This window comes from Martinezella sp. CNPSo 3964 (genome assembly GCF_057784375.1).
On record NZ_JBXSOW010000001.1, the window covers coordinates 508,964 to 966,212 of the forward strand.

The 457,249-nt window shown below is 60.0% G+C and carries 434 protein-coding genes, 9 tRNA genes and 1 pseudogene (2 of these 444 cut by a window edge); 210 read left to right on the plus strand and 234 right to left on the minus strand.

Features of this window, described 5'->3' with window-relative positions:
* From rpoC to AC13Q5_RS02585, 12 genes are all read right to left on the minus strand, one after another.
* Positions 1–1,559, minus strand: the 5' portion of a protein-coding gene (rpoC, locus tag AC13Q5_RS02530) for a DNA-directed RNA polymerase subunit beta' (RefSeq protein WP_075857233.1). The gene continues 2,650 nt to the left of window position 1, outside the view; the window shows 1,559 of its 4,209 coding nt (coding positions 1–1,559); it begins with the start codon at positions 1,557–1,559; the stop codon falls past the left edge of the window.
* 174 nt (positions 1,560–1,733) lie between these two features.
* On the minus strand, positions 1,734–5,876 hold the full coding sequence (gene rpoB / locus AC13Q5_RS02535) for a DNA-directed RNA polymerase subunit beta (protein ID WP_075857232.1): 4,143 nt from the start codon (positions 5,874–5,876) through the stop codon (positions 1,734–1,736).
* A 262-nt stretch (positions 5,877–6,138) separates the two neighbouring features.
* Positions 6,139–6,522 carry a 50S ribosomal protein L7/L12 gene (rplL, locus tag AC13Q5_RS02540; protein ID WP_015339593.1) on the minus strand — a complete coding sequence of 128 codons (384 nt, stop codon included), beginning with the start codon at positions 6,520–6,522 and terminating at the stop codon, positions 6,139–6,141.
* 58 nt (positions 6,523–6,580) lie between these two features.
* Entirely contained in the window at positions 6,581–7,099 is a 519-nt protein-coding gene (gene rplJ / locus AC13Q5_RS02545; RefSeq protein WP_004123444.1) for a 50S ribosomal protein L10, read from the minus strand.
* 331 nt (positions 7,100–7,430) lie between these two features.
* Positions 7,431–8,129, minus strand: a complete 699-nt coding sequence (rplA, locus tag AC13Q5_RS02550; RefSeq protein WP_047637053.1) for a 50S ribosomal protein L1 — start codon at positions 8,127–8,129, stop codon at positions 7,431–7,433.
* Positions 8,130–8,133: 4 nt separating this feature from the next.
* Positions 8,134–8,565, minus strand: coding sequence for a 50S ribosomal protein L11 (gene rplK / locus AC13Q5_RS02555; protein WP_069614842.1), 432 nt, complete (start codon positions 8,563–8,565; stop codon positions 8,134–8,136).
* A gap of 212 nt (positions 8,566–8,777) precedes the next feature.
* Positions 8,778–9,308, minus strand: a complete 531-nt coding sequence (gene nusG, locus AC13Q5_RS02560; protein ID WP_075857230.1) for a transcription termination/antitermination protein NusG — start codon at positions 9,306–9,308, stop codon at positions 8,778–8,780.
* 18 nt (positions 9,309–9,326) lie between these two features.
* Positions 9,327–9,527, minus strand: a complete 201-nt coding sequence (gene secE / locus AC13Q5_RS02565) for a preprotein translocase subunit SecE (protein WP_069614841.1) — start codon at positions 9,525–9,527, stop codon at positions 9,327–9,329.
* A gap of 195 nt (positions 9,528–9,722) precedes the next feature.
* Positions 9,723–9,798, minus strand: a tRNA-Trp gene (locus AC13Q5_RS02570).
* 212 nt (positions 9,799–10,010) lie between these two features.
* A complete protein-coding gene (locus AC13Q5_RS02575) occupies positions 10,011–10,856 on the minus strand; it encodes a 3-deoxy-manno-octulosonate cytidylyltransferase (protein WP_457878653.1) in 846 nt (281 codons plus the stop codon).
* 35 nt (positions 10,857–10,891) lie between these two features.
* Positions 10,892–11,578 carry a glycosyltransferase gene (locus AC13Q5_RS02580; protein ID WP_488500771.1) on the minus strand — a complete coding sequence of 229 codons (687 nt, stop codon included), beginning with the start codon at positions 11,576–11,578 and terminating at the stop codon, positions 10,892–10,894.
* A 329-nt stretch (positions 11,579–11,907) separates the two neighbouring features.
* The gene (locus AC13Q5_RS02585; protein WP_488500772.1) at positions 11,908–12,801 is read right to left on the minus strand and encodes an NAD-dependent epimerase/dehydratase family protein; all 894 of its coding nucleotides are present in this window, start codon (positions 12,799–12,801) and stop codon (positions 11,908–11,910) included.
* 155 nt (positions 12,802–12,956) lie between these two features.
* On the opposite strand from AC13Q5_RS02585, the gene AC13Q5_RS02590 reads away from it, so the two are divergent.
* Positions 12,957–13,487, plus strand: a complete 531-nt coding sequence (locus AC13Q5_RS02590) for a GrpB family protein (RefSeq protein WP_075857227.1) — start codon at positions 12,957–12,959, stop codon at positions 13,485–13,487.
* A gap of 119 nt (positions 13,488–13,606) precedes the next feature.
* Here AC13Q5_RS02590 and tuf read toward each other — a convergent pair whose 3' ends face one another.
* From tuf to AC13Q5_RS02610, 4 genes are all read right to left on the minus strand, one after another.
* Positions 13,607–14,782, minus strand: coding sequence for an elongation factor Tu (gene tuf, locus AC13Q5_RS02595; protein ID WP_075852341.1), 1,176 nt, complete (start codon positions 14,780–14,782; stop codon positions 13,607–13,609).
* A 418-nt stretch (positions 14,783–15,200) separates the two neighbouring features.
* Positions 15,201–15,632 (minus strand): DUF3597 domain-containing protein, encoded by a 432-nt coding sequence (locus AC13Q5_RS02600; protein ID WP_457880149.1) that lies wholly within the window; start codon positions 15,630–15,632, stop codon positions 15,201–15,203.
* Positions 15,633–15,806: 174 nt separating this feature from the next.
* Positions 15,807–15,880: transfer RNA gene (locus AC13Q5_RS02605), tRNA-Gly, on the minus strand.
* A gap of 25 nt (positions 15,881–15,905) precedes the next feature.
* Positions 15,906–15,990: transfer RNA gene (locus AC13Q5_RS02610), tRNA-Tyr, on the minus strand.
* A 199-nt stretch (positions 15,991–16,189) separates the two neighbouring features.
* Here AC13Q5_RS02610 and rlmB point away from each other — a divergent pair.
* From rlmB to AC13Q5_RS02625, 3 genes are all read left to right on the plus strand, one after another.
* Positions 16,190–17,098 (plus strand): 23S rRNA (guanosine(2251)-2'-O)-methyltransferase RlmB, encoded by a 909-nt coding sequence (rlmB, locus tag AC13Q5_RS02615; RefSeq protein ID WP_075852339.1) that lies wholly within the window; start codon positions 16,190–16,192, stop codon positions 17,096–17,098.
* Between the two features lie 40 nt (positions 17,099–17,138).
* Positions 17,139–17,828 carry an AprI/Inh family metalloprotease inhibitor gene (locus AC13Q5_RS02620; RefSeq protein WP_488500773.1) on the plus strand — a complete coding sequence of 230 codons (690 nt, stop codon included), beginning with the start codon at positions 17,139–17,141 and terminating at the stop codon, positions 17,826–17,828.
* A 118-nt stretch (positions 17,829–17,946) separates the two neighbouring features.
* Positions 17,947–18,741, plus strand: coding sequence for a class I SAM-dependent methyltransferase (locus tag AC13Q5_RS02625; protein WP_488500774.1), 795 nt, complete (start codon positions 17,947–17,949; stop codon positions 18,739–18,741).
* A gap of 15 nt (positions 18,742–18,756) precedes the next feature.
* On the opposite strand, the gene AC13Q5_RS02630 is transcribed toward AC13Q5_RS02625, so the two are convergent.
* The 3 genes from AC13Q5_RS02630 to AC13Q5_RS02640 form a co-directional block, all read right to left on the minus strand.
* Positions 18,757–19,050, minus strand: coding sequence for a hypothetical protein (locus AC13Q5_RS02630; protein ID WP_488500775.1), 294 nt, complete (start codon positions 19,048–19,050; stop codon positions 18,757–18,759).
* 143 nt (positions 19,051–19,193) lie between these two features.
* The gene (locus AC13Q5_RS02635) at positions 19,194–19,463 is read right to left on the minus strand and encodes a hypothetical protein (protein ID WP_015339580.1); all 270 of its coding nucleotides are present in this window, start codon (positions 19,461–19,463) and stop codon (positions 19,194–19,196) included.
* A gap of 136 nt (positions 19,464–19,599) precedes the next feature.
* A tRNA-Thr gene (locus AC13Q5_RS02640) sits at positions 19,600–19,675 on the minus strand.
* Between the two features lie 157 nt (positions 19,676–19,832).
* On the opposite strand from AC13Q5_RS02640, the gene AC13Q5_RS02645 reads away from it, so the two are divergent.
* Complete coding sequence (locus tag AC13Q5_RS02645) at positions 19,833–20,606, plus strand: NAD kinase (RefSeq protein ID WP_075852335.1); 774 nt, start codon at positions 19,833–19,835, stop codon at positions 20,604–20,606.
* A 105-nt stretch (positions 20,607–20,711) separates the two neighbouring features.
* On the opposite strand, the gene prfB is transcribed toward AC13Q5_RS02645, so the two are convergent.
* From prfB to AC13Q5_RS02660, 3 genes are all read right to left on the minus strand, one after another.
* Positions 20,712–21,843 (minus strand): peptide chain release factor 2 gene (gene prfB / locus AC13Q5_RS02650; RefSeq protein ID WP_488500776.1). Its coding sequence is split into 2 segments (ribosomal slippage): positions 20,712–21,773 and positions 21,775–21,843, totalling 1,131 coding nucleotides; the frame shifts between segments, so codons are not numbered across the junction.
* A 125-nt stretch (positions 21,844–21,968) separates the two neighbouring features.
* On the minus strand, positions 21,969–24,431 hold the full coding sequence (locus AC13Q5_RS02655) for a penicillin-binding protein 1A (protein WP_457880123.1): 2,463 nt from the start codon (positions 24,429–24,431) through the stop codon (positions 21,969–21,971).
* Positions 24,432–24,688: 257 nt separating this feature from the next.
* Entirely contained in the window at positions 24,689–25,939 is a 1,251-nt protein-coding gene (locus tag AC13Q5_RS02660) for an N-acetylmuramoyl-L-alanine amidase (RefSeq protein WP_488500777.1), read from the minus strand.
* A 643-nt stretch (positions 25,940–26,582) separates the two neighbouring features.
* Between AC13Q5_RS02660 and AC13Q5_RS02665 the strand changes: the two genes are divergently transcribed.
* Positions 26,583–29,480, plus strand: a complete 2,898-nt coding sequence (locus tag AC13Q5_RS02665) for an Rne/Rng family ribonuclease (protein ID WP_488500778.1) — start codon at positions 26,583–26,585, stop codon at positions 29,478–29,480.
* A gap of 303 nt (positions 29,481–29,783) precedes the next feature.
* Here AC13Q5_RS02665 and AC13Q5_RS02670 read toward each other — a convergent pair whose 3' ends face one another.
* Complete coding sequence (locus tag AC13Q5_RS02670; RefSeq protein WP_488501157.1) at positions 29,784–30,941, minus strand: pyridoxal phosphate-dependent aminotransferase; 1,158 nt, start codon at positions 30,939–30,941, stop codon at positions 29,784–29,786.
* A 212-nt stretch (positions 30,942–31,153) separates the two neighbouring features.
* Between AC13Q5_RS02670 and AC13Q5_RS02675 the strand changes: the two genes are divergently transcribed.
* The 7 genes from AC13Q5_RS02675 (at position 31,154) to AC13Q5_RS02705 (ending at position 37,057) form a co-directional block, all read left to right on the plus strand.
* Positions 31,154–31,921 carry a DsbA family protein gene (locus tag AC13Q5_RS02675; RefSeq protein WP_075852330.1) on the plus strand — a complete coding sequence of 256 codons (768 nt, stop codon included), beginning with the start codon at positions 31,154–31,156 and terminating at the stop codon, positions 31,919–31,921.
* A 208-nt stretch (positions 31,922–32,129) separates the two neighbouring features.
* Positions 32,130–32,567: a type II 3-dehydroquinate dehydratase gene (gene aroQ / locus AC13Q5_RS02680; protein ID WP_457880119.1), complete on the plus strand. Its 438-nt coding sequence runs from the start codon at positions 32,130–32,132 to the stop codon at positions 32,565–32,567.
* A 24-nt stretch (positions 32,568–32,591) separates the two neighbouring features.
* Positions 32,592–33,065, plus strand: coding sequence for an acetyl-CoA carboxylase biotin carboxyl carrier protein (accB, locus tag AC13Q5_RS02685; RefSeq protein ID WP_075852328.1), 474 nt, complete (start codon positions 32,592–32,594; stop codon positions 33,063–33,065).
* Positions 33,066–33,074: 9 nt separating this feature from the next.
* A complete protein-coding gene (gene accC / locus AC13Q5_RS02690) occupies positions 33,075–34,427 on the plus strand; it encodes an acetyl-CoA carboxylase biotin carboxylase subunit (RefSeq protein ID WP_083961301.1) in 1,353 nt (450 codons plus the stop codon).
* Positions 34,428–34,430: 3 nt separating this feature from the next.
* Positions 34,431–35,075: a leucyl/phenylalanyl-tRNA--protein transferase gene (gene aat / locus AC13Q5_RS02695; RefSeq protein WP_488500779.1), complete on the plus strand. Its 645-nt coding sequence runs from the start codon at positions 34,431–34,433 to the stop codon at positions 35,073–35,075.
* A gap of 49 nt (positions 35,076–35,124) precedes the next feature.
* Complete coding sequence (locus tag AC13Q5_RS02700; protein ID WP_488500780.1) at positions 35,125–36,084, plus strand: DUF2167 domain-containing protein; 960 nt, start codon at positions 35,125–35,127, stop codon at positions 36,082–36,084.
* Between the two features lie 337 nt (positions 36,085–36,421).
* Positions 36,422–37,057, plus strand: coding sequence for a DUF1062 domain-containing protein (locus AC13Q5_RS02705; RefSeq protein ID WP_075852325.1), 636 nt, complete (start codon positions 36,422–36,424; stop codon positions 37,055–37,057).
* A gap of 64 nt (positions 37,058–37,121) precedes the next feature.
* Here AC13Q5_RS02705 and AC13Q5_RS02710 read toward each other — a convergent pair whose 3' ends face one another.
* From AC13Q5_RS02710 to AC13Q5_RS02735, 6 genes are all read right to left on the minus strand, one after another.
* Positions 37,122–37,568: a DUF2155 domain-containing protein gene (locus tag AC13Q5_RS02710; RefSeq protein ID WP_075852324.1), complete on the minus strand. Its 447-nt coding sequence runs from the start codon at positions 37,566–37,568 to the stop codon at positions 37,122–37,124.
* A 103-nt stretch (positions 37,569–37,671) separates the two neighbouring features.
* Entirely contained in the window at positions 37,672–38,070 is a 399-nt protein-coding gene (locus AC13Q5_RS02715) for an NADH:ubiquinone oxidoreductase subunit NDUFA12 (protein ID WP_075852323.1), read from the minus strand.
* 106 nt (positions 38,071–38,176) lie between these two features.
* A complete protein-coding gene (locus AC13Q5_RS02720; RefSeq protein WP_488500781.1) occupies positions 38,177–38,644 on the minus strand; it encodes a GNAT family N-acetyltransferase in 468 nt (155 codons plus the stop codon).
* A 20-nt stretch (positions 38,645–38,664) separates the two neighbouring features.
* Positions 38,665–39,168: a GNAT family N-acetyltransferase gene (locus tag AC13Q5_RS02725; RefSeq protein WP_488500782.1), complete on the minus strand. Its 504-nt coding sequence runs from the start codon at positions 39,166–39,168 to the stop codon at positions 38,665–38,667.
* Positions 39,169–39,171: 3 nt separating this feature from the next.
* Positions 39,172–40,677, minus strand: a complete 1,506-nt coding sequence (gene gatB, locus AC13Q5_RS02730; RefSeq protein ID WP_488500783.1) for an Asp-tRNA(Asn)/Glu-tRNA(Gln) amidotransferase subunit GatB — start codon at positions 40,675–40,677, stop codon at positions 39,172–39,174.
* 87 nt (positions 40,678–40,764) lie between these two features.
* Positions 40,765–41,274 (minus strand): GNAT family N-acetyltransferase, encoded by a 510-nt coding sequence (locus AC13Q5_RS02735; protein ID WP_075852318.1) that lies wholly within the window; start codon positions 41,272–41,274, stop codon positions 40,765–40,767.
* A gap of 302 nt (positions 41,275–41,576) precedes the next feature.
* On the opposite strand from AC13Q5_RS02735, the gene AC13Q5_RS02740 reads away from it, so the two are divergent.
* Positions 41,577–41,834, plus strand: coding sequence for a YjhX family toxin (locus AC13Q5_RS02740; RefSeq protein WP_488500784.1), 258 nt, complete (start codon positions 41,577–41,579; stop codon positions 41,832–41,834).
* A gap of 73 nt (positions 41,835–41,907) precedes the next feature.
* Here AC13Q5_RS02740 and AC13Q5_RS02745 read toward each other — a convergent pair whose 3' ends face one another.
* From AC13Q5_RS02745 to AC13Q5_RS02770, 6 genes are all read right to left on the minus strand, one after another.
* The gene (locus AC13Q5_RS02745) at positions 41,908–43,917 is read right to left on the minus strand and encodes a DUF4139 domain-containing protein (RefSeq protein ID WP_488500785.1); all 2,010 of its coding nucleotides are present in this window, start codon (positions 43,915–43,917) and stop codon (positions 41,908–41,910) included.
* A 157-nt stretch (positions 43,918–44,074) separates the two neighbouring features.
* Positions 44,075–45,220 (minus strand): slipin family protein, encoded by a 1,146-nt coding sequence (locus tag AC13Q5_RS02750; protein WP_488500786.1) that lies wholly within the window; start codon positions 45,218–45,220, stop codon positions 44,075–44,077.
* Positions 45,221–45,560: 340 nt separating this feature from the next.
* Positions 45,561–45,628: transfer RNA gene (locus AC13Q5_RS02755), tRNA-Arg, on the minus strand.
* Positions 45,629–45,981: 353 nt separating this feature from the next.
* Entirely contained in the window at positions 45,982–47,463 is a 1,482-nt protein-coding gene (gene gatA, locus AC13Q5_RS02760) for an Asp-tRNA(Asn)/Glu-tRNA(Gln) amidotransferase subunit GatA (RefSeq protein ID WP_488500787.1), read from the minus strand.
* A gap of 57 nt (positions 47,464–47,520) precedes the next feature.
* Entirely contained in the window at positions 47,521–47,808 is a 288-nt protein-coding gene (gene gatC / locus AC13Q5_RS02765) for an Asp-tRNA(Asn)/Glu-tRNA(Gln) amidotransferase subunit GatC (RefSeq protein WP_015339557.1), read from the minus strand.
* A 67-nt stretch (positions 47,809–47,875) separates the two neighbouring features.
* Positions 47,876–48,586, minus strand: coding sequence for a metal-dependent hydrolase (locus AC13Q5_RS02770; RefSeq protein WP_488500788.1), 711 nt, complete (start codon positions 48,584–48,586; stop codon positions 47,876–47,878).
* 205 nt (positions 48,587–48,791) lie between these two features.
* Between AC13Q5_RS02770 and ruvX the strand changes: the two genes are divergently transcribed.
* Positions 48,792–49,286, plus strand: a complete 495-nt coding sequence (gene ruvX, locus AC13Q5_RS02775; RefSeq protein WP_488500789.1) for a Holliday junction resolvase RuvX — start codon at positions 48,792–48,794, stop codon at positions 49,284–49,286.
* Here ruvX and AC13Q5_RS02780 read toward each other — a convergent pair.
* The 4 genes from AC13Q5_RS02780 to AC13Q5_RS02795 form a co-directional block, all read right to left on the minus strand.
* On the minus strand, positions 49,223–49,555 hold the full coding sequence (locus AC13Q5_RS02780; protein ID WP_457880109.1) for a DUF6105 family protein: 333 nt from the start codon (positions 49,553–49,555) through the stop codon (positions 49,223–49,225). The two genes, ruvX and AC13Q5_RS02780, sit on opposite strands and share 64 nt — an antisense overlap.
* Positions 49,556–49,855: 300 nt before the next feature.
* A complete protein-coding gene (locus tag AC13Q5_RS02785; protein ID WP_457880108.1) occupies positions 49,856–50,512 on the minus strand; it encodes a TetR/AcrR family transcriptional regulator in 657 nt (218 codons plus the stop codon).
* A gap of 103 nt (positions 50,513–50,615) precedes the next feature.
* Positions 50,616–51,233: a GNAT family N-acetyltransferase gene (locus AC13Q5_RS02790; RefSeq protein WP_075852311.1), complete on the minus strand. Its 618-nt coding sequence runs from the start codon at positions 51,231–51,233 to the stop codon at positions 50,616–50,618.
* Between the two features lie 2 nt (positions 51,234–51,235).
* Positions 51,236–52,894, minus strand: a complete 1,659-nt coding sequence (locus AC13Q5_RS02795) for an acyl-CoA dehydrogenase family protein (RefSeq protein WP_075852639.1) — start codon at positions 52,892–52,894, stop codon at positions 51,236–51,238.
* 184 nt (positions 52,895–53,078) lie between these two features.
* Here AC13Q5_RS02795 and AC13Q5_RS02800 point away from each other — a divergent pair, with 184 nt between their 5' ends.
* The 10 genes from AC13Q5_RS02800 (at position 53,079) to rpmG (ending at position 64,584) form a co-directional block, all read left to right on the plus strand.
* Complete coding sequence (locus tag AC13Q5_RS02800; protein WP_488500790.1) at positions 53,079–54,035, plus strand: aspartate carbamoyltransferase catalytic subunit; 957 nt, start codon at positions 53,079–53,081, stop codon at positions 54,033–54,035.
* Positions 54,032–55,321, plus strand: a complete 1,290-nt coding sequence (locus AC13Q5_RS02805) for a dihydroorotase (RefSeq protein ID WP_488500791.1) — start codon at positions 54,032–54,034, stop codon at positions 55,319–55,321. Before AC13Q5_RS02800 ends, AC13Q5_RS02805 begins: the two co-directional genes overlap by 4 nt.
* Positions 55,322–55,355: 34 nt before the next feature.
* On the plus strand, positions 55,356–55,973 hold the full coding sequence (plsY, locus tag AC13Q5_RS02810) for a glycerol-3-phosphate 1-O-acyltransferase PlsY (RefSeq protein WP_457880104.1): 618 nt from the start codon (positions 55,356–55,358) through the stop codon (positions 55,971–55,973).
* Positions 55,973–57,121 (plus strand): DNA-processing protein DprA, encoded by a 1,149-nt coding sequence (gene dprA, locus AC13Q5_RS02815; protein WP_488500792.1) that lies wholly within the window; start codon positions 55,973–55,975, stop codon positions 57,119–57,121. Before plsY ends, dprA begins: the two co-directional genes overlap by 1 nt.
* 175 nt (positions 57,122–57,296) lie before the next feature.
* Positions 57,297–59,966 carry a type I DNA topoisomerase gene (gene topA, locus AC13Q5_RS02820; RefSeq protein ID WP_075852638.1) on the plus strand — a complete coding sequence of 890 codons (2,670 nt, stop codon included), beginning with the start codon at positions 57,297–57,299 and terminating at the stop codon, positions 59,964–59,966.
* Complete coding sequence (gene rnr, locus AC13Q5_RS02825; RefSeq protein WP_488500793.1) at positions 59,963–62,341, plus strand: ribonuclease R; 2,379 nt, start codon at positions 59,963–59,965, stop codon at positions 62,339–62,341. The genes topA and rnr overlap by 4 nt, the downstream gene beginning before the upstream one ends.
* Positions 62,342–62,373: 32 nt before the next feature.
* On the plus strand, positions 62,374–62,829 hold the full coding sequence (locus AC13Q5_RS02830; RefSeq protein WP_075852306.1) for a DUF983 domain-containing protein: 456 nt from the start codon (positions 62,374–62,376) through the stop codon (positions 62,827–62,829).
* Positions 62,826–63,143, plus strand: a complete 318-nt coding sequence (locus tag AC13Q5_RS02835) for a hypothetical protein (protein ID WP_143525393.1) — start codon at positions 62,826–62,828, stop codon at positions 63,141–63,143. Before AC13Q5_RS02830 ends, AC13Q5_RS02835 begins: the two co-directional genes overlap by 4 nt.
* Positions 63,136–64,320: an MFS transporter gene (locus tag AC13Q5_RS02840; protein ID WP_488500794.1), complete on the plus strand. Its 1,185-nt coding sequence runs from the start codon at positions 63,136–63,138 to the stop codon at positions 64,318–64,320. The genes AC13Q5_RS02835 and AC13Q5_RS02840 overlap by 8 nt, the downstream gene beginning before the upstream one ends.
* A gap of 96 nt (positions 64,321–64,416) precedes the next feature.
* Positions 64,417–64,584, plus strand: coding sequence for a 50S ribosomal protein L33 (gene rpmG, locus AC13Q5_RS02845; RefSeq protein ID WP_003587245.1), 168 nt, complete (start codon positions 64,417–64,419; stop codon positions 64,582–64,584).
* An 824-nt stretch (positions 64,585–65,408) separates the two neighbouring features.
* On the opposite strand, the gene AC13Q5_RS02850 is transcribed toward rpmG, so the two are convergent.
* Positions 65,409–66,782, minus strand: a complete 1,374-nt coding sequence (locus AC13Q5_RS02850) for a PleD family two-component system response regulator (RefSeq protein WP_457880100.1) — start codon at positions 66,780–66,782, stop codon at positions 65,409–65,411.
* Between the two features lie 16 nt (positions 66,783–66,798).
* Positions 66,799–67,170 (minus strand): response regulator, encoded by a 372-nt coding sequence (locus AC13Q5_RS02855; protein WP_028754034.1) that lies wholly within the window; start codon positions 67,168–67,170, stop codon positions 66,799–66,801.
* A 131-nt stretch (positions 67,171–67,301) separates the two neighbouring features.
* On the opposite strand from AC13Q5_RS02855, the gene AC13Q5_RS02860 reads away from it, so the two are divergent.
* On the plus strand, positions 67,302–67,610 hold the full coding sequence (locus AC13Q5_RS02860) for a DUF3572 domain-containing protein (protein WP_457880099.1): 309 nt from the start codon (positions 67,302–67,304) through the stop codon (positions 67,608–67,610).
* A 2-nt stretch (positions 67,611–67,612) separates the two neighbouring features.
* Positions 67,613–68,260 (plus strand): hypothetical protein, encoded by a 648-nt coding sequence (locus AC13Q5_RS02865; protein ID WP_488500795.1) that lies wholly within the window; start codon positions 67,613–67,615, stop codon positions 68,258–68,260.
* Between the two features lie 14 nt (positions 68,261–68,274).
* Here AC13Q5_RS02865 and AC13Q5_RS02870 read toward each other — a convergent pair whose 3' ends face one another.
* Positions 68,275–68,853 carry a GNAT family N-acetyltransferase gene (locus AC13Q5_RS02870; protein ID WP_075852301.1) on the minus strand — a complete coding sequence of 193 codons (579 nt, stop codon included), beginning with the start codon at positions 68,851–68,853 and terminating at the stop codon, positions 68,275–68,277.
* Positions 68,854–68,936: 83 nt separating this feature from the next.
* Between AC13Q5_RS02870 and AC13Q5_RS02875 the strand changes: the two genes are divergently transcribed.
* The 3 genes from AC13Q5_RS02875 to AC13Q5_RS02885 all read left to right on the plus strand — a co-directional run bounded on the left by AC13Q5_RS02875 (position 68,937) and on the right by AC13Q5_RS02885 (position 72,924).
* Positions 68,937–70,226: a DNA polymerase IV gene (locus AC13Q5_RS02875; RefSeq protein WP_488500796.1), complete on the plus strand. Its 1,290-nt coding sequence runs from the start codon at positions 68,937–68,939 to the stop codon at positions 70,224–70,226.
* A 190-nt stretch (positions 70,227–70,416) separates the two neighbouring features.
* Complete coding sequence (locus AC13Q5_RS02880) at positions 70,417–71,460, plus strand: glycoside hydrolase family 25 protein (RefSeq protein WP_075852300.1); 1,044 nt, start codon at positions 70,417–70,419, stop codon at positions 71,458–71,460.
* A gap of 192 nt (positions 71,461–71,652) precedes the next feature.
* The gene (locus tag AC13Q5_RS02885; RefSeq protein ID WP_488500797.1) at positions 71,653–72,924 is read left to right on the plus strand and encodes a L,D-transpeptidase family protein; all 1,272 of its coding nucleotides are present in this window, start codon (positions 71,653–71,655) and stop codon (positions 72,922–72,924) included.
* On the opposite strand, the gene dnaE is transcribed toward AC13Q5_RS02885, so the two are convergent.
* Complete coding sequence (gene dnaE, locus AC13Q5_RS02890) at positions 72,921–76,415, minus strand: DNA polymerase III subunit alpha (RefSeq protein WP_488501158.1); 3,495 nt, start codon at positions 76,413–76,415, stop codon at positions 72,921–72,923. The genes AC13Q5_RS02885 and dnaE overlap by 4 nt on opposite strands.
* 356 nt (positions 76,416–76,771) lie before the next feature.
* On the opposite strand from dnaE, the gene AC13Q5_RS02895 reads away from it, so the two are divergent.
* The gene (locus tag AC13Q5_RS02895; protein WP_488500798.1) at positions 76,772–77,365 is read left to right on the plus strand and encodes a hypothetical protein; all 594 of its coding nucleotides are present in this window, start codon (positions 76,772–76,774) and stop codon (positions 77,363–77,365) included.
* Positions 77,366–77,441: 76 nt separating this feature from the next.
* Positions 77,442–77,909 (plus strand): DUF5680 domain-containing protein, encoded by a 468-nt coding sequence (locus AC13Q5_RS02900; protein ID WP_488500799.1) that lies wholly within the window; start codon positions 77,442–77,444, stop codon positions 77,907–77,909.
* 111 nt (positions 77,910–78,020) lie between these two features.
* On the opposite strand, the gene AC13Q5_RS02905 is transcribed toward AC13Q5_RS02900, so the two are convergent.
* From AC13Q5_RS02905 to AC13Q5_RS03020, 24 genes are all read right to left on the minus strand, one after another.
* Positions 78,021–78,704: an ABC transporter ATP-binding protein gene (locus tag AC13Q5_RS02905; protein ID WP_075852297.1), complete on the minus strand. Its 684-nt coding sequence runs from the start codon at positions 78,702–78,704 to the stop codon at positions 78,021–78,023.
* Positions 78,705–78,718: 14 nt separating this feature from the next.
* Positions 78,719–80,029, minus strand: a complete 1,311-nt coding sequence (locus AC13Q5_RS02910) for a lipoprotein-releasing ABC transporter permease subunit (protein WP_075852296.1) — start codon at positions 80,027–80,029, stop codon at positions 78,719–78,721.
* 27 nt (positions 80,030–80,056) lie between these two features.
* On the minus strand, positions 80,057–81,379 hold the full coding sequence (gene proS / locus AC13Q5_RS02915; protein ID WP_488500800.1) for a proline--tRNA ligase: 1,323 nt from the start codon (positions 81,377–81,379) through the stop codon (positions 80,057–80,059).
* A gap of 620 nt (positions 81,380–81,999) precedes the next feature.
* Positions 82,000–82,275 (minus strand): DUF1467 family protein, encoded by a 276-nt coding sequence (locus AC13Q5_RS02920; RefSeq protein ID WP_075852294.1) that lies wholly within the window; start codon positions 82,273–82,275, stop codon positions 82,000–82,002.
* A 122-nt stretch (positions 82,276–82,397) separates the two neighbouring features.
* The gene (gene mce / locus AC13Q5_RS02925; protein ID WP_488500801.1) at positions 82,398–82,802 is read right to left on the minus strand and encodes a methylmalonyl-CoA epimerase; all 405 of its coding nucleotides are present in this window, start codon (positions 82,800–82,802) and stop codon (positions 82,398–82,400) included.
* A 31-nt stretch (positions 82,803–82,833) separates the two neighbouring features.
* Positions 82,834–84,507, minus strand: coding sequence for a ribonuclease J (locus AC13Q5_RS02930; RefSeq protein WP_488500802.1), 1,674 nt, complete (start codon positions 84,505–84,507; stop codon positions 82,834–82,836).
* A 14-nt stretch (positions 84,508–84,521) separates the two neighbouring features.
* Entirely contained in the window at positions 84,522–85,286 is a 765-nt protein-coding gene (locus tag AC13Q5_RS02935) for a biotin--[acetyl-CoA-carboxylase] ligase (RefSeq protein WP_075852291.1), read from the minus strand.
* Positions 85,286–86,728, minus strand: a complete 1,443-nt coding sequence (gene nuoN / locus AC13Q5_RS02940; RefSeq protein WP_457880093.1) for an NADH-quinone oxidoreductase subunit NuoN — start codon at positions 86,726–86,728, stop codon at positions 85,286–85,288. Before nuoN ends, AC13Q5_RS02935 begins: the two co-directional genes overlap by 1 nt.
* 18 nt (positions 86,729–86,746) lie before the next feature.
* The gene (locus AC13Q5_RS02945; RefSeq protein ID WP_075852289.1) at positions 86,747–88,258 is read right to left on the minus strand and encodes an NADH-quinone oxidoreductase subunit M; all 1,512 of its coding nucleotides are present in this window, start codon (positions 88,256–88,258) and stop codon (positions 86,747–86,749) included.
* Entirely contained in the window at positions 88,258–90,252 is a 1,995-nt protein-coding gene (gene nuoL, locus AC13Q5_RS02950; protein ID WP_075852288.1) for an NADH-quinone oxidoreductase subunit L, read from the minus strand. The genes AC13Q5_RS02945 and nuoL overlap by 1 nt, the downstream gene beginning before the upstream one ends.
* A gap of 7 nt (positions 90,253–90,259) precedes the next feature.
* The gene (nuoK, locus tag AC13Q5_RS02955; protein ID WP_007689961.1) at positions 90,260–90,568 is read right to left on the minus strand and encodes an NADH-quinone oxidoreductase subunit NuoK; all 309 of its coding nucleotides are present in this window, start codon (positions 90,566–90,568) and stop codon (positions 90,260–90,262) included.
* Between the two features lie 31 nt (positions 90,569–90,599).
* A complete protein-coding gene (locus AC13Q5_RS02960; protein ID WP_075852287.1) occupies positions 90,600–91,214 on the minus strand; it encodes an NADH-quinone oxidoreductase subunit J in 615 nt (204 codons plus the stop codon).
* Positions 91,215–91,363: 149 nt separating this feature from the next.
* Positions 91,364–91,855 carry an NADH-quinone oxidoreductase subunit NuoI gene (gene nuoI, locus AC13Q5_RS02965; protein ID WP_069614971.1) on the minus strand — a complete coding sequence of 164 codons (492 nt, stop codon included), beginning with the start codon at positions 91,853–91,855 and terminating at the stop codon, positions 91,364–91,366.
* A 40-nt stretch (positions 91,856–91,895) separates the two neighbouring features.
* Positions 91,896–92,939: an NADH-quinone oxidoreductase subunit NuoH gene (gene nuoH, locus AC13Q5_RS02970; RefSeq protein ID WP_015339512.1), complete on the minus strand. Its 1,044-nt coding sequence runs from the start codon at positions 92,937–92,939 to the stop codon at positions 91,896–91,898.
* A 12-nt stretch (positions 92,940–92,951) separates the two neighbouring features.
* Positions 92,952–95,033 (minus strand): NADH-quinone oxidoreductase subunit NuoG, encoded by a 2,082-nt coding sequence (gene nuoG, locus AC13Q5_RS02975; protein ID WP_488500803.1) that lies wholly within the window; start codon positions 95,031–95,033, stop codon positions 92,952–92,954.
* Between the two features lie 239 nt (positions 95,034–95,272).
* The gene (locus tag AC13Q5_RS02980; protein ID WP_457880091.1) at positions 95,273–96,064 is read right to left on the minus strand and encodes an NADH-quinone oxidoreductase subunit E; all 792 of its coding nucleotides are present in this window, start codon (positions 96,062–96,064) and stop codon (positions 95,273–95,275) included.
* Positions 96,065–96,073: 9 nt separating this feature from the next.
* The gene (gene nuoF / locus AC13Q5_RS02985) at positions 96,074–97,378 is read right to left on the minus strand and encodes an NADH-quinone oxidoreductase subunit NuoF (RefSeq protein ID WP_149636600.1); all 1,305 of its coding nucleotides are present in this window, start codon (positions 97,376–97,378) and stop codon (positions 96,074–96,076) included.
* A 10-nt stretch (positions 97,379–97,388) separates the two neighbouring features.
* On the minus strand, positions 97,389–98,396 hold the full coding sequence (gene nuoE, locus AC13Q5_RS02990) for an NADH-quinone oxidoreductase subunit NuoE (protein ID WP_488500804.1): 1,008 nt from the start codon (positions 98,394–98,396) through the stop codon (positions 97,389–97,391).
* Positions 98,397–98,411: 15 nt separating this feature from the next.
* Positions 98,412–98,729: a hypothetical protein gene (locus AC13Q5_RS02995; RefSeq protein WP_075852282.1), complete on the minus strand. Its 318-nt coding sequence runs from the start codon at positions 98,727–98,729 to the stop codon at positions 98,412–98,414.
* Complete coding sequence (locus tag AC13Q5_RS03000) at positions 98,729–99,919, minus strand: NADH-quinone oxidoreductase subunit D (protein ID WP_047627059.1); 1,191 nt, start codon at positions 99,917–99,919, stop codon at positions 98,729–98,731. The genes AC13Q5_RS02995 and AC13Q5_RS03000 overlap by 1 nt, the downstream gene beginning before the upstream one ends.
* 66 nt (positions 99,920–99,985) lie before the next feature.
* Positions 99,986–100,588, minus strand: a complete 603-nt coding sequence (locus AC13Q5_RS03005; protein ID WP_075852281.1) for an NADH-quinone oxidoreductase subunit C — start codon at positions 100,586–100,588, stop codon at positions 99,986–99,988.
* An 18-nt stretch (positions 100,589–100,606) separates the two neighbouring features.
* Positions 100,607–101,188: a NuoB/complex I 20 kDa subunit family protein gene (locus AC13Q5_RS03010; RefSeq protein WP_488500805.1), complete on the minus strand. Its 582-nt coding sequence runs from the start codon at positions 101,186–101,188 to the stop codon at positions 100,607–100,609.
* The gene (locus tag AC13Q5_RS03015; protein WP_034489570.1) at positions 101,179–101,544 is read right to left on the minus strand and encodes an NADH-quinone oxidoreductase subunit A; all 366 of its coding nucleotides are present in this window, start codon (positions 101,542–101,544) and stop codon (positions 101,179–101,181) included. The genes AC13Q5_RS03010 and AC13Q5_RS03015 overlap by 10 nt, the downstream gene beginning before the upstream one ends.
* Before the next feature lie 258 nt (positions 101,545–101,802).
* A tRNA-Asp gene (locus AC13Q5_RS03020) sits at positions 101,803–101,879 on the minus strand.
* Positions 101,880–102,270: 391 nt separating this feature from the next.
* Between AC13Q5_RS03020 and AC13Q5_RS03025 the strand changes: the two genes are divergently transcribed.
* Positions 102,271–102,346, plus strand: a tRNA-Val gene (locus AC13Q5_RS03025).
* A 361-nt stretch (positions 102,347–102,707) separates the two neighbouring features.
* On the opposite strand, the gene AC13Q5_RS03030 is transcribed toward AC13Q5_RS03025, so the two are convergent.
* From AC13Q5_RS03030 to AC13Q5_RS03050, 5 genes are all read right to left on the minus strand, one after another.
* Positions 102,708–104,000 carry a capsule polysaccharide biogenesis protein gene (locus tag AC13Q5_RS03030; RefSeq protein ID WP_488500806.1) on the minus strand — a complete coding sequence of 431 codons (1,293 nt, stop codon included), beginning with the start codon at positions 103,998–104,000 and terminating at the stop codon, positions 102,708–102,710.
* Entirely contained in the window at positions 104,000–105,577 is a 1,578-nt protein-coding gene (locus AC13Q5_RS03035; RefSeq protein ID WP_488500807.1) for an LTA synthase family protein, read from the minus strand. The genes AC13Q5_RS03030 and AC13Q5_RS03035 overlap by 1 nt, the downstream gene beginning before the upstream one ends.
* Before the next feature lie 131 nt (positions 105,578–105,708).
* On the minus strand, positions 105,709–106,563 hold the full coding sequence (locus AC13Q5_RS03040) for an SDR family oxidoreductase (RefSeq protein ID WP_488500808.1): 855 nt from the start codon (positions 106,561–106,563) through the stop codon (positions 105,709–105,711).
* 19 nt (positions 106,564–106,582) lie between these two features.
* Entirely contained in the window at positions 106,583–107,941 is a 1,359-nt protein-coding gene (locus AC13Q5_RS03045; RefSeq protein ID WP_488501159.1) for an aminotransferase class I/II-fold pyridoxal phosphate-dependent enzyme, read from the minus strand.
* A 62-nt stretch (positions 107,942–108,003) separates the two neighbouring features.
* On the minus strand, positions 108,004–115,467 hold the full coding sequence (locus AC13Q5_RS03050) for a type I polyketide synthase (RefSeq protein ID WP_488500809.1): 7,464 nt from the start codon (positions 115,465–115,467) through the stop codon (positions 108,004–108,006).
* Positions 115,468–115,922: 455 nt separating this feature from the next.
* On the opposite strand from AC13Q5_RS03050, the gene AC13Q5_RS03055 reads away from it, so the two are divergent.
* Both AC13Q5_RS03055 and AC13Q5_RS03060 read left to right on the plus strand, forming a co-directional pair.
* The gene (locus AC13Q5_RS03055) at positions 115,923–116,462 is read left to right on the plus strand and encodes a hypothetical protein (protein WP_488500810.1); all 540 of its coding nucleotides are present in this window, start codon (positions 115,923–115,925) and stop codon (positions 116,460–116,462) included.
* A gap of 56 nt (positions 116,463–116,518) precedes the next feature.
* Positions 116,519–118,705 (plus strand): glycosyltransferase family 2 protein, encoded by a 2,187-nt coding sequence (locus AC13Q5_RS03060; RefSeq protein WP_488500811.1) that lies wholly within the window; start codon positions 116,519–116,521, stop codon positions 118,703–118,705.
* A gap of 22 nt (positions 118,706–118,727) precedes the next feature.
* Here the strand turns inward: AC13Q5_RS03060 and AC13Q5_RS03065 are convergent, their stop codons facing one another.
* On the minus strand, positions 118,728–122,183 hold the full coding sequence (locus tag AC13Q5_RS03065) for an ATP-binding protein (RefSeq protein ID WP_488500812.1): 3,456 nt from the start codon (positions 122,181–122,183) through the stop codon (positions 118,728–118,730).
* On the minus strand, positions 122,183–123,418 hold the full coding sequence (locus AC13Q5_RS03070) for a metallophosphoesterase family protein (protein ID WP_488500813.1): 1,236 nt from the start codon (positions 123,416–123,418) through the stop codon (positions 122,183–122,185). The genes AC13Q5_RS03065 and AC13Q5_RS03070 overlap by 1 nt, the downstream gene beginning before the upstream one ends.
* 223 nt (positions 123,419–123,641) lie before the next feature.
* Here AC13Q5_RS03070 and AC13Q5_RS03075 point away from each other — a divergent pair, with 223 nt between their 5' ends.
* On the plus strand, positions 123,642–124,628 hold the full coding sequence (locus tag AC13Q5_RS03075; protein ID WP_488500814.1) for an aldo/keto reductase: 987 nt from the start codon (positions 123,642–123,644) through the stop codon (positions 124,626–124,628).
* Positions 124,629–124,732: 104 nt separating this feature from the next.
* On the plus strand, positions 124,733–125,470 hold the full coding sequence (locus AC13Q5_RS03080) for an SDR family oxidoreductase (RefSeq protein ID WP_488500815.1): 738 nt from the start codon (positions 124,733–124,735) through the stop codon (positions 125,468–125,470).
* Between the two features lie 120 nt (positions 125,471–125,590).
* On the opposite strand, the gene AC13Q5_RS03085 is transcribed toward AC13Q5_RS03080, so the two are convergent.
* Entirely contained in the window at positions 125,591–126,127 is a 537-nt protein-coding gene (locus AC13Q5_RS03085) for a winged helix-turn-helix transcriptional regulator (protein ID WP_488500816.1), read from the minus strand.
* 89 nt (positions 126,128–126,216) lie between these two features.
* Here AC13Q5_RS03085 and AC13Q5_RS03090 point away from each other — a divergent pair, with 89 nt between their 5' ends.
* Positions 126,217–126,858 (plus strand): dihydrofolate reductase family protein, encoded by a 642-nt coding sequence (locus AC13Q5_RS03090; protein WP_457880070.1) that lies wholly within the window; start codon positions 126,217–126,219, stop codon positions 126,856–126,858.
* 198 nt (positions 126,859–127,056) lie between these two features.
* On the opposite strand, the gene hupB is transcribed toward AC13Q5_RS03090, so the two are convergent.
* The 4 genes from hupB to clpP form a co-directional block, all read right to left on the minus strand.
* Positions 127,057–127,332 (minus strand): DNA-binding protein HupB, encoded by a 276-nt coding sequence (gene hupB, locus AC13Q5_RS03095; RefSeq protein ID WP_015339480.1) that lies wholly within the window; start codon positions 127,330–127,332, stop codon positions 127,057–127,059.
* A gap of 203 nt (positions 127,333–127,535) precedes the next feature.
* Positions 127,536–129,956 (minus strand): endopeptidase La, encoded by a 2,421-nt coding sequence (lon, locus tag AC13Q5_RS03100; RefSeq protein ID WP_075852263.1) that lies wholly within the window; start codon positions 129,954–129,956, stop codon positions 127,536–127,538.
* Between the two features lie 420 nt (positions 129,957–130,376).
* Positions 130,377–131,654: an ATP-dependent Clp protease ATP-binding subunit ClpX gene (gene clpX, locus AC13Q5_RS03105; protein ID WP_047627083.1), complete on the minus strand. Its 1,278-nt coding sequence runs from the start codon at positions 131,652–131,654 to the stop codon at positions 130,377–130,379.
* Positions 131,655–131,952: 298 nt separating this feature from the next.
* Positions 131,953–132,585 (minus strand): ATP-dependent Clp endopeptidase proteolytic subunit ClpP, encoded by a 633-nt coding sequence (gene clpP, locus AC13Q5_RS03110; protein WP_004122396.1) that lies wholly within the window; start codon positions 132,583–132,585, stop codon positions 131,953–131,955.
* A gap of 505 nt (positions 132,586–133,090) precedes the next feature.
* Here clpP and AC13Q5_RS03115 point away from each other — a divergent pair.
* Positions 133,091–134,344: a GGDEF domain-containing protein gene (locus AC13Q5_RS03115; protein WP_488500817.1), complete on the plus strand. Its 1,254-nt coding sequence runs from the start codon at positions 133,091–133,093 to the stop codon at positions 134,342–134,344.
* 143 nt (positions 134,345–134,487) lie between these two features.
* Here the strand turns inward: AC13Q5_RS03115 and pstB are convergent, their stop codons facing one another.
* The 7 genes from pstB to AC13Q5_RS03150 all read right to left on the minus strand — a co-directional run bounded on the left by pstB (position 134,488) and on the right by AC13Q5_RS03150 (position 140,914).
* The gene (gene pstB / locus AC13Q5_RS03120; RefSeq protein ID WP_083961298.1) at positions 134,488–135,321 is read right to left on the minus strand and encodes a phosphate ABC transporter ATP-binding protein PstB; all 834 of its coding nucleotides are present in this window, start codon (positions 135,319–135,321) and stop codon (positions 134,488–134,490) included.
* A gap of 29 nt (positions 135,322–135,350) precedes the next feature.
* A complete protein-coding gene (gene pstA, locus AC13Q5_RS03125) occupies positions 135,351–136,202 on the minus strand; it encodes a phosphate ABC transporter permease PstA (RefSeq protein WP_075852262.1) in 852 nt (283 codons plus the stop codon).
* A gap of 10 nt (positions 136,203–136,212) precedes the next feature.
* Positions 136,213–137,184 (minus strand): phosphate ABC transporter permease subunit PstC, encoded by a 972-nt coding sequence (gene pstC / locus AC13Q5_RS03130; RefSeq protein ID WP_075852261.1) that lies wholly within the window; start codon positions 137,182–137,184, stop codon positions 136,213–136,215.
* 76 nt (positions 137,185–137,260) lie between these two features.
* A complete protein-coding gene (pstS, locus tag AC13Q5_RS03135) occupies positions 137,261–138,232 on the minus strand; it encodes a phosphate ABC transporter substrate-binding protein PstS (protein WP_244557801.1) in 972 nt (323 codons plus the stop codon).
* A gap of 314 nt (positions 138,233–138,546) precedes the next feature.
* Complete coding sequence (locus tag AC13Q5_RS03140) at positions 138,547–138,891, minus strand: cupin domain-containing protein (RefSeq protein ID WP_075852259.1); 345 nt, start codon at positions 138,889–138,891, stop codon at positions 138,547–138,549.
* Between the two features lie 141 nt (positions 138,892–139,032).
* Positions 139,033–140,316 (minus strand): O-acetylhomoserine aminocarboxypropyltransferase, encoded by a 1,284-nt coding sequence (locus tag AC13Q5_RS03145; protein ID WP_488500818.1) that lies wholly within the window; start codon positions 140,314–140,316, stop codon positions 139,033–139,035.
* Positions 140,317–140,485: 169 nt separating this feature from the next.
* Entirely contained in the window at positions 140,486–140,914 is a 429-nt protein-coding gene (locus AC13Q5_RS03150; protein WP_015339469.1) for a CoA-binding protein, read from the minus strand.
* A 113-nt stretch (positions 140,915–141,027) separates the two neighbouring features.
* On the opposite strand from AC13Q5_RS03150, the gene AC13Q5_RS03155 reads away from it, so the two are divergent.
* From AC13Q5_RS03155 to AC13Q5_RS03195, 9 genes are all read left to right on the plus strand, one after another.
* Complete coding sequence (locus tag AC13Q5_RS03155; RefSeq protein WP_075852257.1) at positions 141,028–141,354, plus strand: hypothetical protein; 327 nt, start codon at positions 141,028–141,030, stop codon at positions 141,352–141,354.
* A gap of 821 nt (positions 141,355–142,175) precedes the next feature.
* The gene (locus AC13Q5_RS03160; protein ID WP_488500819.1) at positions 142,176–143,012 is read left to right on the plus strand and encodes an EamA family transporter; all 837 of its coding nucleotides are present in this window, start codon (positions 142,176–142,178) and stop codon (positions 143,010–143,012) included.
* Between the two features lie 237 nt (positions 143,013–143,249).
* The gene (rplM, locus tag AC13Q5_RS03165; protein WP_004122374.1) at positions 143,250–143,714 is read left to right on the plus strand and encodes a 50S ribosomal protein L13; all 465 of its coding nucleotides are present in this window, start codon (positions 143,250–143,252) and stop codon (positions 143,712–143,714) included.
* Positions 143,715–143,716: 2 nt separating this feature from the next.
* A complete protein-coding gene (gene rpsI / locus AC13Q5_RS03170) occupies positions 143,717–144,187 on the plus strand; it encodes a 30S ribosomal protein S9 (protein ID WP_075852256.1) in 471 nt (156 codons plus the stop codon).
* 140 nt (positions 144,188–144,327) lie between these two features.
* Positions 144,328–144,591, plus strand: a complete 264-nt coding sequence (locus AC13Q5_RS03175) for a hypothetical protein (protein ID WP_488500820.1) — start codon at positions 144,328–144,330, stop codon at positions 144,589–144,591.
* Between the two features lie 65 nt (positions 144,592–144,656).
* The gene (locus tag AC13Q5_RS03180; RefSeq protein ID WP_488500821.1) at positions 144,657–145,034 is read left to right on the plus strand and encodes an antibiotic biosynthesis monooxygenase family protein; all 378 of its coding nucleotides are present in this window, start codon (positions 144,657–144,659) and stop codon (positions 145,032–145,034) included.
* Positions 145,015–145,968, plus strand: a complete 954-nt coding sequence (gene speB / locus AC13Q5_RS03185) for an agmatinase (protein ID WP_488500822.1) — start codon at positions 145,015–145,017, stop codon at positions 145,966–145,968. Before AC13Q5_RS03180 ends, speB begins: the two co-directional genes overlap by 20 nt.
* Positions 145,969–146,105: 137 nt before the next feature.
* Complete coding sequence (gene argC / locus AC13Q5_RS03190) at positions 146,106–147,038, plus strand: N-acetyl-gamma-glutamyl-phosphate reductase (RefSeq protein WP_488500823.1); 933 nt, start codon at positions 146,106–146,108, stop codon at positions 147,036–147,038.
* 433 nt (positions 147,039–147,471) lie between these two features.
* Positions 147,472–148,782 carry a DUF2778 domain-containing protein gene (locus AC13Q5_RS03195; RefSeq protein ID WP_488500824.1) on the plus strand — a complete coding sequence of 437 codons (1,311 nt, stop codon included), beginning with the start codon at positions 147,472–147,474 and terminating at the stop codon, positions 148,780–148,782.
* A gap of 31 nt (positions 148,783–148,813) precedes the next feature.
* Here the strand turns inward: AC13Q5_RS03195 and AC13Q5_RS03200 are convergent, their stop codons facing one another.
* Complete coding sequence (locus tag AC13Q5_RS03200) at positions 148,814–149,917, minus strand: COX15/CtaA family protein (RefSeq protein ID WP_075852250.1); 1,104 nt, start codon at positions 149,915–149,917, stop codon at positions 148,814–148,816.
* A gap of 112 nt (positions 149,918–150,029) precedes the next feature.
* Between AC13Q5_RS03200 and AC13Q5_RS03205 the strand changes: the two genes are divergently transcribed.
* Positions 150,030–150,239, plus strand: coding sequence for a DUF2842 domain-containing protein (locus AC13Q5_RS03205; RefSeq protein WP_075852249.1), 210 nt, complete (start codon positions 150,030–150,032; stop codon positions 150,237–150,239).
* 135 nt (positions 150,240–150,374) lie between these two features.
* Entirely contained in the window at positions 150,375–151,634 is a 1,260-nt protein-coding gene (locus AC13Q5_RS03210; protein WP_457880056.1) for a GNAT family N-acetyltransferase, read from the plus strand.
* Here the strand turns inward: AC13Q5_RS03210 and AC13Q5_RS03215 are convergent, their stop codons facing one another.
* Together AC13Q5_RS03215 and AC13Q5_RS03220 are read right to left on the minus strand one after the other, a co-directional pair.
* The gene (locus AC13Q5_RS03215) at positions 151,635–153,890 is read right to left on the minus strand and encodes a GumC family protein (RefSeq protein WP_457880055.1); all 2,256 of its coding nucleotides are present in this window, start codon (positions 153,888–153,890) and stop codon (positions 151,635–151,637) included.
* 43 nt (positions 153,891–153,933) lie between these two features.
* Positions 153,934–154,146: a hypothetical protein gene (locus tag AC13Q5_RS03220; protein ID WP_488501178.1), complete on the minus strand. Its 213-nt coding sequence runs from the start codon at positions 154,144–154,146 to the stop codon at positions 153,934–153,936.
* On the opposite strand from AC13Q5_RS03220, the gene AC13Q5_RS03225 reads away from it, so the two are divergent.
* The 6 genes from AC13Q5_RS03225 (at position 154,082) to AC13Q5_RS03250 (ending at position 160,294) form a co-directional block, all read left to right on the plus strand.
* A complete protein-coding gene (locus AC13Q5_RS03225) occupies positions 154,082–154,657 on the plus strand; it encodes a polysaccharide biosynthesis/export family protein (protein WP_069616269.1) in 576 nt (191 codons plus the stop codon). The genes AC13Q5_RS03220 and AC13Q5_RS03225 overlap by 65 nt on opposite strands.
* 12 nt (positions 154,658–154,669) lie before the next feature.
* Positions 154,670–155,815: a glycosyltransferase family 4 protein gene (locus AC13Q5_RS03230; protein ID WP_075852246.1), complete on the plus strand. Its 1,146-nt coding sequence runs from the start codon at positions 154,670–154,672 to the stop codon at positions 155,813–155,815.
* Positions 155,816–155,891: 76 nt separating this feature from the next.
* Positions 155,892–157,448 (plus strand): undecaprenyl-phosphate glucose phosphotransferase, encoded by a 1,557-nt coding sequence (locus AC13Q5_RS03235; RefSeq protein WP_488500825.1) that lies wholly within the window; start codon positions 155,892–155,894, stop codon positions 157,446–157,448.
* A complete protein-coding gene (locus AC13Q5_RS03240; RefSeq protein ID WP_488500826.1) occupies positions 157,445–158,707 on the plus strand; it encodes an O-antigen ligase family protein in 1,263 nt (420 codons plus the stop codon). The genes AC13Q5_RS03235 and AC13Q5_RS03240 overlap by 4 nt, the downstream gene beginning before the upstream one ends.
* Positions 158,704–159,939 (plus strand): glycosyltransferase family 4 protein, encoded by a 1,236-nt coding sequence (locus tag AC13Q5_RS03245; protein ID WP_488500827.1) that lies wholly within the window; start codon positions 158,704–158,706, stop codon positions 159,937–159,939. The genes AC13Q5_RS03240 and AC13Q5_RS03245 overlap by 4 nt, the downstream gene beginning before the upstream one ends.
* A 64-nt stretch (positions 159,940–160,003) precedes the next feature.
* Positions 160,004–160,294 (plus strand): helix-turn-helix domain-containing protein, encoded by a 291-nt coding sequence (locus AC13Q5_RS03250; RefSeq protein WP_075852242.1) that lies wholly within the window; start codon positions 160,004–160,006, stop codon positions 160,292–160,294.
* A 108-nt stretch (positions 160,295–160,402) separates the two neighbouring features.
* Here AC13Q5_RS03250 and AC13Q5_RS03255 read toward each other — a convergent pair whose 3' ends face one another.
* A complete protein-coding gene (locus AC13Q5_RS03255; RefSeq protein ID WP_488500828.1) occupies positions 160,403–161,425 on the minus strand; it encodes an extracellular catalytic domain type 1 short-chain-length polyhydroxyalkanoate depolymerase in 1,023 nt (340 codons plus the stop codon).
* 223 nt (positions 161,426–161,648) lie between these two features.
* Positions 161,649–161,861, minus strand: coding sequence for a hypothetical protein (locus AC13Q5_RS03260; protein ID WP_075852240.1), 213 nt, complete (start codon positions 161,859–161,861; stop codon positions 161,649–161,651).
* A gap of 237 nt (positions 161,862–162,098) precedes the next feature.
* On the opposite strand from AC13Q5_RS03260, the gene AC13Q5_RS03265 reads away from it, so the two are divergent.
* On the plus strand, positions 162,099–162,494 hold the full coding sequence (locus AC13Q5_RS03265; protein ID WP_488500829.1) for a hypothetical protein: 396 nt from the start codon (positions 162,099–162,101) through the stop codon (positions 162,492–162,494).
* A gap of 93 nt (positions 162,495–162,587) precedes the next feature.
* Entirely contained in the window at positions 162,588–163,283 is a 696-nt protein-coding gene (locus AC13Q5_RS03270; RefSeq protein WP_488500830.1) for a thermonuclease family protein, read from the plus strand.
* 36 nt (positions 163,284–163,319) lie between these two features.
* On the opposite strand, the gene AC13Q5_RS03275 is transcribed toward AC13Q5_RS03270, so the two are convergent.
* Both AC13Q5_RS03275 and AC13Q5_RS03280 read right to left on the minus strand, forming a co-directional pair.
* Positions 163,320–163,396 (minus strand) — tRNA-Pro (locus AC13Q5_RS03275).
* A gap of 86 nt (positions 163,397–163,482) precedes the next feature.
* Complete coding sequence (locus AC13Q5_RS03280) at positions 163,483–163,881, minus strand: BA14K family protein (protein ID WP_488500831.1); 399 nt, start codon at positions 163,879–163,881, stop codon at positions 163,483–163,485.
* A gap of 175 nt (positions 163,882–164,056) precedes the next feature.
* Here AC13Q5_RS03280 and AC13Q5_RS03285 point away from each other — a divergent pair, with 175 nt between their 5' ends.
* Positions 164,057–164,317: a hypothetical protein gene (locus AC13Q5_RS03285; RefSeq protein WP_488500832.1), complete on the plus strand. Its 261-nt coding sequence runs from the start codon at positions 164,057–164,059 to the stop codon at positions 164,315–164,317.
* Between the two features lie 78 nt (positions 164,318–164,395).
* Here the strand turns inward: AC13Q5_RS03285 and AC13Q5_RS03290 are convergent, their stop codons facing one another.
* The 8 genes from AC13Q5_RS03290 to AC13Q5_RS03325 form a co-directional block, all read right to left on the minus strand.
* The gene (locus tag AC13Q5_RS03290; protein ID WP_488500833.1) at positions 164,396–164,638 is read right to left on the minus strand and encodes a hypothetical protein; all 243 of its coding nucleotides are present in this window, start codon (positions 164,636–164,638) and stop codon (positions 164,396–164,398) included.
* Between the two features lie 335 nt (positions 164,639–164,973).
* Complete coding sequence (locus AC13Q5_RS03295; protein WP_488500834.1) at positions 164,974–166,077, minus strand: porin; 1,104 nt, start codon at positions 166,075–166,077, stop codon at positions 164,974–164,976.
* A 359-nt stretch (positions 166,078–166,436) separates the two neighbouring features.
* A complete protein-coding gene (locus AC13Q5_RS03300; protein WP_075852234.1) occupies positions 166,437–166,982 on the minus strand; it encodes a MerR family transcriptional regulator in 546 nt (181 codons plus the stop codon).
* A 230-nt stretch (positions 166,983–167,212) separates the two neighbouring features.
* Positions 167,213–167,551 (minus strand): integration host factor subunit alpha, encoded by a 339-nt coding sequence (locus AC13Q5_RS03305; protein WP_069616254.1) that lies wholly within the window; start codon positions 167,549–167,551, stop codon positions 167,213–167,215.
* A gap of 107 nt (positions 167,552–167,658) precedes the next feature.
* Positions 167,659–168,630, minus strand: a complete 972-nt coding sequence (locus AC13Q5_RS03310) for a beta-ketoacyl-ACP synthase III (protein WP_488500835.1) — start codon at positions 168,628–168,630, stop codon at positions 167,659–167,661.
* A gap of 19 nt (positions 168,631–168,649) precedes the next feature.
* Positions 168,650–169,696, minus strand: a complete 1,047-nt coding sequence (plsX, locus tag AC13Q5_RS03315) for a phosphate acyltransferase PlsX (RefSeq protein ID WP_075852232.1) — start codon at positions 169,694–169,696, stop codon at positions 168,650–168,652.
* A 102-nt stretch (positions 169,697–169,798) separates the two neighbouring features.
* Positions 169,799–170,356, minus strand: coding sequence for a YceD family protein (locus tag AC13Q5_RS03320; RefSeq protein ID WP_075852231.1), 558 nt, complete (start codon positions 170,354–170,356; stop codon positions 169,799–169,801).
* A gap of 9 nt (positions 170,357–170,365) precedes the next feature.
* Complete coding sequence (locus tag AC13Q5_RS03325; protein ID WP_488500836.1) at positions 170,366–170,929, minus strand: ubiquinol-cytochrome C chaperone family protein; 564 nt, start codon at positions 170,927–170,929, stop codon at positions 170,366–170,368.
* A gap of 280 nt (positions 170,930–171,209) precedes the next feature.
* Between AC13Q5_RS03325 and AC13Q5_RS03330 the strand changes: the two genes are divergently transcribed.
* Positions 171,210–171,719: an outer membrane protein assembly factor BamE gene (locus tag AC13Q5_RS03330; protein WP_075852230.1), complete on the plus strand. Its 510-nt coding sequence runs from the start codon at positions 171,210–171,212 to the stop codon at positions 171,717–171,719.
* 78 nt (positions 171,720–171,797) lie between these two features.
* Here AC13Q5_RS03330 and AC13Q5_RS03335 read toward each other — a convergent pair whose 3' ends face one another.
* From AC13Q5_RS03335 to AC13Q5_RS03345, 3 genes are all read right to left on the minus strand, one after another.
* The gene (locus AC13Q5_RS03335; protein WP_075852229.1) at positions 171,798–173,936 is read right to left on the minus strand and encodes a sodium-translocating pyrophosphatase; all 2,139 of its coding nucleotides are present in this window, start codon (positions 173,934–173,936) and stop codon (positions 171,798–171,800) included.
* 249 nt (positions 173,937–174,185) lie between these two features.
* Complete coding sequence (gene nusB, locus AC13Q5_RS03340) at positions 174,186–174,668, minus strand: transcription antitermination factor NusB (protein ID WP_047627120.1); 483 nt, start codon at positions 174,666–174,668, stop codon at positions 174,186–174,188.
* A 3-nt stretch (positions 174,669–174,671) separates the two neighbouring features.
* Positions 174,672–175,127, minus strand: coding sequence for a 6,7-dimethyl-8-ribityllumazine synthase (locus tag AC13Q5_RS03345; RefSeq protein ID WP_075852228.1), 456 nt, complete (start codon positions 175,125–175,127; stop codon positions 174,672–174,674).
* Between the two features lie 198 nt (positions 175,128–175,325).
* On the opposite strand from AC13Q5_RS03345, the gene AC13Q5_RS03350 reads away from it, so the two are divergent.
* The 3 genes from AC13Q5_RS03350 to AC13Q5_RS03360 are packed head-to-tail and all read left to right on the plus strand — an operon-like array spanning position 175,326 to position 176,894.
* The gene (locus AC13Q5_RS03350) at positions 175,326–175,835 is read left to right on the plus strand and encodes a cupin domain-containing protein (RefSeq protein WP_075852227.1); all 510 of its coding nucleotides are present in this window, start codon (positions 175,326–175,328) and stop codon (positions 175,833–175,835) included.
* A 37-nt stretch (positions 175,836–175,872) separates the two neighbouring features.
* Positions 175,873–176,391, plus strand: a complete 519-nt coding sequence (locus AC13Q5_RS03355) for a GNAT family N-acetyltransferase (RefSeq protein WP_075852226.1) — start codon at positions 175,873–175,875, stop codon at positions 176,389–176,391.
* Positions 176,392–176,411: 20 nt separating this feature from the next.
* Positions 176,412–176,894: a GNAT family N-acetyltransferase gene (locus AC13Q5_RS03360; protein ID WP_488500837.1), complete on the plus strand. Its 483-nt coding sequence runs from the start codon at positions 176,412–176,414 to the stop codon at positions 176,892–176,894.
* A 49-nt stretch (positions 176,895–176,943) separates the two neighbouring features.
* On the opposite strand, the gene AC13Q5_RS03365 is transcribed toward AC13Q5_RS03360, so the two are convergent.
* The 7 genes from AC13Q5_RS03365 to AC13Q5_RS03395 form a co-directional block, all read right to left on the minus strand.
* Positions 176,944–177,564, minus strand: coding sequence for a riboflavin synthase (locus AC13Q5_RS03365; RefSeq protein ID WP_488500838.1), 621 nt, complete (start codon positions 177,562–177,564; stop codon positions 176,944–176,946).
* Complete coding sequence (ribD, locus tag AC13Q5_RS03370; protein WP_488500839.1) at positions 177,564–178,673, minus strand: bifunctional diaminohydroxyphosphoribosylaminopyrimidine deaminase/5-amino-6-(5-phosphoribosylamino)uracil reductase RibD; 1,110 nt, start codon at positions 178,671–178,673, stop codon at positions 177,564–177,566. Before ribD ends, AC13Q5_RS03365 begins: the two co-directional genes overlap by 1 nt.
* Positions 178,674–178,675: 2 nt before the next feature.
* On the minus strand, positions 178,676–179,152 hold the full coding sequence (nrdR, locus tag AC13Q5_RS03375) for a transcriptional regulator NrdR (protein WP_015339425.1): 477 nt from the start codon (positions 179,150–179,152) through the stop codon (positions 178,676–178,678).
* A 9-nt stretch (positions 179,153–179,161) separates the two neighbouring features.
* A complete protein-coding gene (glyA, locus tag AC13Q5_RS03380) occupies positions 179,162–180,460 on the minus strand; it encodes a serine hydroxymethyltransferase (protein WP_075852222.1) in 1,299 nt (432 codons plus the stop codon).
* A gap of 174 nt (positions 180,461–180,634) precedes the next feature.
* Entirely contained in the window at positions 180,635–181,948 is a 1,314-nt protein-coding gene (locus AC13Q5_RS03385) for a L,D-transpeptidase family protein (protein WP_075852221.1), read from the minus strand.
* 513 nt (positions 181,949–182,461) lie between these two features.
* A complete protein-coding gene (gene ldtR, locus AC13Q5_RS03390) occupies positions 182,462–182,977 on the minus strand; it encodes a transcriptional regulator LdtR (RefSeq protein WP_041677845.1) in 516 nt (171 codons plus the stop codon).
* Between the two features lie 133 nt (positions 182,978–183,110).
* Positions 183,111–183,551, minus strand: a complete 441-nt coding sequence (locus AC13Q5_RS03395) for a DUF6163 family protein (RefSeq protein ID WP_075852220.1) — start codon at positions 183,549–183,551, stop codon at positions 183,111–183,113.
* A 141-nt stretch (positions 183,552–183,692) separates the two neighbouring features.
* Here AC13Q5_RS03395 and hemB point away from each other — a divergent pair, with 141 nt between their 5' ends.
* From hemB to AC13Q5_RS03425, 6 genes are all read left to right on the plus strand, one after another.
* The gene (hemB, locus tag AC13Q5_RS03400) at positions 183,693–184,706 is read left to right on the plus strand and encodes a porphobilinogen synthase (RefSeq protein WP_488500840.1); all 1,014 of its coding nucleotides are present in this window, start codon (positions 183,693–183,695) and stop codon (positions 184,704–184,706) included.
* An 87-nt stretch (positions 184,707–184,793) separates the two neighbouring features.
* On the plus strand, positions 184,794–185,252 hold the full coding sequence (locus tag AC13Q5_RS03405; RefSeq protein ID WP_075852219.1) for an RDD family protein: 459 nt from the start codon (positions 184,794–184,796) through the stop codon (positions 185,250–185,252).
* 182 nt (positions 185,253–185,434) lie between these two features.
* Positions 185,435–186,214, plus strand: coding sequence for an arginyltransferase (locus AC13Q5_RS03410; RefSeq protein WP_488500841.1), 780 nt, complete (start codon positions 185,435–185,437; stop codon positions 186,212–186,214).
* The gene (locus AC13Q5_RS03415; RefSeq protein ID WP_488500842.1) at positions 186,215–187,111 is read left to right on the plus strand and encodes a DMT family transporter; all 897 of its coding nucleotides are present in this window, start codon (positions 186,215–186,217) and stop codon (positions 187,109–187,111) included.
* Between the two features lie 50 nt (positions 187,112–187,161).
* A complete protein-coding gene (locus AC13Q5_RS03420; RefSeq protein ID WP_481410216.1) occupies positions 187,162–187,383 on the plus strand; it encodes an AbrB/MazE/SpoVT family DNA-binding domain-containing protein in 222 nt (73 codons plus the stop codon).
* Positions 187,380–187,772: a type II toxin-antitoxin system death-on-curing family toxin gene (locus AC13Q5_RS03425; RefSeq protein WP_488500843.1), complete on the plus strand. Its 393-nt coding sequence runs from the start codon at positions 187,380–187,382 to the stop codon at positions 187,770–187,772. The genes AC13Q5_RS03420 and AC13Q5_RS03425 overlap by 4 nt, the downstream gene beginning before the upstream one ends.
* 94 nt (positions 187,773–187,866) lie before the next feature.
* Here the strand turns inward: AC13Q5_RS03425 and parC are convergent, their stop codons facing one another.
* Positions 187,867–190,125: a DNA topoisomerase IV subunit A gene (gene parC, locus AC13Q5_RS03430; protein WP_488500844.1), complete on the minus strand. Its 2,259-nt coding sequence runs from the start codon at positions 190,123–190,125 to the stop codon at positions 187,867–187,869.
* Between the two features lie 232 nt (positions 190,126–190,357).
* Between parC and AC13Q5_RS03435 the strand changes: the two genes are divergently transcribed.
* Entirely contained in the window at positions 190,358–191,545 is a 1,188-nt protein-coding gene (locus tag AC13Q5_RS03435) for a hypothetical protein (RefSeq protein WP_488500845.1), read from the plus strand.
* A gap of 75 nt (positions 191,546–191,620) precedes the next feature.
* Here AC13Q5_RS03435 and AC13Q5_RS03440 read toward each other — a convergent pair whose 3' ends face one another.
* Complete coding sequence (locus tag AC13Q5_RS03440) at positions 191,621–192,268, minus strand: TetR/AcrR family transcriptional regulator (RefSeq protein ID WP_488500846.1); 648 nt, start codon at positions 192,266–192,268, stop codon at positions 191,621–191,623.
* Between the two features lie 66 nt (positions 192,269–192,334).
* Here AC13Q5_RS03440 and AC13Q5_RS03445 point away from each other — a divergent pair, with 66 nt between their 5' ends.
* Complete coding sequence (locus AC13Q5_RS03445) at positions 192,335–193,504, plus strand: serine hydrolase domain-containing protein (RefSeq protein WP_488500847.1); 1,170 nt, start codon at positions 192,335–192,337, stop codon at positions 193,502–193,504.
* A 74-nt stretch (positions 193,505–193,578) separates the two neighbouring features.
* Here the strand turns inward: AC13Q5_RS03445 and aspS are convergent, their stop codons facing one another.
* Complete coding sequence (aspS, locus tag AC13Q5_RS03450) at positions 193,579–195,369, minus strand: aspartate--tRNA ligase (RefSeq protein ID WP_075852212.1); 1,791 nt, start codon at positions 195,367–195,369, stop codon at positions 193,579–193,581.
* Between the two features lie 266 nt (positions 195,370–195,635).
* Here aspS and AC13Q5_RS03455 point away from each other — a divergent pair, with 266 nt between their 5' ends.
* The 4 genes from AC13Q5_RS03455 to AC13Q5_RS03470 all read left to right on the plus strand — a co-directional run bounded on the left by AC13Q5_RS03455 (position 195,636) and on the right by AC13Q5_RS03470 (position 201,110).
* Positions 195,636–197,027: a multicopper oxidase family protein gene (locus AC13Q5_RS03455; protein WP_075852210.1), complete on the plus strand. Its 1,392-nt coding sequence runs from the start codon at positions 195,636–195,638 to the stop codon at positions 197,025–197,027.
* A gap of 171 nt (positions 197,028–197,198) precedes the next feature.
* Positions 197,199–198,344 carry a ribonuclease D gene (rnd, locus tag AC13Q5_RS03460; protein ID WP_488500848.1) on the plus strand — a complete coding sequence of 382 codons (1,146 nt, stop codon included), beginning with the start codon at positions 197,199–197,201 and terminating at the stop codon, positions 198,342–198,344.
* A 191-nt stretch (positions 198,345–198,535) separates the two neighbouring features.
* Positions 198,536–199,588 (plus strand): adenylate/guanylate cyclase domain-containing protein, encoded by a 1,053-nt coding sequence (locus AC13Q5_RS03465; RefSeq protein ID WP_488500849.1) that lies wholly within the window; start codon positions 198,536–198,538, stop codon positions 199,586–199,588.
* 163 nt (positions 199,589–199,751) lie between these two features.
* Entirely contained in the window at positions 199,752–201,110 is a 1,359-nt protein-coding gene (locus AC13Q5_RS03470) for an esterase-like activity of phytase family protein (protein WP_488501160.1), read from the plus strand.
* A 66-nt stretch (positions 201,111–201,176) separates the two neighbouring features.
* Here the strand turns inward: AC13Q5_RS03470 and ppx are convergent, their stop codons facing one another.
* The 4 genes from ppx to AC13Q5_RS03490 form a co-directional block, all read right to left on the minus strand.
* Positions 201,177–202,700 (minus strand): exopolyphosphatase, encoded by a 1,524-nt coding sequence (gene ppx, locus AC13Q5_RS03475; RefSeq protein WP_488500850.1) that lies wholly within the window; start codon positions 202,698–202,700, stop codon positions 201,177–201,179.
* 11 nt (positions 202,701–202,711) lie between these two features.
* Entirely contained in the window at positions 202,712–204,913 is a 2,202-nt protein-coding gene (locus tag AC13Q5_RS03480; protein WP_488500851.1) for an RNA degradosome polyphosphate kinase, read from the minus strand.
* A gap of 74 nt (positions 204,914–204,987) precedes the next feature.
* Positions 204,988–205,701, minus strand: coding sequence for a DnaA regulatory inactivator HdaA (hdaA, locus tag AC13Q5_RS03485; protein ID WP_488500852.1), 714 nt, complete (start codon positions 205,699–205,701; stop codon positions 204,988–204,990).
* Between the two features lie 2 nt (positions 205,702–205,703).
* Positions 205,704–206,834: an AI-2E family transporter gene (locus AC13Q5_RS03490; RefSeq protein ID WP_075852204.1), complete on the minus strand. Its 1,131-nt coding sequence runs from the start codon at positions 206,832–206,834 to the stop codon at positions 205,704–205,706.
* 222 nt (positions 206,835–207,056) lie between these two features.
* Between AC13Q5_RS03490 and purM the strand changes: the two genes are divergently transcribed.
* Complete coding sequence (purM, locus tag AC13Q5_RS03495) at positions 207,057–208,130, plus strand: phosphoribosylformylglycinamidine cyclo-ligase (protein ID WP_488500853.1); 1,074 nt, start codon at positions 207,057–207,059, stop codon at positions 208,128–208,130.
* Positions 208,127–208,798 (plus strand): phosphoribosylglycinamide formyltransferase, encoded by a 672-nt coding sequence (purN, locus tag AC13Q5_RS03500; RefSeq protein ID WP_488500854.1) that lies wholly within the window; start codon positions 208,127–208,129, stop codon positions 208,796–208,798. The genes purM and purN overlap by 4 nt, the downstream gene beginning before the upstream one ends.
* A gap of 3 nt (positions 208,799–208,801) precedes the next feature.
* Here purN and AC13Q5_RS03505 read toward each other — a convergent pair whose 3' ends face one another.
* From AC13Q5_RS03505 to AC13Q5_RS03515, 3 genes are all read right to left on the minus strand, one after another.
* On the minus strand, positions 208,802–209,971 hold the full coding sequence (locus tag AC13Q5_RS03505; RefSeq protein ID WP_488500855.1) for an alpha-D-ribose 1-methylphosphonate 5-triphosphate diphosphatase: 1,170 nt from the start codon (positions 209,969–209,971) through the stop codon (positions 208,802–208,804).
* 138 nt (positions 209,972–210,109) lie between these two features.
* Positions 210,110–210,703 carry an NUDIX domain-containing protein gene (locus AC13Q5_RS03510; RefSeq protein WP_457892619.1) on the minus strand — a complete coding sequence of 198 codons (594 nt, stop codon included), beginning with the start codon at positions 210,701–210,703 and terminating at the stop codon, positions 210,110–210,112.
* Positions 210,700–212,823 (minus strand): molybdopterin-containing oxidoreductase family protein, encoded by a 2,124-nt coding sequence (locus AC13Q5_RS03515; RefSeq protein ID WP_488500856.1) that lies wholly within the window; start codon positions 212,821–212,823, stop codon positions 210,700–210,702. Before AC13Q5_RS03515 ends, AC13Q5_RS03510 begins: the two co-directional genes overlap by 4 nt.
* Before the next feature lie 81 nt (positions 212,824–212,904).
* Here AC13Q5_RS03515 and AC13Q5_RS03520 point away from each other — a divergent pair, with 81 nt between their 5' ends.
* Together AC13Q5_RS03520 and AC13Q5_RS03525 are read left to right on the plus strand one after the other, a co-directional pair.
* Positions 212,905–213,756 (plus strand): 23S rRNA (adenine(2030)-N(6))-methyltransferase RlmJ, encoded by an 852-nt coding sequence (locus AC13Q5_RS03520; RefSeq protein WP_075852198.1) that lies wholly within the window; start codon positions 212,905–212,907, stop codon positions 213,754–213,756.
* A gap of 33 nt (positions 213,757–213,789) precedes the next feature.
* Complete coding sequence (locus tag AC13Q5_RS03525) at positions 213,790–214,383, plus strand: glutathione S-transferase (protein ID WP_488500857.1); 594 nt, start codon at positions 213,790–213,792, stop codon at positions 214,381–214,383.
* Positions 214,384–214,394: 11 nt separating this feature from the next.
* On the opposite strand, the gene AC13Q5_RS03530 is transcribed toward AC13Q5_RS03525, so the two are convergent.
* Positions 214,395–215,297 carry a LysR family transcriptional regulator gene (locus AC13Q5_RS03530; RefSeq protein ID WP_488500858.1) on the minus strand — a complete coding sequence of 301 codons (903 nt, stop codon included), beginning with the start codon at positions 215,295–215,297 and terminating at the stop codon, positions 214,395–214,397.
* A gap of 123 nt (positions 215,298–215,420) precedes the next feature.
* Between AC13Q5_RS03530 and AC13Q5_RS03535 the strand changes: the two genes are divergently transcribed.
* On the plus strand, positions 215,421–216,260 hold the full coding sequence (locus tag AC13Q5_RS03535; RefSeq protein WP_075852195.1) for an oxidoreductase: 840 nt from the start codon (positions 215,421–215,423) through the stop codon (positions 216,258–216,260).
* Between the two features lie 80 nt (positions 216,261–216,340).
* Here the strand turns inward: AC13Q5_RS03535 and AC13Q5_RS03540 are convergent, their stop codons facing one another.
* Positions 216,341–216,973: an outer membrane protein gene (locus tag AC13Q5_RS03540; RefSeq protein WP_092710635.1), complete on the minus strand. Its 633-nt coding sequence runs from the start codon at positions 216,971–216,973 to the stop codon at positions 216,341–216,343.
* Between the two features lie 364 nt (positions 216,974–217,337).
* On the opposite strand from AC13Q5_RS03540, the gene AC13Q5_RS03545 reads away from it, so the two are divergent.
* The 5 genes from AC13Q5_RS03545 (at position 217,338) to AC13Q5_RS03565 (ending at position 221,664) form a co-directional block, all read left to right on the plus strand.
* Positions 217,338–218,105 carry an SDR family oxidoreductase gene (locus AC13Q5_RS03545; RefSeq protein WP_457879633.1) on the plus strand — a complete coding sequence of 256 codons (768 nt, stop codon included), beginning with the start codon at positions 217,338–217,340 and terminating at the stop codon, positions 218,103–218,105.
* Positions 218,102–220,141 carry an excinuclease ABC subunit UvrC gene (gene uvrC / locus AC13Q5_RS03550; protein ID WP_488500859.1) on the plus strand — a complete coding sequence of 680 codons (2,040 nt, stop codon included), beginning with the start codon at positions 218,102–218,104 and terminating at the stop codon, positions 220,139–220,141. Before AC13Q5_RS03545 ends, uvrC begins: the two co-directional genes overlap by 4 nt.
* Before the next feature lie 206 nt (positions 220,142–220,347).
* A complete protein-coding gene (gene pgsA / locus AC13Q5_RS03555) occupies positions 220,348–220,935 on the plus strand; it encodes a CDP-diacylglycerol--glycerol-3-phosphate 3-phosphatidyltransferase (protein WP_015339389.1) in 588 nt (195 codons plus the stop codon).
* The gene (moaD, locus tag AC13Q5_RS03560; protein WP_075852191.1) at positions 220,935–221,189 is read left to right on the plus strand and encodes a molybdopterin converting factor subunit 1; all 255 of its coding nucleotides are present in this window, start codon (positions 220,935–220,937) and stop codon (positions 221,187–221,189) included. Before pgsA ends, moaD begins: the two co-directional genes overlap by 1 nt.
* A 4-nt stretch (positions 221,190–221,193) precedes the next feature.
* On the plus strand, positions 221,194–221,664 hold the full coding sequence (locus tag AC13Q5_RS03565) for a molybdenum cofactor biosynthesis protein MoaE (protein ID WP_488500860.1): 471 nt from the start codon (positions 221,194–221,196) through the stop codon (positions 221,662–221,664).
* Position 221,665: 1 nt separating this feature from the next.
* Here the strand turns inward: AC13Q5_RS03565 and AC13Q5_RS03570 are convergent, their stop codons facing one another.
* On the minus strand, positions 221,666–222,562 hold the full coding sequence (locus AC13Q5_RS03570) for a branched-chain amino acid ABC transporter permease (protein ID WP_488500861.1): 897 nt from the start codon (positions 222,560–222,562) through the stop codon (positions 221,666–221,668).
* Between the two features lie 67 nt (positions 222,563–222,629).
* On the opposite strand from AC13Q5_RS03570, the gene AC13Q5_RS03575 reads away from it, so the two are divergent.
* Together AC13Q5_RS03575 and AC13Q5_RS03580 are read left to right on the plus strand one after the other, a co-directional pair.
* On the plus strand, positions 222,630–223,178 hold the full coding sequence (locus AC13Q5_RS03575; RefSeq protein WP_488500862.1) for a CGNR zinc finger domain-containing protein: 549 nt from the start codon (positions 222,630–222,632) through the stop codon (positions 223,176–223,178).
* On the plus strand, positions 223,175–223,696 hold the full coding sequence (locus tag AC13Q5_RS03580; protein WP_488500863.1) for a hypothetical protein: 522 nt from the start codon (positions 223,175–223,177) through the stop codon (positions 223,694–223,696). Before AC13Q5_RS03575 ends, AC13Q5_RS03580 begins: the two co-directional genes overlap by 4 nt.
* Before the next feature lie 73 nt (positions 223,697–223,769).
* Here AC13Q5_RS03580 and ndk read toward each other — a convergent pair whose 3' ends face one another.
* Positions 223,770–224,192: a nucleoside-diphosphate kinase gene (gene ndk / locus AC13Q5_RS03585; RefSeq protein ID WP_075852186.1), complete on the minus strand. Its 423-nt coding sequence runs from the start codon at positions 224,190–224,192 to the stop codon at positions 223,770–223,772.
* Between the two features lie 195 nt (positions 224,193–224,387).
* Here ndk and AC13Q5_RS03590 point away from each other — a divergent pair, with 195 nt between their 5' ends.
* The 7 genes from AC13Q5_RS03590 (at position 224,388) to AC13Q5_RS03620 (ending at position 232,552) form a co-directional block, all read left to right on the plus strand.
* Entirely contained in the window at positions 224,388–224,903 is a 516-nt protein-coding gene (locus tag AC13Q5_RS03590) for a DinB family protein (RefSeq protein WP_488500864.1), read from the plus strand.
* Between the two features lie 150 nt (positions 224,904–225,053).
* Complete coding sequence (locus AC13Q5_RS03595) at positions 225,054–225,554, plus strand: hypothetical protein (RefSeq protein ID WP_075852184.1); 501 nt, start codon at positions 225,054–225,056, stop codon at positions 225,552–225,554.
* Positions 225,555–225,603: 49 nt separating this feature from the next.
* Entirely contained in the window at positions 225,604–227,493 is a 1,890-nt protein-coding gene (locus AC13Q5_RS03600) for an ABC-F family ATP-binding cassette domain-containing protein (protein ID WP_488500865.1), read from the plus strand.
* A 106-nt stretch (positions 227,494–227,599) separates the two neighbouring features.
* On the plus strand, positions 227,600–228,493 hold the full coding sequence (locus AC13Q5_RS03605; RefSeq protein ID WP_488500866.1) for a polysaccharide deacetylase family protein: 894 nt from the start codon (positions 227,600–227,602) through the stop codon (positions 228,491–228,493).
* Positions 228,494–228,611: 118 nt separating this feature from the next.
* Complete coding sequence (locus tag AC13Q5_RS03610; RefSeq protein ID WP_488500867.1) at positions 228,612–230,672, plus strand: prolyl oligopeptidase family serine peptidase; 2,061 nt, start codon at positions 228,612–228,614, stop codon at positions 230,670–230,672.
* Between the two features lie 246 nt (positions 230,673–230,918).
* Positions 230,919–232,028 carry a TRAP transporter substrate-binding protein gene (locus AC13Q5_RS03615; protein ID WP_075852180.1) on the plus strand — a complete coding sequence of 370 codons (1,110 nt, stop codon included), beginning with the start codon at positions 230,919–230,921 and terminating at the stop codon, positions 232,026–232,028.
* A 191-nt stretch (positions 232,029–232,219) separates the two neighbouring features.
* The gene (locus tag AC13Q5_RS03620) at positions 232,220–232,552 is read left to right on the plus strand and encodes a hypothetical protein (protein ID WP_075852179.1); all 333 of its coding nucleotides are present in this window, start codon (positions 232,220–232,222) and stop codon (positions 232,550–232,552) included.
* A gap of 91 nt (positions 232,553–232,643) precedes the next feature.
* Here AC13Q5_RS03620 and AC13Q5_RS03625 read toward each other — a convergent pair whose 3' ends face one another.
* Together AC13Q5_RS03625 and AC13Q5_RS03630 are read right to left on the minus strand one after the other, a co-directional pair.
* Positions 232,644–234,416 carry a TRAP transporter large permease gene (locus AC13Q5_RS03625; RefSeq protein WP_075852178.1) on the minus strand — a complete coding sequence of 591 codons (1,773 nt, stop codon included), beginning with the start codon at positions 234,414–234,416 and terminating at the stop codon, positions 232,644–232,646.
* Positions 234,416–234,991, minus strand: a complete 576-nt coding sequence (locus AC13Q5_RS03630; protein ID WP_075852626.1) for a TRAP transporter small permease subunit — start codon at positions 234,989–234,991, stop codon at positions 234,416–234,418. Before AC13Q5_RS03630 ends, AC13Q5_RS03625 begins: the two co-directional genes overlap by 1 nt.
* A 228-nt stretch (positions 234,992–235,219) precedes the next feature.
* On the opposite strand from AC13Q5_RS03630, the gene AC13Q5_RS03635 reads away from it, so the two are divergent.
* Together AC13Q5_RS03635 and AC13Q5_RS03640 are read left to right on the plus strand one after the other, a co-directional pair.
* Positions 235,220–236,143 (plus strand): Gfo/Idh/MocA family protein, encoded by a 924-nt coding sequence (locus tag AC13Q5_RS03635; RefSeq protein ID WP_488500868.1) that lies wholly within the window; start codon positions 235,220–235,222, stop codon positions 236,141–236,143.
* Between the two features lie 75 nt (positions 236,144–236,218).
* Entirely contained in the window at positions 236,219–236,764 is a 546-nt protein-coding gene (locus tag AC13Q5_RS03640; protein ID WP_457879640.1) for a GrpB family protein, read from the plus strand.
* 27 nt (positions 236,765–236,791) lie between these two features.
* On the opposite strand, the gene AC13Q5_RS03645 is transcribed toward AC13Q5_RS03640, so the two are convergent.
* Positions 236,792–237,241: a DNA polymerase III subunit chi gene (locus tag AC13Q5_RS03645; RefSeq protein ID WP_488500869.1), complete on the minus strand. Its 450-nt coding sequence runs from the start codon at positions 237,239–237,241 to the stop codon at positions 236,792–236,794.
* 32 nt (positions 237,242–237,273) lie between these two features.
* The gene (locus tag AC13Q5_RS03650) at positions 237,274–238,770 is read right to left on the minus strand and encodes a leucyl aminopeptidase (RefSeq protein ID WP_488500870.1); all 1,497 of its coding nucleotides are present in this window, start codon (positions 238,768–238,770) and stop codon (positions 237,274–237,276) included.
* Positions 238,771–238,974: 204 nt separating this feature from the next.
* Here AC13Q5_RS03650 and AC13Q5_RS03655 point away from each other — a divergent pair, with 204 nt between their 5' ends.
* The 7 genes from AC13Q5_RS03655 (at position 238,975) to rsmA (ending at position 247,526) form a co-directional block, all read left to right on the plus strand.
* Positions 238,975–239,757 (plus strand): phosphatase PAP2 family protein, encoded by a 783-nt coding sequence (locus AC13Q5_RS03655; RefSeq protein WP_488500871.1) that lies wholly within the window; start codon positions 238,975–238,977, stop codon positions 239,755–239,757.
* A gap of 102 nt (positions 239,758–239,859) precedes the next feature.
* Entirely contained in the window at positions 239,860–241,038 is a 1,179-nt protein-coding gene (lptF, locus tag AC13Q5_RS03660) for an LPS export ABC transporter permease LptF (RefSeq protein WP_075852172.1), read from the plus strand.
* Complete coding sequence (gene lptG / locus AC13Q5_RS03665; RefSeq protein WP_075852171.1) at positions 241,035–242,120, plus strand: LPS export ABC transporter permease LptG; 1,086 nt, start codon at positions 241,035–241,037, stop codon at positions 242,118–242,120. The genes lptF and lptG overlap by 4 nt, the downstream gene beginning before the upstream one ends.
* On the plus strand, positions 242,121–244,514 hold the full coding sequence (locus tag AC13Q5_RS03670) for an LPS-assembly protein LptD (protein ID WP_075852170.1): 2,394 nt from the start codon (positions 242,121–242,123) through the stop codon (positions 244,512–244,514).
* A 208-nt stretch (positions 244,515–244,722) separates the two neighbouring features.
* Entirely contained in the window at positions 244,723–245,667 is a 945-nt protein-coding gene (locus AC13Q5_RS03675) for a SurA N-terminal domain-containing protein (RefSeq protein ID WP_075852169.1), read from the plus strand.
* Between the two features lie 6 nt (positions 245,668–245,673).
* Complete coding sequence (pdxA, locus tag AC13Q5_RS03680; protein WP_488500872.1) at positions 245,674–246,699, plus strand: 4-hydroxythreonine-4-phosphate dehydrogenase PdxA; 1,026 nt, start codon at positions 245,674–245,676, stop codon at positions 246,697–246,699.
* Positions 246,699–247,526, plus strand: a complete 828-nt coding sequence (gene rsmA, locus AC13Q5_RS03685) for a 16S rRNA (adenine(1518)-N(6)/adenine(1519)-N(6))-dimethyltransferase RsmA (protein WP_457879643.1) — start codon at positions 246,699–246,701, stop codon at positions 247,524–247,526. Before pdxA ends, rsmA begins: the two co-directional genes overlap by 1 nt.
* Positions 247,527–247,528: 2 nt before the next feature.
* On the opposite strand, the gene gmk is transcribed toward rsmA, so the two are convergent.
* The 7 genes from gmk to fabD all read right to left on the minus strand — a co-directional run bounded on the left by gmk (position 247,529) and on the right by fabD (position 254,226).
* Complete coding sequence (gene gmk / locus AC13Q5_RS03690; protein ID WP_075852167.1) at positions 247,529–248,191, minus strand: guanylate kinase; 663 nt, start codon at positions 248,189–248,191, stop codon at positions 247,529–247,531.
* Positions 248,192–248,194: 3 nt separating this feature from the next.
* Positions 248,195–249,082 carry a YicC/YloC family endoribonuclease gene (locus tag AC13Q5_RS03695; protein ID WP_075852166.1) on the minus strand — a complete coding sequence of 296 codons (888 nt, stop codon included), beginning with the start codon at positions 249,080–249,082 and terminating at the stop codon, positions 248,195–248,197.
* A gap of 110 nt (positions 249,083–249,192) precedes the next feature.
* Entirely contained in the window at positions 249,193–250,407 is a 1,215-nt protein-coding gene (mltG, locus tag AC13Q5_RS03700) for an endolytic transglycosylase MltG (RefSeq protein WP_075852165.1), read from the minus strand.
* Between the two features lie 211 nt (positions 250,408–250,618).
* Positions 250,619–251,881 carry a beta-ketoacyl-ACP synthase II gene (gene fabF / locus AC13Q5_RS03705; protein ID WP_075852164.1) on the minus strand — a complete coding sequence of 421 codons (1,263 nt, stop codon included), beginning with the start codon at positions 251,879–251,881 and terminating at the stop codon, positions 250,619–250,621.
* Positions 251,882–251,995: 114 nt separating this feature from the next.
* The gene (locus tag AC13Q5_RS03710; RefSeq protein ID WP_004122114.1) at positions 251,996–252,232 is read right to left on the minus strand and encodes an acyl carrier protein; all 237 of its coding nucleotides are present in this window, start codon (positions 252,230–252,232) and stop codon (positions 251,996–251,998) included.
* Between the two features lie 286 nt (positions 252,233–252,518).
* Positions 252,519–253,256: a 3-oxoacyl-[acyl-carrier-protein] reductase gene (fabG, locus tag AC13Q5_RS03715; RefSeq protein WP_015339359.1), complete on the minus strand. Its 738-nt coding sequence runs from the start codon at positions 253,254–253,256 to the stop codon at positions 252,519–252,521.
* 25 nt (positions 253,257–253,281) lie between these two features.
* On the minus strand, positions 253,282–254,226 hold the full coding sequence (gene fabD / locus AC13Q5_RS03720; RefSeq protein WP_075852163.1) for an ACP S-malonyltransferase: 945 nt from the start codon (positions 254,224–254,226) through the stop codon (positions 253,282–253,284).
* Positions 254,227–254,421: 195 nt separating this feature from the next.
* Here fabD and AC13Q5_RS03725 point away from each other — a divergent pair, with 195 nt between their 5' ends.
* Entirely contained in the window at positions 254,422–255,465 is a 1,044-nt protein-coding gene (locus AC13Q5_RS03725) for an aldo/keto reductase (protein ID WP_075852624.1), read from the plus strand.
* A 49-nt stretch (positions 255,466–255,514) separates the two neighbouring features.
* On the opposite strand, the gene AC13Q5_RS03730 is transcribed toward AC13Q5_RS03725, so the two are convergent.
* On the minus strand, positions 255,515–256,663 hold the full coding sequence (locus AC13Q5_RS03730; RefSeq protein ID WP_488500873.1) for a hypothetical protein: 1,149 nt from the start codon (positions 256,661–256,663) through the stop codon (positions 255,515–255,517).
* Between the two features lie 195 nt (positions 256,664–256,858).
* Positions 256,859–257,605, minus strand: a complete 747-nt coding sequence (locus AC13Q5_RS03735; RefSeq protein WP_457879648.1) for a histidine phosphatase family protein — start codon at positions 257,603–257,605, stop codon at positions 256,859–256,861.
* Positions 257,606–257,992: 387 nt separating this feature from the next.
* On the opposite strand from AC13Q5_RS03735, the gene rpsF reads away from it, so the two are divergent.
* The 4 genes from rpsF to rplI all read left to right on the plus strand — a co-directional run bounded on the left by rpsF (position 257,993) and on the right by rplI (position 260,443).
* Positions 257,993–258,439 carry a 30S ribosomal protein S6 gene (gene rpsF / locus AC13Q5_RS03740; RefSeq protein ID WP_015339354.1) on the plus strand — a complete coding sequence of 149 codons (447 nt, stop codon included), beginning with the start codon at positions 257,993–257,995 and terminating at the stop codon, positions 258,437–258,439.
* A 12-nt stretch (positions 258,440–258,451) separates the two neighbouring features.
* Entirely contained in the window at positions 258,452–258,700 is a 249-nt protein-coding gene (gene rpsR, locus AC13Q5_RS03745) for a 30S ribosomal protein S18 (RefSeq protein ID WP_004122103.1), read from the plus strand.
* Between the two features lie 163 nt (positions 258,701–258,863).
* Entirely contained in the window at positions 258,864–259,844 is a 981-nt protein-coding gene (locus tag AC13Q5_RS03750) for a DUF2232 domain-containing protein (RefSeq protein WP_075852161.1), read from the plus strand.
* Between the two features lie 20 nt (positions 259,845–259,864).
* Positions 259,865–260,443 carry a 50S ribosomal protein L9 gene (gene rplI / locus AC13Q5_RS03755; RefSeq protein ID WP_075852160.1) on the plus strand — a complete coding sequence of 193 codons (579 nt, stop codon included), beginning with the start codon at positions 259,865–259,867 and terminating at the stop codon, positions 260,441–260,443.
* 96 nt (positions 260,444–260,539) lie between these two features.
* On the opposite strand, the gene AC13Q5_RS03760 is transcribed toward rplI, so the two are convergent.
* The 3 genes from AC13Q5_RS03760 to AC13Q5_RS03770 are packed head-to-tail and all read right to left on the minus strand — an operon-like array spanning position 260,540 to position 263,723.
* A complete protein-coding gene (locus tag AC13Q5_RS03760; protein WP_075852159.1) occupies positions 260,540–261,607 on the minus strand; it encodes an HlyD family secretion protein in 1,068 nt (355 codons plus the stop codon).
* A 17-nt stretch (positions 261,608–261,624) separates the two neighbouring features.
* The gene (locus AC13Q5_RS03765; protein ID WP_075852158.1) at positions 261,625–263,271 is read right to left on the minus strand and encodes an MFS transporter; all 1,647 of its coding nucleotides are present in this window, start codon (positions 263,269–263,271) and stop codon (positions 261,625–261,627) included.
* 8 nt (positions 263,272–263,279) lie between these two features.
* Entirely contained in the window at positions 263,280–263,723 is a 444-nt protein-coding gene (locus AC13Q5_RS03770) for a MarR family winged helix-turn-helix transcriptional regulator (protein ID WP_075852157.1), read from the minus strand.
* Between the two features lie 349 nt (positions 263,724–264,072).
* On the opposite strand from AC13Q5_RS03770, the gene AC13Q5_RS03775 reads away from it, so the two are divergent.
* Positions 264,073–265,569, plus strand: coding sequence for a replicative DNA helicase (locus AC13Q5_RS03775; RefSeq protein ID WP_457879653.1), 1,497 nt, complete (start codon positions 264,073–264,075; stop codon positions 265,567–265,569).
* Between the two features lie 69 nt (positions 265,570–265,638).
* Here AC13Q5_RS03775 and AC13Q5_RS03780 read toward each other — a convergent pair whose 3' ends face one another.
* The 3 genes and pseudogenes from AC13Q5_RS03780 to AC13Q5_RS03790 form a co-directional block, all read right to left on the minus strand.
* Positions 265,639–265,941 carry an AzlD family protein gene (locus tag AC13Q5_RS03780; protein WP_457892563.1) on the minus strand — a complete coding sequence of 101 codons (303 nt, stop codon included), beginning with the start codon at positions 265,939–265,941 and terminating at the stop codon, positions 265,639–265,641.
* Positions 265,938–266,642 carry an AzlC family ABC transporter permease gene (locus AC13Q5_RS03785; protein WP_488500874.1) on the minus strand — a complete coding sequence of 235 codons (705 nt, stop codon included), beginning with the start codon at positions 266,640–266,642 and terminating at the stop codon, positions 265,938–265,940. The genes AC13Q5_RS03780 and AC13Q5_RS03785 overlap by 4 nt, the downstream gene beginning before the upstream one ends.
* 194 nt (positions 266,643–266,836) lie before the next feature.
* Positions 266,837–267,650 (minus strand): annotated as a pseudogene (locus AC13Q5_RS03790) (AraC family transcriptional regulator).
* A 183-nt stretch (positions 267,651–267,833) separates the two neighbouring features.
* On the opposite strand from AC13Q5_RS03790, the gene alr reads away from it, so the two are divergent.
* Complete coding sequence (gene alr, locus AC13Q5_RS03795; RefSeq protein ID WP_488500875.1) at positions 267,834–269,006, plus strand: alanine racemase; 1,173 nt, start codon at positions 267,834–267,836, stop codon at positions 269,004–269,006.
* A 23-nt stretch (positions 269,007–269,029) separates the two neighbouring features.
* Here alr and AC13Q5_RS03800 read toward each other — a convergent pair whose 3' ends face one another.
* A complete protein-coding gene (locus tag AC13Q5_RS03800; protein WP_488500876.1) occupies positions 269,030–269,665 on the minus strand; it encodes a LysE family translocator in 636 nt (211 codons plus the stop codon).
* Positions 269,666–269,818: 153 nt separating this feature from the next.
* On the opposite strand from AC13Q5_RS03800, the gene radA reads away from it, so the two are divergent.
* The 12 genes from radA to rarD all read left to right on the plus strand — a co-directional run bounded on the left by radA (position 269,819) and on the right by rarD (position 281,666).
* Positions 269,819–271,222 (plus strand): DNA repair protein RadA, encoded by a 1,404-nt coding sequence (gene radA / locus AC13Q5_RS03805; protein ID WP_075852152.1) that lies wholly within the window; start codon positions 269,819–269,821, stop codon positions 271,220–271,222.
* Positions 271,223–271,313: 91 nt separating this feature from the next.
* A complete protein-coding gene (locus AC13Q5_RS03810; protein WP_075852151.1) occupies positions 271,314–271,934 on the plus strand; it encodes a CvpA family protein in 621 nt (206 codons plus the stop codon).
* A 164-nt stretch (positions 271,935–272,098) separates the two neighbouring features.
* Positions 272,099–273,583 (plus strand): amidophosphoribosyltransferase, encoded by a 1,485-nt coding sequence (purF, locus tag AC13Q5_RS03815; RefSeq protein ID WP_075852150.1) that lies wholly within the window; start codon positions 272,099–272,101, stop codon positions 273,581–273,583.
* Positions 273,584–273,663: 80 nt separating this feature from the next.
* The gene (locus tag AC13Q5_RS03820) at positions 273,664–274,404 is read left to right on the plus strand and encodes an SDR family NAD(P)-dependent oxidoreductase (protein WP_488500877.1); all 741 of its coding nucleotides are present in this window, start codon (positions 273,664–273,666) and stop codon (positions 274,402–274,404) included.
* 225 nt (positions 274,405–274,629) lie between these two features.
* Positions 274,630–276,021 carry a cysteine--tRNA ligase gene (gene cysS / locus AC13Q5_RS03825; protein ID WP_488500878.1) on the plus strand — a complete coding sequence of 464 codons (1,392 nt, stop codon included), beginning with the start codon at positions 274,630–274,632 and terminating at the stop codon, positions 276,019–276,021.
* A gap of 65 nt (positions 276,022–276,086) precedes the next feature.
* Positions 276,087–276,455 (plus strand): endonuclease domain-containing protein, encoded by a 369-nt coding sequence (locus AC13Q5_RS03830; protein WP_488500879.1) that lies wholly within the window; start codon positions 276,087–276,089, stop codon positions 276,453–276,455.
* Entirely contained in the window at positions 276,452–276,934 is a 483-nt protein-coding gene (locus tag AC13Q5_RS03835; RefSeq protein ID WP_457894154.1) for a GFA family protein, read from the plus strand. The genes AC13Q5_RS03830 and AC13Q5_RS03835 overlap by 4 nt, the downstream gene beginning before the upstream one ends.
* Positions 276,931–277,422 carry a GFA family protein gene (locus AC13Q5_RS03840; protein ID WP_488500880.1) on the plus strand — a complete coding sequence of 164 codons (492 nt, stop codon included), beginning with the start codon at positions 276,931–276,933 and terminating at the stop codon, positions 277,420–277,422. The genes AC13Q5_RS03835 and AC13Q5_RS03840 overlap by 4 nt, the downstream gene beginning before the upstream one ends.
* The gene (locus tag AC13Q5_RS03845; protein ID WP_075852144.1) at positions 277,415–277,891 is read left to right on the plus strand and encodes a GFA family protein; all 477 of its coding nucleotides are present in this window, start codon (positions 277,415–277,417) and stop codon (positions 277,889–277,891) included. Before AC13Q5_RS03840 ends, AC13Q5_RS03845 begins: the two co-directional genes overlap by 8 nt.
* Positions 277,888–278,847 (plus strand): prolyl aminopeptidase, encoded by a 960-nt coding sequence (pip, locus tag AC13Q5_RS03850; RefSeq protein WP_457878036.1) that lies wholly within the window; start codon positions 277,888–277,890, stop codon positions 278,845–278,847. Before AC13Q5_RS03845 ends, pip begins: the two co-directional genes overlap by 4 nt.
* A 182-nt stretch (positions 278,848–279,029) precedes the next feature.
* On the plus strand, positions 279,030–280,646 hold the full coding sequence (gene cimA / locus AC13Q5_RS03855) for a citramalate synthase (protein ID WP_457878037.1): 1,617 nt from the start codon (positions 279,030–279,032) through the stop codon (positions 280,644–280,646).
* A 108-nt stretch (positions 280,647–280,754) separates the two neighbouring features.
* Entirely contained in the window at positions 280,755–281,666 is a 912-nt protein-coding gene (gene rarD, locus AC13Q5_RS03860) for an EamA family transporter RarD (protein ID WP_075852141.1), read from the plus strand.
* Positions 281,667–281,694: 28 nt separating this feature from the next.
* Here the strand turns inward: rarD and AC13Q5_RS03865 are convergent, their stop codons facing one another.
* On the minus strand, positions 281,695–282,318 hold the full coding sequence (locus tag AC13Q5_RS03865; protein ID WP_457878038.1) for an LOG family protein: 624 nt from the start codon (positions 282,316–282,318) through the stop codon (positions 281,695–281,697).
* A gap of 155 nt (positions 282,319–282,473) precedes the next feature.
* On the opposite strand from AC13Q5_RS03865, the gene AC13Q5_RS03870 reads away from it, so the two are divergent.
* The 7 genes from AC13Q5_RS03870 (at position 282,474) to AC13Q5_RS03900 (ending at position 290,506) form a co-directional block, all read left to right on the plus strand.
* Complete coding sequence (locus tag AC13Q5_RS03870) at positions 282,474–284,495, plus strand: LysM peptidoglycan-binding domain-containing protein (protein WP_488500881.1); 2,022 nt, start codon at positions 282,474–282,476, stop codon at positions 284,493–284,495.
* Between the two features lie 205 nt (positions 284,496–284,700).
* Complete coding sequence (locus AC13Q5_RS03875; RefSeq protein ID WP_488500882.1) at positions 284,701–286,587, plus strand: ABCB family ABC transporter ATP-binding protein/permease; 1,887 nt, start codon at positions 284,701–284,703, stop codon at positions 286,585–286,587.
* A gap of 130 nt (positions 286,588–286,717) precedes the next feature.
* Positions 286,718–287,416 carry an acid phosphatase gene (locus AC13Q5_RS03880; RefSeq protein ID WP_075852137.1) on the plus strand — a complete coding sequence of 233 codons (699 nt, stop codon included), beginning with the start codon at positions 286,718–286,720 and terminating at the stop codon, positions 287,414–287,416.
* A 194-nt stretch (positions 287,417–287,610) separates the two neighbouring features.
* Positions 287,611–288,153, plus strand: a complete 543-nt coding sequence (pyrE, locus tag AC13Q5_RS03885; protein WP_143525391.1) for an orotate phosphoribosyltransferase — start codon at positions 287,611–287,613, stop codon at positions 288,151–288,153.
* A gap of 203 nt (positions 288,154–288,356) precedes the next feature.
* Positions 288,357–289,055 (plus strand): phosphatidylserine decarboxylase, encoded by a 699-nt coding sequence (locus AC13Q5_RS03890; RefSeq protein ID WP_075852136.1) that lies wholly within the window; start codon positions 288,357–288,359, stop codon positions 289,053–289,055.
* 122 nt (positions 289,056–289,177) lie between these two features.
* Positions 289,178–290,038 carry a CDP-diacylglycerol--serine O-phosphatidyltransferase gene (pssA, locus tag AC13Q5_RS03895; protein WP_075852135.1) on the plus strand — a complete coding sequence of 287 codons (861 nt, stop codon included), beginning with the start codon at positions 289,178–289,180 and terminating at the stop codon, positions 290,036–290,038.
* 327 nt (positions 290,039–290,365) lie between these two features.
* A complete protein-coding gene (locus AC13Q5_RS03900; protein WP_015339320.1) occupies positions 290,366–290,506 on the plus strand; it encodes a hypothetical protein in 141 nt (46 codons plus the stop codon).
* A 75-nt stretch (positions 290,507–290,581) separates the two neighbouring features.
* Here the strand turns inward: AC13Q5_RS03900 and AC13Q5_RS03905 are convergent, their stop codons facing one another.
* Positions 290,582–291,346 carry an SOS response-associated peptidase gene (locus AC13Q5_RS03905; protein WP_488500883.1) on the minus strand — a complete coding sequence of 255 codons (765 nt, stop codon included), beginning with the start codon at positions 291,344–291,346 and terminating at the stop codon, positions 290,582–290,584.
* Between the two features lie 43 nt (positions 291,347–291,389).
* On the minus strand, positions 291,390–291,710 hold the full coding sequence (locus AC13Q5_RS03910; protein WP_075852133.1) for a YnfA family protein: 321 nt from the start codon (positions 291,708–291,710) through the stop codon (positions 291,390–291,392).
* Between the two features lie 164 nt (positions 291,711–291,874).
* On the opposite strand from AC13Q5_RS03910, the gene AC13Q5_RS03915 reads away from it, so the two are divergent.
* From AC13Q5_RS03915 to AC13Q5_RS03945, 7 genes are all read left to right on the plus strand, one after another.
* Complete coding sequence (locus tag AC13Q5_RS03915; protein WP_075852132.1) at positions 291,875–292,294, plus strand: NUDIX hydrolase; 420 nt, start codon at positions 291,875–291,877, stop codon at positions 292,292–292,294.
* Positions 292,295–292,389: 95 nt separating this feature from the next.
* Positions 292,390–292,824 (plus strand): TIGR02301 family protein, encoded by a 435-nt coding sequence (locus tag AC13Q5_RS03920; RefSeq protein WP_488500884.1) that lies wholly within the window; start codon positions 292,390–292,392, stop codon positions 292,822–292,824.
* A gap of 104 nt (positions 292,825–292,928) precedes the next feature.
* Positions 292,929–293,186 carry a hypothetical protein gene (locus AC13Q5_RS03925; protein ID WP_034507811.1) on the plus strand — a complete coding sequence of 86 codons (258 nt, stop codon included), beginning with the start codon at positions 292,929–292,931 and terminating at the stop codon, positions 293,184–293,186.
* Positions 293,187–293,202: 16 nt separating this feature from the next.
* Positions 293,203–293,961 carry a hypothetical protein gene (locus tag AC13Q5_RS03930; protein WP_488500885.1) on the plus strand — a complete coding sequence of 253 codons (759 nt, stop codon included), beginning with the start codon at positions 293,203–293,205 and terminating at the stop codon, positions 293,959–293,961.
* A gap of 178 nt (positions 293,962–294,139) precedes the next feature.
* A complete protein-coding gene (gene ygfZ / locus AC13Q5_RS03935) occupies positions 294,140–294,979 on the plus strand; it encodes a CAF17-like 4Fe-4S cluster assembly/insertion protein YgfZ (protein ID WP_488500886.1) in 840 nt (279 codons plus the stop codon).
* The gene (locus AC13Q5_RS03940; RefSeq protein WP_075852129.1) at positions 294,976–295,593 is read left to right on the plus strand and encodes a YfbR-like 5'-deoxynucleotidase; all 618 of its coding nucleotides are present in this window, start codon (positions 294,976–294,978) and stop codon (positions 295,591–295,593) included. Before ygfZ ends, AC13Q5_RS03940 begins: the two co-directional genes overlap by 4 nt.
* On the plus strand, positions 295,590–296,108 hold the full coding sequence (locus AC13Q5_RS03945; RefSeq protein ID WP_488500887.1) for a tyrosine phosphatase family protein: 519 nt from the start codon (positions 295,590–295,592) through the stop codon (positions 296,106–296,108). The genes AC13Q5_RS03940 and AC13Q5_RS03945 overlap by 4 nt, the downstream gene beginning before the upstream one ends.
* Positions 296,109–296,177: 69 nt before the next feature.
* Here the strand turns inward: AC13Q5_RS03945 and AC13Q5_RS03950 are convergent, their stop codons facing one another.
* From AC13Q5_RS03950 to AC13Q5_RS03960, 3 genes are all read right to left on the minus strand, one after another.
* Positions 296,178–296,810 carry an EF-hand domain-containing protein gene (locus AC13Q5_RS03950; protein ID WP_244557782.1) on the minus strand — a complete coding sequence of 211 codons (633 nt, stop codon included), beginning with the start codon at positions 296,808–296,810 and terminating at the stop codon, positions 296,178–296,180.
* 270 nt (positions 296,811–297,080) lie between these two features.
* Positions 297,081–297,593 (minus strand): superoxide dismutase family protein, encoded by a 513-nt coding sequence (locus AC13Q5_RS03955; protein WP_488500888.1) that lies wholly within the window; start codon positions 297,591–297,593, stop codon positions 297,081–297,083.
* Positions 297,594–297,740: 147 nt separating this feature from the next.
* Complete coding sequence (locus AC13Q5_RS03960; RefSeq protein ID WP_488500889.1) at positions 297,741–298,079, minus strand: hypothetical protein; 339 nt, start codon at positions 298,077–298,079, stop codon at positions 297,741–297,743.
* Between the two features lie 294 nt (positions 298,080–298,373).
* Here AC13Q5_RS03960 and AC13Q5_RS03965 point away from each other — a divergent pair, with 294 nt between their 5' ends.
* The 5 genes from AC13Q5_RS03965 to AC13Q5_RS03985 all read left to right on the plus strand — a co-directional run bounded on the left by AC13Q5_RS03965 (position 298,374) and on the right by AC13Q5_RS03985 (position 306,837).
* On the plus strand, positions 298,374–301,133 hold the full coding sequence (locus AC13Q5_RS03965) for a DUF2339 domain-containing protein (RefSeq protein WP_488501161.1): 2,760 nt from the start codon (positions 298,374–298,376) through the stop codon (positions 301,131–301,133).
* 70 nt (positions 301,134–301,203) lie between these two features.
* On the plus strand, positions 301,204–301,857 hold the full coding sequence (locus tag AC13Q5_RS03970; RefSeq protein ID WP_425298672.1) for an HD domain-containing protein: 654 nt from the start codon (positions 301,204–301,206) through the stop codon (positions 301,855–301,857).
* Between the two features lie 9 nt (positions 301,858–301,866).
* Positions 301,867–302,715: an MOSC domain-containing protein gene (locus tag AC13Q5_RS03975; RefSeq protein ID WP_457877878.1), complete on the plus strand. Its 849-nt coding sequence runs from the start codon at positions 301,867–301,869 to the stop codon at positions 302,713–302,715.
* Between the two features lie 122 nt (positions 302,716–302,837).
* The gene (locus AC13Q5_RS03980) at positions 302,838–306,083 is read left to right on the plus strand and encodes an adenylate/guanylate cyclase domain-containing protein (RefSeq protein ID WP_488500890.1); all 3,246 of its coding nucleotides are present in this window, start codon (positions 302,838–302,840) and stop codon (positions 306,081–306,083) included.
* Positions 306,084–306,156: 73 nt separating this feature from the next.
* Entirely contained in the window at positions 306,157–306,837 is a 681-nt protein-coding gene (locus tag AC13Q5_RS03985; RefSeq protein WP_488500891.1) for a peroxiredoxin-like family protein, read from the plus strand.
* A gap of 73 nt (positions 306,838–306,910) precedes the next feature.
* Here AC13Q5_RS03985 and recO read toward each other — a convergent pair whose 3' ends face one another.
* The 11 genes from recO to rpoZ all read right to left on the minus strand — a co-directional run bounded on the left by recO (position 306,911) and on the right by rpoZ (position 316,255).
* Entirely contained in the window at positions 306,911–307,678 is a 768-nt protein-coding gene (gene recO / locus AC13Q5_RS03990) for a DNA repair protein RecO (RefSeq protein ID WP_457877876.1), read from the minus strand.
* A gap of 58 nt (positions 307,679–307,736) precedes the next feature.
* Positions 307,737–308,108: a response regulator gene (locus AC13Q5_RS03995; protein WP_488500892.1), complete on the minus strand. Its 372-nt coding sequence runs from the start codon at positions 308,106–308,108 to the stop codon at positions 307,737–307,739.
* A 330-nt stretch (positions 308,109–308,438) separates the two neighbouring features.
* Positions 308,439–309,194 carry a Crp/Fnr family transcriptional regulator gene (locus tag AC13Q5_RS04000; RefSeq protein ID WP_075852119.1) on the minus strand — a complete coding sequence of 252 codons (756 nt, stop codon included), beginning with the start codon at positions 309,192–309,194 and terminating at the stop codon, positions 308,439–308,441.
* An 85-nt stretch (positions 309,195–309,279) separates the two neighbouring features.
* Positions 309,280–310,224 carry a GTPase Era gene (era, locus tag AC13Q5_RS04005; RefSeq protein ID WP_075852617.1) on the minus strand — a complete coding sequence of 315 codons (945 nt, stop codon included), beginning with the start codon at positions 310,222–310,224 and terminating at the stop codon, positions 309,280–309,282.
* A gap of 135 nt (positions 310,225–310,359) precedes the next feature.
* The gene (gene rnc, locus AC13Q5_RS04010; protein ID WP_075852118.1) at positions 310,360–311,079 is read right to left on the minus strand and encodes a ribonuclease III; all 720 of its coding nucleotides are present in this window, start codon (positions 311,077–311,079) and stop codon (positions 310,360–310,362) included.
* Positions 311,076–311,822 carry a signal peptidase I gene (gene lepB, locus AC13Q5_RS04015; RefSeq protein ID WP_075852117.1) on the minus strand — a complete coding sequence of 249 codons (747 nt, stop codon included), beginning with the start codon at positions 311,820–311,822 and terminating at the stop codon, positions 311,076–311,078. The genes rnc and lepB overlap by 4 nt, the downstream gene beginning before the upstream one ends.
* 114 nt (positions 311,823–311,936) lie before the next feature.
* A complete protein-coding gene (gene acpS / locus AC13Q5_RS04020) occupies positions 311,937–312,341 on the minus strand; it encodes a holo-ACP synthase (protein WP_075852116.1) in 405 nt (134 codons plus the stop codon).
* A 41-nt stretch (positions 312,342–312,382) separates the two neighbouring features.
* On the minus strand, positions 312,383–312,970 hold the full coding sequence (locus AC13Q5_RS04025; RefSeq protein WP_488500893.1) for a DUF2062 domain-containing protein: 588 nt from the start codon (positions 312,968–312,970) through the stop codon (positions 312,383–312,385).
* 221 nt (positions 312,971–313,191) lie between these two features.
* A complete protein-coding gene (locus AC13Q5_RS04030; RefSeq protein ID WP_075852114.1) occupies positions 313,192–313,341 on the minus strand; it encodes a DUF3563 family protein in 150 nt (49 codons plus the stop codon).
* 192 nt (positions 313,342–313,533) lie between these two features.
* Positions 313,534–315,756, minus strand: a complete 2,223-nt coding sequence (locus AC13Q5_RS04035) for a RelA/SpoT family protein (RefSeq protein ID WP_075852113.1) — start codon at positions 315,754–315,756, stop codon at positions 313,534–313,536.
* Between the two features lie 100 nt (positions 315,757–315,856).
* Positions 315,857–316,255 carry a DNA-directed RNA polymerase subunit omega gene (gene rpoZ, locus AC13Q5_RS04040; protein WP_075852112.1) on the minus strand — a complete coding sequence of 133 codons (399 nt, stop codon included), beginning with the start codon at positions 316,253–316,255 and terminating at the stop codon, positions 315,857–315,859.
* Positions 316,256–316,566: 311 nt separating this feature from the next.
* Between rpoZ and AC13Q5_RS04045 the strand changes: the two genes are divergently transcribed.
* Complete coding sequence (locus tag AC13Q5_RS04045) at positions 316,567–317,151, plus strand: LabA-like NYN domain-containing protein (protein ID WP_075852111.1); 585 nt, start codon at positions 316,567–316,569, stop codon at positions 317,149–317,151.
* A gap of 263 nt (positions 317,152–317,414) precedes the next feature.
* Here AC13Q5_RS04045 and smpB read toward each other — a convergent pair whose 3' ends face one another.
* Together smpB and dapA are read right to left on the minus strand one after the other, a co-directional pair.
* Complete coding sequence (gene smpB / locus AC13Q5_RS04050) at positions 317,415–317,894, minus strand: SsrA-binding protein SmpB (RefSeq protein ID WP_015339291.1); 480 nt, start codon at positions 317,892–317,894, stop codon at positions 317,415–317,417.
* Between the two features lie 137 nt (positions 317,895–318,031).
* Positions 318,032–318,916: a 4-hydroxy-tetrahydrodipicolinate synthase gene (gene dapA, locus AC13Q5_RS04055; protein ID WP_075852110.1), complete on the minus strand. Its 885-nt coding sequence runs from the start codon at positions 318,914–318,916 to the stop codon at positions 318,032–318,034.
* A gap of 217 nt (positions 318,917–319,133) precedes the next feature.
* Between dapA and AC13Q5_RS04060 the strand changes: the two genes are divergently transcribed.
* Positions 319,134–321,185, plus strand: a complete 2,052-nt coding sequence (locus AC13Q5_RS04060; protein ID WP_075852109.1) for a lytic transglycosylase domain-containing protein — start codon at positions 319,134–319,136, stop codon at positions 321,183–321,185.
* Positions 321,186–321,387: 202 nt separating this feature from the next.
* Positions 321,388–322,281: an alpha/beta fold hydrolase gene (locus AC13Q5_RS04065; RefSeq protein ID WP_488500894.1), complete on the plus strand. Its 894-nt coding sequence runs from the start codon at positions 321,388–321,390 to the stop codon at positions 322,279–322,281.
* A 125-nt stretch (positions 322,282–322,406) separates the two neighbouring features.
* Here the strand turns inward: AC13Q5_RS04065 and AC13Q5_RS04070 are convergent, their stop codons facing one another.
* From AC13Q5_RS04070 to AC13Q5_RS04085, 4 genes are all read right to left on the minus strand, one after another.
* Positions 322,407–323,501 carry a porin gene (locus tag AC13Q5_RS04070; protein WP_075852107.1) on the minus strand — a complete coding sequence of 365 codons (1,095 nt, stop codon included), beginning with the start codon at positions 323,499–323,501 and terminating at the stop codon, positions 322,407–322,409.
* A 448-nt stretch (positions 323,502–323,949) separates the two neighbouring features.
* The gene (locus AC13Q5_RS04075; RefSeq protein ID WP_075852106.1) at positions 323,950–325,011 is read right to left on the minus strand and encodes a porin; all 1,062 of its coding nucleotides are present in this window, start codon (positions 325,009–325,011) and stop codon (positions 323,950–323,952) included.
* A gap of 542 nt (positions 325,012–325,553) precedes the next feature.
* Positions 325,554–325,838, minus strand: coding sequence for an Atu4866 domain-containing protein (locus AC13Q5_RS04080; RefSeq protein WP_075852105.1), 285 nt, complete (start codon positions 325,836–325,838; stop codon positions 325,554–325,556).
* A 35-nt stretch (positions 325,839–325,873) separates the two neighbouring features.
* Positions 325,874–326,602, minus strand: a complete 729-nt coding sequence (locus AC13Q5_RS04085) for an SDR family oxidoreductase (protein WP_075852104.1) — start codon at positions 326,600–326,602, stop codon at positions 325,874–325,876.
* Between the two features lie 119 nt (positions 326,603–326,721).
* Here AC13Q5_RS04085 and AC13Q5_RS04090 point away from each other — a divergent pair, with 119 nt between their 5' ends.
* Positions 326,722–327,636 (plus strand): LysR family transcriptional regulator, encoded by a 915-nt coding sequence (locus AC13Q5_RS04090; protein WP_488500895.1) that lies wholly within the window; start codon positions 326,722–326,724, stop codon positions 327,634–327,636.
* 67 nt (positions 327,637–327,703) lie between these two features.
* Here the strand turns inward: AC13Q5_RS04090 and AC13Q5_RS04095 are convergent.
* The 3 genes from AC13Q5_RS04095 to AC13Q5_RS04105 form a co-directional block, all read right to left on the minus strand.
* Positions 327,704–327,793: transfer RNA gene (locus AC13Q5_RS04095), tRNA-Ser, on the minus strand.
* A 129-nt stretch (positions 327,794–327,922) separates the two neighbouring features.
* On the minus strand, positions 327,923–329,140 hold the full coding sequence (locus AC13Q5_RS04100) for an NAD(P)/FAD-dependent oxidoreductase (protein WP_075852102.1): 1,218 nt from the start codon (positions 329,138–329,140) through the stop codon (positions 327,923–327,925).
* 142 nt (positions 329,141–329,282) lie between these two features.
* The gene (locus AC13Q5_RS04105; RefSeq protein WP_488500896.1) at positions 329,283–330,401 is read right to left on the minus strand and encodes a Gfo/Idh/MocA family protein; all 1,119 of its coding nucleotides are present in this window, start codon (positions 330,399–330,401) and stop codon (positions 329,283–329,285) included.
* 233 nt (positions 330,402–330,634) lie between these two features.
* Here AC13Q5_RS04105 and AC13Q5_RS04110 point away from each other — a divergent pair, with 233 nt between their 5' ends.
* The 5 genes from AC13Q5_RS04110 to iolB all read left to right on the plus strand — a co-directional run bounded on the left by AC13Q5_RS04110 (position 330,635) and on the right by iolB (position 337,555).
* Positions 330,635–331,507, plus strand: coding sequence for a MurR/RpiR family transcriptional regulator (locus AC13Q5_RS04110; RefSeq protein WP_075852100.1), 873 nt, complete (start codon positions 330,635–330,637; stop codon positions 331,505–331,507).
* A gap of 179 nt (positions 331,508–331,686) precedes the next feature.
* Positions 331,687–333,621, plus strand: a complete 1,935-nt coding sequence (locus AC13Q5_RS04115) for a bifunctional 5-dehydro-2-deoxygluconokinase/5-dehydro-2-deoxyphosphogluconate aldolase (protein WP_488500897.1) — start codon at positions 331,687–331,689, stop codon at positions 333,619–333,621.
* A 127-nt stretch (positions 333,622–333,748) separates the two neighbouring features.
* Positions 333,749–335,599 carry a 3D-(3,5/4)-trihydroxycyclohexane-1,2-dione acylhydrolase (decyclizing) gene (gene iolD / locus AC13Q5_RS04120; protein WP_488500898.1) on the plus strand — a complete coding sequence of 617 codons (1,851 nt, stop codon included), beginning with the start codon at positions 333,749–333,751 and terminating at the stop codon, positions 335,597–335,599.
* Positions 335,600–335,665: 66 nt separating this feature from the next.
* Positions 335,666–336,583: a myo-inosose-2 dehydratase gene (gene iolE, locus AC13Q5_RS04125; protein ID WP_488500899.1), complete on the plus strand. Its 918-nt coding sequence runs from the start codon at positions 335,666–335,668 to the stop codon at positions 336,581–336,583.
* Positions 336,584–336,757: 174 nt separating this feature from the next.
* The gene (gene iolB / locus AC13Q5_RS04130) at positions 336,758–337,555 is read left to right on the plus strand and encodes a 5-deoxy-glucuronate isomerase (protein ID WP_488500900.1); all 798 of its coding nucleotides are present in this window, start codon (positions 336,758–336,760) and stop codon (positions 337,553–337,555) included.
* Between the two features lie 238 nt (positions 337,556–337,793).
* Here iolB and AC13Q5_RS04135 read toward each other — a convergent pair whose 3' ends face one another.
* Both AC13Q5_RS04135 and AC13Q5_RS04140 read right to left on the minus strand, forming a co-directional pair.
* Positions 337,794–339,161, minus strand: a complete 1,368-nt coding sequence (locus AC13Q5_RS04135) for an MATE family efflux transporter (protein WP_488500901.1) — start codon at positions 339,159–339,161, stop codon at positions 337,794–337,796.
* Between the two features lie 66 nt (positions 339,162–339,227).
* Complete coding sequence (locus AC13Q5_RS04140) at positions 339,228–339,662, minus strand: glyoxalase superfamily protein (RefSeq protein ID WP_488500902.1); 435 nt, start codon at positions 339,660–339,662, stop codon at positions 339,228–339,230.
* A 310-nt stretch (positions 339,663–339,972) separates the two neighbouring features.
* On the opposite strand from AC13Q5_RS04140, the gene AC13Q5_RS04145 reads away from it, so the two are divergent.
* Positions 339,973–340,371 (plus strand): PilZ domain-containing protein, encoded by a 399-nt coding sequence (locus tag AC13Q5_RS04145; protein ID WP_488500903.1) that lies wholly within the window; start codon positions 339,973–339,975, stop codon positions 340,369–340,371.
* A gap of 68 nt (positions 340,372–340,439) precedes the next feature.
* Here AC13Q5_RS04145 and AC13Q5_RS04150 read toward each other — a convergent pair whose 3' ends face one another.
* The gene (locus AC13Q5_RS04150) at positions 340,440–341,348 is read right to left on the minus strand and encodes a cupin domain-containing protein (RefSeq protein ID WP_488500904.1); all 909 of its coding nucleotides are present in this window, start codon (positions 341,346–341,348) and stop codon (positions 340,440–340,442) included.
* Between the two features lie 97 nt (positions 341,349–341,445).
* On the opposite strand from AC13Q5_RS04150, the gene AC13Q5_RS04155 reads away from it, so the two are divergent.
* Together AC13Q5_RS04155 and AC13Q5_RS04160 are read left to right on the plus strand one after the other, a co-directional pair.
* Positions 341,446–342,198, plus strand: a complete 753-nt coding sequence (locus AC13Q5_RS04155) for an SDR family oxidoreductase (protein WP_488500905.1) — start codon at positions 341,446–341,448, stop codon at positions 342,196–342,198.
* Between the two features lie 243 nt (positions 342,199–342,441).
* The gene (locus AC13Q5_RS04160) at positions 342,442–343,554 is read left to right on the plus strand and encodes a pyridoxal phosphate-dependent aminotransferase (protein WP_488500906.1); all 1,113 of its coding nucleotides are present in this window, start codon (positions 342,442–342,444) and stop codon (positions 343,552–343,554) included.
* 135 nt (positions 343,555–343,689) lie between these two features.
* Here the strand turns inward: AC13Q5_RS04160 and AC13Q5_RS04165 are convergent, their stop codons facing one another.
* Complete coding sequence (locus AC13Q5_RS04165; RefSeq protein ID WP_457882137.1) at positions 343,690–343,953, minus strand: sel1 repeat family protein; 264 nt, start codon at positions 343,951–343,953, stop codon at positions 343,690–343,692.
* 466 nt (positions 343,954–344,419) lie between these two features.
* Between AC13Q5_RS04165 and AC13Q5_RS04170 the strand changes: the two genes are divergently transcribed.
* The 3 genes from AC13Q5_RS04170 to AC13Q5_RS04180 all read left to right on the plus strand — a co-directional run bounded on the left by AC13Q5_RS04170 (position 344,420) and on the right by AC13Q5_RS04180 (position 346,762).
* Positions 344,420–344,758, plus strand: coding sequence for a DUF2147 domain-containing protein (locus AC13Q5_RS04170; RefSeq protein ID WP_075852088.1), 339 nt, complete (start codon positions 344,420–344,422; stop codon positions 344,756–344,758).
* A 204-nt stretch (positions 344,759–344,962) separates the two neighbouring features.
* The gene (locus tag AC13Q5_RS04175) at positions 344,963–345,139 is read left to right on the plus strand and encodes a hypothetical protein (RefSeq protein WP_015339266.1); all 177 of its coding nucleotides are present in this window, start codon (positions 344,963–344,965) and stop codon (positions 345,137–345,139) included.
* A gap of 120 nt (positions 345,140–345,259) precedes the next feature.
* Complete coding sequence (locus AC13Q5_RS04180; protein ID WP_075852087.1) at positions 345,260–346,762, plus strand: AMP nucleosidase; 1,503 nt, start codon at positions 345,260–345,262, stop codon at positions 346,760–346,762.
* A 116-nt stretch (positions 346,763–346,878) separates the two neighbouring features.
* Here the strand turns inward: AC13Q5_RS04180 and AC13Q5_RS04185 are convergent, their stop codons facing one another.
* On the minus strand, positions 346,879–347,109 hold the full coding sequence (locus AC13Q5_RS04185) for a hypothetical protein (protein ID WP_075852086.1): 231 nt from the start codon (positions 347,107–347,109) through the stop codon (positions 346,879–346,881).
* Positions 347,110–347,264: 155 nt separating this feature from the next.
* Between AC13Q5_RS04185 and AC13Q5_RS04190 the strand changes: the two genes are divergently transcribed.
* Genes AC13Q5_RS04190 through AC13Q5_RS04205 form a run of 4 tightly spaced genes read left to right on the plus strand, consistent with a single transcriptional unit; the run spans position 347,265 to position 349,645 of the window.
* Positions 347,265–347,624 (plus strand): YciI family protein, encoded by a 360-nt coding sequence (locus AC13Q5_RS04190; RefSeq protein ID WP_488500907.1) that lies wholly within the window; start codon positions 347,265–347,267, stop codon positions 347,622–347,624.
* Between the two features lie 10 nt (positions 347,625–347,634).
* Complete coding sequence (locus tag AC13Q5_RS04195) at positions 347,635–347,997, plus strand: YciI family protein (protein ID WP_488500908.1); 363 nt, start codon at positions 347,635–347,637, stop codon at positions 347,995–347,997.
* A 17-nt stretch (positions 347,998–348,014) separates the two neighbouring features.
* Positions 348,015–348,392: a YciI family protein gene (locus tag AC13Q5_RS04200; protein WP_488500909.1), complete on the plus strand. Its 378-nt coding sequence runs from the start codon at positions 348,015–348,017 to the stop codon at positions 348,390–348,392.
* A gap of 11 nt (positions 348,393–348,403) precedes the next feature.
* Positions 348,404–349,645 (plus strand): RNA polymerase sigma factor, encoded by a 1,242-nt coding sequence (locus AC13Q5_RS04205; RefSeq protein WP_488501162.1) that lies wholly within the window; start codon positions 348,404–348,406, stop codon positions 349,643–349,645.
* Positions 349,646–349,765: 120 nt separating this feature from the next.
* Here AC13Q5_RS04205 and AC13Q5_RS04210 read toward each other — a convergent pair whose 3' ends face one another.
* Positions 349,766–350,734 (minus strand): lysylphosphatidylglycerol synthase domain-containing protein, encoded by a 969-nt coding sequence (locus tag AC13Q5_RS04210; RefSeq protein ID WP_075852082.1) that lies wholly within the window; start codon positions 350,732–350,734, stop codon positions 349,766–349,768.
* 96 nt (positions 350,735–350,830) lie between these two features.
* Here AC13Q5_RS04210 and AC13Q5_RS04215 point away from each other — a divergent pair, with 96 nt between their 5' ends.
* Both AC13Q5_RS04215 and AC13Q5_RS04220 read left to right on the plus strand, forming a co-directional pair.
* The gene (locus AC13Q5_RS04215; protein WP_488501163.1) at positions 350,831–351,850 is read left to right on the plus strand and encodes a glycosyltransferase family 2 protein; all 1,020 of its coding nucleotides are present in this window, start codon (positions 350,831–350,833) and stop codon (positions 351,848–351,850) included.
* A 35-nt stretch (positions 351,851–351,885) separates the two neighbouring features.
* Positions 351,886–352,500 carry an NUDIX hydrolase gene (locus AC13Q5_RS04220; protein WP_488500910.1) on the plus strand — a complete coding sequence of 205 codons (615 nt, stop codon included), beginning with the start codon at positions 351,886–351,888 and terminating at the stop codon, positions 352,498–352,500.
* On the opposite strand, the gene AC13Q5_RS04225 is transcribed toward AC13Q5_RS04220, so the two are convergent.
* Positions 352,501–353,868, minus strand: coding sequence for an aspartate aminotransferase family protein (locus tag AC13Q5_RS04225; RefSeq protein WP_488500911.1), 1,368 nt, complete (start codon positions 353,866–353,868; stop codon positions 352,501–352,503). It lies immediately after the preceding gene.
* Between the two features lie 289 nt (positions 353,869–354,157).
* Between AC13Q5_RS04225 and AC13Q5_RS04230 the strand changes: the two genes are divergently transcribed.
* The gene (locus AC13Q5_RS04230; RefSeq protein ID WP_488500912.1) at positions 354,158–355,498 is read left to right on the plus strand and encodes a glutamine synthetase family protein; all 1,341 of its coding nucleotides are present in this window, start codon (positions 354,158–354,160) and stop codon (positions 355,496–355,498) included.
* 5 nt (positions 355,499–355,503) lie between these two features.
* Here AC13Q5_RS04230 and AC13Q5_RS04235 read toward each other — a convergent pair whose 3' ends face one another.
* A complete protein-coding gene (locus AC13Q5_RS04235; protein WP_488500913.1) occupies positions 355,504–356,451 on the minus strand; it encodes a diacylglycerol/lipid kinase family protein in 948 nt (315 codons plus the stop codon).
* Between the two features lie 321 nt (positions 356,452–356,772).
* Here AC13Q5_RS04235 and AC13Q5_RS04240 point away from each other — a divergent pair, with 321 nt between their 5' ends.
* Positions 356,773–357,990, plus strand: a complete 1,218-nt coding sequence (locus AC13Q5_RS04240; protein ID WP_457882144.1) for an MFS transporter — start codon at positions 356,773–356,775, stop codon at positions 357,988–357,990.
* On the opposite strand, the gene AC13Q5_RS04245 is transcribed toward AC13Q5_RS04240, so the two are convergent.
* Positions 357,955–358,359 carry a winged helix-turn-helix transcriptional regulator gene (locus AC13Q5_RS04245; protein ID WP_075852076.1) on the minus strand — a complete coding sequence of 135 codons (405 nt, stop codon included), beginning with the start codon at positions 358,357–358,359 and terminating at the stop codon, positions 357,955–357,957. The genes AC13Q5_RS04240 and AC13Q5_RS04245 overlap by 36 nt on opposite strands.
* Before the next feature lie 104 nt (positions 358,360–358,463).
* On the opposite strand from AC13Q5_RS04245, the gene AC13Q5_RS04250 reads away from it, so the two are divergent.
* Both AC13Q5_RS04250 and mgtE read left to right on the plus strand, forming a co-directional pair.
* Complete coding sequence (locus AC13Q5_RS04250) at positions 358,464–359,477, plus strand: zinc-binding alcohol dehydrogenase family protein (RefSeq protein WP_488500914.1); 1,014 nt, start codon at positions 358,464–358,466, stop codon at positions 359,475–359,477.
* 354 nt (positions 359,478–359,831) lie between these two features.
* Positions 359,832–361,205 (plus strand): magnesium transporter, encoded by a 1,374-nt coding sequence (mgtE, locus tag AC13Q5_RS04255; protein WP_075852074.1) that lies wholly within the window; start codon positions 359,832–359,834, stop codon positions 361,203–361,205.
* Positions 361,206–361,270: 65 nt separating this feature from the next.
* On the opposite strand, the gene AC13Q5_RS04260 is transcribed toward mgtE, so the two are convergent.
* A complete protein-coding gene (locus tag AC13Q5_RS04260; protein WP_488500915.1) occupies positions 361,271–361,744 on the minus strand; it encodes an Lrp/AsnC family transcriptional regulator in 474 nt (157 codons plus the stop codon).
* A gap of 144 nt (positions 361,745–361,888) precedes the next feature.
* Here AC13Q5_RS04260 and AC13Q5_RS04265 point away from each other — a divergent pair, with 144 nt between their 5' ends.
* The gene (locus AC13Q5_RS04265) at positions 361,889–362,803 is read left to right on the plus strand and encodes a DMT family transporter (protein WP_457882146.1); all 915 of its coding nucleotides are present in this window, start codon (positions 361,889–361,891) and stop codon (positions 362,801–362,803) included.
* A gap of 84 nt (positions 362,804–362,887) precedes the next feature.
* On the opposite strand, the gene AC13Q5_RS04270 is transcribed toward AC13Q5_RS04265, so the two are convergent.
* Both AC13Q5_RS04270 and AC13Q5_RS04275 read right to left on the minus strand, forming a co-directional pair.
* Positions 362,888–363,415: a GNAT family N-acetyltransferase gene (locus AC13Q5_RS04270; protein WP_083961295.1), complete on the minus strand. Its 528-nt coding sequence runs from the start codon at positions 363,413–363,415 to the stop codon at positions 362,888–362,890.
* Between the two features lie 6 nt (positions 363,416–363,421).
* Positions 363,422–365,086: an electron transfer flavoprotein-ubiquinone oxidoreductase gene (locus AC13Q5_RS04275; RefSeq protein WP_488500916.1), complete on the minus strand. Its 1,665-nt coding sequence runs from the start codon at positions 365,084–365,086 to the stop codon at positions 363,422–363,424.
* 293 nt (positions 365,087–365,379) lie between these two features.
* Here AC13Q5_RS04275 and AC13Q5_RS04280 point away from each other — a divergent pair, with 293 nt between their 5' ends.
* The 7 genes from AC13Q5_RS04280 (at position 365,380) to AC13Q5_RS04310 (ending at position 373,960) form a co-directional block, all read left to right on the plus strand.
* Positions 365,380–366,168: an SDR family oxidoreductase gene (locus tag AC13Q5_RS04280; RefSeq protein WP_488500917.1), complete on the plus strand. Its 789-nt coding sequence runs from the start codon at positions 365,380–365,382 to the stop codon at positions 366,166–366,168.
* 426 nt (positions 366,169–366,594) lie between these two features.
* Positions 366,595–367,827 carry an efflux RND transporter periplasmic adaptor subunit gene (locus AC13Q5_RS04285; protein ID WP_488500918.1) on the plus strand — a complete coding sequence of 411 codons (1,233 nt, stop codon included), beginning with the start codon at positions 366,595–366,597 and terminating at the stop codon, positions 367,825–367,827.
* Positions 367,824–370,943, plus strand: coding sequence for an efflux RND transporter permease subunit (locus tag AC13Q5_RS04290; RefSeq protein ID WP_488500919.1), 3,120 nt, complete (start codon positions 367,824–367,826; stop codon positions 370,941–370,943). The genes AC13Q5_RS04285 and AC13Q5_RS04290 overlap by 4 nt, the downstream gene beginning before the upstream one ends.
* 228 nt (positions 370,944–371,171) lie before the next feature.
* Positions 371,172–372,461 (plus strand): Hsp70 family protein, encoded by a 1,290-nt coding sequence (locus AC13Q5_RS04295; RefSeq protein ID WP_488500920.1) that lies wholly within the window; start codon positions 371,172–371,174, stop codon positions 372,459–372,461.
* A 54-nt stretch (positions 372,462–372,515) separates the two neighbouring features.
* Entirely contained in the window at positions 372,516–373,406 is an 891-nt protein-coding gene (locus AC13Q5_RS04300; RefSeq protein ID WP_488500921.1) for a uracil-DNA glycosylase, read from the plus strand.
* 138 nt (positions 373,407–373,544) lie between these two features.
* Positions 373,545–373,736 carry a hypothetical protein gene (locus AC13Q5_RS04305; protein WP_075852066.1) on the plus strand — a complete coding sequence of 64 codons (192 nt, stop codon included), beginning with the start codon at positions 373,545–373,547 and terminating at the stop codon, positions 373,734–373,736.
* A 59-nt stretch (positions 373,737–373,795) separates the two neighbouring features.
* Entirely contained in the window at positions 373,796–373,960 is a 165-nt protein-coding gene (locus AC13Q5_RS04310; RefSeq protein WP_457882152.1) for a hypothetical protein, read from the plus strand.
* A 74-nt stretch (positions 373,961–374,034) separates the two neighbouring features.
* Here the strand turns inward: AC13Q5_RS04310 and AC13Q5_RS04315 are convergent, their stop codons facing one another.
* Positions 374,035–374,886, minus strand: coding sequence for a hypothetical protein (locus tag AC13Q5_RS04315; RefSeq protein ID WP_488500922.1), 852 nt, complete (start codon positions 374,884–374,886; stop codon positions 374,035–374,037).
* Positions 374,887–375,357: 471 nt separating this feature from the next.
* On the opposite strand from AC13Q5_RS04315, the gene pepN reads away from it, so the two are divergent.
* Together pepN and AC13Q5_RS04325 are read left to right on the plus strand one after the other, a co-directional pair.
* Positions 375,358–378,006, plus strand: a complete 2,649-nt coding sequence (gene pepN / locus AC13Q5_RS04320) for an aminopeptidase N (protein WP_488500923.1) — start codon at positions 375,358–375,360, stop codon at positions 378,004–378,006.
* A gap of 229 nt (positions 378,007–378,235) precedes the next feature.
* On the plus strand, positions 378,236–380,551 hold the full coding sequence (locus tag AC13Q5_RS04325) for a PAS domain-containing sensor histidine kinase (protein ID WP_075852063.1): 2,316 nt from the start codon (positions 378,236–378,238) through the stop codon (positions 380,549–380,551).
* On the opposite strand, the gene AC13Q5_RS04330 is transcribed toward AC13Q5_RS04325, so the two are convergent.
* The 13 genes from AC13Q5_RS04330 to AC13Q5_RS04390 form a co-directional block, all read right to left on the minus strand.
* Positions 380,552–383,506, minus strand: coding sequence for a bifunctional [glutamine synthetase] adenylyltransferase/[glutamine synthetase]-adenylyl-L-tyrosine phosphorylase (locus AC13Q5_RS04330; RefSeq protein WP_488500924.1), 2,955 nt, complete (start codon positions 383,504–383,506; stop codon positions 380,552–380,554).
* Between the two features lie 40 nt (positions 383,507–383,546).
* The gene (locus tag AC13Q5_RS04335; protein WP_488500925.1) at positions 383,547–384,962 is read right to left on the minus strand and encodes a sensor histidine kinase; all 1,416 of its coding nucleotides are present in this window, start codon (positions 384,960–384,962) and stop codon (positions 383,547–383,549) included.
* Positions 384,959–385,717: a response regulator transcription factor gene (locus AC13Q5_RS04340; RefSeq protein ID WP_075852060.1), complete on the minus strand. Its 759-nt coding sequence runs from the start codon at positions 385,715–385,717 to the stop codon at positions 384,959–384,961. The genes AC13Q5_RS04335 and AC13Q5_RS04340 overlap by 4 nt, the downstream gene beginning before the upstream one ends.
* A gap of 104 nt (positions 385,718–385,821) precedes the next feature.
* Positions 385,822–387,378 carry a Do family serine endopeptidase gene (locus AC13Q5_RS04345; RefSeq protein WP_488500926.1) on the minus strand — a complete coding sequence of 519 codons (1,557 nt, stop codon included), beginning with the start codon at positions 387,376–387,378 and terminating at the stop codon, positions 385,822–385,824.
* 168 nt (positions 387,379–387,546) lie between these two features.
* Positions 387,547–388,053, minus strand: a complete 507-nt coding sequence (locus AC13Q5_RS04350; protein WP_488500927.1) for a cytochrome c-type biogenesis protein — start codon at positions 388,051–388,053, stop codon at positions 387,547–387,549.
* Entirely contained in the window at positions 388,050–390,038 is a 1,989-nt protein-coding gene (locus tag AC13Q5_RS04355; protein ID WP_488500928.1) for a heme lyase CcmF/NrfE family subunit, read from the minus strand. The genes AC13Q5_RS04350 and AC13Q5_RS04355 overlap by 4 nt, the downstream gene beginning before the upstream one ends.
* A complete protein-coding gene (ccmE, locus tag AC13Q5_RS04360; RefSeq protein ID WP_075852057.1) occupies positions 390,035–390,484 on the minus strand; it encodes a cytochrome c maturation protein CcmE in 450 nt (149 codons plus the stop codon). The genes AC13Q5_RS04355 and ccmE overlap by 4 nt, the downstream gene beginning before the upstream one ends.
* A complete protein-coding gene (gene ccmI / locus AC13Q5_RS04365) occupies positions 390,481–391,623 on the minus strand; it encodes a c-type cytochrome biogenesis protein CcmI (RefSeq protein WP_488500929.1) in 1,143 nt (380 codons plus the stop codon). Before ccmI ends, ccmE begins: the two co-directional genes overlap by 4 nt.
* A 195-nt stretch (positions 391,624–391,818) precedes the next feature.
* Positions 391,819–392,250, minus strand: coding sequence for an RT0821/Lpp0805 family surface protein (locus AC13Q5_RS04370; protein WP_075852055.1), 432 nt, complete (start codon positions 392,248–392,250; stop codon positions 391,819–391,821).
* 91 nt (positions 392,251–392,341) lie between these two features.
* Positions 392,342–393,739, minus strand: a complete 1,398-nt coding sequence (locus AC13Q5_RS04375) for an ATP-binding protein (protein ID WP_457879842.1) — start codon at positions 393,737–393,739, stop codon at positions 392,342–392,344.
* Positions 393,729–394,400, minus strand: coding sequence for a response regulator transcription factor (locus AC13Q5_RS04380; protein WP_069616084.1), 672 nt, complete (start codon positions 394,398–394,400; stop codon positions 393,729–393,731). Before AC13Q5_RS04380 ends, AC13Q5_RS04375 begins: the two co-directional genes overlap by 11 nt.
* A gap of 122 nt (positions 394,401–394,522) precedes the next feature.
* A complete protein-coding gene (locus AC13Q5_RS04385) occupies positions 394,523–394,777 on the minus strand; it encodes a hypothetical protein (RefSeq protein WP_075852053.1) in 255 nt (84 codons plus the stop codon).
* Positions 394,778–395,342: 565 nt separating this feature from the next.
* Complete coding sequence (locus tag AC13Q5_RS04390; RefSeq protein ID WP_488500930.1) at positions 395,343–395,651, minus strand: Dabb family protein; 309 nt, start codon at positions 395,649–395,651, stop codon at positions 395,343–395,345.
* 156 nt (positions 395,652–395,807) lie between these two features.
* Here AC13Q5_RS04390 and AC13Q5_RS04395 point away from each other — a divergent pair, with 156 nt between their 5' ends.
* Positions 395,808–396,137: an MmcQ/YjbR family DNA-binding protein gene (locus AC13Q5_RS04395; protein ID WP_488500931.1), complete on the plus strand. Its 330-nt coding sequence runs from the start codon at positions 395,808–395,810 to the stop codon at positions 396,135–396,137.
* Here AC13Q5_RS04395 and AC13Q5_RS04400 read toward each other — a convergent pair.
* Complete coding sequence (locus AC13Q5_RS04400) at positions 396,115–396,603, minus strand: YcgN family cysteine cluster protein (RefSeq protein ID WP_075852611.1); 489 nt, start codon at positions 396,601–396,603, stop codon at positions 396,115–396,117. The two genes, AC13Q5_RS04395 and AC13Q5_RS04400, sit on opposite strands and share 23 nt — an antisense overlap.
* Before the next feature lie 167 nt (positions 396,604–396,770).
* On the opposite strand from AC13Q5_RS04400, the gene AC13Q5_RS04405 reads away from it, so the two are divergent.
* From AC13Q5_RS04405 to AC13Q5_RS04415, 3 genes are all read left to right on the plus strand, one after another.
* A complete protein-coding gene (locus tag AC13Q5_RS04405) occupies positions 396,771–398,990 on the plus strand; it encodes a transglycosylase domain-containing protein (RefSeq protein WP_488500932.1) in 2,220 nt (739 codons plus the stop codon).
* Between the two features lie 215 nt (positions 398,991–399,205).
* Positions 399,206–399,793, plus strand: a complete 588-nt coding sequence (locus AC13Q5_RS04410) for a DUF1214 domain-containing protein (RefSeq protein WP_075852049.1) — start codon at positions 399,206–399,208, stop codon at positions 399,791–399,793.
* The gene (locus AC13Q5_RS04415) at positions 399,786–400,334 is read left to right on the plus strand and encodes a DUF1254 domain-containing protein (protein WP_075852048.1); all 549 of its coding nucleotides are present in this window, start codon (positions 399,786–399,788) and stop codon (positions 400,332–400,334) included. The genes AC13Q5_RS04410 and AC13Q5_RS04415 overlap by 8 nt, the downstream gene beginning before the upstream one ends.
* 161 nt (positions 400,335–400,495) lie before the next feature.
* On the opposite strand, the gene AC13Q5_RS04420 is transcribed toward AC13Q5_RS04415, so the two are convergent.
* Complete coding sequence (locus AC13Q5_RS04420; RefSeq protein WP_167459816.1) at positions 400,496–400,663, minus strand: hypothetical protein; 168 nt, start codon at positions 400,661–400,663, stop codon at positions 400,496–400,498.
* A 524-nt stretch (positions 400,664–401,187) separates the two neighbouring features.
* Here AC13Q5_RS04420 and AC13Q5_RS04425 point away from each other — a divergent pair.
* Both AC13Q5_RS04425 and AC13Q5_RS04430 read left to right on the plus strand, forming a co-directional pair.
* Positions 401,188–401,394, plus strand: coding sequence for a hypothetical protein (locus tag AC13Q5_RS04425; RefSeq protein WP_457879838.1), 207 nt, complete (start codon positions 401,188–401,190; stop codon positions 401,392–401,394).
* Positions 401,395–401,850: 456 nt separating this feature from the next.
* Entirely contained in the window at positions 401,851–402,858 is a 1,008-nt protein-coding gene (locus AC13Q5_RS04430) for a DUF2336 domain-containing protein (RefSeq protein ID WP_488500933.1), read from the plus strand.
* 7 nt (positions 402,859–402,865) lie between these two features.
* Here the strand turns inward: AC13Q5_RS04430 and AC13Q5_RS04435 are convergent, their stop codons facing one another.
* The 3 genes from AC13Q5_RS04435 to AC13Q5_RS04445 all read right to left on the minus strand — a co-directional run bounded on the left by AC13Q5_RS04435 (position 402,866) and on the right by AC13Q5_RS04445 (position 405,886).
* Positions 402,866–403,225 (minus strand): DUF1491 family protein, encoded by a 360-nt coding sequence (locus AC13Q5_RS04435; protein ID WP_488500934.1) that lies wholly within the window; start codon positions 403,223–403,225, stop codon positions 402,866–402,868.
* Between the two features lie 98 nt (positions 403,226–403,323).
* A complete protein-coding gene (locus AC13Q5_RS04440; protein ID WP_488500935.1) occupies positions 403,324–404,361 on the minus strand; it encodes a peptidoglycan-binding domain-containing protein in 1,038 nt (345 codons plus the stop codon).
* Complete coding sequence (locus tag AC13Q5_RS04445) at positions 404,333–405,886, minus strand: sensor histidine kinase (RefSeq protein ID WP_488500936.1); 1,554 nt, start codon at positions 405,884–405,886, stop codon at positions 404,333–404,335. The genes AC13Q5_RS04440 and AC13Q5_RS04445 overlap by 29 nt, the downstream gene beginning before the upstream one ends.
* Before the next feature lie 453 nt (positions 405,887–406,339).
* Here AC13Q5_RS04445 and AC13Q5_RS04450 point away from each other — a divergent pair, with 453 nt between their 5' ends.
* The gene (locus tag AC13Q5_RS04450) at positions 406,340–406,804 is read left to right on the plus strand and encodes a DUF5330 domain-containing protein (protein ID WP_075852043.1); all 465 of its coding nucleotides are present in this window, start codon (positions 406,340–406,342) and stop codon (positions 406,802–406,804) included.
* Between the two features lie 130 nt (positions 406,805–406,934).
* Positions 406,935–407,357: a SufE family protein gene (locus AC13Q5_RS04455; protein ID WP_488500937.1), complete on the plus strand. Its 423-nt coding sequence runs from the start codon at positions 406,935–406,937 to the stop codon at positions 407,355–407,357.
* A 71-nt stretch (positions 407,358–407,428) separates the two neighbouring features.
* Here the strand turns inward: AC13Q5_RS04455 and AC13Q5_RS04460 are convergent, their stop codons facing one another.
* The 8 genes from AC13Q5_RS04460 to AC13Q5_RS04495 all read right to left on the minus strand — a co-directional run bounded on the left by AC13Q5_RS04460 (position 407,429) and on the right by AC13Q5_RS04495 (position 414,354).
* A complete protein-coding gene (locus AC13Q5_RS04460; protein ID WP_069616071.1) occupies positions 407,429–407,857 on the minus strand; it encodes a Ros/MucR family transcriptional regulator in 429 nt (142 codons plus the stop codon).
* 531 nt (positions 407,858–408,388) lie between these two features.
* Entirely contained in the window at positions 408,389–408,754 is a 366-nt protein-coding gene (gene mnhG, locus AC13Q5_RS04465) for a monovalent cation/H(+) antiporter subunit G (protein WP_075852041.1), read from the minus strand.
* A complete protein-coding gene (locus tag AC13Q5_RS04470) occupies positions 408,754–409,131 on the minus strand; it encodes a cation:proton antiporter (protein WP_488500938.1) in 378 nt (125 codons plus the stop codon). The genes mnhG and AC13Q5_RS04470 overlap by 1 nt, the downstream gene beginning before the upstream one ends.
* Positions 409,128–409,601, minus strand: coding sequence for a Na+/H+ antiporter subunit E (locus AC13Q5_RS04475; protein WP_488500939.1), 474 nt, complete (start codon positions 409,599–409,601; stop codon positions 409,128–409,130). Before AC13Q5_RS04475 ends, AC13Q5_RS04470 begins: the two co-directional genes overlap by 4 nt.
* The gene (locus AC13Q5_RS04480) at positions 409,598–411,160 is read right to left on the minus strand and encodes a Na+/H+ antiporter subunit D (protein ID WP_488500940.1); all 1,563 of its coding nucleotides are present in this window, start codon (positions 411,158–411,160) and stop codon (positions 409,598–409,600) included. The genes AC13Q5_RS04475 and AC13Q5_RS04480 overlap by 4 nt, the downstream gene beginning before the upstream one ends.
* 4 nt (positions 411,161–411,164) lie before the next feature.
* Complete coding sequence (locus tag AC13Q5_RS04485; RefSeq protein WP_488500941.1) at positions 411,165–411,542, minus strand: Na+/H+ antiporter subunit C; 378 nt, start codon at positions 411,540–411,542, stop codon at positions 411,165–411,167.
* Positions 411,542–411,961: a Na+/H+ antiporter subunit B gene (locus tag AC13Q5_RS04490; protein ID WP_457879830.1), complete on the minus strand. Its 420-nt coding sequence runs from the start codon at positions 411,959–411,961 to the stop codon at positions 411,542–411,544. Before AC13Q5_RS04490 ends, AC13Q5_RS04485 begins: the two co-directional genes overlap by 1 nt.
* The gene (locus AC13Q5_RS04495) at positions 411,958–414,354 is read right to left on the minus strand and encodes a putative monovalent cation/H+ antiporter subunit A (protein ID WP_488500942.1); all 2,397 of its coding nucleotides are present in this window, start codon (positions 414,352–414,354) and stop codon (positions 411,958–411,960) included. Before AC13Q5_RS04495 ends, AC13Q5_RS04490 begins: the two co-directional genes overlap by 4 nt.
* Before the next feature lie 361 nt (positions 414,355–414,715).
* On the opposite strand from AC13Q5_RS04495, the gene AC13Q5_RS04500 reads away from it, so the two are divergent.
* A complete protein-coding gene (locus AC13Q5_RS04500; RefSeq protein ID WP_075852034.1) occupies positions 414,716–415,231 on the plus strand; it encodes a hypothetical protein in 516 nt (171 codons plus the stop codon).
* Here the strand turns inward: AC13Q5_RS04500 and trhA are convergent.
* Positions 415,206–415,874: a PAQR family membrane homeostasis protein TrhA gene (gene trhA / locus AC13Q5_RS04505; RefSeq protein ID WP_075852033.1), complete on the minus strand. Its 669-nt coding sequence runs from the start codon at positions 415,872–415,874 to the stop codon at positions 415,206–415,208. The two genes, AC13Q5_RS04500 and trhA, sit on opposite strands and share 26 nt — an antisense overlap.
* 325 nt (positions 415,875–416,199) lie before the next feature.
* Here trhA and AC13Q5_RS04510 point away from each other — a divergent pair, with 325 nt between their 5' ends.
* A complete protein-coding gene (locus AC13Q5_RS04510) occupies positions 416,200–417,066 on the plus strand; it encodes a VOC family protein (RefSeq protein ID WP_488500943.1) in 867 nt (288 codons plus the stop codon).
* A gap of 104 nt (positions 417,067–417,170) precedes the next feature.
* A complete protein-coding gene (locus AC13Q5_RS04515) occupies positions 417,171–418,310 on the plus strand; it encodes an AI-2E family transporter (RefSeq protein WP_488500944.1) in 1,140 nt (379 codons plus the stop codon).
* A gap of 67 nt (positions 418,311–418,377) precedes the next feature.
* Here the strand turns inward: AC13Q5_RS04515 and AC13Q5_RS04520 are convergent, their stop codons facing one another.
* Complete coding sequence (locus AC13Q5_RS04520; RefSeq protein WP_488500945.1) at positions 418,378–419,169, minus strand: polysaccharide deacetylase family protein; 792 nt, start codon at positions 419,167–419,169, stop codon at positions 418,378–418,380.
* Between the two features lie 261 nt (positions 419,170–419,430).
* Between AC13Q5_RS04520 and AC13Q5_RS04525 the strand changes: the two genes are divergently transcribed.
* Together AC13Q5_RS04525 and AC13Q5_RS04530 are read left to right on the plus strand one after the other, a co-directional pair.
* Positions 419,431–420,342 (plus strand): DnaJ C-terminal domain-containing protein, encoded by a 912-nt coding sequence (locus AC13Q5_RS04525; protein ID WP_457879825.1) that lies wholly within the window; start codon positions 419,431–419,433, stop codon positions 420,340–420,342.
* A 3-nt stretch (positions 420,343–420,345) separates the two neighbouring features.
* Positions 420,346–420,678 carry a chaperone modulator CbpM gene (locus AC13Q5_RS04530; protein WP_457879824.1) on the plus strand — a complete coding sequence of 111 codons (333 nt, stop codon included), beginning with the start codon at positions 420,346–420,348 and terminating at the stop codon, positions 420,676–420,678.
* A 78-nt stretch (positions 420,679–420,756) separates the two neighbouring features.
* Here AC13Q5_RS04530 and AC13Q5_RS04535 read toward each other — a convergent pair whose 3' ends face one another.
* The gene (locus tag AC13Q5_RS04535; protein WP_457879823.1) at positions 420,757–421,146 is read right to left on the minus strand and encodes a DUF930 domain-containing protein; all 390 of its coding nucleotides are present in this window, start codon (positions 421,144–421,146) and stop codon (positions 420,757–420,759) included.
* A gap of 285 nt (positions 421,147–421,431) precedes the next feature.
* Between AC13Q5_RS04535 and AC13Q5_RS04540 the strand changes: the two genes are divergently transcribed.
* Entirely contained in the window at positions 421,432–423,525 is a 2,094-nt protein-coding gene (locus AC13Q5_RS04540; protein ID WP_488500946.1) for a S9 family peptidase, read from the plus strand.
* A 20-nt stretch (positions 423,526–423,545) separates the two neighbouring features.
* On the plus strand, positions 423,546–424,067 hold the full coding sequence (locus AC13Q5_RS04545) for a DUF1697 domain-containing protein (RefSeq protein ID WP_457879821.1): 522 nt from the start codon (positions 423,546–423,548) through the stop codon (positions 424,065–424,067).
* Here the strand turns inward: AC13Q5_RS04545 and AC13Q5_RS04550 are convergent.
* A complete protein-coding gene (locus tag AC13Q5_RS04550; RefSeq protein WP_457879820.1) occupies positions 424,064–424,375 on the minus strand; it encodes a type II toxin-antitoxin system RelE/ParE family toxin in 312 nt (103 codons plus the stop codon). The two genes, AC13Q5_RS04545 and AC13Q5_RS04550, sit on opposite strands and share 4 nt — an antisense overlap.
* Before the next feature lie 4 nt (positions 424,376–424,379).
* Positions 424,380–424,640 carry a ribbon-helix-helix domain-containing protein gene (locus tag AC13Q5_RS04555; protein ID WP_075852026.1) on the minus strand — a complete coding sequence of 87 codons (261 nt, stop codon included), beginning with the start codon at positions 424,638–424,640 and terminating at the stop codon, positions 424,380–424,382.
* 95 nt (positions 424,641–424,735) lie between these two features.
* Here AC13Q5_RS04555 and AC13Q5_RS04560 point away from each other — a divergent pair, with 95 nt between their 5' ends.
* Entirely contained in the window at positions 424,736–426,241 is a 1,506-nt protein-coding gene (locus AC13Q5_RS04560) for a protein adenylyltransferase SelO (protein ID WP_457879818.1), read from the plus strand.
* A gap of 72 nt (positions 426,242–426,313) precedes the next feature.
* Positions 426,314–426,850: a hypothetical protein gene (locus AC13Q5_RS04565; protein ID WP_457879817.1), complete on the plus strand. Its 537-nt coding sequence runs from the start codon at positions 426,314–426,316 to the stop codon at positions 426,848–426,850.
* Positions 426,851–426,933: 83 nt separating this feature from the next.
* Here the strand turns inward: AC13Q5_RS04565 and bla are convergent, their stop codons facing one another.
* The 3 genes from bla to dmeR all read right to left on the minus strand — a co-directional run bounded on the left by bla (position 426,934) and on the right by dmeR (position 429,322).
* On the minus strand, positions 426,934–427,932 hold the full coding sequence (gene bla / locus AC13Q5_RS04570; RefSeq protein WP_488500947.1) for a class A beta-lactamase: 999 nt from the start codon (positions 427,930–427,932) through the stop codon (positions 426,934–426,936).
* Between the two features lie 85 nt (positions 427,933–428,017).
* Positions 428,018–429,016, minus strand: a complete 999-nt coding sequence (gene dmeF, locus AC13Q5_RS04575) for a CDF family Co(II)/Ni(II) efflux transporter DmeF (protein WP_488500948.1) — start codon at positions 429,014–429,016, stop codon at positions 428,018–428,020.
* 33 nt (positions 429,017–429,049) lie between these two features.
* Positions 429,050–429,322 (minus strand): Ni(II)/Co(II)-sensing transcriptional repressor DmeR, encoded by a 273-nt coding sequence (dmeR, locus tag AC13Q5_RS04580; RefSeq protein WP_457879815.1) that lies wholly within the window; start codon positions 429,320–429,322, stop codon positions 429,050–429,052.
* A 195-nt stretch (positions 429,323–429,517) separates the two neighbouring features.
* Between dmeR and AC13Q5_RS04585 the strand changes: the two genes are divergently transcribed.
* Positions 429,518–429,931 carry a MerR family transcriptional regulator gene (locus AC13Q5_RS04585; RefSeq protein ID WP_457879814.1) on the plus strand — a complete coding sequence of 138 codons (414 nt, stop codon included), beginning with the start codon at positions 429,518–429,520 and terminating at the stop codon, positions 429,929–429,931.
* Positions 429,932–430,129: 198 nt separating this feature from the next.
* Positions 430,130–430,618 carry a GNAT family N-acetyltransferase gene (locus AC13Q5_RS04590; RefSeq protein WP_075852020.1) on the plus strand — a complete coding sequence of 163 codons (489 nt, stop codon included), beginning with the start codon at positions 430,130–430,132 and terminating at the stop codon, positions 430,616–430,618.
* Positions 430,619–430,692: 74 nt separating this feature from the next.
* Here AC13Q5_RS04590 and AC13Q5_RS04595 read toward each other — a convergent pair whose 3' ends face one another.
* A complete protein-coding gene (locus AC13Q5_RS04595; RefSeq protein WP_488501164.1) occupies positions 430,693–431,262 on the minus strand; it encodes a C39 family peptidase in 570 nt (189 codons plus the stop codon).
* A gap of 156 nt (positions 431,263–431,418) precedes the next feature.
* Between AC13Q5_RS04595 and AC13Q5_RS04600 the strand changes: the two genes are divergently transcribed.
* Positions 431,419–432,198 (plus strand): class I SAM-dependent methyltransferase, encoded by a 780-nt coding sequence (locus AC13Q5_RS04600; RefSeq protein ID WP_488500949.1) that lies wholly within the window; start codon positions 431,419–431,421, stop codon positions 432,196–432,198.
* A 12-nt stretch (positions 432,199–432,210) separates the two neighbouring features.
* On the opposite strand, the gene AC13Q5_RS04605 is transcribed toward AC13Q5_RS04600, so the two are convergent.
* The 3 genes from AC13Q5_RS04605 to AC13Q5_RS04615 form a co-directional block, all read right to left on the minus strand.
* A complete protein-coding gene (locus AC13Q5_RS04605; RefSeq protein WP_488500950.1) occupies positions 432,211–433,125 on the minus strand; it encodes a c-type cytochrome in 915 nt (304 codons plus the stop codon).
* 197 nt (positions 433,126–433,322) lie between these two features.
* Positions 433,323–433,766 (minus strand): c-type cytochrome, encoded by a 444-nt coding sequence (locus tag AC13Q5_RS04610; protein WP_075852016.1) that lies wholly within the window; start codon positions 433,764–433,766, stop codon positions 433,323–433,325.
* Between the two features lie 166 nt (positions 433,767–433,932).
* Positions 433,933–434,568: a LysE family translocator gene (locus tag AC13Q5_RS04615; protein ID WP_488500951.1), complete on the minus strand. Its 636-nt coding sequence runs from the start codon at positions 434,566–434,568 to the stop codon at positions 433,933–433,935.
* 128 nt (positions 434,569–434,696) lie between these two features.
* On the opposite strand from AC13Q5_RS04615, the gene AC13Q5_RS04620 reads away from it, so the two are divergent.
* Positions 434,697–435,398, plus strand: a complete 702-nt coding sequence (locus AC13Q5_RS04620; protein WP_488500952.1) for a helix-turn-helix transcriptional regulator — start codon at positions 434,697–434,699, stop codon at positions 435,396–435,398.
* A gap of 30 nt (positions 435,399–435,428) precedes the next feature.
* On the opposite strand, the gene AC13Q5_RS04625 is transcribed toward AC13Q5_RS04620, so the two are convergent.
* Positions 435,429–436,211 (minus strand): SDR family NAD(P)-dependent oxidoreductase, encoded by a 783-nt coding sequence (locus tag AC13Q5_RS04625; protein ID WP_488500953.1) that lies wholly within the window; start codon positions 436,209–436,211, stop codon positions 435,429–435,431.
* 163 nt (positions 436,212–436,374) lie between these two features.
* On the opposite strand from AC13Q5_RS04625, the gene AC13Q5_RS04630 reads away from it, so the two are divergent.
* Positions 436,375–437,271: an AraC family transcriptional regulator gene (locus AC13Q5_RS04630; protein WP_488500954.1), complete on the plus strand. Its 897-nt coding sequence runs from the start codon at positions 436,375–436,377 to the stop codon at positions 437,269–437,271.
* Positions 437,272–437,274: 3 nt separating this feature from the next.
* On the opposite strand, the gene AC13Q5_RS04635 is transcribed toward AC13Q5_RS04630, so the two are convergent.
* Both AC13Q5_RS04635 and AC13Q5_RS04640 read right to left on the minus strand, forming a co-directional pair.
* Positions 437,275–438,117 carry a metallophosphoesterase gene (locus tag AC13Q5_RS04635; protein ID WP_488500955.1) on the minus strand — a complete coding sequence of 281 codons (843 nt, stop codon included), beginning with the start codon at positions 438,115–438,117 and terminating at the stop codon, positions 437,275–437,277.
* 128 nt (positions 438,118–438,245) lie between these two features.
* Complete coding sequence (locus tag AC13Q5_RS04640; protein WP_075852010.1) at positions 438,246–438,848, minus strand: superoxide dismutase; 603 nt, start codon at positions 438,846–438,848, stop codon at positions 438,246–438,248.
* A gap of 188 nt (positions 438,849–439,036) precedes the next feature.
* Here AC13Q5_RS04640 and AC13Q5_RS04645 point away from each other — a divergent pair, with 188 nt between their 5' ends.
* Positions 439,037–439,771 (plus strand): aspartate/glutamate racemase family protein, encoded by a 735-nt coding sequence (locus AC13Q5_RS04645; protein WP_488500956.1) that lies wholly within the window; start codon positions 439,037–439,039, stop codon positions 439,769–439,771.
* A 61-nt stretch (positions 439,772–439,832) separates the two neighbouring features.
* Here the strand turns inward: AC13Q5_RS04645 and AC13Q5_RS04650 are convergent, their stop codons facing one another.
* On the minus strand, positions 439,833–440,177 hold the full coding sequence (locus tag AC13Q5_RS04650; protein ID WP_488500957.1) for a nuclear transport factor 2 family protein: 345 nt from the start codon (positions 440,175–440,177) through the stop codon (positions 439,833–439,835).
* 178 nt (positions 440,178–440,355) lie between these two features.
* Here AC13Q5_RS04650 and AC13Q5_RS04655 point away from each other — a divergent pair, with 178 nt between their 5' ends.
* From AC13Q5_RS04655 to AC13Q5_RS04670, 4 genes are all read left to right on the plus strand, one after another.
* Positions 440,356–441,171, plus strand: a complete 816-nt coding sequence (locus tag AC13Q5_RS04655; protein ID WP_488501165.1) for a helix-turn-helix domain-containing protein — start codon at positions 440,356–440,358, stop codon at positions 441,169–441,171.
* 108 nt (positions 441,172–441,279) lie between these two features.
* A complete protein-coding gene (locus tag AC13Q5_RS04660; RefSeq protein WP_488500958.1) occupies positions 441,280–441,966 on the plus strand; it encodes a YbhB/YbcL family Raf kinase inhibitor-like protein in 687 nt (228 codons plus the stop codon).
* On the plus strand, positions 441,963–443,192 hold the full coding sequence (locus tag AC13Q5_RS04665; RefSeq protein WP_488500959.1) for an MFS transporter: 1,230 nt from the start codon (positions 441,963–441,965) through the stop codon (positions 443,190–443,192). The genes AC13Q5_RS04660 and AC13Q5_RS04665 overlap by 4 nt, the downstream gene beginning before the upstream one ends.
* A 134-nt stretch (positions 443,193–443,326) precedes the next feature.
* A complete protein-coding gene (locus AC13Q5_RS04670; RefSeq protein WP_488500960.1) occupies positions 443,327–443,866 on the plus strand; it encodes a GNAT family N-acetyltransferase in 540 nt (179 codons plus the stop codon).
* A gap of 28 nt (positions 443,867–443,894) precedes the next feature.
* Here AC13Q5_RS04670 and AC13Q5_RS04675 read toward each other — a convergent pair whose 3' ends face one another.
* Complete coding sequence (locus tag AC13Q5_RS04675; RefSeq protein WP_488500961.1) at positions 443,895–444,782, minus strand: branched-chain amino acid aminotransferase; 888 nt, start codon at positions 444,780–444,782, stop codon at positions 443,895–443,897.
* A gap of 32 nt (positions 444,783–444,814) precedes the next feature.
* Positions 444,815–444,994, minus strand: a complete 180-nt coding sequence (locus AC13Q5_RS04680; RefSeq protein WP_488500962.1) for a hypothetical protein — start codon at positions 444,992–444,994, stop codon at positions 444,815–444,817.
* A gap of 97 nt (positions 444,995–445,091) precedes the next feature.
* Between AC13Q5_RS04680 and AC13Q5_RS04685 the strand changes: the two genes are divergently transcribed.
* From AC13Q5_RS04685 to zwf, 4 genes are all read left to right on the plus strand, one after another.
* The gene (locus tag AC13Q5_RS04685; protein ID WP_488500963.1) at positions 445,092–446,132 is read left to right on the plus strand and encodes a zinc-dependent alcohol dehydrogenase family protein; all 1,041 of its coding nucleotides are present in this window, start codon (positions 445,092–445,094) and stop codon (positions 446,130–446,132) included.
* A gap of 334 nt (positions 446,133–446,466) precedes the next feature.
* Positions 446,467–448,026 (plus strand): TerC family protein, encoded by a 1,560-nt coding sequence (locus tag AC13Q5_RS04690; protein WP_488500964.1) that lies wholly within the window; start codon positions 446,467–446,469, stop codon positions 448,024–448,026.
* Positions 448,027–448,041: 15 nt separating this feature from the next.
* Positions 448,042–448,812, plus strand: coding sequence for a trans-aconitate 2-methyltransferase (tam, locus tag AC13Q5_RS04695; protein WP_488500965.1), 771 nt, complete (start codon positions 448,042–448,044; stop codon positions 448,810–448,812).
* Between the two features lie 172 nt (positions 448,813–448,984).
* On the plus strand, positions 448,985–450,511 hold the full coding sequence (zwf, locus tag AC13Q5_RS04700) for a glucose-6-phosphate dehydrogenase (RefSeq protein WP_488500966.1): 1,527 nt from the start codon (positions 448,985–448,987) through the stop codon (positions 450,509–450,511).
* Between the two features lie 142 nt (positions 450,512–450,653).
* Here zwf and AC13Q5_RS04705 read toward each other — a convergent pair whose 3' ends face one another.
* A complete protein-coding gene (locus tag AC13Q5_RS04705; protein WP_457879796.1) occupies positions 450,654–451,049 on the minus strand; it encodes a hypothetical protein in 396 nt (131 codons plus the stop codon).
* A 328-nt stretch (positions 451,050–451,377) separates the two neighbouring features.
* Between AC13Q5_RS04705 and AC13Q5_RS04710 the strand changes: the two genes are divergently transcribed.
* A complete protein-coding gene (locus tag AC13Q5_RS04710; protein WP_075851997.1) occupies positions 451,378–452,889 on the plus strand; it encodes a helicase HerA-like C-terminal domain-containing protein in 1,512 nt (503 codons plus the stop codon).
* A 152-nt stretch (positions 452,890–453,041) separates the two neighbouring features.
* Here the strand turns inward: AC13Q5_RS04710 and AC13Q5_RS04715 are convergent, their stop codons facing one another.
* Both AC13Q5_RS04715 and AC13Q5_RS04720 read right to left on the minus strand, forming a co-directional pair.
* Entirely contained in the window at positions 453,042–453,818 is a 777-nt protein-coding gene (locus tag AC13Q5_RS04715) for a VOC family protein (protein ID WP_488500967.1), read from the minus strand.
* Between the two features lie 218 nt (positions 453,819–454,036).
* Entirely contained in the window at positions 454,037–454,762 is a 726-nt protein-coding gene (locus tag AC13Q5_RS04720; protein WP_457879794.1) for a DUF899 domain-containing protein, read from the minus strand.
* A 71-nt stretch (positions 454,763–454,833) separates the two neighbouring features.
* On the opposite strand from AC13Q5_RS04720, the gene AC13Q5_RS04725 reads away from it, so the two are divergent.
* Positions 454,834–455,280 (plus strand): MarR family winged helix-turn-helix transcriptional regulator, encoded by a 447-nt coding sequence (locus AC13Q5_RS04725; protein ID WP_075851994.1) that lies wholly within the window; start codon positions 454,834–454,836, stop codon positions 455,278–455,280.
* On the opposite strand, the gene AC13Q5_RS04730 is transcribed toward AC13Q5_RS04725, so the two are convergent.
* The 3 genes from AC13Q5_RS04730 to AC13Q5_RS04740 form a co-directional block, all read right to left on the minus strand.
* Positions 455,267–456,037 carry an RES family NAD+ phosphorylase gene (locus AC13Q5_RS04730; RefSeq protein WP_488500968.1) on the minus strand — a complete coding sequence of 257 codons (771 nt, stop codon included), beginning with the start codon at positions 456,035–456,037 and terminating at the stop codon, positions 455,267–455,269. The two genes, AC13Q5_RS04725 and AC13Q5_RS04730, sit on opposite strands and share 14 nt — an antisense overlap.
* Positions 455,997–456,380 (minus strand): MbcA/ParS/Xre antitoxin family protein, encoded by a 384-nt coding sequence (locus AC13Q5_RS04735; RefSeq protein ID WP_075851992.1) that lies wholly within the window; start codon positions 456,378–456,380, stop codon positions 455,997–455,999. Before AC13Q5_RS04735 ends, AC13Q5_RS04730 begins: the two co-directional genes overlap by 41 nt.
* Before the next feature lie 131 nt (positions 456,381–456,511).
* Positions 456,512–456,934, minus strand: a complete 423-nt coding sequence (locus tag AC13Q5_RS04740; RefSeq protein ID WP_069613858.1) for an organic hydroperoxide resistance protein — start codon at positions 456,932–456,934, stop codon at positions 456,512–456,514.
* A gap of 137 nt (positions 456,935–457,071) precedes the next feature.
* On the opposite strand from AC13Q5_RS04740, the gene AC13Q5_RS04745 reads away from it, so the two are divergent.
* Positions 457,072–457,249, plus strand: the beginning of a protein-coding gene (locus AC13Q5_RS04745; RefSeq protein ID WP_488500969.1) for a MarR family winged helix-turn-helix transcriptional regulator. Its footprint extends 287 nt past the window's final position; the window shows 178 of its 465 coding nt (coding positions 1–178); its start codon is at positions 457,072–457,074; the stop codon falls past the right edge of the window.

The window sequence follows — 457,249 nt, forward strand, 5'->3', positions numbered from 1 at the left end:
TGGTTCAGGATCGACAGATAGTACAGGCCGAGAACCATGTCCTGCGAGGGAACGATGATCGGCGCGCCGTTTGCCGGGTGCAGAATATTGTTGGTCGACATCATCAGCACGCGTGCTTCAAGCTGGGCTTCCAGCGAGAGCGGCACGTGAACAGCCATCTGGTCACCGTCGAAGTCGGCGTTGAAGGCCGTGCAGACGAGCGGGTGCAGCTGGATAGCCTTGCCTTCGACCAGCGTGGGTTCGAAGGCCTGGATGCCCAGGCGGTGCAGCGTCGGTGCGCGGTTCAGGAGAACCGGATGCTCGCGGATGACCTCGTCGAGGATATCCCAGACTTCCGGCTTTTCCTTTTCGACCAGCTTCTTGGCCTGCTTGACGGTCGAGGAATAACCCTTCGCGTCGAGGCGGGCGTAGATGAACGGCTTGAACAGCTCGAGCGCCATCTTCTTCGGCAGGCCGCACTGATGCAGCTTCAGTTCCGGACCGGTCACGATGACCGAACGGCCGGAATAGTCGACGCGCTTGCCGAGCAGGTTCTGACGGAAGCGGCCCTGCTTGCCCTTGAGCATGTCGGACAGCGACTTCAGCGGACGCTTGTTGGCGCCGGTGATGACGCGGCCGCGGCGACCGTTGTCGAACAGCGCATCGACAGATTCCTGCAGCATGCGCTTTTCGTTGCGGATGATGATGCCCGGAGCGCGCAGTTCGATGAGGCGCTTCAGACGATTGTTACGGTTGATGACGCGGCGATAGAGATCGTTCAGATCCGAGGTCGCGAAGCGGCCGCCATCGAGCGGAACCAGCGGACGCAGGTCCGGCGGGATGACCGGGACGACCTTCATGATCATCCATTCCGGACGGTTGCCGGATTCCATGAAGTTCTCGACGATCTTCAGGCGCTTCATCAGCTTCTTCTGCTTCAGATCCGACGTAGTGTCGGCAAGCTCGGAGCGCAGGTCGCCAGCGATCTTTTCGAGATTCATGCTGGCCAGCATCTCATAGATCGCTTCAGCGCCGATCATGGCGGTGAACTGGTCTTCACCGTACTCGTCGACGGCGAGCATGTACTCTTCTTCCGAGAGAAGCTGATGCTCCTTGAGCGCGGTGAGACCCGGCTCGGTGACGATGTAGTTTTCGAAGTAGAGAACGCGCTCCACATCCTTCAGCGTCATGTCGAGCAGCGTCGAAATGCGCGAAGGCAGCGACTTCAGGAACCAGATGTGGGCAACGGGAGCGGCGAGCTCGATATGGCCCATGCGCTCACGGCGAACGCGCGACAGCGTGACTTCAACGCCGCACTTTTCGCAGATGATGCCCTTGTACTTCATGCGCTTGTACTTGCCGCACAAGCATTCGTAGTCCTTGATCGGTCCGAAGATTCGCGCGCAGAAAAGACCATCGCGTTCCGGCTTGAACGTACGATAGTTGATCGTTTCCGGCTTCTTGATCTCGCCATAAGACCAGGAAAGAATCTTCTCCGGCGACGCAATCGAAATCCGGATGGAATCGAAATTCTGCGCAGGCACCTGCGGATTGAAAAGATTCATGACCTCTTGGTTCATGCCTATCTCCTTTAGGGGCGAAACGCCCTCGAATTGCGAACAGTGCCGGCAAATCCCGGGAACCGGACTGACGCTTTAAAACCGCCTTGCGGCGCCATGCATCCAACCGGACGCGAACGGCGCTGCAATATTCCAAGCGGTGCGCGCTGACCGACAGCGCGCACCCGCAGGCTATTACTCGGCTGCGTCCGAAAGCTGGCTTGCCGTCTGCAGATCGTCGACCTTGGAGTTTTCCAGTTCGACGCTGAGACCCAGCGAGCGCATTTCCTTGACGAGAACGTTGAAGCTTTCCGGAATGCCCGCTTCGAAGGTATCGTCGCCACGAACGATGGCTTCGTAGACCTTGGTGCGGCCGGCCACGTCGTCCGACTTGACCGTGAGCATTTCCTGCAGCGTGTAGGCTGCACCGTAAGCTTCCAGCGCCCAGACTTCCATTTCGCCGAAGCGCTGACCGCCGAACTGCGCCTTACCGCCCAGCGGCTGCTGGGTGACGAGCGAGTACGGGCCGATCGAACGGGCGTGGATCTTGTCGTCGACAAGGTGGTTCAGCTTCAGCATGTAGATGTAGCCAACCGTGACCTGACGGTCGAACTGCTCGCCGGTACGACCGTCGTACAGTGTCGACTGACCGGTCTGCTTGAGACCTGCCATTGCCAGCATGTGGTTGACATCCGCTTCGCCAGCGCCGTCGAAGACCGGGGTCGCGATGGACACGCCACGCTTCCACTGATCAGCCAAGCGCAGAACCGACGCATCGTCATACTCGTGAACGTCGTCGCTCTTCGGGCCGTCGCCGACGACCAGATCGATCGTCTTGCGCAGAGGCTCGATGTTGCCGCTTGCCTTGTAGGCTTCGATCAGCTCACCGATCTGACGACCCATGCCGGCACAAGCCCAGCCAAGGTGCGTTTCGAGAATCTGACCGACGTTCATGCGCGAAGGAACGCCGAGCGGGTTCAGCACGATGTCGACATGCGTACCGTCTTCCAGGAACGGCATGTCCTCAACCGGAACAATGCGCGAGACCACGCCCTTGTTCCCGTGACGGCCTGCCATCTTGTCACCCGGCTGGATCTTGCGTTTAACAGCGACGAAGACCTTGACCATCTTCATGACACCCGGAGGCATTTCGTCGCCGCGCTGGACCTTCTCGACCTTGTCCATGAAGCGCTGTTCAAGGCGCGACTTGGATTCGTCGTACTGGCCGCGCAGGGCTTCCAGCTCGCTCTGGACCTTTTCGTCCTCGACGGCGAACATCCACCACTGCGAACGCGGATATTCCGAAACGACAGCGTTCGACAGTTCCGTGCCCTTCTTGAAGCCCTTCGGACCAGCAAGGGCAACCTGACCGCGCAGCATCTCGACCAGACGGCCGTAGACGTTACGGTCGAGGATCGCCTGCTCGTCGTCGCGGTCCTTGGCGAGACGCTCGATTTCTTCGCGCTCGATCGCCATGGCACGTTCGTCCTTTTCGACGCCGTGACGGTTGAAGACGCGAACTTCGACGACCGTACCGTAGGTGCCGGGCGGCATGCGCATGGAGGTATCGCGAACGTCGGATGCCTTTTCACCGAAGATGGCGCGCAGAAGCTTTTCTTCCGGCGTCATCGGGCTTTCGCCCTTCGGCGTGATCTTGCCGACGAGGATATCGCCCGGCTGAACTTCGGCGCCGATGTAAACGATGCCGGCTTCGTCCAGGTTCTTCAGCGCTTCTTCCGAAACGTTCGGAATGTCGCGGGTGATTTCTTCCGGACCGAGCTTGGTGTCGCGCGCCATCACTTCGAATTCTTCGATGTGAATGGAGGTGAACACGTCGTCGGCAACGATACGCTCGGAGAGCAGGATCGAGTCTTCGTAGTTGTAGCCGTTCCACGGCATGAACGCGACGAGCACGTTCCGGCCGAGAGCCAGATCGCCCAGGTCGGTCGACGGACCGTCTGCCAGGATGTCGCCCTTGTTGACCACGTCACCGACGGTGACCAGCGGACGCTGGTTGACGCAGGTGTTCTGGTTCGAACGCTGGAACTTCATCAGGCGGTAGATATCGACGCCGGACTTCGACGGATCGAGGTCTTCGGTGGCGCGGATAACGATACGCGTTGCGTCGACCTGGTCGACCACGCCGCCGCGGCGGGCGCCGATAGCAGCACCGGAGTCACGTGCGACGACCGGCTCCATGCCGGTACCGACGAACGGGGCTTCGGCACGCAGAAGCGGCACGGCCTGACGCTGCATGTTCGAGCCCATGAGAGCGCGGTTGGCGTCGTCGTTTTCCAGGAACGGGATCAGAGCGGCAGCGACCGAAACCAGCTGCTTCGGCGAGACGTCCATCAGGTTGATGTTGTCGCGCGGAGCGAGCATGACTTCGCCGGCATGACGGCAGACGACGAACTCTTCAATGAAGGAGCCGTCAGCGTCGAGCTCGGCGTTGGCCTGAGCAACGTAGTACTTCGCCTCTTCCATGGCGGAGAGGTAGAGCACGTCGTTGGTCACCTTACCGTCGATGATGCGGCGATAAGGGCTTTCGATGAAGCCGTACTTGTTGACGCGAGCAAAGGTCGCCAGCGAGTTGATGAGGCCGATGTTCGGACCTTCCGGCGTTTCGATCGGGCAAATACGACCGTAGTGCGTCGGATGAACGTCGCGGACTTCGAAGCCGGCGCGCTCGCGGGTCAGACCACCCGGGCCGAGAGCCGAAAGACGGCGCTTGTGGGTGATTTCCGAAAGCGGGTTCACCTGGTCCATGAACTGCGACAGCTGCGAGGAGCCGAAGAATTCGCGGACGGCGGCAGCAGCCGGCTTGGCGTTGATCAGATCCTGCGGCATGACCGTGTCGATTTCGATCGAGGACATACGTTCCTTGATCGCACGCTCCATGCGCAGCAGGCCGAGACGATACTGATTTTCCATCAGCTCGCCGACCGAACGGACGCGGCGGTTGCCGAGGTTGTCGATATCGTCGATCTCGCCCTTGCCGTCGCGCAGTTCGACAAGCATCTTGACCACGGCCAGAATGTCGTCCTTGCGCAGGATGCGGACGGTGTCTTCGACGTCGAGGTCGAGACGCATGTTCATCTTGACGCGGCCAACGGCGGAGAGGTCGTAACGCTCCGCATCGAAGAACAGCGAGTTGAACATGGCTTCAGCCGATTCCATGGTCGGCGGCTCACCCGGACGCATGACGCGATAGATGTCGAACAGAGCGTCCTGACGGTTCTCGTTCTTGTCCGCAGACAGCGTGTTGCGGATGTAGGCGCCGACGTTGATGTGGTCGATGCCGAGAATCGGGATCTCGTCGAAGCCGGCCTTCAGGATGACAGGCAGGGTCTTCTCGTCGATTTCGTCGCCGGCTTCGAGATAGATCTCGCCGGTCTGGAAATTGACGATGTCTTCCGCCAGGAAGAGGCCATACAGTTCTTCGTCTGTCGCCTTCAGGGCCTTGAGGCCCTTTTCCTGCAGCTGACGCAGCAGGCGCGGGGTCAGCTTCTTGCCGCCTTCAACCACGACTTCGCCGGTGTCGGCGTCGATCATGTCGGTAACGGTCTTGGCACCCTTCAACGTTTCAGCCTTGAACGGAATGCGCCAGCCATCGCCGTCGCGCTGATAGAGCGACTTCGTGTAGAAGGTCGACAGGATTTCTTCGCCGTCCATGCCGAGCGCCATCAGCAGCGACGTCACCGGAATCTTGCGACGACGGTCGATACGGGCGTAGACGATATCCTTGGCGTCGAATTCGATATCGAGCCAGGAGCCGCGATAAGGGATGACGCGAGCAGCAAAGAGCAGCTTACCGGAAGAATGGCTCTTGCCCTTGTCGTGATCGAAGAAGACGCCCGGCGAACGGTGCATCTGCGACACGATCACGCGCTCGGTGCCGTTCACGATGAACGTACCGTTGTTCGTCATGAGCGGCATGTCGCCCATGTAAACGCTCTGTTCCTTGATGTCCTTGATGGACTTCGCGCCCGTATCCTCGTCAATATCGAACACGATCAGACGGAGGGTCACCTTCAGCGGCGCGGCGTAGGTCAGGTCGCGCTGGCGGCACTCATCGACGTCGAACTTCGGCGGTTCGAACTCATAGGAAACGAACTCCAGCATGGAAGCGCCGGAGAAATCGGTGATCGGGAAAACCGACTTGAAGACGGCCTGGAGACCTTCGTCCGGGCGGCCGCCCTTGGGTTCTTCGACCATGAGAAACTGATCGTAGGACGCTTTTTGAACCTCGATGAGGTTCGGCATCTCTGCGACTTCGGGAATCTTACCAAAAAACTTGCGTACGCGCCTGCGACCGTTGAACGAAAGGGTCTGAGCCATCGTCGCTCCTTTAAAATCCTGCACCCGGGCCTGCAACGGATGGGAATCACTGGCCAGGCGACCCCATCAATCAATGAGTAGTTCAATCTCGTCTATCTAACCGAAAACCGCTCAGCCGGATTGCGTCGCGGTTCGGTTTGAGACCATCCTCTTGAAGAACCCATTACCCAAAAGCCGTTTTGCCCGCGGCTTTTGGGTAATTCGTTCAGAAAAACGGCAAATGGGAGGCGGCAAAAAGCCACCTCCCAAAGCAGTTTCAAGCTTACTTAACGTCGACCTTAGCGCCGGCGTCTTCGAGCTTCTTCTTGATGTCAGCAGCTTCAGCCTTGGAAACAGCTTCCTTGACAGCCTTCGGAGCGGCTTCAACGAGGTCCTTGGCTTCCTTGAGGCCCAGGCCGGTGATGGCGCGGACTTCCTTGATGACGTTGATCTTGTTCGCGCCGGCATCAGCGAGGATGACGTCGAACTCGGTCTTTTCTTCTTCAGCAGCTGCAGCAGCGCCGCCAGCACCACCGGCAACGGCAGCAACAGCTACCGGAGCAGCGGCGGAAACGCCCCACTTTTCTTCGAGAAGCTTCGACAGTTCTGCGGCTTCGAGAACGGTCAGCGAGGAGAGGTCGTCTACGATCTTTGCGAGATCAGCCATTTTGATAGTTCCTTTTGTTCGGTTCGAACTGGTTGGTTATGAACAGCGAAAAACCGCCTTACGCGGCTTCGTCCTTCTTGGCGTAGGCCGAGAACACGCGAGCAAGCTGGCTTGCCGGCGCTGCAACAACACCTGCGATGCGGGTAGCCGGAGTCTGGATCATGCCCAGCAGCTTCGCGCGCAGCTCGTCCAGCGAAGGCAGGGTCGCGAGCGACTTTACACCTTCGGCGTTGAGCGTTGTTGTTCCCATGGCGCCGCCCAGTACAACGATCTTGTCGTTGCCCTTGGCGAAATCCACGACGACCTTCGGAGCGGTAATCGGATCAGTGCTGTATGCGATCAGCGTCTGACCGGTGAAGAGATTGGAAATCCCTTCCGCATCCGTGCCCTGAAGAGCGATTTTGGCCAGGCGGTTCTTCGCGACTTTGACGGTGCCGCCAGCAGCGCGCATCTTGGAACGGAAATCGTTCATCTGAGCGACTGTAGCACCAGCATAGTGGGCCACGACAACCGAGCCCGAAGCCTTGAAGACTTCGTTCAGTTCCGTGACGAATTCGCGTTTTTCCGCTCTTTCCACTGCTTTTCTCCAGTTGACAGGACCGGGTTAACGGGCCTGCCGGGTTGCCTTTTGCCTCCTGGGATCAAGAGAGATCCCAAGCGACGCTTGAGGATCCTGTCCCCTCGCGCTCGAGCCATACGGCTCCAAGGCACAAGGCATCCAAGGCTCGAACCGAGTTCATCGAAGCGATGCTTCTTCAAAATTCGGGTCTTACCCGTCTCATGCAGGCTTAAGTGATTAAGGGATAACCACCTGCAATCTCGGACAGGAATTCCGGATTTTTCCGGAAATCCCGGCCCCGAAAGGCCGGGAATTCTTAAATGCCGGGCACAAAGCCCAGCGAAATCAATCAGGCGCTCGGCGCCGTAACCGTCGACGGCTCGATCTTGACGCCAGGACCCATGGTCGAGGAGATCGCTACGCGCTTGACGTAGTTGCCCTTGGCACCAGCCGGCTTCGCCTTGATGACAGCATCAGCGAAGGCGCGGATGTTTTCTTCCAGAGCCTTGGCTTCGAAGGAGGCCTTGCCGATACCGGCATGGACGATACCAGCCTTCTCGACGCGGAACTCGACAGCGCCGCCCTTGGAAGCTTCAACAGCTGCCTTGACGTCCATCGTAACGGTGCCAACCTTCGGATTCGGCATCATGCCACGCGGGCCGAGAACCTTACCGAGACGACCGACCAGCGGCATCATGTCCGGGGTGGCGATGCAGCGATCGAAATCGATCTTGCCGCCCTGAACGATTTCGACCAGGTCTTCAGCGCCGACAATGTCAGCACCGGCAGCCTTGGCTTCGTCGGCCTTGGCGCCACGAGCGAAAACGGCAACGCGAACCGTACGGCCAGTGCCGTTCGGCAGGTTGACGACGCCGCGAACCATCTGGTCTGCGTGACGCGGGTCAACGCCGAGGTTCATCGAGATTTCGACCGTCTCGTCGAACTTGGCGACGGCACGTTCCTTGACCATGTTGATGGCCAAATCCAGAGCATAAAGCTTGGTCGGATCAACGCCTTCACGAATCTTCTGAATACGCTTTGCTACCATGGTCTTAGCCCACCACTTCCAGGCCCATCGCGCGGGCAGAGCCCTCGATCATGGCCATTGCGCCCTCGATATCGGCGGCGTTCAGATCCTTCATCTTGGCTTCGGCGATCGCCTTAACCTGAGCCTTGGTCAGGGTGCCAGCCTTGGCGCCCTTGCCCGGGGTCTTCGAGCCGGACTGGATCTTCGCTTCCTTCTTCAGGAAGTAGCTGACCGGCGGCTGCTTCATGACGAAGGTGAAGGACTTGTCCTGGTAGTAGGTGATGACGACCGGGATCGGCATACCCTTTTCCATTTCCTGCGTGGCGGCATTGAACGCCTTGCAGAATTCCATGATGTTAATGCCACGCTGACCAAGCGCAGGACCGATCGGCGGCGACGGATTCGCCGAGCCGGCCTTGACCTGCAGCTTGAGCTGGCCTGCAACTTTCTTAGCCATTTCTCTCTGCCTTTCTACATGACCGGTTGCCCGGCCTACTATGCCGGATCGCTCCGGCGGCTGCGGTTGCGTGGTACGGATCACCAGGTCCGGCTAAGACCCTACCCTTCCACGCGGATTGCGGCTTTGCCGCGAGATATAAGCAAACACTTACTTATATCCAAACTCAAACAAAAGGCCAGCCGCCAGGCCAACCTTTCGTAGAAATCACATCAGACCTTCTCGACCTGGCTGTATTCCAACTCGACCGGCGTAGCGCGGCCGAAAATCGACACTTCCACCTTCAGGCGCGAACGCTCTTCGTCCACATCCTGAACCGTGCCGTTGAACGATGCGAACGGACCGTCGGATACACGAACCTGCTCGCCGATTTCGAAGGATACGGAGGCCTTCGGCCGCTCAACGCCTTCCTGGACCTGACCGAGAATGCGCTCGGCTTCATAATCCGGAATCGGAACGGGCTTATTGTCGGAGCCGAGGAAGCCAGTAACCTTCGGCGTATTCTTGATCAGATGGTAGGCCTCATCCGTCAGGTTAGCGCGCACGAGCACATAACCCGGGAAGAACTTGCGCTCGCTATCAACCTTGCGGCCGCGACGAACCTCGACCACCTTTTCGGTCGGCACAAGGATCTTCTCGAACAGATGCTCGAGACCCTTCTGCTTGGCCTTCTCCTCAATGGATTCAGCCACCTTCTTTTCGAAATTAGAATAAGCGTGGACGATGTACCAACGTGCCGCCATGTTCATCTCCACCCGATATCAATTGCCGGTATTCAGCACATAGCTGAGAATCCAGCCAATGAGCTGGTCAGCAGCAAAGAAAAACAGCGAGGCGAACACGACCATGACGAGCACCATCACCGTCGAGATCATGGTCTCGCGGCGCGACGGCCAAGTAATTTTCGACGTCTCGGAGCGCACCTGCCGCAGAAACGCTAGTGGATTCGTTTTGGATGCCATTGACTGCCCACGCAATTACGGCGCGTAAAGCTGAACATATCAGCCCCACGCACCGCGTGTCTGTTAAACCCTACATAAACACCGATTCCCGATTTAACAAGAGGCAATACGGCGTTTTCTAAAATTTGCCGACAATCCGGCATGACCCTTAACCCAAGAAGCTGCGAAACAACGCGCCAGTCAAATCAAGGAAAGTGGCAGGGGCAGCAGGGCTCGAACCTACGACCTGCGGTTTTGGAGACCGCCGCTCTACCAACTGAGCTATACCCCTTCTTCCTTCGAATATTCGCTTCAAGCGGTGGACCGCCCGAGCAGTTCGAAGACATGGCGCTCCCTTTAAGGCGGGACGAAACGATTGGCAAGAGCGTTTTTTTCTTTTTCCCAATCGAACCCGCAACTTCACATGGGACAGTCTCGAACAGAAGATCTGCCGCTGAGGCGAAACCGCCGCGAATGCTACGGAAAGGATGCCCCTCGCCTTCGCTATTCCCCGGGAGAACCTTTCGGCTTGCGCTTGAGAAATTTCGGCCTGAGGCGACGCATGAAGTTATCCGCGGAACGAATCACATTCGTCAGGGAGATCAGCTTGTCTATTTCGGCATCGGTATTGCCGAGCCGCTCCGACAAAACCTCGGCCGCGGCCAAAGCAATCTCGGCCGGCGGAACCTCAGTGAAGCGCTGCGCAAGGCGGATATAGGGGTTCAACGCAACCCCGCCGTGGATGGTGATCTTTCCCAACCGGGCAAACAGGCGCAGGAAGGTCTGCTCGAAGCTCCAATCATGGGCAGAAACCACCCTCCACTTCTGGCTGCGTCTGGCCGAGAAACCCGCAAGCACGATCGCGCCGGGCAGTTTCAGGTCGCTGAGCCAGAGCGCCATGGCAAAGCCGCTCGTCGGCGTCTTGCCCTCCGTGTAGAAATCCGAGCAGAAGCCCACGAGATCGAGGTGGCCGGTCGGCGCTCCCTGGAAATCAGCGGCGGGATTGAGTTTCTCCTCCGGTCCGAGGCGGATATTCATGATGCCGAGGAAATATTCCTTCGGAAAGAATTTGACGACCTCGCCCACTTCGCCGCGATAGACGATGTTGGCACCGCGCGGCTGCCCGCGGGAGATCAGCAGCGAATGCCCGTGGAACGGGCGATCCAGAACCTTGTAGACCTTGTTGAAGAAGACGAAGAGCGCGGTCTGTGGAAACTGCGCCTGCAGGCTTGCGATATCGACCGCGTCGCTATTGGCGACCAGGACGATATGGGAAAACCCAGTCAACGTGGTCCGCCATTCATCGGCGCTGCTCAAACCGGCCGCGGAACCCGCAGCCGGTAGGCCGATATTACTGACGCCTGGCGTTCTCTGATCCAATTCGCTCACTTCTGTTGAACGTGCAGCATCCGATCGCGCATGGCGAACCATTCTCCGGCGTAGTCGTCGTTGCGATATTCGTCGAAATACGGGCCGCCATCGGTGAAGTGCACGAGCTTGGCATCTTCACGATAGTCGTATTCGTTGACGAGATAGTTCCAGGTCACCGGCACCTCGCCGATCTGGTCGTCATTCTCCAGCCACTTGAACTGATGAAGCTGGAGGCCGGTTGCCGTATTGACGAAATCCTTCGTCAACGCCGTGCATTTGGCGTTGTTGAACAGGATCATGCTCGACCAGTTCTTCTTTTCATACTTCGTCTGCGTCTGACCGAGGAACTTGGTTTCGATCTTCGGCTGATAGTCGTGCTTGACGCACATGGCGGCATAGCGGTCGTCGCGCAGCGCCCAAAGCTCGGCAATATCGGTGCGGGCGAGCATGTCGCAATCCATGAAGATGCTCCAGCCCTGATAATCGCTGAGATAAGGCACGAGGAAGCGCGAGAAGGAAAATTCGGTCGACTGCAGCGGATTGCGCTCGCGCGTGAAGATGCCTTCGAGATTGTTGAGCACGATCGGCGAGAAGACCACCGGAATAGACGAGCGCTCGATGATGCTCTGGGTCAGGACGTGATAGGCCACGACCTCCTTGGAATCGAACCCGACGAAAATACGTGCAACATTATCCTTCATGATACCTCCGAAACGGCTGAGCGCTTGCAGGTCAGCCGACTATTATCTTTCGTCGCGACGCAAATCGCGCGCTGTCCACCCTTGAGACCCATCGGCCGGAGGGTGCTGGTTCGAAACACGGGCACGGATATACCGGGCCATGCGCTGCAATCTCTAGGAGATGCTTCGCGAACGCAACCCTACTTAAATAAACGGCGATATTTGTCGAGTGTTTGCGGAAGCATTTTTGGTTTTGCTGCGTAACAAATGGAGAGGCGCCCTTACCCGGATCAATATGTCTGCCGGGCGCCGACACAAAGCACCCGGCCGATTGCAAGGGCTACCTCCCCTCAGACCTTCACATATTTCCGCCAGTCGTGCTCTTCCTTGAAGCCCAAGACCTCACGGATCTTGCGGTTGGACAACAAGCCCTCATACTCGCCGATCTCGCGCGTGAACGGCACATTCGGAAAGTGCCTGGCGGCAAGTTCTCGTGAAGGCGTATTGGCCGATACCGTGTCGTTTGCGGCATTGAACACCTGGAAGCCGAGGCCATTCTTCTCGATGCAGAGATGGACGATCTGGCCGAGATCGCGGGCGTCGATATAGCTCCAGGCAATACGCTTGCGGATTTCGCTGTTGGCGAAAAACTCGGGGAAGCGCTCGTACTCGTGCGGCTCGATGACATTGCCGATACGCAGCGCGTAGATATCGATGCCGAAGCGCTCGGCAAAGGCGCGGGCGGTCTTCTCGTTCACCACTTTGGATAGACCATAGGAATCCATCGGATTGACGTCGTAATCCTCCTCCAGCGGGAACTGATGGAAGTCGCGATGGCCTTCGGCGAAGCAGATGCCATAGGTCGTCTCGCTGGAGGCGACGACGATCTTCTTCACGCCGAGCTTCGCGGCCGCCTCGATGACATTATAAGTGCTCATCGTGTTGATGCGGAAAGTCTCGTTGTCGGGCTTGATCAGGATGCGCGGAATGGCGGCGAAATGCACGACGGCATCGAAAGGCTGTACACCCTTGCCCTGATCGAGATCGGGAAAATCGCGGTGCATGGTCAGCACATTATAGACTTGTCCCGCATCAGTGACATCAGCCACCAGATTCGTGACACCGGGGCTGTTCAGCGGCACGAGATCGATATTGTGGACTTCATAGCCGGCATTGACCAGCCAGGGAACAGTGTGACGTCCAGCCTTGCCGCTGCCGCCGGTAAACAAAATACGTTTCTTCATGAAATCTCCTCCAGATAAAATCGAGCGATACATAGGCCCTTGCCTCCATTTCGCAAGACACGGCTTGGTGACCCGTCGCTTTCCCGGCAAAATAATCGGATCGACTCGGTAAAGCATATTGCGAGTGCCGAGAGCGGCAAGAGGAGACGGGACGGATGCGGCCGATCACGCTTGTCGAATACGACCCGCAATGGCCTCTTCTCTTCGAAAGCAGAAGCCAGACAATCAGCCTGTTGCTTGGCCATCTCGCCACGTTCCATCACATCGGCAGCACGGCGATCGCTGGATTATGCGCCAAACCCAAGCTTGATATCGATGCCGTCCTCTTTTCGGAAGAGGCCAGGCTGGATGCGACGGAGCGCCTGAAGGAGGACGGATATCGCTTTCACGGCGATCTGCATGGCGCCGGCCGCTGGGCCTTCACCAAGGATGAGACACCTTACGGCACGCGTCTCTATCTCTGCCTGCCTGATAACGAGGCTCACCGGGAGCGCCTTCTCTTCCGCGACTATCTGCGCGCGCATCCTGAACTTGTCGCGAATTATGCGATATTGAAATGGCGCCTGGCCAAAGAGGCCAACGGCGATTGGGATCACTATACCGGCGGCAAAAGCGATTTCGTTGCGGATGTCGTGCGCTGTGCGAAGGCGGGCATACAACAGGAAAATCATGTCACCGATGCGTGACATGTGTTCGCATTGTGCAAATTCCGCCTGAGCGACGGATGCGCGTCGACGGTATGTCGGAATGCAAAAAGGCCCCGCTGTTTCCAGCGGGGCCTTTTTGTAAAGGAATAATCCTGGGATTACTCGACGATGGAGGCAACGATGCCTGCGCCGACGGTACGGCCGCCTTCGCGGATCGCGAAGCGAAGCTTTTCTTCCATCGCGATCGGAACGATCAGCTCAACGGCAACCGTGACGTTGTCGCCAGGCATGACCATTTCCGTGCCTTCCGGAAGCGTCACGATGCCCGTCACGTCAGTCGTACGGAAGTAGAACTGCGGACGGTAGTTCGTGAAGAACGGCGTATGACGGCCGCCTTCTTCCTTCGTCAGGATGTAGGCTTCAGCCATGAACTTCTTGTGCGGCTTCACAGAGCCCGGCTTGCACAGGATCTGACCACGCTCGACGCCGTCACGGTTAACACCGCGGATCAGCGCGCCGATGTTGTCGCCGGCCTGGCCCTGGTCGAGCAGCTTGCGGAACATTTCAACGCCGGTAACCGTCGTCTTCGACGTCGGACGAATACCGACGATTTCGACTTCTTCACCAACCTTGACGATACCGCGCTCGACGCGGCCCGTCACAACCGTACCACGGCCAGAGATCGAGAACACGTCTTCGATCGGCATCAGGAACGGCTGGTCGATCGGACGCTCCGGCGTCGGGATGTAGGCGTCAACCTGAGCCATCAGCTCGCGGATCGCGTCTTCGCCGATCTTCTTGTCCGAATCTTCAAGAGCAGCAAGCGCCGAACCCTTGACAACCGGGATGTCGTCGCCCGGGAAGTCGTAGGACGACAGAAGTTCGCGAACTTCAAGCTCGACCAGCTCGAGAAGTTCTGCGTCGTCAACCTGGTCGACCTTGTTCAGGAACACGACGATCGCCGGAACGCCAACCTGGCGGGCGAGCAGGATGTGCTCGCGCGTCTGCGGCATCGGGCCGTCAGCAGCAGAGCAAACCAGGATCGCGCCGTCCATCTGCGCGGCACCCGTGATCATGTTCTTGACGTAGTCGGCGTGGCCGGGGCAGTCAACGTGCGCATAGTGACGGTTCGGCGTCTCGTATTCAACGTGGGCCGTCGAGATCGTGATACCACGAGCCTTCTCTTCCGGAGCAGCGTCGATCTGGTCGTACGCCTTGAACTCGCCGAAGTACTTCGTGATCGCTGCCGTCAAGGACGTCTTGCCGTGGTCAACGTGACCGATCGTACCAATGTTAACGTGCGGCTTATTGCGCTCAAACTTACTCTTTGCCATTTGAATGCTTCCTATGAACGTAATGAGTGACCCCGGCGAACCGGTTTAGTGCCGCCGTTTAAGGCTTTCGTCGCGTTTGCGCAAGACTTAATTGCAGGCCCTATTTTCGACAAAGCCCGGCCGATGGCGCATGATCCGCAGCCTTCGACATTCCTTCGCCGCACAAGGTTCGCCAGCCTTTCCGGCAAAACATAAAAGCGTTCGCCGGTTCAGTCGGTTAGATAGGAGCGTTCAGGAAGGAATTCCAGATCTCCGGCGCCCGAAACCCGACCGAACATCTGATTGCCGCATAATAAAACACGCCCTCGCCCATCGGCGGGAGCGCGCAATCGTCAACCGACAATGATCGCTCATTGCCGCAGCCAGCATTGCCATCCGGCGGCGCCCGCAATGGCCGACCGCCGAGGGCGAAAGGCTATCAATCGAGAAGATCGGCCGGCACCTTGCCGCCATTGTCCGCAAGCTTCTGCAGAAGAGCCTTGTGGAGGAACATATTCATCTTGGCGGAATCGCCAGCATCGCCCGTATAGCCGAGTTCCTGCGCCAGTTCCTTGCGCTCCGAAAGGCTCGCATCCATGCCGAGCGCCTTCATCAGGTCGACGATCGAATGTTTCCAATCCAGCTTCTGGCCGCTCTTCTTGACGGCGGCGTCGAGGATCGAGGCGATATCCACCGGAGCGGACGGCGCGCTGGTGGCAGGCGAAGTTGCTGCCGTCGTCGCGGACGGAGCCGGCGTTGCCGCAGGTTCCGGATTGGTTGTTGCCGCCGTGCTCTGCGAAGGTGCCGGAGCTGCCTCGGCAGCCTTGGCTTCTCCCCAGATTGCACCCTTGATCTTGTCGAAGATACCCATTTGCGCTCTCCCGTTTCGGTTGCCTGAGCAATATCTATCGCTCGCGGGGATATAAGCAACCCTTCGTGTCAAATATGCAAAGGTGGGCGGGCACATGCAGCGCGATAAGCATGCCGACACAACACTCTCTTCGTCACCGCGAAGAAGGGTCGAGAAGCTAACAAATTGAAATCTTGGAGCGGGTAGCGGGAATCGAACCCGCGTATTCAGCTTGGAAGGCTGCTGCTCTACCATTGAGCTATACCCGCGGGATGGTCAAGATCCGGCACGGAATGGTGGAGGGAGTTGGATTTGAACCAACGTAGGCTGAGCCAACGGATTTACAGTCCGTCCCCTTTAACCACTCGGGCATCCCTCCAGTTTTCCGACTGGATCTTGCGACCAAGCTTGCTAGATGTTGGCGTCGCCGCCGTCATCTGCGCCGCGTATATGACCGGACGATTTCCGTCTGTCAACACAAGGAATTGCCAAAAATGACGAAAAAATTTCAGCCTGTGGGAAAAGCCCGGCACGGAAAGAGGACTAGGCGCTCAAGATGGCGCTGGTTATAAAGCCGCATGAGCAAAGACAAATCATCCGGCCGTCAGGGCCAAGACAGCACCGCCGACGACCGCTCGGCCAAGGACACTCATTATGCAACGCTGAGGCGCGCCCATCGCGATGCCAAGCGCGAGCGCGGCGAGATCCCGACGCCAGCGCCGCAGAAGCGCAAGAAGGCTGGCGCCGATGACTGGAAGCCGCCGGCGCTCGCGCCCGATCAGGTCTTTCTCTATGGCCTGCACACGGTTCGCGCGGCGCTGAGTAATCCAGAGCGCAAGAACATCAAGCTGTCCACGACGCAGAATGCGCTGGTGCGGCTGGAAGTCGGCCCGGCCGATCAACTCGGTATCCCGGTCGAGATCGTCTCGCCGCAGGATATCGACAAGGTGCTTGGCCCCGAAGCGATTCACCAAGGCGTGATGCTGGAAACGCGCCCCCTGCCCGTGCGCCGTCTCGAGGCATTGAAGGACAGTCCGCTGCTGCTGGTTCTCGATCAGGTGACGGACCCACACAATGTCGGCGCCATCATGCGCTCGGCCGTCGCTTTCGATGCGGGTGCCGTCATCACCACGCAGCGCCACAGCCCGACCGAATCAGGTGTCATGGCAAAATCGGCCTCGGGCGCACTCGAACTCATACCCTATATACAGATCACCAATCTCGCTGATGCGCTCGCTGAGCTGCACCGGCTCGGCTTCACGACGATCGGGCTTGATTCGGAAGGCCCCGCGCCGCTCGAAGGTACCTTCAGCGGCGACAAGATAGCGCTCGTGCTCGGTTCCGAGGGCAAGGGCCTGCGCCAGAAGACGCGGGAAACAGTGAGTGCGCTTGCCCGGCTCGACATGCCGGGCGCGATCAAATCGCTCAATGTCTCGAATGCAGCCGCGATCGCGCTATATGCGACGCGGTCCTATCTCAAATCATAGCGGCGCCGTTGGCGGTCGCAGCACGTTGGGAGAATTTGCCTTGATCCGTCTTCTCGGTCTAGCGGCGGTTTCCGCCGCCTTTGCTTTGACAGCGGTCCAGCCGGCGCGCGCGGCCGATGACGAAATGGTTCAGGCGCAGGCCGGTCAATGGCTGGTCGCACCTGAAAGCGGTGCCAAGGGCTGCCGCCTGACCTTTGGAACGAACACTGCTTCCGGCGGCTACGAAATTACCGGGGCGGATGCCTGCGCGACGCCCGTGCCCGCTCTCGTCAAGGCCAAGATCTGGAATTTCACCGACGACGGTTCGCTTGCCATCGCCGATGCCGAGGGCAAACCGCTCATGCGCTTCCAGCAGGAGGAAGGCTCGCCGTGGGAAAGCGAAGGCGGCGACCCGACCTGGCTGCTGCCGGCGCTCGGCGACGTCGATCACGTGCCGACCGCCGCGAGCCTTGCAGGCGCCTGGCGCATCCAGACACCGGACGGCAAGCCTATCTGCGATATCACGCTCACCACCGACAAGGATCAGGACGGCACCGCCAAGATGTCACCGGGCAGCGACTGCGCCAGCGAAGTCGGCGACCTCAAGCTCTCCCTTTGGGCGACAGAGGGATTCGGGCTTGTCATGCTGGGCAATGACGGCTCCTCTCTCTCCTTCGATATGAAGCCCGACGGCAGCTTCCAGAAGTCCGAAGAAGAGGAAGGCGAACCGCTGCTGCTGGTCCGCAAATAAGGTGATTGAGCCATACCGAAGCGCGCTACGGCTTGACGTATCAGAAATGTGACTATGTTTTCTGAAACCGGCATGAGGCCGGCAAAGAGTGTCACATAAGCGGACAGGTGCGGCGCGCATGGTACCATCGAATATCCGAAAGTTCATTTTCCACGACCTTCGCAGCGTGGAGGGATATATCGATCCACCGGACGCACTCGTTTTTCTTTCGCTCCTCGAATCCCAGAGACAACACGGCCTTCATGGCGGCCTGGCCGAAATCGGCATCTATTTCGGACGATCCTATTTTTTGTTGAAGAAGATCGCCGCCCCCGACGAAGATGTTCTCGGCATCGATCTCTTCGACATCGGTAACATGTCGGATGGCATATCAGACCAATATCGTCTGTTTCTAGAACATGGGGATCGCCTCGGTCTGCCCGTCGATGAAGATATGCTGCTTGTCGGTGACAGCAGGACTTTTTCTGCGGAGGAGATTACCGATAAGGTCGGCACGGTGCGTTTCTTCAGTGTCGATGGCGGGCACAGCCTGCCCAATCTCGTCTCCGACAGCCACCTGGCCCGGGACACGGTTGCAGATCATGGCATCATCGTCTTCGACGATACATTCAATCCGGCCTGGCCGGAGGTGACCGTTGGCATGGCGGATTTCATCCGCGACAACGACGATGCTTTTTCGACCTTCTGCATGACGAAGTACAAAACCTACGTCTGCCGTCGCGAGTTTCATGACTTCTATCGCGCGGCCATAGAGCAGGCTCCACATCTCGGAGCATTCGAATTGGCCGAAACTCATTTCCTGGGATGCGATGCCATACGCCTGCACAATCCCTTCAGCCGGCGCCTCCTCTACGAGCTTATGACGCGCTCAGGCATGGGTGCGCTCTCCGAGCGAGCCTATCGTTGCCAATAGACTAGGCAGCGGCGCTCATCTGACTACCATCGGTGCCGGATGCCAGGCCGATTGCCGCACAGGCGATCTCTCGGTGACCGGGCATCCATCCTGCAGCTTGGCCCAGGAGGTGACATTAAGATTCATCTCGCATTGCGCAAGATAGCTCTTGTCGCCCACGGTCATGCAGGCGATCTCGCCGACCGCATGCTGCTTTCCATCCGTATTTTTGCAGTAGCAATTTTCACCGGCAAATACCGGCGCGCCTGCAATCACCGCGATCACGACAAGCGGCAATCCCAAGACGACATGCCTCGATATCTCGTGCATGAACGTATCCTCACCCGCCATTGACGAGCGAAGTCTATGCCTAATTCCGGCATTGGAAAAGCTCCGGCATTTCAGCCGATCGCAGGCCTCCGTTCCGCCGCAAGCTTCTGCATGGCAAGGCAGCTCAAAACAAGGTGGCGAGATCAGTGAATCGCAGGATCAGCTTCGTCGAAGAACGACCTGATCCCATCGCGAGCGATCGTCGCCAGGAACTCATCGAACGCCTCGCGATCGGTCGCGAAGGGCTCTTCCCATTCGATCAAATCCTCTTCCGGAGTGATGACCTCCATCCTCCAGTCGGCATTGGTGCCGGCCGGGCGAAAGATATCGACCAGGACGGTCACGCCATCGTCGGTGAATTCACCCGAAAGCTCGGAGTGTTCGAGTTTAGGCTTCTTGGGCTTGCTCGGCATATGGTTCCAGGCACACGGATATAATATTGATCACGGCTACGAGCGTTTGGAACTCGTTGGCAACGACATATTATGTCACCATCGTCGGTTTTCCATACCGGAGATGAAACGATCGACGATTTTCAGGAAAAAAATCTGGTGCCCCCGGCAGGGTTCGAACCCGCGACCCCCTGATTACAAATCAGGTGCTCTACCAACTGAGCTACAAGGGCGTATCGGCATGCCAAGTAACAGATTTTGAAATCCTGTAAAGGGAAAATCGGTCGATCCACGTCAAAGCTGGGGATCGGCGATTCACCAGTTCGAGCGAAACGTCTTGTCGCGGCAAGGGAATAACATTACGTAGAATCGCCATTCAAAGGACTTTGCATGTCGCGCAATCTTCAATCCGTTTGTTTTCTCGCCTCCACCGCGCCAGAGGCTCAAGCGGCGCGGCAGGAGCTCATTCGCCTCTATGGCCAGACATCGCAGGAAGATGCAGATATCGTCGTAGCTCTCGGCGGCGACGGTTTCATGCTGCAGACGCTGCACAAGACGATGAATACGGGCAAACGCGTCTATGGCATGAACCGCGGGTCCATCGGCTTCCTGATGAACGACTACCGCACGGATGGCCTGGCGGAGCGTATCGAGGCGGCTGTCGAAAACGCGTTTCACCCCCTGCAGATGACCACGCGCAATGCCGATGGCAGCTCCTGCGTCGCGCTCGCCATCAACGAAGTCTCGCTGTTTCGCCAGTCCTATCAGACCGCAAAGCTGAAGGTGGAGATCGACGGGCGGGTCCGCCTGCCGGAGCTGATCTGCGACGGGCTGATGGTGACGACGCCGGCAGGCTCTACCGCGTACAATCTTTCCGCCCATGGCCCCATCCTGCCGCTGGAAGCGCCGCTGCTCGCCATGACGCCCGTCAGCGCCTTCCGCCCGCGCCGCTGGCGTGGTGCCCTTCTTCCGAACAAGGTGACGGTCGACATCACGGTCCTCGAAGCGGAAAAGCGTCCGGTCAACGCCGCGGCCGACAATACCGAAGTCAAATCGGTCCTCGGCATTCAGATCCGCCAGAGCGAAGACACGACGGCTCGCATCCTGTCCGATCCGGACAGGTCATGGTCGGACAGGATTCTGGCGGAACAATTTTCGGATTAAGCGGGACATCTGCGCGAGGCCCAAAAGGCCAGAGGCAGCCAGGCACAATGCACCATAAAAAAAGCCCCGTCTCCGGGGCTTTTCCATGCTCGAACGGATGCGACCTTATTCGACGTCGTCGACAACGGCATCGGCAGCACCGCTAATGCGGTGTGCAAGAGCTGCTTCCATGAACTCGTTGAGATCGCCGTCCAGAACGTCGCCGGGCGCCGTGCTGGCAACGCCGGTGCGCAGATCCTTGACCAGCTGGTAGGGCTGCAGCACGTAAGAGCGGATCTGGTGACCCCAGCCGATGTCCGTCTTCGAAGCGGCTTCGGCATTGGCAGCCTCTTCCCGCTTCATCAATTCGGCCTCGTACATGCGGGCACGCAGCATGTCCCACGCCTTGGCGCGGTTCTTGTGCTGGGAACGCTCCTGCTGGCACTGCACGACGATACCGGTCGGAATATGCGTGATTCGCACGGCCGAGTCGGTCGTATTGACGTGCTGGCCGCCGGCGCCTGACGAGCGGTAGGTGTCGATGCGGCAATCGCTTTCATTGATCTCGATCTGGATCGAATCGTCTACGACCGGATAGACCCAGATAGACGAGAACGACGTGTGACGACGCGCATTGCTGTCATAGGGCGAAATGCGAACGAGGCGATGCACGCCCGATTCGGTCTTAAGCCAGCCATAGGCATTGTGACCCTTGACGAGCAGCGTCGCAGACTTGATGCCGGCTTCTTCGCCGTCATGAACTTCGAGCAGCTCCACCTTGAAGCGCTGGCGTTCGGCCCAGCGGGTGTACATGCGCAACAGCATGTTCGCCCAGTCCTGGCTCTCGGTGCCGCCGGCGCCGGAGTGGACTTCGAGGTAGGTATCGTTCGAGTCGGCCTCGCCCGACAGCATGGCTTCCACCTGCCGGCGTGCTGCTTCCGCCTTCAGGCCTTTTAGGGCGTCTTCGGCGTCGCGCACGACATCGACATCGCCCTCTTCCTCGCCAAGTTCGATCAGCTCGATATTGTCAGCAAGCTGCTGTTCGAGGGTACGCACGCCGCCGATACCATCATCAAGCTGCTGGCGTTCGCGCATCAGCTTCTGCGCTTCGGAAGCATCGTTCCAGAGGGTCGGATCCTCTGCCTTGTTATTCAACCAGTCCAGTCGTCTTACCGCCTGATCCCAGTCAAAGATGCCTCCTCAGCAGGGTGATAGCCTGCTTGGTTTCGTCGACTATTTTCTCGATTTCGGCTCTCATGATCCTGCTTCTTCAATTCGCCGCCCAGGACGAGCGGCATTCAATTTCAAGAGTGCTGGTGACATAGATATACATGCCGCTGGTGTAAAGCCCTGCGGCATGGGGATCGGACAAATTGGAAAGGATCAGAACAGGCCGCCCGATCCGGAAGTGACAGCCTGGTTCGCCTGCGGCGAGGTACGCAGAATTTCCTCAGGCGCAACCTGTGCCGCTGCATCGCCGCCGCCAATGACCTGCAGGCTGGTGGCCGGGCCGGTGCCGGGCTTGAAGGCTTCCATGATGGCATTCGGCTCGCCGGGCTGTGCGGCCATGCCGGTCGCGCGGTTGACGGCGACCATCGTCATGCCGGCCGGAACCTGGAATTTCTCGGGCGCCTCGTCCTTGGTGGCTGCCTGCATGAATTCGTTGAAGATCGGCGCCGCGAGCGCGCCGCCCGTGCCGCCGCGGCCGAGCGTGGCCGGCGTGTCATAGCCGATATAGAGGCCGGCGACGAGGCTCGGCGTGAAGCCGACGAACCAGGCATCCTTCTCATCATTGGTGGTACCGGTCTTGCCGGCGACATCGGTGTTGAGCTTGATCTTGCCGGCGGCGGTGCCGCGGATGATGACGCCCTGCATCATCGACGTGACCTGATAGGCCGTCATCGGATCGAGCACCTGTTCGCGATTGTCGGCGATGACAGGCTCGTCCTGGTTCTGCCAGGCGTTGACGTTGCAATTATCGCAGACGCGTTCCTCATGCTTGAAGATGGTCTTGCCGTAACGGTCCTGGATACGGTCGATCAGGGTCGGCTTGATCTGCTTGCCGCCATTGGCGATCACCGAATAGGCCGAAACCATGCGCAGTACCGTCGTTTCGCCGGCACCGAGCGACATGGCGAGCACCGGGTTCATGTGGTCATAGATGCCGAAGCGCTCGGCATATTCGGCAACCAGCGGCATGCCCATATCGGAAGCAAGACGGACCGTCATCAGGTTGCGCGAATGTTCGATCGCAAAGCGAAGCGTATGGACGCCACCGCCCTCGCCTTCGTAGTTCGTCGGCTTCCACACATCGCCATTGCTGAGCGTGATCTGCAGCGGGTCATCGAGAATGACCGAGGCTGGCGTATAGCCATTATCCATGGCGGCAGCGTAGACGAACGGCTTGAACGAGGAACCCGGCTGACGCTTGGCCTGCGTCGCACGGTTGAATTCCGATTGCGCATAGGAGAAGCCGCCGACCATGGCGAGCACGCGCCCGGTATGCGGGTCCATGGCAACGAGACCGCCCTGCACCTTCGGCGGCTGGCGCAGACGATAGCTGCTCGAATCGGCATTGCCGGTCTTCTGCACGTAAATCACGTCGCCGGGGCTCAAAACGCCGCTCGGCGATTTGACCGATTTTCCACTGGCCGACCGATAGGCCCAGCGCATGTCGGCGGGAGCGATCGTGCCGCGCGTCCGCTCCGTGGATACCTTGCCGGCGGCATCGACGCGCGGCTGCAAGCCGATATCGACACCCTGATCCGATACGGAAAGGACGACAGCGACCTGCCATTCCGGCACATCACTAAGGCTTGGAACCTTGGCGAGCTCGGCGCCCCAATCCTGCGAGGTGGCAATCTGCTTGAGCGGGCCGCGATAGCCGCGACGCTCGTCATAATCGACCAGACCATCCTGCAGCGCCTTGCGAGCTTCCAGCTGCATCTGCGGATCGAGCGACGTGCGGACGGAAAGGCCACCTTCATAAAGGGTCTTCTCGCCATACTGGTCGATCAGCTGGCGGCGAACTTCCTCGGAGAAATAGTCGGACGCAAAAAGCGACGGGCCACTTTTCGGCGGCACGACGCCGAGCGGCTGCTTCTTTGCCTCTTCGCCGTCGCTCTGGCTGACATAGCCATTCTCGACCATGCGATCGATCACCCAGTTGCGGCGGGTCAGCGCTGCCTCGGCACGGCGGAACGGATTATAGTTCGACGGGCCTTTCGGGAGCGATGCCAGGTAGGCCGATTCGGCAATGGTCAGCTCGTTGACCGACTTGTCGAAATAGGTGAGCGCGGCGCCAGCGATACCGTAGGAATTGAGGCCGAAATAGATTTCGTTCAGGTAGAGCTCGAGGATCTTGTCCTTGCTGTAGGCCTGCTCGATGCGGAAGGAGAGAATCGCTTCCTTGATCTTGCGGTCGAACGTCTGGTCGGCCGAGAGCAGGAAGTTCTTCGCGACCTGCTGCGTGATGGTGGACGCACCGACGAAGCGGCGACCGGACCCGATATTCTGCAGGTTCACGGCGACGGCGCGGATGAGACCGCCGACGTCAACGCCGGGATGGTTGTAGAAATTCTTGTCTTCCGCCGAAAGGAAAGCCGCCTTGACGCGATCGGGAATCGCTTGGATCGGCACGAAAAGCCGGTTCTCGCGCGAATATTCCTTCATCAGCGCGCCGTTGCCGGCGTGAATGCGCGTCGTTACCGGCGGCGCATATTTGGCAAGCACCTCGTAGTCGGGCAGTTCCTTCGAGACCACGCTCAGATAGATGGCAGCCGCAGCCGCTGCACCCAGAAACAGGAGGCAGCCGAGGCCAAAGAAATATCCAATCAGTCTGATCATCTGATACTACCGGTGCTTGTTCTTCATGCGGCACGTGCGCGAGATCATCGCATAGTCACGGGCGTTTTGCACGCTCGCGGCGTGAATGCAAGACGGCAATGGGACAAAGCCAGCTTCATACGCGAGCAAATGATACTTCGCTGTAACGGCGGGAATGTGAGCAAAATAGGGCTCGCCGCCGGTATTCCAATTTCATCCAATTCTAAAGTGCATCGCTGTTACATGGAAGCCACGGCGGATCGCCCTATCCAGCGCCGTCAGCCGCCGTTTGCGATAATCGATATGCGATATTGCTTCACCGCCTCCGTCAGCCGGTCGGCGACCTTCTGCCGCCAGTCGGCATCGAGCAGCAGCTTCTCATCCTCCTTGTTGGAGAGAAAGCCGAGCTCGAGCAGAATCGAGGGCACATCCGGCGCCGTCAGAACCTGAAAACCGGCGTGACGATGCGGGTTATTGATCATGGAGATCTGCCCGTTGAATGACGACAGTACATCCTGCGCCAGCGAAATGGAGAAGGCCTGGGTCTCACGGCGAGTCAGGTCCATCAGAATATCGTTGACGGCGGCAGGCTGGGTTTGGGTCTCGGCGCCTGCGATCTGATCGGAGTTGTTTTCACGATCGGCCACCTCGCTGGCGAGCCGGTCAGACGCCTTGTCCGAAATGGTATAGACGGTCGCGCCGCGAATATCCTTCTGCTTCAGCGTATCGGCATGCAGCGAGATGAAGAGCGAGGCGCGATTCTGCCGGGCGATCGTCACGCGTTCGGACAGGGATAGATACTGATCCTTATCGCGCGTCAGGAAGGCCTTGATGCCGGGCTGCGCATTCAGCTTGTCGGCAAACATTTTCGCAAATGCGAGCGTGATGTCCTTTTCCTGCGTGACACCATCCGTACCGGTCGCACCCGCATCGATACCGCCATGACCGGCATCGACAGCAACAAGGAATACATTCGGATCGGCCTTCTGCGTTGGCTCGACCGGGCCGACATCCTTGGCGGTATCGTCGCTCGTCCAGCTCTGCTTCTTCACCAGCTCGGCGAACTGTTCGGCCGGCAGCATCTCTGCATCGAGCACAAGGCGCTGCCCCTTGCCGTTTTCATCAGCCTGAACCTTGGCCGTGACCAGCTTTACCGGCTTCTTTGCCGTCAGCACGATACGAGCGCTGTCCGCATCCATCGTGCCATAGCGAATATCCTTGAAGAGGCCTGCCGGCTTGAGGTTGCCGGCCGGGAAGCCGAATGCCGTCGCCGGAAGATCGACGACGACGCGGACGGGATTGTCAAGGTAGTGAACCGTGAAAGTGGGAGCTCGGTCCATGTCGATAACGATACGCGTGCGTGCATCGTCACCTGCAATGCGGGCGCCATAGGCAAGTACGGAATCATCCGCCGCCGCTACCGGCGCAAATGCCGAAACCGAAACCAGAATCACCAGGGCGAAGGCCGCTGCCGCAAATCGCAAAGCCTTCACGCCACTCTCCGCCACATGCCGCAATCCCTTTACCAAGTGCCCAACGCGCCCCATATTGGTTTCAGCGTTGTTTTTGAAGTCCCAATAAACGGGAACCAGGTTTGACCTGATGGCTACATCGATGATGCACCGGGAGATGAATCGACAAGACACCCTCCCGCGTTCTCATCATCCGACGAATCCATCAATATTATGGCATACTTGGCTTTTCCCTTGCTATTGTGACAGATAAAACATACAACGCATATTAGGGTAGAAGTGTTGACGGGATAGAGTCGTCGCAAAGGCAGCCGCCTCGAGTACCAGGCGCCAATAAGCGGCATTCATCCGCCGTCTGCAGTACTTCTGCTCGAAACAGTGGATATCTGAATTTCCGGTTTCAAACGGGAAATTCATCGGTGGAAAGCCACCAAACGCTCTTTAGAGAGCACATTCATCGGACCCATTTGTGGGTCTAAGGCATAGTCGATCTCGCTTGGTTACGGATGTTACCGCAGCAGCTTTTTCACAAAGTGAACAGACCCCAGGGAAATGATGCCCCGGCTGCCGTCTGGATGCTGTCATCGCCGAACCACTCGCGACTTTCATTATCCGGTGCAACAATCGCGGATCGTATCCGGCCTGTCCCATCGACAGGCAGGCCCCCATCCGCTTGTCTGCGCCGAGGAGCACAGCTTTCATGGCAGACAAAATGCTTATCGATGCGTCTCACGAGGAAGAGACGCGCGTCGTTGTCGTTCGCGGGAACCGCATAGAAGAGTTTGACTTCGAGTCACAGCACAAGAAGCAAATTCGCGGCAACATCTATCTTGCAAAGGTAACGCGGGTAGAACCCTCGCTTCAGGCCGCTTTCGTTGACTACGGCGGCAACCGGCACGGCTTCCTGGCCTTTGCCGAAATCCATCCCGATTATTACCAGATCCCGCTTGCCGACCGTCAGGCGTTGCTGAAGGCCGAGGCCGAAGAGCATCGCCGCGACGACGATGTCGAGCATGTCGAAACGGCGCTCGATCTTTCGCAGCAGGAACAGCCCGATATCGGCATCGTGGCGAAGGAAGGCGAAGAAGCCGAGGTGCCGGCTGCGATCGGCGAAGAGGCCCCTGCTGCCGAGGCAGCGGCACCCGCCGAAGAAGCAGCTCCGGCCAAGAAGGCAAAGCCGCGCCGCAGCCGTAAGAAGGCAGTAGCAGAGGCTCCCGCCGAAGAGACCTCCGTCCCCGAAGCAACGGCTGCCGTCAATGCGCCGAGCGAGGAAGAAGAAGGTCCGTCGGGCGAAATGGCCGCTATGGTCGAAACCGATTCGATCTCCGAGGATGTCGCAACCTCCAAGCGCCGCCACGATGACGACGATGATGATGACGATCACGACCATGAAGAGGAAGTGATCGAATCCGTCGGCGCCGAAGACGCGATGGAAGAAGTTCCCGATCGTGCCCAGCGCAAGCCGCGTAAGCAGTACCGCATCCAGGAAGTCATCAAGCGTCGCCAGATCCTGCTGGTGCAGGTGGCCAAGGAAGAGCGTGGCAACAAGGGTGCAGCACTCACCACCTATCTCTCGCTCGCAGGTCGCTATTCGGTTCTGATGCCGAACACGGCACGTGGCGGCGGCATTTCCCGCAAGATCACCAATCCGCAGGACCGCAAGCGCCTGAAGGAAATCGCCAAGATGCTCGAAGTGCCGCAGGGCATGGGCGTCATCCTGCGTACCGCCGGTGCCAACCGCACCAAGGTCGAAGTCAAGCGCGATTTCGAATATCTGATGCGCCTGTGGGAAAATGTCCGCACACTAACGCTCGCATCGACCGCGCCGTGCCTGGTCTATGAGGAAGGCAGCCTGATCAAGCGCTCGATCCGCGACCTCTACAACAAGGATATTGGCGAGATCATCGTTGCCGGCGAAGAAGGCTATCGTGAAGCGAAAGACTTCATGAAGATGCTGATGCCGAGCCACGCCAAGGTAGTTCAGCCCTACCGCGACATTCACCCGATCTTCTCGCGCTCCGGCATCGAGGCGCAGCTTGACCGTATGCTGCAGCCGCAGGTAACGCTGCGTTCCGGCGGCTACCTGATCATGAACCAGACGGAAGCGCTGGTCTCGATCGACGTCAACTCCGGCCGCTCGACCCGCGAACATTCGATCGAGGACACAGCGCTCCAGACGAACCTGGAAGCCGCCGAGGAAATCGCGCGCCAGCTTCGTCTGCGCGACCTCGCCGGTCTGATCGTCATCGACTTCATCGACATGGAAGAAAAGCGCAATAACCGCGCTGTCGAAAAGAAGCTGAAGGAATGCCTGAAGAACGACCGCGCCCGCATTCAGGTCGGCCGTATCTCGCATTTCGGCCTTCTGGAAATGTCGCGCCAGCGTATCCGCGCATCGGTTCTCGAAAGCACCACGCAGATCTGCTCGCATTGCGGCGGCACCGGCCACGTACGCTCGCAGTCTTCCGTCGCCCTGCATGTCCTGCGCGGCATCGAAGAATACCTGCTCAAGAACACGACGCACGATATCACCGTGCGCACGACGCCAGATATTGCGCTCTATCTCCTTAACCACAAGCGCCAGACGATCATCGATTATGAAAGCCGCTTCGGCGTCGCCATCGTCATCGATGCCGACAACGCCGTCGGCACGCAGCACTTCGCGATCGACCGTGGCGAGCCGGTTGCCAATCCGGTAAAGATCGAAAGCCTGTTCAACTTCGCAGCCATCCCGGACGATGATGACGACGATATCGTCATCGAAGCCGATGAGGATGAAGACGAAGAGCTGGAGGAAAAGGCTGTAAGCACAGAGCAGCCTGCCGCCCGCTCCGAAGGCAATGACGGCAATCGCAAGCGCAAGCGCCGCCGCCGCCGCCGTGGCCGCGGCAACGACGGCCAGGCCGCTCCGGCTTCTGAGGACGCCTCCTTGACCAATGTTGCCGAGGATGCAGACGGAGAAGAAGGTGATGATGACGAGGCTGATGCCGGCGCAGAAAATGCCGCATCCGCCGGCGGTGACGATGACGCGCAGCAGAAGCGCAAGCGCCGTCGTCGTGGCAAGCGTGGTGGCCGACGCAACCGTGAAAATGAAGGCAACGAACAGACTGCCGCGGGCGAGGAAGCCGGCGACGGCGAAGCCGATGAGAATGACGCCGAAGGCGGTGACGAAGCAACCGTAACGGTGGCCGAGATCGCAGTTGCCGAAGGCGAAGCCGCCGTCGAGGCACAGCCCGCCATGGCAGCGGTCGAAACGGCAGCCGTCGTCACCGAGGACGTCAAGCCCGCCAAGGGCCGCGGTCGCCGCAAGGCAAAGGCTGCCGAGGCATCGCCGGTCGAGACGCCGGCTGTCGAAGAAGTGTCCTCGGCAGACGTCGAAACCGTAGCAGTTACCGAGATCGCCGAGGTTTTGGATAATACGGCAGAGGCGACAGCGTCCGAGGATGCGGCCAAGCCGGCTCGTGCCAACCGCGAATCCAACGTTTCTTCCTCCGCTCCGGTGGTAAAGTCGACCCGCACCAATGAAGGTGGCGAAGGCGACGGAGAGCCGACCAAGCCGAAGAAGGCCGGCTGGTGGCAGCGCCGCGGCTTCTTTTAAGAAGCCCGACAGCGAATGATCTGACAAAATCCGGCCGTGGCGACGCGGCCGGATTTTTCGTTTCCATTATCCGACGTAGTTGCCCGTCATGCCTAAGCACACGGCGCGAAAGCACGCCGCGGTTTTGCGACGACGACATGGGCGCAATCAAAGACGTAAATCGCGAGAAGCGAATCTGAAAGATCGCGACGCGCTTTAGGGCGAGAGAAACGAGCCTTGGAGATTGCGATAGGCTATATGCATATGGCTTCTCGACCTGCGAAAGTGCTTTCGCAAGTTTGCCCAAGCCATTGATTGTGGATTCTATTTCAGCCAGGCGGCCATGCGTTCGGTGGCTTCTTCGATCTCGGCATTCGAGCCGGCATAGGAAATCCGCATCGCGCGGTGTCCTTCCACGGGATCAAAATCGAGGCCGGGCGTCGCAGCGACATTGATCTCCGCCAGCATCTTTCGGGCGAATGCCATGCTGTCATTCGTAAAGCGGCTGACATCGATATAGGCATAGAAGGCCCCGTCCATCGGCGAAGCAATGCGGAATCCGATTTCCGGCAGCCGGCGCATGAGGAAATCGCGGTTGCGGCCATAACTCTCGCGGTAGACGTCGAGCTCGGCACCGGCGCCGAGCGCCGCCTCAGCCGCAATCTGCGACAGTTCCGGCGCTGAAATGTAAAGGCTCTGGGCAACGCGCTCGATCGGGCGGACCAGCCGCTCCGGCAAGACCATCCAGCCGATGCGCCAGCCGGTCATGCAATAATATTTCGAGAAGGAGTTGATGACGATCGCCTCGTCGGTCAGCTCCAGCGCGCTCGTCTCCTCGCCGACGAAGGTCAGCCCATGATAGATCTCGTCGGAGATGAAGGCGATGGAGCGATCCGCACAATAATCAGCCAGCGCCTTCAAAGCCGCCCTGCCCGTCACCGTGCCTGTGGGATTGGCGGGGCTTGCGAGCAGCACGCCCTTCAGGCGCTTGCCGCTTGCAGTCTGTGCCGCCTCCAGGCTCTCGGGCGTAAGCGTAAACTGCGTTTCCTCGGTGACAGGGACCTCGACGACATCGAGGCCGAGTGCGGCAAGGATATTACGATAGGCCGGATAGCCCGGCCGGGCGATAGCCACGCTGTCGCCGGCATCGAACAGGGTCAGGAAAGCAAGATTGAAGCCGGCCGATGATCCGGTCGTGATCGCAATGCGCTTCGGATCGATGCTCAGGCCGTGGCGTGCCTGGTAATGGGCGGAGAGTGCCTGTCGCAGTGCCAGAGTGCCGAGCGCATCCGTATAACCGATGCGACCATGGCCGAGAGCTGCGCGGGCAGCCTCCAGCGCGGCCTGAGGTGCTGGGTGGGACGGCTGACCGACAGCCATGGAGATGACCGCGTGTCCGGCCTGGCGTCGCCGCGTCGCTTCCGCCAGCACGTCCATGGCATGAAAAGGTTCGACATCACTGCGCTTGGATAGGGAAAACAAGGTCAATTCTCTCTCGGGTCGGATAGGCAAGCGACATTTGCCGCAATATCGGCTCGTTCACAATCCTGCGATTACCGCTTTGTCGTGAAAATTCCTGTTTCTGGAAATAAGGACGCACCGTAAATTGTCGACGCATATTTGCGGATGTTAACTCAGCGATGCTATGGCGCATCCGAGAATGACGTCTCCGCCCAGATCCAAACGAGGACCCAATGACCTTTTCTTTCAAAAGCCTGCTGACGGTTTCGGCGATTGCCCTGACAGCGTCCTTCGCCACCATCCAGCCGGCCGCCGCGCTGGACGACCAGCAGAAGAAGGAAATCGGGGATTTCATCAAGGAATATCTCGTCGAGCATCCAGAGGTGCTGCTGGATGCGCAGGCCGCGCTCGAAAAGAAGCAGGATGAGGCCCGCATTGCGCAGTCGTCCCAGGTGATCACCCAGAACAAGGATGCGATCTTCAACTCCAAGGACGACGTGGCGATCGGCAATCCGAAGGGTGACATCACCGTCGTCGAGTTCTTTGACTATAACTGCACCTATTGCCGTCACGCGCTCGGCGACATGGACACGCTCCTGAAGCAGGACAAGAACGTCCGCTTCGTCCTGAAAGAATTCCCGATCCTCGGTCAGGATTCGGTTGCCGCGTCCCGGGTTTCCGGCGCGTTCCGCCTGCTCGCGCCTGAAAAATATGCCGAATTCCACCACAAGCTGCTCAGCAGCGACGGCCGCGCCTCCGAAGACACCGCCATCGAGGTCGCCACCTCGCTCGGCGTCAGCGAAGCCGCCATCCGCGCCGAAATGGCAAAAGCGCCGAACACCGACATGATCAAGGCGACCTACCAGCTTGCCACCGATCTTGGCGTCAACGGCACGCCCGCCTATGTCATCGGCAACGAGATGGTTTCCGGCGCGATCGGGCTCGATGCCATCAAGGAGAAGATCGCCAACGTTCGCAGCTGCGGCAAAACGAGCTGCTGAACAGCGCAAAAATCCACCCTCAAAAGCGGGGAGGCAAAGAGCCTATCCGCTTTTTTGAGAGCTTCGGAACGACGCCGCGGCATGGCATGGCGCAAAAATGCCAAAATCACGGCGTTTCCACACCTAGAGGCACGCAACCTTCGCACCAGGGCTTTCCTACAGAGCCTTGGGAGTCTATAGGTTGCGCTGCACTTTGACGGAACCTCTGATGGCGCAAACTATTTTCGTCCTTAACGGACCCAATTTGAATGCTCTCGGCAAGCGCGAGCCGGGCATCTATGGCGGCAAGACGCTCAAGGATATCGAAGCCGACTGCAAAGCCGCCGGTGAAAGCCTGGGCTTCATCGTCGATTTCCGCCAGAGCAATCACGAAGGCGTGCTGGTCGACTGGATGCACGAAGCTGGCGACAAGGCCGCCGGCGTCGCAATCAATCCCGGCGCCTATGGTCATACGTCGATCGCGCTGCATGATGCGATCCGCGCCATCTCCATTCCCGTGGTGGAGGTGCATATCTCCAATATCCACGCACGCGAAGAATTCCGGCACAAATCGATGATCGCGCCCGCTGCAAAGGGCATGATCTGCGGTTTCGGACCTTATGGCTACATCCTGGCGCTTCATGCGCTTAAATCCATCACCCAATAACAAAAATACAGGGCAAGAAATCCAATGGCTGAAAAGAAATCGGGTATCGACCAGGCGCTGATTCGCGATCTCGCCAATATTCTCAACGACACGGATCTGACCGAGATCGAAGTCGAGCAGGAAGATCTGCGCATCCGCGTGTCGCGTGCCGGCACGACCCAATATGTCCAGGCGCCGATTGCTGCGCCGGCCGCTTACGCCGCTCCTGCTGCCGTTGCAGCAGCGCCGGCCGCCGCCGCTCCCGCAGGCAAGACCCGCAATCCCGACAATGTCGTCAGCGCGCCGATGGTCGGCACCGCGTATCTGGCGCCGGCACCAGGCTCTGCTGCCTTCATTCAGGTCGGCGCAGCCGTCAAGGAAGGCCAGACGCTGCTGATCATCGAAGCAATGAAGACGATGAACCAGATTCCGGCGCCGAAGTCCGGTACGGTTACCGAAATCCTCGTTCAGGACGGCCGTCCGGTCGAGTACGGCGAAGCCCTGGTCGTCATCGAGTAAGGTCGGCCCATGCCCATTATTTCGAAGATTCTCATAGCCAACCGCGGAGAGATCGCTCTGCGCGTGCTGCGCGCCTGCAAGGAGCTTGGCATTGCGACCGTTGCGGTGCATTCGACCGCTGATGGCGACGCGATGCATGTGCGCCTGGCGGATGAAAGCGTTTGCATCGGCCCGCCGCCGTCGCGCGACAGCTATCTCAACATCCACCAGATTGTCGCCGCTTGTGAAATCACCGGCGCTGACGCCGTGCATCCCGGCTATGGCTTCCTTTCGGAAAATGCCAAGTTCGCCGATATTCTCGATGCGCACGGCATCACCTTCATCGGCCCGACGGCGGAGCATATCCGCATCATGGGCGACAAGATCACCGCCAAGACCACGGCACAGCAGCTCGGCATTCCGGTTGTTCCCGGCTCCGACGGCGAAGTGAAGACCGAGGAGGAGGCGCTGAAGACGGCGCGCGAGATCGGCTATCCGGTGCTCATCAAGGCAACCGCCGGCGGCGGCGGCCGTGGCATGAAGGTCGCCCGCACGGAAGAAGACCTGATCGAGGCCTGGTCGACGGCCCGCACGGAGGCCGCAGCCGCCTTCGGCAACGAATCCGTCTACATGGAAAAGTACCTCGGCAAGCCGCGCCACATCGAAATCCAGGTGTTCGGTGACGGCGAAGGCAATGCGATCCATCTCGGCGAACGCGACTGCTCGCTGCAGCGCCGCCACCAGAAGGTTTGGGAAGAAGCCAACTCTCCGGCTCTCAACGTCGAGCAGCGCATGAAGATCGGCAAGATCTGCGCCGACGCGATGAAGAAGCTGAAGTACCGCGGCGCCGGCACGATCGAGTTCCTCTACGAGAACGGCGAGTTCTATTTCATCGAAATGAACACCCGTCTGCAGGTGGAACATCCGGTCACGGAAGCCATTACCGGCATCGACCTCGTGCACGAGCAGATTCGCGTTGCCTCCGGCGGCGGTCTCTCGGTGACGCAGGATGAAGTGCATTTCCATGGCCATGCCATCGAATGCCGCATCAATGCCGAAGATGCCCGCACCTTCGTCCCCTCGCCCGGCACGATCACGCATTTCCATGCGCCTGGCGGCCTTGGCGTTCGTATCGATTCCGGTGCCTATCAGGGGTATAAGATCCCTCCCTACTACGACAGCCTGATCGGCAAGCTGATCGTGCATGGGCGCACCCGCGTCGAATGCATGATGCGTCTGCGCCGCGCGCTTGACGAATTCGTGGTGGACGGCATCAAGACCACCCTGCCGCTCTTCCAGGATCTGGTTTCCAATCAGGATATCGCCAACGGCGATTACGATATCCATTGGCTGGAAAACTACCTGGCGAAAACATCGGCCTAGCCTGTGCCCGGAGCGCGCGGCAAACGTCCCGGCATTACCCCGGAGATCTTGTTGCGCGCCTATTCCATCGGCCTTTTCCCGATGGCTGAATCGGCAGACGACCCGGAAATCTTCTGGGTCGAGCCGGAATTGCGGGGCATCATCCCGCTCGATACGTTTCACGTCTCCAAGAGCCTCGCCAAGAAGATCCGCCAAAACCCCTTCGACATCCGCTTCGACACGGATTTCGAGGCAGTGATCGCTGCCTGCGCCGAAGAGACGAGCAACCGCCCCAGCACCTGGATCAATGATACGATCCGCTCGCTCTATGCCACCCTGCACCACATCGGCCATGCCCATTCCGTCGAGGCCTGGGACGGCGATAGGCTCGTCGGTGGTCTCTACGGCGTTTCGCTGGGGTCCGCCTTCTTCGGCGAAAGCATGTTCTCCCGCCGTACGGACGCTTCCAAGATCTGTCTCGTTTATCTCGTCCAGCGTCTGCGCGACCGCGGCTTCACCCTGCTCGACACCCAATTTACCACCGAGCACCTGAAGACATTCGGTGCGATCGACGTGCCGAAGGATGCCTATGCCACGATGCTGGAAAAGGCGATGGAATCGCCCAACCTCAGCTTCTCCGACGGTGGAAATCTGCCCGAGATGAATTGATTCCAGTCAGGACTGCCCTAAGTTCGGCCCAACAGCCGAGGGTAGAATAGTGAAGATTCATATTGCAATTGCCTTTCTCGCCGCATTGACGATCACAGCGCAGGCCGACGCCAAATCATTCCACGATATGTTCGGAGCAGAGCCGCTTGCGGGCGATGAAGGCACCGTGCTGAAAACACTGGATTTCCAGCAGGGCACGATCAAGCTTCCCGGAGCAAATGCAACGCTGAACGTCTCCGACCAGTTCTACTATCTCAATCCGCAGGATTCGAAGAAGGTGCTGGTCGAGCTGTGGGGCAATCCGGAAGATTCGGTCGGCAGTCCGCTCGGCATGATCTTCCCGGCGAAGTACCCGCCGACCGACCCGCATTCCTGGGGCTCGGTCATCGACTATGACGGCAGCGGTTATGTCTCCGACGAGGATGCCGCATCGACTGATTACGACGATCTGCTGAAGAAAATCCAGGCGGCGATCAAGGAAGCAAACCCCGCGCGCGAACAGCAGGGCTTCGATCCGATCACGCTGGTCGGCTGGGCGGAGCCACCGCATTACGACAAGGCGACCCATGCCCTGCACTGGGCACGCGACCTGATCTTCGGCAAGGACCCGAACGCCGGCCACACGCTGAACTATTCCGTGCGCGTGCTGGGGCGCGAAGGCGTCACCGAACTCGATTTCGTTGCCGGGCTGGATCAGCTGCAGGAAATCAATGCCGCCATCCCCAACGTCATCAACACCGTGCAATATGACAGCGGCAAACGCTATGCCGATTTTGCCAATGGCGACAAGATCGCGGCCTACAGCATGGCGGGCATGATCGCCGCCGGCGCCGGCGTGAAGATCGCGGCAAAGCTTGGTTTCCTTGCGATCGTTCTCGGCTTCTTCAAGAGCTTCGGCGTTGCCCTTCTCGCGCTGAAGAAAGGCCTCATCGTCGTGCTGGCGGGTGTTGTCGCGGCCGGACGCAAGATCCTTGGTCTGTTTCGCCGGAAAGGGAATACCGACGCGTGAAGCAATCCAGGCCTGACGTTCTTTGCATCTTCAAATCCTGATTGTGGTCTGCTATCCCTGCTCGCGAAGAGCTTTGGTGCGTAGAGGTTCCACTTTGCCGTCGTAAATACCGGTCTCATCCAAATCACCCAGTGCATCGGGGCGGCATAACGCCTCCCGGTGCATATTCATGTCCATCGGGTGATGGCCTGAGACCGGTTTGGCATTGTCAAAACGCGCCTAACACAGCAGCCGCTGTCTCAGCTCTTCAGCCGTCCCGCAACATCGCCATACCGTGCCCTGACGGGCTTGTCTCACCGCCAGCTTGGTGGACTTCCAGACGGAAGACCAAGACGGTATGTGCAATATTCTTCAGGTCCGTTGGACCATTTCGCCGAAAACATCTCCCCAGCCATGGATCGCCTGCAGCGGCTGCGGATGTCAGAGACCCTTCAGATCGAGCGGCAAGGTCAGGCTCAATGCCAATGGCAAGCGGCTTGATGCCTGGCTCGTTTATAAATGCATTAATTGCGACAAGACCTGGAACCGGACGCTCTTCGAGCGGCGGACAGTTCAAGATCTCTCCCCCTCCACGCTTGAGGCACTGCAACATAGCGATCCGGATTGGGTGCGAGCGCAGGAATTCGATCTTGACGGGTTGAAGCGGAACGCCAAGCGCGTCGAAGAACCGCCAGATGCGACCATCTGGAAAGAGATGGTGCAGGAGGCAAGACATTGGGGGCTGTTGGAAATCGAGATATCAGTCGAATTCCCGGTCAACCTTCGTCTTGATCGTCTGCTGGCGTCGGAACTGGCAATCTCACGGTCGCGACTCCAAGCTCTCAAGGATGGAGCTAAATTGAAAGCCCATCCGGATCGCAGCGATTTCCTGCGACACCGCCCGAAAGACGGCATGAGGATCACCCTCGACCTTTCAGAGGTCGTAGACCGGCAGGCGATAGGAGAAGCAGCGACCAATCGGGAGCGAGGCTAAACTATGCCCGCAGAGGCAAGGCTTCTGCGGGTTATACAAATCTGCTGTTATGTCTTGAAAGCGATTACTTCGCGCCAGCGCCGGCAGTATCCGGCGCCGGTACGTCCGACTTCTGCTTGCACTCTTTCAGCCAGACGTCATAGATCGGGTGCTCGACGGCGTTGAGACCTGGGCTGTCGGCAAACATCCAGCCGGTGAAGATGCGGCGAATACGGCGATCGAGGGTGATCTCGTCCACCTCGACGAAACCATCCACCTTCTGCTGCTCGGTATCGTCGCGTGAATAGCAGGCGCGCGGCGTTACCTGCAGAGCGCCAAACTGCACGGTCTCGTTGATGTAGACGTCGAAAGTGGTGATGCGACCGGTGATCTTATCGAGGCCGGAGAAAACGGCGACCGGATTTGCGATGCGGGCAGCCTCGGCAACGGGAGCTGCCATGATGCCCGCGACGAGGGCAACGCCGGCTACGGCCAGTGCACGCAAAGAAGCGCTCCGCGTGAAAACCATCATATCCGCCACTCTCCGCTTGGTCTCGGTCAAGGCGCCGAGCAAAAGCCGGCATATGTCGCGCCTAAAGCCCAATTGTGGCCAAAGGACGAGCCGGCTTCTCGGCTCAGTTGCCGGGCGTCCAGGCGTCGTAGTCGCCAGTCACGCGCGGACGCTCGCCGGCAACGGCGAGAGAGCCCGGCGGTCGATAGGCCTGCGGCGAACCTGTGGGATTGGCGCGATGTTCTTTCTGCCAGTCCTTGACGGCGTAGTTTTCCTTGGAGGGAGGTACGTCGGTGCGGTGATGCATCCAGCCGTGCCAGCCTGGGGGAATGGCCGAAGCTTCGGCATAGCCCTTGTAGATCACCCAGCGCTTTGGAAGGCCGTAGGAGGACGTGCCACCTTCGTAATAGACGTTGCCGAATTCATCCTCGCCGACACGCTTGCCAAAACGCCAGGTCGCAAAGCGCGTGCCCATGGTCTGACCGTTCCACCAGGTAAATGTCTGTACGATGAAATTCCACATGTCTTTTCCTCGATACCCGCTGAGGGGCGAGCGATACCAGAATTCGATAGTTTGCTTATGCCGCCACCGGACGGGCTTGTCCAGTGATTCCAGCAGGCAAACGGCCTCATTTCAATGCCATCTTGAAGCCCAGATGCGTCGGCTTGAAACCCAGTCTCTCATAGAAGCGATGGGCATCCTTGCGGACCGCATTCGAGGTCAGCTGCACCATCTTCATGCCGCGGCCTTTTGCCTCGTCGATGCAGAAATTGATCATCGCAGCCCCGATCCCCTGCCCGCGCATATCGCCACGCGTCTGGACCGACTCGATAATCATCGCAGATGATCCCCGCCCGTGCAGCGAGGTGACGACGATCGTCTGGAAGGTGCCGACAATCTCGCCGCCTAGTTCGACGGCATAAAGCGTCTGGTCGGAGGATGCCGTGATGGCGCGAAAGGCTCGCAGATAATCGTCATGGGCAGAGGGGTCGTTCGTATCGCCATGACCGCCCATGGTGTCGGCGGCGAAAAGGCCGATCAGGGAAGGAAGGTCGGATTCTTTCGCTTCGCGAATTACCAGGCGGGCGTCTTCCATGAACGGTCTCGTCTATTCTTTTAGTGGCCCGCCAGCGGTTTCTCGAATATCAGCGTCGGCAAGCCCGATTGCCCCTGCCCGCTATTGTCCGAGCGGCCGACCTCGACGAAACCGTGCGCCTTGTAGAAGGCAATCGCCGGTTCGTTCTGCGGGTCGACTTCGAGACGCATGATCTCTGCGTCCGGGAAGCAGGTCTCCAGTTCGGCGAAGATATCGCGGCCGATGCCCTGCCGCTGATGTTTCGGGCTGACATAGAGCATGTAGAGCATGACGGTTTTCGTCATTTCCTTGGACATGGCAGCGTAGCCCATGCCGCCGATCGTCCGTCCGTCATCGGCCACCAGGAATTCGGAGTTCTTGTTCGCCAGCCGCGCCTTCAACGAGGCCGGCGAATGCCAGGATGCGTGCAGCTCGCTCACCTTTTCCGGACCGAAGATTCGGTCATAGGTCGCATGCCAGGTCTCGCCGAGCAGAGCGCGGACCCTTTCGAGATCCTGCTCGCTGGCGGTGCGGACGAAGAACACCGCTTATTCCTCTTCGATGCCGAGCTTGGCCTTGACCAGCGCCTGCACGGCCTGCGGATTGGCCTTGCCGCCAGTCGACTTCATCACCTGGCCGACGAACCAGCCGGCAAGCGTCGGCTTGGCCTTGACCTTGGCAACCTGATCCGGGTTGGCGGCGATGATTTCATCCACGGCCTTTTCGATCGCACCGGTATCGGTGACCTGCTTCATGCCGCGTGCCTCGACGATCTCGGCGGGATCGCCGCCCTCGTTGAGCACGATTTCGAACAGATCCTTGGCGATCTTGCCGGAGATGGTTTCGGCCTTGATGAGATCGATGATCGCGCCGAGCTGGGCGGGCGAAACCGGAGTCTCTTCAATGTCCTTGCCGGTTTTGTTCAGAGCGCCCAAGAGGTCGTTGATGACCCAGTTGGCCGCCATCTTGCCGTCGCGACCAGCGGCAACGGCCTCGAAATAATCGGCAATCGCCTTTTCCGAAACCAGAACGGAAGCGTCGTAGATCGAGAGGCCAAGCTCGCGGACGAAACGCTCCTTCTTGTCGTCGGGCAATTCCGGCAGATGCTCGGCAAGCTCCTTGACAAAGGCGTCGTCAAACTCGAGCGGCAGCAGATCCGGATCGGGGAAATAGCGGTAGTCATGCGCATCTTCCTTGGTGCGCAGCGAACGCGTTTCGCCCTTGTTCGGATCGAACAGGCGGGTTTCCTGGTCGATCGTGCCACCGTCTTCCAGAATGCCGATCTGACGGCGCGCTTCATACTCGATCGCCTGACCGATGAAGCGGATGGAGTTGACGTTCTTGATTTCGCAGCGCGTGCCGAATTCGCCGCCGGGGCGGCGAACCGAGACGTTGACGTCGGCGCGCATCGAGCCTTCGTCCATGTTGCCGTCGCAGGTGCCGAGATAGCGCACGATCGAGCGCAGCTTCGTCATGTAAGCCTTCGCCTCGTCCGACGAGCGGATATCCGGCTTGGAGACGATTTCCATCAGCGCGACGCCGGAGCGGTTCAGGTCGACATAGGACATGGTGGCGTGCTGGTCGTGCAGCGACTTGCCGGCATCCTGTTCCAGATGCAGGCGCTCGATGCCGATCTCGATATCCTCGAACTGGCCCTGACGGTCCGGACCGAGCGAAATCACGATCTTACCCTCGCCGACGATCGGGTCCTTGAACTGCGAGATCTGATAGCCCTGCGGCAGGTCGGGATAGAAATAGTTCTTGCGGTCGAAGATCGAACGATTGTTGATCTGCGCCTTCAGGCCGAGACCCGTGCGCACGGCCTGCTTGACGCATTCCTCGTTGATGACGGGCAGCATGCCGGGCATTGCGGCATCAACGAGCGACACGTTGGAATTCTGCGGCTTGCCGAACTCGGTCGAGGCACCAGAGAAGAGCTTGGAATTGCTCAACACCTGGGCATGGACTTCCATGCCGATAACGATTTCCCAATCGCCGGTGGCACCGGGGATGAAGCGTTTCGGATCTGGCGTGCGGACGTCGACAAGGGTCATTGGAAGCTCTTGAAATGCTGTTCTTCTGAACTTTGTGAGGTAGAGCAATTGGCGAGGCGGCGCAAGGCTTTCGGCATCGACAGCGCGCTATATGCCCGGGCCGTAGGCACCGTCGCTGTCATCGACCAATGTTTTCGAAAGGCCAACGGTCGGCACGTCGCTGTCGAGCTTCGGGGAATAGACGATCGACAGCCAGCGGATCTCATAGCCGCGCGCCCTGAAGAAGGCGATGGCATCGGTGTTGCCCGCATGGCTCTGCAGCGAAACTTTCTCCAGCCCCTGTTCGCGCACGTCCTGTTCGATCCGTGCAAGAAGCGCTGAACCCAGGCCACGCCTTATGAAATCCGGATCGATCCAGAAATCGGAGATCGCCTCGTCAAGCGCTTCGCGCGCCGCCCATCCCACAGCCTCGCCGTTCAGCTCAATGACTGTAATTGTCAGCCAGAGATTGCGGGTGAAATTTTCAAAGGCCTCGCTGGCGCTTTCCAGCAGCTCGCCGGTGCCGCCGATCGCAGCCATGGCCTTTTGCCAGGAGCGCAGGCCGATGCTTGCCAACACCGCGGTTTCACCTTCATGGGCATTGCGAATGTGGATCATCAGGCCCCCGCCATTTGGAAACAGTAAAGCACCGGCGAAAGGCTTTTGCCAGCGGTGGGACGCATCATTTTAGCGAGTGGTAAAAGGCAGCCGTGAGGTTGAACCTTGACTATGGAGCGCAACCTGTTTTAGAGAGGCGCATCAACGGAGTTTTGATGTCTAACTTTTGTCAGTGCCGGTAAAGGCCTCGCTCGCAAGTCTTCTTGCGTGCCGGGCCTGAAAAAACGAAGCCCCGACTTCCCTGAAGGGAAGTTTCGGATCGTTTTTCTGCGCCTCTTGGCGCTATACGGATTCTGACAACAATGGACATTTCCCGCGCAGAACAGCGCATCCTGCACCTGCTCGCCCAGGGCGGCCGCATCGAAATCGAACGCAGCAAAAACAAGAAGGCCGAGACCGTCTATTGCTTCACACGCGATGGCTGGCTCTATCCCGATTTCGGCATCGACCTCTTCCGCCGACTGAAGCGCCTCAGGGCCATCAAATCCATCGACGGCCAACCCTATCGCATCAGCGATAAGGGGCTGCAGCTGGTGAGGGCGCAGCTGGATAATAGATAGAGAAATCGTGAGAGCCGCCCGACCGGGCGGCTCTTACCTTTCGATGTCACTGACATGAGAACTTGCCGGGCAGTCAGAATGTCCTGATGATCTCCGCCACGTCATCGCCGCGACGATCGCTTTCTGCCTGCATCGTAGTGCGCCTTTCGTTCAGCGCAGCGATCTGATCCTCGCTGTCCGACAGGGCCTTCAAATAGCGTTTCTTCAGATCGCTATTATCGGGTACGGCACCGAGATTTTGTCTTATCCGTTCTTGTTCACCGGTGGTCTTCTCTATTTCGCCGTCGAGGCTCTCCAGATCGTTCTGGACCGCGACCTGTCTTTTGCGCGCGTCCGCCAAGTTTGCGAGCTTGTCCATCAGCGCCTTGTCATGTGTCGAAGCAGACCATCCGAGCAGCGTGTCCGGCTCCGCATCGACCAAAGCGTAGCTGTTGCTCTGAAGCTGTTCGTCGACCGCCGTCAATGTCTTCTCGGCGCCGGCGGGCACAACGACCTTGAGCCGCTGATGCGTCGCCGTCTTGCCGAAGCCTTCGGCCGAGGAGAATGTCCAGCCGTCCCTGATCGGATGTTCGACGATGACCGTCCGCTCGCCGTCGAGCGCGCCAGATACGGTGTATGTCGTCGTCTGGCGGTATTTGACGACGGCATTCATCACGCCATCGGAGACCTTCAGCGAAGCGATCTCCTCGGTCGGCGTCTGCTGCTCGCTGATCGACACCTTGCGATCAGTGGCGAAACTCGCAAGGCGTGTGTCGTCTTTCGGCAGCGCCGAGAGCTGGGAATCGCCGATGTAGCCGGTCTTGCTGTCATAGAGCGTCAGAATTCCCGCCGGCATGCTGACGCCGGTGGTGTTCTTGAGCATCACGGCGGCGATCGGATTGCGATAGGCGCTGCCGGCCCGATACATATCCACCATATCGGCTTCCACATCCGCATCCATGATCGGCACCGACAAGGTATCGCCATTGGCAAGGTCATGAGTTCCCAGAAGTTCGAAGGTGGCGGAAATATCGCTTTCGGTTGCTGTGGTCGGATTTCCGGCGGCAACTTGCATCGGCTCGGCAGGCCGTGCCAATTCGTCATTCGTGTAGGCCTGCGCGTCGGCCATTTTTCCGGCTGCACTCTTCATCGCTCGTTGCGGAGTGGGCATTGCCGGCGCCTCGGCACTCGAAGCCAGGCGCCGCCGGTTGGACAGATCGCCGCTGTCGGGATCGGGCACATTGTTCGACGCAGTGTTGACAGGCACTTCCTGCCGCTCGCGCCAATAGAGTTGATGCAGACCCTGCTTCAGCGTGACCGGCTCGGCCGAGGTCAGCGTCAGCTTGACACCCTTCCAATCCTCGCCGCTGGCATTTTCCAGCACCGTCCACGCCTGCAGGCGCGCCTTGTCATTTCCCTCGAAGACGACCTTGTAGGCGGTTTTCCAGATCGGCGACGGGACGACATAGGTCAGGCCGATATCGCCGCTGTTCTTCACGCCGTTCACCTTGATATCGATGGCGCGGGTGCGATCGTTCTTGCCGCGGGCAATGGCTGCCGCCGCCTTGCCGAGCTTTGCCCGCATGTCGGGATCGTCAAGCCGGACGGACGCATCCTCGCCGAGCGCCAGCGTCTCCACCGCGCCATCCTTGTCGATGACAGTGAGCAAGGGCAGCGTCGTTTTCTCGTCGACCTTCCTCGTCTCGATGCCAAGGATGCTGCCCTCAACCGTCTTGCCGCCGCTGGTGACCGATACCTTGCCGCCCTGCAGCGATGTCAGAAGCGACGGCACGGATGAGAGCGCTTCCAGACTGAACGGCAGGCCCTTGAAGGTTTCCTGCAACGGCCGCGGCCCCGCCAGCGACATGCCGGCCACAGAACCTGCAGATCCGTTGACCACGAGGCTCTTCAGGATGTCATCGACCTGATCAAGGGGAACCTCGATCCGGATCACGCCGTCGGTATTGATGTCCGCCGAGCGCGAAACCTGGGCCAGACCGCCCGAGGACAGGATAATGGATCGAATGGCCCCATTATCGGCCGCCAGCGAGATCGCTGGGCATGACACGCTGAGGAGCAGGATCGTCGTGACTTGCTTGAGCATGAAGAGACCTTCCGATTCGGTTGCAGAGGAGGAGACCAAGCGGCTCGCTGCAATTTATGATCGTATTTCGGTCCAAAATGTGATGGCGACTGGGCGGAATATTGGCATGTGAAAAAGGGCCGTCCGGATTTCCGGACGGCCCTCCTCACAATTTGCGTCAAACGTCGCGAAGCTTGACGAGATCGTTCATCAAGCCGCTCGTGCCGTTGTGGATCGTCAGGTTATCCACCTTGCCGGCGATTGATTCCAGAGCCTCGAGTTCCTTCAGACGCAGCATCACCGGATGCTCAGCCATGACCTTGGCCGTGTTTAGCAGCGAACGCGTCGCGTTCGTTTCCTCACGGCGGCGGATCACATTGGCTTCCGCCTGCTTTTCGGCCGCGACCACCTGGTTCAGGATCTCACGCATATCGCCCGGCAGGATGACATCCTTCAGCTCGATATCAGAGATATCCACACCGATCGCCATCATGTCCTCGCGTACCTTTTCGGCCGCTTCAGCATTGATGGAGACACGGCGCTCCAGAATCTGGTCCAACGTCATCGTGCCGAGCGTCCGGCGGAATGCCAGTTGCAGCGCACGATAGAGCGCATCCGCGAAATCCTTGACGGAGCCAACGGCCTTGACCGGATCGACCACGCGGTAGTCCGCCGAGATGTTGACACGGATCGTCACGCGATCCTTCGTCAGGAGTTCCTGCCCGGCAACATCAAGCGACTGACGCTTCAGGTCGACGATCTTGACCTGCAGAGCCTTGCCGACGTTCCAGAAAGCATGCACGCCCGGCTCAAGCGTCCGCAGATAGATGCCATCGACGAACAGCAGACCTACCTGCCCTTCGAGCACGGCGTAGCTCGCGATGAACTCGTGCTTCCGCGCCAGCCCAAGGCGACGCGCCAGAACGCGATCAACGGAAAGTTCGTCCGCGGTATCGACACCTATTTCCTTCCACGGGCCTGCTTCCTTCCAGACAACAAGCTTCTGGCTCGGACCAAGTGTGGCGTAGATTGCGCCATCGCGCTCGATGACGGCAACCTGGCCGACATCGGTACGGAATACGGTCAAATGATGCTCGGCAACCTCCGGGAGCTTTTCGAACAACGCCTTCTCGTAGACCGACGCGAAAATCGGATTGGTCAAGTCATAGCGGAAAATGTCAAGGCTATTATCGCGGTTCGGCAACACGTGCTGACCCGGCCCGAAAATGCCCAGGATCGCACCCTTATACAGGGCGAGCAGACGTTCGTTTTCCTTTACGAGGACGCGCTTGCGTCCCAAGATCTTATCGAGAAATATCATCATTGTTCATACTCCTTCGGCATGCGCTACGTCATAGACCGATGTTCCTTTCGTGTTTCGTTTCATGTGCCGATCATCGAGATCCGGAGACCGGTGGCAGCGACGACGGGCGGATTAGCGAAGAGCGGATCGCGCGGTATCCCGGCGACTTCGGAGGACTTACTCCTTGCTGGCCGGGGCACGGCGAAATCTTCAACGCCAATCGAGCCCATAATCCCGGCGTTCGTCTTTCCATCCAGGCAATCCCTTGAGATCGCGCGGATATCCGAACTTGCGCATTCCGGTCCCCGGACCGTCATTGGTAAACAGCTTCGCGGGCTGGTGCCGGCCTTTCGACCGGCGGTTGGAAAAGGATTCGAACCTTCGACAATCAGATTAGGAATCTGATGCTCTACCTAGCTGAGCTATCCATTTGGCTGGTGCAGCGGGATTCGAACCCACGACCTCCGGACGAACGTCCGGCGCTCTACCTAACTGAGCTATACTCCAAGAACCTTCCCGTCTCCCGACACGGCATTCGTATACAGAACGGCAAACCGCCTGCACGGGAGGAGCTTTGGAACTCCAACCATCAACGCTCGCATCGGCACGACGACCGGGAAGGCGCGTATAGCTCCAGTTTAGAATCGTTTCAAGGTGGAGAAATGTGGGCGCACGCTTATGCACGCGTGTTGTTGCAATTATAACACGACTTATTGATGTGCAACTTACTCAAGAATAACCGCGCCGATTGCTTGCTCGGCGCGGTCAGAAAGAGGCGGTGTTTACCACCACTTCGCCGGCGTGAACTTGCCGGCGGCCTGTTCGATGACGTGGGCAGTCTTGAAGAGGGTTTCTTCTTCGAACGGCTTGCCGATGAGCTGCAGGCCGAGCGGCAGGCCCTTCGGGTCGAGGCCGGCGGGAACGGCAATGCCCGGCAGGCCAGCCATATTGACCGTCACCGTGAAGATGTCGTTCAGGTACATCTTCACCGGATCGGACGCGAGGTCCTCATCAGCAATGCCGAAGGCCGAGGACGGCGTGGCGGGCGTCAGGATCGCGTCGACGCCGGCGTTGAAGGCCAGTTCGAAGTCGCGCTTGATCAGCGTGCGAACCTTCTGGGCGCGCAGGTAATAAGCGTCGTAATAGCCGGCCGAGAGAACATAGGTGCCGATCATGATGCGGCGCTTCACTTCCTGGCCGAAGCCGGCAGCGCGCGTCTTTTCATACATGTCGACGATATCCTTGCCGTCGACGCGCAGGCCATAGCGAACGCCGTCGTAGCGGGCGAGGTTCGAGGAAGCCTCGGCCGGAGCGACGATGTAGTAGGCCGGCAGCGCATATTTCGTGTGCGGCAGTGAGATGTTGACGATCTCAGCGCCGGCATCCTTCAGCCAGGCAATGCCCTGCTGCCAGAGCGTCTCGATCTCTTCCGGCATGCCGTCGACGCGGTATTCGTTCGGGATGCCGATCTTCATGCCCTTCAGCGACTGGCCGAGCGAGGCTTCGTAGTCCGGCACCGGCAGATCGACCGAGGTCGTGTCCTTGGCATCAACGCTTGCCATCGACTTCAAGAGGATGGCGGCGTCGCGCACGTCGCGGGCGATCGGCCCGGCCTGGTCGAGCGACGAGGCGAAGGCAACGATGCCCCAGCGCGAGCAGCGGCCATAGGTCGGCTTGATGCCGACGGTGCCGGTGAAGGCGGCCGGCTGGCGGATGGAGCCGCCGGTATCCGTAGCAGTCGCGCCGGCGCAGAGATGCGCGGCAACGGCCGCTGCCGAGCCGCCCGACGAGCCGCCCGGAACCAGCTGTTGGTTGGAACCCTCGGCACGCCAGGGGTTGATGACCGGACCGTAATAGGAGCTCTCGTTGGAGGAACCCATGGCGAATTCGTCCATGTTGAGCTTGCCCAGCATGACGGCGCCGTCGTTCCAGAGGTTCTGCGTGACAGTCGATTCATAGCGCGGCTTGAAGCCGTCCAGAATGTGGCTGCAGGCCTGGGTGTGGATGCCTTCGGTGCCGAACAGATCCTTGATGCCGAGCGGGATGCCTTCGAGCGCGCCGGCATTGCCGGCGGCGAGGCGTGCATCCGAGGCCTTGGCCATCTCGCGCGCCTTGTCGGGCGTCACGGCGATATAGGCGTTGATCTGACCATTGGCCGCATCGATCGCCGAGATATAGGCCTCGGTCAGTTCGGTAGCGGTAATCTGCTTGGCGCGCAGCTTGTTGCGGGCTTCGGCAATGGTCAGGCTGGTCAGTTCGCTCATTTTGTTTCGCTTCAGATCTGGAATTGGGCAACGGGTCGGAAAGGCTCGAAGGAACCGTTATTCGACGACTTTAGGCACCAGGAAGAAATTCTGATCGGTATTCGGCGCATTGGCGACGATGTCGGCGGCCTTGTTGCCGTCGGTCACCTCGTCGGTGCGCTTCTTCATTGCCATCGGCGTGACCGACGTCATGGCTTCTACGCCATCGACATTCACTTCGGAGAGTTGCTCGACGAAGCCCAGAATGCCGTTCAGCTCGCCCATCATCCGCTGCGCTTCGTCTTCATTGACGGCGATGCGGGCAAGATGGGCGACGCGTTTGACGGTGGCGAGATCGACGGACATGGCATTCTCCGGATAGGATTTTTCCTATCGCTATAAAGGCCATGTCCGCCATACGCAACGGGTATCGTCAGGCAGAAACGCTCTCGCCCACCTTAGGCGCGGCAACCGCGGTCTTTGAACCTTCCATGCCGGCGATGAACTTTTCCGGGGTCTGGTCGATGATCGGGAAGGTGCCGTAGTGGCAGGGGATGGCGGTCTTGAAGTTGAAGAAGCGCTGGCAGGCCAGTGCCGCGACGGCGCCGCCCATGGTGAAGCGGTCGCCGATCGGCAGGATGCCGATATCGGGCTGATGCAGCTCGTTGATGAGGGCCATATCCGAGAAAATGTCGGTATCGCCCATGTGGAACAGCGTCGGCTCGTCGTCGAAATGCAGCATCAGGCCGTTCGGGTTGCCGAGCGCGTGGGAAACGCCGTCCTCGGTGATCTGGGCAGAAGAGTGCAGAGCATTGGTGAAAGTGGCCGAGAAGCCGCCGAGACCGACGGTGCCGCCGGTATTGCCCATTTCGAGCTTTTCGACGCCCTTTGTGCCGAGCCAGGATGCGAGGTCCGCATTGGCGAGAACGACCGCGCCGGTATCCTTGGCGATCTGCACGGTGTCGCCGACATGGTCGGCATGGCCGTGCGTCAGCAGGATATGGGTCACGCCGGCGGCGGCATCCTTGATGTTGAGGCCGGCGGCAGCAAAGGAGGAATTGTAGGTGAGGAACGGATCGATCAATATTTTTGCCGTGGCCGTTTCAATGCGAAAAGCAGAATGGCCGAGCCAGGTGATCTTCATTGGATTTCTCCTTATGACTTGATTTGAAATGTAAGGCTGGTGTCAGGAGCATTTCCGGTGGAAACGCTCCTTCTATTTGCTCTTACGCATTTCCGCACGCAAAACCGCTGTGCGCGTTTGCTGGAAATGCTCTAGGACATATCCCAAACCGCGACAAAGAAAAGCGGCCTTGACTTCAATTTGTTTTGACGAGAGCGAGACCCCGATGACGACGCTGACCATCGAAGACCTAGCCGTGATGCTCCTGCCCGGCCAGCCGATTGCCGGTCTCGATCTCGGCACGAAGACGATCGGGCTGGCGATGTCCGATCTCGGGCGACGCTTTGCCACGCCGCGCCCGGTCCTCAAGCGCGTGAAATTCACTCAGGATGCCGAAACCTTGCTCGCCTTTGCCGAGAAGGAAAAGGTCGCGGCCTTCGTCATCGGGCTGCCGATGAACATGGATGGCTCGGCCGGGCCGCGCGTGCAGGCCACACGTGCCTTCGTGCGCAGCATGTCGGAAAAGACCGCCCTGCCCTTCGTCTTCTGGGACGAGCGGCTTTCGACCGTTGCGGCCGAGCGGGCGCTGCTGGAAATGGATGTCTCGCGTGCCAAGCGCGCCGAGCGAATCGACTCGGCGGCGGCAAGCTTCATTCTTCAGGGAGCTTTGGACAGGCTGTCGGCGCTCGCAAGAGCGACCTTGCCCGATCTCGACGCCTGACGGCCGCGCCACCACTGCATGATAGCGGCGCGGCGGCGGAAGCCGTAGATCGCGAAGACGAGCAGGCTGTCGAAGGCGATGGCACGTGCCACCAGCGGCGGGATGGTTTCCGGCGGAATGCCGAGGATCTTGCCGTAAATGTCGAACACCAGATCATGCGCCTGCCGCGTCAGCATGAAGATGCCAAAGCTCATGTCGTAGTACGACAGATAATACCACGCCCCGAGAAACGAGACTGGACCGGCCCAGCAAATCAACAACCACTTCATGCGGTACCTCTTCGACGCTGAAATTGCGTCGTGCCAGCCGAAAGGACGAGCCAGTTCGACAGCGCCATCGTGCTCAACACCATCGCGGGCAGCGTTATATCTAGTGCGAGCACGGCGAAGAACATCACCGCCGTAACGAGAAACACTAATTTAGCGGGTCTCAACCCCATGGCTGCACGCTTGATGGTTAACTATTCGTCCCTTCACAGTGACGAGTTAACCGTTGCGGCGCAACGTAAACCATTTGTTAAGGTTAACGGTGCCGCGGGCTTGTGGATATCCCCTTCTTCGAGGCCGATATCAGCCGTAGACGCCGCGCACGATCCGCTTCAGGGCCGTTGCCGCCTTCTCCCAATCCTTGCTGTTTTTCAGGGTGAGCCCGGCGCATTGGTCGCTGACGGCGGCGGCCAGCACGATGTGCTGGATGGCCGCAAAGATCATGGCGTTGACCGCCTGGGCATCGACGCCCTTGGGCGGCACCAGCGAGCCGCGCATGCGTTCGATCCAGCCGGCAAGCGCCTTGGAGCGCGCCTCCGACAGGCGACGGACCTGCTCGCTGTTTTCGGAGACTTCCCAGGCGACGATGCGGCGCATCAGCGGATCGGCCCGCAAGGCGTCGAGGAACAGCATGGAAAGCCGCTCCATCAGATCACCATAGGTCAGAAGGAACATACCGCCAGTGTCGTCCGGAATGCGATCGTTGACCCAGCTGCCGAGATCGGTGCCGATGGCTTCGACGAGGCCATTGAGGCCGCCGTAATAGCGATAGATCAGCTGCTTGTCGCAGCCGGCACCGCGGGCGACCGCATTGATGCCGAAATTCTGGAACCCCTCCTCCGCCAAAAGCCGCTTGGCAGCATCGAGGATCGCCTGCTGGGTCGCGGCGCGGTTACGCACGCGCTTTTCCACGGCGGGCATTTCCACTGGGATTTTAACGGCAGCATTTGCACCGGCCATCGACTCGACTCCAATCTGTCACCGATCGGTGAATAGCAAGCCATGTCGACGGGAACAACCGAACTGCTGATGCCGATATCGCCCAAACCGGCAAATCCACAGATTAGAGTGACTGGCCGAACCAGACGGTCGTTTCCGATGCGAGACCGGGCGGCAATTCGACAGGCACGAAGCCGCGCGACGACCAGAATCGGATGCCACGATGATTGCCGACATTGGCGCCGAGATGAATACCCCTGACGCCGTTGGCGCGGGCATTCTCGATCCAGCGATCCAACAATGCCGAGCCGATGCCTCTTCCCTGAGCCCTCGGCAGCAGATTCATATGAATATGTGCTGGGAATTGTCCGAAAAGAACAGCAGGTGCCTCTTTTGGACGGAAGATCGCCGATATCCTCTTCTGATCGGCGTCCCATAGCGCCGGATCGCCCTGCGGATCCGCGTAGATCTGTCGCAGATGCGGCCACCATTCGCGTTCCAGACGCTCCTCGAAGGCCGCGGTATCGAAGGCACCTGAGATATAGCCGAAAACGCCCTCGTCATCTTCCGCAACGAACACCAGCTCTGGGTGAAGCCTAGCGTAGGGCGCGGAATAGATATGCCCAATGAGCCGGCCGTCGCGGTGAAGCGGAGCTGCATCCTTGCCCGCGTCGCCCGTTGCGAGCGAAATCGCATAGAGCTGATCGATATCCTCTGGCCGAACAGTGCGAATGGAAACCATGCTTACGTGGCCGGAGGATACAATAGATCAACGATGTAGCTGGCATCGAAGCGCGAATCGAGCATGCCGTATGTGGCGCGCCAGCCACCCGCAAGTCGGGTTTCGATGAAGGCATCGGCGATCTTACCAGCTCCCAGGCGATAAAGCTCGGCGGCACCGGCCGCGAGCGCCATCTGCTCGACCAGCAGGCGGGCGGCGCCCTCATCCTGCTCGCAAAGCGCCATTGCCGCCCGCAGGACATCAATGGTCTTCTTGCCGGCCGGGCCGAGATCGCGGGCAAGACCGGCAAAGACGGTCTCAAACAGGTCCCTGCCCCGGTTCAGAACGCGCAGCACGTCGAGTGCCATGACGTTGCCAGAGCCTTCCCAGATCGCGTTGACGGGGGCCTCGCGGTAGTGGCGGGCAATCGGGCGCTCTTCGATGTAGCCGCTGCCGCCGATGCACTCCATGGCTTCATAGATCAGCGCCGGTGCGATCTTGCAGCACCAGTATTTGGCGACCGGCGTCATGACGCGGGCATAGGCAGCATCCTCGCTGCTGCCGCTTGCCTTGTCGAAGGCTTCGGCCAGGCGGAAGGCAAGCGCGGTCGCTGCGGCGACATCGAGCGCCATATCGGCGAGCACGCGCGTCATGATCGGCTGGTTGACCAGCATCTTGCCGAAGACGCTGCGGCCGCGCGCATGGTGCACGGCTTCTGCGAGCGAGGCGCGCATGATGCCGGCGGAGGCCAGCGCGCAGTCGAGCCGCGTCAGCGTCACCATATCGAGGATCGTGCGGATGCCGGCATCCGGCGCCCCGAGCAGGAAGCCGAACGTATCGGTGAACTCGACTTCGGACGAAGCGTTCGAGCGATTGCCGAGCTTGTCCTTCAGTCGCTGGAAGTGCAGGCCGTTGGCCGAGCCATCCTCGAGCAGCCTCGGCACGAGGAAGCAGCCCATGCCGTCCTTGGTTTGCGCGAGCATGATGAAGGCATCGCTCATCGGCGCCGACATGAACCATTTGTGGCCCGAAAGCCTGTAAATGCCTTCGCTGACCTTGTCGGCGCTCGTCTTGTTGGCGCGCACATCCGTGCCGCCCTGCTTTTCCGTCATGCCCATGCCGATGGTGACGGCACTCTTCTGCATGGCGGGCTTGTTGGAAGAATCATATTTGCGCGAGAGGATCTTCGGCGCCCAATCCTTCTGCACGGCCGGCGAAGCCATCATCGCGGCCACGGAGGCGCTGGTCATCGTCAGCGGGCAGAGATGGCCACATTCGAGCTGCGCGGTCAGATAGAAGCGGGCGGCGCGTACCTTGTGCGACTGGCCCCTTGCCTCAGGATCAGCCTGCGCATCCCAGATCGAGGAATGCAGGCCCATCGCCATGGAGCGGCGCATCAGCGCATGCCAGGCCGGATGGAATTCGACGACATCGAGACGCTCGCCGCGCGGGCCATGGGTGCGCAGTTGCGGCGTGCCCTGGTTCGCCATGCGCGCCAGTTCCTGTGCCTCGTGCGAGGTGACGAAACGACCATGCTGCTCCAGCTCTTCCCGTATCGAACGCGGCAGGCCGGAGGTGAGATCGACGATCAGCGGATCGGAACGATAGGCATTGATGCCGGTCCAGAGGCTCGGCTGGTTCAGGTCGGCAAAGGGGTCGTCAGTCCGGGTCGGTTGGGTCATGAATCGCTTGTAGAGCAAGTAGGTTGCAAAGGGAAACTGGAAGTTACGTCTCCCACCGGCCTAGCTCCTGTAGCGGAATTCGGGCGAAATTGCATGGGGAACAAACGGCCTCGGCACATACCCCCGCTTGCCCCATCGGCGCTCCCTCTTTATAGACCGCCTGACGAAATCCGGAGGCAGGTTCATGGTCTTCTTTCCCCACCGCCACCTCATTGGCATCAAGGGCCTCACCGAGCAGGATATCACCTATCTTCTCGACAAGGCCGACGAGGCGGTCAAGATCAGCCGTCAGCGCGAGAAAAAGACGTCGACGCTTCGCGGGCTGACGCAGATCAATCTCTTCTTCGAAGCATCGACGCGCACGCAAGCCTCCTTTGAGCTCGCAGGCAAACGGCTTGGTGCCGATGTGATGAACATGTCGGTCGGCAACTCCTCGGTCAAAAAGGGCGAGACGCTGATCGATACGGCGATGACGCTGAATGCGATGCGGCCCGACGTGCTCGTCATCCGCCATTCGAGCGCGGGTGCTGCGGCGCTGCTGGCCCAGAAAGTCTCCTGCTCGGTCGTCAACGCCGGCGATGGCCAGCACGAGCATCCGACGCAGGCACTGCTTGACGCACTGACGATCCGCCGCGCCAAGGGCAAGCTCTCGCGCATCATCGTCGTGATCTGCGGCGACGTGCTGCATTCGCGCGTTGCCCGTTCGAATATCCTGCTTCTCAACGCCATGGGCGCGCGCGTCCGCGTCGTAGCACCGGCCACCCTGCTGCCGGCTGGCATTGCAGACATGGGTGTCGAAGTCTTCCATTCGATGAAGGAAGGGCTGAAGGATGCCGATGTCGTGATGATGCTGCGTCTGCAGCGCGAGCGCATGTCCGGCGCCTTCGTGCCCTCGGTGCGCGAATATTATCACTTCTACGGGCTCGACGCCGAAACGCTGAAGGCAGCCAAGGAGGATGCGCTCGTCATGCACCCGGGTCCGATGAACCGCGGGGTGGAAATCGCTTCCGAAGTGGCGGATGGCCCGCAAAGCGTCATCGCCGAACAGGTCGAGATGGGCGTCGCCGTGCGCATGGCCGTGATGGAGACCTTGCTCGTTTCGCAGAACCAAGGGCCTCGCACCGAGGGAGTGGGCGCATGAGCAACTCGATCGTCCTCCAGAACGTCCGCATCGTCGATCCCTCGCGCAATCTCGATGAGATCGGTACGATCGTCGTCGAAGACGGCGTGATCGTTGCCTCGGGCAAGGATGCGAAGGGCCATGCAGCCCCGAAAGGCGCGACCGTTCGCGATTGCAGCGGCCTCGTTGCCATCCCCGGCCTGGTCGACGCACGCGTGCATGTGGGCGAACCCGGTGGCGAACATCGCGAAACCATCGCCTCTGCCAGCCGCACAGCGGCGGCCGGCGGCGTCACTTCCTTCATCATGATGCCGGACACGGATCCGGTCATCGACGATATCGCCCTAGTCGAGTTCGTCCGGAAGACTGCGCGCGATACGGCCGTCGTCAATGTCTATCCGGCAGCGGCTCTCACCAAGGGTCTCGCCGGCGAGGAGATGACGGAAATCGGCCTGTTGCGGGAAGCCGGAGCCGTCGTGTTCACTGACGCGCATTCCAGCGTCCACGACACCCAGGTCCTGCGCCGGGTGATGACCTATGCGCGCGAATTCGGCGCGGTGATTTCCTGCGAGACACGCGACAAATATCTTGGCGCCAACGGCGTTATGCACGAGGGCCTGCTTGCAAGCTGGCTCGGCCTCTCGGGCATTCCGAAGGAAGCTGAGTTGATCCCGCTGGAGCGCGACCTTCGCATCGCGACGCTGACGCGCAGTCATTATCATGCGGCGATGATTTCGGTGCCGGAATCGGCCGAGGCGATCCGCCTTGCCCGCTCGCGCGGCGCCAAGGTCACCTGCGGCATCTCGATCAACAATCTCGCGCTCAACGAAAACGACATCGGTGAATACCGGACCTTCTTCAAGCTCTATCCGCCGTTGCGCTCCGAGGATGATCGCACAGGCATGATCGAGGCGCTGGCCGACGGCACGATCGACATCATCGTCTCCTCGCATGATCCGCAGGACGTCGATACGAAGCGCCTGCCGTTCGGCGAGGCGGAAGACGGCGCCGTCGGGCTCGAAACGCTGCTTCCGGCCGCGCTCCGGCTCTGTCACAGCGGTCAGGTCAGCCTGATGCGGCTCGTCGATGCACTGTCGACGCGGCCGGCCCAGATCTTCGGGCTGCCCGCCGGCACGCTGAAGCCCGGCGCCAAGGCGGATATCGCGCTTGTCGATCTTGACGAGCCTTGGCTTGTCGCCAAAGACATGCTTCTGTCGCGCTCGAAGAATACGCCCTTCGAAGATGCAAGAATGAGCGGCCGGGCGGTGGCAACCTATGTCGCCGGCACGCTGGTTCACAGTCTCTAGGGCGGCCCCAAGGGTTTACGGAGAACAAGACGTGATGGCTGATTTCTGGACTTGGCAGCTTACCCTGCAGACCGCGCTGGCCGCCGTCGTCATCGGCTATCTGCTCGGCTCCATTCCCTTCGGCCTTCTCCTGACCCGCATGGCCGGGCTCGGCGACGTGCGCAACATCGGCTCGGGCAATATCGGCGCAACGAACGTGCTGCGCACCGGCAACAAGGGGCTTGCCGCCGCGACCCTGCTGCTCGATGCCTTCAAGGGTACGGCCGCTGTTCTTATCACCGCGCATTTCTTCGGCGAAGATGCCGGCGTGCTCGCCGGTTTCGCGGCCTTCATCGGCCACATCTTCCCGGTTTGGATCGGCTTCAAGGGCGGTAAGGGAGTGGCGACCTATCTCGGAATCCTGCTCGGGCTCGCGCCGCTGATGGCACTGATTTTCGCCATCGTCTGGCTGGCGATCGCTTTTACCACCCGCTACTCCTCGCTTTCCGCACTGGTTGCAACCCTTGTCATCCCGGTTGTATTGTGGATATTGGGTGTCGATAAGATCGCCGCCGTCATGGCGCTGATGACCGTCATCTCCTGGTACAAGCACAGGGCCAATATCGCCCGGCTGACCGCGGGAACGGAAGGCAAGATCGGAGCAAAGGGATAATGGACACAGGCAGCGCAAGACGGATCGGAGTTGCGCTGACCGAAAAACAAAGGATCGCCTGGCTCAGGCTCATCCGCTCCGACAATGTCGGTCCGTCCACCTTTCGCGACCTCATCAATCACTATGGTTCGGCTGAGGCGGCTCTGGCCGCGTTGCCGGAGCTTTCGCAGCGTGGCGGCTCGACGCGCGCTATTCGCATTGCTGACGAGCGGGACGCCCTGCGGGAGCTGGAAGCTGCACATCGCTTCGGCGCGCGCTTTGTCGGCATTGGCGAGCCGGATTATCCCCCTGCCCTCCGCGAGATCGACGGCGCGCCGCCGCTGCTTGCCGTCAAAGGCAACATGCCCACAGTAACACGGCCGGCCATCGGCATGGTCGGCTCGCGAAACGCCTCGATCAGCGGCGTCAAATTTACCGCGATGATCGCTCGCACATGCGGCGACGCCGGCTATGTCGTCGTTTCAGGCCTTGCACGCGGCATCGATACGGCCGCCCACCGCGCCAGCCTCCCGACCGGTACGATCGCGGCTATGGCTGGTGGCCTCGACCAGCCCTACCCGCCCGAGAATATCGGCCTGCTCAACGACATCTGGGACGGCAACGGGCTTGCCGTCAGCGAAATGCCCTTCGGCTGGGAGCCGAGAGCGCGCGACTTTCCGCGCCGCAATCGCCTCATCGCCGGCATTTCGCTCGGCGTCGTGGTCGTCGAGGCGGCAACCCGCTCCGGTTCGCTGATTACGGCGCGTCTTGCCGCCGAATTCGGTAGGCTTGTCTTTGCCGTTCCAGGCTCGCCGCTCGATCCGCGCTGCGAAGGGACGAACGGCCTGCTCAAGGACGGCGCAATGATCGTGACGACGCCGGACGATGTCGTCGAAGCGTTGCGGCCGCTCGCCGAGCCGGATCTCTTTCGCCCGCGCCCCGCCTCGCCGCCCATTGAAAAAAGCAGGCCCATCTCCACGCCGCCCGATGATGCCGAACGCGACCACATCGTCGAAGCCCTCGGCCCGACGCCGGTCGAGATCGATGACATCGTGCGTCATACCGGCCTGCCTATATCGGCCGTTCACTCCGTTCTTCTCGAACTCGACATGGCCGGCCGGCTGCATCGTCATCCCGGCGGACTGGTGTCTATCTCCATGCTGGATTGAAAACTGTGACACGCGTACCAATTCTAAGCATCGCATCGTCGCGCCAAGCGCAAAAATCGCCTTCGCCTCTTGACCGCGACGATTTCCCTGTCCATGTCGGAAGGCCGGGAAGACGGAAAAGCCCGGTATCTCCCGCGCCTTATCCCGGCGCGACCTCGTATTCAGAGACTTGATGATGAACGTTGTAGTGGTGGAATCGCCTGCCAAGGCCAAGACAATCAATAAATATCTGGGACCCGGATATAAGGTTCTTGCATCCTTCGGCCATGTGCGTGACCTGCCCGCCAAAGATGGTTCGGTGCTGCCGGACCAGGATTTCGAAATGCTGTGGGAAGTCGATGGTGCCTCGCAAAAGCGCATCAAGGATATCGCCGACGCGATGAAATCCTCCGACGGCCTGATTCTCGCGACCGACCCGGATCGCGAGGGGGAAGCCATTTCCTGGCATGTGCTCGACCTCTTGAACAAGAAGCGCGTCATCAACGGCAAGCCGGTGAAGCGCGTCGTCTTCAACGCCATCACCAAGAAGGCCGTGCTCGACGCCATGGCTGAGCCGCGCGACATCGACGTGCCGCTGGTGGACGCCTATCTCGCCCGCCGCGCGCTTGACTATCTCGTCGGCTTCAACCTGTCGCCGGTGCTCTGGCGCAAGCTGCCGGGTGCCCGCTCGGCCGGCCGCGTGCAGTCCGTGGCGCTTCGCCTCGTCTGCGACCGCGAGTCCGAGATCGAACGCTTCATCTCCGAAGAATACTGGAACCTTTCTGCGATCCTGAAGACGCCGCGCGGCGACGAATTCGAAGCGCGCCTGGTGTCTGCCGATGGCAAGCGCCTGGCCCCACGCGCCATCGGCAACGGCGAGGAAGCCGGTAAGCTGAAGGCGTTGCTGGAAGGTGCGGCCTACGTCGTCGACACCGTCGAGGCAAAACCGGTCAAGCGCAATCCGAGCCCGCCCTTCACCACATCGACGCTGCAGCAGGCCGCGTCCTCGAAGCTCGGCTTCTCGGCTTCGCGCACCATGCAGGTGGCGCAGAAGCTCTATGAAGGCGTCGACATCGGCGGCGAGACCGTCGGTCTCATTACCTATATGCGTACCGACGGCGTGCAGATGGCGCCGGAAGCGATCGATGCGGCACGCCGCGCCATCGCCAACCAGTTCGGCGACCGCTACCTGCCGGAAAAGGCACGCTTCTACTCTACCAAGGCAAAGAACGCCCAGGAAGCGCACGAAGCGATCCGCCCGACCGATTTCGACCGCGTGCCGGACCGCATCCGCAAGTTCCTCGATGATGACCAGCTGAAGCTTTACGACCTGATCTGGAAGCGCGGTATCGCCAGCCAGATGGCATCGGCCGAAATCGAGCGCACGACCGTCGAAATCCTCGCCGACAATGCCGGCAAGAAGGCCGGTCTGCGCGCCGTTGGCTCCGTCATCCGCTTCGATGGCTTCATCGCCGCCTATACCGATCAGAAGGAAGACGGCGAGCAGAGCGACGACAGCGAAGAAGGCGGCCGTCTGCCCGAAATCAACGCACGCGAAAATCTCGCCAAGCAGAAGGTCAATTCGACCCAGCATTTCACCGAACCGCCACCGCGCTATTCTGAGGCGTCGCTGATCAAGAAGATGGAAGAGCTCGGCATCGGCCGCCCCTCCACCTATGCCGCGACGCTCGCCACCCTGCGCGACCGCGATTATGTGACCATCGACAAGCGCAAGCTATTGCCGCAGGCCAAGGGCCGGCTGGTGACGGCCTTCCTCGAAAGCTTCTTCACCAAATACGTCGAATATGACTTCACGGCCGATCTGGAAGAGAAGCTCGACCGCATTTCCGCTGGCGAGCTGAATTGGAAGGACGTGCTGCGTGACTTCTGGCGCGATTTCTTCGCCCAGATCGAAGACACCAAGGAACTGCGCGTCACCAACGTTCTCGATGCTCTGAACGACGCATTGGCGCCGCTCGTCTTCCCGAAGCGCGAGGACGGCAGCGATCCGCGTATCTGCCAGGTCTGCGGCACAGGCAACCTGTCGCTGAAGCTCGGCAAATACGGCGCCTTCGTCGGCTGCTCGAACTATCCGGAATGCAACTATACCCGCCAGCTTTCCTCCGAAGGCGGCGCGGAGGCCGAATCCAACGGGTTGAACGAGCCGAAGGCGCTGGGTGCCGATCCGGTGACCGGCGAGGAGCTGACGCTGCGTTCGGGCCGCTTCGGGCCTTATATCCAGCGCGGCGACGGCAAGGATGCGAAGCGTGCTTCGCTGCCGCGCGGCTGGAAGCCAGAAGATATCGACTATGAAAAGGCGATGGCGCTGATCTCGCTGCCACGCGACATCGGCAAGCATCCCGAAACCGGCAAGATGATCTCTTCCGGCATCGGACGCTATGGTCCCTTCCTCCTGCATGACGGTGGCTACGCCAATCTCGAAAGCGTGGAAGACGTCTTCACGGTCGGACTCAACCGCGCGGTGACATTGATTGCCGAAAGGCAGAGCAAGGCAGCCGGTGGCAAGGCGCGCGGGACGGCAGCGGCGCTGAAGGAGCTCGGCGAGCATCCGGATGGCGGCGGTGCGATCACCGTTCGCGATGGCAAATACGGCCCCTACGTCAACTGGGGCAAGGTCAACGCCACCCTGCCGAAGGGCACGGATCCACAAGCGATCACCGTCGAGGAGGCCCTGGCCCTGATCGCCGCCAAGGCCGGCAAGAGCGGCGGCACCACCAAGAAGGCGCCCGCCAAGGCAAAGACCGCGGCCGCCGGCGCAAAAGCGACAAAAACCACCGCCAAGCCGAAGGCTGCTGCAAAGAAGCCTGCGGCCAAGACGGCAGCGAAAAAGAAGAGTGCAGAGTGAGCAGAGAACCGCGCGGCAGGATTCCATCGTCGGAACGGCGTTCCGGCAAACCCGGCCGCGCCGGTAAGGCAGGCGGTGATGCCGAACCGATGATGGCGATCATCCACGGCGAGTTGCCGCCGCGCGAGGTGCTCCTGCGTTTCATCGCCGATCATCCGCAGCAGGCATCCAAGCACGAGCTGGCCAAGGCCTTTGGTCTGAAGGGCGAGAGCCGCGTCGCGCTGAAGGAACTGCTGCGCGAGCTCGAAGAGGAAGGCATGGTGCAGAAGAGCCGCAAGTCGCTCATCCGCCCCGGTGCACTGCCGCCGATTGCCGTTCTCGACATCACCACCCGCGACAAGGACGGCATGCTGATCGGCCGTCCCGCCGAATGGGCCGAGGAAAATGGCGTCGCTCCGGCTGTCATGATCAAGCAATCCTCCTCACCCGCCGGTCGTAACAGCAAGGGCAAGGCGCCGGTTGCCGGCATGGGCGACCGCATTCTTGCGAAGATTTTCTCCGCCGTGGATCGCGGCGGCCCGGCCTATACGGCCCGCATCATCAAGGTCATCGACAAGCGGCAGGGCGCCTCCATGGGCGTTTTCCGCGAAACACCCGGCGGCGGCGGACGGCTGATGCCGATCGAGCGTCGTGGAGAGGAAATGGTGATCGACCCGGATTATACCGGCGGCGCCAAGGATGGCGACCTCGTCGAAGTGGAAGTCGCCCGCCTCGGCCGTTTCGGCCTGCAGCGCGCCAAGGTTCTGTCTGTCGTCGGCTCCGTCGCCTCGGAAAAGGCGATCTCGATGATCGCCATTCATGCGCACGGCATTCCGCATGTTTTCCCCGCTCCCGTGATCGCTGAAGCCGATGCGGCCAAGCCGACAACCATGTCGCATCGGGAGGATTGGCGCAGCCTGCCGCTCATCACCATCGACCCGGCCGATGCCAAGGACCATGACGACGCCGTCTACGCTGAAATGGACCCCTCGCCCGACAATCCCGACGGCGTGATCGTCACCGTCGCGATTGCCGACGTTTCCTGGTATGTGCGTCCGAACTCGTCGCTCGACCGCGAAGCACTGAAGCGGGGCAATTCGGTCTATTTCCCCGATCGTGTCGTGCCGATGCTGCCCGAGCGCATCTCCAACGATCTCTGCTCGCTGAAGGAAGGCGTCGACCGGCCGGCCCTTGCGGTGCGGATGATCTTCTCCAGGGAAGGACGCAAGGCCGGCCACACCTTCCATCGCGTCATGATGAAGAGTGCGGCCAAGCTTTCCTACCAGCAGGCGCAGGCGGCGATCGACGGCCAGCCCGACGACAAGACCGGGCCGATGCTGGAGCCGATCCTTAAACCCCTCTGGCACGCCTACGACATTCTGAAGAAAGGCCGCGACCGGCGCCAGCCGCTCGAGCTCGACATGCCCGAGCGCAAGATCCTGCTGAAGCCTGATGGCACGGTCGATCGCGTCTTCGTTCCGCCGCGGCTCGATGCGCACAAGCTCATCGAAGAGATGATGATCCAGGCGAACGTCGCAGCCGCCGAGACGCTGGAGAAGCGCAAGCAGGTGCTGATCTACCGCATCCATGACGGGCCGACGCTCGCCAAGCAGGAGATCCTGCGCGAATTCCTGGCGACACTCGGCATATCGCTTGCCAAGGGCGGCAATGTGCGCGCCAACAGCTTCAACGGCATCCTGGCGAAAGCCGAGGGCACTGCGCATCAGACCATGGTCAACGAAATGGTGCTGCGCTCCCAGAGCCAGGCGATCTACAGCCCCGACAATATCGGGCATTTCGGCCTGAACCTGATGAAATATGCACACTTCACCTCGCCGATCCGCCGCTATGCCGACCTGATCGTGCATCGCGCGCTTGTGGGTTCGCTCGGCCTCGGCGAAGGCGGCATTACGCCGGATGAAGAAGCCTCGCTCGATGATATCGCTGCAGAAATCTCGACCTTCGAGCGCCGCGCCATGGCGGCCGAACGCGAGACTGTCGACCGGCTAATAGCGCACCATCTCGCCGGCCGAGTCGGCGCGGAATTCGAGGCACGCGTCGGCGGTGTCACCAAGTCGGGACTTTTTGTCACCCTGCCGGACTATGGCGCCGACGGTTTCATCCCTATATCTACGCTCGGCACCGATTACTTCATCTACGACGAGGCCCATCAGGCGCTGACAGGCGAAAGAACGGGGCTCGGCTATCGTCTCGGCGACGATGTGACGGTGAGGCTGGCGGAAGCCGTTCCGCTCGCCGGAGCCCTGCGCTTCGAGATGCTGAGCGACGGCAAGCCTATGCCGACGGCGGTTCGTTCCTTCCACAAGGCGACCCGCCGCAACAAGAACCAGGCTCGCAAGGCGCCTGGCACGAGACCGCCGCGCGGCCGCAGATAAAGGACGGCTGCCGGCACGGAGGAAGCGTATTCATGACGGGCAGCCCATCCGACTCCCCCATCCGTTTCGGCGGTTCAGACGAAAACGAACGCCCTCTCGGACAGTCGATCACTCGCGGCATGCTGAACCGCTGCCCGCGCTGCGGCACCGGCAAGCTCTTTCGCGCCTTCCTGAAACCTGTCGACCATTGTGCGGTCTGCGGCGAAGATATCTCCCATCAACGCGCCGACGACCTGCCACCCTATCTGGTGATCCTCGTTCTCGGCCACCTCATCGTCGGCGGCTACATGCTGACGGACATGACCTTCAAGCTACCGCTCTGGGCGCATCTCGCTATCTGGGCACCCATCACCATTATCGCGGCGCTTGCCATCATCCAGCCGATCAAGGGCGGCGTCATCGGCCTGCAATGGGCGCTCCGCATGCATGGCTTCGGCGGTCATGACGACAGCCCGGAGGAATGGGATCAAGGAAACGGCAAGTCGTGACCATGCTGTCCGCTTCATGCCGCCGGTCTCTATCGACGGCAGAGATTGTTTCCAAGCATTGCGCTTCTATATCGGAAACTGCAGAGGTTTTGTTGCTTATTCGTGCTTCAGGCGAATTGCTTTACCGGCAACCGCTTGACATGAGCAGCATTTCTTGTCTGAACATGCCGCGCGTCATAGGGACTATTCCGGAGGGTGTGACCGATCACATGAAAGCCGACCCGTCACCTGAATTTGGCCGAGCCGTGCCTTCCTGTGTTCCGCATTCGGATCGATTCGCCCGCCTCATGCCCCAGGGATTTGTTTATGCTTGAACCGACGAACGACAAGGCCGGCCATGTCGAAGAAATTCACTGGCCTTCGCTCGTCGCAGCCATTGCCTCCGTGTCTGCCGTCGGCATCGCCATCGGGCTGGGCCTGCCGCTTCTGAGCATCATTCTCGAAAAACGCGGCGTTCCCTCGAGCCTGATCGGGCTGAATACCGCGATGATGGGCGTCGCCTCGATGCTGGCGGCTGTCATCACCACGAAGCTCGCTCATCGCTTCGGCGTGATACAAACGATGATCTGGGCCGTCTTCCTGTCGGCACTGAGCTCGCTCGGCTTCTACTATGCCGAAAACCTGCTGTTGTGGTTTCCGCTGCGCATCGTGTTCCATGGTGCGACCACGACCCTTTTTATCCTGTCGGAATTCTGGATCAATGCGGCCTCGCCGCCTTCCAAGCGCGGCTTCGTGCTCGGCCTTTATTCCACAGTTTTCTCCCTCGGCTTTGCGGCCGGCCCCCTGCTCTTTTCCGTCGTCGGTAGCGAAGGCCTGATGCCCTTCATCATCGGCGCCTGCATCATCCTGGCAGCCGCCATTCCGATCTTCATCGCCCGCAACGAGAGCCCGATCGTCGACGAGAAGCCGGAACTGCATTTCGTGCGCTACATCTTCCTGGTGCCGACGGCGACGGCTGCCGTCTTCGTCTTCGGCGCGGTGACGGTCGGCGGCGGATCGCTCTTCACGAGCTACGCGACGCGCCTCGGCTTCAACGAATCGCAGGCAGCGCTGCTGCTGACCGTCATGGGTGTGGGCAATTTCGTCTTTCAGATTCCGCTCGGGCTGCTTGCAGATCGCATGCGCGACAAGCGGCCGCTGCTGTCGATCATGGCCACTATCGGGTTTGTTGGAGCGCTGCTGCTGCCATCGCTGTCATCGAACTGGATCATTCTCGCCATCATCCTGCTCTTCTGGGGCGGCTGCGTTTCCGGCATGTATACGGTCGGCCTGAGCCATCTCGGCACGCGGCTGACCGGCGTCGATCTTGTGGCCGCGAACGCAGCCTTCGTTTTCTGTTACGCCGTCGGCATGGTTCTTGGCCCGCCCACGATCGGCACCGCCATGGATCTCGCCAATCCCAGCGGTTTTGCCTGGGCTGTGGCCTTTTTCTTCGGCCTTTATGTCTTCCTTTCGGGGATACGGCTGCTTTTCATGGGCAACAGAGGTTGACTTTTCGGGCGCGATTTGTATTTTCGCGCCAGAATTCGCCGTGGACCTCCGCACTGGCCGTCCACGGCGTTCATTTTTATTAAAGGCAGGACGACCATGGCCAAGGCTACCACCATCAAGATCAAGCTGCTGTCGACGGCCGACACCGGTTTCTTCTACGTCACGACGAAGAACAGCCGTACGATGACGGACAAGATGACGAAGACGAAGTACGACCCGATTGCTAAGAAGCACGTCGAGTTCAAGGAAACGAAGATCAAGTAAGTTTCCTAAACCTCAGGTTACAAAAAGGCGCTTAACCCTCGGGTTGGCGCCTTTTTTGGTTTTGTCGGCGTCGTCTCGACCGGCGTCCGATTTTGCAACATCAATTGGAAAACGCCCGAGTTGAGCAATGGCCTGGTCACTTCGGCAAAAAAGAAAAACGCCGCCTTCGATGAACGAAGAGCGGCGTTTTAAATTGGGGGCCGGCTAGCCTGCAAAACGGCACGAGGAACCGTTATTTTCTGCCTGCCAGCCGACCGACCCCACGACCCAGGAGATGCGGCGGACCTGAGCATCATGGGGTATCTCGAAACCCTTGCGGGTTGTCCATGTCCGGGACTAAATTCGCGCGAAATCGAAAGAAAATCAACAAATTCTTAATGATAAAAAATACTTGTCTGCTCGGATGGTTAAAATTCATGACTTTGGTGGAAAGGAATGTCCGATAGTCTTAGTGAAATAGGCTCAAGAAACCATCAAGAATAAAGTGATAACGCCTCCCTTGGTAGAAAAGATCGAATACAGATATTAAAGAGCATTTTAATATACAAATTACACTTAGTTAATCCATCACCTTCCAACCGACATCACATCATCAAACCGTCAACAAAACAAAACTATATGCAAACACAACAAGAATATTTCAAAAGCACTCAAAAAGCGAAGGCATCCACCAAATTCAAAAGTATAAGTATGCAGCGTTTCTTCAAAATGGGTTTATGTGGTTATGCCCGCAGGATAAAGAACAAAAAAATTTGAATTGTTGTTCAAAACCTGAAAAATACCCTCAATATTCACGGGTAGTCGCATTCCTTGGCCGTTCACCCCTAGGCCGCTGAAGCTACAACCCTGTTACGTCCTGCTCTTTTAGCCTCGTAGAGCGCAAGATCCGCCTGCTTCATCAACTGCTCCGGCGTCTCGATTGTCTCCAAACGGCACGAGATCCCGAAGGATGCGGTGATGTTAAGCGCAACACCGTTCTCGCGCAATTTCACGGGCATATTTTCTACCACAGCGCGTAGGCGTTCGGCGACCGCGGCGGCCGTATCAGCAGGCGTATCCGGCATGACCACAACGAACTCCTCGCCCCCATAACGGCATGCGAGATCAGCGCCGCGCACCGTGGAGCGGATCCTTGCGGCAAATTCCTTGAGAACTTCATCGCCGGCATCATGGCCATGGGTGTCATTGACGGTCTTGAAGCGATCTATATCGGTAATCAGGATCGAGAGTGGTCGGCCCCGCGCCAGAGAGCGATCGAACAGCACCTTGAGGTGATTGTCGAGGTAGCGCCTGTTATGCAGGCCTGTCAGCGCATCGGTGACGGCAAGCTCGATGGTCTGCTGCACGCTGGCGCGCAGGCGATCGTTGTAGCGTTTGCGGCGTATCTGCGTGAGGCAGCGAGCAACGAGCTCGTTCGGATCGATCGGCCGGACGATATAGTCGTTGACGCCAAGATCCAGCGCGCGAACGATCATGTCGTCTGCCCCCTGCTCCGTCACCAGCAGCACGGGCAGAAAACGCGTGCGCTCCAGCGAACGAAGCTGCGAGCAGAGCCGCAGTGGGTCGTAATCGTCAAAATTCGAATTGACGATGACCAGTTCGAACGGCCGTTCGGCGGCCTCGAACAGAGCGGCCTGCGGATCGGACATCGCGATGACCTGGGCAATCGGCTTGAGCGTACGGATAATACGTTCCTGCGAATTGGCGCGGCCATCGACCAACAACACCTGGCCGGCTTCCTCGGCGCGGCCATCGCCAGCCCGCATCAGATCATCGATACCGAAATTGCGCGCGGTTTCGTTGCGCATATGCAGCTCGTCGCTCAAAGTCTTGAGGCGAAGCAGGCTCTTGACGCGCGAAATGAGCTGCAGGTCGTTGACGGGCTTGGTCAGGAAATCGTCGGCACCGGCCTTCAGGCCGCGCACACGGTCGGCGGGCTGATCGAGCGCCGTGACCATGACGACAGGGATATGCGTGGTGCGGGGATCGGACTTCAGCCGCTCGCACACCTCGAAACCATCCATGCCGGGCATCATAATATCGAGGAGAATGAGATCGACTTGCGTGCTCGCGCAAATGGCGAGCGCCTTCAAGCCGTCTTCAGCCGTCAGGACTTCGAAATATTCGGCAAGCAGCCGCGCCTCCAGAAGCTTCACATTGGCCGGAATATCGTCGACTACCAGGATGCGTGCGGTCATCAGCTCTTCCCCATCATCAGGCGTCGCCCAGATAGGTCTTTATGGTCTCAATGAATTTCGGCACTGAAATCGGCTTCGAGACATAGGCCTCGCAACCGCCCTGGCGAATGCGCTCCTCGTCACCCTTCATGGCAAAGGCCGTGACTGCGATCACGGGAATGACGTGCAAATCGTCGTCTTCCTTCAGCCATTTGGTGACTTCCAGACCGGAAACCTCCGGCAGCTGGATGTCCATGAGGATCAGATCGGGGCGATGCTTGCGCGCGAGGTCGAGCGCCTCCATGCCGTTACGGGTCTGGATCGTCGTGTAGCCGGAAGCCTCGATCAGATCGCGAAAGAGCTTCATATTCAGCTCATTGTCTTCTACAATCATTACCTGCTTAGGCATGGAAAGCTGTCCCTGCATCCGGTATTGCATCCATTCTCTCGAAATATAGGGTCGCGAGGAACCGATTCCAGAAATACTTGAATCGCAAACTACCGGCATTTGGTTGAAAAATAGGTAACTCACCCTTCAAAATGCAAAGTAACTTCAAGAACCCGAAGAAGAATGCGGCCGACCCGCAAGAGACTGCGATCGCCGTACTCGGCTGGCTGGCCAACGAACCGGATATGTTCGGCCGCTTCCTGGCGCTGACCGGCGTAGAACCGGTGCAGGTGCGCAACGCCATCAACGAGCCTGCCTTTCTCGCCGGCATGCTCGACTTTCTCATGAACCACGAACCGACATTGCTGGCCTTCTGCGAGGCAAGCGGCATTGCGCCGGAGGCCGTCGCCGCCGCGTCGGCGCATTTTTCGCCGCCCGGCCTTGCCTCTGGAGAATACTGACCATGGATGCCCCGCTCGAATTCGACGTATCGCATATCCGGCTGCAGGAGCGGCCGTTGATCGTCTGCGATGTCGACGACGTCGTCTTGCATTTCTTCGCGCCTTTCCTGACCTTTATCGACGCCGAAGGCTATGAATTCCTGCCGCGATCCTTCCGGCTGACGGGTAATATCGTCTCCACGGCCAATGGCTCTGCGCTGGAAGAAAAGGATGTTCATCGGCTGATCGAAGCCTTCTTCGAAGCGCAGGAACAGTGGCAAACGCCTTTCGATCGCGTCGTCGACACACTCGATGAATTCTCGAAAGACGCCGACATCGTTTTTCTCACGGCGATGCCGCCGCAGTTCTGGGAGCAGCGACGCCGCCTTCTCGACAGGCTCGAGCTTGCCTACCCTCTGCTCGCTTCGCTGCAGCCAAAGGGGCCGATCGTGCGCTCGCTGCATCGCCAGCGCATGATGCCGGTCGCCTTCGTCGACGACATGGCCCATAATCTGCATTCGGTCAGCGAGCATGTTCCGGAATGCCTCCTCATCAATCTGAAACCGGATTCCATCGTTCACCGCATGGCGCCAGCCGCGCCGGCGGGTATCCCGGAAGCCAACGAATGGAGCCAGGCAGCGCCGCTGATCCAGGCCCATATCGCGCGCTAAGTCTCGGGCCAATTTCAGAAGACGAGGCGCATCAAGGGCCGACCATCCTTGCGCCTCGCAACCTCCGAAAATCCTGCCGCCTCGAATATGCGTTGCGAGCCAACATAGAGGCCGACGGACTTCGACTGTTTCGTCCGCTCGATCGGACAGCCTTCCAGCAGCCGCGCCCCGGAAGCGCGGGCGAAATTCACGGCCTCCGACAACATGCGGTGGCTGTGCCCCTTGCCGCGATCCTTCGAATTCATGAAGAAGCAGCTCACGGCCCAAACCGAGCTATCCTCCGCATCGGCGGGATCGAGCGGACGCGATACGGTCTTCGGCGAATTCCATTGTGGCAGCTCTGTTCGCGGACCAACCTGCACCCATGCAATCGGCTGGCCGTCCATGTAGCCGAGAAGGCCAGGCGGCGGCCCTGCCGAGATGCGTTTCTCGATAAATTGTTTCTTTGCTGCTGCGTCCATCGTCTTGCGCTGCGATGTCGGGACGCGGAAATAGGTGCACCAACAACCATAGCAGGCGCCGCTTGGCCCAAACAACGTCTCGAAATCGGCCCATCGATCCGGCGTCAATGGCTGCACAATTAAATTCTGCACTCCCGCCTCCCCGGCAGTTTTCCAGCTTGAGACTCGCGAGCTTAGAACATAAAGTGACGATGTTCAATTTTTGTTCTCGTTCGATGACCCCTGCGCCCGACAAGATCTCCGGCTTCTGTCGCGACTGCTTGAGCGAGCAATCGGCCACGCGCGCGCGCTGTCGCAGCTGCGGCAGCCCTCGCCTTGTCTATCACCGGGAGCTCTATGCGCTGACGTTGGCGCATATCGATTGCGATGCCTTCTATGCGTCCATCGAAAAACGCGACAATCCGGAACTGGCCGACAAGCCCGTCATCGTCGGCGGCGGCAAGCGCGGCGTCGTCTCAACCGCCTGCTATATCGCCCGCATCCATGGGGTACGGTCCGCCATGCCGATGTTCAAGGCGCTAGAAGCCTGCCCGCAGGCCGTCGTCATCCACCCGAACATGGAAAAATACGGCCGTGTCGGCCGCGAGGTTCGAGGCATGATGCAGGAGTTGACGCCGCTGGTGCAGCCGCTTTCGATCGACGAGGCCTTTCTCGAGCTCGAAGGAACGCAGCGACTCCATCACGATCCGCCGGCTCGCATCCTCGCCAAGTTCGCCAAGCGGGTGGAGCAGGAAATCGGCATCACCATTTCTGTCGGCCTTTCCTATTGCAAGTTTCTCGCCAAGGTGGCCTCGGACCTGCAGAAACCGCGCGGCTTTTCCGTCATCGGCCGGGAAGAGGCGCTCTCCTTCCTTGAGCCGCGGCCGGTCACGACGATATGGGGGGTCGGCAAGGCCTTCGCCGCAACGCTCGAAAGCGACGGCATCCGCACCATCGGCCAATTGCAGGCCATGGAGGAAGGTGACCTCATGCGCCGTTACGGCGTGATCGGCCAACGGCTTTTCCGCCTGTCGCGCGGCATCGACGACCGAACCGTGCATCCCAACGAAGCTGCGAAGAGCGTGTCTTCCGAAACCACCTTCTTCGAAGACATCTGGCGCCATGAGGATCTCGTGCCGATCCTGCGCGATCTCTCCGAAAAGGTTTCCCGCCGGCTGAAGCGCACCGGCATTGCCGGCCAGACTGTCGTGCTGAAGTTGAAGACCTCGGATTTCAAGATCCGCACGCGCAATCGCCGCCTGGAGGACCCGACGCAGCTTGCAGACCGGATCTTCCGCACCGGCCTGCGGTTGCTCGAGCCTGAAACGGACGGGACGAAGTTCCGCCTCATCGGCATCGGCGTTACCGATCTTGGCGATGCCGGGCGGGCCGACCCACCCGATCTCATCGACGTACAGGCGACGCGACGTGCCGCTGCGGAAGCAGCCATGGACAAGCTGCAAGAAAAATTCGGCAGGAAGACGGTCGAGACCGGTTATACGTTTGGCGATAAACGCCATAAATAACAATGCCTTACAATAAGTCACCGGATGGAGATATTTGACTGCACCGCAAATAGTTGCGCTACGCGCGCGATTCTTTTGCGCGAGAAAGCTCGGATTCAAACTTTTTTGGTAAATTTCCATTAGGACTCAGATTCTGTGAGTTCCGGGCGATGTGTATTCGTCGTCGATTGTGTTTTGCGTACGGGTTCCTATGCGTCTATCGGCTGTATCGACCATTCTTCTTGCCTGCCTGACGATCTCAGGCTGCGCCGCCCGAGGTGAGCGCGAAGCCGCGCAAGCCGCCCCGCCTTCGAAAGAACTAACCAGCTCCATCGCAAAGACCAGTAGACCGGTGCCGTCGGTCGAAATCGGCGAAACGGTTTCGCGCGTCGAGCGTCAGCAGGCTCTCGCAGTCGCTATGCCGACGAATCTGCGTCCGGAGGGGCTAATGCCTTCCGACCAGGGCGATGACGGCGACACGCCCGTGCCGCTACAACGGCCGCTTGCCATGCTCTCGCCTTCGAACCCAATGCCCCGCGCCCTGCGGCAGCAGCCGATGCAGATCTACAGCCATCGCTTCCGCGATGCCAAGCCGATCAACTTCGGTGCGTCCACTTCGCCGCGGAAGCTCGCCGTCCATGGCGTCGACGTCTCGCGCTGGCAGGGCGAAATCGACTGGGACACACTGCGCACGCAGGGTGCAAACTTCGTCTATATCAAGGCGACGGATGGCGGCGACCATCTCGATCCCATGTTCAAGCAGAACTGGCGGGCCGCCCAGCAGGCCGGCCTGAAGCACGGCGCCTATCATTTCTTCTATTGGTGCCGGACCGCTGGCGAGCAGGCTGACTGGTTCATCCGCAACGTCCCGAAGGAGGCCGGCGCTCTTCCGCCTGTTATCGACGTGGAGTGGAACGGCGAATCGAGCTGCAAACGGCGTCCCTCGCGGGAGCAGGTTCTCGCAAAGATGCAGGTCTTCATGGACAAGCTGGAAAAGCATTACGGTCAGCGTCCGATCGTCTACACCGCGCCGGATTTCTATCGCGACAATCTGAGCGGCGAGCTGCTCAACTATCCCTTCTGGCTGCGCGCCGTGGCTCAACATCCGTCCAAGGTCTATCCCGGCCGCAAATGGCTGTTCTGGCAATATTCCGGCTCTGGCGTATCGCACGGCGTCGAGGGCAGGATCGACCTCAACGCCTTCCACGGCAGCGAGCAGGACTGGCACAACTGGGTAGCCTCCAGCGTCCACTGACCTTTCAAAATTTAAGCTTTCAGTCATCGCCGAAGCAGAGTTTGACCGCTCCGCTTCGGCGATGCGTATTCGGCTGTAGCAAAGCGGCCACATGCTTTCGCAGCGGCAACAAGGCGGTGCCTTTCGGCAAGTCTTCCTTAAACTTCGAAGTCTAACCTTGGGTGCAACGAGTATTGCGTTTTGGTTGTGTCTATGAAGCCATTTTTATTGCTTGGGCTCGCGCTATTGTCGGCCACCGCCCTTTCCCACCCCGCCTTAGCTGCGCCAGATTCCCGCACCCTGCAGATCGTGGTGTCGAAGGATAAGCAATCGCTTGCGGTCTATGATGGCGACAAAGTGATCGCGACCTCGAAGGTTTCGACCGGCAAGCGTGGCCACACGACGCCGAGCGGCATCTTCTCCATTCTGGAAAAGAAGGTTTATCACGAGTCCAATCTCTATTCGGCTGCTCCCATGCCCTTCATGCAAAGGCTGACGTGGTCGGGCATAGCCCTGCATGAATCGAATTCGGTGCCGAACTATCCGGCATCCCATGGCTGCGTGCGTATGCCGAAAGCGTTTGCCAAGATGCTCTACCAGATGACCGAGCGCGGCGTGCACGTCGTCATCGCCAATCAGCCGCTGGTGCCGCAGCCTTTTGAAAACTCGATGCTGTTCCAGCCGCTGGCAGCACCGCCGCCAGCGCTGTTTTCCGGCATCGAACTGCGCCCGATGACCGCAAGCTTTCTGCCGCAGGGGCAATCCCTGCAGGTCGCGACGAACGATGTGACCTCGATCCAGATACCGAAGGCACAGGAAACTCTAGCGCCGCCGACCGATCCCGCGCCGCTCAGCATTCTCATCACCCGCCGCGGCCTGCGCGAAAACGTGCGCGACCTCCAGGGCATTTTGAACGGGATGGGCTTCATCACCGGAACGCCCGACGGAATGCTCGGGCCGGCGACAGTGCAAGCGATCGAAGACTTCAAAAAGGCGCATGACATCAAGACAACGGGCGGCCTTGTCAGTCCCGCACTGATGAAGGCTGTTTATGCTACCGCCGGCAAGGGCGAACCGCCGAATGGTGCGATCATGGTTCGCCAGAACTTCAAGCCGCTCTTCGAAGGACCGGCCATCATTGCCGAGCCGCAAGAAGCACTCGGCGTGCATTTCTTCACCGCCAACGCGATCGATCGCATCAGCGGCAAGGCCGACTGGTTTGGCATGACGCTGGAAGAAGATCTGAGCAAGCAGACGAAGAAGCGATACGGCATCACCAGCGAGGAACAATCGCAATCGCTCGACGCAGCCGGACAAGCGCTCAGCCGCATCACCATCCCTGATGATGTTCGCCACCGCATCGAGGATCTGCTGACGGCCGGCTCATCGCTGACGATTTCCGATACAGGCGTCGGGCCGGAAACCGGCAACGAGACCGATTTCATCACCATCACCAACAACGGCGCGCTCGGGAAAAAGGGCTAGACGAGCTCCACGTCGATCACGCCGGGTGCCGTGCGCAATGCGGCGGCGATTTCCGGCGTGATGCGGTATTTCTCCGGCAAGGCCACCTCCACCTCGCGCATCCCCTCCTCCTTGATGACGATGAAGGAAACGAGGCCATCGCCCTTGGCGTTCAAATGCGCGGCAACCGCCTTCAGCGGTCCGGAATCGCGGACATAGACGCGCAGCGCCTTCTGCATCTGCAACGACTTCTCCTCCAGCGACTGCGCGGTCTGCAGGCGCAGGCTGATGCCTTCCGGGCGCTCATCCGCCTGGGCCGTTATCACGAAGGATTTGCCGACTTCGAGAACGTCACGATATTGGTTCAGCGTTTCCGAGAAGAGCACGGCTTCGAACTGCCCCGATGCATCGGAGAAGACGAAGATGCCCATCTTGTTGCCGGTGCGCGTCTTGCGCTCCTGCTTCGAGATGACGGTGCCGGCAAGGCGGCCGTTGCTGGCGCCCTGCTTCACCGCGGCGGAAAAATCCGCGAAGGGCTGCACGCGCATCTTGTCGAGCACGCTCTTGTAGGTATCGAGCGGATGCGCCGTCAGATAGAAGCCGAGCACCTGGAACTCACGCAGCAGCCGCTCCGAGGCGAGCCAGGGCGTGAAGGACGGCAGCACGATCTTTTCCGGGCCTGACGCAGCGCTTCCGAACATGTCATGCTGACCGCTTCGCTTGTTTTCCTGCGCCACCTGGGCATAGCCCATGATGCGGTCCAGGCCGGCGATCAGCTGGGCGCGGTCGATCTCGAAGCAATCGAAAGCGCCGGCGCAGATCAGGCTTTCCAGAACGCGGCGGTTGATCTGCTTGGGATCGATGCGCAGGCAGAAATCCTCGATACCGGCGAAAGGCTGGTCGCCGCGCACCTCGACGATATGGTCGACAGCGGATTCGCCGACGCCCTTGATGGCGGCCAACGCGTAATAGATGCGGTTGTCGCCCGTCTCGAAATGACGGAACGAGGTCTGCACCGAAGGCGCAATGACCTCAATGCCCAGGCGCTTGGCGTCCTGGCGGAAGTCGTTGACCTTTTCGGTGTTGGACATATCGAGCGTCATCGACGCCGCCAGGAACTCCACCGGATAATGCGCCTTCATATAGGCGGTCTGATAGGAAACGATGGCGTAGGCAGCAGCGTGCGACTTGTTGAAGCCGTAATTCGCGAACTTCGCCAGGAGATCGAAGATAACGTCGGCCTGCCCCTTCGAAACCTCGTTCCTGATGGCACCATCGACGAAGCGCTCGCGCTGCTGGTCCATCTCGGCCTTGATCTTCTTACCCATGGCGCGACGCAGAAGATCAGCCTCGCCGAGCGAATAGCCCGAGAGCACCTGGGCGACCTGCATCACCTGCTCCTGGTAGACGATAACGCCCTGCGTTTCCTTCAAGAGGTAATCGATCTTCGGATGGATCGACTCGATCTCTTCCTCGCCATGCTTGCGGGCATTATAGACCGGGATATTCTCCATCGGACCGGGACGATAGAGCGCCACCAACGCGATGATATCCTCGATGCAGTCGGGGCGCATGCCGATCAGCGCCTTGCGCATGCCCGCACTTTCCACCTGGAACACGCCAACCGTCTCGCCGCGCGAGAGCATCTCGTAGCTCGGTTTGTCATCGAGCGGGATGCTGGCGAGATCGATGCTGATACCGCGTTTGGCGACGAAATCTACCGCGGTCTTCAGCACCGTCAGCGTCTTCAGGCCAAGGAAGTCGAACTTCACCAGACCGGCCTGCTCCACCCATTTCATGTTGAACTGGGTGACCGGCATGTCGGAGCGCGGATCGCGATACATCGGCACCAGCTTCGACAGCGGCCGGTCGCCGATGACGATACCGGCGGCGTGCGTCGAGGCGTGGCGGTAAAGGCCTTCGATCTTCTGGGCAATGTCAAGTAGACGGGCAACGACCGGTTCCTTGTCCGCTTCCTCCTGCAGGCGCGGCTCCTCTTCGATCGCCTTGCTGAGCGGCGTCGGATTGGCGGGGTTGTTCGGCACCAGCTTGCAGATCTTGTCGACCTGGCCATAGGGCATTTCCAGCACGCGGCCAACGTCACGCAAGGCGGCGCGCGCCTGCAGCGATCCGAAGGTGATGATCTGCGCCACCTGCTCGCGACCATACTTGGCCTGCACATAGCGGATCACCTCTTCGCGCCGATCCTGGCAGAAGTCGATGTCGAAGTCCGGCATCGAGACGCGTTCCGGATTGAGGAAGCGCTCGAACAGCAGCGAGAAGCGCAGCGGATCGACATCGGTGATCGTCAACGCATAGGCAACCAGCGAGCCTGCACCGGAACCGCGGCCGGGGCCGACGGGGATATCGTGGCGCTTGGCCCACTTGATGAAGTCGGCAACAATCAGGAAGTAGCCGGGGAATTTCATGCGCTCGATGACACTGAGCTCGAACTCCAGCCGGTCGCGGTATTCCTTCTCCTCATAGCCGGGCGCCATGCCGAGCGAGGCAAGACGCTGGTCGAGCCCTTCGACCGCCTGGGCGCGCAATTCTGCCGATTCCGCACATTCGGCCTCCTCCGCATCGTCGGTGGCGCCGGTGAAACGCGGCAGGATGGGCTTGCGCGTCTTCAGGATGAAGGAGCAGCGGCGGGCGATCTCGACGGTGTGTTCCAGCGCCTCCGGCAGATTGGCGAAAAGCTTCGCCATATCGGCGCGGCTTTTCAGATAGTGATCCGGGGTCAGGCGGAAGCGGGTATCGTCCGAAACGATGGCGTTATGGGCGACCGCCATCAGCGCGTCATGGGCATCATAATCGTCGCGCGTCGGGAAAAAGGCCTCGTTGGTTGCAACGAGCGGAATCTCATGCTCGTAAGCCATCGAGATCATCTTCTGCTCGTGACGGCGATCATAGGTGCCATGGCGCTGCAATTCGATATAGAGCCTGTCGCCGAACAGGCGCTTCAGGGCCAGCAACCGGGAGAGCGCCTGCGGCGCATGCCCCTCCTTCAACGCCATGTCGACCGGGCCAGTCAGCGAACCTGTCAACGCGATCATGCCTTCCGTGCCGATCTCGTCCAGCCATGATGCTGCGATGTGAACGGCATGATTGCCTTCGCCGCCGAGATAGGCGCGGCTGACCAGATCGACGAGGCGTTCATAGCCCTGCTCGGTCGCGGCGAGCAGCACGATGGACGGCAGCTTTGCCAAAGCCTGCTGCGGCCCGCGCTTCTCGCCCTCGCCGCCATCTTCCATATCGATCGACACCTGGCAGCCGATGATCGGCTGCAACCCTTCGTCTATCGCCTTTTGCGAGAACTCCAGCGCAACGAAGAGATTATTGGTATCGGCAATCGCGATGGCCGGCTGGCTGTCGCCGGCAGCCTTGGCCAATATCTTCTTGAGCGGCAATGCGCCCTCTAGCAGAGAATAGGCGGAGTGAACCCTGAGGTGCACGAATTCCGGCATTTCGCCGACCGGCGTTGCCGCGCCGCTGCCACCCACATCCGCCATTTCGAACCCTTCCGCATGCTCACATGAATCGGTGACATTCTCGGCATTGCGGGTCATAAAGTCCATAAGTTGCCCCCATCAAATATGGGAACAGCATGTGCAAACGGGGGATAAAACTTACATCGCCATCATGATCAGGGAGAAGCTGGCAACAAACATGACGATGGAAGTGAATGCTGCAACGTCTCGAATAATATCGGTCATCTACGCGCTCCTTACTCGTTATGTTTCTTTTTTGTTCCATTTTTGTTCAGGAGTCAATAGAAGCATCAATAAATTTCATCGCGCGGCTTTTCAGCCCTCCGATGGACGCCGAGGCAAGCCGAGGCTATGCAAAGGCAAACAGGGAGATCACGATGAAATCACTTGGCTGCGTTCTCATTCTTCTATCGCTTGCAACCGCCGTCCATGCCGAGGACGCCATCGCACCAAACCGCATCGTCGATGCCGCGACCGGTGACTGGAACAAGGACGGCGGTGCGGACCTTGCTCTTCTGGTCGCACCCGCCCCGGGCGATGAGGCTGACACTTCCATCGGCATCTATATCTATCTACGCGACCGAGAACATTCTTTACTGCAGCTAGCCGCAAGCGCACCGGATAAGATATGGGGCAGAGCCGCACCGGACGGCGTCTACGGCCAGGAGCCATCGATCTCCGCGCTGCCGAACGGCTCAATCGCGATCACCTCGCAGAATGATGCCATCGGACGTGATCGCTGGCACCAGACGTTGACACTTGCCTATCGCAGCAACAGTTTCGTGGTTGCCGGCTACACCTACGACTCCCGTGATACGCTCGAACCGGATAACAGCCACAGCTGTGACTACAATGTGCTGACCGGAAAAGTGACCAAGGACGGCAAGACGTTGAAGGCTGATGCCAAGACTGTCAGTATCCAGGACTGGCAGGACGATATCGGTCAGAAGGCCTGCGGAAACGGCCAATAATCACGAATGTTCTCTTTTTGTTCTTTACAAATTACCGACCCGGTGGCATCTTGCCAGCTCACCACTGGAGAGGGTCATGCCGGATCTTGCCGAGCTGAACGATTTCATTGTCACCGCTAAGGCGGAAACCTATGTCGGCGATGGAGAGAGACTGCCATCCTGCCGCAACGGGTCGCACGACATCGGCTATGCAAGTGGCCGCTGGCGTTATCTCGACAGCTATTTCGGCGGGACCGATTTTGCCGGACAGGAGCTTGTCTGGCACGATGGCGAGCCGGTCTGGGCCATGAATTATTTCGGCCATATCGTCGAGCCCGACCTGATCGACGGGAGGCGCGCTGGTATGGTCATCAAGGCAGCATTGCTGCGCCTCTATCTTGATGAAAAGCGCTTTCTCGGCGGCTTCGAATTCGAACATGCCTACGGTCGCTATATCGACCACAGCACCGGGTCATGCAACCACTTCACCGGCCATGAAACTATCATGGTGAAGGACCGCAAGGCCTATGAGCTGGATTATCGCGGCGGCCTGATCGTTCCCTAAAGCTCGTCGCGATCTTTCAGTTTCGCTTCCTATGCTTTAGCTCTTTGATTTTGCACATGTCGTTGTCGGAAAACCGCTCCGCACTTTTGCGCGGCATGCTTGAACGAGCGATCAGACTTCGACCACCTTGCCGTCGCTCAGCGTGACACGGCGATCCATGCGGGCGGCGAGCTCGTGATTGTGGGTGGCGATCAGCGCGGCAAGGCCCGACTGGCGCACCAGTGCTTCCAGCGCATCGAAGACGTAATGCGCGGTATCCGGATCGAGATTGCCGGTGGGTTCGTCCGCCAAAAGCACCAGCGGGGCGTTGGCGACGGCGCGGGCGATCGCGACGCGCTGCTGCTCGCCGCCGGAGAGTTCGGCCGGGCGGTGATCGGCCCGATGACCGATACGCATGTAGTCGAGAAGCTGAGCGGCACGCGCACTCGCATCCTTGCGCGAAAGGCCGGAGATGAGCTGCGGCATCATGATGTTCTCAAGCGCCGAAAATTCGGGCAGCAGGTGATGAAACTGGTAGACGAAGCCGATCTCGCTGCGGCGGACAGCCGTACGCTTGTCGTCGGGCAAGGCTTCGCAGGCCTGGCCATTGACGAGTACCTCGCCGCCATCGGGGTGTTCCAGCAGGCCGGCGACGTGCAGAAGCGTCGATTTGCCCGTACCTGACGGGGCGACAAGCGCCACCATCTCGCCGCTGCGCAAGGTGAAATCGGCCCCCTTCAGGATCGACAGACGCGTCTCCCCCTGCCCGTAATGACGCTCCACGCCCGAAAGCTGGAGAACGACGTTGCGTTTCATCAAATGCGGTATCCTTATTCGTAGCGCAGCGCCTGCACCGGATCGAGCCGCGAGGCACGCCAGGCCGGAAAGATGGTGGCAAGGAAGGACAAGGTGAGCGCCATCACGATAACGGAGATGGTCTCACCGATATTCATCTGGGCCGGCAATTTGCTAAGGAAATAGACTTCCGGATTGAAGATCACGGTGCCCGAAATCCAGGAGAAGAACTGGCGGATAGACTCGATGTTCAGGCAGACCAGGACGCCGAGTATGACGCCAGCAAGCGTGCCGACGACGCCGATCGCCGCTCCCGTCATGAAGAAGATGCGCATGATCGCGCCCGACGTCGCGCCCATGGTGCGCAGGATGGCGATATCGCTACCCTTGTCCTTCACCAGCATGATCAGGCCCGAAATAATGTTCAGCGCGGCGACAAGAACGATCAGCGTCAGGATCATGAACATCGTATTGCGCTCGACCTGCAGAGCTGAGAAGAACGTGGCATTGACCTGCCGCCAGTCCGTCAGGAAGATCTGCCGCCCGGCCGCTTCCTCGATCTTCGGTCTGAGATCGTCGACATCATCGGGATTGGTGATAAAGAGCTCGATCTTCTCGACGATGCCCTCAGCATTGAAGAAGACTTGCGCTTCCTCGAGCGGCATGAAGACAACGGAGGAATCATATTCCGACATGCCGACTTCGAAGATGCCGGAGATCGTGTAGGCTTTGACGCGCGGATTGACACCAAAGGGCGTGACGTCGCCATCCGGCGCCGTGAGCGTGATCTGATCGCCGACCGTCAGACCCAATTGCCGCGCCAGCCGGCTGCCAACCAAAACGCCCTGCCCGGCAGCAAAACCGACCATGTCGCCAGAGACGATATGATCGGAAACCGATTTGAGCTTGGTCAGATCCTCCGAGCGGATGCCGCGCACCAGTGCACCGGTGCCGGAGCCGCCGCGACCGGAGGCGAGCGTTTCGCCCTCGACAAGCGGCAAGGCCATCGTGACACCGGGAACTGCGGAAAATTTCTTCGCCAGATCGGCATAATCGTTCAGCGGCGAATCGATCGGCTGAACAACGACATGACCATTGAAGCCGAGGATCTGCTTGAAGAGCTCGGCGCGGAAACCGTTCATCACGGCCATGACGATGATCAGCGCCGCAACGCCGAGCATGATGCCGACCAGCGAGAAGCCGGCAATGACCGAGATCGAGGCTTCCTTGCGCCGGGAACGCAGATAGCGCCAAGCCACAAGCCGTTCGAAACCGGAAAACGGGCGAGACGATGGGCCGGCCTTGAACGAATTTTCCTGCTGTTCCACTGCCGCGCTCACCGCCATTCGCCTTCCATCCTTTAGTATCGTCAATCAGCCTGCCAGCCGATTGATCGCTGCCTCGACCGTCATCGTCTCGCGAGCGCCGGTCTTGCGGTCCTTCACTTCCACTTCGCCGCTCGCGATCGAACGCGGTCCGACGATAATCTGCACGGGCACGCCGATCAGATCAGCCGTTGCGAACTTCGTTCCGGCGCGCTCGTCGCGATCGTCGTACAGCACATCCTTGCCGGCCCTCGACAGCGCGGCATAGACGGTTTCGCAAGCCTCGTCACACGCTTGATCCCCGGCCTTCATGTTGATCACCACGACGTCAAACGGAGCGACCGAAGCCGGCCAGATGATTCCGTTCTCATCATGCGATGCTTCGATGATGGCGGGAACAAGGCGTGTGGGGCCGATACCGTAAGATCCCATGTGGACAGCATGTTCCTTGCCGTCCGGACCCTGCACCTTGGCACCCATCGGCTCGGAATATTTCGTACCGAAATAGAAGATGTGGCCGACCTCAATGCCGCGCGCCGACAGGCGGTCACCTTCAGGGATCGCGTTGAAGGCGGCTTCGTCGTGCATTTCCGAGGTGGCGGCGTAGACCGAGGTCCACTTGTCGAAAATGCTCTTCAGGCCGGCGACATCATCGAAATTCGTGTCCTCGCCCGGAATGTCGAAATTGACGAAATCCTTGTGGCAGAAGACTTCCGACTCGCCGGTGTCGGCGAGAATGATGAATTCGTGGCTGAGATTGCCGCCGATCGGGCCGGTATCGGCACGCATGGGGATCGCCCTCAGACCAAGACGAGTGAAGGTGCGCAGATAAGTCGCGAACATCTTGTTGTAAGAATGGACAGCACCCTCCTGCGTCAGATCGAAGGAATAGGCATCCTTCATCATGAATTCGCGCGAGCGCATCGTGCCGAAGCGCGGACGAATCTCGTCACGGAACTTCAGCTGAATATGATAAAGGTTCAGCGGCAAGTCCTTGTAGGACTTGATGTAAGACCGGAAGATGTCGGTGACCATCTCTTCATTGGTCGGACCATAGAGCATGGGCCGATCCTGCCGGTCCTTAATGCGCAGCATCTCCTTGCCGTAGGCATCATAGCGACCGCTTTCCTGCCAGAGCTCAGCCGACTGCAGTGTCGGCATCGACAGTTCGATGGCGCCGGAACGGTTCTGTTCCTCGCGGATGATCTTGTTGACCTTATCCAGCACGCGTTTGCCCAATGGCAGCCAGGAATAGATGCCTTGCGACTGCTGACGGATCATACCGGTGCGCAGCATAAGCCGATGGGAAACAATTTCAGCCTCCTTGGGATTTTCCTTCAGGATGGGCATGAAGTAACGAGACAGACGCATGACGCTTGTTCCAGATGGTTTGACGTTCCACGGAGGGCGGAATCGTTAGCAAATTATGTACTGGAGGCAGTTCATAACTGCTTCGGCGCAGGAAGGAAACCCGCATTCTTCAATAGAAGAATTTGACAAAAGCCCGAGAATACAGGGGATAGAGCCTATTTTCGATGTTTCGAAAAAGCGCACGTTTATAAGGATTTACGACGGAAATTCGTCAACAGAAAAATTCTGCGCGGTTGTAGCAAAAAAGCAAAAAAAAGGATGACAAAGCTCAATGTTTGAGCTAATTTTAGCTCACAAAAGAGGCAGGAAGGCTAAATTCTTGCCGTTTCGCGGTCAAGTCTTGGGAGGATCAGATCTTAGGCGCGCTCGTTCGCTGCCCCGGTAACGGATAAGGATCACGCGATACTTTAAAACAAGGCTTATAGCCTTGTTTTTTTTTTTTGCTTTCTCAGCGCCTCAACATCCCCTGGCCTGCCCGGAACCTTTGGTTCGCTCTTCTGCTGAAATAATATACACAAGCTGTAAATTCTTTGCGCCACCCTCATGACAGGCGTGTGACAAATTGATGGCGATCGCAAGGCGCCACATTTCAGGCACCTTTCATCTACGATTTTCGTAGATCATTTGTAGCTTGGAACGATCTGGGGGATGGAATCTATACTCAGGCCGAAGTAGCGCGAGGCGATATACCAGGTGCCATAGATAAGAGCCGATACCAGCGTCGTGACCAGCACGACCCGCCATGCACGGAATTTCGTCGGCGCGCTTTCGACCGTGCCAAGGATCACATGTTCATCCTCAGCCTGGGTTCGCAGACCGAAAGGCAGAACGGCGAAAAGCGTAATCCACCAGATGACGAAATAGACGGCGAAACCGGCGACGATTTGCTGTGCCATTATACTCCCTTCGAGACGAGTTTATCGCCTCTTCCTCTTCCAAGCTGCTTATAGGGGCAAAGCAGTCGTCTTTCAAAGCGCCGATCAGCGTTTTAATGTCACACTCGCCTCAAGCTGCGGTGTCACACCTGCTCAAGCTCGATGAGCGTGCCGAAGAAATCCTTGGGATGCAGGAAGAGCACCGGCTTGCCATGCGCGCCGATCTTCGGCTCGCCGTTACCGAGCACGCGGGCGCCCTTGGCGATGAGTTGATCGCGTGACGCGAGGATATCCGCAACCTCGTAGCAGATATGGTGCATGCCGCCATCCGGGTTCTTGGCGAGGAAGGAAGCAATCGGCGAGGTTTCGCCCAGCGGTTCAAGCAGCTCGACCTTGCTGTTCGGCAGCTCAACGAAGACGACGGTGACGCCATGCTCCGGCAGTTCCTGCGGCGGAGATACGATAGCGCCGAGCGTTTCGCGATAGGCTCTGGAAGCCGCAGCGATATCGGGAACGACGATCGCGATGTGATTGATGCGTCCCAACATGGTTCTCTCCTCCCCGATCCACCGGTCGAACTCAGCTGCCCGTACGGGTTACGAAGACCGTGACGAGAGGCTTCTTGCCCCAGCCCTGGTTTGCCGCTGCCCGCACCGCGCGACGAACGGCCTCCTGCAGCACGTTGAGATCCTTGCGGCGCGCGCGCGGAATGCTTTCGATGGCGCTGACGATAGCATCGAAGAGCGTATCTTCCATCTCCTCGCCTTCGTCGTCATAGGCTGGCAGGCCGATCGGCACGAGATCGGGATCGCCGACTATGTCATAGCGCGCATCGAGCACGACGTTGACGGCGACGTGGCCGACATAAGAGAGCTTCTTGCGCTCGCCGATGCCCATCTCGTCGAAATCGCCGATCAGAATACCGTCTTTGAAGATGCGGCCATGCGGCGCTTCGCCGATGACTTCGACCGGACCGGGTGCTAGACGCAGCACATCGCCGTTGCGCACGCGCGGCACTGTGGCAATGCCGCTCTGTTCCGCCAGTTCCTTATGCGCGGTCAGATGCGTTGCTTCGCCATGCACGGGCACGACGACCTTAGGGCGCGTCCATTCGTACATCTTCTGCAGCTCATTGCGGCGCGGATGGCCGGAGACATGAACCAACGCTTCCGCGTCCGTCACGACATGGACGCCCTGTTCGATCAGGCCGTTCTTGATGTCCTGGATCGCCTTCTCATTGCCGGGAATGGCACGCGAGGAGAAGACGACGATATCGCCGGATGCCAATGCGACGTTGCGCATCTCGTCTCGGGCCAGCTTGGCCAGAGCTGCGCGCGGCTCGCCCTGGCTGCCGGTCAGGATCACCACGACCTTGTCGCGCGGAATATAGCCATATTCGTCTTCGGCGATGAAGGGCTTGACGCCTTCCATGAGGCCGATATCGCGGGCGACATCGACGACGCGCTTCAGCGAGCTGCCGAGCAGCAATATTTCACGGCCGGCGGCTTCAGCGGCCTCGGCAATAGTGCGGATACGACCGACGTTCGACGAGAAGGTGGTGATCGCCACCCTACCCTCGGCATCCTCGATGATCTTGCGCAGGCTTTCGGAAACATCCTTCTCGGAAGGCGAAACGCCATCACGCAGCGCATTGGTGGAATCGCACATCAGCGCCAGCACGCCCTCTTCGCCAAGCTGGCGGAAGCGGGTCTCATCGGTCAGCGGGCCGAGTGACGGCTCATGATCGATCTTCCAGTCACCCGTATGAACGACATTGCCGAGAGGCGTGCGGATCATCAGCGACATCGGCTCGGGGATCGAATGATTGACGGCCACGCCTTCGATCTCGAACGGGCCGACATTGATGCGGTCGCCTGCCTTGAACAGCGTGACCGGAATCTCGCCCATCGACTTCTCGTAATCGCGCTTGGCTTCGAGAAGGCCAGCGGTGAATGCGGAGGCATAGATCGGAACATTCAGGCCCGGCCAGAGATCGTTCAACGCGCCATAGTGATCTTCATGGGCATGGGTGATGATGATGCCCTTGAGGTTCTTGCGCTCCTTGGCGAGGAAACGGATATCCGGCAATACGAGATCGACTCCAGGCAGATCCGGTCCCGGGAATGTGACGCCGCAATCGACCATGATCCACTGGCGCTGCTCCGCCGGACCATAGCCATAAAGGGCGAGGTTCATGCCGATTTCGCCCACGCCGCCGAGAGGCAGAAACACCAATTCGTCTTGTTTCGCCATGTGATCCCTACCCATTACCTAAAGAAAACGTCGCCCGCGGCAATCGGCATGATCCTGCCGTCCTCGGTCTCGAGCATCAACAAGCCATTATCATCGATTCCGGAGAAATGGCCCGAAATTGAGCGATCCGGCAAGTTTACCGTGATCTTTTCGCCGATGCCGCATGCAAATTCGCGCCAGCGCGCGGTGATTTCCCGAATGCCCTTGCCGCGGTTCCAGGCATCGAGTGCCTCGGACATAGCGGCATAAAGATGGGCAAACAGCTCGTCCGGCGACACCATCGAGCCTTGCTGTCTCAGGCAGGTGACCGGATACATCGGATTGTCAGGCATGACGGCAATATTGATGCCGATGCCGATGACAAGCGCATAACGGCCATCCGGAAGAGCCTCGCCTTCGATCAGGATACCGCAGGTCTTCTTGCGGCCGATCAGAATATCGTTCGGCCACTTGATCTCGGCCGGTTCGGCTGCGAGCGGCAACACCCCACGCACCGCCTGATGCACGGCGACCGCGACCGCAAGCGGCAAAGAGCCGAGCCGGTCCATGGGAGCGGGATCGATCAGAAGGAGAGATGCATAGAGATTGCCGGCTTCAGACACCCAGGGCCGGCCGCGGCGGCCGCGCCCACCCGTCTGGCGCTCCGCGGTCACCCAAAGGTTTCCAGGATCGCCGGCGCGTGCGCGTTCAAGGCACACGTTGTTTGTGGACGAAGTCTCTTGAAGGGCATCGTGCCGGAAGTCGGCAAGCGACTTCCGGCTATTCATGTCAGACGCCATCAAAACAGCGTCGCAGCGGCGAGATCGGCAGCACCGCCGATTACGCCGCCGAAGAAGACATAGGCAATGACGAACAGGCCGGAGAGACCGAAGACGAGGCGCAGCGAACCAGCGGTACGTGCGAATTCATCCTTGGCCTCATCGAACCACATCACTTTGATGACGCGCAGATAGTAGTAAGCGCCGACGACCGAAGCCAGAACACCGATGATGGCGAGCGCATAGAGATGCGCCTGGATGGCAGCGACGAAGACGAAGTACTTTCCGAAGAAGCCTGCGAGCGGCGGGATGCCTGCCAGCGAGAACATGAGCGCCGTCAGCACGACCGCCATGAAGGGGTTGGTCGTCGAAAGGCCGGCGAGATCCTCGATGCTTTCGACCTGACGACCGTCCTTGCGGCGCATCGCCATGATGATGGCGAAGGAGCCGAGCGTCATGACCATGTAGATGACCATGTAGAGCATGACGCCGGAGACGCCGGTCTTGGTGCCGGCGGCGAGACCGACGAGCGCGTAGCCCATGTGACCGATCGACGAATAGGCCATCAGTCGCTTGAAGTTGCGCTGGCCGATTGCGGCGAAGGAGCCGAGCACCATCGAGGCGATCGAGATGAAGACGATGATCTGCTGCCAATCGGCCAGGACCGGATGGAAGGCCGTCACGACGATACGCGTCAGGATCGCCATGGCGGCAACCTTCGGCGCCGCCGCGAAGAAGGCGGTGACCGGGGTCGGCGCACCTTCGTAAACGTCCGGCGTCCACATGTGGAACGGCACGGCAGAAATCTTGAAGGCGAGGCCTGCAAGCACGAAGACCAGACCGAAGACGAGGCCGAGCGAACGGGTCTCGGCGCTCAGCGCGGTAGCGATCGCATCGAAGGTCGTGTGGCCCGTGAAGCCGTAAACCAGCGACATGCCGTAGAGCAGCATGCCCGACGACAGTGCACCGAGAACGAAATACTTCAGGCCGGCTTCGGTCGACTTCAGGCTGTCGCGGTTGATCGCGGCCACGACGTAGAGCGCCAGCGACTGCAGTTCCAGCGACAGGTAGAGCGAGATCAGGTCGTGCGCCGAAATCATCAGCAGGATGCCGAGGGTCGCGAGCACGAGCAGAACCGGGAACTCGAAGCGATCGAGCTGCTGCTCGCGCGCCTGCCCCATGCTGAGGAACATGGCGACGATCGAGCCGACCAGCGCGACGATCTTCATGAAGCGGGAGAAGCCGTCGGCGAGATAGGCGCCGCCATAGGCAAGGCCCTCGCCCGGCACGAAAATGATCCAGAGACCGGCCACCGCGAGGAGCGCGATGGCAAGACCGGTGACCGTGGGTCCCGACCGCTCGCCCGAGAAGACGCCGATCATGAGCAACGCAAGTGCACCGACCGCGAGGATGAGCTCCGGAATGGAAAGATGCAGGCTTGCAAGAATTGTGTCAGCAGTCATGTCGAATAGGTCCCGTCATCAATTCATCGACAGCGCAACATTCTGCGCAGCGTGCAGGGCAGCGGTATAATTGTTCACCAGCAGATCCACCGAAGCCGCCGTGGCATCGAAGATCGGAGCCGGATAGACACCGAAGAGGATCGTCAGCGCGATCAGCGGATAGAGGATCAGCTGTTCACGCGGCGACAGATCCAGGAGCTTCTTCAGGTTTTCCTTCTCCAGCGCGCCGAAAATGACGCGGCGGTAGAGCCAGAGCGCGTAAGCCGCCGACAGGATCACGCCGGTCGCGGCGAAGAGCGCAACCCAGGTATTGGCGCGGAAAACGCCGATCAGGGTCAGGAATTCGCCGATGAAGCCGGAAGTGCCGGGCAGACCGACGTTCGCCATGGTGAAGACCATCATGGCGACGGCATATTTCGGCATGTTGTTGACCAGGCCGCCATAAGCCGCGATTTCGCGGGTATGGGTGCGGTCGTAGATCACGCCGACGCAGAGGAAGAGCGCGCCCGAGACGATACCGTGCGAGAGCATCTGGAAGATCGCACCCTGTACGCCCTGCTGGTTGGCTGCAAAGATACCCATCGTCACATAGCCCATGTGGGCGACCGACGAGTAGGCGATCAGCTTCTTGATATCGTCCTGCATCATCGCGACCAACGAGGTGTAGATGATGGCGATGACCGAAAGGGCGAAGACGAGCGGCGCGAAATATTCCGAAGCATTCGGGAACATGCCGAGCGAGAAGCGGATGAGACCGTAGCCGCCGAGCTTCAGGAGGACGCCCGCCAGAATGACAGAGCCCGCCGTCGGCGCCTGAACGTGCGCGTCGGGAAGCCAGGTATGAACAGGCCACATCGGCATCTTCACCGCGAAGGAGGCGAAGAAGGCAAGCCATAGCCAGGTCTGCAGCTGCGGCGGGAACTTGTAGGCGAGCAGCGTCGGGATGTCGGTCGTGCCGGCCTGCCAGTACATCGCCATGATGGCGAGCAGCATCAGCACGGAGCCGAGCAGCGTGTAGAGGAAGAACTTGTAGCTGGCGTAGACGCGATCCTTGCCGCCCCAGACGCCGATGATCAGGAACATCGGGATGAGGCCGGCTTCGAAGAAGACGTAGAACAGCACGATATCCAGCGACACGAACACGCCGATCATCATCGTCTCGAGGACGAGGAAAGCGATCATGTAGTCCTTCAGGCGCTTTTCGACCGAAAGCCAGCTTGCGAGCACGCAGAAGGGCATCAGGAAGGTCGACAGGATGACGAACAGCATGGAGATGCCGTCGACGCCCATGTGGTAGCTGATGCCGCTCGTCAGCCAGTCATGCTTTTCGACGAGCTGGAAGCCAGGATTGGCATTGTCGAACCAGATCCAGACGAACAGCGACACGATGAAGGTGACGATGGTCGTTGCCAGCGAAATGTTCAGGACGTTCCGGCGGCCATTGGCACCGTCGTCCTGCGTAAACAACAGGAGAACGACACCTACCAGCGGCAGGAATGTGACCGTTGAAAGAATGGGCCAATCGGTCATCAGAGGGAACTCCCGAGCATCATCCAGGTAACGAGGGCCGCAATACCGAGCAGCATCGCGAAGGCATAGTGATAGAGGTAGCCGGTCTGCAGGCGCACGACGCGGTTGGTGACATCAACGACGCGGGCGGCAATGCCGTTCGGGCCGATGGTATCGATGACCCCGATGTCGCCCTTCTTCCAGAGGAAGCGGCCAAGCGCCTTGGCGGAGCGGACGAAGAGGAAGTCATAAAGTTCGTCGAAGTACCACTTGTTCAACAGGAACTCGTATAGCACGCGCTGCTGCTGGGCGAGACGGCGCGGCGTTTCCGGCGACTTGATGTAGAAATACCAGGCGGTGACGAGGCCGAGAAGCATGGCGATGAAGGGGCTGAGCTCAACCCACAAAGGCGCATGTTCCATCTCTTCGAGGATCTTGTTGTCCGGGAGCGTGAACAGGGCATGCTTCCAGAATTCCTCGTAGGCGTGACCGACGAAATCAGCATTGAAATACATGCCGGCACCGACAGCACCGATCGCCAGCAGGTAAAGCGGGATCAGCATGACGTTCGGCGATTCATGCACGTGGTGCATGACTTCGTGCGAGGCGCGCGGCTTGCCGAAGAAGGTCATGAAGATCAGGCGCCAGGAGTAGAAGCTGGTGAACATCGCGGCGATGACGAGCAGCGTGAAGGCGAAGCCGGCGGCTGCATTGTGCGAGGCGAAGGCCGCCAGGATAATCGCATCCTTCGAGATGAAGCCGGCAAAACCGATGTGGGTCAACGGAATGCCGACGCCGGTGATCGCCAGCGTGCCGATGATCATCATCCAGAAGGTCTTCTGGATGTGCGGGCGCAGGCCACCCATATGACGCATGTCCTGCTCGCCATCGACGGCGTGGATGACCGAGCCGGCGCAGAGGAAGAGCAGAGCCTTGAAGAAGGCGTGGGTGAAGAGATGGAAGATCGCAGCGCCATAAGCGCCGACGCCGAGGGCGACGAACATGTAGCCGAGCTGCGAACAGGTCGAGTAGGCGATGACGCGCTTGATGTCGTTCTGCACGAGGCCGACGGTTGCGGCGAAGAAGGCCGTGATCGCGCCGACGATCGTGACGACGGTCAGCGCATCCTGCGACAATTCGAAGATCGGCGACATGCGGGCGACGAGGAAGACGCCGGCGGTGACCATCGTTGCGGCATGGATGAGTGCGGAAACCGGCGTCGGGCCTTCCATGGCGTCCGGCAGCCAGGTGTGCAGCAGGAACTGCGCCGACTTGCCCATCGCGCCCATGAAGAGCAGCAGGCAGACGGCCGTCAGCGCGTGACCGCGATCGAGATGCATGCCGAAGAGGTTGAGCACGATATCCGTCGGCTGACCGCCCTGCCCGGAGGCGAAGCTCTGGGCATTGCCGAAGATGACGTCGAAATTGATCGAGCCGAAGAGAACGAAAACACCCGCAATGCCGAGCACGAAGCCGAAGTCGCCGACGCGGTTGACGATGAAGGCCTTCATCGCAGCGGCCGAGGCGGACGGTTTCTTGAACCAGAAGCCGATCAGCAGATAGGAGGCGAGACCGACGCCTTCCCAGCCGAAGAACATCTGGGCGAGGTTGTCGGAGGTCACCAGCATCAGCATGGCGAAGGTGAAGAGCGAGAGATAGGCGAAGAAGCGCGGACGATGCGGATCGTGGTGCATGTATCCGATCGAATAGACGTGAACCAGGGTCGAGACCGAATTCACGACGATCAGCATGACCGAGGTCAGCGTGTCGACGCGCAGCGACCAGGAGACGTCGATGCCGCCGGACTGGATCCAGCGCAGGACTTCGACCTTGATCGGGCCATCCGTATGGCCGAGCGCCACGGTGAAGAAGACGACCCACGAGAGGACGGCCGCGATGATCATCAGGCCGGTGGTTACATATTCCGAAGCCTTGGCGCCGATCGCGCGGCCGAAAAGGCCGGCGATGATCGCGCCAATCAGGGGAAGAAAGACGATAGCCTTATATAAAAACATAGCTTTATCAGCCCTTCATCACGTTGACGTCTTCAACCGCGATGGAGCCGCGGTTACGGTAGAAGACGACGAGAATTGCAAGACCGATCGCAGCTTCAGCTGCAGCGACGGTCAAAATGAATAGAGCGAAAACCTGGCCGACGATGTCGTTGAGGAACGACGAGAAGGCGACCATGTTGATGTTGACCGCGAGCAATATGAGCTCGACGGACATCAGGATGATGATGACGTTCTTGCGGTTCAGAAAGATACCAAAGACGCCGAGCACGAAGAGGATGGCGCTGACCGTGAGGTAATGGGAAAGTCCGATGACCATGTTCTTGTTCCTTTGATCCTCGTGCCTCGCCTCAGACGCCCTGCCCCGGCTTGACCTTGACCACCTCGACGGCGGTCGCGGGCGTGCGGGCGACCTGTTGGGAAATGTTCTGGCGCTTGATGTGCGTGCGATGCTTCAGCGTCAGCACGATTGCACCGATCATCGCGACCAGCAGAACGAGGCCAGCGATCTCGAAGAAGTAAACGTAGTTGGTGTAGAGCACGTCGCCGAGGGCGGCGGTGTTCGTCCGCTGCGTCAGAGCCGGGATCGGCATGGCGACGGACTTGGCAATGGTCGGCGAAATCACGCTGCCGCCGATGACGACGATGAGCTCGGCGGCGAGGATGATACCGATCAAAGCACCGATCGGGGCATACTCCAGAATGCCGGCTCTCAATTCCGAGAAGTCGATATCGAGCATCATGACGACGAAGAGGAAGAGAACCGCCACGGCGCCGACATAAACGACCAGCAGGATCATCGCCAGGAATTCAGCCCCCATCAAAAGGAAGAGGCCGGCCGCGTTGAAGAATACCAGGATGAGGAACAGGACCGAATGGACCGGATTCCGCGCCGAGATGACCATGAACGCCGACGCCACAGCGACAAAGGCGAAGATATAGAAAAAAAGAGCCTGCAGACCCATGTTGGTGCCTTTTTCGTCTTCCCCCGGGCAGCCGGGAGTTTCCCTGCCCGATGGAGCTCGACCGGACGATAAGTCCGGCAAAGCCCCGGTCTAGATTCAACCGCGACGGCGACAATCGGCCGCCCGTCACGGCATATTCAAAACTCCGCTCAGCGGTACGGCGAGTCGATCGCGATGTTGCGCGCGATTTCGCGTTCCCAGCGGTCGCCATTGTCCAAAAGCCGCGCCTTGTCGAAGTAGAGCTCTTCGCGGGTCTCGGTGGCAAATTCGAAGTTCGGCCCTTCGACGATGGCGTCGACCGGGCATGCCTCTTGGCAGAAGCCGCAATAGATGCACTTCACCATGTCGATGTCGTAACGCACCGTGCGGCGGGTGCCGTCGTTGCGGCGCGGCCCGGCCTCGATGGTGATGGCCTGGGCAGGACAGATGGCCTCGCAGAGCTTGCAGGCGATGCAACGCTCTTCGCCGTTGGGATAACGGCGCAGCGCGTGTTCGCCACGGAAGCGCGGGCTGACCGGCCCCTTTTCGAAGGGATAGTTGATCGTTGCCTTCTGCTTGAAGAAGTAACGCATCGACAAAAAGAATGCGCCGACAAATTCCTTGAGGAACAGCGAGCTGACGGCGTTGGAAATTCCGGCCATCTTCAACCTCCAAATCTGCTTGAAGCGAGGATCGACATCATCATGCCCATCCCGTCAGCTTCAGCACGAATGCAACGATAACGACCATGGCGAGCGACAGCGGCAGGAAAACCTTCCAGCCAAGGCGCATGAGCTGGTCGTAGCGGTAGCGCGGCACGAATGCCTTCACCATCGCGAACATGAAAAACACAAAGCACGACTTCAGCAGGAACCAGATGATGCCCGGAACCCAGTTGAGGATCCAGATATCGACCGGAGGCAGCCAGCCGCCGAGGAAGAGGATCGTCGTCAGCGAGCACATCAGAACGACGGCCGCGTATTCGCCGAGCATGAACATCATGTAAGGCGAAGAACCGTATTCGACCATGAAGCCGGCAACCAGTTCCGATTCCGCTTCCGGAAGATCGAAGGGCGGACGGTTCGTTTCAGCCAGCGCCGAAATGAAGAACACGATGAACATCGGGAAGAGCGACAGCCAGTGCCAGTCGAGGAACGAGGCCGGCAGGCCTAGCTTGGTGCCGAGGCCGGTCTGCTGCGACAGCACGATATCCGTCAGGTTCAGCGAACCAACGCAGAGCAGCACGGTGACGATGACGAGGCCGATCGAGACTTCGTAGGACACCATCTGCGCCGCTGAACGGAGCGCGCCGAGGAACGGGTATTTCGAGTTCGAAGCCCAGCCGCCCATGATGATGCCGTAAACTTCCAGCGACGAAATCGCCAGAATGTAGAGGATGCCGACGTTGATGTCGGCGACGACCCAGTTCTGCGCCACCGGCACGACGGCCCAGGTGGAGAGCGCCAGCACCACGGACACCAGCGGAGCCAGCAGGAACACGGTCTTGTTGGCGCCGGCCGGGATGATCGGCTCCTTGAACATGAACTTCAGCAAGTCGGCGAAAGACTGAAACAGACCGAAGGGACCGACGACGTTCGGGCCGCGACGCAGCTGAACGGCAGCCCAGATCTTACGGTCGGCAAGCAGAATGTAAGCGATAAAGACCAGCAGGCAGACCAGGAGCAGCAGCGACTGGCCAATCATGATCAGCGCCGGCCAGAGATAGGTCGAAACGAATGAATCCATAGTCCTGTGCCCTTACTCTGCCGCAACGCGGAAATTGTTGCGGGCCAATGCCGAGCACTCGGCCATGACAGCCGATGCGCGCGTTATCGGGTTCGTCAAATAGAAGTCTTTGATCGGCGAAGCAAATGCCGATTTGCCCATCGCGCCGGCTTTTTTCGCAAGTGCGGCAATTTGGGCGCTATCGGCTTCGGCAATCTCGTCGATACCGGCGAAATGCGGGAAGGCTGCATAGAGCTTCGAGCGCAATTCCCTCAGCGAATCAAAGGGAAGCTTCTTGCCGAGCACGTCGGAAAGGGCGCGAATGATCGCCCAGTCCTCGCGGGCGTCGCCCGGCGCGAAGCCGGCGCGGTTGCCCATCTGAACGCGACCTTCGGTGTTGACCCAGGTGCCCGACTTTTCGGTGTAGGCTGCTGCCGGAAGGATGACATCGGCGTTCTGGGCGCCGTTATCGCCGTGCGAGCCAATATAGACGGTAAACTTCGCGCCCTTGCGGCTGAAGTCGAGTTCATCGGCGCCGAGCAGGAAGAGGACGTCCATCGACGACAGCATCGCGGCGGCATTGACGCCCTTTGCGCCCGGCACGAAACCGAGGTCGAGGCCGCCGACGCGTGAAGCAGCGGTGTGCAGCACGGCAAAGCCGTTCCAGTCTTCCTTGACAACACCGACGGCGGTGGCGAGCTTGGCGGCATTCGCCAGCACTTCGGCACCGTCTTCGCGTGTCAGGGCTCCCTGCCCGATGATGATCATCGGCTTCTGAGCGTTCTTCAGCACGTCAGCAAAGCTGTGCGAGCCGCTGACGAGATCGGCCAGCGTATCCGGACCAGCGCCGAGATAGTCATAGGAGTAGCGAAGGTCTGCAGCCTCCCCGATCACACCGATCGGGAACTTGCCGCGACGCCAGCGCTTGCGGATGCGCGAGTTCATGACAGCAGCCTCGAAGCGCGGATTGGCGCCGACGATCAGCAGCGCATCAGCGGCTTCGATACCCTGGATGCTCGGGTTGAAGATGTAGCTTGCGCGGCCGAGCGACGGATCAAGCGCCGTCCCGTCCTGGCGACAGTCGAGATTTTCCGATCCCAGCGATTTCAGCAGTTCGCCAAGAGCGTACATTTCCTCGACCGAAGCGAGATCGCCGGCGATGGCGCCGATCTTGTCGCCGCTGGTGGCAGAAACCGCCGACTTGATGGCAGCGAAGGCATCGCTCCAGCTGGCTAGCTGCAGGCGGCCATCCTTGCGGACATAGGGCTTGTCGAGGCGCTGCGTCTTCAGGCCGTCCCAGATGAAGCGGGTCTTGTCGGAGATCCACTCTTCGTTGATCTGCTCGTTGACGCGGGGCAGCACGCGCATGACTTCGCGGCCGCGCGTATCGACGCGGATTGCCGAGCCGAGCGCGTCCATGACGTCGATCGATTCGGTCTTGTTCAGTTCCCAAGGGCGAGCCGTGAAGGCGAAAGGCTTCGAGGTCAACGCGCCGACCGGGCAAAGGTCAACGACATTGCCCTGCAGCTCGGAGGTCATCGCCTGCTCGAGATAAGTGGTGATTTCAGCGTCTTCACCGCGGCCGATGAGGCCGAGCTCGGAGATACCAGCAACCTCAGTCGTGAAGCGAACGCAGCGCGTGCAGTGAATGCAGCGGTTCATCACGGTCTTGACGAGCGGGCCGATATACTTGTCTTCGACGGCACGCTTGTCTTCCTGATAGCGTGAGCTGTCGATACCGAAAGCCATGGCCTGATCCTGCAGGTCGCATTCGCCGCCCTGGTCGCAGATCGGGCAATCCAGCGGGTGGTTGATCAGCAGGAATTCCATCACGCCTTCGCGGGCCTTCTTGACCATTGGCGTGTTGGTGAAGACTTCCGGAAGCTCGCCGTTCGGGCCGCCGCGGATGTCGCGAACACCCATGGCGCAGGATGCCTGCGGCTTCGGCGGGCCGCCCTTCACCTCGACGAGGCACATGCGGCAATTGCCGGCCACCGACAGTCGTTCATGGAAGCAGAAGCGCGGGACTTCGGCGCCGGCTTCCTCGCACGCCTGGATAAGCGTGTAGTGATCCGGAACTTCGATCTCTTTACCGTCAATCTTCAGTTTAGCCATCGTCCACTCAGTCCTATGTCACGTCTTCAGCCCAACCTGGCCGCAGACAATTTCATGATCGCAGACCGGGTTGCCATCGCGGCGGCTCAAACGCCTGATGACACCGGTTCGCTCACAATAAACTTTGCCAAGCCTTGTCCCCGCAAGACCAGCTTTGCGATCGAGCCATGCGGGTCACCCACATCGTCTCCATCGCCGTCATTCACCCTCCCCGGCCGCGATACAGCCGAGGAAAAATCTCAACTCCTGCCCTTCGGCAGCAGCGCCTTCGCCTGACCGACCCAGTCGTCGCGCCGGATGCGGCCGTCGAAGCCAAATTCCGCATCGATCCGCTCGACATCCGCATCGCTCCAGGCGGCGATATCGGCAAATCGCTTGATGCCGCGTCCGTTCAGCACCTGCTCCAGCTTCGGACCGACGCCGGAAATCCGCTTCAGGTCGTCGGCCTTCTCGGCAGCCTTGCGGCCGCGCACGGGAGCTGTCTTTGCGGCGACTGGCGCTGCAACTTCAACCTTCTTTGCGGCAGCCGGCGCGGTAACTTCAACCTTCGCCGTCTTCTTTGCAGTTGTCGTCGCAGCCTTGGGTGCGGCGACAGCAGGCTTCGGCTCGGCCTTCTTCACGGTAGCCGGCTTCTGCTTTGCAGCAGCCGGCTTCGGTGCGACTGGCTTCGGCGCTGTTGTCTTGACAACGGGCGCCGCCTCTACAGGCTTCGCATCCCCTGCCCCGCTATTCGTGGCCGCCGGCTTCGCAGCGACTTCAGCCTGATGCTTTTCGTCTTCCAGGGCTTCGGCCAGTTTGGTGGTTGCCTCAACGGCGCCCTGGAAAGCACCGAGGAATGCACCCGCCAGCTGCGAGGTAAAGCCGAAGCCGATGGCCGTGACCGCAGCAATGGCTGCAGCCGGATGGGCCATCAACGGGTGGATCGGCATGATCGGCGCTTTCCCAAACATATCGGCAGCAAAGCGGCCGAGATCGGCCGATACATCGCCGCCTGCTCCACTTTCCTGCCTGATATCGTTGGTCTTCGCCATCTTCGATCCTTACTCGGCTGCTTCCAGCACCGCGCCGTGGCTCGTCGCATTGGCGGTGTACTGGTCGATGCGCTTCTCGATCTCGGGACGGAAATTACGGATCAGGCCCTGAACCGGCCATGCGGCTGCGTCACCGAGCGCACAGATGGTATGACCTTCGATCTGCTTCGTCACCTGGAACAGCATGTCGATCTCGCGCTTCTGGGCATTGCCACGAGCCATACGCTCGAGAACGCGCCACATCCAGCCCGTGCCTTCGCGGCACGGCGTACACTGGCCACAGCTCTCATGCTTGAAGAAGGCCGAGATGCGGGCAATCGCCTTGATGATGTCGGTCGACTTGTCCATGACGATCGCCGCTGCCGTGCCGAAGGACGACTTGACTTCGCGCAGGCCGTCGAAATCCATCGGGCAGTCGATGATGTCAGCCGCCGGAACGACCGGGCACGATGCGCCGCCGGGAATGACCGCAAGCAGGTTGTCCCAGCCACCGCGAATACCGCCGCCGTGCTTTTCGACCAGCTCGCGGAAGGTGATGCCCATCGTCTCCTCGACCGTGCAGGGACGGTTGACGTGACCGGAAAGCATGAACAGCTTCGTTCCGACATTGTTCGGGCGGCCGAAGGACGAGAACCAGCCGGCGCCGCGACGCAGGATCGTAGGGGCAACGGCGATGGATTCGACGTTGTTGACGGTGGTCGGGCAGCCGTAAAGGCCCATATTGGCCGGGAACGGCGGCTTCAGGCGTGGCTGGCCCTTCTTGCCTTCCAGGCTTTCGAGCAGCGCGGTTTCCTCGCCGCAGATGTAAGCGCCGGCGCCATGATGAACGTAAACATCAAAATCCCAGCCGAGCTTATTGTTTTTGCCCAGCAATCCGGCATCATAGCATTCGTCGATCGCCGCCTGCAGTGCCTCACGCTCGCGCATGTATTCGCCACGAACATAGATGTAAGCAGCATTGGCACCCATGGCAAAACCGGCGATCACGCAGCCTTCGATCAGCGTATGCGGATCGTGGCGCATGATGTCACGGTCTTTGCAGGTGCCGGGCTCGGACTCGTCGGCGTTGACGACGAGATAATGCGGGCGACCGTCGCTTTCCTTCGGCATGAAGGACCATTTGAGACCGGTCGGGAAGCCTGCGCCGCCACGACCGCGAAGGCCGGACGCCTTCATCTCGTTGATGATCCAGTCACGGCCTTTTTCGAGAATTTGCTTCGTGCCATCCCAATGGCCGCGCGACATTGCGCCCTTGAGGGATTTATCCTTGAGGCCGTAGATATTGGTAAAGATGCGATCCTGATCCTGTAACATGCTTCACCTCTTACCGCGGCTTCTTGCCGAAGACCTTGATATATTCCGCTTCGCCACCCTTAGCGAGTGCCTCAGCCTGCTTGACCCATTCATCGCGCTCGATACGGCCTTTGAAATTCAGATAGCTGTCGACCCAATGACGCTCGGCCTCATGCCAGCCCGCGATCTGCGCGAAGGTAAAGATGCCAAGCTCATGCAAGGTGCCTTCGATCTTCGGGCCGACGCCTGAAATGAGCTGCAGATCGTCCGGCTGCGCCGGCCGTTCGATACCGGCGGGGCGATCCTTGTCGTCAAGCGACGGCTTCTTCGCAGCGTCAGCCTTCTCCGACGCAATCTCGGACGGCGGGGGAGCCACAACCTCGGCGGTGGCCTTGGCCGTCTTGCTCGCCGAGCTCTTTGCCTTCGCCTCATCCGACAGGAGAGACGTCAAGCCGCCTTCCGGAGCGGAGAAAACGCGATCGATCTGCGGGCCGGTCTGAATTTCATGGCCCTTGCCTGCGGCGAAGGCATCGATGATCTCTTCGAGACGTGTCGGCGTCAGATCCTCATAGGTATCCTTGCCGATCACCACCATCGGTGCGTTGACGCAGGCGCCCTGACATTCGACCTCTTCCCAGGAAAGCGTGCCGTCGGCGTTGCGCTCGAAGGCGTGGTCGTTGATCCGGCTCTTGCAGATCTTGATCAGCCCCTCAGCGCCGCGCAGCATGCAGGGCGTCGTGCCGCAGACCTGAATGTGGGCGCGCGTACCAACGGGGTTCAGCTGGAACTGCGTATAGAAGGTCGCGACTTCGAGCGCCCGGATATAGGCCATGTCAAGCATGTCGGCGATCGTTTCGATAGCCGCCTTGGTGACCCAGCCTTCCTGCTCCTGTGCGCGCATCATCAGCGGGATGATCGCGGATTGCTGGCGACCATCAGGATATTTCTGGATCGTCTTTTCAGCCCAGACCGCATTCTCCGCATTGAAGGCGAAGGCGGCTGGCTGGAATTGATCTTCGGCTAGTCGACGAACGGACATCTTTCACGCCTTATCTCAGTTTAAGGACCCACACCGCGTATTCGTCAGAGACGAAAATTCGCAGGCATAGGCCGACTGGTCTTTCTGCATAAACACAACGAACTTGCCGCCATTCGGCACGGCGGCCTTGATTTGGTAACCGCGAGAAAGGAGGTCCGCCATGGTCGAATCTCCACCCGACGTGACCTCGTTTCCACCCTTGGCAGAATTCGTGCTCGTCGCATTCGAATTCTGCAGATTGAGGGTCGGCAGGCCCTGCGAGTTGATGGTCTGCTGTGCCGAAGCACCGCAGGCAACCAGAAGCGCTGGAATGAGGACCTGCCAGCTGCGCATCAACGATCCACCTCACCGAACACGATATCGAGCGAACCGAGCACGGCCGCGACGTCGGCGAGCTGATGACCGCGGCACATGAAATCCATGGCCTGCAGATGCGCATAGCCCGGTGCACGGATCTTGCAACGATACGGCTTGTTGGAACCGTCCGAGACGAGATAGACGCCGAACTCGCCCTTCGGCGCTTCGACAGCCGCATAAACCTCGCCGGCCGGCACGTGATAGCCTTCGGTGTAAAGCTTGAAGTGGTGGATCAGCGCTTCCATCGAGCGCTTCATCTCGCCGCGCTTCGGCGGGACGACCTTGCCATCCAGCGACGAAACCGGTCCGGTCTTGGCATCACCGAGCAGGCGATTGACGCACTGCTTCATGATACGGACAGACTCGCGCATTTCGATCATGCGGATGAGGTAACGGTCGTAGCAGTCGCCATTCTTGCCGATCGGAATGTCGAATTCGAGATCGGAGTAGCATTCGTAAGGCTGCGCCTTGCGCAGATCCCAGGCAGCACCCGAGCCTCGGACCATGACGCCCGAGAAGCCCCAGGCCCAACAGTCTTCCAGCGAGACCACGCCGATATCGACGTTACGCTGCTTGAAGATGCGGTTACCGGTCAGAAGGTCGTCGATATCGTCCAGTGCCTTCAGGAAGGGATCGCACCAGTCGCCGATATCCTGAACGAGCTTTTCCGGAAGATCCTGGTGAACGCCGCCCGGACGGACGTAAGCCGCGTGCATGCGCGAGCCGGAGGCACGCTCATAGAACACCATCAGCTTTTCGCGCTCTTCGAAGCCCCAAAGCGGCGGCGTCAGCGCACCGACGTCCATGGCCTGCGTCGTGACGTTCAAAAGATGGGAAAGGATACGGCCGATTTCCGAATAGAGCACGCGGATCAGCTGGCCGCGGATCGGGATGTCGATGCCGAGCAGCTTTTCGACGGCCAGGGCATAGGCATGCTCCTGGTTCATCGGCGCCACGTAGTCGAGGCGGTCGAAGTAAGGAACGGCCTGAAGATAGGTCTTCGTCTCGATCAGCTTTTCCGTGCCGCGATGCAGCAGGCCGATATGGGGATCGACGCGTTCCACAATTTCGCCGTCCAGTTCGAGGACAAGACGCAAAACGCCGTGCGCAGCCGGGTGCTGCGGGCCGAAATTGATGTTGAAGTTGCGAACGTTATGTTCTGTCATGGCGGCGATGCTCGCGTTTTCAGAATTTCAGAGAATGGCAGGCCGAAGCCCGCCACACGCCAACAATCAGGCCTTCGCCTTCTCGTCGCCCGGGAGCACGTAGTCGGTGCCCTCCCACGGCGACAGGAAGTCGAAGTTGCGGAATTCCTGCTTCAGTTCCACCGGCTCGTAGACGACGCGCTTGGCGGCATCGTCGTAGCGGACCTCAACGAAACCGGTCGTCGGGAAGTCCTTGCGCAGCGGATGACCTTCGAAACCATAGTCCGTCAACAGGCGGCGCAAATCCGGGTGGCCGGTGAAAAGAACACCGTACATGTCCCAGGTTTCGCGCTCGAACCAATCAGCGCCGGGATAGACGGCACAGGCGGAAGGAACAGGCTGATCTTCGCCGACCGGAACCTTGACGCGGATGCGCAGGTTCTTCTTGGGCGACAGCAGATGATAGACCACGTCGAAGCGCTCGGCGCGCTGCGGCCAGTCGACACCGCAGATATCCGTCATGTTGACAAAGCCACACTTGGCGTCGTCACGCAGGAAGGTCAAAAGGGCGATAACGTTTTCGGTCGTCGTCGTCACGTTCAGCTCGCCATACTTGATCTCGCTCGAGGAGATCAGGGCGCTGCGAACTTCCGTGAGGTAGGCGGCGAGCTCGTTCAGGGCTTCACTCATGATACCTTGTCCCCTGCCTTACCGTTCGATCGTGCCGGTGCGCCGGATCTTCTTCTGCAGCAGGAGCACGCCGTAAAGCAGCGCTTCTGCCGTGGGAGGACAGCCCGGAATATAAATGTCGATCGGAACGACACGGTCGCATCCGCGCACGACGGAGTAGGAATAGTGATAGTAACCGCCGCCATTGGCACAGGAGCCCATCGAGATGACGTAACGCGGCTCGGGCATCTGGTCGTAGACCTTGCGGAGCGCAGGAGCCATCTTGTTGGTGAGCGTGCCGGCGACAATCATGACGTCGGACTGGCGCGGCGAAGCGCGCGGCGCAAAACCGAAGCGCTCAACGTCGTAACGCGGCATGGAAACCTGCATCATCTCGACGGCGCAGCAGGCGAGACCGAAGGTCATCCACATCAGCGAGCCCGTACGCGCCCAGTTGATCAGCTCATCGGTCGAGGTGACCAGGAAACCCTTATCGGCGAGCTCGTTGTTGATCTCGCCGAAGAACGGATCGTTGCTGCCAATCGGCCTGCCGGTTGCGGGATCGATGATCCCCTTCGGCTGCGGCGCCACGAGCGTCGTGTTGCTTGGGGCTACTCCCATTCCAGGGCTCCCTTCTTCCATTCATAAATAAAGCCGATGGTCAGCACCGCGAGGAACACCATCATCGACCAGAACCCGAACCAGCCGATCGCACCGAACGAAACGGCCCACGGGAAGAGGAAGGCGACTTCCAGGTCGAAGATGATGAAGAGAATCGATACCAAGTAGAAGCGGATATCGAACTTCATGCGGGCGTCATCGAATGCATTGAAGCCGCATTCGTAAGCCGACAGCTTTTCCGAGTCAGGCGCCTTGAAGGCGACGGCAAACGGCGTGATCAACAGCGCCAGGCCGATTACCAAGGCAATACCAATGAAAATCGCTATCGGAATATAGGAACTGAGCAGTCCAGTCATCATGTCCATCCCTGCTTGCGATCAGCGCCGGGGCGGCGCATCTGAGCAAATGCCCAGCAAGCGAAAGAGCGTTGCAACAAAGCCGTGGTTAGCGCAGCCGGAGCGCGCGCGCAAGCCTTTTGAATCTGTCCGTTAGGGTACTATCGAGCGGTAGATATCAATGTGTTGCGACGGCAACGCGACAAATCGGCGCTGATGCGAAAAGGCTCCTTCGCAATCGCAATAAATTGATGTTTGATTGTAATGGCTTGGAGAGAATGGCGCGAGTGACGGGGCTCGAACCCGCGACCTCCGGCGTGACAGGCCGGCACTCTAACCGACTGAGCTACACCCGCATTTCATTTCAAGCATTCCAGATGCTTCCGCACCCATCAAAGCGGCCCTCGCCGTTCGATGAGCGGCTAACTACGGGGTTCGTGTTTGGGTGTCAAGCAGGTTTGAATACAAATCGATGACAGAGTGCGAATTGTTTTGGACAAGCTCGCCCGCAACTTTCCGTTCCGGCGATTTGGCATGGCAGGTTCCCGCTCCACGCATTTCATCCGCGCCTGATATGCACAGGGGCGATCCGGCAAGCCTCACTCCCGCTCATGTGGATGAGCACGATCGGAGGGGTGCAAAATTCAAAAAAATCAAAAAATCTTCACAAACACTCTTGCGGTTTGTCGTCGTTCCGCATAGATCACGGCCACCGAACGCGACGGGCCAATGACCCGCTTCGCAGAAGGGCGATTAGCTCAGTTGGTAGAGCGCCTCGTTTACACCGAGGATGTCGGGAGTTCGAGTCTCTCATCGCCCACCATTCTTCACGAATTCGATAGTCAGTTTAGTTGGCCGCCGGCGGTTCTTTGCGCTCACGATGAGCGATGCTTCGCGCCCAACGCCTGCGTTTCAGTAGTTCCCGAGAATAATGACGGCCAGAAGCACCACGGAAACAAGCACGAGGGCTGCGATAATCATCAGCAGCTCCTTCAACATGAATCGTTCCATCTTGCTGTCATCCATGGCGTTTGCTCCCCGCAAACCGTTATTCACATTCATTCCCAGTGTCGAATCGCCGCGCTGAGTTCCGCGTCAGTGCACATGTAAGGGACCGCATTGTCAATTTCAGCCTGAAGACCTCGCAGCGCTACCAATTCTTCTTCCATTACATTGCATCGCCGTTACGGCACATGAAGCTTTATCGGCCGCCGCCTCAGCGGCAGGTCGATGTAGGCGTCAGGCAGATTGACCGTCCGTGACAATAGTCTTTCGGCAATCTGCGCGGCGGCGGCGCGCGCGCCCTCCCCGGAGCAGAAGTTGCCGCGCACCTGTACGGCCGCGGCCAGCAGACGAAAGAATGCGTCGCGCAGCGCCGGCGACGGCGGCATCGGCTCCAGCCAGAATCGATCCAGGCCGCCCTGATCGCTCAGTCCATCGATATCGTAGATCGCAGCCCCCAGCGCTTTGACAGGTTTCCCCGCCTGCAGCGCGGAAAGCGCCGCAGTCGAGTTGACCGTCACCATGCCCTGGCTGGCGGCAATCAACCGATCGAGACTGCCACCATCGATCAGATGGATGCGAGGCGACAATCCGCATGAGGCGCCGATGCGATCAACATAGGCCCGCCAATCCACGAGCCCGTTGTCGAGCGGATGGAGCTTGAGGACGAGATGCGCGTCGGGCGTAGCATTCTCCGCGAAGGAACGGAGAATCAGCCGAATAGCGTCCTGCTGCTGATGAAAGGGCGAGTGCGCTCGCAACTGAAAATCGGTCTGAAGCTGCAACGGATAGACAAAGAATCGTTTGCCGCCGGCAATCAGATCCTCGATCACACCCTCTGCCTCTCGTGCCCTCCTGCCGCTGGAAGGAAGTTTCCTCAGCCAGCCGGCATATTCCATCAAGGGATGGTAAAGCCCGTGCCGCCGATAGCCGGGATAGAGAAACCACAGAAAGACGGTCGGGAGATAATAGGCGAGATCGTAAAGTGCTTCCGCCAGGAAAGTCTGGCTGTAACGGCGTTTCCAATCCGGTTCCGGCAGCTTGGACGCCGCCTTCAATATATGGTCTGGATCGACCGGAAAATGCGAATTGGAGGAGAGGCCGTCTCGCTCGAGTGTCACCCAGTCCGGCCGCAAATATCCCATCTCGACGACATTGACTGTAACGCCAGCGCGCCGAGCCTCCTCGATGGCGACCTGATGATAGGGGCGCTCTTCGCCGTGCAGGATCAGGTCGGTGACGTTCTCGGCCTCGATTCGCTGCCTCACATGGGCGCGCCATCCGGCAAGATCGCCGCGATAATTGGAGGCGCCGCGCCAGCGCCAGGAAATCCAGTCCCCGGCATTCAGGTTGATGCGGATGCAACGGCTGCCGGCCATTTCCAGGATCCTGGCGATCTCGACGAACAACGGCGAGGATGGCCCCTGCAGGAACAGGAAGACGCGCGCGGGGGCAGTGCCCTCCCCGCTGGGCATCACTCCGGAACCTCGGTGGCAAGGCCCGCATAGTGCAACAATGTACCGAACAGGTTCCAGGGGGCCTCTTCCTGCGACGGCTGCGGCTTTTGCGAATGGGCGCGCGCTCGTCCAAGCGGAACGATGATGTAATCGGTGCGCGGATCTGGGAACGGATCGGCAAAGGCCTTCAGCAAGGGCGCATGATCACCATAGAAAAGCAGCCAAACCGGACGGTCCAGCCTATCGAGGTGATGGGCGAGATTGCCGAGCGCGTGATCGGCGCGCATCAGGAGCTCGCCATAGATATCCACCGGATTGACGAGGTCGCCGCAGCGGCCCGGCTCCCAGGGGCCGTGATTCGCCATGGATGCGACAAAGAGGAAATTCTTGCCCGTGCCATCGTCGTCGATCGTCCGCATCACGCTCTTCGTCAGGGAGAGGTCGCTGACATAAGGGCCATCGCGCTCCGGATTGTGATCGAACTCGTCCAGCATCATCATTCGGTCGAAGCCAAGCTGCGGCAAGGCCTTATGACGGAGGAAGAACGTCTTGTCGTAGGGATGGATGAACTGTGTCTTCCAGCCTGCCTTCTTGAGCCGAGCCGGCCAGACCACATCCTTGTAGTGACTGGCGCGCAGATAGGGGTAGCTGGCATCGATATGCACATTTTCGGGCAGTAGCCCGCTCAGCACTGCAAATTCGGTCCGCAGCGTATAGCCGCCCTCGAAGACGCTGGTCATGCGGCCCCATTGCGCGGCCTGCTCGCGCAGACGGTCGAGATTGGGCAGCTTGATATTGTCGACGCCGAAATGTCTCAAATCGATGAAGGATTCGGATTGCCAGACGACGATGAGCGGTTCGTCTTCACCATGCTCCCAAAGCTCCTGAAGCGCCGACATGAAGCGCCCGGACAATTCCGCGACGATCGCCTCGCGCCGGACACCGACCCAGATGACGAAATGAAAGACGACCGAGGCGAAGGTACCGAAGCGCACCGTATCGATCTTAACGTCAACCTTGCCGAGAAACTTCTGTGTGAAACGGCAGACCGGTTCGCTGACGACCCTGCTGAACAAAGCAAGCCATGGCGCGAAGGCGACAACCAACATCAGCAGGACCCATAGCAATTGGTTCGACGCCGGCAAAACCGATGGCTCAAGATACATGTAGAGGCCGCTGAGGCCGAAAACATAAGCGAAGGCGATGATCCAGAAGACGATGTTTAGCGAGGTCGCGTAGAAGATCTCCTTGTATTTGAAGACGTCCACGACGAGCGCGATGTCCGAAAAAACCAGAGGCTCACGGATAAACTCGAACTTCGCCCTCGATATGCCCGTGAAGATGACGAAGAAGCTGATGACGGCCTGCGTGCTGTAGAGCGGGCGCCAGGAAATGGCGAAGAAGGCGACATAGATCAATATGATGACCGGAATCCTTGCCGCCCAGTCGCAGGCCACCCGCCGCCAGCTTCTTTTCGGGCGATTCTCGGCGGTGATGGTCGCCGGCATGGCGAAAGGATCCGTCAGCAGGACGATGACGCAGGAAAACGCGAAGCAGGCAAGCGTCAAAAGAACTGGAAAATCATGAAGCTTCAAGATTGCGCCATCCAAATGCCCGCCGCCTTCGCAGCATTTTTCATATCCGCGAGGAACGGGCCGCCAATTGCCTGACTTACCTTCTCTTGCACGTGTTTCACCGACAGCGCAACACCGGTAGTTGTTTCGTATTACTTATCACTATCAAAGCCTTGCTCGGCGGTATCGGCAAGACCAAGATCCCCCTCCTCACCAAATATTTTTCGCGTCTTGCGCGAAAACCACCATAGCAGCGGCGGTTTTATCAGTGGGCCGAAAAATGCAAGCGCCGTCAGCGAAAATCCGAAGTGGATTCTTTGTTTGCCGCGATCCAGGCCGTGGACAATTTTTGCCGCGACCGCCTCCGCACTCCACGGTTTGACGGACCCCATCAATATTTCCGCTTCGCGAGGTCTGAGAGAGATTTCCCGACGATATTGCGGCGTCATTGTATCGGGTGGGAAGCAGACGGAAATCTTTACCCCCGAAGCACCAGCCTCAGCACTCAAAGCCTCGGCAAAACCCTCCAACGCCGATTTGGACGCGCAATAGGCGGTGTAGCCGAAGATACCGATCAAGGCCGCGCCCGAAGAGATCATCATGACCCGGCCGTCACGCCGGCTCTTCATGCCCTTATAAACAGAGCGAACTGCATTGGCCGTCCCGAGGACATTGATGGAGATCTGCTCATCGAAAACCGATTCCGGCATTGCATCGAAGGCACAGGGCTCGACGATACCGGCGGAGGCTATGAGGATATCACAAGGACCGAAGGACGCTTCGCAAAGCTTTACCGCCTCCATGGTCTGACCGGCCGAGCCTACATCAACGGCAGCCGTCCGGATAAAGGCACCATCGACACCGGGAAGCGCTGCGATCTGGGCACGTGCCGCTTCGAGGCGCCCCATATCGCGAGCAAGAAGAGAAACCCGAGCGCCTCTGGCCGCATAAAGCTTCGCTACCGCCAGACCAATTCCGCTTGAACCTCCCGTGACGATAACGTGCATGAGACGATCGCCCCCGAACTTACGAGCTGCCTGGGGCCTGAGCCAGGGGCAGCAACTGCATCATCTTGTCCATATCCAGCGAGGCAAGACCGAAATTGCGGTCCTTCAAGCTCTTGAGTTTTTCGGCCGTGAGCGCGACCGCACGCCGGATCTGCTCCTCGGTGTGATTACAGGTGATGAAGAAACGAAGGCGAGCCATACCCTCCGGCACCGCCGGATGGATGATAGGCAGCACATTGATGCCTTCGGCGAGTAGGTCGTTCGAAAGCTGCGCCGCACGAAGCGAATCACCGACGATGACGGGCACGACCGAGTGGCCCATGCTGAGGCCGGTATCGAGACCCGCAGCCTTCGCTTCTTTGAGGAACAGATGACCGTTACGCCTGAGCCGCTCGGTTCGCTTCGGCTCGGACTTGAGGATATCGAGGCCAGCGATAGCGGCGGCGGCGAGAACGGGCGAAAGGCCGACGCTATAGACGAAACCGCCGGCCTCCGCTTTCAGAATATCGGCAAGGGCGCTGCTGCCGGCGATGTAGCCGCCGCAGCTCGACGTGGTCTTTGACAACGTGCCCATCCAGATATCGACATCACGCGGGTCGAGATCGAAATGCTCGAAGGTGCCGCGGCCCGTTTTTCCGAGAATGCCGAGCGCATGCGCCTCGTCGACCATCAGCCAGAAACCGTAGCGCGCCTTCAATTCCAGCAGAGCTGGCAGATCGGCGATATCGCCATCCATCGAATAGATTCCTTCGACGATGACGAGGATGCGCCGAAAATCCGATGACAGCGTCTTCAGGATATTTTCGAGGCTGTCGACATCGTTATGCTGGAACAGCCGGCGCGCCGCGCCGGAAAGCTTGATCCCGGCAAGCGCACTGTTATGAATGAATTCGTCGTGGATCACGAGATCCTGCGGCCCCATCAGGCAGCCGATCGCAGTGACATTGGTCAGGTAGCCGCTGACGAAGCAGACGGCGGCATCGACGCCATAGACCGCGGCGAGCCCACGCTCGAGCTCGACATGATCAGGTCGCTCTCCTGCAACCAGCCGGCTTGCCGAAGCCGAGATTCCGAAGCGATCGATCGCCTCTTTGGCACGTGTGGCAACATGCGGGTCGGTATTGGTCGCGAGATAGTCATAGGAAGCAAAATTGACGAACTCGCGCCCGCCAATGTGCGTCGTCGCGCCTGCCGCTGCATCGTGTGACCGGTAGAAGGGATTGGCAACACCGAGCAGTTCGCCCGCCATGCGTTGCGTTGCGACGCGCTTATATTCAGGCAGATCCTCGAAACGCGGAGCCTGACGCGACTGTGCCTGCGGCTGTCGGTTGAGCCGTTCGGTTCGATTGCGGCCGGAAGATTCGCCGACGCGGCGCATCTGCTCGAGCAGCTTGCTTTTCTTCTGCTCCGCCGGATTGCCATCTTCGGCATCAAACGTGGTCACTGGACGGCCCTTTTTTCCTGTTCTGAGGCATGGCTGCGCGCCAGACGCTCGACCACGCCGTCATCACCTGCCGCGTCACCATTGGCATCATCACCATTGCGATTCATGACACGATCACGCAAACGGCTAACGACATCGCCTACGGTCGTACCCTCGCCGACGCCACTCAAGGGAATATCGAAGCCGGTCTTCTGCTGGAAGCTCATGCCGAGTTCCATGGCCATCAGGCTGTCGAGGCCGATATCCTTCAAAACCTTGTCGGGAGTCACTGTGTCCTCGGTCACGCGCAGGATGGCGGCAATCTCCGCAGCGACGAGCGCATGCAGGGCGGCCTGAGCCTCCCCTTCCGATTTCCCCTTGATCAGCTCCTTGAGATCGATGCTGTCGCCCTCGTTCAGAGCTTGATGGCTGCCCGCATGCCGCATCAGCGGCTCGAACAGCGACCGGCCGGAGATCGGCAGCAGGCGAACGGCGTTCCAATCGATCTCGGCGATCATAACCGCTGCGGCATCGACCGCACCTCTGTCGGCCAGCATGTAGCGCTCGACCTGCTCCAAAGCGTCGCGTGCCTTCAGCGCCGCCTTGCCGATGCGCTTGGAGAGGAGATCATTGACCTCGATGTTGCGGGCAAGGAATCCCTTATCGGCGATGGCGCCGAAACCGACAGCGAGCGCAGGCCTACCGACGGCCCGACGCGCACGCGCCAGGCCCTCAAGATAGCCATTTGCCATCACATAGTTAGCCTGACCGGGATTGCCGAGCATGGTCGTTGCCGAGGAGAACAGCAGGAAAAGCTCCAGCTTGTCGTCGCGCGTCAGACGATCCAGATTCTCGGCACCACGGATCTTGACCTCGAGAACGGGGCGATTGCGCTCTGGCGTCAGGTTGGCAAGGAGCGCGTCGTCCAGAACCATGGCGGCATGAACGACACCCTTCAGCGCTCCTTCGGCGCGAAGCGAGGTAAGCAACGTTTCGACCGCGACAGCGTCCGTGATATCGCAGGCATGCAGCGTCGTCACGACACCTCGCTTGGCCCAATCGGCGATCGCTTTTTTCGTTTCCGCGTCGGCAATGCCTCGGCGCGAGCACAGCGCTATGCGGCGCGCACCCTTCGAAACAAGCCAGTCGGCGGCAGACAATCCGAAGCCGCCAATGCCACCCGCAACCAGGAAAACGCCCCTGGCATCGAAGCGCAGGCACTTCGCAGGCGCCCGCAGGACGCTGTCGATACCCGCAGCAGGCGGGCGCACCACGATCTTGCCGATATGGCCGGCATTCTGCATCAGCCGGAAAGCATTGCCGATCTCGTCATAAGCGAAGGCGCGATATGGCAGCGGCGTCAGCTTTTCCTCAGCGAAAAGCTGACCGATCTCCCTGAATATGCGCCGTGTCAGGTCGGGTACATTGACCAGAAGTTGATCGGCATCGATACCGAAATAGCTGACATTGCGCCGGAACGGACGTAGGCCGATCTTGCGGTCGGCATAATAGTCACGCTTGCCAAGCTCCAGGAAACGACCGAAAGGCTTGACCAGCTCGATGCTCCGCTCCATCGCTTCCGAAAAGAGCGAATTGAGAACAAGATCAACACCTTCACCGTCCGTAAGACGCCGCACGCCGGACACGAAATCCAGCGAGCGGGAATCCAGCACATGATCGGCGCCGAGCATCTCCAGGAAACCACGCTTCTCGGCCGTGCCGGCCGTGGCGATCACCTTGGCGCCCCGATGCTTGGCAATCTGGAGTGCTGCCAGGCCGACGCCGCCTGCAGCTCCATGGATCAGGATGGTTTCGCCCGGCTGAATGCGTCCAAGCTCGACCATCGCATAATAGGCGGTCAGAAAGGCAACCGGCACGGTGGCGGCGGCAACGGTTTCCATCTGCTCCGGCAGCTTTGTCACGCCATCGCGATGGACGCGCACATGGGTCGAGAATGCGGCAGGCCCGATCCCCATCACCTTATCGCCCGGCTTGAGATCATTTACCGCATCGCCCACAGCAAGAACTCGTCCGGCGAATTCCATGCCGATCGTGGCACCAGCAAAGCCGTCTTCCAATGCTTCCTCGGGCAGAAGGCCCATAGCCCACATGACATCCCGGAAATTCAGGCCGGTGGCTTCGACGGAGACGACAATCTCTCCTTCATCGAGTGCGGGAAGGCTCGTCTCCTCCCAGGCCACGCTATCCAGACGGCCGCCCACATGCTGGCGGATCGTTGCCGCTGTGAAATCACTGCGGCTTGCTTCGATGGCATCGAAGGGACCGGCCACGGCTCGGATTTCCAGGACCTTACCCGTCCCGCGATCCAGGAACCATTCCCTATTATCCGTTTCCGCGGCCATCAGGGTATCGATCACCGAGAGCGTTCGACTGTCAGCCGTATCGGCATCCAGCAGATGCACATCGAACGTGTCATATTCGTTCTGAAGGACGCGGCTGAAGGCCCATAGGCCGGCATTGGCATCATCGACAAAGCCAGCCGACAGCGGAGAGCCGCCGGGCGCCACTATGACGAGTCGAGGCCGCGCTCCATCGCTGCCTTGCGACAACAGGCTCGCCAATTGCGTAAACGCCGAGAGACGCGACAGCGAGAGCTCCGCTGCATCGCCGCGCTTCACATCCGCAAGATAAACGACGCGGCGAGTATCCGGATCAATCGCATCGAGGGCGTCGACAAGATCCGGAGACGATGCGTCGAGATCGATGACCGCTATATTCTTGCCCAGCTTGCCGAAACCCTTCCCGCCCTGCTCCGACAAGATCAGGATCGGATCGACGGCTTCTACGATAATGGCCTCTTCCGGTTGCCGTTCGGATACGGCCGACACGCTGATCAGCGCGCCTTCGGGGAAGGTCCATTCGCGGATCAGAGGCTTGGCAAAGCCCATACTACCGAGAAGATCGTCAATCTGCTGAGGCGTACCCAGCCGTCCGACTGGGAATTCCGGTGACTGACTATCGGCAAACCAGCCTTCGGACAGGCCGAAGACGAAATCGTTGAATGCACTCGGTGCGCGATCGGCGAGCAGCAGCTGTGCGCCGCCGGCCGCCACCGCCCGGACCATCCGCTTGATCTCGTCATTGTGGCGCATCAGATACTGGCTCTGATCGCCGGAGGCGACCACGATGTCGGCAACATGACGATCGGTCAGCCCGACCGGATCGGCCACAATAACATGGGCGTCACGCTCGAAGGCGATCTCCAATGCTCGGCGAGCTTGCTCGCGCGGCTCGGCGATCACGAGACATGCGCCTGCGGCCGCAGCGATCGTTGCCAGCTTTCGACTGAAAGCCACCGAGACAGAGCCGAGCTCAAGAACGTGCCCGATTGCACCGGCATTGGCTTCGATGGAGGAAGCCAATGCCTCTGCCAACATCGACAGCCGTCTCTCACTCAAGGGAGAATGAACAAGCACATGCTCCAGCGTCGCCCCACCCGGCATATTTGCACCTAGGGCCGCAGGCTCACGCTCCAGCACATGCGGCCGTATTATCGCCAGATGCTCAAGCGTCTCGCGATAGGCGTCGCCAACGAGGACACTCTCGGCCACGCGCCCGGCGTCCTCGCGATAGATTTCCTGCAGCAACTCCGCCACCGGCGGCAACGTCGGCTCCAGTGGAACATGCCACTTGCCATCGCCCGTTTCCGCGATGCCGGCGTCTTCCAAAATGTAGAGGCAATTGACGAGGAAAGACCTGAACTCGGGATCGCCGGGAAGGCCGGAGAATGCGACAGTGCCGTTGCGGTCGGCCACCTTCAGCGCAATATCATGGCAGGCCCGATAGATTGCAGCATCGAGAAGAAGGCTTGCATTATTGAGCTCATGGCTCTCACCAGAGTCGCCGTGCGATGAAATCGGCCGGATGCCGGCGCTAGGTCTGTCTCCGTCGGAGAAAAGAACCGAGGGCATGCTCTCATAATGAAAAGCGACGGAATCGAGCGTCGCCCTGCGACGCAACTGCGTGCGGCGGAAACGGCAATCGTCAAGAACGACAAGCGGCCTGCCATCGGCATCAAACAGGGTGAAACGGGCCTTGATCGAATTCGCGCTGAACCGCTCGATCTCGATGACGGCTTTGACGATCGGTCTTCCCTTGCCGAAAGCTCTCACGGTGCCGAAGTGCACGGGAATATAGGGGGCACCGGTTTCATCGCCGGAGAACTGATCGAACAATGCGACGAGGCCGTGAAACGCCGCATCGACCGACATGGGGTTGAGATTATGGCGGCCGAACGGGTGGGACGGCGGGGCGGCTGGTTTCAAATCCACTTCGATCACATGATGGCCGAACGCCACGGCTTTCGACAGAAGCCGGAAATTCGGGCCGTACTGCAATCCGAAACGTTCCGCCGTTTCGTAAGTCACATCGGAGCTCAATGTCGATTTGCGCTCTTTGCCCGATCGCTCGAAGGTTTTATTGCTCCCCTCGCCCGCCAGCGGCCTGCGGCAACGTCCAACCACGTGAACCGTCCATTCGTCATGGCTGAGGCGTTCGCGCGACCGGATCTCGATATCTCCGGTCTCAGGCGACAGGATGGTCGACAGTTCGACCATTCGATCCTGGGATAATTCGAGCGGCCGGATGATTTCGAGATTGCCGATTTCAACCTCATCTATCCCGTAATAGCGTTGCGCCGCCGTTACCGCGATCTCGACGAAGCCGCTGCCCGGCATGATTGCCTTGCCATCAACCACATGTTCGGCAAGGTCCGGGAAAAGACGGGCATCAAGATGGTTCTTCCAATTCGAACCGTTAAGATCGGCACGCCAACCGAGCAGCGTATATGGGCTCTTGTGATCCCGACCGAAGATATCGATTTCGTCCGTCGTTGGAGGGGTGCGAAGTTCCACCGGCTCGAAAGGCAGAGGCGGCAGATTGACGAAGGCGTTGCGGGTGGCGCTACCGCGCCCACGCAGCGCAGGCGCTCCGTTGGCGACTGCACGCGCAAATGATTGCGAAACCGGATCATGGTCAGCGACGGGCGCCTCCCGCAGCAAGGTCGGTATCGCGATGACCTGAACCGATGCCTGTTTGGCGATCTCCGCCACATAATTCGAAAGGATCGGGCGCGGCGAAATCTCGATGAAAAGGTTGCATCCCATTGCCATGGCGGCCTGACAACCGGCCTTGAAGAGCACGGGATCACGAACATTGCGCCACCAATATTGCGTATCCAGCAGCCGCCCGTCGCGCAGTTCGCCTGTCACGGTCGAAATGAAGATCCCCGTCCCGCTATCCGGTGCGAGGTCGGGCAGATCCGCAAAAAACGCCTCTTTGGCGCGATCGATAATAGGATGATGGAACGGATAATTGATATCAAGGACATGCGCGACGATCTGAGCCTTGCGCGCAGCGTCCCTGTAGGCCTCTATCTCATCGGCCGGACCTGAGATCGTTACCGAATTCGGAGCGTTGATCGCCGCGATACATATATTGTCGAGACCCCTGGATTTCGCAAAAGCCAGCGCGGCATCCTCGCCAAGCACAACGGCGGCCATCTTGCCCTCGCCGGCAAGGAGATCCTGATGCAGCGAGCGCTTGGCGACGATTGCAACCGCTTCGGCAGCTGTCAGCGCCTTGGCGGCATATGCGGCTGCGATTTCGCCGACCGAATGGCCGAAGACCGCATCGGGCTTGACCCCCATGGACCATAGGCAATCAGAAAGAGAAGCCTGGATTGCAAACAGCAATGGCTGCGCAATCTTGGTATCGGCCAAGCGTGCGGCAACATCGGAAGCGACCAGAACATCGGTCAGCTTCTCGCCAAGATAGTACTCAAAAAGCGCACTGAAGGACTGAAAGCATTGCCGGAAATGACGGTTTTCCTGATAGGCTCCGACACCCATTCCCGCCCATTGCGAGCCGTTGCCGGAAAAGACGAAGGCGATCTTGGCGGCTTGCGCTGGAGCTTCGCCTGCCTCGCCGAGTGAACTTTTGCCTGCGAGATGCGCATCGATCGCGGCAAGCACGGCGGTGCTGTCCTTTGCGCGGGCTGCAAAGCGGTGGCGCATGGGCTCGCGATTGGCGGCAGCGGAAGCAACAATCTGACGAGCCTCCTTGGGCTCGGCAGCCTCAAGACGGGTCCTGTAGTCTTCGAGCAGTGTCGAAAGAGCCGACGCCGTGTGAGCGCTGACGGCAAAAACGACTCCTTCGCCCCGGATTGGCGGCTCCGGCGGCGCAATCGGATCGGGGTCACTGATGACAACGTGAGCGTTCGTTCCGCCAAAGCCGAAAGAATTGATCCCGGCAAAGCGCGCCTGCTTGGCAGGAAGAAGCTCGATCGTTGATGTGTTGACCCGAACGTTCAAACCCTCGAAGTCGATGGACTCGTTCGGATGATCGAAATGCAACGAAGCCGGAAGGAAATTGTTCTCCAGTGCGATGACGGCCTTCAGCAGCCCGAAAAGGCCGGATGCAGGTTCGGTATGGCCGATATTCGTCTTGATCGAGCCAATCGGCACCGGAGCGCGTCGATTGCGTCCGATAACCTCGCCGATCGCCCATATTTCGGCGGGATCGCCGACCTTCGTCCCCGTTCCATGCCCCTCGATAAAGGCGATACGATTGACATCGATATTGCGGCCTTCATAGATCGACTGAAGCAAGGCGGCCTGCGCCTCACGGGACGGCATGGAAATGCCGTTGGTGCGTCCCGAAGAATTGACGCCAACCGCATGTATCCTGCCATAGCTGCGGTCCTTCTCGCGCAGCGCAACGTCCGTCCGGCGCAACACGATCGCCGCACCACCTTCTGCGCGAACATAACCGCGGCCGTCGTCGTCATAGGCGCGGCAGAGTCCTTCCGGCGACAGCATGCGCGCCTGGGCAAAACCCACGAAGGACATGGGGTTGAGCAAGATATTGATGCCGCCGACAATCGCCGTATCGATCTCGTCGCCTTCCAGCGCCTTCACCGCTTGGTCGAGCGCGACCAGCGACGACGAACAGGCGGTGTCGATCGTCATGCTCGGTCCGCGCAAGCCGAATATGTGCGAGATGCGGTTGGAAACGATGGAAAGCGTATTGCCCGTCATGAAATACGGACTACCGGAGGCGGGGTCCTCCAGCGTCAGATTGCCGTACTCAAGGGAGGATGCTCCGACATAGACGCCGACGCGCTGCCCCTCGAATCCATCGATCGGCAGGTTTGCATCTTCCAAGGCGCGCCAGACTATATTCAGCAGGATGCGCTGTTGCGGATCCATCTGCATCGCTTCGCGCTGGGAAAGACCGAAAACCGCGGCATCGAAAGCGTAGACATTATCGAAGACGCCGGCTGCAAAACTGTAAGTCTTTCCTTGAATACCAACAGCCGGATGCCAAAAGCGCGCGAGATCCCAGCGCTCCTCTGGTATGCGGCTTACGGTGCAACGCCCCTCCTTGAGGACAAGCTGCAGTTCGTCAATCGAACTCGCCCCAGGGGCAACGCTTGCGCGTCCGATAATTTCAACTGTCATGATCTCTCAGCAATACTCGAAGAAGTGCACCAAACTGGCCAAATTCAATATCAGCTGCTCACATTATTATCTGTGGTTGTTATCGACAAAAAATTTGCGTGTGCAACCAATATGCGGCGGCGCAACAACCGATGCAATATGCGATCTCTTACACTCTTCAGTCCAAGTCGAAGATCGCAGCTATTGCTTGCGACGATTGTCTTGTTTTCCGCAAGTCAGTTCGCGATGAATTTCCGTTGCCGACAAGGCACGATCCGTCACAATCATACAGATGTCGGCATCCGCCAACGAATGGAGGCGCAGGTAGACTAGACAGAGCCACTGCCCCTCCATTTTTCCAGGATTACTGCCCCAGATTCACCGCTGTTGCTGCCCCCTGGGACGCGATACCTAGCGGCGTACCAATAAGATTCAAGAACTTCCTGATGTCGACGGACGGATGGCGCGACACGTAGATGGCCTATCACGCGACCGGCGTGCATCGCCACGAGCACGAGTTCCTGAGGCCGATCGTCAGAGCCGCGATGCAAAAGCACAGCAATCTGCATTTCGAGGTCTTTGCCGCCGGCCCGCTTGCCCGCCGCTGGGCTCGGCAAGGGATCGACGCGGCGAGAATGTCGATCATCCCGCCGCTCTCCTGGCCAGCCTACCTCGCCAAGACAACCCATCACCAAGCCGATATCGCTCTGGCCCCCCTTCTACCGGGAAGGACGAATGCGAGCCGCTCCGACACCAAGCGTATCGACATCAGCCGCCTGCAGGCCGCAGCCGTGTTTTCTCGATGCCCGACTTTCGAACGCTGCGCTGTCACCGGAGAGTTTCACATCGGCAATACCGCTGATGAGTGGTTGGCTGCCATCGACCTGCTGGTCGGCGACCGCGAGCGTCGGCTCTCCGCTCGCGATGCCACGCGGCACTCGATCGAGACAATGCGGCGGCACGCGAGCCCGGCATTTCCCGGCATACGTTTTGAACCTCTCAGCGGCATAGGCTAAAGCAGGATTTTCGCGGGCAAGACCCCTCTCACCATATAGATGAAACCAATATTTCGATGACACTCAAAATCGTACCGAACGCCGATCTTGAACGGGAAATGTCTGCTGATGCCGATCTAAGCCTCTGGAAATCCCTGGGGGACGATCCCGCATTCGAGATCAGGTTTCCGCCCGTTCGCAAGAGATTGATCGTCATTGATATCGCCGCAATCGATGAGCCCATCGATCCGAAGTTCTATATCAATCGCGGTTATGGCTTTCGCGAAAAGGATACGGTTTCCTTTCCGCAAGGGCAGCGCTTCATCATCACAGCGGACATCGGTTCTGTTGGTACCATCTGTGCCCTGCGGGCCGATCCGGCCACGTTCCCGACTCGCTTCCAATTTTCTGCTGTGGCTTTTACGTCCGCAAAGTCCGCGGAGAAATATATAACCGACAGACTCGGAGCGGATGAAGGAACCAGACGCATCGACCTTGGCAAACTGCCGCAACATTGGATGAAATTGCCCAGGCTGCGTTTCGGGCGACGGCGTCCAAGCCTGACAGTGCAATATGCCGAGGCGAGCTATCGGCTTGCTTCCGATCTGGAGACCGTTCCGGTATCGGCAACGGTGGGGACCTGGATCAGCGTCGTCGTCCCGGTTTACGACGCGCCGCCTCACTATCTGGACGATCTCGTCAGATCCTTTGAAGCACAGGGCGAAACGGGCGCCGAGCTCATCCTGAGCGATGACGGCTCGACGTCGCCGGAAACGCGGCAGTGGTATCAAAGCAGGCAATCAAAAGACAATGTCCGCTTTGTGTTGAACGAGCGCAACGGCGGCATCGCGGCCGCCACCAATGCGGGCCTGTCCCAGGCACAGGGGCAATGGATCGCCTTTCTCGATCATGACGATGTCATCGCACCGCATGCCTTCAAGATTATCAGGCGGACGCTGGAGCAAAATCCAGATGCGAATTTCGTCTACACTGATGAGCTGGTGGTCGATGATACCTTGAAGCCAACCGGTGTCATGCTGAAGCCAGCCTATGATTCCGTGCTGCTGACCGGCGTCAACTATATCAACCATTTTTCCATCTACCGCCACAGCCGCCTTCGGGATATCGGCTATCTGCGCATGGGTTATGACGGCTCGCAGGATTATGATCTGCTGCTACGCTATCTGGAGGGCGTCCCCGAGGATAGCATCCTCCACCTGCCCTATCCGGCTTACTGGTGGCGCCGCAATGGCAAGACCTACTCGCGCAAGTTCATGGATGTCGCTACCGCGAACGCCAGAAAAGCGCTGACCGAAAGGTTCGAGCAACGGCAGCAGAAGATAGCCGTGGAAGGCGCGCTCACCAACACCCTGCATCGGGTCACCTTCGAAGCTCCACACACGTGGCCGAAAATCTCGATCATCATCCCGAGCAAGGACAATTTCGATCTGATTTCGCGCATCCTCGGCGACCTCTTCGAAAAGACGGATTATCCGAACTTCGAAGTCCTGGTCGTCGACAACGGCTCCACGGATCAATCCGTCCTTGATCTCTACGAGCGCTACCGCCGCAGCGAGCCGCGATTTTCGGCAACGGTCAAACCGGAGGCCTTCAATTTCTCGCGCTCGGTCAATCGCGGCCTGCAGGCGGCGACCGGGGAACATTATCTAATCCTGAACAACGATGTCGAGGTCATCGAGTCGGACTGGCTGAAGGAGATGGTCTCCTGCGTCGCCTATGACAGGACCGGCATCGTCGGCGCCAAACTGCTCTTCTCCAACGACAAGGTGCAGCATGCCGGCGTGGTGATCGGCTTCGGCGGCCTCGCGGGCCATTGGTATATGAACAAGCCGAAGGAGTTCGGCGGTCCGATGAACCGGCTGCATGTGCGCAACACGATGACCTGCGTGACCGGAGCGGTGATGCTGATCTCGGGCGACTGTCTGCGGAAAATCGGCCTTTTCGACGAGGAGAATTTCGCGGTCGCCTATAATGACGTGGATTATTGCCTGCGGGCATACAAGGCCGGCTATCGCATCGTCTGGACGCCCTTTGCCTGCCTCTATCACCATGAATCGCTGTCGCGCGGCTCGGACAAATCCGGCGAGCGGAAGAAGCGCTTCGAACAGGAAAAGCAGAACTTGCGCCGGCTGCACGCCACGCAAGAGTTCATCGACCGCGCGCTGAACCCAGCCTATAGCCGCGACAAATCGGATCCGAGGATCGTGGTGCCGACGCGGCTGTATATCCCGTCGATGCCGTAGCGCAATTTGTCGGTGAACCGCGTCAGAGCTGGATCAGGTCCAGATCACGGCCGATCTCGCTCTTGGCGATGTCTACCACGCTTCTCTCATGGGTAAACAGGATCGTCTGGAAACGACCGGCCGTCGCGGCAAGCACCTGAAGTCCGGCGCTGACGCGCTCGTCGTCAAAGGTCTGAAAGATATCGTCGACGATCAGCGGCGCCGGCTCGTTGCGGGCGGAGTAATCTTCGAGGAACGCCAGCCGCAAAGCGAGATAGAGCTGGTCGCCCGTGCCTTCGCTCAGGCCATCCAGCGGCACGCGCTCGCCAGCCGCGCGTTCCGCCAGCAGCTGTAGCGCGTCGCTTTCATCATGCGCTTCGACCAGGCGTGAGAAACGGCCGCCCGTCAGCTGCGAGAAGAGTTCGCCGGCACGGCTGATGACAGGATCGGCCTGCTTCTCGCGATAGGCTTCCATCGATCCCGCCAGCATGCGGGCTGCAATCTTCAGCACGACCCATTGCCGCGCGAGGTCTTTTGCCTCCTGCTCAGCCGAGAGCTTTTCGAAAACCGCATATTCGGCGCTGACGCCCGTTTCCAGGGCCTGTCGCTGCCGGCGATTCTCCGCTAACCGCGCGGAAAGCTCGCCGTGCGTCGCAAATTGCCGCTGATCTTCCTCGGTCAACCGCTCGATTTCGACATCGGCGGCGACGCGTTCGAAGCCGGCCAGCTCGGCGCGGAGATCGTCTTCGGCCTTGCCGTCGGACTGATGGCGGAAGCGATCGCGGCTTTCGACGAGACGCGTGGCGAGACGCGAGCGTTCACGCAGGCGAGAGAGGAGTGCCGGCAGATCGTCGACGCCGCCGAGATCCGCGGTCAATTGGTCTAAATCGGCGGCGATGGCGGCAAGGGCAGCCTCCTGCCGCGTCACGAGCGCTGCCCCACGCTGCCGCTCCTCTTCGAGACCGTCGCGCTTCTTCAGCTCGCCGCGCATAGCGTTGACGCCAGTGTGCAGCGCCTCGGCGGCGGCATCCGGCGGCAGATGATCCAGCTCGTAACCGTTATTGGCGGCAAGGGTCGCGAGCCGCCGTTCAAAATCCGCCATATCGCGGCGCATGCCATTGACACGACGCAGACGGTTTTCGCGTTCCGCCAGCACATCGGGCAGCTCTTGCCATGCCTTCAGCGCGGCAGCCGCCATGTCGAGGGTCGTGTCAGCCGGCAAGCCAAGCAGCTCAACGGCTTTGGCGAAGCCGCCGCGCCACTCGACGTGCTGCCGATCCAATATCTGCTGTTGATCCTCGAACCGGGTCAGCCGGTCACGCGCCGCGCCGATCTCCCCTTCCCGCGTGCGGCTTTCGCTCCAGCGTTCAGACAGAAGGCGCAGATGCTTGCGCAAGCCCTCCACAATCGCGGCCGGCGGAAGGCGGCCGCTCTTGTAGCCGGTCGCCTCGACAATATCCTGCAGCGCGGGCAGTACGCGACCTTCCGCCAGCGCATTCTCATCCCGTTCATCCCGCAAGTCGCGCAGCGCCTTGCGCTCGCGCCGCAGCAGCTCCACTCCGCGCCGCCATTCGAGCATCGTCGACGGATCGAGGGCATCGATACCGCAAGGCTCGAAGAGCGCCGCGAAGCTGGCCTGCGCTTCCTTCAGCGCCTTCTCATCGCCTTTGAGCCGACCGGAGGCCTCGTCCTGCTCCTGGACCAGACGCACTTGCCGCAGGCGATAGTCGGCATGGCGGGCAACGCGATCCGCATCGCTGAGGGCGGCATCGGCCAGACGGTCCGCCTCGGCCACGCCGACGGTCAATACCGCAAGCACCCTGGCGTCCGGAGCCGCGCCCTCCGTCCACTTTTGCTGGATGGTGGACCATTGCGCGTCACGGCTTTCGCGCGCAGCGACGATCTGCTCGCGGGTAACGATCGGCCCGGTGCGCTCGGCGTCCGCGAGCGTTCGCTCTATCTCGGCCAGTTGCTCGTCATAGGCCTGCAGCTTGCCGGCAGCGTCTCGCACCTTCGATCGAGCGGCGTCGATGGCATCGCGATGGCCGGTAATCTCCGTCGCCTCCGGCAGCGGCACAGAAAACAGCATATCGATGTCACCAATCGGTGGCTTCAGCCGTCCAGCAGCCTCAATGAGATCGGCTTCGATGCGGCGTATCTGCGTTTCCAGCCCATCAAGGCGAGCCAAGGCCGAGAGATCGCCCGCCAGCGCCTCGAGCTGATCGATATAGGGCCGCGGGTCGATCAGCCGGCCGGCAAGGCTATCCCTTTCAAGGGCCGCAAGCTGCCTGCGCTCGCCTTCGGATTGCTCGGCAAGAGATTGCATCTGCCGCGCAAGCTGCCTGCCTTCATCTACCAGCTCGGACAGGCGCGCACGGTCAATATCGCTTGGCAGTTGCCGCTCCAGTTCAGCCTCGGCAAGACCGAGACGGCGGGCGAGCTGCGAAAGCGTCGTATCGTAACCGGCGAGCTCCTGGTCGACCCGCGGCAGGTCATGGCGCTGGGCGCGGTAGTTGCCAGTATCGGCAAAGAGCTGCGTGATATCGCCCGACATCTGCAGCAGCGTTTCATCCAGCTGGATACGGGCCAGGTCTTCTTCTGCGCGGAGAACGGCTTGCCGCGTCCGGCGCAGTTCCTCTTCGCTCGCCTGTTTGTCGCGCAGCCTCTGTTCGAGCCTGTCGGCGACGCCATCCGGTATGGCGGAAAGATCCGACAGGCCATCGAGCGCAAGGGTTTCCGCATCGATTTCTGATAGCAAGGGCTGCAGGGTCTTCAGCCGCTTGAGCTGATCAAGCGCCTCGCGCGTGCTATGACGCTGCGTCTGCAGGCGCTCCAGCTCCGTCTCCAGCTCTGCCGCTTCGGCAAGAAGCTTCTTCCAGTCGCCGGATTTCAGCTCATTGTCCCGCTCGGCCTTGCGCGCATCCTCATAGCGGTCGAGAGCCTGGTAGAAGCCGCGATCCTTCGAGCGTCGGGCCGCATAGATGCCGTCCGCCTCCGCTTCCAGCGACTGGCGCAATCGTGACAGGCCGGTCAGCCCGGAAGCGGCTGAGAATAGCAGGCTGCCGATTTCGCCGCCGCTGCGCAGCATCGCGGTTGCGCCCTGCCGTAACCGCTGCGAGTCGAGCCCGAAGGCGCGCTCGAAGACATCGCGGCTCAAATTGCCGAGAAAGGGCGACAACGCATCCTCGGCGAGCGTGGTTTCCTTGTCATCCGGCGCCAGCAGCGTTCCCTTGCGGCCACGGCGGCGGCGGAAACTCAGCTTCGCACCATCGCGCGCACTGATATCAGCACCGATCCGCAAGGTATTTGGCTCATGCAGGAAGCTCTGCTCGGCTGCCGTCGGAAAACCGAACAGAAGATCGGAGATCGCGCTCAAGGCCGAGGATTTGCCCGCCTCGTTCGGGCCGTAGATCACATGCAACCGCGCGCCGGGGCGAAAATCGAGCGCGCGGTCAGTCAGTGCGCCATAGCGGAGAATATCGAGCCGGGTAAAGCGCATCAGCCCGCCCTCTGCCCACGCGCCAGCAGCAATTGCCGGGCCTCTTCGATGAGCGTGCCGATGTTGTCGTCCAGCGGCGTCTCGACCGCGCCGAGGCCGCCCGGCAGGCGCACGGCAATCTCGTCGATCAGGCGGCTTGCTTCCGCCGAGATATCGGCATCGCCGGCATGCTCGGCCAGAAGCTGACGCAGATCGAGCGCGCCGTCAGCATCCGCCGCCTTCTCCGGCGGCGGCTCCAGCCGCAGTTCTAGCTTTTCCAGCCAGATATCCTCATGCACGCGATGGCAGGCGGCTTCCACCTCGTCACGCCATTGCTGGCGGTTGGCGGCGATCACGCCATGCAGCGGCGTGACCCCGGAAAGCCGAACGCGCAGCGCTGTCATGCGACCGTCCATCTCATCCGCCAAAGGCTGTACCGCCTGTTCCACATGACGGAGGATCGCGGCTTGGTCATCTTCTGGGCCAGCAACGATGTCGACCTGCGCGAATCGCGCCTCGTCGACGATGATGCGCCCATGTTCGATCCGGCCGTCTTCGACGGTCACCAGAACCGCGCCCTTGGCACCGCGCTCGCGAATATTGCGGCCCTGCAGATTGCCGGGAAAGATGACCAGCGGATCCTGCGCCACCACTTCATAATCATGCACATGGCCAAGCGCCCAGTAATCATAGCCGCGCGAACGCAGGTCATCGACGGAGCACGGAGCATAGGGCGCATGCGGCTCGCGACCCGTCAGCGAGGTGTGGAGAATGCCGATGTTGAACCAGCCGGAGACGGGTGCCGGATAGGTAATCGCCAGATTGTCGTTGGCCGAGCGCTCGGCAAAGCCCTGGCCGTGCAGCGCCACCTTCAGTGCCTCCAGCCTGACGCTGCCCGGCTTGCCGGTCGGAAATTCATGAACGTTTGGCGGCAATGTGATGGTCTTGGTGATGACGCTTGCCGCATCGTGATTGCCGCGCAGCAGATAGACCGGGATGCCCGCCCGCTCCAGACGCGCCATCTCGCGATTGAAGAACAGGCCGATCTTGTTGTCCTTCCAATCGCCATCATAGACATCGCCGGCAATGACAAAGAAATCGACGGCCTTCTCGATCGCCAAGCCGACAAGCGTCGAAAAGGCTTTCCGGCTTGCTTCGACGAAGACTGCCGCGACGGCGGCATCCTTGAGGGCCAGACCCTGAAAAGGGCTGCCAAGATGCAGATCGGCGGCATGGATGAATCTGAATGAGGGCATGGGCTCCGATAGCGGTCAGAAATCCGATCTCTCCTTTTAAGGAAACGAAGGCGCTGTGAATACCGCACCGGCGGCTTCATCCAACGGTTTCGTAAGCCGGACCGCGCCCTGCATATTCCTCAGTCACGCGATTGCGATCCTCGATCGCCGATGTGCGCTTGTGGCCCTGTCGGGCGGCTGCTACTGCCCTATCATCTTGCGAGCAAAAGAGAGGAGATATCTCATGAGACATCATGCTTTCGGACGGACGCCCTTTATCGTGACCAATGTCGGCTTCGGGGCCTGGCAGATCGGCGGCGCATGGGGTGATGTCAGCGAGGCTGACGGCCGTGCAGCGCTGAACGCCGCCCTCGATGCCGGCATGACCTTCATCGATACCGCCGACGTCTATGGCGACGGCCGCTCGGAAAAGATCATCGCCGATGTGTTGAAGGCACGCGGCGGCGAGCGCCCGATGGTGGCGACCAAAGCCGGCCGCCGGCTGAACCCGCATGTGGCCGACGGCTATACCAAGGCCAATCTCGAAGGCTTCATCGATCGCAGCCTGAAGAACCTCGGCGTCGAAAGCCTCGATCTCGTGCAGCTTCATTGCCCACCGACCGAAGTTCTTTACCGTCCGGAGATTTTCGCGGGTCTCGACGAGTTACAGAAGGCCGGCAAGATCAGGGGATATGGCGTCAGCGTCGAGAAGGTCGAAGAGGCGCTGAAGGCGATCGAATATCCGGGCGTACTCAGCATCCAGATCATCTACAACATCTTCCGGCAGCGACCCGACCATCTGTTCTTCAAGGAAGCCAAGCGCAAGAACGTGGCCGTTATCGCCCGCGTTCCCCTCGCCTCCGGACTACTATCCGGCAAGATCACCCGCGATACGCAATTCGCCAGCGACGATCACCGCAACTTCAACCGCCATGGCGAAGCCTTCGATGTCGGCGAGACCTTTGCGGGCGTGCCGTTCGAAGTCGGCCTGCAGGCGGTCGAGGAGGTGCGCAAGCTGGTGCCGGCTGGCGCCAGCATGGCGGCTTTCGCGCTGCGCTGGATCCTGATGAACGAAGCCGTCACCGTCGTCATCCCCGGCGCCCGCAATGCCGAGCAGGCCAAGGCCAATGCGGCAGCAGCCGATCTTGCTCCCCTTTCGGCCGACGTCATGGCGGCTACACGCGAGGTCTACGAGCGCCTGATCGCGCCGCACGTCCATCATCGCTGGTAAGATATTTTGACATGGATGGCCGGAACCTGCTTCCGGCTATCGCACTGCTTTGGTTGGAGAAAAGCGAGTGAGAAGGCTCGAACCGGGCCTAGAGGAGGAATGCAATGAAAGTAGCGCTGGTAACGGGCGCCTCTCGCGGCCTTGGCGCCGTGATCGCCTTGCAGCTTGCGGAAGCAGGCTGGGCCGTCGCCGTCAACTATGCGAACGATACTCAAGGGGCTGATAAGATCGTCGACACCATTCGGCAGCGCGGTGGACAGGCTTTTGCCGCCCGGTTCAGCGTAATCGACAAGAACCAGCTTGCGGACGGTTTGGAGCAGATCAAGTCATCGCTCGGACCGGTCGATCTGATCGTCAACAATGCGACGGGACCCCAGCCGGAAATGCCGCTCATGGAGCAATCCTGGCGGACATATCTCGACCAGCTGGAATTCTTCGTGAAGGCGCCGCTTGAGCTGCTGCAAGCCGTGCTGCCGGATTGGCGGGCCCGCAAATCGGGTCGTGTCATCAACATCGGTTCCGAGGTCGCGGAGCTTGGCAATCCCAATTTCGGCAACTACGCCTCCGCCAAGGGCGCGATGCTCTCGATGACGCGCTCCTGGGCGAGAGAGCTCGCGCCGGAGGGGATCACGGTCAATCTCATTGCGCCTGGCTGGATCCCGGTCGAGCGCCATGCGGAAGCGTCGCAGCAGGCAAAGGATGGCTATCTCGCACATACGCCGATGGCCCATTTCGGCAGGCCGGAAGATATTGCCGACGCCGTCGTCTTTCTCGCCTCGAGCAAGGCGGATTTCATCACCGGCCAAAAGCTTGCGGTCAATGGCGGCCGAACACTGCTCTGACGTCGCCAGACGCTGAAAACGGACAACTCCCGCCGGGACAGCGGTGCCTTCTGCTCCCTGCGTCGTCGGCAGGCGTTGCGGTTCTTGCGCGCTGGTCACCTTGCCGGAGCATTCCCGTTGTTATCGGCGCAAACGCTCTCGCTCTTCGCGTTCCATCTTTGCGCGGGCCTCGAGAAACGCGTTGGTGAGATTTATCAGGACAGGCGATGTGACACTGCCATTTGCGCCGCCGATCGGGTCGGTGATGTGAATGTTTCTAAGATCGTTCATGAAGTCGTCCCACAGGGCCGGGCCGCCATTCTCAAGAAGTTCGGCGCGGATGCTCAGGTCTTCGCTGACAGGCAGATGCCGCCTACCCCAGGCGCCGATCGCGGCGATCATGGGTACTAGCTGAATCGCCGGTTCCGTCAGACTGTAAATCGCCTTCTGACTGTGGGTTGGATCGTCGAGCTTGGTGATCAAGCCGAGCGAGAAGAGACGCTTCAGGCGCGCGGCGAGTATGTTGGAGGCAATCCCCTCCTCCGACCGATTGAGCAACTCGCGAAAATGCCGGCGATTACCGAACATGATGTCCCGGATGACGACCAGGCTCCAGCGGTCCCCCAGCACTTCCATTGTCAGATTGATCGGGCATCCCGACCGCCGCTCGATATCCATATTCCCATCCTTCAACGAACCAATTGCAATGTAGGGTCAGGCATGCTACGACGCAACCAGTTGCAGATTGCAATTGGATGGAGGAAATCATGTCGAAAGTTCGTGTTGCAGGATTCTCGCTCTCTATCGATGGCTTCGGAGCCGGATTGGAGCAAAGCCTGAACGATCCCTTGGGCAAGCGTGGTCCGGAACTGTTTGAGTGGTTTTTCCCCACTCGGACATTCCAGGCGATGTTCGGGAAAGAGGGCGAAACGGAAGGTGCCGACGCAAAATACGCCGCGTCAGCAAATACCGGCTTTGGTGCCTTCATCCTCGGCCGCAACATGTTCGGCCCCATTCGCGGCGATTGGCCCGATGAAAACTGGAAAGGCTGGTGGGGCGACAATCCCCCATATCATGCACCGACATTCATCCTCACGCATTACCCCCGCGAGCCGATCGTCATGGAAGGCGGTACGACCTTCTATTTTGTCACGGGCGGGATCGAGGAGGCACTCGGCCAAGCCAGGGCGGCCGCCGGAGGCAAGGATATCAAGATCGGCGGCGGCGTCAGCACGGTGCGCCAATATCTTCAGGCGGGCTTGGTCGACGAGATACACTATGCCATTTCGCCAGTCGTGCTCGGGAAAGGCGAAGCAATGTTCGCCGGCATCGACCTTCCTTCGCTCGGCTTTCGGGTCGTTGCGCATGAGGCGACAGAGAAGGCTACTCACATCGTTTTGAGCAAATGAGGGCCATCTGTCGCGGCTCATCTGCACGGACGGAGCCATCCACTTGACGGCTTTGCGCAAGTCCGCACCTGCTCGCCCGGGCTAGCCTTGAATTTTCAGCGCACAATTGCGGCATGAGATCATAAAAAAGGGCCTGCAAAAGCAGGCCCCAATCTTGTCCACCCGCAAGGCAGATGCCTCGTAGCGGGTGAAAACGAATTAGCTGTTGACCGAGTCCTTCAGGCCCTTGCCGGGCGTGAACTTCGGTACGTTACGGGCAGGAATATCGACCTCGGCACCGGTGGACGGGTTACGGCCCTTGGTGGCTGCACGGTGGGAAACGGTGAAGCTGCCGAAACCAGCAAGGCGAATGTCGCCGCCCTTCTTCAGTTCAGCCTGGACAGTATCGAAAACAGCGTCGACAGCGGAAGCAGCGTCAGCCTTCGTGATACCGGCCTTCTCAGCCACTGCGGACACGAGCTCATTCTTGTTCATGTTTCCACCCCTTTCTCTGGTATGAAACGACTTATCAGTAAGCGGGGCGCAAAATAGCAATGCTCTTACCCGCCGCAACCCCAAAAACCCTGCAAATCAAGGAAAAGCAAGCGTTGCCATACGCTTTTCACAAAAAAAGACCGGCAAAAATGCCGGTCTTTTCGTGCATTTATGTCAATTCGACAGAATTGAGGCGAAGAGGCTCAATGAGCGATGGTAGAACCCACTTCGTCGACGCCTTCGACCGTTGCGATCACAGGCGTTTCCACGGTGCCGTCCCATTCGATCGGCTCGGGCCGGCGAACAAGCGCATGCTTGATCACCTCACCCATGCGCGACACGGGGATGATTTCCATCCTGTTCTTCACGTTGTCCGGAATCTCCGCCAGATCCTTGGCGTTTTCTTCCGGGATCAGTACCTTCTTGATGCCGCCGCGCAGTGCGGCGAGCAGCTTTTCCTTCAGGCCGCCGATCGGCAGCACACGGCCGCGCAGCGTGATTTCACCCGTCATGGCGACATCCTTGGAAACCGGGATGCCGGTCATGATCGAAACGATCGCGGTTGCCATGGCAACACCGGCAGACGGGCCATCCTTCGGGGTTGCGCCTTCCGGCACGTGCACGTGGATGTCGCTCTTGTCGAAGCGCGGCGGCTCGATGCCGAAATCGACAGCGCGCGAGCGGACGTAAGACGCCGCCGCCGAGATCGATTCCTTCATGACTTCCTTCAGGTTGCCGGTGACCGTCATACGGCCCTTGCCCGGCATCATCACGCCTTCGATCGTCAGCAGCTCGCCGCCAACCTCCGTCCAGGCAAGACCGGTGACAACACCAACCTGGTCGTCGCGCTCGGCTTCACCATGGCGGAACCGCGGCACGCCGAGATAGTCCGGGACGTTCTCAGCCGTGACAGCAATCGACTTGGTCTTGCCCTTGATGATCTCGGTAACCGCCTTGCGGGCAAGCTTCATCAATTCACGCTCGAGGTTACGCACGCCGGCTTCGCGGGTGTACTGCTGGATGATGATCATAAGAGCACCGTCGTCGACCGAGAATTCACTCGGCTGCAACGCATGTTCCTTGATGGCCTTCGGCAGCAGGTGCCGCTTGGCGATCTCGCGCTTTTCGTCTTCGGTGTAGCCGGCGATACGGATGATCTCCATGCGGTCCATCAGCGGCGCAGGGATATTCAGCGTATTCGCCGTCGTGATGAACATCACGTCCGACAGGTCGTATTCGACTTCCAGGTAGTGATCCATGAAGGTCGAGTTCTGCGCGGGGTCCAGCACTTCCAAAAGGGCCGAAGACGGATCGCCGCGATAGTCCTGGCCGAGCTTGTCGATCTCGTCGAGCAGGAACAGCGGGTTGGACTTCTTGGCCTTCTTCATCGACTGGATGACCTTGCCGGGCATCGAGCCGATATAGGTGCGGCGGTGACCGCGGATCTCAGCTTCGTCGCGGACGCCGCCAAGCGCCATGCGGACATACTCACGGCCGGTCGCCTTGGCGATCGACTGGGCGAGCGAGGTCTTGCCGACGCCCGGAGGGCCGACGAGGCACAGGATCGGGCCTTTGATCTTCGTCGCACGAGCCTGGACGGCCAGATATTCGACGATGCGCTCCTTGACCTTGTCGAGGCCGAAATGATCCGCTTCGAGGATCTTCTCGGCATTGTTCAGGTCAGCCTTGACCTTCGACTTCTTGTGCCAGGGGATGCCCAGCAGCCAGTCGAGATAGTTGCGCACGACGGTCGCTTCGGCCGACATCGGGCTCATCTGCCGCAGCTTCTTCAGCTCGGCATCGGCCTTTTCCTTGGCTTCCTTCGACAGCTTGGTCTTGGAGATACGCTCTTCCAGTTCGGCCATCTCGTCGCGGCCTTCCTCGCCGTCGCCGAGCTCCTTCTGGATCGCCTTCATCTGCTCGTTCAGATAGTATTCGCGCTGCGTCTTCTCCATCTGGCGCTTGACGCGCGAGCGGATGCGCTTCTCGACCTGCAGAACCGAAATCTCGCCTTCCATGAAGCCGAGCGCCTTTTCCAGGCGAGCCTTGACGCTGGTAGTTTCCAGCATTTCCTGCTTTTCGGTGATCTTGATCGACAGGTGCGATGCGACGGTATCGGCCAGCTTCGAATAGTCGTCGATCTGGCTGGCGGCACCAACCACTTCCGGCGAGATCTTCTTGTTGAGCTTCACGTAGCTCTCGAATTCGGAGACGACCGAACGGCTCAAAGCTTCGAGCTCGACCTGATCTTCTTCCGGCTCATGCAGCACGTGGCCGAGGGCTTCGTAGAAGTCTTCACGGCCGGTATATTCGTCGATCTCTGCGCGCGCACGGCCTTCCACCAGCACCTTGACGGTGCCGTCGGGCAGTTTCAGCAGCTGCAGGACATTTGCAACGGTACCGACCTTGTGGATGGCGTCCGGCGCGGGATCATCATCGCTGGCATTGATCTGGGTGACCAGCATGATCTGCTTGTCCGAACCCATGACCTCTTCCAGCGCGCGAATGGATTTCTCCCGTCCGACGAACAGAGGCACGATCATGTGGGGGAAGACCACGATGTCGCGCAACGGCAGTACCGGATAGGCAATGCTGTCGTGTGTCGCAGACGTTTTCTTACTCATGTCATTTCCTTTCCGTCGTCCCGTTCCCGGGCTCTCTGCCGGCTTGGGGGATTTAGCCGGCTCTCTCACTTGGTAAACAAGTGGAGCTTCACACTGCCTATTTCAAGTCACAGGAAACGCCCGCCACAAGGCGACGATCCCGCGTATTCGCGAGGAGGAACGCAACAACAAAACACCAAGACCCGGCAACTCGAACACTGCCGGCGACGCTAAAATCCGAAGAGAAAACGCCGGGCCTGCGCCCTGTCCGCCTAGTGCTCCAGAATCATGCCATCATGGCTGCAGCAGGGGCTCTTCACAACCGGTTCCGACGGCATTCCAATAAGCTTATCCAAGACTTTATCAGCAAACTGCACGATTTTTCAAACAGAAAGAGGCCCGTCGATGACGAGCCTCCTATTCGTGATCGCTTATGGTGGATCAGGCCGTCGCGTTGGCCTTTTCTTCCTGCCGATCGGCATAGATGTAGAGCGGGCGGGCGGAGCCGCGAACCACTTCCTCGGAAATGACCACTTCGCGCACGCCTTCCAGGGCCGGCAGCTCGAACATGGTGTCGAGGAGGATCTTCTCCATGATGGAGCGCAGACCGCGGGCACCCGTCTTGCGGACGATCGCCTTGCGGGCGATTTCGCGCAGGGCATCCTCGTGGAAGGTCAGCTCGACGTCCTCCATCTCGAACAGGCGCTGATACTGCTTCACCAGCGCGTTCTTTGGCTCGGACAGGATCTGGATCAGCGCATCCTCGTCGAGGTCTTCCAGCGTCGCCAGAACGGGCAGACGGCCGATGAATTCCGGGATGAGGCCGAACTTCACCAGATCTTCCGGCTCCAGCTCCCGCAAGACTTCGCCGACGCGGCGGTCATCCGGCGCCTTGACGGTGGCGCCGAAGCCGATCGAGGTCTTCTCGCCGCGGGCGGAGATGATCTTGTCGAGGCCTGCGAAGGCACCCCCGCAGATGAAGAGGATGTTGGTCGTGTCCACCTGCAGGAATTCCTGCTGCGGATGCTTGCGGCCGCCCTGCGGGGGAACCGAAGCCACCGTGCCTTCCATGATCTTCAGAAGCGCCTGCTGCACGCCCTCGCCCGAGACGTCGCGCGTGATCGACGGATTGTCCGACTTGCGGGAAATCTTGTCGACTTCGTCGATGTAGACGATGCCACGCTGCGCGCGCTCGACATTGTAGTCGGCAGCCTGCAGCAGCTTCAGGATGATGTTTTCGACGTCCTCACCGACGTAGCCAGCTTCCGTCAGCGTCGTCGCATCGGCCATGGTGAACGGCACATCGATGATGCGGGCGAGCGTCTGGGCAAGATAGGTCTTGCCGCAGCCTGTCGGACCGACGAGCATGATGTTCGACTTCGCCAGCTCGACGTCACCGTTCTTCGATGCGTGAGCGAGACGCTTGTAATGGTTGTGAACGGCAACGGAGAGGATCTTCTTCGCCTGCCGCTGGCCGATGACGTATTCGTCAAGAACCTTGATGATGTCCTGCGGGGTCGGAACACCGTCACGGGACTTCACCATCGAGGATTTGTTTTCCTCGCGGATGATGTCCATGCATAGCTCGACGCACTCGTCGCAGATGAATACGGTCGGTCCGGCAATCAACTTCCGGACTTCATGCTGGCTCTTACCGCAGAACGAACAATAAAGCGTGTTCTTTGAGTCGCCGCCGTTGCTGCCGCTGACTTTGCTCATATCACTTTCCTTCCAGCACGCCGCAAATTTCCAAATTGAAATTGCGGTCCACTCTATGCGCCCGCCGGACCTGCCCCTCGTTTGCAGATCGCGGCGCCCTTCAGGGTATTGAACGCAGGCCAGGCAACCAACCGGAACTGCGTGGCAACGAATCCCCCTTCGAATGCCGAATGCTATGTCACAAAAACGCTACATAGCATTAATGCCTACTATTACCGCGTTCCGCTCCACATTAAACCCCTATTCGATCACAAATGGGATAGAACTGTGGCGTAGAAGTCACCGCCCCGTGGATTAATCACGAGGCGCTTTCACCCTCTATTTCGGTACGCGACGTCAGCACCTTGTCGATCAGACCCCATTCCTTGGCCTCATCCGAGGACATGAAATGGTCACGATCGAGCGTCTGCTCGACCTCTTCATAGGTCCGGCCGCAATGCTTGACGTAAACTTCATTGAGACGACGCTTCATCTTGATGATGTCGCGTGCGTGGCGCTCGATGTCCGAAGCCTGGCCCTGGAAACCGCCCGAAGGCTGGTGAACCATGATGCGGGAATTCGGCGTTGCGAAACGCATGTCCTTGTCGCCGGCGGCCAGAAGCAGCGATCCCATGGAGGCAGCCTGGCCGATGCAGAGCGTCGAAACGGCCGGCTTGATGAACTGCATCGTATCGTAGATCGCCATGCCGGCGGTCACGACACCACCCGGCGAATTGATATAGAGCGCGATTTCCTTCTTCGGGTTTTCGGCCTCAAGGAAGAGAAGCTGGGCGCACACCAGCGTCGCCATATGGTCTTCGACCGGTCCGGTCAGGAAAATGATGCGTTCCTTCAGCAGGCGGGAATAGATGTCGTAAGACCGCTCCCCGCGGTTGGTCTGCTCGACAACCATCGGCACCAGAGCCATAGCTGTATCGACTGGATTTCTCATGTGCGTCCTTTATCAAACTTGCCCCGGCGACGGAAACGCCGGGAATCGGAGTAAAAATCCTTTACTCCTACATAGAGTGTCCCTGCCCTGCACTTCAAGACGCCCGAAAGCATAACGTCAAAAAGCACTAGAGCGGTTTAGCTTTTCACGGAATCTCTGAACCGCTCAATCTCTTTGTTGTCTCGCAACTCCGGACGGAAAACCGCTACGCACTTTTCCTGGAATTGCTCTAATGCCCCACGAAGCGTTGACAAAGCATTTCTAACTACGGCTCCTCGAATGCCAAGGCGCCGTAGCGACGCACCATCCGCTACCCACTACAATTCGCAGTCGCAAGGTGAAGGAAGCATGAAGGTTTGTGCCGGTCCGGCGGAGATCTCCAGCACAGGCAAAATTTACCAACTCATTTAAGGAACTTGCCATCTTATTGGGCAAGGATGAGCCGATCGCGGAAATCGTCGTGCTGTTTGCGCCGACGGACCGAAAACAGCGGAGATGTCCGATCGTGCTGAATATGACCACAGGCCTGACCATCTGGTGTTCGGAAGCCATCACCTTGGCGACCGTTCTCCTTCTTGCCTGGCGGCACGATCGCAAATCCCCCGCCTATTTGATCTGGGCCCTGGGTTTCACAGTCAGCGCCGCGGGATTCGCCTTGGTGGCAGCTCGCGGCGTCATCCCCGACATCTGGTCGATCCAGATCGGCAATGCCGTCGGGCTGCTTGGCGAAAGCGCCTGGATCGCCGGCTTCCGTGTCATGGACAAGCGCAAGCTGGAATGGTCGGCATTCCTGCCGCCGGTGCTCTGGCTGATCGGCGTCAGCCTGCCCTGGGTCACCGATAATTTCATCAATCGCATTATCGTCTACGATCTCGCAGGCGCCGTCGGCGCGACCCTGCTCGCCTTTGCGGTCCAGCCGGCTGATGGCCGGCGCGAGCCGGCGCGCGGGCAGCTCGGCATCGTCTTCGTGACACTCGCCTGCTTCTGCTTCGGCTCGGCTCTCTGGATGGTGTTGACGGCTCCGCCATTGGGGCAGGCCATGATCTATCGCGGCTACATGGCACTCGGCTATGCGCTGCTCATCATCGTCGCCATCATCCTCAACGGCAAGCTTCTCATGGAACGCGCCGAACAACGCTGGCGGGCGATTTCCATCACCGACACTTTGACCGGAGTTCTGAACCGGCGCGGGCTGCAGGAAAGCTACGATATTCTTGCCGGAAACGGCCAGCAGCAGCCTCAGAAGCTCGCCGCGCTGCTGTTCGATCTCGACCATTTCAAGAAGATCAACGACCGCCATGGCCACCAGGCAGGCGATGCCGTACTGGTCGAGTTCGCCCGTATCGCCCGTCAGTTCGTGCCTCGCACTGGCGCATTCGGCAGAATGGGCGGAGAGGAATTCGTGGCCTTCGTTCTAATAGACGAGCAATCGCAGGCCGAAGCGCTGGCGGAAACCATCCGCGCCGATTTCTGCCGCGTGCCGCTGCTTGCCGGCCGCTCGCTGGTGCCGGCGACGGTCAGCATCGGCGTTGCGATCATGCCGCGCGACACCGTCACCTGGGACCGGTTGGTCTCCTTCGCAGACCGCGCGCTTTACTCAGCCAAGCGCGCAGGCCGCAACTGCACCATCGTCTTCAATGAAATGGAGACCGCCAGGGAGCCCGACACGACGACTGCAGCCGATGAAGGCGAACTGGTGCCGACGCTCGACGACCAGATCCACGCCTTGCGGCGCATGGGCACGCTCGCCAGGATGTAACCGGCCCATCCGGCGCATCCTATCTGATAGGCTTTCAGCCTGACCACATCGTGCAATCGCCGGACAAAGACAGCCATCCTCAAACGCAAAAGGCGCACCTCAACAGCGCGCCTTTGCAAATTGTGCGGCAATCTTCGGCCGTATCAGCCGTAACGACCGGTGATGTAGTCTTCCGTGCGCTTGACCTTCGGCGCCTGGAAGATCTGCTCGGTCTGGCCGTATTCGATCAATTCGCCGAGATACATGAAGGCGGTGCTGTCGGAGATACGGCTCGCCTGCTGCATGTTGTGCGTGACGATGACAATGGTGAAATCGCCCTTCAGCTGCGATACGAGTTCTTCGACCTTGGCGGTCGAGATCGGGTCGAGCGCCGAAGTCGGCTCGTCGAGCAGCAGGACTTCGGGGCGAATGGCAATGGCACGAGCGATGCAGAGGCGCTGCTGCTGGCCACCGGAAAGGCCAAGCCCGCTCTGGTGCAGCTTTTCCTTCACTTCGCTCCACAGCGCAGTTTCCGTCAGCGCCGCTTCGACGCGGACGTCCATTTCCGCCTTGGAAATCTTCTCATAGAGCCGGATGCCGAAAGCGACGTTTTCATAGATCGACATCGGGAACGGCGTCGGCTTCTGGAACACCATGCCGACCTTGGCGCGCAGATCGTTCAGATCGACGTCCTTGGTGAGGATGTTGCGGCCATCGAGCAGGATCTCGCCCGCAACCGTCTGACCCGGATAGAGATCATACATCCGGTTGAAGGTGCGCAGCAGCGTGGACTTGCCGCAGCCCGAAGGGCCGATGAAGGCGGTGACCGCGTTTTTGCGGATGTTCATATTCACGCTCTTCAGAACGCGATGGCCGTTCTGATAGGTGAAATCGAGGTTCTTCACCTCCAGTTTCGCCAGGCCGAGATCCGACTGGGAAGCAGCGTCCTTCCCCGGCTGTGCGTTGACGCTCTGGAAATTGCTGTCGCTCATGTTCATGGTCTCATTCCTATCGTTCGGCGGCTGCGTCACTGGCGGCGCCCACTCAAGACACGGGCAAGGATGTTAAGCACAAGGATGGCAACCGTGATGATCAGCGCACCGGCCCAGGCCAGTTGCTTCAGATCTTCGCCAGGATCGGCTGCAAGCGTGTTTATGGCAACCGGCAGTGTGGCGATCGGACCGGTCAGGCCCGCATTCATGAATTTGCTGTAGCCGGCAGTGAAGAGAAGCGGCGCGGTTTCACCGCTGATACGGGCGACGGCCAGCAGGATGCCGGTGAGGATACCCGTCCAGGCGGAACGGTAGATCACCATCATCATGGATTTCCAGCGCGGCGCGCCAAGCGCAGCAGTTGCCTCACGAAGCGCATTTGGCACCAGCAACAGCATGTCCTGCGTCGTGCGGTTGACGACAGGAAGAGCTATCAGCGCCAGCGCGAGGATGCCGGCAATGGCGGAGTTGCCGTGCATGGGCACAACGACGGCGCCGTAGACGAACACGCCGACGATGATCGAGGGTGCAGAGAGCAAGATGTCGTTGAGGAACTTGGCTGCCTCGGCAATCTTGGAGCCGTTGGCATATTCCACCAGATAGGTTCCGGCGAGAATGCCGATCGGCGCGGCGATCAGGATGGCACAGCCCGTGACCAGTACGGTGCCATAGATTGCGTTGATCAAACCACCGCGCGAGCCCTGAGCCGGGATCGACATGGTGAAGACGTCGAAGTTGAGCGCCGACACACCGCGGAAAACCAGGGTTACAAGGATCACGCTGAGAAAGAATATACCAAGGATGGCTGCGAGGAAGCACAAGGCCATCATCACCCGGTTCTTTCCATAGCGCCTCGACACTAGGTTCTGACGAATTGCATTTTCCATGGGTTTTTCCTCAATGCGAGTCGCCGCGGCCGATCATCCACCTTGCCAGCGCAAGCACGCAGAAGGAAAGGATGAACAGGAGCAGGCCGAGCGCAATCAGGCTCGACAATTGCAGACCGTCGGCATCGCCGAAGTTGTTCGCGATCTGGGCGGAAATGGTGGTGGACGGCGAGATGATCGACGACTGCAGGCGGCTCACCGAGCCGACAACGAAGGTGACGGCCATGGTTTCGCCAAGTGCGCGGCCGAGACCGAGCATGATGCCGCCGACGAGACCGCGACGTGTATAGGGGATGAGGATATGGCGAGCCACTTCCCACGTGGTCATGCCCATGCCGTAGGCGGATTCACGCAGCATCGGGGGCACGGTGCTGAACACGTCGCGGGAAATCGCGGTGATGAACGGCAGGATCATGACAGCCAGAACGAGGCTTGCCGTCAAAAGGCCGACGCCTGGCGCCGGCGGCTGGAACAGCAGGCCGATCACCGGCACCTGGCCGATCGTCATGATAAGGAAGGGCAGAATATAGTTCTGCATCAGCGGTACGAGAATAAACAGGCCGACAATGCCGTAAATGATCGAGGGAACACCGGCCAGAAGCTCGATCGCCGTACTGATCGGGCGGCGCAGGCTTCCGGGGCAAAGCTCGGTCAGGAAGATGGCGATGCCGATGCCCAGGGGAACGGCGATCAACATGGCGATGAGTGCACTTACCAGGGTACCGACCACTGCCGGCACGGCGCCGTAGATTTCGGCGGGAGCGCTCCACTTCGTCCCCCAGAGGAACGAGAGCCCGAAGGCCTGGAAGGTCGGCAGGGCATCGATGATGAGAACAACAAGGATTGCCAGCAGCAGAAGCACGACAAGAGCGGCCGAGCCAAGCGTCATGAAATAGAAAATCCGATCCTGCATCCGGAATTTTCTGGTGGCGGCGGAGGTATCCAGTGCCTGGAAGCCAGCCGTCTGAGTCGCGTCAGCCATCGATTTCCCCTTGTCCTGTCACGAAAGGCGGACAGGGCCATGCCCTGTCCGCCGCAACTTTCTCACCCAGCACAAATTACTTCGTGCCGAAGTCCGTCTTCCACGACTTCTCGACGATCTCGGCAACATTTTCCGGGATAGCGAGGTAAGACAGCGCAGTAGCGTCCTTCTGGCCATGCTCATAGGACCACTTGAAGAACTTCAGAGCTTCTTCATTCTTAGCAGCATCGGCCGGCTTCTTGTAGAGCAGAACCCAGGTCGAAGCAGCAATCGGCCAGCTCTTTTCGCCCGGCTGATTGGTGATGATCAGGTTGAAGTTCTTGGCCTTGGCCCAATCGGCGTTCGAAGCAGCAGCCTTGAACGTATCGAGGCTAGGCTCGATCACCTTGCCGGCAGCGTTCTTCATCTTCGCGAAACCGATGTGGTTAGCGACGACGTAGGAATATTCAACGTAGGAGATCGAACCGGCCGTCTGGTTGACGGTGGTGGAAACGCCTTCGGAACCCTTGGCGCCGAAGCCGACCGGCCATTCAACTGCCGTGTTCGAACCAACCTTTTCCTTCCACTCCGGCGAAACCTTCGCCAGGTAGTCGGTGAAGTTAAAGGTCGTGCCCGAGCTGTCGGCGCGATAAACGACGGAGATCGCGGTGGACGGCAGCTTCACTTCGGGGTTGAGAGCCTTGATGGCTGCATCGTCCCACTTGGCGATCTTGCCGAGGAAGATGTCGGCCAGCGTCTTGCCGTCGAGAACGAGTTCGCCCGGCTTTACGCCTTCGACGTTATAGGAAACGACGATACCGCCGGAAATCATCGGGAACTGGGCAATGCCGTTCTTCTCGAGGTCAGCGTCGCTCATCGGCTTGTCCGAAGCGCCGAATACGATGGTCTTGTCGAGGAGCTGCTTGATGCCGGCGCCCGAACCAACCGACTGATAGTTGACGACATTGTTCGTCGCAGCCTTGTAGCCTTCGGCCCACTTGGACAGAACTGGCGCGATGAAGCTCGAGCCGGCGCCCGTGATATCGGCAGCCGAGGCCGAAACGGACATAGCCGCGATGAAGCCTGCAGTCAGGCAAAGCGAACGAAATTTTTGATTCAACATGATTGAACTCACTTCCCAGAGTGATGAAAGGATGGCGAGCAGGAGCTAAGCACGAAGTATCCCATCGGTTAGGTACCCCACCTCGATCTCCTGGCGACAGTGATGGCTCTAATGCCGCATTGTTTCAGTTTGATGACAGTTTAATGAAGCGGCAGTGACACAACCTACAGCAAGCATGGCGACCATTGCGGAGCCACAGGGAAAGGCTCGCATCCTTTCATAGGAGAAGGCGATCTTCACGTTTTGAATCAAGACGATACTCAAAGGCGGATTACATAATCCTTGCGAGTCGTTTCAATAACTTCCCAAGTCCCCTTGAAGCCCGGCTTCAAGATCATGCGATCGCCTGCACGCAGATGAAACGTCTCGCCGTCATCGGCTGTCACAATGGAATAGCCGGAGAGAATGTTGAAATACTCCCACTCGTCATAGGCGATCTTCCACTTCCCCGGCGTCGCTTCCCAGATGCCGGCATAAAGGCCACCTTCGGCCTCATCGAGGCTCCAAGTTCGGAAGGTTGGGGTTCCCGAAATGAGACGGTCTGCTGCGGGCGCCCCTGCCTCAGGCTCAACGCCACCGACATTCAGTTGCAGATAGGTTGCCATTTAAGTCTCCCCCCGGTCGCGCTTCGCCAAGACCAAAAAAAGTCCGCGATCGCCATTGGCGATCGCGGACCGAGACAAGCATGAAATACACTTCGGTCAAAGAGGCCAGCAAGCTTTTTCGGCCTCCTGCCGGGGCAGTCCTCAGACTTTTGCCAGCGCCTGCTCCAGGTCGGCGATGATGTCCTTGACGTCCTCTATGCCGATGGACAGCCGCACCACATCCGGGCCGGCGCCGGCGGCGACTTTCTGCTCGTCGGTCAATTGCTTGTGTGTCGTCGAGGCGGGATGGATGACGAGCGAACGCGTATCGCCGATATTGGCAAGATGCGAGAAGAGCTCCAGGCCTTCGACCAGCCCCTTGCCGGCTTCATAACCACCCTTCAATCCGAAGGTGAAGACGGAGCCAGCGCCTTTCGGTGAATAACGCTGCTGCAGGGCGTGGTTCGGATCGTCCTCCAGGCCGGAATAGTTGACCCAAGCCACTTTCTCCTGCGACTTCAGCCAGCGCGCAACCACAAGCGTATTGTCGGAGTGGCGCTGCATGCGCAGCGGCAGCGTTTCGATGCCAGTCAGGATCAGGAAGGCGTTGAACGGCGAGATGGCTGGGCCAAGATCGCGCAGGCCAAGGACGCGGCAGGCAATGGCGAAAGCGAAATTGCCGAAGGTCGCATGCAGTACGATGCCGTTATATTCCGGGCGCGGTGAAGACAGCATGGGATAATTGCCCGAGGCGGACCAGTCGAAAGTGCCGCCGTCGATGATGATGCCACCCATGGAATTGCCATGGCCGCCAAGGAATTTCGTCAGGGAATGCACGACGATATCGGCGCCATGCTCCAGCGGCCGGATGAGATAGGGGCTCGCCAGGGTATTGTCGACGATCAATGGCAGACCATGCTTGTGCGCGATGGCCGCGATCGCAGCGATATCGACGAAGGTGCCGCCGGGATTGGCAAGGCTTTCGATGAAGATGGCGCGGGTACGACCATCGATCTGCGCTTCGAAAGTCCCAAGATCGGCGGGATCGGCCCAGCGGACTCGCCAGTCGAAATTCTTGAAGGATTGCCCGAACTGATTGACCGAGCCGCCGTAGAGCCGCTTGGCCGCGACGAAATTATCGCCCGGCTGCATGATGGCATGGAAGACGAGCAGCTGGGCCGCATGACCGGAGGCGACAGCGAGAGCCGCAGTTCCGCCTTCGAGAGCCGCCACCCGCTCTTCCAGCACGGCTTGTGTCGGGTTCATGATACGCGTGTAGATATTACCGAACTGCTGCAATCCAAACAGCGCAGCGGCATGATCCGCATCCTGAAAAACGAAGGACGTCGTCTGGTAGATTGGCGTCGCGCGCGCACCTGTCGTGGGGTCCGGCTGCGCGCCCGCATGGATCGCAAGCGTGTCGAAACCTGGATTGCTGGTTGGCATGATTTTTCCTCCCGCCGGATTTTGTTCGTGACGGGAAAAGCATAACGCCTGGCATATGAAAGTTAACCGCGAACTTTGCCGTGCATCTCGGCTCGCGGAAAAAACTTGCCATCTTTCAGTAAGATCGCGCGATAAACGGCCGAATGCCGCCGTCGCGCATGATCTCGGGTCAGGCGACCAGGCGCGGATACTCGATGGCCGGGCAACGATCCATGACAACCCTCACCCCTGCGGCTTCCGCTCTTGCCGCGGCGGCGTCATCGCGCACGCCAAGCTGACCCCAGATGACCGGTGGCCGCGGCTCGATCATGATCGTCTCCTCCACGACCGATCGAAGATATTCGGGTGCCCGGAAAACATCGACCATATCCACAGGCTCGGGAATATCGGCCAGGCGCGCATAGACCCATTGACCAAGAATTTCCTTGCCGGCCTGTCCGGGATTGATGGGGATGACGCGATACCCCCTGTTCAGGAGATAGGCCATCACACCGTTGCTCGGGCGCGCGGGATTGGGCGAAGCGCCAACGAGCGCAATGGTCCTTACGGACAAGAGGATATCGGCTATATAGGAATCGTCATAACTATCGTGGTTCATCACGAAGCCTCCCACCTCGATCACACTTGCGTTTTGTCACAAATATGGAAACCGCAACGGCAGTCTCCGCGTATATATATTGTATTATAACAAGTTCAGGGAGGATTACTCAGATGAAAAAATTCATCCTGCTGGGCCTGCTCGTCACCTCGGCCGCGACGCCGGCATTCGCGATTTCGCGATATAACTCCATGTCCATGACCTGCGCAGAAGCCAGGGCGGTCATCAACCGGGAGCGCGCGGTCATCATGCGCTATCCGGCCAGGAGAACGCCGAACATGACGCTCTATGATCGCTATGTCGCGGACAGCGGCGCATGCGATCTGGGCTTCTACGCCTATCAGGATTATCTTCCCACCAAGGATCGCGCTTCCTGTCCGGTCTATATATGCCGGCCGTCAACCGACCTCGATGACGATGATTTGATTTTCCCACGCTGATCGCAATATGCTGCGGCTGGATAGGCGGACGACTCACGAGTTCGGTACGACCATTGATTGTCCCAGGCACGGCGCATCCTCGGTACCGTGGCCGTGTGGGTGCATTTATGCGCCTACGTTCAAGCTGCTCCTCAAAGCGCTTTCGTAAACTTTCCCGATGCCACAGGGTTGCGTTCTCAGGAAATGCAATCTTTGTTCGCTATTTATTCGCATATAAATTAGAAAATTCGCATGAACAGTCAATCCAAATGAGAACCGAATGTGAACGCGGAACACATGCTATTTCATTATTTTTCCACAGAATAGTTTTCGGACTCGCGTAATGATATACCCTGCGTATTTTTGGATCGACAATTCTATACTTAACTCTTAGTATGATCTTTATCGCCAGCAGCGCGCGTTAGCTGTAATATTTTTCATCTCTTGTAGAATTGTCCACTCTATTCATGAGAGAAAGAGAGATCGCGGGCGGCGTTTTCACCGCGATTTTAGTGCGCCAGGACACTCGCGGCGCTGCAGGCGACACAGCCCCTGTCGTTTTTAAGTAAGAAGTGTCTAATGCTACTCCCGCGTTCACAAGACATGCGATATTTGTTCGCGCTTCATACTCCAATAAATTAGTTATTTATAATGCGAGAGAGAGCGATCTGGAACATAACGAAAACGCCACTCCCGACGCCCGAGATGACCAGAGCAAATAGGCAAGCCTTCATAATGTCCGATATTTCGTTGCTTTTCGATGTATTGCGGATCATATGGAGACCGCACTCCCACAAAATGCCAAGCATCGCCGCTGCACCTGCCAATTTCCGAGGTTTTCCGTGTCTCTCGACGTTATCGCGCTCGTCCTTTTCGGCGCCCTGCTGCACGCGACATGGAATGCGATCATCAAGGCGGGAACCGATAAATCGCTCGACGCCGCACTGGTTTCTGCCGGTGGCGCGGTCGCGGCCCTCCCCCTGCTGCCGTTTCTGCCCTTGCCGACCTCTGCGGCCTGGCCGTTCATCGGCGCTTCGGCCATCCTGCAATTTGCCTATTTCCAGCTCGTTGCAGCCGCCTATCGTGCCGGGGATATCGGGCTCGTCTATCCGCTGATGCGCGGCGTTGCGCCGCTCATCATTGTCTCCACAAGCAGCTTCATCCTGAAGGAATCGCTTTCGGGCGGCGCATTGATCGGCACCATGACCATTTGCGCCGGCATATTGACGCTTGCCTTCGAGGCGCGAAAGGGCAGCCGCAGGGCGATCGTTCTGGCTCTTGCCAATGCCGTCGTCATCGCGACCTATACCTATGTCGACGGCATCGGCGCGCGGATATCGGGCAATTCGGTTTCCTATACTCTATGGATGGCACTGCTGCCTCCCGTTCTCCTTTTCGCCTGGGCGATATCGCAACGGGGCGTCAATGCCGTCGCCGCCCATGTCCGCTATAACTGGTGGCGCGGGCTTATCGGCGGCAGCGGGTCGATCGCCTCCTACGGGCTGGCGTTGTGGGCGATGACCAAGGCACCGGTCGCCATGGTCGCCGCCTTGCGCGAGACTTCGATCCTCTTCGCTTTGGTGATATCGGTCCTCGTCTTGAAGGAACGATCGAGCATCTGGCGTTATATTGCCGGCGCCATCATTGCCGCCGGAGTGCTGGTTTTGCGGTTAGGTTGACGACAAAATGTGTGGCCTTATTATACCACATATGTAATTCATTGATTTTGTTCATCAATTTTTACAGGCATCCGGTAATCCTATATTGACCCGGGCTCTTAATCGCTCTATAAGCCGCCGCAGATTGCAGCCTTTCCGGGCTGCTTTCTTTTTGGCACGTATTCATACGCGCCAAACCAAGCAACAAGAAACGCCCTGATGCCTTCGGGCCAAGGGTCCCAAAAGAGAGTATGCAACATGGCAACCTTCTCCCAGAAGCCTGCAGAGGTGGAGAAGAAGTGGGTTCTCATCGACGCCGAAGGGCTTGTCGTTGGCCGTCTCGCTTCTATCATCGCAATGCGTCTGCGCGGCAAGCATAAGGCCACCTTCACGCCGCACGTCGACGACGGCGACAACGTCATCGTTATCAATGCCGACAAGGTCGTTTTCACCGGCAAGAAGTACGAAGACAAGGTTTATTACTGGCACACCGGTTATGCCGGCGGCATCAAGGAGCGTACGGCTCGCCAGATCATCGAAGGCCGCTTCCCGGAGCGCGTCGTTGAGAAGGCCGTCGAGCGCATGGTTCCCCGCGGTCCGCTCGGCCGTCGCCAGATGAAGAACCTGCGCGTCTACGCCGGCTCCAACCATCCCCACGAAGCTCAGCAGCCGGTCGTCCTCGACGTCGCCAAGCTGAACAAGAAGAACGTAAGGAGCGCCTGATAATGGCTGACCTTTCCTCCCTGAAGGACCTCGGCACGACGTCGGAAGCAGCAGCTGCTCCGGTTCACGTCCGCAAGGTCGACTCGCTCGGCCGCTCCTACGCGACCGGCAAGCGCAAGGACGCCGTCGCCCGCGTATGGGTCAAGGCCGGCTCCGGCAAGATCATCGTCAACGGCAAAGACTACACGGCTTACTTCGCCCGTCCGGTTCTGCAGATGATCCTGCGTCAGCCGATCGTCGCTGCTGCCCGTGACGGCCAGTTCGACATCATCGCAACCGTTGCCGGCGGCGGCCTCTCCGGCCAGGCCGGTGCCGTTCGTCACGGCCTGTCCAAGGCGATCACCTACTTCGAGCCGGGCCTGCGCTCGGTGCTGAAGAAGGGTGGCTTCCTGACCCGCGACAGCCGCGTTGTTGAGCGCAAGAAGTACGGCCGTGCAAAGGCACGTCGCTCGTTCCAGTTCTCCAAGCGTTAATCGCTTGCCCGAGACGGGATTTTCGAAAGGCCGGGGTTTCCCCGGCCTTTTTCTTTTGCGGCATTGAAAATAAAGAAAATCTCCCGAGGCAAGGAACACATTTTGTGGCAAAGTCCCGCCACAAGCATCGGGGGAGTTCAATGCGCAGCTTCATCTTTTCGCTTCTGTTCCTGATCGGCGGCATTTCACCGGCTTTGTGCGATGATGCGCAGCCGGCAGAACCCGCCGAAAAACCGGCCGACATGCAGAGCATGAAGGATTTTCTTGCGGCAAACCCGGATTGCCGCGAATTCAACGACAGCTGCTCCCATTGCGTTGTGACGAACGGACAGGCCGAGTGTTCCACGCCGCAAATCGCCTGTGTGAAAAAGCCGTATCAATGCACTGCTCGATCAGGCAAATAGCCGTCGAACCTATTGGCATGCGATTCCAAGTCGAATCTCGAAATTTGACGACTCCCGGAGATACCATGAGCCCCAGAAAATCATCGCGTTTCGCGGCAACTCCCGAGCCGCCCTACTACATCGTATCCTTTGCTTCGATCCGAACGTCCGGCGATAATGGCTATGGCGCGATGGGCGAACGTATGGAGGAAATGGCGCTGGCGCAGGAGGGCTGTCTCGGGCTCGAAAGCGCAAGGGGAGCTGATGGTTTTGGCGTCACCAACTCCTTCTGGCGAGACGAGGAAAGCATCCTTGCCTGGAAGAATGTCGTATCGCATCTGGCCGCGCAGAAACTTGGACGCGAGCGCTGGTATGAAGAATACAAGGTTCGCGTAGGACGTATAGAAAGAGCCTATGATTTCCAGGTGAGCAAAGGAGACGCCCTTGCCGAGCACGTCGATTGATCACGCCTTCACATCAACCGGCCTGACTTCCGCAGCGAGTGATCCGACCTTTGCCGGCGCGCTGTCCTTCATGCGTCGCCGCTTTACGAAATCGCTTGAGGGCGTCGATGCCGTGGTCTGGGGCATCCCCTTCGATGCCGCGACCTCCAACCGCCCGGGAACGCGTTTCGGGCCGCAAGCGATCCGCCGCGCCTCGGCAATCTTCGACAATGACCCCCAATATCCCTTCAACCGCGATCTTTTCGCTGATATGGCCGTGATCGACTATGGCGACTGCCTGCTCGACTACGGCAACCATCAGGATACACCGGCTGCCATCGAACGTCAGGCGACGACGATCCTCGACAGCGGCGCCTTCATGCTGACGCTCGGCGGCGATCACTACATCACATGGCCGCTGTTGAAGGCGCATGCCGCTAAGCATGGCCCGCTAGCGCTGGTGCAGTTCGATGCGCATCAGGACACCTGGTTCGACGATGGCAAGCGTATCGACCACGGCTCCTTCGTTGCCCGCGCCGTGCGCGACGGACTGATCGATCCGGACCGCTCGATCCAGATCGGCATCCGCACGCATGCGCCCGAGGATTTCGGCATCCAGATTATCTACGGCAATCAGGTCGAGGACATGAGTGCGGGCGATATCGCCTCGACAATCATCTCGCATACCAAGGGCGCGCCGATCTACCTCACCTTCGATATCGATTGCCTCGATCCGGCCTATGCTCCAGGCACGGGAACGCCGGTCGCAGGAGGTCCTTCCAGCGCCAAGATCCTGTCGGTGCTGCAGCGGCTGCATCAGCTCGACATCCGCGGCGCCGACGTCGTCGAAGTCTCGCCGGCCTATGACCACGCAGACATCACCGCCATTGCGGGGGCGACCGTGGCGATGTATATGCTCGGTCTCCACGCCGAACGACGTGCGAGCGGCCGCTGAGACACAATTTCGGAACATGCGCGACGGTTTTTGAAGATCGTCCTGCTGCGTCCGGAGTGGCTGTTATGAAATTGAATCAACTGCATGGCAAACTGAGTCCGGAAACATTCTCAACCTATTGAAAGAGCAGGAATAAGATGGCACCGAAAATCTTCATCGATGGCGAACACGGAACCACGGGCTTGCAGATCCGCACGCGCATGGCCGACCGCCGCGATGTCGAGCTGCTGTCTATTCCGGAAGCCGAGCGGCGCAACGCCGCCATGCGCGAGGACATGCTGAACAGCGCCGATATCGCCATTCTCTGCCTACCCGACGATGCGTCGAAGGAAGCGGTGAAGATGGTAGCAGGCAACAATAATGTCCGCGTCATCGACACCTCGACGGCCTTCCGCATCCATCCCGACTGGGCCTATGGCTTTGCCGAAATGGACAGCAACCAGGGTAACAAGATCAGGGCAGCACGTTTCGTTGCCAATCCCGGCTGCTATCCGACAGGCGCGATCGGCCTTATCCGGCCGCTGCGCGCAGCCGGTATCCTACCGACGAGCTATCCCGTGACGGTCAATGCCGTCTCCGGCTATACGGGCGGCGGCAAGCAGATGATTGCGCAGATGGAAAACCCGGATCATCCAGATGCGATCACCGCGCCGCATTTCCTCTACGGCCTGCCGCTGACCCACAAGCATGTGCCCGAGATGACGACGCACGGCCTGCTGGAGCGTGCGCCGATCTTCTCGCCCTCTGTTGGACGCTTCCCCCAGGGCATGATCGTGCAGGTGCCGCTACATCTCGGCGATCTTGCAGATGGAGCGACCCTGGAGAGCATCCACGCTGCACTCGTCGACCATTATGCCGGTCAGGATATCGTCCAGGTCGTTTCGCTCGATCAGAGCCGCGCCCTGCCCCGTATCAACGCCGTCGAGCTCGCCGGCAAGGACACGATGAAGCTCTTCGTCTTCGGCACGCCGGGGGCGGCCCAGGTCAACCTCGTTGCGCTGCTCGACAATCTCGGCAAGGGCGCATCCGGCGCTGCCGTACAGAACATGGATCTGATGCTGAGCGCCTGATTTTCCTGGCATAACTTGAAACGCGATCGGCCCGGCCTGCTCGTCCATTTTGGATCGATCAGGCCGGGCTTTTTTCATGCCAACAAGGCGTTTTGCGCAATTTCGAACCCACCATCGTCCTCGGCCTTATTTTTGCCGTCGCTCTAAATTAGCCGAAGCTACACGGAAAAGTGATCGACCGTGAGGCTCCGCGACCAATTGTCGGCCGGATTTGCTCTTTAACGGCTTCACTGACCCGGATGAGTGGGGCGTTCAAAACTATCCCTTTTTTCAATGAATATCCAAGAATGAGCCATCGTAAAGGAATTGGTTACCATAATTCGGCATGCTTCCAGACAGCCGGCAAGTTGGCGACCGAACGCGACTTTCGCGTTAGGGCGCGTGTGCGTTCTTGAGCCGGCTTGGTGTCTGTGTAGTTTGGATAACGAGTAACATGGCGTTTGTGACCGAAACCTTCGGTAACTTCAATTCGCGCTCCGGCTATGCCTCGCGATCAAAAAAATCCTTCAGCATCCGTCCCGGCACCCTAGCCACCGGCGTCGCAGTCGCGGCTTTTGCCTGGGTCGCGGCGACGCTGATGACGACGCAATCGATGGTGCTGTCGCTTCCCGGCGCGGCGACATCGGCAGATAGCTTCATGGTGCCACGCGCATCAGCCTTTATTGTTCCACAAAGCCCCATGGCACATCCTGCCCGGTATGCCAGCCAGACGACTTCGCTGCATGGACAAAGCCGCTTCGGCAAGGTCGTGAGTGCAGAGGTTCAAACGAAAGCCAGCGGTGCGGATGCGGTTCGTGTGCAACTGGCATATGCGCTCGCACAACAGACATCCGATATGAAGCAGGCTCAGGATGCGGCCGCAAGCATCAAGGGCGGCCGTCTCGAAGTGGCCGCGGCATCGCCGGAAACGATCGACCATCTGCGCAAGGTGATCGCCATCAATTTCGCGACTACGCTACAATCGCTCAGTCAGGCAAAATATGCAGCCGCTCTGATACCGACCGCAAGTCCCATCAAGACAATAGGGCAACCGGCTGCAGTCGCTTCCGCAGCCCCCGAAGTGAGCCTGCCCGCCATTGCGGAAGCAAGGCCACTGCCCGCCAAGGACGCCGATATCGCGGTGGCCGAGGCCGTGCTGAACGTCATCCCCATGACGCGGCCTGCCCGCGAAACGCCTGTGCAGCGCGCCAACGCCACAAGCGCTATCGCCAAGGCGACAGGCAACGAAGCCTCTGCACAGCCGTCATCGCGCATGATGGCTTATGCCGATCCGGATGACAGCTCCGTTCGCAAGACGAAGCCATTCATCAATCCGTTTGCGGCGATCAGCCCCGGCGCGGGCACTGCGATCTACGATATCGAGGCAAAGACCGTTTATCTGCCGAGCGGCGAACGCCTCGAGGCCCATTCCGGCCTCGGCCACATGCGTGACAACCCTCGCTATGTCGACCGCAAGAACACCGGCCCGACGCCGCCTGAAACTTATAACCTGACATATAGGGAAAGCCTGTTCCATGGCGTGCAGGCGATACGCCTGACACCCGCAAACGGCGCCCGCGTCTATGGCCGCGACGGTTTGCTGGCTCACACCTACATGCTCAGAGGCGGTCGTGGCGAATCGAATGGCTGCGTAGTCTTCAAGGATTACAACCGCTTCCTGGCCGCCTTCAGGCGCGGCGAAATCAAGCGCCTGAAGGTGGTCACACGCGTGTCGTCAGCAGCAAGCGTCGCTTCCGCGCGCTAAAAAGGCTAAAAGGATTGAGGCGCAAAGCGCCTCAATCCTTCACGATGATCGATGTCTGGCGCGGCAGTTCGCCATAGAAGCCACGCCAATTGGCAATTGCGAAGCCGAAGACGATCAGGGCGCCCGCCTGATGCGCCAGAGCCAGATCCAGTGGCACATGCAGCAGCAATGTCGAAATGCCAAGGATCGCCTGGATCAGCACGAGCACGAAGAGAACAACGGATCGCCGCGCATGGGTCGTCTGCGCCGCCGCACGTAGCGAGACAATCATGTTGATCGCGACGACGATAAAGAGCGCATAGGCGCCGAGACGGTGAACGAACTGAACCGTCTTCGGATTCTCGAAGAAATTGATCCAGGCTGGCGACTGTATGAAAAGATCACTCGGCAGGACGGCGCCATCCATGAGCGGCCAGGTATTGTAGCTGAGGCCAGCATCGAGACCGGCAACGAGGGCGCCGAGATAGATCTGGAACAGCGCCATGAAGACGATCAAACCGGCGAGTTTCGCCGAATAGCGCGTCGGCGCGGGTTCGTTCGAATGCGGCGACAGGGCACGCATGAACCACATGCAGGCGGCAAAGATCAGACAGGCGGTCACGAGATGGGTAGCGAGGCGGTATTGGCTGACGTCGGTGCGCGCCTCCAGGCCCGAGGAGACCATCCACCAGCCGATCGCCCCCTGAAGACCACCAAGCACGAAAATGCCGGCGAGCGGCAGCCAGAGTTTGCGCTCGACGCGGCCGGTCAGGACGAAGAACAGCAGCGGCAGGCCGAAGATGAGGCCGATGGTGCGCGCCAGCAGGCGATGCGCCCACTCCCACCAGAATATGCCTTTGAACTCCGCGACCGTCATATCCTTGTTCAGGATCTGAAACTGAGGGATGCGCTTGTAGAGATCGAATTCCTCCTGCCACTCCTGCGCATTCAGCGGCGGGATGACGCCGTGGATCGGCTGCCACTGCGTGATCGACAGCCCGGAATTGGTGAGCCGCGTCGCGCCGCCCACCAGCACGAGACCGAAGAGAACCAAAAGCACGCAGGCGAGCCAGATGCGGATGGCGCGACGATTGCGGTCCTGACGAGCCACTTCCTTCAAAATAGCCTGTTCGGTCGTAAAATTAGTGGCAGCCATGGCTTCTCCCTTCGATCAGGCTGTTGATTTGCCCGATAGGGGCGTGCAAAACAAGTCCCGGGAGTTTGCGGCATGCCGTCGCGGCATGCTGTCATAATGAGGAGAAAACCCCGTGCCCCTTCGCCTGCGCAAATTCATTGGCATGATCCTGCTCGTGCTGTTGGTTGCAATCTATGCGATCGTCGCCATGATCGTTGCAGTGCGAACGCTTGCAGATCAACCCGGCTGGGTGCATTTCCTCTATTTCCTTGTCAGCGGCATCATATGGGTGCTGCCGGCGATGGGCATCATCAAGTGGATGGCTGGGCCACGCCCGCAATGATGCCCGCCCCAGCCCGATTTACACAAGGCTAACCCTGATCCGCGCGTTATCCGGCGTGAATGTACCATCTTAAGCCAAAAATAAGCCGTTGCCCGCCAGACTGCGTTCGAATGCCGCCGGAGCGGAGAAGATCGGATGCACACCCAGACGCGAGATATCACCGGCATGGCCGCCGCTGAGGCAGCGGATGGGCATATTCCGCCCATCGAGACGCGGCCTGTGGCCGCCGATCCGTTGCGGGTCGATATCTTCGACAGTATGGCACCGCTCGAACTCGAATGGCGCGCGCTGGAACGGGACGATCTCAACTCGCTACACCAGAGCTATGACTGGTGCGCAGCCTGGGTAGAGAACTTCGAACGTCCTCTCGCCATCATCCGGGGCTCCATCGGAGATCACGTCGCCTTCATCCTGCCGCTCGAGATCATCCGCAGTCGCGGAACAAGACGAGCCGAGTTCATCGGAGGCCACCACAACAATATCAATACCGGCCTGTTTTCTGCCCGGTTCCTGGCGAACGGGGAACTGACGCCCGTTCAATTGGATACCATATCGGCGGCTCTGCGCAGCAAGGTAGACGTCGCCATCCTGCGCAACGTCCCGCTCGAATGGCGCGGCCGCAAAAGCCCGCTCGCCTCGCTGACGTCGATCGAAAACCAGAACCATGCCTTTCAGATGCCCTTCCTCGGCAGTTTCGAAGCAAGTCTGAAGCAGGTGAATGCCAAACGCCGGCGCAAGAAGTTCAAGCATCAGAGCAGGCTTCTCGATGCCAGGGGCGGCTACGAATATGTGATTGCCGATCCTGATCAGCAAGACGCGCTTCTCGATCTGTTCTTCCGGCAGAAGGCGGCCCGCTTCAAGGATGCTGGCCTGCCCGATGCCTTCAATGATGTCCGGATAAAAGCCGCGCTGCATGCGATGTTGCGCCGGCAGGAGGGTGACGTCCTCAATGCGACGCTGCAAATGCATGCGCTGCGCCTGAAAGGCGAGCACGAGGGCCATATTCCGGCAATCGCCGCCCTGTCCCGCAAGGGAGATCACGTCATCTGCCAGTTTGCCTCTATCGACGAAGCCCTGGTTGCGGAGGCGAGCCCCGGCGAATTGCTGTTCTGGCTGATGATCGAGCGGCTGCATCGTGAAAGCGTCGCGCTCTTCGATTTCGGCATCGGCGACCAGATTTACAAGCGTTCCTGGTGCCCGATGGAAACGGTGCAGTATGATCTCTTCTTGCCCGTCTCGGGCATGGGACGTCTTGCGGCTGTGACGCAACGGAGCATCACGCGTACGAAGGTCGCGATCAAGTCCAATCGCAAGCTCTATTCCTTCGTCCAGCGGCTGCGGGCGCGACACGGAGCCGGCGCCACATCAGATGATGGCGGCGGTGACGCCGATTGATCAGGCTGCGTCGCGGCGCGTATCCGGATCATGCTCCTCACGCCAGCCGGACATCAGAATGATGTGCTCATAGCCGGCCTTCTGGAATTCCGTCATGGCTGAGATGAACTGGCTTTCATCGGGCTCAGGCATGGAGAGGATGATTTCCGTCTCCTTGCTGCGCGTCAGCCGGGCGACGCCTGAGACTTCGGCCGCGCCGCACTCCACCAGAACGATGTCGTAGGCCGAACCCAGTGCATCGAGGATCAGCGACAGACGGTCGGCGCCGCGCATAGCACGGGCAAGGTCGCTCATGCCCTGCGGCACGAGATGGGCGTCCGACAGACGATCCGGATGGATCGTGTCGCCAAATGCCGCTTCGCCGCACAGCAGGTCGGTTACGCCGGGAAGTTCGTCATGTTCGGCCATCAGCCTTGAGGGACATCCAGTACCGGTCATATCGACCAGCACGACACGGCTTCCCGCATCGGCGATGGTCCGCGCCAGCATGACGGTCGCCGTCGAACCACTGTCACCAGTCGGAGATATGGCGATCGCAAGCCGCGAGCCGCTTTCTATCAGATAATCGGCGACGGATTGGATGGAGAAATCCTCCTCTTCCTCCGCCGCGTGAGCGGTCTGGCCGGATTCATGGACCGGAGCGATCACGGTACCCGAAGTGTTTGCAGTATCCGGAGCTATTGCGGCGTCAGTAACCTGAACCGGGATTTCCTCTGCCGGAACCGAAAGCATGCTTGCTGGCACCTCGACACCGCTCGCTCTCGCGACTGCACGAACCGGAACAGGCTCGCCAGCGGGTTGAGCACGTTTCGCCGTCTCCTGCACGGCGGCATCTTCCTTGCGGGCAGGCCCGACGGGTCGCAATGCGCGGCCGCTGAACAGCTCCGCGAGCATGATGACGATGGCCGTGAGAATGAAGGTAGCAAGAGTAGCGACGACAACGATCGGACCGACCTTCGGGAAAGACGGATCGACCGGCTCGACGGCCGTGGAAACGATACGCGCGTCGGCGGGGCTGGAGTTCTTGTCGACGCGAGAGGCTGCCTCGCGATAACGAGCGAGATAGGTCTCGAGCAATTGCCGCTCGGCCGCAGCTTCGCGCTCCAGCGCGTTGAGGCCGACTTCGTCCTCCCCTGCCCGGGCGCTGTCGGCCTTCAGCGTATTCGATTGGGCCAGGAGCTGCTGTTCACGCAACTGCGCCACCTTTGCCTCATTCTCGATGCTCGCCAAAATCCTCTGGGTCTCGCGATCAATCTGCTGACGGATATCGGAAAGCTGCGCCCGCAGGCTCTTAAGCCGCGGATGCCCATCCATCAGTGTTGTGGACAAATCCGAGATCTGCGACTCGAGATTCGACTGGGTCGCCTTCAGCCGCTGAATGGTCTGCGACCCTGCGACGTCGGCAAGCGTGTCGGTGGAACGGCCGCTGGACAGTGCGCTGCGCACCGCCTGCGCCCGCGCCTCGGCATTTGCCTTGTCGCCGCGGACCTGCGCCAGCTGCGTCGAAATATCCGCGAGCTGCTGCGTGGCGAAATTATTGTTCTGGCTGGTCTGGAGAAGCCCGTTGGCCGAACGATAATCGGCGACCTTCTTTTCAGCCTCGCTGACCTTATCGCGCAGCTTGGCGATCTCCGGTTCCAGCCAGCGCGTTGCCTCACTGTTGGAATCAAGCTTGGCGCCGCTCTGCATGGATAGATAGACTTGCGCCATGGCATTCGGCACGCTGGCGGCGAGATCCGGATTGCGGGACGTGAAGCTGATGCCGATCACGCGCGAACTGTTGATCTGATAGACCTGCAGGCGGCTGTTGAAAGCATCGAGCATTCGCTCTTCCGGGGCCTTGTCTGCCGCCGCCCGCTTCAGATGCATCTTGATCAGAATATCCGAGAGCGCGGAGCCGTTGCTGCCGGCGGCAAACTCGGGGCGATCGTAGAGCTTGAGATTTGTAATGACCTGCTTGACCAGATCCGCCGACTGCAGGATCTGCACCTGGCTGGCAATATTCAGTTCGTCCAGCAGAGGGCCGGCGCCGGCATCGTTGCCCGATGTCGTCGTCGCAAAAGCCGGCGCGCGCTGCTCGATGAGGATGCGGGCCTCGCTGCGATATTCCGGTGACATCACCTTGGCAATGGCGAACGCCGCGCAGGCGCCCGCGAGCGTGATGGCAATGACGCGCACCCGCCGCTGCCACACCGCGCGAAAGAGCTGAGCGAGATCGATGTCCACATCCTGCTGGGTGCTGTTGACACCGGACATATGCAAAACTCCGTAATAGAAAGCCGAAATTAATCGTAAACGACTATGGTAACCCAAGCGTTAATAGTATTTCGCCAGCATTATTTTTGGCATCGCTAATTTTTTCCTGGAATTTGTTTTGCTCTTTACCGACCGTTAACCCTAACGGATCGATAACGACGGCAGTGTCTTCCCTTTCTAATGAGCGCGAAATGCCCTTCGCAAAGTCAAAGATTGTCCTTGCACTCGGGATGGCTGCCGTGAGCGCCGCGCTCACCGGCTGCAACACCTATCAACCGGCGCCCAAGGCCTTCAACGAGGCCACGATTCAGCCCTATACGCTTGATAGCGGCGACCGGTTGCGCGTCACAGTGTTCGACCAAGCCGGCCTCACCAACACCTATACTGTCGATCAGGCCGGCTATATTGCCTTCCCGCTGATCGGTCAGGTCGCTGCCCGCGGCCGGACCCTGCAGCAGCTTTCCGGCCAGATCGCACAGAAGCTTCGCCAGGGATATATTCGCGATCCAGACGTCACCATCGACATCGACCGCTATCGCTCGGTCTATATTATGGGCGAAGTCGGCCAGCCGGGCCAATATTCCTATGTACCGGGCATGACCATCCAGAACGCCATCGCGGTTGCGGGCGGCTTCACCAGCCGAGCCAATCAATCCAATGCGGATGTCACGCGCAAGATCAACGGTCATGTCATGACGGGCCGGGTCGGCATCTCCGATCCGGTGCTGGCAGGCGATACCATCTATGTCAGAGAGCGGTTATTCTAACCGCACCCGCTCATGGTCAGACCGCTTCGAATCCTTCATTGCTTCAGATCGCCGGTCGGCGGCGTCTTTCGCCATGTCCGGGATCTGGCGGAGGAGCAGAGCAAAGCGGGCCACGAGGTCGGCATCCTTTGCGACAGTCTGACGGGCGGCGAGCATGAGGATCGTCTGTTCGACGATATCGCGCCGTTCCTGGCTCTCGGCGTCGTCCGCCTGCCGATCCGACGGCAAATTACTCTGTCGGATGCTGCTACGCTCTGGAGCAGCTACAAGGAAATCAGGAGCTTGCGGCCGGATGTGCTGCACGGGCATGGCGCCAAAGGCGGCCTGCTTGCGCGCGTTCTCGGCTCGATCCTGCGGGTCAACAGGTATCGCGTAGCCCGCCTCTATACAGCGCATGGGGGAAGCCTGCATTTCTCACGCCGCTCGTTCCAGGGCATACTGGTGCATAGCCTGGAACGGATGCTGGAATTTTTGACCGACGGGCTGATCTTCATCTGCGATTTCGAACGCCGCACCTATGAAAGAAAGATCGGCAAGCCGCGCACCCGTTCGGTGATGATCTATAATGGCATCAGCGAAAGAGATTTTCGCACCATACCGACACGATCGGACTCCGTGCATTTCGTCTACATCGGCATGCTGCGGGACCTCAAAGGTCCCGATCTGTTTGTGGACGCCTTTGCGAAAACGGAGCGGCGGATCGGCAGGCCGCTTTCGGCACTGATGATCGGCGATGGGCCAGACAGAGACAAATATCACCGGATGATGGTCGAACGGGGTCTCGGTCACCGCATCGGCATGCTGCCGGCGATGCGCGTACAAGAGGCCTTCACGGTATCGCAGAATATCGTCGTTCCCTCGCGCGCAGAAGCCATGCCCTATATTGTTCTGGAAGCGCTTGCCGCCGGAAAGACCGTCATCGCCTCGCGCGTCGGCGGCGTTGCGGAAGCACTTGGCGAAAACAGCCCCGCACTCGCCAAGCCGGAAGATGCCGATGACCTCTCGCGCATCATGGCCGAAGCGATCACCGAGCCACAATGGGGCGCTCGCAACATGCCCGATATCGGGACGATACGATCGAATTTTTCCGCCTCGGCCATGGCTCGGGATACTTTGCACCTGTATCAAAATATACTTGGCCTGGACAGCGACGGTTAGAATACAGGCAAGCGTTGTAAGTGTTTCTTAGCTGATATCTGATAGGCCTTGTCCGGTAACGACCGGATAAGCTGCCATGAACACTTCGGAAAAGTCCGAGCAATTCAACTTGGACAATCTTCGCAAGCAGGTTTCGGAAATCCGCACCCGCGGTGAGAGCGAGACTAACAGCGACCGCCCAGACGGCATGAATGCCTATGCGCGGCAGATCGCCGAACAGCTTCGCGAAACCAACCAGTCTCCGGCAATCATCGTCGGGCAATACCGGCTGTTCGAATTTCTGTCGTTGCTTGCATTCGGGCTTGCGATCCTCCTCTTCGGGACGTCAGACAACCATCCCTTCCTGTCAAAGGCCGTGGTGACGATCGCCCTTTGCGGTCTTGCCATCGTCTTCCTGCAGATTGCGGATGCCTATCAGATACCGGTCCTGCGCTCGCCGCATCATTTCCTGCACCGGATTCTCGGGTCTTGGGCGGCCGCCTTCGCGGTCATGGTCATCGCCCTCCTCCCCTTCGACATCAACAATATCTACTCCCTCTCGCTTCTCGGCCTTTGGCTCGCGGCAGGCGCGGGTTTTCTCCTCATCGCCCGCCTGCTTTTCGCCTATGGCATCCGCCACTGGGCACGCAACGGCGTCATGGAAAGACGCGCCGTCATCGTCGGCGGCGGTGAGCCGGCAAAGGAGCTCATCCGCGCGCTCGAGCATCAATCCGACAACGATATCCGCATCTGCGGCATCTTCGACGATCGCGGCGAAAAGCGCTCTCCGATCATGGTGGCCGGCTATCCGAAGCTCGGCACGGTATCGGAACTGGTCGAATTCGCCCGGCTCGTGCGCATAGATATGCTGATCATCGCGCTGCCGATCAGCGCCGAAGATCGCATTCTGCAACTGCTAAAGATGCTATGGGTGCTGCCCGTCGACATTCGTCTCGCGGCGCATGCCAACAAGCTGCGCTTTCGCCCGCGTGCCTATTCGCATGTCGGCGCCGTGCCGATGCTCGATATCTTCAACAAGCCGATCCGCGATTGGGACGGCGTTGCCAAGCGCATCTTCGACATCTTCTTCAGCCTGGTCGCACTTGCTTTGCTCTGGCCGATCATGCTCGGCGCGGCAATTGCCGTGAAGGCAACCTCGAGAGGACCGGTCTTCTTCATGCAGAAGCGCCATGGCTTCAACAACGAGATCATCAAAGTCTTCAAGTTCCGCTCGATGTATACGCATATGAGCGATCCGTCGGCGCGCAATGCCGTGACCAAGAACGACCCGCGCGTGACCCCCGTCGGACGCTTCATCCGCAAGACGTCGATCGACGAGTTGCCTCAGCTCTTCAACGTGCTGCTCGGCAGCCTCTCGCTCGTCGGCCCGCGACCGCATGCCGTGCTTGCCGCCAGTCACAACCGCACCTATGCCGATGTCGTCGAAGGCTATTTCGCGCGCCATCGCGTGAAGCCGGGCGTGACCGGCTGGGCGCAGATCAACGGTTGGCGCGGCGAAATCGACAGCGACGACAAGATCAAATTCCGTACGGCCTACGATCTCTACTACATCGAGAACTGGTCGCTGCTCTTCGACCTGAAGATCCTGTTCCTGACGCCGTTCCGCCTGCTCAATACGGAAAACGCCTATTGAGCGCGATCGACCTGTCATCACCCCGCGTCGCTCAGCCGCAGCTTGCCGCATTGCGGTTGATCGGCACGGCGAGCGTTGCCATCGGGGTGTTCCTGTCGGGTTTCGTCATCGCGGAACCGGCGCCTTATGAGCTGTGGCTCGCCTTTCTGATCGGCACCTGGTTCATTCTCGGGCTGAAAATCTCGCGTAGCGTTGCGCCGCTGCTGGCACTATTCCTGCTGTTCAACATTGGCGGCATGCTGTCGATCACGCAGATGCATGACCTCGCCGCCAGCGACCATCTCGCCGGCCCGATCTATATCGCCGTTTCCACCTTCCTGGCGCTGAGCTCCGTCTTCTATGCTGCCATTACCGAAGACAATGAAAGACGGCTGAAGCTGATTTTCAACACATGGGTGGTGGCGGCGCTGATTACCGCCAGCCTCGGCATCCTTGGCTATTTCCATGCCGTGCCGGGCTTCGACATCTTCACCCGCTACGACCGCGCCATGGGAGCATTCCAGGACCCGAACGTCTTCGGTCCCTATCTGGTGGCGCCGAGCCTCTACCTCATGCACGGCCTTCTGATCGGCGACCTGAAGAAGGCGCCGATCAAGGGCATCTGCCTGTTCGTACTGGCCTTCGGCATCTTCCTGTCCTTCTCGCGCGCGGCCTGGGCCTTGTTTGCCTTCGCCTCGACGATGCTGATCTTCTGCATGTTGCTGAAGCACCGCAGCAATACGTTCCGGCTGCGCATCCTGGTGATGTCCCTGGCGGCGATCATCCTCATGGTCGTCCTCCTCGTCGTCGCGCTGCAATTCCCGCAGGTCAGCGACCTCTTCTCGACCCGCCTCCAGCTCGTACAAAGCTACGATGGCGGGCATCTAGGCCGCTTCGAGCGTCACAGCATCGGCTTCCAGATGTCCATGGAGCGGCCGTTCGGCATAGGGCCGCTGGTCTTCGGCCAGATCTTTCGCGAGGACGAGCATAATACCTGGCTGAAGACACTGACCACCTATGGCTGGATCGGCTTCGTAACGTGGGTCAGCATGATCTGCTGGACCATCTATATCGGCTTCCGCAACCTGCTGCGGGAACGGCCGTGGCAACCTTTCGTGATGATCGCCTGGATCGTCATTCTCGGCCATGTCGGCATCGGCAATGTCATCGACACCGACCATTGGCGCCACTTCTACATGCTGATCGGCATCGTCTGGGGCTGCGGCGCCCTGGAGCAAAAATATCAGCGTGACTTAAACAAAAAGGAAGCTGCGCCGTGAACATTCGCACCAACGTCAAACGCCTGTCGTTGCTGCAGGTTCTCGAGCCGAGCGGCGGCGGCTCCGGGCGACATTTTCTCGATCTGTGCCGGGCCATGCAGCATCGCGGCCATTCCGTGACCGCCATCTATTCGCCGGTACGCGCTGAGCCTGCCTTCGTCGCCGAGCTGGGAAATATCGGCCTGGACAATGTTATCCCGCTCGCCATGCGGCGCGCGCCCGGCCCCTGGGACCTGACGGCATGGTGGCATCTCCGCAAGATTGCGGCCATTCACGGTCCGTTTGATCTCATCCATGGCCATAGCTCCAAGGCCGGCGCGCTCACGCGCTTGCGGCTGCCAGGACAGCATGTTCCGGTTCTTTACACGCCGCATGCCTTCCGCACCATGGACCCGACGCTGGGTGTGAAAGGTCGCCTGATCTATGGCGGCATCGAGCGCCTTCTCGGGACCTGGCTGACGGATCGTCTGGTCTGTGTTTCACAGGACGAATATAATCACGCCCTGTCGCTCGGCATTCCGGAAAAACGCTTGCGCGTCGTCGTCAACGGCGTCAACGCGCCTCCCCTCAGCCAGAGGGCAGCGATCCGCAGGCGATACGGCATTCCTCAGGATGCCCTGCTCTTCGGCTTCGTCGGCCGAATGACGCGACAGAAGGCACCCGAGCGTCTGGTCGAGGCTTTTGCGCAGATAGCGGCTCAATTGCCGCAAGCCCATCTGCTGATGATCGGGATCGGCGAGCTGGCCGACTCCACAAGAGAGATGATCGAGGCGGCCGGGCTCCAAGACCGCGCCCGCATCGATGGCAGCGTGCCGGGTGTGACGGCTATCGACGCCTTCGATGTCGTCGTCATGCCAAGCCGCTACGAGGCGATGTCCTACGTGATGCTCGAGGCCGCGGCCGCGGGCAAGCCGCTGCTGCTCGCGGATGTCGGTGGCGCTCGCACGGTGCTGGAGCACGGCAAGAACGGTTACATCGTGCCAAACAGCGATCATCCAGAAGCATTGGCAACCGCGATGACGCGCTTTGCCGATCCAACGCTGCTTGCAAGTTTTACCGCTGAAGCACGCCGCCGCAAGGATGGTTACACACTCACAGGCATGGCCGATGCGACCGAGAAGATCTATCACGACCTGCTCGGCTACCCCACCCCAGCCCCACTGGGGTTGGCAGCGAATTCCGGTATGGACAATACGGTCGAGGGTCGGGAGAAAAGCGCGGCTGCCCTTTAAATCTGCGCGCGATTTTCATTCAAAATCGGTTCCGCTTTTCGAGCCGATGCGATAGACTTAACTTATGATTACTTCAGCACAATTGCGCGGCGCGCGCGCCATGCTCGGACTGACGGTGGAAACGCTCGCCAGCGAGAGCAAACTCCCGGTTTCGACAATCGAAGCACTGGAAACAGGTGACGGTTCAGCGGACATGAGGGCACTTGCGACGGTTCGTTCCGTCCTCGAAAACCACGGCGTACTTTTCCTCGCCGGTGGCAGCGACGGCGTGGGCGGCCCCGGCATTCGCTTCAAACAATGGTCTGAAAATGACGGCATTCGGCCGGAAAACCTGAATGCCACCAATGACGATTAATGGCTAGAGCAGGTCGCGATCTCCAAGGACCGCTCCCTGCATTTCAGACCCTCGGGCCATTACTAAACCGCTATCGCAAAATCGCTAGGCAGCATTGGCCGGCCTATTTCAGGCTGCAAGATTCCAGTTTTTGACAAGCTCTTCAGGCGCCGAAAGGGCAGCTGGCAGGATGTAGCGTTCCGTGTTGTTTGCCGGCTCCCAGCCTTCAACAATGGGGCCAATCGGCAGACCGTGCCCGAAATCGTTCAGCGTCACCAGCTCCAGAATCATATGACCATAGTCGTCGCGCCATTCGCGCCGCTCGCCGCCTTCGAAAAGACGCAGCCGGCCCTTGGTGCGCGGGCGCTCACGGGCAGCCAGCCATTGCGCGACGGATGCCTCCGCATTGGCAAAGGACACGACATCATCGGCATCGCCATGCCAGATGGAGACGACCGGATAGCGAGCAGCTTCGGGGGAAACTTCGCGAACGAGCTCGCCCCATTTTTCAGCCGGGCGGCTTGAGCCGCGCTTCATGACGTCAAGCGCCGACATCGCGTCACGGGCAGCGCCGAAAGGCAGGCCGCCGATGATGGCGCCTGCGGCAAACACTTCCGGATAGGTTGCGAGCAATGCGGCTGCCACAGCGCCACCGGCCGAGAGGCCCATGACAAAAATCCTGCTATCGTCGATCGCATGTAGGCGGCGGCTGAAATCGATCATTTCTCTGATAGAGCCGAGTTCACCGCGGTCGCGCGTGACCAGGCTCGGGCGAAACCAGTTGAAACAGAGATTCGGGTTGTTCGATGCCTTTTGCTCCGCATAAAGCACGGCAAATCCATGCTGGCGGGCAAGCGCCGTCCAGCCGCTGGCGCGATCGAAATCCTCGACATTCTGATGACAGCCATGCAGGACGACGACGAGCGGCATAGGCCCCTTTACGCCCGGCGGCACATATTCGAGCATGCGCAGATTGCCGGGATTGCGGCCGAACCACAAAACTTCCGTCAGCCGCTGCGGCGACGGACGCGTGGAAACGCGACGGCGCGACGGTTGAGACAGCGGCTGCGTCATCGGAAACTTGAGCTGCGGCAGCTCGACGGAATCGACAAGCAAGCGGCGAAGCCGGCTCGGAACTTTAAAATTCATCATGGACCTTTCTATCCACGTCAGCCGCGGTCGGTTTTTCTTCCGCTGCAGGCTGGCGCGCACTGTTCCTTTCCAGAATCAGTGACATCGAGAAATCGAATCTCTTTGTGCAACGCAGCAAATATAGGGAGGCCGGTCCGCTTCGAACAGGCACAAAGCATCATTGCAGCTATGTGAAATCAGCTTAAATCGATTAGATTTTCGGCCATAAAAAAACGCAGATGCGTCAGAAATAAGCCCGTGCAAGCGCGAGCAGCTTCGCATCGTCCTTCACGCCCTGGCGATAAAGCTGAATAATCAGCGCGCCCAGACGTTCGGCCTCAAGGCTGCGAGGGTTCATGCCACGATCCTTGCAGACGATGTCCAGAACCTTCTCAAGGCGATCCAGATCATCGGAAAACAGCGGCAGGTCTCGTGGATGGATAGGTGTGTCCAGCATTTGCGCGTCTCATTGTCCGTCGGGCAGAAGCACGCAGTACTTCGCCGGCACCCGTTTTATTCCCGACGACAGAGCTGGACTATGCGCCTTGCATACGGGGTTGGCAAGGAAGCATTTCAGCGTGATACATTTCTGATTCGCAAATTTTACGGAAATTTCGATCGAAGGTACAATTTTAAGTTAGTGCATCACCAAGCCTTTCTCCGCATCTGCGATAAGCGGAAAAACGGAGGCACAATGATGACCAGACTTCTGATCCGGACTGCTCTTAGCCTGGCGTTTGCCGGCTTGGCCCTGCCGGCTGCAGCACAGAATTTTTCTAATCTCCCGCTGCGCAATCCTCGCCAGCCGCCCGAAGGATATATTTCTGTGCAATCGGGAATATCAATCTCCTATCCCGTGGCGGACGGCAACAGCGAGGAGCAGCAGGAGAAGGCCTTGAAATCCTTCTACAAGATTGCCGCAAGTAGCTGCGCCACCCTGCTCGACACGATCGCCGATGCCTGCGAGATCAGTGCTCTGTCGAGCAATACCTCGGTCAACAATCTCGACAATCGCGGCACGAGACTTTCCATCAACGGACAGGTGACGATGTCGGTGAAACTGAAGCCGCCGACAACGGCGGCGAAGTAGCCCTGCCCCATCGCAGTTCATGATCTCCGCCAAAGCCAACGGATCGGTAAGAAATCGCGGCGATAATCCCCCTCGCAATTGAGGGACGATACCATGGCGAAAGCGAAACGACGCACGCGGCGCAAGCCGCAGTCCAAGGCGGGCAATTCGATGTGGCTATGGGGTGTTGTCGGCCTGGCGACAGTAGCCGGCATATACGCCTATCAACATCGCAAGGATATGCCGTCAATGCTGGCTCATGCCGGTGCAGTCGCCAGCATGCCGCATATGGCCCGGGAGACGCCAGTACCGGCGGCAAAACCGCAGATAAAGACGGCGGCGATCACTTCGGAGCCGCGCACGACATCCACCCTGCCGGTGCCGCCCGTGGCCATTCCCGTGGCGATGCCGATCAACAAGATACCGGTTGAACGACCCATACCCAGCTTGCGGGCACAGTCCGGCGGTCGTTTCGTGCTGTGCGGCGCCGGCTCGGGCACGAATTGCGTCGTCGATGGCAATACCTTCTGGCAGGATGGCATCCGCATTCAGTTGGCCGATATCGATGTGCCGGATGCCGGTACCGCGCGCTGCCCGAGCGAGAGACAGAGAGGCGTGGCCGCGAAACTGCGCTTGCAGGCCATTCTCAACGATGGAAGCTTCGTGCTTTCCGGCAGCAGCCGTCGCGACGACCCGAATGGCGGCAAGCTGCGAATTGCCATGCGCGCGGGGCGCTCGCTCGGCGACCAAATGGTGTCAGAAGGCCTGGCACGCCGCTGGACCGGCCAGGCGACATCCTGGTGTAGCTGATTTTCAGAAATTCGATTGGGAGTTCAAGGAGATAAATGGTCGGGGCGACTGGACTCGAACCAGCGACCCCTTGACCCCCAGTCAAGTGCGCTACCGGGCTGCGCTACGCCCCGACCTGCCGAAACGGCTTGTTTCGTTTAGAGTTTAGCGTTTCCCGACGCAAGCGAAAAGTGTTGGCCTGCTCAGAAAAAGTTGCCGTTCAGCGGCACACCTGTCTCGGTCCGTGGCTCGGCTGATAGGTGTTATCGGAGGCGCGGTAAGAGCGGTAGCGGCTTGCACAATCACGCGCATGGCCACTGTAATAACTCTGCGAGCCCTGTCTGTTGAACAGAGTGCCGGTCACGAAAGATTTGAAGAGCACGCCACTGTCCGAATCGTCGTCGTAGTAACTATCATTGCCATGCAGCCGATGGCCGCTGCCCCAACGATTATGATGGTGATGCCAATGGCCGTGATCGCGAACCTGTATGATGTCCGACTGTTCGGTTGCAGGCACGGTCAAGGTCGGCATCGGGATGGCATTCGCCGGCATGGCGACACCGGCCGCCAGCAAAAGACCAAAGCCTGCGGCAGTTATCGATCTCGCAATCGTAAACATATGCGACTCCTTCGAAATCCGGCGGCGCCATCAAGTAAATCTGCACAACAACCTTGCTGCCGAGCACGCCGTCATTATCTGTATATAGTGATTTGGAGCCACACTCATAGATGCCCTTCCGTCTTTATTGTGCGACGGATTTCGCAAGACGGAAAGTGGGCGGAAAGCCAAAGCAATGAAGCCCTATATAATGACTCTCCTGTTGTGCGCACCGCTGCTTTCTGCGTGCAACGCGACCGAATCGGTACAGCCCATCCCGGGCAGCATCACCTATGGCGGCCAGCCGCAAATGAAACTGACGAAATCGCCTCCCGGATCGCAATTCCAGCACCACTTCACAAACCAATGGGGCCAGGAAGTCGAGGAGACCTACATCGTCCAGCCAGACCGAAGCCTGAAACTCGTCAACCGCCAGGAAATGAGCCCGCCAGACTAACTGCTCGTTACGCTTGAAAACAAAAACTCCGCCGGCACAAGCCGACGGAGCATGATGTAATCAAGATGGAAGCCACGCTTACCAGCAGCGATAGCAGCGGCGATAATAGGGACGGCCGTAATAGCCGCGATGATGATTATCGCTGACAGCGGCGCCTACGAGAACGCCGCCGATAATACCGGCCGCAGCCAGAGCAGCAGCCTGGTTTTCCGCCTGTTGCGCCTGGGCACGATTGGACTGGTAAGTCGCGCCGACGCAGCGATTGTAACGCTGCGTTCCCGGGCGGAACCCTTGCGACTGGCAGGTCATCTCTGCGTTCATCGCAGATTCCTGCGGCGTCTGACAGCTCGATAGAATGGTTGATATAGCGACAAGGCTCGCCGCCATTGTGGCACGTATGCGCATATTCCCTCCGGCAATTTAGGATACAACCCCGGGAAAGCGAAATACAGCCAAAGGTAAGCTTTAGCAAGCCAACCTTATCAAGCGCCGCGTGAAAATCCGTCAAACCGTGGCAAAACTGCACGCAAGGATGGCATCGTGCTTAACAGGCGGATAGCAGGTTAGCGCAAAATGAAAAGGCCCCGCTCAATGACGGGGCCTTCATATCCGATTTGTATGCCCGCAGCCCGTCGAGACTGCGGGCGTATTTTCGATCAGAAGTTCCGTTCGAAACGAAGGATGCCGGCGACCGTATCATCCTTGATGTAGTCGTAATGCACATAGGTGAGTTCCGGCTCGACCAGGAAATCCTTGACCGGATAGATCTTGAGGTTTGTGGTCGCTTCGAACATCTTCGACTCTGTGTAGGCAAGCTGCAGATTCCACTTCAGCTTGTCGTTGACCGGAACGCCGACACCGCCCCAGAGCGCCCAGTCACCCCAGCCACACTTGGCCGCGTTGGTGCCGCTCGAGGTCGTGCAGGCTGAGATATCCTGGTTGGTGCCGGCATATTTGTTCAGCTTGTCGCCATCGGTATTCCAACCACCCATCAGAAAGGCTTCCACGCCGCCAAATTTGGCATCGAGACGAGCCTTGATGGCACCTTCCTCAACGATGGAGTCATAACCGCCGACGACCTTGATGCCCCAGTTCTCGGTCGTGTAGCCAAGACCGGCAACGACATCGGGAGCGTAGTGGTTGGATTTGTCGTCCGTCCACCAGCTGGCACCGTAGGAAGCCTCGCCGTCGGAAGTGGAGTTTGAATCTTCAAGCGAGATCACAGCCGAAAAACCGTTGCCGGTATCATACTTGTAGGTCAGCTGGTTCAATTCGTACGGACCGTCATAGATGACGTCGTCGTTGACGACATCACCCGCATAGCCCACGTAAAGATTGTACTGAGAGTCGAGTTTGCCAACTGTGAAGCCGCCGAGGCTGATGTTGGCGAACAGCAACTTGGCGGAGGTTGCGCCCCCATCGTTCCACTCCCAGCGGAAGATGGTGTTGGTCTTCAACGGACCATATTCAGTGTCGGTCGCCGTATCGACATTAAGCTCCACACGCTCATGCCAGAGCGTGCCAACCTTGCTGCGCGGATTATAGGCGTCATACCACTCGCCCTCCGTGCGAACCTTTCCACCGATCTTCAGGCAGGTTTCGGTACCGGGAATATAGAAATAGCCTGTGCCGTATCCATCGCAGATACGGACATATTCAAGCGGCTCGGGTTCGGCGGCTACAATAGCGTCGGCGGCATGGGCGGCGCTCGCTGCAACAATTGCAGCGGCGGAGCCAAGAAGAAGGCTCTTGATGTTCATGGTGTCTCCATTCGACTATACGTCAGAGATGGAGTCTCCCGGCAGACAACAACGTGCCCCTCCATAGCCTGACTGTTCCCCTCAAACAGGGCGAAGCAATTAGCTTCGCCGTCAAACTGAACCCGTGACCTTGCCACAGCAAGTTAATAAGGCTGCCGAACTAATTTTTACAACGCAGAAGGGTGGCGGACGTGACAAAAATATCACGCACCTGTCGCAATGACAAACCGAACGGGCCAAACATACCCAATATAGACTCCGGACCGGAGAATCCGCTCCAAGGTTGTATGGATTGCGAAATACAATGCGCGTCAGCACGCAATCCCCAACGCGTGCGGCCCCAATGCGTACGGGCTGCCTTATCGCACCTGATCGAGGAGGCGCTTGCATTCCAGGAGATCGTAAAGCGTCTCCTGAAGCAAAGCCCGATCCTCCTTGCCGACGCTCGATTTGCCGATTGAGACATCAGGCACACCGTCATCACCGCTGACGAAATTGAAGAAGCGGCGACTGATCGGCGCCTTGGCGCGGCCGACGATTTGATCTTCGTCGGAATTGGCAGAGGCGACACGGGGCTCGACGGTCGCGGGCTCCTGCGCAGCGGCAAGCGCTTCCACACTGGCCAGATCGCCATGCCCGACCGCAATGACGAACTTGTTGCCGTTGGTCTTCAGGAGCTTCTGCACACCCTTGATCGTATAGCCATGATCGTAGAGCAGATGGCGGATACCGTTCAGCAGGTCGACATCTTCAGGGCGATAATAGCGCCTGCCACCACCCCGCTTCATCGGCTTTATCTGCGGAAACCGGGTCTCCCAGAACCGTAGGACATGCTGCGGCAGATCAAGGTCTTCCGCGACTTCGCTGATCGTGCGAAATGCATCCGGGCTCTTGTCCATCATCATACTCCCGCACTGCGCCCGCGGCGCCGTTTAGCCGGATCACGCAAAAGCGGATATCGGCATTCGTATCGCACCATGATACGACTCACCATATTTCAACGGTTTGGCGGCGGAAATTCAAGTCACATCTTCAGCCGCTGCACAGGCTGGCGACAAATCAGCACAGAAGACGTCCCAAACCGACCGCACGACAAAGCGTACAGCCGAGCAAAAACAGAAATCACAAGGATGAATCAGGAGGCAGGATTTACCGGCTTGGCCTTCGCCTTGCGGCTCGCATGCGCTTTCAGAATGCGGGTCTTGAGGACGTTCGACGCCTTGAAGGTCATGACACGCCGCGGGGAGATCGGCACTTCCTCGCCGGTCTTCGGGTTGCGCCCAATGCGCTCATTCTTGTCACGCACCTGGAATGTCGCAAACGAGGAGAGCTTTACCGTTTCTCCACGCACGATGGCGTTGCAAATTTCATCGATCACAGTCTCGACGAGCTCTGCCGACTCCGTTCTGGAGAGACCAACTTTCCGGAATACCGACTCCGCCAGGTCTGCGCGCGTCACTGTCTTGCCCGTCATAGCTCCCCGCCCATATTGCTGCGTAATCTTCTTCAAGTTTTGCGAGACTATTGCCGTTGCGCCGAGCGGTCAAGCTCTTGTTCGGAACGGCTTTTAGAGAAGTGGCACTACCAGCGCAGCAGGACCGCACCCCAGGTGAAGCCGCCGCCCATGGCCTCCAGCATCACGAGGTCGCCCTTCTTGATTCGTCCGTCACCGGCAGCAACGGCGAGTGCAAGCGGGATGGATGCAGCCGAGGTGTTGCCATGAAGGTCTACGGTGACCACAACCTTCTCGGGAGCAATTCCGAGCTTCTTGGCGGAACCATCGATAATGCGGCGATTGGCCTGATGCGGCACGAGCCAGTCGAGATCGTCGGGCGTGGTGTCGGTCGCATCGAATGCGGCCTGAATGACGTCGGTAATCATGCCGACGGCATGCTTGAACACTTCACGGCCCGCCATATGCAGGACGCCGACCGTTCCCGTCGTGGACGGGCCGCCGTCGACATAGAGCTTTTCCTTATGGGAGCCATCGGAGCGCAGGCTTGCCGTCAGCACGCCGCGATCACTATTGGCGCCACTCCCCTCGCCGGCTTCAAGGATCAGCGCACCAGCGCCGTCACCGAAGAGAACGCAGGTCGTGCGGTCGGTCCAATTGAGGATGCGGGAAAATGTCTCGGCGCCGATGACGAGCACGCACTTGGCAAGGCCACCGCGAATATAGGCGTCAGCCGTGGTTACCGCATAGACGAAACCGGTGCAGACGGCCTGGACGTCGAAGGCGAAGCCATGATGCATGCCCAGCCGGTTCTGGATATTCACCGCCGTTGCCGGAAAGGTGTTGTCCGGTGTCGAGGTGGCAACAATGATGAGATCGAGATCATCCGGCGTCATCCCGGCATTGGCGAGAGCGGCACGCGCCGCCTGCTCGCCGAGAGAAGCCGTGGTTTCACCTTCACCGGCGATATAGCGTTGACGGATGCCGGAGCGCTGGACGATCCAGTCGTCGCTCGTATCGACAACTTGCTCCATCTCGGCATTGGTCATGACGCGTTTGGGGAGCGCCGCCCCAAAGCCGCGAACAATTGAACGGATCATTCTGCTTGTACCCCGTCTCTCATGCCGCTTCCGGCCCGATGGGGGGCAGCCGTTTGGCATGATATCTCTTCAAATCGTTTTCGATTTTCTGCGTGAGCCCATTCTTGGCCATATCATAGCCGACATCGATGGCAGCTGCGAAGGCTTCGGCATTCGCGCCGCCATGGCTCTTGATGACGATGCCGTTAAGGCCGAGGAAGACGCCGCCGTTGACCTTGCTAGGGTCGAGCTTTTCGCGCAGCAGGTCGAACGCGCCCTTGGCAAAGACATAACCGATGCGCGCAAGCAGCGTACGCGACATGGCGGCGCGCAGATAGGCACCGATCTGCTTTGCCGTGCCCTCGGCGGCCTTCAGCGCGATATTACCGGAGAAGCCTTCCGTGACGACGACATCGACGGTGCCTTTGCCGATATCATCGCCCTCGACGAAGCCGGAATATTCAAGCGATTCGAGATTGGCCTCGCGAATAAGACGGCCGGCGTCCTTAACTTCTTCCTGGCCCTTGATTTCCTCGACGCCGACATTCAGCAAACCGACGGTCGGGCGTTCAATCTCGAAGAGCGCGCGCGCCATGGCGCCGCCCATCAGGGCGAAATCGAGCAGTTGCTGGGCATCGGCGCCAATCGTGGCGCCGACATCGAGCACGATGCTTTCGCCGCGCAGCGTCGGCCAGATCGCAGCGATTGCCGGACGTTCGATATTGGCCATGGTGCGGAGACAGAATTTCGCCATCGCCATCAGCGCGCCGGTGTTGCCGGCGGACACGACGACATCGGCGTCGCCCGTCTTTACAGCCTCGATCGACCGCCACATGCTGGAGACATAGCGGCCGCGGCGAAGCGCCTGGCTCGGCTTCTCATCCATGCTGATGGCAACTTCGCATTCGTGAAACACCGATTTTTCGCGAAGCTTGGGATATTTGCCGAGGACCGCCTCGCAGCGTTCCTTCTGTCCGTACATGATGAATGTGATATCGGGATGCCTATCCAGCGCCTTGGCCGCGCCGGGAACAACAACCTCAGGGCCGAAGTCGCCACCCATTAGGTCAAGAGAAATTCTGATCACGCGTCCCTAGTCCTTTTTCTCCGCCGCGACGGGCGAATTTGGCGTCAAAATACCGTTTTCTCCCCCGGTTACAACTGAATTGTGCTCGAACGGCACCGGGGCCTATTCCTTTTTCCAATCTTTCAGGACGGCGAAGGGCGAAGGCTTCCTGTCGTCTTCGCCGGTGTCTTCTATATGCCCTTCGAACGCAACGCCGGGCTTGCGCGGATAAGGATCGATAGCAAGCGCGGCAAATTCCGCGACGACCGCGCCAGCATCGATCGTATCGCCGGTAAATGTCTCCGGAAGATCCGGACCATCGGGATCAAGTATCATTTCTCCGGCATCCACAGAGGGCGCACGCGCCAGTTTGGAATCCTCGGGCACGAAGATGTGCTCGAAGTCCTCGTCGATATCAGATTCGACCGGCTCGAGTGTGACAACGCAAGCCTGAACGATCTTTGCCTTTACATTGCCCTTGATGCGCACGCCGTCGCGCTTCCAGCGCGAAATCTTGAGATCGGCTTCGAGCTTGCCGACTGAGAGAACATCCCAAAGTGCGGCGAGCCCGGCAAGCTCACGCTCGTCAGCTTCGACATGCACATCCACCGGATTGGCAGAGATGTGCCCCACCTTCACCGGATAGGAAAATGGTGTTTCGTCGGAGTCGTGTCTTTTCATTTTTATCTCCTAATCGGCTCGTTGGCCGACTTTATCCGGCAGCGGCAGCGGCAGCGTCGCCGAGCCCGTGGCGATCTGATTTTCACTTATGGTAGCCAGATATGCTTCCGCGATCATCATCCAATCGGCCAGCAAACGCATGGATGCCGTGCTTTCACTCGCCTTGGGATAGATGTTGCGCTGTAGCGCCGTGGCAAGCGCGACGCGATCGTCGCTATCCATGGCACCCGCATAGCTTTCGAGCCGTCCATAAAACATGCCGGCCAGCTTCTTCATGCGCTTCGGCACGCTGTTGTCGCCGATACCGAGTTCGCGGATCGAATAATCGATGTCCTCGAAGAAAGCGTCCACGATTTCCTGCGCCAGCTCCTGGCCGCTTGTGGCCGAAGACCGTGTGCGGCGAAAGAACAGGATCATCATCACTGACAGCAATTCGAAACGCCCCATCACCGTATCGGGCACGTCGTAATCGGTGTAGAAAACCGGCTGCCGCGCCATGGATGTCAGGACCTCATACTGCCTGACGACGATGATCTGATTGTGATTTCTTTTGCGGAAGAGCCCAAAAATCATGAAAATTCCCGGAATTGGCTCCTTCGGAGCGCGCCGTTTTTGCTTGGCCTTGTTGCATCCACGCAAAAGCTGGTTTACCGAAGCAGGCGCGAATTGCAATGCCGTTTGTGCCCGCTTCGAGGCTCCAGCCCTTACCGTCGTCACGTTGTGCATGATCGGTGACGAAGAGTGCCGAACAACATGATTGTGCCTTTTGCCATCGCGGAAAGGCCACAATGATGTGCACAGCAAGGTCATATCGGCCGTCCGGCCATCGGATTGATTCATTAGGGGAGATGAGATGTCGTTGACCAGACGGTATTTCAAGTCTGACATTACTTTCAGCAGCGCTGCCGCCATCGCCCTGGTGATTGCGACCGTGGGCCTTTCGGGTTGCAAGACCAGCGAGGTCATGAACAACGGCTACATCTTCGATCCGCAGTCGCTGGCACTTGCGCCGGTCGGCTCGAGCCGCGAGCAGGTTCTGCTCTCGCTCGGTACGCCGTCGACCACAGCGACCTTCGACGGCGAAGTCTTCTATTATATCTCCCAGAAGCGCACGCGCGCCGTCGCCTTCATGAAGCCGAAGCTGGTCGATCAGAACATTCTGGCGATCTATTTCGACAAGGATGGTGTGGTGAAGCAGGAAGCCAACTACACGCTGAAGGACGGCAAGGTCTTTGACATGATCAGCCGCACGACGCCAACAGGCGGTCGCGACATCACCTTCCTGCAGCAGATCCTCCAGGGCGGCGGCAGCGGCGTCAACGGCGCGAGGAACTTCCTCAACAACCTCAATCCGGGCCAATAAGACCGGGAAGCATTTCAAAGAAAACCCGCGGAGCGCAGCGCCCCGCGGGTTTTTCTTTATGCATTCGGTTTGCTTCGCTTAGCCGGCAAGGATGGCGAGCAGAAGCAGGGCCACGATGTTGGTGATCTTGATCGCGGGGTTGACGGCCGGGCCTGCCGTATCTTTGTAAGGATCGCCGACGGTGTCACCCGTGACCGATGCCTTATGGGCTTCCGAACCCTTCATATGGCGGGTTCCGTCCTTGTCGACGAAACCATCCTCGAAGCTCTTCTTGGCATTATCCCATGCACCGCCGCCCGACGTCATCGAAATGGCGACGAAGAGGCCGTTGATAATCACACCGAGCAGCGAAGCGCCGAGAGCGGCAAAGGCCGAGGCCTTGGAACCGGAGAGCAGCAGGACGCCGAAATAGACGACGACCGGCGCCAGAACCGGCAGGAGCGACGGGATGATCATTTCACGAATGGCGGCCTTGGTCAAAAGGTCGACGGCGCGGCCGTAGTCGGGACGCTCCGTACCCTGCATGATGCCGGGCTTTTCACGAAACTGCTTGCGAACCTCCTCCACGATCGCGCCTGCGGCACGGCCGACGGCGGTCATGGCGATACCGCCGAAGAGATAGGGGATGAGGCCGCCGAACAGCAGACCGGCAACGACATAAGGGTTCGAAAGCTCGAACGAGATCGTGCCGATATTGGCGAAGTACGGGTATTTGTCACCGTGAGCGGCAAAATATTGCAGATCGTTCGCATAGGCCGCAAACAAGACCAGCGCGCCGAGACCGGCCGAACCGATGGCATAGCCCTTGGTAACAGCCTTGGTGGTGTTGCCGACCGCATCCAGCGCATCGGTGGATTTGCGCACTTCCGGCGGCAGATGCGACATTTCCGCGATGCCGCCGGCATTATCCGTGACCGGGCCGAAGGCGTCGAGAGCGACGATCATACCGGCAAGGCCGAGCATGGCGGTGACCGCGATACCCGTGCCAAACAGGCCGCCAAGCTGGTAGGTGGCGATGATGCCGCCGACGATGACGATCGCCGGCAGCGCCGTCGACTCCAGCGAGACGGCAAGGCCCTGGATGACGTTGGTGCCGTGACCGGTGACCGACGCCTGGGCGATGGAATTGACCGGACGCTTGTTCGTGCCGGTATAATATTCGGTGATGACGACGATCAATGCGGTGACGATGAGGCCGACGATGCCGCAGGTAAAGAGCTTCGTACCGGTGATATCGAAGCCTGCGACGGTGCCGACCGAACCCCAGCCGATGGTCAGCGAGGTGGCTGCGGCCAGGCCGATGATCGACAGGACGCCGGTTGCGACGAGGCCCTTGTAGAGGGCACCCATGATCGAACCATTGACACCGAGCTTGACGAAGAAGGTGCCGATGATCGAGGTGATGATGCAGGTGCCGCAAATCGCCAGCGGATAGATCATGGCCGAGCCGAGGATCGGCGAGCCGGCGAAGAAGATCGCGGCAAGCACCATGGTCGCGACGACCGAAACGGCATAGGTCTCGAACAGGTCGGCCGCCATGCCGGCGCAATCGCCGACATTGTCGCCGACATTATCGGCGATGGTCGCGGGGTTGCGCGGATCATCTTCCGGAATGCCGGCTTCCACCTTGCCGACAAGGTCGCCGCCGACGTCGGCGCCCTTGGTGAAAATGCCGCCGCCAAGACGAGCGAAGATCGAAATCAGCGAAGCGCCGAAGCCGAGTGCGACCAGCGCATCGATGACATCGCGCGAGCCTGCTTCATGACCGAGAATGCCGGTCAGGACGTAGAAATAGATGGAGACGCCTAGCAGGGCGAGACCCGCAACCAGCATGCCGGTGATGGCGCCCGACTTGAAGGCGATATCGAGGCCTGCGGACAGGCTCTGCGACGAAGCCTGCGCGGTGCGGACATTGGCGCGCACGGAGACATGCATGCCGATGAAACCTGCGGCGCCTGAGAGGATTGCGCCGATCAGGAAGCCGAAAGCGGCTTCGGCCGACAAGAGAAGCCAGGCCGCGATGAAAACGATGACCCCGACGATGGCGATAGTTCTGTATTGGCGCGCCAGATAGGCTTGCGCTCCTTCACGAATATACCCGGCAATCTCCTGCATGCGGGCATTGCCCTGATCGGCAGCGAGCACCGACCGGGTTGCCCATACGGCATAAATCACCGAGAGCAGTCCGCATGCGATCACTCCTAAAAGAATCGACATTTCGCTTTTTCCCTCCAAAAAAGCCGGCGGTTCACTCCATCCCCCGGCCGCCTGCGACAACGGTCGGCCCCCTCCTCCAGGGGATCGGCTGATGTGCAGTTGCGAGATTGCTGTTGGGAAAACGCCGCGTCAAGACCGCCCGCAGGTAAAATACCCGCAGGAGGTTCAAAAGAACTTTCGCAGTTGAAATCAGGCGCGAATGAAGGAAACGAAAATGCGTTACGTCGCGATCCGAACGCTTGGCGAAGCTTATTTCTTCGCTTCGCCGCGAACCTGCTTGGCGATTCGGTCGAGCACGGCATTCACGAGCTTCGGCTCGTCCTCCTCGAAGAAGGCATGAGCGATCTCGACATATTCGGTGACGATGACCGGAACCGGCACGTCCTTGCGGTCGATAAGCTCGAAGGTGCCGGCACGCAGAATGGCGCGCACGGTGCTGTCGAGGCGCGACAGTGCCCAGTCGTCCTGAAGGGCGGAGCCGATCAGGGGATCCAGTCGGGTCTGCTCGCGCACGACGCCCGACACGATGGAGCGGAACCAGGATGCGTCGGCCTTCAGATAGGTCTCGCCATCCAGCTCCTGCCCGAGACGGTGGGCCTCGTATTCAGCCACCACCTCCAGAACGCCGGTTCCGCCGATATCCATCTGATAGAGCGCCTGAACCGCCGCGAGACGCGCTGCGCCCCGCTGGTTTGCTGGCTTTGCCGGTCGCTCGTTATCCTGATTGCTCATCTATTATGCACCCAACTTCTCTTTCAGCGCGATCATGGTCAGCGCCGCACGGGCGGCGAAACCGCCCTTATCCTTGTCCGAACGGCGCGCACGCGCCCATGCCTGCTCATCGTTCTCGACGGTGAGAATACCATTGCCGATCGCGAGAGATTCGCTGACGGCCAGATCCATCAGCGCCCGCGAGGATTCATTGGCGACGATATCGAAATGATAGGTCTCGCCGCGGATAACCATGCCAAGAGCGACATAGCCGTCATAAACAACATTACCATTGTCGCCGCCATCAAGCGCCATCGCAATTGCCGCCGGGATCTCAAGCGCGCCCGGGACTGTGACGATATCATAGGTCGCGCCAGCCTCGTCGAGAGCGGCCTTGGCGCCGTCGAGCAGGGCATCGGCCATATCATCATAGAAGCGAGCTTCGACGATAAGGATATGAGCATTGGAAGAGCTGGTCATATATCACCTGCGATTTGAGAGGGCGCGGCACCTTGTTAGGCCCGGGTCAAACCACGGCGGGCCTCGCTTGGCAAGTGTTTTTCAATGGCCCGCGCCGATTCCGACCCTATTTGGAAATGATCGGCGCACCGCGGAAATTGTGGCTTCCGCACACGCAACCGCTTCGATAATAATTTGAAGCCTGCGAGGGGGAGGTTCATGACGAAGAAATCCACACCCGCCGTCAATGTTGGCGAGCTTGAACTGGAACATTGGCAGCAAGGCAGCTTCTTTGCCGGCAGCGACACGTCCTTCGGGACGAAGCTCGGGCTGAAGCAGCTCGGCATCAGCTACAACGAGGTACCGCCGGGCAAATCCGGCTGTCCGTTTCACAATCATCATGTCGAGGAGGAGATGTTCGTCATTCTCGACGGCGAAGGCGAATATCGCTTTGGCGACCAGCGCATCGCGGTCAGCAAGGGTGATGTGCTCGGCGCTCCGGCCGGCGGCCCGGAAACGGCACATCAGCTGATCAATGTCGGCCCCAGCGTGCTCACCTATCTCGCCATTTCCACGAAGGCGCGAACCGAAATCGTCGAATATCCCGATTCCGGCAAGTTCCTGGCCAAAACCTATACCGACGGCAAAACGGCGTTCCGTGCCATTGGCCGCGCCGCTACCGCCAACCTCGATTATTGGGACGGCGAGCCCGGTGCCTCGAACGACTAACCATCACCAAGAACATTTTCGGCGAAGACCTAATCCGATGACCCATATTCCAACCCTGACGACCGACCGGCTCCTGCTGCGCGGCCATACACTTGATGATTTCGACGAATTCCTCGAGCTCTGGAAACACAAGGACATCGTCCGCTTCATCGGCGGCGAGATGCCGACACGTGAGCAGGTATGGGCTCGCCTACTGCGCTATGCCGGCCTATGGCATCATCTCGGCTTCGGTTTCTTTGCCGTCGAGGAACGCCAAAGCGGCCGATTGATCGGCGAAGTGGGGTTCCTCGATCTGCATCGCGACATGACGCCGATGACGGAAGGCACGCTGGAAGCCGGCTGGGGCATTACGCCGCCGATGCAGGGTAAGGGCTATGCGACGGAAGCCATGAATGCGGCGATCGCCTGGGCGGACAAGCAATTTGCAGGACGGCGCATGACCTGCATCGTCGATCTCGAGAACGTACCGTCACTGCGGGTTGCCGAAAAGATCGGCTTCCACCGTATCGGCGAACTCATGCTCAAGGACAGGTCCAACGCCATATTCGAACGATAGGCGTTGCGGGGGTAACTATCATGTCGGTTCCTCAGGATAGGTTTTCGGTCAAACGTTACGAACCAAGCGACACCCAAGCCACGATAGACATTTTCCTGCGGGCCATTCGCGAGGTCGCGTCGAAAGATTACAGCCCGGCGCAGATCGCCGCCTGGGCGAAGGTCGATGATCCCGAAATCTGGGCGCAGTACCGAGCTAGCCGGCCGACCTGGCTTGCAATGGATGGTTCTACACCCATCGGCTTCACCGACCTGAAATCGGATGGATGCCTCGATATGATGTTCGTTTCGCCCGACTATCAGGGAAAGGGTGTCGCCGGCCTGTTGCTTGCGACCGTCGAAAATGCGGCCCGTAAACAGGGCTTTCAGCGGATTTTCACCGAGGCGAGCCTGACCGCCCGCCCCTTCTTCGAGCGCAAGGGCTTTGTCGTCATGACCGCGCAGCAGGTAGAAAAGCGCGGCCAGATTCTGCCGAACTTCCTGATGGAAAAAACGATCGCATAAGCCGCCGAGGCGCGCTGAGCGCCTCCTTGGGGCAGCCTGTCCGTAAACCTCAGGATTCGCGGACGGCCGGGAATTCCGCCAGCCGTGCGGCATAACGCGCCATGGTGTCGACTTCGAAATTGACGAAATCGCCGGCCTTGCGCTCGCCCCAGGTCGTCACCTCCAGGGAATGGCGGATCAGCAGCACGTCGAATTCCGTACCCTCGACGGCATTGACCGTCAGCGAGGTGCCGTCGAGCGCGACCGAGCCCTTTGGCGCCACAAATCTTGCAAGATGCTCCGGCGCGCGCAGACGGAAGCGCGTAGCTTCGCCTTCGGCCGTTACCGAAAGAATTTCCGCCTTGCCGTCGATATGACCGGAAACGATATGGCCGCCAAGCTCGTCGCCGATCTTCAGCGAGCGCTCGAGGTTAATCTTGGCGCCTGCTTCCCAGGTGCCGATGGTCGTCAGGCGGAGCGCCTCTTCCCAGGCCTCGACCTCGAACCAGCGCCCGTTGCTACCCTCTTCCGGCAGTCCGGTCACCGTCAGGCAGACGCCGGCATGTGAAATCGAGGCACCCATGTCGATCGTCGCCGGATCGTAATTGGTGGCAACGCGCAGCTTGATGCCTTCCTGCATCGGGGAAATGGATTCGACCGTGCCGACGTCGGTGACAATTCCGGTAAACATCAAAAACCTCTTTCGTATTCGTCGCAGAGATCGTCGCCGAAGCGGCTCTCGCCGACATGCATAAAGTCAGCTGGGATATTGGACTTGAGGACGGGCGATTCAATACCGCCCTCGCCGATATCGGCCGGCCCCTGAAAGAGCAGGATGCGATCAACCAATCCGGCGTCGAGGAAACGCCGCGCCGTCTTGGCGCCGCCCTCCACCAGCAGCGACGAGATGCCGCGCGTACCCAGCGCCTCGAGCAGCTCTCCCGGCTCGCTGGAATTGGATTGCAGCACCTCGACACCGGCAGCGTCGAGCGCCGCGCGACGTCCGAGGAATGCGGCATCGGTATTGTCGTCGAAGGACGGCGGATGGCCGGCAACCGCGATGACCGGATATTGCCGAGCCGTGCGAACCAGCTTGCTGCCAAGGGGAAGCTGCAGCTCGTCGTCAATAACGATGCGCAGAGGCGAGCGGTCTTCCAGGCCGGGAAGCCGGCAGGTCAATTCCGGATCGTCTGATATCGCCGTGCCGATGCCGACGAGAATGGCGTCGCTCTCGGCGCGCAACATCTGTACCTGCGCCCGGGCGGCATCGCCGGTGATGCGGATCTGCCCCTCGCCCGTCTTGCCGATCATGCCATCGGCGGAAATGGCAAGCTTGAGAGTCACATAGGGCCGATTTCTCGTCTGGCGCATGAGATAGCCCGCGAGGGAGCGCCGGCCCTCCGTCTCCAGAATGCCGGTATCGACCTCGATGCCGGCCTCGCGCAGCATGGTGATGCCGCGCCCAGAGACTCGCTGGTCGGGATCGGTGACACTGATGACGACGCGCGCCACACCATAGGCGATCAGCGCTTCGGCACAGGGCGGCGTCTTGCCGTAGTGCGAGCAGGGTTCGAGCGTTACATAGGCAGTGGCGCCTCTTGCCGCCTCGCCCGCTTCGGCCAGCGCCTGAGGCTCGGCGTGCGGGCGCCCGCCGAGTGCGGTGACGCCGCTGCCGAGAATGACGCCATCCTTGACGATGAGGCAGCCGACGGAGGGATTGGTGGAGGTCAATCCCAGATGCCTGTGCGACAGGCGAATGGCCTCGGCCATGAAACGCTCGTCTTCAGGCCGTAGCGTCATGGTCAGGGATCCAACGGATCGCGGGCGATCTTTGCATTGATTTCGTCGATCACGTGCTCGAAATCCTCCGCATGCGAAAAATCGCGGTAGACGGAGGCATAGCGCACGAAGGCGACGTCATCGAGGCTCTTCAACGCTTCCAGCACCTGGAGGCCGATCTGCTCGGAGCTGATTTCGGTCTCGCCGGAGCTTTCGAGGCGCCGGACGATGCCGGACACGGCCCGTTCGATCCGGTCGCGATCGACCGGGCGCTTGCGCAGCGCGATCTCGAAGGAGCGTACCAGCTTGTCGCGATCGAACGGCACCTTGCGGCCGGTCTTCTTGATGACCATCAACTCGCGCAGCTGCACACGCTCAAAGGTGGTGAAGCGGCCGCCGCAATCCGGACAGATGCGCCGACGGCGGATGGACGTGTTGTCCTCCGCCGGGCGCGAGTCCTTGACCTGGGTGTCTTCTGAGCCGCAGTAAGGGCAGCGCATGCGCTCTCCTTAGCCCATGTAGCCGTACATCGGGAAGCGGTCGGTGAGCTTGACCACTTTCTCGCGCACGGCAGCCTCAACGGCTGCATTGCCTTCGTCGGAATTGGCGACCTTCAGGCCATCGAGCACTTCGATGATCAGATTACCGATTTCGCGGAATTCGGCTTCCTTGAAGCCGCGCGTCGTGCCGGCCGGGGTGCCAAGGCGAACACCTGACGTGACGAAAGGCTTTTCGGGATCGAACGGAATGCCGTTCTTGTTGCAGGTGACGTAGGCGCGGCCGAGTGCTGCTTCCGCACGCTTGCCGGTGGCGTTCTTCTTGCGGAGGTCGACCAGCATCAGGTGGTTGTCCGTGCCGCCGGAAACGACGTCGACACCGCCGGAGATCAGCGTTTCGGCGAGAGCCTTGGCGTTCTTGACGATCTGGGCAGCATAGTCCTTGAAATCGGGCTGCAGCGCTTCGCCGAGGGCAACGGCCTTGGCGGCGATGACGTGCATCAGCGGGCCGCCCTGGAGACCGGGGAAGACGGCCGAGTTGAACTTCTTCGCCAGATCCTCGTCATTGGTGAGGATCATGCCGCCGCGCGGGCCGCGCAGCGACTTGTGCGTGGTCGTGGTGGCCACGTGGCAATGCGGGAATGGCGACGGATGCTGGCCACCGGCAACGAGACCGGCAATGTGGGCCATGTCGACCATCAGGTAGGCGCCGACGCTATCGGCGATCTCGCGGAAGCGCTTCCAGTCCCAGATGCGGGAATAGGCCGTGCCGCCGGCGATGATGAGCTTGGGCTTGTGCTGCTCGGCCTTGCGCTGCACTTCGTCCAAGTCGAGCAGGTTGTCGCCTTCGCGCACGCCGTAGGACACGACGTTGAACCACTTGCCGGACATGTTGACCGGCGAGCCGTGCGTGAGGTGACCGCCCGAATTGAGGTCGAGGCCCATGAAGGTATCGCCCGGCTGCAGGAGCGCGAGGAAGACGGCCTGATTCATCTGCGAACCGGAATTCGGCTGGACGTTGGCGAAGTTGACGCCGAACAGCTTCTTGGCGCGCTCGATGGCGAGCTCTTCGGCGATATCGACGTACTGGCAGCCGCCATAGTAGCGCTTGCCCGGATATCCCTCGGCATACTTGTTGGTCATGATCGAGCCCTGCGCTTCCAGAACGGCGCGCGAGACGATGTTTTCGGAGGCGATCAGTTCGATTTCGTGCCGCTGGCGACCGAGCTCCTTGCCGATCGCGCCAAAGATTTCCGGATCGGTATCGGCAAGCGAGCGATTGAAGAAGGGTTCGGTGGACGCATTGGTCATCGTGAAAGCTCCTGAACGGGCCGGAACGGCAATGCAAACGGTATTAGCGTCAGGGTCGCCGGAGAGCAATACGACCAGCGACATTTGCTGGGCATTCTACGCAGAGCAGTGTCAGCCAATGAAAAAGCCGCATCAAAAGACGCGGCTTCGATAGGAATTGCGTGGGAATGCCGATTACTGAACCGGCTGTTCCATGCCTTGGGTCGTGTCGAGCGCCAACTGGGAATTGCCGTCGAGATTGTAGATGTCATCGCGGAACTGGACGATGCCGTCGCGGGCACTCCAGGCGGAGATGTAGACGAAATAGACCGGGACTTCCGACGCCAGCGTAATCGGCGTGTTGACGCGGGTGGAGATGACCTGCTCGATGTGCTGGCGCGGCCAACCCGGAGTTTCGGCCAACAGCCAGGTCGCCAGGTCGCGCACGTTCTGAACGCGCACACAGCCCGAGCTGTCGAAGCGCATCAGCTTGTTGAACAAGCCCTGCTCCGGCGTATCGTGCATATATTCGTTATTGGGGTTATGGAAGTTGATCTTCGTGGACGCCATGGCGTTGGTCTTGCCCGGATCCTGGCGGAACATCAGGTCCGGCGCCTTGTCCGAATTCCAATCGATCGTCTCAGGCGCAACTTCCTGACCCTTGCCGTCGAGAAGACGGATATTGCTTCTCGTCAGATAGGTCGGATCCTTCCGCATGAGCGGCATGATATCCTTGATGATGATGGAGCGGGGCGCCGTCCAGTACGGGTTGAGGATGACCTCATAGATCTTCGAATTGATGATGTGCGTCGGTCGCGATTCCCGGCCGACGATCGCCTCGTGGCGCAAGGCCACCTGACCGTCCTCTACGGCTTCGACGCGCGTCGCCGGGATGTTGACCATGACGTGACGACGGCCGAGATCGGACGGGAATGTCTGAAGGCGAACGAGATTGGTGTTCAGCTGCTGCAGGCGAATGTTGGCGGGGATATTCATCGCCTTCAGCGTGAAATCGCCAATGACACCATCCGGCGGCAGGCCATGACGGGCCTGAAAACGCTTTACGGCCCCGTCTACGTAGGAATCGAACGACGACGAAATGCCCGCCTCGCGCGGCAGGTCACCTGAAACCATCAGATGTTGGCGAAGCGCCTGCACGGCCGGATCGGTGACGCCAAGCTGAAGCGGCTGCTGGCTGGTCGGATTGATCTGCGGCCAGCCGCCATTGGCAACGATGCTTTGATACTGGGCAATCGCCTGCTGAATGTTCGGCACGGAATCAGGCCCGAGGATTGGCGTGTTCGACTGGACGGCGGCGGCCGTACGCGCCGCGGCCTTGGCGTCGAACTGATCGTCCCAATTACCGCGAGAACGGTCGTTGATCAGCGCTTCAAGCGGGGTCGCGTTCTGCGCGAGAGCCGGAGCAGCCAGTGCGGCAGCGCCAAGAGTTGCAGCCGACCGCAGGAAAGCGCGGCGCGAAAAGGGTCCAATTCCGTTTTTCTTCGACATATCCTAACCGTTCGACGCTGCGATCCAATCATGCGCAGCCTAGAGAGGAAGCAGTAAATAGCGCAAGCTTGCGCCAAGTAACGTGGCTCAGTATCAATCCGTTCTCTTGATGCACCACCAAAATCTTGGCCACGAACTATCACAATATCGCGAAGCCAAGATCTTCAGGTCGGAAGATCGTATTTCGAGAACGCTGCTTGCAGTCGATTTCCGCTGTCATAGCAATATGGCCAATTCGTGTCTCCCGGCATGAAACTTGCCTTGCCATGCGAGGGCGGAAGAGAAGCCAAACTGCTTTTGCTAAAATACCACAGCTGCGGGTGGTTCATAGCGTGTCTTCATCCGGCGTCAATGGCTTAGCCGCCCGGGACGTTACATGTGACGGAAGGTGAAGCGCGGACGTGGCAAAAAGCGCACAACGGCCGGGCCGGCAACGCGCTCAAGCCGGACACGCAGGGAAACGTGTCCAGCTTGTTTGACTGGAAGATCTCGCGATCGTTCCGCTGTGCTCGCTCACATGCGGTAAGCGATGCTGTCGTTCCAGAAGCGGTCCAGGCGCTGCAGCAGCTTGTTCATCTGGGTGAATTCGTCGGTGCCGATGCCGCCGACCTTGTCGATCGAGCCGATGTGGCGCTCATAGAGCTTGGCAACGGTTTCGGCGATGTCCTGGCCCGTTTCCGTCAGGCTGATGCGGACCGAGCGACGGTCGATGCGCGAGCGCTGATGGTTGATGAAGCCGAGGTCGACCAGCTTCTTGACGTTGTAGGAAACGTTGGAGCCGAGGTAGAAACCGCGAGAGCGCAGTTCGCCGGCCGTCAGCTCGGAATTGCCGATGTTGAAAAGGAGAAGTGCCTGGACGGCGTTGACGTCGTCACGACCCTGACGGTCGAACTCGTCCTTGATAACATCAAGCAGGCGGCGGTGCAGACGCTCGACCAGGTGAAGGGATTCCATGTAGAGAGCCCGGATGTCATCAACCTGCTGATCCCGAGCGTTTGCAACTGCCTGCGGCTTGATTTTCGTGTTCATCATGACTTGGCCTCACTCTGTTTTGTTTGGCGGTGTCGTTTTCTTCCCGCCTTGAGTGAGACCCTATCGAATACACATAAAATTCTACTTAAACTGCAGGCTTAACAGCACCTTACCAGGAAGCGTTGCTGTCTCAGGGTAAATCAACCATTACCTGCTGCTGGCGACGCCGGCGTTTCTCCTGCCACAACAGGACACGGAAAAGGCAATAAATAACTGCGACGCAGGCATGCAGGATCATGATCAGCGGATTGGATCCGAATATCTCCGGCCAGACGCCATACATCAGCCCCTGCCCGCCCGCGGCCAGCACCCACATGACCGGCCCCCAGGAGACGGTGAGCCATAATCCGAGGGCTGCGACCGGGAAAACCACGGCAAGCCCCGCGCCCGCGACCTTCCAGGGTAGAGCGAGCAGATCGAAGCGGGCATGGCCTCCGAGCGAGTAGCCGACCAGCATCGCCCAATATTGCAGGCCGAGCCAGAAGCAGGCGATCGCGATCAGCCGCAGGAACAGCACGAACAGGATGTCCGTCAGCGTATTCTTGGGTACGGTCGAAGAATCAGGTTCCATGCGCGAACAATACGTATGAGGCATCTGCCTCGCCAGAATATAATGGCTGCGGCCTTTCGCCTGGTTTTGAATCCTGGGGACAGCGTGATAGGTACGCGGCCTATAGAGTGCCCTAAATAAATGAAGAAGGATGGCGGCATCATGGAGAACAAGACGCATCTCGTCGACGAGATCACCGGGCATCGCCGCATGCGGCGCAACCGCAAGGCCGATTGGACGCGCCGCCTCGTGCAGGAAAACCGGCTGACGGTCGATGATCTCATATGGCCGATCTTCCTCATCCCTGGCAACGGCATCATCGAGCCGATCCCGGCAATGCCGGGCGTCAATCGCATGACTGTGGACAAGGCCGTGGAAGCGGCGAAGGAAGCGGCCGATCTGGGCATTCCCGCACTCGCCACCTTCCCGAATATCGAGATGGAGCTGCGCGACGAGACCGGCTCCAACAGCCTCGAGAAGAACAACCTCATCAATCTTGCCAGCGCCGCGATCAAGAAGGCCGTGCCCAATATCGGCGTCATCACCGACGTCGCCCTCGATCCTTTCACCAGCCACGGCCATGACGGCATCCTGCGCGGCAACGAGATCGTCAACGACGAGACGGTCGAACAGGTGGCGCGCGCCGCCGTCTATCAGGCGGATGCCGGCGCCGATATCATCGCGCCTTCCGAAATGATGGACGGCCGCATCGGTGCGATCCGCCAGGCGCTCGACGCCGCCGGCCACCAGAATGTCGGCATCATGAGCTACGCGACGAAGTTCAGCTCGGCATTTTACGGCCCCTACCGCGAGGCGATTTCGACCGGCGGCCTGCTGAAGGGCGACAAGAAGACCTATTATATCGACCCAGCCAACGGCACCGAAGCCGTGCGCGACGCCACGCTCGACGTCGAAGAAGGCGCCGATATGCTGATGGTCAAGCCCGGCCTACCCTATCTCGACATCTGTTGGCGGCTGAAGGAAGCCTTCGGCCTTCCGACCTTCGCCTACCAGGTCTCCGGCGAATACGCGATGATAAAGGCCGCCGCCGCCAATGGCTGGATCGACGGCGACCGGGTGATGCTCGAAACCCTGCTCGCCTTCAAGCGCGCCGGCTGCGATGGCATCCTTACCTATTTCGCCATGGATGTGGCACGACATCTGGCGAGAAAATAGTTTCGACCCACGGGTTGGCGGCCTGCTTATTGTATTTGCAGGCCCTGACACCATATGTTCGGCAAATGTTTCCCAAGGAGGAAAGCAATGAGCCTGAACCCCAGCCCGCTTTATGCAGCACCGGACGACTGGCGCGCCTATAGTGGCGTGCTGAGCCGGCGCATCTTCGCCTTCATCGTCGATTACATCATCGTCGCGCTGCTGTGCATTCCCGCGGCAGTGCTGCTGTTTTTCGTTTCGATCCTGACGCTGGGGCTCGGCTTCTTCCTCTATCCGGTGCTCTTCGTCCTGGTTGCCGGCCTCTATTTCGGCTGGACGCTCGGCGGTCCCTATCAGGCATCGCTCGGCATGCGGGCCATGGGCCTCACCATGGTTCGCGTCGACGGCCGGCGAATGGATTTCCTGACGGCGATCGTCCATCTGGCGCTGTTCTGGATCCTGAACTCCGTTCTGACGCCGCTCATCTTGCTGGTGGGCCTCTTCACCGACCGCAGCCGGCTGGTGCATGACCTGCTGCTCGGCACCGTCATCGCCCGGACGGCGTAAAACAACGCATAATCATGGGACACCGCAAGATCTCCTGTGGAGCCAACGGGCGCGCGGGAGATATTTCTGTGCATGGTCAATTAGGAAACTTCGATCTTTAGCGAAGGACGTAGTTGACGTTTTCTAAACTTGAGCCATGCTTGTAGAAAACGGGTGCCGAGAGAAAGGTCAATCAACGGCAGATGAACACGCAGTCGACGCCATCTCCGCAGTTTTATCTGACGGCACCGGCTTCCTGCCCGTACTTGCCGCACGAGATGGAACGCAAGGTCTTTACGCACCTTGTCGGTCCCCGCGCCGCAGAGATGAACGATATTCTGACCCAGGGCGGCTTCAGGCGCTCGCAGAACATCGCCTACCGTCCAGCCTGCGAATCCTGCAGGGCCTGCATATCGGTGCGCATCCTCGCCCAGGAATTCGAGCCTACCCGATCGATGAAACGGGTGCTGACCGCCAACAGCGATATCATCGCCACCGAATTTCCGGCACAGCCTTCCAGCGAGCAATATTCGCTCTTCCGCCGCTATCTCGACTATCGCCACCAGCAAGGCGGCATGTCCGACATGACCGTGCTCGATTATGCGATCATGGTCGAAGACACGCATGTGAATACCCGCATCATCGAATATCGCCGCCGCGAGGAAGGGGCCGGGCTGGAGCAGCGCCCGAAGGGCGAACTGCTGGCTGCTGCCTTGACCGATGTGATGAGCGATGGGCTGTCGATGGTCTATTCCTACTTCAACCCTGATCTCGACGAGCGATCGCTCGGCACCTTCATGATTCTGGATCACATCAAGCGGACCAAAGCTCTTGGGCTGCCGCACGTCTATCTCGGATACTGGGTCAAGGGTTCGCGCAAGATGGATTACAAGACACGCTTCCAGCCTCAGGAGCATCTGACGCAACGCGGCTGGGAACGTTTCGATCCCGCCGCCGACGGCGACAAGGATAGCTCGCGCTGAATGTTTGCCCATCTCTCGGATCATAAGAAGGGCCTGCTGCTGACGACGCTCGGCGGCCTCGTCCTGTCGATGGACATACCGCTGATCCGGCTCTCCAGCGGCGAAGTCTGGTCCGTGCTGTCGGTCCGCAGCCTTGCGACCATCGTCGTGGCGCTCGCGGCTCTCGTCGTCATCCGCAGGGTTACGGGTTCACTGCAGCGCGCCCTGCCGGGATGGCTTGGAATTCCCGTCGGTTTCTTCTACGGGCTGACCACCATCACCTTTCTTCTCGCCGTCTATTATACCAAGGCGGCGAATGTGGTCTTCATCATCGCGCTCAACCCGATGTTCACCGCGCTGCTCTCCTGGATCTTCCTCAAGGAGCGCCCTGCCCTTTCGACCTTCATCACCATGGCGGTCATGATTTTGGGGGTTGGCCTCATCGTCGGGGATGGCATGGAGGCGGGACACCTGCTTGGCGATGCTCTCTCGGTTATCGCCTCGTTTTCCATTGCCTGCGCCATCACGATCAGCCGTGCGTCAGGTCGGGATATGGGCTTTGCATCCTTGCTGGCAGCCGTCATTCCCGCGGCGGTCGGGCTCTACCATGTGGCACCCTCGGGCTTTTCCATCGATCATCCAGGCTGGATACTTTTCGACGGCGCTGTGCTGATGCCCCTCTCCTTCTGGTGCCTTGCGACAGGCACGCGCTTTCTCTCGGCGCCGGAAGTGGCAATGTTCTATCTGCTGGAAACGATCCTCGCGCCAATCTGGGTCTGGCTGATATTCGCGGAGGCGCCGACCAACATGACGCTTGCCGGCGGTGCTATCCTGATCCTGGCGCTTGCCTCCCACTCGGTCTGGCAGGCGCGGGTCAAAGCGAGAGCGGCGCTGGCGACGCAGGGCCTTGCACATTGAAGTGCCACCCGCCCAATGTTATAACTAGGTTATTACATTGGAGCTGAGACATGAACGTCACCATCCGCAAGATAGGCAATTCCGAAGGCGTTATAATTCCGAAAGAAGTCCTTCAGAGGCTTGGCTTGAAAAATGGCGATGCCTTGGAGATACGTGAAGTGAACGGCAACATCGAGTTGGTTCCGGAGCGTGCCGACCTGGCTGAGCAATTGCGGGCTGCAAGGCTTGGCATGCAGAAATATCGTGCTGCCCTGCGCGAACTCGCAAAATGAATGGCTATAAGTGGCTATCCCGTGAAGCCGTTGAGATTATGCACGAGGAGCAGATCGCCGAACATGGTGGATTGCCGGGCCTAAAGGACGAGAATGCCTTGGAAGCCGCAATAGCGCGTCCATTGAACAAGGCCGCATATGGCGAGAATGATCCATTCGCTTTGGCTGCGGCCTACCTTTATGGCCTCACGCGGAACCATCCTTTTTCCGATGGAAATAAAAGAACTGGATACCTAGCAGCTTTCACATTCCTCTACATCAACGGCTATTTGATTGAAGCCGACGATGGAACGATTGTGGCCTTCGTACTAGGCGTCGCCGCCGGTGAAATAGATGAAATAGGTGCAACGCAATTTCTGAAAGATTTCTGCGTTCCGCTATCCGGATGACAACTGCACAAGCCGCCCCTCGTCAAAGCTCAGGGCGTTCGTCGCTGCAATCGACCCATCGGGCCGATTGCCTTTAGCTCAGCTCAACCAGGCTTTACCCAGAAAACCTGCCGCTTCTCGGGAAGCCCTTCGGTACGGCTCGGCCGGCGCCGGCGCGGTCGGCCAGCCATTCCACCAGCTCGTCCTTGGTCTTGGTGAAGGTGCGGCCGGCGCTGTCTTCCCAGGTCAGACCATCAGCAATCAGGAAGCATCTGATATCGGCGATACCGCCATCCTTGTATTTCTGCAGGCGCACGCCCTTGCCGCGCGACATTTCCGGCACCTGCGAGAGCGGGAAGATGACCATCTTGCGGTTCTCGCCGACCACAGCGACGTGATCGCCGGAGATCGGAACCAGAAGCTTGGTCTCGTCCGGATAGGAGACGTTCATGATCTGCTTGCCCTTGCGGGTATTGGCGACCAGTTCCGCCTCGGGCACGATGAAGCCGTTGCCGGCCGTCGAGGCGATCATCTGCTTGCGCTGGGGATCGTGGACGAAAGCTGTCAGCACGTCCTGATCGTTTTCCATGTCGATCATGATGCGCAGCGGCTCACCATGGCCGCGGCCGCCGGGCAGCTTGTCGCCGCCGAGCGTGTAGGCCTTGCCGCCCGTGGTGATGATGAGGATCTTGTCCGTGGTCTGCGCCGGGAAGGCGACCTTCAACCCGTCGCCTTCCTTGAAGGTCAGCGAAGACGTATCGGAGATGTGGCCCTTGAGGGCACGGATCCAGCCCTTTTCCGAGACGACGACCGTGATCGGCTCCTTCTCGATCATCGCCTGCTGGATGGCAGCGTCATCGGCTTCGGGTGCTTCGGCAAACTGCGTGCGGCGGCGGCCGATCTCGGTCGCCTTGGCGAATTTCTTCTTCACCTCGCCGATTTCCCAGGACACCGTCTGCCACTGCTTCTCTTCCGAAGCGAGCAGTGCCTCGATATCGGCCTTCTCCTTGGTCAGTCCGTCGAATTCCTTGCGGATCTCGAATTCTTCCAGCTTACGCAAGGAGCGCAGCCGCATGTTGAGGATCGCCTCGACCTGATTGTCCGTGAGGCCAAACCGCTCCATCATGACGGGCTTCGGCTCATCCTCCTCGCGGATGATGGCGATGACCTCATCGATGTTGAGATAGGCGACCAGCAAGCCACCGAGGATTTCGAGGCGCTTTTCGATGGCAGCGAGCCGGAAGCGCGAACGGCGAAGCAACACCTCGCGGCGATGGTCCAGCCACTCCTTCAGCACCTCGTTCAGCGCCATGACCTTGGGAATGCGGCCCATGGACAGGACGTTCAGGTTGAGCGGGAAGCGGCTCTCCAGCTCCGTCAGCTTGAACATCGATTCCATCAGGATCGTCGCGTCGACCGTGCGGCTCTTCGGCACAAGAACGACGCGGATATCCTCTGCGGATTCATCACGGATGTCCTCGAGCAGCGGCAGCTTGCGCGCGAGCAGCAACTCAGCAATCTTTTCGATGAGCCGCGACTTCTGCACCTGGAACGGAATTTCCGTGACAACGATCTGATAGCCGCCACGACCCAGATCCTCGATCTCCCACTTGGACCGGACACGGAAGCCGCCGCGGCCGGTCTTGTAGCTTTCTATAATGCTTTGCCGATCGTCGATAATGATGCCGCCGGTCGGAAAGTCGGGACCTGGAATATACAGTTCCACCAGCTTCTCGACCGTCGCGTCGCGATCCTTGATCAGATGCAGGGCGGCGTCGCAAAGCTCGTGGGCATTGTGCGGCGGGATAGAGGTCGCCATGCCGACCGCGATGCCCGAAGAGCCGTTGGCGAGCAGATTGGGAAAAGCCCCGGGCAGAACGATCGGCTCGGAATTCGACTCGTCATAGGTGTCGCGGAAATCCACCGCGTCCTGGTCGATGCCTTCGAGCAGCAGTTCGGAAACCGCCGTCATCTTGGATTCGGTGTAGCGCATCGCGGCCGGGCTATCGCCGTCGATATTGCCGAAATTGCCCTGCCCGTTGACAAGCGTATAGCGCTGCGAGAAATCCTGCGCCAGACGCGCCAGCGCATCGTAGATCGACTGGTCGCCATGCGGGTGATAGTTACCCATCACTTCGCCGACGATCTTGGCGCATTTGCGGAAGGCGGCATTGGGGCGCAGCCCCATCTCGCTCATGGCATAGACGATGCGGCGATGCACCGGCTTCAGCCCGTCGCGAACGTCCGGAAGCGCGCGTTGCGTAATCGTCGACAAGGCATAGGCCAGGTAGCGCTCTTCGAGCGCCGCCTTCAGATCGACCGGAAGGATGTTGTCGTCGCCGTCACTGGGCGGCGGTGTCAGATTTTTTCCCATGGCCCTTGACTATAAGAGATGACGATTCACGGCAAGAAATCAGCCGAAAGCACCTGTGGATGAAGGCGTTTCACGCATATTGATGCATGGCTATCGATACATTTTTGCTGCACTTGCACTCTACGTTCATTGTCATTGGATTTTCAGAGAAAGATCAATATAAGTCAGCGCAGTACACGCTCAATCTGTACACCCCCGCCAATATACCACCGGCTCAACGAGGAACGCCATCATGACTTTCTATCGGACCACGCGGCTGATGCTGTGCAGTGCCGCCATCCTGTCTTTCGCCAGCTCGGCCTTTGCGCTCGACGGCAATGATCTGCTGAAGAAGATCAACGACGTCTACGGCCAGCAGGGCGGTTCGATTGCTGCCACGGGCATCGACGTCGACGGCAGCACGGTGACGCTGAAGGGCGCAAGCTTCAAGGCAGCCGGCATGGACGACGGCATCCCGATCGGCGACATCACCATGGACGGCGTCGAGGAAAACAATGGCGGCTACACGATCGAGGAAATCGATTTCGCAGATGTCGATTTCAACAAGGACGGCGCCTCCGTTTCCGCCACCGACCTCAAGCTGAGCGGCGTCGAAATCCCGGCCGATACGAGCAAGGGCGACCTGAGCTCGCTGCTCTACTACAAGAGCGCCCACGCCGGCGCCGTGTCCGTGACCAAGGACGACACCGAAGTGTTCTCGATCGAGGGCGCCGACGCCAACATGAAGAGGCGCGACGACAAGTCGGGCCTCGACTTCGACGCCAAGATCAACGGCATCAAGGCCGATCTCAGCAAGGTCGACGATGCGAAGACCAAGGAAGCAATCGAAGCGCTGAAGCTGCAGCAGATCGACGGCACCGTCTCCATGAAGGGCAGCTGGGAAATCGGACCCGGCACGATCGACATCACCGAATATTCCTTCGATTTCAGGGATATCGGCAAGCTGAACCTCGCCTTCAGCATTTCCGGCTACACGCCCGCCTTTGCCAAGTCGATGCAGGAAGCGCTGAAGACGGTTCGCTCCAACCCGAACCAGCAGGAAGCGCAGCAGTCCGCCGGCCTCGCCATGCTTGGCCTGCTGCAGCAGCTGACGTTCAACAGCGCAACGATTCGCTTCGACGATGCGTCCATCACCACGCGCGCGCTCGATTTCGCCGGCAAGCAGCAGGGCGTCAGCGGCAAGCAGCTGGCCGATACGCTGAAGGCAATGACACCGATCATGATGGCGCAGCTCAACATTCCGGAACTGCAGAACGCCGTTTCCACGGCCGTCAGCTCCTATCTCGACAACCCGAAGAGCATGACGGTGACGGCTGCTCCGGGCAAGCCGGTTCCGGTTCCGATGATCATCGGTGCTGCCATGGGCGCACCGCAGACGATCCCGCAAGTCATCGGCCTCAAGGTTTCCTCGAACGACTAATCGGTCGCTCTCGATGCAATTCCGAAACCCGGCGATCTCGGTCGCCGGGTTTTTCTTTGCCTGAGCCCTGGCTCGTTATTGCAGTTGATATTTCCTCAGTTCGGCCAACGCATGGGACATCAGACCAAGCAACTCTTCAGTTGTTGCACCATCTCGCGCCTGAACGGACATGCCTTGCACAATCGCCCCCAGGAAACGCGCTAGGGAACGGGCGCTGGTATCCGGCCGCATATCCCCCTCCGCGATACCGCGCTCGATGCGGGCGGTGAAGATATCCAGCGTCTGCAGGCGCATCGATGCGACGTGATGGGCGATCGGCTCGTTTTCCTCGGCGCAGTTCAGCACCGCAGTCGAGATCATGCAGCCTTTCGGATGCTCCGGGGCCGTGAAGATCCTGGCGGAATTCGTCAGAAAGCGCTCGAAGGCCGTCACCGTATCCAACTTATCCTGAAAGGGATTGCCGGGCTCCGGCCGCCGCATGCGGCGATATTGATCGAGCGTCTCGCGATAAAGCTCCGCTTTCGAACCGAAGGCGGCATAGAGGCTTTGCGGCGTGATGCCCATCGCAGCCGTCAGATCGGCGATGGAGGAGCCGTCATAGCCATGCTTCCAGAAGGTATCTCGCGCCGAGGCAAGAACCGTCTCGCGATCGAAGGCAGGCGGCCGCCCACGCTTGCGCGGTGCAGGATTTTCCATCTCTTCAATATTTTTCACAATGGTCACTCTAGAATTATTTCCTGACTTGAGTTATTCAGGAATGGTCATTGTGATTATAGAAGGTTTTGCCCCATGAGTCTTCCCCTGGAAAATTCCGCGCGTCCCGGCGACGGCAGCCTTGCTGAAGGCGTCGATGCCGCGATCAATTCCGCCCTCGTGGACAAGAGGCTGGTCGGGACCGTCGTTCTGATCGCTCGGGACGGAGAGCTGGTCCACACCCGCGCCGCCGGTCTGGCGGATCGGGAAAACAAGGTGGCGATGCGCGAAGATGCGATCTTCCGCCTTGCCTCGATTACCAAGCCGATCGTCACCATTGCCGCCATGCGGCTCGTCGAGCAGGGCCGCATCGGCCTCGACGATCCGATCACCAAATGGCTGCCGGATTTCCGGCCGCGGCTGCCGGATGGCGGCGAAGCCACCATTCTCATCCGGCACCTCCTCACGCACACATCCGGACTGGGCTATACATTCGCGGAAGAGCAAGACGGCCCCTATCATCGCGCCGGCGTCTCCGATGGCCTGGACACGCCGGGCCGATCGGTGGCCGACAACCTCAAACGCCTCGCCAGCGCGCCACTTCTCTTTGCGCCCGGTGAAGACTGGCGCTACTCGCTGGCGATGGATGTGCTTGGCGGCATTATCGAAAGGGAAACGGGCAGCGCTCTCGGCGATGCCGTTGCAAAGCTTGTCATGAAGCCGCTCGGCCTGTCCGACACAGCCTTCTCGGTGCGCGACCGCAACCGCCTGACAGCCAATTATGTGAACGGAACTCCCGAGCCGCAGCGAATGGAAGACGGCACGCTTGTTCCGATATTCGACGGTGTGATCCGCTTCGTGCCGGACAGGATTTTCGATCTCACCTCCTACCACTCCGGCGGCGCGGGAATGGCTGGGACGGCAAGCGATATCCTTGCCATTCTTGAGACCATACGTAAGGGCGGCGCACCGCTGCTGTCTGCCGATACTGTGAAGACCATGATGGCCGATCAGGCGGGCGGCCACATGGATGCGCAGCAGGCCGGCTTCGGTTTCGGCTATGGCTGGTCCATCGTCCTTGACCCCGTGGTCGCGCAAGTCCCATTCTCGGCTGGCACGATCAAGTGGGGCGGCGTCTACGGCCACAGCTGGTTCGTCGATCGCGAGAAAGGCCTCACGGTAGTCGCCCTGACCAACACGGCGCTAGAAGGCATGTGGGGGCAGTTCACCACTGATCTCGCCAAGGCGGTCTATGCGGCGATCTAACGGAGATCAGCAGGCAAACAAAAACCCGGCGATTTCGGTCGTCGGGTTTTGCATTTCGTGAAGTCTTAGAGGACTTAGTCCTTCTTGACCGGCGGGACCGGGCGAATAGCCAGTTCGCGAAGCTGTGTCGGCGTTGCGGCCGAAGGAGCGCCCATCAGTAGATCCTGTGCCTGCTGGTTCATCGGGAACAGCGAGATCTCGCGCAGGTTCTTGGCGCCGACCAGCAGCATGACGATACGGTCAATACCGAAGGCCGCGCCGCCGTGCGGAGGCGCGCCATACTGGAAGGCACGGTAGAGACCGCCGAAGCGCTCTTCGACGTCGGTCTGGCTGAGGCCGACCTTTTCGAAGGCGGCGACCATGGTTTCCGGCGACTGGTTACGGATCGAGCCCGAAGCGATTTCGAAGCCGTTGCAGACCGCGTCGTACTGGAACGCCTTGATCGTGAGCGGATCCTGGTTCTGCAGCGCCTCAAGGCCGCCCTGCGGCATCGAGAACGGGTTGTGGGCGAAATCGACCTTCTTTTCTTCCTCGCTCCATTCGAAGAACGGGAAGTCGACGATCCAGCACAGCTCGAAGCGGTCGCGATCGACCAGATTCAGCTCTTCGCCGGCTCTTGTGCGGGCTTCGCCGGCAAACTTGTAGAACTTGGAAGGATCGCCGGCGACGAAGAAGCAGGCGTCGCCGTCATCGAGGCCGAGCTGGGTGCGGATCGCATCCGTGCGCTCTTCGCCGATGTTCTTGGCAAGCGGGCCAGCGCCTTCGAGCTTCTCGCCTTCCTTGCGCCAGAAGATGTAGCCGAGACCCGGCTGACCCTGGCTCTGCGCCCAGGCGTTCATGCGGTCGCAGAAGGCACGCGAGCCGCCGGTCTTGGCCGGGATGGCCCAGACTTCGACCTTCGGGTTGGAGGCGATCATGTTGGCGAAGACCTTGAAGCCCGAGCCCGCGAAATGCTCGGTGACGGCTTCCATGACGATCGGGTTGCGCAGGTCCGGCTTGTCGGAGCCGTACTTGCGGATGGCGACGTCATAGGGGATGCGTGGCCATTCCTTGGTGACCGGCTTGCCTTCGGCAAACTCTTCGAACACCTGGGTCATCAGCGGACCCATCGTGTTCCAGACGTCTTCCTGCGTCACGAAGCTCATTTCGAGGTCGAGCTGATAGAATTCGCCCGGCAGACGGTCGGCGCGCGGGTCTTCGTCACGGAAGCACGGCGCGATCTGGAAATAGCGGTCGAAACCGGCAACCATCAGCAGCTGCTTGTACTGCTGCGGCGCCTGCGGCAGCGCGTAGAAGGTGCCGGGATGGATGCGGCTCGGCACGAGGAAGTCGCGCGCGCCTTCCGGCGACGAGGCCGTCAGGATCGGGGTGGTGTATTCGGTGAAGCCGACATCGCCCATGTGTCGGCGCATCGAGGAGATAACCTGCGTGCGCTTGACGATGTTCCGGTGCAGCGTTTCGCGACGAAGATCGAGGAATCGATACTTCAGGCGGACGTCTTCCGGATAGTCCGGCTCGCCGAAAACCGGCAGCGGCAATTCCTTGGCGGCGGAGAGCACTTCGATCTCCTGAGCGTAAAGCTCGATCTCACCGGTCGGCATGTTCTTGTTGACGGTGTCTTCCGTACGGGCCTTCACCAGGCCGTCTATGCGGATGACCCATTCGCCGCGAACGGTTTCGGCGAGCTTGAAGGCCGGAGAATCAGGGTCTGCAACGACCTGGGTGATGCCGTAGTGATCGCGCAGGTCGATGAACAGCACGCCGCCATGATCTCGGACGCGATGAACCCAGCCGGAGATGCGGACGGTCGAACCGACGTCGGACTTGCGCAGGGCGGCGCATGTGTGGCTGCGATAGCGATGCATAGTATATATCCTGGGCTTGGCGGGCGGTGGCGCAAGGACATGCAAACCCCTCGCCCGCCGACGAGAAAATCGGGCGGAAAAGCGCATGGCGCGCCCGATTTGTCAAGGCTCGAACGCCGGAAGTCGCCTCAAAGCTGTTTTCAGTCGTCGCCCATATCGACATCCGCAAGTAGCCGATGCGGCAGTTTGGCTACCTCGATGCTATTGCTGAACAACGAAGTCAACTTTAAACAGGCATCGATAGATCTTCGCCCCCGGAGCCTGACATGCCGATCCTCACCCGCCGCAATCTGCTCAAAGCTTCAGCCGTTGCCGGCGCCTATGGCGTTGGCATTGGTATCGCTGGAAAATTTTCGGGCAAGGCGGTGGCGGCCGAGCCGCGAGTGCTGAAGACCGCAAAGATCGAAGCCAGTCTTACTGATGGTGGCGTGACGAAAAGCGTGCTGAGCTATGGCGAGGCAGGCATGCCGCCGGTCGTGCGCATGAAGAAAGGCGAATCCTTCGCCGCCCGACTCATCAACGGCATCGATGATCCGACCACCATCCATTGGCATGGCATCCGGCTCCCCAATAACATGGATGGTGTGCCGTTCCTCACGCAGCCCTATGTCTATACCGGCGATCATTTCGACTACGCCTTTACGCCGCCCGATGCCGGCACCTTCTGGTATCACCCGCATTGCAACACGCTGGAGCAGATGGGTCACGGCATGACTGGCGTCATCGTTGTCGAAAACCCCAAGGATCCGGCATTCGATTCGGAAGTCGTGCTTAATCTGCGCGACTGGCGGTTGGGTGGCGACGGGCAGTTCATCGCGCAGTTCCGCCCGCGCGATGCGGCCAAGTCGGGCACCTATGGCACAGTGCGGACCGCGAACTGGCAGCAGGAGCCGCAATATGACGCGCCCTCCGGCGGGCTAGTGCGCCTGCGTATCGCCATCACCGATGTCACGCGCATCTATTCCTTCCGCATGGAGGGCGCCGAGGCGACCGTGATCGCGATCGACGGCAATCCCGTGCCGCAGCGTTTTCCACTCGATCTTCTGCAGCTCGGGCCGGGACAACGGCTGGAGCTTGCCGTGCGCATGCCCGACAGCGAAGGCGCGATCGTCAAGCTCGAAGATATCAAGGGCACCAATCCGAAGGTGCTGGCGACACTCCGCGCAGTCGGCACCTCCTTGAAGCGCGATGTCCGCGATCTGGCGCTGCTCGAAAGCAATCCCGTGCAGAAGGCCGATCTCGGCTCGGCCACCCATATTCCGCTGATCCTCAGCTCGACCGCGGAAAATACCGCGGACAACACCATATGCGGCTCGCTCGGCTACAGCTTCTGGGCCATCAACAAGGTTCCATGGCCGGGCGACACCCCCGATCCCACAGCGCCGCTTGCCGAACTCAAGCTCGGCAAGAGCTATGTCATCGATATGGAAAACGTCACGCCGCACAGCCATCCCATCCATCTGCACGGAATGAGCTTCACGGTCCTCTCGTCATCGACGAGGCAGGTGCAGCCTTTCGTCTCCGACACCTATCTGATCCAGCCAGATGAGAAGGTGCAGCTTGCCTTCGTTGCCGACAATCCCGGCGACTGGCTGCTGCATTGCCATATCATCGAGCATCAGAAGACCGGCATGACGAGCTACGTGCGCGTGGCATAGGCGGTCGCCGAGCCACCTCGATTGCAGGCGGTCTAGGTCGAAGCCGTCACAGTTCCCGGCAATTTCAGCGAAAAGCGAAACGCGGCAAAGGCTTTGTCCGCGAAAGTATTGACATATCGGGCTGAAAGGAGAAGGAAGTTAAAGAAGTATTTTACCATTGAATGTGTTGAGATGATCGAAACTACCGCCCAATTGGAGGCGGCCTGCCGAGAGCTGGCCAAGTCGGAATTCATTACCATCGATACGGAATTCCTGCGAGAAACGACCTTCTGGCCGGAACTGTGTTTGATACAGATGGCAAGCCCCACCACCGAAGTGCTGGTGGACCCGCTGGCCAAGGGGCTGGACCTGGCACCCTTCTTCGAGCTGATGGCAAACCCGTCGGTGCTGAAGGTGTTTCATGCTGCGCGCCAGGACATCGAAATCATCTTCCATCGCGGCAACCTCATTCCGCATCCGATCTTCGATACGCAGGTCGCGGCGATGGTCTGCGGCTTCGGCGATTCGGTTTCCTATGATCAGCTCGTCAGCCGCATCAAGAATGTCCATATCGACAAGTCCTCGCGCTTCACCGATTGGAGCCGGCGGCCGCTCTCGGAAAAGCAGCTGGACTATGCGCTCGCCGACGTCACTCATCTGCGCGACGTCTATCTCTCGCTCAAGGAGCAGTTGACGCGCGAGGGACGCGCCTCCTGGCTGCAGGAGGAGATGGCGATCCTCGAGGCACGCGAGACCTACGACCTGCATCCCGACGATGCCTGGCAGCGGCTGAAGATGCGGCTGCGCAAGCCGCAGGAGCTGGCGGTGCTGAAATACGTGGCCGCCTGGCGCGAACGCGAGGCACGCGCTCGAAACGTTCCCCGCGCCCGGGTGCTGAAAGACGATGCGATCTATGAGATCGCGCAGCAGCAGCCAAAGGACACCGAAGCACTCGCACGGCTGCGGACCATTCCGAAGGGCTGGGAGCGCTCGGCAGCCGGTACGGCAGTGCTTGAAGCGATCAACGCGGCGCTGGCGCTGCCGAAAGCCGAAATGCCGCATCCGCCGCGCCACCAGCAGGCTCCCGAAGGCACCGCGGCAGCTTCCGAACTGCTGAAAGTGCTATTGAAGCTGATTGCCGAAAAGCACGGCGTCGCCCCGAAAGTGATCGCCAACAGCGACGATCTCGACAAGATCGCGGCGGAGGGCGAGAAGGCCGATGTCGCGGCTCTGACCGGCTGGCGACGCGATCTCTTCGGCGAGACGGCGTTGCAACTGATCCAGGGCCAGGTGGCCCTGCGCTTCGTCGGCAAGCGGATCGAAACCGTCAGTCTCTAGTCGCGACATTCTCCTTTCCCGGCGCCTTGCGATTGCGTATGATTCGCGGACCAAGGTGTCGGTCGCCATCACGATTGCGCCGCAAATCTCGTGGAATGAACGTCTTGTGTAATCGTTCTATTCGATGACGTTCCAGTTTGCCGACGCAATCCCGCGTCGATGACAGGCGTCGCTTCTCGGCGGAAAAGTGAATGGGCATTTTCCATTCGATACGCAACTGGATCCTGACATCGCTGGTTGTCGCCTCAACCGGCGTCATCTACGGCAAGGTATTTTTCCCGCAATCGCCGATGTATATCGGCGCAATCTTTGCTCTGTTCTGCGGCATGCCGCTGCTGGTATTCGAGCGCCGCATGATCCTGCCGCGGCTGAACGACTGGATGCACAGGCTACCGACGCCGGCTTTCATTCTTTCGGCTCTCATCGTCGACTTCGTCCTGATGAGCGCCGGCTATGCGATCGCGGGCAGCCTTATGAAATTGCTGGGCCTGGTCGAAGCGTCATGGGAAGACATGACGGTCCTGAAGATAGATGTCTACATCTATGCCGTTCTGGTGACAGCCGTCATCATCTTCATCGGCCGCGTGCGGGAGCTGCTCGGTCGCGACGTGTTCCTCAGCCTGCTGACCGGCCGGTACCGCAATCCGATGCAAGAGGAACGCGTCTTCCTCTTCGTCGATCTCGTCGGCTCTACCGCCTTTGCGGAAGAGCACGGCGACCTGAAGACACAGGAATTCCTGGGCGCAGTGTTCGGTGCCATGGCGGAGCCCGTGCGTCGGCACAAGGGCGCGATCGACGACTATATCGGCGATGCGGCCATCATCACCTGGCCGCTGCAACGGGGCATCAAGAATGCCAATTGCGTGCGCTGCGTCTTCAATATCCTCGACAATATCGAAAAGAATGCCGAGACGTGGCTGAAATCCTACGGCAGGGTGCCGCGTCTGCGAGCCGCGCTTCATGGCGGCAGCATCGTGACGGCCGAAATCGGTGTCGACCATCACAAGATTGCCTATTTCGGCGACACGGTGAACACGACGGCGCGGCTGGAATCGCTCTGCAAGACGCTGGAGCGCCAGGTGTTGATCTCAAGCGATCTCGCCAGGCTGCTCGAACTTCCCGAAGCGATCATCAAGGAAGAGCTCGGCGAACATGCCGTTCGCGGCCGCGATCAGCATCTCGGCGTTATCGCCCTTCACACGCAGGATCGCCAGGCGCTGAAGACCATTCGTGGCAGATCGTAAGCAATACATATCATTGGCTGCGTTTCGATATCACCACACGCTTGAGCTTCACAGCCTATGGGTTGTCCACAGTCACCAAATCTTCACCTAAGCGTTAATTCGCGGACATGGGTCGCCTGTTAAGCGGAGTTGTTTTCGCCACTCTCCACCACAAGGTGACATGATGACTCGAATCCTTTCCGCCTCTACGGCACTCTTCATTTTGCTTGCCGCTTCGGCCCATGCCGACGAGCAGCAGTTCAAGGCAAAGCTCGTCGGACAGGCAATCCTGCCGGCCAACACCATCGCCGACGCGCCTGCCGATGCGTCTGATTTCCTGAAGACTTCAGGCAAATTCACGACGCCGGATCGCAAGCGCACCGACGCTCTCGGCACCGTGCCGGGCAAGGATGGCGCCCGCGTTACCGACCTGAAGCTGCCCTTTGCCGGCCAGCCGATCCAGGGCTTCTCCGGCATCAAGACCATGCCTGACGGCACCTTCTGGACGCTCTCGGACAACGGCTTCGGCTCCAAGCAGAATTCCAGTGACGCCATGCTTTTCCTGCACCAGCTGAAATTCAACTGGGATAGCGGCAAGGTGGAAGTCGTCAAGAACTTGTTCCTATCCGATCCGAACAAGAAGGCCCCCTTCCCGATCGTTATGGAAGGCGCCGACAAGCGCTATCTGACGGGTGCCGATTTCGACATCGAATCGGTTCAGCCGGTTGCTGATGGCTTCTGGATTGGCGACGAGTTCGGTCCCTACCTGCTGAAGTTCGACACAAACGGCCAGCTGACAGACGTCTTCGCAACGACGCTCGACGGCAAGCCGGTCATGTCTCCCGACAACCCGCTGATCCAGCTGCCCGGCAACCCGACGCAGAAGATTCCGGCCTTCAACCTGAAGCGCTCCGGCGGCTTCGAGGGCCTCGCTATGTCGAAGGACGGCTCCAAGCTCTACGGCCTGCTGGAAGGCCCGATCTACAAGGAAGACGGCCAGATGGAGAGCGTCGACGGCAAGACGGCCATCCGCGTCATCGAATTCGACGTTGCCTCCAAGAGCTGGACCGGCCGCAGCTGGCTCTATCCTTTCGCAGACAAGGGGGTCTCGATCGGCGATTTCAATATGCTCGACGCAACGACGGCCCTGGTCATCGAACGCGACAACGGCGCCGGCACGAAGGACAAGGCCTGCGCCGATCCCAAGCAGCCGAAGCCGGATTGCTTCGAGGCTCCGGCCGAGCTGAAGCGCGTCTACAAGATCGAATTCAGCGACGCCAATGTCGGCAAGTCCGTTCGCAAGATCGGCTACATCGACCTGCTGCGCATCGAAGATCCGGACCACAAGCGTCGCCAGGGCGGCGGCGAAGGCTTCTACGACATGCCCTTCGTCACCATCGAGAATGTCGATCGCGTCGATGCCACGCACATCATCATTGGCAACGACAACAACCTGCCCTTCTCCGCAGGCCGCGCCGTCGACAAGGCTGACGACAACGAATTCAGCCTGCTTGAAGTGGGTGATTTCCTGAACGCGAAGTAAATTGCAAGAAACTGCCTCTCCCTGCATCGCGGGGAGAGGTTTCAGGCCTGTTCGAAGCGGTAAGACCTATTCTTCGAAGCAGAACGCCAGTCGGCGGTTCGTCAGCTTGCCGAGTTGCTGCAGGCGCCCGTCCAGCCTCTCGCCGGCAAAATCGTGATATTCGGCGGGAACGACGAATTCGAGATCGAGATCCGGATTTGTCGAGCGACGGAACGACAGGTTCCGGACGATGCCAGGCATCGACGCCGAGAACAGATAAACGACACGCAACAGGCCGCCGAGCAGCTTGGCGCGCTCGATGTAGAGCGGCGTAGCGATGGTCGCGAGCGGCTCGGTCGCCCCGTCATCGCTCAAGCCCTCGAAGCGGTAGTAATTGGCAAGTGCGATGAAGGCACGGCCGGCATGGGTAATGCCGACGAAGGACGTGTGGGCGATGATGTTCAGCGCCTGCAGGCCGCGATAATCCGGATGGGCACGCCAGCTGATATCGGCAAGCAGGCAGGCTGCCTGGCGATAGCGGCTTTCCTCATCGGTCTCGGTGATGCCAAAGAACGGCATCATCCGTCCCGTCCATTCCGCCAGCTCTCGGGCATGTTCCGGCGAACGGGCACGCAGGATGGCGAGTTCGCCGGCCGCCACGAGCAACGGATCGCTGTTGCGCTCCGCCTCGGTTAGCAGCGAATAGAGATAGCCTTCACGCACACCCTGGGCGGAGAAGGAGATGACGGACGGCTTCATGGCCGCCAATACCTCGCGCATCGCAACCGCGCCGAAGGGCAGCAGCGAGCGGCGGTGCTTGGAAACCGCCTGCAGCGCCGGATCCTTCGAATCCTTCGATTCGACGATCTGATCCAAGAAGCGGATCATCTCATCAAGCTGCACCTCATAGCCCTGCATCATATGCAGCGGATATTTGCGGATTTCCATGTGCAGCTTGGCGATATTTCGCCAGGTGCCGCCGACCGCATAGAAGGTGCGGTCCTCGCCCTTGCTCAAGAGCTTGGCCGTCTTGACGTGCTTGCGCGCAAAGCCGCGCGCCTTCTCGATCGAGCCACCGGCATATTCGGAGAGGCGCAGACCACCGAGCGGCAGCGTGATGCCCTTGCCGATCTCGCGATCCTTAATGTCAATCAGTTCCAGCGAGCCGCCGCCAAGGTCGCCGGCGATGCCATCGGGATGGAAGAAACCGCTGATAATGCCGAGCGCAGAGAAACGTGCCTCTTCTTCGCCCGAAAGCACGCGCACCTTGCGCTGAAGAATGGCTTCGGCCTGATGAATGAACTGCGGACCGTTGCTTGCTTCGCGCGCCGCGGCCGTTGCAAGAACATAGATGGTGGAGGCACGCGCCTGATCGGAGAGCGCCTTGAAACGATGCAATGAGGCAAGCGCTCGTGCCACGTTTTCCTCGTCCATCTTCCCCGTCAGCGCTATACCCTTGCCCAGGCCGCATAGCACTTTTTCGTTGAAGAGGATGGTTGGCGACCGCGAATGGCCTTCATAAACGACAAGACGGACCGAGTTCGACCCGATATCGACAACGGAGACAGGGGCGATGCCCGGAAGACGCCCCTGGGCTTCTGATTCAACCATGCAGGTCCAATTTATTTGTTGCGGCCCGACAGCAGCCCAGCGATGAGTTTCGGTGCGCTGGATTTCAAGGCTTCACCGCGGCCCGACAGGCTGGGGTTGGTCATGAAATACTGCTGCGCATTAAATGGCTCTTTTCCCTGGCGCACTTCCATGCGCCGTGAAGTCCCGTCCGGCAATATCTCGTAGCTTTGCTGATTGTCAATGATATTGCCCAGCATGATCTGTGAAAGCACCTGCTCGTGCACGGTCTTGTTGGTGAGCGGCACTAAGGTTTCGACGCGGCGGTCAAGGTTTCTCGGCATCATGTCGGCAGAACCGATATAGACCAAGGCCTTATCCGACGGCAGGCCGTGACCATCGCCAAAGCAGAAGATGCGGCTGTGCTCTAGGAAGCGACCAACGATCGACTTGACGCGGATCCTTTCCGAAAGGCCTGCAATCTGCGGACGCAGGCAGCAGATGCCGCGCACGACCAGATCGATCTCGACGCCGGCATTGCTGGCTCGGTAGAGCGCGTCGATGATGTCGGGATCGACGAGCGAATTCATCTTCATCCAGATCGCGCCCGGACGGCCATTCTTGGCGTGCTCGATCTCACCTTCGATATGCTGGAGGATGCGCGGGCGCAGTGTATAGGGCGAAACCGCAATCTTCATGCCGTGCTCCGGCTCACCGTAACCGGTGATGAAGTTGAAGATATTCGCCATGTCATGGGCGATTGCCGGATCGCAGGTGAAGTACGAGAGGTCGGTGTAGATCTTGGCGGTGACCGGGTGATAGTTGCCGGTGCCGAGATGGCAGTAGGTGCGCAGCTTGCCGTCTTCGCGGCGCACGACCATCGACATCTTCGCATGGGTCTTGAGCTCGATGAAGCCGAAGACGACCTGCACACCGGCGCGCTCAAGGTCGCGCGCCCAGCGGATGTTTGCCTCTTCGTCGAAGCGGGCCTTGAGCTCCACCAGCGCGGTAACGGACTTGCCCATGTCGGCGGCGTCGATCAGCGCGCGGACGATCGGGCTGTCGTTCGAGGTGCGGTAGAGCGTCTGCTTTATCGCCAGAACGTCAGGATCCCTAGCAGCCTGGAGAAGGAACTGGACCACCACGTCGAAGGATTCATAGGGGTGGTGGACGACCATGTCCTTTTCGCGGATCGCGGCGAAGCAATCGCCGGCGTGCTCACGGACGCGCTCAGGAAATCGGGCATTGTATGGCTCGAAGCGCAGATCGTCGCGCGGCGCCTTGCAGATTTCGGATAGGGTATTGAGCGCCAGCAGGCCGGGCAGAACCGCGATGCGGTTTTCCGGAACGTTCAGCGACTCCACCACGAACTGGCGAAGCTCGAGCGGCATTTCGGAGTCGGTCTCGATGCGGATCACGGAACCGCGGCGGCGGCGCTTCAGCGCGGTTTCGAAGAAGCGCACCAGATCCTCCGCCTCTTCCTCGACTTCGATATCGCTGTCGCGAATGATGCGGAAGGTACCAGAGCCCTGCACCTCGTAGCCGGGATAGAGCCGGTGAATGAAGATGTTCACCACGTCTTCGAGCGTGATGTAACGGATGACGTTGCTGGCATCCGGCAAGCGGACGAAGCGGTCGAGCGCCGGCGGCAGGCGCAGCAGCGCCGTCATCGGATCGCGGCCGTTCATGCTCTTCAGCTGCAGCGCGATCGAAAAGCCGAGGTTCGGAATGAAGGGGAAAGGATGCGCCGGGTCGATGGAGAGCGGTGTCAGGACCGGGAAGATCGCCTGCTCGAACTCGGTGTGCAGCCACTGGCGATCGGCATCGGTAAGAGCAGCCGGGCGGACGATCAGAATATCTTCCTTGGCAAGATACTGCTGCAGAACGGCAAGCGAGGCCTGCTGCTCCATCTGCAGATTGTCGATCTCGCGCAGGATGTCGTCGAGCTGCTCGGCGGGCGTCTTGCCGTCAGGCGTGCGCACGAGGATCTTCTGGCGGACCTGGCCTTCGAGGCCGGCGACGCGCACCATGAAGAATTCATCGAGGTTGGCGGCGGAGATGGAGAGGAAGCGAACACGCTCCAGCAAGGGATGAGCTGTGTTCAATGTCTCTTCAAGGACGCGGCGATTGAACTGGAGCCAGGAGAATTCGCGGTTGATGAAGCGCTCGGGGCTGGTCAGCAGCTCGCTGACCGGAGGTGCGGCCTCCGGGGTTTCCGGGTTGGCGTCCTGATGTTCCGTGAGTGCCGAGTCCATGTTCCACCTACCCTCTTCTAATCTTGTGCCACGTATATCAGTTTGACGACGGAACTGTGACAGTCGATGTCAACTCAATCCGGCTGACCGGAGCTACCCAGTTCGTTCAGGACCTCAGCGGCCAACAGGCGCGTGATCCTTGTTCCTCGCGCCAGTGCCAGCCGGTCCAGCCGGTCGACGATCAGCTGCGCCGCGTTCAAGGAACGCTCCATGCGATTGACGATATAAAGGACGAGTTTGTCATCGATATAAAGCTGGCGGTCGGCGAACAGCTTGACGATCACCTGCGACAGCAATTTCTCGTCCGGCTCGCCGATCTCGACCACCGTCGCAGCCTTCAGGCGCGAGCGTAGGTCGGGCAGCGTCACCGGCCAGGACATCGGCCAAAGCCGGCTTGTCATCAAGAGACTGGTGCCGTTTTCGCGGACGCTGTTGATGACGTGAAACAGCTCCGTATCGTCAAAACCGAGGCGATCCACATCTTCGAAGATGACAGGGCCGTTCGCCGCCGCGACTGTGGCATCGGAGCCGGCGACGGGGTGAATGTGGACGGCGCCGCACCGTTCGGCCCAAATGCTCGCAAGATGCGATTTGCCCGAGCCTACGGGACCCGCCAGGATGACGACCGGCGACGGCCAATTCGGCCAGGCATCGACGATCTTCACCGCCGCGTGCAAGGGATCGGCGACGAGCAGATCGTCACGTCCGTTTGCGGGATCGTGCGTAAAGGCCAAGGGCAGCTGCTCGGCGGCCTTGCGCCTTAGATCAGCGTTCTTTGCATCGGTCATGTCTAGCTATTCTCGGTCTTGCCGGCCTTGGCTCTGCGCGCCTTACCCGCTTCCGAGCGTCCGTAATAGAGATCGCTCTGAAGGTAGCGCGAAAGGGCGAAGCGGACAAGAACGCCGCAGGCGGCGGCGGCAGGAACAGCGATCAGCAGCCCGACGAAGCCGAAGAGTGCGCCAAAGGCAAAAAGGGCGAACATCAGCCAGACCGGATGCAGGCCGACGCTTTCGCCGACGAGCTTCGGCTGCAACACATTGCCTTCCAGGAACTGGCCGGTGAAGAAGACGGCGAGGGTCAGACCAACCCAGATATAATCGGGCCAGAACTGCACCAGCGCGACGCCGACCGCCAGGATGAGGCCGACCAGCGAGCCGACATAGGGAATGAAGCTGATCATGCCGGCAAAGAGGCCGATCAAAAGGCCGAAGTTCAGGCCGACCAGCGACAGGCCGACGCCGTAGTAGACGCCAAGGATAATGCAGAGCGAGCCCTGCCCCCGGATGAAGCCGGCGATTGCCTGATCGATCTCGCGGGCGATCTGGCGGACGGTGGCGACATGATCGCGCGGGATCCAGTCGTCGACCTTGGCGATCATGCGATCCCAGTCGAGCAGGATGTAGAAGGCGACGACCGGCGTGACGACCATCAGCGAGATGATGTTGACCAGCGCCTTGCCGGAACTCCAGAGCTGCGCGAACAAGCCGCCGACAAAGCTCAAGCCGTCGGACATGATGCTGGAGAAATTGTCCTTGATCGCTCCGAGCTGGTTACGGATCCAGTCCGGCAGCACCATCGTCTGCGCCTTGGCGACCAATTGCTGCGCCTGCTGCACATAGGTCGGTATGTGCTGAATAAAGTCGTTGAACTGGTTGATGATGATCGGGATGACGATGGTCAGCGCCAGGGCAAAGATCAGCACGAAGGAGACGAGGATCACCACCGTCGCCATCAGACGGCTGAGGCCGATCCGCTCCAGGCGGTCGGCGACTGGATCGAGGAAATAGGCGACCGCCATGCCGGCGATGAACGGCAGCAGGATCGTGCTGAAGATATAGACAAAGGCGACAAAGACGACGAGCACGATCACCCAGAAGGTGACTTGACGCTTGAGGCTCGCCCCGCTGACCTTTTGCTCCATCATCTTCCCCGTTACTTCGCGCTCGCTTGCCGTGTGCTTAGGACATAGGATGATGCCGCAATTATGGTCAAGCCTGAGGCCGGAAATCTGCCTCAGGCAATGGGAAACGGGGAAAATCGAGGGAGTTGCGGCGCTTCCGCCTTGCATAAAGGCCCCTATCATGCAATGGCGACCCGATCAAAGCCCTGTCATAATGGACGGGCGGCCATCGGAGGCGGAAGCATGAGCCAGTCTGGAAAAAACGGTCTGACCTATAGCGACGCGGGTGTCGATATTGATGCCGGCAACCTGCTGGTCGAAAAGATCAAGCCTGCCGTCCGTTCGACGCGCCGTCCTGGTGCCGATGGCGAGATCGGCGGCTTTGGTGGCCTGTTCGACCTCAAGGCGGCAGGTTTTACCGATCCGGTGCTGGTCGCCGCCAACGACGGCGTCGGCACCAAGCTGAAGATCGCAATCGACGCGAACTATCACGACACTGTCGGCATCGACCTCGTTGCCATGTGCGTCAACGACCTGGTCGTCCAGGGTGCCGAGCCGCTGTTCTTCCTCGATTACTTCGCCACCGGCAAGCTCGATCCCGACCAGGGTGCTGCGATCGTCGGCGGTATCGCTGCCGGCTGCCGTGACGCAGGCTGCGCGCTGATCGGCGGCGAGACGGCGGAAATGCCGGGCATGTATTCCCACGGCGACTACGATCTGGCAGGCTTTGCCGTCGGTGCCGCCGAGCGCGGCCAGCTGCTGCCGTCCGGCGATATTGCCGAAGGCGACATCATTCTCGGCCTCGCCTCATCAGGCGTTCACTCCAACGGCTTCTCGCTGGTGCGCAAGATCGTCGAGCTTTCCGGCCTCGGCTGGGATGCGCCGGCTCCCTTCGCCGAAGGCAAGGCGCTTGGCGAAGCGCTGCTCACGCCGACGCGCATCTATGTGAAGCCGCTGCTCAAGGCCATCCGCGAAACCCATGCTCTCAAGGCGCTCGCCCACATCACCGGCGGCGGCTTTCCGGAGAATATTCCGCGCGTCCTGCCGAAGCATCTAGCCGCCGAAATCGATCTCGCCGCCGTCAAGGTGCCGCCGGTCTTCTCATGGCTCGCCAGGACGGGCGGCGTCGAAGCCAAGGAAATGCTGCGCACCTTCAACTGCGGCATCGGCATGATCGTCGTCGTCGCTGCCGAAAACGTCGCGGCCGTGAAGACGGCGCTTGAAGCGGAAGGCGAAGCAGTCGTGACACTCGGCCGCATGATCGCTCGCGAAGAAGGCGCCCACGGCACCGTCTACAAGGGCACGCTGGCTCTATGACCACGCCGCGCAAACGCGTCGTCGTCTTCATCTCCGGCGGCGGCTCCAACATGCTGGCTCTTCTGAAGGCCACCAAGGCAGCAGACTACCCGGCCGAGATCGTCGGCGTGATCTCCGACAAGGCGGATGCCGGCGGATTGGCAAAGGCTGCCGCCGAGGACATCGCCACCTTCGCCTTCGTGCGCAAGGAGTTCGCCAGCAAGGAAGCGCATGAAGAGGCGATCCTTTCGCAACTGGAAGCCCTCTCCCCCGATATCATCTGCCTTGCCGGCTATATGCGCCTGCTCTCCGGCCGCTTCATCCAGGCTTACGAGGGCCGGATCATCAATATCCATCCTTCGCTGCTGCCGCTTTTCCCAGGCCTGCACACGCATCAGCGCGCCATCGACGCCGGCATGCGCATTGCCGGCTGCACCGTGCATTTCGTTACCGAAGGCATGGACGAAGGCCCGGTCGTCGGCCAGGCTGCCGTGCCTGTCTTGACGGACGACACTGCCGACAGCCTTGCCGCCCGGGTACTCACGGTCGAGCATCAGATTTATCCGCAATCGTTGCGGCTGCTAGCGGAAGGCAAGGTCAGGATGAAAGGCGGCAAGGCCGTGAGCCTTGTCGAGATATCCATCGCCCAGGGGCGGCAGATATTGTCACTACTTGGTGACGCAAGCTAGTTTTCAAGCCGCCATGGCCATCAGCGGGTGCAGCGTGCCGTCGCTATAGACGATGCGGCCGCCGCGGAAGGTTGCGCGGATGCGGTGAACCGAACCGGGCTCGACGGCGACCAGATCGGCGAGCTGGCCGACGGCGATCTCGCCGCGATCCGTCAAACCGGCCGAACGGGCGGCGTTGGACGTTGCCGTCGCAACGGCCGCCGGCAGACCGCCAGCAACAACATCGGCGATCTTGAAGATCGCCGGCACGAAGGCTGCCGGGTGATAGTCGGCTGCGATGATGCCGAGCAGGCCGGAGCGGGCCGCGTCCAGGGCACTGAGATTGCCAGACATCGACTGGCCGCGCAGTGCATTCGGCGCGCCCATCAAGGTCCAGAGGCCGCGGCGGCAGGCTTCTTCGGCCGCCGGTCCCGTCACCGGAAACTCGCTGATCGTCACGCCGAGATCGTGCATCGCCGCAACCTTTTCGGCGCTGTCATCGTCATGCGAGGCGAGCGACAGATTGTGCTTCAGCGCGAGTTCGACCACGTCATGCAGCTTGCGCTCGATCTCCGGGTCCTGGCGCTGCGCGATGCGCTTTGCGACAACTTCCTCGGCCGCCTCGCGCGACATGGAGCGGCGCTCGGACATGCTGCGGATATAGCTTTCGATATCGTTATACTGCCCCTGCCCCGGCGTATGGTCGGTCAGCGAGACCATGTCGACGGAGCCTTCCGCCAACAACCGTTCCAGGGTCGGAGCAGCGCCGAGATTGGTGATTTCGTAGCGTGCATGAACGCGATGGTCGATCAAGAGCTCATCACGCAGGCTGCCGATGCCGCGAATGACAGCCGAGGTGGTTTCGAGCGAGCGGACGTGACCATAGACGCTTTCGGTCGCAAAGGAGAGCGCGGCGAAGGCCGTGGTAACGCCGGCTGCCGCCAGCTTCTTGTCCAGCTCGTGGACACCGAAATCGATCGGCATCATCGCATTCGGCCGCGGCGCGATCTCGCGCTCAACCATGTCACAATGCAGGTCGACGAAGCCCGGCATCAGCAAACGGCCACCGCCGTCGAAGGTCGGCTGCTCCACCGGCTCCGAGCGAATTTCGGCAATCACGCCGTCCTCGATGCGCACCGCACCCTTTTCGACGACTTCATTGGGAAGAACGAGCGTGAAATTGCTGAGCCACATCGGCTTTCTCCTGAAACAGCGTCCATAATCGACGGAGGCTCGGAAACATTCGAATGTTTCCGGCCAGCACGCCCCGGTAAGCTCGATTCGTGACAATGTGATGAACGACGCGAAGATAGCTTCCCACCGTCGAACGGACTATCTCAGATTGGCCTCGTTCAGCACCGCCCATTGCAGCAGCATGATCGTCTTGGCATCATGAATATCGCCCTTTTCGATCATTGCCATCACGTCGGAGAGGCGAACTTCCAGAACCTCGATATCCTCATGCTCTTCGGCAAGGCCGCCGCCATCGGCAACCCGGTCGGACGTATCGATCACAGCAGCGAAGAAATGGATGACCTCGGTCGAGGAACCCGGCGACGTCATGGCCTTGAAGAGGAACCGGACGTCACGCACGCGAAAGCCGGTCTCTTCCATGGCTTCGCGGCGGATCGCAGCTTCCGGATCGTCGCCGTCGAGCAGGCCGGCGGGCACTTCGATCATCCAGGCCGGCTCGCCGACCAGCTGGGCCGGCAGACGGTATTGGCGAACAAGCACCACCGTTTCATGGCTGGGATCATAGAGAAGGATGCAGGCGGCCGGCGTGCGATGATAGACTTCGCGCTTCAGGCGATGCTGTTCGCCGCGAGAATCCGTGTAATCGACCTCAAAGGTGCTGAGCCGCGTCCATTGGTCCGCCAGCGTCTTTTCGCTGACGATGTCGGCTTTCGCCTTTTCGAATTTACTCATGCCATATCCTTGCGGAGCCATACCTTGTTATCGTGGACGGCCGCGCCACCATAGGGTGCGACCGGATCGGCGCCGGTGAGCACGTTGATGCCCTCGCCGTCGACATGGGCGTTGTTCGGCCACAGACCTTCGGCAATTAGCACGCCCGGCTTCACTTCCGTCGTCACGCGTGCATGCAGACGGATATCTCCGCGCCCATTGCCGATGCGAACCAGTTCGCCGTGGGCAATGCCAAGCGTCTCGGCATCGGCCGGATTGATCATCACCTCCGGCCGACCTTCCTTCTGTCGCGACGTCTTCGTTTCCGCGAAACTCGAATTCAGGAAGTTGCGCGATGGCGAGGTCGCGAGCCGGAACGGATGCTCGGGATCGGCCACCTCGATGACATCGACCTGGTCCGGAAATTCCGGCAGTTCGACATGGGGGCCGAGCAAGCCGACGGCTGCGGGCGGCCGGTTCGGCGCCGGCTGGTTGGTCCAATCCGGGCGGAAGCGGAACTTGCCGTCGGGATGGGCAAAGCCGTTGACGAAATGGGCCTCCTCGAAATCCGGCTGGCGGTCGAACCATTTGTGCTCGAGGAAGTAATCGTAATCCGGCAGGCCACTCCTCGACAGAACCCGATCGATCATCTCGCGGGCCGAGAAGCCGAAACCGGGGCGATCCGCGACACCGAGGCGCTTGGCGAGCTCCTCGATCACGAAGAGATTGCTGCGAACGGTCGGCGGCGGCTCGACGAGCTTGGGACCGAGAAGAATGTGGTTCTGGCCGCCAGCGCGATAGATGTCGTCGTGCTCGACGAACATGGTGGCGGGGATGACGATATCGGCCATCTCAGCCGTATCGGTCATGAACTGCTCGTGTACGGCGACGAAGAGGTCGGAGCGGGCAAAACCGCGCTTCACCAGCCGCTGTTCGGGCGCGATGTTCACCGGATTGGTGTTCTGGATGAGCATGGCGGTGACCGGGCCGCGATGGCGCAGCGCAACGGCATCGCCGGTCAAGGCGCGGCCTATCTGCGATTGGTCGATCATGCGGATATCCATATCCTTCATGGCGCGGCCGGTGAGTTCGCTCGCATCCATGCGGAAGATATCGCTGTTCGAATGAAAAGCGCCGCCGCCCTCATATTGCCAGGAGCCGAGGACCGTGGCGATCGACGCCGCCGCATGCATGGCGATCGCACCGTTGCGCTGGCGGGTAAAGCCATAGCCCAGACGGAAGTAGGTCTTCTTGGTCGTCCCGACGAGCTTGGCGAAGGCTTCAATCTCGTCGACCGAAAGGCCTGTGATATCTGCAGCCCAGGCAAGCGTCTTCGACGTCAGATGCTCTTCGAGGCCGGCGGGGTCATCGGCATATTTTGCCATATAGGCGCGGTCGGCATAGCCGTCGCGGAAGGCGATGTGCATGACGGCGCAGGCAAGGGCCGCATCCGTACCCGGCTTGACGATCAGCGCCAGATCGGCCTGCTTCATCGTCGGGTTATCGTAGATATCGACGACGACGATCTTGGCGCCACGTTCCTTGCGGGACTTGATCGCGTGGGTCATGACATTGACCTGGGTGGCAACCGCATTCGTGCCCCAGATGACGACGCAGTCCGTGCGGCCCATCTCGCGCGGATCCGGGCCGCGCAGCACGCCCGTCGCCATGGTAAAGCCGGTCCATGCCGGATTGGTGCAGATCGACGAGAAGAAACCGGAATAGCGCTTGGCGTGTCGAAGCCGCTCGATGGAATCGCGCTGCACCCAGCCCATGGTGCCGGCATAGAAATAGGGCCAGATCGCCTCGCTGCCGTCCTTGGCTTCGGCCTTGATGAAGGCTTCGGCGATCTCATCCAGCGCCGCGTCCCAGGAAAGCTCCTGCCAGCGCCCCTCGCCCTTGGCGCCAGCGCGTCGCAGCGGCTTCATCAGGCGATCGGGGTGGTAAAGCCTTTCGGCATAACGCGCCACCTTGGCGCAGATGACGCCGGAAGTATAGGAATGGTCGTTGGCACCGCGAACCCGGCCGATCTTGCCGTCCTCAGTCAGATCGACCTCCAGCGCGCAGGTGGAGGGACAGTCATGCGGACAGGCGGTGTGACCTATACGCGATTTGGCTTGGATGGGGGTCGCAATGTTCATGATGTTTGTATATTTCAAGCGATGTCCGGCCACTAGAGACAATCCGGCCCATCTCAACAATTCATGCGGACTTCAACGACGATGAACTATCGGCACATCTATCACGCGGGCAATTTTGCCGATGTCTTGAAACACGCTATCCTCGCGCGCCTCGTCCGCTACATGCAGAACAAGGACAAGGCCTTTCGCGTTCTCGATACCCATGCCGGCATCGGGCTTTACGACCTTTCCTCGGAGGAAGCGCAGAAGACCGGCGAGTGGCGCGACGGCATCGGCAGGGTGCTGGAAGCGGAACTCGTGCCGCAAGTCGCTGATCTGCTGGAACCCTACCTCGCCGCCATCCGCGAGCTGAACCCGGAAGGCGGCCTCAGGCTTTACCCAGGCTCGCCGAAGCTCGCCCGCATGCTGTTTCGCCCGCAGGACCGGCTTTCGGCCATGGAGCTGCATCCGGACGACTTTCAGCGACTGCACCGGCTGTTCGAGGGCGATCACCACGCGCGAATTACCGAACTGGACGGCTGGCTGGCGCTCGGCGCGCATCTGCCGCCGAAGGAAAAGCGTGGGATCGTGCTCGTCGATCCGCCGTTCGAAGAGGAAGGCGAGTACGAGCGTCTGATCGACGGCCTGGCCAAAGCCTGGCGCCGGTTTCCGGGTGGCACCTATTGCCTCTGGTATCCGATCAAGAAGGATGCGCCGATCAAGCAGTTTCATGAAGCACTGCAGGCTTTGGAAATTCCGAAAATGCTCTGCGCCGAGCTGAGCGTCAAAAGCGATCGCGGCTTTACCGGGCTGACCGGCTCGGGCCTCATCATCGTCAACCCGCCCTTCACGCTGAAGGACGAGTTGCATGCACTCCTGCCGGCTTTGAAGGATATTCTGGCGCAGGACCGCTTCGCCTCGCAGCGCGCTTTCTGGCTGCGTGGCGAACATTGAGACTTTTCACAGACATACCCCACAGGTGATTTCATGAGACTTCTTTGCTCGTCCACCTCTCCCTTCTCCAGCAAGGTGCGCATGGCGGCCCGCCATCTCGGCATCAAACTCGAGGAAATCCACGTCGACACGAATGCCGGGCCGACGCTGCTCATCGACAACAATCCGCTCGGCAAGATCCCGACATTGCTCACTGGCGACGGCGAAGCCATTTTCGACAGCCGCGCCATCATGCATTATTTCGACCGGCGCGAGGGCGGGCTCTATCCTTCGAAAAAGAGCAAGCGCACCGAAATCGAGGTTCTGGAAGCGCTGATCGACGGCACCAATGAGTGCCTCCTGTCGATCGTCTACGAGCGCCGCCTTCGCGAGCCCGAGAAGCAGCATCAGCCGTGGATTGATCGGCAATGGACGAAGGTCGGCCGCGCCCTCACCCATCTCGACGCCGAACCGCCGAAGATCGGCAAGAAGCTGCATGCCGGCCATTTCGCGCTTGCCTCCCTTATCGGCTATCTGCAGCTTCGCTTTGAAGGGCAATGGGAAGCGGACCATGCGGGATTGACGGATTGGGCACACAAGTTCGAGAAGCATTTCCCCGATTTTCCGGTGATGAAGCCGCAAGTCTGACGCCGTCCGGCTCAGCTCTGGCCGGCAGCGTCGGCCTTCACGAAATCGACGAAAGCGCGCAAAGCTGTCGGCAGTTGCCGACGGCTCGGATAATAGAGGAAGAAGCCTGGATAGTAGGGGCACCAGTCCTCCAGCACGCGGATCAACCGGCCATCCTGCAAAGCAAGTAGCGCGTGATCCTCAAACACGAAGGCAAGGCCGGAGCCATTGATAGCGGCATTCAGCATGATGTCGAGATCGCCAAGCGTCAGCGGCCCCTGCACCTCAATCTCCAGCTCAACGCCGCCGCGTTCGAACTCCCAGCGATAATAGGTGCCGCCCGGAAAACGGTAGCGGATGCAGGGGTGATCCTTCAGATCGTGGGGCGTGACCGGTTGGGGGAAACGCTGGAAATGTTCTGGCGAGCCGACGATCGCCGTGCGCTGGCGGGGACCAATGGCAATTGCGATCATGTCTGCGGCGATGCTTTCGCCGAACCTTATGCCAGCATCGAAACCGGCAGAGACCGTATCCACGAGCGCATCGTCCACCACGATTTCCACTTCGATGGCAGGGTAAGCCCTCAGGAACCGTGACACGATCGGCAGCAACACCATCTTGGCGGCGGGGCGCGGAGCGTTGATGCGCAACTTGCCATAGGGCTGTCCACGGAATTTATCGAGATCCTCCAGCGCATCGTCAATATCGAGGAAAGCCGGGCGGATACGATCGAACAGGCGCTCGCCTGCCTCCGTCAGCCCGACGCCGCGCGTGGTGCGATTGACCAGCCGCACATCCAATCGTTCCTCGATCGCCCGCAGCGAATGGCTGAGCGCGGACGCCGTCACGCCGAGCTCCACCGCCGCCTTGCGAAAGCTACGGTGTTGGGCAATCGCCAGGAAGATGGCCAGATCGGTCGAACGAATACGTCGCATTGATGAGAATTTCTCAGCACTTCATGGAAGACAAAGTAGATTACCTCAACGATCCCATCAAGCTACCTTTCTCCTGCAAGCGAATTCCGCCTATGGAATTGCAAACTCACGAAGGAGAAAGTCATGCGTGTTTGGTTCATCACGGGCGCATCCCGCGGCTTCGGCGCCCTCATCGCCCAGGAAGCTCTGACTGCCGGCGACGCCGTCGTTGCCACAGCCCGCAACCCTGCCGGCCTAGCGGAGAAGTTCGGCAATCATCAGAACCTCCTGCCCGTCGCTCTCGACGTGTCGAACGAGGCGCAAGCCCATGAGGCTGCGGCTGCCGCCGTCAAACGCTTCGGACGGATCGATATCCTTGTCAACAATGCCGGCTACGGGCTGCTCGGCGCCGTGGAAGAGGCAACCGCCGAGGAAATCGAGAAGCTCTACGCCACCAATGTCTTTGGCCTGTTGAAGGTCACCCGCGCCGTCCTGCCACACATGCGCCGGCAGCGTTCCGGCCATGTCATTAACATGTCCTCGGTCGGAGGCTATCAAAGCTTTGCCGGCTGGGGCATCTATTGCTCGACGAAGTTCGCCGTCGAAGGCCTGTCCGAGGCGATGGCGGCGGAACTGCAGCCGCTCGGCATCAAGGTCACGGTTGTCGAACCCGGCTTTTTCCGCACCGACTTTCTCGATGAAAGCTCGCTCGCCGTCAGTCCGAGCTCGATTGCCGACTACAAGGACACACCCGCCGGCGCGATGCGCGATTTCGCCGCCGGCCACAATCACGGCCAGCCCGGTGATCCCAAACGGCTTGCAAAATCGATGATTACACTTGCACATGCGGCCAACCCGCCGCTGCGCATGCCTTTCGGCTCCGATACGGTCGGCGCGATCGAAGCGAAGAACAGCTATGTCGCCAAGGAACTGGCCGATTGGCGGGAACTGGCCGTATCGACGGACTTCCCGAAGGACGCCTAACAAATATCCAGCGACATCAAACAAAAAAGGCCGGGGTTTCCACCCCGGCCTTTTTTGTTCAGGCTTACGCCTTCGGATAATCAGAACTTGACGCCGATACCGACCTTGACGCTCTGCTCGTCGAAGCCACGCGAGAAGCTACCGGAGTCGAGGTTGAAGGTCTTCTTGCCGTAGTCGGTGTAACGGTATTCAAGACGAGCCGTGATGTTGTTGGTGATGAAGGTTTCAGCACCTGCACCAACCGTGTAGCCAACAGCCGTCTTGCTTTCGGAAGACGTGTCGTCGGACAGCTTGTTCTGGCCGAGTGCCAGACCAGCCGTGCCGTACAGCATGAACGGGTTGAAGTCGTAACCGAGGCGACCGCGAACCGAGCCGTTGATGCCGTTCTTGGCAGTCAGGCCATTGCGGCTCGTTTCGGAGTCTGCGTAACCGAGGTCACCTTCGATACCGTATACGATCTGGCCCTGCTGCCAGTTGTAGCCGGTGAAGGCGCCGCCGCCGAATCCGTAAGTGTTGCCGGTGCGATTGAAGTGACCCTTGTTCCAGTCACCTTCACCACCGATGTAGAAACCGGACCAGTTGTTGACGACCGGAGCTGCTTCCTGAGCGACGGGCGGCTGCGGAATCTGCTCAACAGCGTCAGCAGCCTGAGCTGCGGTGTAGCCGCCGAGAGCGAAAGCGGAGACCATGAGGGTCTTGATAAGAGTACGCATACTTTTCTCCTTTCAGTCCCGTGTGCCCCGCTTACTGTCCTTGACTTCGAAGCGCCACGAGCAATTAAAACATATCCCTCCCGGATCGAGGTTGAAATTGGAATGCAAATGAGGAATTGGAAGAGCCAAAATATGATATCATTGTGGCACAGACGTGGCTGAATTTCGATGTTGCTTCATCGCAACAGAGGAATTGTTAACCCTAATCATTGATTAAACCGTGTATACTTATTTTAAACTAAATATATCTCAAGTTTTACATAAGAAACCCCAAAGGGCCTCATTCGCTCATGCATCTTTTCATATGGTGTATCGACGCCCTATATGAGCATCGATTGGGTAACGACGAGCAAAAGGCGATCTCTTGAGCCAGGAAAAACTACGCACGGCGCTGATAACCGGCGCCTCCAAAAGAATAGGCCTGGCAATTGCCGAGGATTTGTCGGCTAATGGCTTCGGGGTGGCGTTGCACGCCAATCAGTCCCTCGCCGAAGCCGAGGAAATTGCGGCAAAACTGCGGCAAAAGGGCCGGAGGGCCATTGCGATCAAGGCGGATCTGCAGAATTTGGCCGAGACATCAACCCTCATCGAAAGGGTCTCGGGTGCTCTCGGCCCGCTCGATCTGCTGGTCAATAACGCCTCCGCCTTCCTCGGCGATTCCGCCGATCATTTTGACGGAGAAGCCTTCGAGGCGCATTTCGCAATCCATGTGCGGGCGCCGTCGATTCTGGCAGCCGATTTCGTCCGGCAGCTTCCCGAACCGCATCCGGGCCTGATCGTCAACATGGTCGACCAACGTGTCTGGGCGCTCAATCCGCGCTTCTATTCCTATACGCTGTCGAAAGCCGCCCTCTGGACGGCAACACAGACGATGGCGCAAAGCTTTGCACCGCGTATCCGCGTCAACGCGATCGGCCCAGGCCCGACGGTGCGCAGCGTGCGACAGACCGAAGAGGACTTTCAAGCGCAGATCGACGGCCTCATATTAAAGGCGGCGCCGGGGCTCGAAGAATTCGGCCGGACCATCCGCTTTCTTTTTGACACGCCCTCGATCACGGGCCAAATGATAGCGCTCGATGGCGGCCAGCATCTTGCCTGGGAAACGCCGGACGTGTCGGAGAGTGCGGAATGAATGGAAGAAAGCTGCCTGATGGCGGCGTTCTCTACGACGAATCAGACGATATCGAAGACGACATCGAGGTGGAGGGCGATGCCGCCGCCTCACCCGTTGCGCCCATCGATTGGAACGAGGGTGGAAGGAACGAGACGGGGCTTCGCGGCGCCGAACTGATCGCCGAATTCGTCAAGCGGCTGCCCAACAATCCCGGCGTCTATCGCATGTTCAACGAGGCCGGCGACGTGCTTTATGTCGGCAAGGCGCGGAACCTGAAGAAGCGCGTCTCCAACTATGCCTTGGGCAAGGTGCATTCCAACCGCATCGCCCGCATGGTGCGCGAAACCGCGAATATGGAATTCGTCACCACTCGCACGGAGACGGAAGCGCTCCTGCTGGAAGCGAATCTCATCAAGCGCTTGCGCCCGCGCTTTAACGTTCTGCTGCGCGACGACAAATCCTTCCCTTACATTCTGATTACGGGCGATCATCGCGCGCCGGCCATTTTCAAGCATCGCGGCGCCCGCGCCCGCAAAGGCGATTACTTTGGCCCCTTCGCGTCGGCCGGCGCCGTCGGTCGTACCATCAATTCGCTGCAGCGCGCCTTCCTGATACGCACCTGTACCGACAGCGTCTTCGAGACGCGCACGCGCCCCTGTCTGCTCTACCAGATCAAGCGCTGCTCCGGCCCCTGCACGCACGAGATCAGCGATGCAGGCTATGGGGAGCTGGTACAGGAGGCGAAGGACTTCCTTTCGGGCAAGAGCCAGAACGTCAAGGCGCATATGGCCGAGGCGATGAATGCCGCCGCCGAGGATCTGGATTTCGAGCGCGCCGCCATTTTTCGCGACCGGCTCGCCGCGCTCTCGCATGTGCAGAGCCATCAGGGCATCAACCCGGCTGGCGTCGAGGAGGCCGATGTCTTCGCCATCCATCACGAGGGTGGCATTTCCTGCATCCAAGTCTTCTTCTTCCGCACAGGGCAAAACTGGGGCAACCGTGCCTATTTCCCGAAGGCCGATCCGTCGCTCTCTGGCGCAGAAGTGCTGAACGCCTTCCTGGCACAGTTCTACGACGACAAGCCTGTGCCGCGGCAGATCCTGCTGTCGGAGACGATCGAGGAAATCGAACTGCTCGCGGCAGCGCTCAGCGAGAAAGCCGGGCATAAGGTCGCGATTCTCGTGCCGCAACGCGGCGAAAAGCGCGATCTGGTCGAGCACGTCATTGCCAATGCCCGTGAGGCGCATGGCCGAAAGCTTGCGGAAACCGCCTCGCAATCGCGGCTGCTCGAGGGCTTCAAGGAAACCTTCAAGCTTCCCTACACACCGCAACGCATCGAGATCTACGACAACTCCCACATCATGGGCACGAACGCCGTCGGCGGCATGGTGGTGGCCGGGCCGGAAGGCTTCGTCAAAGGCCAGTATCGCAAGTTCAACATCAAATCGACCGACATCACGCCGGGCGACGACTTCGGCATGATGCGCGAGGTCATGACCCGGCGTTTCTCCCGGCTGCTCAAGGAAGAAGGCAAGCCCGACCGCAGCGGCATGGCTGACACCACCGTCGACGCTGCCGATCGCCCCTTCCCCGCCTGGCCCGACATCATCCTCATCGACGGCGGCCAGGGGCAGATGACGGCGGTGCGCGCCATTCTCGAAGAGCTCGGGATCACCGACAGCGTCATCGCCATCGGCGTTGCCAAGGGTGTCGACCGCGAGGCCGGGCGCGAGCGCTTCTTTGCCCCATCGCGCGAAAGCTTCTCGCTGCCGCCCCGCGATCCCGTGCTCTACTTCATCCAGCGCATGCGCGACGAGGCACACCGCTTCGCGATCGGCTCGCATCGCGCCCGGCGCAAGAAGGAGATGGTGAAGAACCCGCTGGACGAGATCGGCGGCATCGGCCCTTCGCGCAAGCGCGCGCTTCTCCAGCATTTCGGCACGGCGAAGGCCGTGTCGCGTGCCGCCCTTTCGGATCTGATGGCGGTGGAGGGCATATCCGAAGCCGTCGCACGACAGGTCTACAACCATTTCCACGAAGACGCCGCGAAATAGGGATGGCTCGTCGCAAATTCCACGCAATAGCGGTGAAAAAACAGAAACAATATTGACGATAAACTGACCAAACCATCATCTAGGGTATGACCACCAAAAAGTGCGAAGCGGTTTTTGGGATCACGCTTAATCAAATGACTTCAGCGGGATGAGATCAACAGAGCCCCATCCGGCCTGGTCGAGACAACAGAAACGAAACGATTTCCATGGCGTCGCGCGCTTACAGTATCCCCAATCTGCTCACCTACGGCCGCATTCTCTGCGTACCCCTGATCGTTCTTTGCTTCTTCATCGAGGGCAAGCTGGAGGGTTCCGATTTCGCGCGCTGGGTCGCGCTCTGGATCTTTGTCATCGCCTCGATCACCGACTTCCTTGACGGCTATCTCGCCCGCATCTGGAACCAGACCTCGAACATCGGCCGCATGCTCGATCCGATCGCCGACAAGCTGCTGGTCTCCGCGATCCTGCTGCTGGTGGCCGCCGACGGCACCATTGCCGGCTGGTCGCTCTGGGCCGCCATCATTATCCTCTGCCGCGAAATCCTCGTCTCCGGCCTGCGCGAATATCTGGCGGCACTGAAGGTCAGCGTTCCCGTGACGCGCATCGCGAAATGGAAGACGACCGCCCAGCTCGTGGCGATCGCCTTCCTGCTGGCTGGGCCGGCGGGCGACAAGGTGCTACCCTACACGACGGAGATCGGCATAGTCCTGCTCTGGGTCGCGGCGCTTTTGACCATCTATACCGGCTACGATTATTTCCGCGCCGGGCTGAAGCATGTCGTGGATGAGGAATGATGACGAAGCTCGTCTATTTCGCCTGGGTGCGTGAGCGGATCGGCAAAGCGGAAGAGGAAATTTCCCTTCCTGCCGAAGTCGTCACCGTCGGCGATCTCCTGAGTCATTTGAAGGGCTTGGGAGAAGAATACGAGGCGGCGCTTCAATTTCCCAACGCAATCCGCGTCGCCATCAACATGGAGCACGCCGAGCACGATGAGCCGATCGCCGGAGCGCGGGAGATCGGGCTCTTCCCGCCGATGACAGGGGGGTAAGCCGATGGCTATGCAGCCGGTAATCCGAGTCCAGCGCGAGGATTTCGAGCTTCAGACCGAGATCAACAGGCTGACCGCCGGGCGGCACGATATCGGCGCGGTCGTCACCTTCTCCGGGCTCTGCCGCGACGAAGGCGGAATACTCGGCGCCCTCGAACTCGAACATTATCCCGGCATGGCGGAGGCGGAGATTACTCGCATCTCCAATCTTGCCATCGAGCGCTTCGAACTGCTCGGACTGACCGCCATCCATCGCTACGGCAAGATTTTGCCAGGTGAAAACATCGTCCTCGTCATCGCCGCGGCATCGCATCGGCAGGCCGCCTTCGACGGCGCCAATTTCGTCATGGATTTCCTCAAGACATCCGCTCCCTTCTGGAAGAAGGAACATGGCAAGGATGGCGAAGAAGGTGGCTGGGTCTCGGCCAAGGATGCCGACGACGCGGCGCGCGACAAATGGTCAGGCGAGAAATAGGTCAGGGCACGATCCGCTCGCGCCGGCTTAGGACCAGCAGCAAGACGAGCAGCGAAAAAATCACGAAATCGCGCCACAGGAACGGGCCATAGGCGCCCCACATGGTCTCGGTGAGGCCGAGGAGTGCGGCACCACCTGCCGACTTCAGCGGATCGGAATAACCGCCGACCGCCGCAATCATCAGCACCTTTAGTCCGAACATCAGCCCTGCCCCGAAATCCATCGTTCCATAATAGGAAGTAGCCAGCAGGCCGCAGATGGTCGCGACCACGGCCGAGGCGACGTAGGCGAGCAAGAAGACGCGATTGGCGCTGGCGCCGCACAGTTCGGCGGCGAGAGCATCGTCGGTGACCGCCCGCCAGATACGGCCCCAGCCAGTACATTTGAGGACATAAGCACCCGCAAGGATGACAAGAATCATCAGCACGGTGTTGAGCAACTGGATCTCGGTGAGCGTCACGCGGAAATCGCCGCTATCCCAGAAGACGACGGCATCGTTCAGGAAGGGCGGCAACCAGATGCCGCGCGTATTGGCGGCGAGCCGCGCGGTCTCCATCAGGATAATCATCATGCCGAGTGCCGCGACGATGACCGTATTCGGAGACTTGCGCGACAGCGGCAGCATGATCGCGCGGCCAACCAGAAAGCTGGTACCGACCGTATAGCCGACGGCGATGATGGCGCCAAAGGTGAAGGCCGCAGGCAAAACGAGATACATCTTGGTGTAGCCGACATCCGTGAAGAGCACGAGCATCTGGCCGGCGAAGGCGAAAAGTGCGCCGTAGGTGATGTCGGCCCGCTTCATGACCCCGAATGCGATGGAATAGCCGAAGGCCAGCGCCGCATAAAGTGCAGCGAGCGGAATGGCATTCGCCAGTTGCTGCAGAAGATAAGCCATTCCACTCCTCCGAAGAACACGCAAATAGTAACTGGCAAAATTCATTTTACCAGTTATAATTTTCGCCATGAGCTTTTCCTGGACCCCACATCGTTTCTCCGGTGGCGCGCTTGCGCTCGATGTCGCCAACAGCGTGATCCTGCGCCATGACGACGAACGCCGCATCGACCGCTTCGAGGCGGCGGGACAGATGGACAATTTCCCGAAAGCGGCCGCCAATTTCTGCGCCGAACGGGCACTCTTCGGCGATATCTTGCCGGTGCGGCGGGAAAACAGGGCCGATTTCATTTCGTTGCGCGAGACGATTGATCGCTACTTTCGGACACGTGTTCTCGGCGAGGCTGCAGACCTGCTGCTCGCCGATCTGCTGGCTGCGTTGGCGAAGGTTCTGAAACGAGCCTCATCCGATGGGCTCGATGCGGCGACCGTGCATTCGACGTTGCGCCTGATCGCCATGCCCGATCCGGAACGGATGAAAATATGCCGCAACTGCGGCTGGCTCTTTATCGACCGCAGCAAGAACAAAAGCCGCGCCTGGTGCGACATGGCAGTCTGCGGCAACCGTGCCAAGGCCAGCCGGCACTACCGGCGCAAGAAGGAGGAGACTGCGCCATGACAATGAAAATGATCATGCTGACAACGATCGGCGTTGGGATGATCGCCGCACTCGCGCTGGCCGGCTGCCAGAGGAAAGACGACGAAGGCCCGACCCAGCTCACCGGCCGCCTCTTCGTCTTCAACTATCGCGTCGCAAGCGCGAGCTACATGATTACGCTCAAGAAGATCGCGCCGATCCCGGAGGGAACGACGGCCGTCGCGGAGTTCGAAAATCCGGCCGGCGGCGATCCGCTTGTCGTCAACCAGAAGATCTACACCTTCTGGGACAAGATCACGCTCGAAAGCCCGGACCTGCGTTGCGTTCGCAAGGACCGCCCCTATTCCGTCTCGATCAAACTGGTCGATGCCAGCGACAAGACGATCCAGACCATCAAGACCGAGGTCAAATCCGATCTCGACCAGACCGTGCTACCCACGAAGCCGCTCGTCGTCGGCCCCGCCTACACGGCCAACCCGGACATCTTCAAAGGTGACGGTAACGCCGATTACGGGAAGGATACAGCCTGCCCGGCGTGAAAAAAGCCGGGAAGCGATCCCGGCTTTTATTGAGTCATTTCAAATCGTTCAGCGCTGGAGCTGAAAGGCTGATTCAGCCGACGATTTCGGTTTCCGAGAACCAGTAGGCGATTTCGACGGCAGCCGTTTCCGGAGCGTCCGAGCCATGAACGGAGTTTTCGCCGATCGAGAGGGCGAAGGTCTTGCGGATCGTGCCTTCGGCAGCGTTTGCCGGGTTGGTCGCGCCCATGATTTCGCGGTTCTTCAGGATGGCGCCTTCGCCTTCCAGGACCTGAACGATGGTCGGGCCGGAGGTCATGCCTTCGACGAGTTCGCCGAAGAACGGACGTTCCTTGTGAACGGCGTAGAAGCCTTCAGCTTCGCGCTTGCTCATCCAGACGCGCTTGGAGGCGATGACGCGCAGGCCGTTGTCTTCAAAAACCTTGGTGATGGCGCCGGTCAGGTTGCGCTTCGTTGCATCCGGCTTGATCATCGAGAAAGTACGTTCAATCGCCATGGGTCCATTCCTTGTAATCAGAGAAAAGTGGGCGGTCTTTACCTGCCCCAAAGCCCGAAAACAAGGGGGATCGCCCAATTTCACGCCGCTGTCACAGTACGGATGGCTGATTCGCGATCTCCAGGGGCGGCGAAGCGGCCGCCGATCATCGACCTTAGCGATAACATCATCACCACCACCATGGAGGAGACGCATATGCTCAGACATTTCAGAATGCTTGCCGACTATAATCGCTGGGCCAACGCTCAGGTCTATGACGCCGCGGCGGATCTCAGCGACGCGGAATTCCATGAGGATCGCGGCGCCTTCTTCGGTTCGCTACACGGAACGCTTAACCAACTGCTGGTGACGGATCGGCTGTGGATGCACCGCTTCAACGGCACAGGCGAGGCTCCAGCCGCGCTGGGTGTCGTTCTACACGAGGATCTGGCGGAACTTCGTGCCGCCCGCAAGGCCGAAGATCGGCGCATCACCGACTGGATCGAGACGCTCGACGACGCGGCCCTAGCCGCTGACGTCACCTATACATCCGTTCTCCGGCCCGGTGCGATCACCCACCCTCTTCATCTGGCGGTCGCGCATATGTTCAACCACCACACTCATCATCGCGGCCAATGCCATATGATACTGACGTCAATGGGCAAGCCGTCTCTGGTACTCGATCTCCTGCATTTCCTGCGCGGCGAAGGGCAACACTGGATGACAACATGAAGCGAACCGATATTGATCGGCTTCGCCCAAGCGTTGAGCGCATGCCTCATTTTGTTGCGCGAGCACACACATAGACCGTTTTGTTCATGTTCCCTTAACCTGCCAGCCTGCAGATTGATAAGATATATCAGCTCACGGTCAGAAGCAGGCATGAAGAACTCGCAGACAAGCGTTTCGGCATATTCCATCGATGATGATGAAACGGAAACCGAGCTTGAGGTCATCGGCCGCTTCATGACGCGGCTGAAGATCAAGAACCTGCCGCGCAATTATCAGCTATTTTACGAGGCGCTCTATGGCGAAGACCGCTGTCTTGCCGAAGAGATCGAGGCGCTCGGTCCCCTTCCCTCGCAGGGCGGGCTCGACGAGATCGGGCTGAAACATCGTCTGGTCAGCCATTGCGGGCTGGTGGCGCGCAAATCCGAAAGCGATGCGGCCGAAATGCTCCGTGAAGTGGCCGATCAACTCGCCAAGGGACTGCGGAAGAAGCAGCATTTCGCTCGCGAGATCGAGGCGGCACCGCATGCCGATGCTGCCCTCGACAGCCTCAACGCCTCGCTCAGCAACCTCATGCTCTATGAAACCGAGCTGACCGAGCGGCTGAGGAACTGCGCAAACCTGCCGAAATCGTCGCGCAGCACCGGCGTCTGAACGCTTTCACGCTCTTGCCTTCGGCGCCGAGTTCGGCCAAAACCGCGCCATGATTTCGATTTCAGACCTTTCCGCCCGCATTGCCGGCCGCCTTCTCATCGACCATGCCAACGTGACGCTTCCGGCGGGCACGAAGGCGGGCCTCGTCGGCAAGAACGGCGCCGGCAAGTCCACGCTGTTCAGGATCATCACCGGCGATTTTGCCGCCGAGAGCGGCTCGGTCTCGATCCCGCGCAATGCCCGCATCGGCCAGGTCGCGCAGGAAGCGCCGGGAACCGAGGAACCGCTGATCGATATCGTGCTCGCCGCGGACAAGGAGCGTGCAGCATTGCTTGCGGAAGCAGAAACCGCGACCGATCCGCATCGCATCGCCGATATTCAGACCAGACTTGCCGACATCGACGCACATTCGGCCGAAGCGCGCGCCGCCAGCATCCTTGCCGGCCTCGGCTTCGACCATGAAGCGCAGAAGCGCCCGGCCTCATCCTTCTCCGGCGGCTGGCGCATGCGCGTGGCTCTTGCAGCCGTGCTGTTTTCCGAGCCGGACCTGCTGCTGCTCGACGAACCCACAAACTATCTCGACCTCGAAGGCACGCTCTGGCTGGAAGATTACATCCGCCGCTACCCGCATACGGTCATCATCATCTCGCACGACCGCGATCTATTGAACACGGCCGTCAATTCCATCGTGCATCTCGACCAGAAGAAGCTCACTTTCTATCGCGGCTCCTACGATCAGTTCGAGCGGCAGAAGGCCGAGGCCGACGAGCTGCAGATGAAGGCGAAAGCGAAGAACGACGCGGCGCGCAAGCACCTGCAGAGCTTCGTCGACCGTTTCAAGGCCAAGGCTTCGAAGGCTCGGCAGGCGCAATCGCGCGTCAAGGCGTTGGAGCGCATGGGGACGGTTGCGGCCGTCATCGAAGACCATGTGATGGGCTTCAGCTTTCCGGAGCCGGAAAAGCAGCCGGCCTCGCCGATCATCGCAATCGGCGGCGGCGCCGTCGGCTACGAGCCGGGCAAGCCGATCCTGAAGCGCTTGAACCTGCGCATCGATGCGGACGACCGCATCGCCCTGCTCGGCTCGAACGGTAACGGCAAATCGACCTTCGCGAAGTTCATCTCCGGCCGGCTTGGTGCGGAGAGCGGTGAGGTCAGGCTGGCGCCGAACCTGAAGATCGGCTTTTTTGCCCAGCACCAGCTCGACGACCTCATTCCCAACCAGACCGCCGTCGAGCACGTGCGCCGCCGCATGCCGGAAACGCCGGAGGCGAAGGTGCGCGCACGCGTCGCCCAGATGGGGCTTGCGACCGAGAAGATGGACACGCAGGTCAAGGATCTCTCCGGCGGCGAGAAGGCTCGCCTGCTGATGGGCCTTGCCGCCTTCGACGCGCCGAACCTTCTGATCCTCGACGAACCGACGAACCATCTCGATATCGACAGCCGCAATGCGCTGATCCAGGCGCTGAACGATTATTCCGGCGCGGTCATCCTGATCTCGCACGATCGCCATCTGATCGAAGCGACCGTCGACCGGCTCTGGCTGGTGCGCGACGGCACGGTTTCAAACTTCGACGGCGATCTTGAAGAATACCGCAGTCTCGTTGTCGCCAGCCCGAAGTCGAAGGACGACAAGGCCAAGGCTGCTGTCGGCGACGATTCCGTTTCGAAGGCGGATCAGCGCAAGCTCAATGCCGATCGACGCGCTTCGCTCGCGCCACTCAAGAAGAAGATCAACGAAATCGAATCCTTGACCGGCAAGCTTGAGAAACTGATTCAGGCGCTTGATGTGGAACTTGCGGACCCCGCCCTCTACGAGAAGGCACCGGCAAGGGCCGCGGAAAAGGCAAAGCAACGCGCCGATGCCGCTGAAAAGCTCGTTGCAGCCGAAGAGCAATGGCTTGAATTGTCTTCGGAATATGAAAGCGGCATGGCCGGCTGAAAACCTTACTGCCCCTTAACGAATTGGGGCCTTATCCTAACCGTTCATTAACCATAACTGCAGAAAATGCGCTCAACTTTCATAGACATATTGTTGAGCGATTCTGATGAACTACCGTGTTTTGCTGGTTGGCCTTGCCGTGTCCCTGGCTCTCGGAGGATGCGCTACGAAACCGGGCAGTGAAGCCTCGCTCAGGAGTGGCTATGCCGCCGAAGAGCCGCGCCACAAGCCGCTGAAGGCCAATGATCCCGTGGAGATGGAGCCGAAGAAATGGCTCGTCGCCGATCTCGAAACCCGAGATGATCTGGCAAGCATGAACGGCCCGCACAATCTCGCTGGCCGCACGCTGGAGGTCTCTTCACTCAAGGATATCAGGCTCGCAGACAAGGAGGTCATCCTGACCTTCGACGATGGTCCGGCTCCCGGCAAGACGGAACGCATTCTTGCCACGCTCGACAAGTTCGGCGTGAAGGCCGCCTTCATGATGGTCGGCGAAATGGCGCAGGCTCATCCGGCGACGGCGCGCGAGGTGCTTGCGCATGGCGATGCGATCGGCAGCCATACATTCCGCCATCCCGATCTCGACAAGATGACTTTCGACGCGGCGATGACCGAGATCGCTCGCGGCAAGGATGCCGTCACAAAGGCGATCGGCACGGATGTGCAGTTCTTCCGCTTCCCCTATCTTGCCGACTCCAAGCGCCTGCGCGCCGCCATTGCCGCCCGTGACATGATCGTCATGGACGTGGATATCGACAGCAAGGATTACTTTACCTCCACGCCTGCCTCGGTGGTCGATCGCACCATGAAACAACTCCATCAGCGCGGCCGCGGCATCGTTCTGATGCACGATATCCACCAGCGCACGGTCAGGATGCTGCCTGTTCTTCTCAGCCGCCTGGAGAAAGAGGGCTACAAGGTCGTGACGTTGAAATACCGGCGCGAGTCCGCTCCAGCGACCAATCTCGTCGCACAGGCCGATACCAAAATGGTCCGCTGAGACGGGTCAATACCGAAAAATCGATGACGAATGCGGGCGCGGATGCACGGTTGCTTCCGCGCTCTTATTTTGGTTTGCTGAGCCCTCGTCACTATCAGCAATAGAATCCGGAGCCGCCATGCACCTCCACCTCGAACGCGACGACGATCCGCAAACCCTGCAATTCGTCGCCAAAATGGATGCGGACTCTGAGCGGCTGCTGAAGACGCCGGAATTCGAGGCGGATCGCATCGCGATCAAGGAAATGATCGAGCGCGAGGACCGGCTGATCGCCACGACCCGGCGCGGCAACTGGCTGTTCGATTTTCATCGCAGCGCCGATCATCCGCTCGGCCGATGGTATCGGCTGCCGGCAGATCTTGCGCCCCTGCCCGATGCGCCGTGGGAACCGATCTTCGATCTCGATGCCTTCTGTGCCCAGGAAGACAGGAAATGGCTCTGGCGCGGCGCGATCACCTGCCCCTGGGAGCCGACGCGGGTGCTGCTTTGCCTTTCCGACGGCGGTTCAGATCCCATCCGGCTGTTGGAATTCGACTGCGAGACGAAAAGCATCGTCGAAGGCGGCTTCGATACGCCGGCGGTTCGCAGCCATGCGACCTGGCTCAGCCGCGACGAAATCGCCTATTTCGGCTCGATCGACCGCGAATCCTCGACGCGCTCCGGCTGGCCGCGCGTCGGCCGCCGCCTGAAACGCGGCCAATCGCCGTCGGATGCGCCCGTCCTCTATGCCGCTGAAGACAGCGACATCTATGGCTCCTGTTCGATCTTTGATCCGAGGCTCGCCGGTCTTGCGACAGAAGGTGAGGCCCGACCGATCCGGATCTTCAGCGCGGGTCACGAAATCGGCAACGCCAGCCACTTCATCGAGGATCGAGACGGCTCGCTACGACGGATCGATCTACCGAAGGATAACGAATTCGGGTTCAACCATTCCCATCTCATCTGGCTTGCCAAGACCGACGAACGCATCCCCGCCGGCAGCCTGGCCTTGCAGCCCCTGCCGCGAGAGCCGGGGACAGCTGGCGCCGATGCGAGACGCATCCTGTTTTCGCCCAACGAGCGGCAATCGGTTTCGCAATTCCTGCTCATGCGCGAATGGTGCGTCTTCATCGTCTCGGACAATATGCGGTCGCATCTCTTCGTCCTTGATCTGACCAAGGCCGATGCCGAGATCCGCGAAATCACGCTGCCTGAGGATGTTCAGACCGTGTCGGCCGCGCCGCTCTATTCCGATCTGCACCTCGGCGACGACACGCTGCAGGTCTATGGCGCCGGCTTTCTGCAGCCACCTTCCTCTTACCGGCTGGATCTCAGCGATCGCGGGGCGCCGCTTGAACTCAAGCACATTGCCAGTTCGCCGACCTATTTCGACAACGAAGGCATGACCTCCATCCTGCTGGAAGCCGTCTCGGAGGACGGCACGAGGGTGCCTTATCATATCGTCCTGCCAAAAACCTGGACCAAGGGCGAACTGCCTGTCCTGATGTACGGTTATGGTGGCTTCGACATCGCGCTCGGCCCCTATTATTCCGGCGTCATCGGCCGCTGGCTCGAACAGGGTAACGCCTATGTGATGGCCTATATTCGCGGTGGCGGCGAGTTCGGACCGAACTGGCACCGCACCGCCAAAGGGCACGGTCGCCACAAGGCCTTTGCGGATTTTGCCGCTGTTGCCCGCGATCTCGTCGCTCGCGGCTACACAAAGCCCGCCCGCATCGCCGGAAACGGCAGCAGCAATGGCGGCCTGCTGACCGGGGTCATGACGACGCGCTATCCGCGGGATTTCGGCGCGATCTGGTGCGAGGTGCCGGTCCTGGATATGACCCGCTTCCATGTCTTCCCCGCCGGGAAAGCCTGGATCGACGAATACGGCGACCCCGACAATCCGGCCGATCTCGAATATCTGCAGTCCTATTCGCCGCTGCATAATGTGAAGCCGGCTTCCGAGGCCCCCTATCCGTCGATCTACATCGAAAGCTCGAGCAATGACGACCGTGTGCATCCCTCGCATGCCCGGCGGTTTGCGGCTCAGTTGGAAGCGCTCGGCCATCACCCCTTGTTCCACGAATTCGGCTCGGGTGGCCATGGCGGTGACGGCGCTTCGACGGAACGCGCGACGCGTACCGCGCTGGGCTACAGCTTCCTGCGGGAAACGATCGTGAAAGGCAAAAGCTTCTAAAGCGCGTCGCGATCTTTCAGATTCGCGTCTCGCGCTTTAGGTTTTTGATTTTGCGCATGTCGTTGTCGCAAAACCGCTGCACACTTTTGCGCGACATGCTTTAGGCCCGCCTTCCGGTTCCGAGCGAAAATCAATGGTTGCACTCGCTTCCGATACGCTTGAAACGCGTCGAGCGGCATGGTTAGCTGCAGCCGTGATCACGAAGAGCGGGCGAGCCCGCCTGCTCGTATCCGGGGGGAGTAATAGATGGATCGTCGTTCATTTCTGCGGAAAGCCGGCGTCGCCGGCGCCGGCTCGGTTGCGGCTGCTGCAACCCTTGCCGCTCCGGCCATTGCGCAGAGCAATCCGAAGATCAACTGGCGCCTGACATCGTCGTTTCCGAAGTCGCTCGATACGATCTATGGCGGTGGCGAAGTGCTGTCGAAATATGTGTCGGAAGCCACCGACGGCAATTTCAACATCCAGGTATTTGCGGCCGGCGAAATCGTGCCTGGTCTGCAGGCGGCTGACGCAACCTCGGCCGGAACCGTCGAGGCGTGCCATTCCGTCGCGTATTATTATTGGGGCAAGGATCCGGTCTGGGCCTTGGGAGCTGCCGTTCCCTTTGCGCTCAATGCGCGCGGCATGAACGCCTGGCAGTATCACGGCGGCGGCATCGGTCTCTTCAACGAGTTCCTGGCGACCCAGGGGCTGATCGGTTTTCCGGCCGGTAATACCGGCGTGCAGATGGGCGGCTGGTTCCGCAAGGAAATCAACACGGTTGCCGATCTCAAGGGCCTGAAGATGCGCATCGGCGGCTTTGCCGGTAAGGTGGTCGAACGCCTCGGCGTCGTGCCGCAGCAGATCGCCGGCGGCGACATCTATCCCGCGCTCGAAAAAGGCACGATCGATGCGGCCGAATGGGTCGGCCCCTATGACGACGAGAAGCTCGGCTTCTACAAGGTGGCGCCCTACTACTACTATCCCGGCTGGTGGGAGGGTGGCCCGACCGTGCATGTCATGTTCAACAAGGCTGCTTATGAAGGCTTGCCGAAGGCCTATCAATCGCTGCTGCGCACGGCCGCCCAGGCGACGGACGCCAACATGCTGCAGAAATACGATTACCTGAACCCAGCCGCGATCAAGCGGGTCGTCGCCGAAGGCGCCAAGCTCAGGCCCTTCAGCACCGAGATCATGAATGCCTGCTTCGACAAGGCCAACGAGGTCTATGCCGAGATGGAAGCCAGCAACCCGACCTTCAAGAAAATCTGGGGCTCGATCAAGGACTTCCGCGGCCAGCACTATCTCTATACCCAGGTCGCGGAATACAGCTACGACGTCTACATGATGACGCTGCAGCGCGCCGGGAAGATCTGAGTGGCGCAATTGGAAGCATAGGTTTTTCCGGGCGGAGTTTCTCCAAAGCTCCGCCCGAAGAGATTGATGGCCGAGAACAACTACTTGCCGTTTCTCATGCGAAACGAAAATTCCTGTGGTTGATTAATATTTCAGCTCAATTCTCTCCTGCGTTGTTGCTAGCTACTATTGTCTCAACGCTGGGGAATTTTATGAACCGAAAACAATTTGCAATAATCGCCTTATTGCCACTTGCTGCTTGCGCCAAACGTCCCGATGCCATTGTTCCTACAGAAATTCCAATGGCTGCCTATTCCAACCTTGATTGCGCGGGCCTCACGCGAGAACTCAGTGCCGAGCAAGGAAAACTGACAGCCCTTTCGAAAGACCAGAACAATGCCGCCAACGGCGATGCTTTTGGTGTCTTCCTGGTCGGTGTACCTATGTCCAGCGTGACAGGGGGAGATAAGGAAGGCCTCATCTCCGTCACAAAAGGTAAGGTACTATCCATTCAAAATACGATGAAGGCCAAAGGCTGCAAATGATCCGCCGCCCGAAGTAGGCCAGGTAATATCTCGTGCCGGTATTATGGCGCGGATGAATACCTTCTCCTGAGAGGGAGAAGGTATTTTGCTTTTAATTAAACGACGGCGGCTGGCTGAGATCGTTGGCCGGCGGTTTTGGTTGATCGCCACCGTTGCCCTGTCCAGCCGGCTTGGCATCCAGCGGACTGCCGCCTGGCAGCTGCAGGCCCGGCAGGCCGAGGCCACCGCCATTGTCCTGAGCGGGGGCGCCGAAGCCCGGAACCTCGATCTTGATCGTGTTGGGATCGACGCCCGTGCCCGCTCCCTTGTAATGCATGACCATCTGCGGGAACATGATCGTTAACGCCACCATCAGAATCTGGATGCCGACGAAAGGCACCGAACCCCAATAGATCTGCCCGGTCGTAACAGGCGCGATCTGCTTGCCCGTGACCTTGTCGAGATAAGGAACGCGCGCTGCCACCGAACGGAGATAGAACAGCGCAAAGCCGAAAGGCGGATGCATGAAGCTCGTCTGCATGTTGACGCCGAGCAGTACGCCGAACCAGATCAGGTCGATGCCGAGCTTATCGGCGGCAGGCGCCAACAGCGGCACGATGATGAAGGCAAGCTCGAAGAAATCCAGGAAGAACGCCAGAAAGAAGACAAGCGCGTTGACGGCAATCAGGAACCCGACTTCGCCACCAGGCAGCGACACCAACAGATGCTCGACCCAGACATGGCCGTTGACGCCATAGAAGGTCAGCGAAAAGACGCGCGAGCCGATGAGGATGAATAGCACGAAGGCCGAAAGCCGCGTAGTCGAGGTCAGTGCCGAGCGGATAACCTCCATGTTCAGCCGCCCCTTGGCAGCCGCCATTATAAGCGCGCCCACCGCCCCCATCGCGCCACCCTCGGTCGGCGTCGCAATGCCGAGGAAGATCGTGCCGAGAACGAGGAAGATCAGTGCCAGCGGCGGGATGAGGACGATGATGACCTGCTGGGCCAGCCTGGACATCACGTTGAGTTTCATCCCCTTGTCGAGCACGGCGATCGCGTAGATGAAGGCAACGCCGACGGTTGCGCCGAGAATGTCGGCATTTTCGCCGTAGGTGGGCGTTAGATAAACGTGGGCCGCGTAGGCGACACCGGCGCAGATCAACAGGGCGACGAGCAGCGACGTGACGCCTGAGCCGAGCGAGCGGGCCTCCTTCGGCAATGCCGGCATGGAATTCGGCTTCACGATCGACATGATCAATACATAGAGCATGTAGAGACCGGTCAGCACGAGGCCGGGAATGAGAGCGCCGGCATACATGTCGCCGACGGAGCGGCCGAGCTGGTCGGCCAGCACGATCAGGACAAGCGACGGCGGAATGATCTGCGCTAGCGTACCGGAGGCAGCTATGACGCCGGATGCGACCCGCCGGTCATAGCCATAGCGCAGCATGATCGGCAGCGAGATCAGCCCCATCGCGATAACCGAGGCCGCCACGACGCCGGTGGTGGCCGCAAGCAGCGCACCGACGAAAATCACCGCATAGGCAAGGCCGCCGCGGATCGGCCCGAACAGTTGGCCGATCGTGTCGAGCAGGTCTTCGGCCATGCCGGATCGCTCCAGCACGATGCCCATGAAGGTGAAGAACGGAATCGCCAGCAACGTGTCGTTGGACATCACGCCCCAGAACCGATCCGGCAGCGCATTGAGAAGCGGCCAGGAGAGATTGATGGTGCCGCCCGAATAGGGTGCAAGCTCGACGCCGATCCAGAAGAACAGCAGCCCGTTGGCGGCGAGTGCGAAAGCAACGGGATACCCGAGAAGCAGGAAAATGATCAACGAGGCGAACATGATCGGCGCCATGTTCACGGCAATGAATTCGATCATCAGCGCGCCTCCCCGGCCGGGCTTTCGACGTCGAGCGGCGCATGTGTCGGCACATAGGGCGTCGGATCGTCCATATCGCCGCGCATGACGGCAATCTTCTTGATAATCTCGGAGATCCCCTGCAGCGCCAGCAGGAAGAAGCCCGCCAGCAGCAGCGCCTTGCCCGGCCAGATGATCAGGCCGCCGGCGCTCGAGGAAACTTCTCCGGACATAAAGGAGGTGCGGACATAGGGTACGAGATCATAGACCATCAGCAGCACGAAGGGCATCAGGAACAGGCAATGACCGAGCAGATCGATCCAGTGCTGCACCCGGCGCGACAGCGAGCCGTAGACGATGTCGATGCGGATATGCTCGTTCTGCCGGAGCGTATAGGCAGCGGCAAGCATGAAAGCTGCGCCGAACAGATACCATTGCGCTTCCAGCCACGCATTGGACGAGGTGTTGAAGACCTTGCGAACGATGGCGTTTCCGGCACTGACCAAGACGGCGACCAGGATGAGCCATGAGACTGATTTTCCAATGATCTCAGTCAAATAGTCAACGATTCGGCTGAAGCCGAGCAATGTTTTCATGATTTCCCCCCGCAGCGATTCTTCCCGGATCTTTTGGCTGCAAAGGGGAAGAGTGCCGATTTCAGGCTGTGAATCAAGAGCCGGCACCCGTTTTCCAAGCATGATGACGCTCAGGCACTATGACCCGACATTGGACTCAACACCTACCCTTGCGATTTGCCGCCCCTTGCCCGAATGTGGCATTCTGTTAAAGATCGCATCAATAATCATACTAATCGAGAGACACCCATGTCCCCCATCAAGCTTGCCATTGTCGGCGTCGGCAAGATCGTCCGCGATCAGCACCTTCCATCCATCGCGAACAATCCGGACTTCGAACTGATCGCTACGGCGAGCCGCCATGGCACCGTCGAAGGCATCCCCGCTTTCACTGCCATCGAAGCCATGCTCGATGCCGTGCCAGAGATCGACGCCGTTTCTCTCTGCATGCCGCCGCAATATCGCTATGAAGCCGCCTACAAGGCGCTGTCGGCCGGCAAGCATGTTTTCCTGGAGAAGCCGCCGGGCGCGACGCTTAGCGAAGTGGCCGATCTCGAAAACCTGGCAAGAGCCAAGGGCGCCTCGCTTTTTGCAAGCTGGCATTCGCGCTATGCACCGGCGGTGGAGGCTGCAAAGACCTTCCTCGCCAGCACCAATATCCGCAGCGCCCACGTCATCTGGAAGGAAGATGTCCGTCACTGGCATCCGCACCAGGAATGGATCTGGCAGGCCGGCGGGCTTGGTGTGTTCGATCCCGGCATCAATGCGCTGTCGATCGTGACCCACATTCTGCCGCCGCTCTTCCTGACCGGGGCGACACTCGAGTTTCCGGAAAACCGCGATTCTCCGATCGCTGCCGACCTGCACTTCAAGAGCGGAGCCGGGCTTCCGGTTCATGCCGAATTCGACTGGCGCCAGACCGGCAAGCAGAGCTGGGATATCGTCGCCGAAACGGATGCCGGCCAGATGGTTCTGGCCGATGGCGGCTCCAAGCTTTCCGTCAACGGCGAGCTGAAGTTCTCGGCACCCGAGGCCGAATATCCCTCGCTCTACCGCCGCTTTGCAGAGATCGTCAAAGCCGGCACGTCCGATGTCGATGTCTCGCCGCTGCGCCACGTCGCCGATGCCTTCATGCTCGGCAAGCGTAAATTCGTCGACGCATTTTACGATTGATAGGCCTTTCCCGGTGAAGACAATGCGGCCTGCGACGTGCTAGCGTAGCGCATCGTCTTCACTGGAGAGATGCCTATGGCATCGGAGCATGAACAATCTTTCGGGCTCGGCGTCGGCAACAAGTCCGTCAAGCTCGCCGACCCGAACCAGAGCTGGCACGAGGCCTATCTGCTGGAAGAATCCGCCATTCGCAAGGCTCTCGGCGACCTCGCCGTCGATGTCCAGCATTTCGGCAGCACCTCCATTCCGGAGATCAAGGCCAAGCCGATCATCGATATCGCCGTCGGCGTGCGGCGCTTCGAGGACGGTCTTGCCTGCGTGGAACCGATGGCCTCGATCGGCTATGTCTATGCCGGCAGCAATATCGTTCCGGACGACCATATTTTCGGCCGCGATATCGAAGGGGATACCCGCACGCACCTTGTGCATGTGGTCGAATATGGCGGCCCGACCTGGCGCAACTTCCTCATCTTTCGCGACCGATTGCGCAGGGAGCCGGATCTCGCGCATGCCTACGAAGCGCTGAAGATCGAACTGGCGGCAAAATATGCCAATGATCGCGCGTCCTATACGGCGGCGAAGAAGGAATTCATCCAGAAAATCCTGTCGGAAGGCGCATAGAGCGCCTTCGAGCAAAGCGGAAGAAGATCAGGCCTTCTTCTCCCAGCGGCCTTCCTGCGTCTGCTGCCAATAGGTGAGGTTATGCCCCTCGCCTTTCAGGCGCTTCCACTGGGCGCGTGCGCTTTCCAACTGCTCCTGATCGTAGCCGTCGAACATCAGCACGACGCGCTGATAGGCTCCGACATCCGTCGCCTCGGCGCCGTCGATGAAGAAACGCACGGTGGCACTATTTATGTTGTCAGGTGAAATCGTCAGCAGCACGGGCTGGCGGCTTGCCATCTCATCGTCATCGATACCATGCGGCAGAAAGCTGTCCTCGCGATAGGTCCAAAGATGACCATCCAGGAGATCGCGCCGGGCCGGCTCGCGCATCTGCACGGCGACCTGCCAGCCGCGCTCGACACTCTTGTCGATCAGCGGTGGCAGGGCGTCTTCGAGCTTCGATTCGGTCAGGTGATAGAAGAGAACGTCGGTCATGGAGCCTCTTCTATCTTACAAAGACCGGCCGGTCACGATTCGTAGTTGGCACGCACCAGTTCATCCAACAGGCGCACGCCGAAACCGGAACCCCAGGACTGGTTGATCTCGTCCTGGACCGAGCCCATCGCCGTACCGGCGATATCGAGATGCGCCCAGGGCGTGTCGCCGACGAAGCGCTTGAGGAATTGGGCGGCGGTGATCGAGCCGGCATGGCGGCCGCCAGTGTTCTTCATGTCGGCGAACTTGCTGTCGATCATCTTGTCGTAATCCTTGCCGATCGGCATGCGCCACAGGCGCTCGTCGGTCGTAAGGCCTGCCGCCGTCAGTTCGCCAGCCAGCTTGTCGTCGTTGCAGAACAGACCGGCCTGCAGATTGCCGAGCGCGACGAGGATCGCACCGGTCAGCGTCGCCAGATTGATCATGAATTGCGGCTTGAAGCGATCGTTCGTGTACCAGAGCGCATCGCAAAGAACGAGCCGGCCCTCGGCATCGGTATTGATGATCTCGATCGTTTGGCCGGACATGGAGGTGACGATATCGCCCGGACGCTGCGCATTGCCATCGGGCATGTTTTCCACAAGACCGATGACGCCGATGGCGTTGACCTTCGCTTCACGCGCGGCAAGCGTATGCATGAGGCCGGTGACGGCTGCCGCGCCGCCCATGTCGCCCTTCATGTCTTCCATGCCGGCTGCCGGCTTGATGGAGATGCCGCCGGTATCGAAGACGACGCCCTTGCCGATGAAGGCGACCGGTTTGTCCTTCGCCTTGCCGCCCTTCCATTGCATGACCACCAGCCGCGGCGGGCGAGCCGAGCCTTGCGCGACGCCCAGCAGGGCCGCCATGCCGAGCCGGCGCATTTCGCGCTCCGTCAGGATCTCGATCTCGACGCCGAGCTTTTCCAATTCCTTGGCTTTGGCCGCAAACTCCACGGGGCCAAGCACGTTCGGCGGCTCGTTGACGAGATCGCGCGCGAGAATCACGCCGCCTGCCACGGCTTCGGAGGTCGCATAAAGCTTCTTGGCGGCTGCCGCCTCCTGGGTAATGATCGTCACCTTCACCGCCTTGCGGGAGGCCCCCTTCTCGTCTTCATCGCCCTTCTTGGTCTTGTAGGTATCGAAGCTGTAGGCACGCAGAAGCATGCCCAAGGCAAAATCAGCGGCCTCCTTCGCCCCGACTTCGACGTTGGATGCGTCGAGGAAGATCGCGACCTTATCCGTGTTGCGGATTTTTGCCGCAGCACTGCCGCCAAGCTTCAGCCAGTCGTGCGCCGTCAGGCCCTTGGCCTTGCCAGCGCCGATGACGATGATCCGGTCGACGGGCGACGCTTCGGGCGCGATGATATCCAGACTGCTCAGCGCTTTGCTCTTGAAGCCGGATACAGGCGCCGCCTTTGCGAAAACATTCGCCGGATCGACGCTCTCGGCACCAGCCGGCAACTCACTATCCGTGCCTTTCAGGAGAATGGCCAGACCGCCGCTGAGACGAGCCGACTTGGCGAAGGAAATCTCGAATTTCACAGACATTTCTGCTCCGATAAATATGCGTCGTAGTGAGAGAACTTTACACAACCATCATTCAAGGTCTGCTCAAGGAATACAAGCTTTTGGCGCAGCATTCCCTCTATAAGCCGGCCGGCGGCTTCAAATCCCTGTCATTTAGCGCAGCTAGATTGCACGCGATGGTGTTTTAGCCGCCATAGGCGGCACAATTCTTGTCGGAAAGCCGCCTTGATCATAGATTTCAACAGCCTCAATCGCGAAGATCGTTTCCCGGAGATTTTGCGGCCGCGCACGGCGGGCGATGCCTTCATCGCCCTCTTCTGTCTCTGGTGGGCTTTGCTGGGTCTGTTTTCACTTTTTCCACAGATCGATCTCGGCGTCGCGAATATGTTCTTCCAACCGCAACAATGCCTTAGAAGCACCAAGCCTGACGAGATCTGTGGCATTTTCCCCTATAGCGGCGATCGTCACATGCAGTTGCTGCGGGACGTGTTCTTTCAGCTGCCTTATGTCGTCGCCTTCGTGCTGCTCTGGATGCTTCTCAGATGCTGGCAGGATCACGGCGCGACCTTCAACGCGCTCAGAGCCCGCAATCTCAAGGTCGCGCTCGGCTCCTTGCTCCTAGGCCCGGTGCTGATCGTCAATCTGTGGCTGAAAGCCTTCTCAGGGCGCCCACGCCCGCGACAGACGGATCTCTTCGGCGGCGCGTTCGATTTCGTGCATGCAGGGTCTTTCGCCGGCAAATGTGTCAGCAACTGCTCGTTCATCTCGGGCGAAGCGGCGGCGGCGGGCTGGCTATTCTGTCTGATCCTCATCATTCCGCAGCCGTTCCGATCGGCGGCCGCCCTGCCGATCGCGGCAGTTTCGCTGCTGATTCCAGCACTTAGAGTCGCCTTTGGCGGACACTATCTCTCCGATGCCGTCCTCGGTTGGCTCTCCTCGCTTGTGATCTTCGCCGCCCTGCTGGCTCTATCCCAAACGACACACGACAGAAAAATCTCGGAAAATTAACGAATTTTTTTCGAGTTGGTTGTCGCCAAAAAAACGTAAACAGCGTAGAGGAGGGTGAATCTCTGTCGGCTCGTTCGGCAGCTGTTGCGTTTAAGGGCCGGCATGAAGTTATTCGAGACATATATCGTACGGCGTGTCGGTATGATGTTCCTGGTAGCGCTGCTGCCGGTGCTCGCCATTATCTGGACCACGCAGGTCCTGCAGCGCATCAATCTCGTGACCGATAGCGGCCAGTCTATGGGCTCGTTCGCAAAGCTCGCGACGCTCATCCTGCCGACGATCATTCCGATCGTTCTACCTTTCGCATTGGTCATCGGCATCACGCAGACCTTGACGGCCATGAACAGCGATTCCGAGCTGACCGTCATGGAAGCTGCTGGCGCGAAGCGCAGCATCATCATCCGACCGATCATGATTCTCGCCATCGCGATCAGCGTGTTCTCCTTTTTCGTCGACAATGTCGTAGAGCCGAGAGCGCGTGTCGCCGCCCGCCAGATGGTGGCCGAGGCCTATGCCGATCTTCTGTCCACCGTGATCGAAGAGAAGAACTTCCGGCGCATCGAGGATGGACTCTATGTACAGATCTCGCAGCGCCTGTCGGGACGAATCCTGAAGGGGCTGTTCGTGGTCGATTCCCGCGATCCAGCCTTTGATCTCATCTATTATGCGAAGGAAGGCGCCGTCGACCCAAGCGGCACATCGCTGCTGATGAAAGACGGTGAAGTTCACCGCAAAACGCCCGACGGCAGCGTCTCGGTCATCAAGTTCGATTCCTACTCCTTCGACCTGTCGGATATGACGCAAAGCCGTGGCCAGGCTAATGCGCGAGCCAGCGACCGCAGCCTTGGCTTCCTCTTCAATCCGGACACGAACGATCCCGACTACAAGCAAAGACCTGGCGATTACCGCGCCGAATTGCATCGCCGCCTCAACGACTGGGCGCTGCCGGCAATCTTTGCGCTGATATCGCTGGTGATCGCCGGTGACGCGCGGTCACATCGTGAGGCGCGGTTGCATCCGATGGTGTCGGCGCTGACCATATCCTTCGCGCTGCGCTGGGCAGATTTCTATGCTGCCAACCAGATCGACAATTCGACCAAGTTCATCGGCGTTCTCTACGCAATCAATATCATCGCAGCGCTTATCGCGATCATCCTCTTGCTGCGGAACCGGAAGATGACGATGCCGGTCTCAATCCGCAACCGCCTCAGCAACTGGCGACAAAGAGTTCAGGACCGCATGCCGACGGCACCAGGCAGCTCGAACGGGGGCGGTGCATGATTTTCGGCACGCTCGGGCGCTACTTCTTCACGCGTTACATCGTGACGACGTTCTGGTTCTTCCTCGGCGTCATCTCGATCGTTTATCTCGTCGATTTCAGCGAGACCGCTGGACGGCTTGCCGGTCTGCCCGGATATACCGTCTCCATCGGTTTGCTGATGACGGCGGTCAGACTGCCGTTCATCCTGCAGCAGACGGTGCCGTTCATCGCGCTCTTCGTGGGCATGACGGTATTGATCGCCCTCAACCGCCGCCGCGAACTGGTTATCGCGCGCGCGGCAGGCATCTCCGTCTGGCAGTTCATGATGCCTTTCGTTATGGGTGCTTTCTGCGTCGGGCTTCTGACCATGCTCGCCCTCAACCCGGTAGCGGCATGGGGCCAGCGGCATGCGGAGGCGATCGAAGCCGATCTGCGCGGCGACCCGTCCTACCGCAATACACTTTCGATCCCGTGGCTGCGCCAATCCAACGGGAAAGACGACACGATCATCGGTGCCAAGGCCATTCTGAACAACGGAACGACACTGACAGGCGTCGTGTTTATCCACTTCGATTCACAGGGAAATATCGTCCTGCGGCAGGACGCGGACTCGGCAAAATTGGAAGATGGTTACTGGCTTCTTAACAATGTCGTCGAACGGCGACCGGGAGAAATTCCGGATCATAAGAGTTCGATACAAGTCCGTACGAATCTGAAACAGGATTTCGTCTCGCAACGTTTGGCTCAACCGGAAACCATTGCTTTTTATGATCTTTCTAATCGAATAAAGGTCGCTCGCTCCTTCGGGATCTCGACCAACGCACTTGAGACACAGTTTCATTCGCTTCTGTCACAGCCGTTCCTTCTGGTGGCAATGACGCTGATTGCGGCAACTGTGTCCCTAAAATTCAGTAGATTCAATCAATCGCGCTCTGTGATTCTGGGTGGAATCCTCTCCGGCTTCGTGCTTTATGTTGTCACCGTGCTTGTAAAGGCATTCGGGAGCAGCGGAGTGGTTCCTCCCTATGTGGCGACATGGATACCCGTGATCGTCGCATTGGCATTCGGGGCAACGATCCTGCTTCATCAGGAGGACGGCTAAGTGGCGGCAGGCAACCGCAAGAGTATCAGAAAGTATGTGGCTGCCCTCGTTACGGGCACGGCCGCGTGTGCATATATTTTGAGTCCGGTCGTCGCTTACGCCCAGGCCAATAATAGTAATGCCAACACCAACAATGGCGGCGCCGGCGCTGCAACCTCTCCTATCAAGGTGAAGGTGCCGGAAGGCGCTAAGCTAGTCCTTTCGTCCAACGAACTGGTCTACAACAAGGATACGCAGATCGTCACCGCGAGCGGTGCGGTCCAGATCAACTATGGCGGCTACAGGATGGTCGCCCAGAAGGTCGAGTATAATCAGAAGTCTGGGCGGATGACGGCTCTCGGCAATGTCGAGCTGATTACCCCGGACGGCAATCGCATGTACGGTGACAAAATGGACGTCACCGACAGCTTCTCCGACGGCTTCGTCAACGCCCTGCGCATCGAAATGCCTGACAACACCCGTATGGTCGCCGAAAAGGGCGAACGGGTCGGCGGCAATCAGCTGATTCTAACAAAGGGCGTCTATACCGCTTGCATGGCCTGTTCTGAGCAGGGCCGTGCGCCGCTGTGGCAGGTCAAGGCCCAGCGTGTCGTCCAGAACGGCGTAACGCACACGATCCGTCTCGAGCATGCCCGCTTCGAGCTGTTCGGCCTGCCGATCGCCTATGTTCCGTGGATCACGGTTCCCGACAATACGGTCAAGCGCAAGTCGGGCTTTCTGTTCCCATCGGTGAGCGTTTCTCAGCGTCTCGGCGTCGGTGTGACGGTTCCTTATTATTACGTCATCTCGCCGAGCATGGATGCTACGGTCACAGCAACGGGCTACACCAATCAGGGTCTGTTGCTCCAAGGTGAGTTCCGCCAGCGCTTCGAGAACGGCACCCATACCCTGCGTGTTGCCGGCATCAGCCAGATGAAACCGGACGCCTTCACAGCCGGTACAACCGATGCCGAGCATAAAACTCGCGGCATGATCAGCTCCAAGGCGGATTTCAGGATCAATCCTCGCTGGACTTTCGGCTGGGACGTGATGGCGCAGAGCGACAATAACTTCTCGCGCACCTATGGCCTGGATGGTCTCAACCAGAGCACCCATACGAACCAAGCCTATTTGACCGGCATCGGGAAGCGCAATTTCTTCGATATGCGCGCCTTCTACTATAACGTGCAGGACACGGACAACAACGCCACTGCGCAGAAACAGCAGGCATACGTCTATCCGAGCGTCGACTATCACTATGTCGACCCGAAGTCGGTCTATGGCGGCGAACTGTCCGCGACGATGAATTTCACGCATCTGTCGCGTGACAAGACATCCTTCCTCGACGCCACGAGCTCTCTTGGTGACTCCAGCCTGAATGACCGCTACCTCGGTCTTGCCGGAGATTATACGCGCCTGAGCACCGAGGTGCAGTGGCAGCGTACCTTCACCACGGATCAGGGCCTCGTTTTGACGCCACTGGCGGCACTTCGTGGTGACGTCTACGGCCTCGACATGAACGGGCCTGCGGCCGGTACCTACTCCGGCAATTATGACAATAGCGACTATGCCGCGCGCGGCATGGCGACCCTCGGCCTCGAAGCCAAGTATCCGTTCCTCATCACGACGAGCAACAGCACGCACGTGTTCGAGCCGATCGCACAAATCTATGTGCGTCCGGACGAGCAGCTTGCCGGGCGGCTGCCCAACGAGGACGCGCAGAGCTTTGTCTTCGATGCAACCAACCTGTTCGATCGTGACAAGTTCTCGGGCTTCGACCGCGTCGAGGGCGGCACGCGTGCCAATGTCGGGTGGCGCTACACGGGTAGCTTCGACAATGGCTACAAGTTGCAGCACATTTTCGGCCAATCCTATCAGCTAGCCGGACGAAACTCGTTCGCATCGACTGATCTAGCTGGCGTAGGTTCGGATTCGGGACTTGAAACCACCCGTTCCGACTACGTCACCATGTTCGGCTTGACGACGCCGCAGGGTATTTCGCTGTCGCAGTCCTACCGCTTCGACGAGAAGGATTTTGCCTTCCGTCGCGGGGATACGGCAGTCGGCTTCTCGAACGATGTGTTCCAGACATCCTTGATCTACACGCATATTGCTGCCCAGCCGCAGTATGGCTTCACCAGCAACCAGGACGAAATCCAGACGCGTGCGCAGATCAAGTTCAAGGAATACTGGTCGGTTTTCGGCACGGTCAGCTACGACCTCAACAGCAATGATATTACCCGCCAGGGCGTCGGTCTTTCCTACGAGGACGAATGCACGATCTTCACCGTGTCATTCCTCGACAAGAAGGATACGACCGCCAGTTCGGCAAGCGACTGGTCGATCGGCGCCCGCCTAACCTTCCGTACGCTTGGCGATGTCAACCTCGGCAGCGTTCAGGACGCAACGTTCTGATAGAGTTCGAAACTGCACGGAGCCGGCTTCACCGCCGGCTCTTTTGCGTTGATGCAGCTTGCCGCTGCCGGCGTCATTGTTTCGCCGCAAGGATTTTGCAATTCATCGCGCTTGATGTAGACATGTGGCGCAAAGCTGCCGTATTGCGCGACAGATATGCCAAAACGGCACAATGCTGGCAGGAAATACCTTTGGGAAGGGGTAGTTGATGTTTTCTGGAAAGACACCGATGCGCGCTCTGCTGTTCGGAGCCGCAGCCTTGGTTATGGCGAGCTTCGCCGTGCCGAGCAGCGATGTTGCTTTCGCAGCAAGCGAAGTGAAGGTCCTCGTCAATAGCCAGGTGATCACATCCGGCGACATTGCCAAGCGCGTCGCCTTCCTCAAATTGCAGCGCCAGAAAGGCGATCTGAACAAGCTCGCCAAGGATCAGCTTGTCGACGAAACGCTGAAGCGTGCCGAGATCTCTCGCCTGCGCATGTCCGTTTCGACGACGGACGTCGATGCTGCCTTCGGCCGTTTCGCCTCCAGCAACAAGATGACGCCGGCGCAGCTCGGCCAAATTCTTGAAAAGGCCGGCGTCGGTGTCGATCACTTCAAATCCTATATCGCGGTTTCCATGAGCTGGCCGCGGGTCGTCAATGCACGCTTCGGCGCAAGAAGCCGGATGTCGAACGACGATCTCGTGACGCGCATGACGGAAAATAAGACGAAGCCGGTCACGACGGAGTATTTCCTGAAACAGATCGTCTTCGTCGTCCCGGTTGCAAAGCGGAACGCCATTCTGAACCAGCGCAAATCCGAGGCCGAGGCATCGCGATCCAAATTTCCGGGCTGCGACCAGGCGAAGGTCTTTGCCGCAACCATGCATGACGTCTCCGTCCAGGATCTCGGCCGCGTGCTCGCGCCGGAGGTTCCGGAAATGTGGAAGCCGCTGCTGGAAAAAGCATCCGGCAACACCACAGCTCCGATCGTGACCGATCGTGGCGTCGAATATGTTGCCATTTGCTCGCAGCGCCAGGTGAACGACGACGTTGCCGCCGCTGCCGTATTCCGTGCCGAGGATATCGGCAAGGACAAGGCAACGGGTGTGAGCGCCAACGACAAGAAATACATGGATGAGCTGCGCTCCAAGGCGCAGATCGTCTATCGCTGATTGACAATGCCACCGCGCTCTTCTCTCCCCCTCGCGCTCACGCAGGGGGATCCGGCCGGCATAGGTCCCGATATCACGCTCGCCGCCTGGCTCCGCCGCGGCGAGCTGGATTTGCCGCCCTTCCTGTTTCTTGGCGATGCTGCCGTGCTTACGGCACGGGCCTCGCAGCTAGGCCTGACCGTACCGCTCGCAATCGCCGATCCGGCGAATGCAAGCGGCATCTTTCCCGATGCGCTGCCGATCCTGCCGATCGAGGCCGGAATGGATGTGATCGCGGGCGAACCGCATGTGGCGACCGCCAAGGGCACGATTGCCGCCATCGAAACAGCCGTTTCCCTCAGCATGAGCGGCCGGACATCTGCCGTCGTCACCAACCCGATCGCCAAATCGGTGCTCTACGACGCCGGCTTCGGCTTTCCCGGCCATACGGAGTTCCTGGCGGATCTCGCAACGCATGCGACCGGAAAGCCGGTCATGCCCGTGATGCTGCTTGCCGGTCCGAAGCTTCGTGCCATCCCGGTGACCATCCATATTCCGCTGAAGGAGGTGCCTGAAGCGCTGACCTCCGATCTGATCGTCGAAACCTGCCGGATCACCGATCATGATCTGCGCAGCCGGTTCGGCATTTCCAAGCCACGCCTTGCGGTTGCCGGCCTCAATCCGCATGCCGGAGAGAATGGCGCACTCGGCAAGGAAGACGACGAAATCGTCCGGCCAGCGATCGATAGGCTCCGCTCCGAGGGCATCGACGCATTCGGCCCCCTGCCCGCCGACACCATGTTTCATGACGAAGCCCGTCGGCGTTACGATGTCGCCGTCTGCATGTACCACGATCAGGCCTTGATTCCCGCCAAAGCCCTCGGCTTTGACGATTCCGTCAATGTCACGCTCGGCTTACCTTTCGTCCGCACGTCCCCGGATCACGGCACGGCCTTCGGCATCGCCGGCAAGGGCATCGCCAAGGAGGACAGTCTGGTGGCCGCCCTCAAGCTGGCGAGTGAGATCAGCAGCAAGACCGGAAACAATCGCTGATGGCTGCACTGGATGGCCTGCCACCCCTTCGTGACGTGATCCAACGCCATGGCCTGGATGCACGCAAGGCGCTTGGCCAGAATTTCCTTCTCGACCTTAATCTGACCCAGAAGGTCGCGCGTACAGCCGGATCACTCGAGGGCGCTACCGTCTTCGAGGTCGGGCCTGGGCCGGGCGGCCTCACGCGCGCCATCCTGGCGCTCGGCGCCACCAAAGTCATCGCCGTCGAGCGCGATGCACGCTGCCTGCCGGCACTGGCGGAAATCGCCGATCACTATCCCGGCCGACTTGAGGTGATCGAAGGCGATGCGCTGAAGACGGATTTCGCCGCCCTTGCCCCGCAAGGACCGGTCAAGATCATCGCCAACCTGCCCTATAATGTCGGGACACAGCTTCTGGTGAACTGGCTCCTGCCCGCGCAATGGCCACCCTTCTGGCAATCCCTGACCCTGATGTTCCAGAAGGAAGTCGGCCAGCGCATCGTGGCCCAGGAGGATGACGATCACTATGGCAGGCTCGGCGTGCTCTGCGGCTGGCGGACTAAAGCCCACATGGCCTTCGACATATCCCCGCAAGCCTTCACACCGCCGCCGAAGGTCACGTCGACGGTGGTGCATCTGACGCCGAACGAAAACCCAATTCCCTGCGCCGTCGACAAGCTGGAGAAGGTCACGCAGGCAGCCTTCGGCCAGCGTCGCAAGATGCTGCGCCAGAGCCTGAAGCCGCTTGGCGGCGAAGCGCTGCTGCTGAAGGCCGATATCGACCCGCAGCGCCGCGCCGAAACGCTTTCGGTGGAAGAATTCTGCCGGCTGGCGAATTGCCTGTAAGCTTAAAGCTTCGGCGTTTCTTCCAGCAAATCCCGAACGAAATCGAACATGCCATGTCGCCGGTCGCGACGCAGGCGTTCGGCCTTGACGATCGACTGAACGGCATTGAAGGCCAGGGTCAGGTCGTCATTGATAATGACATAATCATATTCGCGCCAATGGGCGATTTCGGCCCTTGAATTTGCAAGACGCCTGGCGATCACCTCTTCGGAATCCTCGGCGCGGCGATGCAGGCGCGATTGCAGTTCGGTCATGGTTGGCGGCAACACGAAGATGGAGACGACATCGGCCGGCATCTTCTCCTGCAGCTGCTGGGCACCCTGCCAGTCGATGTCGAAGAGCATGTCGCGACCTTCCGCCATCGCCACCTCTACCGGCTCGCGCGGCGTGCCGTAGAAATTGCCATGCACCTCGGCCCATTCGAGCAAGGAGTCGGAATCGCGAAGACGCTCGAATTCGCGCTGCGAGACGAAATGATAGTGAACGCCTTCGATCTCGCTCGGCCGCCGCTGTCGGGTCGTGACGCTAACAGAGAGGCTGACTTCGCCATCCTTCTCCAGCAGGTTACGCGCGATCGTGGATTTGCCTGCGCCGGACGGTGAGGAGATGGCAAGCATCAGCCCACGGCGGGCGATCGGAATGGATGTGGATGTCGCCGGCTTCATGGCCTACTCCAAATTCTGGACCTGTTCGCGGAACTGGTCGATTACCACTTTCAGCTCGATGCCAGCGGCCGTCACGGCCGCTGCATTCGATTTCGAACAGATGGTATTCGATTCCCGGTTAAATTCCTGTGCAAGAAAATCAAGCTTGCGGCCGACAGGGCCACCCTTCGACATGAGATCGCGCGCAGCAGCCACATGCGCCTTCAGACGATCGATCTCCTCACGCAGATCGGCCTTGGTGGCGAGAAGGGCAGCCTCGGCATGAAGCCGATCACGGTCGAGACCCGACGAGCCGTCCAGAAGCATTGCAACCTGCGTCGCCAATCTCGCGGCAATTTCCTGTGGCGAGCGGGAGGGATCGCGCTCGACCGTTGATGTCAGCGTCTCGATCGTCGCGACATGGCCATGCAGAACCTTGCCGAGTGCATCGCCCTCCTGCCGGCGCATGTCGCGGAGATCGCCAAGTGCTGCCTCAAGGCCGGCCATGATATCGGCGTCGCGTGCAGCGACCGCATCCTCATCCTCTTCGGCTTCCTTGAATTCTACCAGTCCGCGCACAGCCATCAGGCTTTCCAGCCGCAGCGGCGCGGGATCGACGATGCCGACCAACTGATCGCGCAGCGCCAGAACCGCCGTCAGCGCATCCTGGTTGACGACCACCTCGACACGGCTCTCCTCCACGGAGAGCGACAGGCTGACCTGAAGATTGCCGCGTGAGAGCCGATCGGCAATCGACTTGCGGACATCCGTTTCGAGGCGCTCCAGGCCCGGCGGCAAGCGCAGGCGGACATCCAGCCCCTTGCCGTTAACCGAACGCAGCTCCCATACCCAGCGGCCACGACCACTCGTTCCCTCACGCCGGGCAAAGCCGGTCATGGACTGCAATGCCATGCAAGCCTCCGATAGTTCCTATCCCCAATCCAACGAAAATCTTCGGATTATGGGCCAATGTAAAGTGAATCCGCGCCGGGCTCTCTATCCAGACCACGACGCGGTGAGGATTAGTTGGTCTTTTTCTTCTGCTGCGCGCCCGAGCCAGGGGCTACGGCAGCGTCATCAGGCTGGCCATCAACGGCAATGGCGCTGGGATCTTCGCCCTTTTCCGCAACGAGCTTGCGCCAGCGTCTGACATTGGCATTGTGCTCATCCAGCGTCGCTGCAAAGACATGCCCGCCGGTGCCATCAGCCACGAAATAGAGGTCCTGCGTCTTCCAGGGGTTGGCGACGGCCTCCAGAGCATCTTTGCCCGGATTCGCGATCGGCGTCGGCGGCAAACCCTTGATAAGATAGGTATTATAGGGCGTGTCCTTCTTCAGGTCCGACTGATAGATCGGGCGATCGGACGGCTTTCCCTCACCACCGAAGAGGCCATAGATGACTGTAGGATCAGACTGCAGGCGCATGCCCTTGCCCAGTCGATTCAGGAAGACCGACGCGACATGGGCGCGCTCGTCCGCCAGGCCGGTTTCCTTCTCCACGATGGAAGCCAGCGTGATGAAATCCTGCTTGTTGGCCAGCTGGACGCTCGAATCGCGCTTCTCCCAGATCTGGTCGACCAGCTTCGTCTGTGCCGCCGCCATCTGCTGAATGATTTCGGTGCGCTTGGTGCCGCGCGTGAATTTATAGGTGTCCGGTCTCAGGCTGCCTTCCGGCGGCAAAGCCGACGGCAGATCGCCTTCCAGCACGACATCGGCCTGCAGTTTGTTGAACATCTGCCGCACGGTGAGCCCTTCCGGCAAAGTGACCGAATAGAGGATCGACTTGCCGGACTTCAGCAGCTCCATGATGTCCTTCATGGAAGCGCCGGCCTTGATTTCGTATTCGCCGGCACGAAGGGTTTCGCCATCATGCAGATAGGTGGCCGTCAGCCAGCGAAAGATGCGCTGATCCGTGATGATGTTGTTGGATTCCAGACGATTGGCGATCTCGCTGAGACCGGCGCCATTGCGAACGATGAAATTGGTATTGGTCGTCAGCGGACCGGGACCCTGATAGATCGAAAACGCGTAATAAGCACCGCCGATAGCGGCAACGGCGACAAAAACCGCCAGCGTCATCAGGAAGTTCAGGAAGATGACCATCTGACTGCGGGCTTTGCGCGAACGCTTCGGCGGATCCGGAACACGCTCCGGACGCAGGGCCTCATTGGCCGATTTCGGGATAATCGGTCCTTTCTGCCCGTTCGCAGTTCCGTTGCTCTGGTTCGTATCGCTCACCGGCAATCCCTTCCCTTTTGTCATTGCCTGCTCTTTGGCCAAGCAATGCGGCAAAAAGCAGGTTCAGAAGATAAGGCGGAACTTCAGGCTCCGACTTCGACCGATCAGACGTCCGCACCGTATTCCCGAGAAAGACGAAGGCGCAGCAACAATCAAGGATGCGGGCGAGATTGCCGCAAGGCACTCTCGCCCCAACAGTTACGCGTTGTTATTAAGCCTCATAGCGGCGCAGGACAAGCGACGCATTCGTGCCGCCGAAGCCGAAGGAGTTCGACAGCGCGACGTTGATTTCGCGCTTGCGGGCCTTGTGCGGAACGAGATCGATGGCGGTCTCGCGCTCCGGATTATCCAGATTGAGCGTCGGCGGGGCGATATTGTCGCGAATGGCGAGCGTTGCGAAGATCGCTTCGATGGCGCCAGCGGCGCCGAGAAGATGGCCGGTCGCCGACTTGGTGGACGACATGGAAATCCTCGGCGCGGCATCCCCGACCAGCCGCTCGACAGCGCCAAGCTCGATCGTATCGGCCATGGTCGATGTGCCATGGGCATTGATGTAATCGATATCGGCCGGGGTCAGGCCGGCGCGCTTCAGCGCGGAGGTCATGCAGCGGAAAGCACCTTCGCCGTCCTCCGACGGAGCGGTGATGTGATGCGCATCGCCCGAGAGACCGTAGCCGACGACTTCGGCGTAAATCTTGGCGCCGCGCGCCTTGGCATGTTCCAGCTCTTCGAGAACGACGACACCGGCACCCTCGCCCATGACGAAGCCGTCACGATCGCGGTCATAGGGGCGCGAGGCCTTCTGCGGCGTATCGTTGTAGTCCGTCGACAGCGCCTTGCAGGCGGCAAAGCCCGCGAGCGAGATACGGCAGACCGGGGCTTCGGCACCACCTGCCACCATGACATCGGCATCGCCGAGCATGATCAGGCGGGCGGCATCGCCGATCGCGTGTGCACCGGTCGAGCATGCGGTGACGACCGCATGGTTCGGGCCGCGCAGCTTGTGACGGATCGAAACCTGGCCGGACACGAGATTGATGAGGCGACCGGGGATGAAGAAGGGCGAAATGCGGCGCGGACCCTTGTCGCGCAGCGTATAGCCGGCTTCGACGATGCCTTCGAGGCCACCGATGCCCGAGCCGATCATGACGCCCGTTGCAATCTGATCCTCATCCGTTTCCGGATGCCAGCGTGCATCGGCCAGCGCCATATCGGCGGCCGCCATGCCATAGATGATGAAGGGATCGACCTTGCGCTGTTCCTTCGGCTCCATCCAATCGTCGGCATTGAAGGTGCCGTCGGTGCCATCGCCGACAGGGATGCGGCAGGCAATCTTTGCCGCGAGATCTTCGACCTCGAATTCGGTCACGAGGCGTGCGCCATTGTGCCCAGCGAGCAAACGCGTCCAGGACACCTCAGTGCCACAGCCCAAAGGTGATACCATGCCGGTACCCGTGATAACGACACGTCTCATCGCCCGCAGACCCCCGTCTTTTTATGATGATATGCGTATGAACTTGCTTCGTCCGGCTTCGCCGGACGAAATAGGGCGGACTCTTCAGCCCGCCCCTTCAAAAAGCGCGAAAGATTAGGCCTGAGCCTTTTCAATGAACTTTACCGCGTCGCCGACCGTCAGGATCGAGTCAGCAGCGTCGTCCGGAATTTCAACGCCGAATTCTTCTTCGAAGGCCATGACCAGTTCGACGGTGTCGAGCGAGTCCGCACCCAGATCGTCGATGAAGCTTGCGCTTTCAACAACCTTGTCGGCGTCAACGCCAAGATGATCAACAACAATTTTCTTTACGCGTTCTGCGATATCGCTCATGTCGGTTTCCTCGACCTTATGTCCTGATGAGAATGCCTTGTGACATCCCTACCCTAATTCAAACCTGCAGCATCTGTTCCGACGCCGCTGGCAAACCCGTTCAACCCGGCATTGAGATCCGGCCCAGCGCCTTGAATGTGGCCCAGTCCGCCTGAATTTTCCGGACGACTGTTCACAGTCATGGCCCGCTTAACACGGTTTAAGTCCGTCGCAAAGCCAGAAAATAGCCGGCTCCGGGTTGCTCAACATGCTATTGGAGGGAAAGTTCCCTTCAACAGCAATTCCTTTAGATCATCGCCATGCCGCCGTTGACATGGATCGTCTGACCCGTGACGTAGCTTGCTTCCGAGGAAGCGAGATAGGCGACGGCGGAAGCGACTTCCGCGCCCGTGCCCATGCGCTTCATGGGGATGGCGCCCATGATGGCTTCCTTCTGCTTGTCGTTCAGCTTGCCCGTCATCGCGCTTTCGATGAAGCCGGGGGCAACGCAGTTGACCGTGACGTTGCGGGTCGCGATTTCCTGCGCCAGCGACTTGGTGAAGCCGATCATGCCGGCCTTGGAGGCACAGTAGTTCGCCTGGCCGGGATTGCCGGTCACGCCAACAACGGAGGTGATGTTGATGATGCGGCCATAGCGGCGGCGCATCATCGGATGGGTCAGCTCGCGTGTCAGGCGGAAGACGGCGGTCAGGTTGACTTCCAGCACGGCGTCCCAGTCCTCGTCGCTCATGCGAACGAACAAGCCGTCCTTGGTGATGCCGGCATTGTTCACGAGAATATCGACGCCGCCGAGCTCTTCCTCAGCCTTGGCGCCGAGCGCCTTGACCTCGTCGCGGTCCGACAGGTTGGCCGGGAAAATCTTGACGCGATCGCCGAGTTCGGAGGCCAGCGTCTCGAGCTTTTCGACGCGCGTGCCGTGCAGGCCGACGATGGCGCCCTGCTTGTGCAGGAGCCGGGCAATTTCTTCGCCGATGCCACCGGATGCACCGGTTACCAGGGCCTTGCGGCCGGTCAAATCAAGCATGTGTGTCCCTCGTTCCTTGAATATGTCAGCCGAGCAATGCGGCGAGCGCCGTGTCGATATCAGCGGCATTGTTGACGGTGATGCCGTTGACCGTCTTGTCGATACGACGAGCGAGGCCCGTCAGCACCTTACCGGCGCCAATTTCATACAATGTTGTCACATTGTTGGCGGCAAACCATTCCACCGTCTCACGCCAGCGCACCTGACCGGTGACCTGCTCGACGAGAAGTTTGGCGATCTCCTCGGCATCAGTGACCGGAGCCGCCCGGACGTTGGCGATGACAGGCACGACCGGATTGGACTTGGCAACCCCGGCCAGCGCCTCGCGCATGGCATCTGCGGCCGGCGCCATCAGCGTCGAATGGAAGGGTGCGGAAACCGGCAGCAGAATGGCGCGCTTTGCGCCCTTGGCGGTCGCAAGCTCGGCCGCCTTTTCGACCGGAGCCTTCTCGCCGGAGATGACGATCTGGCCGCCGCCATTGTCGTTGGCGATCTGGCAGGCGCCGAGCGCGGATGCTTCAGCACAGACGGCAATGACATCGGCATGTTCGAGCCCGATGATCGCGGCCATGGCGCCGACGCCAACGGGCACTGCCGCCTGCATGGCGTTGCCGCGGATGCGCAGCAGGCGTGCCGTGTCGGCAAGCGAGAAGGTGCCGGCGGCACAGAGCGCGGAATATTCACCGAGCGAGTGGCCGGCGACATAGGCGACCTTGCTCTTCAGATCGAGGCCACGCGCCTGTAGCACGCGGATCACGGCCATCGACACGGCCATCAACGCCGGCTGCGCATTGGCCGTTAAGGTCAGCGTTTCCTCCGGGCCGTTGAAGATGACGTCGGAGAGCTTTTCACCGAGCGCTTCATCGACTTCCTCGAAGACGGCGCGCGCTTCGGCGAAATTGTCGGCAAGGTCCTTGCCCATGCCGACGGCTTGGCTGCCCTGGCCGGGAAATGTGAAAGCAACAGTCATTATAAAGCGTCCTTTTGGGGGTCGTTTTGCTTCCCAATGACATTGTTTGCGGCGGAGTCAATAGTGCAAGCCCTGCAGCCACAGGCTTTTGCGGCTGCGAAGCGCAATGATTTTTTTCTTGCGCTCGCTCAGATCAGGCCTAAATTCTCGCCACCTCATTCATTTTGGCTTTCTCCCATCCCCCAAGGTTTTCCCATGAAATATAAGAATTTAGGCCGCACCGATATTTCCGTTTCGCAGATTTGCCTGGGCACCATGACCTGGGGCACGCAGAACAGCGAAGCCGAAGCGCATGAGCAGATGGACTATTCCGTCAACAAAGGCATCAATTTCTTCGACACGGCCGAAATGTATCCGACGACGCCTGTTGGCCCAGAGACGCAAGGCCGCACGGAAGAATATATCGGCACCTGGTTCGAAAAGACCGGCAAACGTAAGGATGTCGTGCTCGCCACCAAGGTCGCCGGCCCGGGTCGCGAATATCTGCGCGGGGGACAGGGTCCGGATGCCGCCAATATCAATGCGGCTGTTGATGCCAGCCTGAAGCGGCTGAAGACCGATTATATCGACCTCTACCAGGTCCACTGGCCGAACCGCGGCCATTTCCATTTCCGCCAGAACTGGCGCTACAATCCCTTCAATCAGGATCGTGAGAAGGTGATCGCCGAAATCACCGAGATCCTGGAGACGATGGGTGAGCTGGTGAAAGCCGGCAAGATCCGCGCCATTGGCCTGTCGAACGAAACGACCTGGGGCATCCAGAAATATCTGACGATTGCCGAGCAGAAGGGCCTGCCGCGCGTCGCCACCACGCAGAACGAATACAACCTGCTCTACCGGCATTTCGACCTTGATCTGGCCGAGCTTTCGCATCACGAAGATGTCGGCCTGCTTGCCTATTCGCCGCTTGCCGGCGGCATCCTCACCGGGAAATATGTCGGCGGCGCCCGCCCGGCCGGCTCGCGCGGCTCGATCAACCAAGACATCGGCGGCCGCCTGCAGCCGCTGCAGGAACCGCCCGTAAAGGCTTATCTGGAAATCGCCGCCAAATACGGCATCGACCCGTCGAAGCTGGCACTGGCCTACTGCCTCACCAAGCCCTTCATGGCTTCGGTCATCATCGGTGCGACGACGATGGCGCAGCTGGAAACCGATATCGCCTCGGCTTATGTGACGCTGCCGGAAGAGGCATTGGCCGAGATCGAGCAGGTGCATCGCAAGTATCCGATGCCGATGTGAAGAGTGCGCCGGTAGGATTCAAAATGAAAAAGCGGGCAAGTTTGTCCGCTTATTCGGCTGTTGCGGTGGGAGCGCCGCAGCAGATTTCGCGAACGTAGTTGTTGCCGTGGGTGATAATTGCACTGAGGGGGATCTTTTTACTCCCCATAAGGTGCTGATATACCAGCGGGGCGATATTTTTATCGTAGGCGTCCTTAATGGTAATGGCATACCGGCCCTGGACGGTCAAATGGACGGCCATGGGAGGGTTTGCCCCCTTGGCCAACTGTACAGCAGTCTTCAACAACGGATCGACGGCTATTTCGATATATTGTTTGCCAAAGTGATTTTCTTCGAATTCGCGCACCCACACCGACGTCTGACGCATATAGCCGGACTTTTTGCCGATCGACACACGATACCAGTCGCCGATGCTCTTCTTGATCGTCAACTCGCTCCCATTGGGAAAAGTGGCAATCGTCTTGGCGCTCATGTCCCGGCTGGTCTTTAGCAGGGCCGCCCCTGTGTCGTCTTGAACAATGCCGCTTCTTGGGGTTGGAACTTGCAGAAGCGGCGAATCCTCGCTCAGTGGCTGAGCTGCCTTACGCGCTTCAGCACTCGCCGGCGGAGCCTTGTTAGACGACGACTTTGCTTCGAACTCCTGAAGCTCCTGATATGACACGGTCGTTACCCGAAACTGCGTCATTTCGCTCGAGGATAGGTAGCGCATATCGTTTCTGTCGTACTTGAGCGTGAGTTGCAGCAAACCCGGATCGACGCCCATTTCATTCATGTAGGCGATCACATCAGCGGTCTGTTGCTGTACGGCTGCAACAGCAGCCTCGACGTCCATCCCTTTTGTATCGCTGAACGAAGATTTGTGAACGCCGATCGAGCCCGGGTGGGCAAAACGACCTACTCCGCCAAGAAATGACAGGGAACAAGCTGAGGAGCATTCGGCGCTTCTTACAGCGAGTGTGCTGAGCCCCAGAGATCTAATCAGCCGGCCGAGTTCCAATGCTTTGTAGACATTTCCACCGCCGCTATTGAAGCCGACGTAAATAGCATGGCTGGAAACAGCCTTATCGCGAAATAGGCTCAAATCATCGTCGGCCTCGAAGCTGCCATTCACCGTGATATAGGTAATTCCGTCATCCGCGGTTCGAACGTCGTAGCTCAACTGTGCCGCAGCATCCTGACCGAGAAGGGCAAGGCCCAAAGCAACGCCCCCCAAAGCAAAACTTTTCCTTACTATCCTCACAGCCCACCCCCATCTCAGCCAAGCCATGAATTCCATAGGTCCAGTCGCTTCACAAGTCATGATTGCAGCGCATGTTCGAAAGGTTGGGCCTCGCGCCTGATATAAAAGCAGGCCTATATATCAGCGGGAAAACCCAAACCAACGGCGAGCGATCTACTGCTCCGCCTTCGGCGCAATCGTCAGTTCCGAACCATAGGCCTCGCGCAACTCATCCTGCCCTTTCACGCGATCAACTGACTTGTGAAGCAGGATCGAGCGATAACCCTCCGAACTTCGCCCCTCGATCAAGGTGACATCGGCGTTTCCCGGATTGTCCGAGCGCTCGAACCAATCGACCGGATGGTGCAGGAAGTTCATTTCGAAGGCGCGGTTGGTGACGCCGTGGCCAACGATGATGACATTGTTTTTGCCGTTTTCGGCGTCGTGCATGACGGTCTGCAGGAACAGGCGGACGCGCTGGGCGACGTCGGCACGGCTCTCGCCGTCCGGCGGGCGCGCATAGAACTTGCCGTTATTGTTGCGCAGCCGCGCCCATTTCTCGAATTCGTCGGGGAATTTCCGCTTCTGCTCGGCGTGGTCGTAGATTTCGGTAAAGAGCCCGAAATCCTGCTCGCGCAGCAGATAATCCTCCCTGACATCCTGGATGAGATCGGCCGGCAAGATCTCCAGCAAAGCATCCTTGCTCTGCCGTGTCCTCAGGAAGGGCGAATACCAGACGCTCAGTTTACGCAATTCGGCTGATGGCAGCCCTTTCAGATAGGCGGCAACCGCCTGCCCCGCCGTCAACACCTGCCGATAGCCCCATTTCGTCAGCGGAACATTGTGGTCACCGAACTGCCGGTAGGCCCGGTCATCGATGTTACCGAGGGATTCGCCGTGCCGAACGAGAAAGATGCGCATGAACTATCCCTATTGCTGCAATTCGCCTCTCATCATATGGGAGCGCGCGGCGGGTGCAACGCTGCGACAGGCGGGAGCTCACGATTTGGCCCGAGGATCGAGGCCGCTTCCGGGCAAAACGGCATAATTTCGCTCCCACCCTTGCCTTTCGGAGAAAAATCCGTATAAGCCGCCCTGTTCGCAACCCGGTCTTCTGGCTGGTGGCTGAACGGAGGGCCGGTTTCCGTGAGGAAATCGTCGGAACGGAAGCGTTCCAGCCTCCCGTGTCTCCGCTCTCGACCGTCTCGGAAACGCTTTTCTTGCTTGGGTCTACCCTATCAGGAGCAGTCGTTGAGGCTTAGCCGCCGAATATCGGGTTCAGACCAACGCAAGAAAGGCAAAGCTGTCATGGCTCTTTACGAACATGTATTCCTTGCCCGACAGGATATTTCCGCTCAGCAGGTCGACGCCCTCGTAGAACAGTACAAGGGTGTCATCGAAGCTCACGGCGGTAAAGTCGGGCGTATCGAGAACTGGGGCCTCAAGTCCCTCACCTACCGCATCAAGAAGAACCGCAAGGCTCACTACGCCCTGATGGACATCGATGCTCCGGCAGCTGCGATCCAGGAAATGGAACGCCAGATGCGCATCAGCGAAGACGTCCTGCGTTACATGACGATCGCTGTTGAAAAGCACGAAGACGGCCCGTCGGCCATGATGCAGAAGCGCGACCGTGACGACCGTCCGCGCCGCGATGGCGACCGCCCGGAGCGCAGCTTCGGCGATCGTGGTCCGCGCCCGGATCGTGGTGACCGCGAAGACCGTCCGCGCCGTCCGCGCGAAGACCGCGTATAAGGAGATTTGAGAATGTCTGAAGTTTCCTCCGCACCGGTCCGCCGTCCGTTCCATCGCCGCCGCAAGACCTGCCCGTTCTCGGGCGCCAATGCGCCGCGCATCGACTACAAGGACGTTCGTCTCCTGCAGCGCTACATTTCCGAGCGCGGCAAGATCGTTCCGTCCCGCATCACGGCCGTTTCCCAGAAGAAGCAGCGCGAACTCGCCCAGGCGATCAAGCGCGCCCGTTTCCTCGGCCTGCTGCCCTACGTCGTCGCCTAATAGCGCCTGACGCCGAATGAATAAGGGGAAGGCAGCGATGCCTTCCCTTCTCCCTTTCGCGATGGGCGCGGATCGGAACCTTAAAACCCCATGTTGGGGACGGCTTTCAGGCCCGCGTGGCGAAGGCATCCTCTAACTGCTCGATACGAAGCAGGACAGCGACGTGAAAAAGTTGAACGCAAAAGAGCTTGGCATCGGCGCACTCGCCGGTCTGACCGCCGCCCTACTCGTGTATGGCGCGACGGTGCAGCCATTGCTGTTCATCCTGTTCGGCGCGCTTTCCGCTCTTCCGATCCTGATCGTCGGCCTCGGCTGGGGCAATATGGCCGTCATCGTCGCCGTCGCGGCGGCCGGCATCGTCGGCACGATCATCGGGCCCTCGATCTATTTCGGGCTGTTTGTCCTGCTGCTGACGCTGATCCCCGCATGGCTCAGCCATCTCGCCAATTTGGCGCGTCCCGCCTCCGAACTCGGCGGACCGGACAATCTGATGGCCTGGTATCCGCTCTCCGACATCATGCTGCACCTGTGCGGTCTCGCCGCGGTCGTCATCATCGTCGCCGGCGCAGTCATGGGCTATGGCGCCGATCTGGTGGGCCAGGTCGTCGACGCCTACATCGGCGCGATGAGCCAGCAATCTCCCGATCTTCAGCTCAATCCGATTGCGATCGCGAAGATGAAGTCGCTGATGCTCTACATGATCCCGATTGCCTGGGGCATGATCTGGGTCATGATGCTGCTGGCTGCCTATTATGTGGCGACCCGCATCGTCGCGGCTTCGAGCCACAATCTGCGTCCGCGCGAGGACATTCCCTCGGCGCTGCGCATGAACCGCAATGCGATCTTCGTCTTTCTCGCGGCAATCGTCGCGATCTTCTTCGGTGGCGTCCTGGCCCTCATCGCCGCCGCCGTGCTCGGTGCCTTCGGCGCGGGCTTCATCGTTTCCGGCTTCGCATCGCTGCATTACCGGACACGCGGCAAGGATTGGCGCCTGCCGGTGCTGATCATCTGCTACCTGATGACCTTCGTGCTGACGCTGCCGCTCTTCATCATCCTTGTTCTCGGCCTCTACGATACCCGCAAGGCGATATCGCTGACCCCGAACAAGGATGCCGACACACCCAAACAAAACACGAAAATCTGATATCGAAAGGAACAACGAAAATGGAAGTCATTCTTCTCGAACGCATCTCCAAGCTCGGCCAGATGGGCGAAACCGTCAAGGTTCGCGACGGCTTTGCCCGTAACTACCTGCTGCCGCTCGGCAAGGCACTGCGCGCCAACGCCGCCAACAAGGCTCGTTTCGAAGCCGAACGTGCAACGCTCGAAGCCCGTAACCTCGAGCGCAAGAGCGAAGCCCAGAAGGTTGCCGACGTTCTCGGCGGCAAGTCCTTCATCGTCGTTCGCTCGGCTGGCGAAACCGGCCAGCTCTACGGTTCGGTCGCTGCTCGCGACGTCGTCGAAATCCTCGCCGCAGAAGGCTTCAACATCGGCCGCAGCCAGGTTCACCTGAACACGCCGATCAAGGCCATCGGCCTGCACGACGTTGCTATCGCACTTCACTCCGAAGTCGAAATCCACGTTCAGCTCAACGTCGCTCGTTCCGCTGAAGAAGCCGAGCGTCAGGCCAAGGGTGAAACCCTCACCTCCGCCGACGCCATCTACGGCGTTGACGAAGACGCTCTGCGTCCGGAAGACTTCTTCGATCCGGAAGCTGACCGCGACGGCGACGAAGAAGCTTGATCCTCAAGCCTTCTCAAGATTACGAATGAAAGAAAGCCTGGGTCTTCCGACCCAGGCTTTCTTGTTTTCTGGCAGAGGATAGAGAGAACCCCTCGGTCAGTCGTTATCCTTAATCTCCGGCAGAGGCGCCGAATCCTTGTCGATCGAAACGACCACGGACATGCCAGGCGCCAGCTGATCCGCCAGTGGCTGGCCATCCTCGATCTTGACCCTGACGCCGAGACGCTGGGCGACCTTGGTGAAATTGCCCGTAGCGTTGTCGGGCCTGATGACGGCGAATTCCGAGCCCGCGGCTGGAGAGAAGCGCTGGATGCGGCCCTTGATCTCGCGACGCCCGAGCGCATCTACGGAGATCGTGGCAGGCTGATCGAGCTTCATGCCGTCAAGCTGCGTTTCCTTGAAATTGGCGATGACCCAGACGTCTTTCGGGACGAGGTTCATCAGCTGCGTGCCGGGCGTTACATATTGGCCGAGGCGCACGCCGATTTCCCCGATGCGGCCGTCTTGCGGCGCCCTGATCGTCGTATTGTCCAGATCGATATCGGCAAGCTGCACGGCAGCCTCCGCACCGCTGACGCCTGCCTCGAGCGAGGCGCGATTGACGATGATCGTCGTCAGGTTCTGCTGGGAGACGTCGAGGGCAGCCTTTGCCTGATTGACCGATGCCTGTGCCTGCTGCAGCGTCGCCTGCGCCTGTTCGGAATCGCTTGTCGTCGACACCCCTCTGGAGACCAGCGTCGTGACGCGATCGGCGGCAAGCTGGGCACGTTTCAGCGCTGCGTTGGCGCTGTCGATCTGCGCCTGGCTGGAGACGATGCCGGCCTTGGCAGCCTGCTCCTGCTGCTGCGAATTGGCCAGCGCCGCCTTCTGTCCATCGAGCGTGGCATGCGCCTGCGCCACCTTCTGTTTGTAGATGCGGTTATCGATCTGGGCGAGCACATCGCCCTCCTTCACGAGCTTGTAGTCCTTGATCGGCACGTCGGTGATATAGCCGCTGACCTGTGGGCTGATGGTCGTGACATAGCCTTTGACATAGGCGTCGTCTGTGGTCTCGACCGCAGTTTTGAAGGGTGGCAGGTGCCAGGCATAGAGCACCAGCATGACACCGCCGACACCAGCGAGAACGGCGATGACTTCGATTGGGGAGCGAACGAGCCTCGACATGGAGCTACTTCATATCCTCATTGGTTAGATGTCACGACCTCCAACCGATCGTCGGCCAGACGTGCTCTGACGAAGCGGAAGAGGACATGGATGGATAGGCCGGCAAGAGAAAGGAAGGCGATCACGGCGGCAACGAGGAAAGCGTCTCCATAGGCGAGCATGTTGGCCTCACGGCTAACCTGCGCGCCGAGCAACGCCACCCCCTCCCCCTTCAGAAGCGCACTATCACCGATCACCTTGCCATAGGAGGATGAAAGCTGGCTGACGCGATTAGCCACGTGCGGATCGGTCAGCAGCACGTGCTCGGTCAGCACGGCGGAATGGAACTTTTCGCGAATGGTGATCAGCGTGCCGTAAAAGGCCGAGCCGATAAGACCGCCGATGCTCTGCGTGAAGGTGAAGACGACGAAGAAGGTCACCAGATAAGGCGGTCCCTTGGTGATGGCCGCCTTGAAACCCTCCGACATGGATGGCGGCAGGAAGAGAGCCGCGCCGGCTGCGACCAGCGCCTGGCTGAGATACATCTGCTCGGGACGGGTCAGGTTCGTCACCTGAGAATCCATCAGGCAGCCAACGCCCATCAGGACGAGTGCGACGAACTGTATCTGCCAGCTGAAGCCATAGCTCATGAACACGGTGCAGATGAGACCGCCGATGACGGAGAAAGCCAAGATGATCCAATAGAGCATGGAGAGCTGATCGTAGAGCAGCCCGACCGCGTTCTGATAAAAGGTCATGACGACCGAGGTCTGCTCGGCGGCAATGATTCGGAAGATCAGAAGGATCGCCGTCAGGTGCAAGATTTCCGGCCGGAGCAGCCAGCGGACGTCGATCAAAGGCGTCGAACGTCTCAGCTCGACGACGATCGCAACGGTCAGGGACGCGACGGCGATCGCCAAGACGACCCCGAGCCATGGTACCTCCAGCCACCAGTAGAGGCGCCCGACCGACAGGGCAACAGCCAGACAGCCGAAACCGATCGCCACAAGGAGATAGCTGAAGATATCGCCCAGAACGATGACCTTGACGCGCGGCGGCGGCGTCAGCGGCAAGAGATAGATGATCGGCATGACCAGCAGCGCCAGCGCCATTTCGAGCGTGTAAAGGCCGCGCCATTCCCCATAATCCAGCAGTGAGGGCGATACGAGGCGAGTGATGGGAGCAGCAAGCAGCGTATTCATCATCGCCAGGCTGACGCCGATCGTCATCTTCTTCGCCGGCTCGAAGGCTTCCAGCATATAAAGGAAACCGAGAGTCGACAGCGGCGCGCCGGCAATGCCGCTCAAGAAGCGAACGACGATCGCCGAATGCAGGTCGGAGACGAAGAGATTGAGCAACGAGGCGAGCACGAAGCCGAGAATGCTGACCTCGGCGAAATTGCGCACGCCATATTGAAGACGGATCTTCACCAGCGCGATGGCGAGGCTGACATTGGGCGCCATATAGGCGGCCGACAGCCATGCGGATTCGGTGGTCGTCGCCGCGATGGTTCCCTGGATCTGCGTGAGATTGGCGAAGGCGAGGTTGAGACCCAGACCCTGGGTCAGGAAGAACATGACGGATGCCGCAATATAGAGCGGCACTTTCCAGCCCGGCATAGGCGGTGGAGCGGGTGGGACGGCGTTGGCTTCCGCGTTGGCGACCGCGCCCGGATCACCGCTCATACTCTACCTCATGATTTGCCCACATTCTGGAGGTTGGCCGTCATGGCACGGATCACCTTCAGCGCCATGCCGACGTCCTCGTCCGAAATCCCCTCCAAGATATCCGCGCGCACACCGGTGGCAAGAGCCTCGACTTCGGCGGCGACGACTTTTCCGGATTCCGTCATGAATATCTGCTTGGCGCGGCGATCGGATATCGCGGCGCGGCGCTCGATGAAGTTCTGTGCCTCCATGGCATCGAGGATGCGCACGAGCGTCGGCGTTTCCAGCTCCAGCTCGTCGGCAAGCTCCCTCTGGTTGATCCCGTCCCGGCGGGAGAGCTTGCGAAAAACCCTTGCACGGGAAAGCGTCATCCCGTGTTCGCGAACGAGAGCGTCAAACGCTGCCCTCAGCTTGCGATTGAACGCGGAAAGGTCGTCGAAGAGTTCTTGTCTTGATGGCGCACCTGGCATTGTTGCAACTTTATACTATTAGCATCCTACCCTAATCCAAAGGAAATACCCGGATTTTCCCAGCTTTTCAAGCATGATAGCCGCAACAATTGATGTACACGGCGAAAGACCCGGCTAAAATATTCCCCACGGATAGTTTGCATATGTGATTCGTGTGTCGATCTTTTCGTTGCAAAGTGGCCACAAGAGATTTTTTACGTGGCAGAAATCTGTCCCTGTGGACGAGTGGAAAAACGTTGATAGGCCAGCCCTATTTGCCCCACTCCGGGTGGACACCCATTTGCACGGTTGACCATGACATCGGATCGTCGCAAACCAGTCGACACCCTAAAGCATGAAGAGATGGAAAATGAACGAAGCTGCGCGAAAGCTCGCCGCCATTGCTCCCGCCGATCAGCACTATCGCGAAGCGCCGAACAATATCGAGGCGGAACAGGCCCTGCTCGGCGCCATCCTCGTCAACAACGATGCCTATTACCGCGTCTCCGACTTCCTTAAGCCGATCCATCTCTATGAACCGCTGCACCGCAAAATCTTCGAGGTCGCGGGCGACATCATCCGCATGGGCAAGACCGCCAACCCGGTGACCATCAAGAGCTTTGTGCCTGCGGACGAAAAGGTCGGTGACATGACGGTCGCGCAGTATCTCGCGCGCCTCGCCGTCGAAGCCGTGTCGATCATCAATGCGGAAGACTATGGCCGCGCCATCTACGATCTGGCGCTGCGCCGCGCGCTGATCACCATCGGCGAGGACATGGTCAATATCGCCTATGACGCGCCTCTCGACATGCCGCCGCAGACGCAGATCGAGGATACCGAACGCCGGCTGTTCGAACTCGCCGAAAACGGCCGCTACGACGGCGGCTTCCAGTCCTTCAACGATGCCGTGGCGCTCGCCATCGACATGGCGGCCGTCGCCAAGGAGCGCGACGGCGGTCTTTCGGGCATCTCCACGGGCATTCATTCACTGGACAGCAAGATGGGCGGCCTGCAGCGCTCCGACTTGATCATCCTTGCCGGACGTCCCGGCATGGGCAAGACTTCGCTCGCCACCAACATCGCCTACAACATCGCCGCCGCCTTCGAAGGCGAAGTGCAGGCGGACGGTTCCACCAAGGCGAAGAACGGCGGCGTCGTCGGCTTCTACTCGCTGGAAATGTCGTCCGAACAGCTCGCCACCCGTATCATCTCCGAGCAGACGGAAGTCTCCTCCTCGAAGATCCGCCGCGGCGATATCAACGATGCCGATTTCGAAAAGCTGGTGGCCTGCTCGATGATGATGCAGAAGGTGCCGCTCTATATCGACCAGACCGGCGGTATCTCGATCGCCCAACTCGCCGCCCGCGCCCGCCGTCTCAAGCGCCAGCGCGGCCTCGACGTGCTGGTCGTCGACTACGTTCAGCTGATGACCGGCTCGAAAAAGTCGGGCGAGAACCGCGTGCAGGAAATCACCGAGATCACCACCGGCCTGAAGGCGCTCGGCAAGGAGCTCAACGTTCCGATCGTTGCGCTCTCGCAGCTCTCGCGTGCGGTCGAAAGCCGCGACGACAAGCGGCCGCAGCTTTCGGACCTTCGTGAATCCGGCTCGATCGAGCAGGACGCCGACGTGGTGCTCTTCGTGTTCCGCGAGGAGTATTATGTGAAAAACCAGGAGCCGCGCGATCCGAACGATCCGAAATACGCGGAATGGGAAGCCCTGTTCGACCGCGTGAAGGGCACCGCCGACGTCATCATCGCCAAGCAGCGTCACGGACCGACGGGCACGGTGAAGCTTGCCTTCCAGTCGGAATTCACCCGCTTCGCCGATCTCGCCGATTCCTCCTTCCTTCAGTATGAGGAACATTGACACGAAGCTTGCCGCGTCAATGTTCCGCTGGGACAGAGAAAACCGCTTCGCACTTTTCCCGGAAACACTTCAGAGTCCCGCAGCCCGCAGTAAAGCCACCGTCGCAACGCCGACAACAATGCTTGCCAGCATCGGCAAGCGGCGGGAGGCGATTGCGGTGGCGACGCAGGCCAGCGTCTCCGCCCAACCGGTAGCAAAAGCTGTCGGGGCAATGACAGCCATCAGCACGGCCGGTGGAATGGCTTCGATTGCAGTGCGCCGGCGCTCGTCAATCTTCACGTAGCGAATCAAGACGAGACCGCCAACACGGGTGAAGATTGTTGCGGCAGCCATGGCGAGGATGGCGAGCAGAGTGTTGAGATCGAGCGTCATGCCGCCTGCTCCTGCGCCCTGCCTTTCCAGAAAGCCATTGCCAGTCCCGCCAGCGCGCCAGCTGCAATATGCCAGACACCGGGTACGAACTGGTGGACAGCAACGGCCGCAATTCCGCTTGCAGCAAGCACCGCGCCGGTTTCCGGTCCCCTCCAGAAGCCCATGACTAGCACGATGAAGACAGCCGGAAAGGCGAAGTCGAGACCGATGACGGCGGGATCGCCGAGAAAGGCGCCAAGCAAAGCACCCGCAAGCGACGAGCCTACCCAGGTCAAGTAGAAGGGCGTAACGATGCCCGCATACCAGGCGGGTGTAAGTCGCATCGTGCCGGCGCGGAATTCCGCCATGGCCCAAATCTCATCGGCGAGAAACAGAATGGCGATATAGCGTTTGATGCCGGCGAAAGATTGCATCTTCGTGCCGATCGAAGCACTCATCAGCAAGTGCCTGACATTGACGAGCAGGGCCGCGAAGCCGGCGCCAATCCAGCTTGCGGGATGTGTCCAGATATCCATCGCCACAAATTGCGAGCCGCCAGCAAAGACAAGCGCGCTCATCAGCGTGGTCTCCAGCGGCGAAAGCCCCTTGGTCGCCGAAACCGCGCCGAATACGAGGCCGATCGGCAGGACGGCCACGATCAGCGGAAAAATGGCACGCATCCCGGCTTTGAATTCGCCGACCGGCCGGCTTTGCTGCAACATTGGCAACCTCCACTTCAACAACGATGGAGAGGTAGCCGACGGCAGCCGGCGCTGTATTGAACGAAAGTGACTAGAGCTCCATCCAGAATCGGCAAAGCGTTTTCACTATTCGTAGAAAAGCGAAAATGCTGCATGTTTTTATTTCCCAGCGCATTCCGGACGGAAAACCGCTGCGCACTTTTCCTGGAATTGCTCTAGCCCACGCGGAACTGGCCCGGCGTGACGCCGGTGCGCGATTTGAAGTGGCGCGTGAAATGCGCCTGATCGGCGAAACCGCATTCCATGGCGACATCGGCCGGCATGCGGCCTTCCCGGAGCAATCGGCGGGCAACGATTATGCGCCGATCGGTCAGAAAGGCATGGGGCGTAATATGATACTCCCTGCGGAAAGCGCGGATCAGGTGAGCGCGGCTCAGCCCCGCGACCTTGGCCAGCTCCTCCAATCCGACATCGCTGTCGAAATTCTCACTGAGGTAATCGCGGGCCTGCGCGACGCTCCTTCGTATCGACGGGAAGGATGATCGTGCTGCCGTAGCGCGCAAAAAGCACCGCCAGCACAGAGAACATGCTTTCATCGGATTCCAGCGCGCCGGCGCCGCTCTCGAGTGTGCGGTGCGCCTTGTGGAATGCGCTGGCAAGCTGCGGATCGCGCAGCAACGAACTGGCGAAAGATGGCGTCGCGTTGAAGGCTTTACCCGTGACGTCTTCCAGAATGTCGACGAAGAGCTTCGTGTCCGGGTAGATCATGCGGTAGCGATAGCCTTCGCCGCCCGGAGCGCCGTCATGCACTATGCCGGGATTGATCAGATAGAGATCGCCCGGTCCGGTTTCCTCCCGCCTGCCGCGCAGTGTGGCGATCTGGCTGCCGCTTTCAATCGCCCCGATGCTGAACGTGTCGTGCGCATGCGGCGCATATTCATGCGTCACGAAGCTTGCGCTCAGGCATTCCATGCGCTGAAAGCGACCGTCTCGCCAGAAGCGGGTCGATTCCACCTTGGCAAGCGGCATGGCGTCAGCCGCCTCTTTCTGCGAAACGTTCTGCATGCCCGCACATTAGCGCGCCGGTTCCCGCGCGTCTTGAACAAAAGTGATCGCATATGGGAAAGGCTGGTATCTGCCTGTCCGCGCTTTCTCTTTGCCGCAATGCACTCTAAAGTGCGCTGAACAACTTCCCTTTCATTGCGGCGATTCATGACAGATTTTCCCCTCCCCTTCGATGACGATGATGCTTTTGCTTCCGCCGGCCTGCGGCTGACGGTGGATCTCGGCGCGCTCGTCGAAAACTGGCGCGACCTGGCTCGTCGCTCGGGAAAAGCCCGCACGTCGGCGGTCGTCAAGGCCGACGCCTATGGGCTCGGGATCGAGGATATCGGTGAAACGCTTTACGCTGTCGGCGCGCGCGACTTCTTCGTCGCCACGGCAGATGAAGGCGCGACCTTGCGGCTCTATGCGCCCGAGGCCCGCATCTTCGTGTTGAGCGGCATCTGGCCGGGCATGGAGCGCCGGTTCTTCGAAAACGACCTCGTGCCCGTCATCGCTTCGGAGGAACAGCTGACCTTCTGGATGGCGGTGCTATCCGACTATGGCGACTATCCTTGCGCCCTGCAGGTGGACACCGGCTTCAACAGGCTCGGCCTGCCGATGGATGATGCGATCGCGCTTGCCGACGACGTTTCCCGCCCGGCAAGCTTCGCGCCTGTCCTCGTGATGAGCCATCTTGCCTGCGGCGACGATCCCTCGAATGCGATGAACAAGCAGCAGCTCGAGGCCTTCCGCAAGGTCAGCAACGCCTTCGAAGGCATCGAGGCGAGCCTTGCCAATTCGGCCGGCATTTTCCTCGGGTCGGATTACCATTTCGACCTCACTCGCCCCGGCATCGCCACTTATGGCGGCGAGGCGGTTCCCGGCATGGCCAACCAGATGCGGCCAGTTGCAACGGCAGAGGCGCGGATCATCCAGACGCGCTCGGTCAAATCAGGTGAAACGGTGGGATATGGCCGCGCACTACAGCTGACCCGCGACAGCCGGCTGGCGATCGTCTCGGCTGGCTATGCCGATGGCTATATGCGCAGCCAGTCGAGCGGCGGCGTGCCGCTGCGCCAGACCGGCATTGCCGGCGGCCATGGCTTCGTTGCCGGCCACAAGGTGCCCGTTGCCGGCCGCATCACCATGGATCTCACCATTTTCGATGTCACCGACCTGCCTGACAATCTTGTCCGTGCCGGCGACTATATCGAGCTCTTCGGAAACAACATCTCCGTCGACGAGGCGGCAAGGTCGGCCGGAACGATCGGCTACGAGATGCTGACGAGCATGGGGCTGCGGCACGAACGCCGGTATATCTCGGAAGAGACCGAGGAATAGCCACAGCTATTCCTCAAAGCGCGTCAGCGCGCGCTGATTGCCAGTCGGACGCCGAGGGCGACGAACAGCGTGCCGAGACCGCGGTCGAGCCACAGACCCAGGCTTCGATTGCGCCGAAGGGCCTCGCTCAAACGGCCGCCGAGCAGGATGAGCGGCGGCTCGATGAAGGCGGCCACCACGATAATCAGACTGCCATGCAGCAGAAGCTGTGCCCAGACCGGGCCGGCGCCTTCGACGACAAATTGCGGCAGGAAGGCCAGAAAGAAGATCGCGACTTTCGGGTTGAGCAGCGAGACCATGATGCCTTGCCGATAGATACGACTGAAAGACAGGGTCTTGCCCGCCTCCCTGATCCATGCCCCCTCGCCCTTCGAGCGCAGCGCCTGGATGCCGAGCCAGATCAGATAGGCCGCGCCGACCCATTTGACCGTCGAGAAGGCTAGCGCCGAAGCGGCGAGGATCGCCGACAAACCCGCCGCCGCCATCAACACATGCAGGCACGCGCCGCTCCAGATCCCGAACAGCGCCGCAAAGGCGGAGCGCATGCCGCTTCTGATCGTATGGCCGAGAATGAAGGCGATGTCCGGCCCCGGCGACAGATTGAGGAGGATTGCAGCGGTCAGAAACCCGATCCAGTGCGCAAGCGAATAGTCAAACATCAGTCATCATCCATAAAAACCCGGCATAAAAGCTGACACGATCGCCATTGATACGGAAATCATTAGTTTTGATAGGCCGGGAAAGACATTATTTGACAGCCGATCGCGATTCGCTGCGAAGAGCGAAGCATTTGAACTTGAGAACAGCATTCGATGGCTAAGGCCCGTACACAATTCATCTGCCAGAACTGCGGCACGGTCCACAATCGCTGGGCCGGCAAGTGCGACAGTTGCGGTGCTTGGAACACCATCGTCGAGGAAGATCCGATGGGCGGGATCGGCGGCGGACCGGCAAAGACACCGCGCAAGGGCAAGCCGGTGACGCTGACGACGCTATCAGGCGAGATCGAGGAAGCGCCACGCATCCATACCGGCATATCCGAGCTCGACCGCGCGACCGGCGGCGGCTTCGTGCGCGGCTCGGCCGTCCTTGTCGGCGGCGATCCGGGCATCGGCAAGTCGACGCTGCTGATGCAGGCTGCAGCTGCCCTTGCCCGTCAGGGGCACAAGATCGTTTATGTCTCCGGCGAAGAGGCCGTGGCGCAGGTTCGCCTGCGCGCCCAGAGGCTGAAGGCGGCTGACACTGAAGTGCTGCTCGCGGCCGAAACCAATGTCGAGGATATTCTGGCGACGCTCGCAGAGGGCAAGCGGCCCGATCTCGTCATCATCGATTCCATCCAGACGCTGTGGAGCGAGCTTGCCGAATCCGCGCCGGGAACGGTCACACAGGTGCGCACCGGCGTCCAGGCGATGATCCGCTTCGCCAAGCAGACCGGTACGGCCATGGTGCTCGTAGGCCACGTCACCAAGGACGGCCAGATCGCCGGACCGCGCGTCGTCGAGCATATGGTCGATGCCGTCCTTTATTTCGAAGGCGACCGCGGCCATCATTACCGTATCCTGCGCACGGTAAAGAACCGCTTCGGTCCGACCGACGAGATCGGCGTCTTCGAAATGTCCGATGCCGGGCTTCGTGACGTGCCGAACCCGTCCGAACTCTTCCTCGGAGAGCGCAACGAAAAATCGCCGGGTGCGGCCGTCTTTGCCGGTATCGAGGGCACCCGCCCGGTGCTGGTGGAAGTCCAGGCTCTGGTCGCGCCGACATCGCTCGGCACGCCGCGCCGCGCCATCGTCGGCTGGGATTCGGCACGCCTGTCGATGATTCTCGCCGTTCTCGAAGCGCATTGCGGCGTGCGCCTCGGCCAGCACGACGTTTACCTCAATATCGCCGGCGGCTATCGCATTTCCGAGCCGGCTGCGGACCTTGCCGTCGCTTCTGCACTGGTTTCCTCCTTGGCCGGTCTTGCTCTGCCCGCCGATTGCGTCTATTTCGGCGAAGTCAGCCTGTCGGGCGCCGTCCGGCCGGTTGCGCACACCGCCCAGCGCCTCAAGGAAGCCGAGAAGCTGGGTTTTTCCGCGGCCGTTCTGCCTGCCGCTTCCGCCGACCTGCCGAAGGTCAACGGTGGACGCTGGACCGAGATCGACAGCCTGCCGGATCTGGTGGCGCGCATTGCCGGATCGAAGGGTGCGCTCAAGCGCGCGGAAGACGAAGACTGAGCCTTACTTCAGCCGTTCTTGGCGAAGAAGAGGCTCATGATTGAGGCCGATGCCGACCATGAGGTCTGGCAAGTCTTGAAGTGGATTATAAATGCCCATTACGATTTTCGACGGTATTGTTATCGGCGTTCTTCTCTTCTCCGCCGTTCTGGCAATGGTTCGCGGTTTTTCGCGCGAAATTCTCTCGATCGTCAGCTGGGGCGGCTCTGCAGTCGCCGCCTACTATCTTTATCCGCTGCTCGTTCCCTATGCCCTGCAATACAAGGCCGACACCAAGATCGCCACGATCGCGTCCGCCGCCGTCATCTTCCTGCTGGCGCTCATTATCATTTCCTTCATCACCATCCGGATTGCCGATTTCATCATCGACAGCCGCATCGGTGCGCTCGACCGCACGCTCGGTTTCCTCTTCGGCGCGGCTCGCGGCCTGCTGCTGATGGTCGTCGTCGTCGCCTTCTGGAACTGGCTGGTGGCACCGGCTGCCCGTCCGGACTGGGTCAACAATGCCAAGTCGAAGCCGTTCCTCGATTCGATGGTTGAAAAGCTGACTGCGGCATTGCCACAAGATATCCAGGCAAGGCTGCCGGCCGAGATCCTCAACAAGATCGCGCCGAACCAGCAGCAACAGCAGCAGCAGGGAAGTGGCGACAACGCGACGCCGAACGATACCGCGCCCTCGGATGACGCACCGGCGCCGCAGACAAACAATTGATGGCGCGTTTACAGGCTTGACCTGCCGCCCGAGAATCGCCATTTGAGCGGCGTGACAATAGAAGATCCGGCCCGATATTTTTTCCGGCCGGATTTTGAGCTATTTTAATGGTCACTCGTGACGCCGCCCCGATCCGCCCACGTTGAGAGCAAAGGCCCGCAGCCATGAACCATTCCGTTTCCTTCGAGGACGATATCGACGGCGACACGCTGCATGAAGAATGCGGCGTCTTCGGCATCCTGGGACATCCGGACGCGGCAACGCTGACGGCGCTCGGTCTCCACGCCCTGCAGCATCGTGGCCAGGAAGCGGCCGGCATCGTCTGCTTCGATGGTCAGCGCTTCCATTCGGAGCGGCGGATGGGTCTGGTCGGCGACCACTACACCGACCCCGCAACGCTTGCCCGCCTGCCCGGCGACCGCTCGATCGGCCATGTACGTTATTCAACCACGGGCGAGACCATTCTTCGCAACGTCCAGCCGCTGTTCGCCGAGCTAGAAGTCGGCGGTATCGCAATTGCCCATAACGGCAACTTCACCAACGGCCTGACCATGCGCCGGCAGCTGATCGCCGATGGCGCCATCTGTCAGTCGACCTCGGATACCGAAGTCGTGCTGCATCTCATTGCCCGCTCCAAGCAGGCCTCCTCCTCCGATCGCTTCATCGATGCCATCAGGCAGATGGAAGGCGGCTATTCGATGCTCGCCATGACGCGCACGAAGCTGATCGCCGCCCGCGATCCCATCGGCATCCGGCCGCTTGTCATGGGTGAGCTCGACGGCAAGCCGATCTTCTGTTCGGAAACCTGTGCGCTTGATATCATCGGCGCGAAATATGTCCGCGACGTCGAAAACGGCGAAGTCATCATCTGCGAGATCCAGCCGGACGGCTCGATTACCATCGACGCCCGCAAGCCCGAGGTTTCCCGGCCCGAGCGTCTCTGCCTGTTCGAATATGTCTATTTCGCCCGTCCCGATTCCGTGGTCGGCGGCCGTAACGTCTATGTCGCCCGCAAGAACATGGGTATCAACCTCGCCCAGGAAGCGCCCGTTGCGGCCGATGTCGTCGTGCCAGTGCCGGATGGCGGTACGCCCGCAGCCATCGGCTATGCTCAGGCAAGTGGCATTCCTTTCGAACTCGGCATCATCCGCAACCATTATGTCGGCCGAACCTTCATCGAGCCGACACAGCAGATCCGCGCTTTCGGCGTGAAGCTTAAGCACTCCGCCAACCGCGCCATCATCGAGGGCAAGCGCGTCGTGCTGGTCGACGATTCCATCGTGCGCGGGACAACCTCGGTGAAGATCGTGCAGATGATTCGCGATGCCGGCGCCAGCGAAGTGCATATCCGTGTCGCCAGCCCGATGATTTTCCATCCGGACTTCTACGGCATCGATACGCCGGACGCCGACAAGCTGCTTGCCAACCAGTACAACAGCCTGAAGGCCATGTGCGATTACATCGGCGCGGATTCGCTGGAATTCCTGTCGATCGACGGGCTCTACCGGGCCGTCGGCGGCGAGCCGCGCAACAATGCACAGCCGCAGTTCACCGACCATTACTTCACCGGCGACTATCCGACGCGCCTGCTCGACAAGGAAAGCACCAGCAACGTGCGCAAGCTTTCTGTTCTCGCCAGCAACGGTTGACCTTATAGACGGTTGACCTCAGAAAGGGTTGTGGGGCGCCCTGCCTCTCTCCCTTCGCAACATATCCGGATCAAGGCAGCATGAGCGTCAATCTCAAGGACAAGATCGCCCTCGTCACCGGCGCATCGCGCGGTATCGGCTATTTCACGGCACTGGAACTGGCCAAGGCCGGCGCGCATGTGATCGCCTGCGCCCGCACGGTCGGCGGACTTGAGGAGCTGGACGACGCCATCAAGGCAGCCGGCGGTTCCGCCACGCTCGTTCCCTTCGACCTCGCCGACATGAACGCCATCGATGCGCTCGGAGCTTCGATCTTCGAACGCTGGGGCAAGCTCGATATTCTCGTCGCCAATGCCGGCGTTCTCGGCGTGATTTCGCCGATCGGCCATGTCGAGGCCAAGGTGTTCGAGAAGGTGATGACCATCAACGTGACAGCCACCTGGCGGCTGATCCGTTCCGTCGAGCCGCTGCTGATGCGCGCCGAGGCCGGACGTGCCGTCATCCTCTCGTCGGCCGCCGCCCATCGATGCCGACCCTTCTGGGGTCCCTATTCCGCATCCAAGGCCGCCGTCGAGGCGCTGGCGCGGACCTGGGCCGGCGAAGCGCAAAATACGCCGCTGCGCGTCACCAGCGTCGATCCGGGCGCGACCCGCACCGCCATGCGCGCCCAGGCCATGCCCGGCGAAGATCCCGAAACGCTGCCGCATCCCCGCGAGGTCGCCCAGGCGATCCTGCCGCTCGTCGGCCCAGACGTCACCGAAACCGGCAAGCTTTTCGTCCTGCGCGAAAACAGGCTCGTCGACTATCGGATGCCTGAATAAAAAACACCCTCTCCCCATACGCGAGAGGCTCTCTCCCCACTTGACCAAATTCTTCCGGCGCGCGATAAAGCCGCCCATGAAAACGGTTATCTGCATTATCTGCCGGAAGATTATTCGCTAGCGTTTCGCTGGCCTGGCCGTTTTCGTCTCCCAAAATCCAAGATGACAAACGTCCGGCCTGCCGGTGACGGTATTTTTTCGGATTTATGCCTTTGGGAGAGTGACATGGCCACCGAGCCGCAACTGAAGTTCTACAACACGCTGACGCGCGAAAAAGTCGATTTCCAGCCGATCGACCGCAACAACGTCCGCATGTATGTCTGCGGCCCGACGGTCTATGATTTCGCTCATATCGGCAATGCCCGTCCGGCCATCGTCTTCGACGTGCTGTTCCGGCTGCTGCGGTATACGTATGGCGACAGCCATGTCACCTATGTCCGCAACATCACCGATCTCGACGACAAGATCAACGCGCGTGCACTGCGTGATCAACCTGGCCTGCCACTGAACGAGGCGATCCGGCTGGTGACGGAAAAGACCGAGCGGCAGTATCGCGAAGACACCGCGGCTCTCGGCTGCCTAGAGCCGACGGTGCAGCCGCGGGCGACCGACAGTATCGCTGAGATGATTGCGATCGTCGAGACGCTGATCGCCAAGGGCCATGCCTACCGCGCGGCCGGCGAAGTGCTGTTCGACACCAAGTCGATGGCCGATTACGGCCAGCTTTCAAAGCGCAATCTCGATGAGCAGCAAGCCGGCGCCCGCGTCGCCGTCGACGAGCACAAGAAGAGCCCCGGCGATTTCGTGCTCTGGAAACTGTCGGACGAGAACGAGCCCGGCTGGGAAAGCCCATGGGGCCGTGGCCGTCCGGGCTGGCATATCGAGTGCTCGGCCATGAGCGGCCGCTATCTCGGCAACGTCTTCGACATTCACGGCGGCGGCCTGGACTTGATCTTCCCGCACCATGAAAACGAAATCGCCCAGTCGCGTTGCGCGCATGGCACGCATGCCATGGCCAATGTCTGGATGCACAACGGCTTCGTGCAGGTCGAAGGCCGCAAGATGTCGAAATCGGAAGGCAACTTCGTCACCATCTACGAATTGCTGGAGACGGACAAGCTTGGCGGCCGGACATGGCCGGGCGAAGTGCTCAGGCTTGCCATGCTGATGACGCATTATCGCGAGCCGATCGACTTTTCCGTCAAGCGGCTGGAAGAGGCAGAGCGGCTGATCGCCAAGTGGCCGGCGGCTGACGTCAGCAATGCTGTGCCGGATCAGACGGTTCTTGCCGCTCTCGGCGACGATCTCAACACCGTTGCCGCCATCCAGGCGCTGCATGCGCTGGCGCAAGCCGCCAATGCCGACGCCAGCCTCCTGCCCGTCTTCGCGGCCAGCGCCAATCTTCTCGGCCTGCTGCCGAAAAGGGCTGAGGTCGATGAGGCCGTCGTCACGGAGATCGATGCCAAAGTGCGCCAGCGCCTGGAGCTGCTGAAAGCCAAGAACTTCGCCGAGGCCGACAAGCTTCGCGAGGAGCTGACGGCAAGAGGTGTTCAGCTCAAGGACGGAAAGGATGCGGCGACGGGTGAACGGACCACGAGCTGGGAGATCAAGCGGTGAGTTTTTATACCCCCCTCTGTCACTTTCGTGACATCTCCCCCACAAGGGGGGAGATTGGGGGTATTTTGCCGCACACTCCAGTCCCGCCGAAGGTCCAGACGAATGCCCGCCGCATGCGCAAGGCCATGACGGACGCCGAGCTGCGTCTCTGGAATGAATTGCGTGCCCACCGCCTCATAGGCCTCGGCTTCCGGCGGCAGCTGCCCATCGCTGGTTACATCGTCGATTTCGCCTGCCCTGCCGAGAAACTCGTTGTCGAAGTCGATGGCTCACAGCACGGCAACGATCGCGATCAGACCTATGATCAAGTTCGCACCCGTCGTCTCGACGCTGACGGCTGGACTGTTTTGCGCTTCTGGAACGATGATGTTCTGAGGGACATTGACAACGTCTGCACGCATATCCTCATCGTTGTCGGAAAGGATAGGGCATGAGCGCTCCAACCTACACCGGCGGCTGTCAGTGCGGCGCGGTTCGCTTCCGGGTGCGGGGCGAACTGAAGGATGCGTCGATCTGTCATTGCCGGATGTGCCAGAAGGCCTTCGGCGCCTATTATGCGCCGCTGGTCTCGACGCGCGGTGCCGAGCTTACATGGACACGCGGCGAGAGGAGACTGTTCCAATCGTCGAACTACGTGAAGCGCGGCTTCTGCGGGGATTGCGGCACACCGCTGACCTATGAGGCGCCGGATGGCATCGCGGTCGCGGCCGGCGCCTTTGACGATCCATCACAACTGCCGCCTGTCGTGCAATATGGGACCGAAGCCAAGATCGACTTTGTCGACCGGTTGCATCTGCTGCCAGGACATTCCACGGAGGAAGATGCTGCGCAAGCACCCTTCGTAGTAAACATCGTGTCCTATCAGCATCCTGATCACGATACGACGGTATGGCCACCGGAGAGCGGCAAATGACGATGATGGCGGGACACAGCGGTGGATGCCAATGCGGCGCGGTTCGCTATCGTACCGCCGGCGCACTCGGCTATCCGCATCTTTGTCATTGCCGCATGTGCCAGAAAGCGTCCGGCAATTACGCGCTACCATTGGGGAGTGCCAAACGCGCCGATTTCGAGCTGACGCGCGGCGTGCCCACGTGGTTTCATTCGTCAGATCTTGTCCGTCGCGGCTTTTGCGGCACCTGCGGAACACCCTTGTTCTATGATGTGCCCGGCACGGATTCCATCAATGTGACGCTTGGTTCGTTGGATGAGCCATCGCTGATCCAACCCGTCGCGCAATCGAACCGGGCGGGAAAGATGCCCTGGTTTCATGCGCTCGATGTGCTGCCGATGGAACCGGATGAGGACAGCTCGGACCGAGCGATATCGATCAAGCTCTCCAATCATCAACATCCCGATTACGATACCCAAAGCTGGCCAGAGGAGAAGAGCCATGAGTGAAGCCACCAGAAGCGGAGGATGCCAGTGCGGCGCGGTGCGGTTTCGCATCCGCGGCGAGCTCGGCCGCCCGTCGATCTGCCATTGCCGCATGTGCCAGAAGCAGTTCGGCAGCTTCTTCTCCGCCCTGGTGACGGCACCGGACGACGGCCTTGAATGGACGCGCGGCGAACCGACCTACTTCCAGTCTTCGGTCAACATCGACCGCGGCTTCTGCAAGAACTGCGGCACGCCGATGACCTACCGTCATCCCGGCGGCCTGGAAATCGCCATCGGTGCCTTCGACGAGCGTGATGATCTTGCGCCACAGATCCAGGTCAACCATGCCGCTCGCCTGCCCTGGGTGGATACCATTTTCGAAAAGCCCGTCCATCAGGATCCGGACTTCTACTCACGGCAGGAGCAGATCATTTCCTTCCAGCATCCCGATCACGATACGGATGTCTGGCCGGCCGAGGGGCTGAAGATATGACCGAAGTCTTGCGGACATTCTATCCGGAGATCGAACCCTATGCTTCCGGCCGTCTCGATGTCGGCGACGGTCATGTGATCTATTGGGAACGCGTGGGGACGCCGGGTGCCAAGCCCGCCGTCTTCCTGCATGGCGGCCCGGGCGGCGGCATCTCGCCGAGCCATCGCCGTGTCTTCGATCCGGCGCTTTATGACGTCACGCTGTTCGACCAGCGCGGCTGCGGGCGATCGACGCCGCATGCCGGCCTGGAAGCCAACACCACCTGGCATCTGGTTGCCGATATCGAACGGCTGCGCGAAATGGCGGGGGTCGAAAAGTGGCTGGTTTTCGGCGGCTCCTGGGGCTCGACGCTGGCGCTTGCCTATTCCGAAACGCATCCGGAGCGGGTTTCCGAGCTGGTCGTGCGCGGCATCTACACGCTGACGAGGGCCGAACTCGACTGGTACTATCAATTCGGCGTCTCCGAGATGTTCCCCGACAAATGGGAGCGTTTCGTGGCACCCATCGCGCCGGAAGAGCGCCATGAGATGATGGCCGCTTACCATCGGCTGCTGACCCATCCCGAAAAGGCTGCCCGTCTGGAGGCTGCCAAGGCATGGTCGATCTGGGAAGGAGAGACGATTACGCTCCTGCCGGAGCCCACCGTCAGCGCCCAGTTCGAGGATGCGGAATATGCGCATGCCTTCGCCCGCATCGAGAACCATTTCTTCGTCAATGCCGGCTGGCTCGAAGAAGGCCAGCTGCTGCGCGATGCTTACAAGTTGAAGGACATTCCCGGTGTCATCGTTCACGGCCGTTACGACATGCCCTGCCCGGCAAGATATGCCTGGGCATTGCACAAGGCTTGGCCGAAGGCGGAATTTCATCTGATCGAGGGCGCGGGCCACGCCTCGTCCGAACCTGGCATTCTGGACCAGCTTATCCGGGCGACGGACAAGTTTGCTGGGAAATTGTAATGCCGAGTAATGCCCCTCACCCTAGCCCTCTCCCCGCACGCGGGGAGAGGGGACGACCTCACAAGCCCCTTCGCCCCGTGTAAACGGGGAGAAGGTGGACTCGAACGGTTTGGCGAAGCGAAACCGAGAGAGGACGGATGAGGGGCACCCCATAATCAAACCGGTTCGCCGGAGGAAACAGTATGACACGCGAAAAAATCTATCTCTTCGACACGACGCTCCGCGACGGGCAGCAGACGCCCGGCATCGATTTCTCGGTCGAGGACAAGATTGCGATTGCGACCATGCTGGATGAATTCGGCCTGGATTATGTCGAAGGCGGTTATCCCGGCGCCAATCCGACCGATACGGCCTTCTTCAACGAGAAACGCACGCAATCGGCCTCCTTCGTCGCCTTCGGCATGACCAAGCGCGCCGGCATTTCCGCCTCCAACGATCCCGGCCTTGCGAGCCTTCTGCAGGCGAAGTCAGATGCGATCTGTTTCGTCGCCAAGAGCTGGGACTATCATGTCAAAGTCGCGCTCGGCTGTACCAACGAGGAAAATCTTGAAAGCATCGCGGAAAGCGTCAAGGCAGCCGTCGCCGTCGGCAAGGAAGCGCTCGTCGATTGCGAGCACTTCTTCGACGGCTACAAGGCCAACCCGACCTATGCGCTTGCCTGCGCCAAGACGGCCTATGATGCCGGCGCGCGCTGGGTGGTGCTCTGCGACACCAATGGCGGCACGCAGCCGCCGGAAGTCCGCGCCATCGTCGAGGCCGTCATCGCCTGCGGCGTTCCGGGGCACTGTCTTGGCATCCATGCCCACAATGACACCGGACAAGCGGTCGCCAATTCGCTTGCCGCGGTCGAGGCTGGCGTACGGCAAATCCAGGGCACGCTGAACGGTATCGGCGAACGCTGCGGCAACGCCAATCTGATCACATTGATCCCAACGCTGGCGCTGAAAAGAGCCTATAGCGAACGTTTCGAGACAACGATCGACGCCGAGCGGCTTGTGGGCTTGACCGGTCTTTCGCACGCCTTCGACGAGCTGCTCAATCGCTCGCCCGACCATCAGGCGCCCTATGTCGGTGCTTCGGCCTTCGCGACCAAGGCCGGCATCCATGCTTCGGCGCTGCTCAAGGACCCGCGCACATACGAGCATGTCCCGCCTGAGAGCGTCGGCAATTTCCGCAAGGTCATGGTCTCCGACCAGGGCGGCAAGTCGAATTTCATCAACGCCCTGAAGCGGCGTGGCATCGAGGTTGGCAAGGATGATCCCAAGCTCGACCAGCTGATCCAGATCGTCAAGGAGCGTGAAGCGACAGGCTATGCTTACGAAGGTGCGGATGCGAGCTTCGAGCTTCTGGCGCGCCGCACGCTCGGCACCACCCCGGAATTCTTCGCGATCGATGGCTTCCGTGTCATGGTCGAGCGCCGCTTCGATTCCCACGGCCGGGTGAAGATCGTCTCGGAAGCGGTGGTCAAGATCATCATCGACGGCGAGACCATCATGTCGGTGGCCGAAGGCGACGGCCCGGTCAACGCGCTCGACCTAGCGCTGCGCAAGAATTTCGGCAAATACCAGCACGAGATCGACGACCTGGAACTGGCCGACTTCAAGGTGCGTATCCTCAATGGCGGCACGGAAGCCATAACTCGTGTCCTCATCGAATCCACCGACAGCGATGGCGTACGCTGGTGGACCGTCGGCGTGTCCGAGAACATCATCGACGCATCGTTCCAGGCGCTGATGGATTCGGTCATCTACAAGCTGATGAAAAACCGCCATATGGCGGGCAAGATCGCGGCGGAGTGATCCGCCGTCCATCAAAAAGCTTGACGATGCCGTCAAGGAAATGAATTAGCCACGCGTCACACATTGGAGTAATCCCGTCTCAAATAATAGTGAAAGACGGGAAAATTCATGGCCACCGATGCGGTGAAACCGGAAATCAAGAACAATGACGCTGTCCGCGGCTTCGGCTTCGCGATGACGGCCTATCTCTTCTGGGGCATTCTGCCGCTTTATATGAAGGCGCTGGCACACATTCCGGCTTTCGAGGTCATCGCCCATCGCATCGTCTGGTCGGTTCCCGTCGCCGGCGTCGTGCTGCTGGCGCTGGGGCGCCTGGGTGACGTGAAGGTGGCGTTTCGCAACCCGCGGACAATCGCCATGGCGTCGCTGACGGCAGCGCTCGTCACCATCAACTGGGGAACCTATGTCTGGGCGATCGGGGCCGGCCATTCGCTCGATGCTGCCCTCGGCTACTTCATCAATCCGCTGTTCAGCATCGCGCTCGGCGCGATCCTGCTCAAGGAAAAGCTGGCGCCGACGCAGATCGTCGCGATCTGCCTTGCAGCCGCCGCCGTCATCATCCTGACCGTCAAGGCCGGCACGCTGCCTTGGGTCGCGCTATCGCTCACCTTCTCCTGGGGCTTCTATGCCTTCTTCCGCAAGACGCTGCCTGTTGGAGCCAATCAGGGCTTCTTCATCGAAGTGCTGCTGCTCTGCATTCCGGCAGCGCTCTACATCCTCTATCTGGAGGCGCGCGGCGAAGGCCATTTCTATCAGACAGGCCTTTCGGATACCGCACTTCTGCTCGGCTGTGGGCTTGTGACGGCGCTGCCGCTGATGATCTTCGCCAACGGCGCGAAGCTTCTGAGAATGTCGACCATCGGCATCATGCAATACATCGTGCCGACCATGGTCTTCTTGATCGCCGTCTTCCTGTTCAAGGAGCCCTTCGGCACGACGCAGTTGATCGCCTTTTCGCTGATCTGGGCCGGTCTCGCGCTCTACAGCTGGTCGATGCTACGTCAGAGCAGAGAGCGCTAACCCGCAGGTATGGTTAGCAAATCTTTAATCAAAGCTTGGAAATGACAGCCTCTTCGCCGCCACGGTCGCCGCGTGTCTCGGCGGCGTGCTTGCGGATTGCCGGAATGATATCGGCCACCTTGTCGATGACGAGCGGCTGCACGCGATGGGTCGTATGAACGAAGCCCTCTTCCGTCATATGGCGGATGAGTTCCATCATCGGGTCCCAGAAGCCGTTGATATTGGCGAAGACCATCGGCTTTTCGTGACGACCGAGCTGGCCCCAGGTCATGATCTCGACGATCTCTTCCAAAGTACCGATGCCGCCGGGCAACGCCACGAAAGCGTCGGCGCGCTCGAACATACCGTGTTTGCGCGTATGCATGTCCGGCGTTATGATGAGTTCGTCGAGTTGACCGAGCGAATGGCGCGTCGCTTCCATATCGACGAGAAATTCCGGAATGATGCCGGTGACCTGACCGCCGTGCGATAGCACGCCGCTCGCGACAGCGCCCATGATGCCCTTCGTTCCGCCGCCATAGATCAAACGCAGGCCGTTTTCGGCAATGCTTTTGCCCAGCTCGCGGCCGGCGGCCATATGGGAGGGATCGCGCCCCGGCCGTGAGCCGCAATAAACGCAAATGGATCGAATTGGCGCAGAATCGTCGGTCATGAATGCAAACAACTATGCTGCAGATGCTCAGTCAAGATTTTTCAAAGGAAAACTTGTGTCGGGACATGCGAAAATGGCTGAGAAAGCTTGTAAAAGCAGGCGAAATCGCTAGCAATTTCAGGAGTTGCGACGACTTCGCCGCGTGGAGATGAATAATGATGAAGAACCGTGCCGGTTGGCTGGCTCTGTTGGTGTTGGCAGTTGCGACCCTGTTGATGGTCTTTTTTGTGATGCCACGCATCAACGGTGACAAGACACCAATCGGCAACGTCGTCAATCAGGCCGGCGACGCGGTGAAGAATACGATCGAGGAAAACGCGCAGAAGGCTGGAGACGCTACACAAAAGGCGACCCAGAATGCCGCATCGACCGCCGTCAACACTGCGGATCTGGGTAAGAAGCTGACCGAGCTGACGGGTGCGGCAACCGCCTCGCTGGCTGATTTGAAGGCGCTCTTCAAGGACGGCAATGCACCAGCCCAGGATGTCTTCACGGCTGCGAAGACAAAAGCGATTACCGCGCTGCAATCGATCGTCGGCTTTGCGCTTCCCGAAGGGATCGACGCAACAACGACAGGGATCGTGAAGAAGGCGCAGGACGGTGCAGGCAAGGCGCTCGCCATCATCCAATCTCTCCCCGATAACGCTGCAGAAGCCAGTGCGGCGATCGACCAGGCTTTCGCAGCGCTGACCGGCCGACCGGCGCCTGAGGCCAACGCTGCTGTCAATCCTCGCGTACCATCATTCGACGTATTGCGCGTCGAGCCGGACGGCTCGACGGTTATCGCTGGTTCGGCCGAGCCGAATGCCAAGCTGGAAATCGTCGACGGCGAAAAGGTCGTCACGACAACCAATGTCGGCCCGAGCGGCGACTTTGCCGCCGTCCTCGACAATCCGCTACCGCCCGGCGACCATGAATTGGTCCTGCGCGCCACCGGCAAGGACGGCAAGGCTGTCAATTCCGAGGAAGTCGCCACCGTCTCAGTACCGAAGGACAATTCCACCCAAGTTCTCGCGATGGTGTCGAAGCCAGGCGCTGCAAGCCGCATCATTACTGCGCCATCCGCCAAGCAGGGCCGCGTGACTTCCGGCGAACAGGATGCGTCGGCAGCCACGACAGATGCCAAGCCGCAACAGGATGGGACCGCAGTGGCATCCGCCAACCCCGCAGCCGGTGCAACAACGTCGCCGGGCGCAAAGGCGGATGCAGGCCCGGATGTGATGGTCAACGCCGTCGAGATCGAAAACGACCATATCTTCGTTGCCGGCACCACGAAGCCGAACGCCAAGGTCCGCGCCTATGCCGATGACAAGCTCATCGGTGAGAACGTTGCTGGCGCGGACGGTCATTTCGTCGTCGACGGACCGATGCCGCTTGCCGTCGGCGATCACAAGATCCGCGTCGATGTGCTCGATGGAGCCGGCAAAGTCGTCGTGCGCACCAGCGTCAATTTCACCCGCCCCGAAGGCAATCAGGTGACAGTCGCAGCGCAGACGCCCACCGCCGCCAATGGTCAGGCGCAAGCGACCACAGCAAACATGGTGCCGCTCGACGAGGGCGAGCTTGCCAAACTCAAGGAAGGCGCCGGAAAGGCTTTTGCGCTGCTCAAGGGGCTCTTTACGGACGGCAAGCAGCCGAATGTGGAACAGCTTGCCGCGGCGCGCTCCGGCACGGAAATCGCACTGAAGTCGCTCTCGGAATTCCGTCCGACGATCAACGCCAGCGCTGCGCTCAAAAAAGCTGCGGCCGATGCCTCCAGTGCTGCCGCCAAGGCGCTCGCTACTCTGGTCGCCCTACCGAAAGACCCGAAGTCGGTCGGTGCCGCGCTGCCCGGCCTGGAACAGATGATCGCCGTCATCACTGCGCCCGCCCAGGCGACGCCAGTGCAACCGAATGCGGAAGTCTCGTCCAGCGACAACGGCCCGAAGACTCTCGAACAGGCGCCGCTTTCGCAGGATACCAATGCCGTCATCATCCGCCGCGGTGATACGCTGTGGCAGATCTCGCGCCGCATCTACGGGGCCGGCGTGCGCTATACGACGATCTATCTGGCCAACGAGGACAAGATCAACAATCCGGACCGGATCTTGCCGGGCCAGGTCTTTGGCCTGCCGAAGGACGCTCTTCCGAATGCCGAGGAGCTGCACCGCAAGCGGCTTTCAGGCGAGCACCTCTAGCGCCACAAGACTTCTTGCAAGCGATACGTCGGCCAGGCGCGCAACGTCTGGCCGATGCTTTTATGCGGGATAAAAATAGTATAAGCGTCGCGCGACCCCCATCGCCTTCACGCGGCGGCTCCGCCTCGGCGTGCAAAGGCTTTCCCAGCCGGGTTGCCGATAGTTTTCGATGCCTGGCTGCATCATTTATTCTCCGGAGACGGACATGGCAGACCGCAAGAAGACCATATCGGCGGATTCCAGCAATCCATTGAACACGATCGTCAACCTCTGGCCCTATATGTGGCCGAGCGGGCGCATGGATCTGAAAATGCGGGTGGTCTGGGCGACGGTCTTCCTGCTGGTCTCGAAATTCTTCCTGCTGCTCGTTCCCTATTTCTTCAAATGGTCCGTCGATGCGCTGAACGGCAAGCTCGACATGCAGGGTATCCTGCCTGCTTTCATGGTCGGTGCCATCGCCTTGATCGTCGCCACGAATGCGACGCGCCTTATCCAACTCGGCCTCAACCAGCTGCGCGACGCGCTGTTTGCGAGCGTCGGCCAATATGCCGTTCGCCAGCTCGCCTACAGGACCTTCGTGCATATGCACGAGCTGTCGCTGCGTTTCCATCTGGAGCGCAAGACGGGCGGCCTCTCGCGCATCATCGAACGCGGCACCAAAGGCATCGAGACGATCGTCCGCTTCACGATCCTCAATACCTTTCCGACCTTCATCGAATTCCTGCTGACCGCCATCATCTTCTGGCGCGGCTACGGCTTTTCCTACCTCGCGGTCACGGCCGTCACGGTCTGGCTCTACATCTGGTTCACGGTCAAGGCGAGCGACTGGCGCATCTCCATCCGCCGGACGATGAACGACAGCGACACGGACGCCAACACAAAGGCGATCGATTCACTGCTGAACTTCGAAACCGTGAAATATTTCGGTAACGAGGAGATGGAGGCCAAGCGCTTCGATCAGTCGATGGCGCGCTATGAGAAAGCCGCAACCGGCGTCTGGACCTCCCTCGGATGGCTGAATTTCGGCCAAGGCGTGATCTTTGGCCTCGGCACGACGGTCATGATGGTCATGTCCGGCTGGTCGGTCCTCAACGGGCATCATACGGTTGGCGATTTCGTCTTCATCAACGCCATGCTGCTGCAGCTTTCGGTGCCGCTCAACTTCATCGGCTTCGTCTATCGCGAAATACGCCAGGGCCTGACCGACATCGAGGAGATGTTCGATCTGCTCGAAGTCAAGCCCGAGGTTCTCGACGCACCCGATGCCAAGGAGCTTGTCATCGGCAATGGCGCGATCGCATTCAAGGACGTGCATTTCGCCTATGATCCGGCGCGACCGATCCTGAAGGGCATTTCCTTCGAAGTGCCCGCCGGCAAGACGGTCGCCGTCGTCGGGCCTTCGGGGGCCGGAAAATCGACGCTGTCGCGCCTGCTCTATCGCTTCTACGACGTGCAGAGCGGTACGATCACCATCGACGATCAGGATCTGCGAACCGTCACGCAGAAAAGCCTGCGCAAGGTCATCGGCATGGTGCCGCAGGATACCGTGCTCTTCAACGACACCATCGCCTATAACATCCGCTACGGCCGTCCGGGCGCGAACGAGGCGGAAGTGATGGGAGCGGCCGAGATCGCCCAGATCGGCGAGTTCATCCGCAACCTGCCCGAGGGCTTCGAGACCAAGGTCGGCGAACGCGGACTCAAACTGTCGGGCGGAGAGAAGCAGCGCGTCGCAATCGCCCGCACAGTTCTGAAATCGCCGCCGGTTCTGATCCTCGACGAAGCGACCTCGGCGCTCGATACGACGACAGAGCGCGAAATACAGGCCGCCCTCGACGTCGTCTCCAAGAACCGCACGACGCTTGTTATCGCGCATCGCCTATCGACCGTCATCGGCGCAGATGAGATCATCGTGCTGAAAAGCGGCGTCATCGCGGAGCGCGGCACGCATGCCGAGCTTCTGGCGCAGAACGGGCTTTACGCGTCCATGTGGAGCCGCCAGCGCGAGGCGACGCAGGCCGAGGAGCATCTGAAGCAGGTACGCGAGAACGACGATCTGGGCGTTGTCGACCGATTGGCGCCCGCAAGCTGAGAAAGCCCGCGGAGCGCCGCGTTCCGTGACCCATCGCAGGCATTGGGGCGTAGTGGTTATGCACCGTTGGCTGTCACGAGGTTGAGATAACAGCTTGCTACGTACGGCTCTCACATAATGGGAGCCCCAAATGCGTACTTTTGCCAAAGCTTTAAGCCTGCTGCTCGTCGTCGGCCTCGCCTCGCCGGTTTTCGCCGAAGATGCCAAGCCCTTCTCCGATGCCAAGGAGATCAACCTCCTCGATCTGCTGCCGCCCCCGCCCGCCAATGATTCCGCGCAGATGAAGGCCGAGCTCGGCGAAATCCTGACGATCCAGGTAACGCGCACGCCGGAAATGGCCGCTCGCGCGGTGGCCGACGCCGAAGAGAATGTCTGGCGCTTCTCCGACGTCATCGACAATCCGAAGTTCACCAAGGAAAACCTGCCGAAGTTCTCGGCCTTCTTCGATCGTATCGTCGAGACCGAAGGCGCCGTCGTCGACCCGGCCAAGGATGTCTGGAAGCGTCCCCGCCCGCATCTCTATAGCGATCTCGTCAAGCCGATCGTGCCCCTCTCCAAGTCCGGCTCCTATCCGTCCGGCCACACCACGCTCGGCACGCTGATGGGCATCGTGCTTGCCAACATGGTGCCGGAGAAGCGTGCCGTCATCATGGCCCGCGCCTGGGAATACGGCCACAACCGCGTCGTCGGCGGCATTCACTACGCTTCCGACATCGAAGCCGGCCGCATTGCAGGCACCGTCATCGCCGAGACGATCATGACGCATGACGATTACAAGACCGAGTACGAAGGCGCCAAGGCAGAATTGCGCGCCGCTCTCGGCCTTTAATTTCCAATCTCTGACAGACATGGAAGCCGCTGGATAACTTCCGGCGGCTTTGTTTTTTCCTCCCCGTCACCCCGCAGGAACGCAAGGCCATCAAGAATTTGCATCTCACAGGACACCTCCCAAAAACATCATGTGGTTTGCGGCCGGGTGAATCCCGCGTATATGCGGGGCTGCGCGACGAAGGAGGCTGAGCCATGGCAGATGGGGTAATTCATACGAAAACCGATCTCGCCCGGCGGATTGCCGAGGTGGCGATGTTACAAGGCGAATTCGAACTCCGTTCGGGTCAGATCTCCAACCGGTATTTCGACAAATATCGCTTTGAAGGCATGCCTTCGCTGCTGAAGCCGCTTGCGCGCGCCATGGCCGATCTCATCCCGGCCGAAACCGAAATCATTGCCGGCCTGGAATTGGGAGGCATCCCGCTGGTGACGGCAATCTCACTTGAGACCGGCCTTCCCGCCGCGTTCGTCCGCAAGGAAGCAAAGACTTACGGGACCTGCCAGGCAATCGAGGGGCAAGACGTTTCCGACCGCCGCGTAACCTTCATCGAGGATGTGATTTCGACGGGTGGTGCGGTAAAAGATGCCTATCACTTGGCAATCGGCTCGCAGGCGCAGATTCTTGCCGTCATCTGTGCGATCTGGCGTGGAGATGGTGCGCCCGCGATCCAGGGCCTTCCCCTCCTTTCGGTCTTGCCTGTCTTTACGAGAGCAGATCTGGAAAACGCCCTGTAGGCATCCGTATCGGCTAAGAATAGGATTGCGTTGGGGGCGAGCGTGCGAAAGCATTGCCCATGACAGAGTTTGCCTGTAGTCACGCTCAACTGGTAATCAGAGCAAGACCGCTTATCTTGTTCTCATTCTTTTGACTGGCATGATCTTGCCGGAGAACCGGAGCCAGGTTCTTGGCGGGGATGCCCTAACGGAGTAGGCCATAGATGAGCTTGATGAACAGCGTACGCAACGTCATCGTTCCCGTACACAAGGAGGGCTATCCCTTCGTTGCAGGCTTCTTCGTCGCGTCGCTGGTGCTTGGTTGGATCTTCAAGCCGCTCTTCTGGATCGGCCTGATCCTGACGCTCTGGTGTGCCTATTTCTTCCGCGATCCCGAGCGCATGACGCCTCAGGACGATGATCTGGCGATATCGCCTGCCGACGGCAAGGTTTCGAGTGTGCAGATGGTGGTGCCGCCGGCCGAGCTCAACCTTGGCAGCCAGCCGATGCTGCGCATCTCGGTCTTCATGAACGTCTTCGATTGCCACGTGAACCGTTCGCCGATGCGTGGCCGCATCACCAACGTCGCCTATCGCCAGGGCAGCTTCCTCAATGCCGAACTCGACAAGGCCAGCGAACAGAACGAGCGCAACGGCCTCGTGATCGAGACGAAGCATGGCGAGATCGGCGTCGTGCAGATCGCCGGCCTCGTTGCCCGCCGCATTCTTTGCTTCGTCCATCCGAACGAGCCGCTGGATGCCGGCGAGCGCATCGGCCTCATCCGCTTCGGCTCGCGCCTCGATGTCTTCCTGCCGGAAGGCGCTTCGCCGCGCGTTGCCGTCGGCCAGCGGGCGATCGCCGGTGAAACCGTCATTGCCGAATTCGGCTCGGCCAAGGGCGCAACCATTAGCCGCCGCAGCTGAACCCGAGAGCATTTCCGTCCTAAACGGAGGTACGGAAATGCTCTATACCATTGTTTTCACGCAATTCCGGACGCAAAGCCGCTTCGCACTTTTGCTGGAATTGCTCTAGGAACACGAGCGAGATGAAAACGCCTTTTCCGCCTTTCGAGCCGCATGGGCCTAACGACGAAGCGCGCGGGCCGCGACTACGGGAAATTCCGTTGCGGCTGATCGTGCCGAACATGATCACCGTGCTGGCGATCTGCTCGGGCCTGACGGGCATTCGCCTCGCTTTCGAAAGCCGCTACGAGCTCGCCGTTGCCGCCGTATTGGTCGCAGCCTTCCTCGACGGCATCGACGGGCGCGTCGCCCGGCTGATGAAGGCCACCTCGAAATTCGGCGCGCAGATGGATTCGCTCGCCGATATCGTCAATTTCGGCGTTGCCCCGGCACTCGTCGTCTATGTCTTCCTGCTCGACCAGGCCCGCTCTCTCGGCTGGATCGCGGCGCTCATCTACACGATCGCCGCCGGCCTGCGGCTCGCCCGCTTCAACGTCATGGCGGAGCGCGAGCATAAGGCCTCCTGGCAATCGGAATATTTCGTCGGCGTACCGGCGCCTGCTGGCGCCATGCTGGTGCTGCTGCCTGTTTATCTCGGCTTTCTCGGGTTGACGCCGGACCGCACCTTCGCGCTATGGGGTGCAGCCTATACGGTTCTCATCGGCTTCCTGCTGGTCAGCCGTCTGCCCGTCTGGTCCGGTAAATCGGAAGGCAACGGCGTAAGGCGCGACCTGGTGCTGCCGATCATGCTCGGCCTCGTCGTCTATGTCGCACTGCTGATGAGCTATACTTGGCATGTCATGGTCGTGACCGTCGTCATCTATTTGCTGTCCCTGCCCTTCGGCGCACGCTCCTGGGCGAAGAAATACGGCACCTACACCATCAATGGCCCCGCCGATCCCAATGTCGACGATTCCAACGACGACATTGGTCGTCACATCTAGGGCCGGCGTATCAAACCGCTGCGCAACGGCCCTCTGGCGGCACCGCCACACTGCAACCGCAAGTCTGTAAGTCTTCCTTACCAATCAGGGGTGTGACGATCGGTTGCCGGCGCAATGGGAAGCCCGCTCAGCGCGATATTTTCGCGGATTCAAACATTGCGGCAGTGCGGATTCTACACGAGGTTTCGGCGCTAATCTCTCGAAATATGGTCGTTGTTTACAAAAGCTGATTGGAAAACGCCTTCGATTTGTCATGATTTACGACAAAAAGCACTACTCGACTGTGAATCGAAAAATGCTCCGGGGGAGCATGGTGAGGAGTGAAACATGACGCAGAAGAAAGACCAGCCGGCACAACCGCAGGCAAAGATCGATCCCAGCAAGCATTATCGTCCGCTGGGCCTGAAAGCCGTTCTTGCAGCGCATCTGATGCTGAAGACGAAGCCTCTCAAGAAGAAGATCGCCTGAGAATATAGTTCTGCCCGCCGCCGACCAATACCGGCAGGCAGCATTTCCGGTTACTGGCCGCCGAATGGCGGCCGCTCAAAGAAGGCTTAGCTGACCATCTTCCGGATCCGCCTTCTTCGGCGGTTTCCTGACCGGATCGAGCGCCACGGGTGTCTGCACCTCCGGCCCCATGTTGGCGACCTTGTTGACGCGATCCGAAACCGGGATCGCCTCGAAGAAATCCTCCTGGACCGGCTTCATCAGATCAAGGACATCGCGCGGTTCCTGTGTCTTGCAATCCAGCCAGCGGGCGAAATCCTCCGGCTTGATGACAACAGGCATGCGATCATGGATGGAACGGATGGCGCTGTTTGCCGCCGTCGTCAGGATCGCACCCGTATCGACTTCCGAACCGTCGGCGGACGACCATGTTTCCATCAGCCCTGCGAAAGCGATGACGCCGCCACTGCGAGGGCGAATCCAATAGGCCTGCGACTTCTCGCCGCTTTCCTTCGAAGGCCGGTACCATTCGTAGAAACCGGATGCCGGAATGAGGATGCGGCGATGGCGCATGGCAGCGCGAAAGGAGGCCTTGCCGATCGCGGTTTCCGATCGCGCATTGATCAGCAGCGGAAATTCCTTGGGGTCCTTCACCCAGTCGGGCATGAAGCCCCAGCGCACGAGCAGGGCTCGACGATCCGGCAGGTTGCTGCCCGGTTGCTGCCTGTCACCCGAAATGACAACGAGGATCGGCTGGGTCGGCGCGATATTGTAGCGCGCTGGAAAACCGTCATTCAGCAGGACGCCGAGCGCTTCCCCCACCTGGTCTGCCGTCGATGTCAAAGCGAAACGTCCGCACATGAGGCCTGTGTTGCACCCGCAAGGCGCCGGGTCAAGCCTGGGGTCAGCCGCGCGGGCCGAAGAGAATGATCCCCGCACCGACGAGGCAGATGACGGCGCCCGAAATATCCCATCGGTCCGGCAGCCGCCCTTCGGCGAGCCAGAGCCAGAGAATGGAGGCAACGATATAGACGCCGCCATAGGCGGCAAAAGTGCGCCCGGCCGCCTCGCTCGGCACCAGTGCGAGCAGCCAGGCAAAGAGTGCGAGCGAGACAAGGCCGGGTGCCAGCCACCAGACGGACTTCGACAGACGCAACCACGCCCAGAAGGCAAAGCAGCCGGCGATTTCGGCCAGAGCCGCCAAAGCATATAGCCCGTAGATCATCCCCGATCGTCCCCATAGTCGGCGCATTAAGAATCGTCGCCTTAGCCGGGAGCGAGTTAAGGGGCTTTCCCGCGGGACAGCAAGCGCCGTTTCCTGTAGACATTGGTCGCGAATGGCTCCTCGCCATTGCGCATCGATCTCCCTATCCGAATGCAAAGCGATCCATGACCACTCTTCCGCGCCCGGCCTCCTCCGCCATTCTCCAACGCAACGGTCGCTTCCTGCTGGTGTTGCGCAGCAACCCGCCATCCGCGGATATGTATGCCTTTCCGGGTGGACGGGCCGAAGAAGGTGAGACGCCGGCCGATGCAGCACTGCGCGAATTCAAAGAGGAGACAGGCATATCAGCCCGCAATCCCCGGCTGTTCGAGACCTACGATCTACGCTCCCACGCAGCAGACGGAACGCTGACGAGCCATTTCCTGCTCTCGGTCTTCCTCGTGGATGCCGACGAGGATGCGGTCGCCGAAGCCGCCGACGATGCGGCTGATATCGGCTGGTACACGCTTGAGGAGGTGCGCACCCTTCCCGTCCCGGCCAGCGTGCTCGAATGCGTGGAACGACTTGCTGCAGAAAACGCATAGCTCGGCCCCTGAAATTAACGATGCTGAGCAATATCGGCGTGGAAACCACCTCTACCGCCTTGTTCACGTCATGCTTGTCCGCTCAACATGGTTACATGAATCATAACAGCCTTGGCCGACCGCTTCTGATCTGCATCGCGCTTGCCGCAGCCTTTCCCGCTGCAGCACAGCCGGCGGCAAGCGCACCACCGGCACAGGCGGCCGATAATGCGAATGCCGAGCAGCCTGCGCCCTATGACGAGCAGCTCTCCCGGCTTTCCGAAATTCTCGGCTCGATCGATTATCTGCGCAATCTGTGCAGTCCGACACGGGAAGACGGATGGCGCGGCGACATGCAGCACTTGCTCGACACGGAAACCAAGAGCGAGCCGAAACGAAAAGAAAGGCTCACTGCGGCCTTCAACCGTGGATATCGGTCCTTTGCATCGGTTTACACGAATTGCACGCCGCAGGCCCGCATCGCGGAAGAGCGATACCGTAACGAAGGTGCAACACTGGCGACAGAAATCACCGCACGCTTTGGAAATTGACGATTTATTAACCTCTTTTCATAGCGAGCCGTGTCGTTTTGGGAAAAGGCTGATAGAGTTATTAAGCAAGTGGTAAGGACATGAACGTCTCGAGGAAAGAAACAATGGAAACCAGCCTGAACGAAATCGACGACATGATCGTTCATGAAAAGATGCAGGCAGCGCTGGAATACCAGAATGAAGCTTGGGCCGACGGCATGGCAGATGGCATCGAGCCCGAAATCATCGCCGATGCAGCCATTGCCCATGCGATTCGCGAGACGATCCGGATTCAAGGGGAACAAGGCGCCGAGGCCTTGCTCGAATCGCTGCGTGAACGCATGCTGGCTGGCGAATTCTCTCCGAACCGTACCCTGCAATAACACTCAGAGATTGCTTATGCGTATCTTTCCAGGCAATGCGCTCACCTGTTCCATTGCCTCGTTTGCTGCCGTAACCCTGTTTTTGGGCAGCACGGCATTGCCGTTACCGGCCAATGCCTTTTCCCAGCTCAATCCGCCAGCCCCCCAGGCGAAAGATACAGCACAACCCGCACAGCAGAAGAACGAAAAGCCGATCGAGCAGGCGCTGGAAGCACCGGCAAATAACGCGCTGCCAATGCCTGATCCGCTGATCAACAAGCAAGCAGGCCAGAACAGCGGCGATGCTTCGAACACGAAGAAATCGGTCGAATTCCTCTACGATATTGACAAGGCACCGGAGCCGGTAAAGAAGCTCCGCGCGGCGATCGTCGAGGCTGCTGCTTCCGGTGATCTCGAGCGCCTGCGTCCGCTGATGAATATCGGAGCCGGCCTGAAGCAGACGCAGGTCACCGCCGACGATCCCGGCGAAGATCCGATCAAGACGCTGCATGATCTTTCGGGCGATCCCGACGGCATCGAGATCCTGTCCATCCTCCTCGACATCATGTCGACCGGCTTTGCCCATGTCGGCCAGGGAACCCCAGACGAGGTCTATGTCTGGCCCTATTTCGCCGAGAAGGACATCAAGACGCTCTCCACGCCGGAGAAGGTCGATCTGATGCGCATCGTGACGGCCGGCGACTATGCCGACATGCTGGAATTCGGCGGCTATAATTTCTATCGCGTCGGCATCACGCCGGACGGCCGGTGGAAATTCTTCACCTCGGGCGAATGATCCGGAAGGGGAACTTGCGGTTCCCCGTCGAAGGCCCTACCTCTGAGTGCCGGAGCATGTCGCGTAAAAGTGCGCAGCGGTTTTGCGGCAACGACATGCGCAAAATCAAAACCTTAAAGCGCACGAAACGAACCTTAGAGGTCGTGACGTGCTTTAAGGCCAAATCAGCGGAACCATCATGCCAGCCGTATTCCTGAGAGAGCGCTCCTTCATCCGCATCACCGGCGCGGAAGCGGAGCCGTTCCTGCACAATCTCATTACCACCGATCTCGCCTCGCTCGGCGCCGACGAAGCGCGCCCGGGCGCGCTGCTGACCCCGCAGGGCAAGATCCTGTTCGACTTCATGATCTGGCGGGACGGACCCGGCTTTCTGCTCGAAACCGACGCGACGCAGCGGGAGGGCCTGCTCAAGCGGCTCACCATGTACCGCCTGCGTGCCAAGGTCGATTTCGCCGTGGAAGACACCCAGGGCGTCACGGTGGCGTGGGGAGATGCTGCAAAAGACAGCCCCAAGGATAGCCGCTTCGCCAAGGCGGGCATTGTCCTGGCACGCACGCCGGGCGACCATGGCGGCGATCCCGAGACACTCTATGATGCGCTGCGGATCGCCAACGGCATCGCCGTTTCCGGGCGTGATTTCGCGCTGCAGGATGCGTTCCCGCATGATGTGCTGATGGATCTGAATGGCGGCCTCGGCTTCCGCAAGGGCTGCTATATCGGCCAGGAAGTGGTTTCCCGCATGCACCATCGCGGCACGGCGCGCAGGCGTGTCGTCATCGTCAACGGCAGCTCTGAATTGCCACCTTCCGGCACGGAATTGACTGTCGGCAGCAAGCCGATCGGCACGCTCGGCTCGACCGCCGGCAATATGGGCCTTGCTATCGTCCGCATAGACCGGGCCGGCGAAGCCATTGCCGAGGAGGCTCCGATAAAGGCTGGCGACGTCAGCGTCACCGTCTCTCTTCCAGCCTGGTCCGGCCTCGTCTTCCCCACCCGCGCCGATGAGGCGTCGGCATGATATCGGCCAAGACGGCGCGTGCCTGGCAACGCATGCTCTCCGGGCGCAGGCTCGACCTGCTCGATCCCTCGCCGCTCGATGTCGAGATCGGCGACATTGCGCATGGGCTTGCCCGTGTTGCCCGCTGGAACGGGCAGACCTCCGGCGATCACGCCTTTTCCGTGGCCCAGCACAGCCTGGTCGTGGAGGCGATCTTTCGTCACCTCAATCCGGCAACACCCGACGAGCTGCTTGCCGCATTGCTGCATGACGCACCGGAATATGTCATCGGCGACATGATCTCGCCGTTCAAGTCCGTCGTCGGCGGCGACTACAAGGTCGTGGAGAAGCGGCTCGAAGCGGCCATATACCGACGCTTCACCCTGCCCCCGCATTGCGCGCCCAAGCTCAAGGAAAAAATCAAGAGAGCCGATACGATCTCGGCCTATTTCGAGGCGACGCTGCTTGCCGGATTCTCGCCCGATGAAGCCCGCAAATTCTTCGGCCAGCCGCGCGACATCACGCGCGAGATGCTGCCGATCGATCCTGTGCCGGCGATCGAGGCGCAGCGGCTGTTCCTCAGCCGCTTCGAGGCGATCGAGGCGGAGCGCGCCGCTATAAGGATCGGCGCATGACCACGATCGTGGTGTCCCCGCTCGCGCGCATCGCCGAAATGGCCGTTCGGCATGGCGCACGCGAAATGATCAGCCTGATGGCCAAGGAGCAGAACTTTCACCGTCCCGCCGTCATCAAAGCGGAGCGGCATCTGCTACTCAATATGAACGACATCAGCTTTGCCGGCACCGGCGATCTCGTCGCTCCTCAGGAAACGCATGTTCGCGCCATTATCGATTTCGCTACCGGTTGGGATCGAAGCGCGCCTTTGCTCATTCATTGCTGGATGGGCGTCTCACGCTCGCCGGCGGCAGCGCTGATTGCCGCTTTGGCCATCCGCCCGGGGGAAGACGACCTAGTGCTGGTGCGCCGCCTGCGCGCAAGTTCGCCATTCGCCACGCCGAATGCACGGTTGATCGCCATCGGCGACGACCTGCTCAGGCGCCGGGGTCGTCTGGTTGCTGCAGTCAAGGAGATTGGCCGCGGTGCGGATGCTGACGGCAATGCGCCCTTCACACTATCCATGGCCAACTAATGCGTTGACACAAAAGACGAAGACCGCTCTCGCGGTCTCCATTCATCCCGTGACAATCGGCTATCGAATTTACGCGGCGACGCCATCCGTCTGACCCAGATCATACTGACCATAGGTGTTCTGATAAAGCGACGACGGATCCTGCATGTCGTTCAGCAAGACGTCGAGCGCCTTATCCTTGGCAAGCGTCGCGGCATCCGTCGGGTTGCTGTCGCTCGTGCTCGGCTCTAGCGACAGCATATCGGCGGCGGAAGCATCCGACGATTTCAGGGCATCCAGACCCTCGGCGAACTGATCCTTGGTCAAGGAGCCGGCGTTTTGCGTATCCAGGCTTTTGAACAGGTTTTCAGCATCGCTTTCGCTCATGTCCTTCGGACGCCCGGCAACGAACTCGTTCTGCGAGATCGTGCCGTCCTGATTGGTGTCGAGGCTGGCAAACAGCTGATCCATAGGGGACACGCTCGAAGAGCCGTCCGTCGACGTGGAACTGCTCGACTGGCTGTTCTGCTGCATCTGCAGCAGCATCGACGCCAGGTTGCCCGAAAAGACGTCCGTGGCGCTCGGATCGCTGCTGCTGTCGCCATTCTCGTCGTTGGCAACGCTCGCCGACAGAAGGCCGGACTGCGCCGCCGCCTCCAGCTCCTGAGCATCCACGACGCCATCCTGATTCTTATCCAAGGGACTATACGAGGCAGCCGTCATGCTGCTTCCGATTGAAGAAACCCCGCTCATCCAAATCTCCTACGGCAAATGCCATCGCGTGGTTGATAGACCCCGGCACGCTTAGTCATCTGCAAGCAGGATAGGCCGTTTTGCCTCGCGGATTGAGACTGGTGTTAATTCACCATTAACCATAATTGACAGCCATCGAATCATATTGCCGGTGGGCTCTTACGCGGCCGAAACAACTGCTGCTTGAACTTCGGCCGGCTCAATGCGCGAATCATTTTCGCGCTTCTATCGGCCGTCTTCTTATTGAATGACAGCGCATGCCAGGCGTTTGCCGGCACCGCCGACGGGCTGGCTGCGGTAATCGTCGGAATCCGCATGGATCATCAGCGTGCGGCCGCGAATGCCGTTCTTGCCATTCAGCGACACCATGCCGTTGAAGACCTGAGCGCGCAGCTTGCCATCCTGATCGACATATTGGTTTGGCATGTCGCCGGCATGCGGCCCATTAGCCGCGAGGAAGCCATGTTCCGCCTTGGTGGGGTTGAAATGACCGCCGGCGGACTCGAAGCCATGCGTATGGTCGCAAGTGCTGTTTTCATGAATATGGAAGGCAACCCAGCGATTGGCGGGCATGCCTGAGACTTCCATCTCGATCAGCACACCCCTTTTGCCCTCAGTCAACGTCGCCCGGCCGGCCTGTTTGCCGTCGAGGCCGACAAAATCAGCGGTGGCGGTGTTTTGACTTTGGGTTTGCGCGGCCGCAGGCGTCGATGCGGCAAGAGCAAGAATTGCAGCGATCATCATCCGATTCATGGAACACCCTCCCTGTTCTGCGTGGCAATTGCCCAACGCATGGCAGGCATGAGGGTTCCGGCAAATGGAAAAAATGACCCTACATCAAAACGATAACGCGGCTTGCCGGGATGCCGGCAGGCCGCGTTACATCGGATTAAAGGCTTGTCAGGCCGCTACGCTACCGACGTCATATTGGCCGTATGTGCTGTTATAGGCATCCACCGGCGACATCAGATCCAGGCCGAAAGCGATATTGGATTCCGGTGACTTGACCGTGGAGGCGGTATCGGCACTTGGCAATTGCATGAGCTTGGCAATCAAGCCGCTCAAAGCACTGTTTGAACCATTGGCAGTAGCGTCGGTGTTGCTGGCCTCGAGAATGCCGGGGCGCTCGTCCACCGCGCGTTCCTCTTGGCTCAAAAGGCCATCGCCATTCGAATCGAGCCGCGAGAGCGTGCCGCGATACGGGTAAGAGTTGTTGGATACGGAAGAAACATGGGACATACAAACCTCCTTAGGTAGGAGCCGCCTCATGCGACGTCGTTTGTACGCAATACATTCAGAGTTAGACTATGAATTGCTATTAAGCTGCTTCGCGCTGCCGGTAAATACAAATTGTTAATGAGTATTAACCATAGTTCTCAAGTGGTAAATCTGAATTTCCTAATATTTCCTTTGCAATCCTTCGTGAGGGAATCTGGCATAATCCACTGGAATCATAGGGGAATCTGACTATCCAATCTTACCCGGCGAGCGGTTTCGTATATGGTACGGCGGATCGCCCATGGAGAAGACATGATGGAATTGTTACCACTCGTCATCCTGGTCGTCGGCATCCTGGTACTGCGAGGCCACAACCTACGGATAAAGAAGCTGGAAGCGCGCGTTCAGGAGCTGCAAAATGCTCTCGCGGGCAAGGTGCTGGCGGCGGATACGGGCGAATCGGTTCCAGCAACGGATTCGGTGGCTCTTGCTGCCACGCAGCCTATCGAAGACGAGCCGAAAGCCGCGATCGAAGACACCTTTGCGCCCGATATCGTGGAGCCGGCTCTCGCCTCGAACAATGTCGTGGATATGGTCGAGGAAGAGGCGGCGCCTCTCGCCAGTCAGACATCCGTGCAGGCAAAGGAAAGCCTGGAGAGCACGATCGGCGCGCGCTGGGCCGTATGGGTCGGCGGCATCGCGCTGGCGCTCGGCGGCATCTTCATGGTCAAATATTCGATCGAGAGCGGCCTTCTCAGTCCCGGCGTGCGGCTGGTTCTTGCCGCCCTCTTCGGCCTTGTCCTGATTGCTGCCGGCGAAGTGATCCGCCGCCGCGCCGCGCCGGTGCTCAACAATGCTTTCCAGAATGCGATGATCCCTGGCGTGCTGACGGCAGCCGGCGTTGTCGCCCTGTTCGGCTCCACCTATGCGGCGCATGCCATCTACGAATTCATCGGCCCCACGACCGCCTTCATTCTTCTCGCACTGATCTCGCTCGCCACGCTCGGGCTATCGCTGTTGCACGGACAGGCGCTTGCCGGCCTCGGTCTGCTGGCGTCGATGGCAACCCCCGCCCTGATCGCTTCGAATGCGCCAAGTCCGTGGATTCTCTTCGGCTATCTCGTTCTGACCTGGCTTGCGACCCTATTGGCGTCGCGCCTGCGTCGCTGGCTGATTGCCCCCTCCCTCGCGAATGGACTGCTGAGCCTCTGGCCCCTGCTTTACATCACCTTCAGCCCGGCCGTCGATCTGACGCCAGTCACGCTTGCCATGCTGGCGATGGTCGCTGGCACCATCTTCCTCTGGCCGGGACGCTATCCGATCTCCGAAGCAGTACGGGACGACACGGCAACCATGCCGACCGAAGGCAGGTCGCTACGACCTGGCGCCGGCACGGAATGGGCGGAGTTTCTCGCCCGACAGCCGCTCGGCATGACGTTGACCGCCTCTATCGGTGCGCTTGCGGTGTCGCTCTGCCTCATCAACTACAGCCTTCGACAGGGATATCCCATTGTCGACGCCACATTCATGTTCGCGGCGATCGTTGCGGCAGTTGCAGCCTTCGGCGCCGGCCGCCTGCATGCAGCCTGGGCAACGATCCTGTCTGCGCTCATCGCAATCGTCGGCACGTCCGGCATTCTGACCAACTGGATCGCCGGGATCGAATCCACCGGTACAGATGGAACCGCCAGTCTGCAGAGCACGGTGCTCTATGAGGTACTCGGCCTCGGCGCCCTCTTCGTGCTGATTGGCGCCTTCTTCCTCAGGCGCTTCGCCGCGCAGGAAAAACCCTATGCCGCGCTTTGGAGCCTTGTGATGGCCGCCACGCCGCTGGCGATCGCAACGATCAGCTTCGTCAACTTCGGCAACTGGACGCTCGACTGGCTGCATGGGCTCTACGGCATCGGACTGGCCGTCGTACTGATCGCGCTTGCAGAATGGCAAGATCGCCACGAGGACGAAGGGCTGAACCTGCCGACGAACATTCTTGCTGCCGGCTCCTTCGCCGCCGCCGTCTTCGCCCTGCATACGCTTGCGCATCACGCCACGGCGACGATCCTGCTACCTGTTCTCGGTATCGTCTATCTGCTGGCGGGACGTCTGCGCAATTGGCTGGTTCTGCCGTGGGCAATGGTTGCCGCGCTGATCATCGCCATGGCGCGCATCGCCTGGCAGCCGACGATCGTCGATCCCTCGGAGCTCGGCACGACCCCGATCTTCAACATGCTGCTTGCCGGCTACGGCATACCGGCGGCGCTTGCCGTTTGCGCGGCTTTCATCACCCGCCATTCGCCTAGCCTGCGGCTGCGCAATGCCTTACAAGCGCTTGCCTGCTTCCTCGTGCTGCTGACCATCGCCATCCTCGTACGCCATGCCATGAACGGCGGCGTCCTGAACGACGCGGTCCCGACGCTCGGGGAACAGTCGATCTACACGCTGCTGGCGATCGGTGCCTCCGCGACGCTGATGGCGCTCGATCTGAGCGCGGCAAGCCCCGTCTTCCGCTATGGTGGCATGGCGCTCGGCGTCATTTCGGTCGTCATGATCCTCACTCTGCATCTGCTGGGGCTGAACCCGTTCATCACGGGCGAGAGCACTGGCGGTATCCCGCTCTTCAATCTCCTGTTGCTTGCCTATCTTCTGCCCGCCGTCGCCTATGGCGGATTGGCGCTCTTTGCCCGCAACCGGCGTCCCCTGCCCTATGTCAGCATGCTGGCCGTCGCGGCGGCCGTCATGGCCTTTGCATGGGCAACCTTGTCGGTACGCCGCCTCTGGCAGGGTGAATATATTCCCTTCTGGAACGGCTTCATCCAGGGCGAGCTCTATTCCTATTCCGTCGTCTGGCTGCTGATCGGCATCGCGCTTCTCGGGCTCGGTGCCCGCTTCGAGGCACGGAGCCTGCGCATCGCCTCGGCGGTGCTGGTCTTCATCGCCGTCGTCAAGGCCTTCCTGATCGACATGGCGAACCTCGAAGGCTTCCTGCGGGCGCTGTCCTTCATCGGCCTCGGCGCCGTGTTGATCGGCATCGGCCTGTTCTATCAAAAGATCCTGACACGCAAGAAGGCGACGGAGTGATTGCGGCGAATCCATTCGCCCGGTAGGAGGGGAGAACCTGCCGACTGATCACTCCGGAGCAAGCGCGACAATGAATACCGACAGGATGGCCCAGGCCTTCGCCCCGTTCGAAGCACTGGCTGCGGATCTCATTCCCCATGCCGCCGATGGCGATGACGGTTCGCACGATATTGCCCATATCCTGCGTGTCTTCCGTAACGCCATGGCCATTCAGGCCGAGGAAGGCGGCAACGCCCGAATTCTCGCCGCCGCCGTGCTGCTGCATGACTGTGTTTCCGTCGAAAAGAATTCGCCGCATCGCGCGCAGGCATCGCGGCTTGCGGCTGAAAAGGCTTCGGGCATCCTGCGGCAACTCGGCTGGGCTGACGAAGATGTTGCGGCGGCGGCGCATGCGATCACCACGCATAGTTTCTCCGCCAACCTGCCGCCGGAAACGCTGGAAGCGAAGATCCTGCAGGATGCCGACCGGCTGGATGCGATCGGCATGGTCGGCGCAGCACGCTGCTTCTACATTGCCGGGCGCCTCGGCTCCGGCCTCTACGATCCGTTCGATCCGCTTGCGGCAGAGCGGCCACTCGATGATAAGCGCTTCGCCATTGACCATTTCGAGACAAAGCTGTTCAAACTGGCGGATGGATTCCAGACCGAGACCGGGGCCAAGTTTGCCAAAGCGCGGCATGACCGGCTGAAAACCGTGCTGGCAATGTTCATCGACGAAATCTGAGGGCCATCCATGCGCGTCAGCGATCTTTTCATCTATCCCCTCAAGAGCGCGCGCGGCATCGCCATTCCGTCTGCTGCCATCGATGCCTTCGGTCTTGCGGGAGATCGTCGCGCCATGCTGGTTGATCCCTCGGGCAACTTCATCACCCAGCGCGAATTGCAGGCACTGGCCCGGATCGATATCCAGCCGGCGCCCTCCTATCTGCGCCTGAAGATGGAGGGCAAGCCCGACATCATCGTGCCGCCGCCGCACCCGGACAACCGCATGGACATCGTCGTCTGGAAATCAGCAGTCAACGCCTCCGTCGCGGATGAGGACACCAACAAGGCGCTGTCGGCCTGGCTGGATCGCGAGGTCAAGATGGTGTTTTTCGACAGGCTGGCCAAACGTATCGCCAGTCCGGAATGGGCTGGCGAGGATACGCCTGTCACCTTTGCCGACGGATACCAGATCCTCGTCACGACCACCGGCTCGCTGAAGGCGCTCAATGCCAATCTGGCCAGCCACGGCGAAGGTGCCGTCGGCATGGAGCGCTTCCGCCCGAACATCGTCATCGATATCGATGAGGAATGGCCGGAGGATCGTTGGGCAGCGATCGAGATCGGCGGCATCCGCCTCGATCTGGTTAAACCCTGCTCACGCTGCATCATGACGACGCAGGATCAACAGACCGGCTCGCGCGACGTGCCGAACCCCATGCCCGCCATGGGCCGCATCCGCATGTCAGCCGACCGCCGCGTCCCCGGCCCGCTCTTCGGCTGGAATGCCGTGCCGCGCGGCGAAGGCTCAGTGAAGATCGGCGATACGGTGACGGTGCTCGAGGAACGGCCGGAGGGCTGGGCGCTCAAGCGGCGCTAGTCGTTCCGCCGTTTGTTTAGCTTGCGGACCCAAGGCAGCAAGCGCATGCTTATCGCTCCTTTTGAACCCGATGGTTACGGCTGAAACAACCGTGGTGCGCGGGCTTTGGCGAGGTGCGTCCGATGGAGTGCGCCGGCTGCGGTTTCGATATTCAGAGCGGCTTTGCTTTCTGTCCGCGATGCGGGGCAAGGCAGCCTATCTCCTGTGCTGCGTGCGGCTATCCCTGCCAGCCTGACTTTGCCTTCTGCCCCCGATGCGGCGCTGCGATTTCCGACAAGGCCCAACCCACAGCCAAGCCGGCCATCAGGACTGCGCCGGCAAAATCCGAGGATGATGCCGACCGGCGGCCGGTAACCGTGCTCTTTGCGGATCTCTGCGGCTTCACGACACTGAGCGAGCAGATCGACCCGGAAGTCATGCGGATGCTGCAGAACGAGCTGTTCGAAGAGATGACCCAGGCAGTCGAGGCCTATGGCGGCTTCGTCGACAAGTTCGTCGGCGATGCGCTGCTGGCGCTGTTCGGCGCGCCGGTTGCCCATGAAGACGATCCGGTGCGGGCGCTGAACGCGGCACTCGATATGATCGAGCGGGCGACGCAGGTCGGCGAGCGCTGGCAAGCTCGTGCCGGCGTGCCGCTGCGGCTGCATATCGGCATCAACAGCGGTCCCGTCGTCACCGGCGGCTTCGGTGCCGTCAGCACCAAATCCTATTCCGTGACCGGCGACACGGTGAACACAGCCCAACGGCTGCAATCCATGGCCGGCGAAAATGATATCCTCGTCGGACCGCTGACCTATCGCCTCACCCGCCACGCCTTCGCCTTTGATAATCTCGGCGCCCAAGCTTTACGCGGCAAAAGCGGCAACGTGCTTGTCCATCGGCTGACTGGACAATTGGAGGCACCGCACACGGCGCGCGGGCTCGAAAGTTTCGGCCTTCAGGCACCAATGATCGGACGGGACACGGAACTGTCGCGGCTTTTGACCTGCCTCAACCTTGCCTGCAGCGGCGCGGCGCAACTTGTTCGCCTCATCGGAGAAGCGGGTATCGGCAAGTCGCGGCTGGTCAACGAGTTCATCGGCATTGCCGGCAATACGGCCCGCTTTCCCGGCCTCGCCATCCGCAAGGCGACCTGCTCGCCTCTCGGTGAACAGTCCTATGGCACACTTGCCGCGGTCGTGCGCAGCGCCTACGGCATCGGCGAGCGGGACAATCTCGACAGGACACGACAATTGCTGGCGACAGGATTCCGTGCGCTCGATCTCACGCAGGAGGATGTTGACGGACTTTCGCCGCTTTTCCTGCATGTTCTCGGCCTGGGTGACCCCGACGGAGCGCTGCGGCACATCGAACCGGAGCAATTGCGACGGCAGATCTTCTATGCTGTCCGCACCGTCTTCGAACGACGGCTGGCGCAAGGTCCCCTGCTGCTTGTCATCGAGGATGTGCATTGGGCCGATGCCGCTTCGCTGGAGGTGCTTCGCTTCATGATGGATCGGCTGGAGCGCAGCCGACTGATGTTGCTTGCGATCTATCGGCCGACATCGCAGATCGACCCGCTGGATTCCAATCGGGTCAGCGTCACCGTCCAGCGTCTCGGCCCACTCGTCGCAACCGACGGGCGGAAGCTGCTCGCCGCTTTTTTCGGCGAGAGTCACGGCAAGCTACCGATCGCGATATGTCAGCGCATTCTCGATCGGGCCGGCGGCAATCCGCTCTTCATCGAGGAGATCCTTCGGGGATTGATCGACATGGGCAGGCTGCACAATGATGGTCAGCGCTGGCAAGTTGCGGCGGAAGACACGGATGTCGATATTCCGGTCAATCTACAGGCGCTCCTGCTTGCCCGTGTCGATCGCCTACCACAGGAGATCAGACGGTTGGCGCAGGAGGCAGCGGTGATCGGCCCGAAGTTCGACACCGCCCTGCTTCGCACCATTACCACCGATCCGGCTGCCATCGACGCCGCGTTGGACTATCTCTGCGATGTCGACATCATCGAGGAATTGCGCGGGCCGGATGCCGGCGCCTCGCCCGCCTATCGCTTCAGCCAGTCCCTGCTGCACGATGTCATCTACCATAATCTCCTGCTGCAGCGGCGCATGGAGCTGCATCACCGGATCGGCCGGGTTCTGGAACGCCAATATGGCGCAGCGCCAGATCGGCCCGAGCATCTGGCGCAGCTCGGTTATCATTTCAGCCTAACGACCGAAAAAGCGAAGGGAGCCAGTTATCTGATGGCGGCCGGCGATCTGGCGCGCAAGACCTATGCCAATGACGACGCGATGCGCCTCTATCGCCAGGCACTCGCCACCTTTGCGAACGAGCCGAAGATAGCGCCAGAGCAATCGGCGCTCCTGGAGCGTCTCGCCGATCTCTGCGGACCTGCCGGTCACCGCGATGCTGCCTTGAATCATTATCAGCAAGCGCTGGCGATCCATCGCACCGAAGACGATCGGATCGCGGCGGCGAGGATATTGCGCAAGATCAGCCGGCTGCATCTCGAGGCGGGACACCGCGATCAGGCGGAGGCGCATTGTGCCGAGGCAGAAGCCATGATCGGGACGATCGATGCGCCGGTCGAACACGCGCATCTCCTGCAGGAGCGCGGCCATCTGGCCTTCCGCATGGGCGACCAGGCCGCCGCCGCCGAATGGGCGACGCAGGCGCTGCAACGGCTGCAAACGCTCCCCATCGACGGAACGACCGAGACCGGACGAGAGGCGGCGCGTGCCATGGCGGAGGCGCTGAACACGAAGGGCGCAGCACTTGCGCGGCTCGGCCGCCGCCGCGATGCCGTGCAGGAAGTGGAGCGCAGCCTCACTGTCGCCGAAAAGGCCGATCTACAAAGTGCTGCGTGTCGCGCCTATTCCAATCTCGGCGTGCTCTACACCATCGTGGATCCGGCCCACGCCATCAAGATCTGCCGGCGGGGGCTGGAGGTCGCGACCCGCATCGGCGATCTCGGCTTCCAGGCGCGCCTTCTCGCCAACCTTGCCGTTTCCTGCTGCACCTTTACCGATCGCTGCGCCGCCGAGGGCGTGCCGGCCGCGGAGAAGGCGGTGGAAATCGACCGGGCGCTCGATCAGCGCGACCACCTTTCCGTGCCCTTGATCGTCCTCGGACAGATCCATCAATGTCACGGAAAGCCGAAGCTCGCGCGCAAATATTACGAGGAAGCCCTTGAGGTTGCGAAGGAAATCGATGAGCCGCAATTGCTCTTTCCATGCTATGATGGCTTGGCGACACTAAGCCTGGAACATGACGACCTAGTCGAGGCGGAGCGCTTTTTCACGCTGGCGCAGGATGTGTGCATCCGCCACAACCTCGATCCGGGCACGCTCGTCGTATTGCCGTTTCTCGACTGACCGTCTTCGTTACGACGGCCTCAGGAGATTGGTTGGGAGAACCGATTCAAACACATAAAGGGAGGAACGAAACATGCAGGAGAACCACACCGAAAGACCATTGCAGCCTGGAGATCGCGCCCCGAATGTCGTGCTGGATGCGATCACCCGCCAGGGCAAGATCGCCATCGACGATTTTCGCGGCCAGAGGCCGGTCCTTGTCGGATTGTTCCGTGGACTGCATTGTCCCTTCTGCCGCCGGCAGATCGCCGCCATGTCCGAGCTCACCGGGGCTCTACAGGAGAAAGGCATCGACAGCCTGACCGTCGTCAACACACCGATCGAACGCGCCCGGCTCTACTTCCGGTTTCATCCGCTTCCCAATCTGCTGGCCGCCTCCGATCCGGAGCGGGTATCGCACAAGGCTTTCGGCCTGCCGAATGTCCAGTTCACCGAAGACGAGACCGACTGGCCGCGCAAGGTCGGCATCAGCGCCGTGCGATCGATGCGCATCGACATGCCGGGTGAACTTCCCCAGCCTATGGATCCGATGACGGCGATGGAATTCCTCGACAGGGCGGACGGCTATGAAATCACGGAGGACGACAAACATATGGTCGCCACCGGCGAAGGCCAGCTGGTCGGCGAATTTCTGCTCGACCGGGATGGTGTCATCCGCTGGTGTTTCACCGAAGCCGAAGAGGCCGGTCGTCATATGTTCGGCATTCCCGCCCCGCGGGAGGTGATGTCGGCGGCGTCGAATATGGCTGTTTGAAGCGAGCCGTCCTTCTGCTCCGAATATGCCTCGAGCTTGATCCTGTTTACCGCGCACTTTTGCGCGGCGTGCTCTATCGTTTGGCCGCGACCGCCGGCCGCTCCCGCGAAACCGCATTCAGCGCCTTCATCGCCGCCTGAATAAAGCCCTCGCGCGCCGCGGCGATCTCTATGCCGCGCGGTTCGTAGACATGGCGATGCAGGAAGAAGCCGGTCAGGCGGAAGGCGGCGGAAAGGCTTTCCCTATCGGCGGCGATCATGGCCCCGGTCGTCAGAAACGGCGGCAATGCCAGCATCTTGTCCGCCCACGGCATGCCGGCTGCCCGGCAGACGGCACGCCCGGACTTCGGCGAGACGAACGCCAGATCCTCGCGCACGCCGGTTGCCGCGCATTCCGTCAGATCGAGGCCGAAACCGAGATCGTTCAGCACGGCAAGCTCGAAACGCACGAAGAGTTCGCCGGCATCGGCGGGGTTCTGCAGGTTTTCAAGGATGACGTCGAGCGCATCATAGAGATGCGGGTGCGGATCGCGCTCCGGCAGCAGCCGCAGCAAGGCGGCCATCGCCTGCACGCCATAGACGGCGGTCGCGGTCTCCATCAGCCGCGCGGCCCGGAGCGTGACCGGTTCCATGCGAAACTCGCCGAGATGCTCGTGCAGCCTTGCCCGCCACGTCACCTCGACGAGATTGCCGGCCTGCAGCACCGGCTGCATGGCGCGCGAGCGACCGGATCGCACCAGCCCCATGTGGCGACCGCGGGCACGAGTCATCACCTCGGCGACGACACTGGTCTCGCCGAGACGTTTGACGCCCAGAATGATCGCATGGTCCTGCCACTGCATCGGCCGGTTGCCTCGAAAGATTTTTGCGATTCGAGTTTAGGGCAAATGGCCGCCGCTGTCACATGGCGAGCGGGGAGCCGCCGACCAGGCTCTCGACGAAGAGGCGCATGGATTGCTCGTCAAAAGGCTTGTTCAAAAGCGGCACATGCCGCAAATCTGCCGGAAAATCGAGTGTATCGGAATAGCCGGTGACGAAGCCAAAGGAAATGCCCCGCTCGATCAGCAATCGGGCAAACCCGAAACTCGTCGACTCCCCAAGATTCACGTCGAGCATCGCAAAATCATAATGTTCCGAATGGACGGCGTTGACCGCCTGCTCCAGATTCGAAGCAATCTCAACCTGTTGAATTCCGACGAGGTGAAGAATTTCCTCCGCCTCCATGGCAATGATGAGATTATCTTCCAGTATAAGGACGCGCTGAAACGTCATATCAGCGCCATCCTTGCCCGTACGCGCCAGCTGGCGTACCCCGTAAAAAGTCCCGCATCTATCCCTCCGGCGCCAATCATCGGCCCGTCTTGAATGGATGGTTAGCCCCATCCGTCTTGGCTCAGTCTCTCGTGACATGACTTCGCCTCCAACCCGCTTCGCACTTTTTGCACTGCGGTACTATGGGCTCGTCATCCTGCTCCAATCGCTTTTGCTGCCGGGGTTAGTAAAAGGTGAAACTGGTCGAAAAGTGACGATGACAATAATCTATGCTGATACAGTTGTTGTCAGCATTTAAAAAAGACATGCTGTTCGCATGAAGGATGATGGCTAGATGAAGGGACGCTTGCCCGAATCAAGGCCATCCCAGCCGGCAAGTTCGGCAAGTCCATCACCGTCCAGAACTTCGCAGCCTCGCTCCTGCCAGAGAAGCAATTTCCGAGCAGCCAGCTTTTTCAATGTCTTGTTGGTATGAACAACGGAAAGGCCCAGCGTATCGGCGACATGCTGCTGCGTGATGGGGATCACCTTGCTGCTGTTGAAAAGGTGAAGGGCTCTGGCACGCTGATGCAGGTATGCGATCAGATAGGCGGCTCGCTCGACCGCCGATCGCCGGCCGACGCTCAACAGATGCTCATCGAGGATCCGCTCCTCGCGCGATGCAATCCAGGTCAGGTCGAAGGCAAGCGGCGGATGGGAATTGTAGAGCGTCATCAGTTCGGTACGCTCGAAAACGCAAAGTGATATCGGCGAGAGCGCTTCGGTCGAGTGCTGCATCTCGCCCATGATCGAGCCCTGCAAACCGATGAGATCGCCGGGCATCACGTAGTTGAGGATCTGGCGGCGCCCATCCTCCAGCGTCTTGTAGCGGAAGCCCCAGCCGGAAAGGATAGTGAAAAGGTGGGCGCTATGCGCCCCTTCGAGGAAGATCGTGGCGCCGGCATCGACAAGAAGCTCGCCCTTCTTGAAGCCGCTGATGAAATTCAGCTCGTCGCGCTCGAATTCACGGAAATGCGGCAAAGACCTCAGCGGACAGTGCTGGCATGGAGTGCGTTGCCCATGCATCGTCGCAGCTGCCTTTGCCATGAAACGCTCCCTCAAGTTGCAGCGGCGACGGCGACATGCCGGATAAACCGCTGCAATATAAAGCATTCAGGCAAGCAAAGTTCCATCAGTGCGGGAAATCGAGCCCCATTTCGCGGAAACGTTCGGGGTCGTCTCCCCAGTTTTCACGGACCTTGACGAAGAGGAAGAGGTGCACGGGCTGCTCCAGAATTTCGGAGAGCTCCTTGCGCGACGCGGTCGAGATCGCCTTGATCGTCTCGCCACCCTTGCCGAGCGCAATCTTCTTCTGGCTGTCGCGCTCGACATAGATCACCTGCTCGATGCGCACCGAGCCGTCCTTGCGCTCTTCCCACTTCTCGGTCTCGACATGCGAGGAATAGGGAAGCTCCTGGTGCAGGCGCAGAAACAGCTTTTCGCGGGTGATTTCGGCGGCGAGCTGGCGCATCGGCAAATCCGAAATCTGATCCTCCGGATAGTACCAGGGGCCTTCCGGCAAGGTCTTTGCCAGATAGTCCATGACGTCGTCGCAGCCTGAACCGTTTTCGGCCGAAATCATGAAGGTTTGCTCGAAGGCGATCTTCTCGTTGGCGGCCGCGGCAAGCGCCAGCAGATCCTCGCGGCGAACGCGGTCGATCTTGTTCAGGACCAGGATCTTCGGCTGGGAGACGTCCTTCAAGCCTTCCAGGATAGCCTCCGCATCACCACGCAAACCACGCTCGCTGTCGATCAGCAGCATGATGAGATCGGCATCCTTGGCGCCACCCCAGGCAGACGTCACCATGGCACGATCCAGGCGACGACGCGGCTTGAAAATGCCGGGCGTGTCCATGAAAACGATCTGCGCGTTGTTGTGAATGGCGATGCCACGCACGATCGCGCGCGTCGTCTGCACCTTGTGGCTGACGATCGAAACCTTGGCGCCCACGAGCCGGTTGACCAATGTCGACTTGCCGGCATTGGTCGGGCCGATGAGGGCCACGAAACCCGAATGCGTCGGGCCGATATGTTCAACCGCGCCGTCTTCGGCGGGCGTGTCCTGCTGATTAGTCATTTTTTCCGTCATTCCCTAGAGCCGGATGATTTCAGGTCGAACCGACCTAAAAACTGAATCCGCTCCAAACTCAAAGAAGTAGAGCATGATGTCATCCGAAATCCCCTGACACTTTTCGGCATCATGCTCTAGCAGTTACGTCTCAGTCGGCTGAGGCTGCCAAACACCTTCGCGCTCCAGAATCCGCGTCGCGGCCATCTGCTCGGCCGCACGCTTGGAGCGTTCAATTCCCGTCTCGGGCGTCGTTCCCTTCACTTCCACCGTCACGGTGAAGCGTGGATCATGATCCGGTCCGCTGCGATCATCAACCCTGTAGACCGGGGTGACGCCGAATTTCGCATGCGCCCATTCCTGCAATTCCGTCTTGGCATCGCGCCTTGCACCTTCCGGACGGATGGCTCGGCGCTCCCAAAAGCGCAGAATAAATGCGCGGGCAACTTCGAGGCCGCCATCCAGATAGAGCGCGGCAATCAGGCTCTCGACGACATCGGCACGCACGTTGAGCATGCGCTTTCCCGTCAGCTTCTTCACGTCGGCGCCGGTGCGGATGTAAAGATGCAGTTCCATTTCATCGGCGACTTCAGCGCAGGTCTCCGCGCTGACGAGCTGGTTGAGGCGCACCGAAAGCTCGCCTTCCGTTGCCGCACCGAAGGTCTTGAAGAGCAATTCCGCGATGCACAGGCCGAGAACCCGGTCGCCGAGAAACTCCAACCGTTCGTAGTTGCCCGTCTTGTGCGTGCGCGCGCTGGCATGTGTCAGCGCACGGTCAAGACGCTCCTTCTCGGCGAATTCGTGGCCTATGGCAGCCTCAAGCCTGGCACGATCCGCCTGGGAGAGCGTCTGCGCCTTCGTCATTCGACAACCTTGAAAATACGATCCCAACGCATGTTGGTCGGCCATTTCCAGATTTCACGGAAGGACGTGTCGTGACCCAGCGAGAAGAAGATGACGCTGGCGCGGCCGATCAGGTTTTCTGCTGGGACATAGCCGACATCGAAACGACTGTCGTCGGAATTGTCGCGATTGTCGCCCATCATGAAGTAGTGGCCGGCCGGAACGACATATTCCTGCGTGTTGTCGCCACGCGAATTCGGCGAAAGATCCAGCGTGTCATAGACCTTGCCGGTGTCCGGCAGGCGCTCGCTGTAGACGGGGATGTTGTCGCCAGGCTCCTGGCTATAGTCCGACGAGAAGGTGCCGTGTGGCTCGCGCGGAACGGCCTGGCCGTTGATATAGAGAATGTCGTTCTTCACCTGAATGCGGTCACCCGGCAGGCCAATGACGCGCTTGATATAGTCGACATCCGGATTCGGCGGGAAGCGGAAGACCACGACGTCGCCGCGCTTCGGCTCGCTGCCCAGGATGCGACCGCTGAAGATATCCGGCGAGAACGGCATTGAATATTTCGAATAGCCGTAAGCGAACTTGTTGACGAAGATATAGTCGCCGACAAGAAGCGTCGGCATCATCGAGCCGGACGGGATGGTGAATGGCTGGAAGAGAAAGGTGCGGATGATCATGGCCAGGACAAGCGCCTGGACGATGACCTTGATATTCTCCCACAGGGCGTTCTGCTGTTTTACGGCTTTCTCGGACACGCAGTCTTATTCCTTTTTCGCACCCCACCGGCGCACTTGCATTCAGGCACTGTCTACTCGCTTCATATCATCGCGGCAATGGCGCGGATGCCAAAAGCGACATACGGTTGCGATTCAACCGTCCATCGGCAGCGCCTCGATGATTACAAAAGCCTGAGCAAGAGGAAAATCATCCGTTATCGTCAAATGAATGGCGGCGCGATGATTTGGTGGCAGCATGGCGGCCACTCTTTCGGCGGCACCGCCGGTCAATTGCATCGTCGGCTTGCCGCTCGGCAGGTTGACGACACCCATGTCGCGCCAGAAGACGCCCTGTGCCAACCCGGTGCCCAAGGCTTTGGAACAGGCTTCCTTGGCGGCAAAGCGCTTGGCATAGGATGCCGCCTTGTTCTTGCGGCGCTCCGACTTGGCGCGCTCGATATCGGTAAAGCAACGCTCCGTGAAGCGGGCGCCGAAACGTTCGATCGTCTTCTCCACACGACGGATATCGATGAGATCACTACCTATGCCGATGATCATGGGAAGGCCCTCCTGGCGGCCCGGACGACGTCAGGCTCGGGTCAGACGCTCGATGCGTTTTCGGCGAGCGCCAGCCGCTCGCGGGCACGTTCCATCAGGCGCTCCTTGCGGCGCGTCTTGAAGGTCTTCACGCCATAGTAGGTGAGTGCATAGACAATCACACCGGTCACGATGGCAGGTGGGATGCCGCCGATCAGCATCGGCTTCAAAACCGGGTCCCAGATCTGCGAGAGATCGCCCTTGTGCCACAGTGCCGGCAGATCGATATTGCCGCCCTGCCCGCCGCTGTCGCGCGACAGGATGAGGTGGCCGATCTCCCAGGTAAGCGCCCAGATGAAAGGATAGGTGATTGGATTGCCGGCCGCCAGACAGCCGAGCGCAGAAGCAATGACATTGCCGCCGACCAGATAGGCGATGACGATCGCCATCACGAAATGCACGCCGATGAACGGCGTCCAGGACACAACGATGCCCGCCGCAAACCCGGCCGCAACCGAATGCGGCGAAGCGGCAAGGCGAACAAGGCGCTTGCCGAAATATTGGAACGAGCGGACAAAACCCTTGCGGGGCCAAAGGTGCTCCCGCAACTTTTCCTTGAATGTCAGTGGTTTTCGGCGACGAAACAGCATGCCGCTTATCTAGTGCAATGGGGGCCGTCGTGACAAGAGCGGCCAAACGTATCATGCACCGATTAAGAACCGAAAGTGCGGCTCTTTTTTGGAACGTCACCTGCTTTGGATGCAGAAAATGGACGCTCTCTTCATTTGCCGGAAGCAATCCCTCGAGATCGGGATGCTCCAAGGGCGCAACAACGACGCGCCCCTCTTGGTCTTTTAAGTATTAACAGCGATTAACGCGTACGGAACAGGCCGCGGTCAACCTGACGCTGACGATACTCAAGGTCAAAACGGTCATGCGAGCCGTTCAGGTAAGCCATTTCGCGCTCTTCAACACTCGGAACACGCAAGGCACGGGCGATTTTCTTGATCGGGGTAAACATTGTCTTCTCTCATCTCAGTTTGGTTTCTTCGATGACCAGAAGATAGGCTCGACAAAGGTTAATTACCACCGCTCTAAAATACACGCAGCCATGCACATAACGCATATCTATCCGGAAAGGCGCTCGAATTTGGTCATAAAATGATCACAAAATATGCAGCCTGCCTGGATCAGTAGCGCCGCCGAGTGAATATCACTCGTAGAGGCGCTTAACCGTCGCGATGCAATCGAGTTCCTTCAGCTGCACCAGAAGCTGGTTGAGCTGGCGCAGATCCCAGACTTCCACGTCGAGGGCCATTTCGGTGAAGTCGGCGGCGACCCGAACGGTGTTGAGCACGCGGATATTGACGTCCACGTCCGCGACGGTCTGCGCCACCTTCGCCAGGGTACCCGGCTCGTTGAGGGCATTGATCAGGATACGCGCGGCAAAGCGCGACTTGTTGGCCTCGTCCAGATCCCAGCGCACGTCGATCCAGCGCTCCGGCTCGTCGTCGAACCGCTGCAGCACCGGCGACTGGATCGGATATATGGTGATACCCTTGCCCTTTTCCATGATGCCGACGATGCGATCACCCGGAACGGCGCCGGTCGATGCGAAATGCACCTCGACATTGGCCGAAATACCGCGGATCGGCGGGGCATCGATATCGGCACCGTCAGAGACCTCGGCCTTGTTCTTGCCGGGGATCTTGAAGATCATGCCGGAGGCGCTGCGGACATTGAACCAGCCCTCGTCGCCGGCAGGCTTCACGGTCACGCGTTCGTCCTGATGATCGGGGTAGACGGCGCGAAGCACGTCGAGCGACGACATCTCCCCTCGCCCGACGGCCGCGATCGCATCCTCGACATCCTTCTGGCCGAGGCGATGCAGGGCGGGCTTCAGCGCATCACGCGAGAAGACCTTGCCGGCGCGCTCGAAAGTGCGCTCCAGGATACGATGGCCGAGGCCGGCATATTGCTTGCGGATGGCAAGACGAGTGGCGCGGCGAATGGCGGCGCGTGCCTTGCCGGTCACGACGATCTCTTCCCACGCGGCTGGCGGCACCTGCACGCCTGAGCGGATAATCTCGACTTCGTCGCCATTGTTCAGCCGCGTTACCAGCGGCATGATGCGGCCATTGATCTTGGCGCCGACGGTCGTGTCGCCGATGTTGGTGTGAACGGCGTAGGCAAAATCGATCGGCGTTGCGCCGCGCGGCAGGGCGATCAGCTTGCCCTTGGGCGTGAAGCAGAACACCTGATCCTGGAACAACTCGAGCTTGGTATGCTCGAGGAATTCTTCCGGGCTGTCGCCCTCGGCCAGCGCCTCGATGGTGTGGCGCAGCCAGGAATAGGCATTGCTTTCCCGCGAAGCGATTTCGCTATCGCCATTGCCGTTGGTGCCGTCCTTATAGAGCGTATGGGCTGCGATGCCGAACTCGGCGATCTCGTGCATGCGTTTGGTACGGATCTGCAGCTCGATGCGCTGGCTGGAGGGGCCGACGATCGTGGTGTGCAGAGAGCGATAGTCGTTCTGCTTCGGCGTCGAAATATAGTCCTTGAAACGGCCGGGAACGACGCGCCAGCGGGTATGAACGATGCCGAGCGCCCGGTAGCAGGACGGAATGTCGTCGACGAGAAGACGGAAGCCGTAAATATCGGAGAGCTGCTCGAAGGAGAGCGACTTCGACTGCATCTTTCGGAACACCGAATAGGGCTTCTTCAGCCGCCCCTTGACCATGGCGTTGGCAAGGCCGTTGGCCACGAGCAGATCGCGCAGTTCGGTCTCGATCTTCTTGACGAGCCCTTCGTTACGCCGCGACAGCTCTTCCAGGCGTTTGGTGACGGTATCATGCGCCTCGGGATTGATATGGCGGAAAGAAAGCTCTTCCAGCTCCTCACGCATGTCCTGCATACCCATGCGGCCGGCAAGCGGCGCATAGATTTCCATTGTCTCCTCGGAGATGCGGGCGCGCTTTTCCGGCGACATATGATCGAGCGTGCGCATATTATGCAGGCGATCGGCCAGCTTCACCAGAAGCACGCGTACGTCATCGGAAATGGCGAGCAGCAGCTTGCGCAGATTTTCGGCCTGCTTCGCCTTCTTGGTGACGAGGTCGAGCTTCTTGATCTTCGTCAGGCCCTCGACCAGGCGGCCGATATCCTCGCCGAACATCTCGTCGATTTCGGCGCGCGTCGCCGTCGTATCCTCGATCGTGTCGTGGAGAAGAGCGACCGCGATGGTCGATTCATCCAGTCGCATATCCGTCAGGATCGCAGCAACTTCGAGGGGATGGGAAATATAGGGATCGCCGCTGGCACGTTTTTGCTGGCCATGCTTCTGCATTGCATAAACATAGGCTTTGTTGAGGAGAGCTTCGTTGGCATCGGGCTTGTATTTCTGCACGCGCTCGACAAGCTCGTATTGCCGCATCATTCCAAAGCTACTCCAGCAAAAACAAAAGCGCGCCAGTCATCTGACCGGCGCACGCATCTTGCCATCATATCGCTCCTGTCCGGAGCATCAAGCTCAACGATCAGTAATCGTCGCTTTTTTCCGGCGGAACCAGACCTTCGATACCGGCCAGAAGCTCTTCTTCCGACATCTGATCGAAAGTGACGGTTTCCGGCAGGTCTTCTTCCTCTTCGCTGGTGGCGGAAGCGCCAGCCGCCAGGAGGCTTGCCGGATCGGGCTCGGGCTCATCCACTTCGACATGCTTCTGCAGCGAATGGATCAGGTCTTCCTTGAGATCATCAGGCGACAGCGTCTCGTCGGCGATTTCGCGCAGAGCAACGACCGGGTTCTTGTCGTTGTCGCGGTCGATCGTGATCGAGGAGCCCTGCGAAATCAGGCGAGCGCGGTGGCTGGCGAGCAGCACGAGCTCGAACCGGTTCTCTACTTTATCAATGCAATCTTCTACTGTGACACGGGCCATTGCCTGTCCTTTGCGGTCGTGATGTCGTCATCATGTCTCGGAGTAGCACGCCGATACAAGCAAACGATGTCAAATTCAAGTTTTTCCTGTTTCAGCGCCTTTGCACCCTCTGGGAAAGTGCTAAAATTACCCTAGACAAACAGCCATTTCTACCGTGAGTTGCTTGGAATATCGCATTTCGTGCCCTACATCTCGGTTATATGAATAATTCATAAAGTAATACGAATTATTCTGCAACGGCTCACAAAGCCTTGTTTTAGCTGCTCTTTAAATGAAATGATTACGTTTTTATAACAGTGGATATGTAAGCGATGTTTGACCCACGCGAAAAAATTGCACTCTTTATCGACGGCGCCAATCTTTACGCTGCATCCAAGAGCCTCGGTTTCGATATTGACTACCGTAAGCTCCTGAAGGCATTCCAGAAACGCGGATATCTCCTGCGCGCCTATTATTACACCGCGCTTATCGAAGATCAGGAGTATTCCTCGATCCGCCCGCTGATCGATTGGCTCGACTATAACGGCTACAAGGTCATCACGAAGCCGGCGAAGGAATTCACGGATTCCATGGGACGCCGCAAGATCAAGGGCAACATGGACATCGAGCTGGCGATCGACGCCATGGAGCAATCCGAGACCGTCGATCATCTGGTGATCTTTTCCGGCGACGGTGACTTCACGACCCTCGTGGAAGCCCTTCAGCGTCGTGGACGCAAGGTTTCGGTCATCTCGACCATGGCGACCCAGCCGCCGATGATTGCAGACGACCTGCGCCGTCAGGCCGATCATTTCATCGACCTCGTATCGCTGAAGGCGGAGATCGGTCGCGAAGCTTCGGAGCGCCCTGCCCGGACTGCGGAGGCTAGCCACGCCCCGGCGGATACTGAAGAATAATTTGGGGCTGCATCAGACAAGGTAGGTTTGCAGCCGCAGAACCGTTTCGGTTTTGCCGCGGCAGCTGGCCGTTCGCCAAGGTTCAGGGCGTCGTCGCTGCAATCGATTCACGCGCAGCTATAGTTTTGCCGAGGGATCGTTTCGAACGGCGCAGGCGTTGTGCTCGCCGCGGCAGCCAGCCCTTCGCTAGGGCTCAGGGCGTTCGTCGCTGCAATCGATTCACTGGATCGATTGCTCGGGCCTTGCCCGACCGCTCCTCACCCTCACCCGTTGTCTTTGAGCAGCCGGCTCTTCTGCCTGTTCCAATCGCGTTCCTTCTCGGATTCGCGCTTGTCATGCAGCTTCTTGCCCTTGGCAAGGGCCAATTCCAGCTTGGCCCGGCCACGGTCGTTGAAATAGATTTTCAACGGCACCAGGGTCATGCCCTCACGATTGATCGCCGAACGCAACCGGCCGATTTCGCGGCTGGAAAGCAGCAGCTTGCGGCGGCGGCGGGGCTCGTGGTTGAAGCGGTTCGCCTGCAGGTACTCCGGCAGATAGGAGTTGATCAGCCAGATCTCGTCACCTTCATCCGAGGCGTAGGATTCAGCGATATTGGCCTTGCCCTCGCGCAGCGATTTGACCTCTGTGCCCATCAGCACGAGCCCTGCTTCGTAGGTGTCGATGATCTCGTAGTTGAAGCGGGCCTTGCGGTTTTCCGCCACGACCTTGTTCACCACGCGCTGGCTGCCTTTGGGTGCCATGATTCTTCTTCTTTTTTCTTGCGTCATTCCGGCAGCGACTAAGGGCGCGCCAGGTTCCTGCATCCTAAATAAGCGAGACCGCCCTCCTTGTGAAGAGAGCGGCCTTGCAGAGTTTGGGCAACAAGTTCGAAACGGCGTCAGTTCAAGAGGCCGGCATGACGCAAGGCCGCATCGATCGCAGCCTCGGTGCCCGGTTCCAGGGTCGACAAGAGCGGCGAGCGTACATTACGGCTCATGCGGCCAAGGCGGGAAAGACCATACTTGGCGCCGCAGAGGCCGGGCTCCAGGAAGATCGCCTTGTGCAACGGCATCAGGCGATCCTGATATTCGAGAGCCTTGGCATAATCACCGGCGAGCGTAGCCGCCTGAAATTCGGCACACAGGCGCGGTGCGACGTTGGCCGTGACCGAGATGCAGCCGACGCCGCCATGGGCGTTGAAGCCGAGCGCCGTGGCATCCTCGCCGGAAAGCTGGCGGAAATCGCGGCCGCAGCTGATGCGCTGCTCGGAGACGCGCTCGATCTTGCCGGTCGCATCCTTGACACCGACGATATTGGAATAGGCCTTGGCAAGCGCACCCATCGTCTCGGGCGTCATATCGACAACCGAACGGCCGGGGATGTTGTAGATATAGATCGGCAGCTTGACGGCTTCGGCAACGGCGGCGAAATGCGCGTAAAGCCCCTTCTGGGTCGGCTTGTTATAATAGGGTGTGACGACCAGAACCGCGTTGGCGCCGACCTTTTCGGCGTGCTGTGCGAGCTCGATCGCCTCGCGGGTATTGTTCGACCCCGCCCCCGCCATGACCGGGACGCGCTTGTTGGCGATCTCGATGCAGAGCTCGACGACGCGCTTGTGCTCGTCATGCGACAGGGTCGGAGATTCACCCGTCGTACCCACGGGCACCAGTCCCTTGCTGCCCTCTTTTATCTGCCAGTCGACATGTGAGGCGAAGGAAGCCTCATCCACCTTGCCGGCGTCAGTAAAGGGCGTAACGAGTGCGGGAATGGACCCCTGGAACATGCAAGTCTCCTAGCGGCGCTGCTTTCATGCTTCAGCCGCAATCCATGGTTATGAATCCGCGCACCATAAAGCGCCGGCTTGACGGCGACAAGCACGCTTTGAATGGTAAAGGGCAGTTTCCGATATCATAATTGATTGAAATTCGGGCCACCGGTAAGGTTTCGTTAATATAGCATTTGGCAAATGGAAGGGGCCTGTTTGTTTTGTGAGTAGCCGGATGAAGAGACCTGTCATGATCTGGACCGCCGTGGGCTTGGCGGTCGCCTGGGGCGCGGTTGCCTCGCAGCTTCCCGGCCAGCAGATACCGACGAGCGCCAACGCCTATGTCGCCATGGCGCCGGACCCCATGAGCACGGCCGCGATCCCGCGCGGCGGAGCCATCGCGCCTGTCAGCGGCGACCTGAAGGCGGGCCTCGACGCCCTTTCCAACAAGAATCCGATGCAGGCGCTTGCCATCCGCAACGGCATGGGCGATGGCACGCTCGATCGGCACATCCTGACCTGGGCGATCGCGACTTCGGGCCAGCCGGGCGTTCCTTCCGGCGAAATTGCCGCGGCCGCCGGCGAGCTTGTCGGCTGGCCGGGGCTCGGCAGCCTGCGCGCCAATTCCGAGCGGGCGCTCTACACAGAGAATCCGGCAACCGATCAGGTCCTTGCCGCCTTCGGCAACTCGCAGCCAGAGACCGTGGAAGGCGCCATCATCCTCTCGCGCGCCTTCATGGCGCGCGGCGCGTCGGCACAGGCCGCCAAGCTGATCCGCAAGATCTGGCGCGAGGAGCCGCTGGACAAATCGCTCGAAGACAAGGTCCTTGCGGAATTCCCAAGCCTGCTTTCGCCCGCCGATCACAAGGCGCGCATGGACTATCTGCTCTACCGCGATCGGACCGCACAGGCCAAACGCTTCGGCGATCTCGGCAGGGCGCAATCGCTCTACAAGGCCTGGGCCGCCGTCAATGATCGCTCGCCGAAGGCCGACGCGCTGATCGCAGCCGCCGACGCCCAATGGCGCAAGGACCCAGCCTATCTCTTCATGCGGATCGAAAACCTGCGCCGCCAGAACAAATATGACGATGCCGCCAGTCTGCTGGCGCAAATGCCGAAGGACCGCAGCGTGCTCGTCAGCCCCGGCGCGTGGTGGAGCGAGCAGCGCATCGTCAGCCGCGGCCTGGTGGATCAGGGTGAATTCAAGGCTGCCTACCGTATCGTCGACGCCAGCGTCGCGGAAAGTCCGCAGGATGTCGGCGAAGCCGAATTCCACGCAGGCTGGTACGCTCTGCGCGGTCTTCAGGATGGGGCGAATGCAGCGATCCATTTCCGCAAGATCCTGCAGGTGTCGAACGGGCCTATCTCGCAATCGCGCGGTTGGTATTGGCTCGGCCGCGCCGCCGAAGCAGGCGGACCGGGCAAGGCTGCCGATTTCTACGCAAAGGCCGCCTCCTATCCGAGCACCTTCTATGGTCAGCTTGCTGCCGAGAAGCTTGGCCGTCGCACCCTCAACGTCACCTATCCCTCTCCCTCGGCTACCGATCGCCAGCGCTTCCAGGGACGCGAGGCGGTACAGGCGATTTCTCGACTCGAGGCTGCGGGACACGGTTGGCGTGCCGATGCGCTCTATCGCGCTCTGGCGAAACAGCTTGATAGCCCCGGCGAGGTCGCCATGCTGGCCGCCAGCGCCGAGCGTTCCGGCAATCACCAGCTTTCGCTGCAGATCGGCAAGATCGCCTATGGGCGCGGCATCGATGTCGCAGCGCTCGCCTTCCCGATCGGCGTCATTCCGGACAATGCCAATATTTCCGGCTCCGGCAAGGCGCTCGCCTATGCCATTGCCCGGCAGGAAAGCGCCTTCAATCCGGCCGCCGTATCCTCCGCCAATGCCCGCGGCCTGCTGCAGCTGCTGCCGAAGACCGCAAAGGCCGTTGCCGGTCGGCACGGCATGGCCTACTCCGCCGACAAGCTGACGCAGGATGCGGGCTACAACGCCACGCTCGGCGCCCATTATCTCGGCGAGCAGATCGACACCTTCGGCGGCTCCTACATCCTCACCTTCATCGCCTACAATGCCGGGCCGAACAAGGTGCCGGAATGGATCAGCCGTTATGGCGATCCGCGTGGCAAGTCACTTGACGACGTAATCGACTGGATCGAGCGCATCCCCTTCCCCGAGACCCGCAACTACGTGCAGCGCGTGATGGAGAACTATCAGGTCTACAAGGCACGGCTGGGACAGAAGGCAGACATCGTACACGATCTGGTCGACGGCCGCGGCTAAAGCATGTCGCGCAAAAGTGTGCAGCGGTTTTGCGATAACGACATGCGCAAGATCAACGACCTAAAGCGCGGGAAGCGAATCTGAAAGATCGCAAAGCCGCCTCACCACCTCGTGCGATATGTTTCCGGCAACAGCCGCAGTTGTGCGCGCTACGGAAATGACGTTACATCCCTCGTGATAGCCAAAGCACGAGGGATGGCGCATGCGCAGCGACGACGAAAGCGGTTTTCTTGCCAGAACGATCGAAGCAGAAGATGGCCTGAAGCTCCATGTGCGCGACTATTCCGGCGACGAGACAGCCACGAGGGCTAGGACACCCGTCTTCTGCCTGCCCGGCCTGACGCGCAACTCGCGGGACTTTCATCAATTGGCGCTGCTTCTATCGCAGGATTCCACGGCTCCACGCAGGATAATCACGCTCGATGCCCGCGGACGCGGGTCATCCGAGTGGGATGACGACAAATCCCATTACAATCTCATCGTGGAAGGTCAAGATGTCCTGACGGTTTGCGCTCAGCTCGGGATTCATCAAGCTATCTTCATCGGCACATCGCGCGGCGGAATGGTCCTGCATATGCTCGCAACCAGCCGGCCGGATATTCTCAAGGCCGTAATTCTCAACGATATCGGCCCCGTCCTCGAAAAAGTCGGATTGGCGGATATTCGCAATTATCTCAACCGGGACAAGAAACCCGCCAATTGGGACGAGGCGATCGATATCCTTCGGGAAAACCATGGCAGCGCCTTTAGCGCGCTTGGCGAAGAGGATTGGCAGGACATGGCCCGCGCCATCTATGTCTTGCGTGACGGCAAGCCGATTGCCGACTACGATCCCGCTATCGCAGCACAAATGCAGGCGCTCGACCTGGAGGCACCGATTCGCGACCTGTGGCCGCAGTTCCAAGCGTTTCAGGATACTCCGCTGATGGTGATTCGCGGCGAGAATTCGAAACTTCTGACGCAGGCCACGACGGACGAGATGGCGGAGCGCCATCCGGGAATGGCCATCAAGATCGCGAGAGGGCAAGGACATGCCCCGATTTTACATTTCGGCGATATTCCGGATGTAATCCGGCACTTCATCTCGGGGTTTTGACAACAGGCGCCACGCACTATTCGATACCGGCTCAAAGCAAAAGGCCCGGTTGGGAGACCGGGCCTTTCCTCTTCCGATCGGAGGTCTGATCGGAAGATCTGTCAAACTCTTTTCGGCGAACCGAATTAGAAGCTGCGCTGGAAGCGCAGGATACCAGCCCACTGATCCTGGTTTACAGAATCGAAGTTGGTGTAGGTAACTTCCGGCTCGATGAGGAAGCCCTTGACCGGGGTGAACTTGAGGTTCGTGGTGGCTTCGAAGATCTTCGAGTCGGTGTAAGCGAGCTGGAGATTCCACTTCAGCTTTTCGTTGATCGGAACGCCAACGCCACCCCAGACAGCCCAGTCGCCCCAGCCGCAGAGATCGCCACGGCCAGCCGGGCAAGCAGACGCGTTCAGGTTCGAACCGGCGTACTGGTTCAGCTTCTTGCCATCGGTGTTGTAGCCACCCATCAAGAAGGCCGTGAGGAAGCCGAAGTCGGCATCGATACGAGCCTTGACAGCGCCTTCTTCGACGATCGAGTCGTAACCGCCGACAACCTTGAAGCCGAAACCGCCAGCCTTGTAGCCGACACCGGCGACAACGTTCGGAGCATAGTGGTTAGCCTTCGACTGAACCCAAGCGCCGCCGTAGGAAGACGTATCCGAACCGGAGTTGCTGTCTTCGAGCGAGACGACAGCCGTGAAGCCGTTGCCTGCGTCGTAGTTGTAGGTCAACTGGTTGAGTTCGTACGGGCCGTCATAGACCACGTCGTCGTTGATGACGTCGCCGGCGTAGCCGGTGTACAGGTTGTACTGCGAGTCCTGCTTACCGACCAGGAAACCGCCGAGGCTGATGTTGGCCCAGAGCAGCTTGGTGGTGGTGGCGTTGCCGTCGTTCCAGTCGAAACGGTAGACAGTGTTGGTCTTCAACGGACCGTATTCGGTGTCGGTCGCGGTGTCGACGCTCAGCTGAGCGCGGGTATGCCAGTAGGTGCCACGATCGCCGCCGGGACCCGGATTGTAGGCATTGTACCAGCCGCCTTCGGTACGGACCATGCCGCCGATCTTGAGGCAGGTTTCGGTGCCCGGGATGAAGAAGTAGCCAGCGCCATAGGCATCGCAGATGCGGACATATTCCAGCGGCTCGGGCTCAGCTGCTACGATCGCGTCGGCAGCATGAGCACCGGATACTGCTGCCAGCGCAGCAGCGGAGCCGAGAAGAAGGCTCTTGATGTTCATAGTAACTCCAGTTCCAATATCGATTAGGTATGAGAATTCACGCCGAGAAAATCGACGTGCCCTACCCCACCCGGTTTTAAAGTTGACCCCTGATCTGGGAGAACCAAGACAAGTAAGTCTTGCTTCCGATTTGGAACCTACAGATCGTTTTTTTCAGAGCAATATCAGAGATAAACTATGAACAATTGTGACGGCTGTTTCAAAAGGTGCGTTGCACAAAAATCACGTCGCAAAACTGTCACACTGTCGGCGTGCCAATAGCCGAAAACTACTTAGGATTACTTCATGAATACGCACAACCTAAAGGGCATCCTTACAGAGAAAGATGCTAAGTAGCGTAAAAGCTACACCACAACTTGACTATATTCGCAAACACAAAAAGCCCGGCCTATGGCCGGGCTTTCTTTCACCGTAGTGAACAATCTCAAATGACCGAAGTCAGATCAGATTAGAAGGTACGCTCGAAGCGGAGGATACCTGCCCACTGGTCCTGATTGATGGAGTCCCAGTTGGTGTAGGAGACTTCCGGCTCGATGAGCAGGTTCTTGACCGGGTTCCACTTGACGTTCGTCGTAGCGGCGAAGATCTTGGAGTCGGTGTAGGCGAGCTGCAGGTTCCACTTCAGCTTTTCGTTGATCGGAACGCCAACGCCGCCCCAAACTGCCCAGTCGCCCCAGCCGATGCCGGAGGCAGCGCCAGCGCCGTTCGAACCGGCATACTTGTTGAGCTTGTCGCCGTCGGTGTTCCAGCCACCCATGACGAAGGCCGAGAAGACGCCGAAGTCAGCATCGACACGAGCCTTGACAGCGCCTTCTTCGACGATCGAGTCGTAGCCGCCGACAACCTTGAAGCCCCATGCGCCAGCCTTGTAGCCAACACCGGCAACAACGTCAGGAGCGTAGTGATCCGAGCTGTCTTCGCCATTAGCGCCGGTAGCACCGGTGCCAGAGTTGCTGTCTTCGAGCGAGATAACAGCCGTGAAGCCGTTGCCTGCGTCGTAGTTGTAGGTGATCTGGTTGAGTTCGTACGGGCCGTCATAGACTACGTCGTCGTTGATGACGTCGCCGGCATAACCGGTGAAGACGTTGAACTGCGAGTCTTCCTTACCAACGGTGAAGCCGCCGAGGCTGATGCTGGCATGCAGCAGGTTGGTGGAGGTAGAGTTGCCGTCGTTCCAGTCCCAACGAATTTCGGTGTTGGTCTTCAGCGGGCCGTATTCGGTGTCGCTCGCCGTCTGCAGGCGAAGCTCAGCGCGGGTGTGCCACAGCGTACCCAAACGAGAATTCGGGTTGTAGGCATCGTACCACTCACCTTCGGTACGAACCTTACCGCCGATCTTGAGGCAGGTTTCCGTGCCCGGGATGAAGAAGTAACCTGCACCGTATGCGTCGCAGATGCGGACATATTCCAACGGCTCCGGCTCAGCGGCAACGATAGCGTCAGCCGCGTGAGCACCGGAAACTGCTACAAGTGCAGCAGCGGAGCCCAGAAGAAGGCTCTTGATGTTCATATTGACCTCCAGTCAAAGTTTTATGTCGAGAATGAAAACTACCCGAAGGTATTCCCTGTCCCATTCTCGCGTTTCAAGAAGTGGACGATCAATCGCCCTCGCTTCCGAGAGTGAAAATACAAGACGTGCACTGTCACGCAATCGACATTTTCGCGGAAGAGGGGATTTGAGTAAGCCTTCCGCAATTGCTGTTGCCGAAAGGACACAAGTCAGCAACACGGCGGCCGCAATTATTTAGACTTCATTAAGAAAGTCCTTAATCTACGGATACTTACGAGCACCGTAAAAATGGCCTCAGCCGATTGGAAAAAGGCACCGAAATGGCCATTCCATGGCTAACCGCCGGATTTTGCTAGGTTTGGTAAGCTCCGTATGACGCTTGTCGCGCCGACCCACCCGAGATGAACAGCCATTGGCGAGTTCAGCCCGCGTCCCAAAACGATGCAAGGACGCGGGTGATTCCTTGAAAGGGCCGATTCGACAGTGGCGAACGGGCGGTGAACTAGGGCAGGCCGCCAACGACCCACTATCGCCCTGCCCCATCATTTCCTGGGATAGAGCACCATTCCGGCGTGATGGAGCACGCCATCGATGAAGTCGCCATCGGCGGTGAAACCGGTATCGTCCCAATAGTCGATATGATTGCCCGTCACCATGTAGCGCCCCTGATAGGCATGCTCGCGGCTTCCCCGCGCTTCGATATACCGGCCGTTTGGCAGGAGTTCGTGGCGGATACGACCGTCGGCCGTCGTCCACATGCCGACGTAAGCGTGTATCGGGTTCGTCATTTCGATTCGATCCTCGGAAAGTACAGGCGGCGCGACCATGACGCCGGCCAGGGTGAGAGCAAAGAAAACGCGAATCAGTGTGCCGCCCTCGTCGGGCGAACGACGATTTCATTGACATCGACATCATCGGGCTGCTCGACCGCGAAGCGTACCGCCCGGCCGATGGCATCGGGCGTCAGCGCAACAGCCCGATAGGACTTCATCGCTTCGGCGGCCACCGGGTCCGTGATCGTATCGGCCAGCTCGCTTTCGACTACGCCCGGATGGATGCAGGTGACCCGGATATCGCGGCATTCCTGGCGCAGCCCGTCAGAGATTGCCCGAACGGCATACTTGGTCGCGCAATAGACGGCGGCGGTCGGAGAGACTGCGAGCGCCCCGATCGAAGCGATATTGATGATGTGACCGGCGCCACGCGCCGTCATTTCCGGCAGAACGGCCGCAATGCCATGAAGCACGCCCTTGATATTGACGTCGACCATTCTGTCCCATTCCTCAACCTTCATCGAAGTCATCAGGGAAAGCGGCATGATGCCGGCATTGTTGACGATCACATCGACGCCTCCCCAGGCCAGACGCGCCGTCTCTGCAAAGGCGGCAACATCAGCCCTGTCGGTCACATCGAGCCGGCGGGTCATTACCGTGCCGCCCTTTTCCCGAATCTCGGCCGCCAATGCTTCCAATCTGTCGACGCGCCTTGCACCGAGCATGACCCTTGCGCCGGCGGAGGCGAGTTCGCGGGCAATGCCCGCACCGATGCCGCTGGAGGCACCCGTGACGAGAATGACTTTATCGATAGGCATGCGATCACTCCTTGCTATGGGAACGGTTCTCTCCTGGAACCGGCTGCGAGGAGGATACAGAGCTTCATTGTCGTGATAAGACACCCATTCGGTGACAACTTGGAAAGCAATAATTACCAATGTGGCCTGATCTCAATGCCCTCTCCGTCTTCATTCTCGTCGCCCAGGAGCGCAATTTTCGCGCCGCCGCCGACAGGCTGGGCGTCACCCGCTCGGCGGTCAGCCAGACGATCCGGCGATTGGAGGAGAGCATGGGCATCGCGCTGGTGCATCGTACAACCCGCAGTGTCAGCCTGACGGAGGCTGGCGAACGGCTTTATGCAGACGTGGAGCCGGCTGTCTCGGATATACGCACCGCGATGGAGAAGACGGACAATTTGCGGACGCGGCCCCGCGGGCAGTTGCGGCTCGCCGTTTCCTCGATCGCGGAGCGATTTCTCTCTGGCGACTTTCTCGCAGGCTTTGCAGCTGCCAATCCCGAGATCCTGCTCGACATCACCGTCACGGACGAGGAATTCGACATTGCATCGGAAGGCTACGACGCCGGGGTCCGGCTTGGCGAAGTCATCGAGCAGGACATGATTGCCGTACCCGTCGCCGGTGACGAGCGGCAATTGGCCGTATGTTCCCCGGCCTATCGCGACCGATTCGGCATCCCCACACATCCGAAAGAGCTCTCCACGCATCGATGCATAGGCTGGCGTCCCTCACCGAAGGCTGCCCCCTATCGCTGGGAGTTTGCGGAAGGGGGTAAGGAATTCCGGGTGGAGGTCGCACCGGAGGTGACGACGAATGACATGGGCGTGATGATCAAGCTGGCCGTCTCCGGAGCGGGAATCACATTTGGGATGGAAGAAAGTTTTCGCACCTTCATCGACCGAAACGAGCTAGTGTCGATCCTGCAGGAATATTGCCCCTCTTTCCCGGGCTTCTACCTTTATTATCCCAATCGACGCAACATGGCTCCCAAGCTGCGCGCGCTCATAGCATATCTGAAGCGCTATGAAGGCTTTGCTGGTCGCAATTCCCGATAGGTGCTGCTTTGGGATTTGGTGGCTCCAAGTTCATCTACCGTCTGCAGATGAGTGCATTGAGCCAAAATGGCGGAGAAGATGGGATTCGAACCCACGATACCATTTCTGGTATACTCCCTTAGCAGGGGAGCGCCTTCGACCACTCGGCCACCTCTCCGGTGCGGCCCTGATAGGGCCATTCATTTATCGACGCAAGCGCTTTTTCGCGCTTGTGACCGTTCTTTCCATGATTCAGCAACAGCCGATTGTCGGCCGAAGCATGGTCCGGCCGACTTGAAAAATCACATCAAGCCAGCAACTGCTTCAAATCGGCGGCTGGGTCGGCAAGGATGTCCCTGGACGGATTGGCGCCGGTCTCCAGCAGCTTCTTGCCCGTAACATAGGCCTTTGCGTCGTTTATTGCATCGACTGCGATGAAGCGGCCCTGCTTGAAATACCATATGGAAGCCGCGCCCTCGCGGACGCCTGGACGCAGCAGCGTCTCGTCATAGCCGAGGTTGAAACCCGCGATCTGCAGTTTCACGTCATATTGATCCGACCAGAACCACGGCTTCGGATCATAGGCCTTTTCGTTGCCGGCTATGATTCCTGCAGCGGCCTCCGCCTGATCGACAGCGTTCTGCACGGATTCGAGCCGGATGCGGCCGCCCTCCCATGGCAATTCCACGCAATCACCCATGGCGAAAATGGAGGGATCGGACGTGCGGGCAAACGAATCGACGGTAATGCCGTTGCCGACCTCGAGGCCGGCTTCCTTGGCGAGCCTGTCATTGGGGGCGACGCCGATGCCGACGACAACGAAATCGACATCGATGGTCGAGCCATCGGAAAGCTCTGCGGCAGCCACATGGCCATTGCGGCCGATAAGCTGCTTCAATCCGGTCTTCTCGCGAATGACGACATCATGCTTCTGATGAATGGCCCTGAAAATATCGGCGGTTTCCTTGGCGGCGACACGCTGGAGGATGCGATCCCCCATCTCGATCAAGGTCACTTCGAGCCCACGATGGCGCGCGACGGCAGCAGCCTCAAGCCCGATATAGCCGCCACCGATGATGAGCACCCGGCGACCAGGGCGCATCTCTCCGGCGAGAAGGTCGGCGTCGCGCTTGTCCCGGGCGAGATAGACGCCCTCGAGCGCACCGCCGACGGAAGGCGGCAGGCGCCGAGGCGTCGAGCCGGTCGCGAGCGCCAGCGTCTCATAGTCCAGCCTGGAGCCGTCCTGCATGATGATCTGCTTTGCGGCGCGATCGATCTGCTCGACCCAGGTAGACACGCGGATTTCGACATTATTGTCTGAATACCAATGCTCCGGGCGAAACAGCAGGCGATCGAAGGTCATTTCGCCGAGCAGATATTTTTTGGTCAATGGCGGTCGCTGATAGGGAAGGTTTTCCTCAGCACCGACGATGGTGATCGGCCGTGAATCACCCAACCCACGCAACTTGGCCGCAAGCGCGAAACCCGCCTGCCCGGCCCCGATAATGACCAATCTGCCCGTCACGATCCGTACTCCATGTGTTATTATAGCGATCCCCGCGCGATGCCGGGGACGCTCATGGACTTCAGGGGTAACGCCTGCACCTGCAAGCGTCAATCGTGACTGACCCTGCACCCCGGATCGGGAGAAAGTTGGGCCGAAAGGCTCAGCTCGATATTTCGACCCAGCGCCGCTCATGGAAGGATTGCGCCATGGCATGCACCGATTTCTCGATGCGCAGACCATCTTGGAAAGCCACGACTGACGCAGCGTCACCCGAAATGGCGCGAATCAGCTCACGGCACTCGATGATCTTCAGATCGTTGAAGCCGAGGCCATGGCCGGGTGCGGGGATGAAACGGTCATAGGGCTTGTGGGCGGGTGCGGCCAGCACCTTGCGGAAGCCCTGTTCGCTGTCTCTGCCTTCGGCCTGATAAAGCTCGAATTCGTTCATGCGCTCCTGATCATAGGAGATCGAGCCCTTGGAGCCGAAGATTTGCAAAGCTATCCGCCCCTTGCGGCCCCAGGCGGAGCGATTGGCCATGAGCACTGCGGAAATGCCACCGCCAAGCCGCATCAGCACATTGGCAAGATCGTGGTTTTCGACAGCGCGACTGCCGCCATCCTTCAACGGACGCTCGGCATAGGGCTTCACCATATCGGTGATGACGGCCTCGACGTGACCGAACAGGAACCAGAGCAGCGAAAGCGGGTGCACGGCAAAGTCATCGAGAGCGCCGTAGCCCGAGGCAAGCTCGCTCTTCCAATAGAAAAGGCCGTTCGGATCGGCCATGAAATCTTCGTCCATCTCGACGCGGACGTGATTGACCGTGCCGATCGCGCCCTCCGCGATCAGCGCCTTGATGTGCCGCATCACCGGGTTCTGGATATAATTGTAGCCGAGGATGGCAACCTTGCCGGAGGACTTGGCCGCGGCGAGCATACGCTCGGCATCGCCATAAGCAGGCGCCATCGGCTTTTCACACCAGACATGCTTACCGGCTTCAAGCGCCGCAATCGCCATTTCCGGATGGAACTGGTTGGGCGTCGTCACGGAAACGACGTCGACATCCGGGTCTGCGATAAGCGCGCGCCAGTCAGCCGTCGCCTTTTCGAAGCCGAATTCGTCGCCGCGTGCCTTTGCCAGATCGGCATTGGCCTCGGCCAGATGCACCAGGCGCGGCCGCGCGACATCGCCGAATACGGTCTTGACCGCATTCCATGCCAGCGCATGGCATTTGCCCATATAACCCGTGCCGATCAATCCAACGCCCAACGGCCTCATTTGCACTTCCTCCTCAAATCCGCTCCCGCAGTTGCGTGATTTTTGGAATATTTAGACCGTTTTGACAAGCGCACCCATGGCATCGACGCTTCTCTCACGGGCAATAATCCATATTTATATGTTTAAAATCATTATCTTAAAAATATTCGTGCCGAATGATTCAAAATCCGGTATCGTTGGAAATATGGAATATTTGTTTCATTGCGGGTATTGGGGGAGCTGAAGGACGGCGCATGGACAACAATATCGAGACGCAAACCAGGGTGCCGCGCGACTTCGAAAGCCTGCGCAGCATCATCATCGAACGCAAGAATGCCATGCCGAAGCGTCTCGCACAGGTGGCCGCCTTCGCGCTCGGCAATCCCGATGAAATCGCCTTCGGCACGACGGCGAGCATTGCGACGGCCGCCGAGGTCCAGCCTTCGACGCTGGTGCGCCTTGCCCATCACCTCGGCTATGAAGGCTTCTCCGATCTGCAGAGCATCTTCCGCGAGCGGCTGCGCGATCGCACGCTCAGCTATGAAGAGCGGCTCGTCACGCTGGAGCAGTCCGGAATAAAGGATGAAGAAGCCGGCATTCTCTCCGGCTTTCTGTCTGCCGCAAGCCAATCCATCAACAAGCTCGCGGCAACCATCGAGACGGACACTTTCGCCAAAGCGGTCGACGTGCTTGCCACCGCCGAGACGATCTATCTCATCGCCAAGCGCCGCTCCTATCCGCTGACGGCGCATATGAGCTATGCCTTTTCCAAATTGAACATACGCCATCAGATCGTCGCCTCGCCCAATGGCATCGACGGCGAAATCGCCCGTTTCGCCACCGAGAAGGACGCAGCGATCGCCGCCAGCTTCTCGCCCTATGCCGCCGACAGCCTGGCGCAGGCACAGGATCTGGCGGCGCGCAGCGTACCCGTCATCGCCATCACCGATTCGGCCTTCTCGCCCCTCACGGCCTGTGCGACCCATTGGTTCGAGGTGGCCGAGGCCGATTTCGCCGGTTTCCGCTCACTATCGGCATCCATGGCGCTCATCATGGCCTTTCCGGTCGCTATCGCCGAGCGCCGGCGAAAAGCCGCAATAAAAGTAGATAAAACGAAAATGGAATAAACATTCCGAATTGACAAAATCTCGGAACCAATGTTTCACTACAGCCAGGATCACGACCGCGGGAGATGGTCGTCCGATCCATAGCAGCCGGGACGAAACGAACACCGGCACTTTCAATAACGCATGATCTCGGCGCAGACTGAAAAGCAAGAGAGGTCATGCCCCGACGGGAGGACATCATGGCACACGACAATCCTGGCGCCGAGCCGGAAGCAAGACTCGATGTGATCACCATCGGCCGCTCCTCCGTCGACCTCTATGGTCAGCAGATCGGCTCGAAGCTTGAAGACATCGCCTCTTTCGCCAAGTCGGTCGGCGGCTGCCCGGCCAATATCGCGATCGGCACGGCGCGGCTCGGCCTGAAATCCGGCCTCATCACCCGTGTCGGCGACGAGCAGATGGGCCGCTTCATCCGCGAACAATCAGCCCGTGAAGGCGTGGCGGTCGATGGGATCGCGACGGACAAGGAGCGCCTGACGGCGCTGGTACTGCTGGCGGTCGAGGCCGAAGGCATCTCGCCGATGATCTTCTATCGCTCCGACTGCGCCGACATGGCGCTGAACGAAGACGATATCGACGAAAGCTTCATCAAATCCTCGGGCGCCGTTCTGGTGTCCGGCACGCATTTTTCCAAGTCCAATACCGAGGCGGCACAGCGCAAGGCGATCCGCATTGCCAAGGCAAACGGCCGCAAGGTGATCTTCGATATCGACTACCGGCCGAACCTCTGGGGCCTTGCCGGCCATGCCGAAGGTTTCGAGCGCTATGTGAAGTCGGAGCGCGTGTCCTCCAAGATGAAGGAGACGCTGCCGGATTGCGACCTGATCGTCGGCACCGAAGAAGAGATCATGATCGCCTCCGGTGCCGACGACGTGCTCGGCGCCTTGAAGGAAATCCGCCGCCTCTCATCCGCGATCATCGTGCTGAAGCGCGGCGCCATGGGCTGCATCGTCTATGAAGGCGCGATCTCGGACGACCTGGAAGCCGGCATCGTCGGCCAGGGTTTCCCGATCGAGGTGTTCAATGTTCTCGGCGCAGGCGATGCTTTCATGTCCGGCTTCCTGCGCGGCTATCTGCGCGGCGAGCCGCTGAAGACCTGCGCCACCTGGGCGAATGCCTGTGGCGCCTTCGCCGTTTCCCGCCTGCTCTGCTCGCCGGAATATCCGACCTGGGCGGAACTCGACTTCTTCCTGAAGACGGGCAGCAAGCATCGCGCGCTACGCAAGGACGAGGCGATCAACCACATCCACTGGGCGACAACCCGCCGCGGCGACGAGATCCCGCTGCTGATGGCGCTTGCAATCGACCATCGCTCGCAGCTCGTCAGCGTCTGCGATGAGCTCGGCATCGACCACGACAGGATCGTCGCCTTCAAGCGGCTTGCCGTCGAGGCGGCGGCGCGTGTAGCCGACGGCCGGCGCGGCTACGGCATGCTGATCGACGAACGCTTCGGGCGCGATGCCTTCTTCGATGCCGCCACCAAGAATTTCTCCTGGATCGGCCGCCCGGTCGAACTGCCGGGATCGAAGCCGCTGAAGTTCGAATTCAGCCAGGATATCGGTTCGCAGCTGGTCGAATGGCCGCTCCATCACTGCATCAAATGCCTCTGCTTCTACCATCCGGACGATCCGCAGGATTTGAAGGCGGAACAGCAGGAGAAGCTGCGGACGCTCTTTGAAGCCGCGCGCAAGGTCGGGCGCGAGCTCCTGGTCGAGATCATCGCCAGCAAAAACGGTCCGCTGACCGACGACACCATCCCGACGGCGATGGAAGAGCTCTATGCGCTCGGCATCAAGCCGGACTGGTGGAAGCTGGAGCCACAGGAATCGACAGCAGCCTGGAAAAAAATCGATGCCGTGATCGCCAAAAATGATCCATGGTGCCGCGGTATCGTGCTGCTCGGCCTGGAGGCGCCGGCAGAGGAACTGATCCGCGGCTTCGAAGCGACGCTGGCGGCCCCCTCGGTCAAGGGTTTCGCAGTCGGGCGGACCATCTTTTCCGATGCGGCCCGTGCATGGCTGTCGGGCGGCATGAACGACGAGGAGGCGATTGCCGACATGGCCGGCCGCTTCCGGCAACTGACGGATGCGTGGCTTAAAACCCGCGGCCGATGAAATTCCAGGGCGGTTCCGCTTTTCACGGAAACTCTGAACCGCTCTATCTCTTTGTTCTTCCGCAATTCTGGACGGAAAACCGCTACACAATTTTCCGGGGATTGCTCTAGCATTTGGGAGGCGCCCGATGGGCAAGACGATCCGATTGACGATGGCACAGGCCGTCGCGCATTTCCTCAAGAAGCAGATGACCATCATCGACGGGCAGAAGCAGCCGATCTTCGGCGGCGTCTGGGCAATCTTCGGTCACGGCAACGTTGCCGGCATCGGCGAAGCGCTCTATCAGGTGCGCGAGGAGCTGCCGACGTTCCGCGCTCACAACGAACAGGGCATGGCCCATGCCGCCATCGCCTATGCCAAGGCGAGCTTTCGTCAGCGCTTCATGGCCTGCACGACCTCCATCGGGCCTGGCGCGCTCAATATGGTCACGGCGGCCGGCGTAGCACACGTCAACCGCATCCCGGTCCTGTTCCTGCCTGGCGACGTCTTTGCCAACCGCGCACCCGATCCGGTGCTGCAGCAGATCGAGGATTTCGGCGACGGCACCGTCTCCGCCAATGACGCCTTCCGCCCTGTCTCCCGCTATTTTGACCGCATCACCCGCCCCGAACAGATCATTTCGGCGCTGAAGCGCGCCATGCAGGTGCTGACTGATCCGCTCGATTGCGGCCCGGTGACGCTTTCGCTCTGCCAGGACGTGCAGGCCGAAGCCTTTGATTATCCCGAGAGCTTCTTCGAGGAGCGCGTCTGGACACAGCGCCGCCCGCAGCCGGATGCCGACGAACTTACCAACGCCATCGCATTGATCCGCCGCTCGGAAAAGCCGGTCATTCTTGCAGGCGGCGGCGTGCTCTACTCGCAGGCAACCAAGGAATTGACTGCCTTCGCCGAAGCGCATGGCATTCCGGTTGTCATCACGCAGGCCGGCAAGTCGGCCATCGACGAGACGCATCCGCTGGCGCTCGGCTCAGTCGGCGTGACGGGCACGTCCGCCGCCAATGCCATTGCCGAGGATACCGATCTGGTGATCGCGGTCGGCACGCGCTGCCAGGATTTCACGACCGGCTCCTGGGCGCTGTTCAAGAACGAGAAGCTGGCGATGATCGGCCTCAACATCGCGGCCTATGATGCGCTCAAGCACAACAGTCACCCGCTGGTGACAGATGCGCGCGAGGGGCTGAAGGCGCTCTCCGCCGGCCTGACCGGCTGGCGCGCGCCGGCATCGCTGGCCGAGAAGGCGACGCGGGAGAAGAAGATCTGGGCCGAGGCAGCCGCCAAGGCGCTGGCGACGACCAATGCCGCCCTGCCCTCCGACGCCCAGGTCATCGGCGCCGTCACCCGCACGCTTGGCGGCGAGAACAGCATCCTGGTTTGCGCCGCCGGCGGCCTGCCTGGCGAGCTGCACAAGCTCTGGCCTGCGACCGCACCCGGCAGCTACCACATGGAATACGGCTTCTCCTGCATGGGCTACGAGATTGCCGGCGGCCTCGGCGTCAAGATGGCGCGGCCGGAGAAGGATGTCGTCGTCATGGTCGGCGACGGCTCCTACATGATGCTGAATTCCGAGCTGGCGACCTCCGTCATGCTCGGCCTGAAGATCACCGTCGTGCTGCTCGACAACCGCGGCTATGGCTGCATCAACCGCCTGCAGATGGCGACCGGCGGCGCGAACTTCAACAACCTCCTGAAGGACTCGCGGTTCGAGGTAATGCCGGAGATCGACTTCCGTGCACATGCGGCCAGCATGGGCGCGATTGCCGTGAAGGTCTCCTCCATCGGCGAGCTGGAACAGGCGATCGAAGCCTCGAAGAAGAACGACCGCAGTTCCGTCATCGTCATCGACACCGATCCGCTAATCACGACGGATGAAGGCGGTCATTGGTGGGATGTCGCCGTTCCCGAAGTCAGCCCGCGTGCCGAGGTGAACAAGGCGCGCGCCGCCTACGAACAGGCGCGCGCATCCCAGCGCATCGGCTGATCCATTTCCGTCATTTTTCTGGAGGAGCTTGCGGCTCCTCCAATCATGTTTTCAAGGAGACCATTGATGAAGGCCAAACTCGGCATGTCGCCCATCGCCTGGTGGAACGACGACCTTCCTGAGCTCAGCGACGACGTATCGCTCGAGGAATGCCTGCGGCAATCGCGCGGCGCCGGCTTCACCGGCATGGAACAGGGCCGGCGCTTCCCCAGCAATCCGGAGGAGATGCTGCCGATCCTGCGCGCCGCCGACGTGACGCTTTGCGGCGGCTGGTTCTCCGGCACCCTCGTCAACGAGGAGCTCGCCGCCAACAAGGACCGCATCGCGCCGATGATCGAGCTGTTCAAGGCCGTCAACGCGCCTTGTATCGTCTATGGTGAAGTCGGCCGCTCCATCCAGGGCGACCGCTCCAAGCCGCTCGCCACCAAGCCGCGCCTTTCGGATGACGAGATGAAGGCCTATGCCCGCCGCGTCACCGAATTCGGCGAATGGTGCGCCGCACAGGGCATGCCGCTTTCCTATCACCACCATATGGCCGCCGTCGTCGAAACCGAGCCGGAACTCGACGCTTTCATGCGCAATTCCGGCGCGGGCATTCCGCTGTTGCTCGATGCAGGCCATCTCGCCTTTGCCGGTGGCGACGTGCTGCGCGCCATCGATAACCACCATGCCCGCATCAACCACGTCCACGTCAAGGATATCCGCAAGTCAGTTGTCGATGGGCTGGACCGCAGCCGGCAATCCTTCCTCGATGCCGTCGCGCTTGGCGCCTTCACGGTGCCGGGCGACGGTTCGCTCGATTTCGGCGCCATCGTCCAGCGTTTCGCCGATTACGGCTATGAGGGCTGGTTTGTCGTCGAAGCCGAACAGGATCCGCGCAAGGCGCCGCCGCAGAAGATGGCCGAGATCGGCCATGCCGAGCTGATGCGCGTCATGACGGCAGCGGGCTATACGGTGGAAACCGAAGGCTTTCCCAAGGGATAGCTGGAGCGCTTCCGCTTTTCTTCGAATCGCGAAAACGCTCTAGCTCTTTGTTATCTAGCAATTCCGGACGGAAAACCGCTGCGCACTTTTCCTGGAATTGCTCGAGAGATGAGCGCCCCTCTCGCCGGCCCAAGGCTGGCGAGAGGCACTCTCCCAAGCAATGGAGGAAGAACCATGCCAAATCTCAAGGTCAAACCTGACGGCTCCCATGGCCGTGTCATCCATGTCACGCCCGAAAGCGCCGGCTGGACCTATGTCGGCTTCGATCTTCACCGCCTGAAGCCGGGCGAAACCGCCTCGGCTGAAACCGGCGACCGCGAGGTCTGCCTCGTCTGGGTCAGCGGCAAGGGAAGCGCCAAGGCCGGCGCAAAGGATTTCGGCTCGCTCGGCGGGCGCATGAGTCCCTTCGAGGGCGCGCCCCACGCGCTCTATATTCCGGCAGGGTCGAGCTGGTCAGTGACCGCCGAGACCGATCTGGAACTCGCCGTCTGCTCGGCACCGGGCGGCGGCTCCCATGAAGCCCGCGCCATTCCGCCGGGTACCCATCCGGCGCTGACGCGCGGCAAGGGCACGAATGTCCGCTACGTCAACAACATCATGCCGGAAGATGACGGTGCGGCGCATTCGCTACTGGTCGTGGAAGTGATCACGCCGGGCGGGCACACCTCGTCCTATCCTCCGCACAAGCATGACCAGGACGATCTCCCGAACGAGAGCTTTCTCGAGGAGACCTATTACCATCGCCTCAACCCGCCGCAGGGTTTCGGCTTCCAGCGCGTCTATACGGATGACCGGTCGCTGGATGAAGTCATGGCGCTGGAGGATGGCGACGTGACGCTGGTACCGAAGGGATATCACCCCTGCGCCGCCTGCCACGGCTACGATCTCTACTATCTCAACGTCATGGCCGGCCCGAAGCGCATCTGGAAATTCCATAATGCCGTCGAGCATGAATGGCTGCTCAAGTCCTGAGGTGATGTCGTCGTTCTAACACCCGCCCTCGTGGTTCGAGGCTCCGGCTCCTTCGCCGAACTCAGGTGCCTATGCACCTCACCATGAGGGCTAATCTTCCATGTAAGACAGCTCACTAAGCTCGCTTCATACGACAGGTGCGCTCCATCCTCACCCTGAGGCGCAAAGCCTCGAAGGGCGAGGATGGCCCCAAATCTCCCACAAAAAGGCCGCGCCCCAGAGCGCGGCCTTTTCCATGTCATGCGGGCAGCAGGCCGTAGCGCCATTTCCGATCCCTGGCATTGCGCGACAGCACGAACCAGGTGAGCAGGCTCATCCCCGCCTCCGCGAAGATCGGCGTCATCCAGATCCCCCGTTCGCCGAAGACGAGTGGCAGGAGAAATGTCAGCGGCAAAGTGAACAGATAGGACCGCGACAGACCGAAGATCGCGCCGCGTTTCGCATCGCCGATCGACTGGAAGTAGGACGACAGGATGATCGCCTGACCGAAGAGGAAATAGGCGCCGATCGTCCACGGCAGGATGCGTCCGACTTCCTCGACGATCAGGGGATCGGCCACGAAGATCGAGCCCAGATGCCCGGCCAGTAGTTCAACGATCAGTTCGACCACCGCGCAGTAGACCAAGGCCGAGATCATCGCGATGACAACGCTATGGCCGACACGGGCGGGAAGCGCTGCGCCGTGATTGTGGCCAGATATGGTCTGCAGCGCGATGCTCAAGCCGAGAAGCGGCAGATAGGCGAAGGTCATCACGCGGGTGACGATGCCATAGGCGCCGACGGTCGCGACATAATCCCCCTGGTGCCAGATCGACACATTGAAGAGGATCGCCGCCGAGCTTAGCGAAATGCCGATGAAACCGAGGCTCATCGGTGCGCCGAAGGCGAAGATGCCTCGCCACTCACTGATATGCAGACCCATATCGACCCAAAGGCCGCCAGGGCGAGGCAAACGATGGATGATGACGATCATCAGGCAGATGAATTGCGCCAGGATCGAGCCGCCGGCGGAGCCGACCACGCCCCAATGAGCGACGGCCATCAACAACCAGTTTGCCAGAATATTGAGCAGCGTCGAGGCAAGCGTCACCAGCGTCATGAAGCCGAGCTTTCCTTCACAGCGCAGCCCGTCGAGATGGATCGAAAGAAAGAAGCTGATCGGCGCGAAGGCGACCATGACGCCCATGAAGGCCTCGGCGCTGCGGGCGACATCGGCGTTTCCTGCCGCAGCCACAGCGATGAACTGCCGGGCGACAAGCCAGTAGACAATATTGACGAGTACGACGACGGCGATCGCCAGCGTATGGGCACCGGTGAACACGGCCTTCGCGCCATCGCGATCTCCGGCTCCGAGGCGACGGGCGAGAATGCTCGCCATACCATTGGAAACCAGTGTCTGCAGCGCAATCAGCAGCATCAGCGCGGGAAAGATGAGGCTTACGGCGGACAGCGCGTCGGCACCGACATAGACGCCGAGGAAATAGGCATCGACTACGGCAAACAGGCCGCTGACGGTGGTGATGACAACGATTGGCGCAGCCGTCTTGGCAAAGACGCCGGGCAGCCAGCCGGTGAGGAACATGTTGTTTTCAGTATGACGTGTCATGGTGGTATCCAGACGGAATCGCTCGCTATCGGCGATAGATAGCGGCCTATCGGTAGAAGATGAATGTCAGATGTCGAGAACGAGATGCGGTATGCCGTTCGACGTTTTACGCGGCGAAATGCCGTCGGCATCGACCTGGGCGTTGATGCGCTGGCGGAATGCGGAAAAGCTCTCGAACTCCACCACGTCGACCGGTTCGTCGAAATGAATGGTGATCCGATAAAGCCCGCCCGACTTCGCCGACATCGCGAGAACCTTGCCGGTGAAGGGCTTGTTCAGGTAGCGCCCGCGCACGGCGGAGCCGACATCGAAGGGCGCATCCGGCCCGTCGTTTGGTTTTGCCGCAAGCGCCGACAGCGTGTTCCAATCGCGCAGCCCATGCTGCTTGGCGATGAGCTCCAGCGCCGTCGAGTGGCTCATGTCGTCGCCGCGCTCGGCCATGGCCTGACGCAGACGCCGGGCCTGAGCCTTCAATGCATCTATGGACGGATACGTCGTCATAGGATCAGCCTTTGCTAAGGCACGCAATTACGACCGTGAAACGGAGCTCGCATTACCGTCAGTCAGCATGCCCTGAATGGCTGTGACCAATAACAGCGAGGACTTCACCTTGGATTTTCATCCGCGAGCGGCAGGCGCCTCGAACCGAGCTTTCGTATGATCGAAGCCGATCTCGCTGTCAAGATGCGCCCAAATCGGCACAAAAGACGAACCCGTTAAAATTCTACCAATGCAATTGACGCTTCCGCAAAATCTCCGTGCAAGGTTCATGCTGTAACCGAGATGAATTCGGTCTGTTCTTCAACAGGGAATGACAATGCTTCGCGCAACCCATCTGGCGAAAGTCAAATCCGAAGTCTACGAACGGAGCTGGGAACGCTTCTACGTTCAGAGGCCGGCGCGCCTCGTGGCGGTTCGTCCCTGTCTCACGGGCATTTCCGTGCGCAGCGCGGAGATTACCGACATCTCGCGCGGCGGCGCCAGCTTCACCGTCGCCACGACGGTCGGCCTGCCGACCCATTACTATCTGAACATCCTCGGCCTTGCCTACCGCATCGCCTGCGCCGAAATCAGCCGCAACGACAACCGCGTCCATGTCCGCTTCATCAACCTGATCGAACCGGAAACCCTGCGCCGCGTCGTACGCGCCGATTTCATGATCGGCAATGCAGAGGCGATGGCTGCGCGCGGCAGAAAGCAAAAGGTATAAATTGAGCCGTCATTCCCATATGGGCCTGGCGGCACCGTCTCCGGGTGCCAATTGACGACTTCACGTCCTCAATCGTTTCGCACGCCTCCGCGGGCATATCGTGCAGGCGGCATGCCTGCGTATCGCGCAAAGGCGACGCTGAACGTGCTTGCCGATCCGTAACCAACACGCTCGGCCACCTGATCCATCCCCAATTCACGGCTGCGCAACAGCTGCTTGGCGAGAACCATGCGCCAAGCCAATAGATATTCCATTGGCGGCAGGCCAACGACGCGGCTGAAACGCGCAAAGAATGCCGATCGGGACAGGGCCGCTTCGGTTGCAAGATCCGCCACAGTCCATGGATGGGCGGGACGTGCATGCATCGCGTGAAATGCTGCAGCCAGGCGTTCATCGGCAAGGCCGCGGCTCAAGCTCGACGTGACGGTTGTTTCCGTGCCGGATCGCAAAGCCTCGATCAACAACACCTCCAGCAGCCGTTCCAGCACCAGTTCGCGCGCCGGCCGGCGCTCACGTGTTTCCTCGCCGACCAATTGCATCAGCGTCGCGAGTCTGGGCTCGTCGCGAACGATAATCACATCAGGCAAGAGGGAAACGAGCAAGGCCGCGTCCGGCGCGCCGAAACTGCAATGCCCTATGCGCATGCGCAGATCCGCCGGCCCTTCGAGGCGGCCGACACGGAAATGGCCGCCGCTCAACTGCGTCGGAACCGTGGCGGGCAGATCGGCCGGTGCGTCGACGCTCTCGTTGACAAGGTCGCGCATGGCCGGCACGAGCACGAAATCACCGGCCTGGAGGATGAAAGGCTGATGTCCTCCAAACGTTACGCGGCAACGCCCCTCAAGGATTGCGCAGTAGAATGGTTCGCCCGTGGCCTCCCGATGAATTCGCCAGGAGCCAGCGCATTCCACCAGTTTGGAAAAGCGTGCGGCCGGCTGCAGCAGCGTGACGATTTCGGCAAGGGGATCGACTGTCATAATCAGGACTAACGCTAAAGAAATGGAGACTGCAGCTTATATAAAGTCTCTCACCCGGTCACTACCATGGCATCATTCCTTTTGTTTGGAGAAGCTTATGTCCACGATATTGATCACCGGTTGCTCGTCTGGCTTCGGCCTGGAGACTGCGAAACTGTTTTTTGAACGAGGGTGGGATGTGATCGCGACAATGCGCACGCCCAAACCCGAGCTACTACCGGTTTCCGAACGCCTGCGTATTCTCGCGCTCGACGTCACCAATCCGGCAAGTATCGCGCAAGCTGTGAAGGCTGCCGGCCCGATAGACGTATTGGTCAACAATGCCGGTTTCGGAGCGCCCTCACCAATCGAGCTGACCGCGCCGGAGACGGTGCAGTCGCTGTTCCAGACAAATACGATCGGCACATTGGCGATGGTTCAGGCCGTATTGCCCCAGATGCGTCAACGTCGGGCCGGCGTCATCGTCAACGTCACCTCCACGGTGACGGTCAAGACTCTGCCGGTGATTGGGATCTACCGGGCGAGCAAGGCAGCGGTGAACGCCTTCACCGAGTCCTTGTCGGTGGAGATGGAGCCGTTTGGCGTGCGGGTGCATATTGTCCTACCAGGCCGTTCGCCGGAAACCCGCTTTGGGGAGAATGCACGTCCACATTTGCGTGGTTTGGACGATCCGGATTACGCGCCATTGATCCAGCAATTCATAAAGAATGTGCAGGATGACACCGGCCCCGTGACCTACGCTCCCGACGTGGCGAAGGCGGTGTGGCGAGCGGCCACCGATCCATCCGCTCCGCTGCGAATTGCGGGCGGCGCGGATGCCGAACTCTGGATGGCTGAGGCAGGTTTGTAACCGGAAACGGTGGTAGCCGAAGAGCTGCTGCCGTTCCGCCTTCGACCATGCATTATCGGGAACGCGCAGCCGTCTGACGAAGCGCGTTTCCCCTGTCTCATGGATTATCGAGCAGGTGATCCTTCATCGGTTGCGATAAGCACAAATGGCGCAATACGGACGAAGGTCTTTCCGCTCTTGCAACCACCCGCCAAGCGCCTATTCTGCCGCACCCTGCAACTGATTTCGGGAAACAAAGCCAGCATGTCCGCCTTCTCGCGCTTCACGCCGCTGATCAGCGCCCTGCCCTCCACCGTTCCTTTCGTCGGCCCCGAGGCGCTGGAGCGTCAGCGTGGACTCAGCGTCAAAGCCCGCATCGGCGCCAATGAGAACGGCTTCGGGCCGGCACCCTCCGTCATCGCCGCCATGCGCGAGCGGGCCGGCGACATCTGGATGTACAACGACCCGGAAAATTACGAGCTGAAGCAGGCGCTTGCGGCGCATCTCGGCGTACAGCCGGCCAATATCGCCGTTGGCGAAGGCATCGACAGCCTGCTCGGTCTCATCGCCCGGATGGTGATCGAGCTTGGCACGCCCGTCGTCACCTCCCTTGGCGGCTATCCCACTTTCAATTTCCATGTCGTCGGTTTTGGTGGTCGCCTGGTTACCGTTCCCTATGTCGATGATCGCGAGGACCTCGATGGATTGCTCGAAGCGGTGAAGCGCGAGAACGCGCCGCTCGTCTATTTCGCCAATCCCGACAATCCGATGGGAAGCTGGTGGGATGCCGACAAGATCGTCGCCTTTGCCCGTGCGCTGCCGGAAAACTGCCTTCTGATCCTGGACGAGGCCTACAGCGAAACGGGGCCTGCAAGCTCGCTGCCTGATATCTCAGCCCTGATCGACCTACCGAACGTGCTGCGCACCCGCACCTTCTCCAAGGCCTACGGCCTTGCCGGCGCCCGTGTCGGCTATGTCATCGGCGCGCCCGAGACGGTGCTCACCTTCGACAAGATCCGCAACCATTTCGGCATGAACAGGCTCGCGACCGTGGCGGCGCTCGCCGCGCTGAAGGATCAGGCCTATCTCGCCGAGGTGGTCGGCAAGATCCGGGCGGCGCGTGAGCAGATCGGCACCATCGCCCGCGACAACGGACTTTTGCCGCTCGCCTCCGCCACGAACTTCGTCGCCATCGATTGCGGACGGGACGGCACCTATGCCCGAGCGATCGTCGACAGGTTGATCCAGCACGGCGTCTTCATCCGCATGCCAGGCGTGGCACCGCTCAACCGCTGCATCCGCGTCAGCGTCGGCCCGAAGCAGGATCTGGAGCTGCTTGCCGAAGCGCTGCCCAAGGTGCTGAAGGCGATCGGCTAAGCCCAAAACGACGAAACCGCGCCTGCCTTGTCCCGGCCGGTCGCGGTTTTCATCATTTCGGCGTTCGCCTCTCCCTCGACCGCCGATACCCCTCCTTCGAGATCAGTCAGTACGTCGTATTGTTTGCGGCACGCCTCAGTGCGTGGTCATCCACTCGCGGGCGGCGCGCAGCGCCGTAGCGAGCTGCATCTTCGTCAAGGTCGCTGCGACGTCGGCACGAAGCTCGGCGGCGCGCTCGCTGCCACGGATGGCCGCGATATTCAACCATTTGTGGGCGGCAACGAGATCTGCATTGCAGCCCCTGCCGGTCGCGTAGTTCACGCCCAGTTCGCAAAGGGCATCGGCGCCGTTACCACCCATCATGGCATTTCCAGACATCGTCGTTTCGAAGCGTGCCATTGTTATTATCCCTGTTTGACTTCTGTTTGTATCTGCCCTGTTTTCCGTTGGAACCTTGCCGTCGTTCGCGGCTTTCCGGTTCTTCCGGCCGGCGGGTTTGCCCCGCTCGTTTGATGGCTTCACTATCGCAGACGGCTTTCAAAAAACGCCTAAAATGCATGATTAATTCGATGCAAACAAAGTGCAAATGCTTGGTAAACTTGAGATTTTGTTAAACATCGCTTCCCTTGCAAATTAAGGATTTTCGCGCGAGCTTAACCTTCCGTTAGGATTCGGATTTAAACCCTTCGTTCACCACAAAAAGAGCGCAGTTCAATCGGATGCCGTGTTTCGGCACAGCGCAGATGTCCAACGGAACAGGGAATTTGCGCTCCGAAAACCATATTTACCTTTACGTTCGCGTTAGATAATCTCACCGCATTCCCGGTTACAGAACCGGATGACGCCTGGGGGGAGGAATAAGATCATGATCCGTGCCACCATTCTTGCTGCTGCAACGCTATTGAGCGCGAGTGCCGCCTTTGCCGAAGAACCGATCGTCGGCAACTGGAAAACCGTGGCTGGCGACACCGCCGCCATTGCGCCCTGCGGCGACAGCTATTGCGTGACGCTGAAGACGGGCAAATATGCCGGCAAGCAGATCGGCAAGATGCAGGGCAAGGGCGGCAGCTATACCGGCCAGCTGACCGACCCCTCCGAAGACAAGACTTATAGCGGTTCCGGCACAATCAGCGGCAATAGTATCAAGATGCAGGGCTGCGTTCTGAAGGTATTCTGCAAGTCTCAGACCTGGACGAGGCTCTGAAAAGACCCCCATCCCTCACGATAGTCACTATAGCGCCTGCCCGCCATCAGCCGGCAGCCTCTTATTATTTGCCTGCGGACAGAAGCAGGCGAGCATTCGAAACCGGTAATATTTATGAACGCCGGATGAACCGGTATCTCAGCACCTGTTCAGCCTGACCATGGCAAAACAGTGTCCAGTATAGGGCACGGGTAGGCCAGGAACATGGACTCGATCATCATCGCGCGGCGCTTCGTTGTTATCATGCTGTTTGCTGCCGTCTTCGCATTCAGCTTCTCAGTTGCGGTCGAACACGCCGGCCGCAGCGGCGCGCAATCGCATTTCGGCGCAAGCTTCACCTGCGTGCAGACCGGCGCGCCTTACTGCACGACGGTACAATAACCAACGCCTGCGCGACACTCCGCGCGCAGGCCCATGGGCAGCCGCAAAAATAGCTGCGAGAATCCAGGCCGCCTCATGCAACGTCGTTTGCTTGTAACCAACGACACTCTATAATGGCGCATGAGCAACAGAATCTCTCCCTTTTCACCCCTCGACATCTCCTCCCCCAGCCCGTTCCAGCCGCGGACCTTCGATGATCCGGGCAAGGCCGTCGAAGCGCTGACGGAGCTTTACGAGCGCAACACCGCGTTCCTGATCGACAATTTCACCAAGCTCGCCCAGGGCGCGCCGATCACCGCGCGCTATCGCGCCTTCTATCCTCAGGTCAGCATCGAGACGACGAGCTTCGGCCATGTCGACTCGCGCCTCTCCTACGGCCATGTCACCGCGCCCGGCGTCTACACGACGACGATCACCCGCCCGCAGCTCTTCAAGCACTACCTCAAGGAACAGCTGACATTGCTGATGCGCAGCCACAATGTTCCGGTGGTCGTATCGGAATCGACGACGCCCATTCCGATCCATTTCGCTTTCGGCGAAGGCGCTCATGTCGAAGCATCCGCCACGGTTTTCGAAGATATTCCGCTGCGCGATCTCTTCGATACGCCGGACTTGAACACCACGGACGATGAAATCGCTAACGGCGAATATATCCCGCCGCCGGGCGAGCCCTCCCCGCTTGCGCCGTTTACCGCACAGCGCATCGACTATTCGCTGGCCCGCCTCGTTCACTACACGGCGACGAGTGCGGCGCATTTCCAGAATTTCGTGCTGTTTACGAACTACCAGTTCTATATCGACGAATTCTGCAAGTGGGCGCGCGACCTGATGGCGAGCGGCGGCGACGGCTATACGGCCTTCGTCGAGCCCGGCAACATCATCACGCCGGCCGGAGCGAGCCAGCCTGAAGGCGACACGACACCGCCGCGCCTGCCGCAGATGCCGGCCTACCACCTGAAGAAGAAGGGACATGCCGGCATCACCATGATCAATATCGGCGTCGGCCCTTCCAACGCCAAGACGATCACCGACCACGTCGCCGTGCTCCGCCCCCACGCCTGGCTGATGCTCGGCCATTGCGCCGGCTTGCGCAACAGCCAGCGGCTGGGCGACTATGTGCTTGCCCATGCCTATATGCGCGAGGACCACGTTCTCGACGACGACCTGCCGGTCTGGGTGCCGATCCCGGCGCTGGCCGAAGTGCAGGTCGCACTCGAAGCAGCCGTTGCCGAAATCACCGGCTATGAGGGCTTCGAGCTGAAGCGCATCATGCGCACGGGCACGGTGGGCACCATCGACAACCGCAACTGGGAACTGCGCGATCAGGCAGGCCCGGTCAAGCGGCTGTCGCAGGCCCGCGCTGTCGCGCTCGATATGGAATCGGCAACGATCGCCGCCAACGGCTTCCGCTTCCGCGTTCCCTACGGCACGCTGCTCTGCGTTTCGGACAAGCCGCTGCATGGCGAGCTGAAACTGCCAGGCATGGCGACGGCCTTCTATCGCACGCAGGTAAACCAGCACCTGCAGATCGGCATCCGCGCCATCCAGAAACTGGCCGCCATGCCGCCCGAAGCGCTGCATTCGCGCAAGCTGCGCAGCTTCTTTGAAACGGCATTCCAGTAGGCAACGGGGCTTTCGCCCTGGAGCCTTTCCGCTTTTCTTCGAATCGCGAAAACGCTCTATCCTTTTGTTGTCATGTAATTCCAGGAAAACCGCTGCGCACCTTTCCTGGAATTGCTCTATTGCCCATCCGCAGATACCGAATGCACCTGACCAGCGGCCGCGACTTGCGGCCGTTCGTCGTTTGGCGATGCGCCCCAACTCAGGCACAGGATCAGCAAGGCAAAGCCTGCAAATCCAAGCCAGGTGCGGAAAACGACCCTCCCGATATCTGCCGAGTCGAGCAGTTCCTCTTCCGACAACGTCTTCCTTTGCCAGTAATGAACGATAGCGGCTTCCAGACTGTACATTTCCGTGTCTCCTTGTCGTGTTGACGGAACTGGTCGACCGGGCTCGGGCTTTTTCGACAGGGCCGAAAATTTTTGTCATGCTGCGGATCGGGATGTCGATTTGCTGGGAGGCCGCTCGTCTATGGCTGTCAGCAAGTTGAAAAGGAGGCGCTGCGATGAAATATCTCTGCCAGGTCTGGTTCGATGGCACGACGCTCGACGTCATGACCAAGGAGGAAAAGCACAAGCTCGATTCGGATTCGCTCGGCTACGACCGCGATCTGATGGCGAGCGGCAACATGATCCACGCCGAAGCGCTGCAATCGCCAAGGTCCGCCGTGACGGTGCGGGTTCGCAATGGCGAGACCGCGATAACGGATGGGCCTTTCATCGAAACCAAGGAGTATCTTGGCGGCTTCATCTTGGTCGAGGCGAAGGACCTGAACGATGCGATCCGGATTGCCGCCGGCATCCCGCTCGCCAAACTCGGCGCCATCGAGGTGCGACCGATCTATTCCTTCGGCCCGGACGTTTGAGGAGGCAACGATGAAGTTCCTTTGCCAAGTGTGGTTCGAGAGCGCAGAAATCGCCAAGATTTCCGAAGAGGAAGGGCGAAAGCTGACGAAGGATTCGATCGACAACGACAACCGGCTGCGCGACAGCGGCCATCTCATCGTCGCCAACGCCTTGCGCGAGCCACAGACGGCAAAGACCGTACGGGTGCGTCGGGGCGAAACCGCCGTTACCGACGGCCCCTTCGCGGAGATCAAGGAGCATCTCGGCGGCTTCGTGCTGATCGAGGCGCGGGACATGAAGGAAGCAACGGAAATCGCTGCCACCTTCCCCGTCGCGCGGTACGGCATGATCGAGGTTCGCGCCGCCTTCGATATCCGCTTTCCGGACGAATGACAGAGAAAGGAAAATACATGCGGTTTCTATGTCTGATTTACACATCCGTTGACGTCGACGGACGGCTGACGCCGAACGAGATGAACCACCTGATCGGCGAGCACTTCGTCTTCGACGAGGGCTTGCGGCAGGACGGCACGATGATCGTTTCGGATGCGCTGGCGCTTCGGGACACATCGATCGTCATCCGCCCGGACGGCAAAGGGTTTTCGGTGACGGACGGGCCATTCGTGGAGACGAAGGAGCATCTGGCCGGCTTCTATCTGCTTGAGGCCCCCGATCTTGAGGGAGCAACGGAGATCGCCAAGCGCATTCCCTCGGCGCGTTACGGCGCCATCGAGATCCGCCCGGTACGCATCCTGACACTTCACGGAGATCTCGCGGAGAATAGGTGACGCTCGTGTCGCTGAACCAGACCATCGAAGGCATCTATCGCAGCCACTCGCGCCGCGTGCTGGCAACGCTGATCCGTCTGCTCGGCGATTTCGACCGGGCAGAGGAAGCGCTCCACGATGCCTTTGCGGCGGCAGCACAGCAATGGACTGACGAGACGATCCCGGCCAATCCCTATGCCTGGCTCGTCTCCGCCGGACGCTTTCGCGCCATCGACCACATCAGGCGGCGGACGCGTTTCGACGCAGCCCGCTCGGACATTGCAGATAGCCTTTACCCGGAGGGAGAGGCGATGGAAATCGCCGAAAACGAAGAGATCGAAGACGACATGCTGCGGCTGATCTTCACCTGCTGTCATCCCCTCATTCCCGCCGAAGCGCGGATGGCGATGGCGCTTCGCGAGGTATGTGGGCTGACGACGGAAGAAATCGCCCACGCGTTTCTGATCCCGGCGCCGACCGTCGCCCAGCGCATCGTCCGCGCCAAGAACCGCATCCGCGCCGACCATATTCCCTATGAGGTCCCCAGCAAGATCGAACTGCCGGAGCGGCTGGCACAGGTGCTGCATGTCATCTATCTCGTCTTCAACGAGGGGTATTCGGCATCATCAGGCGCTGCAATCGTCCGTGCCGATCTTGCCGCGGAGGCCATACGGCTTGGCAGGCTGTTGCTGCAGCTATTGCCGGAATCGGAGGTCGAAGGATTGCTTGCGATCATGCTGCTGCAGGATTCGCGGCGACATGCGCGCACCGACACATCCGGCGATCTGGTACTGCTTGTCGATCAGGATCGTGCGCTGTGGGATCGCGGCCAGATCCGTGAAGGCTTGGCGCTGTCGGATAGAGCGATGGCGGCCGAAAGCGTCGGCAGCTATGCCCTGCAGGCCGCGATCGCGGCGGAACATGCGCGCGCAGTGACCGCAGACGATACCGACTGGCGGCAGCTGGTGATGCTCTACGACCTCTTGCTGATCGCAAGCCCCTCCCCGGTGATCGAGCTCAATCGGGCGGTGGCTATCTCGATGCGCGATGGGCCGGCGGCCGCACTTTCCATCGTCGACGGGCTGCTGCTGGAGGAGCGCATGGGGCGGTATCACCTCACCCATGCGGCGAAAGCGGATTTCCTGCGCCAGCTTGGCCGGACGGATGAGGCACGGCAATCCTATCACACGGCGCTTTCGCTATGCCAGCAGGCGCCGGAGCAGGCATTCCTGCGCAGGCGATTGGCCGAACTCGGCGAACAGACCCGACACTAAAGCACGTCGCGATCTTTCGGATTCGCTTTGGGCGCTTCAGGTCTTCGATTTGGCGCATGTCGTTGTCGCAAAACCGCTGCACACTTTTGCGTGACATGCGTTAAAGCGCGCCGCAATCGTTCAGGGGGCGGCCACACGTTTGCGCGAGACCAGCAATCCGATCGCCGTTCCCGTCAGCGCTGAGACCACGATCAGGAGGTGAGCATTGATGCTGGCTTGGGCCAGATTTTCGATTGCCTCCTTCGTGCTCGAAGCACCGAAGGCCATGGCGCCGGCGGTGATGCCGGCCGGATAGGTGCCAACGCCGCCCGGCGCGTGGACCGGCAGGACTGATGATAATTCGCCGCCGAGCGCACCGCCGAAGCTTGCCGAAAGCGGCGTGACGTTCATCAGGCCGAGCGCCCAGGCCAGTACCACGACCTTGACCAGCCAGTTGACGATGGTTGTCAGCCAGGCGCGTGCAAAGGCTCTGATATCGACCGGCAAGCCGCGTTCCAGCTCATGCACCAGCCCTTGCGCCTTCTTCGGCAGGATGCGAGCGGCAAGACGGATCAGCGGCCGCCGCGAGGCAAAGCCCGCGACCGGCAACAGCAGGAAAACCGCCCATACGACCCAGGCCAAGACATGATAGGGCGAGGCAAGAGCAAGACCGATGCCGGCGGCGGCCAGCAGCGCATGCAGGTCGAGCAGCCGCATGACGAACAGCGCCGATGTGCCACGCGCCAGCGGAATGCCGAATTCGGACCGCATCAGTACCGGGAAGCTCGTTTCGCCAGTGCGGAAGGGCATCATGATGTTCAACAGGTTATGAACCTGCGTCACGCGGAAGAGCGCGGCGAAATGGCCCGCCGTTTCCTTCGGGAAATAATCATAGATGCGCCAGGTCCGCAGAAAGTAGGTGCCGGTCAGAAGCGCCAGCGCCAGAAGGATCGGCAAGGCGCCGACCTTGCCCCATTGCGCCAGGATCGAGCTCCAGCCCCAGAACCATTCGATGAAGGCGGCGTAGGCTACGACAACGCCGAGCGTCAGCAGCGTCATTCGGTTGCGAATAAACCAATTCTGTCGGCTGGCAACCGTCGGAGTCTTCATGTAGTTAGGGCACCCAAATGCGAGCGGAAGGCTGAAACCGGACTTTTCGCTCGTTCCGTCCGGCAGGCACTGCCGGTCTTTTAGGAGAAACAAGTGTTGCAGACAACGGCAGAGTCGACCCTCCCCCAGGCCGATCCGGCAAGCCCCCTTGAGCTTTCGCTGGTCGTGCCCGTCTTCAACGAGGAAGAAAGCGTCGGGCCGCTCATCGAGCGCATCAGTTCCGCGATGGCTGGATTTGCCAAATCCTGGGAACTGATCCTGGTCGATGACGGCAGCACGGACGCGACGCTCGTCAACGCCCGCCGCTCGCTTTCGCAGGAAGGACTGACGCTGCGCATCGTCGAACTTCAGCGCAATTTCGGCCAGACGGCGGCCATGCAGGCCGGCATCGATGCGGCGAACGGCCGCCTGATCGCCACCATGGACGGCGACCTGCAGAACGACCCGAAGGACATTCCTTCGATGGTCGAGGAACTGGAACGACGCCAGCTCGACCTGCTCGTCGGCTGGCGCAAGAACCGCCAGGACGGCCTGCTGCTGCGCAAGATCCCCTCCTGGTGCGCCAATTACCTGATCGGCCGCATCACCGGCGTGAAGCTGCACGACTATGGCTGCAGCCTGAAGATCTATCGCTCCTCCATCATCAAGCAGGTCAAGCTGATGGGCGAGATGCACCGCTTCATCCCGGCCTGGGTCGCCGGTGTGGTGCCAAGCTCGCGCATCGGCGAAGTGCCGGTTACCCATCACGCCCGCCAGCACGGCACGTCGAAATACGGGATTTCACGCACCTTCCGCGTCATCCTCGATCTGCTGTCGGTGATGTTCTTCATGCGCTACAAGGCACGGCCGGGCCACTTCTTCGGCTCGCTCGGCCTCAGCCTCGGCGCACTCGCCGGCCTGATCCTGCTCTGGCTCTTCATCGACAAGTTCATCTTCGGCGATGATATCGGCAGCCGTCCGCTGCTGATGGTCGGCGTCGTGCTGCTCCTGTCGTCGGTTCAGATGATCACCACGGGCATCCTCGCCGAAATGATCGCCCGCATCTATTATCGCGACGATCTCTCGCCAAACTACATCGTGCGCAAGATCTTCGATCGGGACCATCAGGACGCCTAGGCACAGGTCTATCCGCAACAGGAGCTGAGCGGCGCATGAGCTCGAAGGACGATATCATGAGCCTGCTGTCGGACACGGCAGACCTGCCACCGTGGCGGACGACGGGTTCAACGCATCTGGTCCATGATCGCTGGCTGAAGGTTCGTGCCGACAACTGCGTGACGGCGGAAGGCGTGGAGATCGCGCCCTACTACGTGCTGGAATATCCCGACTGGGTCGAGATCATCGCGCTCGATGCCGAGGATCATATCTATCTCGTCCAGCAATATCGTCACGCACTCGGCGTCGTGGCGCTTGAGCTTCCGGGTGGAGCCATGGATGCGAGCGATGCAAGCCCGGTAGAGGCGGCTGCGCGCGAGTTGCGCGAGGAAACCGGTCTTTCCTCCACCGATTGGGATTATGTCGGCAAGCTTGCGCCCAACCCGGCCACGCATACCAACCTCGCGCATATCGTCATTGCCCGTAATGTTGAATTCAGCACCAAGCCGGCGGACGACCCGACGGAACGCATCCGCCTGATCCGCATGCCGATCCGGCAGGCGATCGAGCTGGCGCTGGAAGGGAAAATGATCCAGATGATCCACGTCGCGGCATTGACACTTGCCCTTCACAAAGCCGGCAAGTGGGACGTGCCGACGCCCAAGCCCTAATCAGGACTTCATCTCCGCCCAGACGGCATTTAGCGCATCACGTGCGATGCGCACCATCGTATCCACTTCCTCATGGCTGATGACGAGCGGCGGCGAGGCCAGCATGCGGTCGCCGGTTGCGCGCAGCACGAGACCGTTTGCCAGGGCATGGTTGCGCACGGCGGAGCCGATCGCATCCGGCTTTTCAAAGCGGCGGCGGGTGGATTTGTCGGCGGCGAGCTGCAGACCGCCCATCAGGCCGATGCTGGCGGCTTCGCCGACCATATCGTGATCGGCAAGGCTGCCCCAAGCCTTGGCGAAGTACGGACCGATATCGTCACGCACGCGCTCGACCAGCCCTTCCTCCTCGATGATCCGGAGGTTTTCGAGCGCCGCCGCCGCGCAGACCGGGTGGCCGGAATAGGTGAAGCCGTGATTGAACTCGCCGACCTCGTTGATCAGCACATCGGCGATGCGGTCGCTGACGAGCACGCCGCCGATCGGCAGGTAGCCCGACGATAGTCCCTTGGCGATCGGAGCGAGATCGGGTTCGACGCCGAAATGCTGATGGCCGAACCATGCGCCGAGACGGCCGAAGCCGCAGATCACCTCATCGCAGACGAGCAGGATGTTCCTCGCCTTGCAGATGCGCGCAACCTCGGGCCAGTAGGTCGACGGCGGGATGACGACGCCGCCGGCGCCCTGCACCGGCTCAGCGACGAAGGCTGCGACATTATCCTCGCCCAGCTCATCGATCTTGGCCTCGAGTTCGCGGGCAACCTTCAGACCGAATTCTTCCGGCGAGAGATCGCCGCCCTCGGCATACCAATAGGGCTGGCCGATATGAACGATGCCCGGGATCGGCAGGTCGCCCTGCTCGTGCATGTATTTCATGCCGCCCATGCTGGCGCCGGCGACGGTAGAGCCGTGATAGCCGTTCTTGCGGGCGATGATGGTCTTCTTGGTCGGCTTGCCCACGGCACCCCAGTAAACCCTCGCCATGCGGAACCAGGTGTCATTGGCCTCGGAACCGGAATTGGTGAAGAACACGTGGTTGAACCGCGGTCCGGCATGGGCGCAGACCTTCTCGGCAAGAAGCGTTGCCGGCGTGGTCGTGGTGCCGAAGAAGGTGTTGTAATAAGGCAGTTCGTTCATCTGCCGGGCAACGGCGTCGGCAATTTCGGCGCGGCCATAGCCGATGTTGACGCACCAGAGGCCGGCAAATCCATCCAGATACTTCTTGCCATTGCTGTCGTAGATGTAGACGCCCTCGCCCCGCTGGATGATCCGCGCGCCATCCGCATTCAATTTCTTCATGTCCGCAAAGGGATGAAGGTGATGAGCGGCATCGAGGGCGGCGAGATTGGAGCGGCTTGACGTATCGGACATGGTTTATTCGAACCCTCTTTGGATTGCTGCTTTTCAGGCAAGTCAGTCAACGCTGCGATTATGTGCATGGCCCCTCACCCCAGCCCTCTCCCCGTCAAACGGGGAGAGGGAGTTAAAGTGCCAGATTATCCGCTTTGCGTACGGCTGGCACCGTTGGGTCCCCTCTCCCCGCAAATGCGGGGAGAGGGCTAGGGTGAGGGGCAAAGCTTCAGACTGCAACGTAGCCAGACTTGACTGAAAGCTATCTTGGTTTACGACCATGCCGTGAGCATGGGGGGTTTACAAGAGCATGGCGGCCGACAACGCAACCGAAGGTAACGCGCGCATCGAAGTGCTGATCTCGGACATGAACGGGCGGTTGCGCGGCAAGCAGATCCCGATTTCGGCCGAAAAGAAGGTCTGGTCCGGCGCCGTGCGGCTGCCCACGTCGACGCAATCGCTCGATATCTGGGGCGACGATAATGACGATATTACCGGCCTGTCGCTGACGATCGGCGATCCCGATGGAACCTGCCTTGCTGATGAGCGCACGCTGGTGGACATGCCATGGGCGCCGGCGGGCTCGAAGCAGGTGCTGGCGACCATGCACGAGCTCGACGGCAGCCCGAGCTTTCAGGACCCGCGCGCCATTCTTGCTGCCGTGGTCGATCGCTATAAGGCACTGGGCCTGACGCCCGTCATCGCGACCGAACTGGAATTCTATCTGCTTGCCGGAGACTGGCGTGAGAAAGGCATCCCCTCGCCGCCGCCGGCCTTGACCTATCAGGGCGAACCGAATGGCTTCCAGCTCTACGACATGGACGCCGTCGATCTTCTCGACGATTACCTCGAAACGCTGCGTAGATATGCGCGGGCGCAGGGATTGCCGGCGGATGCGACGACGGCGGAATTTGGCCCCGGCCAGTTCGAGGTCAACCTCCTGCACCGCCCGGATGCGCTGGCGGCTGCTGACGATTGCATCATGCTCAAGCGTGTCGCCGAGCAGGCCGCCCGCAAGCATGGGCTGAAATCCACCTGCATGGCAAAACCCTATACCGACCACGCCGGTTCGGGCCTGCATGTACATGCGAGCATCATTGACGCCCAGGGCCACAACGTCCTCGATGCGGCGGGTGGCGAGCCGATGAGGTTGAAGTCGATCTGCGCCGGGTTATTACAGACATTACAAGACGCTCAGCTGGTCTTTGCGCCCTATGCCAATTCCTACCGCCGCTTCCAGCCGGGCTCATTTGCCCCCGTCGATCTCACCTGGGGCTTCGGCCATCGCGGCACGGCCGTGCGCATTCCCGAAAAGGATGGACCGGGCGCACGCATCGAGCATCGCGTCGCCGGCGCGGATGCCAATCCCTATCTGATGCTGGCGGCGATCCTTGGCGGCATGCTGCGCGGCCTGGAAAACGAGCTGGATCCCGGCGAGGAATCGACGCCGTCCTACGTTCCGGCCGATGCGCCAAAGCTCACGCATGATTTCCTGACCGCCGTCGAGCGCTTCCGCGCGTCGAGCTTCATCGCCGATACTTTCGGCGAGCGGTATCAGAGGCTTTACGGCGATACGAAGCACAAGGAAGCGATCCGTTATCTGCGCACCGTTTCCGATTTCGACTATCGCACCTATCTGCCGCGCCTCTGAGCGCGTCAGATGGCGACGCTGTCGACAGCACCCTCTCGGGCGACGCCGGCGGCGGTCCCCTCTCGCACCATGACCTTGAGTTCGCCGGGATGCACCTTGAGCGTCACATCGCGCTCGAGCGGCAGAAGCTCACCGTCCATGACGCAGTTGGCGAGCTGGCGCAGCTTCGGGAAATGCAGATGCACCTCCGGCGCGTGCATGACCATGACATCGGCATTCTCGCGAACCCGGCCGCGCAGCATGTCGATGGCAAGACGGGCAACGCCGAGCGGCCGCAAGGGCTTTGCGGTGTAGAAGCCAAGTTCGCCGCTGCGCAGGCTGTCGGCATAGAGCAGCGCATTGGCGCCAAAGGGATTGTTGGAGACGGAGATTGCGGAGACATGCCGGCGCTCGCGGATGTCACCGGCCTCGAAATCGACATCGAATTCCGGCGGATTGGCGATGACGCCGAAAGCCGCCCGGGTGCTGGCCGACATCTTCCCAATGCGGGAGCGATAGGTATAGCCGTTGCGATAGCGCACCATGCGTGCATGCAGGCCCGCTGAAAACTGATGAACAAAGGCGCGGCCATTGGCGCTGCCGATATCGACATTGTCGACCTCGCCCGTCGCCAGGACGGCGAGCGTCTGCCAGATATCGAGCGGCAACCGCAACGAGCGGGCAAAGAGGTTCATGGTGCCGGCCGGGATGACGCCGAGAACGACGCCATTCTTCCAGGCGATGGCGGCAGCCGCTGAGATGGTGCCATCTCCGCCGCCGGCGACGATCCCATCAATATCATCGCGGCGTGCAGCGCGCTCCATCGCCGAGACGATATTACGCCCCTCCACGACCACAGCTTCGAAATCATGACCGGCGTCGCGGAAGACCTGTTCCGCTCTCTTCTCATAGGCAGCCATGTCGGTCGTACGGAACGTACCGCCATCGCGATTGAAAAAGCCGATCAACTTCATCGGGGGCTCTCGGTCTTCCCGCAAATTGTGTCCTTGAGGGGCTGAGGCCCCGTGCGCTTCTTCTCAGATGGTTTTGGATGGAACGATTTCAAGCATTGCGGCCGTTTCGCCCGCTCGCCGCAGCGCACTTATGCAGGATGCGACATGCTGCACTGCAAAAAATGCACGCGACAGACGCGGCGCGGTCATTGATAGTACCAACGGAGGCGTGTCCATGCCTCGCTAGTCCCATATCCCAATTTGATGCACTGAACGCCGCTTACCGGAGTTTGCTGTCTGATTCGCGGTGCTTGATCTTCGTGTGCCGCCCAAGGAGTTTTCGTGAGCGATATTGCCGTCGACGCACTCGATACCCAAACCGCTCTGGAAGCGCCGTCTCGCACTGCGATCGCGCTGGTGACTTTGGCGCTGGCTGTCGGCAGCTTCGGTATCGGTACGGGCGAATTCGTCATCATGGGACTCCTGCCGAATGTAGCCGACACCTTTGGCGTGACGACACCGCAGGCAGGTCATGTGATCAGCGCCTACGCGCTCGGCGTCGTGGTCGGCGCGCCGATCATTGCCGTGCTTGCCGCCAAGATGGCGCGCCGCACGCTGCTCCTGCTGATGATGGCGATCTTTGCCGCCGGCAACATCTCCAGTGCCTTCGCGCCGACCTTCGAAAGTTTCACTGTACTGCGCTTCATCACCGGCCTGCCGCACGGCGCCTATTTCGGCGTAGCAGCGCTGGTTGCCGCATCCATGGTGCCGGTGCATCGCCGCGTGCGCGCCGTCGGCCAGGTCATGCTTGGTCTTACGATCGCGACGCTCATCGGCACGCCGATCGCCACCTTCCTCGGCCAGTTGCTCGAATGGCGCGCTGCCTTCATGATGGTCGGCGCTATCGGTCTTGCGACCATGCTGCTGATCGCCCTCTTCCTTCCCAAGGACAGGGTCGAGGAAGGCGCCAGCATCACCCGTGAGCTCGGTGCGCTGAAGCGCATCCAGGTTTGGCTTTCGCTTGGTGTCGCCGCCGTCGGCTTCGGCGGCATGTTCTCGATCTTCAGCTATGTCGCCACGACGACCACGCAGGTCGCCGGCCTCGGCTCGGCCATGGTGCCGGTCGTGCTTGCGCTCTTCGGCATCGGCATGAATGTCGGCAACATCGTCGGTTCGCGCCTTGGCGACATCTCGATCAAGGGAACGATCGGCGGGATGATGATCTTCAACATCGTCATCATGACGCTCTTCTCGCTGACGGCTACCAACCCGATCATGCTCTGCATCTGCGTCTTCCTGATCGGCTGCGGCTTTGCCGCCTGCCCCGCCGTGCAGACCCGCCTGATGGATGTTGCCGCCGATGCTCAGACGCTGGCTGCCGCCTCCAATCACTCCGCCTTCAACATCGCCAATGCGCTCGGCGCCTGGCTAGGTGGTCTCGTGATTTCCTGGGGCTTCACGGCTGCCGCCACCGGCTATGTCGGCGCGGTCCTCTCCGTCGGCGGCCTTGCCGTATTTGCGCTCTCAGTTGGCCTGGAGCGCCGCACCGGGCGCGCATGAAGCTCCGGGGGCGATCAGCTGCTGGCGGCCGTCGCGGCAGAACACATTCTCCTCGCCCCATACGGCCATCGCCTTGATGATCGGCCCCAGGCTGGCGCCAAGCGGCGTCAGCGCATAGTCGACGCGCGGCGGCACCACAGGAAAGACGGTGCGCGACAGCAACCCGGATTCCTCCAGTTCCCGCAATTGCTTCGTCAGCATGCGCTGCGTCACCGACGGCAGCTTGCGACGGATTTCGTTGAAACGAAGCGTTCCCCCCAACAGATGAAACAGGATCACACCCTTCCATTTGCCGTCGAGCAGACTCAGCGTCGCCTCGACCGGGCATCCCGGGAAATTCCTGACAAGCTTGGAGCGGGGAACCGACATCGACAGTATCCTTTTTGTACCTACGTACAGAATTTGTGCATTCTTGTGCCTTTTGACGATAATGCGCATCTAGCCTCTGTGCAACAAAACCAGGAGCTTCTCCCATGCGCGCAGTCGCCTACAAGCAACCGCAACCCATTTCCGCAGAGACATCGCTGGTCGACATCGAGCTGCCGACGCCCGAGGCAAAGGGCCATGATCTGCTCGTCGAAGTGAGGGCCGTTTCCGTCAATCCGGTCGATGTCAAAGTCCGCGCCAACGTCGTTCCGAGCGAAGGCGAGTACAAGATCATCGGCTGGGATGCCGCCGGCATCGTCAAGGCTGTCGGCCCCGACGTCACCCTATTCAAGCCAGGAGACGAGGTCTTCTATGCCGGCGCGATCAATCGCAGCGGTTCGAATGCCGAGTTTCATCTCGTCGATGAGCGCATCGTCGGCGCCAAGCCGAAGAGTCTCGATTTTCCGGCCGCCGCCGCACTGCCGCTGACCTCGATCACAGCCTATGAGGCGCTGTTCGACCGCCTGAAGGTACAGGACCCGGTTCCCGGCGTCGCCAATGCCATCCTCATCATCGGCGGTGCCGGCGGTGTCGGATCGATCGCCATCCAGATCGCACGCGCGCTGACCGATCTCACCATCATCGCAACCGCTTCCCGTCCGGAAACGCAGGCCTGGGTCAAGGAGCTGGGCGCCCATCACGTCATCGATCATTCGAAGCCGCTTGCGCCGCAGATCGCGGCACTCGGCATCGGTGCTCCCGCTTTCGTGTTCTCAACGACAAATACGTCAGATCATATCGGCTCGATCGTCGAAGCCATCGCCCCGCAGGGACGGTTTGCGCTCATCGACGATCCGAAGACACTCGATGTCGTGCCCTTCAAGCGCAAGGCCGTGTCGATCCACTGGGAGCTGATGTTCACCCGTCCCCTGTTTAACACAGCCGACCAGATCGAGCAGCACAAGCTGCTGACGAAGGTTGCCGAGTTGGTGGATGCCGGCAAGATTCGCTCGACGCTGACGGAGACTGCGGGCGCGATCAATGCCGCAAACCTGAAGAAGGCGCATGCCCTTGTCGAGACCGGCAAGATGAAGGGCAAGGTCGTTCTGGCCGGTTTCTGAACGAGCAAAATTCATGGCAAATCAGGCTGGGCGCATGTCGTCCGGCTGCATTGTTTTAACGCATATGCACCAGGTTTTGTTGCATCGCAAAAATTTGCAGCCGCCTAAACAAAATTTTATCGCAGGATCGAGCGTTTAGGCGCTTCCACCTCTTGACTTTTTATGCCTTCGGCGCGACTTCTCGCGACATGGGGAACAGTGTTTTCCATACCGATTAACCGGAGCCATCTTTCGATGCCTAGCGACAGTAGTAGTCGATTGCCTTTGCCGTCAGTAGCATTCGTGCATTAACCGACTCCTGTCGGCTCGCCACGATCCGCTACGACGGCGGATCGACCGGAAAGGCGAGCTATAATGAACATAAACAGCTTTCCCGCGCGGGCCGGCAATGCCGCTCGTGCATTCATCAATAACAATCGCGCCGTCACCATCGCGGAACGTGTCGAGGCTCTGAACGCAGTCGACGTGGCTGAGGCTGCCCGCATTCTCGCCAAAATGCCGGAAGAGCGCGCCGTGCGCATTCTCGACCGGCCGGAGCTGCGCAACGCACACGCCATTCTCGAAGTCATGGGCAATGCGGATGCCGCACGGCTATTGCATGGCATGTCCAACGACCGTGTCGCCGACGTGCTGCTCGAAATGGATATCGATACGCGCGCCCGGCTCTTCGCCACCTTCGACGAGCATGCCAGGCAGGCGATCCAGGGCTTGATGGGCTATCCGCCGCGCACGGCCGGCGGCATCATGACGACGGAATTCGTCAGCGTGCTGGCAAGCTGGACGGTTGCGCAGACGCTCGATCACGTTCGCCAGGTCGAGCGCTCCCGCGAAACGGTCTACGCCATCTATGTCCTCGATGACGAGACGCATGTGCTGCTGCATGTCGTGACGCTGCGCCGCCTCATCACCGGCGAGCCGGATGCCTGCATCCTGACCGTCGCCCAGAAGGGCACGCCGGTTACGGCGCCGCCGCTGATGAAGCAGGAGGATGTCGCACGGCTGATCCGCCGGCACGACCTGCTGGCACTTCCTGTTGTCGACGACAAGGGCCACATGCTCGGTATCGTTACGGTCGACGACGTCATCGATACGATGATCGCCGACACGACCGAAGACGCCCAGAAATTCGGTGGTATGGAAGCCCTCGGCCAGCCTTACATGAAGATCAGCTTCGCCGGCATGATCCGAAAGCGCGCCGGCTGGCTCGCAGCCCTCTTCCTCGGCGAAATGCTGACGGCAAGCGCCATGCAGCATTTCGAAGGCGAGCTGGAAAAGGCTGTCGTGCTGACGCTCTTCATCCCGCTGATCATGAGCTCGGGCGGCAACTCCGGTTCGCAAGCGACCTCGCTGATCATCCGGGCGCTGGCGCTCGGCGAACTCAAGCTTTCCGACTGGTGGCGCGTAGCGCTCCGCGAGCTGCCGACCGGCATCGTGCTCGGCGCGATCCTCGGCCTCGTCGGCTTCGCCCGCATCGTGCTTTGGCAGAATATCGGCCTCTTCGACTATGGCCCGCACTGGCAGCTGGTCGCCCTTACGGTCTTCGCTGCCCTTATCGGTATCGTCACCTTCGGCTCGCTCGCGGGCTCGATGCTGCCGTTCGTCTTGCAGAAGTTGCGGCTTGACCCAGCCAGCGCATCGGCGCCTTTCGTCGCGACACTGGTCGATGTCACCGGCCTGGTGATCTATTTCTCGGTTGCGCTGCTGATCCTCAGCGGCACGATGCTCTGAGAACAACAAACCTCTTACGACAAAGGGGCCGGCAACGGCCCCTTTTCATTTTCACTCCGCCTGTTTCATTCAGGCTGTGGCAGTTTCAGAGCACCATTGGTCTTGATGGTGCGGATGGCGAAGTTCGAGCGCAGATCGACCACGCCGGGAAGCACCAGAAGCTTTTCCGACATCACCTTCTCATAGGCGGCCAGATCCTCCACCACGACCTCCGCCAGGAAATCGGCCGAACCCGAAATCAGATGGCAAGCGACGACTTCCGGAATGGCGAGCAATGCCGCCTGCTGCATTTCGGAGTTCTCCTTCGAGTGATGGCCGACCTTGAGCTCCACGAAAACGGTGAGGCCAAGTCCTGCTTCCTTGCGATCGATATCGGCGCGATAGCCGCGCAGAAGTCCCGATTTCTCCAGATTGCGAATGCGCCTGAGGCAGGGTGACGGCGAGAGATTCACCCGTTCGGCGATCTCGACATTGGTGGCGCGCGCGTCCTCCTGCAGACAGTTGAGGATCGCAATATCGAATTTATCCAGTTTTGGCATTTCCAGGAAATCCAGTTGCCCATATTGGCAGATTATTGCTGATAGCATGATTTTGAAGCCATAACTAGCAAGGACATGCCTCGGCCTTCGGCGCTATCTTTTCCTCATTCGAAAGATAACCGGATCGTTGGAAAGGATATGTCGATGACCGCTTTGTCTCTCTCCACCCGCAAGGCAACCCCCACCATGGTCGGCTATGCCGGTGCCATCGTCACCGTCTTGATCTGGGCGAACTGGATCCTTGCAACCCGCCACACGGCCGAAACGCAGATGGGCACGATCGATCTCGGCCTGATCCGCTATGGCGTGCCGGCGCTGGTGCTGGCTCCCGTCTGGTGGCGGACGGGCCTGCTGCCGAAGGGCGTGCCGCTGAAACTGCTGGCGCTGATGGTCTGTGGCTCAGGCGCCCTCTTCTTCCAGCTCACTACCTTCGCCATCCAGTTCACGCCCGCTTCCTCGGCCGGCATCCTGCTCGGCGGCTCCATGCCGCTGGCTGCCGCCCTAATCGGCATGCTTTTGTTCCGCGAACGGCTTGATGTCACCCGCTGGCTCGGCCTTGGCGGCATTGTTGCCGGCGTCGTCATCCTGCTTGCCCGCAGCCTCTATGGCGTGCAGATTTCCTGGGAGGGCTTTACGCTGCTGCCGCTGGCCGCCCTGCTCTGGGCAACCTACACCCACGCCTTCCGCCGCTCCGGGCTGAGCGCCGTACAGTCGAGTGCCATCATTGCCGTCTGGTCTTTCCTGATCCATGTCGGATTGGCCACCATCTTCGGCAGCTCGCTGACTTCAGTGCCTTTGCCGGAAATCGGCCTGCAGATCGTCAGCCAGGGGCTGCTGTCAGGCCTTGCCGCCACGCTTGCCTATGGTCTTGCCGTCCAGGCTCTCGGCGGCACGCAGGCCGCAGCCTTCACCGCCATCACCCCTGTTCTCGCCACGATCGGCGGCGGCTTCCTGCTCGGTGAAGAAATCGGAATGGCGGGCATTGCCGCAGCAATCGTCACAGGACTTGGGGTGGCGCTTTCGACGGGTGTGCTGGCCCGGAAGGCCGTCCAGCACTAATTCGCATCTTGCGGAGATATGGAGCGGTTCAGCGAAATGCTGAGCCGCTCTTTCTGTTTGCCGGTGCAATTCATGGAGCAAGGATCAAAATCGAAGGGCCATTGCGACGCGTCTGACCGGATCGGCACCGTGGGCAGCCTCATTCTCCAGGATCTGTGTGAGAACGGCTGGCCTTTCCTCGTCATCCAGAATGCGAAATCCCATTGAGGCATAGAAAGGCGCGTTGAAGGCCACTTGCCGGTCTGTGGTTAGAGTGACGCCCGCAGCACCTTGAGCTCTGGCCGCTTCAATCACAGCCTCCATCAGCCGCCGCCCGACACCTCGCTTCTGCCAGCGTCTGACGACATCGATTTCAGCGATGTGAACGGAGCCATCCTCGCGGATGCCGGCCAGGAAGCCGAACGGCGTGTCCTCGCCGTCCACGGCGACGAACAGCAGCCGCTCCGCCAGAGATTGCTGCAGCACGTCAAGAGGTAGCGATGTGGGTTCGCAGGCAACCGCGCCGGCCTCATGCAAGGCCCAGAAAGCATCGATCTCGATGTCAGCAAGCAGATGCAGCTCGTCGGCTCTGGCCGAACGGATCGCCCAGGTGTCCTCTGCTATATCGGTCATTCCATCTCACATATTCGGATAGACGGGTCCTTCGCCGCCCTGCGGGGGAACCCAGTTGATGTTCTGGTTGGGGTCCTTGATGTCGCAGGTCTTGCAGTGGACGCAGTTCTGGGCGTTGATGACAAAGGTTTCCTTGCCATCCTTCTCGACCCATTCATAGACGCCCGCCGGACAGTAGCGCGTCGACGGGCCGGCAAAGACATCGTGCTCCGACGATACCTGCAGCGCCATGTCCCTGACCTTGAGATGCACGGGCTGGTCTTCCTCGTGGTTGGTGTTCGACAGGAACACCGAGGAGAGGCGGTCGAAGGTCAAGACGCCATCCGGCTTCGGATAATCGATCTTCTGGTGCTGGGCCGCCGGCTCCAGCGAGGCGGCATCCGTCTTGCCGTGCTTCAACGTGCCGAAGAAGGAGAAGCCGAACAGCTGGTTCGTCCACATGTCGAGGCCGCCGAGCGCCACGCCGACCGCAGTGCCGAACTTCGACCACAGCGGCTTGACGTTCCTGACACGCTTCAGGTCCTTGCCGATATCCGACTGACGCCATTCGTTCTCGATCTCGATCACTTCGTCATTGCCACGACCGGCGGCGATCGCCGCGGCGATCTTGTCCGCCGCCAGCATGCCGGATAGCACCGCGTTGTGGCTGCCCTTGATGCGGGGAACGTTGACGAAGCCGGCCGAGCAGCCGATCAGCGCGCCGCCCGGGAAAGTCAGCTTCGGCACCGACTGCCAGCCGCCCTCGGTGATGGCGCGGGCGCCATAGGAAATACGCTTGCCGCCCTCGAAGGTGCCGCGGATCGCCGGATGCGTCTTGAAGCGCTGGAACTCCTCGAAGGGATAGAGATAGGGGTTCTTGTAGTTCAGATGCACGACGAAGCCGACGGCGACCAGATTATCCTCAAGATGGTAGAGGAACGAGCCGCCGCCCGTCTTCATGCCCAGCGGCCAGCCGAAGGAGTGCTGCACGAGGCCCTTCTTGTGGTTCTCGCGCTTGACCTCCCAAAGCTCCTTGATGCCGATGCCGAACTTCGGCACGTCGCTGTCCCGCGACAGATCGAACTTGGCGATCAGCTGCTTGGCAAGCGAGCCGCGAACGCCTTCGCCGATCAGCACATATTTGCCTAAGAGCGCCATGCCGCGGGTATAGTTCGGGCCGGGTTCGCCGTTCTTCTCGATGCCCATGTCGCCGGTGGCAACGCCGATGACGGCGCCCTCGTCATTGTAGAGAACTTCGGTCGCGGCAAAGCCGGGATAGATCTCGACGCCGAGGGCTTCCGCCTTCTCGGCCAGCCAGCGACAGACATTGCCGAGCGAGACGATGTAGTTGCCGTGGTTGTTCATCAGCGGCGGCATCAGGAAATTCGGCAGGCGGATGGAGCCGGCGGGGCCAAGGAACAGGAAGTGATCCGACGTGACCTTGGTCTTGAAGGGATGCCCCTCCTCCTCGCGCCAGTCCGGCAGCAGGCGATCGATGCCGATCGGGTCGACCACCGCGCCCGACAGGATGTGCGCGCCGACTTCGGCACCCTTTTCGAGCACGACGACGGTCAGATCCGGATTGATCTGCTTCAGCCGGATCGCAGCCGACAGACCCGCAGGACCTGCGCCGACAATCACAACGTCGAATTCCATGCTCTCGCGTTCCGGCAGCTCGCTCGCGTCAGTCATTCACTCTCTCCGCTTGGCCGGCATCCTTGATATCGGATCGCAGCCTCATCCCCGTTGGGCGTCTTCCCCGTTTCGTTTATCTCTTGTCAAAACAAGAGAGGATTGTCGAGCCGGGAAGCGACAGGCAATCCTCCAATTCGCCCAACGTAGCTATCAAGTTAAATTACGCTTACGTTAACGTCAATATTTCACCGAGATTTACCGATTTCGTCCCGCCATGCGCTTTCAAAATCGGCCTGCCGCACTCTATAAGTTTCAACCGGGAAATCCGGATAGCATGAAGGGTGATCAAAATGGATCTTCGTATCGGCGGGAAACGTGCGCTTGTGCTTGCTTCGTCCAAGGGACTGGGACACGGCATTGCCGTTGCGTTGGCCCGCGAGGGTGTCAATGTGCTGCTCTGCGGCCGCAGCGGCGACCGGCTGGATAGCAATTGCAAGGCGATCAATGCCGAAGGCAAGGGCCGCGCCGACTGGATCTGGGCCGACCTCAACGACGAGAACTTCGTGGATGTCGTCAGCAAGGCTGCCGTCGAAAAGCTCGGGGGCATCGACATTCTCGTCAACAACAGCGGCGGCCCGACACCGGGGACGACAGAGGATATGACCGCCGACCGACTGGAGACCTATTTCATTTCCATGGTGGCGCGGATCATCAGCCTGGCCAATGCGCTCTTGCCGGGCATGAAGGCACAAGGCTGGGGCCGTATCCTCACTGTCGCCTCCTCCGGCGTCGTCGAGCCCATCCCCAATCTTGCGCTTTCCAATACGCTGCGCCCGGCCCTTGCCGGCTGGAGCAAGACGCTGGCTAGCGAAGTTGCGGCTCATGGCATCACCGTCAATATGCTTTTACCGGGCAGCATCGCCACCGACCGACTGGCCGAACTCGACACGGCCGCGGCCAAGCGCGGCGGCAAAAGCCTGGAGGATGTCAGCGCCGAGCGCCAGCAGCGCATCCCTGCCGGTCGATACGGCCGCATCGAGGAGTTCGCCGCCACGGCCGCCTTCCTCTGCAGCGAACCGGCAAGCTACGTGACAGGCACCATGGTCCGCTGCGATGGAGGAGCTGCCCGCTCACTTTAAGGCCGTTGCCGACGAGCAGAGTGCAGGCCCTTGCAAAGAGGGCCTGACAACACAATTACGTGAGTGCCGACGACACTCCCATGCGCGCGACAGCATGCATTCACACTATAAATACCGCCCAAGGCTGTTTTGCCGCTCGATTATTACATAACGGCAATCAAAAAATAGTCATTTGACTGATTGTTGCACTGCACAAACAGAAACAATTCGAAAGCTTTCCAAGCTTTAATTTTTCGTCGTGCCGAACTGTGGTAGATTGCACGGCATCAGCGTTCATGAATTCGCGTTAAAGGGACAGAATTACCGAACGTTAGCGGTAACGGCGATGTATGGATTGCGGCGAAGCTCGTCTTTGTTGTGCGGCGCAATAAATACACTCCAACGTCACCGCGCTTCCTGCAACAAGCCCCGACCGGTTCTTTAAGTATGAAAAAATTCTGGCTTCCCCTCGGCCTTCTTGTCGTCGCAGCCCTCGTGGCCTGGGGCTATCGCGACCGTATTCCTTTCCTTTCCGCATTTGTCGATCGGGCTTCGGCAGAGACCAAAGACTCTAGCAAGGCGGCGCAGGCCGGCAGCAAGCGTCAGGCAGGCCCAATCGCCGTAAAGACGGTCGCCGCCGTCAAAACTACGCTTCCCATGGATGTCTCCGCGACCGGCTGGGTCGTGCCGATCGATTCAACGACGATCGCCGCGCAGGAAGCTGGGCTGATCACGCAGATTGCGGTGAAAGATGGCGCAACGGTCAAAGCCGGCGATCTGATCGCAAAGCTCGATCCGCGTACGGCACAGGCTGCTGTCAACAAGGACCAGGCGAACATTACGAAAGACCAGGCAAACCTTGCCCAAGCGGAGACCGCGCTGACCCGTGCCAATAGCCTGCTCACGAGCAGCGCCGGCACTCAGGCGACTGCCGACGAAGCGCGTGCGACCCGCGACGCCGCCATTGCCACGCTCAGCGCGGACCAGGCACAACTTGCCTCGGATCAGGTTATGCTCGGAAACACCGACATACGGGCACCCTATGATGGCCGGCTTGGCGATGTTCAATTGAGCCTGGGTGCTTATGTCAGCGCCGGCACGTCAATCGTCACGATTGCCAGATATAATCCGGCATACATCAAGTTCACCTTGCAGGAAAACAACCTGCGCGAACTGCAGGAACAGCTGGCCGCGGGTCCTGTCCAGGTGACCACCGTTCCTCGTTCCGCACAGGGCAAGCCTCGTACCGGAACAATCAGCTTTTACGACAACACAGTCGACCAGGCTTCCGGAACAATTGCTGTAAAGGCAACGTTCGAGAATGCCAACGGCGCCTTGTGGCCGGGACGCTCCACGAATGTCATGGTTCACTTTGCCGACAACGAGCAGCTTATCGTCGTGCCGACCGTTGCCGTCAGCCCGGGGCCGGACGGCTACATCGCCTTTGTGGTGAAGGACAACAAGGTCAAGATCACGCCAGTGACAATTGCTCGTGCCAATGGCGGTCGCACAGCCGTCGCCACGGGCCTTTCGGTCGGCGATCATGTCGTTGTCGAAGGCCAGTCGCAACTGAACAACGGCACCGACGTCAAGGAGCAGTTCAGCGACAATCCAAACGAGAAGGTCGCTTCGGCCGATGATGGAAAAACCGAAACCATCGCAGTTGGAGCGCAACAATGATCCCGACCTTCTGTATCCAGCGTCCGGTCGCGACCACGCTTCTCGCGATCGGCGTGGTGCTTGCCGGTCTCGCCGGCTATCAGCTCATCCCCGTCGCGGCTGTGCCGCAGGTGGATTTCCCGACGATCAACGTCTCGGCCCAGCTGACGGGCGCCTCACCACAGACAATGGCGACGTCGGTCGCCACGCCGCTGATCAAGCAGTTCGAGACGATCCCCGGCATCAGCGAAATTTCTTCGACAAACTCGCTTGGCAATACCAGCATCGTGCTGCAGTTCAATCTCGACCGCAACATCGACGCCGCCGCCGGTGACGTGCAGGCGGCGATTTCGACCGCGCAAAGAAAACTTCCCAACAACCTGACCACCCCGCCAAGCTACAGGAAGACCAATCCGGCCGACGCGCCTGTCATGCTGATCGCCGTACAAAGCGACACCTTGCAGCGCAGCAAGCTCGACGATATCGCCGAGAACATCATCTCTCCATCGATCTCGACACTGCCTGGCGTCGCCGAAGTGACCGTAAACGGGGCACAGACCTACGCGGTGCGTATCGACGTCGACCCCAACAAGCTTTTGGATCGCGGCATCGGTATCGACACGGTCAACACAGCCGTCGTCAACGCCAACAACCAGGTCCCGGTCGGCACGTTGCAAGACGCGGCGCAGAGCATGACGATCAATGCGGATACGCAGCGCGTCAACGCCGACGAGTTTCGCACACTTGTGATTGCCAATCCCAACGGCAAGCCAATTCACCTCGGCGATGTCGCCGACGTGCAAGACAGCGTGGAAAACCAGAATATCGGCAGCTGGTATGATGGCCGGCGGGCGATCATTCTAGCCATTCAACGCCAGCCCGATGCCAATACCGTCGACGTCGTCGATGCCGTCAACAAGACACTGCCGAAGCTGCAGGCCGAAATGCCGGCTTCCGTTAAAATGACCGTTATGAACGACTCGGCCCAGCCGATCCGCGAGGCCATCTCGGACGTCAAGTTTACCTTGCTGCTGACCATCGGTCTCGTCGTTCTCGTCATTTACCTGTTCACGGGCCACGTGACGGCAACGATTATTCCCGGCCTCGCCGTGCCTCTTTCGCTCATATCTACTTTCGGCATGATGTATGTGCTCGGCTATAGCGTCGACAATATCTCGCTGCTCGGATTGACGATTGCGGTAGGCCTCGTGGTGGACGACGCGATCGTCATGCTGGAGAACATTCTACGGCACATGGAAGAAGGCATGCCTGCGCTGCAGGCGGCCATCAAAGGCGCGGGCGAAGTCAGCTATACGATTATCTCCATGTCTATTTCGCTGATCGCCGTGTTCATCCCTATCTTGCTGATGGGTGGCGTCGTCGGCCGCATCTTCAACGAATTCGGCATGGTCGTGGCCATCGCCATCGTTTCGTCCGCCGTGGTCTCGCTGACCGTTACGCCGATGCTCGGCTCACGTCTCTCCAACGCCCACAGCCATCCTCCTCTGCCGGTACGCCTCTTCAACAAGGGCTTCAACTGGACCGAGGTCAATTACGGCAAGGGCGTGGAATGGTGTATTCGCCATCGCTACATGGTGCTTGGAAGCTTCCTTGCTTCGGTCGCGCTCTCGGCCTACCTCTTCCTGACGCTGCCGGCCAGCTTCTTCCCGCAGGAAGACATCGGCCGGCTGCAGATTTCCACACGCGCCCGCCAGGATATCTCCTATCCGGCGATGCGCGACCTGCAGAACCAGGCCGCTGCCGCGATCCAGGCAAACCCTGCCGTCGAGCACGTGATGTCGGTTGTCGGCGCCAGCGCTCGCCAGACACTCAACAACGGTACGATCTATGCTCAGCTGAAGGATAAGAAGGATCGTCCGCCGCTCGACCAGACTTTGCGCGAAATGCGCGCCGCCGTCGCCAAGATCCCGGGCATACAGGTCTTCATCAACCCTCAGCAAAGCCTTCGCTTCGGTGGACGCCAGACGGCCAGCCAGTATCAGCTCGTCATCCAGGCACTCAGCGCCGATCTGACGAACCAGTGGGCCAACAAGATGCTGCAGGAAATGCGCAAGGATCCACGTTTCACCGACGTGACCACCGACGCGCAATATAACGCATTGCAGGCCAATATTGTGGTCGATACGGAGAAGGCTGCCGCCTACGGCATCAACAACAATCTGCTGCGCACCACGCTTGAAGAGGCCTTCAGCGACTACGCCGCCGCACAGATCCAATCGACCGGCGACAGCTATGACGTGATCATCGAATATGACGCGAACCAGCCTTGGGACGACCAGAAACTGTCGCGCATCCATGTGACGTCTTCGAGCGGCCAGCAGGTTCCGTTATCGGCCTTCGCGCACATCGAGCGCAACACCGGTCCGGTGACCATCAACCAGACCGGCCAGCTCGTCTCGACCACGGTATCCTTCAACCTGCCGGCCGGCGAAGCGCTTGGCGACGCCACGGCACAGATCGAACAGATCAAGAAGGACATTAACATGCCGGCGGACATCTTCACGTCCTACGGCGGTACGGCGCAGATCTTCCAGCAGTCGCAGGGCAGCACACCCTACCTGATCCTCGCTGCGGTGCTGACGATCTACATGGTTCTCGGCGTTCTCTACGAAAGCTTCATCCACCCGCTGACCATTCTGTCCGGTCTGCCGGCCGCCGCTCTCGGCGCACTGCTTGCGCTGAAGATCTTCGGCTTCGACCTGTCGGTCATCGCGCTCATCGGCTTGCTGATGCTGATCGGTATCGTCAAGAAAAACGCGATCATGATGATCGACGTGGCGCTGGAAACGCTGCGCTCGAGTACTGGCATGTCGCCGGCGGAAGCGATCCACGAAGCCTGCGTACGCCGTTTCCGCCCGATCATGATGACCACCTTTTGCGCCCTGCTCGGTGCCCTGCCGATCGCGGTCGGTGGCGGCGCAAGCTCTGAGCTGCGCCAGCCGCTCGGTATCGCCGTGGTTGGTGGCCTGGTGGTTTCACAGCTTTTGACCCTGTTCATCACGCCGGTCATCTTCCTTGAGATGAACCGCCTGAGCGACTTCCTCGGTCGTTTCGGCCGGCGCGAGGACGACGACCCGCACCAGAAGGAACCGCCGTCGGCGATTGCCGCGGAATGACAAAAACGGGCGCCGAAAGGCGCCCGTTCCTTTTCAAGCAAAGCGAAACGCATGCGTGTGAAATACTGTCTGCGGATGCGGCGGCCGAACGAAAATAAAACCACCTCCATGTCTTGAACTTGAAGCCCAGCCATGTCATGACGCGCCCTCTTTGCGACAGGGCGCGTCACGCGTCTCATCAGGGGCTTGGCCCCAATCCAGACAATTTCGACGAAAGGGAGTGCGGGCATGGCTCGGGCGCTTGGTTTCGACTTCGGCACGACGAACACGGTTCTGGCACTGGCTGATGGACCCGCGACGCAATCGGTCGCCTTCAACAGCGCGGCCGGTACCGCCGACAGCATGCGCACCGCGCTCTCCTTCATGAAGGACCCTGGGCTGGGTGCAGCCGCGCTCAAGGTCGAGGCCGGGCATGCGGCGATCCGGCAGTTCATCGACAATCCCGGCGACTGTCGCTTCCTGCAGTCGATCAAGACCTTTGCAGCGAGTGCCCTCTTCCAGGGCACGCTGATCTACGCCAAGCGCCACAGCTTCGAGGATCTGATGGAGATCTTCGTGCGCCGCCTGCGTGCCTATGCCGGAGAGGGATGGCCGGAAAACGTTTCGCGCATCGTCACCGGCCGACCGGTGCATTTTGCCGGCGCCAACCCGAACCCCGCCCTTGCGACGGAGCGCTACAATGCTGCGCTCACGCGGTTCGGCTTTCCGGAAATCCATTATGTCTACGAGCCGGTGGCGGCCGCCTTCTATTTCGCCCAGCATCTGAAAGAGGATGCGACCGTGCTGGTCGCAGACTTCGGCGGCGGCACGACCGACTATTCGCTGATCCGCTTCGAAACCCATGGCGGCAAGCTGACGGCGAAGCCGATCGGCCACTCCGGCGTCGGCATTGCCGGCGATCATTTCGACTTCCGGATGATCGACAACATCGTCGCGCCGGCGATCGGCAAGGGCAGCTTCTTCAAGAGCTTCGACAAGCTCCTGGAGGTTCCTACTTCCTACTACGCCAATTTCGGCCGCTGGAACCAGCTCTCGATCTTCAAGACCTCTCGCGAATATGCCGACCTGAAGACGCTGGTGCGCAGCAGCCTGGAGCCGGAGAAGCTGGAAACCTTCATCGAGCTGGTCGAACACGACGAGGGTTATCCGCTCTATCAGGCCGTCTCCGCAACGAAGATGGCTCTTTCGAGCGAGGAAGAAGCGGAGTTCAACTTCCCGCCGCTCGGCAAGGCCGGCCGCAAGCATGTTCGCCGCGCCGATTTCGAAAGCTGGATCGCCGAGGATCTCGCCCGCATCGAAAGTGCGCTGGACGACGTGCTGACAACGACGAACACATCGCCCGATGCAATCGACAAGGTGTTTCTGACAGGCGGCACCTCCTTCGTGCCGGCGGTGCGGCGCATCTTCACGGAGCGCTTCGGCCAGGAGCGGATCGAGACGGGCGGCGAATTGCTGTCCATTGCCCATGGTTTGGCCCTAATCGGCGAACGCGACGATATCGCCCAGTGGACGGCCTGACATAGCGCCCACCCTGCCCTTTCGTTCCTGCGCCGCTTTGGATAGAGTTCGCGCATGATTTCCGCCAGCGACCTCACACCGGCCGAACTTGCCGCCCTTCTGCATTTCCATGCGGATGCCGGCGTCGATTGGCTACTGGAAGAGCAGCCGGTGGATCGCTTTGCCGAATTCGAAGCCATGCGCGCCGCAAGACAGGGCGCACGTGCCGCGCAGCCCAGGACGGAAGCTCCGGCACCCGCCGCGCGATCGCAGCCCGAGCGCCGCCCGGCCGCAAAGCCTACGGCATCTCCCGCAGCCGCCGCGCCGCCGCGCGCCGCGCCGGCCATTCCCGATGAGCAAGCCGTGGAGCAGGCCCGATTCGCGGCCGAAAGTGCGCGCTCTCTCAGCGAGCTAAAGACTGCGATCGAAGCCTTCAACGGCTGCAATCTCAAGAACAGCGCCCGCTCGACGATCTTTGCGAGCGGCACGCCGGAGGGTCGGATCATGGTGATCGGCCCAATGCCGAGTGCCGACGACGATCGCGAGGGCGCACCGTTTGCCGGCCGCGCAGGCCAGTTGCTGGACCGGATGCTGGCCGCCATCGGGCTGCAGCGCGATACGATTATGCTCACCAACGTCATTCCATGGCGGCCGCCCGGCAATCGCGCCCCTTCCCCGGCCGAAATCGAGATATGTCGTCCCTTCATAGAACGACAGATCGCACTCGCCGAGCCGAAGGCTTTGCTGTTGCTTGGCAATTTCACCGCTCGCCACTTTTTCGGCGGTGGCGAAACCATCCATGGATTGCGCGGACAATGGCGGGAAATCAGCATTCTCGGACGAACTGTCCCCGCCATCGCCAGCCTGCATCCGCAGGAACTGCTGACCGCGCCGATCAACAAACGCCTGGCCTGGAGCGATCTTCTGGCCTTCAAGAATTATATCGCCGCTGAAATATTAGGCTGATTCCACCAGGTATTAACGGAGAATGACACTAGTCATGCGTTTTCAGCATGGCAGTCTTCTTTTGCTGTGCATTGCAGAATCTATGCTGCACTGCAATATAAGTGGTGTCTTGGGAGGAATTCGAAAGGAACCAAGGCAATGACTGCACGTTTTCGCCCTATTCACTGCGGGTTTGATACACTACGACGCGCCATTGAACCTGTGCGCGCCACAAACAGCCATCGCAACCTCGGCATCGCTGCCAATGAGCAGATGACTGCACGAGGCACAGGCGTTTCCGCCCGCATCGGCCGTCCGACGGCCATTTTCGCCGACTTCCGCGCCTGCTGACCTGCGGGCGCGAATTGCGCGATAATTCAGCGTAGCGTTTAAGTATCGGAATTTTCATCATGTCATCGGGTTTGCGTTCATTCATCGCTCTGTTCGATTCCGTCGGGCACATCGGCTCTGCGGTGCGGGCCGCCGAGGAGTTCGAGCGCGCGCGCAATTTTCGCAAGGACGAGTGCAGCAGCACAAGCGCTGCCCGGATCGCCGCGGCCAGCATCCCGCTTTGAGATTTTATCGGCAGAATTGCGCTGCCTGATCATCGGCTCGAGCCGAACGGGCAAATCTAAGAGAGACCTGCACTCTAGGCGGACCGCGCCCAAGCGAAAGCTTCATCGACCGCTGCCAATTTCACGGCCTGCCATCCGCAATACTGATCGAGAAAATTGCGCGATATCCACATACGCGTCTTCTTGGATTCGTCATGCCAGCCGATATCCCCACGATCGGCAGATTTGCGCAGGAGACGCTGCAAATGGGTGCGGGATATCATGAAATGTGCCGCCAGCGCGCGAGCATCGACACGACCGATATCGATTCGATCGACGACCTCTCCGCTGAGGTCCAGCTTAGACATGATGTAGTCGACGACTAGGCCGCCGGACTCCGTCCAGAGGAACAGGGCAACGCTTTCCGGCGGTTCACGCCAGATGTCGGTCGCCAGGCAATTGCGGGCCATGCGCGGCTGAGCCAGATCCATCAACATGGGCGACGCAACCAGTGCAGCCGCGCGGCCGCCATCGTCAAGAAGATCGAGCGCGGCCAGATTGGCAAGATACCAACCGAACATCGCCGAGTAGGTGGTTTCAGTCGGCACGTAACGGCGCGGACGGCGAGCGGGACCGGGGGCCAGCTCCAGGAAGCGATAGGTGAGCAATTCCTCTATGAAACTCAGGACCGTATTGCGGCTGGCGACGCGGTAATGCGTGATGAGGTTACGCAGCGCGACAACGGTCAGGCCCGAGCCTGGGACCGCCGGATCATATTCAAGATGAAGCGCATAGGCTGACTGGCTCAAAAGCCACCGCTGATGCGAAGCGAGCATGCGCGCAACCCTTGGGCCGCTGTCATAACGGTTACGCAATGTCTCGGAGAGAAAGCTCAGGGATGCTACGAACTTGGGATGACGAGCAAGTTGCTCGATGGGAAAACTCAATCGGGCCTCCTGGGGTGCCCTTCTTAAAAAGCAACAGAAAGTGGATGTTTCATTTTTGTGAACGAAATCACCGGAATCGATCATAATTCCGACATCTAATAGCATGCTATAGTTATGCAAGCGCTCTTATATCGCAAGAAGTTAAACAAATAATTTACTTTAAATTATTGTTTCCCTACCGTAACGGCCTGCGTTTGACGGTAATGCAGTCATGATGATCCACCTGAACGTTATGGTAGCAATTGCACTGCCAATCTGCAAATGCGGGCGGAGAGTTACCGGTTTTCATTCGAATAGCTGAAATGAGAGCGGCCTGGCGAGCGAATACTTGTTGTGCCATAACAAAACATATCGGCATTGCGATATGACTTTAACTTTGGTTCAGATTTCGGTGTAATGATGCGGCCACTTTCAGTCTGGAGGAGGACTTCGGACTGCGCCCGCCACAGCATAGCCTGATCAGGATAGACCATGCGTACAGACACCGGCCAGATCATCAATCTGGCAGACTATCGTCCCACCGACTTCGTTCTGGAACGCGTGGACCTCACCTTCGATCTGCATCCGACTGAGACCAAGGTGGAGGCAAGGCTGATCTTCCATCGTCGCGAAGGTATCGATCCCAAGGCACCCCTCGTGCTCGATGGCGATGAACTGGTCCTCTCCGGCCTGCTGCTCGATCAGGGCGAACTTCCAGCCGAACAATATGATGCGACGCCCGAAAGCCTGACCATTCGCGACCTGCCTGAAAGCACGCCTTTCGAGCTGACGATCACGACCGTCATCAATCCCGAGGCCAACACCCAGCTTATGGGCCTCTATCGCACCGGCGGCATCTATTGCACGCAGTGCGAGGCCGAAGGTTTCCGCCGCATTACCTACTTCCCCGACCGGCCGGATGTTCTCGCGCCCTACACCGTCAATATCATTGCCGACAAGGCCGCCAATCCGCTGCTGCTGTCGAACGGCAATTTCCTCGGTGGCGCCGGCTATGGCGAAGGCAGGCATTTCGCCGCCTGGTTCGATCCGCATCCGAAGCCGAGCTATCTCTTTGCGCTGGTTGCCGGCGATCTGGGTGTCGTCGAAGACACGTTCACCACCCTATCCGGCCGTGAGGTCGCGCTGAAGATCTATGTCGAGCACGGCAAGGAGCCGCGCGCGACTTATGCCATGGATGCGCTGAAGCGCTCGATGAAGTGGGACGAGGAGCGGTTCGGCCGCGAATACGATCTCGACATCTTCATGATCGTCGCCGTATCGGATTTCAACATGGGGGCGATGGAGAACAAGGGTCTCAACGTCTTCAACGACAAATACGTGCTCGCCGATCCCGAGACGGCAACCGATGCCGACTACGCCAATATCGAAGCGATCATCGCGCATGAGTACTTCCACAACTGGACGGGCAACCGTATCACCTGCCGCGACTGGTTCCAGCTCTGCCTCAAAGAGGGCCTGACCGTCTATCGCGATCACGAATTTTCCGCCGACCAGCGGTCGCGTCCCGTCAAGCGCATCGCCGAAGTCCGACACCTGAAATCGGAACAGTTTCCGGAGGATAGTGGTCCGCTTGCCCATCCGGTGCGCCCGACGAAATACCGCGAAATCAACAACTTCTACACGACGACGGTCTATGAGAAGGGCAGCGAAGTCACACGCATGATCGCGACGCTGCTCGGCCGCGATCTGTTCAAGAAGGGCATGGACCTCTATTTCGACCGGCACGACGGACAGGCCGTGACGATCGAAGACTTCGTCAAGTGCTTCGAAGATGTCAGCAGTCGCGATCTCGCGCAGTTTTCGCTGTGGTATCATCAAGCCGGCACGCCCCTCGTCACCGCCTCCGGCGCTTATGATGCCGACGCCAAGACGTTCACCCTGTCGCTCGAGCAGATGGTGCCGGCAACGCCCGGCCAGAGCATCAAGAAGCCCATGCACATTCCGCTGCGCACGGGCTTGCTTGCCGAAGACGGCACCGTCATCACGCCGGCATCCGTCACCGGAGCCGAGCTGACCGGCGACGTATTGCACCTGACGAAGCAGACGCAGACGGTGACGTTCCACGGCATTCCCTCGCGGCCGGTCCTATCGCTCAATCGCAGCTTCTCGACGCCGATCAACCTGCAATTCAGCCAGAGCGCCAGCGATCTCGCACTGATCGCCCGCTACGAGACCGATCATTTCGCCCGCTGGCAGGCGCTTCTCGACCTCGGCCTGCCTAACCTCTTGCAGGCGGCGCGCGATGCGCGCCAGGGTGCCGAGATCACCTGCGATCCAGCCTTCACCGATGCATTGCTCGCGGCCGCAGCCGACGAAAGCCTGGAGCCGGCCTTCCGCGCCCAAGCGCTCGCCTTGCCGAGCGAAGCCGATATTGCCCGCGAGCTTGGCGGCAATAACGATCCGGACGCCATTCATGCCGCGCGCCAGACAATCCTCAAACGGGTCGCCGAGGCCGGTAAAGCCGTCTTCACCGCGCTTTATGACAGCATGCAGACGCCAGGTCTCTTCAACCCGGATGCGGCAAGCGCCGGCCGCCGTGCACTGCGCAATGCGGCGCTAAGCTATCTCTCGCAGCTGGATGAGACGCCGGCACGAGTCAAGGCGGCTTATGATGCCGCGAACAACATGACCGATCTCAGTGCCGCGCTGACCATTCTGGCGCAGCGCTTCCCTGATGCTGCCGAGACTGCGACAGCGCTTGCGCATTTCCGCGACCGCTTTGCGGACAATGCGCTTGTCATCGACAAATGGCTCGCCATCCAGGCCGCGATCCCCGGCGCCGGTGCGCTGGAGCGTATTCGGCTGCTCATGGAAACGCCGCTGTTCAAGCGCACGAATCCGAACCGGGTGCGTGCGCTTGTTGGCACCTTTGCGTTTGCGAACCCCACCGGCTTCGGCCGGGCTGACGGCGCCGGATACAATTTCCTCGCCGACGAGATCCTCGAGATCGATCAGCGCAACCCGCAGCTTGCGGCCCGCATCCTGACTTCGATGCGCTCCTGGCGGCTGTTGGAGCCAGTGCGCGCCGACCATGCCCGCTCGGCGCTGATGCGGATCGAGCGCGCAGGCGGTCTTTCGACCGATGTGCGCGACATTGTGGATCGCATCCTGAAGGAGTGATTTCGATCGCCGAGCGTGCCGATTTCAAAGGCTGATTTGCATCGGCCTTTTCAGCTTGAACGAGTCCCGAACGCGCGCAACTTACCGGTGCGTGTGTAAAATATGCTGAAATCGCAGATGGTTAAGAAAGTTTTACCGCACCCTCTGGACAAGCCGAATCACGAATGATTCATTAGGGCAGATTCGGGCGAGCGGCGCAGCGAATCACACGAGGGACAAGGCTAAAGCGATGGTGGACGTGCGGCGGGCAACCGCGGCCGATGGACGGCTGCGTGTTAATTTCGACGGTCTGAAATCCTGGCATAGCGGCGTTACCGATCGAACCGGAGTGCGGGTAGAGACGATTTCGCGTCGTTTTCCGCAGACGGAACATATTCTCAAGCGCATCATTCCCGTCCTCATCGTCTCCTTCCTGATGGTCGTCGCCGCCTCGCATTTCTTCGGCATGATCACGGAACATAGCCGGATGGCGGCGTCCGCCCGCCGCACGACCTCGCTTTCCATCGCCGCCGCATCCGCAGCCTTTTCGAATGACGCCAGCCTGTTTCAGGCAGGCGACCGCAGCGGCGCCGAGCGGAAACTCGCCTCCTACCTGCCGCAGGATCGGCTGGATATCGGCGCCTTCGTTCTGCTCGTGCAGTCGAGCGGACGGGTGTTCGGTTCATCCGCGGCAGGCTCCGGCTATATCGGCATGCTGGTCTCCGACTTCTTTCCGGAAGTGTCGGCCATCCGCAGTTTCGGGGACCATGCCGGCGTGATCGAGACAATGATCGGCGGCGAACCCTACTATGCGGCGATTTCCCTGATCGGCGACAAAGGCGATTTCATCCTGTCGGCTGCATCGATGGACCAGATCGACAAGCTTTGGCGCGACGAGCTGACGCTGAACGTGACGCTGTTTGCCGGCATATCCTCCATCCTGCTCGTCATCCTCTACGCCTATTACACCCAGGTGAAACGCGCCAGGGACGCGGACGAAATCTTCCTTGAATCCAACCTGAGGGTCGAGACCGCGCTGTCGCGCGGACGCTGCGGCCTCTGGGATTTCGATTTCACCAGCCGCCAGTTCTTCTGGTCGCGGTCGATGTACGACATGCTGGGGCTGCCGGTCGCCGACAAGCCGCTCGCCTTTACAGATGCGGCGCGGCTGATGCATCCGGATGACAACAGCCTGCATATGCTTGCTCGCACAGTCACCCGCGGTAATGCCGGCCAGGTGGACCAGATCCTGCGCATTCGCCACGCCAAGGGGCATTATGTCTGGATGCGCGCCCGCGCCCAGGTGATCCGCACCAATTCCGGCCGCGTCCACATGATCGGCATCGCCATGGATGTGACCGAACAGCACCGGCTGGCGCAACGCTATGCCGAGGCCGACCAGAGACTGGCCGATGCGATCGAGTGTACGTCCGAAGCCTTCGTGCTGTGGGACAAGAACGATCGCCTCGTGATGTGCAATGCCCATTTCCAGCAGGCCTATGGTTTGCCGGACAATGTGCTCGTGCCCGGCACCGAGCGCGCCGTCGTCAATGCCGCTGCCGCCCGCCCTGTCATCGAGCGTCGCATCGTCGATCCCGGCCGCTCCAACCATTCGCAGACGACGGAAGTGCAGCTCGCCGACGAGCGCTGGCTGCAGATCAACGAACGCCGCACCCGCGACGGCGGCCTCGTCTCCGTCGGCACCGATATCACGCAGCTGAAGCGCAATCAGGAGCGTCTTCGCGAGTCCGAACGCCGGCTGATGGCAACCATCAACGATCTCTCCGCATCACGACAGATCCTGGAAAAGCAGAAGGCGGAGCTTTCGACCGCCAACACCAACTATCTCGCGGAGAAGGAACGCGCCGAAGCCGCCAACAAGGCCAAATCGGAATTCCTCGCCAACATGTCGCACGAGCTGCGCACGCCGCTCAATGCCATTCTCGGCTTCTCGGAAATCCTGCAGGACCAGATGTTCGGTCCGCTCGGTTCCGCCCGCTACAACGAATATGCCAAGGACATTCACGACAGCGGCAAGCATTTGCTCAATGTCATCAACGACATTCTCGACATGTCCAAGATCGAAGCCGGGCATATGAAGCTCTCCTGCGAGCCGATCAATCTCGCGCCGCTCATCGAGGAATGCCTGCGTTTCACCCGTATTCCGGCCGCGCAGAAGAACATTCTCGTCGAGCAGACCATTTCTTCCGACATCAAGCTCAATGCCGACCGGCGGGCAATGAAGCAGATCGTGCTGAACCTGCTCTCCAATGCGGTGAAATTCACCAACGATGGCGGCCGCATCGCGGTTCGCACACGCAGGGTCGACGATGCGGTCATGCTCGTCATCGCCGATACCGGCATCGGCATACCGAAATCGGCACTGAGCAAGATCGGCCAGCCCTTCGAGCAGGTGCAGAGCCAATATGCGAAGAGCAAGGGCGGCTCCGGCCTCGGGCTCGCCATTTCCAGATCACTGACCGCCCTGCATCATGGCCGCATGCGCATCCGCTCGCGCGAGGGCATCGGCACCGTTATCGCGATCCGTATCCCGGATCAGCGCTGATCAGCTTCCAACCGTCGCCTGGAATATTTTCCGCACCGCCTTCGACAAGCGCTTCAGCTCGGCCTCCAGCGTGCGGATATCAGGGCAATCGCCGGCGCGGCAGACCAGCTCGATCAGGCCGGAAGGCGTATTTTTCGGATCGAACGTGCCGTCAATGCAAAGGCGGATAAGCTGCGATACTTCCGTGTAGAGTTGCAGGGCCTCCAGGCAAACGTCGAGATCATTGCGATCCATCAGGCTGCCACCGAGCAATTTCAACGCTTCGGCCGTGCTGAGGCCGTTTGCGTCGATACCGACGCCGTGGACCGGCGCGATCAGCCGCAGATATTGCGCGATGAACTCGATATCGATCAGGCCGCCGGGAATCAGCTTCAGATCCCAAATGCTTTCCGGCGGCTTTTCCTGTTCGATCAGGGCACGCATCTCGCGAACATCCTTGGCGATCTTGGCGACATCTCTCCTTGTCGATAGAACCTCGCCGATGACACGCTCCGCATCGTTCACCAATTCCTCGTCGCCGCCGATCAGCCGCGCCCGCGAAAGCGCCATATGCTCCCAGGTCCAGGCTTCCTCGCGTTGGTACTTTTCGAACGAATTGATGCGCGTGGCGACCGGCCCCTTGTTGCCGGAGGGACGCAAGCGCATATCGACCTCGTAGAGCACGCCTTCGGCCGTCGGCGCCGAAAGGGCCGCGATCAGTCGCTGGGTAATGCGGGTGAAATAGCGCGTCGCATCAAGCGGCTTAGGCCCATCGGATTCGCCGGCCGTGTCGTCGTAATCGTAAAGCAGGATGATATCGATGTCGGAGCCGGCCGAAAGCTCGAAGCTGCCGAGCTTGCCCATGCCGACAACGGCAATGCGGCCGCCGGGATATTCGCCGTGTGCTGTCCGGATTTCCTTCATGACAGCATCGAGTGCCGCCTCGACGATCAGATCGGCAAGGTAGGTGAAGGCGCGGGCCGCCATGACGCCGCCAATCGCGCCCGTCAGCAGCCGAATGCCGATCAGGAAGCGTTGTTCGGATGCGAAGATGCGCAGCAGGTCGAGTGTCTCTTCATAGTGCCTTGCCGGAGCCAGGAAGCTCTTGAGGCGTTCGGCGAGATAATCGCGCGTCGGCAGCTCGGCCATGAGTCTCGGATCCAGCATGCCGTCGAAAACGTGCGGCTTGGCGGCTATGATCTCCGCAAGTCGCGGCGCCGACGACATGATGTTGACGATGAGTGAGAGAAGCGCGGGATTGGTCCCGAGCAGCGAGAAGAGCTGGATGCCCGCCGGCAGGCCGGAGATGAAGCTGTCGAAACGCAACAGCGCCTTGTCGGCACGCTTGCTCTCACCGAAGACGCGCAGCAGTTCCGGCGTCAGCTCCGTCAGCCGCTCGCGCGCCTCGACCGATTGCGTTGCGCGATATCGGCCGTAGTGCCAGGTACGGATGACATTGGCGATGTCGGATGGTCTTTCAAAGCCGAGGCGGCGCAGCGTCTCCAGCGTGTCGGGATCATCTCCCTGGCCGGTAAAGACCAGATTGCCGGTTTCGGTCGACAGCTTGGTTTCCTGCTCGAAGAGGCGCGCATAGCGACGCTCGACCGTCTTCAGCGTCGTCACCAGAGCTTCAGAGAAAGCCGATACGTCGGCAAAGCCCATCATGTAGGCGATGCGCCGCAGCTCGGCATCCGTTTCCGGCAACAGATGCGTCTGCTCATCGCGCACCATCTGGATTCGGTGCTCGACATCGCGCAGGAACCAATAGGCCGTTGCCAGCTCGTCGCGGGTTTCCGCGTCGATCCACTTCGCCTCCGTCAGCTCGGCGAGTGTCTGCTCCGTCGACCGGCAGCGCAGGGCCGGCATGCGGCCGCCGGCGATCAGCTGCTGCGTCTGCACGAAGAACTCGATCTCGCGAATGCCGCCGCGGCCGAGCTTGACATTGTGTCCCTTGACCGCGATCGCGCCATGCCCCTTATGCGCGTGAATCTGCCGCTTGATGGAGTGGATGTCTGATATCGCGGCGTAATCGAGATATTTGCGGAAGACGAAGGGCACGAGATCGCGGATGAAAGCCTGACCGGCAGCGACATCGCCGCCGACGGGCCGGGCCTTGATGAAGGCGGCGCGCTCCCAGTTCTGCCCCCTGCCCTCATAATAGATCATCGCCGCATCGACCGGGATCGCAAGCGGCGTCGAGCCGGGATCGGGGCGCAGACGGAGATCGGTGCGGAAGACATAGCCATCCGCAGTGCGTTCCTGCAGGATGCGCACCAGCCGCCGCATCAGCCGCGGAAAGATGTCGATGGCATCATCGGGATCGGGAACGATGCCCGCCATCTCGTCGAAGAAGACGACCAGATCGATATCGGAGGAATAGTTCAGCTCCTCGGCGCCGAGCTTGCCCATGCCGAGCACGATCAGGCCGGATTTCCGGCTTGGAGCGGAAGGATCGGAGACCACGATCTTTCCGGCTTCATGCGATGACAGCAACAGATGGTCGATGGCCGCGGAAATGGAAGCCTCCGCGAGCCGGCTCAACCAACGGGTCGTCACCCTGCCGTCATAGATGCGCGCGAGATCGGCGAGTGCGACCAGAAAGGCGACGCGGCGCTTGGCGATACGCAAACGGCTCATCACCTCGGATTCCGAGGGCGAAGCTCCCTCGGCCGGCAGCCAGGATTGCCGAGCCTCCTCGACCAGAGCTTCGATCTGCGGCGACAGCGGCTTATTGATCGCGGCGACGAGCAACGACGGTTCGAGATTGGCGATTTCACGCAGATGAGGCGACAATGCCAACGCGGCGACGATAAAATCCCGCAATGCGCTCTCACCGGCAAGGAGATCGGCGACGACAGGCTCGCCGCCGGCGATCTGCTTGAGATCTGCCAGCGCAGACTTCGCCTCCGCCTGGTTCAGCGGCCGCAACCGCCCGGGCGGAACATCCCGCAGCAAATCGCTTTGCGTCGTCGTCATGCAGCTCTCCCCAACAGCAAGCGGATACTGCAGGATTAACCTATTGTTTCTGCATGGGGAAGATCATGGTGACCGTTAATCCCTTGGCGTCGGGACTGTCGGGTACGGTATCGGAAAGCTCTAGCCGACCGCCATGCAGCTCCATGACCGCTTCGACCAGCGCAAGGCCAAGGCCAGTTCCCGGCTTGGAGCGGCTTTCATCCAGGCGGAAGAAGCGCTTGACGACATCGGCACGCTGATGTGCGGGAACGCCCGGTCCGTGGTCGGCGACGGCGAGCATGACCGCGTCATGCGTACGCACGAGCTTGAAGACTATCGTCTGCTCACCATTGCAGCCCGTCGCATATTTGAGGGCATTGTCGATAAGATTGAAGAGTGCCTGACCGATCAGCTCGCGATTGCCCTGAATTTCGATATTCGCCTCTATATCGGCCGTCAGCGTCAGACCCGCCTCTTCAGCGACCGGTTCGTAAAGTTCGGCGGTGTCGGCAACGATGGAGGAAAGGTCGACGCTCGTCATTTCGGCAGCCACGGAGCCGGCTTCGACACGGGAAATCATCAGCAGTGCATTGAAGGTGCGGATCAGCTGATCGGATTCGCCGATGATGCCCTCGAGCGCCGTGCGGCGGCCCGCGCTGTCGGCATTGTCGAGCGCGTCGGCGGCCTTGTTGCGCAGGCGCGTCAGCGGGGTCTTCAAGTCATGCGCGATATTGTCGGAAACCTGCCGCAGCCCCTCGTTCAGCTTCTCGATGCGCCCCAGCATCGCATTCAGCGATGCCGACATGCGGTCGAACTCATCACCGGAACCGCCAACGGGGAGACGCTGCGAGAGGTCGCCGGCCATGATCTTGCGGCTGGCATCCGTCATCCGGTCGATGCGCTTCAGCGCGTTGCGGCCAATGCCGAACCAGATGACCAGTGCGCCGAGGCCCATGATCGCCAGCGCCAGCATCAGCGCCTGGCGCACCAGCACGCGGAAGCGTTCCGGCTCGCCAAGGTCGCGGCCAATCAGGATGCGCAGCCCATTGTCGAGGATGAAAATGTTGGCAATCGCCAGATGCTGACGCTCAGGATCGTTGGACGCATCCGTGTAGCGCTCATAGATGAAAGGCAGCTCTGTCCAGCCGGCGGCGCCAAGCACGCCGGGCTGCACAGACGCGACGTTGCCCGCCAGGATATCGCCGGAAGGGCCTGCGATGACATAGAGATTGGCGCCCGGCTGGCGGGCTCTGCGCTCCATGGTCCGCAGCAGCAGGTTCAGGCCGCCGATGTCATAGGCGCGCTTGACCTGATTGACTTCCTGCTGGACAGCCTCGCGAATCTGCCCCGTCAGCAACCGTTCCGACATGGCCGTGACGTAGAAGACCAGCGTTGCGGCGCAGAGCGCGAAGAGAAGGATGTAGAGGGCTGAAAGTCGGACTGCGGTGGACTTGAAGAGGACGCGGAAGCGACTCATCCCTCGTCCTTGATCATGTAACCGGCGCCACGGATCGTCTTCAGCAGCGGCTGGCTGAAATCTTTCTCGATCTTGGAGCGCAGGCGCGAAACGTGAACGTCGATGACGTTGGTCTGCGGATCGAAATGATAGTCCCAGACATTTTCGAGCAGCATCGTGCGGGTGACGACCTGGCCGGCATTCTTCATCAAATATTCCAGCAGGCGGAATTCGCGTGGCTGCAGCAGGATTTCCTTGCCGCCGCGGCGGACCTCATGCGAAAGGCGGTCGAGCTCGAGATCGCCGACGCGATAGAGGACATCCTGCTCCGGCGTGCCCTTGCGGCGGCCGAGCACTTCGACGCGCGCCAGCAATTCGCTGAAAGCATAGGGCTTCGGCAGATAATCGTCGCCGCCGGCACGCAGGCCCGTGACACGATCATCGACCTGGCCGAGCGCGGAAAGGATCAGAACCGGCGTATGCACGCCCTTGCGACGCAATTCGCTGATGACGGAGAGACCATCACGGCGCGGCAACATGCGGTCGATGATGGCAACATCGTAGGTGTTCTCGGTGCCCATGAAGAGACCGCTCTCGCCGTCGCTTGCGTGATCGGCAATGATGCCGGCCTCACGGAACGCCTTAGTGAGATAAGCCGCCGCCTCGAGATCGTCTTCGATGATCAGAATCTTCATGTGGGCGACATTACCTGCCGAGACTGCCTCGGCACAACCAGAATCGGAGGAATTCACGGCATGTTGGCCAGCGGTTGTCATCTTTCACCTGCCTTGGAGCCAGTCATCTTTGATATGTTCCAAAAAGGAAGCCGCGCAAGCCGTGGCCTGCGCGGCTTCCCAATGCATTTCATCTGCTTAAAGGATCAACCGGCGTTGATCGGCAGGGCAACGAAGCGGCTGCCGTCACCGGACTGAATCTGGAACAGGGCGCGCGTGCGGCCATCCTTCTTCGCCTGCTCGATGACCTTGGCGATGTCGCCGGCGTTCGAAACCTGCTGGTTATTGACCGACGTGATCTTCTCGCCTTCCTTCACGCCCTTGTCGGCCGCATCGGAGTCGGGGTCGACGGCGGTGATCGCAACGCCCTTACCATCGTCGGAAGGACCGACGGTGAGGCCGAGGTCAGCCAGCGCCTTCTCGGAGGACGGCTGCTGCGGCTGCTGATCCGGCTGCGAGTCGTCATTGGAGGCCTGGTTCTGATCAGCCGGCAACGTGCCGAGCTCAACCGTGACAGACTGCGACTTGCCGCCGCGCCACAGCGAAACCTCGACCTTGGAGCCCGGCTGCATGTTGCCGATGCGGCGAGCGAGATCGCGAGGATCCTTGACCGGATCACCATTGACAGCGGTGACGACGTCACCGTTCTTGATGCCGGCCTTCTGGCCCGGCGAACCATCCTGCGGGGAGACGACCAGGGCGCCGCTCGCTTCGGACAGGCCGAGGGATTCGGCGATATCCTTGGTGACGGGCTGGATCTGCACGCCGAGCCAGCCGCGCGAAACCGTGCCGGTCTTGATCAGATCGGTCACGACATCCTTTGCGGTGGTCGCCGGAATTGCAAACGCGATGCCGACGCTGCCGCCCGACTGCGAGAAGATGGCGGTGTTGATGCCGACCACCTGGCCATTGAGATTGAAGGTCGGGCCACCCGAGTTGCCCTTGTTCACCGGTGCATCAATCTGGATGTAATCATCGTAAGGGCCGGAATGAATGTCGCGGCCGCGAGCCGAGACGATACCGGCCGTGACGGTGCCACCAAGACCGAACGGGTTGCCGACGGCAACGACCCAATCGCCGACGCGGACCTTGGAATCATCGGCCCAACCGACATAGGTGAATTTCTTGCCCTTGGGATCAACCTTCAGGACGGCGAGATCCGTGCGGCTATCCTTACCGACGAGCTTGGCGTCGAGCTCGGTGCCGTCGTTAAGAACGACGACGAAAGCGGCGCCGTCGGAGACCACGTGATTGTTGGTGACGATGTAGCCGTCTTCGGAGACAAAGAAGCCGGATCCTTGGGCGACCGGGCGCAGACGGCCCTTGTCGTCGGAGTTCTTCTGCTGGTTCTGGCCATGCTGCTGGCCGCGGCCCTGCTGCTGCTCGAACTGACGGAAGAACTTCTTCAGCGGGTGATCGTCCGGAAGGTCGTCGAAGCCACGGCCGAGACCGAAGGAATCATCTTCGTCGGCAACCGGGTTGACGCGGGATTCGACGCGGACCGAAACGACGGCCGGCGATACGGCATCCACCACGTTGGCAAAGCTCGGAACCTGCGGCGCCTGAACGTTAACGGCATCGGCATAGGCACCGGTGACCACAGCCGGAACACCCGTTGCCAGGGCAGCGACAGCGAGGCCGGCGACGACGGAAGCCTTCATAGCAGTGCTGCGGGACAAGGTGTCCTTGATATTCCTGAACATATGCGAGTTACCTTCTCTTTTCTCGTCGGATTTACGCCGGCAGAACCGGCTATGGTTCGTCTTGGTAGAGATATAGGGCACGGCACCTTACAACGAACTGTCCGCCCCATGAAAAATTCGTAATGTAAGGAAATCGTTGCAATGTCACGACGAAAGATGATCGCCGCGTCACTTCCCCAGAATGTCCTTCAATTGCGCCTCTTCTTCAGCACTCAAAGGCTTGCCGGTGGGCTTGCCAGTGCGGCGACGGGCATAGACGGCAAGGGCCAGTCCGCCTATTAGAAAGAGTGCGATCGGCGCTCCCCAGAGGATATAGGTCTTTTCGCTCAGGCGCGGCTTGAGCAGCACGAACTCGCCGTAGCGCGCGACGATGTAATCGAGTACCTGCTGATCGGTATCGCCATCGGCGAGGCGTTTTCGCACCAGCAAGCGCAGGTCGCGCGCGAGATCGGCGTTGGAATCATCGATGGATTGGTTCTGGCAGACCATGCAGCGCAATTCGGCCGAGATCGTGCGCGCCCGTGCCTCCAAGGCCGGATCGGGCAGAACTTCATCGGGATTGACGGCAAAAGCGCTCATCGGCGCCAGAAGTGCAACAAGGCAAAGAAGAAGCCGCATGGTGCCGCCAAGACTGCGGGGGCCGGCAACGCGCGATGTCAGCCGATAGCTGTTCATTCGGCCGGCTCCATGGCCGGATTGACCGGTTTCGCCTTGCGGCTCGGCGCGCCGACCCGCAGGCGGCGATCACTGAGCGATACGAAACCGCCGATCGCCATGACGAGCGCGCCCATCCAGATGCAAAGGATGAACGGCTTCCACCAGATGCGCACCACCATGCCGCCATCCTTGCTGGCGTCGCCGACCGACACATAGAGCTGGTTGAGACCGAGCGTGAGAATGCCGGATTCGGTGGTCGCCGTGCGGCTTGCGGTGAAGACGCGCTTGGAAGAAGACATCTCGGCGAAAGCGACACCGCCGCGGCTGACTGTGAAATGAGCCCGCTCCTCGGTATAGTTGGGGCCGACTGCCGGCTGCATGCCGTCGAAGCGCAGGCTGTAGCCACCAAGCTCTGCCATCTCGCCCGGCTTCATGCTGGTGATGTGCTCCCCCTCGAAGGTCGTCACGGCGACGATGCCGAGGACAGTGATGCCAAGGCCGGCATGGGCAAGGGCGGTGCCGAAAGCAGAGCGCGGCAGCCCGCTCAGGCGGCGCCAGGCGACGCCAGCCGCCACCTTGCCGACGCCGGCGCGATACCAGAGATCGGCCAAGGCGCCGAAGACGAGGAAGAAGCTGGCGGCGAGACCGAGAGCGGCCAGCACCGGCCCACCATGCTCGACATAGAACAGGACAAGGCCGGCCAGGAAGGCCAAGCCTGCAATGACATAAAGCCTCTGCAACGCGCCGAGCAAATCGCCGCGCTTCCACGCAAGCAGCGGGCCGAAGGGCACGGCGACCAGGATCGGCGTCATCAGCAGGCCGAACGTCATATTGAAGAAGGGCGGGCCAACGGAGATCTTGTCGCCGGTCAGGGTTTCGAGCGCCAGCGGATAGAGCGTGCCGGTCAACACCGTGCCACAGGCAACCGTCAGGATCAGGTTGTTCAGCACCAGCGCGCCCTCGCGCGAGATCGGCGCGAACAATCCGCCGGCGGCAAGCTTCGGCGCCCGCAAAGCGAAGAGCGACAGCGCGCCGCCAATGAAGACGAGGAGAATGCAGAGAATGAAGATACCGCGCGTCGGGTCGCTGGCGAAGGAATGGACTGACGTCAGCACGCCGGACCGGACGAGGAAGGTGCCGAGCAGCGACAGAGAGAAGGTGAGGATGGCAAGCAGCACCGTCCAGATCTTCAGCGCGTCACGCTTTTCCATGACGAGTGCCGAATGCAGCAGCGCCGTGCCGGCGAGCCAGGGCATGAAGGAGGCGTTTTCCACCGGATCCCAGAACCACCAGCCGCCCCAGCCGAGCTCGTAATAGGCCCAATAGGAGCCCATGGCGATGCCAAGCGTCAGGAAGCTCCACGCAGCCAGCGTCCAGGGACGGACCCAGCGCGCCCAGGCGGCATCGATACGCCCTTCCAGAAGTGCGGCGACGGCAAAAGAGAAGCAGACGGAAAAGCCGACATAGCCGAGATAGAGCAAGGGCGGATGGATCGCCAGCCCGATATCCTGCAGGACCGGGTTGAGGTCCTTGCCCTCGGCCGGAGCCGGGTTGAGCCGAATGAAGGGATTGGAGGTGAGCAGGATAAAGACCAGAAAGGCCGAGGAGATCCAGGCCTGAACAGCCAGCACATTGGCGCGCAGCACATCGGGCAGATTGCGGCCGTATAGGGCCACAAGCGCGCTGAACAGCGCCAGGATCAGCAGCCAGAGCATCATCGATCCCTCGTGATTGCCCCAAACGCCGGAGATCTTGAAGATCAGCGGCATCAGCGAATGGGAATTGGCCCAGACGTTGAGGACGGAGAAATCGGAGGCGACATAGGCATAGGTCAACACGCCGAAGGAGAAAGCAACCAGCAGGAACATGACGATCGAGCCTACCGGGGCGATATCCATCATCGACACGTCGCCCCGCCGGGCGCCGACGACAGGCAGGATGGAGACGATCAGCGCGGTCGCGAGCGCCAGCACGAGGGCATAATGTCCGAGCTCGATGATCATTGGCTGGCCTCCTCGCCCTTCCACACGCCGTCGGCCTTCAGCTTGTCGGCGACCTGCTTCGGCATGTAGCGCTCATCATGCTTGGCAAGCACGCTATCGGCAATGAAAACGTCGCTGCCCGGTTCGAACTTGCCTTCGGTGACCACGCCCTGCCCTTCACGGAAGAGATCCGGCAGGATGCCGTCGTATTTCACCTTGATCGTATCGGTGCCATCCGTGACAGAGAACTGAACCTGCGTGCCCTGACCACGCACGATCGATCCCTCACCGACGAGGCCTCCAAGACGGATCAGCGTGCCCGCATTGACCGGTGTCTTGGCAAGATCGGCCGGCATGTAGAAATAGGCGACCGACTGGCTGAAGGCGAAGAGGACAAGCAGCACGGCGGCGGCGATGAACCCCATGCCGCCGGCAATCACAGCCAGGCGTTTCTGCTTGCGGGTCATTGCTGCTTCACCTCCGTCGGCAGTCCCAATTCCTTCGCCAGCGCCAGAAGCTGCTGGCCTTCTCCTCCATCGGCCGGAAAGGCCACGAGACCGCGCTTCAACGCATCCGCTGCACGCTCCCGATCATTCAGCACCGCATAGGAGCGGATCAATCGCATCCAGCCTTCGAAATTCTTCGGATCTTCCTTGAGCTTGGCATCGAGGCTGTCGACCATGCCGCGGATCATCTGCTGGCGATCGCCGCTGCTCAGCGCATTGGCCGCAGCGACGTCCTCCGTGGTCGGATTGCCGGGTGCGTTGGCATTGGCGGAGGCTATCGCCTGGCCGCCATTCTTGACGATGTGCTCGTTGACGGCAGCAAGCCAGGGCGCGTCCGGCGGCGATTGTTTCGCCAGAGCCTCAAAGGCAGTCTTCGCATCGGCCGCCTTGCCTTCCTGCTCCAGCGCCAGCGCCAGATAGAACATCGTGCGAGGATTGGCGGCATCGAGCGCCAGGGATTGCTGCAGCACGCTGCGCGCCTCCGCCGTCACAATGCCATTGGCCTTGACGACCAGTACCTCGCCCAGATCACCAAGGCGGGTCGCGTTCGGCCCCAGCAGGCGGATGACGTTGCGGTAAGCCAGCTCCGCATCGCCGATGCGGTTGGTCTTGAAATAGATCGGCGCAAGAACTTCCCAGCCCTTGGCGTCATCCGGATTCTTGGCGAGATGCTGCTCGATCTTGACGATCGAGATGGCAAGATCGTTTCCGGGCTTCTCCAGCCGCGCTTCCAACGGCTGCGACGGCAGGCCGGGATCGCCATTGGTAAGATAGAGACAGAGACCCACCGCCGGAAGAACGACGATGATGAAGGCCTGGGCAAGACGATAGCTGCCATGCGCAGGCGATTTCGCTGCCGTCTTCTCGTCCTTCGCCGCAGCAATAAGGCGCCGTCCGATTTCGGCACGGGCATAGCCGGCCTCCTGCGCGGAGATGAGGCCACCGGCAAGATCGCGCTCCAATTCACGAAGCTGATCGCGATAGACCTCGGCCTCGCCGGAACGACAGTCCTCCGCCTCCTTCGCACCACGCAGAAGAGGATAGAGCAGCACAGCGCCGACAACCGCCGTAAGAACGGCCACGAGAATCCAGAACAGCATAGACGCCCAATACTTTAACGGGGCGCTTATTCCAACCAGGAAAGGCTCACTGACGAAGATTTGAGGCGTTTGGCCGCGCCTTTCGGCGCGGAAACCTGGAGCCTTTTCGCTTTTCTTCGAATCGCGAAATGCTCCATCCTTTGTTTTTACGCAATTCCGGACGGAAAACCGCTGCGCACTTTTCCTGGAATTGCTTTAATCGAGCGGCGTCCAGGTACCGTCGTCATTGCGGCAGGCCGCTCCCCGCGCCGTCGTCGGCTTGCCGTCAACGGTAACGGTATGGGTATATTGCCGGCAATTCTGGGAACCGACCTGATAGGGTGCAGCGGGAACAACCTCGCCACTTGCATTCCTACCCTTCCATGCCACAGGCTGGCCAAGAGGCGAGGTCTCAAGCGCCCGATATTCGGCTTCCAGCGCGCGCTGCTTGTCATTGTCGCTGAGCTTGATGCCGGTACGCTCGACGATGCCACCATCAAGAGCATTGATGAAGGTTGCGGAGGCCGGAGGTTTCGCTGACGAAAACAGGCTCTTGCCGCCCCCCAAGCCGCTCGTCGTCGAGCAACCTGAAAGCGCAATCGCCGCGAAAAGAGAGGGGACAATTAGAAAAAAGGTACGAAGCTTCATACAACCGAACCAGTATCAAAAAGCAAAACCATAGGTACTGCGCTGCGGCATCATCATGACCCACAACGTCTTTTTGGCATCATGCCGTTCCTCACGCAACATCCTTCGTCAGGCCCGGCAAAATTAGGCTCGCCCGAAGCCCGCCCCAGGCACCCCGGGAGAGCTCGAAACGGCCTTGATATTCATTCGTGATCTCGCTGACGATCGACAGGCCAAGCCCGGTGCCGGGCTTGCTTTCATCCAGCCTGCGCCCGCGCTTCATGGCTTCGCGGATCTGATCCGGTTCCAGACCTGGGCCATCGTCCTCAACAATCAGTTCCACCCAGTGGCGCCGCGCCGGATCGAGGCCCTTGACCTCGGCCGACGCCTCGTTTGCGCTCAGGCGCACCTTGTGTTCGGCAAAGCGGGCGGCATTTTCGAGGAGATTGCCGACTGTCTCCTCCAGATCCTGCTGCTCCATGGCGAGCGCCAGATTGGGCGAGACGGAAAGTTCGAACTCCTTGTCGGCGTTCAGCCGCCGCATGACGCGAACAAGCCGTTCCAGCGCCGGCTCGGCTTCGGTGCGCGCCAGTACGGATTCGCGCTGGGCGGCGATGCGGGCACGATTAAGATAGGATTGCACCTGCCCCTGCATGACCTCGGCCTGGTTCTTCACCAGATCACCATGTGATCGCTCAAGGACACGGGATTCGTTGAGCAGTACCGCGATCGGCGTCTTCAGCGAATGCGCGAGATTGCCGACCTGCATGCGGGCGCGCTCGACGATACGCCGGTTGCTGTCGATCAACGCATTGATCTCATTGGCGAGCGGCAGGATCTCACGCGGGAAATCGCCCTGCAGTCGCTCGCTCTCGCCGGCGCGGATGCGTTCCAGCGCTGCGCGCGCCTTATCGAGCGGCTTCAGACCGTAGAGAATGGCGAGCGCATTAACGATCAGACTGCCGACACCGAAGCCGACTAGCGCGAAATAAAGGCTGTGGGAGAAATTGCGCACGTCGTCCTCGACCACGGCGACATTGCCGGTCACGCGGAAACGCGCGGCGCGGCCGTCCGTATCGAGCACAACTTCGGTTTCGGCCACCTGCACCCGGTTTCCGAAGGCATCGGTAACAATATAGTAGCGCTCGTAGTTCTTGTCGAAGGGCGCCTCCAGCACCGAGAGCACTGGCAGGTTCGACGCGCCAAGCGACGGCGAGACCAGCGGTGTCGCCGTATAGGTACCGAGCGGCTCGACCATCCAGTACCAACCGGTCTTCGGCTGCGCGAAGCGCAGGTCCCCGAGCTGCGGGCTGCCGGCTAAGGCGCCCTGATCGCCGATCGTCACCGAGTTGATGACGTTATAGAGCTGGGCGCGCAGGAGATCCTGGAAGCCACGCTCGGCGCTCTTGCGATAGATATTGGAGATGACGAGGCCGATCACCACCAGCGCCACCGCCGACCAAAGTGTGGTCAGCAGCAGGACGCGCGCGGTGAGCGACTTAATTCGCATTGGTCGGAGCTTGGATTCGGTAACCAAGGCCACGGACCGTCTCGATCAGATCGACGCCCATCTTCTTGCGAAGGCGTCCGACAAAAACTTCAATCGTATTGGAATCGCGGTCGAAATCCTGATCGTACATATGCTCGACCAGCTCGGTACGCGAGACGACCTCGCCCTTGTGATGCATGAGATAGGCAAGCAGGCGGTATTCGTGCGAGGTGAGCTTCAGCGGCTTGCCGTCCACGGTCGCCTTCGAGCTCTTGGTGTCGAGGCGCACCGGGCCGCAGACGATTTCCGAAGAGGCGTGACCCGCGGCGCGGCGGATGAGCGCACGGATGCGCGCGAGCACTTCCTCGACATGGAAAGGCTTGGCGACGTAATCGTCCGCGCCGGCATCGATGCCGGCCACCTTGTCGCTCCAGCGGTCGCGGGCGGTCAGGATCAGTACCGGCACGGTGCGTCCGGCACCACGCCATTTTTCAAGCACGGTAATGCCATCCATTTCAGGCAGGCCGATATCCAGGATGATCGCGTCGTAAGGTTCGGTATCGCCTAGGAAATGCCCCTCCTCGCCATCAAAGGCCGTATCGACCACATAGCCCGCCTCCTTCAAGGCCTCGGCAAGCTGGCGGTTCAAGTTGATATCGTCTTCGACTATGAGAATGCGCATGTCTGAATCCAATTTCCCCGGTTCGAGAAACAGTACTGTAAATCGTGCTGCAGTGGAATCACGGAAACAATAAGATTTTGTGTGAGATTCAAGGCTTTAGGTTGGTGCCAAAATGCCTCGCATCACATCGGAACCTTCATCGTCACTTTGCGCGGGCGCTGGCCGTTGCCCTGAACGAGAACGGTGATGATGCAGCTGTCGCCGGACGGTTGTGCCGAGAGAAGCTGGCCGCCGGTCTTGGCCACGACCTCCTCAGCCGCCTCACTGCAATCGCTGTTGGCGCGGGCGACCAGGGTCGACGTCGGCGCTGGCGCCGGCAGAACAGACGAGCCGGCCAGAACGAGGGCCGCTGCTGCTATGCTTGAAAATGAGGCCATGCTTCGGACTTCCCACAGGGATATTAACTTGGTCGATTATTTACCCAAACACGTCTGAATGGCAAATGAATGGGCCGTAATTTTCGGCCAGCCGGGCGCACGGATCGCCCGACCGAGACGCCAAGGCATTGAAATTATTGAATTCGAAGTCGCAACGTCGTCGCGACAGCAACCGACTGTCGTTTCAGCGCGCCGCATCGATACAATCTATCGGCGATATACCTGACTCGTTACATATTCGGGTTCGCGGGCACCATGCTCGAGGCGGCAGGCTTAGCCATTTTTAATCATTCCTGCTTACTATCGGCTCATGGATGCGACATGAAACGTCGCCGCTCGTGGCCAATGCAACCGGCCTGCAGGCGCCTTATCGACATAAGGCGTGGCGATTTCCTTGAGTCCTTTGAATCGCTTGCCGCAATTTCCTCTCAAGTTGAGTCCGGGGCTTCAAAAGTTGATTCAAGAACCTCAAGCCGAGAATCCGCTCGCCAACAATCCGATTCCGCTCGCGTGCCCAATCCGTTGAAATGGCTGGCAGGAAATGGTCCTGTCCGGCGCCCGACGTTCAGAAAGGTTCACGGACGGCCGTCACCGTTTCGTAGTCTGCAGCAATGCGCATTTCGCGCAGTGGACGAACGCGCTCGATGGACCGCTGGTAATTCGGATGGGCCTTGTAAGCTGCCAATGCCGCTTCGTCGTCGAATTCGCCGTAGACGACGAGATCGACTTCGGTTCCGAGTTGATCGGTCTTGACGTTCGTGCCGATCTCCAAAAGCCGCGCGTGCGGAATGGCGGCAAGGATCGAGAGGCCGGAACGGACTTCCTCAAGCTTGGCGCGATCGGGAACGGTGAAGAAGACGATATGACGGATCACGCGGCGGCTCCTTGTACATATGCGAGGGCAAGGCGCGATACCATGTGGACAAGTTCAGTTCAATAAACTGACTATCTCACCCGCGAGACCGTTTGGTCGCACCCTGTGCGAGCTGCCATTTTTCGCGAGGCGGCAGGACATGATATTGTCGCGGCCATGACCGACGAAGAGCTCATATCGCTCGCCCTTGGCTTGCCGGAAACGGCAGAGGGCTCTCATTTCGACACCCGTGACTTTCGCGTGCGGGGCAAGATCTTCATGACACTCCGGGGACCGGATTTCTGCGTCGTCAAACTGACGCCGGACCAGCAGCAGATAGCTCTGGCAACCTCACCGACGCGCGTCGCTCCTGTGACCGACGGCTGGGGCCTGAAGGGCTGGACGCAGCTTTCCCACCACGATGCCGACGATGAGGAGGTCAGGATGCTGGTGCGCCGCGCATGGCGGAACGTAGCACCGAAATCTATGGCTTTGCCGGAGGATTAGGCATCATGTCGTCTTCAACGGTCAACGGCCAGTCGACGACATAGTCCTCGAAATCGTCGAGATCGACATCGTTCTCGCTGACCGTGCGGCCTCGGGCGGAAACGCCAGCAATGTGCACCGTCTCCGGATCGCCTGATATCAACGGATGCCACCAGTAGAGATCGCGGCCATCATTGACGAGGCGATAGGCGCAGGTGGGCGGCAGCCATTCCAGCTCCGGCACCTTCTCTGGTGTCAGCTGCACGCAATCGGGCACGAAATCCCAACGGTTCGGATAGCTGGTGCAACGACAGCTTTCGCCATCCATCAGCTTGCAGCGGATCGAGGTGAAATAAACATCGCCGCTATCCCACTCCTCAAGCTTGTTGAGACAACAGAGGCCACAGCCGTCGCAAAGGCTCTCCCATTCCGACGAAGTCATCTCCGTCAGGGTCTTGCTTTTCCAGAAGGGTATCTCGTCTGTCATCATCGTCGTCCTCGCCGCCCGGCCAAGGGGAATTCGGGCTGCGGCATGCATGTCTCTTGTTCTTTTCTCTAAATCAACCAATTATTCAATTAGCCGTTCTATGAGATAATGGGCTTTGCGTGTGCCACAAGGAGACACGCGGCAGTAATGTGGTCGGGAAGTAGAGCGTGGAAGACCCATCCAATCCAGAAAACGGGCCGAAGACGGAGCCCGAGACGCCTAGGGATAACGGGGCCGAAAAGCCGCGGCGTCGGAAGCGCTATTTCTTTCTGCGCCTCGATTCATGGATCGACTCCACTTTGTGGAATGCCGGTTTTGGCCTCGCCGAGGCATGGGAAGAGATCACCATCTTCTTCCGCCGCTTCCGCGTTCGCGGCTGGAAGCGCATTCTTTTCGAACTGCTTGGTGAAGGCCTGACGCTCGGGACTGCCGGCTCCGTCGTCATGTTGATGCTCGCCATGCCCGCCTTCGAGGCAACCCAGGGCGATTGGCGCAATCGCGGCAATTTCGCCGTCACCTTCCTCGACCGCTACGGCAACGTCATCGGGCATCGCGGCATCATTCACGAAAATTCCGTGCCGGTCGACCAACTGCCGGACTATTTCATCAAGGCGGTGCTTGCGACCGAGGACCGGCGTTTCTTCGACCATTTCGGCATCGATGTCATCGGCCTGTTCCGCGCAGTCACCGTCAATGCGCAAGCCGGCGGCGTCGTCCAGGGCGGTTCGACGCTGACGCAGCAGCTCGCCAAGAACATCTTCCTCAGCAATGAGCGTTCCATCGAACGCAAGGTCAAAGAAGCCTTCCTGGCGATCTGGCTCGAGGCCAATCTCTCCAAGAAGGAGATCCTGAGCCTCTATCTCGACCGCACCTATATGGGCGGCGGCACCTTCGGCGCGGCGGCGGCGGCGCAGTTCTATTTCGGCAAGAGCATTACCGACGTCAATCTGGCGGAAGCGGCGATGCTCGCCGGCCTTTTCAAGGCGCCTGCGAAATATGCGCCACATGTCAATCTGCCGGCGGCGCGCGCCCGCGCCAACGACGTCTTGTCCAATCTCGTACAAAGCGGGCTGATGACCGAGGGACAGGTGATCGCCGCACGGCGCAACCCTGCTTCGGTCGTGGACCGTGCCCAGATCGAATCTCCGGATTATTTCCTCGACTGGGCCTTCGACGAGGTGCAGCGGCTTTCAAACCGGTTCCCCGAGCGCTCGCTGATCGTGCGCACCACCATCGATATGGGACTGCAGAAGGCTGCGGAGGATTCCGTCCAATCCAGCCTGATGGAGTTCGGCGAGCGCTACAAGGCCAAACAGGGCGCTTCGGTCGTCATCGAAAGCGGCGGCGCGGTGCGCGCCATGGTCGGCGGTAGCGACTACGGCGAAAGCCAGTTCAACCGCGCCACCAAGGCGCTGCGCCAGCCGGGTTCATCCTTCAAGATCTATACGTATTCGGTCGCGATGGAGAACGGCATGACGCCGACATCCACCATCGTCGATGCGCCGATCAGCTGGGGCAACTGGAGCCCGCACAATTACGAGAACCGCTACGAAGGCAAGGTGACGCTCACCCAGGCGCTGACGCAGTCGATCAACACGATCCCCGTGCGGCTCGCCAAGGAGAAATTCGGCATCCAGCCGATCCGTGAGATGGCCAAGGCCATGGGCGTTGAAACGCCGATCCGCAACGACAAGACCATTCCGATCGGCACGTCTGAAGTGACCGTTCTCGACCAGGCGACAGCCTATGCAGTCTTCCCAGCCAACGGCATGCAATCGCGCCGCCATGGCATCGAGCAGATCACCGGCTATGACGGCAAGGTGCTCTACGATTTCAGCCGCGACGAAGCGCCTGCGAAGCGGATTTTGACCGAAAAAGCCACGTCCTACATGAACCAGATGCTGACGCAGGTTCCGGTGATCGGCACCGGCCGCAAGGCAGCCCTCGACAACGGCATCGTGGTCGGCGGCAAGACCGGCACCACGCAGGCCTATCGCGACGCCTGGTTCATCGGCTTTACCGGCAACTACACCTGTGCCGTCTGGTTCGGGAATGACGATTATACGTCCACGAACAACATGACGGGCGGCACCCTACCGGCCATGACCTTCAAGAAGATCATGGATTACGCCAATCAGGGCATCGTGCTCAAGCCGATCCCGGGCATCGCCAACCCGTTCCCGGTACAGAAGCCGCAAACCGTTGCCGCCAAGAAGCCCGCCGACCCCGCCAATGGCGGCCTGCCGCCGCTGGTGCGGCCTCGTTCGCTTTCGGTGGATTCCACGAATATCCTGCGCGATATCGGCGAAAGGCTGAAGGCCGCGACACCGCTCGGCGTACAGAAAGTGGCGACAGCGGAGCGCCGCAGCGCGGCGGCGCCTGAGTGATCCATCCGCACGGAAATCGTACCGCGGTGTGATGCAGATGACGGCAGCAAATCTGCCCTCAAACCAACGGACGGAAGCCGGTGTTTCGGAAGCCCGTCGCCGTTCCCGATCCCAGCCATTGCTCTCAAGACAGCCGTAAATAGCGGCTTGCCCTTCCCCCTACCGCCAGAATCAGGAATAAATCGACACTGATTTGTCACGAGGACGATCCTAGGGTGTTCCGAGTTCCCCTTCTTGTTGCGCTTTCGCTTGTCATCGCCTTTGGCGGCGGGATCGTGTTCACGCTTCTGGCGCTGGATGCCACCTCCGGCTTCGGCGCGATCAAGCTTGGCGCCTGGCAGGCTTTTCCCGAAATGCAGACGGCGGATGCGGACCCTTATGCGAAATCCCATAGAGCGCGCGCCGGGCGATTGCTTTACGGCACGGCCGAGGGGCTGGTTTTTACCGCTTCCGATGACGACAGCGGCACCAGGTTGACGGCAAGCTGTACCTACCGCATCAGCGGCCAGACGCCGCCAGCAAGGCTCTGGACCCTCTTCATCGCCGGCAATGATGGTCGGCCGATCGAGGACGCTGCCGGTCGCCCCTCCACCATCAATTCCTGGGTGGTGCTACGCAAGCCGGATTCGACCTTCAACATCACCGTTTCATCCAATGCCCAGGCGGGCAATTGGCTCGCCTTGCCGCCCACAGGCAATTTTCGCCTGGTATGGACGCTCCTGGATTCGCCCGCGGCCAGCAATTCCGGCCTGATCGATCTCGGCATGCCGAAACTCGAGAAGATCGGGTGCGGCAATGTTTAGGTTCGTCTTTGCGATCCTGACCGGCATATTCGGTGCGGTACTGCTGCATATCATCATCATTCTGTCGCTGCCGCATTTCTCCGACCGGGACGCCTATACGCGTGTATCGGACGAAGGTGACGAGAACCATTTCTACATGCTCGACAACAAGGATGACGATGCTGGGCTTTCCAACACCGATCCCTATATCCGCACCGCCGTCTGCGCCTTCGACATCGAGGATACGCCCGTTCATCTGACCGCGAAGGGCAAGGTGCCATTCTGGTCGCTCGCCATTTATGATGCGGCATCCAATGAGGTGTTCAGCATGAGCGACCGCACATCGGTCGGCGGGACGCTCGATTTGCTGCTTGCATCGCCCGTCCAGCTGACTGGCATACGCAAGGCACTACCACCTGCCCTTGCCCAATCGATTCTGGTGGAAGTGCCGCGAGCCCAGGGCTATGCGGTACTGCGCACCATGGCGCCTCAGGCAAGCTTCGACGATGCGGCGCGAGAATTCCTCTCCGAGGCCGGCTGCGACGAATTCGACAATGGCTGAGACTTGGGCTGAGATCGTGGGTTGAAACCCTGGATCGAGAGTTAGACGGCAGGAACTGGCTGATCCATAACGAGGGCCGCAGCAGGCGCTATCCGGCTGGATTACAGCGGCAACTGGCAGGCGCGCATGTACTCGCCATGCGCTTGCATATCTTGAAGCGCTTACTTCCCCTTTGCCCGCTTCGGGCCTGCTCCCGGGCGATGCGTTGGCGTATCAAGATGCTCGTAACGCACGCCGGTGAACAAAAGTATCTTTGCCTCCACCGGCTCTTTCTGGGCGCGCGGTGGCAGGCGCAATCGCCAATCCGAAAGAGATATGATCTTTGCCATTCTCGTCTCCATTAACGTCTCGAGACGGATGAACCTGCGACTTGATTTCACCCTGCCCGCCACTGAAGCGGGCTAGCGCTCCCCACCATTCCAGCCTTTATCTTTGGGCTTCAATGGAGGCATCCGCGCCTTCTCACGGCATTTCCCTTACACCGTGGCATGGGCACCGATTTTCGGCTCCCATGCTGTCCTTACACTCGATCACATTCTGCCAATGGCTGCTTTCAATCGGAATTCAGACATATCGCAGTTAACAGAATGCTAATTCGCGTCGCTCGTCATTCTCGGCATCACTCGTCATACTCTATTAACGCCGTAGCAGCGGGTTTGGTTTCATCGGCCGTTGAAAAATTACAGGAAGCGTTTTCGCCATAAAATCTAGCAATATCATATTCTTAATTAAAAATATGACCCAGCGGGCAAATGGAAAGCATGAGCGCTGCGTTGCAGAAAAGCGTCACGCAAATATTATTTGCGCTCACGAAAAATTAACGTAATGTAAGATCGAAATTCGAGGGCGATCTATGTTTGCGGCGGGCAGTTCCGTCTTTTCACCGGAGGATGTCACAGTCCTGCGCAACGCGCTGGACGGGTGGTGTCTGGAAAAGCGGATAGATATTAAAAGTACCGAAGCCCAGTTCGCGGCCACCGCGGCAATCGGCCTTTTTCAATCGGGCTACAATACCTCGGAAAAGCTGCTCGCGGCCTTGCGCGAGCATAAGGGCATCTGAGACATTCCCCATTCACACCAAGAGGCCGGCTGGAGCCCAATATCCGCTTCGCAAGCGTGATAGTATCGTCTTCGACTACCTTGCCGCGACATGCACCCTTAGATTGAATCCCGCATCGGCCGTGTATGCCGAGAAAGGTTTTCCACAGGTGGGCTTTACGCGCCAAACCGCAGCTTATGCGGCCAAAACCTTGATGCCCGCCTCGCGCAAGCTTAACGCGCAATTTTTATTCGGATTTTAATAAAGTTTTCACGAACCATTAACCCTGGCGGCCTTAGTCTTTCACGAAAGCCAGATAAGGACGACCGTGTCCAAACCCGTTTCGACAAGCGCTGCCGAACACGCCCTCTTCACCGAAAGGGCTGCCCGGCGCGACTGGAATGAGGCGAGGCGAAACGCTTGGTCGACCATCGGGTTCCCTGCTTTTTTGTTCAGCGTATCAGTATGGGTGTTGGCGTGCGTGATCGGTTTCGAGATCTTGAAGAGCCTGCGACTGTCCGCAAGAAGGACGTGGTTCTGATGGCGACCATCACCAGCTTCGAAGGCATGGGCCATCCATCCAAATCGGAACTGCGCCAGTTCGCCGAGCTTTTCACCCCCGTTTTCCAGGCGTCTTCGGACGAGGCAAAGCGACAGGCGGTTGCCGCTCTCTCCCAATGCGAGACCGTGCCGCAAGCCGTTGCTCTGTTCATCGGCTGTCAGCCGATCGCCATTGCCGCGCCCTTCCTGACAAGTTCGCAGGCGATCGACGATGACACACTCATCACTATCGCCCGCACGCAAGGGGCCGCCCATGCGCGGGCAATCGTCCGTCGGTCATCCCTCTCTCCCAAGGTCATAGACGCGCTCGTCGGTCTGCATCAGGCCGAGCCGGAACGCGGCATGACCGTGCAAGAGCAGCCAGCGGATGTCGCTTCATCTCAAGCCGAGACGGCAGAAACCGAACGGCAATCACGCGAAGAAATCTTGCGCCAGCAGATCAAACAGGCTGCGCGTCATCTGACCCGCGACGACAGCGACCGGCTCGGTCTGCGCAGCCTCAGCGAGACGCAGGAGGCACTGCTCGTCCGCTTTGCGCGCGAGCGCGACGCAGCGCAATTTGCTACCACGCTCGCCGATGCCCTCTCCTCCAGCTACTGGCTTGCGGAACGCATCCTGCTCGATACTTCGGGGCAACAGCTCGCGGTCACGCTCGTCAGCCTCGGCATGGGCATCGCCGATGCCGTCTACTCGCTCGAGCGCTTCTATCCGCATCTGGCCGAACGGCATGGCAGTGTCAGCCGGGCATGGCTGGTACTCGACAATATCGACACGGAAGAAAGCCAGGCGCGCGTCGAGGCATGGCGTCGCGCCGACAGCTACACCTATCTGCCGCAGGAGAAGCCGGCCCAGCCACCCGCAGCGCCGTTGTTCGGCGCGAAATCCGGGGCTGTCCGCGAGTTGCGCGTGGCAAACAGGCGGTAGAGACGGCTCAATCCAGCGGATTGGCGCGCAAACCGGCTAAAGGGACGATATCGCCGATATCGTCCGTTTCCAGTTCGACGACCCACAAATCAGGATCGAATTTCAGCTCGCGATCGAGCGTTTCGCGGATTTCCTGCGGATCCCTGCGGTCGATGCGCGTTTCAAAAAGCCGCGTTCCGCTCTCCTCCTCATCGAACAGGCTCTGTGGCGCCGGCGCATAGAGGGTTTCCGATCCATCACGGAAGCGCTGGCGGATGAAGATCGCGCCCGCCTGCTCCTCGCCCTTGTGCTCGACAGCAGCAAAATCGCCACGGGTGAACAGGCGGCGGATAAGGGCGGAAACAAAGATATCGCTGCGCAATCTCATGTGCGAGCTATAGCGGCGCGGGCCTGCCAACGCAAATTGAAGGCACCTGCTGAGCTTAGGTCATTACCAAGGTGACGATCGGCGCTTGCGTGGCCGCCTTAAAGCGCGCCGATATCCTGCAGCTTCTTGAGGACCGTCATGTTCGGCTCGCCGGTTTCGGGCAGGCGATAGTGCTTCTGGAAGCGGCGGATAGCCGCCTTCGTCTGCTCTCCGGCAACGCCGTCGATGCTGACATTGCTGTAGGCGATGTTGCTCAGACCCTTCTGGATCTGCATGACCATATTCACCTTGTTGACCGCATCGCCTGGCGTTGCCTTGGCCACGACGGCGCCGGTCCTGATATTCTTCTCGGCATTCTGGATGGCGGCGGCGACCGGATCGATCGCGTCCGCCGTAGCGGAAACATTGACGGGGCGCTCTGTGGGAACGGCGGCCGCCGTATTCGCCCTGCCGCTCGCTGCCTGCGCATTGGCGGCATTGCTGGCCTTGAGGGCGGCCAGAAGCTCCGGCGTCGGCGTGCCGGTCTGTGCAAGGCCAGACGCCTCCTGAAAGAAGAGGATGGCCGATGTCGTGCGGGATCCCGGCTTTCCATCGGCGGCGCCATCATAGAGGCCGTGACGAATAAGTTCGGCCTGTATATCGGCAATGAGCTTCGACGGCGCGCTGGACGACTGTGTTGCGGCTGCGCCTGCTGCCTGCCCGGTTGGCGACGGCGTGGCGGGATCGGAAGTCGAATCCTGTCGTTCGATCCGAAACGTGGTGACATTGCCGGCATCGGCCTGCTGCGCGTGCAGGAAGGATTTGCGGCCGGGGATCTGATAGGGGGACACCGGATCGCGGGTGCGCAATATTGGCGATGGATGCGCGCCCGTCTGATACCAGAGCGCATTTGCGGTGACGAAACCGAAAACCCCGAAGAAGAGTGCGACGCCGCCGGCAATTGCGGGATGACGACCGACCGCACTGCCGATCACGGCGGCGAGCGCACTAGCACCGCGAAGGCCAAGGCCGCCCAGCGCGGTGCTGCCGCGCAGGCTCAGGCTGCCAAGGGCAACCGCACCACGGGAAGCAAGGCCAGGCTGCTTGCGCTTGCCCTTTCCTCTTCCCTTAGGCGATTTTCGCTTTTGCGGGGCCATTCATCAGTTCCTTGTTTCGCCCTTCGTCTATCTCCACAGTATGTTTCAGGCGCGGCGGAAAATCGACAGGACGATTAGCATCCACAGGCTGTTGCATCGTCACGGCACCGGAGCCGTCGAAGGGAATGAGGATGGTAATGACCGTGCCTTCACCCGGCGCGCTGGCAATCGAGAAGTTTCCGCCATGCAAGCCGACGAGGCCCTTGACCAACGATAGACCGAGACCTGTGCCGGCGTAACGGCGGGTGTAATCGTTCTGGATCTGCACGAAGGGCTGGCCAAGCGAGGCCAGCCGCTCGCTGGCAATGCCGATGCCCGTATCACCGATCGACAGCTTCAGCATACCATCCGCAAGGGCCGCGTCGATGGTGATCGCGCCGCCCGCATCGGTGAACTTGATGGCGTTGCCGACGAGGTTGATGAGGATCTGCTGGATGGCCCGCTGGTCGGCGACGATCTCGCCGAGGCCGCGCTGGATGCGGCTCGTGAGCGTCAGCCCCTTTTCCTTCGCCTGCAGGCCGAGCATTGCTTCGCATGTCGCGATGGTGTCTTCGATCGCGAAGGATTCGAGCAGCAGCTCATAGCGGCCAGCCTCGATCTTGCTCATGTCGAGCATGGTGTTGACGACCGACAGAAGATGCGCGCCGGACTGGCGGATCAGGCCGACATATTCCCGCTGGCGATCGTTTTCCAGCTTGCCGAAATATTCGCCGCTGAGAATATCGGAGAAACCCAGGATCGCGTTGAGTGGAGTACGCAGTTCATGGCTGACGGCAGCCAGGAAGCGCGACTTGGCGTCATTGGCCGATTCCGCCTCGGCCGCCTTGCGCGCCGCATCTTCACGAAGTTGCTGGTCCTGGGAGATATCGCGCAGCTGGCTGACAATTGCCGTCAGGCGCCCCTCGCCATCGCGGCGGGCGGTCAACTCCATGCGCACATGGACGAATTGCTCATCGCTGCTGGCGACCGCCGAACGCTCGAGGCGCAAATCGGCACCATGGGCATCCCTGCCCTGGCGCAACACATCGATAGCCTGCAAGAAGACGATCCGGTCGGAGACATGGATCTGTTCGACGAAGCCGCGCCCGGTGGGGTCGCGCATCCAGCTCAGAAATTCCGTACGGTCGCGACCGCCGACCGTGGTCACATTGCCCTGAGGATCAAACAGCAGGACGAGGCCGAAGGCCGACTCCAGCATCAGGTCACGGTGCTCGACGATGACCGCCTCTGCCGGATGGAGGGCAGGCCTTTGACGCGACAACGCGATGCTACCGACGGCCGAAAAGAGGAAAGCGGCGCAGACCGTAGCCACGCCGGCAGGCAGCGCCACGGCCGGACTGGTGACGAGGGAAAGACCCGCCGGAACGGCAAAGAGCGCAACGGAAGAAGCAAGCGCAAGCCGGCGCAGGATCGCCAGTTCCTGCCCACGGACTTCGCCATCCCCGCTCGTCCGGGAGAGCCAGCTTCGGCCTACCCGGTCCACGAAGGCTGCAGCCCCGACAGAAATGTCACTCAATACGCGCACACTACAACCCGTCAAAACGGTCACTTATTGGACCGCACAATAGGCCCCGCCGACTTAAGGAAAGAATAAAGAAGGAACGCGCCGAGCCGCCAAAAAGGCCCCAAAATCCCGTTTTGATGCAGAATGAGGGACCTTTGTTTTTTGTGGTTAACAGCGGGTAAGCAACGGATTTTATTCGTATTTCCGCCGCGCGTTAACTTTTACGGCAAGGCTTTCATCCGCAAACCCCTGCATATCAGGCGGATAGGGCGAGACATGCTTAACAGCAATCGCTACAATTTGAACCAAATGCTTGTTCAAAGTCGGAAAGCTAAAATTTGAATCAAAATTGCAGAAAATGCTGCCGAGTTTTGAAAAGCACTGTTGTCCTCTGCCGGATAGGGTTCGAACCAGATCGGACGGGCAAGTCCGAATCGGCGCTCGAGCCGAGCGACAGAGAGGATGGGCTAGGCGATGTGGTTTCTGATTAGAGCAGGGTTCTGGTTTTCGCTGGTTCTCATGTTCCTGCCGATCTTTGCAAAACCCGAAGGCGGGCCTCGGCCGGGCGGCGAACCGGCGGTACAGGTTTCCGATGCGATTTCGGCTGCATCAGGCGTCGTTCAATATGTCGGCGCCATGTGCAACGAAAAGCCTGAGGTCTGCGTCAAGGGGGGCGAAACGCTGACCGCTCTCGGATATCAGGTCGGCGACGGTGCCCGTGTTGCCTACGACCTGCTCGGCCGCCATTTCAAGGATCAGCAGTCGGCCGCGGAGCCTAATGCGACAGCGGCTCGCACAAACACCGATCAGGTCGCCGCCATGACCCAGCCGATGCCGGCCAAGCGCATCACCGGCACCGAGACAGCGGACGTCGTCGTTACCGGCACGGTCAAGCTGCCGTCTTCCATTCCGCTACCGATGCCGCGCCCGCACATCTGACATTTCTTCCATTGGCCCCAACTTTGGCGCCGCTGACCTCTTATGGTCAGCGGCGTTCTTTATCGTCCCGGGTTCAAATCGGGCACCGTTTCGCCTATATGCAAGACAATGGACAATCTGGACTGCTGCAATGACACCGCTTGAGAAGATCATCGAAGACTTTTCCTTCCTGGACGAATGGGAGGATCGCTATCGCTTTGTGATCGAGCTCGGCAAGGCGCTGCCCGATCTGCCGGAGGAAAAGCGGACGCTGGAAAACAAGGTGCAGGGCTGTGCAAGCCAGGTCTGGCTCGTCACACATGCGTCCGGCGACCCGGACAATCCGATATTGACCTTTGAAGGCGATTCAGACGCACATATCGTGCGTGGGCTGGTGGCGATCGTGCTCGCTACCTATTCCGGCAAGCCAGCTTCGGAAATCGCGGCTCTCGATGCAATCGACGTCTTCGGGAAGATCGGGCTGGTGGAGCATCTCTCCTCGCAGCGCGCCAACGGATTGCGCTCGATGATCAAACGCATTCGCGAAGAAGCTCGTGCCAGGGCTGCGGCATAGGCAGCACCTGCGACCAACATGGGATAACCCGACCTGAAAGCCGGGTTATCTTCAAGCTCGTTATGGAACTCTCAGCGGCCGCGCTTGCGACGCTGGCCGAGGCCCATTTCCTTTGCCAGGCGCGACCGGGCTTCTGCATAGGCCGGCGCGACCATCGGATAATCCGCAGCGAGATCCCATTTTTCGCGATATTCTTCCGGCGAGAGACCATGATGAGTCATGAGATGTCGCTTCAAAGACTTGAAGCTGCCACCACATTCCAGGCAGGTGATCTGGTCGTCCTGCACGGATTTACGAACGGATACGGCCGGCTTCTGCTTTTCGACCACGGTTACGGCAGGTGCCGGAGCCGAGGTGCTGCTCAAGGCGGAATGTACGTCGGAAATCAAATTTGGAAGGTCGCTGACCGGTACGACATGGTTGCTGACATAGGCCGCAACAATGTCGGCAGTCAGTTCAACCAGTAACTCCTGCCCGTTGCCAAGGGCCGCATCTGTCATTGTGTTCTCCTGTTCATCGGCTTGCCTGCTGCGTCCGCGCCTCCGGAGAGCACGCAGGGCACAACGTTGCTATATAATTTGCGCTTGGCTACGGAAATCTGTTGATTTCGCTATGTCCCAGCGCCGAGCAATCCGCGCGAACGCATTGCTCGTATTCGTAGCAGTCACCAGCAAGAAAACGGTGGATAAAACCAAATTTCTTTCCACATGAAATCCACCCCTAGACCTCATGCGAGAGAAAACCGCCACTTGCCGCCTGATATCAGAATTAGCGACCGCGATAGCGATCTTTAATCGCTTACCGGAAGAAAGTTTTGCTCAGCTTTTCATCAAAGAAAGATAAAAGCATCGAGAGCTTAAACCCGGTCGAGACTAACTCAACATCAGAACTCTACTTGAATCTGAATTAGCACTCTTTATCCAAATGTCCAGTTTTTAATCCCTACATTTCTTCGCAAAAAATTCATCTACTAAAAAACAGATAACTAATAACGCGAACAGCTATTCCTTTGTGAACAATCTCCGCGTTTGTTAGCCCTTCTTCCTATACGCGCTTTTCGTGATCTGCTCCCGCGCCAGCAGTTCATCCCGCACCGAAGGCGGCGTCAGCCGATGTCCGGCCTTATGCGCCGCGCGCGCGAGTAGATGTGCCGCAATCGGTGCGGTCAGCACGAAAAAGACGAAGCCGGCCAATGCTCTCGCCAGGACCGATATGTCCTGCGAGTGGATACCGACTGCAAGTAGCAGCAAGCCGGAGCCGACCGTACCCGCCTTCGACGCCGCATGCATGCGACTGTAGAGATCGGGGAGACGTACGATGCCGATCGCGGCGATGAGCGAGAACAGCGCACCCGAAAGTAGAAGCGCGGCTACTATGGTGGCCCAAAGCAAATCCACTATCGCCCTCCCTTCTTCCGCCCGTGGTGCTTACGAGCCTTCTTGCCTTCGGCGGCGATGCTCTCATCCGACCCTGCACGGGCGCGTCGCGCGGTATCTGATTGCGCCTGCGTCAGGATAAACCGTGCGAAGGCGACGGTCGCGAGAAAGCCAACGAGGCCGAGCGAGATGGCAATATCGATATAGAGCGTAAAACCCGTCTTGATGGCGATCACGGCGATGAAGCCTATGGCGATCGCCACCAGCATGTCGAGCGCGAGAACCCGGTCCGGCAAGGTCGGACCGACCACCACACGGTAGACCGTAAGCAGGAAGGCGATACTCAGAATGCCGAGCGCCACCATTGCGGCGGACGAAACGACGGATGCGGCGATCATCGGAAAGCCTCCATGATGCGCCGCTCGAAGCCATCGGCAATGCTGCGCCTGATGGCCGCCGGATCGGAGCAGTCGAGGGCGTGAACATAGAGCGTCTTGCGATCATCAGAAACATCGACGGAGAGCGTGCCTGGCGTCAGGGTGATGAGATTGGCAAGCAGAGTGATTTCGAAATCGCGGTCGACGGTCAACGGAAAGGCGAAAATGCCGGGCTTCACATCCATCCTAGGGCTCATGACGGTGACGGCAACCGCCCAGACCGACTTGGCAAGCTCGCACACGAACACCAGCAGAAGCATGAGGATCCGCCTGATGCGGCCGAGATAAAGGACGCCCCCATAGGACGAGCGCACGATCGCCAGCGCAATTGCAGCCAAGACGAAGCCGAATACCAGATTGACGAAGGAGGTGCTGCCGGTGATGGCGACCCAGACGATGGCGAGCAGCAAATTGAAGACGAACAGGATCATTGAACGCCTCCTGCCATGGGGAAGACGGATCGCAGATAGGCCGATGGCTGTTCGAGACCGAGGGCGGCAGCCTGCGTCAGATGCAGGAGTGACTCTGGAAACAGGCCGAAGCCGACGACAAACAGGCCAAGGACCAGCAGCGGCAGAGCGGTCTGCCATCCGATCGGCTCCGTCGCGGTGACGTCAGCCACAGCGGGGCGCCAATAGGCGAGGAGGAACACTCGCCCGAAGACGATCGTCGTCAGGAAACCGGCCAAGAGGATTGTTGCGGCCAGCCACCATGCGCCCGCTGCAAGCGCCGCCTTGACCAGCACGACCTTGGGCCAGAAGCCGGAAAAAGGCGGCAGGCCGCTGATGGCGAAAAACAGCACCAGCGAGAGGCCGGCAAACCAGCCACTGCGCCGATAGAGCCCACCAAGGGCCGTGAGCGAGAAGCTGCCACCGAGCCGAGCCACTTGGCCGGCGATCAGATAGAGCGCCGTCATCAGCACCATAGAATGCAGCGCATAGAAGATCGCGCCGCTCAGACCATCGGCGCTGCCAAGAGCCACGCCCGCCAGCATCGTGCCGATGCCTGATATGACGATATAGCCAAGCATACGGCGGATATCGTTTGCTCCGAGCGCACCCACGACACCGACGAGCATGGTGGCAATAGCAATGACTGTGACGAGTGGACCAAGCCCCGCCCGCTCGACCGGCAGCAGCATGACCAGAACCCGGATGAGCGCATAGATGCCGACCTTGGTGAGCAGGCCGGCAAACAGGGCTGAAACGGTGATGCGCGGCGTGTGATAGGAAGCCGGAAGCCAGAAATTGACCGGAAAGGCGGCGGCCTTCATGCCAAAGGCCAGCAGGAACAGACCCGCCAGCGTCATCAGCGGCGCGCTGCTGTTGATCGCCCTCGCCTTCATAGCGATATCGGCCATGTTGAGCGTGCCGAACACGGCATAGAGATAGCCGACGGAGACGAGAAAGAGCGTCGTGGCGATGAGATTGAGGACGGCATATTTCATTGCACCGTCGATCTGCTCCGGCTCAGAACCGAGGATCAGCAGACCGAAGGACGAAATCAGCAGCACCTCGAACCAGACATAGAGGTTGAAGATATCACCCGTCAGGAAGGCACCGCTGACGCCGGCGAGCAACAGCATCAGGAAGGGAAAGAAACCGTATCGCCGGCCGCTCACTGTGATTTCGCCGAGCGAATAAACACTTGCCGCAAGTGCTGCGAGCGCCGCCGTCAAGGCCATGAGTGCGCCGAAAATATCGACGCTGAAGGCGATGCCGAAGGGCGGCAGCCATCGTCCCATGACCATGGTCACGGCACCGTTGCTGACGACCTTGTAGAGCAAGGCGGCGTCGATCAGCACCAGCAGCACCAGGCCGGGAATGGCAATCGCTCCGTGCCATTCCGTGCGGTTGCGCAGCATTAGAAGGATCGCGCCGAGCCCGATGCACAATGCGACGGGCGATATGACCAGCCAATGTCCCATCGGTATCGGCGCGGCAACCAACGCGTGGGAGAGATCAACTGCGGTATCCGTGGGTCCAGCCATGACGTCAGTACCCCAAGGGCGGCAGCGGCCGCTCCTCTGGTTCGGCAAGCCGCATCTCGCCGGTGTTGTCGGTCTTCAAGGCCTGATAGGCCCGATAGGTCAGAACGAGCAGAAAGGCCAAGAACGAGAAAGAGATGACAATCGCCGTCAGGATCAATGCCTGCGGCAGCGGATTGGCGGCTGCATTATCGAGCGTGCTCGCCCCTTTCTGGATAATCGGCGGCACTTCGGGCGTGACCCGGCCAGTTGTGAATAGCAGAAGGTTGACGGCGTTGCCGAGGATCGCGATGCCGAGCATGATGCGGATCGAGTATCGCGACAGCATCAGATAGATGGCCGCCGTGAAAAAGATGCCAACGACGACGGCAAAGACGGCTTCCATCAATCCACCTCCCGCTCTTCGAGGGCGAGCGCGATCGAGGTGATGGCGCCGACGACGACCAGATAGACGCCGGTATCGAAGAGCATGACGGTGGAGAGCGGCACTTCGATGCCGAACAAATACGGGTAGATCCAGAGCCCCGTCATGAACGGCACGCCGGCGAAGACGGACACGATGCCTGCCACGGTCGCCGCAAGAAGGCCGAAGCCGGCAATCGCCAGCGGATGGAAGACAATCGCGCGGCGGACCGCCGTCACACCGCAGGCAATGCCATAGATCGCGAGCGCCGAAGCCGCAATCAGGCCGCCGATGAAGCCGCCGCCGGGCTCATTGTGACCGCGCAGCAGCACGAAGACGGAGAAAAGCAGCATCAGGGCCGTCAGAAACGGTGCGGCGGTGCGGAAGATCAGCGTATTCATGAGCGCCCGGCCTCCATCCCTTCGTCAAGACCGGGCTTCTCCTCGAGATCGGGGTCATTTGTCGCTAGTTTGCGCTCACCGCCAGCGCGGATACGGATCAGCGCCAGGATGGCAAGCCCGGTCATGGCGACGACGGCGATCTCGCCGAGCGTATCCGTGCCGCGGAAGTCGACGATGATGACGTTCACGACATTGTCGCCATGCGCGATCAGCTTCGAATATTGATTGAAGAAGGCGGTCAGCGTCAGGTCGAACGGCGCCTCGGTCGTCTTCAGCAGAAGAAGCGCAAAGCCGGTGCCGCAGGCGATGGCAAGCGCCGCGTGACCAATCCTTGCAAGCGGCGGCTGGCGATCGGACGGCGAAAGGCGCAGCCGCGTCATGACAAGCGCCAGGATCACGACCGCCAGCGTCTCCACCATGAACTGGGTGAAGGACAGGTCCGGGGCGCCGAATAGCAAGAAGATGACGGCAACGGCAAAGCCCTGGATGCCGAGCGAAACGATCGCCGTCAGCCGGTCTCGTGCAAAGACGACCGCGACAACGCCGATAATGGCGATCAGGAAGATCGTCGCCTCATGCCATTGCAGGTTCGGCCAGGCCGGCATGGCGGGCAGCTCGCCGTGGACCGCAAGCGGGATCAGCAGCAGTGCCGCCAGGCAGAGGAAGGTGACGGTGACGTAGATTTCCAGCCTGCCGGGCTGCAGGAGGCGGGAGACACCGTGCGACAGCCGTACCAGCCCGGAGATGAAGCCATCGAAACCGCGATCCGGTCCCGGCCCGAGGGCGCGCAGGATAACGGACATCAGGAAGCGAGCGCGATCGAGCTGCCAGTAGACGATGATGCCGATCAGCACGGTGACCAGCGAAAGCGCCAGGGGCAGACCAAGATGCGGGATCAGAGAGACCGAGATTTCCAGCGCCTTACCGCCAACAGCGCTTGCCATCGGCGAGGAGACATAATCGTGCCACTGGCCCGAAAACAAAGCCGAAAGGAGGCCAAGAAGAGCGAGCACCACCGGCCCGAGCCAGAGCAGCGGCGGCGCCTCATGCGGCTGGTGAGGCGTCTCGGTCAACGGACCGATGAAAGGTTTCAGCGCAACGGCAAAGGCGATGGCGAACATCAGCGCATTGCCGGCCACGGCGATGACCGTGAGGATGATCGGCCCGGGCGATGCCTGCGCCAGCGCCGCATAAATCTCTTCCTTGGCAAGGAACCCGAAAGCCGGCGGCAGGCCGCCCATGGACACGGCGGCGACTAGCGCAGCCGCAAAGGTCAGCGGCATGGCCGCGCGCAGGCCGCCCAGCCGGGTAATATCGCGCGTTCCCGTTTCATGATCGACGATGCCGGCGACCATGAACAGGGCGCCCTTGAACAACGAATGCGCCACCAGATAGAGGACGGCGGCCTCGACGGCATAATCCGTGCCGAAACCGGTGAGCATCACCAGCAAGCCGAGCGAGGAAACCGTCGTATAGGCGAGCTTCAGCTTCAGATCGGTCTGGCGGATCGCAAGCAGCGTCCCGACCAGCAGCGTCGCCGCGCCGAAGACCGGCAGGATTGTCTGCCAGGCCGTCGTTCCGCCCATGGCCGGATTGAGCCGCATGAGAAGATAGACGCCCGCCTTCACCATGGTTGCCGAGTGCAGATAGGCCGAGACGGGTGTCGGCGCTTCCATGGCATTCGGCAGCCAGAAATGAAACGGAAACTGCGCCGATTTGGTGAAGGCGCCGCCAAGCACAAGAATAAGGGCTGCAAGATAGAACGGGCTTGCACGCAAGGCGTCGCGGGCCTTCAGGAGGTCGGACATCGCGCCGATGCCGGTCACCTGCCAGATCAGCAGTAAGCCAGCCAGCAAGAGCAGCCCGCCGCCGCCGGTGACGACAAGCGCCTGCAGCGCCGCCCTCCGCGATGCCTCCCTTTGATGGTCAAAGCCGATCAGCAGGAAGGAGGTGATCGAGGTCAGTTCCCAGAAGACAAACAGCGTCAGGAAGCTGTCCGAGACGACGAGGCCGAGCATCGAACCCATGAAGAGAAAGATGAAAGAGAAGAAACGTCCGAGATCGGCATGCCCCTTCAGATAGCCGCCGGCATAGAGCACGATCAGCGTGCCGATGCCGGTGATGAGAAGCGCGAAGGTCAGCGACAGGCCGTCTATCAGCCAGGAGAACCTGAGATCAAGGCTCGGCACCCAATCGAAACCGCCAAGTTGGACGCCGCCGGCTGCGACAGCGGGGAGGAAGCCCGAAAAATGCAGAAATGCGAGAGCGGGAAGCAGCGCCAGGGGCCATGCCGCATTATGGCCCAAACGCCGAACGACAACCGGCGCGATCAGCGCACCGAGAAAGGGCAGGCATAAAGCCAGGAATGTCAGGCCCGCGGTGGCGGCGGCCATGTTCCCCCCTCACTGAACGTTCATGCAGAATCCGGCACAGCCGGAGCGGTCTTGAAGGGATAGGCGAAAGGACACAACGCCTCAAGCCCTGACAGGGGAAAACCGGACGTAAACCACCGAAATCGGTTTTCCATACCAATGCCCCTCAGAGGTTGCAGGACATCGCGGACTTTCCGGAGGTTCACGATACCCGCCTGGACCTCGCATTGCCGCATATTACCCTACCGATCCTGCATGGCTCGCAATGAAGCTGTAATGAATTTGCGCTAAATTACGCACATTTCTTGAATCGCTATGGAATTCGCGCTTAAAAATGCGCTAATCTTGATCGGTTTGCAGATCCCGCCTCCCGGAAACCGCAATGCTCGCCCGCCTGATCGCCATCCTGCTGCTCTCCCCCACCACGGTTCTTGCCGCGGACTGGTGGTCCTATGACAATGCGGGCCTTGGCTATGCGATCGAGCTGCCGTCGGAATTCCATCTCGCCGCCTCTTCCGAAGATACCGACAGGCTTTCGCTGTCGCCGGCAGATCGCTCCGCTTCGCTGCAGGTCTTCGGCACGATGGTTGCCAATGGCGATTTTGCATCGGAAGCGAACGGTCGCGTGGCGCTCGCCAGGGACCAGGGCTGGAAGATTTCCTATTCGAAATCGAATTCGCGCGGCATCAGCTTTTCCGGCACCAGGCAGGGGCGCATCGTCTACGTGCGTGGGGTCGCACTCTGCAACGGTGCCGCCGCCTTCTTCCAGATGGATTATTCGAAGGCCGATATGCAGCGCTACGATGCTGTCGTCATGCGCCTGGTGCGCAGCCTGCGTTCGACGAAGAAGTGCACGCCGACGGCTGAGATCGTCAAAAGTTTTCCGGCGACAGGCTGAAGCAGGTCAGCACCGCCGAATAGTGCACGGCAGCGGCTGCAACGACGAAACCATGCCAGATGGCATTCTGGAAGCGCAGCTTTTCCCAGACGTGGAAGATCACGCCAAGCGAATAGATCACCCCGCCGATGATGATGAGCAGCATCGAGGCAAACGGGATATGCATGGAAACGGGCTTGGCGACGAGGATGCCGCTCCAGCCCATGGCAAGGTAGAGCAGGATCGCCAGCCGATCGAAGCGTCCCGGAAAAAGGACTTTCAGGACGATGCCGAACGCCGCAAAGACCCAGACGGCAATCAGCACGCCAAGCAGCAGCGGGTCCTCGGATCCCCGCTCCAGAAAGGGCGTGTAGGTAGCGGCGATCAGGACATAGATGAAGGAATGGTCGAAGCGGCGGAGAAACCATTTCGTCCGGGAGACCGGCCACAGATTGTAGGTGAAGGACATTCCAAGCGTCAGCACCAGACCGACGCCATAGATCCAGGCGGCGGCAATTTCGCCGTAGGAGCTCCAGACCGTCGCATAGAAGATCAAGACAGTAGCGCCGATCAGCGCGAAGACCACGCCGACGCCGTTGACGATGCTGTCGGCGATGATCTCATAGCGATCATAGGCCCAACGGATGCCTCTGTATTCGGTCATTTCATCCGGTTCCGTTTTCGTCCGAGACCAATCCTTGCACTAGAAGCAGGAGGAGACAACTGCGCCAAACGAGTACAGCGATAAATCTTCGTGAGTAGCAGTGCTCGTAGCACGTCCGCAGCTCGTCAATGGAAAGCGAACGCTCAATCCGCAATTTATGGCCTTCTGTGAACAATCAAAATCGGCCATATCAATGTGCAAGTACGGCGGGTCAGGAGATCAAAGAGGCACATCAACCGGCGAGACCCTCCTGCCCGCCACTGGTGGCCTGACTGCCGCCGACGCCGGTTGCCTTTTCAAGACCCTTAAGGTTGGAACTGACCCCATGACCGAAACCGCCCCCTCCTACGCATTGACCCGCCCTGTCTATGTTGGCCAGTCTCACCTCGTCGTGACCGACCTGCCGCTGGTATCGCGCTTCTATCAGGACATGCTGGGCCTGAAAGTGATCGAGAAGACGGCGAGCGGCGAAGTTCTGGGCGTTGCTGGCCATCCCCTTCTGACGCTGACGACGGATCGCGCTGCGACGCGCGCTCCGCGGACGGCAGCCGGTCTTTTCCACACCGCCTTCCTGCTGCCGAGCCGCGTCGAGCTTGCGCGCTGGCTTCGCCACGCAGCCCAAAACAATGTGGTACTGGAAGGCGCCTCGGATCATATTGTCAGCGAAGCCATCTATCTGTCCGACCCGGAAGGCAACGGCATCGAAATCTATGCCGACCGTCCACATGGGGAATGGACCTTCCACGATGACGGCACGGTCGAAATGGCCACGCTCCGGCTCGATCTGCAAAAGCTTTACGAAAGCGCCCCGCAGGATCGCTGGGACGGCATGGCCGAAGGATCGGCTATCGGCCATATCCATCTGCAGGTCGGCGACGTGGCGGAAGCCAATGCCTTCTATCGCGACGTGCTCGGCATGAAGGTCATGGCGGCGCGCTATCCCGGTGCGACTTTCCTTGCGACCGGCGGCTACCACCATCATCTCGGTGCCAATACCTGGAACAGCCGTGGTGCCGGTGTGCGCAGCGAGCATATGACCGGCCTTTCCGACTATACGCTGCGCTTCAACGACAAAGACGCACTGGACAAGGCCGTCGCCGCTCTGGAGCAGCACGAGATCAAGACAGAGAAGCGCGACGGCGGCGTATCGCTGCGCGATCCCTGGGGCATCGGGCTCAATCTGGTCGCCTGATACCAGCCTCGCACATCCTTCAGAAAGAAGCCCGTTGCGGAACCGCAGCGGGCTTTTCGCGTTGGAGTAGTGAGGCGATCCTGCCTTCGGGGAATTTTCGACGCATGGAACTCGACAAGGTGGCCGCCGGCCGATCGGACGCAGTATCAGCGCAGGACGCTGGCCCCGACAGCGCTCGCGCTGCCCATGGCGGCGATGACGGGGAAGGACACGTCAAGCTCGATGTTGCCGCCGCCTGGGCCACCATCGGCATCTTCCTCATGCTCGCTTTGGCGGGCGTCTATATGATGTCGCTGATCCTCATTCCGGTGACGCTCGCGGTCGTCGTCGGCATGATCCTCGGACTGACGGCGGAAAAACTCAGCAAGCTTGGCGTACCCCGCGTCCTCAACGCCGTCCTTCTGTCATCGGCCGTGGCGCTGGTGATCTTCCTCATCATCAATGCACTTGCCGGCCCCGTGGCAAAGCTTGCACAGGAAGCCCCGGACTTCTTCCAGCGCACGTCAGACAAGCTGATGCCCTATCTCGACCGGTTCAAATGGCTGCATATTTCATCGGAAAGCTTCCAGGGCGGCCCGATGTCGATCGGCACCCTGCTGGAAAACAGCGGCAATGTCCTGCATGTCGTGTCCGCCGGCCTGACGCCGGCCATCGTTCAGATTCTGATCTTCTTTGCGGCTCTGCTGCTCTTCCTTGCCGGCCGGATCAGCCTGCGCAAGACGATCATCATGGCATTTTCCAGCAGGGCATCTCGGCTGAACGCGATCCGCATCATCAACGCCGTGGAACAGGTACTCGGCTTCTATTTCGCAACGGCTTCGCTGATCTACGCCGGAATAGGTGTCGCGATGACCGTCATCGCCTATGTCGGCGGCATGAGCGTGCCGGTGCTGTGGGGTGTTTTTGCCTTCGTCTCCAGCTTCATTCCGTTCCTCGGCGTGACGACGATGACGATCGCGCTCGCAATCGCCGGCATCATTACGCATTCGGACATCGTCTTCGGCCTGGCCCCCGCGGTTGCGTTCTTTGCCGTGCATCTGACCGTCGAAAATCTCGTCTTCCCGGCAATCATGGGTCGCCAATGGGAGCTCAATCCCTTCGTCGTCTTTCTTGCGATCATCTTCTGGACATGGATGTGGGGCGCGGTCGGCGCCATGCTGGCACTGCCACTTTCGCTGATCGTCATGACTGTCATCGACGAACTCTTCATCGAGGAAAAGGCCCAGCCGCAATTGCCGGGCTAAAGCGCCTTGCTTTTACGCATTCCGGACGGAAAACCACTATACACTTCTCCTGGAATTGCCGAAGCAATCAATTCGTCGTGTCGTCGTCGCCCTTTTCGGGGATATCCTGCAGACGAACGAAATCGACGCCTTTTGCCTTCAGCGCGAGGATGCTGGCTGCAACCCCCTCGCCTGCCGCATGGGTCGGCTGGTTGATGTGGGAGATGATGACATCGCCGTCCTTGGCGGAGGCATATTGCTTTTCGACCATCTTGGCCGGCAGAAGCGAACCGCTGTCGCCATTCACCGAATAGCCGGCGATCCGATAGCCCATGCCGCGAATCTGCATGATGGCCGCTGGCGTGTATTTTGCGGTCGCGCCGCGGAACCAGCGCGGCTGCGGAATGCCGGCCGCGATCATGGCATCCGCACCACCCTTCACTTCCTGTGCCACCGCCTGCGGCGAACCGGCAGCGGCAATGCCGTAGACCTTGGTCGGGACGTCGACGGCCGGAATATGGTTCTGCCCGTGATTTTCCAGCTCGAAGAGGTCGGGATGGGCGAGGAAGACCTTCAATGCGTCGGGGTTGGTGCGCAGCCAGCGCGCGGTGACGAAGATCGTCGCCGGAATGCGTTGATCGACGAGGGTGCTCAGAATGCGCGGATCGGTCTTGCCCATGCAGGCATCGAAGGTCAGCGCAATACGGGGTGCTCCCTTGCCCACACGATCGACATGCAGATGTGGCTCTACAAGCTTGATCTTCGAAGCCGGCGCCTTCGGCGGCAGTTGCGGCCAACCGGCTGGCGGTTGCTCCGGCTGTGCGGCAAAGGCAGCCGGTGCGGCAAGAAGGACTAAGGAAGCGAGCAACAGGCGTTTCATCGGATGGCCACCAGATGGATCAGGCTAACAAAATTCGGCGGGCAAGCAATCGCCGACCCAGCCACACTGCTCGCCATTATCCGGCAAGACGCCGGAAATATGGCGAAGCGGCGGCAACGGCTTCCATTTCACATCACAACGACGACAGACATGAAAGCCGCAAACTGCGGGCTTCAACCTGACCGCGTCTATGATACGATTGATATGAGCCTACCCTAGCACTATCTGCGTATCTTTCCGTGCTCCCAAAGAGAGACATGTATGAGTCGCGATCCCTATGAAGTTTTGGGCGTAAAGCGGGACGCCCCGCAAAAGGATATTCAAAGCGCCTATCGCAAGCTTGCCAAGAAGCTGCATCCCGATCTCAACCCCGGCGATAAGCAGGCCGAGGACAAGTTCAAGGAGGTTTCGGCTGCCTACGGCATTCTCGGCGATGAGGAGAAGCGCGGACGGTTCGATCGCGGCGAGATCGACAGCAGCGGTGCGGAACAGGCGCCACGCAACTACTACCGCGATTACGCCACCCAGGAAGGCCAGCGCGGCCCCTATCAGAATACGGGCGGCTTTGCCGATTTCGGCGATGCCGACGATATATTTTCCAGCTTCTTCTCGCGGCGCAGCCGAGGCCAATCCCAGATGCAGGGTCAAGACCGTCACTATACGATGGAGGTCGATTTTCTGGACGCCATCAACGGCGCAAAGAAGCAGATCAGCCTGCCCGAGGGGCCGGCGCTGGACGTTCAAATTCCGCCCGGCACGCGCGACGGGCAGACGCTGCGCCTGAAGGGCAAGGGTGACCCCGGCTTCAACGGCGGGAAGCCCGGAGATGCGCTGATCGCCGTGCATGTCCGCCCGCATAAATTCTATACCCGCGACGGCGACGACATTCGCATGGAGCTGCCGATTTCGCTGACGGAGGCTGTGCTCGGCGGCAAGATCCGGGTGCCTACCCCTTCCGGCGCTGTTACCGTGACGCTGCAGCCGAACTCCAATACCGGCAAGGTGCTGCGTTTGAAGGGCAAGGGCGCACCTGTGCGCGGCAAGGACAACGGCGATGCCTACGTGTCCCTGAAGATCGTTTTGCCGGATACGCCGGATCCCGAGCTCACGCGCTTCGTTTCCGACTGGGAGGCAGGCAAGGCGCAAGATCCCAGAAAGACGATGGGAGGATAAGCGATGAACGAGAGCGAGTTTCGACTGCACCTCCGGATCGAAACCACGGTTCTGGAGATCTGGATATCCCAGGGCTGGGTCGTGCCCGAAGTCACCGATCAAGGGCGCAATTTCCGTGACGCCGATATCGCGCGCGGCCGGCTCATCCTCGATCTCAGCAGCGCGATGGGCGTGAATGAGCCGGGCGTCGACGTGGTCATGGATCTGGTGGATCAGCTTCACAGCCTCAGAGCGACGCTGCGCGACCTGACGGACGCCGTCTGCCGGCAGCCGTCCGACGTACAGGACCACATTCTGTCGGAACTTACCCGAGTGGAGTCGCTGAGGCGGCGCTAGGTCCCTGCGCCGTCAGGATAAGCGACCACAGGATAGAGCATGGCCGCTGAAAATCGTGCCCGGAGCAGTCCTGACCGATCAGTCGTAGAGATAATGTTCCTGCCAGGCATCGCGCGGCACCTTGTCGCCGATCTGATAGCTCAGATCTCGCACATGGATATGCTGTGGCCCAGTCACACACGTATATGAGAGATGATACCAATCGCCCTTGCTGCGGAAGACCGCGCCGGGCGCGTTCATCGAATCCGGATTCATGGCGGGATCGCCGAAGGTATAGGCAATGACCTTATCCGGCTTGAAGCCTGTCTTGTCCGTACCAATCCGCTTCATTGCCTCCGCGTCGCACGCCTGCTCCATTCGTTCCGACGGATCGAGTTTTTCCAATTGCTTCTTCATAGCCGGATCGACGGCGAAGGCGGAAGTGGCGATGCTAGCCAACGGAATCAGGATGGCGAAGAGTTTCAGCATGAAGACCGGTCCCTTGCATTGTTCTGGATTTGAGTGCGTTCGCTCCATCGGGGAAGACCTTGACCGCCTTCATGTCGACGCACTGTATGCCGACTTCGGTAAAGAATGTGGTCTCATCAAGGCAGCGCGCCACGGGCTTTCCATGAACTGCCTGTTCGATCAAGACTAAAATTGCCGGCTTGCATGAAGCTTGACGAACGGACTTGCCGCTTGAACCTCACCTCGCCGCCCTCTATTTCTCTCTTCACTTCACATCCGACTTTCACACCAGAGAAAGCGCTCCTCGTGTCAGTTTTCAAGAATCTCCCCACTCCTCCTGCCGCCCCGAAAAAGCCTCTCACCGACACACGTCACGGCATTACCCGCACCGACGATTATGCCTGGCTGCGTGCCGACAACTGGCAGGCGATGTTCAAGGATCCATCCATCCTGGCGCCGGAAATCCGGTCGCATCTGGAAGCGGAAAACACCTATATGAACGCCGCGATGGCGGACACGAAGGAACTGCAAAAGGTTCTCTTCGGCGAGATGAAGGGCCGCATCAAGGAAGACGACAGCTCGATACCGATGAAGGACGGTCCCTATGCCTATGGCACGTTTTTCGTCACCGGCGGCGAGCAGCCCCGCTTCTTCCGCGAGCCGCGCAATGGCGGCGAACGCAAGCTGCTTTTGAACGGGGACAAGGAAAATGAGGGCAAGTCCTATTTCCGCCTTTCCGGTCTCGACCATTCCTCCGACCACAGTCACGGCATCTGGGGCTATGACGACAAGGGTTCGGAATATTTCACGCTGAAGATCCGCAACTTCGAAACCGGCGAAGATCTGCCCGACGTGATCGAGAATACCGGCGGCGATGCCGTCTGGGCACCCGACGGTAAGAGCTTCTTCTACACGCTGCAGGACGAGAACCATCGCCCCTCGAAGATCTTCCACCATATCATCGGCACGCCGCAGTCGGACGACCGGCTTGTGTATGAAGAGGAAGATCCGGGCTTCTTCATGGGCGTCGGCGGCTCGCTGCTCGACGACTACATCTTCATCGATATCCACGATCACGAGACCAGCGAATACCGCATCATTCCGACCTCGGATCTGACAGCCGAACCGAAGATCGTGGCCGAGCGCGAAACCGAGATCGAATACGAGATCACCGAAGGCGGCGACACCTTCTACATTCTCACCAATGACGGCGACGCCAAGGATTTCAAGATCATGGAGACGCCGGCGAAGGAGCCGGGCAAGGAAAACTGGCGCGAGGTCGTGCCTCACAAGCCGGGCACGCTGATCCTCAGCCACCTCGCCTATGCCCGCCATCTCCTCTGGCTGGAACGCAAGGACGGCCTGCCGCGCATCATCATCCGCGATCGCCGCACAGGCGAGGAGCATGCGATCGCCTTCGAAGAGGAAGCATACGCTCTCGGCCTGCAAGGTGCTGCCGAATACGACACGGATGTCATCCGCTTCTCTTATTCCTCGATGACGACGCCGAGCCAGCTCTATGACTACAACATGGTGACGCGCGAGCGCACGCTCCTGAAAACACAGGAAGTGCCTTCAGGCCACGATCCGGCCGACTACGTGACGCGCCGCGTCTTCGCACCCGCCTGGGACGGCGAGACCGTGCCGGTAACGCTGCTTTATCGCAAGGACACGCCGCTTGACGGTTCCGCACCCTGCCTGCTCTATGGCTACGGCGCCTACGGCGTTACCATTCCGGCCGGCTTCAACACCAATTGCCTGTCACTCGCCGATCGCGGCTTCGTCTATGCCATCGCCCATATCCGCGGCGGCAAGGACAAGGGCTTTGCCTGGTACGAAGAAGGCAAGATGGAAAAGAAGACCAATACCTTCAAGGACTTCATCGCAGCCGCCGACTATTTGAATCAGGAGAAGTTCACCTCCTACGCGAAGATCATCGCCGAGGGCGGATCGGCCGGCGGCATGCTGATGGGCGCCATCGCCAACATGGCGCCGGAGAAATTCGCCGGCATCATCGCCGCCGTGCCCTTCGTCGACGTGCTCAACACGATGCTCGACGACACCCTGCCGCTGACGCCGCCGGAATGGCCGGAATGGGGCAATCCGATCGACAGCAGGCAAGAGTACGAGCAGATCGCCGCCTATAGCCCCTATGACAATGTTGGCGAAAAGCCCTATCCGCCGATCCTTGCGCTCGGCGGCCTCACCGATCCGCGCGTCACCTACTGGGAGCCGGCGAAGTGGGTTGCCAAGCTGCGTGAGAAGACGACGAGCAATGCGCCCATTCTCCTGAAGACAAATATGGATGCCGGCCACGGCGGCGCTTCCGGCCGCTTCCAGCGCCTGGAGGAAGTGGCGTTCGAATATTCCTTCGCCGTCAAGGTCGCCGAGAAGATGTAGGCGGAACAACGGAGGAAGCCATGACTGTCTTCATCGCCCTGCTGCGTGCCGTCAATGTTGGCGGCACGGGAATGCTGTCCATGGCCGATCTCAAGGCGCTCTGTGAGGAGATCGGCTTTCAGGATGTGCGCACCTATATCCAGAGCGGCAATGTGGTCTTCCGTGCCGGCGAAGATGAGGCGACGGTGCGGGCTCGAATGGAACAGGCGCTGGCGGACAAGATGGGCAAGTCTCCGGGCGTGATCCTGCGCAGCCGAGAAGTTTTGGAAAGGGTGGCGGAACATTCACCTTTCCCTCACGCCAAGCCGAACTACCTGCTGGTGACCTTCCTGCAGGATCCGGCTCCGGAGGATGCACTCACCAAGCTCGTCGCACCCGGCGGCGAGGAAGTGCATATCGCCGGCCGCGAAATATACGTGCACTACCCCGATGGTTCGGGACGCTCGAAACTGAAGCTGCCGGCGCTGAAGGCGGGAACCTCGCGAAATCTCAATACGGTGCGCAAACTTGCGGAGATGGCGCGAGAGCTGGAAGGTGGCTAAGGACGCGTCACGAGAGCTGCATAATCTCTGCTTCCGAAGAAGATGTTGGTGACGCGCACGCGTTCCTCTTCAACAACATAGAGAATGACGACGCTGCGCTCGAAGACGGCCATCCTTATTCCAGCGCCGAGATCGGGGCGAGCAACGCTACCGACGGGCGCAGCGCCGATTTTTACACATTTGTTCCGGATGCGCTTGATATAGGCGAGCGCTGTATCCCTGCTTTTGCTTTGGTCCAGCACGTAGCTGAATATCGGCTGAAGATCGGCTTTGGCCGTTTCGCGAAATACGACGGAGTATCGCTTCATGCGGTTACTGTTTTTCAGCAGCCAGCGTCTCGATCCAGTTGTCGATATCCTGCATGCTCAGATCTGGTCTGGGATCATCGAGCGATGTTTTCACTCTCTGTCTGATCGCTGCGATCCGTTGCTGATACTCCTCCTCTTCCCGCAGCCAAACCCTCACGGCGGCGCGCAGCACCTCGCTCGTGGAAGCATAACTGCCCGCATCGACGCGCGCCTTGATGGCAGCCACCATTTCACTGGGGAGCGAAATGCTCAGTTTCTCGTTCATCGCAAAGTCCTCACGCCTGGTAGGAGAAAGTAGGATGATTTCCTACCCGGAGCAAGCGCCTTGCGCCGCCTCCCTGTCGGCCCTACCTTAGGAACATGAGCTCTCCTCTTCACGATGATACCGCGCTTCGGGCGCCGACGGTCGATTTCGACAACAGCTACGTGCGCCTGCCGCCGCAGTTTTTCGCGGACCAGGCGCCGACGCCGGTTGCCGCGCCGCAGCTGATCAAGTTCAACGAGGTGCTGGCACGGGAACTCGGACTGGATGTGGAGGCACTGAAGCAAAATGCTGCGGCAATCTTTTCCGGCAACGAGCTGCTGCCGGGATCGCAGCCGATCGCCATGGCCTATGCCGGCCACCAGTTCGGCAATTTCGTGCCGCAGCTCGGCGATGGCAGGGCGATCCTCCTCGGTGAAGTCAAGGATTGCCACGGCAGACGCCGTGATATCCAGCTCAAGGGTCCAGGACCGACGCCCTTCTCCCGCCGGGGTGACGGACGCGCGGCACTCGGCCCGGTTCTGCGCGAATATATCGTCAGCGAGGCGATGCACGCGCTCGGCATTCCGACGACGCGGGCGCTTGCGGCCGTGACGACTGGAGAGCCGGTCTATCGCGAGGAGGTGCTGCCGGGTGCCATTTTCACGCGCGTGGCGGCAAGCCATATCCGCGTTGGCACTTTTCAGTTCTTTGCGGCACGCGGCGATACGGATAGCCTGAAGATCCTGGCGGACTATGTCATCGGTCGGCACTATCCGGACATCAGGGACCATGCAAATCCATACCTTGCACTGCTGGAAGCCGTGGCCGACCGGCAGGCGGCGCTGATCGCGCGCTGGCTGCATGTCGGCTTCATCCACGGCGTGATGAACACCGACAATATGACCGTATCGGGCGAGACGATCGATTTCGGTCCCTGTGCCTTCATGGATGCCTATGATACGGCGACCGTCTTCTCGTCCATCGACCGCAACGGGCGCTATGCCTATGCCAACCAGCCGGCCATCGGCCAATGGAATCTGGCGCGCCTAGGCGAGACGCTGATTCCGCTGATCGACCCCTCCGTCGATACGGCGATCGAGCTGGCAAATATCGTCATCAAGGCCTATGGCGAGCGCTTTCAGACCTATTGGCTTGCCGGCATGCGCGCCAAGATCGGCCTCGTAAACGAGGAAGAGGGCGATCTCGAGCTGATCCAGTCGTTGCTGGCGACGATGCAGCAGCAGGGCGCTGATTTTACCCTCACTTTCCGCCGACTTGCGGCTCTCGCCGCGGACGAGGAGGTGACCGATTTCGCCGCCGCGTTCAACGACCCGCAAGCAGCGGCACCTTGGCTGGAACGCTGGCGCGAGCGGCTTGCTCGCGATCCGCAGACGCCGGCAGCGCGGGCGGCGGCGATGCGCAAGGTCAATCCGGCCTTCATTCCCCGCAATCACCGAATCGAACAGGCCATCGAAACTGCTGTCGAGGATGGTGATTTCTCGTTGTTCGAGGCTCTGCTGAAGGTACTCGCGACACCTTACGAGGATCAGCCAGCCTTTGCGCCCTATGCCGAGCCGCCATTGCCGGCGGAACGGGTGCTACAGACCTTCTGCGGCACCTGAGGAAGCTTGAGCGCATAAGCCCCGGACAGGCTTGCGGAGTCATGGTCCGCCAATCCTTGGGGAGATATGACGATGAAAGTGCACAGCAGCACCCAGAACTACTTCAGTGCGCCAATCCGCAGCTCGCAGAGCAGCGACAGCGACGACAGCACGCCGTTCTCGCTGCCTGGCGATAGCGACGGCCAGCAGGACGATTCGCAGGGGCCTTCCGTCTCGTCCAGCGGCGTCCCCTCCTCCATTTCATCCGGCCTGTGGCTCAGCCAGTACGGCAGCGCGTCGTCGTCGACATCGGACGGTGGCAGCGATCAGAACAGCGCGACGGCGTCGAGCGGAAGCAGCTCGGCATCGTCAAGCGAGCAGTCCGATCAGGATATTCTCGACGAGTTTGCCAAATGGGCGAATATGACGCCTGCCCAGAAGATCCGGGCGCAATATCTGGAGGCGCATGGCCTGACGGAAGATTCCTTCAAGTCCCTACCGGCCGACCAGCAGAAGGCGATCAACGACCAGATCGCGGATGAGATCAAGCAGAAGCTTGGCGCCGGCAATCGCGATAGTGACAGCGACCAGGAGACGGACAGTGCGGCGTCGGCATTGGCGCTCGTCTGAGTAAACTGCCAGGTTACATGAAGACGATACGAACCTGATTCACATCTCGCTCATATCATCTTGTTTTTATTATCAATATTTCGCTATTGCCCGACCATGCCGACGACGATGTTGCCGACCTCGGCAAAAACTGCCTCGACGTCCTTTGCAGGTGCTGTCGCCTCGGCAACAAAGGTCGTGACCAGGATTGCCCCCCGATCCGGTGGCCAGATCACAGCGATATCGGCATAGGAACCATTATTGCCCGTGCCGGTCTTGTCGCCGACCTTCCACTCCTTCGGCAGGCCCGCGCGCAGGCGGTTGTTGCCGGTGGTGTTGGCGACCAGCCAGTTGACCAGCTGATCCCTTGACGTCTCCGAGAGCGTGTTGCCAAGCGTCAGGAGACCGATGCTATCGAGCATGGCATCCGGCGTTGTGGTGTCGCGCGGGTCATCCTTGACGGCCTGATTGACATCGGGCTCGTTGCGGTCGAGGCGGGTTTCGGTGTCGCCTGTTGTGCGCAGCCAAGAGGTCAGCGCCGCCGGGCCACCGAAGCTTTCGAGCAACAGATTGCCTGCGGTATTGTCGCTGAGCGTAACCGCAGCATTGCAAAGTTCGGCAATGGTCATGCCATCGCCGTCGGCGTGCTTTTCTGTTTCCGGCGAATAGGTGACGACCTTGTCCTTGCCATAGGTGACACGACGGTCGAGCTTTTCCGTACCCTGATCGACACGCGCCAAGACGAAGCCGGCAGCGAGCGCCTTGTAGGTGCTGCACAGGGGAAAACGCTCCTCTTCGCGATGGCCGAGGGAAATGTTGGTTTCGGTGTCGAGCACAGAGACGCCGAGGCGCCCGCCGGTCCTCTTTTCCAGATCGGCAAGCTGCTTGTCGACATCATCCGACAGCTGCGAATTGTCCTGCGTTCCGCTGTCGCTTTGCGGGCTCTGACCGCTGGCACCGGGCGTTGCCGAATTGTCCGTCGCAGGAGGCGTCTGGGGCGCCGCACTATCTTGTGCAAAGAGCGTGGCGGGGCCGAGCGTCAGGGCGGGAAGAAGCAGCGCCGAACCTGCCATGAGGCGGCGGCGGGTGAGCAATGTGGGCATATTGAGGGCCTCCAGCAGAATCGGCAGGTCTTGGGCTATGCGAGGAATATGGCGAGCCTCTGACCTTACCGATTGCTAGCGGATTCTATGCCGCCTTGTCGACGGTAACTTCGATCGTGACGTGGGAGAGCTCGTGGATCTCGGCAAGCCGCGCCTTGTAGAAGGACGGATCACGCGAGACAGTCGTTGCGACCGCGACGATCGCGGCATGATGCCCCGGGCCGACCTGCCATACATGCAGATCGGTGATACGGTCCTCATCCGTCTCGATCGCCTCGCGAATCTCCTCGGGCAGATCTTCACCGTGCGGAATGAAATCGAGGAGAACGGCGCCGGAGGCACGCAGCAGGCTCCATGCCCATTGCAGGATCACCAGTCCGCCGACAATGCCCATGACCGGATCGAGGAAGGTCCAGCCGAAGCGGCTGCCGAGCAGCAGGGCGACAATGGCAAGAACCGAGGTCATCGCATCGGCGATGACATGGACATAGACGGAGCGCAGATTGTTATCCCTGCCGCCTTTTTGGCCATGGCCGTGATGATGACCGTCGTCGTGATCGTGGTGATGGTCATGATCATGAGTGTGGCCATGGCTGTGCCCGTGGCCGGCATGGCCGTGGTGATGATGGCTGTGATCGTCGCGGAGCAACCAGGCGCTGACGAGATTGACGACGAGGCCGACAACGGCAATTGCGATGGCCTCGCGGAAATTGATCGCCACCGGATCGAGCAATCTCAAAATGCTCTCCCAGCCCATGATCAGCGCGATCAAGGCGAGCACGATGGCGCTGGCAAAACCTGCGAGATCGCCGAATTTGCCGGTGCCGAAGGTGAAGCGCGCATTGTGCACATGCCGGCGCGCATAGAGATAGGCAAGCGCCGAGATCAGCATGGCGCTGACATGGGTCGACATATGCCAGCCATCCGCAAGCAGCGCCATCGAACCATAAATCGTGCCCGCGCCGATCTCGATCACCATCATGACGGCAGTCAGCGCGATGACGAGCCAGATGCGACGTTCGTTGCGCTGATGATCGGAGCCCAGGAAGACGTGGCTGTGGCCCATTTCGGAGGAAATACTCATGACATTACTCTCTCTTTGAACGCCTGAAGCCTGTCACCGCAGATAGGTCTTCAGCACGTCGGCTATCTCATCGACCGCCTGCCGGCGAGCCTCTTCGCTTTCGGCATGCAGCACATGCTCGTGCAGATGGTCTTCCAGAACCTCCCCGGTCAGCCCTGTGAGGGCGCCGCGAATGGAGGCAAGCAGCTGCAGGATTTCCCCACAGGGACGTTCTGCCTCGAGCGCGCGCTCCACCGCTTCCATCTGCCCCTTGAGACGGCGGACGCGGGAGAGAAGCTTGGCTTGCTGACGAACGGTATGGGACATCGTGGCCTCGATTTATAATATAGGGGGGTATACTATTTATGACGATGAATTGGAAGCCACCTTTTTTGTGGCGACGACCGGACGATGGCGCAGCCAGCGGAACATTCCAGCCAGTTGCCACGACTACTCGGCCTTGCAATTTCCACGAATGGCCTCATATATTGCTCTAGAGACTAGAGGTATTGGAGGTCATGTATGCTGACGATCGGCGATCTATCCAAGCAGACCGGCGTGAAAGTGCCGACGATCCGTTATTATGAGCAGATGGGACTGATCTCGGAGCCGGAACGCAGCGAAGGCAATCAGCGACGCTACTCCAAGACGGATCTGGAGCGACTTGCCTTCATCCGCCATGGCCGCGACCTCGGCCTGACCATCGATGCCATCAAGGAATTGATCTCCCTCAGCCAGCATCCGGACCGTCCCTGTGTCGGCGCAGACCGCATCGCCAAGGAGCATCTGGAGGATGTGCGCATCAAGATCGCGCAGCTGAAGCGGCTGGAACATGAGCTGGAGCGCATCGTCTCGCATTGCGACGGCCACAGCATTGAAGACTGCTATGTGATCCGTGCACTTTCCGATCACGGACTATGCGAGCACGAGCACTGAGCCCCCATTGACAAATGCACTGAACCGGATCATTGATGCGCCCATGATCACGCACGCGCTCCATAATTGCTCGTATTTTTGGCTGTACCTGTAACGGGCGGCCAAGACAGATCATATTGTCAACAAGCCGCCGTCAGGCGGCTTTGTTGTATCGGCAGCGTCCTGACGGCTCATTAAAAAACAAGGACGCAGAATGCCATGCTAGACGACAGCGACATCTCACTTCTCCGCCCGCCGGTGCTGACCATCCGCAATGCACAGCCGCGCGACCTGCCCGAACTTAACGACATGATCCGGCTGCTGGCTGCCCATCATGGCGACCCCTCGGGCACCACGCCCGAGCAGCTCGAGCGCGATCTCTTCGGCCCGGTGCCGTGGATCACGGCGCTCGTTGCCGAAGGTGAACATGGGCTGCTCGGCTACGCCATCCTCGTGCCGCTCTACAAGGCGCAGGAAGGCCAGCGCGGCATGGATCTGCACCATCTCTTCGTGCGCGACGGTCATCGTGGTCATGGCGTCGGACAGCATCTCGTCGACCGCGCCCGCGATATCGCCCGCAAGGCCGGCTGCAGCTACCTTTCGGTCGGTGCCGCAACGGGCAATTTCCAGGCCCATCGCTTCTACGAAAACATGGATTTCAAGCCGCGCCCGGTCACCGGCATGCGCTATCTGCAGGCTCTCGCCTGATGCCGGCCTTTAACAGGATCGTCATTGAATGCTCTGATCTTTAGAGCGTTTCCGCTTTTGCGCCCTGAAGCGCCTTAGCGATCGATGGCGATCCCGCGGCCTGCAAAGAACCTCTCGAACATCTCCAGCGGCATTTCCGCATTCTCGCGCGTCGCATCGATGTGACCGGAGGGATTGTGGAAGCGGATATTCTTTCCGTCGACGGCCGTCACCAGCACGAGATGGCCGCCCTTGGTCGGCGGCTCGGTCTCGGGCCAACGGATGGAGTGATGGACGGACGCGATGAAAAATTCGGACTGCGTGAGAATATCGGCGATATCGGCGACGGAAATCCCGGTGACGACCCGGGCATTCAGATCAAAGCGGTCCTTAACGAAGGGAACGAACGGCGCGTAGATCAAGCCCTTGATCCGGCCATCCGCCTCCTCGACATAGCCGCCATAATCCCGGCAGCCCATAGCGAGATTCATGATCGGCATGGCTTTGCCGGTACGGGCGGCAAGCACCATCTTCAGGCAGGCCATGCCGCAGAGATTGCCGGCCCAGCGCGCATAGTCCTCGACGCTGCCAGCACCGGAGGACGCCCAGAGGGGATCCCGGAGCAAAGCCGCCTGCGCACCCTCTGCCACGACTGCCAGCGTCATGTCGGGCGTTTCCCACTGGCTGAAATAAGGAACCTTTTGCGTCACTCTTGCGTCCACGACCGCCCTCTCCCGTTGCCGAATCCCATAGCTGTAAGCTTGATGGAAAATGCGCTAGAAAAATGGCTGTCGGCCTAAGCCTGCAACTGGAGATGCGCCTTGGAACAGCGATTCACATTCGATGGTGTCGCCAGTCTCTACAACACATCGCGCCCGCTTTATCCCGATGCGCTGTTTACTGACGTCATCCGTTTCGTCGGCCTGGAACCCAAGGATAAGGTCCTTGAGATCGGATGCGGCACTGGGCAGGCAACCGAGAGCTTTGCCCGCCGCGGCCTTTCCATTCTGGCGCTCGATCCCGGCGCAGAGCTGATTGCGGTTGCAAGCGAAAGACTGGCGGGATTTCCGCAGGTGCGGCTTCAGCAAACCACCTTCGAAGCATGGCCTGGCGAGCCGGAGAGCTTCAAACTCATAGCGGCCGCACAATCCTTCCATTGGGTTTCCCCGGAACTGCGCTTCGCCAAGACGGCCGCCCTCCTCGCACCGGGAGGAGCACTCGCGGTCTTCGGCAATGTGCCGATGAGGCCTGAGCAGCCGCTTGCCGGACGATTCGCCGAGATCTATGCCCATTATGCGCCGCAGCTTTTAGGCCCGCCCGTCGAGGCATGGTATCTGCCTGATGGTCCCTTTGCTGCGGAGCTACAGCAGTCCGACCATTTCGAAATGCCGGTCCATCACAGCTATCACTGGAACCGATCACACACGGCACAAAGCTACACCGACCTTTTGCGCACGCTCTCAAGCTACCGGCTCTTGACGGAGGATCAGCGGGAAGCGCTGCTTTCCGGGCTCGCCGATGCCATCGACGCGCATGGCGGCGAGTTCGAGCTGCATTATGAAACACATCTCTATCTCGCCAAGCGTTCCGGCGCGGCTTGAACCACTTGCGGCTTATTTTGCCGGAAGCGCCTTCAAATAAGCTGCGATGGCCTCGCGGTCGGTTGCCGGCAGGTGGGCGATGTTTTGCTGGACCTCGGCCATCGAGCCGCCGGCGGAGTCATAGTCTGGGGTAAAGCCGGTTTCGAGGTAATTGGCGATGTCGCCGGCGCTCCAGCTGCCGATGGCCTTGGAGCCGGGTGTGATATCCGGAATCTGGCCCTTGCCTTCCGGATTGGGCGCGCCCGCCAGCCATTGGCCGCTCACGAAGCCACCGAGGCTGTCACGCGGGGCGTGACACTCGCCGCAATGCCCCGGCCCTTCCACCAGATACTGCCCGCGCTTGATCTTGTCGTCGGCACTGGCAAGCACGACGCGCGGCTGATCGTTGAGATAAAGGAACTTCCAGCCGCCAAGCGCCAGCCGGATGTTGAAGGGAAAGGGCAGCTCATGCGGAGGCGCGACGTTATTGCTCTTCGGCAGCGTCTTCAGGAAGCCCCAGAGATCGTTGATGTCCTTATCGCTCATGCGGGCATAGGAGCCATAGGGAAAGGACGGATAGAGATGTTCGCCGTTCTTCCCGACGCCGCGCTTCATCGCGTTGCCGAAATCGGCAAGTGACCAGCTGCCAAGCCCCGCCTTCTCATCCGGCGTGATATTGGGGACATGGAAGGTGCCGAAGGGACTGGTCAGCGCCAAGCCGCCCGAAAGCACCAGCTTGGCTTCGCCCTGGGCGCCGGGTGCCGCATGACAGCTCGTGCAGCCGCCGGCCCAGAAGACCATCTCGCCATTCTTGACATCGGGATCGCCGAGATTGGCCCAATGGCTCGCGGGCAAGGGCGACGGCGCGGTGATGACATAGAATGCGCCACCGCCGAGAATGATCACGCCGAATAGGCAAAGCAACCACCGGACAAAGCGCGCCATCACAACTACCCCCTAGCTCTAAACCCATAAAGCTCCGCATCAGCGACGAAACCGATGCGGATACCAAAATCGATTTCTAGAACCTTGCCGCCTTTCTTCGAAACGTGAAAAGGCTCCATGCTTTTGCCCTTACGCAATGCCGGACGGAAAACCGCTGCGCACTTTTCCTGGAATTGCTCTAGACGAGGCCGACCTACCGCTTAGTCCTTCTTGATGCGGTAGGCCTGATGACAGGCGCCGCAGCTGCCGCCGAGGGTTTTCAGCGTCGCGCCGACGCCGGCCTTGTCGGCGGGCAGCTGGGCAAGCGCCGTCTCGGCATCGGTGGAAAGCTTGGCGGCATGCGCCTTGAAGTCATCGAGATTGTCCCAGATCTTCGGATTGACCTCGGCATCGGACTTGTCGCTCTGCGGGTTGAACTGATCGGGGAAGGCCTTGGCGGTTTCGGCGATCGTGGTCAAAGACGCCTTGACGATATCGGCATCATAGGGCTTGTCGCCCTTGGCAATCGCGCCGAGAGCCCCCGTGGCGCCGCCGATCTTCTTCATCATACCGATGCGGGAGTCGTGCGTGCCGTCGGCTGCGACGACCGAACCCAGTGCAACGCCGGCCAGAGCCGTCGCTATCACAATCGCTTTCCACTTCATTTCGTTCTCCTACCTCTTCGCAAATGGTGAGGACCGCTTGCGCGGCCGGCGCATGATTACGGCGACATGTTTGCCGGTTTCCTCTCCGGCAATGAAGTCACAAAGTGGTGAGAGCCAAGTGAAATCAGTGTCATGCTGCCGACACACTCATTCGCCGCGTCAACCCTCACGCCATCTTCAAACCCTCCCAGACCGTAAATATGGAGACGGCGACCAGCAGCAGCCCGGCTGCACGGCCGGCAAAGGCGGTTGCCTTGGGATTGGCGACCAGCAGGTCGCGGCTGCGCCCGGCAGTGACGGCAAGAGCTCCATAGACGGCAAATTGCGTCGCGATGGTCATGGCTCCCATGATGACCGCCTGTATCCACATCGGGCCGTAGTCTGGCTTCAGGAATTGCGGGTACACGGCAAAGATGAAGAGATAGGCCTTGGGATTGATGAGGCAAGTGACCGCGCCCTGCCGGAAAGCTTTCCAGGCGGAACGGCTGCCGGCCGGCCCCTCGCCCCCGACTGTGATAGAACTGCGCATCAGCGTGTAGCCGATGAAGGCCATATAGGCACCACCGATCACAAGCAGCGGATTGAAGAGAACGGGCACGAAGTGCATCAGCAGGCCGATGCCGACAGCACCGTTCAACGAATGCACCGCGCCGCCGACCATGATGCCGCCCGTCGCGGCAAGGCCGCGATTGCTGCCGCCGGTCAGGGAATTGGCGAGGACAAACAGCATGTCCATGCCGGGAACGATGATGATCCCTAAGAGAAGAATGAAGAAAAGCCAGAGATTTTCTGCGTAACCCATGTCAGTTGCCTATCGATCTCTCCATGAAATCCGGAGAGGAAATTGTTGATTTTCAAGCGAATAGGCGATCTTATAAAGAGATCCAACTGACGGGGTATTGTCAGTAGCCTTCATCTTCGAGGCAAGAAATGCGCAAGGCGTCACGCCTTTTCGAGATCATCCAGATCCTGCGGCTGGCCAAGAAGCCGGTGACGGGCGCCGATATTGCCGCCCGGCTGGAGGTGACCGTGCGCTCCGTCTATCGCGATATCGCCGCGCTGCAGGCGATGCGGGTGCCGATCGAGGGCGAGCGAGGCATCGGCTACATCTTGCGGCCTGGCTTCGACCTGCCGCCGCTGATGTTTTCCATCGAGGAAATGGAAGCGATCGTGTTGTCGCTGGCGCTGCTGGAGCGCACAGGAGATGCGGAGCTGAAGCAGGCGGCCAAGCGCGTCACCGCCAAGATCGCCGGCGCCGTGCCGCCGCCCCTGCGCCAGACCCTGGATGCCAATGCGCTGCATGCCTGGGGCTTTGCGGCACCCTCGGCTTCGGCCATCGATCTTTCGCTGGTGCGCCGCGCCATTCGCGACGAGGAAAAGCTCGACCTTGCCTATCGTGACGAACTCGGCCGCGCCACCGAGCGCATCATCCGGCCGATCGCGCTGATCTATTATTCCGAAACCGCCAACATCGTCGCCTGGTGCGAGCTGCGTCAGGCGATCCGCAATTTCCGCAGCGATCGTATCGAGGACTGCCAGCCGACCGGGCTCTGGTTCAAGGGCGAAGGCGACGGCCTGCGTCAAATCTGGGTGAATGGCTGGCAGATAAACAGCTCAGCCGCCACCGGCTGAGATGCTATAGATCGCAGAGACGATGACGAGTTAAAGGATCATCCCGCCCGAGACTTCGATGCGCTGGCCGTTGACCCAGCGATTGTCGTCCGACAGCAGCGAGGCGATCATCGGGCCGATATCGTCGGGCAGGCCGGCTCGACCGAGCGCCGTCATGGAAGCGACCATCCTGTTGACCTCCGGATTGTCGCGAACGATGCCGCCGCTGAAATCCGTCTGGATCGCGCCGGGCGCTACGGTGTTTACGGCGATGCCGCGAGCGCCGAGCTCCCCGGCGAGATAGCGCGTCAGAACTTCAACCGCACCCTTCATCGACGCATAGGCGGATGAGCCCGGATTGCTGAAGCGGGCAAGGCCGGAGGAGACATTGACGATACGGCCACCGTCATTGATGTGCGGCAGCAGCTTCTGCGTCAGGAAGAACACGCCCTTGAGATGGACGTTGTAGAGCTTGTCGAACTCGGCTTCCGTCGTCTCCGCAATGGAAGCGTGATAGGAGGTGCCGGCGTTGTTGACGAGGAAATCGAAGCGATCACGGCCCCATACTTGCTGCAGCGAGCGACCGACCTCGGCAACGAACGCGCCGAAGGATGCAACATCGCCGGCTTCGAGCTGCAAGGCAACCGCCTTTTGGCCGAGCGCTTCGATCTCGGCAACGGCGCTATCGGCTTCTGCCTTATTCGCATTGTAGGTCAGGATGACATCGCCGCCGCGTCGGGCGAGATGAATGGCGGCATTGCGCCCAAGCCCGCGGCTGCCGCCGGTGATGATTGCGATCTTCGCCTTTGATTTATCGGTATTTTCCATTGTCATTGCCGTTCTCCAGGGAATGCTTGATGACCGGAATCTACGCTCGCCAAGGCATTTCCTTGAATGCGGGAACTCTCGAATTTCTTGCCTATTCCTCCAAGTGCCTTGTCGGGTCGCAGCGCACTGCTATGATGAGAGCAAGCACATCCAGCCTTGGAGATCGGTCATGTCATCAGCCCTGAAAGAGGCGATCACCCAATTCATCGAGGCCAGCGATGTCGGCGAGAACGGGCTGTATTCGACCGGCATCGATGGTCTGCATATCATGCGCTCGACAGAACTGAAGATGCCGCATGCGATGGTCTACCGGCCGGCACTCTGCGTCATCGTACAGGGCGCAAAGCAATTGATGCTGAACGAGAGGGTGATCGACTATGCCGAGATGCAGGCCCTCATCATCAGCATAGAATTGCCCGCAGCCGGCAAGGTGGTCGAGGCAAGCGAGGAGAAGCCTTACATGGCGATCTCGCTCGAATTCGATGTCGGCGTGCTGCGCGAGGTGATGGAACAGCTCGACAAGCCGCCGAAGCCGACAGGCAGCGCCCGGCTCGGCATCTTCGTCGAGGATCTCAGCGACCAACTCGCCGATTGCCTTGTACGGTTGACGCGCCTGCTTGCGACCCCAGGCGCCATTCCGGTGCTCTATCCGACGATCATGCGGGAAATCTGCTTCTGGCTGCTGACCGGCCCGAATAGCGGCGAGGTGTGCAAGCTGGTGCTGCCGGATGGCCAGACGCGGCGCATCGCCGAGGCCATTCGCCTGCTGCGCGACAATTTCGCTGAAACGGTGCGGATCGAGCAGCTGGCGGCGGCCGCGCGCATGAGCCCCTCCTCCTTCCATCAGCATTTCAAGACGCTGACCTCGATGACCCCGCTACAATATCAGAAGCAGATGCGGCTGCTCGAAGCCCGGCGCCTGATGGTTGCGGGCCATGCGAATGTCGAGAGCGCTGCTTATCAGGTGGGCTATGAAAGTGCCTCGCAATTTAGCCGCGAATATGCCCGCATGTTCGGCACGCCGCCGAAGAGGGACGTCACCGAGATGCGGATGGCGGCGGAGTGAGCCTCAGCGCAGCGCTAGCGTTCTATCTGTCTCGCGCCCGAAACCAGTGATCTCGAGCCGGTCATCGTAGACGGAGACGATCGAATAGGCACTGGTGTCTTCCGTATCCACCATGCCCATGAAATTGACGAAATAGGTACCGTCCGACACCCCGAAATTGCCGGCGTGATTGTGGCCGTTAAGGTAAGCGATGATATGGTCGTGCTCGGCCAGAAGCGAAAGCATGCGGTCGCTGTCGAGCGCGTTGTGCGGATTATCCGGGAAGACCGGGTAGTGATTCATGACGACGACCTTTTCGCCCACCGCCTTTGCCTCCCGAAGCTTCGCGGCAAGCCAGTCGAATTGCGCATCGCTGATGGCTGCGTTCCAACGCTGGCCGTTCGTCGCGCCCGAATCCCCCAGACGCTTCATCAACGCCTTCGCCTCTTGCCGGCGCGGGTCGTCTTCGGGCGGGGCGAAGACGCTGATCTCATTGCCATCGAGCGCGATGAAGCGATAGCCGGAATGGCTGAAATCGTAATAGGCGGACGGCATGCCCACACGGGCGGATACGCTGCCGAGATGTTCTGGCGCCACGGCGAAATCGTGATTGCCGAGGAGGAAATGCTTAGCGTGACGCAAAGCCTCGTAGACCGGCAGAATGGCATCGAAGCTCTTCCATTGGCGGTCGATGATGTCGCCGAGGGTCACCACGAAGGCGAGATCGTGCCGATTGAACTCCTCAATTGCATCGCGAAGCTTGTCGAGGCTTTTCGCCGGATAGCGATTGAGGGTCAGGTTAGGCTCAAGATCGGCATATTGCGGATCGGCGATGACACCAAAACGGAAGAGCGGTGCTGATGGCATTCAGCCTCCTTGGGCAGTCTCCTGGGGCCGCGATACGGCATCCAGATACATCAATAAAGGCCGGCGGATAAGAAAACACCCGACGCCGAAAAGACGCCGGGTGCGAAAGCCAGCCTATGCGGCAAACCTTACTTCGTAGCGGCTTCGTAGCGCTCCAGGACGTAGTCCCAGTTGATCAGGCTGTCGATGAAGGCTTCGAGGTACTTCGGACGCAGGTTGCGGTAGTCGATGTAGTAGGAGTGTTCCCAAACGTCGACGCCGAGGATCGGATCTGCGCCATGAACGAGCGGGTTTTCGCCGTTCGGGGTCTTGGAGATTTCGAGTTTGCCGTTCTTGACGGAAACCCATGCCCAGCCCGAGCCGAACTGAGTGGCGCCGGCAGCGGCGAAATCGGCCTTGAACTTGTCATAGCCGCCGAGATCGGAAGCGAAGGCTGCTTCGAGCTTGCCCGGCAGCTTGTTGCCGCCGCCGCCCTTCTTCATCCACTTCCAGAAATGGATGTGGTTGTAGTGCTGGGCTGCATTGTTGAAGAGGCCTGCATTGGTGCCGAAGGACTTCTTCACGATCTCTTCGAGCGACAGATCGGCAAGACCTGCTTCCGCAGCGAGCTTGTTGCCGTTGTCGACGTAAGCCTTGTGGTGCTTGTCGTGGTGATACTCGAGGGTCTCACGCGACATGAAAGGCGAAAGGGCGTCGTAATCGTAGGGAAGTGCAGGCAATTCGAAAGCCATGGTCATATCTCCTCTTGGCAAAAAATTGCGGTCGGCAGGTGAACCGGAACATAGGAGCGGTCGCCTGGAAGAGCAACCGGCGACATGCCAAAAAAGTTGCACGCGGGAGCAAAAATTGCCCTATTTTTCAATTGATTATAGCATCGACTTAGAAACTAACACTATTGCATATGATGACGCCTGGATAGATGGTGAAGCCCAACGCCGAAATGTCGACAAAGCACCTTGTCGAGGCTAGGTTCACGGACCTTCTGCCATTGCGAGAAATCTCCGTGACGATAACCTGCCTGCACACCGCCGAGAGCAACATTGCCGTCTATGAAGCCGCGGCCAAAGCGCTGGGGCTGCCCGGCGGCATGCTGCGTCATCATGTCCGCGCCGACCTTCTTCTCGACGCCGAAAAGGTGGGGCGACTGACGGATGAGATATCGACGGAAACGGCCGCCCTTCTCTGGCATCTGGCAGAGGATGCGGATGCCGTCGTGCTCAACTGCTCGACGCTCGGCCCGGCCGTTTCGAAGGTCGCCGGCGGCGCGACCGCGCCGATCATCAGGGCGGACGCGGCGCTGGCCGAGGAAGCCACCAAGGCCGGCGGCAAGGTCATTGTGCTGTGTACGGTCGAAACGACTATCGTACCGACGACAGCTCTCTTCGAAGCAGCGGCGAAGGCAACAGGAGCCGAAATCGAGGTTCGACTGGTGCCGGGCGCATGGGCGCATTTTCGCGCAGGCGAGCTATCGGCCTATCTTGCCTCCATTGCCGATGCGGTTAGCGCAGCCAATAGCGAAGGTCCCGTTACGATCGCCTTCGCGCAGGCTTCCATGACGGACGCGGCACGCCTTCTTCCGGAAGGTCATCCGCAACCGATAACCGGCCCCGCAACGGCGCTTGCAGCGGCAGTGGCGGCGATCACGGCTGGCTGAGTGAAACTTTGTTTAAGCAATTCCGGGCGGAAAACCGCGGCGCATTTTTCCTGGCATTGGTCTACAAATTCCGTCCGAAATAGACGTTCACCTCAGCGATCCGGTCGCCGGCAAAGCGGATCAGCTCGACATTGCGAAAGCTGCCGCCATCCATCTTCTCGGCACGATAGCCAATGATCACATCATCGCCGTCGGCGACCAGATGTTCGATATGAATGTCGCGAAAAACCTTCTCCTTCGGCCAGCAATGCTCGAAGTACCGTTTCTTATCAATATGATCGTCGCGCGGACTGGAAAAGGTGAAATCCGGGGTCAGCATCGGATCGACGATATCGGGATGCTGCGCCAGATAAGCGGCAAAGAGACGCTTGACCGTGTTGCAGCGGGCATTTTCGAGAGAGTTCATGATGTGCCTCCTCCTTTGCAGACGCACAATGCTTCTGGTGGCGCGTCAAAACCGATTGCAAGATGCAATCAGAAAATAACATGAGGCATGCGAACCAACAAGGCGCTTTGCGGACTTGGCATTGCCATCCGTGTGGTCCACACTCGTCGGCACCCCCGATCAGCAGGAAGCCATCGCAGTGTCCGAGGCTCATCATCACATGTTGGAAAAGCTGCGCCGCCTGGCGGCGAAGGATAACCGCCCGGCGGTCGCGCCGACCGGCATCGGCAGCTATTCCACGCTTTTCACCTTCGTCACGCGCGAACGCGAGCGCATTGCCGGCTCGGCCTTTTCACAGGTGTCAATCGTCGCCATCCTGGAAGGTTCCAAGGAAATCGTCAGCATGGGGCGACAGCGGCATTTTGCGGCCGGCACGGTGATCGTGCTGCCAGCCGGCTGGAGCGGTGATGTCGTCAACGATCCCGATCCGCAGACCGGTGTCTATCGGGCGATCTTCATTACCTTTCCCGCGGATTTGACGCGCCGTGCGGCAAAGGCATTTCCGCCCGCCCAGACCGCATTGCAGATCGACCTGCCGCTCGATCCGCTATTGGCAGCGGCCATCAACCATGCGGGCGAAGGCATTGCCGGCGGTAATATGCCGATCCCGCTGATCGAGCACAGGCTTCTGGAGATATTGATGGTGCTCGGCATGCGCGGCGCCCTGCCCGGCTCGCCCGAGACAACCGCCGAGGCGGTGCGGGCGATGGTGCGCTGGCAGCCGGATCGCCCATGGACGGCCGATCTCATCGCCAGCGAGCTCGGCACGAGCAATGCAACGCTGCGTCGGCGGCTGTCACGCGAGGGCACCTCCCTGCGGGATGTACTGGCAAGCGAGCGCGTGGCGCTGGCGACAACGTTGCTCAGCGAGGACGGACTTTCGCTGCGTGAGGCTGCCCTTGCCACCGGCTATCGCTCGCCCCGCCGTTTCGCGGAGCGACTTCGCAGCACGTGAGCGTTTGCGACCGCTTTTTGAGCGTTTGCGTGCGCAGATGCTCGGCACGAATTTGTTAGACCCTGCCCTCGAAGGCTCACAGGAGCCGCAACACGAAAGGGCAACACCATGAAAACCATGCTCAAAGTTCTGAACGCCGCCTTCATCGCCGCAGCTGTCGCCACGCCGGCGATATCGGCCGATCTCAAAGTGACGTTCACAAAGAGCAACGGCCGGATGCTGCTGCCGGAAAACGCCTCCTGCATTTCGACATCATCAGACAAATCCGCACCCGGACCGAACAAGAGCCTTGCCGTATCCTGGTCGAAGGGGCCGAAGGGCACGCGCTCCTATGCGCTGACCATGGTCGACCCCGACGTTCCCACGGATTTCTCGCTCTTCAACAAGGCCGACAAGACCATCTCTAGGGATTTCAAGCGGATGGAATTCGTTCATTGGGTGCTGGCCGATATTCCCGCCTCGCGCACCCGCCTTGCCGAGGGTACGGATGGAAACGGGCCCTCAGCCCAGGGACTACCGCTTGAGCGCACGGCCTATGGACGGCGCGGCCAGAACGGCGCCGGCGGCGGCAACTTGAAGGACGGGCCGCATGGCGGCTATATGGGCGCCTGCCCTCCCTGGAATGACGAGCGCGTGCATAGTTACCACGTCACCGTCTATGCGCTCGATGTCGACCGACTGAACCTTCCCGACCTGTTCACCCGCGCCGATCTCATCGCCGCGGCAAAGGGTCATATTCTGGCATCTGGTAGCCAGGAACTGTTTTACACATTGAATGCAAAGGCCGAGAAATGACCGAGACGAGATGGGATGCCGCCGCACCGGCAGAGCCGGAAACCGCGCATTGGATGCGGAACCTGATCATCTGCCTCCTCGGCTCGTTCACGACGATCGTGGCAATGACGCTGCTGCTCCCCTTCCTGCCGCTCTATGTCGAGGAACTCGGCATCAGCGATAAGGCCGCGATCGTGCAATGGTCCGGCATCGCCTATGGCGCCACCTTCTTTGCGGCCGCTTTCGTCGCCCCGCTCTGGGGACGGCTCGGCGATATCTACGGCCGCAAACTGATGCTGATCCGCGCCAGCCTCGGCATGACGGTGGCGATTTCGCTGATGGGCATGGCCGGAAACGTCTGGGAACTGGTGGTGCTGCGCCTCTTCACCGGCCTTGCCGGCGGCTATGCCTCGGGATCGATGGTGCTGGTGGCCGCGCAGACGCCGAAGCATCGCTCCGCCTGGGCGCTCGGCACGCTGTCTGCCGGCATCATGGCGGGCAATCTCGTCGGACCGCTGATCGGCGGCGCGCTGCCGCCTGTTATCGGCATTCGCGGCACCTTCCTGCTGGCCGGCGGCGTGATCTTCTTCACCTTCCTTGCCACAACTTTTCTCATCAAGGAGGAGAAATCCACGGCCCGGAAGAAGGCCGCAAAGGCCAGCGGCAGCTGGGCCTCCATTCCGGACAAGCGCCCGGTCATCGCTATGCTGTCGCTCGGCATGCTGCTGATGCTCGCCAACATGTCGATCGAGCCGATCATAACAGTCTATGTCGCGCAGTTCGTCAGCGACACCAATGTGACGATGGTCTCGGGCGTCGTCATGGCGGCTGCGGCGCTCGGCAGCATCCTGTCGTCCTCCTGGCTCGGCAAGCTCGCTGACCGCATCGGCTACTGGAGCGTCATCACCGCAGCCCTTGCGGTTGCGGCGCTGCTGTTGATACCACAGGCATTCGTAACCTCGGCCTGGCAGCTGATCGCGCTACGCTTCCTGATGGGCGTGGCGCTCGGCGGCCTTCTGCCCTGCATCACCGCCGTAATCCGACATAACGTGCCGGACGCGGCGACGGGCAGCATTCTCGGCCTATCCATCTCGTCGCAATATGTCGGCCAGGTGGCAGGGCCTGTCATGGGCGGCTTCGTCGGCGGCCATATCGGCATGCCCGCAGTGTTTCTCGGAACCTGCGTGCTGCTGGCGCTCGGAGCTGTGTATTGCTGGTGGGTCAGCCCGAAGAAGGAAGCGGAGTAGCCCGCTCGGCATCGCCATCGATACGAAGCATACACTGGAATCGCGGTCAGTTCGCCGCGATTCCATGCAAGTCAGGTTGAGCTCAAACGCGCTTTTGATATTCTCCCGTCATTGGCAGTTGTGGAGATATCTCTATGGCGCTTCCAAACTTCGAAACCGAGCGATTGATCGTCCTCCCCCGCACCATGGCCGACCTTGGCGACTGCATCGCCATGGATCGCGATCCGGAGGTGACGCGCTTCATTCCCGGCCCCTGGCACGATGGGGAAGCACATCGGACTTTCGTGAAAGGCCGGATCGAAGCGGATTTCGGCGATGGCCTGGGTTACTGGTCGATCCGCGCCCGAGAAAATCCCGAGCAATTCCTCGGCTGGATATTGCTGATACCCGCCGATGCCATCGGGCCTGACATCGAGATCGGGTGGCGGCTGAACAGGCTTGCCTGGGGCAAGGGCTATGCGACGGAAGCGGCAAAGCCCGTGCTCGCCCATGCCTTCCAGACGCTCGAGCTCGACCGCGTCATTGCCGATATTGCCCCCGGCAACGCTGCCTCCATCCGCGTCGCGCAAAAGCTCGGCCTGTCGCAGGCGCGTCGGACCACCTATCACGACGAGCCATTTGCCTCCTACAGCATGACAAGGGCTGCCTTCGAGGCCAGCGCCGCCAGACAATGATATCATTGCCTTGGCGGTCGATGGCGGCTCACTCTTCGCTGGCGCTGCCTCCGTGTGCCCAATCCATGTAGAGTTCCAGCGCCTTGCGAGCGACCGGCCCTTCCTGGAATTCGCGACCATCCAGACGATTGACGCTGACGACCTTGGAATAGTTGCCGGTCGTGAAGATCTCGTCGGCTGCCATGAACTGTTCGACGGAGAGGGTTTCCTCGCGGACGTCGAAGCCTTCCTGGCGCAAAAGGCCGATGACGCGGGCGCGGGTGATGCCGGCAAGGAAGGTGCGGTTGGCGACCGGTGTGTAGACGATGCCGTCCTTGACCATGAAGACGTTTGAGGATGCGGTCTCGACGACATTGCCGTTCATGTCGCGCACCAGCGCATTGTTGAATCCGCGACCCCTCGCTTCGAGGATCATGCGGCCGCTGTTCGGATAGAGCGAGCCGGCCTTGGCGTCGGTCATCGCCGTTTCCGGCGACGGGCGGCGGAAGGGCGAGACGGTGAGCGTGATGCCGCCGGTGCCGCCAAGCGGTGCCTCGAACAGGCAGAGGGCAAAGCGCGTCGATTCCGCATCGACGGCGACGACGCTGCCCGGCGAGCCATGCTCGCCCCAATACATCGGCTTGATGTAGATCGGCGTCTTGCCGTCGAATTTCTTGATGCCTTGCCAGGCGAGCGCCTCGATCTCCTCCGAGGTCTTGACAGGCTTCAGCCCCATGGCGACGGCCGAACGATTGATGCGCTGGCAATGGAGGTCGAGGTCGGGTGCAATGCCATCGAACCAGCGTGCGCCGTCGAATACGGTCGAACCCAGCCACATGGCGTGTGAGGTCGGCCCGATCAGCGGCGGATTGCCGGAAAGCCATTCTCCCTCGACATAGGTCCAGGTGGTGGTGCGGGGCGACGTATCGACGGACATGGGTGTTTCCTCTCTTTGAGCGGTTCGGCTTTTCACGGAACCTCTGGACCGCTCTTCTCTTTATCTTCACGCAATTCCGGACGGAAAACCGCTGCGCATCTTTCCTGGGATTGCTCTGGGTGGCGAAGAGCAAATAACCGCGCAACTTCAGGGTCAAGCGGAAACTGCGCGGCAAAATCCATTTGCAACAAAGCGCCCGATACCGCATTCATAGCGCAATTTTCATGCGTCGAAACAACAACTTGACGAATAGGTCCATCAGCAAAAATGATGGGCCGCACGGATCGTCAGGAGAAAGGGAGAACTCCCATGAAAGCGATGTATTACGAGGCCTTCGAGGCAACGCCCGAAATCCGTACCCTGCCAGATCCGACACCGGGCGAAGACGGCGTTGTCATCGCCGTCGGCGCGACCGGCCTTTGCCGTAGCGACTGGCATGGCTGGATGGGTCATGATCCGGATATCAAGCTGCCACATGTGCCGGGGCATGAGCTTGCCGGCAAGGTGGTCGCGACCGGGCGCGGCGTCGTCCGCTTCAAGGTCGGCGATCGCGTCACCGTCCCCTTCGTATCGGGTTGCGGCCATTGCGCCGAATGCCATTCCGGCAACCAGCAGGTCTGCCCCAGCCAGTTCCAGCCCGGCTTCACCCATTGGGGTTCCTTCGCCGAATATGTCGCGATCGACTATGCCGACACCAATCTCGTTCACCTGCCCGAGACAGTCGATGACGCAACGGCGGCAAGCCTCGGCTGCCGCTTTGCCACCTCCTTCCGCGCCGTTGCCGACCAGGCGAAGACCCGACCCGGCGAATGGATTGCCGTACATGGCTGCGGCGGCGTTGGCCTCTCGGCAATCATGATTGCCAGCGCGCTCGGCGCCAATGCCATCGCCATCGATATCTCCGACGAAAAGCTCGCCTTTGCCCGCGAGTGCGGGGCAGTGGCAACGATCAATGCGGCAAGCGTCGCTGATGTGGCGGAAGCCGTGCGCGAGATCACCAAGGGCGGCGCCCATGTGTCGATCGATGCGCTGGGCCACCCCACCACTTGCTTCAACTCCATCAAGAACCTGCGCCGGCGTGGCCGGCACGTGCAGGTCGGCCTCATGCTCGGAGACTATGCGACGCCGCAGATCCCGATGGCGCAGGTCATCGGCCATGAGCTGGAGATCTATGGCAGCCACGGCATGCAGGCCTGGCGCTATGACGCCATGCTCGACATGCTGGCGGCCGGCAAGATTGCGCCGCAGAAGCTCATCGGCCGCAGGATCAGCCTGGAAGAGGCCGTCCCGGCGCTGATGTCACTCGATAAGGCCGAGGGCAAGGGCATCAGCGTCATCACGCAATTTTGAACGCTGGCAGCATGGCGAAGAAATCCCAATAGTTGCTCGCATCGCTTGGCTCAACCGGGCGGTGCGGAGGCATTTTCGAAAAAGTGTCATGCAATCCGGATAGACTGATTTATCCGATGCCCTTGCGCAAATCTCATTTCGTGTCCAGATTGCCGCCCATGCCCGAAAGCGAGCCTTATAGTTCCTGCTCCAGGAAAGCCGGCCCGACAAATAGCGATCCGGATAGCGACGGCTGTATGAGCCGCGCGGTAACGTTGGCGCGCGGCATCTCACCCGACAAACAGAAGGAAAGAATTGGCAGGCCCATCGCGGCCGGCGCCAAGCTTGCACATTAATGATCTTCGACTGGCTATCCGACCCATCCGCCTGGATCGGTCTTGCTACCCTGATCGTTCTCGAGATTGTTCTCGGTATCGACAATCTCGTCTTCATCGCGATTCTGGCAGATAAGTTGCCGCCGCATCAGCGCGACGCCGCGCGCATGATCGGTCTGGCGCTGGCCCTCATCATCCGCCTGGCGCTGCTTGCCTCCATCGCCTGGGTGGTGACGCTGACGGCGCCGCTTATGTCCATCTGGGGCTTCAGCCTGTCCGGACGTGACCTCATCCTGATCTTCGGCGGCCTGTTCCTGCTGTTCAAGGGGACGATGGAGCTGCATGAGCGACTGGAGGGCCATGAGGCGCAGGGCGAAAAGAAGGTCGTCCATGCCGTCTTCTGGCAGGTGATCGTCCAGATCGTCGTGCTCGATGCCATCTTCTCGCTCGACAGCGTCATTACCGCGGTCGGCATGGTGCAGGAACTTTCGGTGATGATGGTTGCCGTCATCTTCGCCGTCGGCGTCATGCTGTTCCTGTCGAAGCCGCTGATGGCCTTCGTCTCAAAACATCCGACCGTGGTCATCCTCTGCCTCGGTTTTCTGATGATGATCGGCTTCTCGCTTGTCGTCGAAGGCTTTGGCTTCCACGTGCCGAAGGGCTATCTCTATGCGGCCATCGGCTTCTCGATCATCATCGAGGCGCTGAACCAACTCGCCCGGCGCAACAAGGAGCGGCTGATCACGCCGACCAATATCCGCAATCGCACCGCCGACGCCGTCCTCGGACTGCTCGGGGCGAAACGGCCGCAGAGCACGCTCGGCGAAGCAGTGGAGAAAAACCCTCAGGAAAGCATCAGCGAAGAGGTCTTCTCCGCCGAAGAAAAAGACATGATCCACGGCGTCCTCACGCTGGCGGAGCGCTCCGTCCGCTCGATCATGACGCCGCGCACTGATATCGTCTGGCTCGATCTCGACAAGCCGCGCGAGGAGCAGCAACATCACGTCATCGAAATCGGCCATTCGCGCTTTCCGGTCGTGCGCGGCAGTCTCGACGATTTCGTCGGCATCGCCAGCGCGCGCGACGTTCTGCGCGACCTCACGCAGAAGGGCGAGATAGACCCCGAACGCTCGATCCGCCAGCCGCTGGCCGTACATGAGAGCATCAATGTGCTGAAGCTGATGGAGCGGCTGCGCCATCAGAACCAGGCGATGGCGCTGGTGCTCGACGAATATGGCGAAATCGAAGGGTTGGTGACAACGACGGACCTTTTCGAAGCAATCGCCGGCGAATTCCCCGACGAGGACAATGAACCGCTGACGATCAACAAGGGCGAGGATGGGTCGCTGACGGTCGATGGCTGGATCGACATTCGCCGCCTCTCGAAACTGGTCGGCATCGACCTCGTTGACGAGACCGATCGCTATTCGACGCTTGCCGGTTTCATCCTCTGGGGCCTCGGTCACCTGCCGCACGAGGGCGAACGTTTCAGCTCCGGCCGCCTTGCCTTCGAAGTGATCAAGCTCAATGGCCGAAATATCGACAAAGTGCGGATTCAACCGCTGGAATATGCAATCTAGGAGGAGGATACGCTCATGGCATGGTCTGCCGGCCAGTATGTGAAATTCGAGGATGAACGCACGCGCCCGGCGCGCGACCTGCTGGCGCAGGTGCCGCTGCAGCGCGTCGAGCGGGCGATCGACCTCGGTTGCGGTCCCGGCAATTCGACCGAACTGATCGTCGAGCGCTATGGCGCCGAGGGCGTCTCCGGCCTCGACAGCGACGACAACATGCTGGAGGCGGCACGCAAGCGCATGCCCGGCACGGGCTTCGTCAAGGCGGATCTTGCCACATGGCGCCCCGAGGAGCCCGTCGATCTGCTGTTTGCCAACGCCGTGTTTCAGTGGCTGCCAAACCATCTCGACATATTCGACGAGCTGATGGACGGATTGAAGCCCGGCGGCGTACTTGCCGTGCAGATGCCTGACAATCTGACTGAACTCAGCCACCTGATGATGGAGGAGACGGCAAGGAACGGCCCCTGGAGCGATGCCTTCGCAAGCAAGAGCGTGCGCCGCAATTCGCTGCCCGCGCCTTCGGTCTATTACAACAGGCTAATCGGCAAGTCGCAGCGCGTCGATATCTGGCACACCAACTACAATCACGCGCTGGAAAACGCAGCGGCGATCGTCGAATGGGTGAAGGCCACGGGCCTGCGCCCTTATCTCGACCATGCGGGCGCCGAACATCGCGATGCCTTCACCGCCGAATATCTGAAGCGTATCGAGAAAGCCTATCCGCCGCTTGTCGACGGCAAGGTGTTGTTGCGCTTCCCGCGGCTGTTCGTGATCGCCGTGAAAAAATAGGCTATTTGCCAATCCCGAAATCCCGGCTGACGGCGGCGCGTCGATCCCATCGACAACCGGCGTCGGCCCGCGCTAGAACATGACAAGCCAAAGCTGAAACAGCAATAGCTCCGAGGAGATAGTCGATGTCGTCCAGAAGCCCCGAGTATGGCCGCCAGAAGGAGATGCGCTCATGACCACCCCCGATGTCGCACCGGCCCCGCCGCTAACCTTCGTGATCTTCGGCGCCGCCGGCGATCTCACCCGGCGCCTGCTGATCCCGACGCTGATCAACATGACCCGCAGCGGGCTGATCGGCGACGATTTGCATATCCTCGGCATCGGCATCGAGACTGGCGGCGTCGAGATGCTGCTGGATCGCCTGGAATCATTCCTGAAGACCTCCGGCGACATGGACGACCCGGAGCGGCAGGCGGCGTGGCAGAGCCTGCGCAAGCGCATCAGCTATATCTCCGGCGATTTCACTCAAAACGGCGTCTATAAGGAGATCTCGGATTATCTCTCGCATGCGCCGACCGCCAATGCGGCCTTTTACTTCGCCGTGCCGCCGCGCTTCTTCGGCGATATTGCCGAGAAACTCTCAGAAAACGGGCTGATGAACGAGGCGACGGGCGCCTTCCGCCGTATCGCAATCGAAAAGCCCTTCGGCAACGATCTCGCATCTGCGCAGGCATTGAACGCGCGGCTGTTGAACCACACCCACGAAAGCCAGATCTACCGCATCGACCATTTCCTCGGCAAGGAAACCGTCCAGAACATCATGACGACGCGCTTTGCGAACATGATGATCGAGGCGCTGTGGAACAACAACTATATCGACCACGTGCAGATCACCGCGGCGGAACTCGTCGATGTCGGCACGCGCGGCAAATTCTACGATGCGACCGGCGCGCTGCGCGACATGGTACCGAACCACCTCTTCCAATTGCTGGCAATGGTGGCAATGGAACCGCCGAACAGCTTCGATGCCGAATCGATCCGCAACGAAAAGGGCAAGGTGCTGAAGGCCCTGCGCCTGTATTCGCGCGAGGAAGCGGCCAAGAACGGCGTGCGCGGCGCCTATACGGCCGGCCCGATCGCAGGCAGGGATCTGCCTGCCTTTACCCAGACGCCCGACGTCGCACCCGACAGCAATACGGAAACCTTCGTCGCGCTGAAGCTCTTCGTCGATACCTGGCGCTGGGCCGGCGTGCCCTTCTACCTGCGCACCGGCAAGGCGATGAAGGCGCGCGATACGGAAGTGGTCATCACCTTCCGGCAGGTGCCCTTCGCGCAATTCCCGCGCCATGGTTCCGGCTCCCAGCCCGAGCTTCCGCCGAACAGGCTCGTCATCCAGGTACAGCCCGACGAGGGCCTGGACATGGAAATCTCGATCAAATCGCCGGGTCTCGTGCTGAAAACGGCGCCGGTCTCGCTCGACTTCCGCTATGCCGACAGTTTCGACATCGGCAAGCAGACCGGCTATGAAAGCCTGTTCTACGAACTCTTCGTCGGCGACCAGACGCTCTTCCAGCGCGCCGACGGCATCGAAGCCGGCTGGGCGGCCGTGCAGCCCTTCCTCGATCTCTGGGCGGAAGGCGGCAAGCCCGATCCTTACGCCCCCGGCAGCACCGGCCCAGCCTCCGCGGACGAACTCATCGAACGCGACGGCCGCAAATGGCACCAGATTGATGGAGCATCGAGCGGCAGGCGGGTTTGAAGTTGGATCGGCCGGTATTGGTGGATACCGGCCCTCCTCCACAAACCAAAAGCAACAGCGATGAGGCTCGCTCCTGCCGTCTGACCAATAAAAAAGCCGCCGGGAATTAGTCGGCGGCTTTTTCTATCGAAGGCAATGATAATTAAACGAACTGGCTCAAGCCCGGAACGGAGTTCACGACTTCGTCGACGACTTCGTTGCCGGCATATTGGCGAGCGGTCGCAACAGTTTCCTTAGCCAGCGAAGAAATGTCGCCCATGCTCAGGCCGCTGCTCATCAGCTGCTGGCCAAGGCCCATGATGCCGCCGCCGGCGCCGACCGCGCTCAGCAGGCCGCCAAGAAGGCCACCGCCGCCTGCCTGGTCGCCGCCATATTGGGCGACGAGATCGGTTGCGCCGGGAAAGGATTCGATCATCTTGGTGACGGGGCCGTCCGGAGCCTCGCGTTGCAGGAAGCTGAGAATCATGCCGACGGCCTTCTCCGCGAGGTCGGGAGCGATGCCGGCTTTGGTCGCGATCTGATCAATAACTTCGTTCACTGTGGCCTCCTGCCTTTACGACGTTAACGTCAACGTAACTGAATGAAGCAACCGACACAAGCCGCGCCGGAGGTCAACATTCTACCAGAAGCGGAACCTTGACGCGAATGGTTGTCCCGCTTCATGCGAGTTCTTATAACAGTGTCAGGACAAATCGATGAATGGCCCTGACAGCTTTCAAAAGCTGCTGTGCCGCCGCCCTAGAACCGGATGATTTTGGATCGAAACGATCCAAAATCATCCGGTTCTAGAATCAAATAGGTAGAGCATGATGTCGTCCGAAAACCGGCGACACTTTTCGGCATCACGCTCTAAGGGAGACGACACCATGCCGCAGCAGGATGGACAGATTTTCGTCGGCGCGAGCCGCAATCCGGATGAAAGCATCAACAAGGACGAATTCCTGACGCTGAAATTCGGTAACCGCCATGGCCTGGTCACCGGCGCGACCGGCACCGGCAAGACGGTGACGCTGCAAGTACTGGCGGAAGGTTTTTCCAAGGCCGGCGTGCCCGTGTTCTGCGCCGATATCAAGGGCGATCTCTCGGGCATCGCCGCCAAGGGCGAGCCCAAGGATTTCCTGCTGAAGCGCGCCGAGGAAATCGGCCTTTCCCCTTACGAGTTCGATCAGTTTCCGGTCATTTTCTGGGATCTCTATGGCGAAAAGGGCCATCGCGTTCGCACCACAATCGCCGAGATGGGGCCGCTGCTGCTGGCGCGCTTGATGGATGCCTCCGAGGCACAGGAGGGTGTGCTCAACATCGCCTTCAAGATCGCCGATGAAAACGGCCTGGCGCTGCTCGACCTCAAGGACCTGCAGGCGCTGCTGAACTATATGGGCGAGAATGCCAGCGAGCTTTCCAGCAAATACGGCCTGATCTCGAAATCGTCCGTCGGGTCGATCCAGAGGGCCATGCTCGTGCTCGAGCAGCAGGGTGCGGAAAACTTCTTCGGTGAACCGGCGCTGAAAATCTCCGACATCATGCGGGTCAGCAATGACGGCTATGGGCAGGTTTCGGTGCTCGCCGCCGACAAGCTGATGATGAACCCGCGTCTCTACGCGACTTTCCTGCTGTGGCTGCTGTCCGAATTGTTCGAGGAGTTGCCGGAAGTGGGCGATCCGGAGAAGCCGAAGCTGGTCTTCTTCTTCGATGAAGCGCACCTGCTCTTCAACGATGCGCCGAAGGTGCTGATCGAGCGCGTCGAGCAGGTGGTGCGCCTGATTCGCTCGAAAGGCGTCGGCGTTTATTTTGTTACGCAGAACCCGCTCGACGTACCGGAAACGGTGCTGGCGCAGCTCGGCAACCGCGTGCAGCATGCGCTGCGCGCCTATACGCCGCGCGAGCAGAAGGCCGTGCAGACGGCGGCCTCGACCTTCCGCCCCAACCCCGCTTTCGATTGCGCTGAAGTCATCACGACGCTCGGCACCGGCGAGGCGCTGGTGTCAATGCTGGAGGGCAAGGGTGCGCCTTCCATCGTCGAACGCACGCTGATCCGCCCGCCGTCGGGCCGCATCGGCCCTGTCACGGATAGCGAGCGCCAGGCCATCATCAATGGCAGCCCGGTCGCCGGTGTCTATGACCAGACGATCGACCGTGAATCCGCCTACGAAATCCTGACGGAGCGGGCACGCAAGGCAGCCGCGCCGCAAAACGAAAGTGCCGGCGACGGCTGGACGCTGCCCGGCTTCGGCGGCGACAGCAGCAAACCCACCGGCCGCCGTTCGGGCTATCAGCGCGAAACGATTCTCGAAGCAACGATGAAAAGCATGGCGCGTACGGTCGCGACGCAGGTCGGGCGTGCGCTGGTGCGGGGCATTCTCGGCAGCCTGAAGCGGTAAAAGCTCACCCTCCCCTTGAGGGGGAGGGTCGGAGCGAAGCTCCGGGGTGGGGTGATCCTTCCGAATCGAGGGACATCACCCCCACCCGCCGCTTTGCGGCGACCTCCCCCCTCAAGGGGGAGGTGCTACTTCCCTCAAAGGGAGGGTAAAAATCAGCGCACAGGCGCCACCAGCGAAAAGAACGCCCCTTGCGGGTCGGTCGCCTGGACGATCCAGCTGCCGCCGGGGACTTCCATCGGGCCGTTGACGATCCTGCCGCCGCCGTCGTTGATGCGGGCGATCGCCGCGTCGATCGCCGGAACATTGATGTAGAAGTTCCAGGCTGCCATGGGCATTTCCGCCGGCTTGGTCATGATGCCGCCAAAGTCGCGATCATCGATCTTGAAGATCTTGTACTTGCCCATCGGCCCCATGTCGAAATCGGAACTCAGTTCCCAGCCGAACATCTCTCTATAGAAGTCGAAAGCCTTCGGACCGTCGTTGGAGTAGAGCTCGTGCCAGCCGAAATAACCCGGCGTCGCGGGAGCTGCCGGCTCCCAATCCTGGCCCGGCAGAGGCGTGAACAGGCAAAAAGCGGCGCCATAGGGGTCGGAGACGACAGAGAATCTGCCAACGCCTGGAATATCCATGGGTTCACGATAGGTCTTGCCGCCCTTGCCGACGACCGCCTTGGTCGCCTCATCGACATTGGGAACACCGATATAGCCGGTCCAGCAGGGCGGCGTGCCCATGGCCTTCGCCTCGTCGGGCAGGATCATCAAACCGGCAACGGGGCCAGCGCCTGCGCTGAACAGCGTGTAATCCATGCCGACTTCGGGCATGCCGGCATCCGCCGCATCCCAGCCGACCACTTTGGTATAGAAAGCCTCGGCCGCCTTCATATCTGACGTCATCAGCTCGTACCAAACAAAATATCCCTTCTCAGCCATAGCGTCGCTCTCCCTATTTTGATTGTTGCAGTCATCCGTCTTCTCCTGAGCCGGATGTCGGCGCAGGCACATCATGACCGATAAAAATGACGGCCGGACGATGGTCAATCGCTTGGTCCGACAATCCCCGGCAGGCAAGCGTCAGCTTTGCCTAAACCCAAAACGCAAAATTCCGCCCGCTGTTCCCCACGGCACGAATTCTGCGGCCTCGACCTGCATCAGTGGCAACAGGACTGTGCCTTTGGCGCATCCTCATATTCGTCATGACGACGAACGAAGTTCATCGTGCTGTCTTCGTTACGTCCCTTGGGCGCGCGGTCGAGGATCATCAGCGTGCCGATCAATTCCTCGGGGCCGCGGGCGTAGCTCGAATAGGTATGGAAGACGTTGCCGGCCTCGTCCTTATAGAAGGCGCTGAGGCCCGGAAGCTCGTCAAAGCCCTCGGCCGCATCCATGGGCGTGAAATTGTAGAAGACCTTTTCCCCGGCGAGCTCTTCCTTCGAGAAGGAGACGTGATAGTCGAAGTTGAAGTCGTTGGCGAAGGATGACACCCAGGGGAAACTCCAGCCCATGCGCTTCTTATAGGCCTCCACCTTCTCCAACGGCGCGCGGGAAATGGCGACCAGCGTGACATCGTGGTTGTTGAGATGCGGCAGCGCGCCATCGAAATGATCGGCAAGGAAGGAGCAGCCGGTGCAGCCGGCATCCCAATCCGGACCGAGCATGAAATGATAGATGATCAGCTGACTGCGGCCGTCGAAGAGATCGGCAAGCGTCTTCTTGCCGGCCGGCGTGTCGAAAACATAGTCCTTGTCGACCTTTACCCAGGGCAAAGCCAGGCGTTCCGCATTGACGCGATCGCGAAGATGCGTGGCCTCCTTCTCCCTGGCGAGCAGTTGACGGCGGGCCTCGAGCCACACGTCTCTGGAAACGACCTGGTTCATTGTCCGCGCCCTCCTCCGGCGTTTTCATTCCCAAATCTTGACAAATACATTGATATCAATATTAATGAATCATGTCAAACGCAGTCGAAATCCCCTTTGAAACCACGCTCTTAGTGCGCGATACCTGCCTGTGCCTGCACGTGCAGCGAGCGGCACGCGCGCTTGCTCGCCGCTTTGACGAGGCACTGCGGCCGTTTGGGCTCACCAATGGCCAGTTCTCCCTGATGATGTCCCTGAATCGACCGGTGCCGGCATCCATGGGATCGGTGACTGCACTCTTGGCAATAGACCAGACGACGCTGACGGCCGCCTTAAAGCCGCTGGAGCGGCGGGGATGGGTGAGCATCGTGCCCAATCCAAAAGATCGACGCGCCCGCCTGCTGAGCCTCACGCCAGCTGGAAAAGCAGCACTCGCCGCCGCCGTGCCGATCTGGAAGACGACGCATGCGGCCCTCGAAGAACGACTGCCCGACGGCAATGGCGACCGTCTGCGCAGCGATCTTGCTATTCTGCTTTGAACCCCTGTTCCGAAAGCCGGGGATCACCGTCGAAATCCTGTCTTTCGAAGCCAATGCGACGCCGGGGAAATTCGCACAGCGCCTGGACGCCGACGCGCGACAGTCGTATTCGCCAGGTCTGGCGCTCGATCGGCTCGCGTGCCGAAAAGGCCTTGGCCGTGAGCAGCGCGATATTCCTGCCGCCCCGAGGATCACGGACGGAATGATAGAGGATCGCCTCGATGCCGCCGGTTCGCGCCGCCTCGGCAATTGACTGACAAGCCTCGTAGTCGACCGGATCGGTCCATAGCTGCCGATCGCGATTCAAGGGAGGCGCAGTCAGATCGATCGCCGCCTTCGTCGCGATCCCGGCGGCAAAGGCGGTATATTCCGCCGCATTGGTCGGCAGCGGCGTATCGGGGGAATCGCGGAAGAAGAGCAATCGATAGAAGCTCATCTCCGCCAGCGCCGTTTCCACCTGCTCAGAGGCGTAGAAAACGCCGAGCGTGCGGCCCGCACGACGAAAACGGGAACCGTGGGGATAGATCGCGCCATAGCGAAAGGGTGTTGCAAGCAGATAGTCGAGCCCGGTGCATTCCGGTGGCAGGACCGGCTTGCTTTCCTCGAGCACGCTTTCGAGAAGCGCCTGTTCTTCCAGCGTATCCACGAGCTTCAGTGTCGAAACCTGATGCTGCGATTCCACCAGCCGCCAATACTGGCCGGAAATGGCCCTTGTCTCAGACGAGAGCGCGGCGGGCGTCCAAATAGGCAAGGACATCGGTCAAACCAGAAATCGAGATGATCTTGTCGATTGGCGCTGCGCCAAAAGCGAGATTGCCGTTGCGGAGCCATTGCCGCGCCACCGCTTCGTCGCCGCCGACGATAGCGTCGAGCGAACGGAAGAGACGAACGAGAAGCACGGCAAGTTCGAACGGCTTGCTATCGCGCTCCAGCAGATGATCCTGCCGCTTCATGCGTGATACCGTCGCCTCCGACACGCCGATGATGGCCGCGAGGATGCGGGCATTCAACCCCAGCCTCTCGGCGGCATTGACGACGGCCTTGGTGATGACGAGTGCTTCGCCGGGCATCGTCTGGCCTATTGCCTGGGCTTTTATCATGACTACTTCCTTTCCTAAGAAAAGATATAGCATTTTTCTTGCAAAAGAAAAGGAGCAGCAGATAAAACTGCCGCTCCTTTTCGATATATTCCATATATCCGGCCTTCAAACGGCCGGTGGTGCGTTTCGCGTCAGACAACAGCAACCGGCACTTCGGTCGAGGTGCGCATGGCATGGCTATAGGGGCATACGATATGGGCGGCGGCGGCGAGCTTTTCGGCCTCGGCCTTGTCCATGCCGGGGATGTGGACAGCCAGCGAAACTTCGATGCCGAAGCCGGTGCCATCCGCACGCGGGCCGATGCCGACAGTCGCCGTGACCTTTGCATCTTCCGGAATCTTGACCTTCTGCTGGCCTGCGACAAATTTCAGAGCGCCCAGGAAGCAAGCGGAATAGCCGGCCGCAAAGAGCTGCTCAGGATTGGTGCCGGTCGCGCCGTCGCCGCCGAGTTCCTTCGGCACCGTCAAAGTGACGTCAAGGACGCCATTTTCGGAAACTGCATGGCCGGCGCGGCCACCAGTGGCGGAAGCTTTCGTGGTGTAGAGAATAGGCATGTCATGTCTCCCTTCGGTTGGATGAATTTTATATATAACACGATTTAATCGTGCGCAATAGATATTTCGCAATTTGATTTCGGAAAGTGAATTTGTGACAATGCTGGCAACAAGAAGATGACGGATGCGAATTGGCAATGACGGACAACGCGGCTGGAAACTCCACGATCCCCGATGAGGAAAAGCGGCTGGAAAGACAGCTTTGCTTTGCCGTCTATAGCGCTGCACATGCCTTCAACCGCGCCTATAAGCCGATCCTTGATCGTGTCGGCCTCACTTACCCGCAATATCTCGTCATGCTCGTGCTGTGGGAAA

Coding starts and splice junctions, on each gene's coding strand:
- gatA (WP_488500787.1), bottom strand. CDS start 47,463: ATGAGCGAACTGACCAGCCTGACCATTGCCGAAGCCCGCAACAAGCTG.
- AC13Q5_RS03505 (WP_488500855.1), bottom strand. CDS start 209,971: ATGTGGCTCAGCAATTTCACGCTCGTTCTTCCCAATGAAGTCGTCGAA.
- lon (WP_075852263.1), bottom strand. CDS start 129,956: ATGAGTAAGAAAACGTCTGCGACACACGACAGCATTGCCTATCCGGTA.
- AC13Q5_RS03940 (WP_075852129.1), top strand. CDS start 294,976: ATGATATCGGCCAAGACGGCGCGTGCCTGGCAACGCATGCTCTCCGGG.
- AC13Q5_RS04525 (WP_457879825.1), top strand. CDS start 419,431: ATGAGTCGCGATCCCTATGAAGTTTTGGGCGTAAAGCGGGACGCCCCG.
- AC13Q5_RS03900 (WP_015339320.1), top strand. CDS start 290,366: ATGACGCAGAAGAAAGACCAGCCGGCACAACCGCAGGCAAAGATCGAT.
- dmeF (WP_488500948.1), bottom strand. CDS start 429,016: ATGAGTATTTCCTCCGAAATGGGCCACAGCCACGTCTTCCTGGGCTCC.
- AC13Q5_RS02790 (WP_075852311.1), bottom strand. CDS start 51,233: ATGGTTTCCATTCGCACTGTTCGGCCAGAGGATATCGATCAGCTCTAT.
- AC13Q5_RS04720 (WP_457879794.1), bottom strand. CDS start 454,762: ATGAACCAGGTCGTTTCCAGAGACGTGTGGCTCGAGGCCCGCCGTCAA.
- AC13Q5_RS04590 (WP_075852020.1), top strand. CDS start 430,130: ATGCTAGACGACAGCGACATCTCACTTCTCCGCCCGCCGGTGCTGACC.
- AC13Q5_RS02995 (WP_075852282.1), bottom strand. CDS start 98,729: ATGCGCAGCTGGCAGGTCCTCATTCCAGCGCTTCTGGTTGCCTGCGGT.
- gatB (WP_488500783.1), bottom strand. CDS start 40,677: ATGACCCTTGTCGACGTCCGCACGCCAGATCCGAAACGCTTCATCCCC.
- AC13Q5_RS02710 (WP_075852324.1), bottom strand. CDS start 37,568: ATGATGGTTTTCACGCGGAGCGCTTCTTTGCGTGCACTGGCCGTAGCC.
- AC13Q5_RS04515 (WP_488500944.1), top strand. CDS start 417,171: ATGGAACTCGACAAGGTGGCCGCCGGCCGATCGGACGCAGTATCAGCG.
- AC13Q5_RS02625 (WP_488500774.1), top strand. CDS start 17,947: ATGGTACCATCGAATATCCGAAAGTTCATTTTCCACGACCTTCGCAGC.
- AC13Q5_RS04045 (WP_075852111.1), top strand. CDS start 316,567: ATGTTTGACCCACGCGAAAAAATTGCACTCTTTATCGACGGCGCCAAT.
- AC13Q5_RS02655 (WP_457880123.1), bottom strand. CDS start 24,431: ATGATCAGACTGATTGGATATTTCTTTGGCCTCGGCTGCCTCCTGTTT.
- AC13Q5_RS03150 (WP_015339469.1), bottom strand. CDS start 140,914: ATGAACCACGATAGTTATGACGATTCCTATATAGCCGATATCCTCTTG.
- rplK (WP_069614842.1), bottom strand. CDS start 8,565: ATGGCTAAGAAAGTTGCAGGCCAGCTCAAGCTGCAGGTCAAGGCCGGC.
- AC13Q5_RS04170 (WP_075852088.1), top strand. CDS start 344,420: ATGATCCGTGCCACCATTCTTGCTGCTGCAACGCTATTGAGCGCGAGT.
- pstA (WP_075852262.1), bottom strand. CDS start 136,202: ATGGAAAATGCAATTCGTCAGAACCTAGTGTCGAGGCGCTATGGAAAG.
- AC13Q5_RS04085 (WP_075852104.1), bottom strand. CDS start 326,602: ATGCCTATCGATAAAGTCATTCTCGTCACGGGTGCCTCCAGCGGCATC.
- AC13Q5_RS02780 (WP_457880109.1), bottom strand. CDS start 49,555: ATGAAGTGGTTGTTGATTTGCTGGGCCGGTCCAGTCTCGTTTCTCGGG.
- gmk (WP_075852167.1), bottom strand. CDS start 248,191: ATGAAGCCGGCGACATCCACATCCATTCCGATCGCCCGCCGTGGGCTG.
- AC13Q5_RS03155 (WP_075852257.1), top strand. CDS start 141,028: ATGAAAAAATTCATCCTGCTGGGCCTGCTCGTCACCTCGGCCGCGACG.
- AC13Q5_RS04295 (WP_488500920.1), top strand. CDS start 371,172: ATGGCTCGGGCGCTTGGTTTCGACTTCGGCACGACGAACACGGTTCTG.
- pyrE (WP_143525391.1), top strand. CDS start 287,611: ATGGCAGATGGGGTAATTCATACGAAAACCGATCTCGCCCGGCGGATT.
- AC13Q5_RS03710 (WP_004122114.1), bottom strand. CDS start 252,232: ATGAGCGATATCGCAGAACGCGTAAAGAAAATTGTTGTTGATCATCTT.
- pepN (WP_488500923.1), top strand. CDS start 375,358: ATGCGTACAGACACCGGCCAGATCATCAATCTGGCAGACTATCGTCCC.
- AC13Q5_RS04400 (WP_075852611.1), bottom strand. CDS start 396,603: ATGACAGACGAGATACCCTTCTGGAAAAGCAAGACCCTGACGGAGATG.
- AC13Q5_RS04190 (WP_488500907.1), top strand. CDS start 347,265: ATGAAATATCTCTGCCAGGTCTGGTTCGATGGCACGACGCTCGACGTC.
- AC13Q5_RS04620 (WP_488500952.1), top strand. CDS start 434,697: ATGCGCAAGGCGTCACGCCTTTTCGAGATCATCCAGATCCTGCGGCTG.
- purF (WP_075852150.1), top strand. CDS start 272,099: ATGAACCATTCCGTTTCCTTCGAGGACGATATCGACGGCGACACGCTG.
- AC13Q5_RS03395 (WP_075852220.1), bottom strand. CDS start 183,551: ATGGAACCTGATTCTTCGACCGTACCCAAGAATACGCTGACGGACATC.
- AC13Q5_RS03820 (WP_488500877.1), top strand. CDS start 273,664: ATGAGCGTCAATCTCAAGGACAAGATCGCCCTCGTCACCGGCGCATCG.
- AC13Q5_RS03325 (WP_488500836.1), bottom strand. CDS start 170,929: ATGATTTTTGGGCTCTTCCGCAAAAGAAATCACAATCAGATCATCGTC.
- AC13Q5_RS04060 (WP_075852109.1), top strand. CDS start 319,134: ATGAAGAGACCTGTCATGATCTGGACCGCCGTGGGCTTGGCGGTCGCC.
- AC13Q5_RS04340 (WP_075852060.1), bottom strand. CDS start 385,717: ATGACAACCGCTGGCCAACATGCCGTGAATTCCTCCGATTCTGGTTGT.
- AC13Q5_RS03360 (WP_488500837.1), top strand. CDS start 176,412: ATGTCGGTTCCTCAGGATAGGTTTTCGGTCAAACGTTACGAACCAAGC.
- AC13Q5_RS04030 (WP_075852114.1), bottom strand. CDS start 313,341: ATGTTTACCCCGATCAAGAAAATCGCCCGTGCCTTGCGTGTTCCGAGT.
- AC13Q5_RS04115 (WP_488500897.1), top strand. CDS start 331,687: ATGGCACACGACAATCCTGGCGCCGAGCCGGAAGCAAGACTCGATGTG.
- rpsR (WP_004122103.1), top strand. CDS start 258,452: ATGTCTGAAGTTTCCTCCGCACCGGTCCGCCGTCCGTTCCATCGCCGC.
- AC13Q5_RS04280 (WP_488500917.1), top strand. CDS start 365,380: ATGGATCTTCGTATCGGCGGGAAACGTGCGCTTGTGCTTGCTTCGTCC.
- AC13Q5_RS03180 (WP_488500821.1), top strand. CDS start 144,657: ATGAGCCCCAGAAAATCATCGCGTTTCGCGGCAACTCCCGAGCCGCCC.
- AC13Q5_RS02900 (WP_488500799.1), top strand. CDS start 77,442: ATGCCGGATCTTGCCGAGCTGAACGATTTCATTGTCACCGCTAAGGCG.
- clpX (WP_047627083.1), bottom strand. CDS start 131,654: ATGAGCAAAGTCAGCGGCAGCAACGGCGGCGACTCAAAGAACACGCTT.
- AC13Q5_RS04090 (WP_488500895.1), top strand. CDS start 326,722: ATGTGGCCTGATCTCAATGCCCTCTCCGTCTTCATTCTCGTCGCCCAG.
- AC13Q5_RS02885 (WP_488500797.1), top strand. CDS start 71,653: ATGAAGCCATTTTTATTGCTTGGGCTCGCGCTATTGTCGGCCACCGCC.
- AC13Q5_RS03225 (WP_069616269.1), top strand. CDS start 154,082: ATGCCCTTCGCAAAGTCAAAGATTGTCCTTGCACTCGGGATGGCTGCC.
- radA (WP_075852152.1), top strand. CDS start 269,819: ATGGCTAAGGCCCGTACACAATTCATCTGCCAGAACTGCGGCACGGTC.
- AC13Q5_RS03770 (WP_075852157.1), bottom strand. CDS start 263,723: ATGCCAGGTGCGCCATCAAGACAAGAACTCTTCGACGACCTTTCCGCG.
- AC13Q5_RS04310 (WP_457882152.1), top strand. CDS start 373,796: ATGTCATCGGGTTTGCGTTCATTCATCGCTCTGTTCGATTCCGTCGGG.
- AC13Q5_RS04140 (WP_488500902.1), bottom strand. CDS start 339,662: ATGACGACGTATCCGTCCATAGATGCATTGAAGGCTCAGGCCCGGCGT.
- AC13Q5_RS04200 (WP_488500909.1), top strand. CDS start 348,015: ATGCGGTTTCTATGTCTGATTTACACATCCGTTGACGTCGACGGACGG.
- AC13Q5_RS02665 (WP_488500778.1), top strand. CDS start 26,583: ATGGCAGACAAAATGCTTATCGATGCGTCTCACGAGGAAGAGACGCGC.
- AC13Q5_RS03800 (WP_488500876.1), bottom strand. CDS start 269,665: ATGTTTGACTATTCGCTTGCGCACTGGATCGGGTTTCTGACCGCTGCA.
- AC13Q5_RS04670 (WP_488500960.1), top strand. CDS start 443,327: ATGGCGCTTCCAAACTTCGAAACCGAGCGATTGATCGTCCTCCCCCGC.
- AC13Q5_RS04740 (WP_069613858.1), bottom strand. CDS start 456,934: ATGCCTATTCTCTACACCACGAAAGCTTCCGCCACTGGTGGCCGCGCC.
- AC13Q5_RS02930 (WP_488500802.1), bottom strand. CDS start 84,507: ATGGCGAAACAAGACGAATTGGTGTTTCTGCCTCTCGGCGGCGTGGGC.
- AC13Q5_RS04185 (WP_075852086.1), bottom strand. CDS start 347,109: ATGTACAGTCTGGAAGCCGCTATCGTTCATTACTGGCAAAGGAAGACG.
- AC13Q5_RS04535 (WP_457879823.1), bottom strand. CDS start 421,146: ATGCTGAAACTCTTCGCCATCCTGATTCCGTTGGCTAGCATCGCCACT.
- nuoG (WP_488500803.1), bottom strand. CDS start 95,033: ATGGCTAAACTGAAGATTGACGGTAAAGAGATCGAAGTTCCGGATCAC.
- rplA (WP_047637053.1), bottom strand. CDS start 8,129: ATGGTAGCAAAGCGTATTCAGAAGATTCGTGAAGGCGTTGATCCGACC.
- AC13Q5_RS02720 (WP_488500781.1), bottom strand. CDS start 38,644: ATGGAAGACGCCCGCCTGGTAATTCGCGAAGCGAAAGAATCCGACCTT.
- AC13Q5_RS04225 (WP_488500911.1), bottom strand. CDS start 353,868: ATGTCCGATACGTCAAGCCGCTCCAATCTCGCCGCCCTCGATGCCGCT.
- AC13Q5_RS03445 (WP_488500847.1), top strand. CDS start 192,335: ATGAGTCTTCCCCTGGAAAATTCCGCGCGTCCCGGCGACGGCAGCCTT.
- AC13Q5_RS03320 (WP_075852231.1), bottom strand. CDS start 170,356: ATGAAAAGACACGACTCCGACGAAACACCATTTTCCTATCCGGTGAAG.
- cimA (WP_457878037.1), top strand. CDS start 279,030: ATGACACGCGAAAAAATCTATCTCTTCGACACGACGCTCCGCGACGGG.
- AC13Q5_RS04595 (WP_488501164.1), bottom strand. CDS start 431,262: ATGACGCTGGCAGTCGTGGCAGAGGGTGCGCAGGCGGCTTTGCTCCGG.
- rpsI (WP_075852256.1), top strand. CDS start 143,717: ATGGCTGACCTTTCCTCCCTGAAGGACCTCGGCACGACGTCGGAAGCA.
- AC13Q5_RS02935 (WP_075852291.1), bottom strand. CDS start 85,286: ATGGCGTCTGACATGAATAGCCGGAAGTCGCTTGCCGACTTCCGGCAC.
- AC13Q5_RS02635 (WP_015339580.1), bottom strand. CDS start 19,463: ATGCCGAGCAAGCCCAAGAAGCCTAAACTCGAACACTCCGAGCTTTCG.
- nusG (WP_075857230.1), bottom strand. CDS start 9,308: ATGGCGGCACGTTGGTACATCGTCCACGCTTATTCTAATTTCGAAAAG.
- AC13Q5_RS03030 (WP_488500806.1), bottom strand. CDS start 104,000: ATGCCCAGCGGGGAGGGCACTGCCCCCGCGCGCGTCTTCCTGTTCCTG.
- rpsF (WP_015339354.1), top strand. CDS start 257,993: ATGGCTCTTTACGAACATGTATTCCTTGCCCGACAGGATATTTCCGCT.
- AC13Q5_RS03015 (WP_034489570.1), bottom strand. CDS start 101,544: ATGACTGGACTGCTCAGTTCCTATATTCCGATAGCGATTTTCATTGGT.
- AC13Q5_RS03195 (WP_488500824.1), top strand. CDS start 147,472: ATGGCGTTTGTGACCGAAACCTTCGGTAACTTCAATTCGCGCTCCGGC.
- AC13Q5_RS03210 (WP_457880056.1), top strand. CDS start 150,375: ATGCACACCCAGACGCGAGATATCACCGGCATGGCCGCCGCTGAGGCA.
- hupB (WP_015339480.1), bottom strand. CDS start 127,332: ATGAACAAGAATGAGCTCGTGTCCGCAGTGGCTGAGAAGGCCGGTATC.
- lptF (WP_075852172.1), top strand. CDS start 239,860: ATGAAGTTATTCGAGACATATATCGTACGGCGTGTCGGTATGATGTTC.
- dmeR (WP_457879815.1), bottom strand. CDS start 429,322: ATGTCCCATACCGTTCGTCAGCAAGCCAAGCTTCTCTCCCGCGTCCGC.
- AC13Q5_RS04415 (WP_075852048.1), top strand. CDS start 399,786: ATGTTTAGGTTCGTCTTTGCGATCCTGACCGGCATATTCGGTGCGGTA.
- plsY (WP_457880104.1), top strand. CDS start 55,356: ATGGCTGATTTCTGGACTTGGCAGCTTACCCTGCAGACCGCGCTGGCC.
- AC13Q5_RS03330 (WP_075852230.1), top strand. CDS start 171,210: ATGTCGTTGACCAGACGGTATTTCAAGTCTGACATTACTTTCAGCAGC.
- pip (WP_457878036.1), top strand. CDS start 277,888: ATGACCGAAGTCTTGCGGACATTCTATCCGGAGATCGAACCCTATGCT.
- AC13Q5_RS04450 (WP_075852043.1), top strand. CDS start 406,340: ATGTGGTTTCTGATTAGAGCAGGGTTCTGGTTTTCGCTGGTTCTCATG.
- mgtE (WP_075852074.1), top strand. CDS start 359,832: ATGAACATAAACAGCTTTCCCGCGCGGGCCGGCAATGCCGCTCGTGCA.
- AC13Q5_RS04155 (WP_488500905.1), top strand. CDS start 341,446: ATGTCCACGATATTGATCACCGGTTGCTCGTCTGGCTTCGGCCTGGAG.
- AC13Q5_RS02905 (WP_075852297.1), bottom strand. CDS start 78,704: ATGAAACGCAACGTCGTTCTCCAGCTTTCGGGCGTGGAGCGTCATTAC.
- AC13Q5_RS03050 (WP_488500809.1), bottom strand. CDS start 115,467: ATGACAGTTGAAATTATCGGACGCGCAAGCGTTGCCCCTGGGGCGAGT.
- AC13Q5_RS02600 (WP_457880149.1), bottom strand. CDS start 15,632: ATGGGTATCTTCGACAAGATCAAGGGTGCAATCTGGGGAGAAGCCAAG.
- AC13Q5_RS03870 (WP_488500881.1), top strand. CDS start 282,474: ATGATGAAGAACCGTGCCGGTTGGCTGGCTCTGTTGGTGTTGGCAGTT.
- AC13Q5_RS03775 (WP_457879653.1), top strand. CDS start 264,073: ATGAACGAAGCTGCGCGAAAGCTCGCCGCCATTGCTCCCGCCGATCAG.
- AC13Q5_RS03570 (WP_488500861.1), bottom strand. CDS start 222,562: ATGGCTTATCTTCTGCAGCAACTGGCGAATGCCATTCCGCTCGCTGCA.
- ruvX (WP_488500789.1), top strand. CDS start 48,792: ATGACGACGCTGACCATCGAAGACCTAGCCGTGATGCTCCTGCCCGGC.
- AC13Q5_RS03645 (WP_488500869.1), bottom strand. CDS start 237,241: ATGACCGACGTTCTCTTCTATCACCTGACCGAATCGAAGCTCGAAGAC.
- AC13Q5_RS03610 (WP_488500867.1), top strand. CDS start 228,612: ATGCACCTCCACCTCGAACGCGACGACGATCCGCAAACCCTGCAATTC.
- pgsA (WP_015339389.1), top strand. CDS start 220,348: ATGGCGTCGCGCGCTTACAGTATCCCCAATCTGCTCACCTACGGCCGC.
- AC13Q5_RS03435 (WP_488500845.1), top strand. CDS start 190,358: ATGACTTTCTATCGGACCACGCGGCTGATGCTGTGCAGTGCCGCCATC.
- AC13Q5_RS04395 (WP_488500931.1), top strand. CDS start 395,808: ATGACCGACGAAGAGCTCATATCGCTCGCCCTTGGCTTGCCGGAAACG.
- AC13Q5_RS02880 (WP_075852300.1), top strand. CDS start 70,417: ATGCGTCTATCGGCTGTATCGACCATTCTTCTTGCCTGCCTGACGATC.
- AC13Q5_RS03675 (WP_075852169.1), top strand. CDS start 244,723: ATGTTTTCTGGAAAGACACCGATGCGCGCTCTGCTGTTCGGAGCCGCA.
- AC13Q5_RS03845 (WP_075852144.1), top strand. CDS start 277,415: ATGAGTGAAGCCACCAGAAGCGGAGGATGCCAGTGCGGCGCGGTGCGG.
- rplL (WP_015339593.1), bottom strand. CDS start 6,522: ATGGCTGATCTCGCAAAGATCGTAGACGACCTCTCCTCGCTGACCGTT.
- uvrC (WP_488500859.1), top strand. CDS start 218,102: ATGAATGGAAGAAAGCTGCCTGATGGCGGCGTTCTCTACGACGAATCA.
- AC13Q5_RS04660 (WP_488500958.1), top strand. CDS start 441,280: ATGAAAACCATGCTCAAAGTTCTGAACGCCGCCTTCATCGCCGCAGCT.
- rsmA (WP_457879643.1), top strand. CDS start 246,699: ATGGCTGCACTGGATGGCCTGCCACCCCTTCGTGACGTGATCCAACGC.
- AC13Q5_RS03345 (WP_075852228.1), bottom strand. CDS start 175,127: ATGACCAGCTCTTCCAATGCTCATATCCTTATCGTCGAAGCTCGCTTC.
- AC13Q5_RS03250 (WP_075852242.1), top strand. CDS start 160,004: ATGATTACTTCAGCACAATTGCGCGGCGCGCGCGCCATGCTCGGACTG.
- AC13Q5_RS03365 (WP_488500838.1), bottom strand. CDS start 177,564: ATGTTTACCGGAATTGTCACCGACGTCGGCACGGTCGAATCCATTTCC.
- AC13Q5_RS03010 (WP_488500805.1), bottom strand. CDS start 101,188: ATGGGAGTAGCCCCAAGCAACACGACGCTCGTGGCGCCGCAGCCGAAG.
- AC13Q5_RS04615 (WP_488500951.1), bottom strand. CDS start 434,568: ATGGGTTACGCAGAAAATCTCTGGCTTTTCTTCATTCTTCTCTTAGGG.
- AC13Q5_RS02855 (WP_028754034.1), bottom strand. CDS start 67,170: ATGCCTAAGCAGGTAATGATTGTAGAAGACAATGAGCTGAATATGAAG.
- AC13Q5_RS03950 (WP_244557782.1), bottom strand. CDS start 296,810: ATGACGGCTGCCTCGTATAGTCCCTTGGATAAGAATCAGGATGGCGTC.
- AC13Q5_RS04630 (WP_488500954.1), top strand. CDS start 436,375: ATGTCATCAGCCCTGAAAGAGGCGATCACCCAATTCATCGAGGCCAGC.
- rplI (WP_075852160.1), top strand. CDS start 259,865: ATGGAAGTCATTCTTCTCGAACGCATCTCCAAGCTCGGCCAGATGGGC.
- AC13Q5_RS03605 (WP_488500866.1), top strand. CDS start 227,600: ATGAACTACCGTGTTTTGCTGGTTGGCCTTGCCGTGTCCCTGGCTCTC.
- AC13Q5_RS03415 (WP_488500842.1), top strand. CDS start 186,215: ATGTTTGCCCATCTCTCGGATCATAAGAAGGGCCTGCTGCTGACGACG.
- zwf (WP_488500966.1), top strand. CDS start 448,985: ATGACCACCCCCGATGTCGCACCGGCCCCGCCGCTAACCTTCGTGATC.
- AC13Q5_RS03910 (WP_075852133.1), bottom strand. CDS start 291,710: ATGATCTACGGGCTATATGCTTTGGCGGCTCTGGCCGAAATCGCCGGC.
- AC13Q5_RS04265 (WP_457882146.1), top strand. CDS start 361,889: ATGACCGCTTTGTCTCTCTCCACCCGCAAGGCAACCCCCACCATGGTC.
- AC13Q5_RS04210 (WP_075852082.1), bottom strand. CDS start 350,734: ATGAAGACTCCGACGGTTGCCAGCCGACAGAATTGGTTTATTCGCAAC.
- AC13Q5_RS03230 (WP_075852246.1), top strand. CDS start 154,670: ATGGTCAGACCGCTTCGAATCCTTCATTGCTTCAGATCGCCGGTCGGC.
- AC13Q5_RS04325 (WP_075852063.1), top strand. CDS start 378,236: ATGGTGGACGTGCGGCGGGCAACCGCGGCCGATGGACGGCTGCGTGTT.
- AC13Q5_RS03960 (WP_488500889.1), bottom strand. CDS start 298,079: ATGTCCCATGTTTCTTCCGTATCCAACAACTCTTACCCGTATCGCGGC.
- AC13Q5_RS02920 (WP_075852294.1), bottom strand. CDS start 82,275: ATGGCACAGCAAATCGTCGCCGGTTTCGCCGTCTATTTCGTCATCTGG.
- pssA (WP_075852135.1), top strand. CDS start 289,178: ATGAAAACGCCTTTTCCGCCTTTCGAGCCGCATGGGCCTAACGACGAA.
- AC13Q5_RS04300 (WP_488500921.1), top strand. CDS start 372,516: ATGATTTCCGCCAGCGACCTCACACCGGCCGAACTTGCCGCCCTTCTG.
- AC13Q5_RS03425 (WP_488500843.1), top strand. CDS start 187,380: ATGAATGGCTATAAGTGGCTATCCCGTGAAGCCGTTGAGATTATGCAC.
- AC13Q5_RS02705 (WP_075852325.1), top strand. CDS start 36,422: ATGTGCAATATTCTTCAGGTCCGTTGGACCATTTCGCCGAAAACATCT.
- AC13Q5_RS04105 (WP_488500896.1), bottom strand. CDS start 330,401: ATGAGGCCGTTGGGCGTTGGATTGATCGGCACGGGTTATATGGGCAAA.
- AC13Q5_RS04550 (WP_457879820.1), bottom strand. CDS start 424,375: ATGAAGCGATACTCCGTCGTATTTCGCGAAACGGCCAAAGCCGATCTT.
- AC13Q5_RS04285 (WP_488500918.1), top strand. CDS start 366,595: ATGAAAAAATTCTGGCTTCCCCTCGGCCTTCTTGTCGTCGCAGCCCTC.
- AC13Q5_RS02980 (WP_457880091.1), bottom strand. CDS start 96,064: ATGGCGAAGACCAACGATATCAGGCAGGAAAGTGGAGCAGGCGGCGAT.
- AC13Q5_RS04480 (WP_488500940.1), bottom strand. CDS start 411,160: ATGGCTGGACCCACGGATACCGCAGTTGATCTCTCCCACGCGTTGGTT.
- AC13Q5_RS02785 (WP_457880108.1), bottom strand. CDS start 50,512: ATGGCCGGTGCAAATGCTGCCGTTAAAATCCCAGTGGAAATGCCCGCC.
- AC13Q5_RS04245 (WP_075852076.1), bottom strand. CDS start 358,359: ATGTCGGTTCCCCGCTCCAAGCTTGTCAGGAATTTCCCGGGATGCCCG.
- AC13Q5_RS04680 (WP_488500962.1), bottom strand. CDS start 444,994: ATGAATGCGGTATCGGGCGCTTTGTTGCAAATGGATTTTGCCGCGCAG.
- AC13Q5_RS03905 (WP_488500883.1), bottom strand. CDS start 291,346: ATGTGCGGACGTTTCGCTTTGACATCGACGGCAGACCAGGTGGGGGAA.
- AC13Q5_RS04350 (WP_488500927.1), bottom strand. CDS start 388,053: ATGAACAGCTATCGGCTGACATCGCGCGTTGCCGGCCCCCGCAGTCTT.
- AC13Q5_RS04585 (WP_457879814.1), top strand. CDS start 429,518: ATGCTGACGATCGGCGATCTATCCAAGCAGACCGGCGTGAAAGTGCCG.
- AC13Q5_RS04335 (WP_488500925.1), bottom strand. CDS start 384,962: ATGAGTCGCTTCCGCGTCCTCTTCAAGTCCACCGCAGTCCGACTTTCA.
- AC13Q5_RS04150 (WP_488500904.1), bottom strand. CDS start 341,348: ATGACAGTCGATCCCCTTGCCGAAATCGTCACGCTGCTGCAGCCGGCC.
- pstC (WP_075852261.1), bottom strand. CDS start 137,184: ATGGCTGACGCGACTCAGACGGCTGGCTTCCAGGCACTGGATACCTCC.
- AC13Q5_RS03175 (WP_488500820.1), top strand. CDS start 144,328: ATGCGCAGCTTCATCTTTTCGCTTCTGTTCCTGATCGGCGGCATTTCA.
- AC13Q5_RS04490 (WP_457879830.1), bottom strand. CDS start 411,961: ATGAATACGCTGATCTTCCGCACCGCCGCACCGTTTCTGACGGCCCTG.
- AC13Q5_RS03490 (WP_075852204.1), bottom strand. CDS start 206,834: ATGGAGCAAAAGGTCAGCGGGGCGAGCCTCAAGCGTCAAGTCACCTTC.
- AC13Q5_RS04290 (WP_488500919.1), top strand. CDS start 367,824: ATGATCCCGACCTTCTGTATCCAGCGTCCGGTCGCGACCACGCTTCTC.
- glyA (WP_075852222.1), bottom strand. CDS start 180,460: ATGACCAATGCGTCCACCGAACCCTTCTTCAATCGCTCGCTTGCCGAT.
- AC13Q5_RS04420 (WP_167459816.1), bottom strand. CDS start 400,663: ATGGCAAAGATCATATCTCTTTCGGATTGGCGATTGCGCCTGCCACCG.
- accC (WP_083961301.1), top strand. CDS start 33,075: ATGCCCATTATTTCGAAGATTCTCATAGCCAACCGCGGAGAGATCGCT.
- AC13Q5_RS03355 (WP_075852226.1), top strand. CDS start 175,873: ATGACCCATATTCCAACCCTGACGACCGACCGGCTCCTGCTGCGCGGC.
- nuoE (WP_488500804.1), bottom strand. CDS start 98,396: ATGTCCGTTCGTCGACTAGCCGAAGATCAATTCCAGCCAGCCGCCTTC.
- iolD (WP_488500898.1), top strand. CDS start 333,749: ATGGGCAAGACGATCCGATTGACGATGGCACAGGCCGTCGCGCATTTC.
- AC13Q5_RS03995 (WP_488500892.1), bottom strand. CDS start 308,108: ATGACGTTTCAGCGCGTCCTTATACTGGAAGATAATCTCATCATTGCC.
- AC13Q5_RS02590 (WP_075857227.1), top strand. CDS start 12,957: ATGCGGCCGATCACGCTTGTCGAATACGACCCGCAATGGCCTCTTCTC.
- AC13Q5_RS03060 (WP_488500811.1), top strand. CDS start 116,519: ATGACACTCAAAATCGTACCGAACGCCGATCTTGAACGGGAAATGTCT.
- ribD (WP_488500839.1), bottom strand. CDS start 178,673: ATGACGCTACGGCCTGAAGACGAGCGTTTCATGGCCGAGGCCATTCGC.
- AC13Q5_RS03235 (WP_488500825.1), top strand. CDS start 155,892: ATGAACACTTCGGAAAAGTCCGAGCAATTCAACTTGGACAATCTTCGC.
- AC13Q5_RS03635 (WP_488500868.1), top strand. CDS start 235,220: ATGTCCCCCATCAAGCTTGCCATTGTCGGCGTCGGCAAGATCGTCCGC.
- AC13Q5_RS04305 (WP_075852066.1), top strand. CDS start 373,545: ATGACTGCACGTTTTCGCCCTATTCACTGCGGGTTTGATACACTACGA.
- AC13Q5_RS04555 (WP_075852026.1), bottom strand. CDS start 424,640: ATGAACGAGAAACTGAGCATTTCGCTCCCCAGTGAAATGGTGGCTGCC.
- AC13Q5_RS04610 (WP_075852016.1), bottom strand. CDS start 433,766: ATGAAGTGGAAAGCGATTGTGATAGCGACGGCTCTGGCCGGCGTTGCA.
- AC13Q5_RS04235 (WP_488500913.1), bottom strand. CDS start 356,451: ATGAAGTTGATCGGCTTTTTCAATCGCGATGGCGGTACGTTCCGTACG.
- AC13Q5_RS04500 (WP_075852034.1), top strand. CDS start 414,716: ATGCTCGCCCGCCTGATCGCCATCCTGCTGCTCTCCCCCACCACGGTT.
- AC13Q5_RS03270 (WP_488500830.1), top strand. CDS start 162,588: ATGGCGAAAGCGAAACGACGCACGCGGCGCAAGCCGCAGTCCAAGGCG.
- AC13Q5_RS03615 (WP_075852180.1), top strand. CDS start 230,919: ATGGATCGTCGTTCATTTCTGCGGAAAGCCGGCGTCGCCGGCGCCGGC.
- AC13Q5_RS03000 (WP_047627059.1), bottom strand. CDS start 99,919: ATGACAGAACATAACGTTCGCAACTTCAACATCAATTTCGGCCCGCAG.
- AC13Q5_RS04250 (WP_488500914.1), top strand. CDS start 358,464: ATGCGCGCAGTCGCCTACAAGCAACCGCAACCCATTTCCGCAGAGACA.
- AC13Q5_RS03920 (WP_488500884.1), top strand. CDS start 292,390: ATGAATCATAACAGCCTTGGCCGACCGCTTCTGATCTGCATCGCGCTT.
- acpS (WP_075852116.1), bottom strand. CDS start 312,341: ATGATCATCGGCATAGGTAGTGATCTCATCGATATCCGTCGTGTGGAG.
- AC13Q5_RS03520 (WP_075852198.1), top strand. CDS start 212,905: ATGAACTATCGGCACATCTATCACGCGGGCAATTTTGCCGATGTCTTG.
- AC13Q5_RS03525 (WP_488500857.1), top strand. CDS start 213,790: ATGAGACTTCTTTGCTCGTCCACCTCTCCCTTCTCCAGCAAGGTGCGC.
- AC13Q5_RS04165 (WP_457882137.1), bottom strand. CDS start 343,953: ATGGCACGCTTCGAAACGACGATGTCTGGAAATGCCATGATGGGTGGT.
- AC13Q5_RS03470 (WP_488501160.1), top strand. CDS start 199,752: ATGACTCGAATCCTTTCCGCCTCTACGGCACTCTTCATTTTGCTTGCC.
- AC13Q5_RS04625 (WP_488500953.1), bottom strand. CDS start 436,211: ATGACAATGGAAAATACCGATAAATCAAAGGCGAAGATCGCAATCATC.
- AC13Q5_RS03600 (WP_488500865.1), top strand. CDS start 225,604: ATGATTTCGATTTCAGACCTTTCCGCCCGCATTGCCGGCCGCCTTCTC.
- AC13Q5_RS03260 (WP_075852240.1), bottom strand. CDS start 161,861: ATGCTGGACACACCTATCCATCCACGAGACCTGCCGCTGTTTTCCGAT.
- era (WP_075852617.1), bottom strand. CDS start 310,224: ATGACTAATCAGCAGGACACGCCCGCCGAAGACGGCGCGGTTGAACAT.
- AC13Q5_RS03540 (WP_092710635.1), bottom strand. CDS start 216,973: ATGCGTACTCTTATCAAGACCCTCATGGTCTCCGCTTTCGCTCTCGGC.
- AC13Q5_RS03945 (WP_488500887.1), top strand. CDS start 295,590: ATGACCACGATCGTGGTGTCCCCGCTCGCGCGCATCGCCGAAATGGCC.
- AC13Q5_RS03965 (WP_488501161.1), top strand. CDS start 298,374: ATGGAATTGTTACCACTCGTCATCCTGGTCGTCGGCATCCTGGTACTG.
- AC13Q5_RS03055 (WP_488500810.1), top strand. CDS start 115,923: ATGGCCTATCACGCGACCGGCGTGCATCGCCACGAGCACGAGTTCCTG.
- AC13Q5_RS04685 (WP_488500963.1), top strand. CDS start 445,092: ATGAAAGCGATGTATTACGAGGCCTTCGAGGCAACGCCCGAAATCCGT.
- AC13Q5_RS04545 (WP_457879821.1), top strand. CDS start 423,546: ATGACTGTCTTCATCGCCCTGCTGCGTGCCGTCAATGTTGGCGGCACG.
- AC13Q5_RS03835 (WP_457894154.1), top strand. CDS start 276,452: ATGAGCGCTCCAACCTACACCGGCGGCTGTCAGTGCGGCGCGGTTCGC.
- ldtR (WP_041677845.1), bottom strand. CDS start 182,977: ATGAACACGAAAATCAAGCCGCAGGCAGTTGCAAACGCTCGGGATCAG.
- AC13Q5_RS03785 (WP_488500874.1), bottom strand. CDS start 266,642: ATGTTGCAGCAAAGCCGGCCGGTCGGCGAATTCAAAGCCGGGATGCGT.
- AC13Q5_RS03590 (WP_488500864.1), top strand. CDS start 224,388: ATGCTCAGACATTTCAGAATGCTTGCCGACTATAATCGCTGGGCCAAC.
- AC13Q5_RS03575 (WP_488500862.1), top strand. CDS start 222,630: ATGAGCTTTTCCTGGACCCCACATCGTTTCTCCGGTGGCGCGCTTGCG.
- trhA (WP_075852033.1), bottom strand. CDS start 415,874: ATGACCGAATACAGAGGCATCCGTTGGGCCTATGATCGCTATGAGATC.
- lptG (WP_075852171.1), top strand. CDS start 241,035: ATGATTTTCGGCACGCTCGGGCGCTACTTCTTCACGCGTTACATCGTG.
- AC13Q5_RS04675 (WP_488500961.1), bottom strand. CDS start 444,782: ATGTCCGTCGATACGTCGCCCCGCACCACCACCTGGACCTATGTCGAG.
- ygfZ (WP_488500886.1), top strand. CDS start 294,140: ATGCCAGCCGTATTCCTGAGAGAGCGCTCCTTCATCCGCATCACCGGC.
- AC13Q5_RS03280 (WP_488500831.1), bottom strand. CDS start 163,881: ATGTTTACGATTGCGAGATCGATAACTGCCGCAGGCTTTGGTCTTTTG.
- nuoH (WP_015339512.1), bottom strand. CDS start 92,939: ATGGATTCATTCGTTTCGACCTATCTCTGGCCGGCGCTGATCATGATT.
- AC13Q5_RS03780 (WP_457892563.1), bottom strand. CDS start 265,941: ATGACGCTCGATCTCAACACTCTGCTCGCCATCCTCGCCATGGCTGCC.
- dprA (WP_488500792.1), top strand. CDS start 55,973: ATGGACACAGGCAGCGCAAGACGGATCGGAGTTGCGCTGACCGAAAAA.
- AC13Q5_RS03455 (WP_075852210.1), top strand. CDS start 195,636: ATGCCGATCCTCACCCGCCGCAATCTGCTCAAAGCTTCAGCCGTTGCC.
- AC13Q5_RS03735 (WP_457879648.1), bottom strand. CDS start 257,605: ATGCGCATCTTTCTCGTTCGGCACGGCGAATCCCTCGGTAACATCGAT.
- AC13Q5_RS03510 (WP_457892619.1), bottom strand. CDS start 210,703: ATGAGTAAATTCGAAAAGGCGAAAGCCGACATCGTCAGCGAAAAGACG.
- cysS (WP_488500878.1), top strand. CDS start 274,630: ATGGCCACCGAGCCGCAACTGAAGTTCTACAACACGCTGACGCGCGAA.
- AC13Q5_RS02840 (WP_488500794.1), top strand. CDS start 63,136: ATGCTTGAACCGACGAACGACAAGGCCGGCCATGTCGAAGAAATTCAC.
- bla (WP_488500947.1), bottom strand. CDS start 427,932: ATGCCCACATTGCTCACCCGCCGCCGCCTCATGGCAGGTTCGGCGCTG.
- AC13Q5_RS02745 (WP_488500785.1), bottom strand. CDS start 43,917: ATGCTCAAGCAAGTCACGACGATCCTGCTCCTCAGCGTGTCATGCCCA.
- AC13Q5_RS03985 (WP_488500891.1), top strand. CDS start 306,157: ATGCAGGAGAACCACACCGAAAGACCATTGCAGCCTGGAGATCGCGCC.
- AC13Q5_RS04145 (WP_488500903.1), top strand. CDS start 339,973: ATGACAATGCTTCGCGCAACCCATCTGGCGAAAGTCAAATCCGAAGTC.
- nrdR (WP_015339425.1), bottom strand. CDS start 179,152: ATGCGCTGCCCTTACTGCGGCTCAGAAGACACCCAGGTCAAGGACTCG.
- mce (WP_488500801.1), bottom strand. CDS start 82,802: ATGTTGGGACGCATCAATCACATCGCGATCGTCGTTCCCGATATCGCT.
- AC13Q5_RS03535 (WP_075852195.1), top strand. CDS start 215,421: ATGCGTGTTTGGTTCATCACGGGCGCATCCCGCGGCTTCGGCGCCCTC.
- AC13Q5_RS03300 (WP_075852234.1), bottom strand. CDS start 166,982: ATGATGATGGACAAGAGCCCGGATGCATTTCGCACGATCAGCGAAGTC.
- iolB (WP_488500900.1), top strand. CDS start 336,758: ATGCCAAATCTCAAGGTCAAACCTGACGGCTCCCATGGCCGTGTCATC.
- AC13Q5_RS03040 (WP_488500808.1), bottom strand. CDS start 106,563: ATGCACGTTATCGTCACGGGAGGTTCAAGCGGAATTGGTCTGGCGGTA.
- recO (WP_457877876.1), bottom strand. CDS start 307,678: ATGCAGTGGCAGGACCATGCGATCATTCTGGGCGTCAAACGTCTCGGC.
- AC13Q5_RS03980 (WP_488500890.1), top strand. CDS start 302,838: ATGGAGTGCGCCGGCTGCGGTTTCGATATTCAGAGCGGCTTTGCTTTC.
- rpoZ (WP_075852112.1), bottom strand. CDS start 316,255: ATGGCCCGTGTCACAGTAGAAGATTGCATTGATAAAGTAGAGAACCGG.
- AC13Q5_RS03255 (WP_488500828.1), bottom strand. CDS start 161,425: ATGATGAATTTTAAAGTTCCGAGCCGGCTTCGCCGCTTGCTTGTCGAT.
- moaD (WP_075852191.1), top strand. CDS start 220,935: ATGACGAAGCTCGTCTATTTCGCCTGGGTGCGTGAGCGGATCGGCAAA.
- AC13Q5_RS03305 (WP_069616254.1), bottom strand. CDS start 167,551: ATGACGGGCAAGACAGTGACGCGCGCAGACCTGGCGGAGTCGGTATTC.
- ppx (WP_488500850.1), bottom strand. CDS start 202,700: ATGGTTGAATCAGAAGCCCAGGGGCGTCTTCCGGGCATCGCCCCTGTC.
- tuf (WP_075852341.1), bottom strand. CDS start 14,782: ATGGCAAAGAGTAAGTTTGAGCGCAATAAGCCGCACGTTAACATTGGT.
- AC13Q5_RS03045 (WP_488501159.1), bottom strand. CDS start 107,941: ATGCGCCGCGTCGGCGAATCTTCCGGCCGCAATCGAACCGAACGGCTC.
- rnd (WP_488500848.1), top strand. CDS start 197,199: ATGATCGAAACTACCGCCCAATTGGAGGCGGCCTGCCGAGAGCTGGCC.
- AC13Q5_RS03915 (WP_075852132.1), top strand. CDS start 291,875: ATGACCACTCTTCCGCGCCCGGCCTCCTCCGCCATTCTCCAACGCAAC.
- AC13Q5_RS03565 (WP_488500860.1), top strand. CDS start 221,194: ATGGCTATGCAGCCGGTAATCCGAGTCCAGCGCGAGGATTTCGAGCTT.
- AC13Q5_RS03080 (WP_488500815.1), top strand. CDS start 124,733: ATGAAAGTAGCGCTGGTAACGGGCGCCTCTCGCGGCCTTGGCGCCGTG.
- AC13Q5_RS04000 (WP_075852119.1), bottom strand. CDS start 309,194: ATGGCAAAGGCAGCTGCGACGATGCATGGGCAACGCACTCCATGCCAG.
- iolE (WP_488500899.1), top strand. CDS start 335,666: ATGAAGGCCAAACTCGGCATGTCGCCCATCGCCTGGTGGAACGACGAC.
- AC13Q5_RS02830 (WP_075852306.1), top strand. CDS start 62,374: ATGACGGGCAGCCCATCCGACTCCCCCATCCGTTTCGGCGGTTCAGAC.
- AC13Q5_RS03580 (WP_488500863.1), top strand. CDS start 223,175: ATGACAATGAAAATGATCATGCTGACAACGATCGGCGTTGGGATGATC.
- dnaE (WP_488501158.1), bottom strand. CDS start 76,415: ATGGCGGATGTGGGTGGCAGCGGCGCGGCAACGCCGGTCGGCGAAATG.
- AC13Q5_RS03200 (WP_075852250.1), bottom strand. CDS start 149,917: ATGGCTGCCACTAATTTTACGACCGAACAGGCTATTTTGAAGGAAGTG.
- AC13Q5_RS03620 (WP_075852179.1), top strand. CDS start 232,220: ATGAACCGAAAACAATTTGCAATAATCGCCTTATTGCCACTTGCTGCT.
- argC (WP_488500823.1), top strand. CDS start 146,106: ATGGCACCGAAAATCTTCATCGATGGCGAACACGGAACCACGGGCTTG.
- AC13Q5_RS03005 (WP_075852281.1), bottom strand. CDS start 100,588: ATGAGTGAAGCCCTGAACGAGCTCGCCGCCTACCTCACGGAAGTTCGC.
- AC13Q5_RS04485 (WP_488500941.1), bottom strand. CDS start 411,542: ATGGAAGCCGTCTTTGCCGTCGTCGTTGGCATCTTTTTCACGGCGGCC.
- AC13Q5_RS02850 (WP_457880100.1), bottom strand. CDS start 66,782: ATGACCGCACGCATCCTGGTAGTCGACGATATTCCGGCCAATGTGAAG.
- AC13Q5_RS04080 (WP_075852105.1), bottom strand. CDS start 325,838: ATGGTCGCGCCGCCTGTACTTTCCGAGGATCGAATCGAAATGACGAAC.
- fabD (WP_075852163.1), bottom strand. CDS start 254,226: ATGACTGTTGCTTTCACATTTCCCGGCCAGGGCAGCCAAGCCGTCGGC.
- AC13Q5_RS02750 (WP_488500786.1), bottom strand. CDS start 45,220: ATGATGATATTTCTCGATAAGATCTTGGGACGCAAGCGCGTCCTCGTA.
- AC13Q5_RS03335 (WP_075852229.1), bottom strand. CDS start 173,936: ATGTCGATTCTTTTAGGAGTGATCGCATGCGGACTGCTCTCGGTGATT.
- AC13Q5_RS04135 (WP_488500901.1), bottom strand. CDS start 339,161: ATGACACGTCATACTGAAAACAACATGTTCCTCACCGGCTGGCTGCCC.
- AC13Q5_RS03760 (WP_075852159.1), bottom strand. CDS start 261,607: ATGTCGAGGCTCGTTCGCTCCCCAATCGAAGTCATCGCCGTTCTCGCT.
- AC13Q5_RS03385 (WP_075852221.1), bottom strand. CDS start 181,948: ATGTCGAAGAAAAACGGAATTGGACCCTTTTCGCGCCGCGCTTTCCTG.
- AC13Q5_RS04645 (WP_488500956.1), top strand. CDS start 439,037: ATGGTGAAGCCCAACGCCGAAATGTCGACAAAGCACCTTGTCGAGGCT.
- ndk (WP_075852186.1), bottom strand. CDS start 224,192: ATGGCGATTGAACGTACTTTCTCGATGATCAAGCCGGATGCAACGAAG.
- AC13Q5_RS04035 (WP_075852113.1), bottom strand. CDS start 315,756: ATGATGCGGCAATACGAGCTTGTCGAGCGCGTGCAGAAATACAAGCCC.
- fabF (WP_075852164.1), bottom strand. CDS start 251,881: ATGAGACGTGTCGTTATCACGGGTACCGGCATGGTATCACCTTTGGGC.
- pstB (WP_083961298.1), bottom strand. CDS start 135,321: ATGAACATGAGCGACAGCAATTTCCAGAGCGTCAACGCACAGCCGGGG.
- AC13Q5_RS04180 (WP_075852087.1), top strand. CDS start 345,260: ATGAGCAACAGAATCTCTCCCTTTTCACCCCTCGACATCTCCTCCCCC.
- AC13Q5_RS03925 (WP_034507811.1), top strand. CDS start 292,929: ATGGAAACCAGCCTGAACGAAATCGACGACATGATCGTTCATGAAAAG.
- AC13Q5_RS03955 (WP_488500888.1), bottom strand. CDS start 297,593: ATGAATCGGATGATGATCGCTGCAATTCTTGCTCTTGCCGCATCGACG.
- AC13Q5_RS03405 (WP_075852219.1), top strand. CDS start 184,794: ATGAGCCTGAACCCCAGCCCGCTTTATGCAGCACCGGACGACTGGCGC.
- AC13Q5_RS02740 (WP_488500784.1), top strand. CDS start 41,577: ATGGACATTTCCCGCGCAGAACAGCGCATCCTGCACCTGCTCGCCCAG.
- AC13Q5_RS04455 (WP_488500937.1), top strand. CDS start 406,935: ATGACACCGCTTGAGAAGATCATCGAAGACTTTTCCTTCCTGGACGAA.
- rnc (WP_075852118.1), bottom strand. CDS start 311,079: ATGACGAAGGCGCAGACGCTCTCCCAGGCGGATCGTGCCAGGCTTGAG.
- AC13Q5_RS04650 (WP_488500957.1), bottom strand. CDS start 440,177: ATGAACTCTCTCGAAAATGCCCGCTGCAACACGGTCAAGCGTCTCTTT.
- AC13Q5_RS04230 (WP_488500912.1), top strand. CDS start 354,158: ATGGCGGCCGACAACGCAACCGAAGGTAACGCGCGCATCGAAGTGCTG.
- AC13Q5_RS04070 (WP_075852107.1), bottom strand. CDS start 323,501: ATGAACATCAAGAGCCTTCTTCTCGGCTCCGCTGCTGCGCTGGCAGCA.
- AC13Q5_RS02860 (WP_457880099.1), top strand. CDS start 67,302: ATGCAAAGTAACTTCAAGAACCCGAAGAAGAATGCGGCCGACCCGCAA.
- hemB (WP_488500840.1), top strand. CDS start 183,693: ATGGAGAACAAGACGCATCTCGTCGACGAGATCACCGGGCATCGCCGC.
- tam (WP_488500965.1), top strand. CDS start 448,042: ATGGCATGGTCTGCCGGCCAGTATGTGAAATTCGAGGATGAACGCACG.
- AC13Q5_RS03880 (WP_075852137.1), top strand. CDS start 286,718: ATGCGTACTTTTGCCAAAGCTTTAAGCCTGCTGCTCGTCGTCGGCCTC.
- AC13Q5_RS04715 (WP_488500967.1), bottom strand. CDS start 453,818: ATGGCTGAGAAGGGATATTTTGTTTGGTACGAGCTGATGACGTCAGAT.
- AC13Q5_RS03145 (WP_488500818.1), bottom strand. CDS start 140,316: ATGCCAACCAGCAATCCAGGTTTCGACACGCTTGCGATCCATGCGGGC.
- AC13Q5_RS04175 (WP_015339266.1), top strand. CDS start 344,963: ATGGACTCGATCATCATCGCGCGGCGCTTCGTTGTTATCATGCTGTTT.
- AC13Q5_RS03065 (WP_488500812.1), bottom strand. CDS start 122,183: ATGCGCTTTACCCGGCTCGATATTCTCCGCTATGGCGCACTGACTGAC.
- AC13Q5_RS04710 (WP_075851997.1), top strand. CDS start 451,378: ATGCCGCAGCAGGATGGACAGATTTTCGTCGGCGCGAGCCGCAATCCG.
- AC13Q5_RS03085 (WP_488500816.1), bottom strand. CDS start 126,127: ATGGATATCGAGCGGCGGTCGGGATGCCCGATCAATCTGACAATGGAA.
- AC13Q5_RS04355 (WP_488500928.1), bottom strand. CDS start 390,038: ATGATCATCGAGCTCGGACATTATGCCCTCGTGCTGGCGCTCGCGACC.
- rpmG (WP_003587245.1), top strand. CDS start 64,417: ATGGCCAAGGCTACCACCATCAAGATCAAGCTGCTGTCGACGGCCGAC.
- AC13Q5_RS03650 (WP_488500870.1), bottom strand. CDS start 238,770: ATGTCTGTGAAATTCGAGATTTCCTTCGCCAAGTCGGCTCGTCTCAGC.
- gatC (WP_015339557.1), bottom strand. CDS start 47,808: ATGTCCGTCGATCTCGCCACCGTCAAACGCGTCGCCCATCTTGCCCGC.
- AC13Q5_RS03630 (WP_075852626.1), bottom strand. CDS start 234,991: ATGAAAACATTGCTCGGCTTCAGCCGAATCGTTGACTATTTGACTGAG.
- AC13Q5_RS04195 (WP_488500908.1), top strand. CDS start 347,635: ATGAAGTTCCTTTGCCAAGTGTGGTTCGAGAGCGCAGAAATCGCCAAG.
- AC13Q5_RS04510 (WP_488500943.1), top strand. CDS start 416,200: ATGACCGAAACCGCCCCCTCCTACGCATTGACCCGCCCTGTCTATGTT.
- AC13Q5_RS04330 (WP_488500924.1), bottom strand. CDS start 383,506: ATGACGACGACGCAAAGCGATTTGCTGCGGGATGTTCCGCCCGGGCGG.
- AC13Q5_RS03810 (WP_075852151.1), top strand. CDS start 271,314: ATGCCCATTACGATTTTCGACGGTATTGTTATCGGCGTTCTTCTCTTC.
- AC13Q5_RS03410 (WP_488500841.1), top strand. CDS start 185,435: ATGAACACGCAGTCGACGCCATCTCCGCAGTTTTATCTGACGGCACCG.
- fabG (WP_015339359.1), bottom strand. CDS start 253,256: ATGCTTGATTTGACCGGCCGCAAGGCCCTGGTAACCGGTGCATCCGGT.
- AC13Q5_RS02585 (WP_488500772.1), bottom strand. CDS start 12,801: ATGAAGAAACGTATTTTGTTTACCGGCGGCAGCGGCAAGGCTGGACGT.
- AC13Q5_RS04110 (WP_075852100.1), top strand. CDS start 330,635: ATGGACAACAATATCGAGACGCAAACCAGGGTGCCGCGCGACTTCGAA.
- AC13Q5_RS02960 (WP_075852287.1), bottom strand. CDS start 91,214: ATGGGTCTGCAGGCTCTTTTTTTCTATATCTTCGCCTTTGTCGCTGTG.
- AC13Q5_RS03465 (WP_488500849.1), top strand. CDS start 198,536: ATGGGCATTTTCCATTCGATACGCAACTGGATCCTGACATCGCTGGTT.
- AC13Q5_RS03075 (WP_488500814.1), top strand. CDS start 123,642: ATGAGACATCATGCTTTCGGACGGACGCCCTTTATCGTGACCAATGTC.
- AC13Q5_RS03285 (WP_488500832.1), top strand. CDS start 164,057: ATGAAGCCCTATATAATGACTCTCCTGTTGTGCGCACCGCTGCTTTCT.
- AC13Q5_RS04440 (WP_488500935.1), bottom strand. CDS start 404,361: ATGGCCCCGCAAAAGCGAAAATCGCCTAAGGGAAGAGGAAAGGGCAAG.
- AC13Q5_RS03625 (WP_075852178.1), bottom strand. CDS start 234,416: ATGATCGAATTCATTGCCGTGAACATGGCGCCGATCATGTTCGCCTCG.
- AC13Q5_RS04475 (WP_488500939.1), bottom strand. CDS start 409,601: ATGATCCTGTTCGTCTTCAATTTGCTGCTCGCCATCGTCTGGGTCGCC.
- aroQ (WP_457880119.1), top strand. CDS start 32,130: ATGGCGCAAACTATTTTCGTCCTTAACGGACCCAATTTGAATGCTCTC.
- nuoI (WP_069614971.1), bottom strand. CDS start 91,855: ATGGCCGGAATTTCCAACGCCGTCAGCTCGCTGTTCCTCAAGGAATTT.
- pstS (WP_244557801.1), bottom strand. CDS start 138,232: ATGTCCGTTTCGGCCTCGGCTGCCGATATCACGGGCGCCGGCTCGAGC.
- AC13Q5_RS04520 (WP_488500945.1), bottom strand. CDS start 419,169: ATGAAACGCCTGTTGCTCGCTTCCTTAGTCCTTCTTGCCGCACCGGCT.
- AC13Q5_RS04425 (WP_457879838.1), top strand. CDS start 401,188: ATGTTTGCGGCGGGCAGTTCCGTCTTTTCACCGGAGGATGTCACAGTC.
- AC13Q5_RS04075 (WP_075852106.1), bottom strand. CDS start 325,011: ATGAACATCAAGAGCCTTCTTCTGGGCTCCGCTGCTGCACTTGTAGCA.
- accB (WP_075852328.1), top strand. CDS start 32,592: ATGGCTGAAAAGAAATCGGGTATCGACCAGGCGCTGATTCGCGATCTC.
- pdxA (WP_488500872.1), top strand. CDS start 245,674: ATGCCACCGCGCTCTTCTCTCCCCCTCGCGCTCACGCAGGGGGATCCG.
- nuoL (WP_075852288.1), bottom strand. CDS start 90,252: ATGTTTTTATATAAGGCTATCGTCTTTCTTCCCCTGATTGGCGCGATC.
- AC13Q5_RS04460 (WP_069616071.1), bottom strand. CDS start 407,857: ATGACAGATGCGGCCCTTGGCAACGGGCAGGAGTTACTGGTTGAACTG.
- AC13Q5_RS02910 (WP_075852296.1), bottom strand. CDS start 80,029: ATGGCGGTGAGCGCGGCAGTGGAACAGCAGGAAAATTCGTTCAAGGCC.
- AC13Q5_RS02895 (WP_488500798.1), top strand. CDS start 76,772: ATGAAATCACTTGGCTGCGTTCTCATTCTTCTATCGCTTGCAACCGCC.
- AC13Q5_RS03725 (WP_075852624.1), top strand. CDS start 254,422: ATGAAATATAAGAATTTAGGCCGCACCGATATTTCCGTTTCGCAGATT.
- nusB (WP_047627120.1), bottom strand. CDS start 174,668: ATGAGCAATCAGGATAACGAGCGACCGGCAAAGCCAGCAAACCAGCGG.
- AC13Q5_RS04735 (WP_075851992.1), bottom strand. CDS start 456,380: ATGATAAAAGCCCAGGCAATAGGCCAGACGATGCCCGGCGAAGCACTC.
- topA (WP_075852638.1), top strand. CDS start 57,297: ATGAACGTTGTAGTGGTGGAATCGCCTGCCAAGGCCAAGACAATCAAT.
- AC13Q5_RS02945 (WP_075852289.1), bottom strand. CDS start 88,258: ATGACCGATTGGCCCATTCTTTCAACGGTCACATTCCTGCCGCTGGTA.
- AC13Q5_RS03265 (WP_488500829.1), top strand. CDS start 162,099: ATGATGACCAGACTTCTGATCCGGACTGCTCTTAGCCTGGCGTTTGCC.
- AC13Q5_RS04635 (WP_488500955.1), bottom strand. CDS start 438,117: ATGCCATCAGCACCGCTCTTCCGTTTTGGTGTCATCGCCGATCCGCAA.
- AC13Q5_RS02770 (WP_488500788.1), bottom strand. CDS start 48,586: ATGAAGATCACCTGGCTCGGCCATTCTGCTTTTCGCATTGAAACGGCC.
- AC13Q5_RS04495 (WP_488500942.1), bottom strand. CDS start 414,354: ATGGCCGCCGCCACCGCGGGCCTGACATTCCTGGCTTTATGCCTGCCC.
- AC13Q5_RS03215 (WP_457880055.1), bottom strand. CDS start 153,890: ATGTCCGGTGTCAACAGCACCCAGCAGGATGTGGACATCGATCTCGCT.
- rlmB (WP_075852339.1), top strand. CDS start 16,190: ATGAGCAAAGACAAATCATCCGGCCGTCAGGGCCAAGACAGCACCGCC.
- rarD (WP_075852141.1), top strand. CDS start 280,755: ATGGCCACCGATGCGGTGAAACCGGAAATCAAGAACAATGACGCTGTC.
- AC13Q5_RS04345 (WP_488500926.1), bottom strand. CDS start 387,378: ATGTTCAGGAATATCAAGGACACCTTGTCCCGCAGCACTGCTATGAAG.
- smpB (WP_015339291.1), bottom strand. CDS start 317,894: ATGGCACCCAAAGGCAGCCAGCGCGTGGTGAACAAGGTCGTGGCGGAA.
- dapA (WP_075852110.1), bottom strand. CDS start 318,916: ATGTTCCAGGGGTCCATTCCCGCACTCGTTACGCCCTTTACTGACGCC.
- AC13Q5_RS03295 (WP_488500834.1), bottom strand. CDS start 166,077: ATGAACATCAAGAGCCTTCTTCTTGGCTCCGCCGCTGCAATTGTTGCA.
- AC13Q5_RS03070 (WP_488500813.1), bottom strand. CDS start 123,418: ATGCCCTCATTCAGATTCATCCATGCCGCCGATCTGCATCTTGGCAGC.
- AC13Q5_RS03420 (WP_481410216.1), top strand. CDS start 187,162: ATGAACGTCACCATCCGCAAGATAGGCAATTCCGAAGGCGTTATAATT.
- clpP (WP_004122396.1), bottom strand. CDS start 132,585: ATGAGAAATCCAGTCGATACAGCTATGGCTCTGGTGCCGATGGTTGTC.
- alr (WP_488500875.1), top strand. CDS start 267,834: ATGACAGATTTTCCCCTCCCCTTCGATGACGATGATGCTTTTGCTTCC.
- AC13Q5_RS03930 (WP_488500885.1), top strand. CDS start 293,203: ATGCGTATCTTTCCAGGCAATGCGCTCACCTGTTCCATTGCCTCGTTT.
- AC13Q5_RS03865 (WP_457878038.1), bottom strand. CDS start 282,318: ATGACCGACGATTCTGCGCCAATTCGATCCATTTGCGTTTATTGCGGC.
- AC13Q5_RS04470 (WP_488500938.1), bottom strand. CDS start 409,131: ATGATCGCCGCATCCGTCGTTTCGTCCGCCGCAATGGTGGCGCTCGGC.
- aspS (WP_075852212.1), bottom strand. CDS start 195,369: ATGCATCGCTATCGCAGCCACACATGCGCCGCCCTGCGCAAGTCCGAC.
- proS (WP_488500800.1), bottom strand. CDS start 81,379: ATGCGTCTGTCTCGTTACTTCATGCCCATCCTGAAGGAAAATCCCAAG.
- AC13Q5_RS03840 (WP_488500880.1), top strand. CDS start 276,931: ATGACGATGATGGCGGGACACAGCGGTGGATGCCAATGCGGCGCGGTT.
- AC13Q5_RS02580 (WP_488500771.1), bottom strand. CDS start 11,578: ATGAAGGATAATGTTGCACGTATTTTCGTCGGGTTCGATTCCAAGGAG.
- AC13Q5_RS02875 (WP_488500796.1), top strand. CDS start 68,937: ATGACCCCTGCGCCCGACAAGATCTCCGGCTTCTGTCGCGACTGCTTG.
- hdaA (WP_488500852.1), bottom strand. CDS start 205,701: ATGACCGATGCAAAGAACGCTGATCTAAGGCGCAAGGCCGCCGAGCAG.
- AC13Q5_RS04730 (WP_488500968.1), bottom strand. CDS start 456,037: ATGTCCTTGCCTATTTGGACGCCCGCCGCGCTCTCGTCTGAGACAAGG.
- AC13Q5_RS03480 (WP_488500851.1), bottom strand. CDS start 204,913: ATGGACTCGGCACTCACGGAACATCAGGACGCCAACCCGGAAACCCCG.
- AC13Q5_RS04160 (WP_488500906.1), top strand. CDS start 342,442: ATGTCCGCCTTCTCGCGCTTCACGCCGCTGATCAGCGCCCTGCCCTCC.
- AC13Q5_RS04690 (WP_488500964.1), top strand. CDS start 446,467: ATGATCTTCGACTGGCTATCCGACCCATCCGCCTGGATCGGTCTTGCT.
- AC13Q5_RS02805 (WP_488500791.1), top strand. CDS start 54,032: ATGAGCAACTCGATCGTCCTCCAGAACGTCCGCATCGTCGATCCCTCG.
- AC13Q5_RS04565 (WP_457879817.1), top strand. CDS start 426,314: ATGAAAGTGCACAGCAGCACCCAGAACTACTTCAGTGCGCCAATCCGC.
- AC13Q5_RS03090 (WP_457880070.1), top strand. CDS start 126,217: ATGTCGAAAGTTCGTGTTGCAGGATTCTCGCTCTCTATCGATGGCTTC.
- ccmI (WP_488500929.1), bottom strand. CDS start 391,623: ATGCTGTTCTGGATTCTCGTGGCCGTTCTTACGGCGGTTGTCGGCGCT.
- AC13Q5_RS03875 (WP_488500882.1), top strand. CDS start 284,701: ATGGCAGACCGCAAGAAGACCATATCGGCGGATTCCAGCAATCCATTG.
- AC13Q5_RS04220 (WP_488500910.1), top strand. CDS start 351,886: ATGAGCTCGAAGGACGATATCATGAGCCTGCTGTCGGACACGGCAGAC.
- AC13Q5_RS03975 (WP_457877878.1), top strand. CDS start 301,867: ATGCGCGTCAGCGATCTTTTCATCTATCCCCTCAAGAGCGCGCGCGGC.
- AC13Q5_RS04275 (WP_488500916.1), bottom strand. CDS start 365,086: ATGACTGACGCGAGCGAGCTGCCGGAACGCGAGAGCATGGAATTCGAC.
- AC13Q5_RS04435 (WP_488500934.1), bottom strand. CDS start 403,225: ATGAGATTGCGCAGCGATATCTTTGTTTCCGCCCTTATCCGCCGCCTG.
- AC13Q5_RS04270 (WP_083961295.1), bottom strand. CDS start 363,415: ATGACCGATATAGCAGAGGACACCTGGGCGATCCGTTCGGCCAGAGCC.
- AC13Q5_RS03515 (WP_488500856.1), bottom strand. CDS start 212,823: ATGAACATTGCGACCCCCATCCAAGCCAAATCGCGTATAGGTCACACC.
- AC13Q5_RS04385 (WP_075852053.1), bottom strand. CDS start 394,777: ATGGCCTCATTTTCAAGCATAGCAGCAGCGGCCCTCGTTCTGGCCGGC.
- AC13Q5_RS04530 (WP_457879824.1), top strand. CDS start 420,346: ATGAACGAGAGCGAGTTTCGACTGCACCTCCGGATCGAAACCACGGTT.
- AC13Q5_RS02735 (WP_075852318.1), bottom strand. CDS start 41,274: ATGATCCACATTCGCAATGCCCATGAAGGTGAAACCGCGGTGTTGGCA.
- AC13Q5_RS04375 (WP_457879842.1), bottom strand. CDS start 393,739: ATGCGAATTAAGTCGCTCACCGCGCGCGTCCTGCTGCTGACCACACTT.
- AC13Q5_RS04065 (WP_488500894.1), top strand. CDS start 321,388: ATGCGCAGCGACGACGAAAGCGGTTTTCTTGCCAGAACGATCGAAGCA.
- AC13Q5_RS03595 (WP_075852184.1), top strand. CDS start 225,054: ATGAAGAACTCGCAGACAAGCGTTTCGGCATATTCCATCGATGATGAT.
- AC13Q5_RS02715 (WP_075852323.1), bottom strand. CDS start 38,070: ATGTGGAATTTCATCGTACAGACATTTACCTGGTGGAACGGTCAGACC.
- AC13Q5_RS03970 (WP_425298672.1), top strand. CDS start 301,204: ATGAATACCGACAGGATGGCCCAGGCCTTCGCCCCGTTCGAAGCACTG.
- AC13Q5_RS03530 (WP_488500858.1), bottom strand. CDS start 215,297: ATGCGACGTATTCGTTCGACCGATCTGGCCATCTTCCTGGCGATTGCC.
- AC13Q5_RS02675 (WP_075852330.1), top strand. CDS start 31,154: ATGACCTTTTCTTTCAAAAGCCTGCTGACGGTTTCGGCGATTGCCCTG.
- AC13Q5_RS02800 (WP_488500790.1), top strand. CDS start 53,079: ATGGTCTTCTTTCCCCACCGCCACCTCATTGGCATCAAGGGCCTCACC.
- AC13Q5_RS03140 (WP_075852259.1), bottom strand. CDS start 138,891: ATGGCAACCTATCTGCAACTGAATGTCGGTGGCGTTGAGCCTGAGGCA.
- AC13Q5_RS03640 (WP_457879640.1), top strand. CDS start 236,219: ATGGCATCGGAGCATGAACAATCTTTCGGGCTCGGCGTCGGCAACAAG.
- AC13Q5_RS04380 (WP_069616084.1), bottom strand. CDS start 394,400: ATGCGCATTCTCATAGTCGAAGACGATATCAACTTGAACCGCCAGCTT.
- rplM (WP_004122374.1), top strand. CDS start 143,250: ATGGCAACCTTCTCCCAGAAGCCTGCAGAGGTGGAGAAGAAGTGGGTT.
- parC (WP_488500844.1), bottom strand. CDS start 190,125: ATGGGAAAAAATCTGACACCGCCGCCCAGTGACGGCGACGACAACATC.
- AC13Q5_RS04560 (WP_457879818.1), top strand. CDS start 424,736: ATGAGCTCTCCTCTTCACGATGATACCGCGCTTCGGGCGCCGACGGTC.
- AC13Q5_RS02645 (WP_075852335.1), top strand. CDS start 19,833: ATGTCGCGCAATCTTCAATCCGTTTGTTTTCTCGCCTCCACCGCGCCA.
- secE (WP_069614841.1), bottom strand. CDS start 9,527: ATGGCATCCAAAACGAATCCACTAGCGTTTCTGCGGCAGGTGCGCTCC.
- ccmE (WP_075852057.1), bottom strand. CDS start 390,484: ATGACCCGCAAGCAGAAACGCCTGGCTGTGATTGCCGGCGGCATGGGG.
- AC13Q5_RS02865 (WP_488500795.1), top strand. CDS start 67,613: ATGGATGCCCCGCTCGAATTCGACGTATCGCATATCCGGCTGCAGGAG.
- AC13Q5_RS04640 (WP_075852010.1), bottom strand. CDS start 438,848: ATGGCTTTCGAATTGCCTGCACTTCCCTACGATTACGACGCCCTTTCG.
- AC13Q5_RS03765 (WP_075852158.1), bottom strand. CDS start 263,271: ATGAGCGGTGATCCGGGCGCGGTCGCCAACGCGGAAGCCAACGCCGTC.
- purM (WP_488500853.1), top strand. CDS start 207,057: ATGAGCCAGTCTGGAAAAAACGGTCTGACCTATAGCGACGCGGGTGTC.
- AC13Q5_RS04665 (WP_488500959.1), top strand. CDS start 441,963: ATGACCGAGACGAGATGGGATGCCGCCGCACCGGCAGAGCCGGAAACC.
- AC13Q5_RS04725 (WP_075851994.1), top strand. CDS start 454,834: ATGTCAAACGCAGTCGAAATCCCCTTTGAAACCACGCTCTTAGTGCGC.
- nuoN (WP_457880093.1), bottom strand. CDS start 86,728: ATGACTGCTGACACAATTCTTGCAAGCCTGCATCTTTCCATTCCGGAG.
- AC13Q5_RS03890 (WP_075852136.1), top strand. CDS start 288,357: ATGAGCTTGATGAACAGCGTACGCAACGTCATCGTTCCCGTACACAAG.
- nuoF (WP_149636600.1), bottom strand. CDS start 97,378: ATGTTACAGGATCAGGATCGCATCTTTACCAATATCTACGGCCTCAAG.
- nuoK (WP_007689961.1), bottom strand. CDS start 90,568: ATGGTCATCGGACTTTCCCATTACCTCACGGTCAGCGCCATCCTCTTC.
- AC13Q5_RS03350 (WP_075852227.1), top strand. CDS start 175,326: ATGACGAAGAAATCCACACCCGCCGTCAATGTTGGCGAGCTTGAACTG.
- purN (WP_488500854.1), top strand. CDS start 208,127: ATGACCACGCCGCGCAAACGCGTCGTCGTCTTCATCTCCGGCGGCGGC.
- AC13Q5_RS04025 (WP_488500893.1), bottom strand. CDS start 312,970: ATGCTGTTTCGTCGCCGAAAACCACTGACATTCAAGGAAAAGTTGCGG.
- AC13Q5_RS04370 (WP_075852055.1), bottom strand. CDS start 392,250: ATGAAGCTTCGTACCTTTTTTCTAATTGTCCCCTCTCTTTTCGCGGCG.
- AC13Q5_RS04260 (WP_488500915.1), bottom strand. CDS start 361,744: ATGCCAAAACTGGATAAATTCGATATTGCGATCCTCAACTGTCTGCAG.
- AC13Q5_RS03310 (WP_488500835.1), bottom strand. CDS start 168,630: ATGATCCGTTCAATTGTTCGCGGCTTTGGGGCGGCGCTCCCCAAACGC.
- AC13Q5_RS02630 (WP_488500775.1), bottom strand. CDS start 19,050: ATGCACGAGATATCGAGGCATGTCGTCTTGGGATTGCCGCTTGTCGTG.
- AC13Q5_RS03695 (WP_075852166.1), bottom strand. CDS start 249,082: ATGGCATTGCAGTCCATGACCGGCTTTGCCCGGCGTGAGGGAACGAGT.
- AC13Q5_RS02795 (WP_075852639.1), bottom strand. CDS start 52,894: ATGACCCAACCGACCCGGACTGACGACCCCTTTGCCGACCTGAACCAG.
- rpoB (WP_075857232.1), bottom strand. CDS start 5,876: ATGGCTCAGACCCTTTCGTTCAACGGTCGCAGGCGCGTACGCAAGTTT.
- AC13Q5_RS03290 (WP_488500833.1), bottom strand. CDS start 164,638: ATGAACGCAGAGATGACCTGCCAGTCGCAAGGGTTCCGCCCGGGAACG.